361 protein-coding genes, 3 tRNA genes and 18 pseudogenes (2 of these 382 running past the window's edge) are annotated in these 461,373 nt (G+C 49.9%); 188 read left to right on the top strand and 194 right to left on the bottom strand.

Annotated features, from left to right (window positions below):
• Window positions 1-95 carry the 5' portion of a DUF1579 domain-containing protein gene (locus tag ABV298_RS10255; protein ID WP_353722030.1) on the bottom strand. It extends 403 nt beyond the left edge of the window, so 95 of the gene's 498 nt are visible here — the first part of the coding sequence; its start codon is at window positions 93-95; its stop codon lies off the left edge, out of view.
• Window positions 96-280: 185 nt separating this feature from the next.
• Between ABV298_RS10255 and ABV298_RS10250 the strand changes: the two genes are divergently transcribed.
• Window positions 281-1,300: a helix-turn-helix domain-containing protein gene (locus tag ABV298_RS10250; RefSeq protein ID WP_353722029.1), complete on the top strand. Its 1,020-nt coding sequence runs from the start codon at window positions 281-283 to the stop codon at window positions 1,298-1,300.
• Window positions 1,301-1,348: 48 nt separating this feature from the next.
• Here ABV298_RS10250 and ABV298_RS10245 read toward each other — a convergent pair whose 3' ends face one another.
• The gene (locus tag ABV298_RS10245) at window positions 1,349-4,732 is read right to left on the bottom strand and encodes a carbohydrate-binding protein (RefSeq protein WP_353722028.1); all 3,384 of its coding nucleotides are present in this window, start codon (window positions 4,730-4,732) and stop codon (window positions 1,349-1,351) included.
• Window positions 4,733-4,866: 134 nt separating this feature from the next.
• Window positions 4,867-5,127, bottom strand: a complete 261-nt coding sequence (locus ABV298_RS10240) for a filamentous hemagglutinin (RefSeq protein WP_353722027.1) — start codon at window positions 5,125-5,127, stop codon at window positions 4,867-4,869.
• A gap of 174 nt (window positions 5,128-5,301) precedes the next feature.
• On the opposite strand from ABV298_RS10240, the gene ABV298_RS10235 reads away from it, so the two are divergent.
• Both ABV298_RS10235 and ABV298_RS10230 read left to right on the top strand, forming a co-directional pair.
• On the top strand, window positions 5,302-6,261 hold the full coding sequence (locus tag ABV298_RS10235; protein ID WP_353722026.1) for a DUF898 family protein: 960 nt from the start codon (window positions 5,302-5,304) through the stop codon (window positions 6,259-6,261).
• 17 nt (window positions 6,262-6,278) lie between these two features.
• Window positions 6,279-7,373, top strand: coding sequence for a M48 family metallopeptidase (locus ABV298_RS10230; protein WP_353722025.1), 1,095 nt, complete (start codon window positions 6,279-6,281; stop codon window positions 7,371-7,373).
• Window positions 7,374-7,420: 47 nt separating this feature from the next.
• Here the strand turns inward: ABV298_RS10230 and ABV298_RS10225 are convergent, their stop codons facing one another.
• From ABV298_RS10225 to ABV298_RS10215, 3 genes are all read right to left on the bottom strand, one after another.
• A complete protein-coding gene (locus ABV298_RS10225) occupies window positions 7,421-8,140 on the bottom strand; it encodes a hypothetical protein (protein ID WP_353722024.1) in 720 nt (239 codons plus the stop codon).
• Between the two features lie 309 nt (window positions 8,141-8,449).
• Entirely contained in the window at window positions 8,450-9,322 is an 873-nt protein-coding gene (locus tag ABV298_RS10220; protein WP_353722023.1) for a hypothetical protein, read from the bottom strand.
• Between the two features lie 137 nt (window positions 9,323-9,459).
• Entirely contained in the window at window positions 9,460-10,302 is an 843-nt protein-coding gene (locus tag ABV298_RS10215) for a hypothetical protein (protein WP_353722022.1), read from the bottom strand.
• Window positions 10,303-10,470: 168 nt separating this feature from the next.
• On the opposite strand from ABV298_RS10215, the gene ABV298_RS10210 reads away from it, so the two are divergent.
• Window positions 10,471-11,286 (top strand): SHOCT domain-containing protein, encoded by an 816-nt coding sequence (locus ABV298_RS10210; RefSeq protein WP_353722021.1) that lies wholly within the window; start codon window positions 10,471-10,473, stop codon window positions 11,284-11,286.
• 61 nt (window positions 11,287-11,347) lie between these two features.
• Here the strand turns inward: ABV298_RS10210 and ABV298_RS10205 are convergent, their stop codons facing one another.
• Window positions 11,348-12,172, bottom strand: a complete 825-nt coding sequence (locus ABV298_RS10205) for a hypothetical protein (protein WP_353722020.1) — start codon at window positions 12,170-12,172, stop codon at window positions 11,348-11,350.
• 248 nt (window positions 12,173-12,420) lie between these two features.
• Here ABV298_RS10205 and ABV298_RS10200 point away from each other — a divergent pair, with 248 nt between their 5' ends.
• Window positions 12,421-13,296, top strand: a complete 876-nt coding sequence (locus ABV298_RS10200; protein WP_353722019.1) for a mechanosensitive ion channel family protein — start codon at window positions 12,421-12,423, stop codon at window positions 13,294-13,296.
• A 79-nt stretch (window positions 13,297-13,375) separates the two neighbouring features.
• On the opposite strand, the gene ahcY is transcribed toward ABV298_RS10200, so the two are convergent.
• Window positions 13,376-14,692, bottom strand: a complete 1,317-nt coding sequence (ahcY, locus tag ABV298_RS10195; RefSeq protein ID WP_353722018.1) for an adenosylhomocysteinase — start codon at window positions 14,690-14,692, stop codon at window positions 13,376-13,378.
• Between the two features lie 298 nt (window positions 14,693-14,990).
• Here ahcY and ABV298_RS10190 point away from each other — a divergent pair, with 298 nt between their 5' ends.
• The 7 genes and pseudogenes from ABV298_RS10190 (at window position 14,991) to ABV298_RS10160 (ending at window position 20,413) form a co-directional block, all read left to right on the top strand.
• Window positions 14,991-16,088 (top strand): histidine kinase, encoded by a 1,098-nt coding sequence (locus ABV298_RS10190; RefSeq protein WP_353722017.1) that lies wholly within the window; start codon window positions 14,991-14,993, stop codon window positions 16,086-16,088.
• Window positions 16,085-16,357: pseudogene (locus ABV298_RS10185) on the top strand (response regulator); the annotation flags it as partial. The gene ABV298_RS10190 and the pseudogene ABV298_RS10185, both read left to right, overlap by 4 nt.
• A 172-nt stretch (window positions 16,358-16,529) precedes the next feature.
• Window positions 16,530-16,811: a LytTR family DNA-binding domain-containing protein gene (locus tag ABV298_RS10180; RefSeq protein WP_353722016.1), complete on the top strand. Its 282-nt coding sequence runs from the start codon at window positions 16,530-16,532 to the stop codon at window positions 16,809-16,811.
• A 148-nt stretch (window positions 16,812-16,959) separates the two neighbouring features.
• Window positions 16,960-18,426, top strand: coding sequence for a right-handed parallel beta-helix repeat-containing protein (locus ABV298_RS10175; RefSeq protein ID WP_353722015.1), 1,467 nt, complete (start codon window positions 16,960-16,962; stop codon window positions 18,424-18,426).
• A gap of 9 nt (window positions 18,427-18,435) precedes the next feature.
• A complete protein-coding gene (locus ABV298_RS10170; protein ID WP_353722014.1) occupies window positions 18,436-19,167 on the top strand; it encodes a hypothetical protein in 732 nt (243 codons plus the stop codon).
• A 15-nt stretch (window positions 19,168-19,182) separates the two neighbouring features.
• Entirely contained in the window at window positions 19,183-19,506 is a 324-nt protein-coding gene (locus ABV298_RS10165; RefSeq protein WP_353722013.1) for a hypothetical protein, read from the top strand.
• A 76-nt stretch (window positions 19,507-19,582) separates the two neighbouring features.
• Entirely contained in the window at window positions 19,583-20,413 is an 831-nt protein-coding gene (locus ABV298_RS10160) for a hypothetical protein (RefSeq protein WP_353722012.1), read from the top strand.
• A 144-nt stretch (window positions 20,414-20,557) separates the two neighbouring features.
• On the opposite strand, the gene ABV298_RS10155 is transcribed toward ABV298_RS10160, so the two are convergent.
• From ABV298_RS10155 to murF, 3 genes and pseudogenes are all read right to left on the bottom strand, one after another.
• Window positions 20,558-21,148, bottom strand: coding sequence for a carboxymuconolactone decarboxylase family protein (locus ABV298_RS10155; RefSeq protein WP_353722011.1), 591 nt, complete (start codon window positions 21,146-21,148; stop codon window positions 20,558-20,560).
• 130 nt (window positions 21,149-21,278) lie between these two features.
• Window positions 21,279-21,809, bottom strand: a pseudogene (locus ABV298_RS10150) (peroxiredoxin); the annotation flags it as partial.
• 219 nt (window positions 21,810-22,028) lie between these two features.
• The gene (murF, locus tag ABV298_RS10145; RefSeq protein WP_353722010.1) at window positions 22,029-23,333 is read right to left on the bottom strand and encodes a UDP-N-acetylmuramoyl-tripeptide--D-alanyl-D-alanine ligase; all 1,305 of its coding nucleotides are present in this window, start codon (window positions 23,331-23,333) and stop codon (window positions 22,029-22,031) included.
• Window positions 23,334-23,444: 111 nt separating this feature from the next.
• On the opposite strand from murF, the gene ABV298_RS10140 reads away from it, so the two are divergent.
• The 22 genes from ABV298_RS10140 (at window position 23,445) to ABV298_RS10035 (ending at window position 55,643) form a co-directional block, all read left to right on the top strand.
• Complete coding sequence (locus ABV298_RS10140) at window positions 23,445-25,712, top strand: FG-GAP-like repeat-containing protein (RefSeq protein ID WP_353722009.1); 2,268 nt, start codon at window positions 23,445-23,447, stop codon at window positions 25,710-25,712.
• A gap of 85 nt (window positions 25,713-25,797) precedes the next feature.
• On the top strand, window positions 25,798-26,880 hold the full coding sequence (rhaT, locus tag ABV298_RS10135; protein WP_353722008.1) for an L-rhamnose/proton symporter RhaT: 1,083 nt from the start codon (window positions 25,798-25,800) through the stop codon (window positions 26,878-26,880).
• 2 nt (window positions 26,881-26,882) lie between these two features.
• Window positions 26,883-28,124 (top strand): DUF6786 family protein, encoded by a 1,242-nt coding sequence (locus ABV298_RS10130; protein WP_353722007.1) that lies wholly within the window; start codon window positions 26,883-26,885, stop codon window positions 28,122-28,124.
• A gap of 116 nt (window positions 28,125-28,240) precedes the next feature.
• A complete protein-coding gene (locus tag ABV298_RS10125; RefSeq protein WP_353722006.1) occupies window positions 28,241-28,840 on the top strand; it encodes a sigma-70 family RNA polymerase sigma factor in 600 nt (199 codons plus the stop codon).
• Window positions 28,841-28,927: 87 nt separating this feature from the next.
• Window positions 28,928-30,010 carry a FecR domain-containing protein gene (locus tag ABV298_RS10120; protein WP_353722005.1) on the top strand — a complete coding sequence of 361 codons (1,083 nt, stop codon included), beginning with the start codon at window positions 28,928-28,930 and terminating at the stop codon, window positions 30,008-30,010.
• A gap of 22 nt (window positions 30,011-30,032) precedes the next feature.
• Complete coding sequence (locus ABV298_RS10115) at window positions 30,033-32,450, top strand: SusC/RagA family TonB-linked outer membrane protein (RefSeq protein ID WP_353722004.1); 2,418 nt, start codon at window positions 30,033-30,035, stop codon at window positions 32,448-32,450.
• A complete protein-coding gene (locus ABV298_RS10110) occupies window positions 32,362-33,531 on the top strand; it encodes a hypothetical protein (RefSeq protein WP_353722003.1) in 1,170 nt (389 codons plus the stop codon). Before ABV298_RS10115 ends, ABV298_RS10110 begins: the two co-directional genes overlap by 89 nt.
• Before the next feature lie 15 nt (window positions 33,532-33,546).
• Window positions 33,547-35,445 (top strand): RagB/SusD family nutrient uptake outer membrane protein, encoded by a 1,899-nt coding sequence (locus ABV298_RS10105; protein ID WP_353722002.1) that lies wholly within the window; start codon window positions 33,547-33,549, stop codon window positions 35,443-35,445.
• Between the two features lie 36 nt (window positions 35,446-35,481).
• A complete protein-coding gene (locus ABV298_RS10100) occupies window positions 35,482-38,589 on the top strand; it encodes a SusC/RagA family TonB-linked outer membrane protein (protein ID WP_353722001.1) in 3,108 nt (1,035 codons plus the stop codon).
• Window positions 38,590-38,604: 15 nt separating this feature from the next.
• Window positions 38,605-40,374, top strand: coding sequence for a RagB/SusD family nutrient uptake outer membrane protein (locus ABV298_RS10095; protein ID WP_353722000.1), 1,770 nt, complete (start codon window positions 38,605-38,607; stop codon window positions 40,372-40,374).
• 31 nt (window positions 40,375-40,405) lie between these two features.
• Window positions 40,406-42,139, top strand: a complete 1,734-nt coding sequence (locus tag ABV298_RS10090) for a hypothetical protein (RefSeq protein ID WP_353721999.1) — start codon at window positions 40,406-40,408, stop codon at window positions 42,137-42,139.
• An 821-nt stretch (window positions 42,140-42,960) separates the two neighbouring features.
• Complete coding sequence (locus ABV298_RS10085) at window positions 42,961-44,751, top strand: hypothetical protein (protein ID WP_353721998.1); 1,791 nt, start codon at window positions 42,961-42,963, stop codon at window positions 44,749-44,751.
• Between the two features lie 118 nt (window positions 44,752-44,869).
• Window positions 44,870-45,916, top strand: a complete 1,047-nt coding sequence (locus tag ABV298_RS10080) for a tail fiber domain-containing protein (RefSeq protein WP_353721997.1) — start codon at window positions 44,870-44,872, stop codon at window positions 45,914-45,916.
• The gene (locus ABV298_RS10075; protein WP_353721996.1) at window positions 45,913-46,983 is read left to right on the top strand and encodes a tail fiber domain-containing protein; all 1,071 of its coding nucleotides are present in this window, start codon (window positions 45,913-45,915) and stop codon (window positions 46,981-46,983) included. Before ABV298_RS10080 ends, ABV298_RS10075 begins: the two co-directional genes overlap by 4 nt.
• 51 nt (window positions 46,984-47,034) lie before the next feature.
• A complete protein-coding gene (locus ABV298_RS10070) occupies window positions 47,035-48,102 on the top strand; it encodes a tail fiber domain-containing protein (RefSeq protein WP_353721995.1) in 1,068 nt (355 codons plus the stop codon).
• A 55-nt stretch (window positions 48,103-48,157) separates the two neighbouring features.
• Window positions 48,158-48,688 (top strand): hypothetical protein, encoded by a 531-nt coding sequence (locus ABV298_RS10065; protein ID WP_353721994.1) that lies wholly within the window; start codon window positions 48,158-48,160, stop codon window positions 48,686-48,688.
• Window positions 48,689-48,758: 70 nt separating this feature from the next.
• Window positions 48,759-49,127 (top strand): T9SS type A sorting domain-containing protein, encoded by a 369-nt coding sequence (locus ABV298_RS10060; protein WP_353721993.1) that lies wholly within the window; start codon window positions 48,759-48,761, stop codon window positions 49,125-49,127.
• Window positions 49,128-49,287: 160 nt separating this feature from the next.
• The gene (locus ABV298_RS10055; protein WP_353721992.1) at window positions 49,288-50,199 is read left to right on the top strand and encodes a PVC-type heme-binding CxxCH protein; all 912 of its coding nucleotides are present in this window, start codon (window positions 49,288-49,290) and stop codon (window positions 50,197-50,199) included.
• Window positions 50,126-52,861, top strand: a complete 2,736-nt coding sequence (locus ABV298_RS10050; protein ID WP_353723165.1) for a c-type cytochrome — start codon at window positions 50,126-50,128, stop codon at window positions 52,859-52,861. Before ABV298_RS10055 ends, ABV298_RS10050 begins: the two co-directional genes overlap by 74 nt.
• 31 nt (window positions 52,862-52,892) lie before the next feature.
• Window positions 52,893-54,101 carry a VCBS repeat-containing protein gene (locus ABV298_RS10045; RefSeq protein WP_353721991.1) on the top strand — a complete coding sequence of 403 codons (1,209 nt, stop codon included), beginning with the start codon at window positions 52,893-52,895 and terminating at the stop codon, window positions 54,099-54,101.
• 6 nt (window positions 54,102-54,107) lie between these two features.
• Entirely contained in the window at window positions 54,108-54,953 is an 846-nt protein-coding gene (locus tag ABV298_RS10040; protein WP_353721990.1) for a sugar phosphate isomerase/epimerase, read from the top strand.
• A gap of 99 nt (window positions 54,954-55,052) precedes the next feature.
• Complete coding sequence (locus tag ABV298_RS10035) at window positions 55,053-55,643, top strand: Uma2 family endonuclease (RefSeq protein ID WP_353721989.1); 591 nt, start codon at window positions 55,053-55,055, stop codon at window positions 55,641-55,643.
• Window positions 55,644-55,694: 51 nt separating this feature from the next.
• Here ABV298_RS10035 and ABV298_RS10030 read toward each other — a convergent pair whose 3' ends face one another.
• Window positions 55,695-57,224, bottom strand: a complete 1,530-nt coding sequence (locus tag ABV298_RS10030; protein ID WP_353721988.1) for a malate:quinone oxidoreductase — start codon at window positions 57,222-57,224, stop codon at window positions 55,695-55,697.
• Between the two features lie 413 nt (window positions 57,225-57,637).
• On the opposite strand from ABV298_RS10030, the gene ABV298_RS10025 reads away from it, so the two are divergent.
• From ABV298_RS10025 to ABV298_RS10010, 4 genes are all read left to right on the top strand, one after another.
• Window positions 57,638-59,965 carry a C25 family cysteine peptidase gene (locus tag ABV298_RS10025; protein WP_353721987.1) on the top strand — a complete coding sequence of 776 codons (2,328 nt, stop codon included), beginning with the start codon at window positions 57,638-57,640 and terminating at the stop codon, window positions 59,963-59,965.
• A complete protein-coding gene (locus tag ABV298_RS10020; protein WP_353721986.1) occupies window positions 59,934-60,629 on the top strand; it encodes a T9SS type A sorting domain-containing protein in 696 nt (231 codons plus the stop codon). Before ABV298_RS10025 ends, ABV298_RS10020 begins: the two co-directional genes overlap by 32 nt.
• A gap of 65 nt (window positions 60,630-60,694) precedes the next feature.
• Window positions 60,695-62,509, top strand: a complete 1,815-nt coding sequence (locus ABV298_RS10015) for a C25 family cysteine peptidase (RefSeq protein ID WP_353721985.1) — start codon at window positions 60,695-60,697, stop codon at window positions 62,507-62,509.
• Window positions 62,451-64,016: a C25 family cysteine peptidase gene (locus ABV298_RS10010; protein WP_353721984.1), complete on the top strand. Its 1,566-nt coding sequence runs from the start codon at window positions 62,451-62,453 to the stop codon at window positions 64,014-64,016. Before ABV298_RS10015 ends, ABV298_RS10010 begins: the two co-directional genes overlap by 59 nt.
• Here ABV298_RS10010 and ABV298_RS10005 read toward each other — a convergent pair.
• From ABV298_RS10005 to gcvT, 8 genes are all read right to left on the bottom strand, one after another.
• Window positions 64,005-65,594 carry an asparagine synthase C-terminal domain-containing protein gene (locus ABV298_RS10005; protein ID WP_353721983.1) on the bottom strand — a complete coding sequence of 530 codons (1,590 nt, stop codon included), beginning with the start codon at window positions 65,592-65,594 and terminating at the stop codon, window positions 64,005-64,007. The genes ABV298_RS10010 and ABV298_RS10005 overlap by 12 nt on opposite strands.
• Before the next feature lie 716 nt (window positions 65,595-66,310).
• Window positions 66,311-67,003 (bottom strand): hypothetical protein, encoded by a 693-nt coding sequence (locus ABV298_RS10000; RefSeq protein WP_353721982.1) that lies wholly within the window; start codon window positions 67,001-67,003, stop codon window positions 66,311-66,313.
• Between the two features lie 41 nt (window positions 67,004-67,044).
• Window positions 67,045-67,500, bottom strand: a complete 456-nt coding sequence (locus ABV298_RS09995; RefSeq protein WP_353721981.1) for a hypothetical protein — start codon at window positions 67,498-67,500, stop codon at window positions 67,045-67,047.
• Between the two features lie 154 nt (window positions 67,501-67,654).
• On the bottom strand, window positions 67,655-68,311 hold the full coding sequence (locus ABV298_RS09990) for a uridine kinase (protein WP_353721980.1): 657 nt from the start codon (window positions 68,309-68,311) through the stop codon (window positions 67,655-67,657).
• Between the two features lie 49 nt (window positions 68,312-68,360).
• Entirely contained in the window at window positions 68,361-70,187 is a 1,827-nt protein-coding gene (locus ABV298_RS09985) for a T9SS type A sorting domain-containing protein (RefSeq protein WP_353721979.1), read from the bottom strand.
• 9 nt (window positions 70,188-70,196) lie between these two features.
• The gene (locus ABV298_RS09980; RefSeq protein WP_353721978.1) at window positions 70,197-72,158 is read right to left on the bottom strand and encodes a hypothetical protein; all 1,962 of its coding nucleotides are present in this window, start codon (window positions 72,156-72,158) and stop codon (window positions 70,197-70,199) included.
• A gap of 22 nt (window positions 72,159-72,180) precedes the next feature.
• Window positions 72,181-72,891: a 2-phosphosulfolactate phosphatase gene (locus tag ABV298_RS09975; protein ID WP_353721977.1), complete on the bottom strand. Its 711-nt coding sequence runs from the start codon at window positions 72,889-72,891 to the stop codon at window positions 72,181-72,183.
• A gap of 29 nt (window positions 72,892-72,920) precedes the next feature.
• Window positions 72,921-74,003 (bottom strand): glycine cleavage system aminomethyltransferase GcvT, encoded by a 1,083-nt coding sequence (gene gcvT, locus ABV298_RS09970; RefSeq protein ID WP_353721976.1) that lies wholly within the window; start codon window positions 74,001-74,003, stop codon window positions 72,921-72,923.
• A 160-nt stretch (window positions 74,004-74,163) separates the two neighbouring features.
• Here gcvT and ABV298_RS09965 point away from each other — a divergent pair, with 160 nt between their 5' ends.
• Window positions 74,164-75,339, top strand: coding sequence for a VCBS repeat-containing protein (locus ABV298_RS09965; protein WP_353721975.1), 1,176 nt, complete (start codon window positions 74,164-74,166; stop codon window positions 75,337-75,339).
• Window positions 75,340-75,494: 155 nt separating this feature from the next.
• Here the strand turns inward: ABV298_RS09965 and ABV298_RS09960 are convergent, their stop codons facing one another.
• The 4 genes from ABV298_RS09960 to panD form a co-directional block, all read right to left on the bottom strand.
• A complete protein-coding gene (locus tag ABV298_RS09960) occupies window positions 75,495-76,169 on the bottom strand; it encodes a zinc metallopeptidase (RefSeq protein WP_353721974.1) in 675 nt (224 codons plus the stop codon).
• Between the two features lie 8 nt (window positions 76,170-76,177).
• The gene (gene rfaE2 / locus ABV298_RS09955; RefSeq protein WP_353721973.1) at window positions 76,178-76,666 is read right to left on the bottom strand and encodes a D-glycero-beta-D-manno-heptose 1-phosphate adenylyltransferase; all 489 of its coding nucleotides are present in this window, start codon (window positions 76,664-76,666) and stop codon (window positions 76,178-76,180) included.
• Between the two features lie 80 nt (window positions 76,667-76,746).
• On the bottom strand, window positions 76,747-77,784 hold the full coding sequence (locus ABV298_RS09950; protein WP_353721972.1) for a lysylphosphatidylglycerol synthase transmembrane domain-containing protein: 1,038 nt from the start codon (window positions 77,782-77,784) through the stop codon (window positions 76,747-76,749).
• 34 nt (window positions 77,785-77,818) lie between these two features.
• Window positions 77,819-78,169, bottom strand: a complete 351-nt coding sequence (gene panD, locus ABV298_RS09945) for an aspartate 1-decarboxylase (protein ID WP_353721971.1) — start codon at window positions 78,167-78,169, stop codon at window positions 77,819-77,821.
• 303 nt (window positions 78,170-78,472) lie between these two features.
• Between panD and ABV298_RS09940 the strand changes: the two genes are divergently transcribed.
• Window positions 78,473-79,945 (top strand): Gfo/Idh/MocA family oxidoreductase, encoded by a 1,473-nt coding sequence (locus tag ABV298_RS09940; RefSeq protein WP_353721970.1) that lies wholly within the window; start codon window positions 78,473-78,475, stop codon window positions 79,943-79,945.
• A 72-nt stretch (window positions 79,946-80,017) separates the two neighbouring features.
• Here the strand turns inward: ABV298_RS09940 and panC are convergent, their stop codons facing one another.
• The gene (panC, locus tag ABV298_RS09935) at window positions 80,018-80,860 is read right to left on the bottom strand and encodes a pantoate--beta-alanine ligase (RefSeq protein WP_353721969.1); all 843 of its coding nucleotides are present in this window, start codon (window positions 80,858-80,860) and stop codon (window positions 80,018-80,020) included.
• Window positions 80,861-81,066: 206 nt separating this feature from the next.
• Here panC and ABV298_RS09930 point away from each other — a divergent pair, with 206 nt between their 5' ends.
• The 4 genes from ABV298_RS09930 (at window position 81,067) to ABV298_RS09915 (ending at window position 85,428) form a co-directional block, all read left to right on the top strand.
• Window positions 81,067-81,873 carry a glycogen/starch synthase gene (locus ABV298_RS09930; protein WP_353721968.1) on the top strand — a complete coding sequence of 269 codons (807 nt, stop codon included), beginning with the start codon at window positions 81,067-81,069 and terminating at the stop codon, window positions 81,871-81,873.
• A 207-nt stretch (window positions 81,874-82,080) separates the two neighbouring features.
• A complete protein-coding gene (gene glmS, locus ABV298_RS09925; RefSeq protein WP_353721967.1) occupies window positions 82,081-83,922 on the top strand; it encodes a glutamine--fructose-6-phosphate transaminase (isomerizing) in 1,842 nt (613 codons plus the stop codon).
• A 130-nt stretch (window positions 83,923-84,052) separates the two neighbouring features.
• Window positions 84,053-84,646 carry a gliding motility lipoprotein GldD gene (gldD, locus tag ABV298_RS09920; protein ID WP_353721966.1) on the top strand — a complete coding sequence of 198 codons (594 nt, stop codon included), beginning with the start codon at window positions 84,053-84,055 and terminating at the stop codon, window positions 84,644-84,646.
• A 74-nt stretch (window positions 84,647-84,720) separates the two neighbouring features.
• On the top strand, window positions 84,721-85,428 hold the full coding sequence (locus ABV298_RS09915; RefSeq protein WP_353721965.1) for a hypothetical protein: 708 nt from the start codon (window positions 84,721-84,723) through the stop codon (window positions 85,426-85,428).
• Window positions 85,429-85,431: 3 nt separating this feature from the next.
• On the opposite strand, the gene ABV298_RS09910 is transcribed toward ABV298_RS09915, so the two are convergent.
• Window positions 85,432-86,229, bottom strand: a complete 798-nt coding sequence (locus ABV298_RS09910) for an SDR family oxidoreductase (protein WP_353721964.1) — start codon at window positions 86,227-86,229, stop codon at window positions 85,432-85,434.
• 59 nt (window positions 86,230-86,288) lie between these two features.
• A complete protein-coding gene (locus tag ABV298_RS09905; RefSeq protein ID WP_353721963.1) occupies window positions 86,289-88,007 on the bottom strand; it encodes an IlvD/Edd family dehydratase in 1,719 nt (572 codons plus the stop codon).
• Between the two features lie 149 nt (window positions 88,008-88,156).
• Between ABV298_RS09905 and ABV298_RS09900 the strand changes: the two genes are divergently transcribed.
• Window positions 88,157-89,371: a serine hydrolase gene (locus tag ABV298_RS09900; RefSeq protein WP_353721962.1), complete on the top strand. Its 1,215-nt coding sequence runs from the start codon at window positions 88,157-88,159 to the stop codon at window positions 89,369-89,371.
• On the opposite strand, the gene ABV298_RS09895 is transcribed toward ABV298_RS09900, so the two are convergent.
• On the bottom strand, window positions 89,372-89,767 hold the full coding sequence (locus tag ABV298_RS09895) for a MerC domain-containing protein (protein WP_353721961.1): 396 nt from the start codon (window positions 89,765-89,767) through the stop codon (window positions 89,372-89,374). It abuts the gene before it with no gap.
• A 189-nt stretch (window positions 89,768-89,956) separates the two neighbouring features.
• Between ABV298_RS09895 and ABV298_RS09890 the strand changes: the two genes are divergently transcribed.
• Window positions 89,957-90,367 (top strand): transcriptional repressor, encoded by a 411-nt coding sequence (locus ABV298_RS09890; RefSeq protein ID WP_353721960.1) that lies wholly within the window; start codon window positions 89,957-89,959, stop codon window positions 90,365-90,367.
• A 38-nt stretch (window positions 90,368-90,405) separates the two neighbouring features.
• On the opposite strand, the gene ABV298_RS09885 is transcribed toward ABV298_RS09890, so the two are convergent.
• From ABV298_RS09885 to ABV298_RS09875, 3 genes are read right to left on the bottom strand one after another with little or no spacing between them, the layout of a single operon-like run.
• Window positions 90,406-90,954, bottom strand: a complete 549-nt coding sequence (locus ABV298_RS09885) for a hypothetical protein (RefSeq protein ID WP_353721959.1) — start codon at window positions 90,952-90,954, stop codon at window positions 90,406-90,408.
• A gap of 48 nt (window positions 90,955-91,002) precedes the next feature.
• On the bottom strand, window positions 91,003-91,581 hold the full coding sequence (locus ABV298_RS09880; protein WP_353721958.1) for a hypothetical protein: 579 nt from the start codon (window positions 91,579-91,581) through the stop codon (window positions 91,003-91,005).
• Window positions 91,544-93,334: a TonB-dependent receptor gene (locus tag ABV298_RS09875; RefSeq protein ID WP_353721957.1), complete on the bottom strand. Its 1,791-nt coding sequence runs from the start codon at window positions 93,332-93,334 to the stop codon at window positions 91,544-91,546. The genes ABV298_RS09880 and ABV298_RS09875 overlap by 38 nt, the downstream gene beginning before the upstream one ends.
• Before the next feature lie 193 nt (window positions 93,335-93,527).
• On the opposite strand from ABV298_RS09875, the gene ABV298_RS09870 reads away from it, so the two are divergent.
• Window positions 93,528-94,253 carry a hypothetical protein gene (locus tag ABV298_RS09870; RefSeq protein ID WP_353721956.1) on the top strand — a complete coding sequence of 242 codons (726 nt, stop codon included), beginning with the start codon at window positions 93,528-93,530 and terminating at the stop codon, window positions 94,251-94,253.
• A 41-nt stretch (window positions 94,254-94,294) separates the two neighbouring features.
• Here ABV298_RS09870 and ABV298_RS09865 read toward each other — a convergent pair whose 3' ends face one another.
• From ABV298_RS09865 to ABV298_RS09840, 6 genes are all read right to left on the bottom strand, one after another.
• The gene (locus ABV298_RS09865; protein ID WP_353721955.1) at window positions 94,295-95,356 is read right to left on the bottom strand and encodes a 6-bladed beta-propeller; all 1,062 of its coding nucleotides are present in this window, start codon (window positions 95,354-95,356) and stop codon (window positions 94,295-94,297) included.
• Between the two features lie 70 nt (window positions 95,357-95,426).
• Window positions 95,427-96,386: a 1-phosphofructokinase family hexose kinase gene (locus ABV298_RS09860; protein WP_353721954.1), complete on the bottom strand. Its 960-nt coding sequence runs from the start codon at window positions 96,384-96,386 to the stop codon at window positions 95,427-95,429.
• Between the two features lie 137 nt (window positions 96,387-96,523).
• Window positions 96,524-97,012 carry an SDR family oxidoreductase gene (locus ABV298_RS09855; protein ID WP_353721953.1) on the bottom strand — a complete coding sequence of 163 codons (489 nt, stop codon included), beginning with the start codon at window positions 97,010-97,012 and terminating at the stop codon, window positions 96,524-96,526.
• The gene (locus ABV298_RS09850) at window positions 96,909-97,217 is read right to left on the bottom strand and encodes a hypothetical protein (protein ID WP_353723290.1); all 309 of its coding nucleotides are present in this window, start codon (window positions 97,215-97,217) and stop codon (window positions 96,909-96,911) included. Before ABV298_RS09850 ends, ABV298_RS09855 begins: the two co-directional genes overlap by 104 nt.
• A 108-nt stretch (window positions 97,218-97,325) precedes the next feature.
• Window positions 97,326-98,570, bottom strand: coding sequence for an ATP-dependent Clp protease ATP-binding subunit ClpX (gene clpX, locus ABV298_RS09845; protein ID WP_353721952.1), 1,245 nt, complete (start codon window positions 98,568-98,570; stop codon window positions 97,326-97,328).
• A 248-nt stretch (window positions 98,571-98,818) separates the two neighbouring features.
• Window positions 98,819-99,493, bottom strand: a complete 675-nt coding sequence (locus ABV298_RS09840; protein WP_353721951.1) for an ATP-dependent Clp protease proteolytic subunit — start codon at window positions 99,491-99,493, stop codon at window positions 98,819-98,821.
• Window positions 99,494-99,742: 249 nt separating this feature from the next.
• Between ABV298_RS09840 and ABV298_RS09835 the strand changes: the two genes are divergently transcribed.
• Complete coding sequence (locus tag ABV298_RS09835) at window positions 99,743-100,117, top strand: helix-turn-helix transcriptional regulator (protein ID WP_353721950.1); 375 nt, start codon at window positions 99,743-99,745, stop codon at window positions 100,115-100,117.
• Between the two features lie 76 nt (window positions 100,118-100,193).
• Here the strand turns inward: ABV298_RS09835 and tig are convergent, their stop codons facing one another.
• Both tig and ABV298_RS09825 read right to left on the bottom strand, forming a co-directional pair.
• Complete coding sequence (gene tig, locus ABV298_RS09830) at window positions 100,194-101,540, bottom strand: trigger factor (protein WP_353721949.1); 1,347 nt, start codon at window positions 101,538-101,540, stop codon at window positions 100,194-100,196.
• Between the two features lie 164 nt (window positions 101,541-101,704).
• Window positions 101,705-101,786, bottom strand: a tRNA-Leu gene (locus ABV298_RS09825).
• Window positions 101,787-101,952: 166 nt separating this feature from the next.
• On the opposite strand from ABV298_RS09825, the pseudogene ABV298_RS09820 reads away from it, so the two are divergent.
• The 3 genes and pseudogenes from ABV298_RS09820 (at window position 101,953) to ABV298_RS09810 (ending at window position 106,246) form a co-directional block, all read left to right on the top strand.
• Window positions 101,953-104,242: pseudogene (locus tag ABV298_RS09820) on the top strand (bifunctional (p)ppGpp synthetase/guanosine-3',5'-bis(diphosphate) 3'-pyrophosphohydrolase).
• A 127-nt stretch (window positions 104,243-104,369) separates the two neighbouring features.
• Window positions 104,370-104,873, top strand: a complete 504-nt coding sequence (locus ABV298_RS09815) for a transcriptional repressor (protein ID WP_353721948.1) — start codon at window positions 104,370-104,372, stop codon at window positions 104,871-104,873.
• Window positions 104,874-104,950: 77 nt separating this feature from the next.
• The gene (locus tag ABV298_RS09810) at window positions 104,951-106,246 is read left to right on the top strand and encodes an adenylosuccinate synthase (protein WP_353721947.1); all 1,296 of its coding nucleotides are present in this window, start codon (window positions 104,951-104,953) and stop codon (window positions 106,244-106,246) included.
• A gap of 123 nt (window positions 106,247-106,369) precedes the next feature.
• Here ABV298_RS09810 and ABV298_RS09805 read toward each other — a convergent pair.
• From ABV298_RS09805 to ABV298_RS09795, 3 genes and pseudogenes are all read right to left on the bottom strand, one after another.
• Window positions 106,370-109,311: pseudogene (locus ABV298_RS09805) on the bottom strand (DEAD/DEAH box helicase).
• 226 nt (window positions 109,312-109,537) lie between these two features.
• Window positions 109,538-110,308, bottom strand: coding sequence for an isocitrate lyase/phosphoenolpyruvate mutase family protein (locus ABV298_RS09800; RefSeq protein WP_353721946.1), 771 nt, complete (start codon window positions 110,306-110,308; stop codon window positions 109,538-109,540).
• Between the two features lie 90 nt (window positions 110,309-110,398).
• A complete protein-coding gene (locus ABV298_RS09795; RefSeq protein WP_353721945.1) occupies window positions 110,399-111,211 on the bottom strand; it encodes a helix-turn-helix domain-containing protein in 813 nt (270 codons plus the stop codon).
• Between the two features lie 781 nt (window positions 111,212-111,992).
• On the opposite strand from ABV298_RS09795, the gene ABV298_RS09790 reads away from it, so the two are divergent.
• The 5 genes from ABV298_RS09790 to ABV298_RS09770 all read left to right on the top strand — a co-directional run bounded on the left by ABV298_RS09790 (window position 111,993) and on the right by ABV298_RS09770 (window position 117,797).
• Window positions 111,993-113,087, top strand: coding sequence for a hypothetical protein (locus ABV298_RS09790; protein ID WP_353721944.1), 1,095 nt, complete (start codon window positions 111,993-111,995; stop codon window positions 113,085-113,087).
• A gap of 34 nt (window positions 113,088-113,121) precedes the next feature.
• The gene (locus ABV298_RS09785; RefSeq protein ID WP_353721943.1) at window positions 113,122-115,302 is read left to right on the top strand and encodes a S8 family peptidase; all 2,181 of its coding nucleotides are present in this window, start codon (window positions 113,122-113,124) and stop codon (window positions 115,300-115,302) included.
• Window positions 115,303-115,922: 620 nt separating this feature from the next.
• Window positions 115,923-116,366, top strand: coding sequence for a phage integrase SAM-like domain-containing protein (locus tag ABV298_RS09780; protein ID WP_353721942.1), 444 nt, complete (start codon window positions 115,923-115,925; stop codon window positions 116,364-116,366).
• Window positions 116,353-116,985 carry a site-specific integrase gene (locus ABV298_RS09775; RefSeq protein ID WP_353723164.1) on the top strand — a complete coding sequence of 211 codons (633 nt, stop codon included), beginning with the start codon at window positions 116,353-116,355 and terminating at the stop codon, window positions 116,983-116,985. Before ABV298_RS09780 ends, ABV298_RS09775 begins: the two co-directional genes overlap by 14 nt.
• A gap of 5 nt (window positions 116,986-116,990) precedes the next feature.
• Complete coding sequence (locus ABV298_RS09770; protein ID WP_353721941.1) at window positions 116,991-117,797, top strand: hypothetical protein; 807 nt, start codon at window positions 116,991-116,993, stop codon at window positions 117,795-117,797.
• A 57-nt stretch (window positions 117,798-117,854) separates the two neighbouring features.
• On the opposite strand, the gene ABV298_RS09765 is transcribed toward ABV298_RS09770, so the two are convergent.
• The 9 genes from ABV298_RS09765 to ABV298_RS09725 all read right to left on the bottom strand — a co-directional run bounded on the left by ABV298_RS09765 (window position 117,855) and on the right by ABV298_RS09725 (window position 127,103).
• On the bottom strand, window positions 117,855-118,133 hold the full coding sequence (locus ABV298_RS09765; RefSeq protein WP_353721940.1) for a hypothetical protein: 279 nt from the start codon (window positions 118,131-118,133) through the stop codon (window positions 117,855-117,857).
• 73 nt (window positions 118,134-118,206) lie between these two features.
• A complete protein-coding gene (locus ABV298_RS09760; protein ID WP_353718787.1) occupies window positions 118,207-118,605 on the bottom strand; it encodes a hypothetical protein in 399 nt (132 codons plus the stop codon).
• A gap of 28 nt (window positions 118,606-118,633) precedes the next feature.
• A complete protein-coding gene (locus tag ABV298_RS09755) occupies window positions 118,634-120,349 on the bottom strand; it encodes a site-specific integrase (RefSeq protein ID WP_353721939.1) in 1,716 nt (571 codons plus the stop codon).
• 199 nt (window positions 120,350-120,548) lie between these two features.
• Window positions 120,549-121,295 (bottom strand): IS21-like element helper ATPase IstB, encoded by a 747-nt coding sequence (gene istB, locus ABV298_RS09750; protein WP_353721938.1) that lies wholly within the window; start codon window positions 121,293-121,295, stop codon window positions 120,549-120,551.
• Window positions 121,296-121,349: 54 nt separating this feature from the next.
• Window positions 121,350-122,906 carry an IS21 family transposase gene (istA, locus tag ABV298_RS09745; protein WP_353721937.1) on the bottom strand — a complete coding sequence of 519 codons (1,557 nt, stop codon included), beginning with the start codon at window positions 122,904-122,906 and terminating at the stop codon, window positions 121,350-121,352.
• Window positions 122,907-123,419: 513 nt separating this feature from the next.
• Entirely contained in the window at window positions 123,420-123,632 is a 213-nt protein-coding gene (locus tag ABV298_RS09740) for a hypothetical protein (RefSeq protein ID WP_353721936.1), read from the bottom strand.
• A 517-nt stretch (window positions 123,633-124,149) separates the two neighbouring features.
• Complete coding sequence (locus ABV298_RS09735; RefSeq protein ID WP_353721935.1) at window positions 124,150-124,659, bottom strand: hypothetical protein; 510 nt, start codon at window positions 124,657-124,659, stop codon at window positions 124,150-124,152.
• Window positions 124,660-124,670: 11 nt separating this feature from the next.
• Window positions 124,671-125,999 carry a C10 family peptidase gene (locus tag ABV298_RS09730; protein WP_353721934.1) on the bottom strand — a complete coding sequence of 443 codons (1,329 nt, stop codon included), beginning with the start codon at window positions 125,997-125,999 and terminating at the stop codon, window positions 124,671-124,673.
• A gap of 777 nt (window positions 126,000-126,776) precedes the next feature.
• Window positions 126,777-127,103, bottom strand: coding sequence for a hypothetical protein (locus ABV298_RS09725; RefSeq protein WP_353721933.1), 327 nt, complete (start codon window positions 127,101-127,103; stop codon window positions 126,777-126,779).
• A 223-nt stretch (window positions 127,104-127,326) separates the two neighbouring features.
• Between ABV298_RS09725 and ABV298_RS09720 the strand changes: the two genes are divergently transcribed.
• Together ABV298_RS09720 and ABV298_RS09715 are read left to right on the top strand one after the other, a co-directional pair.
• Window positions 127,327-128,157, top strand: a complete 831-nt coding sequence (locus ABV298_RS09720) for a hypothetical protein (protein WP_353721932.1) — start codon at window positions 127,327-127,329, stop codon at window positions 128,155-128,157.
• 301 nt (window positions 128,158-128,458) lie between these two features.
• Entirely contained in the window at window positions 128,459-128,935 is a 477-nt protein-coding gene (locus tag ABV298_RS09715; RefSeq protein WP_353721931.1) for a DUF2971 domain-containing protein, read from the top strand.
• A 353-nt stretch (window positions 128,936-129,288) separates the two neighbouring features.
• Here ABV298_RS09715 and ABV298_RS09710 read toward each other — a convergent pair whose 3' ends face one another.
• From ABV298_RS09710 to ABV298_RS09635, 16 genes are all read right to left on the bottom strand, one after another.
• On the bottom strand, window positions 129,289-133,326 hold the full coding sequence (locus ABV298_RS09710) for a tape measure protein (RefSeq protein WP_353721930.1): 4,038 nt from the start codon (window positions 133,324-133,326) through the stop codon (window positions 129,289-129,291).
• Between the two features lie 21 nt (window positions 133,327-133,347).
• Window positions 133,348-133,905, bottom strand: coding sequence for a hypothetical protein (locus ABV298_RS09705; protein ID WP_353721929.1), 558 nt, complete (start codon window positions 133,903-133,905; stop codon window positions 133,348-133,350).
• Between the two features lies 1 nt (window position 133,906).
• Entirely contained in the window at window positions 133,907-134,968 is a 1,062-nt protein-coding gene (locus ABV298_RS09700; protein ID WP_353721928.1) for a hypothetical protein, read from the bottom strand.
• The gene (locus ABV298_RS09695) at window positions 134,965-135,363 is read right to left on the bottom strand and encodes a hypothetical protein (RefSeq protein WP_353721927.1); all 399 of its coding nucleotides are present in this window, start codon (window positions 135,361-135,363) and stop codon (window positions 134,965-134,967) included. Before ABV298_RS09695 ends, ABV298_RS09700 begins: the two co-directional genes overlap by 4 nt.
• A 278-nt stretch (window positions 135,364-135,641) precedes the next feature.
• Window positions 135,642-136,325, bottom strand: coding sequence for a hypothetical protein (locus ABV298_RS09690; RefSeq protein WP_353721926.1), 684 nt, complete (start codon window positions 136,323-136,325; stop codon window positions 135,642-135,644).
• A 46-nt stretch (window positions 136,326-136,371) separates the two neighbouring features.
• Window positions 136,372-136,635, bottom strand: coding sequence for a hypothetical protein (locus ABV298_RS09685; RefSeq protein WP_353721925.1), 264 nt, complete (start codon window positions 136,633-136,635; stop codon window positions 136,372-136,374).
• 18 nt (window positions 136,636-136,653) lie between these two features.
• On the bottom strand, window positions 136,654-136,818 hold the full coding sequence (locus tag ABV298_RS09680; RefSeq protein WP_353721924.1) for a hypothetical protein: 165 nt from the start codon (window positions 136,816-136,818) through the stop codon (window positions 136,654-136,656).
• Between the two features lie 22 nt (window positions 136,819-136,840).
• Complete coding sequence (locus ABV298_RS09675) at window positions 136,841-137,644, bottom strand: terminase small subunit (RefSeq protein WP_353721923.1); 804 nt, start codon at window positions 137,642-137,644, stop codon at window positions 136,841-136,843.
• 117 nt (window positions 137,645-137,761) lie between these two features.
• Window positions 137,762-139,063 carry a DUF6371 domain-containing protein gene (locus ABV298_RS09670; protein WP_353721922.1) on the bottom strand — a complete coding sequence of 434 codons (1,302 nt, stop codon included), beginning with the start codon at window positions 139,061-139,063 and terminating at the stop codon, window positions 137,762-137,764.
• A gap of 210 nt (window positions 139,064-139,273) precedes the next feature.
• Window positions 139,274-139,543, bottom strand: a complete 270-nt coding sequence (locus tag ABV298_RS09665) for a helix-turn-helix domain-containing protein (RefSeq protein ID WP_353721921.1) — start codon at window positions 139,541-139,543, stop codon at window positions 139,274-139,276.
• 112 nt (window positions 139,544-139,655) lie between these two features.
• Complete coding sequence (locus tag ABV298_RS09660) at window positions 139,656-140,234, bottom strand: AAA family ATPase (RefSeq protein ID WP_353721920.1); 579 nt, start codon at window positions 140,232-140,234, stop codon at window positions 139,656-139,658.
• A 13-nt stretch (window positions 140,235-140,247) separates the two neighbouring features.
• Entirely contained in the window at window positions 140,248-140,694 is a 447-nt protein-coding gene (locus tag ABV298_RS09655; protein ID WP_353721919.1) for a hypothetical protein, read from the bottom strand.
• Between the two features lie 115 nt (window positions 140,695-140,809).
• Window positions 140,810-141,313, bottom strand: coding sequence for a helix-turn-helix domain-containing protein (locus ABV298_RS09650; RefSeq protein ID WP_353721918.1), 504 nt, complete (start codon window positions 141,311-141,313; stop codon window positions 140,810-140,812).
• A 295-nt stretch (window positions 141,314-141,608) separates the two neighbouring features.
• Window positions 141,609-142,124: a hypothetical protein gene (locus ABV298_RS09645; RefSeq protein ID WP_353721917.1), complete on the bottom strand. Its 516-nt coding sequence runs from the start codon at window positions 142,122-142,124 to the stop codon at window positions 141,609-141,611.
• 285 nt (window positions 142,125-142,409) lie between these two features.
• The gene (locus tag ABV298_RS09640; protein WP_353721916.1) at window positions 142,410-142,925 is read right to left on the bottom strand and encodes a hypothetical protein; all 516 of its coding nucleotides are present in this window, start codon (window positions 142,923-142,925) and stop codon (window positions 142,410-142,412) included.
• A 197-nt stretch (window positions 142,926-143,122) separates the two neighbouring features.
• Window positions 143,123-143,377: a hypothetical protein gene (locus ABV298_RS09635; protein ID WP_353721915.1), complete on the bottom strand. Its 255-nt coding sequence runs from the start codon at window positions 143,375-143,377 to the stop codon at window positions 143,123-143,125.
• A gap of 180 nt (window positions 143,378-143,557) precedes the next feature.
• Between ABV298_RS09635 and ABV298_RS09630 the strand changes: the two genes are divergently transcribed.
• From ABV298_RS09630 to ABV298_RS09600, 7 genes are all read left to right on the top strand, one after another.
• The gene (locus tag ABV298_RS09630) at window positions 143,558-144,904 is read left to right on the top strand and encodes a hypothetical protein (protein WP_353721914.1); all 1,347 of its coding nucleotides are present in this window, start codon (window positions 143,558-143,560) and stop codon (window positions 144,902-144,904) included.
• A gap of 4 nt (window positions 144,905-144,908) precedes the next feature.
• A complete protein-coding gene (locus ABV298_RS09625) occupies window positions 144,909-146,759 on the top strand; it encodes a sialate O-acetylesterase (RefSeq protein ID WP_353721913.1) in 1,851 nt (616 codons plus the stop codon).
• A gap of 337 nt (window positions 146,760-147,096) precedes the next feature.
• On the top strand, window positions 147,097-148,842 hold the full coding sequence (locus ABV298_RS09620) for a S8 family serine peptidase (protein WP_353721912.1): 1,746 nt from the start codon (window positions 147,097-147,099) through the stop codon (window positions 148,840-148,842).
• Window positions 148,843-148,852: 10 nt separating this feature from the next.
• On the top strand, window positions 148,853-149,488 hold the full coding sequence (locus ABV298_RS09615; protein WP_353721911.1) for a T9SS type A sorting domain-containing protein: 636 nt from the start codon (window positions 148,853-148,855) through the stop codon (window positions 149,486-149,488).
• A 23-nt stretch (window positions 149,489-149,511) separates the two neighbouring features.
• Window positions 149,512-150,195 carry a hypothetical protein gene (locus tag ABV298_RS09610; protein WP_353721910.1) on the top strand — a complete coding sequence of 228 codons (684 nt, stop codon included), beginning with the start codon at window positions 149,512-149,514 and terminating at the stop codon, window positions 150,193-150,195.
• A gap of 666 nt (window positions 150,196-150,861) precedes the next feature.
• Window positions 150,862-151,128 carry a transposase gene (locus ABV298_RS09605; protein WP_353718688.1) on the top strand — a complete coding sequence of 89 codons (267 nt, stop codon included), beginning with the start codon at window positions 150,862-150,864 and terminating at the stop codon, window positions 151,126-151,128.
• On the top strand, window positions 151,056-151,949 hold the full coding sequence (locus tag ABV298_RS09600) for an IS3 family transposase (RefSeq protein WP_353723163.1): 894 nt from the start codon (window positions 151,056-151,058) through the stop codon (window positions 151,947-151,949). The genes ABV298_RS09605 and ABV298_RS09600 overlap by 73 nt, the downstream gene beginning before the upstream one ends.
• Window positions 151,950-152,712: 763 nt before the next feature.
• Here ABV298_RS09600 and ABV298_RS09595 read toward each other — a convergent pair.
• From ABV298_RS09595 to ABV298_RS09575, 5 genes are all read right to left on the bottom strand, one after another.
• Window positions 152,713-154,503 carry a helicase-related protein gene (locus ABV298_RS09595; protein ID WP_353721909.1) on the bottom strand — a complete coding sequence of 597 codons (1,791 nt, stop codon included), beginning with the start codon at window positions 154,501-154,503 and terminating at the stop codon, window positions 152,713-152,715.
• Between the two features lie 23 nt (window positions 154,504-154,526).
• Window positions 154,527-156,035, bottom strand: coding sequence for an IS66 family transposase (locus tag ABV298_RS09590; RefSeq protein WP_353719830.1), 1,509 nt, complete (start codon window positions 156,033-156,035; stop codon window positions 154,527-154,529).
• 44 nt (window positions 156,036-156,079) lie between these two features.
• Window positions 156,080-156,424: an IS66 family insertion sequence element accessory protein TnpB gene (tnpB, locus tag ABV298_RS09585; protein WP_262892458.1), complete on the bottom strand. Its 345-nt coding sequence runs from the start codon at window positions 156,422-156,424 to the stop codon at window positions 156,080-156,082.
• Complete coding sequence (locus ABV298_RS09580; protein WP_188939487.1) at window positions 156,424-156,702, bottom strand: IS66 family insertion sequence element accessory protein TnpB; 279 nt, start codon at window positions 156,700-156,702, stop codon at window positions 156,424-156,426. Before ABV298_RS09580 ends, tnpB begins: the two co-directional genes overlap by 1 nt.
• Window positions 156,703-157,579: 877 nt before the next feature.
• Window positions 157,580-159,883 carry a hypothetical protein gene (locus ABV298_RS09575; protein ID WP_353721908.1) on the bottom strand — a complete coding sequence of 768 codons (2,304 nt, stop codon included), beginning with the start codon at window positions 159,881-159,883 and terminating at the stop codon, window positions 157,580-157,582.
• Window positions 159,884-160,103: 220 nt separating this feature from the next.
• Here ABV298_RS09575 and ABV298_RS09570 point away from each other — a divergent pair, with 220 nt between their 5' ends.
• A complete protein-coding gene (locus ABV298_RS09570) occupies window positions 160,104-160,391 on the top strand; it encodes a transposase (RefSeq protein WP_353718731.1) in 288 nt (95 codons plus the stop codon).
• Window positions 160,388-161,233, top strand: coding sequence for an IS3 family transposase (locus ABV298_RS09565; protein WP_353721907.1), 846 nt, complete (start codon window positions 160,388-160,390; stop codon window positions 161,231-161,233). Before ABV298_RS09570 ends, ABV298_RS09565 begins: the two co-directional genes overlap by 4 nt.
• A 12-nt stretch (window positions 161,234-161,245) precedes the next feature.
• Here ABV298_RS09565 and ABV298_RS09560 read toward each other — a convergent pair whose 3' ends face one another.
• The 5 genes from ABV298_RS09560 to ABV298_RS09540 all read right to left on the bottom strand — a co-directional run bounded on the left by ABV298_RS09560 (window position 161,246) and on the right by ABV298_RS09540 (window position 165,454).
• Window positions 161,246-162,223 (bottom strand): hypothetical protein, encoded by a 978-nt coding sequence (locus tag ABV298_RS09560; RefSeq protein WP_353721906.1) that lies wholly within the window; start codon window positions 162,221-162,223, stop codon window positions 161,246-161,248.
• A 141-nt stretch (window positions 162,224-162,364) separates the two neighbouring features.
• Window positions 162,365-163,114, bottom strand: a complete 750-nt coding sequence (gene istB, locus ABV298_RS09555; RefSeq protein WP_353718797.1) for an IS21-like element helper ATPase IstB — start codon at window positions 163,112-163,114, stop codon at window positions 162,365-162,367.
• Window positions 163,115-163,134: 20 nt separating this feature from the next.
• Entirely contained in the window at window positions 163,135-164,664 is a 1,530-nt protein-coding gene (gene istA, locus ABV298_RS09550) for an IS21 family transposase (RefSeq protein WP_353721905.1), read from the bottom strand.
• Window positions 164,665-165,230: 566 nt separating this feature from the next.
• Window positions 165,231-165,316, bottom strand: a tRNA-Leu gene (locus ABV298_RS09545).
• Window positions 165,317-165,381: 65 nt separating this feature from the next.
• A tRNA-Gly gene (locus ABV298_RS09540) sits at window positions 165,382-165,454 on the bottom strand.
• 377 nt (window positions 165,455-165,831) lie between these two features.
• Between ABV298_RS09540 and ABV298_RS09535 the strand changes: the two genes are divergently transcribed.
• Both ABV298_RS09535 and ABV298_RS09530 read left to right on the top strand, forming a co-directional pair.
• The gene (locus ABV298_RS09535; RefSeq protein WP_353721904.1) at window positions 165,832-166,905 is read left to right on the top strand and encodes a TerC/Alx family metal homeostasis membrane protein; all 1,074 of its coding nucleotides are present in this window, start codon (window positions 165,832-165,834) and stop codon (window positions 166,903-166,905) included.
• A gap of 24 nt (window positions 166,906-166,929) precedes the next feature.
• Window positions 166,930-170,937: an AAA domain-containing protein gene (locus tag ABV298_RS09530; protein WP_353721903.1), complete on the top strand. Its 4,008-nt coding sequence runs from the start codon at window positions 166,930-166,932 to the stop codon at window positions 170,935-170,937.
• Here ABV298_RS09530 and ABV298_RS09525 read toward each other — a convergent pair.
• Window positions 170,932-171,636, bottom strand: a complete 705-nt coding sequence (locus ABV298_RS09525; protein ID WP_353721902.1) for a DUF1080 domain-containing protein — start codon at window positions 171,634-171,636, stop codon at window positions 170,932-170,934. The genes ABV298_RS09530 and ABV298_RS09525 overlap by 6 nt on opposite strands.
• A 127-nt stretch (window positions 171,637-171,763) precedes the next feature.
• On the opposite strand from ABV298_RS09525, the gene ABV298_RS09520 reads away from it, so the two are divergent.
• Window positions 171,764-172,153 carry an HIT family protein gene (locus tag ABV298_RS09520; RefSeq protein ID WP_353721901.1) on the top strand — a complete coding sequence of 130 codons (390 nt, stop codon included), beginning with the start codon at window positions 171,764-171,766 and terminating at the stop codon, window positions 172,151-172,153.
• Between the two features lie 7 nt (window positions 172,154-172,160).
• On the opposite strand, the gene ABV298_RS09515 is transcribed toward ABV298_RS09520, so the two are convergent.
• The 20 genes and pseudogenes from ABV298_RS09515 to aspS form a co-directional block, all read right to left on the bottom strand.
• Window positions 172,161-173,009 carry a capsule assembly Wzi family protein gene (locus ABV298_RS09515; protein ID WP_353721900.1) on the bottom strand — a complete coding sequence of 283 codons (849 nt, stop codon included), beginning with the start codon at window positions 173,007-173,009 and terminating at the stop codon, window positions 172,161-172,163.
• Window positions 172,903-173,646: a capsule assembly Wzi family protein gene (locus ABV298_RS09510; RefSeq protein ID WP_353721899.1), complete on the bottom strand. Its 744-nt coding sequence runs from the start codon at window positions 173,644-173,646 to the stop codon at window positions 172,903-172,905. The genes ABV298_RS09515 and ABV298_RS09510 overlap by 107 nt, the downstream gene beginning before the upstream one ends.
• A 107-nt stretch (window positions 173,647-173,753) precedes the next feature.
• Window positions 173,754-175,196 carry a capsule assembly Wzi family protein gene (locus ABV298_RS09505; RefSeq protein ID WP_353721898.1) on the bottom strand — a complete coding sequence of 481 codons (1,443 nt, stop codon included), beginning with the start codon at window positions 175,194-175,196 and terminating at the stop codon, window positions 173,754-173,756.
• A gap of 48 nt (window positions 175,197-175,244) precedes the next feature.
• Window positions 175,245-176,666, bottom strand: a complete 1,422-nt coding sequence (locus ABV298_RS09500) for a capsule assembly Wzi family protein (protein WP_353721897.1) — start codon at window positions 176,664-176,666, stop codon at window positions 175,245-175,247.
• 39 nt (window positions 176,667-176,705) lie between these two features.
• Window positions 176,706-177,707, bottom strand: a complete 1,002-nt coding sequence (locus ABV298_RS09495) for a sugar transferase (protein WP_353721896.1) — start codon at window positions 177,705-177,707, stop codon at window positions 176,706-176,708.
• A 336-nt stretch (window positions 177,708-178,043) separates the two neighbouring features.
• Window positions 178,044-179,111 carry a glycosyltransferase gene (locus ABV298_RS09490; protein ID WP_353721895.1) on the bottom strand — a complete coding sequence of 356 codons (1,068 nt, stop codon included), beginning with the start codon at window positions 179,109-179,111 and terminating at the stop codon, window positions 178,044-178,046.
• Between the two features lie 66 nt (window positions 179,112-179,177).
• On the bottom strand, window positions 179,178-180,233 hold the full coding sequence (locus tag ABV298_RS09485; protein WP_353721894.1) for a glycosyltransferase family 4 protein: 1,056 nt from the start codon (window positions 180,231-180,233) through the stop codon (window positions 179,178-179,180).
• Window positions 180,234-180,294: 61 nt separating this feature from the next.
• Window positions 180,295-181,371, bottom strand: a complete 1,077-nt coding sequence (locus ABV298_RS09480) for a glycosyltransferase family 4 protein (RefSeq protein ID WP_353721893.1) — start codon at window positions 181,369-181,371, stop codon at window positions 180,295-180,297.
• Window positions 181,364-182,674 (bottom strand): hypothetical protein, encoded by a 1,311-nt coding sequence (locus tag ABV298_RS09475; RefSeq protein WP_353721892.1) that lies wholly within the window; start codon window positions 182,672-182,674, stop codon window positions 181,364-181,366. Before ABV298_RS09475 ends, ABV298_RS09480 begins: the two co-directional genes overlap by 8 nt.
• Window positions 182,664-183,395, bottom strand: coding sequence for a glycosyltransferase family 2 protein (locus tag ABV298_RS09470; protein WP_353721891.1), 732 nt, complete (start codon window positions 183,393-183,395; stop codon window positions 182,664-182,666). Before ABV298_RS09470 ends, ABV298_RS09475 begins: the two co-directional genes overlap by 11 nt.
• Window positions 183,396-183,404: 9 nt before the next feature.
• Window positions 183,405-184,478 carry a glycosyltransferase family 4 protein gene (locus tag ABV298_RS09465; RefSeq protein WP_353721890.1) on the bottom strand — a complete coding sequence of 358 codons (1,074 nt, stop codon included), beginning with the start codon at window positions 184,476-184,478 and terminating at the stop codon, window positions 183,405-183,407.
• Window positions 184,479-184,625: 147 nt separating this feature from the next.
• Window positions 184,626-185,339: a class I SAM-dependent methyltransferase gene (locus tag ABV298_RS09460; RefSeq protein WP_353721889.1), complete on the bottom strand. Its 714-nt coding sequence runs from the start codon at window positions 185,337-185,339 to the stop codon at window positions 184,626-184,628.
• Window positions 185,340-185,374: 35 nt separating this feature from the next.
• Entirely contained in the window at window positions 185,375-186,826 is a 1,452-nt protein-coding gene (locus ABV298_RS09455; protein WP_353721888.1) for a lipopolysaccharide biosynthesis protein, read from the bottom strand.
• A 7-nt stretch (window positions 186,827-186,833) separates the two neighbouring features.
• On the bottom strand, window positions 186,834-187,751 hold the full coding sequence (locus tag ABV298_RS09450) for a glycosyltransferase (protein ID WP_353721887.1): 918 nt from the start codon (window positions 187,749-187,751) through the stop codon (window positions 186,834-186,836).
• 51 nt (window positions 187,752-187,802) lie between these two features.
• Window positions 187,803-188,690: an NAD(P)-dependent oxidoreductase gene (locus ABV298_RS09445; protein WP_353721886.1), complete on the bottom strand. Its 888-nt coding sequence runs from the start codon at window positions 188,688-188,690 to the stop codon at window positions 187,803-187,805.
• Window positions 188,680-189,759 carry a CDP-glucose 4,6-dehydratase gene (rfbG, locus tag ABV298_RS09440; protein WP_353721885.1) on the bottom strand — a complete coding sequence of 360 codons (1,080 nt, stop codon included), beginning with the start codon at window positions 189,757-189,759 and terminating at the stop codon, window positions 188,680-188,682. The genes ABV298_RS09445 and rfbG overlap by 11 nt, the downstream gene beginning before the upstream one ends.
• A 5-nt stretch (window positions 189,760-189,764) precedes the next feature.
• On the bottom strand, window positions 189,765-190,538 hold the full coding sequence (gene rfbF, locus ABV298_RS09435; protein ID WP_353721884.1) for a glucose-1-phosphate cytidylyltransferase: 774 nt from the start codon (window positions 190,536-190,538) through the stop codon (window positions 189,765-189,767).
• 51 nt (window positions 190,539-190,589) lie between these two features.
• The gene (locus ABV298_RS09430; protein WP_353721883.1) at window positions 190,590-191,672 is read right to left on the bottom strand and encodes a Wzz/FepE/Etk N-terminal domain-containing protein; all 1,083 of its coding nucleotides are present in this window, start codon (window positions 191,670-191,672) and stop codon (window positions 190,590-190,592) included.
• Between the two features lie 2 nt (window positions 191,673-191,674).
• A complete protein-coding gene (locus ABV298_RS09425; RefSeq protein ID WP_353721882.1) occupies window positions 191,675-194,098 on the bottom strand; it encodes an SLBB domain-containing protein in 2,424 nt (807 codons plus the stop codon).
• 122 nt (window positions 194,099-194,220) lie between these two features.
• Window positions 194,221-196,000: pseudogene (gene aspS / locus ABV298_RS09420) on the bottom strand (aspartate--tRNA ligase).
• 92 nt (window positions 196,001-196,092) lie between these two features.
• On the opposite strand from aspS, the gene ABV298_RS09415 reads away from it, so the two are divergent.
• From ABV298_RS09415 to ABV298_RS09390, 6 genes and pseudogenes are all read left to right on the top strand, one after another.
• On the top strand, window positions 196,093-197,016 hold the full coding sequence (locus tag ABV298_RS09415) for a PE-PGRS family protein (protein WP_353721881.1): 924 nt from the start codon (window positions 196,093-196,095) through the stop codon (window positions 197,014-197,016).
• Window positions 197,017-197,025: 9 nt separating this feature from the next.
• Entirely contained in the window at window positions 197,026-198,912 is a 1,887-nt protein-coding gene (locus ABV298_RS09410; RefSeq protein ID WP_353721880.1) for a CocE/NonD family hydrolase, read from the top strand.
• A gap of 32 nt (window positions 198,913-198,944) precedes the next feature.
• Window positions 198,945-201,034, top strand: a pseudogene (locus tag ABV298_RS09405) (prolyl oligopeptidase family serine peptidase).
• A 183-nt stretch (window positions 201,035-201,217) separates the two neighbouring features.
• Window positions 201,218-203,080, top strand: coding sequence for a T9SS type A sorting domain-containing protein (locus ABV298_RS09400; protein ID WP_353721879.1), 1,863 nt, complete (start codon window positions 201,218-201,220; stop codon window positions 203,078-203,080).
• A 253-nt stretch (window positions 203,081-203,333) separates the two neighbouring features.
• Window positions 203,334-205,458: pseudogene (locus tag ABV298_RS09395) on the top strand (bifunctional aldolase/short-chain dehydrogenase).
• Window positions 205,459-205,522: 64 nt separating this feature from the next.
• Window positions 205,523-206,806, top strand: a complete 1,284-nt coding sequence (locus tag ABV298_RS09390) for a sugar isomerase (protein ID WP_353721878.1) — start codon at window positions 205,523-205,525, stop codon at window positions 206,804-206,806.
• A gap of 88 nt (window positions 206,807-206,894) precedes the next feature.
• On the opposite strand, the gene ABV298_RS09385 is transcribed toward ABV298_RS09390, so the two are convergent.
• Complete coding sequence (locus ABV298_RS09385) at window positions 206,895-207,914, bottom strand: GntR family transcriptional regulator (protein ID WP_353721877.1); 1,020 nt, start codon at window positions 207,912-207,914, stop codon at window positions 206,895-206,897.
• Between the two features lie 141 nt (window positions 207,915-208,055).
• On the bottom strand, window positions 208,056-209,306 hold the full coding sequence (locus tag ABV298_RS09380) for a DUF6600 domain-containing protein (protein ID WP_353721876.1): 1,251 nt from the start codon (window positions 209,304-209,306) through the stop codon (window positions 208,056-208,058).
• A gap of 117 nt (window positions 209,307-209,423) precedes the next feature.
• Here ABV298_RS09380 and arfB point away from each other — a divergent pair, with 117 nt between their 5' ends.
• Window positions 209,424-209,831 carry an alternative ribosome rescue aminoacyl-tRNA hydrolase ArfB gene (arfB, locus tag ABV298_RS09375; protein ID WP_353721875.1) on the top strand — a complete coding sequence of 136 codons (408 nt, stop codon included), beginning with the start codon at window positions 209,424-209,426 and terminating at the stop codon, window positions 209,829-209,831.
• A gap of 14 nt (window positions 209,832-209,845) precedes the next feature.
• On the top strand, window positions 209,846-211,087 hold the full coding sequence (locus tag ABV298_RS09370; protein WP_353721874.1) for an MFS transporter: 1,242 nt from the start codon (window positions 209,846-209,848) through the stop codon (window positions 211,085-211,087).
• Window positions 211,088-211,091: 4 nt separating this feature from the next.
• Here ABV298_RS09370 and ABV298_RS09365 read toward each other — a convergent pair whose 3' ends face one another.
• The 5 genes from ABV298_RS09365 to ABV298_RS09345 form a co-directional block, all read right to left on the bottom strand.
• Entirely contained in the window at window positions 211,092-211,436 is a 345-nt protein-coding gene (locus ABV298_RS09365) for a hypothetical protein (RefSeq protein ID WP_353721873.1), read from the bottom strand.
• A 26-nt stretch (window positions 211,437-211,462) separates the two neighbouring features.
• Window positions 211,463-212,494 carry a hypothetical protein gene (locus ABV298_RS09360; RefSeq protein WP_353721872.1) on the bottom strand — a complete coding sequence of 344 codons (1,032 nt, stop codon included), beginning with the start codon at window positions 212,492-212,494 and terminating at the stop codon, window positions 211,463-211,465.
• 235 nt (window positions 212,495-212,729) lie between these two features.
• Window positions 212,730-216,161, bottom strand: a complete 3,432-nt coding sequence (locus ABV298_RS09355; protein WP_353721871.1) for a PVC-type heme-binding CxxCH protein — start codon at window positions 216,159-216,161, stop codon at window positions 212,730-212,732.
• A 167-nt stretch (window positions 216,162-216,328) separates the two neighbouring features.
• Window positions 216,329-216,592 (bottom strand): Uma2 family endonuclease, encoded by a 264-nt coding sequence (locus ABV298_RS09350; protein WP_353721870.1) that lies wholly within the window; start codon window positions 216,590-216,592, stop codon window positions 216,329-216,331.
• Between the two features lie 323 nt (window positions 216,593-216,915).
• Window positions 216,916-218,121: a DUF763 domain-containing protein gene (locus ABV298_RS09345; RefSeq protein WP_353721869.1), complete on the bottom strand. Its 1,206-nt coding sequence runs from the start codon at window positions 218,119-218,121 to the stop codon at window positions 216,916-216,918.
• 145 nt (window positions 218,122-218,266) lie between these two features.
• Here ABV298_RS09345 and ABV298_RS09340 point away from each other — a divergent pair, with 145 nt between their 5' ends.
• The gene (locus ABV298_RS09340) at window positions 218,267-219,559 is read left to right on the top strand and encodes a hemolysin family protein (RefSeq protein WP_353721868.1); all 1,293 of its coding nucleotides are present in this window, start codon (window positions 218,267-218,269) and stop codon (window positions 219,557-219,559) included.
• Window positions 219,560-219,711: 152 nt separating this feature from the next.
• The gene (locus tag ABV298_RS09335) at window positions 219,712-220,137 is read left to right on the top strand and encodes a hypothetical protein (RefSeq protein ID WP_353721867.1); all 426 of its coding nucleotides are present in this window, start codon (window positions 219,712-219,714) and stop codon (window positions 220,135-220,137) included.
• On the opposite strand, the gene ABV298_RS09330 is transcribed toward ABV298_RS09335, so the two are convergent.
• The 8 genes from ABV298_RS09330 to atpA all read right to left on the bottom strand — a co-directional run bounded on the left by ABV298_RS09330 (window position 220,134) and on the right by atpA (window position 227,178).
• A complete protein-coding gene (locus ABV298_RS09330; protein ID WP_353721866.1) occupies window positions 220,134-220,823 on the bottom strand; it encodes an SDR family NAD(P)-dependent oxidoreductase in 690 nt (229 codons plus the stop codon). The two genes, ABV298_RS09335 and ABV298_RS09330, sit on opposite strands and share 4 nt — an antisense overlap.
• Window positions 220,824-220,842: 19 nt before the next feature.
• On the bottom strand, window positions 220,843-221,706 hold the full coding sequence (galU, locus tag ABV298_RS09325; protein WP_015814067.1) for a UTP--glucose-1-phosphate uridylyltransferase GalU: 864 nt from the start codon (window positions 221,704-221,706) through the stop codon (window positions 220,843-220,845).
• A gap of 151 nt (window positions 221,707-221,857) precedes the next feature.
• Entirely contained in the window at window positions 221,858-222,853 is a 996-nt protein-coding gene (locus ABV298_RS09320; protein ID WP_353721865.1) for a GHMP kinase, read from the bottom strand.
• A 183-nt stretch (window positions 222,854-223,036) separates the two neighbouring features.
• Window positions 223,037-223,564, bottom strand: a complete 528-nt coding sequence (locus ABV298_RS09315) for a YceI family protein (protein WP_353721864.1) — start codon at window positions 223,562-223,564, stop codon at window positions 223,037-223,039.
• Between the two features lie 129 nt (window positions 223,565-223,693).
• Entirely contained in the window at window positions 223,694-224,278 is a 585-nt protein-coding gene (locus ABV298_RS09310) for an outer membrane lipoprotein-sorting protein (protein ID WP_353721863.1), read from the bottom strand.
• A 22-nt stretch (window positions 224,279-224,300) separates the two neighbouring features.
• The gene (locus tag ABV298_RS09305; RefSeq protein ID WP_353721862.1) at window positions 224,301-224,426 is read right to left on the bottom strand and encodes a hypothetical protein; all 126 of its coding nucleotides are present in this window, start codon (window positions 224,424-224,426) and stop codon (window positions 224,301-224,303) included.
• 201 nt (window positions 224,427-224,627) lie between these two features.
• Window positions 224,628-225,512 (bottom strand): ATP synthase F1 subunit gamma, encoded by an 885-nt coding sequence (gene atpG / locus ABV298_RS09300; protein ID WP_353721861.1) that lies wholly within the window; start codon window positions 225,510-225,512, stop codon window positions 224,628-224,630.
• 88 nt (window positions 225,513-225,600) lie between these two features.
• Window positions 225,601-227,178: a F0F1 ATP synthase subunit alpha gene (atpA, locus tag ABV298_RS09295; protein WP_353721860.1), complete on the bottom strand. Its 1,578-nt coding sequence runs from the start codon at window positions 227,176-227,178 to the stop codon at window positions 225,601-225,603.
• A 290-nt stretch (window positions 227,179-227,468) separates the two neighbouring features.
• Between atpA and ABV298_RS09290 the strand changes: the two genes are divergently transcribed.
• Window positions 227,469-228,227, top strand: coding sequence for an FKBP-type peptidyl-prolyl cis-trans isomerase (locus tag ABV298_RS09290; RefSeq protein ID WP_353721859.1), 759 nt, complete (start codon window positions 227,469-227,471; stop codon window positions 228,225-228,227).
• Between the two features lie 42 nt (window positions 228,228-228,269).
• Window positions 228,270-230,366: a carboxy terminal-processing peptidase gene (locus tag ABV298_RS09285; RefSeq protein WP_353721858.1), complete on the top strand. Its 2,097-nt coding sequence runs from the start codon at window positions 228,270-228,272 to the stop codon at window positions 230,364-230,366.
• A gap of 45 nt (window positions 230,367-230,411) precedes the next feature.
• Here ABV298_RS09285 and ABV298_RS09280 read toward each other — a convergent pair whose 3' ends face one another.
• On the bottom strand, window positions 230,412-230,678 hold the full coding sequence (locus tag ABV298_RS09280) for a helix-turn-helix transcriptional regulator (RefSeq protein WP_353721857.1): 267 nt from the start codon (window positions 230,676-230,678) through the stop codon (window positions 230,412-230,414).
• Between the two features lie 176 nt (window positions 230,679-230,854).
• Between ABV298_RS09280 and ABV298_RS09275 the strand changes: the two genes are divergently transcribed.
• The 3 genes from ABV298_RS09275 (at window position 230,855) to ABV298_RS09265 (ending at window position 235,503) form a co-directional block, all read left to right on the top strand.
• Window positions 230,855-232,309 carry an SGNH/GDSL hydrolase family protein gene (locus ABV298_RS09275; protein ID WP_353721856.1) on the top strand — a complete coding sequence of 485 codons (1,455 nt, stop codon included), beginning with the start codon at window positions 230,855-230,857 and terminating at the stop codon, window positions 232,307-232,309.
• A 46-nt stretch (window positions 232,310-232,355) separates the two neighbouring features.
• Window positions 232,356-234,074, top strand: a complete 1,719-nt coding sequence (locus ABV298_RS09270) for a sialate O-acetylesterase (protein WP_353721855.1) — start codon at window positions 232,356-232,358, stop codon at window positions 234,072-234,074.
• 130 nt (window positions 234,075-234,204) lie between these two features.
• A complete protein-coding gene (locus ABV298_RS09265) occupies window positions 234,205-235,503 on the top strand; it encodes a hypothetical protein (RefSeq protein ID WP_353721854.1) in 1,299 nt (432 codons plus the stop codon).
• Window positions 235,504-235,547: 44 nt separating this feature from the next.
• On the opposite strand, the gene ABV298_RS09260 is transcribed toward ABV298_RS09265, so the two are convergent.
• From ABV298_RS09260 to ABV298_RS09245, 4 genes are all read right to left on the bottom strand, one after another.
• A complete protein-coding gene (locus ABV298_RS09260; RefSeq protein WP_353721853.1) occupies window positions 235,548-236,993 on the bottom strand; it encodes an efflux transporter outer membrane subunit in 1,446 nt (481 codons plus the stop codon).
• Between the two features lie 66 nt (window positions 236,994-237,059).
• On the bottom strand, window positions 237,060-240,218 hold the full coding sequence (locus tag ABV298_RS09255) for an efflux RND transporter permease subunit (RefSeq protein ID WP_353721852.1): 3,159 nt from the start codon (window positions 240,216-240,218) through the stop codon (window positions 237,060-237,062).
• A 29-nt stretch (window positions 240,219-240,247) separates the two neighbouring features.
• On the bottom strand, window positions 240,248-241,399 hold the full coding sequence (locus ABV298_RS09250) for an efflux RND transporter periplasmic adaptor subunit (protein WP_353721851.1): 1,152 nt from the start codon (window positions 241,397-241,399) through the stop codon (window positions 240,248-240,250).
• Between the two features lie 185 nt (window positions 241,400-241,584).
• Window positions 241,585-242,004 carry a hypothetical protein gene (locus tag ABV298_RS09245; RefSeq protein ID WP_353721850.1) on the bottom strand — a complete coding sequence of 140 codons (420 nt, stop codon included), beginning with the start codon at window positions 242,002-242,004 and terminating at the stop codon, window positions 241,585-241,587.
• Between the two features lie 340 nt (window positions 242,005-242,344).
• Between ABV298_RS09245 and ABV298_RS09240 the strand changes: the two genes are divergently transcribed.
• Window positions 242,345-243,388 (top strand): GNAT family N-acetyltransferase, encoded by a 1,044-nt coding sequence (locus tag ABV298_RS09240; RefSeq protein ID WP_353721849.1) that lies wholly within the window; start codon window positions 242,345-242,347, stop codon window positions 243,386-243,388.
• A gap of 46 nt (window positions 243,389-243,434) precedes the next feature.
• Window positions 243,435-244,061 carry a YdeI/OmpD-associated family protein gene (locus ABV298_RS09235; protein ID WP_353721848.1) on the top strand — a complete coding sequence of 209 codons (627 nt, stop codon included), beginning with the start codon at window positions 243,435-243,437 and terminating at the stop codon, window positions 244,059-244,061.
• A 105-nt stretch (window positions 244,062-244,166) separates the two neighbouring features.
• On the opposite strand, the gene ABV298_RS09230 is transcribed toward ABV298_RS09235, so the two are convergent.
• The 7 genes from ABV298_RS09230 to ABV298_RS09200 form a co-directional block, all read right to left on the bottom strand.
• Window positions 244,167-244,745, bottom strand: coding sequence for an HmuY family protein (locus ABV298_RS09230; protein WP_353721847.1), 579 nt, complete (start codon window positions 244,743-244,745; stop codon window positions 244,167-244,169).
• 64 nt (window positions 244,746-244,809) lie between these two features.
• Complete coding sequence (locus tag ABV298_RS09225; RefSeq protein WP_353721846.1) at window positions 244,810-246,204, bottom strand: HmuY family protein; 1,395 nt, start codon at window positions 246,202-246,204, stop codon at window positions 244,810-244,812.
• A 32-nt stretch (window positions 246,205-246,236) separates the two neighbouring features.
• Window positions 246,237-248,510 carry a TonB-dependent receptor gene (locus ABV298_RS09220; RefSeq protein ID WP_353721845.1) on the bottom strand — a complete coding sequence of 758 codons (2,274 nt, stop codon included), beginning with the start codon at window positions 248,508-248,510 and terminating at the stop codon, window positions 246,237-246,239.
• Window positions 248,511-248,625: 115 nt separating this feature from the next.
• Window positions 248,626-249,162: a YceI family protein gene (locus tag ABV298_RS09215; RefSeq protein WP_353721844.1), complete on the bottom strand. Its 537-nt coding sequence runs from the start codon at window positions 249,160-249,162 to the stop codon at window positions 248,626-248,628.
• A gap of 19 nt (window positions 249,163-249,181) precedes the next feature.
• Complete coding sequence (locus ABV298_RS09210) at window positions 249,182-249,520, bottom strand: n-acetylglutamate synthase (protein WP_353721843.1); 339 nt, start codon at window positions 249,518-249,520, stop codon at window positions 249,182-249,184.
• A 53-nt stretch (window positions 249,521-249,573) separates the two neighbouring features.
• On the bottom strand, window positions 249,574-249,960 hold the full coding sequence (locus ABV298_RS09205) for a VOC family protein (protein ID WP_353721842.1): 387 nt from the start codon (window positions 249,958-249,960) through the stop codon (window positions 249,574-249,576).
• Between the two features lie 66 nt (window positions 249,961-250,026).
• A complete protein-coding gene (locus ABV298_RS09200; RefSeq protein ID WP_353721841.1) occupies window positions 250,027-250,836 on the bottom strand; it encodes a helix-turn-helix transcriptional regulator in 810 nt (269 codons plus the stop codon).
• Between the two features lie 259 nt (window positions 250,837-251,095).
• Here ABV298_RS09200 and ABV298_RS09195 point away from each other — a divergent pair, with 259 nt between their 5' ends.
• Together ABV298_RS09195 and uvrB are read left to right on the top strand one after the other, a co-directional pair.
• Window positions 251,096-251,950: a cupin-like domain-containing protein gene (locus ABV298_RS09195; RefSeq protein ID WP_353721840.1), complete on the top strand. Its 855-nt coding sequence runs from the start codon at window positions 251,096-251,098 to the stop codon at window positions 251,948-251,950.
• Between the two features lie 95 nt (window positions 251,951-252,045).
• On the top strand, window positions 252,046-254,058 hold the full coding sequence (gene uvrB, locus ABV298_RS09190; RefSeq protein ID WP_353723162.1) for an excinuclease ABC subunit UvrB: 2,013 nt from the start codon (window positions 252,046-252,048) through the stop codon (window positions 254,056-254,058).
• 211 nt (window positions 254,059-254,269) lie between these two features.
• On the opposite strand, the gene ABV298_RS09185 is transcribed toward uvrB, so the two are convergent.
• Window positions 254,270-254,821: a 5'(3')-deoxyribonucleotidase gene (locus tag ABV298_RS09185; RefSeq protein ID WP_353721839.1), complete on the bottom strand. Its 552-nt coding sequence runs from the start codon at window positions 254,819-254,821 to the stop codon at window positions 254,270-254,272.
• 115 nt (window positions 254,822-254,936) lie between these two features.
• Between ABV298_RS09185 and ABV298_RS09180 the strand changes: the two genes are divergently transcribed.
• Window positions 254,937-255,686: a DeoR/GlpR family DNA-binding transcription regulator gene (locus ABV298_RS09180; protein WP_353721838.1), complete on the top strand. Its 750-nt coding sequence runs from the start codon at window positions 254,937-254,939 to the stop codon at window positions 255,684-255,686.
• A gap of 440 nt (window positions 255,687-256,126) precedes the next feature.
• Here ABV298_RS09180 and ABV298_RS09175 read toward each other — a convergent pair whose 3' ends face one another.
• The 4 genes and pseudogenes from ABV298_RS09175 to ileS all read right to left on the bottom strand — a co-directional run bounded on the left by ABV298_RS09175 (window position 256,127) and on the right by ileS (window position 260,987).
• A complete protein-coding gene (locus ABV298_RS09175; RefSeq protein WP_353721837.1) occupies window positions 256,127-256,906 on the bottom strand; it encodes a 3-hydroxyacyl-CoA dehydrogenase in 780 nt (259 codons plus the stop codon).
• 6 nt (window positions 256,907-256,912) lie between these two features.
• Window positions 256,913-257,086 carry a hypothetical protein gene (locus ABV298_RS09170; protein WP_353721836.1) on the bottom strand — a complete coding sequence of 58 codons (174 nt, stop codon included), beginning with the start codon at window positions 257,084-257,086 and terminating at the stop codon, window positions 256,913-256,915.
• Window positions 257,087-257,108: 22 nt separating this feature from the next.
• A complete protein-coding gene (locus ABV298_RS09165; protein WP_353721835.1) occupies window positions 257,109-257,447 on the bottom strand; it encodes a hypothetical protein in 339 nt (112 codons plus the stop codon).
• Between the two features lie 110 nt (window positions 257,448-257,557).
• Window positions 257,558-260,987: pseudogene (gene ileS, locus ABV298_RS09160) on the bottom strand (isoleucine--tRNA ligase).
• Window positions 260,988-261,164: 177 nt separating this feature from the next.
• On the opposite strand from ileS, the pseudogene can reads away from it, so the two are divergent.
• Together can and ABV298_RS09150 are read left to right on the top strand one after the other, a co-directional pair.
• Window positions 261,165-261,795: pseudogene (can, locus tag ABV298_RS09155) on the top strand (carbonate dehydratase).
• Window positions 261,796-262,057: 262 nt separating this feature from the next.
• The gene (locus tag ABV298_RS09150; RefSeq protein ID WP_353721834.1) at window positions 262,058-263,215 is read left to right on the top strand and encodes a PepSY-associated TM helix domain-containing protein; all 1,158 of its coding nucleotides are present in this window, start codon (window positions 262,058-262,060) and stop codon (window positions 263,213-263,215) included.
• A gap of 32 nt (window positions 263,216-263,247) precedes the next feature.
• Here ABV298_RS09150 and ABV298_RS09145 read toward each other — a convergent pair whose 3' ends face one another.
• Window positions 263,248-264,075 (bottom strand): glycoside hydrolase family 16 protein, encoded by an 828-nt coding sequence (locus tag ABV298_RS09145; RefSeq protein ID WP_353721833.1) that lies wholly within the window; start codon window positions 264,073-264,075, stop codon window positions 263,248-263,250.
• Window positions 264,076-264,330: 255 nt separating this feature from the next.
• On the opposite strand from ABV298_RS09145, the gene ABV298_RS09140 reads away from it, so the two are divergent.
• The 8 genes from ABV298_RS09140 (at window position 264,331) to ABV298_RS09105 (ending at window position 271,837) form a co-directional block, all read left to right on the top strand.
• The gene (locus ABV298_RS09140; protein WP_353723161.1) at window positions 264,331-265,311 is read left to right on the top strand and encodes a bile acid:sodium symporter family protein; all 981 of its coding nucleotides are present in this window, start codon (window positions 264,331-264,333) and stop codon (window positions 265,309-265,311) included.
• Window positions 265,312-265,314: 3 nt separating this feature from the next.
• Entirely contained in the window at window positions 265,315-265,938 is a 624-nt protein-coding gene (locus ABV298_RS09135; RefSeq protein WP_353721832.1) for a DUF4230 domain-containing protein, read from the top strand.
• Window positions 265,939-265,967: 29 nt separating this feature from the next.
• The gene (locus tag ABV298_RS09130) at window positions 265,968-267,344 is read left to right on the top strand and encodes a glutamine synthetase family protein (RefSeq protein ID WP_353721831.1); all 1,377 of its coding nucleotides are present in this window, start codon (window positions 265,968-265,970) and stop codon (window positions 267,342-267,344) included.
• Window positions 267,345-267,664: 320 nt separating this feature from the next.
• Entirely contained in the window at window positions 267,665-268,438 is a 774-nt protein-coding gene (locus ABV298_RS09125; protein WP_353721830.1) for a glucose 1-dehydrogenase, read from the top strand.
• A gap of 85 nt (window positions 268,439-268,523) precedes the next feature.
• The gene (locus ABV298_RS09120; RefSeq protein ID WP_353721829.1) at window positions 268,524-269,909 is read left to right on the top strand and encodes an aldehyde dehydrogenase family protein; all 1,386 of its coding nucleotides are present in this window, start codon (window positions 268,524-268,526) and stop codon (window positions 269,907-269,909) included.
• A gap of 47 nt (window positions 269,910-269,956) precedes the next feature.
• Window positions 269,957-270,544: a Uma2 family endonuclease gene (locus tag ABV298_RS09115; protein ID WP_353721828.1), complete on the top strand. Its 588-nt coding sequence runs from the start codon at window positions 269,957-269,959 to the stop codon at window positions 270,542-270,544.
• A 9-nt stretch (window positions 270,545-270,553) separates the two neighbouring features.
• A complete protein-coding gene (locus tag ABV298_RS09110; RefSeq protein ID WP_353721827.1) occupies window positions 270,554-271,258 on the top strand; it encodes an amidotransferase in 705 nt (234 codons plus the stop codon).
• Window positions 271,259-271,318: 60 nt separating this feature from the next.
• Entirely contained in the window at window positions 271,319-271,837 is a 519-nt protein-coding gene (locus ABV298_RS09105) for a phosphoribosyltransferase family protein (protein ID WP_353721826.1), read from the top strand.
• A 63-nt stretch (window positions 271,838-271,900) separates the two neighbouring features.
• Here ABV298_RS09105 and ABV298_RS09100 read toward each other — a convergent pair whose 3' ends face one another.
• The gene (locus ABV298_RS09100; protein WP_353721825.1) at window positions 271,901-274,108 is read right to left on the bottom strand and encodes an alpha-galactosidase; all 2,208 of its coding nucleotides are present in this window, start codon (window positions 274,106-274,108) and stop codon (window positions 271,901-271,903) included.
• Between the two features lie 98 nt (window positions 274,109-274,206).
• Window positions 274,207-276,154, bottom strand: a pseudogene (locus tag ABV298_RS09095) (KUP/HAK/KT family potassium transporter).
• Window positions 276,155-276,399: 245 nt separating this feature from the next.
• On the opposite strand from ABV298_RS09095, the gene ABV298_RS09090 reads away from it, so the two are divergent.
• From ABV298_RS09090 to ABV298_RS09080, 3 genes are all read left to right on the top strand, one after another.
• Window positions 276,400-277,842, top strand: a complete 1,443-nt coding sequence (locus ABV298_RS09090) for a hypothetical protein (RefSeq protein WP_353721824.1) — start codon at window positions 276,400-276,402, stop codon at window positions 277,840-277,842.
• Between the two features lie 71 nt (window positions 277,843-277,913).
• Window positions 277,914-279,242 (top strand): sialate O-acetylesterase, encoded by a 1,329-nt coding sequence (locus ABV298_RS09085; protein ID WP_353721823.1) that lies wholly within the window; start codon window positions 277,914-277,916, stop codon window positions 279,240-279,242.
• 230 nt (window positions 279,243-279,472) lie between these two features.
• On the top strand, window positions 279,473-279,730 hold the full coding sequence (locus ABV298_RS09080) for a T9SS type A sorting domain-containing protein (RefSeq protein ID WP_353721822.1): 258 nt from the start codon (window positions 279,473-279,475) through the stop codon (window positions 279,728-279,730).
• 17 nt (window positions 279,731-279,747) lie between these two features.
• On the opposite strand, the gene ABV298_RS09075 is transcribed toward ABV298_RS09080, so the two are convergent.
• Complete coding sequence (locus ABV298_RS09075) at window positions 279,748-281,097, bottom strand: Nramp family divalent metal transporter (protein ID WP_353721821.1); 1,350 nt, start codon at window positions 281,095-281,097, stop codon at window positions 279,748-279,750.
• A gap of 153 nt (window positions 281,098-281,250) precedes the next feature.
• On the opposite strand from ABV298_RS09075, the gene ABV298_RS09070 reads away from it, so the two are divergent.
• The 11 genes and pseudogenes from ABV298_RS09070 to ABV298_RS09020 all read left to right on the top strand — a co-directional run bounded on the left by ABV298_RS09070 (window position 281,251) and on the right by ABV298_RS09020 (window position 293,360).
• Window positions 281,251-281,913 carry a metal-dependent transcriptional regulator gene (locus tag ABV298_RS09070; RefSeq protein WP_353721820.1) on the top strand — a complete coding sequence of 221 codons (663 nt, stop codon included), beginning with the start codon at window positions 281,251-281,253 and terminating at the stop codon, window positions 281,911-281,913.
• Between the two features lie 14 nt (window positions 281,914-281,927).
• Window positions 281,928-283,010, top strand: coding sequence for an LptF/LptG family permease (locus ABV298_RS09065; RefSeq protein ID WP_353721819.1), 1,083 nt, complete (start codon window positions 281,928-281,930; stop codon window positions 283,008-283,010).
• Window position 283,011: 1 nt separating this feature from the next.
• Window positions 283,012-283,935 carry a DMT family transporter gene (locus ABV298_RS09060; protein WP_353721818.1) on the top strand — a complete coding sequence of 308 codons (924 nt, stop codon included), beginning with the start codon at window positions 283,012-283,014 and terminating at the stop codon, window positions 283,933-283,935.
• A gap of 85 nt (window positions 283,936-284,020) precedes the next feature.
• Window positions 284,021-284,971: a glycosyltransferase family 2 protein gene (locus tag ABV298_RS09055; protein WP_353721817.1), complete on the top strand. Its 951-nt coding sequence runs from the start codon at window positions 284,021-284,023 to the stop codon at window positions 284,969-284,971.
• Window positions 284,964-286,400: a DUF6056 family protein gene (locus tag ABV298_RS09050; RefSeq protein WP_353721816.1), complete on the top strand. Its 1,437-nt coding sequence runs from the start codon at window positions 284,964-284,966 to the stop codon at window positions 286,398-286,400. The genes ABV298_RS09055 and ABV298_RS09050 overlap by 8 nt, the downstream gene beginning before the upstream one ends.
• Window positions 286,384-288,081, top strand: coding sequence for a hypothetical protein (locus ABV298_RS09045; protein WP_353721815.1), 1,698 nt, complete (start codon window positions 286,384-286,386; stop codon window positions 288,079-288,081). Before ABV298_RS09050 ends, ABV298_RS09045 begins: the two co-directional genes overlap by 17 nt.
• 72 nt (window positions 288,082-288,153) lie before the next feature.
• Complete coding sequence (locus tag ABV298_RS09040) at window positions 288,154-289,098, top strand: glycosyltransferase family 2 protein (protein WP_353721814.1); 945 nt, start codon at window positions 288,154-288,156, stop codon at window positions 289,096-289,098.
• 4 nt (window positions 289,099-289,102) lie between these two features.
• A pseudogene (locus ABV298_RS09035) lies at window positions 289,103-290,573 on the top strand (MBOAT family O-acyltransferase).
• Window positions 290,574-290,665: 92 nt separating this feature from the next.
• A complete protein-coding gene (locus ABV298_RS09030; protein ID WP_353721813.1) occupies window positions 290,666-291,046 on the top strand; it encodes a co-chaperone GroES family protein in 381 nt (126 codons plus the stop codon).
• Between the two features lie 353 nt (window positions 291,047-291,399).
• Complete coding sequence (locus ABV298_RS09025; RefSeq protein WP_353721812.1) at window positions 291,400-292,428, top strand: aldo/keto reductase; 1,029 nt, start codon at window positions 291,400-291,402, stop codon at window positions 292,426-292,428.
• Window positions 292,425-293,360, top strand: coding sequence for a polysaccharide deacetylase family protein (locus tag ABV298_RS09020; protein ID WP_353721811.1), 936 nt, complete (start codon window positions 292,425-292,427; stop codon window positions 293,358-293,360). Before ABV298_RS09025 ends, ABV298_RS09020 begins: the two co-directional genes overlap by 4 nt.
• Before the next feature lie 61 nt (window positions 293,361-293,421).
• On the opposite strand, the gene ABV298_RS09015 is transcribed toward ABV298_RS09020, so the two are convergent.
• On the bottom strand, window positions 293,422-293,613 hold the full coding sequence (locus tag ABV298_RS09015) for a cold-shock protein (RefSeq protein ID WP_015814130.1): 192 nt from the start codon (window positions 293,611-293,613) through the stop codon (window positions 293,422-293,424).
• 114 nt (window positions 293,614-293,727) lie between these two features.
• On the opposite strand from ABV298_RS09015, the gene ABV298_RS09010 reads away from it, so the two are divergent.
• From ABV298_RS09010 to ABV298_RS08940, 15 genes are all read left to right on the top strand, one after another.
• A complete protein-coding gene (locus ABV298_RS09010; protein WP_353721810.1) occupies window positions 293,728-294,702 on the top strand; it encodes an alpha/beta fold hydrolase in 975 nt (324 codons plus the stop codon).
• Between the two features lie 305 nt (window positions 294,703-295,007).
• Complete coding sequence (gene serA, locus ABV298_RS09005; protein WP_353721809.1) at window positions 295,008-296,915, top strand: phosphoglycerate dehydrogenase; 1,908 nt, start codon at window positions 295,008-295,010, stop codon at window positions 296,913-296,915.
• 90 nt (window positions 296,916-297,005) lie between these two features.
• Entirely contained in the window at window positions 297,006-298,079 is a 1,074-nt protein-coding gene (locus ABV298_RS09000; RefSeq protein ID WP_353721808.1) for an aminotransferase class V-fold PLP-dependent enzyme, read from the top strand.
• A 382-nt stretch (window positions 298,080-298,461) separates the two neighbouring features.
• Window positions 298,462-299,058 (top strand): RNA polymerase sigma factor, encoded by a 597-nt coding sequence (locus tag ABV298_RS08995; protein ID WP_353721807.1) that lies wholly within the window; start codon window positions 298,462-298,464, stop codon window positions 299,056-299,058.
• A gap of 94 nt (window positions 299,059-299,152) precedes the next feature.
• Window positions 299,153-300,298: a FecR domain-containing protein gene (locus tag ABV298_RS08990; protein WP_353721806.1), complete on the top strand. Its 1,146-nt coding sequence runs from the start codon at window positions 299,153-299,155 to the stop codon at window positions 300,296-300,298.
• A gap of 218 nt (window positions 300,299-300,516) precedes the next feature.
• Complete coding sequence (locus ABV298_RS08985; protein WP_353721805.1) at window positions 300,517-304,017, top strand: TonB-dependent receptor; 3,501 nt, start codon at window positions 300,517-300,519, stop codon at window positions 304,015-304,017.
• Window positions 304,018-304,034: 17 nt separating this feature from the next.
• Complete coding sequence (locus ABV298_RS08980; RefSeq protein ID WP_353721804.1) at window positions 304,035-305,942, top strand: RagB/SusD family nutrient uptake outer membrane protein; 1,908 nt, start codon at window positions 304,035-304,037, stop codon at window positions 305,940-305,942.
• A 27-nt stretch (window positions 305,943-305,969) separates the two neighbouring features.
• Entirely contained in the window at window positions 305,970-306,671 is a 702-nt protein-coding gene (locus ABV298_RS08975) for a DUF3823 domain-containing protein (RefSeq protein ID WP_353721803.1), read from the top strand.
• Window positions 306,672-306,721: 50 nt separating this feature from the next.
• Window positions 306,722-310,264, top strand: coding sequence for a PVC-type heme-binding CxxCH protein (locus ABV298_RS08970; RefSeq protein ID WP_353721802.1), 3,543 nt, complete (start codon window positions 306,722-306,724; stop codon window positions 310,262-310,264).
• 213 nt (window positions 310,265-310,477) lie between these two features.
• On the top strand, window positions 310,478-311,215 hold the full coding sequence (locus tag ABV298_RS08965; protein ID WP_353721801.1) for a ThuA domain-containing protein: 738 nt from the start codon (window positions 310,478-310,480) through the stop codon (window positions 311,213-311,215).
• 134 nt (window positions 311,216-311,349) lie between these two features.
• Window positions 311,350-312,468 (top strand): Gfo/Idh/MocA family oxidoreductase, encoded by a 1,119-nt coding sequence (locus ABV298_RS08960; RefSeq protein WP_353721800.1) that lies wholly within the window; start codon window positions 311,350-311,352, stop codon window positions 312,466-312,468.
• A 58-nt stretch (window positions 312,469-312,526) separates the two neighbouring features.
• The gene (locus ABV298_RS08955) at window positions 312,527-313,399 is read left to right on the top strand and encodes a sugar phosphate isomerase/epimerase family protein (protein WP_353721799.1); all 873 of its coding nucleotides are present in this window, start codon (window positions 312,527-312,529) and stop codon (window positions 313,397-313,399) included.
• Window positions 313,392-315,467 carry a hypothetical protein gene (locus ABV298_RS08950; RefSeq protein WP_353721798.1) on the top strand — a complete coding sequence of 692 codons (2,076 nt, stop codon included), beginning with the start codon at window positions 313,392-313,394 and terminating at the stop codon, window positions 315,465-315,467. Before ABV298_RS08955 ends, ABV298_RS08950 begins: the two co-directional genes overlap by 8 nt.
• A 21-nt stretch (window positions 315,468-315,488) precedes the next feature.
• Window positions 315,489-316,514 (top strand): family 43 glycosylhydrolase, encoded by a 1,026-nt coding sequence (locus tag ABV298_RS08945; RefSeq protein WP_353721797.1) that lies wholly within the window; start codon window positions 315,489-315,491, stop codon window positions 316,512-316,514.
• 22 nt (window positions 316,515-316,536) lie between these two features.
• Entirely contained in the window at window positions 316,537-317,709 is a 1,173-nt protein-coding gene (locus ABV298_RS08940) for a cellulase family glycosylhydrolase (RefSeq protein ID WP_353721796.1), read from the top strand.
• Window positions 317,710-317,920: 211 nt separating this feature from the next.
• Here ABV298_RS08940 and ABV298_RS08935 read toward each other — a convergent pair whose 3' ends face one another.
• Window positions 317,921-318,370: a hypothetical protein gene (locus ABV298_RS08935; RefSeq protein ID WP_353721795.1), complete on the bottom strand. Its 450-nt coding sequence runs from the start codon at window positions 318,368-318,370 to the stop codon at window positions 317,921-317,923.
• Between the two features lie 175 nt (window positions 318,371-318,545).
• Here ABV298_RS08935 and ABV298_RS08930 point away from each other — a divergent pair, with 175 nt between their 5' ends.
• The 16 genes from ABV298_RS08930 (at window position 318,546) to ABV298_RS08855 (ending at window position 343,412) form a co-directional block, all read left to right on the top strand.
• The gene (locus ABV298_RS08930) at window positions 318,546-320,090 is read left to right on the top strand and encodes an arylsulfatase (RefSeq protein ID WP_353721794.1); all 1,545 of its coding nucleotides are present in this window, start codon (window positions 318,546-318,548) and stop codon (window positions 320,088-320,090) included.
• Window positions 320,091-320,187: 97 nt separating this feature from the next.
• Window positions 320,188-321,198: a T9SS type A sorting domain-containing protein gene (locus tag ABV298_RS08925; RefSeq protein WP_353721793.1), complete on the top strand. Its 1,011-nt coding sequence runs from the start codon at window positions 320,188-320,190 to the stop codon at window positions 321,196-321,198.
• Between the two features lie 104 nt (window positions 321,199-321,302).
• Complete coding sequence (locus ABV298_RS08920) at window positions 321,303-321,902, top strand: sigma-70 family RNA polymerase sigma factor (protein ID WP_353721792.1); 600 nt, start codon at window positions 321,303-321,305, stop codon at window positions 321,900-321,902.
• A gap of 116 nt (window positions 321,903-322,018) precedes the next feature.
• A complete protein-coding gene (locus ABV298_RS08915; RefSeq protein ID WP_353721791.1) occupies window positions 322,019-323,143 on the top strand; it encodes a FecR domain-containing protein in 1,125 nt (374 codons plus the stop codon).
• Between the two features lie 186 nt (window positions 323,144-323,329).
• Complete coding sequence (locus ABV298_RS08910) at window positions 323,330-326,665, top strand: TonB-dependent receptor (RefSeq protein ID WP_353721790.1); 3,336 nt, start codon at window positions 323,330-323,332, stop codon at window positions 326,663-326,665.
• 36 nt (window positions 326,666-326,701) lie between these two features.
• Window positions 326,702-328,138 carry a RagB/SusD family nutrient uptake outer membrane protein gene (locus ABV298_RS08905; RefSeq protein WP_353721789.1) on the top strand — a complete coding sequence of 479 codons (1,437 nt, stop codon included), beginning with the start codon at window positions 326,702-326,704 and terminating at the stop codon, window positions 328,136-328,138.
• Between the two features lie 24 nt (window positions 328,139-328,162).
• Window positions 328,163-330,217, top strand: a complete 2,055-nt coding sequence (locus ABV298_RS08900) for an FAD-dependent oxidoreductase (protein ID WP_353721788.1) — start codon at window positions 328,163-328,165, stop codon at window positions 330,215-330,217.
• Window positions 330,218-330,262: 45 nt separating this feature from the next.
• Complete coding sequence (locus tag ABV298_RS08895; protein ID WP_353721787.1) at window positions 330,263-331,906, top strand: FAD-dependent oxidoreductase; 1,644 nt, start codon at window positions 330,263-330,265, stop codon at window positions 331,904-331,906.
• A 105-nt stretch (window positions 331,907-332,011) separates the two neighbouring features.
• Entirely contained in the window at window positions 332,012-332,500 is a 489-nt protein-coding gene (locus ABV298_RS08890) for a lipocalin family protein (RefSeq protein ID WP_353721786.1), read from the top strand.
• 144 nt (window positions 332,501-332,644) lie between these two features.
• The gene (locus ABV298_RS08885) at window positions 332,645-333,886 is read left to right on the top strand and encodes an MFS transporter (RefSeq protein WP_353721785.1); all 1,242 of its coding nucleotides are present in this window, start codon (window positions 332,645-332,647) and stop codon (window positions 333,884-333,886) included.
• Window positions 333,887-334,124: 238 nt separating this feature from the next.
• Window positions 334,125-334,646 (top strand): gluconate 2-dehydrogenase subunit 3 family protein, encoded by a 522-nt coding sequence (locus tag ABV298_RS08880; protein ID WP_353721784.1) that lies wholly within the window; start codon window positions 334,125-334,127, stop codon window positions 334,644-334,646.
• Window positions 334,647-334,732: 86 nt separating this feature from the next.
• On the top strand, window positions 334,733-336,445 hold the full coding sequence (locus tag ABV298_RS08875) for a GMC family oxidoreductase (protein WP_353721783.1): 1,713 nt from the start codon (window positions 334,733-334,735) through the stop codon (window positions 336,443-336,445).
• Window positions 336,446-336,621: 176 nt separating this feature from the next.
• On the top strand, window positions 336,622-337,287 hold the full coding sequence (locus ABV298_RS08870) for an RNA polymerase sigma-70 factor (RefSeq protein WP_353721782.1): 666 nt from the start codon (window positions 336,622-336,624) through the stop codon (window positions 337,285-337,287).
• Between the two features lie 71 nt (window positions 337,288-337,358).
• Window positions 337,359-338,375, top strand: a complete 1,017-nt coding sequence (locus tag ABV298_RS08865) for a FecR domain-containing protein (protein WP_353721781.1) — start codon at window positions 337,359-337,361, stop codon at window positions 338,373-338,375.
• 20 nt (window positions 338,376-338,395) lie between these two features.
• The gene (locus ABV298_RS08860; RefSeq protein ID WP_353721780.1) at window positions 338,396-341,884 is read left to right on the top strand and encodes a SusC/RagA family TonB-linked outer membrane protein; all 3,489 of its coding nucleotides are present in this window, start codon (window positions 338,396-338,398) and stop codon (window positions 341,882-341,884) included.
• A 28-nt stretch (window positions 341,885-341,912) separates the two neighbouring features.
• On the top strand, window positions 341,913-343,412 hold the full coding sequence (locus ABV298_RS08855) for a RagB/SusD family nutrient uptake outer membrane protein (protein WP_353721779.1): 1,500 nt from the start codon (window positions 341,913-341,915) through the stop codon (window positions 343,410-343,412).
• Window positions 343,413-343,517: 105 nt separating this feature from the next.
• On the opposite strand, the gene ABV298_RS08850 is transcribed toward ABV298_RS08855, so the two are convergent.
• The 8 genes from ABV298_RS08850 to ABV298_RS08815 all read right to left on the bottom strand — a co-directional run bounded on the left by ABV298_RS08850 (window position 343,518) and on the right by ABV298_RS08815 (window position 355,105).
• A complete protein-coding gene (locus ABV298_RS08850; RefSeq protein WP_353721778.1) occupies window positions 343,518-344,612 on the bottom strand; it encodes a phytase in 1,095 nt (364 codons plus the stop codon).
• Between the two features lie 163 nt (window positions 344,613-344,775).
• A complete protein-coding gene (locus ABV298_RS08845; protein WP_353721777.1) occupies window positions 344,776-346,038 on the bottom strand; it encodes a right-handed parallel beta-helix repeat-containing protein in 1,263 nt (420 codons plus the stop codon).
• A 40-nt stretch (window positions 346,039-346,078) separates the two neighbouring features.
• Complete coding sequence (locus ABV298_RS08840; protein WP_353723160.1) at window positions 346,079-348,352, bottom strand: TonB-dependent receptor; 2,274 nt, start codon at window positions 348,350-348,352, stop codon at window positions 346,079-346,081.
• Window positions 348,288-348,836 (bottom strand): carboxypeptidase-like regulatory domain-containing protein, encoded by a 549-nt coding sequence (locus tag ABV298_RS08835; RefSeq protein WP_353721776.1) that lies wholly within the window; start codon window positions 348,834-348,836, stop codon window positions 348,288-348,290. The genes ABV298_RS08840 and ABV298_RS08835 overlap by 65 nt, the downstream gene beginning before the upstream one ends.
• 233 nt (window positions 348,837-349,069) lie before the next feature.
• Entirely contained in the window at window positions 349,070-350,737 is a 1,668-nt protein-coding gene (locus ABV298_RS08830) for a tetratricopeptide repeat protein (protein ID WP_353721775.1), read from the bottom strand.
• Window positions 350,738-350,860: 123 nt separating this feature from the next.
• Window positions 350,861-352,189 (bottom strand): xylose isomerase, encoded by a 1,329-nt coding sequence (xylA, locus tag ABV298_RS08825; RefSeq protein WP_353721774.1) that lies wholly within the window; start codon window positions 352,187-352,189, stop codon window positions 350,861-350,863.
• Window positions 352,190-352,423: 234 nt separating this feature from the next.
• Entirely contained in the window at window positions 352,424-354,541 is a 2,118-nt protein-coding gene (locus ABV298_RS08820; RefSeq protein ID WP_353721773.1) for a peptidylprolyl isomerase, read from the bottom strand.
• 138 nt (window positions 354,542-354,679) lie between these two features.
• Window positions 354,680-355,105: a hypothetical protein gene (locus tag ABV298_RS08815; protein WP_353721772.1), complete on the bottom strand. Its 426-nt coding sequence runs from the start codon at window positions 355,103-355,105 to the stop codon at window positions 354,680-354,682.
• A 213-nt stretch (window positions 355,106-355,318) separates the two neighbouring features.
• Here ABV298_RS08815 and ABV298_RS08810 point away from each other — a divergent pair, with 213 nt between their 5' ends.
• Together ABV298_RS08810 and ABV298_RS08805 are read left to right on the top strand one after the other, a co-directional pair.
• Window positions 355,319-355,621, top strand: a complete 303-nt coding sequence (locus ABV298_RS08810; RefSeq protein ID WP_353721771.1) for an SCP2 sterol-binding domain-containing protein — start codon at window positions 355,319-355,321, stop codon at window positions 355,619-355,621.
• A gap of 64 nt (window positions 355,622-355,685) precedes the next feature.
• Window positions 355,686-357,137, top strand: coding sequence for a Gfo/Idh/MocA family oxidoreductase (locus ABV298_RS08805; RefSeq protein ID WP_353721770.1), 1,452 nt, complete (start codon window positions 355,686-355,688; stop codon window positions 357,135-357,137).
• A gap of 214 nt (window positions 357,138-357,351) precedes the next feature.
• Here ABV298_RS08805 and ABV298_RS08800 read toward each other — a convergent pair whose 3' ends face one another.
• Complete coding sequence (locus ABV298_RS08800; protein WP_353721769.1) at window positions 357,352-358,071, bottom strand: pyridoxine 5'-phosphate synthase; 720 nt, start codon at window positions 358,069-358,071, stop codon at window positions 357,352-357,354.
• Window positions 358,072-358,452: 381 nt separating this feature from the next.
• On the opposite strand from ABV298_RS08800, the gene ABV298_RS08795 reads away from it, so the two are divergent.
• From ABV298_RS08795 to nadB, 6 genes are all read left to right on the top strand, one after another.
• A complete protein-coding gene (locus ABV298_RS08795; protein WP_353721768.1) occupies window positions 358,453-358,902 on the top strand; it encodes a GatB/YqeY domain-containing protein in 450 nt (149 codons plus the stop codon).
• Entirely contained in the window at window positions 358,899-359,432 is a 534-nt protein-coding gene (locus tag ABV298_RS08790) for a CvpA family protein (RefSeq protein ID WP_353721767.1), read from the top strand. Before ABV298_RS08795 ends, ABV298_RS08790 begins: the two co-directional genes overlap by 4 nt.
• A gap of 103 nt (window positions 359,433-359,535) precedes the next feature.
• Entirely contained in the window at window positions 359,536-360,588 is a 1,053-nt protein-coding gene (rlmN, locus tag ABV298_RS08785; protein WP_353721766.1) for a 23S rRNA (adenine(2503)-C(2))-methyltransferase RlmN, read from the top strand.
• Between the two features lie 87 nt (window positions 360,589-360,675).
• On the top strand, window positions 360,676-362,097 hold the full coding sequence (locus ABV298_RS08780) for an inorganic phosphate transporter (protein ID WP_353721765.1): 1,422 nt from the start codon (window positions 360,676-360,678) through the stop codon (window positions 362,095-362,097).
• A 154-nt stretch (window positions 362,098-362,251) separates the two neighbouring features.
• Window positions 362,252-363,247, top strand: a complete 996-nt coding sequence (nadA, locus tag ABV298_RS08775; RefSeq protein ID WP_353721764.1) for a quinolinate synthase NadA — start codon at window positions 362,252-362,254, stop codon at window positions 363,245-363,247.
• Window positions 363,248-363,278: 31 nt separating this feature from the next.
• Window positions 363,279-364,853: an L-aspartate oxidase gene (nadB, locus tag ABV298_RS08770; protein WP_353721763.1), complete on the top strand. Its 1,575-nt coding sequence runs from the start codon at window positions 363,279-363,281 to the stop codon at window positions 364,851-364,853.
• A 2-nt stretch (window positions 364,854-364,855) separates the two neighbouring features.
• On the opposite strand, the pseudogene ABV298_RS08765 reads toward nadB, so the two are convergent.
• Window positions 364,856-366,215 (bottom strand): annotated as a pseudogene (locus ABV298_RS08765) (vanadium-dependent haloperoxidase).
• 504 nt (window positions 366,216-366,719) lie between these two features.
• Between ABV298_RS08765 and ABV298_RS08760 the strand changes: the two are divergent.
• The 5 genes and pseudogenes from ABV298_RS08760 to ABV298_RS08740 all read left to right on the top strand — a co-directional run bounded on the left by ABV298_RS08760 (window position 366,720) and on the right by ABV298_RS08740 (window position 376,655).
• Complete coding sequence (locus tag ABV298_RS08760) at window positions 366,720-367,214, top strand: carboxypeptidase-like regulatory domain-containing protein (protein ID WP_353721762.1); 495 nt, start codon at window positions 366,720-366,722, stop codon at window positions 367,212-367,214.
• A complete protein-coding gene (locus ABV298_RS08755; protein WP_353721761.1) occupies window positions 367,180-369,978 on the top strand; it encodes a TonB-dependent receptor in 2,799 nt (932 codons plus the stop codon). Before ABV298_RS08760 ends, ABV298_RS08755 begins: the two co-directional genes overlap by 35 nt.
• Before the next feature lie 12 nt (window positions 369,979-369,990).
• The gene (locus tag ABV298_RS08750; RefSeq protein WP_353721760.1) at window positions 369,991-371,865 is read left to right on the top strand and encodes a RagB/SusD family nutrient uptake outer membrane protein; all 1,875 of its coding nucleotides are present in this window, start codon (window positions 369,991-369,993) and stop codon (window positions 371,863-371,865) included.
• An 89-nt stretch (window positions 371,866-371,954) separates the two neighbouring features.
• Window positions 371,955-375,340 (top strand): annotated as a pseudogene (locus ABV298_RS08745) (VCBS repeat-containing protein).
• On the top strand, window positions 375,324-376,655 hold the full coding sequence (locus tag ABV298_RS08740; RefSeq protein ID WP_353721759.1) for a vanadium-dependent haloperoxidase: 1,332 nt from the start codon (window positions 375,324-375,326) through the stop codon (window positions 376,653-376,655). Before ABV298_RS08745 ends, ABV298_RS08740 begins: the two are co-directional and overlap by 17 nt.
• On the opposite strand, the gene ABV298_RS08735 is transcribed toward ABV298_RS08740, so the two are convergent.
• A complete protein-coding gene (locus ABV298_RS08735; protein ID WP_353721758.1) occupies window positions 376,644-377,402 on the bottom strand; it encodes a patatin-like phospholipase family protein in 759 nt (252 codons plus the stop codon). The two genes, ABV298_RS08740 and ABV298_RS08735, sit on opposite strands and share 12 nt — an antisense overlap.
• Window positions 377,403-377,726: 324 nt before the next feature.
• A complete protein-coding gene (locus tag ABV298_RS08730) occupies window positions 377,727-378,575 on the bottom strand; it encodes an MBL fold metallo-hydrolase (RefSeq protein WP_353721757.1) in 849 nt (282 codons plus the stop codon).
• A gap of 110 nt (window positions 378,576-378,685) precedes the next feature.
• Between ABV298_RS08730 and ABV298_RS08725 the strand changes: the two genes are divergently transcribed.
• Both ABV298_RS08725 and ABV298_RS08720 read left to right on the top strand, forming a co-directional pair.
• Window positions 378,686-381,016: a GH92 family glycosyl hydrolase gene (locus ABV298_RS08725; RefSeq protein ID WP_353721756.1), complete on the top strand. Its 2,331-nt coding sequence runs from the start codon at window positions 378,686-378,688 to the stop codon at window positions 381,014-381,016.
• Window positions 381,017-381,456: 440 nt separating this feature from the next.
• On the top strand, window positions 381,457-382,284 hold the full coding sequence (locus tag ABV298_RS08720; protein ID WP_353721755.1) for an FAD-dependent oxidoreductase: 828 nt from the start codon (window positions 381,457-381,459) through the stop codon (window positions 382,282-382,284).
• A 70-nt stretch (window positions 382,285-382,354) separates the two neighbouring features.
• Here the strand turns inward: ABV298_RS08720 and ABV298_RS08715 are convergent, their stop codons facing one another.
• Both ABV298_RS08715 and ABV298_RS08710 read right to left on the bottom strand, forming a co-directional pair.
• Entirely contained in the window at window positions 382,355-383,227 is an 873-nt protein-coding gene (locus tag ABV298_RS08715) for an alpha/beta hydrolase family protein (protein WP_353721754.1), read from the bottom strand.
• A gap of 51 nt (window positions 383,228-383,278) precedes the next feature.
• Complete coding sequence (locus ABV298_RS08710; RefSeq protein ID WP_353721753.1) at window positions 383,279-383,461, bottom strand: hypothetical protein; 183 nt, start codon at window positions 383,459-383,461, stop codon at window positions 383,279-383,281.
• Between the two features lie 117 nt (window positions 383,462-383,578).
• Here ABV298_RS08710 and ABV298_RS08705 point away from each other — a divergent pair, with 117 nt between their 5' ends.
• Window positions 383,579-384,598, top strand: coding sequence for a GntG family PLP-dependent aldolase (locus ABV298_RS08705; protein WP_353723159.1), 1,020 nt, complete (start codon window positions 383,579-383,581; stop codon window positions 384,596-384,598).
• On the opposite strand, the gene ABV298_RS08700 is transcribed toward ABV298_RS08705, so the two are convergent.
• The 16 genes and pseudogenes from ABV298_RS08700 to ABV298_RS08625 form a co-directional block, all read right to left on the bottom strand.
• The gene (locus ABV298_RS08700; protein WP_353721752.1) at window positions 384,595-384,996 is read right to left on the bottom strand and encodes a DUF1398 family protein; all 402 of its coding nucleotides are present in this window, start codon (window positions 384,994-384,996) and stop codon (window positions 384,595-384,597) included. The genes ABV298_RS08705 and ABV298_RS08700 overlap by 4 nt on opposite strands.
• 182 nt (window positions 384,997-385,178) lie before the next feature.
• Complete coding sequence (locus ABV298_RS08695; RefSeq protein ID WP_353721751.1) at window positions 385,179-385,592, bottom strand: hypothetical protein; 414 nt, start codon at window positions 385,590-385,592, stop codon at window positions 385,179-385,181.
• Between the two features lie 194 nt (window positions 385,593-385,786).
• Window positions 385,787-386,740 carry a DUF4249 domain-containing protein gene (locus ABV298_RS08690; protein ID WP_353721750.1) on the bottom strand — a complete coding sequence of 318 codons (954 nt, stop codon included), beginning with the start codon at window positions 386,738-386,740 and terminating at the stop codon, window positions 385,787-385,789.
• 10 nt (window positions 386,741-386,750) lie between these two features.
• Window positions 386,751-389,170, bottom strand: a pseudogene (locus tag ABV298_RS08685) (TonB-dependent receptor).
• Between the two features lie 169 nt (window positions 389,171-389,339).
• On the bottom strand, window positions 389,340-390,260 hold the full coding sequence (locus ABV298_RS08680) for an SMP-30/gluconolactonase/LRE family protein (protein ID WP_353721749.1): 921 nt from the start codon (window positions 390,258-390,260) through the stop codon (window positions 389,340-389,342).
• Between the two features lie 84 nt (window positions 390,261-390,344).
• Window positions 390,345-390,911, bottom strand: coding sequence for a pyridoxamine 5'-phosphate oxidase family protein (locus ABV298_RS08675; protein WP_353721748.1), 567 nt, complete (start codon window positions 390,909-390,911; stop codon window positions 390,345-390,347).
• A 466-nt stretch (window positions 390,912-391,377) separates the two neighbouring features.
• Window positions 391,378-392,490, bottom strand: a complete 1,113-nt coding sequence (locus tag ABV298_RS08670) for a Gfo/Idh/MocA family oxidoreductase (RefSeq protein WP_353721747.1) — start codon at window positions 392,488-392,490, stop codon at window positions 391,378-391,380.
• A 95-nt stretch (window positions 392,491-392,585) separates the two neighbouring features.
• Window positions 392,586-393,212 carry a helix-turn-helix transcriptional regulator gene (locus ABV298_RS08665; protein ID WP_353721746.1) on the bottom strand — a complete coding sequence of 209 codons (627 nt, stop codon included), beginning with the start codon at window positions 393,210-393,212 and terminating at the stop codon, window positions 392,586-392,588.
• Window positions 393,213-393,344: 132 nt separating this feature from the next.
• Window positions 393,345-393,725 (bottom strand): hypothetical protein, encoded by a 381-nt coding sequence (locus ABV298_RS08660; RefSeq protein ID WP_353721745.1) that lies wholly within the window; start codon window positions 393,723-393,725, stop codon window positions 393,345-393,347.
• A 288-nt stretch (window positions 393,726-394,013) separates the two neighbouring features.
• Window positions 394,014-395,259, bottom strand: a pseudogene (locus ABV298_RS08655) (MFS transporter).
• A gap of 215 nt (window positions 395,260-395,474) precedes the next feature.
• Window positions 395,475-396,245, bottom strand: coding sequence for a 3-ketoacyl-ACP reductase (locus ABV298_RS08650; RefSeq protein WP_353721744.1), 771 nt, complete (start codon window positions 396,243-396,245; stop codon window positions 395,475-395,477).
• Window positions 396,242-397,387 carry a Gfo/Idh/MocA family oxidoreductase gene (locus tag ABV298_RS08645; protein WP_353721743.1) on the bottom strand — a complete coding sequence of 382 codons (1,146 nt, stop codon included), beginning with the start codon at window positions 397,385-397,387 and terminating at the stop codon, window positions 396,242-396,244. The genes ABV298_RS08650 and ABV298_RS08645 overlap by 4 nt, the downstream gene beginning before the upstream one ends.
• A 6-nt stretch (window positions 397,388-397,393) precedes the next feature.
• A complete protein-coding gene (locus tag ABV298_RS08640) occupies window positions 397,394-398,218 on the bottom strand; it encodes a sugar phosphate isomerase/epimerase family protein (protein ID WP_353721742.1) in 825 nt (274 codons plus the stop codon).
• Between the two features lie 93 nt (window positions 398,219-398,311).
• Window positions 398,312-399,694, bottom strand: a complete 1,383-nt coding sequence (locus ABV298_RS08635; RefSeq protein ID WP_353721741.1) for a glycosyl hydrolase — start codon at window positions 399,692-399,694, stop codon at window positions 398,312-398,314.
• 92 nt (window positions 399,695-399,786) lie between these two features.
• On the bottom strand, window positions 399,787-400,710 hold the full coding sequence (locus ABV298_RS08630; RefSeq protein ID WP_353721740.1) for an AraC family transcriptional regulator: 924 nt from the start codon (window positions 400,708-400,710) through the stop codon (window positions 399,787-399,789).
• 3 nt (window positions 400,711-400,713) lie between these two features.
• Window positions 400,714-401,268, bottom strand: coding sequence for a DUF4126 domain-containing protein (locus ABV298_RS08625; protein ID WP_353721739.1), 555 nt, complete (start codon window positions 401,266-401,268; stop codon window positions 400,714-400,716).
• A 142-nt stretch (window positions 401,269-401,410) separates the two neighbouring features.
• Here ABV298_RS08625 and ABV298_RS08620 point away from each other — a divergent pair.
• Window positions 401,411-403,185 (top strand): annotated as a pseudogene (locus ABV298_RS08620) (ABC transporter ATP-binding protein).
• A gap of 93 nt (window positions 403,186-403,278) precedes the next feature.
• Here the strand turns inward: ABV298_RS08620 and ABV298_RS08615 are convergent.
• From ABV298_RS08615 to ABV298_RS08605, 3 genes are all read right to left on the bottom strand, one after another.
• Window positions 403,279-405,831 carry a transglycosylase domain-containing protein gene (locus ABV298_RS08615; RefSeq protein WP_353721738.1) on the bottom strand — a complete coding sequence of 851 codons (2,553 nt, stop codon included), beginning with the start codon at window positions 405,829-405,831 and terminating at the stop codon, window positions 403,279-403,281.
• 81 nt (window positions 405,832-405,912) lie between these two features.
• Entirely contained in the window at window positions 405,913-406,308 is a 396-nt protein-coding gene (gene msrB, locus ABV298_RS08610; RefSeq protein WP_353721737.1) for a peptide-methionine (R)-S-oxide reductase MsrB, read from the bottom strand.
• A gap of 64 nt (window positions 406,309-406,372) precedes the next feature.
• Window positions 406,373-407,920 (bottom strand): DUF5723 family protein, encoded by a 1,548-nt coding sequence (locus ABV298_RS08605; protein WP_353721736.1) that lies wholly within the window; start codon window positions 407,918-407,920, stop codon window positions 406,373-406,375.
• A gap of 325 nt (window positions 407,921-408,245) precedes the next feature.
• Here ABV298_RS08605 and ABV298_RS08600 point away from each other — a divergent pair, with 325 nt between their 5' ends.
• Together ABV298_RS08600 and ABV298_RS08595 are read left to right on the top strand one after the other, a co-directional pair.
• Window positions 408,246-409,676 (top strand): circularly permuted type 2 ATP-grasp protein, encoded by a 1,431-nt coding sequence (locus ABV298_RS08600; RefSeq protein WP_353721735.1) that lies wholly within the window; start codon window positions 408,246-408,248, stop codon window positions 409,674-409,676.
• Between the two features lie 120 nt (window positions 409,677-409,796).
• Window positions 409,797-410,528 (top strand): alpha/beta hydrolase-fold protein, encoded by a 732-nt coding sequence (locus ABV298_RS08595; protein ID WP_353721734.1) that lies wholly within the window; start codon window positions 409,797-409,799, stop codon window positions 410,526-410,528.
• Between the two features lie 72 nt (window positions 410,529-410,600).
• Here the strand turns inward: ABV298_RS08595 and pheS are convergent, their stop codons facing one another.
• A complete protein-coding gene (gene pheS / locus ABV298_RS08590) occupies window positions 410,601-411,641 on the bottom strand; it encodes a phenylalanine--tRNA ligase subunit alpha (RefSeq protein ID WP_353721733.1) in 1,041 nt (346 codons plus the stop codon).
• Window positions 411,642-411,984: 343 nt separating this feature from the next.
• Here pheS and ABV298_RS08585 point away from each other — a divergent pair, with 343 nt between their 5' ends.
• The gene (locus ABV298_RS08585; RefSeq protein WP_353721732.1) at window positions 411,985-412,383 is read left to right on the top strand and encodes a LytTR family DNA-binding domain-containing protein; all 399 of its coding nucleotides are present in this window, start codon (window positions 411,985-411,987) and stop codon (window positions 412,381-412,383) included.
• Between the two features lie 241 nt (window positions 412,384-412,624).
• On the opposite strand, the gene ABV298_RS08580 is transcribed toward ABV298_RS08585, so the two are convergent.
• Window positions 412,625-413,341, bottom strand: coding sequence for a porin family protein (locus ABV298_RS08580; protein WP_353721731.1), 717 nt, complete (start codon window positions 413,339-413,341; stop codon window positions 412,625-412,627).
• Between the two features lie 165 nt (window positions 413,342-413,506).
• Here ABV298_RS08580 and radA point away from each other — a divergent pair, with 165 nt between their 5' ends.
• Entirely contained in the window at window positions 413,507-414,886 is a 1,380-nt protein-coding gene (gene radA / locus ABV298_RS08575; protein ID WP_353721730.1) for a DNA repair protein RadA, read from the top strand.
• Between the two features lie 13 nt (window positions 414,887-414,899).
• On the opposite strand, the gene ABV298_RS08570 is transcribed toward radA, so the two are convergent.
• Together ABV298_RS08570 and ABV298_RS08565 are read right to left on the bottom strand one after the other, a co-directional pair.
• On the bottom strand, window positions 414,900-415,814 hold the full coding sequence (locus ABV298_RS08570; protein WP_353721729.1) for a DUF58 domain-containing protein: 915 nt from the start codon (window positions 415,812-415,814) through the stop codon (window positions 414,900-414,902).
• A 7-nt stretch (window positions 415,815-415,821) separates the two neighbouring features.
• Window positions 415,822-416,277 (bottom strand): septal ring lytic transglycosylase RlpA family protein, encoded by a 456-nt coding sequence (locus ABV298_RS08565; RefSeq protein ID WP_353721728.1) that lies wholly within the window; start codon window positions 416,275-416,277, stop codon window positions 415,822-415,824.
• Window positions 416,278-416,544: 267 nt separating this feature from the next.
• On the opposite strand from ABV298_RS08565, the gene ABV298_RS08560 reads away from it, so the two are divergent.
• Together ABV298_RS08560 and ychF are read left to right on the top strand one after the other, a co-directional pair.
• Window positions 416,545-416,865 carry a DUF3276 family protein gene (locus ABV298_RS08560; RefSeq protein ID WP_353721727.1) on the top strand — a complete coding sequence of 107 codons (321 nt, stop codon included), beginning with the start codon at window positions 416,545-416,547 and terminating at the stop codon, window positions 416,863-416,865.
• A gap of 162 nt (window positions 416,866-417,027) precedes the next feature.
• Entirely contained in the window at window positions 417,028-418,128 is a 1,101-nt protein-coding gene (gene ychF / locus ABV298_RS08555) for a redox-regulated ATPase YchF (protein WP_353721726.1), read from the top strand.
• Between the two features lie 53 nt (window positions 418,129-418,181).
• Here the strand turns inward: ychF and ABV298_RS08550 are convergent, their stop codons facing one another.
• Together ABV298_RS08550 and ABV298_RS08545 are read right to left on the bottom strand one after the other, a co-directional pair.
• A complete protein-coding gene (locus ABV298_RS08550) occupies window positions 418,182-418,583 on the bottom strand; it encodes a hypothetical protein (RefSeq protein ID WP_353721725.1) in 402 nt (133 codons plus the stop codon).
• Window positions 418,584-418,595: 12 nt separating this feature from the next.
• Window positions 418,596-419,876 carry a DUF5103 domain-containing protein gene (locus tag ABV298_RS08545; protein WP_353721724.1) on the bottom strand — a complete coding sequence of 427 codons (1,281 nt, stop codon included), beginning with the start codon at window positions 419,874-419,876 and terminating at the stop codon, window positions 418,596-418,598.
• Window positions 419,877-419,974: 98 nt separating this feature from the next.
• On the opposite strand from ABV298_RS08545, the gene ABV298_RS08540 reads away from it, so the two are divergent.
• Window positions 419,975-420,550, top strand: coding sequence for a Uma2 family endonuclease (locus ABV298_RS08540; RefSeq protein WP_353721723.1), 576 nt, complete (start codon window positions 419,975-419,977; stop codon window positions 420,548-420,550).
• A gap of 43 nt (window positions 420,551-420,593) precedes the next feature.
• On the opposite strand, the pseudogene ABV298_RS08535 reads toward ABV298_RS08540, so the two are convergent.
• Window positions 420,594-422,541, bottom strand: a pseudogene (locus ABV298_RS08535) (ABC-F family ATP-binding cassette domain-containing protein).
• 109 nt (window positions 422,542-422,650) lie between these two features.
• On the opposite strand from ABV298_RS08535, the gene ABV298_RS08530 reads away from it, so the two are divergent.
• From ABV298_RS08530 to ABV298_RS08510, 5 genes are all read left to right on the top strand, one after another.
• Window positions 422,651-423,238 (top strand): bifunctional precorrin-2 dehydrogenase/sirohydrochlorin ferrochelatase, encoded by a 588-nt coding sequence (locus tag ABV298_RS08530; RefSeq protein WP_353721722.1) that lies wholly within the window; start codon window positions 422,651-422,653, stop codon window positions 423,236-423,238.
• A gap of 278 nt (window positions 423,239-423,516) precedes the next feature.
• Window positions 423,517-426,873, top strand: a complete 3,357-nt coding sequence (locus ABV298_RS08525; RefSeq protein ID WP_353721721.1) for a SusC/RagA family TonB-linked outer membrane protein — start codon at window positions 423,517-423,519, stop codon at window positions 426,871-426,873.
• 304 nt (window positions 426,874-427,177) lie between these two features.
• A complete protein-coding gene (locus tag ABV298_RS08520) occupies window positions 427,178-428,371 on the top strand; it encodes a RagB/SusD family nutrient uptake outer membrane protein (RefSeq protein ID WP_353721720.1) in 1,194 nt (397 codons plus the stop codon).
• Between the two features lie 16 nt (window positions 428,372-428,387).
• Window positions 428,388-429,320 (top strand): putative zinc-binding metallopeptidase, encoded by a 933-nt coding sequence (locus ABV298_RS08515; protein WP_353721719.1) that lies wholly within the window; start codon window positions 428,388-428,390, stop codon window positions 429,318-429,320.
• A 28-nt stretch (window positions 429,321-429,348) separates the two neighbouring features.
• Window positions 429,349-430,629, top strand: a complete 1,281-nt coding sequence (locus ABV298_RS08510; protein ID WP_353723158.1) for a DUF4302 domain-containing protein — start codon at window positions 429,349-429,351, stop codon at window positions 430,627-430,629.
• Window positions 430,630-430,636: 7 nt separating this feature from the next.
• On the opposite strand, the gene ABV298_RS08505 is transcribed toward ABV298_RS08510, so the two are convergent.
• Both ABV298_RS08505 and ABV298_RS08500 read right to left on the bottom strand, forming a co-directional pair.
• Complete coding sequence (locus tag ABV298_RS08505; protein WP_353721718.1) at window positions 430,637-431,413, bottom strand: glycosyltransferase family 2 protein; 777 nt, start codon at window positions 431,411-431,413, stop codon at window positions 430,637-430,639.
• The gene (locus ABV298_RS08500) at window positions 431,406-432,650 is read right to left on the bottom strand and encodes a glycosyltransferase family 4 protein (protein ID WP_353721717.1); all 1,245 of its coding nucleotides are present in this window, start codon (window positions 432,648-432,650) and stop codon (window positions 431,406-431,408) included. The genes ABV298_RS08505 and ABV298_RS08500 overlap by 8 nt, the downstream gene beginning before the upstream one ends.
• A 129-nt stretch (window positions 432,651-432,779) precedes the next feature.
• Between ABV298_RS08500 and ABV298_RS08495 the strand changes: the two genes are divergently transcribed.
• Entirely contained in the window at window positions 432,780-433,688 is a 909-nt protein-coding gene (locus ABV298_RS08495; protein ID WP_353721716.1) for a class I SAM-dependent methyltransferase, read from the top strand.
• A 92-nt stretch (window positions 433,689-433,780) separates the two neighbouring features.
• Here the strand turns inward: ABV298_RS08495 and ABV298_RS08490 are convergent.
• Window positions 433,781-433,948, bottom strand: a pseudogene (locus ABV298_RS08490) (ORF6N domain-containing protein); the annotation flags it as partial.
• Between the two features lie 188 nt (window positions 433,949-434,136).
• Here ABV298_RS08490 and ABV298_RS08485 point away from each other — a divergent pair.
• Window positions 434,137-435,402 carry a nucleotide sugar dehydrogenase gene (locus ABV298_RS08485; protein ID WP_353721715.1) on the top strand — a complete coding sequence of 422 codons (1,266 nt, stop codon included), beginning with the start codon at window positions 434,137-434,139 and terminating at the stop codon, window positions 435,400-435,402.
• 6 nt (window positions 435,403-435,408) lie between these two features.
• Here ABV298_RS08485 and ABV298_RS08480 read toward each other — a convergent pair whose 3' ends face one another.
• Together ABV298_RS08480 and ABV298_RS08475 are read right to left on the bottom strand one after the other, a co-directional pair.
• The gene (locus ABV298_RS08480) at window positions 435,409-436,215 is read right to left on the bottom strand and encodes an FkbM family methyltransferase (RefSeq protein ID WP_353721714.1); all 807 of its coding nucleotides are present in this window, start codon (window positions 436,213-436,215) and stop codon (window positions 435,409-435,411) included.
• A 13-nt stretch (window positions 436,216-436,228) separates the two neighbouring features.
• Window positions 436,229-437,122: a glycosyltransferase gene (locus ABV298_RS08475; protein ID WP_353723157.1), complete on the bottom strand. Its 894-nt coding sequence runs from the start codon at window positions 437,120-437,122 to the stop codon at window positions 436,229-436,231.
• A gap of 148 nt (window positions 437,123-437,270) precedes the next feature.
• On the opposite strand from ABV298_RS08475, the gene wecB reads away from it, so the two are divergent.
• Both wecB and ABV298_RS08465 read left to right on the top strand, forming a co-directional pair.
• Window positions 437,271-438,374, top strand: a complete 1,104-nt coding sequence (gene wecB / locus ABV298_RS08470; protein ID WP_353721713.1) for a UDP-N-acetylglucosamine 2-epimerase (non-hydrolyzing) — start codon at window positions 437,271-437,273, stop codon at window positions 438,372-438,374.
• Window positions 438,375-438,380: 6 nt separating this feature from the next.
• Entirely contained in the window at window positions 438,381-439,877 is a 1,497-nt protein-coding gene (locus tag ABV298_RS08465) for a polysaccharide biosynthesis C-terminal domain-containing protein (protein WP_353721712.1), read from the top strand.
• Between the two features lie 124 nt (window positions 439,878-440,001).
• On the opposite strand, the gene ABV298_RS08460 is transcribed toward ABV298_RS08465, so the two are convergent.
• Window positions 440,002-440,304 (bottom strand): hypothetical protein, encoded by a 303-nt coding sequence (locus tag ABV298_RS08460; RefSeq protein ID WP_353721711.1) that lies wholly within the window; start codon window positions 440,302-440,304, stop codon window positions 440,002-440,004.
• A 16-nt stretch (window positions 440,305-440,320) separates the two neighbouring features.
• On the bottom strand, window positions 440,321-440,887 hold the full coding sequence (locus ABV298_RS08455; protein ID WP_353721710.1) for an FkbM family methyltransferase: 567 nt from the start codon (window positions 440,885-440,887) through the stop codon (window positions 440,321-440,323).
• A 175-nt stretch (window positions 440,888-441,062) separates the two neighbouring features.
• Between ABV298_RS08455 and ABV298_RS08450 the strand changes: the two genes are divergently transcribed.
• The gene (locus ABV298_RS08450) at window positions 441,063-441,668 is read left to right on the top strand and encodes an FkbM family methyltransferase (RefSeq protein WP_353721709.1); all 606 of its coding nucleotides are present in this window, start codon (window positions 441,063-441,065) and stop codon (window positions 441,666-441,668) included.
• A gap of 9 nt (window positions 441,669-441,677) precedes the next feature.
• Here the strand turns inward: ABV298_RS08450 and ABV298_RS08445 are convergent, their stop codons facing one another.
• Both ABV298_RS08445 and ABV298_RS08440 read right to left on the bottom strand, forming a co-directional pair.
• Entirely contained in the window at window positions 441,678-442,967 is a 1,290-nt protein-coding gene (locus ABV298_RS08445; RefSeq protein ID WP_353721708.1) for a LamG-like jellyroll fold domain-containing protein, read from the bottom strand.
• A gap of 101 nt (window positions 442,968-443,068) precedes the next feature.
• The gene (locus ABV298_RS08440; protein ID WP_353721707.1) at window positions 443,069-444,061 is read right to left on the bottom strand and encodes a GNAT family N-acetyltransferase; all 993 of its coding nucleotides are present in this window, start codon (window positions 444,059-444,061) and stop codon (window positions 443,069-443,071) included.
• 260 nt (window positions 444,062-444,321) lie between these two features.
• On the opposite strand from ABV298_RS08440, the gene ABV298_RS08435 reads away from it, so the two are divergent.
• The 3 genes from ABV298_RS08435 (at window position 444,322) to ABV298_RS08425 (ending at window position 446,149) form a co-directional block, all read left to right on the top strand.
• Window positions 444,322-444,942 carry a response regulator transcription factor gene (locus ABV298_RS08435; RefSeq protein ID WP_019942185.1) on the top strand — a complete coding sequence of 207 codons (621 nt, stop codon included), beginning with the start codon at window positions 444,322-444,324 and terminating at the stop codon, window positions 444,940-444,942.
• A gap of 80 nt (window positions 444,943-445,022) precedes the next feature.
• A complete protein-coding gene (locus tag ABV298_RS08430) occupies window positions 445,023-445,553 on the top strand; it encodes an RNA methyltransferase (RefSeq protein ID WP_353721706.1) in 531 nt (176 codons plus the stop codon).
• 137 nt (window positions 445,554-445,690) lie between these two features.
• The gene (locus tag ABV298_RS08425; RefSeq protein WP_353721705.1) at window positions 445,691-446,149 is read left to right on the top strand and encodes a histone H1/H5 family protein, HCT subfamily; all 459 of its coding nucleotides are present in this window, start codon (window positions 445,691-445,693) and stop codon (window positions 446,147-446,149) included.
• 61 nt (window positions 446,150-446,210) lie between these two features.
• On the opposite strand, the gene pgeF is transcribed toward ABV298_RS08425, so the two are convergent.
• Window positions 446,211-446,984, bottom strand: coding sequence for a peptidoglycan editing factor PgeF (gene pgeF / locus ABV298_RS08420; protein WP_353721704.1), 774 nt, complete (start codon window positions 446,982-446,984; stop codon window positions 446,211-446,213).
• A 201-nt stretch (window positions 446,985-447,185) separates the two neighbouring features.
• Here pgeF and ABV298_RS08415 point away from each other — a divergent pair, with 201 nt between their 5' ends.
• Window positions 447,186-448,178 (top strand): glycosyltransferase family 2 protein, encoded by a 993-nt coding sequence (locus ABV298_RS08415; RefSeq protein WP_353721703.1) that lies wholly within the window; start codon window positions 447,186-447,188, stop codon window positions 448,176-448,178.
• Window positions 448,179-448,213: 35 nt separating this feature from the next.
• Here ABV298_RS08415 and ABV298_RS08410 read toward each other — a convergent pair whose 3' ends face one another.
• Window positions 448,214-448,729 (bottom strand): DinB family protein, encoded by a 516-nt coding sequence (locus ABV298_RS08410; RefSeq protein ID WP_353721702.1) that lies wholly within the window; start codon window positions 448,727-448,729, stop codon window positions 448,214-448,216.
• Between the two features lie 212 nt (window positions 448,730-448,941).
• Here ABV298_RS08410 and ABV298_RS08405 point away from each other — a divergent pair, with 212 nt between their 5' ends.
• Window positions 448,942-449,952, top strand: coding sequence for a metallophosphoesterase (locus ABV298_RS08405; protein ID WP_353721701.1), 1,011 nt, complete (start codon window positions 448,942-448,944; stop codon window positions 449,950-449,952).
• The gene (locus ABV298_RS08400; RefSeq protein ID WP_353721700.1) at window positions 449,900-450,172 is read left to right on the top strand and encodes a hypothetical protein; all 273 of its coding nucleotides are present in this window, start codon (window positions 449,900-449,902) and stop codon (window positions 450,170-450,172) included. Before ABV298_RS08405 ends, ABV298_RS08400 begins: the two co-directional genes overlap by 53 nt.
• A 28-nt stretch (window positions 450,173-450,200) precedes the next feature.
• Here the strand turns inward: ABV298_RS08400 and ABV298_RS08395 are convergent, their stop codons facing one another.
• On the bottom strand, window positions 450,201-450,386 hold the full coding sequence (locus ABV298_RS08395; protein ID WP_353721699.1) for a hypothetical protein: 186 nt from the start codon (window positions 450,384-450,386) through the stop codon (window positions 450,201-450,203).
• A 290-nt stretch (window positions 450,387-450,676) separates the two neighbouring features.
• Between ABV298_RS08395 and ABV298_RS08390 the strand changes: the two genes are divergently transcribed.
• Window positions 450,677-451,138 carry an FGGY family carbohydrate kinase gene (locus ABV298_RS08390; protein WP_353721698.1) on the top strand — a complete coding sequence of 154 codons (462 nt, stop codon included), beginning with the start codon at window positions 450,677-450,679 and terminating at the stop codon, window positions 451,136-451,138.
• Window positions 451,119-452,138, top strand: coding sequence for an FGGY-family carbohydrate kinase (locus tag ABV298_RS08385; protein ID WP_353723156.1), 1,020 nt, complete (start codon window positions 451,119-451,121; stop codon window positions 452,136-452,138). The genes ABV298_RS08390 and ABV298_RS08385 overlap by 20 nt, the downstream gene beginning before the upstream one ends.
• A gap of 75 nt (window positions 452,139-452,213) precedes the next feature.
• Here the strand turns inward: ABV298_RS08385 and ABV298_RS08380 are convergent, their stop codons facing one another.
• From ABV298_RS08380 to ABV298_RS08360, 5 genes are all read right to left on the bottom strand, one after another.
• On the bottom strand, window positions 452,214-453,269 hold the full coding sequence (locus ABV298_RS08380; protein ID WP_353721697.1) for a TonB-dependent receptor: 1,056 nt from the start codon (window positions 453,267-453,269) through the stop codon (window positions 452,214-452,216).
• Window positions 453,270-453,294: 25 nt separating this feature from the next.
• Window positions 453,295-454,590 (bottom strand): TonB-dependent receptor, encoded by a 1,296-nt coding sequence (locus ABV298_RS08375; RefSeq protein ID WP_353721696.1) that lies wholly within the window; start codon window positions 454,588-454,590, stop codon window positions 453,295-453,297.
• Window positions 454,591-454,774: 184 nt separating this feature from the next.
• On the bottom strand, window positions 454,775-455,185 hold the full coding sequence (locus tag ABV298_RS08370) for a cytochrome c (protein ID WP_353721695.1): 411 nt from the start codon (window positions 455,183-455,185) through the stop codon (window positions 454,775-454,777).
• A gap of 61 nt (window positions 455,186-455,246) precedes the next feature.
• Window positions 455,247-456,425: a PQQ-dependent sugar dehydrogenase gene (locus tag ABV298_RS08365; protein WP_353721694.1), complete on the bottom strand. Its 1,179-nt coding sequence runs from the start codon at window positions 456,423-456,425 to the stop codon at window positions 455,247-455,249.
• A gap of 168 nt (window positions 456,426-456,593) precedes the next feature.
• Entirely contained in the window at window positions 456,594-458,870 is a 2,277-nt protein-coding gene (locus tag ABV298_RS08360; RefSeq protein WP_353721693.1) for a GH92 family glycosyl hydrolase, read from the bottom strand.
• 270 nt (window positions 458,871-459,140) lie between these two features.
• Between ABV298_RS08360 and hslU the strand changes: the two genes are divergently transcribed.
• The gene (hslU, locus tag ABV298_RS08355; RefSeq protein ID WP_353721692.1) at window positions 459,141-460,532 is read left to right on the top strand and encodes an ATP-dependent protease ATPase subunit HslU; all 1,392 of its coding nucleotides are present in this window, start codon (window positions 459,141-459,143) and stop codon (window positions 460,530-460,532) included.
• A gap of 99 nt (window positions 460,533-460,631) precedes the next feature.
• Here the strand turns inward: hslU and ABV298_RS08350 are convergent, their stop codons facing one another.
• Window positions 460,632-461,373, bottom strand: partial view of an alpha/beta hydrolase-fold protein gene (locus ABV298_RS08350; protein WP_353721691.1) — the 3' portion only. The gene runs 350 nt beyond the window's last position; only the last 742 of its 1,092 coding nucleotides appear in the window; its start codon lies off the right edge, out of view — the gene reads right to left on this strand; it ends in the stop codon at window positions 460,632-460,634.

The following is a 461,373-nucleotide window of genomic DNA, read 5'->3' as shown; positions in this document are numbered from 1 at the left end:
CAGGTTTTGGTAATGCCCCGCCAGTTGCCGGTCATTGCCAGAAGCCGGTGATGAACGCCCGACTCCAGAGATGTTTCAAACTTCGATTTGGTCATGGGATTTAGATTTAATAGCTGCTACGTGTTTTTTGACGATATTATTAATATACAAACTCAAAGTTTAACAAAAATCAGACTTAACCGCCAGTCTATTATACCAATCGCAAGGGGGTTTTGGGACAAAAATTTTTATATTGGTGCCCGCTTTGGTTTGAATGTCAAAGATTAACCACATCAACAACATGCTACAATTAGGTCTATTGATTACCAACCGGCATCGCTTATTGAGCGTAGCAGCGATCCTCGATGTATTTGAATCGGTAAACAACTTTTATGAACGGGCAAATCAGCCGCATTTCTTCAATATTACACTTTTCTCTCCCGATCCGGAGCCAGGGCAGTTTTACGGGGCTTATCCGATGCAGCCGATCAGTCAGTTCGTTAAACAGGACCTTGTGCTTGTGCCGGCATTCGGAGCGGGCGACGTACAGCTTTCCATCAGAAATAACCAGAGTTGTATTCCCTGGCTTTGGGAGCAATATAAGCAGGGCGCCGAACTGGCCAGTTTTTGTACCGGAGCATTCCTTCTGGCAGCGGCGGGCCTGCTGAATGGCCGGCATGCGACCACGCATATCGATGCCGCAGAATCGTTGGCATCGAATTTTCCGGATGTCATCATGAAAAGCGATGCAGTGGTGACAGAAGACAAAGGGATCTACACCAGCGGCGGCGCCACCAGCAGTTTCCATTTGATGCTGTATCTTATCCAAAGGTTTTGCGGGAAAGACCTCACATTGAGGACTGCCAAAATGTTTGCGATCGATATGGACCGGGAACAGCAGACTTACTTCGGGACTTTCGCGCCGCCACAAAACCATGGTGACGGGCTGGTGAATATGGCGCAACAAAAAATTGAAAAGGAATATCAGGAAGGAAGCACTATCGAGGTATTGATACAGGACATTCCCGCGAGCCGGCGCAATGTGGTAAGGCGGTTCAAACAGGCTATCGGGGTCACGCCGATCGAATATCTGCAGCGTACACGCATCGAAGCGGCCAAAAAGTTGCTGGCACAAACGGATCAGAGCGTGCTCGAAGTAATGCTCAACTCGGGCTATAACGATCTGAAATCTTTCCGGCAGTTGTTCAAAAAAAGTACCGGGGTCACACCCAAAGAATACCGCGACAAGTTCAATATGGCCCGGCTGGAAACGGGCGGGCGTTGGAACCGTCGCATGAGCGGCGCTTCTTACCTCGACTGACGACGCCCGGACCGTGTTGGTTCGGGTTTTATCTTAACCGGATGAGCACTAGTTGGTTTTGGCGATTTTCCGGAACGCCCGGTCTTCTCCCTGCCGTATCTCCACAATGTACACACCGCTGGGAAACGAAGTAATGTTCAGGTGGTGTGCAAACCGGCCGGTGGTTTTGTTGACCTTCCTGTTTTCATAAAGCGTTCCCGATTTGGCATCGAAAATCCGGATTTCGATTTGACCGGCATTGTCATTTGCGAAATGGATGCTGACGAAGTCGGATGCGGGATTGGGATAAACATTTACATCGGTATGCAGCTGCATTTTTGCTTTTCCGACCTGCGTCACGGTTTCAGCTGCTGCCTGCCTTGCGTTGGGGTTTTCGGCGGCCAGAACGAAAATGGGCGTTTCCCCTGCCGTAACCGTTACTTTTCCGTCGACAATCGGCAGTTCGGTCATGGTCATTTGGTCAGCCCCGGCTGTCGGCGTGTATATCCGGGCGATACCCGGTTGATTCAGGTCGATGGTGTATTCCGCCGTCCGGCCTGTTTCGTCGGGAACCGTTAGAATGTAAAGCGATTGGCCGTTCAACTCGTAGCGATCTACGATCGGATCGCTGTTCAGTGTTTCCTTGTATTCATATTGTCCGAAAAGCCTCTGCGTTTGCAGAAAGTAATCTGCGGATGGCCGGCGGGTCAAATCGTTGTTTACAAAGCCGGACGATGCGAACATTCCCCCGCTGCCATTGTCGTCGTACATCTGGTAGAAGAACAGTTTTTCGATACCGTTGCGGGCGGAGAATAACGCGGTACGCAAAACCCAGTCGGCGTGGGTTTGCAACGCCGATTTGTTGCCGATAGGAATGGCTTTCAAGGGACTGTCCTGATGCACGTCATACCCCGATTCGGTATTCCAGACAGGCAGGTCGTTGGAAACTTCGCGGGTTACCCTCACGAAATCTTCGAGAAGCTGCTTTGCATTGGTAACCTCGGGTGCCGCGCCACGTGTGGACGTCCCGCTTTGATTCGACGATGCATTGTCGGTATAAAGGTGAAAATTCACAACATCCCAGCAGAGATTCACAGTCCCATCAGCATTATAACCACGGAATTCCTTACACCAGTCGACCATTCCTTTTACAAAGTCGGGGCCTGTGACCAATCCGGCGATGACAACTTTCATATTGGGGTCCGCATTTTTGACACCGACACCCGGTCCCATCGTATTTTTATGCCCATCGTAAAAAGCCGACATATTGGCGGCGTATTCGCGGGCGGTTTGATAGCCTTTGCGGCCTTTCCACCATTTATCGCGCTCGTTATCGCACTCAATGTACTTGATCAAACCGAGGCCGATCCTGATCGTGTTAACCGGGTCGCCGGTCCAGCGCGGAGTTGTCGAAACGCTCAATAGCGAAGGATCTACGTTGGGATTACTTCCATAACGGGCCGCGTATTGGAATGCCACTTTCGCTTGCTCGATGTAGGATAGCGGATCCGTGAAATTCTTTCTGTAGCGGACAGGCACATTCTCGGGATCACGCTGGTCTTGGGGGTAAGTTTCCCGCATCCAGCCCGGCTGCGTTTTAAGGCAGGCCAGGACCTCGATGCCTTCCTGCCTGCAACGCTCGTATATGAGGTCGTAATTCCAGCTACCGCTCAATGTCGGATTGTAGGAATACACGCCTTCGGACGATTCGAGTTTTTCCCAATCCATATAATGCCGCAGACCGGTGAAACTTTTGGCGACCTGTACCTTGGCCTCGACGAGCGATTCGGTATGTATGCCGTCCTGGAAATACCATTCGTAGCCGTTTACACCGAGCATATCGTTCAGTTTAATGTGCCTGGTTCGCGCCGGTTTGGCAGGTTCGGTGCCCGGCGTGTAGCTTCCGTAAAATTCGATCTCGGTAGGCAATGTATTGGACATCGTTATCACCAGATAACGGATATTGTTCATCGGCTGATCCAGTCTGAACTGTGCATCGCCGGAAAGTTGACGGTCGGGGTAGGGGCCTACCCAGCCATTATAAACTTCGCCGGTGAAAGTAGCAACCGGAATGCGTTCCCACTGGTCGGTAATTACCGAAAGAACCATGGGGAAATCCTGTGCTGTTCCTGTAAAATCGAAGAATTTAACCCCGTTAAGCGTGATTTGTTCGCCGTCTTTAAGCGGATAGTAAGCCTCGTAGTTGTTGATTACTTTTCCCCACCCCGTGAATACGTTTTCCTGCGTGTTGCCGTCAAAAAGTCCTTCCAGCCCATTGGCCGCATTAGTAAGCTGGTACCAGCGCTTCGGATCGATGGGGATCCTGGCACCAAGCGCGGGGGCAGGCGGATTCGAATTGTCCGAAACCACGAATGTTCTGGCAACGCTTTCGGCCGCGAGATAATTGTCGTTACCCGCTTGTGAAGCCGTGATAGTCGCTTGCCCTGAAGAATGGATAGAAGCCTTCCAGATACCGCTAATGTCTGAAACCGAGACGATGGACGGGTCCGAAGACGTGAATTGAATGGGTGTTTCGGGATTGGTGCTGGTAGCGGTCAGATTGAATGGAGCGTCGGTGAGGTTTTTGTCCGGAATCGGGGCGAAAGTGATGACGGATTGATCCCGGGCGGAGCCAGGAATTAGTTCGAACCAGTTGAGATTGAAAGCACCGCTTACGGCAAAAATACGGATAACCTGGCTGCCGGCTGGCAAGGACACGGTCGTGCCGATCGTTACCCAACTTTGCCATCCGCCCGTCTGAGGCACATTTACCTGGCCCAGTACCATACCCGGGGCGTTTTCTATCCGGATAACACCGTTTCCATATTGATTGGCGACCCTGAAACGGATTTTATAATCTCCCGCTTCGGCGAGGTCGAGGTTATAATCCATCCAGTCGTTATCGTCTATATAGCCGACGTTCCGTCCCCCGCCTTCGTCGCTGGTTTCCTCCGTGCGCACATCCAGCATGGCATCAAAACTCTCGGCTTCGACCTTGCCAAAAGCAAGCAAGCGGGAAGCGCTCACTTCGAACCAGTTGAAGTTCCAGCCTCCCTTCCCGGCCAGAACGCGGATCGTCTGATTTCCCTGTGGCAGCAAAGCGACAAAGGAGACCGTTTGCCAGCCCTGCATCCCGCCGGTTTGCGGAAGTACGATATGTCCCAGTGTGATGCCCGCAGCAGATTGAAGCACGAGTGTCGCTTCCGGGCTGTAACCGTTTGAAATACGGAACCTAAATGTGTAGTAACCCGCCGATGTGGTTTGAACCGCGTAATCCATCCAGCTGCCGTCCCCGATCCAGCCTACATTAAGACCACCGCCGGCATCCAAGGTCGGTTCGGTACCGATGGCGTTCATGGCCGTAAAGTCTTCTGCTTCGATCTTTCCGGGAAGTAGCTGAGCCTGAAGAGAGAAGGAGATAATGAAGAAACAAAGCGTAAAGATTTTAATCATTCGTCGGGTCCACAAAAATTTCTTGAAGATACGACGAAATTCAAACTTAGCTACAATGTTTGTAGAAGTTTTTAATGGCTTTCATGAAGATAGTTTCTGTTTCCGGCATATACTTAAAACCGGTAACGCGCTTTTTACTTGAACGCAGGTATGCCGGGCTGTTCACCGGGCAATGGCTCTACTTCGGGGACAACAGGTTCGACAGGCGGTAACTCGGGCTCCGGCTCGACCGGCGGCGTCTCAGGGTCCTTTTCGTGTGGCGGCGTTTCCTCGGGAACATCGGGAACGGGTACTTCGGGACGCGGATCGAACGGGGGCGTTTCGTTCGGGTCGCCGGGGTCGCCACCCCCGTTGGAAGCCTCCCAATACTCGTTAGCCAATTGATAAATGTCCATGATTTCCAGTTGTTTGATGAATCAATGTAATTAATCAGGTAAAATAATTGTGCCGGAAGATAAGTTTCTCCTGCATTTTAAATCCGATTTCCGACGAGTGTGTCCAATCGCGGATTGAAATCTTTATATTTGATTGCTTTGTATCCGATTTATTCACAATAAGAAACCTGGCTAATGGAACAGCATTACAAAGAAACCCGGCAACTTACCTTCCATGGTGAAGGCGCCAAACTATTTGGTATTTACATTGTCAACCTTCTGCTCACACTCGTTACATTCGGGCTCTATTACCCGTGGGCAAAAGCGGCGCTGCTGAAATACATGTATGAGGAATCGGAACTTGAAGGAAGCCGTTTCACATTTCATGGTACGGGCAGGGAAATGTTTATCGGCTTTATTAAAGCCGTAGGGATATTTATAGGGCTTTATTGTTTTCTGATCGCTGGCACGCTGTCGGATAGTGCCGTGGTGAAACTTATTGGTTTTGCCATCTTCTTTATTGGTTTGGCGCTCCTGGTTCCGATCGCCATTCACGGCGCGCTCCGTTACCGGACGTCCCGTTCATCTTGGAGGGGAATTCATTTCGGTTATCGCGGCGACCGCAAGGAGTTTCTCAAAATGTTCGTAACCGGAAGTATTTTATCCGTTTGTACATTGGGTATTTACAGTGCGTGGCTTGTCATCGATATACGGAGATACATTTTCAAGCATCTTCGTTTTGGAAACCTTACTTTTTCTTATGAAGGAGAAGGGGCCGCTTTCTTCTGGCTTAATATAAAAGGCTACCTCCTTTCGATTTTGACCCTGGGAATCTATTCTTTCTGGTGGGCGAAAGATCTTTTTGCCTATTATGTGAACAACATTCGTATGTATCAGGGAGAAACCCGCCTTCGATTCCGCTCGACGGCCACCGTCGGGGAATATTTCAAACTGATTGTGGTAAATGTTCTGATCATTGTACTTAGCCTCGGTCTGGCGACGCCCTGGGCTGTTGTGAGGGCAATGCAATTTGTATTCTCCAATATTCATATCGACGGGCCGCTCAATTTGGATGCCATCACGCAAACCGAGGCCGATTACACCGACGCGACTGGTGAAGATCTCGCGGATATGATCGATATTGGGCTTGTTTAACAGACCCTGTCACCTTTATGTACAATTTTGATGTCCGTTATCACGACGGAAGAATGTCCATCGCGCACGATGCGACGCTCACACTCATGCCCGATCATTGGCTCATTCATTATCGTGACCCCTCGGGTGAGCTAACGTCGGTGCGATGGACATTGGCTGGCATTGCAACAGACGAGAATTTCAGTAGCCTCTTTATTTTCCGGTATGGCGGGTTTCCCCAGCAAACGATTGAATGCAAGGACCAGCAACTGCCTATCGCTCTCGCGCAGCATTATCCTGGAAAGGTATTTTTTAAAAAAGGCATTAACCGGCTTTTTAAGCTCACCAATGCCACGATCGCCGGCCTGGCTGTGTTACTGATCGCTATTCTCGGTGTGGCTTACTGGTATGGGCTACCGCTGGTGGCAAGCGCAGTCGCCTCGCGCGTTCCTATGAGCGCCGAAATCGAAATGGGCGACACGATGTACGAAAACCTCCTCCACGGCTACGATGTCGACTCCACACTTACCGTCAAAGTGAACGATTTCGCGCGATCGATCGATTTCAAAACGCAATATCCCATCCGTGTGACGGTCGTGCGGGAAAGAGATGTAAATGCATTCGCATTGCCCGGCGGCCGCATCGTGGTATTCGACGGTATTCTCCGCCGGATGACCACCAAGGAAGAGCTCGCCGCGCTGCTCGCGCACGAGGTATCGCACGTCCACTACCGCCACTCGCTACGCAACGTGATCCGCAGCCTGGGCGGGTACCTGTTCCTGTCCGTCCTTCTGAACGACATCAACGGCATCGTCACCGTCCTCGCCGACAACTCCAACGCCCTCGCCAACCTCACCTACTCCCGCGAACTGGAAACCGAAGCCGACCAAAAAGCGATGACGATCTTCCAATCCGAAGGCCTTAACCTGAAAGGCTTCGTAGACCTCTTTACCATGCTCAAAAGCGAACACGGCGACATGACCAGCCTGAAACTACTCAGCACCCACCCGCTGACGGCGGACCGGCTAAGAGTGGCGGAAGTGAAGATGAAGGGTCAAAAGGGGGTGAAGGAAGATGTGGAGTTGGAGCGGAAGTGGGCGGAGATCGACCGCGGATATAGGGGTGGGGAATGAAAAAAGGCCGCTTTGGGCGGCCCTGAAGTTAGGTCAACAATTTGTTTCTAAATACCTTGCCAGTTGTCGGAGTACTTGTATATCCTGTTTTCAGTCTCCACTTTTTTACTGACACCATTCTCTTTCGTGTCGTGTAGAGTCATAATATTTGTTGGGAGACCATCACTATCAAGCGTGTAGGTGAATTTCGAAGTACTGATAACGTCAGGCGGGCTGTATTGAAATTCTTCGGTGGCATCGACAAGCAAGTCGTTGAACTTGCCGAATATAGGCAGGTACTTTTCTATATTTCCATAATTATTGCCAATGGAGTATTTATTTGCGAGAGCATTATATTTGAATGCGGCTTCCCCAATAAGGTTGCATTCGAAAACGATAATGAGCTTGTCCAATTGGTATGAGTTTGTCGCTGGGTAGAACTTATAAGAATACTTATATGCGTTCCCGTTGCTTAGCTTGGCTTCTTCCAATTGGCCTTGTGCGTTGTATGTGTAGATGTAGTTTAATACATCGTTAGTAACAAAGTCTTTGGATGTACTGGATATGCATCGCCCGTTCACAACCAGAAATTTGTATTCTTTGCCCAACCCGTTTCCGTTAGTATTATACCACTTTTTAGTAATCCAGAGATTACCCGCGGGATTATTGTCATCGTACGCGTAGGTAGCGTAACCACCATACTCATCTACTCTGGATACCCTGCCAAAGAATTTTCCACTTTTTACATATTGAGGCGTAATTCCTCCGTCTTTTACGAGCCGCGTCAATGCCGATAGTTTTTGATTACTAATTTCCGTAATCGAATTTTCCGTCGGCCGAATGACCTGATCATTGTTACATGCTGCCAAAAAAAAACTGCTAGTGCGAGACACTTAAATAGTTTTCCTGTTAATTTAAATTGTTTTATAAAGTGTGAATAGATAATTGATTTAATATTTGCGATTTAAACTTAGTATAAATCGTAAATATTATGAAAATGGATGAGCCGGAGGGGCATGTGAATGATTTGCGAGTTTTGAGCAAAAAAAAACCAGGCATTCATTTAGACAAGCCTGGTTTTATCAGAGGATCTCTTCTTAAATTCCTTGCCAGTAGGTCGAATATTCTAAACTGCTATAAAAAGCTTGTTTACCGGCATCATTGCCATAACCAAGCGGGTAATACTCCCGATGGCGCGACGACGCATATCCGTCCGCATTGATTCCATAGAAAAATTGATAGAATGGCTTAGTTTGTCCGTTGTACGGAAGCGGCGTAATTTGTACGCGTTGAACCAAAACGTCGCTGAATTTACCGAAATATGGTAAATACGGGTCGATCGACGTGTGCTCGGGATTCAGAAAATATTTGTCGGCTTTTGCAGGGCTTCCATTGTATTCATAGAAGAAATTGATGCGTTCAAATTCTCCCGCGGAATTGGAGCTTGTGATGTTATCGAGGCGTACATTGCCGAGACCGTTGGAAACCTGCATGTAGTTAAATGATTTTTTTTGAGAATAGCCGGGCCCTGTCGAAATGATTTCATAGAGGTACCCTAGCTCGTTGAATTTGTATTCTCGAGTGTTGTTATTTGTTTTGTTAATGCTTTTAATACACTTTCCGTTTTTGATTTGGTAACTGATTTCTTTGGATAGTTGATTTGTCGATTTGTAATATTCTTTACTGGTAATCCACAGATCTCCCGTGCTGTCATCATAGGAATATTGCGTGTAGTGAGTTGGCCCGGAAATCTTTGAAATTTTACCGAGAAACCTTCCGCTTTTAATGTATTGGATTTGGCTATACCCGTCTTTGATCAGTTTTAATTCCGCATTTGTCTTTGAGCCTGTTTCGACAATAGCATTATCCTGCGTTTGCGGAACTAATGCGTTTTCGTTCTGGCAGGCCGTTAATATTCCTGCTACGAATAAGCCTTTTAATAAATTTCCTGCGATGTGTAGTTTTTTCATAATGCTTAAATTTAAATGTGTGAATTGAATTAAAAATGGAATCAAACTTAATCTTGTCGCAGAACACTTTGGAAATCCGATAGGTGAAAGGCTCAAATGGATAAATTTTTGGTCTTTAGAGGGGGTATTAGTCAAAATTACAGTCCGGGCGTGGTGTATGTCCGGCTCGTCACAAGAGAAACACCGCCCATGCTGGGAGTTGCGGTAATGGTTTTCGGATAGCCGCCTGCATTGAATACGTATGTTAAACTGTATCCGGGGAATGCCTCGCCATTCCATGGAAGGTTCTTCGTCGATTCATAAGTTGGTAACAGGGCATGGAAGGATCCAAATACCGGAAGATATTTGCTGGTGGTACCGAGTGCGTCCGGGTTGGTCGGATATTTGTTTTCCACCGCCGTGCCACCGCCTTGCACCATGTAGCTGTAATTCACTTCCTTGGTAATGACATCGGACTGATTAAAGAAAGAGATGGTCTTCAACAGGGTTACGGCATTCTGCTCGTACTTAAATTCCATTCGCTCGTTCGGGATCAAGTTATTGTAGATTTTTATTAGCCGGCTCAACTGATCGTATTCGTATTTCCACGTTTTATTGGTCTCGGTACTCAGGCTTTCGACGCAGCGCCCCGAACCATCCAGTTGATAGGTCACCTGGTAAACGAGCGCATTGGTCGAGATTTTCCGGCGTTGCGCGGTAATGGTTTGCCCACTGTATTGATACTGGGTGTAAACGCCTTCTGCAGCGTTGGTTAGTTTTTTTAGTTTACCCCTGTTGACATCGAAACTTCCGTAGTATTCGAGCTCGTTCGCACCCTCTTTCAGTAGTTGTGGAGTAAATACAAGCTTCGCGTTCTTGTCACTCACAGCAGTGTCCGGTTGGGAGTTCTGCGTCACAATGTCTTCGTGCTGGCAGCCGACAAGCAGTGCAGTCAGTGCCAGTCCTTTCAGCAGGTTTGTTTTTACAATGAATATTTGCATAACGTTTGGTATTAATATAATTGAACATTTGACATCTGTCGGCTAAACTTAAAGTCAATGTAGAAGTTGCGGGAAATCCGATGGGCGAATGGCAGTGTTCGGTGTGTTATCGGTTAGGCATTGATTGGATGGCACTGTTTTTGTGGCTGTTTTTCAAAATTGAATATCATGAAAACATTAAGCGCAGACGGGCGGCAAAAGGTGACAGACATCGCGGCCCGATATAATTTGCAGCCTGAGACTGTCGAGCGTTTGCTAGCTGCCGTCATCCGGGGCAATGGTACCATGGCCCAATTCAACCTGTCGGAGCTCGGCGGGCAGGGGCAATGGATGAGGGGCGGAATGACGATGGTGGGGGACATGTTCAACAGCGCGCTTCGTGGCATGGTAGATAAGCTGTGCAATGAGCTTGCAGACCTGGTTACGACCGCCTTGCTGTTTGAGGACCGCGGAGAAGCGGTGGATGCGCCGGAGCAGGCCCGTGAAGTGGCGAACGCAGGTGCCGATAAAAGTGCGGGTACAGGCAATGACTTTTTCAGTCAGGCGAGCGGTTCCTGGCCGACCATTTTTGGAAACCCTACGGCCAGCGGCTCACAGAATAATTTCCGCTACGCCTACTTCGCGCCGGTTCATAGGCTGGTGGTCGAAGATGCGGGCAAGAGGACGATCTACGACACCAAACACCATCATATCACGGGTGTTTCGCAGCAGCAGGGCGTTACAAGTTCCTATCGCTTCACGAGCCAGGATGGTCAGGTCGATTTGTCAACCCTCGAAGTCGTTTCGGATCCGGACGCGCCCAAGCAGCGAAGACCTGGGATTACGTACGATGTGACTGCCACCGCCGAACTTGGACCGGAGTCAAGGAACCCGCAGGATATTGTTATTTCTACTATCGAGAAGCTTAATACCCTTTTTGAGAAAGGGCAGATTACGGAGGAGGACTTTAAGGCGAAGAAGGAAGAGTTGCTGCGGAGGTTGTAATTGAATCTAGTGAATAATAGTACGGCCCGCATAATCGCGGGCCGTACTATTGTAGCTGTTCCTAGAACTTTGGCGTAAAGTATTTGCGGTCTGTTGAAGAGACCAATGTGCCGTCAGGCCTCTTTATGGTGATATTGTTAGCTTTGCCTGCGTAGTCAAGTGTATAACTATAGAAATATTTGTTGCTGGATGTTTTCTGACCGTTTGAAGCATATTTGTCTTCTAAAACGCACGTGACCAGATAGCTGTTGAAACTCCCAAATATTGGCAGGTATTTGCTAATTCCAGACGGGAGTACATCCGGATTTAAGGGGTGGTTGTCCGGGATTCCTGATGCTCCACCGTAACCGAATAATAGCTCCTTGGTTCGTACGCCGAACTCATCATAAAATGATACTATCGACAGGGATTTTTTCCAGCCAATGGCGTCAGGCGCATATGTAAATTGTCTTCGTTCTTTTGGCTTGAATTTATTGTAGCATGCGGAAAGCTGCCCACTGGCATTGTATTCATATATATAGGTCGCCCAGTTTGTGACAGTTTGGACGCAGCGTCCGGACGCATCAAGCGTATATTTCGTTTCTGTAGCCGGCACGCCATATTTATATCCTTTGACTGTAATCAGTTGGGGCGCATAGACAAACACGTTGTAACCATTAGGATATGTTTCCTTCCAGGGAAGGATGCTTTGGCTATTGTACGACAAGTCGACATTGCCATCCTTAATCAGCGTACCGGCCGCCAATGCAATTCTTGCATTTTGGTCAGATGTACTTGTGGGTGCCTGCGGCGCTATGGCAGTGTCGTTCTCATTCTGGCAAGCGCTGAGCATACCGGCAATCAGAATCCCTTTGATGAAAATCGGGGTGCCTCGAAATAGTTTCATAATCATCATATTTAAGTGTGATAAAATTGATTTTGAACCGGATCAAACATAGGCATGCCCTTGAATTGCAGAAAAAATAATGGCTGAATGGTGAGCTTTGAAGAGCTTCCGGTACGAGATGACGATAGCGGTTGCATTTGTTTACAACTCCTGTTTTTGAGGAACGCACAACATTTCCGACTTTTGTGCTGTTTAAAGGAAGCCGGTCGCTTATTACTTCGAGATGCAGACCGAACTCATTGGCATTCATGATCTTTGCACAAATTTCCAAACTCGTAGACCCTATCGCAGTAAAGCTCGATCGCTGGACGGTGGATGCATATCGCCTTTTGCCCAACCTGCTCATAGCGATCATCATCCTGATCGTGTTCAGGTTCCTGTCGAAATTAGGCGGGAAGTTTGTTGAGCGGGTATTGGGCCGTGCCTCGCAGAACGTGGCGCTGGTGGGACTGATTTCCACCATTACCCGCATTGCAATCGTCGCGACGGGTTTTTTCTTCGCATTAGGTATTTTAGGTCTGGATAAAACTGTAACCTCTTTGCTCGCGGGTGCGGGCGTGCTTGCATTAGCGCTCGGCTTCGCGTTTCAGGATTTGACGACCAACTTTATTTCCGGCGCATTCATCGCCATTCAGCGCCCGATACAGGTAGGGGATATAATCGAAACAAATGGTTATACTGGCAAAGTACTGTCGATCGGACTGCGATCGGTGAAGCTGGATAACTTCGAAGGCCAGCAGGTTGAACTGCCGAGTAAGGATATTTTTCAGAAACCGATCGTCAATTTTACGCATTCAGGCGAGCGACGTGTACGGATGGAAGGTAGCATAGGCTATAAAGACGATCTCGCATTGGTGGAAAACCTTGCGTTAAGCGTGATTAAAAAACTCGATTTTATAGATCCGTTGAAAGTAATCGAGTTCAACTTCACGCGGTTTACCGAAAAGAGTATCGATTTTGAAATACTGTTCTGGATCCGGCAGGACAAAATCGGTCCCGGACCGGCGAAAAGTGCCGCTATGAAGGTGGTCAAGCGCGTTTTTGACGAAAACAATATTTCATTCCCGACGCCCGCACGGCCCATTGATCTTATCCCCCCGGCGCCGGGGAAGCCGGAAGTATAACGCATGGCCCGGGCAAGCATGGCAATAAAAAAGACCGGCCCGCTACGCGCAGGCCGGCCTTTAAATATCAATCCTGTTATTAATAACGGTAAGTTTCCGCTTTGAAAGGACCTTCCACTGTTACGCCAATGTAAGCAGCTTGCTCTTCGGTAAGCGTATCCAGCTTCGCGCCTACGTGTGCGAGGTGCAGGGAAGCCACTTTTTCGTCGAGCGCTTTTGGAAGTACGTATACTTTCTTCTCGTAGTTGGCGCTGTTGTTCCAAAGCTCGATCTGTGCGAGCGTCTGGTTCGAGAACGAGCACGACATTACGAACGACGGGTGACCCATCGCGCAACCAAGGTTCACCAGACGGCCTTCTGCCAATACGATGATGTCCTTGCCTTCCACATTGTAAATGTCTACCTGTGGTTTGATTTGCGATTTGGTGTGGCCGTAAGATTTGTTCAACCACGCCATGTCGATTTCGTTGTCGAAGTGGCCGATGTTGCAAACTACCGCTTTGTCACGCATTTTGAGGAAGTGACGGTCGGTGATGATTTTATAGTTACCGGTTGCCGTAACGAAAATGTTAGCGCGGTCCGCAGCTTCGTCCATCGTTACTACCTCGAAACCATCCATAGCAGCCTGCAAAGCACAGATAGGGTCGATTTCGGTAACGAGTACGCGGCAGCCTGCGCCACGGAGCGATTCGGCAGAACCTTTACCTACGTCGCCGTAACCTGCCACTACTGCTACTTTACCAGCCAGCATCAGGTCGGTTGCGCGGCGGATGGAGTCAACCAAAGACTCACGGCAGCCGTATTTGTTGTCGAATTTAGACTTTGTGACCGAATCGTTCACGTTAATGGACGGCAGGTGAAGCGTTCCGTTTTTGTAACGCTCGTACAAGCGGTGAACACCGGTTGTAGTTTCTTCCGAAAGTCCTTTGATACCGTCGATCAGCTCGGGATATTGGTCGAATACCATGTTGGTCAGGTCACCGCCGTCGTCGAGGATCATGTTGAGGGGCTTACGTTCTTCGCCGAAGAACAAAGTCTGCTCGATACACCAGTTGAACTCCTCTTCGTTCATTCCTTTCCATGCGTAAACAGGGATTCCCGCTGCCGCGATAGCCGCTGCCGCGTGGTCTTGCGTAGAGAAAATATTGCAGGACGACCAGGTAACCTCCGCGCCCAGCGCAGTAAGGGTTTCGATCAGAACGGCGGTCTGGATCGTCATGTGCAGGCAACCTGCGATACGCGCACCTGCCAGCGGCTGCGATGGGCCGTATTCGGCGCGGATCGCCATCAAACCAGGCATTTCAGCTTCTGCCAATGTGATTTCCTTGCGGCCCCATTCGGCCAGCGAGATGTCTTTTACCTTGTACGGGATGTACGTTTCGGTTGACGTTGCCATTATTTTACAGTTTAGTTAATATCTTGATTTTACCACAAAACTAAGTAGAAAAACCACCGTGGGGAACAAATGCAGATACAAATTCTAAAATGGCGGCCAAATTTGGATATTTTATCTTTAAAAGGTGCGATCTCGCCGCGTGTGAAGTGACGGCCCGCCGATTCGCCCGCCGGCGGAGATATTTTGTCTGTATGCCAAAGGATTACCCGGCAGGTGCAGTTCGTCGACAATAGTATGACATTGGTCGACAATGCTTTTCAAACCCGGTAATGGCCTTCGAAATCGTTATCTTTGTTGTATGCGCCCTGTTGCCCCGGTCCTGAATAACCTTAAAAATAGAAGAGTTTTACTGCACATCCTGTTCTGGCTCACCGTGTTGGCGATCCTGACGATCATTTACGGTGCAGGCATGCCCGGTTACTGGCTGACGATCGGCATAGTGGCCATGTTTATGCCGATCCACATCTGCTATTTCTACCTGATCGCCTACGTAATCATCCCGCGCTATTTCGACCGGAAGAAATACGTGCAGTTCGCGATCCTTTTCCTGCTGGTCGTGACCGGTTCTACGCTGGCTTTCAGGCTCATGGAAATACTGGTCGCCGACCCGATCATTTATAATGCGGTGAAAAAGAACGATCCGACGTTCGTCTGGCACAAGCTCGACGGGACTTTCAGGCAGCAGATCTCGCGGCCGGTATATCTGATAAGCGCATTCGAGCAAACCAACATTTTTGTCTGGATCGCATTGTCGGTTAAATTTTTCAAAATGTGGTTTGACAGGCGGCAGGCGGCGATGGAGGCCGAGCTGAATTTTCTGAAAGGCCAGCTGCACCCGCATTTTTTGTTCAATACATTAAACAACCTCTATGCATTGACCCTCAAACAATCCCCGCAATCGCCCGGCGTAGTGATGGGCCTGGCTGAAATTTTGCGGTATATGCTTTATGAGGCCAATACGGAGGTCGTGCAGTTGGAGAGGGACATCAGCATTCTCAAAAGTTACATCGAACTGGAAAAGATACGGTACGAGGAACGGCTGGATATTCATTTCAGCATCAATGGCTTGTCGCCGGAATACAAAATTGCGCCGTTGCTGATTCTGCCTTTGGTCGAGAATGCGTTCAAGCACGGAGCGAGCGAGCAGATCGGGCAGGCGTGGATTAACATGGATTTACGGATTAGGAATAACGCACTGAAATTCAAGATCTCGAACAGCAAACCCGAAACCGCCGTGCACGACGACCGCCCGCACCACGTAAGCATAGGCCTCGCGAATGTGCGCAAGCGCCTTGAAATCCTTTACCCTGCCGCGCATAATCTCAAAATCATGGACGAGGAGGATGTTTTCGCGGTAATCCTGGAAATTGACCTTGACAAACGATTGGAAATATGATGAAGCTGAAAGCCATTCTGGTGGACGATGAACCCCACGCGATCGAAGTGCTGGATAACTACCTGGCTAATTTCGCCGAAATCGAGGTGGCCGCGCGCTGCCAGGATGCTATCCAGGCATTTCAGGTATTGCAGCAGCAAAAAATCGACCTGATGTTTCTCGACGTAAAAATGCCCGGCCTCAAAGGCACCGATCTGCTGCGTAGCCTCAAAAATCCGCCGAAAGTCGTTTTTACAACCGCCTACCAGGATTATGCCGTCGAAGGTTTCGACCTCAATGCGGTCGATTATCTGTTGAAGCCCATCCCGTTCGAGCGCTTTCTGCGGGCGATGGATAAGGTATTTACAGGTCTGAACATCACCAACCAATCTGTTTCCGTCGCGCAAAAAGGCTGCGCAGGCAAGTCAGGATGTGTTTTTGTATTTGAAAGTAGACCGCAAAATGGTGAAGGTGAACGTCAACGACATTTACTGGATCGAAAGCCTGCGCGACTATATCAAAGTGGTTTTGAAAGACAAGGCGCTCATTTCGAAGCAAAAAATAAGCCTTTTGGAGGAACTCCTGCCCGAAGACGGTTTCATTCGCATTCACCGCTCCTTCATTGTCTCGGTTGATAAAGTCGAAAGCTACCATTCGCACAAACTCGAAATCGCGGGTAAGGAACTTCCCATAGGCCGTAACTTCCGCAACGACTGTCAGCGGCGCTTCAAGCTCGCTTTTTAAACGTAGCTGCAAAAGGCGTTTGTCGATAAAATCTGCTGTTAATCGACGCTCGTTTTCCTTCCCTTCCCCGGCTCGCCAAATCGGTTTAAAATTGCACCGCCATTGAAAAATGGAATTGAGTTCATTTAAATCACTTGGATTATTAGCCATGTTAAAAGCAAGAAGAATTCTTTGGGCAGCCTTGTCCTTTGCCCTGCTGCTGGGTAGCTGCAAGGAAGACGAAGATGTAAAGCCATCCGACACATTGACCGCCAAAGCAGGAGCGGACCAGAATGTAAACGCAGGCTCTGTTGTGAAACTCGACGGTAGCGCTTCTACCGACAGTGAAAACAAGCCTTTCGATTTCAGCTGGGCATTTACGAAAAAACCGGCAGGTAGCGCCGCGAACCTCGCTTCGGCAACTACCGCCAAGCCAACTTTCACCGCCGATCTCCCCGGAGAATACGAAGTGGAACTGACCATCAGCAATGCCAACGGGCAGAGCAAAGACAAAGTCCTGATCACCGCGACCGTCATCGAACCGGTTGTAATCGATGCCAACATTCGCGCCAAACTGACTTTGAACGACCGCATCGATAACCCGGCCATTCCCGATTACATCGTGAACGCAAACGTGTCGGTGAATGCGGAGCTCGAAATCAAGCCGGGCGTCGTGATCGCGTTCGCACGGGACACACGCCTTGAAATCAACGACAACGGCGGTATCCTCCTCGCAAAAGGCGATTCCGCGAAACCCATCCGTTTCATTGGAAAGGAAGCGACAAAAGGGTTCTGGTCGGGTGTAACGTTCCGCTCGTCGAGCAGCGCCAACACGCTCGAATACGTACAGGTGCTGAACGCGGGCAGTAAGCCGCTTTATGCTACTACCAAAGCGGGAATGGCGGTTCTGGGCAGCCAGGCGGAAGTGAACATCAGGCACTGTCTGTTCGAGGCAAATGCCGGTTACGGTCTTTACATTCAGCAGGGCGTAAATCTGGCTTCATTCGAAAAGAACAATTTCAAAGACAATACGGAGGCGGGCCTTCTCATCGGTGCGGAAAACGTTAAAAACCTCGACACCGATTCCAAATTCACCAACGGCAATAGCCGCGATGTAGTGGAGATATTTGCTTCGTCCCTGCCCAAAAACGCAACTGCGGAAGTGGTTTGGAAAGGTTTCAAAGACAAAACCCCTTACCGCATCCTCGAAAACGTAACTTCCGACGCCAACTGGAAACTGTTGCCGGGTGTAATCATCGAAGTTGGCCGCGCAGGTTATATTAATGTCGACGATGGTTATTTCAATGCGGTAGGTACCGAAAACAACAAGATCGTCATCCGCGGTGCAGAGAATGCGGCCGCATATTGGAAGGGCCTGCTTTGCTTCTCGACCAGCGACCAGAATATCATCGAAAATGCGGAGGTTTCGGGCGGTGGAAACATTGCCATCGTGTCGGGGAAGAAGGCTAATATCGCGGTTTACGGCGGCCAGTCGCGCATGACGGTCCGTAAGTCGGTTATCTCCAACAGCGGAGGCTACGGCATATTCGTCAACTACCAGGGTACTATCAATGCGGACGTGGAGACGGTCAACACATTCAAAGACAATGCACAAGGCAAGTTGCTGAAAGAGTAGCGTCTGGTGATGGAGAGTTCCACGTATTGTACCAGTTCCATATTCGGCCTGATCACACTCCTGGTGGTATTTACATTCCACCAGGCTGTGAGAGGCTCCGGAACTTTCGCAGTCCTGGTGGCTGCCTGGGTTGCGATACAATGCACTACCGCGCTGACGGGCTATTTCAGCATTACCGATACCATTTTTCCCAGATTGCTGCTCGTGGCGGCACCTCCCGCGGTTCTGATGGCCTGGCTCTTCCTGGCCGCGCCGGGAAAAGCGCTCATGGACCGGATGAACCTGGACCTGCTCACGATGGTCCACGTGGTACGAGCCCCGATAGAAGTAGTCATGTACTGGTCGTTTATCGATAAACTGGTGCCCCACGAAATGACGTTCGGGGGAGGTAACCCGGATATTCTGGCAGGGCTTTCGACTCCCTGCGTCTACTACTGGGGTGTAATGCGGAGCGGAATGAAATGGCGGCTGATGGTAGCCTGGAATTTCCTGTGTCTCGGGTTGCTGCTGAATGCAATACACCGTGCCTTATTGGCTGCACCGTTCTTTTTCCAGACGATCGGCCTCGATCAGCCCAATGTGCTGGTATCGCACTTTCCGTTCGTGTTGCTGCCAGGCATCGTTGTGCCGGTCCTGATGTGCGCGCACCTGGTCGTGATCCGGAATTTGGTAAAGAAGTACGGGCAGGAGCCGAAGTTCCTGAGCTCGGGCAGGGCGGTTATCGGCCATTTTTTCAGTTGAAAAGACTATTTAGCCATGAAAACCTTAATCGAATATGCGCTTGCGGGCATGCTGGTCGCTGCGGGCATTCAAAACCAGGTTGTGAGCAAAACGGCACGTTCCGCCCGGCAACCGTTTCCCGAAAGAGGCTTCTGGGTGGTGGAAACGTCAACCGACAGGAAATCGACGATCGTCAGGTATTATGCCAACAGCAATCACCTCGTTTCGGAAACCATCGAGCCGGAGGTACTGGACGTGAGAAAGCTTTCTGTGCGGAAGTATCTGAACGAAAAACTCAGGAAAGAGCTCGCCAGGGACACAACGGGCCAGTCGGCGATCAGGCTATATGAGATCGATTGAAGCAGCGCAAGGCTGCGATAATCAGTTTTTGTTTTGTAAATATTTGAATACCAATCCCCTAAATACCAGAATTGCCATGAAACTTAAAAAACAAGCCCCCGCATTGCTTATCGGCAGATTCGCGAAATCTGCATTGGCCCTGGCCGTACTGGCCATGTCTTTCACTGCCTGCAAGGACGACGACGATAACGTAAAACCCGACGACGGGAACGGCGGCGGTACCGAAAAGGTGTTTATACCTTCCAAGGACAAGAGTTATACCTACAAGATCACGGATTCGGACGGTACTACCGGTGACATGCTTACCAAAATCGTAAGCACCAAAGACTCTGCCGGAATGGCCGTCCATACGATTCACCATCTCGTTCGGGAAAACGAAGAAGAGATGACGCTCGTTTCCAAGGCTTATGCCAAAGACGGCACGACCACCAACGAGCTGCCTTATCCGACGGCCATGAAGGCGCTGGTGAACGAAATCAACGACATTGCCTACATCTCGGACTTCAAAGTAACCGGCTTCCCGCAGTACCAGTTTCTGGAAAACAACGGAAAGGTCAACAGCGCCCTTACATTCAAAGGCGACCCGATCAAAGTGCTGATGGAGCTGGAAATCCCGGTAGGGGACGAAGGTTCGGTTCTCGGCAAGCTCGAAGCGCGCCTTACTTATAAAAATGGAAAGGCGGTAGCCGAAGAATCGGTTACCACACCGGCCGGTAACTTCAACTGCACCAAGTGGGAATATTCCTATGAAGTGTACACGAAGTTCGAAACGGAAGTGACGCAGCCGGAAATTACCACGGAGCTGGTTAATGTAACCCTCTGGACCGCACCGGGCGTCGGAGTCGTAAAATCGGTCGAGAAGTCGGAGGAAAATACTTCCACTACCGAATTGCGCAAGGTAGAGTAAGGAAATAAAGCCCGTTACAGCGGGGTATTACGCGGCATTCAGGATGCTGACACGCCACCCGCCGCCTTGGAAAAGAGAAACAATAGAGAAATAGGATGGATAATTTGGGACTAGCCAGATCTTTAAGACCTGGCTAGTTTTGTTTCAGATCAATACGGAAAAACTCTTGAAGATCGCCCCGAGCCTAACCGCATCGAATATACGTGCCTGCGAACCGCCGTGGTTCAGTACCGACTGCTCGTGTGACGTAACGCACATTTCGCAGCCATTCAATGCCGAAACGACAAGGCTCATGAGCTCGAAAAACTCCTTACCCAAAACGGGATTCACCATAATGCTCATTTTAATGCCAGCAGGCGCATTATCGTAAAATTCCTTGTGCATGAAATGGCGGAAACGGTAAAATACATTGTTCGCGTTCATCAGTGACACACAGGCGGTTACCTCCGCGACTTCCTTTTCGTCGGCCCCTTCCCCGGTAGCCAGCTCTTCCAGTGCCGATATGAGCGCCAAATTTTTCTCGTTCACGGCAACGGCCAATGCGAGGAGTAATGCCTCCTTGCGGTTCAATGTTTGCGATTTTAATACATTACCTATATTGATTTTCAGATCTTTGAGGTAACGATGGTCAAGCGCCGCGAGCTTGTTGATCAACACGCTTTCGAATTCCGCAGGCAAATTGACTTCTTTATACAGGGACTCTTTCGTGTTCCCTGTAGCTGCAAATGGATACATGTTCGTTTGATTTTGAGCGGGAAGGTTTTCCCGCGGATGAATAAAAACAGTTCACAGAACCGGCGTACTGAACGACTACCTGCCTGTGAACTGCTTTGATGGGGTCGGTTAGGCAAGTGTAGCTTCGCCTTTTTTGCCAGTTGCAGGGGCAAAGCTCGTCAGTTTGCAGGGCGTCGAGTACGCGGAGAACTTCCGGTACGTTACGGCCTACCGAAAGGTCGTTAACGCTTACCCAACGGATGATACCTTGCGGATCAACAATGTATGTCACGCGGTATGCGATTTTTTCGTTGGCTTCGAGGATGCCCAGCTCTTCGGCCAGTGATTTCGATGTGTCGGCCAGCATCGGGAACTGCAGGTCGCGCAGGTCGTCGTGGTTTTTGCGCCATGCGAGGTGAACGTATTCGCTGTCGGTAGAAGCACCGATCAGGATCGTGTCACGGTCGGCGAAATCTCCTGTGTGTTTGTTGAATTCGGCAATCTCGGTAGGGCACACGAAAGTGAAGTCTTTGGGCCACCAGAACATTACCATCCATTTGCCGGCGTTTTTGTGGTCTTCTGAGGTGATCTCGTAGAATTCATTTCCTTTTTCAAGAGAAACTACGGATGTTTTTTTGAACTCGGGGAAAACCGATCCCACTGATAACAGTCTATTAGCCATGATTGCTCGTTTGTTTATAAATTGTATTTTTTTGTGTTACAAAACTACGAACGGTGAGTACATGGGGCAAACCCCTCCCTGGTATTATGCGAGGAAAGAGTTGATTTAATCGAATGAATTTAGTTTTATTTATCGGAACGAAGAAGTTATAAATAGCGCTTATACTGCTATAAATTATCGCAATATAATTATACTAATAATAACTGTAATAATAAATTATCAACCGGGCATTACTCCAAGCACCGTTTCCAGCGACATTCCACGTGATCCTTTAATGAGGAAATAGGTGTTTTCCTGGGGATTATCCATAATCCAGTTATGCAGCGAGAACTTGTCGGGAAAATAGTAGGCCTTCGGCAACGCCGGTAATGCGTGGCGCATGAGTTGTCCGGCAAGTATTACGACGTCGAACTTCTCACCGGCAATTTGTTTCCCCAAAGCCAAATGTTCCTCCGGAGCGGCGTCACCCAGCTCGAACATATCGCCCAGAATAAGGATTTTCCGCGGTGCTTCCATGCGTGCAAAATTGGCTACGGCCGCGGCCATCGACGACGGATTGGCATTATAGGCATCCATAATGACGGTATTCGTACCTTTTTTGACGATCTGTGAACGGTTATTGTCGGGTTCGTAACCCGCTACCGCCTCGTAGGCATCTTCGTCGGTTACGCCGAAGTGCTTGCCAACGGCCAGCGCGGCGCAAATGTTGTCGAAATTGTACCTTCCGGGCAAATGGGTGCTTACCGTCTTGCCGCCGTTGCTGAAAACGACAAACGGGTTCTCTTCGATCAGCGAGGGGTTGATCGGGCTGTTTTCCGAACAATAGAACACGATTTCGCCGAAGGCGCGGCGCTTGCTCACCATTTCCATGATCACATCGTGCGTTGAATTCACGAACACCGTTCCCTTGTGTTTGGACAGGTAGTCGAACAGCTCGCCTTTGCCTTTGATAATGCCTTCCACACCACCGAAGCCTTCCAGGTGCGCCTTGCCTATGTTGGTAATGAGCCCGTGCGTCGGCTGCGCGATGCTGGCGAGCAATGCGATTTCCTGCTGGTGGTTGGCACCCATTTCGATCACGGCCATCTCATGCTTCGCAGGGTCGATCGAAAGGACCGTAAGCGGTACGCCGATGTGGTTGTTCAGGTTTCCCCGTGTGGCGTAGGTGTTGAACTTCATCGAAAGCACTTTCGCGATCAGCTCCTTGGTGGTGGTTTTGCCGTTGGAGCCCGTCAGCGCGATCACCGGGATTTCCAGCGTTTTGCGATGATGCCGCGCCAGGTCCTGCAATGCGGCAAGGCCGTCTTCGAAGAGCAGGAAGCGGTCGCCGTCCGCGACGGCCGGATCGTCGACTACCGCGTAGGCGGCGCCTTTCCGCAATGCCTCGGCAGCATATTGGTTACCGTCGAATTTATCGCCTTTCAATGCGAAGAAAATGCAGCCCTCGGTGATCTGGCGGGTGTCGGTGGAAACTTTGGTGCCTTTGCGGTAAATATCGTAAAGCGTTTCTATGGAAGTATACATGAATTGTCGGCTCGTTATAAAGTTATACGGGCTTATTTCGTTAGGTTTAGGACAAACAAGCCCGCGCGGCGTCCGCGGAAACATGCAAAACTAATAGAATATTCCTCAACGATGCGAACCAAATTTACCTCCTTTATACTCTGCCTTATTTGCTTTTACAACCCCTCTGCAACGCTGGCCCAACAGGCGTGGTTCAGGCTTGACACGCTCACCGGCGTGTCGGTCGGCGGGATGAAAATGACCAATCCCTGGGCGGGCGGCCTCAATGCCTCGCAATTCCTTAAAATGCATTTGAACAATGACGCCGACGAGGACCTGGTCGTTTACGATCGTACGAACAGCAAAATCGCCACGTTCGTCGCCGGGCCTGATCCCCTGAATGCCGGTAAAAAGACCTTCATCCATGCGCCCTATTACGAAACGCTTTTCCCGCAGGTGGACAACTGGATGATCCTCGCCGATTACAATGGCGACGGGCTGAAAGATTTGTTCGCAAGCACATCCCTGGGAATTGTGGTTTATCGGCAGGTCAAAACGGGTAATGTATGGTCGTGGAAGTTAATGCGGGAAGTTTTGTATACCAAAGGCTTCTCCGGCAATATCAACATGCAGGTGTCGGGCACCGATATACCGGCCATTACGGATGTGGACGACGACGGCGACCTCGATTTGCTGACCTTCGATTTTTCGGGCACCTATATAGAACTGCACCAGAACCTTAGCATGGAAAAATTCGGTGTCCCCGACAGCCTGGGAACGCAGGCCAGCCCGGTTTTTCAGCGGAACGGCGATTGCTGGGGCAATTTTCACAAGGGCGACGGCGAGGATTTCGTGGTGGGTGTCGACTGTGGCGTCGTTACGGATCCCTCGAAGCGGGAGGCCGCACCCGCGCGCATCCTGCACGCGGGCAATTCCATTCTGCTGCATGATCTGAACGGCGACGGCACCAAAGATCTGCTCGCCGGTCACGTAAGCAACGATCATATTTCCTTCCTGTCCAACTCCGCCAAAGGCATCATTGCCAATTTCACCGGCTATACCAACACTTATCCTGCGGTGGACCCGGTAACACTCCACATTTTCCCGGCCGGCTTTTACGAAGATGTTGATTTCGACGGCGCGAAAGACCTGCTGATCGCTCCGAGCCTTCCCGCTAGCGACGCGAATATGACCGATTTCAAATCCTCGGGATGGTACTACCACAACGAGGGCATGAGCGATAAGCCCGTTTTTAAACTCATAAGGAAAAACTTTTTGCAGGACCAGATGATCGACGTCGGGGAGAACGCCGCGCCGGCCTTTTTCGATATCGACGGCGACGGCGACCTGGATATGCTCATCGGTACGGGCGGAATGCCCTATGTTGGCGGGTTCAAGGGAAGTTTCTGGCTGTTGAGAAACACAGGCACGGCCACAGCGCCCAGTTTTGTATTCGAATCGCAGGATTACCTCGAATTGCTTCCGAAGCTCTCGGTTTACAATATCAAACCCCAATGGACGGACTTTAACGGCGACGGCGTTCCCGACCTCGGTTTCGCCGCAACGGCTTCCCAAACCCTGAAACTTGAATACCGTTATATTCCCAACAAAGGAACCAATGGCGGCGCGGTGCAACTCAACCTGGCCGACGCGGTGACGATCGCATTGCCGGCGGAATTGCAAACGGGCGATTCGCCGTATTTCTACGATGCCGACGGCGACGGCGACCTGGATCTGCTCGTAGGAAAAGCCCAGGGCAATATGTACTACTATGCCAACACCGGTACGAGCAAACAATACACCTTCAAGCTCGAAACGGACGCATTCGCAGGCGTGAATATTAATTTCGCCGGACGTTTCCCGCAGGTAGCCGTGACCGATTTCGACCTCGACGGCAAGCCCGACCTCGCGACCGTCGATCATACCGGGACCATCCGCGTATTCCATAATGCCGACTGGGGCAAGTGGAACGACCGCGCCAGCGCCATCGTGAGCGTTAATGGCAAGCCGGGCAATGTAAATTTCGGCAACTACCTCTCGCTGGCCGTCGCCGACCTGAACGGAGATAAAAAGCCCGACGTGGCTATCGGCAACAATGCCGGTGGTGTGCGTTTGCTGATTAATATACTACCTGTGTCTGTTACGGGTATGGAGCCGGGCAATGCGGGCGAGGTAAGGGTTTTTCCAAACCCTTCGGTCGATTTTTTCAAAGTATATTCTTCCCAAACCGGCACATTCGATGTGCTTACGGCGGGTGGTGTGCGAATGCTCGAAAACCGCGCTATCCGTGCCAACGAAACGCAGCAAATATCCACCGCGCAATGGCCCGCCGGATTGTACCTTGTGGAGTTTAAAGCGGGTAATGTGCGTGCTGTCAGGAAGGTTGTGGTAGGCGAATAGGCGCAGTTAAGCCCGAAAGACTTGCCGCGGCTGGCAGTAGATACCCGGAAGAACGCTCTTACATGATAAAATTCGAAAAATATTCATGCAAGCTCTTCTGGGTGTTATCTTCCATTTCATCGGTGGCTTCGCCTCCGGCAGTTTTTATATTCCTTACAAGCAGGTCAAAGGCTGGGCCTGGGAATCTTACTGGATCGTCGGCGGGCTCTTCTCCTGGCTCATCGTCCCGCCGCTGGCGGCTTATCTGACCATTCCCGGTTATACCGAAATCATTGCGCATACCAACGGCGGTATCCTTTTCCTTACCTACTTTTTCGGCGTCCTCTGGGGCATTGGCGGCCTCACGTACGGGCTCGGCGTGCGCTACCTGGGTGTGGCGCTCGGAAGCTCGATCATCCTCGGGCTTTGCTCGGTTTTCGGGGCATTGATCCCCTCGGTGTATTACGAATTCAACCCGCAGCCGGGTAAGGACACGATTTCCATGCTTTTCAGCAATGCCTGGGGCCAATGGGTGCTCGCCGGGTTGCTGGTGTGCGTGATAGGGATTATCATTTGCGGGAAAGCGGGCGCAATGAAGGACGCCGACCTTCGAAAGGCCGGTCGTGCCGCCGAGGATAATACCGAGTTCAAAATCGGCCTGGGTTTAACGGTTTCAATTATTTCGGGTATTCTCAGTGCCTGTTTCGCATTCGGGATCGACGCCGGAAAGGTGATGGCCCAGGAAGCGAACGAGATCTGGAAAGCGGCCAATCCGGGGCAGGGTGAATTTTTATTCCAAAACAATGTGACCTATGTCGTGATCCTGTGGGGCGGTCTTACCACCAATTTCATCTGGTGCATGCTGCTCAATGCCCGCAACAAAACTTTCGGCAACTATACCGATCCGTCGACGCCGCTGCTCTCGAACTATATTTTTTCCGCATTGGCCGGTACTACCTGGTTCCTGCAATTCTTCTTTTACGGCATGGGCGAGAGCAAGTTGGGCAACGGTCCGAGCTCGTGGATCCTGCACATGGCATTCATTATTCTCATCGCCAACTCGTGGGGACTAGTCCTGAAAGAGTGGAAAGGAGTAACTAAGAAGACCATTTCTTCGATTATCATCGGTATTCTGGTGATTATCCTTTCGGTGCTGATCGTCGGTTATGGCAATTATTTGAAAGAATAGCCATGAAAGCGCATTACCCGGTATTGCTGACGGCGATGATGGCGGCCGAGGGCTGTTCGTCGGACCATAAAAGTGATCATAACCAATTGGAAACAGCACAAACGCAGGCAGCCGGTACATTTGGCCATGACCTGGCATTTTTGAAGAAATACCAAGAAGCAGTGGTGCTCTCGGCGCCGGACAATGCGGAAGCACAAGCCATTGTCATCCCGGCTTATCAGGGCCGGGTGATGACTAGCACGGCCGATGGTAACGTCGGTAACAGTTACGGCTGGATCAATTACAAACTCATTGAAAGCGGGCAGTACCGGCCGCATATGAATGGTTTTGGCGGTGAGGAACGTTTCTGGCTTTCTCCCGAGGGCGGTCAGTTTTCGGTGTATTTCAAAAAAGGGCAGCGTTTCGATTTCGAAAACTGGCAAACGCCGGCGCTGATCGATACGGTTGCTTATAAAGCGATTGAGTCGGATGCGTCTTCGGTGAAGTTTCAAATCGACGCGATGATCGAGAACTACTCGGGCAAGACGTTCGTGATCGCGATCAGCCGGAAGATCGAGATGCTGACAAAGGAAAATATGGCCGATCTGCTCGGTCTGCCAGCATTTAATGGCGTTAAAGCCGTTGCTTACCGCTCCATTAATTCAGTGACCAACAAAGGCGAAGAATGGAAGCCCGAGACCGGAATGCTCGGCATCTGGCTCCTCGGCATGTTCCGGCCGTCGGACCAAACCACCATTATCGCCCCGTTTTCCAGAGCATTGTCCGAAAAGCCGCTCATTACCGACGACTATTTCGGTAAAATTCCCTCGGACAGGCTTGTTATCAAAGACTCGATATTGTTTCTCAAAGCCGACGGCAAGCACCGCAGCAAAATTGGTATCGCGCCGAAATCGGCCCGGAATGTAGCCGGAAGCTATGATGCCGGGAAAGGCATTCTGACGATTATCCAATACGACCTCGATCCGCAGGGCCGGTACATGAAATCGACCTGGGAGCTGCATAAAGACCCTTACGATGGCGATGCATTGAATGCCTACAACGACGGCAAACTGGCCGACGGCACGCAAATGGGACCGTTTTATGAATTAGAATCGAATTCGTCCGTGAAGGCGCTGAAAGAAGGCGAGGCCATTACACACCGCCAGAGTACATTCCATTTCGAAGGCGATAAAGCTGCCTTGAATGCCATTGCCCAAAAGGTGCTCGGTGTAAATATTGACCAAATCGGAGAAATTTTTAAATAAAAGCATGATAGGGCAGGATAGTTGAAAGGTAGTCAGTACAGATATTTACGTACCGATGCCGCGCATTTGCCGGACATCGATGAGCGTATTACAGACCGCTGACTATTCCTGATCCTGTGAAAAATTCAGAACGTTCTCCCGAAATCTATCTGATCACACGCTGGCAGCAGTTTTGTGCAGGGGATAAAAGCGCGTTCGGCGAGCTTACCGAGCTGAATTACGCGGCGCTTTATCACTATGGGACCCGATTTACCGCGGACCGTGATCTGATCAAGGACTGCCTCCAGGATCTGTTCCTGGAAATCTGGGAAAAGCGGGAAACGCTTTCCTACATCGCCGCTATCAAGCCTTATCTTTTTCAATCGCTGCGGAACAATCTGATCCGCCGGATCCGCAGGCAGGCGGTGTTTTCCGACATCCGCGACGACGACGTGCAGGACGACATTTCGCCCGAATCCGACTGGATCGTTCAGGAAACGGACCAACTCACCAGCCATCGGCTGAGAAAGGCCATCGAAGCGCTGCCCAAGCGCCAGAAAGAAGCTCTCTATCTGAAATACTACGAAAACCTTTCGTATGAAGAAATCGCGACCGTGATGGGATTGCAGCGGCAGGCGGTGGCCAATTACCTGCAATACGGTATTCAGAAACTTCGCGAATACTGGCAGCATGCGGCGATTTTCCTTGCGTTGTGCGGCGAACTCTCCTGGTACTGAAAAATTTCGGAAATTTTTTTGATACCCATGGGTACTATTTGCCGGCGATTTACTCATCGTATCAAAGCAGATAGTTAAAGAAAATCCATGAATAATTATAGTCGGTTCCAGGTGAAGGATTGGCTCGAAGACCTGGCGTTCCAGCAGTGGGTGTATCATGGCGAACGGGAGGAATTCTGGCGTGAAGTGATCGAAAACCATCCCGGCCAGCTCGCGAACATCGACCAGGCAAAGGAAATACTGCTGGCGGTACGCGGCGAGCTCGACCTTTTGCCGGAGGCCGAGGTTAAGTCGCGGGTAAGCGAAATACTGAATGCGATTCCCGGGGACGCCACGCGCCCATTGCCCTGGTGGAAAAGCAACTGGCTCAAAGCGGCGGCGATGATTTTGCTTGCCCTGGGAATGGTTCTTGGATTGTTCCATCAGAAAAAGGGCCTGCGAAACCTTCCGGCCATGGTGGCGAGCCTGCGCGGTCCGACGGCGCCGTCGCCCATAGAAGTTCACAACCGTACGAGCGCCTTCCAACTGGTAAATCTGCCGGATGGCAGTTCGGTCGTGCTTAAAAAGAACGCCCGCATTTCCTATCCGGCTGTTTTTGCGGCAAATCGGCGGGAAGTAACACTTCGTGGCGAGGCTTTTTTCGAGGTGGTCAAAAACCCCGCACAGCCTTTCCTGGTGTACGCAGGCTCGATGGTAACGAAGGTCAGGGGCACGAGTTTCAGTATTAAGGCAAATGACGGGGACGACGACGTGGAGCTGGTTGTTAAAACGGGGTTTGTCGAGGTGTCGGCTCTGGAGGCGCAAGGGAAAAGCGAGGTGATGGCAGGCAGAAGGCTGGTTTTGAAACCAAACGAACAGGTTACATTTAACCGGAAAAGCCAGAATATGGTTACCAGAACCGTGGAAAAGCCGGTACTGCTCAATTTGCCGGCCGAAAGCCAGGACTTCGAATTCAGGCGAACGCCGCTGTCGGATGTGTTCGCCGTGCTGGAAAAAACTTACGGCATACGCATTCAATACGACCCGAAAGCCATTTCGCACTGCACACTCACGGCCGTACTGGGGGATGAGCCGGTGTACGAAAAGCTCGACCTCATTTGCGCGGTCGTGAATGCCCGGTACGAAACGCGCGGCAGTGTGGTGAGCGTCGCTTCGGACGGCTGCGAATAGCTTTCATTAACCTTTTTTACTTATGGGAAAACATTACAAGGAGATCATTTGGCAGATCATGAAAATCAGCATTGTCCCGTGTTTGCTGTGGATGCTCTGTGTGCAGCTCGCACTCGCGAAAGACCTGCGTGCGCAGGAGATCTTGAGTAAGCGTATATCTATATCCGTTAACGATATGGACGTGGAGAAAGTCCTGGAAAAAATAGAGCTCCAGACGAAGGTCCGTTTTATTTACAGCGCCGAAGTGATCCACGCCGAACGCAAGGTATCGCTCGATTCGCAGAACCAGCGGCTGGATACGGTGCTGGAAACACTGCTTGGGCCGCTCGGGATCGATTACAAGGTTTCCAAAAAGACTATTTTACTGCGAAAAGCAGCCGGGAAAAAGACTTCGTTCAGAACGGAAACCATACAAAATGCGGCTCCAAAGGACGCGGACCGCGAAGTAACCGGCAAAGTAATCGATGAAAAAGGGGAACCGGTGCCGGGTGTAAGCGTGGTGGTGAAAGGCACAACGGTGGGTACGTCTACGAATATCGAAGGCATCTATCAGCTTTCGGTGCCGGAAGACAAGGACGTTTTGATATTCAGTTTCGTGGGTTACATCAGCCAGGAAGTACCGGTAGGCAATGCCACCAGCCTGGATATTACTTTGAAAGTCGATGAAAAAGCATTGGAAGAAGTGGTCGTCGTGGGTTTCGGCGAGCAGAAAAAGGTATCAGTGACCGGCTCGGTGTCGTCGGTTACGTCGGAAGTATTGCAGCAGAGTTCATCAGCAAGCTTGGCCAACTCTTTGTCGGGGCGCTTACCGGGCCTGACCTCCATCCAATCGGGTGGGGGCCAGCCGGGACGCGATGACGCGACGATGTACCTCCGCGGTGCGGCCACCACCAATGGCCGCAGCCCGCTGATCCTCATCGACGGTGTGCCCCGCGATAACATCCGTACGCTCGATGCCAACGAAGTAGCCTCTGTCTCGATCCTCAAAGATGCTTCCGCAACTGCTGTTTTCGGTGTAAGAGGGGCAAATGGTGTGATCCTGATTACCACCAAACGAGGCAGTGCAGGTAAGAATGAGCTGACGATCAATGCCGAACAGAGCTTTTCGTCCTTCACCCGCGAGCCCGAGCGCTTGCATTCGCTTGAATACATGGCCCTTCGCAACGAGGCTTCCAGAAATGACGGCATTACACCCCTGCCATTCAGTGAGGAAACGATGGCCAAATATGCCAATCCCCTTGCGGGCCTCGATCCGAACGACCCCGATTATGCCAAAAAGGCGATGCTAAGGCAATATATGTACCCGGACCATGACTATTACCGCGAATACATCCGCCGATATTCCCCGCAAACGCGTGTTAACATGAACGTTACCGGCGGAACCGACAAGGTATCCTACTTTGTGAACGGCGGCTTCCTGCACCAGGGCGGTAACCTCAATACCGAACCTAAATCGGTGCTGGGCTATGACCCTGCGGCTAAAATGGACCGTTACAGCTTCCGTGCGAACCTGGACTACAAGGTAACCAACTCGCTGAAATCATTCCTGAACATCGGGAGCTACATCGAGCAGGTGAATATGCCCTCGGCCTGGCTTTATAACAATGACACGGGCTGGATGATGAGCGACCTCATTTACCAGGCACAAACGATCCTGCCCATTACGCCCGGCCCCACCACCATCGATGGTTTCGGCGTAGCTCCGGGGCAGATCGTGGACCCCGGGTATATGGACCGCTCCGCATTCGAAATCATGAACCGTATGGGTGCGCGCAATGAGGTACGTTCGAATTTGAATGCTTCTTTCGGTGCGGAATGGGATTTGAGCAATGTCGTTACCAAAGGTCTTAGTCTTAAAGGAATGCTTTCGTACGATTCCAAGGCCACTACGGCCATGCAGGGTAAGAAATCGGAGCGGTTGTACCTGGCCGAAATCGATATGGCGAAGGACCAGCTGAGCTATGCCGTAAAGCGCTCGGACGAATCGTTGCTCGCGCTCACGAAAGGTGCCGACTCGCGTTACAATATCAATATGCAGGGTTCGATCAACTATGCCCGGGTTTTCGGCGGCAAGCACGATGTGACGGGCATGATCCTCGGCCAGCGCGATACCTGGGAAACGCCCGCGGGAGAAATTCCTTATAACGTCCTCGGAGTGGCTGCCCGCGCGACCTATGCTTACGACGAGCGTTATCTGGCGGAGGTCAATATGGGTTATAATGGCTCCGAACAGTTTGCGCCGGGGCACCGTTACGGCTTTTTCCCGGCTTTTTCCGCTGGCTGGGTTATCAGCAACGAGCGTTTTCTCAAAAACAACCGCTATATCACCAACCTGAAACTAAGGGCTTCCTATGGAAAAGTGGGGAACGACAAGATGGGCACCGCACGGTTTTTGTACCAGAGTGATATTACCCTGGGGGACAAAAGGCCCGCTGGGTAGCCTGGGATTGGGTCAGACAATTAATCAGGGCTTGCTGGGCAACCCGAACATCACCTGGGAAATCGCTAAAAAGCAGAATTACGGGCTGGACCTGCAAATCCTGCGCGACCTGAATCTTTCGGTGGATGTATTCAAAGAACGCCGGAGCAATATCCTGATCTCGCGTGGGACGGTGCCCGAATTCCAGGGTGTCCCGCTCGGCAATATTCCCAAAGTGAACATGGGCCTCGTGGACAACAAGGGTTACGAAATCGAATTATCCTACAACAAGGCGTTTTCGAAGGATTTCAGGGTAATGGTTTCAGGGAATTATGGCTATAATCACAACACCGTGAAGTTTCTCGACGAATCGGTGCGGGATGAGAGTTATGCCTACCGTTACCGCTCCACCGGGTTTTCGCTCAACCAGTCGTGGGGGTACAAGATCGATTACAGCAATGGCAACGGATATTTCAATTCGAAAGAAGAGCTGGATAGTTACCTTAAAACCACTACCTACGGCTTCGGGGAGCCACGCGTCGGTGATTTCAAATACGTGGATTTGAATAAAGACGGCATCATCGACGACAAGGACCAGGCGCCCATCGGTTACTCCAACATCCCCCGCGTGATTTACGGTCTCTCGCTTACTTTCGAATACAAGGGTTTCGACCTGACCACATTCTTTCAGGGTGTAGGCAAATATTCAAGCAATTATTCTCAGCAGGGTGTGTATGAGTACATTATCCGGGGAACCTATTTCGATTATCATAAAACGGCCTGGACACCGGAGCGTTATGCCGCCGGTGAAAAAATCACCTATCCGGCGCTCAGCACGCACAGTAACACCAATCACACCGCGAACGATTTCTTCGTAATGAACCGCTCGTTTACGCGGCTGAAAAACCTGGTACTCGGCTACACGCTGCCGGCGGGCTCCTTGAAAGCGATTGGCGTGAGTAAAATGCGGGTGTACGTAAGCGCGCAGAACTATTTCACCTGGGCTCATTTAAAAATGGGCCACCTCGACCCCGAAAACGACGCCTCGCTGGGTTACCCGGTTACCAAAATGGCCAATTTCGGTTTGAACATCACTTTCTAACAAGCAGCCGCCCATATGAAACTGAGAACTTTACTTTTTGCATTCACGCTGGCGTCGCTGACCGTTACTTCCTGCAAGGACGTGCTCGATATGGCGCCCGACGGCAAGCTGACGATGGACGAGATTTTTGCCGATAACGACAAAACAGGCGCATTCCTGAACAGCTGCTATGCCAATATACCCGTGAAAGGCACGCGCTACTTCTTTTGGAGCAGGGGTCCGGTGAACTGGAGCGACGAGTCGTGGGACACCGACGCCGAGGCCGAATCCTGGATCATGTCGGGACGGATGTACAATGGCGATGCCTCGGCAGGCAACCATCCGATCACAAACATCAGTTCCGATGCGGGTAATGGCGATTACTGGGCACGTTACTGGAGCGCCATCCGCAACTGCACGATCTTCATCAGCCGTATCGACAAGGCCACCGTCCGCAACCCGGCCGACCGCGCCCGATGGAAAGCCGAGGCGCATTTGCTGCGGGCCTATTATTATTCCGAACTGTTGAAATGGTTCGGTGCCGTGCTGCCGATCGAGCGGGAGCCCTACGACTTTCAGCAGGACTTTTCGACGGTGACGAAAGCCAGCTATTATGAGGTTGTCAAATTCATTATGGAAGATTGCGATGTGGCATTGAATACCGCGGAGCTCCCATGGCGCATTACCACCGACAGCGAGGGCGGCCGTGTGAACAAGGCATTGGCCGAGGCGATCAAATCCAAAATGATCCTTTTCGCCGCCAGTCCGTTGAATAACGGGGGCCAGGATCGTTGGCAGGAAGCGTATCAGGTTAATAAAACGTCGCTGGAAAATCTCCGGGCCAACGGTTATGAGCTGTACAACAAAGTGAACCTGCCGCAGACCTACCTTTCCGACGTCGCATTCCTCGGGCCCGATAAAAATGAGAAGACCGCGCTGTATAATGAGTACTTCACCCAGACGATGAAATATGCGCCCAATCCGGTGGACCGTGAAACCATCTTTCAGAGCCGGGAGAACCAGGGGAATATCTGGAATATCGACGGAATCGGATCACAGGACGGCTACAAATCGGGAACATGCCCCACGCAGGAGCTTGTGGACGCCTACGAGACCATCGACGGCCAGCCGGTGCTGAACCTGGACAAACCGTATCTCGACGAGCAGCATTTGCAGCCGAACTATAACCCGGCGAACAAAACCTACGATCCCAAAAATCCATACGCGAAGCGCGACCCGCGTTTTTATGCTTCCATTTATTACAATGGTTCGAAAAGAAAGGCCATGTGGAATTTCGCCGAAGCACCGGAATCGGTGGAAAATTACCCTGCCCCGATCGGTAACCGTACCCGCGTGATTGCCACTTACAAGGGCGAACCGCAGACGGGAATCGACCCCAGCGTACGCAAGGCTACGCGGACGGGCTATTACGAACGGAAGTTCCTGCACCCCAACTCGGGCGGTGATAATCCCATCGCCGGGGCCAACTGGAAACTGTTCCGGCTGGGCGAAGTGATCCTCAACTTCGCCGAAGCGGCCGCCGAGGCCGGACAACTGGCGGACGCCGCGAAGGCCGTGAACGAAATCCGCGCCCGCGCCGGGATGCCGGCATTACCCGCCTCGCTTTCGAAGGCGGAGCTGATCAAACGCATCCGCGCCGAGCGACGGGTGGAGCTGGCGATGGAAGAAAACCGCTATTTCGATCTGCGCCGCTGGTCGAAACCTACCGGTGACCTTGCGCAAACCGACCGCTGGGTGACAGCCATGGAAATTACCCGCAAGGCCGACGGTTCTTTCACGTACACCCGTAGGCCCGTGCGTGCAACCGAGCGCAAGAACTACACCAACAAGTTCCTCTGGGTGCCCATCCCCCTGAACGAAGCCAATCGCCTCCGCTCGATTACCGGGGCCGACTGGCAAAACCCAGGTTGGTAATATCAATGGTTCAAGACTCTTAGCTTTCAAGGATTTATGATACATTTTATCAAATCGAAAATAATGCCGGTGCTGGTTGGTATACTTGCCGTTATGCAGCTCCATGCGCAGGAGCTCACCGGGACGGTTACCGGCATTGTGCGCAACGAATTCGGCCAGCCGCTCGCAGGCGTGACTATTCTCTCCGAAAACGGCCGGAACGGCACCGTTAGCAATATCAGTGGCGAGTTTACGATGGCGGTCGACGACGGTAGTCGCGCGCTGGTGTTTTCGCATAATGGTTACGGCAATCAAACAATCGCTGTTCCGGAAAAGCGGGAAATAGAAGTGCGGCTGAAATGGGACGCGCATAGAAAAGACGAGGTAGTACAACTCGGCTACACAGCCCAGTCGCGCTCCGAGCTTTCGGGGGCGGTGTCGACCGTGAAAGGGGAGGAACTCGAAAAATCACCGGTAGCTAATCTGACGCAGACGCTGGCCGGGCGTCTTTCGGGACTGACGACGCAGGAGACATTTTCGGAACTCTCCCGCGCGACCACGAACCTGTACGTTCGCGGCCTTTCTGCCGCTCGTACCAATGGCCCGCTTGTGATTATCGACGGTATTATCAACGCCTACAACAGCAATCAGACGCTGGAATACATTACCGCCAATGAAATTGAATCCATCACCGTGCTGAAAGACGCTTCGACTCAGGCGTTGTACGGCATTCAGGGTGCGAACGGGCTCCTGGTGATCACCACCAAACGTGGCCGGAGGGGTCCATTGCAGATCAAGACGCGGTTCGACCAGTCAATGCAGCAGGTTACCACGAAACCGGCCTTCTATAACTCGGCCGAGTACGCCGAAATGCGGAACCAGGCGGCATTTAACGATGGCCTGGGCGCGAATTACCTTTTCAGTCCCCAGCAGATCGAAGGTTACCGTTCGGGCCGGGACCGTGATTTGTACCCGAATAATAATTGGTATAGCCGCTATCTCAAAAACTTCGCGGCCATGCAGCGCGCGAGCGTGAACGTCACGGGAGGTAACGACAAAGTGCAGTTTTTCTCGAATATCAATTTCATGCACCAGGGCGGTTATTTCAAAACGGATCAGGCACGCTACGACCCGAATGCGAATAATATCTGGGTCAATTACCGGTCGAACATCGATATGAGCCTCAACCGGTATCTGAAAGCATTCATACGCCTCGCGGGCAACGTAAAGCGAGAGCGCACTCCGGGCGGCGCAAGCAATGCCGAAGTGTACAGCAGCATTTTCCAGATCCCGCCGACTGTTTATGGCCCGGTAACGCCAGCAGTAACCAGTCCGTCGGGCGAGGTGCTCGATGCGGGCGGCAAAGTCGTCACAACCGAACGCGTGGAGTCGCCTACTTACGGGATGCTCAACCGGACAGGCTACACACGGCACACCGTTACCAACATCGTATCGCAGTTCGGCCTCGACCTCGATATGGGTTTTCTCACCAAAGGCCTTAACCTGACCGGGACCATGGCCTACCAGACCAACTCCGTAGGCAGCCTTTCCACCAAGCAGGACTATGAACGATGGGTACAAACCAGCGACTCGGCATTGGTATTTACTAAAAAAGGTGCTCAAAACAACACGCCATTGGCTTACTCCAAATCGCATTCCTACTATTACCACCTTACCTACAACATCGCGATGAACTACAAGCGCGACTTCGGACGGCACCGGGTGGGCGCGATGGCCTATATGTTTTACCAGAACCTCACCAAGGCCGACAATTCCTCGCCCGGAATGCTGCCCTACAACCGTGTGAGCAGCGGTTTCGAGGCTTCTTATGGTTTTGATAACCGCTATCTGGTCAAGTTCGACCTGGGCTACTCGGGTTCGGAGCAATATGCCCGGAACGTGCGTTATACCACCACTCCGGCTGTTTCGGCCGCCTGGGTCGTTTCGAACGAGTCATTTTTGAGGAACAATGCATTCCTGACCAACCTGAAAGTCCGCGCTTCTTACGGTAAAACCGCCAACGACCAGAGCGGCCTCATGCGTTTCGCCTATCTGGACAATGTGACCGTCAAAGGTGGCGGACCGATCGGTTCGCTGCAATACCTTGTCGAGGAAGGGCAGGTGGGAAATCCGAACATCCGGGCGGAAATCTCCAAAAAACAGAATTACGGCATCGACTTCGGTTTGATGAATGCATGGTCGGTTTCCGTGGATGTGTTCAGGGAGCGGATGGATAATATGGTGGTAGGGGCGTTGTCGACGATCCCGCTTTATCAGGGGATTCCTTTGGACAATTACCCTAAAATCAACGCCGGAATTTTCGAGAACAAAGGCGTGGATATCAATGTGGGTTATACCAAAATGTTCACAAAAGACTTTTCCGTCCATGCCGGACTTATGCTGAGCTATGCCAGAAACAAGATCATCAGCTGGAACGAGGCGCGCAAAACCGAGGATTACGCTTATCGTAATTGGGAGGAGGGGTATGCGTTCGGGCAGACGTTCGGATACCGGGTGGATTACAGCAATGGCAACGGGTTCTTCAATTCGCAGCAGGAGATCGATAACAGTAACCTGACTTACAGCTTTGGCACACCCAGGCCCGGAGACCTGCGTTACCAGGACCTCAACGCCGACGGCAAGATCGACGAACGAGACAAGGCACCCATGGGTAACGGCACTATTCCGACTACGATTTACGGCGTTTCAGCCGGCTTTACCTACAAAAATTTCGACGTGAGCCTGCTCTTTCAAGGCGTTGGAAACTACTCGTCGGTTTATGAGGGAACCGGCGTTTTCGAGACGGATTACGACGGCGTGTTCGGTTCGCTCCACCGTAATGCGTGGACACCGGAGCGCTACGCAGCGGGTGAGAAGATTACGTCGCCTGCATTGTCGCTCGCACGCACCGTGAACCACGAGGCGAGCGATTACTACCTGTACGACCGCTCGTACGTGAGGCTGAAAAATGTGGAGCTGTCCTACAAGTTGCCGCTGGCGTTGTCGAAGCTGATCCGTGCCGACCAGGTCCGGGTGCTGGTGAGCGGGCAAAATCTTGTTACGTGGGATAAAATGAAGTCCGGCGACTTCGGTCCCGAGGGCGATGGTTACCTGGCATTTCCGGTGTACCGGGTTTACAATGCGGGCATCAGTGTGACTTTCTAAAATCAGGTTTTGAATATGAAAAAATATAAATTCCTTCTGCTGACTTCGGCAATTTCGGGCATGCTGACGGCCTGCAACGAGCAGCTCGACCTGCCCACCGACGGCCGCATTACTATGGACCAGGTTTTCAGCGACTATAACCGCACCCGTGGTTACCTCAACTCGTGCTATGGCTCTGTACCCAAGCCTTACATGGACCGCGCCTCTTTCACGGACGAAGCCCAGGATGCCGACGATATTACCCCGGGCTCGCGGTACATCGTCTGGTATGGCGGCAACGTTACCTCCACGACCTATAAAGAGAACTCCGCCGACGGCAATCCCTGGGGAGATCTGTACCAGGCGATCCGCCGATGCAATGTGTTTATCGAGAATATTAAAACTGCTCCCGTGTACGCGAGCGAAGGCGAGAAGAATGCATGGACCGCACAGGCCCATACGCTGAGGGCGTTGTATTACCTGCAACTCATCAAGCGCTATGGCGGGGTTCCGATTTTCGACAAGCCGCTCGAAATCGACCACGATTTTTCGACCGACAAGCGCGCGACCTTCTCGGAGGTGGTTACATTCATTCTGTCGGATTGTGACAAGGCATTGTCGTACCCCGCGACACGGGACGGACTTCCGTGGGAAATTTATGACAATCAATACGGAATCGTGACGCGGGCCGTGGCTTACGCGATCAAAAGTCAGGCGGTTACCTATGCAGCTTCTCCGCTCTGGAGCGACGGCACGTATACCTGGGCGAAGGCGACGGAGATCAATGCCGAGGCGTTGTCGCAGTGCCTTGCGAACGGCTACCGGCTTTTTGACGAAAAGCCGGCCGCCAACATTGCCCAGAATGCTTACGCATTGTATTTCTTTACCAGTTCCAACGACCAGCGGGCTACCGACAAGGAAACGATTTACCATGTCGGGGACAATATGCAGGTGTGGCGATATGCAGGGATGCCCACCAATCCGGGTATGGAACGCACAGGTCCATGCCCGACACAGGACCTCGTCGATGCCTACGAAATGGCTAACGGCGAGGCGCCGATTACAGGCTATTCCGATGCGAATAGGACGGTTCCTGTTATCAATGCCAAATCCGGTTACAAGGAAGACGACCCGTACACCGGCCGCGATCCTCGTTTTTATGCTTCGATTTATTATAATGGCGCAGTCCGCAATCTCGACCAGCCGAATGGCAAAAAGATAGAGACTTTTGTGGGAGGAGCGGAGGAGATTTCGGATATCAACCGGAAACATACCCGAACGGGCTATTACCTGCGTAAATTCAACAACTTTCGTTCGGGCCAGAACAACAATGCCGACGGTGGGATTCGTCTGCTGAGGCTGGCGGAGCTGTATTTGAATTTCGCGGAGTCGGCCTACCAGTCGGCGGGACCGGACGTGGCCGTGAAGGCGGGTAACTTTTCGATGTCGGCGCGGGACGCCGTCAATGCGGTGCGTTCGCGGGCGGGAATGCCAGGCTTCCCGACGGGCATGAGCAAGGAGGCATTCGAAAAAAAATACCGCAACGAGCGGCGTATCGAGCTGGCATTTGAAGAACACCGCTTTTTCGATGTCCGCCGCTGGAAAATCCTCGATCAGACCGACCGCTTTGTTACCGGCATGCGTATTACCAAAAGCGGCCCCAACTTCGTTTACAAACGCTTCAAATTCCAGAACAGGAATGCATTCTCGGACAAATACCTCATGTACCCGATCGACCAGAGGGAAGTCGACAAGATCATCGGGCTTTCCGGTGCCAATTGGCAGAATCCCGGCTGGCTGGATTGAGCCATCGATTTTTCAGTAAAAGCTAAATGCAATGAACAGGAACATAACGCTATATCTCTTCATTATTCTTTGGTTTATGAGCCGTACCACGCAGGCACAGCCGCTTGCGGGTACGGACGACCTCGGGCGTACTTTGCCGCAAAACGACGCGGTGGGTGACCCGAAAGTCAACCGGCAGGTCGGTATGTTCTACTTCCTGTGGCACGATGTGGCCCCGGCCAGGGCATGGGATTTGAGTGAAATTGTTTCGAAACACCCGGAAGTACTGGAAGACTTCGACAACCCGCACTGGGGCGGCGATCCGAAGAACGTGGGCATGTATTACTGGGGCCAGCCTATTTACGGATATTACAAAGCCGATGACTATTGGGTGCATTTGCGCAGTATCCAGCTGCTTACCGACGCAGGCGTGGATTTTCTCGTCATCGATGCGACCAACCGCCTGACTTACCCCAAGCAGGCAGACGTGCTCATGAAAGCCATGGACGCCGTGCGGGCACAAGGGCGCAAGGCACCGAAAATCGTGTTTTATACCAATACACAATCCGGTGAAACGATGCAGGAGGCCTATGATATGTTTTACAAGGAAGGCGCACCCTACCGCCATCCCGACTGCTGGTATATGCTGGATGGCAAACCGCTCATCATCGGCATCACAGGTGAAGCCAGAGGCAGGAACTTCGAATCCTTTTTCACATTCCGCGAGTCGCAATGGCCCACCGAAAAGCAGAAAGTGAATGGGTGGCCGTGGATTTCGTTTACCCGGCCGCAGAAGGTGCATTACAATTCAAAAGGAGAGGGCGAGATTATCAACGTATCCGTGGCCCAGCATCCGAACCCCACGGCAGGTATGGGTGGCTCGGCGTTTTATGGTAATATGGACAACTGGGGCCGAAGTTACCGGAACGGCTCGCACGGCGATCCCAAAAAAGACATTGTTTACGGCTACAATGTGCAGGAGCAATGGGATTACGCCATCAGGCAGAATACGCCGTTCATTTATGTGACGGGCTGGAACGAATGGATCGCCGGCAAATTCCCGAGCCACGACAAGAATCCCGAGCATTCCTGGTTTTGCGACCAGGCAAGTCCGGAGTACAGCCGCGATATCGAACCGTCGTTGACGGCCGGTTTGAAGGACCATTATTATATGCAGCTGGTGGCTAATGTTCGCCGCTACAAAGGCGTGGAAGCCAATCCCGCGCTCGGCCAGGCCAGAACGATCAGGACACTGGATGACTGGAACGAGGTGGTCACGACCTACCGCGATTACACGGGCGATACGCAGCACCGCAACCATCCCGGCGCGCAAACCGAACCCGCACACACCTACGTAAACAAAACCGGCCGGAACGACTTCGACCTTATAAAAGTCGCGCACGACAGCAAAAACCTCTATTTCTACGCTCAGACCACCACTGAAATCACTCCCAATTCCGGCGATAACTGGATGCGCCTTTACCTGGACACCGATCGTAGGGCCACCACCGGCTGGAAAGGTTATGATTACCGCGTTGTGGCCGGCAATACTTTACAGCAGTACCGCGCCGGAAACTGGCACGATGTTAAGAAAGTCGCTTACCAGGTGCAAGGTAACCGGATGATGGTGACTATACCGCGCGCTTTTCTTGCCAGTTTGAAAACACCGCTGAATATGGAATTCAAATGGTTGGATAACATGCAGGAAGACGGCAACCCGCTCGACTGGTATGTGAACGGGGACGCGGCCCCCGGCGGGCGGTTCAATTTTATAGTGAATCAATGATTTTTTGATATGGACACCCTGGCGCAATGTTACGGTGCGCTGCACCTGAACGGGGCAGGTGCCAATCGATGTCTACAAATATTACGGGGCTCCGCCCCTCGTCGCGGCTGCGGTAGCAGGGCATATGCGCGCCCATAGGAGGTGCCGCGCACCGCAATATTTGTAGACCGAAAGATCGTGACAAAGTATATACGCGCCACGGAAGGTGCCGTGCACCGCAATATTTGTAGACCGAAAGATCGTGACAAAGTATACACACGCCACGAAAGGTGCAGCGCACCGCAACATTTGTAGATCGAAAGATCGTGACAAAGTATACACACGCCACGAAAGGTGCCGCGCACCGCAATATTTGTAGACCGAAAGATCGTGACAAAGTATACACGCGCCACCAAAGGTGCCGCGCACCGCAATATTTGTAGACCGAAAGATCGTGACAAAGTATACACGCGCCACCAAAGGTGCCGCGCACCGCAATATTTGTAGACCGAAAGATCGTGACAAAGTATACACGCGCCACGAAAGGTGCCGCGCACCGCAATATTTGTAGACCGAAAGATCGTGACAAGGTATATACGCGCCACGAAAGGTGCAGCGCACCGCAACATTTGTAGATCGAAAGATCGTGACAAAGTATACACGCGCCACGAAAGGTGCCGCGCACCGCAATATTTGTAGATCGAAAGATCGTGACAAAGTATACACGCGCCACGAAAGGTGCCGCGCACCGCAATATTTGTAGACCGAAAGATCGTGACAAAGTATATACGCGCCACGGAAGGTGCAGCGCACCGGGATAATATCGATTAATTTACAGTACCATGAATTTGAAATACTTCTCTCTTTTGTGGATTTGCCTTTCAGGGCATTTCATTACGAATACATTTGCCCAAAACTACTCTTCCGACGTCACGGCTACCGACGCGGTCGGTCGCAGGCTGCCAGACCGGGAGCAGGCCGGCGATTTGAAAAAGGGCAAATTCGTGGGCCTGTTCTACTGGACATGGCATACGCAGCAGGCGAAGAACAATCCGCCATTGAATGTCACCGAATATCTGGTCCGCGATCCGAAGGCCATTCATGATTTCAAAAACCCGATCTGGCCGAAGCGGAATAGTCCGTGGTTCTGGGCAGAACCGTTGTTTGGGTATTACATCGACACTGACGAATGGGTATTGCGCAAGCACGCCGAAATGCTCGCCGATGCAGGCGTGGATATGATCATTTTTGATTGTACCAATGGCAATATCACCTGGAAGGAGTCGTACATGAAACTTTGTGAGGTATTCACCCAGGCCCGAAAGGACGGCGTCAAAACCCCGCAGATTGCATTTATGCTCCCATTTTGGGTAAGCGACGGCGGGAAAGAGATCATCCGTGAAATTTACCGGGACCTTTATAAGCCGGGTAAATACAAGGATTTATGGTTTCAATGGAAGGGAAAGCCATTCATCATGGCCGATCCCGCATTTACCGAAACCATCAAAGGTCAGCCATCCCAACCGGAGCTCGAAAAGGAAATGCGTGAATTCTTCACATTCCGGCCCGGGCAGCCGGTGTACAATAAGGGCCCTGAAAAACCCGATCACTGGGGTTGGCTGGAAATTTATCCACAGCATGGTTTTAAAAAGAATGCCGATGGCAGTTTTGAGCAGGCTACGGTAGGCGTCGCTCAGAACTGGACCAAAGAGCGCGGCCTCACCGCGTTGAATGCGACCGGTTCGTTCGGGCGCAGCTATACCCACGCAAAGGGGCATATCACCGAACCGGGGGCTGTCAATTATGGCCATAACTTTCAGGAACAATGGGACCGCGCATTGGAAATCAACCCGGAACTCGTCTTTATCACGGGCTGGAATGAATGGATCGCCGGGCGATACGACGTCTGGCAGCAGCAGACCAATGCATTCCCCGACGAGTTCGATCAGGAGGGAAGCCGGGATATCGAGCCGATGAAAGGCGGGCACGGAGATAATTACTATTATCAGATGGTTGCCAACATCCGCCGTTTCAAAGGTTTGCCGCCACGCCAGCCGGTTTCTGCCCCGGTCACAGTTAAAATCGATGGGCAGTTTAAAGAATGGGAGGATATCTCACCGGCGTTCAACGCCCATAAAGGCAGCACCGTCCATCGGAACAGTCCGGGTTGGGGAAGCATGGTATACCGGAATAGTACCGGTCGAAATGACATTGTCAGCGCCAAAGTCGCGCGGGATCGGGACAATATCTATTTCTACGCAGAAACAGCCGAACCGCTTAGTCCGCGCACCGATCCGGGTTGGATGCGGCTTTTTATCAACACCGATCGCGACAAGAACACGGGTTGGGAGGGTTATGATGTGATTATAAACCGCATTAACCCTGGGGAGAAAGCCATTGTCGAGAAAACCGATGCTGCGTGGAACTGGCAAAAGGCAGGAGAAATCGACTATTCTGTTTCAGGAAACAAGCTGGAATTAAAGGTTCCCAAAACCATGCTGGGCATTTCGGGCGAGCCGGATTTTGAATTCAAATGGAGTGATAATATGCAGCATGACGGCGATGTGATGGATTTTTGGCTGAGCGGGGATGCGGCGCCAGCGGGGCGGGGGAATTACCGGTATAAGCCGTGATTCCGGTAAATAATCGTAATGTGCCATTCGGCTATCGATCAGTGTGATTCTAATGCAATTGATTGACATTCGGGCATTTTAAAGATGTTCAATGTCAAACTTTTACAAATCACGCACGATGGAAAAATTAAGAAATCTAAAATGGGTAATCTGGGGAGCGTTAGTTCTCGGTTTGTCTGGGAACTTGGCCTTTGCCCAGGTGGGTATAGGCACGGAAACGCCGGTGGAGAAATTGCATGTTGAGAAAGGTTCGTTTCTTGTCACTAGTCCGGTTATCGATTCTACAGAAAGCCCGTTTTATGGGTCCGATCCAACAGCGGACTCACTTCGGTACTTTATGAAATGGTTTCAGGATCGCAGCGCGCTGGTGAGTTTCGGAGGAGGAATGAATTCGCAATTTTTTGACCCGACATTTTTCAATCAGCATACAGGCCAGTTTTCTCTTACCTCGGGTTTTGAAAGTTTTGCCTCTGGTATTGGCGCCGCGGTTTTCGGGTTGAGGTCATCTGCTCAGGGAAGGGCAGCTTTTGCGGCTGGGTTTCAGGCTAATGCGATATCATCTAACGATTTTGCTGTTGGTACCAATGCTGTGGCAAATGGTACTAATTCGGTCGCAATTGGTGATCAGGTTTCTACAAACGGTCACTATTTATCTTTTGTATTTGGCTCGGGAGTGACGAACGACAAGGATCATCAAATGATAATGGGCTTCTCAGGAGGATATAAGTTATTTACCAACAATGCAGCAAATATAGGGGCACAATTGTCGTCTGGTTCCAACGCGTGGTCGGTTATCTCCGACGTCAATAAAAAAGAGAACTTCGCCCCGGTCAACGGGGAAGACTTCCTTCAAAAGATCAGTAAAATGAACCTGACTTCCTGGAACTATAAAGGCCAGGATCCGAAGCAATTCCGGCATTACGGGCCCATGGCGCAGGACTTTTACAAGGCGTTCGGGCAGGATGCGTACGGCACGATCGGGAACGATACGACGATCAACCAGGCGGATTTCGACGGTGTTAACCTGGTCGCAATTCAGGCGCTGATTCGTAGGATGGATCAGGTGAACAGCGACTTGCGGGCGGAACTGGCAGAGGTGAAGGCGCAATTGTCCATCCGGAATAAGCGGTCGAAGAACAAGCGGGTTTTGATTAGTAAAAAATGAAAGCGCACATTATGATGAAACAGTTGAAATTTACGGTTGCGCTGATTACAACTTGTTGCCTTTTATCAGGAATGGCACAGGCGCAGTTGGGAATCGGCGTGAAGGTGCCCCAGGCGCAAATGCACGTTCATGGAGGTACGGTACTCTCGATTACATCGAAATTGCCGCCAGAAACCAGCCCGTTTTATGCGCCGGTTTATAATGACGATGATTCCGTGCAGCACGCATTCAAATGGATGCATGATAAGGCCGCTGTCCGGTTTCTGGGTAAGGGCTTTTACAGTGTCGGCATTGATACATTGAATTCAGGCAGGTTTTCTTTCACGGCAGGTTATGATAACATTGCGCGCGGAACAGGCGGCTCATCTTTTGGGTTGCGAGCCCATGCTGAACAAACGGGTGCCTTTGCAAGTGGCTGGGGAGTGGTTTCTGGCTATCATTTGACGTTTGCCCAGGGTTATTCAACCATTGCAAGTGGTCCAAACTGCGTTTCAATGGGTACCAACCTTGAAAATAATAGTCAGGTCGGGTGCATGATCTTTGGGCACAGCAGTTTCAATGCGCAAAGCACTACGGATCACCAGTTCAAAGCGGTTTTTGCTGGCGGTTACGAGTTCTATTCCAATGCCGCGATTACCGTAGGAGTGCTCCTCTCGTCTGGCAATAATGCCTGGACAGTGGTGTCGGACGCCAGAAAAAAGGAGAATTTTCTTCCCGTTCGCGGTGACCGATTTCTGCAAAGCATTTCAAAAATGCCGCTTACTTCCTGGAATTACAAAGGCCAGAATGCGAGGGCATTCCGGCACTACGGCCCCATGGCGCAGGATTTCTACAAGGCATTCGGCAAGGACGCATTTGGGACGATCGGCTCAAAAACGGCGATCAATCAGGCCGACCTGGACGGAGTGACGCTTGTCGCTATCCAGCAGCTGATTCACGAAACTGATGCTCTTGAAAAGAGCAATGATGCGCTGGCAGCCGAGGTGGAAACGCTACGGGCGAAGCTATCGCTGGTTAGAAAGCGGCAGGCGGAGCCCTATCAGAAGGTGGTGATTGCTCGCAAATAGATCTGTTTACCAATAGATTAAAAATTTTTCACACTATTATTTTAAAAAAATATGAAGAATCTCTTTGCTGACCTCCGTCATCAAATGTGGAATATAGGTATGCTGGCAGCGGTTGCGCTCGTCGTTTTGCCTGGTAAAGGTTTCGCGCAGGTAGGAGTGGGCACCACGCAACCGAATGAACTGCTGCATGTTCATGATGGGTCGATATTGTCGACCAGTAAGCGTATGAAGCCGGAAACGAATCCATATTATGATCCTAGTTTTCCCGATTCGGTGGAGCATAAGATGAAATGGTTTCACGACAAAGGGGCATTTCGTTCGTTGGGTGAACGTACCGGAAACGGTGGGCTGGATCCGCAGGTGATCGGCAGTTATTCATTTGCCAGCGGCTTTGAAGTGTCGGCTCCCGGCTTGGGTGCCACGGCATTGGGATTGAGAACGCTCTCATCCGGTAAAGCATCGTTTGCCAGTGGTGAAAACACCATTGCGTCGGGTGCGTACTCATTTGTGCACGGTGTGTCCGCTACGGCAAGTGGCGACAATTCGGTGGCATTGGGAAATATGGTGTCGTCCGACGGCAAAAAAGGCTCCTTCGTTTTTGGTGATAACACGAAAAGCGCGGTGTTGAAGAGTAATGCGGAAAACCAGCTATCCATGCGGTTTGCAGGCGGGTATCAGTTGTTTTCAAACGATAATCAGACGGTCGGGATGACGTTGCAGGCCGGTGGTAACTCCTGGCAGGTATTATCCGATGTTAACAAGAAGGAGAATTTTTCGCCCGTTGACGGGGAGGCTTTTCTGAAAAAGATCGGTGCTACGAAGTTGACCTCCTGGAACTACAAAGGCCAGGACCCTAAAATTTTTCGGCATTACGGCCCGATGGCGCAGGATTTCTTCGAGGCATTCGGGCACGATGCGTATGGGACGATTGGTAACGATACAACTATTAATCAGGCTGATTTTGACGGGGTTAATCTCATTGCCATTCAGGCATTGGTTAAACGCACCGAGCAATTGCGGCAAAGGAACGACGCGCTGAGGGCCGAGGTTGCAAGTATCAAATCTCAGCTTGCATTGGTCCGTCCGAGAAAAAGCAGGACACTGCTAACCAAGAAATAGTTTTCACTCACACCTATTATAAATAATTATGAATTGCAAGACTTTGTTATCATGCATGCTCCTGACGGTGACAAGCCTCGCGGTCAGGGCGCAGTTTGTAACAGGCAACAGCCTGTACGTCAAAATCGGAACCACCTTTTCAGTAGACAGCCTGGTGTTGAACCCCATCGAAGACCTCAACCTGAGCAACAACTATTCCCTCATGGTAGAGCACACCGCTGTGCCGGGAAATCCTAATGCGAGTATTAAGAAGAAGTATGTTTTCAACAATCCCATCAATTTCAGCGGTAATGTAGGCGTGATTTATGATCCGGCGGAGTTGAATGGGAACGCGGAGTCGCTGTTGGAATTGGCGAATTCGTGGTCGGATGAGTCGGGATTTGTGACAATGTCGGGTAGTGCCCGCGACTTGGGGAAGCATCTAGTGTCCAAGGATGTAGCCGATCTGGATATCAGATTGCTCACGCTCGTGAACGCGCAAAGCGTATTGCCGGTGACGCTCGTCGGATTCGAGGCGGAGAAGGAGGGAAGGAATGTGCAGCTGTGCTGGAAGACGTCTTCGGAAACGAACAGCGACTTTTTTTGAAATCCAACGCAGCCACAACGCAAAAGACTGGAAAATTCTTGGCCGTGTTCAGTCGGCGGGAGATAGCAAGGTGCAGAATAACTATGGTTATTCGGACAATGCGCCCATTGCCGGAAACAATTATTACCGTCTGAAAATGGTCGATCGCGACGGGACTTTCGCATTCAGTCAGCTCAGGAAGGTTTCGTGGGACGGAAAGGCATTGTCGGTGTTTCCGAACCCGGCTGCCGACCGGCTTGAAATGGATGTTAAGGACTGGTCGAAGGTAGCCAAAATGAGTGTCATGAATGCGAGTGGCAATGTGATCGCGGAGCGTCGTTCAGCGGAAATTTCGGGAGAAAAACATATGCAGCTGACAAGCTTAAAACCCGGCAACTACATTTTAAAAATCGAGTATCTAGACGGATCATCCGAACGCACACATTTTGTAAAATATTGATACGGCGTGTTCCGGGCTATGGCCAGCCAGCGATGGCATCATAGCCCGGATTTTTTTCAATTATAATACCCACTATCATAGTAAAATAGTGCCCGGCGCGAGTTTATTGACCAATACTATTCAACGAAATCCTCAACCCTGCTTTTCCCTTTCCGATCGTATGCCGCCATTCCGAATTACTTTCAGAATTGGTCTGTCATTGCTGACGGCCTCTCTGCTGTTTCCTTCGCAAAGTTGTAAACCTCCTAAAAAGTCCGGCCCGAATGTTAGCGCCGCGAATGTGCCCCGGCAGACCGGCACAGACATTTATGCAGAGCATATCCGTACGGCAGGTTTCAAAACACCGGAAGAAGAGCGTCTCAGCTTTATTTTGCCGGAAGGTTTCGAGGTAACGCTTTTCGCCTCAGAGCCTGACATCACCAAGCCGATGAACATGGAATTCGACGACCGCGGCCGGTTGTGGGTGACACAATCGTCGGAATACCCCATGGCGGCCGGCGAAGGCGACGGAAAAGACCGCATTACAATCCTCGAAGACAAGAACGGCGACGGTCGGGCAGATACTTTCACGCATTTCGATGACAACCTCAATATTCCGATCGGTATTATGCCCGTAGCCGACGGTGCGATCGCATACAGCATTCCCAATCTTTACCATTTCAAAGACATCGATAACGACGGTAAGGCCGACAGCCGGGAAATCCTGTTAGGCGGTTTCGGGCATAAGGATACGCACGGCATGGTTAATAACCTCGTGCGCGGGTACGACGGCTGGTTGCATGCCTGTCACGGGTTTTCCAATGTTTCGGCTGTGGCGGGAACGGATGGCGATTCAGTCAGGATGAATTCGGGAAATACTTTCAGAGTAAAAATGGATGGCAGTCATGTGGAACAGACTACGTTCGGGCGTGTGAACCCGTTTGGCTATGCTTATGACGAAAGAGGATATTTGTATTCGGTCGATTGCCATACAAAGCCTATTACACAGCTGATTTTTGGTGGAGAGTACCCGCATTTTGGCAAAAAAGGCGCCCGTCGGGCTTGGGTTCGCACCTGCTATGATGACCTATGACCTGGGCTCTACCGCACTGGCAGGGCTGGTTTATTACACAGGAATGCAGTATCCCGCAAAGTACCGGAATAGTTTCTTTACCGGCGATGTGGTCACCTGCCGTATCGACCGTAATACAGTTACTTTCAATGGTTCTACGCCGTCGTCGAAGAAAGAAGAGCCGTTTCTGGTAAGCAAAGACCCGTGGTTCAGGCCGGTCGATATCAAGGTAGGGCCGGATGGCGCCCTATATATCGCCGATTTTTACAACCGGATCATCGGACATTACGAAGTCGCTTTGAACCACCCCGGTCGCGACAGGGTAAGCGGCCGGATCTGGAAGGTGACATATAAAGGTGCCGAACCGCACCACAATCTCCCGGTGACCGACTGGGCGACGGCTACGATCGATCAGTTATTGGAAGGATTGAAACATCCGCAACTGAACACACGGTTGAAAGTGGCCGACAGGCTGGTAGATACGTGGAAGGAAAAGGCGGTTGGTCCGGTAAGGGCTGTTTTAACTGCCAAAGCTCCCGATCCGACCTCCTATGTGCACGCATTATGGATATTGCACCGGCTTGCAGCGCTTGACGACGGCCTGCTGGGCAATGCGCTGGAGCATCGCGAGCAGGTCATAAAGATCCACGCATTGCGCATTCTGAACGAACGCGGTGCCCTTTCCGAGGCGCATTACCGCCGTGTTACCTCGGCATTGAAAAGTAATGACCCGTTTATCCAACGGACCGCAGCGGAGGTCCTGATGCATTTCCCGAGACCCGAAAACCTGCCGTTATTGATGGATTTGTATGAAAAAACACCGGAGACAGACAGTCACCTTCGTTACACGGCCCTGCTGGGCATTCGGAACAACCTTAAAAATACCAGCGTGATGTGGCGGCTTCCGGCGATGCATTGGAACGATCGTCAGCTGGAACTGCTTAACAGGGCATTGCTTGATGTCGAATCGCCGGCCGGAGCATCATTTGTTCTTCACTACACGCTGACGCACGATCCGGCCCCAAAAGACCTTTTGAATAATCTTGAATACATCGGCCGCCTGGCAGCGCCGTATCAGATCGAAAAAGTGATCGATCTGATCGATGCGAAATTCGGAAGTGAGCCCGATAAGCAACTTTCGCTGTACCGGACCATCCAGGCTGGTATCCGGCAGAGCGGTGCATTGCCCAGCCCGAAAATGGTTGCCTGGGGGCAGCGGTTGGCCGGGAAGTTCTTAAACGATATTTCGGAGGAAACGGAAACCTGGAAAATCAGAAAAGCCGCCAGGAACGCCGATCCGGTGAATTCGTGGATGGTTTCGGAGCGGTTTCTGGTGGATGTCATGCCACCTTTCCGCATCATATTAAGCGAAAAAGGAGGCTATGGACCGCAGTCGGCGTTGTATTCGGTGCCTTTCAGGTTACCGGAAACATTGAAAATGAATGTTTTCGATAATGATGTGCATAACAGGCCGGAGCGAACGGGCGTGTCGAAAAATTCAGTGAAAATCAGGTTGGCCGATAGTGAAAAAGTAGTTGGGGCGTACCGTAGCAATCATACGGCACCTATGGAATACAAAGATCTTATCCGCAAAGCGACGTTCGATTTGTCGGGCTATGCAGGTCAAATGGGCTATATTGAAGTTGTGGACAGTTCCCGGACTGGTTCTGTCGGCATCGGGCAATTTGAACCAGCGGTGGTAAGCATTCCCGAAAAGGGACCTTCCGTTATTTCCGAACAAAGAATAGCGGCAGCGGAAATCGCGGGCGAATACCGCATCGGTGCGTTGCAACCGGCGCTGCGGGCTGTTTTGCGGGCAAAATGGATGGACTTTACCGTGCGGAATGCGGCTGCCGGGGCATTGATGAATATCGATTCAAAAGGCAATGTAGACGTGCTGGCGGACGTGTTCAATGATCCCGCCGAGTTGCCGGTATTGCGCGAGAAGCTGGCGGTTACAATGGGACAGGCTGCTTCGCCTTCCGTTTATGAAACTTTAAAAAGGCAACTGGCAAGCGGCGCCAGAAACCTTCAGATCGCTATTGCTTCGGTGCTGGCGAATACCTCGGAGGGAATAGGCTATTTGCTGAATGCTTTCCGGGATGAGGAACTGGGAACTGATATTGCAAGCGAGATCGCCGTTCAGGAGCGGCTTACCCACAATGCGGATGCGAGTCAGCGGGCGCAGATGGAGCAATTGCTCGCCGCGGGTGCGAACGAACGTGCAGAGCGTCAGAAACTAATCGACGCGCGCATTGCGAATTTTAAGCCGGCTACCACATTCTCGGATGCAGGCAAGGTGGTTTTTGTGCAGAATTGTAGCGGCTGTCATCAGATCCAGGGCTCGGGAGGGCTTGTGGGGCCGCAGCTCGACGGCATCGGAAACTGGGGCCACAAGGCATTAACCCAAAAAATCCTTGACCCCAACAGGAATATAACTGAGGCATTTCGTACTTATAATATTACATTGAAAAATAACCAGACCCTTACAGGCCTTTACCGCAGGACGGAAGGTGAAACAATGGTGTTCGCGGATATGGGCGGGCGGGAATTTTCGGTGGCCAAGGGGGATATGAAAGAATACAGGGCTTCCAGGTACACGTTAATGCCCGACCAGTTCCGGAATATCATTCCCGAAAAGGATTTCTACGCGCTGCTGGACTACCTGCTGGGCGTGAAATGATATTTGAGTAATCATCTAAACCCATAAACTGATGCTTTTGAACCGAAGAATTTTCAAGTGGCTTTGTCTGACCCATATAATCGCATTTGGCGGTTTTACCGCGTCCGCGCAAACGAAAGCAAAGAACGGAGCGGCGATCAGCTTCAAAAAAACGGAACTGACCAAACGGTTTATTGCCGAGGGGGCTGCCATGGGCGACGTGAACAAGGATGGGAAAAAAGATATTCTTTCGGGTGCATACTGGTTCGAAGCGCCCGACTGGAAAGCACACGAGCTGGCCAGGCCGGATTCATTCATCGTCAACGGCAGTTATAGCGATTCGTTCCTGGATTTTGCAATGGACGTGAACCAGGATGGCTGGATCGACCTTATCCGTATCGATTGGCCGGGAAAAGCGGCCGCCTGGCACGAAAACCCCAAGAACAAGCCAGGTCACTGGCCAATGCATATCATTTATTCTTCGGTAGGGAATGAATCGCCTCAGTTGGTGGACATCGATGGCGACGGCCGCCTCGACCTGCTTTGCAACGACCCGACTGCGAAAAAGGTAATCTGGTTGAAATGCCCGTCGAAAAAGGGCGATACAACCTGGGAGAAATACATTATAAGCAACGACCCCAATAATTCCACCCACATGTACACGCACGGGATCGGCTATGGCGATATTAATGGTGACGGGCGCAAGGATGTAATCGTGAAAAGCGGCTGGTGGGAAGGCCCCGCCGAAGGACCAGCCAAACATGCCAAAGAGGAGGACTGGAAATTTCACCCTGCTGACCTGGGGCAGGATTGTTCGCAAATGTACGTGCTGGACCTGAATGGCGATGGCCTGAACGACGTACTCAGCGCCTCTGCCCACAACTACGGCATGTGGTGGCATGAGCAAAGGAAAGAAGGCGATCAGACTGTCTGGATTCACCACGACATCGACAAAACCATTTCACAGACACACGGGCTGGCGCTTGCAGATATCAACGGCGATGGGCACCCCGATTTTATTACCGGCAAACGCTATTTCGCCCACAACGGAAACGACCCGGGTGAATTCGAGCCTGCATTCATTTCATGGTTTGAATATAAACCCGGCAAAGTGCCAACGTGGATCAGGCACGATATTGATGACAATTCGGGTGTAGGGCTGCACGTGACGGTCGAAGACCTGAACGGCGATGGCCTGCTCGACATCGTTACGGGTAACAAAAAGGGTGTACGCGTTTTTACACAGCAAAAAGCGAAGTAGACATTCATGAAGTTCGGTATCAATACCTACCTGTTTTCTTCACCATTCACGAACGAAAGCACCTCATTTTTTCCGCAGTTCAGGGAGTGGGGGTTTGATTTCGTTGAAATAGCATTGGAAGATCCCGCTAATATCGATCCTGAATTGGTGAGAAAGGCTTTGGACGACAACGGGCTGGCTTGCAGGTCTGTTTGTGCGGCCACAGGACCGGGGCGGGATTTGAGAGGTACTAGAAAGGACCAGATGACGGCCATTGAATACGTGGAAGCGCTGATCCGCATTGCGCCGGTATTGGGCAGCAAGCTGGTAGCCGGGCCCATTTATTCGGCGGTAGGCCGGGCCGAACTTGTGCCGGACGATCAGAAGCGGAAGCAGTGGGCGCAGGTTGCTGCGAACCTGAGAATACTTGCCGATTTCGCGGCAAGGCATGAGGTCAAACTGGCAATAGAACCGCTGAACCGGTATGAAACCGATTTTATCAATACCTGCGACCAGGCCTTGCGCATGATCGAAGAGGTGGGGAGCGATGCATTGCAGGTACATCTCGATACCTTCCACATGAATCTGGAAGAAAAGGACCCGGGGCTCGCCATCCGGAAAGCCGGAAACAGGCTGGGGCTTTTACACGCTTCGGGCAGCGACCGCGGCACACCCGGCAATGATCAGATTAACTGGGACCGCATTTTTGCCGCACTCGACCACATTCATTATCCGGGGGACATTGTGATTGAATCCTTCACTCCGGATGTAAAGGTTATTGCCAAAGCCGCGTCGATCTGGCGTCAGGTCGAACCGTCGCGCGAGGCGATAGCCGTTGACGGGCTGCGGTTTCTGAGATCGCTGGCGTTCTGACCTGTTTCTTATCCAAATGATGGGTTTGCGCATCGAACCGGTTGGTTAGCAATGGAAATAGGGCTTAATTTGGTAATATTGTAAAAAACGAACTGGCCAATGATCACAAGTTTCGACCAGCTGGACCTTACCAGGCAATATACTTATGCGGATTACCTGAAATGGCAATTCAAGGAACGTCTGGAACTGATCAGAGGATATATTTATAAAATGTCGCCTGCTCCGTCGCGGCGACATCAGGGTATTGTTTGGAATTTAAGTCTGGCCATTGGAAATCAAATTAAAGAACACCCCTGTCGCGCATATTCAGCTCCATTTGATGTAAGGCTACCAATAAAGGACAAGAAGAGCAATCAGGAGATCACAACGGTTTTGCAGCCGGATATTTGCGTAATATGTGATTTATCCAAACTGGACGACCGAGGTTGTTTGGGAGCGCCCGAACTGGTGATCGAAGTGCTCTCACCCGGCAGTTCGCCAAGGGAGATAAGCCAAAAATTTAATGTGTATGAAGAAAGCGGTGTGCGGGAATATTGGGTAGTTTATCCTGAATATGAGCACGTCAATATTTTCTTACTCGACGAATCAGGCAAATTTGTGGGACAACATCCGAAGGTAAACGGCGAATTGCTATGCTCGGCTGTTTTTCCTGATCTTACAATTGATCTTTCGGAAGTATTTATCGAATAAAAGACAAAAAGCCCCGGACCTCCAGGGCTTTTCAATGTCGAGCATTCTGAATCAAGCCGTCAATTCTGCTTCCAGGTGCGAAGCACTCAAATGCAACACTTCGGTAGTCCAGGCCCGGGTTTTGGCAGCAAGGTCTTTTTCCTTCGAAAGTGACTTCCCGAACGACGGGATGATTTTCTTGAACTGGCTTTGCCATTCCGGCGTTTTGGCCTCCGCAAAGCAGCGATGGATCAGATCGAGCATGATCGACACCGCCGTAGAAGCTCCCGGGGATGCGCCGAGCAATGCAGCCAATGAGCCGTCGCCGGCAGTCACCATTTCGGTCCCGAATTCGAGAACGCCGCCTGCCTTTTTATCTTTCTTGATTACCTGAACGCGCTGGCCGGCTGTTTCGAGATCCCAGTCTTCCAGTTTCGCTTCGGGGAAATAATCCTTCAACGCCTCCAGGCGGTCTTGCGGCGATTGTCTTACCTGATCGATCAGATATTTCGTCAACGGGATGTTATGCAGCCCCGCAGCGATCATCGGCTTAATATTGTTCAGCTTAATGGAAAGCGGAAGATCGAGGTAAGAGCCATTTTTCAGAAATTTAGTAGAAAAACCGGCATACGGACCGAAAAGCAATGCTTTTTTGCCATCGATGATCCGGGTATCCAGGTGAGGCACCGACATCGGTGGGGAGCCAACCGAAGCTTTACCATACACTTTCGCCTGATGTTTCTCGATAATTTCAGGCTTGTTGCACACCAGCCACTGGCCGCTCACAGGGAAACCGCCAAAGCCTTTACCCTCGGGAATGTCCGATTTTTCGAGCAGAGGCAGCGATCCGCCGCCTGCGCCGATGAATACGAATTTGGTCTGGACCTTGCTTGTTTTTTTTGTTGCCCGGTCCTTTACTTCAATTTGCCATGCATTGTCCTTCCTGCGCGACAAGTCGTCGACCTCGTAGTTAAGGAACAAATTGACCCCATCCTGCTTTTCCAGGTAATCGAACATAGCCTTCGTCAGCGCGCCGAAGTTGACGTCCGTGCCCAATTCCATGCGCGTAGCGGCCACTTTTTCATCTGTGCGGCGGCCGTTCATGACCAGCGGTGCCCAACCCGCGATCACGTCCCTGTCTTCGGTGTATTCCATTCCGTGAAACAGGTGATGGCTTGTAAGGGCTTTATAACGTTTGCGCAGATAGTCCACGTTTTCTTCACCCCAAACAAAGCTCAGGTGGGGAATATTGTGGATAAATGTATCAGGCGAATCGATCACACCATTTTCGACGAGGTATGCCCAGAACTCCTTCGATACCTCGAATGACTCGGCGATTTTGATCGCTTTTTTTGTTTCGATAGAGCCGTCGGGAAGCTGCGGGGTATAATTCAATTCACAGAAAGCGGAATGGCCTGTACCGGCATTGTTCCATGGATCTGAGCTCTCGGCAGTGACGCGGTCAAGGCGTTCGAAAATAGAGATGGTAATGGAAGGATTAAGCTTTTTCAGTAGAACCCCGAGCGTAGCGCTCATAATGCCTGCCCCTATCAAAACCACGTCAGGTGAGCTCGTTTTTGAAGACTTTTTGGTATTCATCACGAAAAAAAGAAATATGGTAAGAAGGCCTAAGCCCGGAAAAGTACAAATTGTTGCTAGATAACAATCGTTCTAACAATATTTGTTTCGAAAATAGTATAATTTCAAAAATAAAAGTTATGGCAGGTCGTAAGTTCTTGGCAGGGGGCAATTAAAACTTACTATGTTGCAAAAATGGCAAGGGTAATATCAGAGCATATCCGCTGAGTTGAAATATCCTTTGTTTACATACTAGTAGGGCATTTTTGTCGTTATCTGGACTGTCGTCTCTGGCGCTGCTCAACGTCGTTTTCAAGCCCTACCGAAATTTTGCGAACTTCAAAACTTGTTGTAGATTTATAATTGTATACAGCCTATTGGCTGCATTTTCAATATTGTATATTCCCTAAATTTGAAAGAAAACAAATAATCTATGTATGAAAACATTTTCTACTTTAAACACACTGAGTTTACTGAGGATTTTTAAGGCGCTGGTCGTCGTTGTCTTTATCGCAAGCACGAACGGCATTGCTCAAAAGTGGAGCGGTTCCCATGGAAATGAGTGGCTTGCCGGTAAATATTCTCAACCTTGGGTTAGAATAGGCGTAACCGCAAAAGGGATTCACAAAGTCAATATCGCTGATTTACCGCAGGCATTCAAAGATGCAGATAAAAATAGGCTGGAACTGTGGCATCGTGGCACGCAGGTGAGCATTATCAAGGCGGATGCCAATGAAATTCTTTTCTATGGAGTACCCAACGACGGCGCCTCCGATGCCCTTCTTTACAGGCTTAGTACAAGTCGTAAAAACCCGTATTTCAGCATCTATTCGGATGAGAGTTCTTATTTTCTTACGATTAATCCAGCGGCGAACGGTAATAGGGCGATAACCGCTACACCTTCATCAAACCCCTCTCCGGTTGCAGTGCAGTCACACGTGAAAACTGACGTAAGGATTTATAAGAATGAATATTCACACAGTTCCCAGACTTACTACCGCCCATCCACTTATAACAGTTATTTTGAAGAAGGAAAGCAATATACAGGCACATCGCTCATGGGATATTTCCTCGGGAACAATATCCAGACTTTGAATCCGAAATCTTCGATAATCTTCCCATCCTCTTATCAACCGGAACCTTTCAGTTTTCAAATCAAATTTCCGGTTGGAGCAGCTCCAAAGAAAATGTCGGTTCATCTGAAAGGTAGGTTAGGCTCATCGACTGCGGAGATTTATGTGGGTAAAACCGCTGCGACATTGAGATCTGTCGGAACCATCAGCATTTCTGAATTAAATGATTATGATTTTAATTTCGACTTGCAGGATAGCGACTTCGATGCCAACGGAGTTGGTACGCTTGGATTTAAATCGACTCAGGTAGGATACGAGGGAAGCGGTTATTCTGTCTCCTATTTTACACTTGTGTATGATCAGGCGCTTAATATGCAGGGGCTTAACTCATACGAATTCGAATTGCCGGCGGTTGGTCCCGGTACTCAATCATCCGTTTCAATCACAAATACTCCAGCAGGTGTTCAGGTCTACGACATTACCAATCCGGATGTGCCGAGAATAATCCCTGGAAATCCGTCGGCACTTCTGATTGACCGGAATGGGCAGAAAATCAATCTCTTGGTTAGCAACCAGATAACTACTGTCGCAGCGAATAAGATTTCAAATGCGACATTTAAAGAGATCAATCCTGCCAGCTACGATTATCTTATTGTATGTTCAAATACTATGACGAGCTCTGCCGAGGCATATGCAACCTATCGTCGGGATGCTAGTCCGGGTAAAAAGTACAAGCCGTTGGTAATTAGCATCCGCGATGCATATAATCAGTTCAACTATGGGGAACCAAGCCCTGTGGCAATAAGAAGATTTGTTGATTTTATGATCTCGGATGGCAAGAAAGATGATAAATTCCTGCTTTTGTTGGGAAGATCAAACACATTTCCAGAAAGGATGACGAGGGAAATTCCAGATGAAGTTCCTACGGTGGGTTATCCCGGATCGGATTTGCTGCTTACGGATGGTTTGGCAGGGGCGCCAGACGACGTGCCGGCGGTGGCTGTGGGACGTGTGGCGGCAATTTCGAACCAGCAAGTACTGGATTACCTCGCGAAGGTGCAAAAGTACGAGAGTCAAACCGACCTTGGATGGCGAAAGAATGTCATTCATATGAACGGTGGTAAATCTTCAACGGAAATTAACCAATTCGCCGACTATCTTAACGCGATTTCAGTCGACGTTACCAGCAACCCTTTTTCAGGGAATATCATTCCAAAGTTGAAGACGGTTGCCAGTGATGACGTGATCGAAATGAATTTTGCAGCTGAGCTGAATGGCGCCGGGGTCGGAATGGTAACCTATTTTGGACATGGGGGTGTCGATAAAACGGATTACAACGCCGGTTACGTAAGTGATCCAGCCAAGGGCTATAATAACCCTAATAACTTTCCGGTTCTGTTTTACAATGGTTGTGGCGTTAATAACGTGTTTAGCGGGCGTAACGGTTTGTTCGGAACAACGCCGGCTTCCTCGGTTCGGCCCATGTCGCTTGATTGGTTATTGGCCCCGAACAAAGGTGCGGTGGCTGTATTTGGAAATACCTGGGATGCGTACGCCAGTACGTCCAATGAATACCTGGATAAGCTGTATGCGCAGATCTTTATGGAAACCGACGTAAATAGAAAATCCATTGGTAACATCCTCAAAGGAAGTTGCCCGGTTGACCAAGCTACAAAAAGCATATACCTATAATGTGGCACAGAATTCACGCGTAGCGTCCTTTTATGACGCAGACAGGGCCAATGTGCATCAGGTGCTCTTGCAGGGGGATCCCGCTTTGAGAATCCTGATCACGGACGGTGCATTGCCGGTTAAATTGATTTCATTTGGCGCCAAGACAGAAAATGAAAAGGTACGCGTTGATTGGAAAACTGCGTCTGAGAAAAATAACAGCCATTTCATTGTCGAGAGAAGCTACAACGGAAAACTGTTTGAAGAAATCGGCAGAGTAGAAGGCAAGGGTACAACGGAAACTGAAACAAGTTACACATTCTACGATTCTAAGCCGCTGACAGGCGTAAGCTATTATCGTCTTAAGCAGGTCGATAACAGTACGGTAGTTGATGGTAACATTGTTGATGGTAAAAGTACTTACTCGACTATCGTATCCGTAAGACGTGAAGAGTCGAAGTTTTTCGTTGTTTCGCCTAATCCGATCGCCGATGTAGCCGAAATTGCGCTCAATGCTCCGGTAAAGATCAGGAGCTGGAACCTGGTTAACATAGCAGGACAACCTGTGCTGAAAGACCAGACTGGTCTCAAGCTGAATCTTTCGCAACTGGCGGCCGGTGAATACATCCTCGAAGTACACACTGAAAACGGTGATGTGTATCATAAAAAAGTAGTTAAGAAATAGGACATAAATATGCCGGCTGACATTCATGATAATTCGTGTATGTCAGCCTTTTTTGTTTGATAACTATGAGTTTCAGATTTACTTTTTGCCTCGCTGTTCTGCTGAGTTTTAAGGTTTTGAGTGTTTCCGCACAATGGGGGCCGCCGTACCGGAACAACTGGATTGTTTACGGAAAGCCTTATGTGAGAATAGGGATTACCCAGGCCGGAATACACAAACTTCCATTTTCCGTTTTACCCGCAGATTTTCCGGTCAATGATGTTACCAGGATTCAGCTGTGGCATCGTGGTAAACAGGTAGCCATTATTTCTACAGATAATAAGGAAGTTGTGTTCTATGCTGTGCCGAACGACGGCGGAAGTGACTCATTGCTTTACCGGCCGACAAGTTCACGGATAAATCCATATTGGAGTATGTATTCGGATGAAGGCGCCTATTTTTTAACCGTCGGTGATACAGCAGGATTGAGAGCAGTCCGAAGTACTAAAGCAGTTACCGCACAGGATGTTCCGGCGGGCTTCCATATTGCCGAAAATCTGGTTACTTATAAAAATGAATATTCGCTTAGCACCAATTCATATCTCAGGCCATCTTTTTTCAATAGTTTTTTTGAAATAGGCGCCAGCCGAACTGGGAAGGCGTCCATGGAAGGTAAGGCCAGTTCTTTTGCTATCCAGCTTACAAATTACGTTAATAACGGTGTTGATAAACCCATAGTGAAGCTACTGGTGCATGGCAGGAGCCCGGGAGCAAAAAACATTGAGATCCGGGTTGGAAAAGACGAGCAATCGCTTCGACTGGTTTACGCTCTGCCTAACAGTGGATTTGGCGGCTCACAATACTCTTTTCCATTGGAAAGCAATGACCTCGATGCTCAAGGGAAAGGAATACTTAATTTGAAAGCGGTAGGTACGAATGCTATTGATGGGTATTCACTCACTTACTATTCCGTAAAGTATCCTCAACAAACAGACATGAAGGGTAAGAGCACGAGCGAGTTTTTTCTTCGCAAGACGTCCGACACCTATACGCGCTTAAACGTCACAAATGCTCCCGCGAATAGTACTGTTATGGATATAACAGATGTAGATAAGCCAGTGATCATTGAAGGAAACGCAACGGAAATTATGGTGCCCAGATCTGCCGGCAAAGATACAAGACTGTTGGTCACCAGCGAATCGGTGACAATTCAGAAAGCGAAAGTCAGCGTGGCGAACTTCAGTACGAAATATCCCTTAAATGCCAATTATATCATCATCACAAGTGAAAATCTTCTCGCGGGCTCAAAAGAATATGCGGCTTACCGTTCTACGTCTGAAGGGGGAGGATTTACGACCCTTGTAGCCAACATCAAAGATATTTATAATCAATTCAACTACGGGGAGCCGAGTCCGGTGGCGATCAGAAATTTTGTTGATTATATGATTTCCGACGGAAAGAAGAACAAGTATTTGTATCTGATTGGTAAATCTATAACCCATAATGAGCGAATGGTTAGAGAGTTGCCGGATGAAGTTCCTACGATCGGCTTTCCTGCCTCCGACATTCTTCTTGTGGAGGGGTTGGGAGGCACCGCTAGGGATGTGCCTGCGATTCCGGTTGGGAGGCTTAGTGCTGTGACTAATCAAAATATACATGACTATCTGGAAAAGGTTAAGGAATATGAACATAACGCCACAGGTAGTTATGGTTGGAGAAAGAATGTATTGCATTTGAATGGTGGGAAATCGGTTTCCGAGATCACGCAATTGAAGCAGTTGCTTGCTACACTGGAGCCGAAGGTATCCGGTGGAATCGTTGGGGGGTTCCGTAAAGCCATTTGTGAAGCAGCAAGCGATCGGGGAGGTAGAAACGGTCAATATTACACCGGAGGTAAATGAAGGGGTTGGGCTAATCACCTATTTCGGTCATGGATCTACAACTGTTACAGACCTGGACATGGGCTACATCACCGATGCCGATAGAGGTTATAGCAATCAAGGCATGTATCCGATGATGTACTTTAATGGTTGTGGAGTCGGGAACATTTTTAGCGCCCGGTTCAACCCTAATCCAGGTGCAAACGACAGGTATCCTTTGTCGATGGATTGGCTCTTAGCAGCTAAGAGAGGGGCGATAGCGATCATTGCCAACTCTTTCGAAAGCTTTGTGAGTCCGTCGTCCGGCTACTTAACTAAGCTCTATGAAGCGATGTTTTCGGACCCATTTACGTACAATCTACCCATCGGTGACATTCAAAAGGCAATCGCATCGAAAATCGTTAAGGAGGACCCGGGGATATACAATGTTGCGAATATTCACCAATCGGTGCTTCAGGGTGATCCGGCCCTCAAAGTGATTTCAGTAGCAAATCCCGATTACACTGTTGACCCTGACGAAGGGATTAGGATTTATTCAGAATCGCCGGATAAGACGATCGGAGCTTCTACGAAGATTAAACTGAGCGTACGCGTTGATAATCTGGGCAGATATGTACCGAACGGAGAGCTACCCATCGAAATCACCTATTTTTCGAAAGGTGGACAAACGCAGGTAAAGGATACCGTTTCCGGGTTTGCATACCATGATACCATTACGGTAATGACCACCTCGGCTAACCCGATAGAGAAAATTGAAGTAAGGCTCGATCCGGCCAATACAATTAAGGAACTTAACAAGAACAATAACAAAACGGAATTGTTGGTCGACTGGGAAATTGCGAAAAACGTATCTATCTATCCTCAGGGCAGTATTAAGGATGTAGTCGCTCCAACTTTAACTGTCAAGTTCAATGGTAGAATGATCAGGAACGATGAAATTGTTCAGCCGGGGTCGAATATCGTTATTGGTTTGGAAGATGATCGTTTTCTTTCGGCAGATACTTCTCGTGTGAGTGTTTTTTTGAAGACGTGTGAAGACAATTCCTGTGATTTTACCCGTCTGGCTTATTCTTCCGGAAAATTGCTCAAAATGGAGGCGTTGACGGAGCGTTCGTTATTAGTTAACTGGATAGAATCGCTGACAGAGCCGGGAGTTTACGAACTATTGGTTACGGGAAGCGACGATGCCGGTAATATTAGTGCAGCACCTTATAGAATCCGTTTTCGCATAGCCGACGACAGCGAGGTCTTGAAGCTTGTTGTCAGCCCTAATCCGGCTTCGTCTTATGCTCGTTTTGAAACTACATTACCTGCAAGTAACCCTATTGTCCGAATCGATTGGGCAATTTACGACCAGCGCGGCGTACTGGTTCATAAAGAGCATCTTGACAAACCGAGAGCCGGTGTAAATGAATGGTATTGGCAACCTGCACAAAATACAAGTGGTTTGTATTACTATAAGGTCAATATGATTAGCCAGGGGGGCGAAGAGAAGAGTGTATCTGGTAAATTGGCGTTACTCAGATAGCATTTGGGTTGAAGAAGCATTCATTGAATGCTTCTTCAACCAGTCAAGCCATACGGCAAATGAAATGCCTCTCGTGATGAGAAAATATACATTGGTTTTTTGCCAATGCGGAATTCTGGAATTAAGCGCGATCTTGATTTGCTCCCCGAATTTCTGACGATCAAGATATTGCCATACTTCCTGATTGTCAAAAAGATAATGTTTTGCCTGGTCATACAGGCGAATCGTCATGTTGTGGCCGTCCGACGAACTTAATGTGGCTTTGGTATGCCGCAGCCTGACTTTGTCCGTTAGAATCCCTTTCATTGCTTCACGTAAATGCGCACGACCGATTCCGTCACCAAACTTTATGATATCTGGTATTGACAGGTTCAGCTCAAAAAGCTCGTGATCCATAAATGGGGAGCGGCAACTTACGCCGTAATGGTTACCCAGAATGAAAAATTCTTCCTGAGTCTTGATAACATGTGGATGAAAAACATCCTGAAATAACTCCTGATAACTCGCTGGAAGGTCACCTCTCAAAGCAGTCGGAAAACTAGTCGATAGATAATCCTGCCTGCCATACAGATCTTCAATTTCAGGATGAAGAATCGAAGCCTGGCTATTTCTTGTGTTGATACGATGCCTAACTCGGAAAATCAGGCTTTTTATGTATCTGTTCAAGAAGTATGAAGGCGAGGGCTTAAGGTTGCCGGGAAGTGATTGGTAAAGGCGAAATAGTGCCTTAGGGGATCTGTCCCGGCTTGTTGAGAAACGCCTGTAGAGTGAATTTTGAAGAACGAGCTCAAATTTTTTGCTGTCCGACAAAGAATTCCAATCAGGGTATTGATCGGCAAGAGCGAAATATTTGACCCTTTTTTTGAGTAACTCCTCATAGTTTTTCCAATCTTGTGCATCAAAAGCCTGCACAACGAGCTCGCTACCACTGCCTATCACAGAGTCTCCGCCAAAGCCATTAAGTAATATTCTGCAGCCATGCTGGGCCGCGCTTGATATTGTCTCGAGGTTGGAGGCAGGAGATAGGAAGTTGGCCTCCGGTTGCCCGTATAATTGTGTACTTAACTCGAGAGCCTCCAAGTCGTTAGAAGGAGGATAAACCAGGTGGTGAAATGAACCGATAGAACCAGCTACGGCCTCGGCATATGCAGTTTCGTTGGAAGAACGGCTTTGAGATACGATATGGAAAGTGTGAAGTGCTCTTTCACTCCAAAGGTGCCTTGCCATAGAGCTTACGGACGAGGAGTCAAGCCCACCACTCAAATGGGATCCGATGTTTTCAAGTGTGTTTGGGATACATTGCCCGACCGCTCTGCTAAATTTGCTGCGTAAGGCCTCCGTATAGTCGCCAGGCGTTTTCAAATGAGACCATTTCTCTGGCTTAAAGTTGACATAGCGCCTGAGATCGCATGAGATCGCATCTACTGTTAAAATATGGCCCGGCAACACCGACTGAATAGAGGAAAAGAAAGTCGATGAGGCATCATGAATAAAGCCGGGGTGATAGGAAGAACAATGTGATACTATTTTCCCGACATGGATGCCATTATGCCGCGACACCTCCTCGTTTCGGATCAAATGTTTGAGGTCCGTGGAAAATGCGAAGTATTTGCCCGGTAAATAAGAGTAGAATAGGGGGATAACACCGAAGACATCCCGAGACAACAGGAGGCGTTTTGTATCTTCCTCATACCAAACTCCGATGTGAAGATCGGGCGTCGAAGAGAGTTGTACAGAGAGATGACGAAGTTCCTCTCCGCGCAAATTCGAGCGATTCCGAATATTCCCCTCATGATCAGGAGCATGTATGAGGTATGTGGGAAAATTTCCTGCTAGTCGATTTACACCGTGTTCACCGATAAATCCACCATCAAGAAAAAAATACTATCATACTGCTTGCCCACTTTCGGTACAGCAGTATGATAGCTAATGAAACCTTCAATTAACAACTTTAATAAATTCGGTTAATCTGAAAGAGGTAGAATACTACGACTCTCCAAGTCCGTCAAACTTAACAGGTTGACCTGGGCCGTCGAAAGCGCTCCCTAATTTACCTTTGGTCAGCACGCTTACGCTTCCGAATTTATTCAGAGTTGGTTGACGATAAGTCCTTTTTGTCTGTGTAGAGTGCATCGAAACAGTTTTCATATACAGTGTTTTATGAGTTAAAATAGTATCCGCCGTAAAAGTACTCTAATTTTCCAAATTAGCAAAGATTATGTGAAATAAATGTGATGATTCCACAATATAAACGTCATGTTATACCATCGCGGACATTTGGCGGGGGAGTCCAATTACTTACTGGTGCCAAATTCCAGGATTTTTCTTGTCCTATGTGTGCCCGATTCCACAACGCGGATGTCGCTTTCGAGGCATTCAGGGGTTTGGCAATATTCATAGGACACCTGATCGTCATAAATTAAACCCACCCCTAAGGCATACTTTTTGATTCCTGTGTATCGATTGATGATTGACGAGTCCATCCGCTCAACGACTGTCAGGGTGTTATCAAAACGCTGTTTGGATTCAGAGTACGGCCGGTTAATATCCTGATAAAAGTAATCCTCCTTATCGCGGTTATTATACGCATTGCCGTTCCATCGTACGCTCTCACTAACCGGAAAAATAAGGGAAAAAAAAGTTTCCGAGTCAATGCTGGTAAGAATCTTATCCGGCGTGCGGTTGATTCTGAACTCTTTGGTTTTGACCCAATAATCACTGCCAGTGCTTCGCGTAAATCGGGCCAAAATGAATGATTCAGAATCGCCGTCGTCTGTTTTATCGATGATCTGGTCTTTTTCCTGCCAGGAAGACGTTTTCGGTTCGGTCTTTCCGGCAGAATAAATTTCCTCTTTCACTTCATATACTGTATAGCTGCCAACTTCCAGGGGAAAATACTCATAGTCATTTTTCGGAGAAGTAACGTCGTCATCGCAGGACACGGCAAGACTTGCGATAACAATCAGAATATAAAGTGTGTTTTTCATCAGTAATTAATAACAGGATTTTAGCCTATGCGATAATTTCTCTATTCTTTTGTGAATCTCTGAACCGGAGGCTTTGTTACTACGCCGGTTTTCTTTGAAGTTCCCGTAGAAGTCACAGTTAACGATCTACCTGACACGACTCCGGTTCCTTTGACTAAAATGGTGTCGCCTGGTATTGCTATCTCCTGTGTTGTGGTCATTGTTAATGTGTTGTCGTTGGCCTTCGATATTATAACGTCGTTAATGTTAGAAACCTCGGTGGAAGACGGGATTTTAGGATCGGTGGATACCAACTTGTATGTCGAAACAATTTTTACAGTTTTGTCGTCTACTCTGCTTATCAGCCAATCTGAACTGTATTCATACCCTACTTCCTTCTTAACCTCTCCCTTCCAGTTGCCAACAAAGTCCTTGGTCAAGTCAGGGTCAACTTTATCGTCATCGGAGCAAGAAATGAAGAACGTGGCAAAAAGCGCCATAAATAGGTATCTTTTCATGGTTGAGATAGTTAAGTGAATTTAAAGATTAGTATTTAAGAAAGGATTCGTTTGAGTGTTGATAACAGGCGATACAAAAATTGTACCAAATTAATCGCAATTATAATCAAAATAGGTGTTACACCAAAGATTAATGTCGCGATCAGTGGACTTATCACGGAGCAAGGCTATTGTTTTTTTCTTCTAGTTTCCCCTTCAAAAAGCCAATTAGCACCTGCAAGCCTGTATCGAACCGCGAATTGTTATTGATGATCATATCCGCCTCCGCGCGCAGGGGAAGTATAAATTTATCGTAAGTCGGGGCCACGTGATGTTCCCAACGGTACAGTACATCGTCGAGATCGTAGCCGCGCTCACTATTATCACGAATAATCCGCCGTTTTATTTTAACATGCTCCTTGGCATCGACAAAAATTTTCAAATCGATGAGCCGCGCTATCTCGGGGAAGTAAAAAACGAAAATCCCCTCCACAATGATAATCGGCCTGGGCTCAAAAACCAGTATTTCGGGCTTGATCAGCGGGTTGTTGAAGGTATATTCCTTTTGTTGCACAGAACGGCCTGCCCTCAAAACGGCAATATGTTCGGCGAAAAGATGATGATCTATCGTTTCCGGCAAGTCGAAATTCTCCACCCCGTTTTCGTCCCGCGGAATTTCATGGATCGGCCTGTAATAATTGTCCTGCGAGATCCGCGTGATTTCGTCTTTCCCGAAAGCGTCTATGAGGTTCTTCATGAAATACGTCTTTCCCGACGCGCTCCCCCCGGTTATCCCTACGATATACGGCACTTTTTCCTGATTCGAGATCATATGCTCACGGTGCGTCCGCTAGTCTGAACGCCTGGATTAATTTATGATTTTAATTAATAATTGCCAATTTGCCCGCCTGGTGCTCGGTGCCGTCGGCCGATACGATGAATACAATGTATATTCCTGCGGCGGCCCGGCGGCCGGTGTAGTCGTTCAGGTTCCACGAAGCTAGCCCGCCTTCTGAGCGGGTTTCAAACACCGGTCTGCCTGCCAGGTCGGTGATTTTGACGGTTGCCTGGCCGGTTACGCCACTGATGCCGATATTGCCTGAATAACCTGGCCTGACCGGATTGGGGAAGATGATCACATTATTCAGATTCACGGCCGGCGTTTTCGCATTGCTCTGGTAGGAGACCATTCCCGCGGGTGTATCGACAAAAAGCAGGCCCGTTTCAGGCTCGAACCGCAAGGCATGAATAATGTCGGATGGAAGCGGGCTACCTGCCGATGTGAATTTCCTGAGCAGTTCCGTGCCGTCGGTATTGAACTGGTAGAGCCCGGTGCGGGTGCCAATCCATTTCCGGTTGCCTGGTTCTACTGCCAGGGCCGTGCATTCTTCGTTATTAAAAAGTGGGCGCTGGCCGTATACAGGCAATATCGCATCCACACGCGCTGCTTGCAGGATGCCGTCGGGTATAAAGTAACCCACGCCTTTTGTGCTGGCAAACCAGATGTATCCGTCCTGGTCTTTCGCGAGACTGTTGATTTTCGAAGCGGGCAGGCTGCCATTGCCGATCGATGTGGAAAGTACTCTTTGGCGGGTGCGGTCTGCATTACTGACCAGTATTCCCCCACCTAGTGTTTCGGGAAGTCTCGTCCACGACAGTCCGTTGAGGTCGGTTATAATCGAGTCCGGTCGTGGGAAAACGGTGGTATCTCCCTGCGCAGGGGAATATGACTTGAAATCCGAAACCTGATTGGTGACCAAGCCATTTTTTCCGTCGGCGATCCAGAACGTCGCGGGTGTTGTATGGACACCCGAGCGGACGCTGCCGAAGAATGGGCTGCTGAATGTCCGAGCATTATATCGGTCGTCAAGGCTGACGACGGCATTGCCAGTAGATACGGTCAGCGTTTGTCCGCCATCGAGTATTCGCAGGTTCGGACTGGCGGAGGTGTACACCGGTGCCCATCGCCCTTCATCATACTTATAAACACCTTTTCGGGGAATCGCGGCATGAATGGCCGACCGGAAAAACATAATGTTCGAAATATTTCCGGGGCTGGCTATCGATTTCCAGTTTGCGAAATATTGCCGGTTTATATCGTCGCGCATGGAGGTGGCAAGGATGCCGAGTGGAGTTACGACGAAAAGCGAGTCGCCGGAGAATGCTATGTCGCCGATGCTCACCTGCGTGCCATTCGGCCCAATGTAACGATAGGTATCTTCCACCTGCCGTAACTGCGTGTCGAGGACCAGTACGCCGAATGCCGTTGCGATGTAGGCCAGGTTTCCCCTGAAAACGATACGCCGGATATCCTTTTCCACCGGCAACCCCTGGGTAGTAGTCAGAAGGTCCCACGTTTCGATCTGATCCGGAGCGGATCGATCGTTGAGGTAAACGAAGTCGATAATCCCATTGCGGTATGCGAGCAGAAGGAGTTGTGAGGCCGGTAAGTAACCCATAGCGGCTACGCCTGTGTTGCTGAGTCCCTCGGATTTCGAGTACTGGCGGATTTCGCCGGTTTTAGTATCGACGGCAAAGAGCCCATTGTAGGAAGCGCAATAAATCTGCGATCCTGCCTGCACAACCTGTTTGGCGGAGAGATAATTGAAATGGTTTTGCCATTGACCCAACGGCAAAACCTGCCCCCGACTACGCAAGGCGCCGGCCATAGCGGCCAGGAAGACGATGAATATCCCCGCTTTGCGCATAGCCGAATGCTAGTTTTCTACCGTCACGACGGCCGAGCCCCGCCCGGTGCCGGTTCCGCAGCCACTTTTTAGCGAAGTAATAGTGTATTCTGTGGTAGAAGCCGGTGAAACGGAAATCAGGTACGGGTTAAGAAAAGTGCCGTTGATCGCCGTGCCGTCGGAGAGGGTGAATGACCACGGCGGAAGCCCGTTCTTGAATTTCAATTGAATGCGGGTGGAGCGTCCGGCGGAAATAGTGCCGCGTCCGGAAACTTCCCCGATAGCTTTATCGGGCGCGATCACTTCCAGTTCTTCGATAGCGCTCGAAACTGCCGGAGAAGAGGAAACAATACGGATTTTCTGGATTTTGGTGGTGTCCTCCGGTGCCGCCGCGGCAATTTTTACCTGCATGGCGGTGGACGTCACGGTGGTCGGCAGGCTCACAAATCTTCCGGATTTATCGGTCATTTGTACTGTAAACTTATTATTCGGGTTATATCGGCCTTCCGTTTTATAGGGAATATCGATTGTTGATCCGGCGCACACCATGTTTTGCGGAAGCTTGTCGAGTGTAATGCTCGCTGGAGGGCTTTTTACCGTTACTTTGGCGGATCCCGAGAACTTGCCTACGCCGCAAAGGCCGCCCGCCGACGTAATCTGGTAATTGGTGTCATAAAAAGGCTTTACCTTGATCTTATGAGGCGATTCCTGAATGTTATTCTCGTAAGTACCGTCGGAAAGCAGTACGAACCAGGGCCCCCCGCCGGTAAACTTCACCGTAAGCATTCCGGATTCGTTTTCGCCCAACCTTAACGAATCTTTCTGAAGTGTTGCCACGGTAGGAGAAACGATCGAAATGTTCGCAGTCTGGCTCACGAGGTAGGGCGACGTAGAAGTCACACGCAGACGATATTCGCCCGGCTTGTAGCTGTCCGGAATCTGGGTGGTGATAAAGCCGGTCGAATCGGGCGTTGAAATGTTTTTGAATGCGCCGCCCCGTTCCGCAAGCTGGACGATGAATTTGTTGCCTTCCTTGTATTTTCCGGTTGCATTGAACGGCACCTGAAAAGGGACCCCGGCGCATAGTTTTGCGATTTTTTCAACTTCTTTCAATTCCAGTTTAGGCTCGGGATTGTTATTTACATTTACAATCGCTTCGCCCGAGGTGGTGCCGCTGCCGCAGGCGTTGGAAACGCCGGTGACGCGGTAGGCCTTCACATCGGCAGGTCTTACCGTAATATAATGTGGGTTGGATAGCGTTTGCAGTACCGTAGTGCTGTCGGAAAGGCGGAACGACCACGGTGCAGCCCCGGTGAGGCTCACACGCAGGTGCGCTTCTTGCCCGGGCATAATGCGTACGGTTTGTGTGCCGTCGATCAGGTCGATTTTTGCGGCAGGAGCTTGCAAAAGCCGCAGGGGCACTTCCTGGCTTTTTACGACGGGAATGGAGGCGATGATCTGAATGCGGTACACTTCGCCCCCGACTTTATAGGACGGTATCACGGCCTTTACAGGACTCTTCTTCACCGGCAGCGAAATAGGTACCGATTTGCCGGTCGCATCGATAATATGCGCGATAAAGGTATTGTCCTCATCGAAAGGCCCCTCCGTTTTGAAAGGAATGGTAATGTTGGTACCCGGGCAAACGGCGAGGTAGGAAATGTCTTCGATCGTGATTTTATACGAATGAATACTGTCCGCTTTCGGGAGTTTTGCCTCCGCTGCCGCCTCGGTGAGCGTGTCGGATGATGCCGCATTGCCGGCCGGCGCTGCCAGCGTATCTGCGATCGTCGTGGATGTGTCTTTCGGGGCAGCCGGTACCTGGGTCTTTGTCGAGTCCGCTACGGCAGGAGCTTGCGGCCTGGCTGGTGCGGGCGCTTTTTTCTTCGGAGTGACGAGCTGCTTTCTCGGCGAGGCGGTCCTGCGCTGCGCCTCGGCATGGCCAGCCATGAGGAATAATCCCAGAAAAATGACAAAGACGAATCGGAACATGCAGTTTGGATTGAGTAAATACTTAATTCATGGATACCAGCGTGCCACCTCTCAGAACGGGAACGACGTCGTAAAGGTCGGTTTGCAGGCAATAGGAAATGTCTTTCTGGATGCCCAGACGTTGCAGGCGACGCACGTGCGATGAATTCGAAACGCTCGCCAGCAGGTTGTCGCGGCTTTGGAGGTATAAACGCTGCGCCATCAGGGTTCCGTCTTCCAGCAGCATAAATTGATCTTTCAAAGCGTCGGCCAATGCGCCGGCAAACAGCGTGTCTTCCAGGTTAGGCCTGCCTTTCCAGCCTGCACAAAGTACCAGTACGTCATAAGGTTCGGTTTTCAGATGATTGGCCAATGCGCCCAGGTTCAGGAATGAGCCGATCATCACCTTTACCGCCGCCGATTTGGCCTTGGAAATAGAAAGTGTTCCATTGGTGGTCGTCATGGCTATCTGCGCGCCGATCAGGCTTTCGTGCATGTAGCTGAACGGCGAGTTGTCGAGGTCGAACCCTTCTACTTTGCGCGCATCGCGCTCGGCGGCGGCTATGTATCCTTTGTCTTGCAAAAACTTGCATTCTTCTACACTGGCCACGGGTGTTATGCTTTTTACGCCATAGGCGAGGCCGGTTACCATACAGGAAGTAGCCCTGAAAATATCGGCTACCACCACTATCGAATTATCCAGTTTGTGAAGATGAAGTAAATCCGGGGTCAGACAGACGTCAAGTTGTTTCATAGAAATGCAATCGGACTTGATAGGAGGGGCTAGTTTTTAACAAATGGCGTTTTTACGACTTGTGCTTTCAACAGCCTGTCGCGGACTTTTACAAATATCTCGGTGCCGGTTTTGCTGAATTCGGTTGGTACATAACCCAGTCCAATCCCTTTTTGCAAAGTCGGTGATTGCGTTCCCGAAGTTACCTCTCCGAGCTTCTTGCCCGCTGCGTCGCACAGCTCGTAGTGCCCCCGTGGAATGCCCCGGTCGATCATTTCGAAACCGATCAGTTTTCTTTTCAAACCTGCATCCTTCTGGGCTTTTAAAGCCTCGGAATTGATGAAATCCTTGTTGAATTTGGTTACCCAGCCCAATCCAGCTTCCAGCGGCGATGTTTCATCGTCGATGTCGTTGCCGTAAAGGCAGAATGCTTTTTCGAGGCGCAACGTATCGCGGGCGCCCAATCCCACGGGCTTGATACCGAACTCCGCGCCGGCTTCGAAAATAGCTTCCCACATTTTCGCGGCATGCTCATTTCGCACGTATATCTCAAAACCACCTGCTCCGGTATAGCCGGTAGCTGAAATGATAATGTCCTTAATACCAGCCATTTCCCAGATTTTGAATGTGTAATATTCCATCGAGGCAAGGTCTACGTCCGTCAGTTTTTGCAGCGTAGCTGTCGCTTTCGGCCCCTGGACCGCAAAAAGGCATAGCGAGTCCGACAGGTTTTCCATTGGCACGCCCTGCGTATTCTGGCTCTGTATCCAGTTCCAGTCCTTTTCGATGTTGGATGCATTTACCACCAGGAAATATTCATCCGCAGCAATGCGGTACACCAGCAGGTCGTCGACCACCCCTCCCGTGGCGTTGGGCAGGTAGCTGTATTGCACTTTTCCGTCATAAAGCGCGGCGGCGTCGTTGGCCGATACTTTCTGGATCAGCGCTAACGCACCGGGTCCCTTCACATTGAATTCGCCCATATGAGATACATCAAATACACCCACGCCATTTCTTACAGTGTGGTGTTCATCCAGATCCGACGAGTAACGGACAGGCATTTCAAAACCTGCGAACGGGACCATTTTTGCGCCCAAATCGATGTGGAGCTGATGTAAAGGGACTGTTTTCATGAAGGATATTTGATTTCACATTAATTCACAAAAGTAGGTAATGACGGTGAAAGCGACACAAAAAACTGTTTTTTCGAAGTCCGCAGAGCGCTTTTTGAAGTATATTGTGAAAAAATAGGTTAAAATTTTTATCCATCGGCGACTGCCGGTTTTCAGGAATATGAATAAAAGACTATTGCTCTCGATGGCTTTTTCAGTGGCAGGGACCGCATTTGCGCAAACCGCCACCTTCAACGGCGAGACGATCGACGACAAGGTAGCTATCGGTTACGGCGTGGCATCGGGCGACGTGGACGGCGACGGTAAGCCGGATATTCTTCTTGCGGATAAAAAGGAGATTGCCTGGTATAAAAATCCCGGGAAGAAAGATGAGAAATGGGCGCGCTACATTATTGCCAAAGATCTCACCGAACAGGACAACGTCTGCATTGCCGCCCGCGATATCGACGGTGACGGCAAAGTGGAAGTGGCCGTGGGCGCGGGCTGGAACCCTTCGGAAACGAAAGATCTGGAAACATCGGGAGCGGTATTCTATGTGATAGCGCCCGACGACCGTACCGGACGGTGGGAGCCGGTGCGTTTGCACCACGAAGTGACTATTCACCGGATGCATTGGATTAAGAAAGCCGATGGCGATTTTCAGCTGGCCGTTTTACCACTGCACGGCGAAGGCAACTCGGGCGGGACCGGGGCGGGCGTAAAACTGATCATATTCGATGTTCCCGCGAATAAAAAGGGAATCTGGCCTTATAACCTCGTTGAAACCGGCATGCATATGACCCACAATTTCCAGCCGATGGAGATTCCCGGGAGAATGGCCGGACTCTCCATTGCAGGAAAAGAAGGGGTGCAGGTATTTCTGGACGGGGCGGATGGTTGGGCGCCTTCGGGTAACTGGATGGTACCGGAGCGTGGAGTGGGGGAGATCAGAACGGGAAGTTTGGGTAAAAAGCAATTATTTACGGCCACCATTGAACCGATGCACGGCACTGCATTGGTGGTTTATACCAAAGACGGTCGCACGGTGCTCACCGACCGTATCAAGGAAGGCCACGCATTGGCCTGCGCGGATTTCTTCGGACAAGGCCGCGACCAGGTGGTAATGGGCTGGCGTAACCCTAATGTGACGGGTGAAACCGGCGTACGTATTTATGTGGGAACCGATCCGGAGGGTAAGAAATGGACGGAATACACCTTGGACGAAAAGATCAAGATCGCGTGCGAGGATCTGCTGCCCGCGGATCTGGACGGAGATGGCGACCTAGACATTATCGCCGCCGGCCGCGCGACGCATAATTTGGTGGTGTACTGGAACCAGCGGAAGAAGCCTTTTTAGGAGTCAAGAGTTTATGAGTTGAGAGTTTGTATAGGGCAAAAAAATGTCAGCCCCGTGAGCGAAGGCTGACAACAGTATTAACTGAATTTTAGGCTCTAAACTCTAGACCTTAAACTCCAAATTTTAGACCCTAAACTCTAAACCTCAAACTCCTTTTAGTCCCGGCGACCCAGTAGCATGCTTACATAATAAAGTAACGTAGCCAGTGAGCCAATAGCGGCTACAAGATAAGTACGGGCCGCCCATTTCAAAGCATCAGCAGACATTACATACTCACGCTCATTTACGATGCGGTTGCGTTGAATCCAGGCCAACGCCCGGTTACTGGCGTCATATTCCACCGGCAGTGTGATGAAGCTGAACAGCGTAGTAACGGCGAACAGCGCTACGCCGATGGTCAGTGGAATGATGGTGGTATTGATCAAAAGCACCCCGATCAGAATGATCCACTGCATGTACTGCGATGCGATGCTCAGGAATGGCACCATCTGCGAACGGAATTGCAGCCAGCTGTAAGCCGTAGCATGTTGTACCGCGTGGCCGCATTCGTGGGCCGCAACAGCGGCAGCGGCTACGCTGCGACCGTAATATACATCGGGACTCAGGTTGACTGTTTTGTCCTGAGGATTGTAATGGTCGGTCAGGCGGCCCTCTACGGACAGCACCCGTACGTCGTAAATGCCGTTTTCGCGCAACATGGTCTCGGCGATTTCCTTACCGCTCATTCCATTGCTCAATCCCACTTGTGAATATTCTTCAAACTTACTCTTCAAACGCCATTGCACGTAAAGGCTTACGCCCATTACGATCAAAGCAATCAAAAGTCCCATAGTTATTGCTATTTATATCCTTGTTTTATTTTCTCGATCAGTGCGGTAGTCGAATAGCCTTGTACCAAAGCGATCGTTTTTACCTCACCTCCTCTACTTAAAACAAATTCCGCGCCAGCGATGTTCTCGACCTTATAATCGTCGCCTTTGACCAAAATGTCAGGCTTTACGGCCTCGATCAACTGACTAGGCGTCGGTTCGTCGAACAAAATGACAGCATCTACAAATGAAAGCGCTGCCATCAACCTTGCTCTCGCATATTCGTTTACGACCGGCCGGAGCGGCCCTTTCAGGCGGCTTACCGAGGCATCGGTGTTCAGGCCGAGTACCATTCTGTCACCCAGTGCACGGGCCTTTTCAAGGTAATCGATGTGCCCGAGATGCACAATATCGAAACATCCGTTGGTGAAAACAACTTTTTGCCCGGCACGTTGCCATGCTTCAATGGTCGGGATCGCTTCTTCTAGTCTAAGGATCTTGCTTTCTGTCAAATTCATTTTAAAAGACAATATGGATTTAAGAAATGGAATAACGTAACATACTCCATTTCCATTTTTCAGGACTATTAAAGTTACAATTAGTTTGCCGCAGATACTTGTTCCGGCTCTCCGACTTTGTTTTTATTCACAATCAGCACATACAGGAATGCCAGTGCACCGATCACGAGCATGAACAGCATTTGCGCGCCGTGGATGAATGTCGCCAATGTGATGCCGTCGTTCTGCGAAAGTCCGTAAAGGACCATCACATTCCCCACCAGCAAATGATAAGCACCGATCCCGCCCTGGGTAGGGGCCGTCATACCGATCGCGCCGACCACCAGCAACGTCAGGCCAGCCAGCGGGCCCAGGTGGGAAGTTTCCGGAATGCAGAAGAAAAGCACATAGGAAACCAGGTAATAAAGCACCCAGATCATAATTGTGCTGAAAATGAACAATCCGGGGTTGCGCAGTTTACGCACGCTCAGCAGGCCGTCGAGCATGCCCCGGGCGAAGCCGATCACCTTGGCGATGATCGCATTCTGCTGCAATTTGTTACGCAGCACGGCATTTCTGAAAATGATAAATGCGACAACGGCGACGGTAAGCAGTCCGGTGACGAGAATAGCCAGCAGCATTCCACTGCCCGAGCCGCCGCCCTGGCTGCTCCCTATTTTACTTTGGAAAAAATCAGTGAAAAAAGTACTGAGCCGGTCGAATTCGAGGATGAAGTTCAGGCCTATCATCAATACGAGGATGATAACATCGAAAATACGCTCCGCCACGACGGTACCGAAGCTGAGGCTCACCGGAATGCGTTCCAGGCGGTACAGCGTTCCGCAGCGCGTTACCTCGCCCATGCGCGGCACGATGTAATTGGCAAAATAGCCGGTCAATACCGACATCGTGCTGTTTACAATGGCCGGTTTGTGATCCAGCGGCTCTATGAGCATTCCCCATCGCCATGCACGTGTAATGTGCGCGAGCAGGAGGCAAAAACATGATACGGCGATCCATCGCCAGTCGGATTTCGCAAAACGGTCGAGCATTTCGCCCAGATTAATGCCTTTGAACACAAACCAGAGCAGACCGCCAGCCAAGACAAGCGATATCGTGTAACGCAGTATATTTTTCATGCTATGCTGGGTGTAGTGTAGGGAATGCGGAGGTTTAGCTTACCAGGCGATTATTGTGGTCGGGGAAAATGATCATCGGCTTGAATGTCTTCGCCTCTTCGGGGGTCATGGTGCCGTACGCGATAATGATGATGATGTCGCCGATCTGCACCCTGCGCGCCGCGGCGCCATTAAGGCAAATCATACCCGTACCCCGTTCGCCTTTGATAACATATGTGATAAAACGTTCGCCATTGTTATTGTTTACAATGTGAACCTGTTCATTCTCTATGAGCCCCGCGGCGTCCATCAGATCTTCGTCGATCGTGATGCTGCCCACATAGTTCAATTCCGCCTGAGTCACCTTGACACGGTGAATCTTCGATTTCATTACTGTGATTTGCATTACCCGGTGGTATTGGTCTGATTGAAATGCATTACCCCGCAAAGTTACAGGAATAATACCCAGCCATCAAAACATCGTCCCCGGTGGGACGGTTCCCGCCTGCACAACCGGGCCCTTTATACGCGTAAATGACCTCAAAAGCAGCTATTCGGTGTATGGAAAGTAAGAATTGAAACAGCCCTATTCATGGGTTTCATGAGAACATTATTATATTTAAGCGGGATTTAATAGTATTCGAGCTCTATTAAAAACTTATTCCTTTAATCCATATTAATCTACTTTATTTTTTCATTACCAAAACCAATGAGTACAGAAAACAAACCGAAAGACGTTAACCGCCGGGACTTTATCCAAAAGACCTCCGCAGCGGCCATTGGAAGTTTCTTCATAGTTCCCCGCCACGTGCTGGGAAAAGGATATAAAGCGCCGAGCGACAAACTGAACATCGCCGGCATCGGTGTGGGCGGAAAAGGTTTTTCTGACACGAACAATGCGTGGAACAAAGGTGCCGAAAACCTGGTGGCACTTTGCGATGTGGACTGGAACCAGGCGAAAAAGAATTTCGAACTGCATCCCGACGCGAAAAAGTACAAGGACTTCCGTAAGATGTTCGACGAAATGGGTAAGGATATCGATGCGGTTACCGTATCGACGGCCGACCACATGCACGCGATCATCGCGATGCACGCTATGCAGCGTGGCAAGCACGTGTACGTACAAAAACCCCTTACGCACGATATTTATGAAGCCCGAATGCTCACCGAAGCTGCGCGTAAATACAAGGTCGTGACTCAAATGGGTAACCAGGGCGCTTCCAATCCCGCTCAGATCCAAATGCAGGAGTGGTTCAAGAAGGGCATTATTGGTAATGTGCATGAAGCGCACGTCTGGACGAACCGTCCCGTGTGGCCACAAGGTATCCCGGTGCCCACCGGCAAACATGAAGTGCCTGCGGACATCGACTGGGAACTGTGGGTAGGCTGTGCCGAATGGGTGGATTACAATCCGGCATGGCACCCGTTCAAATGGCGGGGCTGGTGGAACTTCGGTACCGGTGCATTGGGCGATATGGGTTGCCACCTGATCGACCCGGCGTTCCGTACGCTCGGCCTCGGCTATCCGACGGAAGTTGAATGCTCCGTGGGGCAGGTGTTCATCAAAGACTGGACGCCAGAATACATTCCCGAAGGCTGCCCGCCGTCTTCACGCGTACAATTGAAATTCCCTGCTAACAAAATCAATAAATCGGAGGTGACGCTGACTTGGCACGACGGCGGTCTGCGGCCGTTCCACCCCGAACTGATCCCCGCCAACGACCCGCTGGGCGAGCCGGACAGCAGCAATGGCGTGCTTTTGATTGGAGAAAAAGGGGTAATGACCTGCGGAACCTACGGTATTGCACCAAAAGTATACCTTAAAGACGGCACGAAACTGGAATATAAGCAGGGCGATTTCGGTAACAAATACACGACAATGCCGGAATTTGGCCACCATGTGTCATGGACCGATGCCTGCAAGGCCGGTTTCAACAGCAAGGAACACAAAGCGCTGACTTCGTCGTTCGACTACGCCGGTCCATTGACCGAGACAGTGATTATGGGTAACCTCGGTATCCGCAGCTACAACCTCCGCACCGCGAGAGCCGACGGCAAAGGTTTCGACTACCCCGGTCGCAAGAAACTGTTGTGGGATGGCAAGAACATGAAGGTTACCAACTTCGACGAAGCCAACCAGTTTGTACAACGCAAATACCGCGGCGACTGGAAACTGGCATAATTGTTGTCACGCTGAGCGGCCCCGTCCGCTCAGCGTGACATTCCTAAAAGATTCAGAACGACGTTCTATTTGTCAAAAGATAATATTGTCGATCAGCCTTACCGGCCCGAGGAATGCCGCTACGCAGATCGCATTAGCACCCGCCGGGCCTATTTTTTCGACCGGCAGCAGGGTTTTGATATCGATTACCTCGAAATAGTCGAGGGTAAACTCTTTGATCTTCCCAAATTCATTTTTCGCCCAATTAATGGCGTCGCTCACCGGCTTGCCCGCACGCAGGTCCGCGCCCGCGCCCGCGAGTATGCGGTATATATGTGGTGCGATCGCACGCTCGGCCGCATTCAGGCGCGTGTTACGTGACGACATCGCCAGTCCGTCCGTTTCGCGAACGGTAGGGCATATGACCAGTTCAAGGCCGAATGCAAGGTCGTTCACCAATTGGCGCACTACCGACACCTGCTGCAAATCCTTTTGCCCGAAGTAAGCGCGGTGCGGCCGCACGATATTGAACAGTTTCGAAACCACGATGCCGACGCCATTGAAATGCCCCGGCCGCGAAGCACCTTCCATCACCGTTTCCAATGCCCCGAAATTGATTTTCAGTACAGGCTGCTCGGGGTACATTTCCTCCACCGACGGCGCAAATACCGCCGAACAGCCCGCATTTTCAAGCATGGCACGATCGGCTTCAAACGTGCGCGGGTATTTGGCGAGGTCTTCGGGATTGTTGAACTGCGTGGGATTTACGAACACGCTGCAAATGACGATATCGTTGTCCCTTTTCGCGGCTTCGATCAGCGAAATATGGCCTTGGTGCAGGGCGCCCATCGTGGGCACGAGACCTATGGTTTTCTGCTGTAAAATCTGCTGGTCGAGGTACTGGCGGAGGCTTTTGACCGAAGTGAATACTTCCATGTAAAATCTGAAAACTGAGGGAGTAACCTGTGGGCTACGGTTGCTTTTTTAACATAACAGAGGCCGCAAAGCAGATTATGGAAACATCAGGACAGGGAAATCCCAAACTGGGCGCAATATGACAATTAGTTTGGAATATCTTTTGAAATTGCCGTTTTTTTTGTATAATTTTGCAAAACTTTTTTTCACAAACTGCTAAAAGATCTATGGAGAAACTACGAATTTTGTATGTAGCCAGTGAAATCAATCCCTTCCTCCAAACCACCGATGTTGCCGATTACGTAAGAAAACTTCCTCAGGCAATGCAGGAAAAAGGGGCAGAAATCAGGATACTCGTTCCGCGTTTCGGGTTGATCAACGAACGCAAAAACAGGCTTCATGAAGTAGTTCGACTGTCAGGAATCAATATTACCGTAGGAGATGAAGAAAAGCCGCTAATTATAAAAGTAGCTTCGATTCCCAATGCGAAGTTGCAGGTCTATTTTATAGATAACGACGATTACTTCCATCGCAAATCCGTTTTCTTCGATAAGGAAAACAACTTCTTCGATGACAACGACGAACGTGCGATCTTCTTTTGCAAGGGTGTTTTGGAAACAGTTAAGAAACTGGGATGGGCCCCGGACGTGGTGCACTGTAATGACTGGATGACGGCTCTGATTCCATTGTACCTTAAAACCACTTACCGCAACGATCCGATGTTTAAGGATACGAAAAGTGTGTTTACCGTACATAACAATGCATTTGACTACAAATTCGATGCGGATTTGCAGAACAAGGCCAAGGCCATGGACGTGAGCGACGAAGCGCTGGCGCATTTGCATTCTGCCGATTTCGAAGGTTTTGTCAAAATCGGATGTGCTTATGCCGACGCGGTGCTGAAAGCCGAAGAGCATTGCAGCGAAAGTCTCAACGAAATTTTCAACAATGCGCCGAAACGTGTGCAGCTCGATGAGCACGAAGAGAATTTCTCCGAGTCGTATTACAATCTCTATAACGATCTGGTAAGCTAGCAGATACATTTCACAGGGCAAAAAGCCGGCGATTTTCAGAGTCGCCGGCTTTTTTTGTGTTTTAAGGAATGTTTTGTGTGTTCGAGCACTGTCGATAAATTGGATATTTTTTAGTATTTAATTAAAAATTAGCTTGCTAACGACCGCCGTTTCCCATTTATTTGCCCCCGTCGTTTACATACACAGAAAATAAAATATTTTAAGAATATGTGCGGAATTGTGGCTTATGTTGGAAACAGGGAGGCATATCCTTTGATTTTAAAAGGACTGAAACGCCTGGAATATCGTGGCTATGACAGCTCGGGAATCGCACTGCTTGAAAATGGCGAATTGAATATTTACAAGAAAAAGGGGAAAGTGTCCGATCTCGAATCGGAGCTGAATGGAAAGCAGCTCGGCGCCAGGATCGGCATCGGGCATACGCGCTGGGCCACGCATGGCGAACCCAACGACGTAAATGCCCACCCGCATTTCTCCAACAACCGCCGGTTATCGATTATTCACAACGGCATTATCGAAAATTACGCGGCCATTAAGCAAAACCTGATCGGCAAAGGCCACAAATTCCTGAGCGATACCGACACCGAAGTCCTGGTTCATTTCATAGAGGACGTGCAGAAAGAAACAGGTGCCACGCTTGAAGAAGCGGTTCGGCTGGCATTGAAAGAGGTGGTAGGCGCCTATGCCATTGTAGTCATGTCGCTCGACCATCCCGGGCAGCTCATCGCGGCGCGGAAAGGCAGCCCGCTCGTGATCGGGGTGGGTGAAAACGAATATTTCCTCGCTTCCGACGCGACGCCGATTGTGGAGTATACCAAAGACGTGGTTTATCTCGACGATTACGAAGTGGCTGTAATCAACGAAGGCAAGCTCAGCATTCAGCACCTCGAAAGCACAAGGGAAACAACCCCCTACATCCAAAAGCTGGAAATGGAGCTCGAAACCATCGAAAAAGGCGGTTACGACCATTTTATGATCAAGGAGATTTTCGAGCAACCCCGTTCCATCGCCGACTCCATGCGCGGACGCCTGCGCGCAGACGACGCGCACCTGCAACTCGGAGGCCTGAACGATTACCTCGACAAGCTCGCGCAGTCCGATCGCGTCGTTATCGTGGGTTGCGGTACTTCGTGGCATGCGGGCCTCGTCGCGGAATACCTTTTCGAGGAACTGGCGCGCATTAATGTGGAGGTCGAATACGCTTCCGAATTCCGCTACCGGAACCCGGTGATCAGGGAAAATGATATTGTAATAGCCATTTCGCAATCGGGCGAAACGGCGGATACCCTGGCGGCGATAGAGCTCGCCAAATCCAAAGGGGCGACGATATTCGGAGTCTGCAACGTGGTGGGGTCGTCTATCGCCCGGGCTACGCATGCAGGCGCCTATACACACGCGGGCCCGGAAATCGGTGTGGCCAGTACCAAGGCATTTACCGCCCAGGTGACTGTGCTCACACTGATGGCCATCGCCGTCGCGAAGCGCAAAGGGACGATTTCGGAAGAAACTTACCGGCAGTTGCTGATCGAACTCGAAACGATCCCGGCGAAGGTGGAAAAGGTATTTGAAAATGCCTCCAAAATCAAGGAGATCGCGTTTATATTCACTTATGCGCGCAACTTCATCTACCTGGGCCGTGGTTTGAACTTTCCGGTGGCACTGGAAGGCGCATTGAAACTCAAAGAAATTTCCTACATCCACGCCGAAGGTTACCCGGCGGCGGAAATGAAACACGGCCCGATCGCGTTGATCGACGAGGATATGCCGGTGGTTTTCCTGGCCACGAAAGACAGTTCCTATGAAAAGATCGTCTCCAACATTCAGGAAGTGAAAGCCCGTAAAGGCCGGGTGATCGCGATCGTGACGGAAGGGGATACTTTGATTCCCGGCATGGTCGATTTTGTGATCGAGGTGCCTAATACCCATGAAATTCTGACGCCGCTTGTTTCCGTGATCCCGCTGCAACTGCTATCGTATTACATTGCAGTGATGCGGGGCCGGAACGTGGACCAGCCAAGAAATCTCGCCAAATCGGTTACCGTCGAGTAACCGTGGAGGATGCCGGAGAGCGGGACCGTTACAAACGGTTTCGCTTTTTTTGTTTCCGGGGCCGGGGGCAAAAATAATGTTCCGACGTTTTCGTTAGTTTTGCGCATGTTTGCCAACGGGACCCATATTTATGTACAAACTTATTTTTAGTATTTTCCTGCCTGCCTCACTGCTTTTTATTTCAGGTTGCAAAAAAGAAGGGGAGCAACCCTATGTCCCGAAACCCAAAGGTTATAACCGCATCGACCTGCCTGCCCACAGCTACCGGCCATTGACCGAAAAACATCCTTACACATTCGAATACTCGAAATACGCGGTTGTAGAGCCCGACACTTTTAAAATGGCGGAAAAGGACTGGATTTTCATCAATTATCCGCAATTCAAAGCCAATATCCAGCTCACTTACAAGCCGCTCCGCAACAACCCGGCCCTGTTGAAGGCCTTCATCGACGATAGCTATAAACTCGCAAGCAAGCACCAGATCCGTGCGTCGTCGATTCAGGAGCAGCGTGTTTTGAGCAAAACAGGGCGGACGGCAATGCTCTTCAAAATCGAAGGCGATGTGCCGAGCCCGTACCAGTTTTACACCACCGACAGCACCACGCATTTCATGAGAGGGGCCATTTATTTCCCCACAGCTACGAAAAACGATTCTCTCGCACCGGTAATCGACTATTTGCGGGCAGATATGCTGCAATTGCTCAATACATTGCAGTGGCGATAAATTTACAGGGCGGTAGTTGCGGTGGAGAACGGAAGGACGTATCTTTGAACCTGACACCTCAACAGCATTCCGCTATGCCTAAGAAGCAACCCAAAAATCAGCTCCTTCTTGACTTTTCTGTCCGTGGTAACCGCATCGTCCTGCATTTGGGCCAGGTAGAAAGCCAGCGGATCGCCGATCAGCTCTTCGAAGGTCTGGTAAATGGTGACTGGATGATCGAGCCGGCAGGCGAGGTGGCCGACATTTCCTACGCGCAGGATATCGTGCACCAGATCGGGCACAAGTTGCCGTACCCGGAAGGCATCAAGATCGCGCAACTGCATCATGTGGATCCGCAATTCAAGGGCTTTTCAGCCATTTACCACCAGAAGGGATGGGTTTTTGTCAACGCGGCTTCCGAAGTCAACGAGCGCAATTACCATATTCACTTGCTGACGGTCTCCCTCGGCCTGCATACCATTTATGCCAACACGGCATCGCTCGCCGCGCGATCCGAGCAACTTATTTTTGAGGCATTGCTGCCGTTTGAGGAGGTGGAAAGCTTTTTCCGGAATGATATTTCCAAAATCCCGGAATTCCTCGCGTCGGACATCGCCAATTTCTTCAAAGTACCGTTCCCGATGGTCCTGAAACGGGCGTTGTCACTGAAAATCATCTCCGATGAACAGTACCGCAGTTTCATGACCGTAAACCCGAGTGCTGCCTCCAAGCCACGGGAGCTTTTCTTTTCGAAAGACGGTAGCATCGATGACCTGGAAGCACAGCTTTTCTCGGGAGAGTAAATCCTAACTTTTTCTGACATTCATATTGCTCAGGTCGGGCAGGGGACTCACAGACGTCCAGCCGCCGTCGACGATCAGGCTTTGCCCTGTAATATGCCCCGAATGCGGCGACAGGAGGAATAATGCGGCATTGGCGATGTCCTCACAGATCGCCGGACGGCCCATCGGTGTTATTGCCGACCAGGTTTTGGGATAAGTGGGATCTTCTGCCAATGTACGTTCCGTTAACGTAGCGCCCGGTGCCACGGCGTTGATCGTAATGCCGTGGGGGGAAAGTTCCAGCACGAGGTTCTTGGCGAGCATTTCGAGCCCTGCCTTGGTCATCGCGTAAGCCCCCAGAAACTGATGTGCCTGATGCCCTACTACCGACGACATAAGTAATATCCGGCCGCCCGACTTTTGCTTGCGCATTTGCTTCGCTGCCGCCTGCGTGAGTAGAAAAGAACCCATCAAATTCACTTCAAGCACTTTCCTCAGGCTGTCGATCGGGTATTCAAAAAAATCTCCGAAAAGCGTGATGCCGGCATTGCACACCGTTAATGTGAGTTTGCCGAAGCACTTAATGGCCTCGTCGACCATCGCGTCGATCACTTCCGGCTGGGAAGCGTCGCCCGCAAATGCCACGCATTCGCCTTCCTTGTTGCGTATTTTTTTGGCTGCCTCGGCGGCGAGGGTCTTGTTGGTATCGTTCAGGATAACCCCCGCGCCTTGGCAGGCCAGTTGCTTCGCTATTTCAAAGCCGATGCCTTGGCCGGCACCGGTTACGATCGCGACGTGGTTATCAAATAATTGGCTGCTCATTTCCATGCTGAATTTGTAGTCCCGAATGCAGCTGCCCTGGCAGCTGCATTCCTGAACCGTTAATGCGAATCTCTCGTTACCTGGTCTCCCGAACCTCCTCTGAGAAAGTCGAGGTCGGCGCCTTCGTGTGCCTGCGTGACGTGGGCGATGTGCAGGTTTACGTAACCCCGGTTGTAGCCCAGGTCGAGCGGTTTCCAAAGCTGCCGGCGACGTGCCAGTTCTTCATCCGATACTTCCAGGTGAAGCCGCCGGTTTTCCACATCCAGTTCGATATAGTCGCCGTCCTGTACCAATGCGAGGTTGCCGCCCACAGCCGCCTCGGGCGACACGTGCAAAACAACCGTTCCAAATCCCGTCCCGCTCATGCGGCCGTCGGAAATACGCACCATATCGATGACGCCCTGGGCGAGCAGCTTCTTGGGTAACGACATATTGCCCACCTCCGGCATACCGGGATAACCTTTCGGGCCTACATTTTTCAATACCAATATGCTGTTTTCATCCACATCGAGGTCGGGGTCGTCGAGCCGGGCTTTGTAGTCGTCGATGTCCTCGAATACTATCGCCTTGCCGCGGTGCTGCATCAGTTCCGGTTTCAGCGATGCCGACGGCTTGATCACCGCCCCGTTCTCGCAAAGGTTTCCGCGTACTACGGCCAGTCCAGTAAGGTCTTTAACCGGCTCCGCCATCGTGCCGATTACTTCCGGATTGAAGCATTCGGCGCTGGCGCAGTTCTCGGCCATGGTTTTGCCATTGGCCGTAATCACCGACTGGTGCAATATCCCGCTCAGTTCTTTTATAACAACCGGCAAACCCCCGGCATAGTAGAAGTCTTCCATAAAATACCCGCCCGACGGTTGCAGGTTGAGCAGGAGGGGCACTTTTTTGCAAAGATCATTGAAATCGTCCAGGCTGAGGTCCACGCCGATCCGCCCCGCGATAGCGAGCAGGTGGATCACGAAATTGGTGGAACCACCGATAGCCGCATTGATCATAATCGCATTCTCGAATGCTTCGCGGGTCAGGATTTGCGACAGGCGCAGGTCTTCCCTCACCATCTCCACGATACGCCGCCCCGACAAATGCGCCAGCACTTTTCGGCGCGAGTCGGCCGCCGGGATTGCCGCGTTTTCGGGCAAAGTCAATCCAAGCGATTCGACCATACAGGCCATGGTAGAGGCCGTACCCATCACCGCGCAGTGGCCGTCGCTGCGGCACATGCAGGCTTCGGCGGTGTAGAGTTCTTCCTGCGTAAGCTCGCCTTTGCGGTGCATTTCGCTGAAACGCCACACATCGCTGGTGGCGATGGTTTTTCCCCGGTAGCGGCCGGTAAGCATCGGTCCGCCGGATACGACGATCGTCGGGATATTCACACTCGCCGCGCCCATGACGAGCGAGGGCGTAGTTTTATCGCAGCCGCAAAGCAATACCACACCGTCGATCGGGTTCGCGCGGATGGATTCTTCCACGTCCATGCTCGCCAGGTTGCGATAAAGCATCGCGGTGGGCTTAATGAGCGTCTCGCCGAGGGACATCACCGGGAATTCAAGCGGAAAGCCTCCCGCTTCCCACACCCCGCGTTTTACCGACTCGGCCAGCTCGCGGAAATGCCCGTTGCAGGGCGTCAGCTCCGAAAATGTATTACAAATGCCGATTACCGGCCGTCCTTCGAACTCGTCAGCAGGATAACCCTGATTTTTCATCCAGGCACGGTAAATGAACCCGTCCTTACCTGATTTGCCAAACCAGCCCCTGCTACGCAACTTGTTTTCTTCCATTATTTGCCCTATTTTAAGTCTGACAGGAAAAGGATGCATGGAGTAAAATATAATTCCGGGTACCCTTTAAAATAAAAAATCGTATATTCGGCTAACACGTGCCCGATTTGTCCATGCTTTTTTTTAGAAACCATAAACTGTTGCTTTTCTTGTCGTTACAACTGGCCGCCCTGCCAACCCACGCACAATATCACCCGGATAACTTCATCGAAAAACTATTAAAAAAGCATCCCGAGCGGTTCTCGGAAATCCTGCAAAATCCCGATAAATACAAGGTGCAAATCCTGTACACGAAGATCGACAGGAATAAAAACAACGTCCCGCATTTTACTACGCATGGCTACCGGGTAAATACCGGCGAGTATTTTTATCCGGCCAGCACTGTTAAACTACCGGCAGTTGCGCTCGCATTCGAAAAACTGAACAAGTTGGGGATCGATAAATATACGCCGATGTTTACGGACGCGGTAAGGCCCGAACAGACGGCCGTCAAAGCCGACACGAGCTCGGAGAACGGGCTGCCGTCCGTTGCCCATTATGCGAAGAAAATCCTGCTCGCGAGTGATAACGATGCTTTTAACCGGCTGTATGAATTCATCGGCCAACAGGAATTTAATGACAGCCTGCATAAAAAAGGCTTTAAAGACTGTCGTATTCTGCACCGTCTCGACTCGCCGATCGGCCCGGAAAACAACCGTTACACGAATCCGATCAGGTTCGAAAAGGACGGGAAGGTCGTTTTCGAGCAGCCCGCAAAGTTTAACGGGAAGGAATATAACGTGCCCGGACCTATTATGTTGGGCAAAGGTTATATGAAGGACGGTGCGCTGGTGAACGAGCCGTTCGATTTTACCAAAAAGAACTTCTTTCCCCTTGAAGAGCAGCATCGCCTGCTGAAAACGCTTTTTTTTCCGGACCAGGTGCCGCCTTCGCAGCGGTTTAACCTGACGGAGGACGATTACCGGTTTCTGTACCAATATATGTCGCAGTTTCCGGTGGAAACGAGTTACCCGGCGAGCTATACCGACGATTACTACGATGGTTATGTGAAATTCCTGCTTTTCGGGGCTACGAAAACGAGGCTACCGCGTCATATCCGCCTTTTCAATAAATGCGGCGACGCATATGGCTTCCTGCTCGACAATGCCTACATCGCCGATTTTGAGAAAGGGATAGAATTTATGTTGACAGCCGTGATCTATTGTAACGAGGACGGAATCTTCAACGATGACAAGTACGACTACGAAACCGTCGGTTTCCCGTTTATGGCCGATCTGGGCAAGACTTTTTTTGAATATGAATTAGACCGCAAGCACTCTAACCGCCCCGACCTCAGCCGTTTCGAAGTGGAATACGATAAATGATCAGCGGGTTTTGTACTTCAATCGCGGGGCGATCTGGCAAATGTAGAGGTTCAGGAAGTGGCCTATGATCAGCAGGCCCGAACCGACGTAACCCAGCCATGAGAAGACCTGATGGCGGCCTTCGAAAATGAGCGACACGGAAAAAACCGCCAATGCGCCCCAAAGCAGGACGCGAATGCCCGGAGAGCGGTGGTCACGGGTGGCGTAGAAAACCGCGACGCCGTTGATCAGAATAAAAAAATAATCGAGTGATATAAGGCCGATATGTGTGTGGCTATGATTAGCCACCGACGAACCGAGCGCCAATGCGGGAACCAGTAGGCAATGGATAATGCACAACACGGATCCTAATATCCCAATGTAGTCGGCCCTGCCATGTGAGTGTACTGCTTTCATTTCCTACATACAATAATGTTGCAAAAGTAACACGATCGGGTTGAACTTGCAACCGCGTTGCAGAAAATTTTTAACGGGTAGTTTCAGGCCATGAAAGTGTAATCGGAATCTTTGGAATTTGAACCCGTTAGAACTTAACTTTGGCGGGAAGGGTTTTAGAAGGGAGGAATTATCAAACTGTTGGAAACAATGGACCAGTTAAGAGAAACGCTGAAAGTGCATCACCTGCGTACGACCACGTGTCGCGAAGACGTGCTTTCGACATTTATCAATAGGAAGAACGCATTATCGCACGGTGATCTGGAAGGTGCGTTGGGAGAGAGCTACGACCGCGTAACCATATACAGGACACTTAAGACGTTCCTCGAAAAAGGCATTATTCACAAGGTACTCGACGACGAAGGGCTTCGCTACGCATTGTGCTCCCACAGCTGTTCGGAAGAAAAGCACCAGCACGATCACATTCACTTCAAATGCAGCGCGTGTGGCGAAACCAATTGCCTGGAAAATCTGCACATTCCCGCCGTGCAACTGCCGGACGGATATCATCCCGAGCATTTCAATCTGCTGATACAGGGCGTTTGCCCGAAATGTAACTAGCCAAAAAGGATCGGTCATTCGGCCGATCCTTTTTTGTTTTACTGTACTTTCAACTGGAAATCGAGATTCACGTCGTCGCTACCAGGTGTCGGCGTTCCGTTTTTGGCGCCCGGCTGATGGCGTAACTGCACTTTCAATGTGCCCTTGCCTGCCGCACCGGTTTTTGCGGAGCCGGTGAGACCGATAGGATAATTGTTTTTGTCCTTGTCGCCGTAAGTGTACGTCAGCAATGCCGCCGGAGTGGGCGTGTACACAAACAAATGCTCGTCGGATTCCTCTTCCACTTCTTCGGTAATATCGTCAACCGGCGATTTGCTCTCGTCGAGCAGCTCGATAGCCAGCGTATACGTCGTGTTCGGTTTCAGTGAAATCGTATCGAACCTTGTGGGAGCATTACCACCATCGCCGTCCGCATCCTTATAGGAGAAGCTGCTGACGTTGGAGGTTCCCTGCTCGGTGAACTTCAACGTCACGGAGGTGATCAGTTCATTCTCGTCGTCCGGTTCCACATCGTCGCCCGAATCCTTGCATTGCACGAATGCCATTGTCATCCCGGCTAGCATCATCCAGGTCAGCTTACGGTTCATTTTCATATGTTGTAGATTTAATTAAGTATTGTGATTAAAAACTCGTTTTCAGGCACCGAATTTCCATTTCAGGCGAAGCGAAGCATTGCGGCCCATGTCGTCGGCATAGTAACGGAAGCGGTTCAGGTAATCCCTGTAAACCGCGTTAAAAAGGTTCTGCACATTAATGCCGATTTCGAGCAGCTGCTTTTCGGTAAGGTGCAGCGTTGTACCGGCTTGCAGGTTCCAGAGCGAATAGGCTTTGGGCGGCGGCAGGAAGTCGCTGTTTTCAGGAACGCGTTTCTGCTCTGCTACCAGCAGGTTTCCGATTGATACAAAGCCGTCTTTCCATTTGCCGCGGTCGGGAAACTGGTATTTCAATTGGCTGTCCAACCTGTTCGGCGGGATCATCACCAGATAATTATCGTTTCGCTCGTCATACACGCGCAGGTAAGTGAGCTTGCTTGAAACCGTTATCCGTTTCAAAAATTCCCAGTTGCCCGTCACGTCGATGCCTTTGAAAGAAGCGTCGGTTTGTGTGTATTTGAAGTAGGGAAATGCGCCACGGATCGTCAGAATGGGCTCCGGTTGCGGTTTCAGGTAAATGAAATCAAAAATATAATTGTAATATCCCCCCCACTTCGACACTCCATTTCGGCGCGGCGTACTTCACACTGGCGATCGAATTGAGCGCTTTTTCGGGTTGCAAGGTGGCGTCGCCCTTCTCGTATGCGGCTGCGCCATGGTGCACGCCGTCGCTGAACAGCTCGCTCACGTTAGGCGCGCGCCAGGCCGTACCCGCGTTCACCCGCGCGGAAAAACGTTCTGAAAAATTGCGCGTAGCACCCGCCGTTCCCGAAAAATTGCCGAAATCGAAGTGGTCGGCGATTTTCTTACGGTTTACGATCCGGTAGGTTTTCAATGTCCGGTAATCGTAACGCAAGCCGGCTTCCAGTTCCCATTTGCCGGTCACGTACCGCTCTATCCAGAACAGGCCGATGTTGAACTGGTTGAAGTTGGGGATCAACGGGCGGCCGCTCATCAGGTTGTATTGGTATAATGTGCTTACACCGACCTGCCCGCTGATCTTTCCGGCAAGGGGTTTGTGGTCCCAAACCACGTCGTTTGTCAATGAAGTGAGTTTGAATGTCAGTTCCGGGCGGTTGAGCGCCGCTATGCTGTCGTTGCGGGGCCGGTGCAAATCGAACTCGTTGCGGTTGTTGTACTGCCGCGCGATCGTCCATTGCAGGCGGTTACCGTCCTGGAAATGGTAATGCGTTTCGGCTTTCAGCAATTCGTGCGTCGCATTCTGGTTGGGGCGGTTAATCGCGTAGCTGAAACCCGATTTAACGAACGGTTCGCCGTTTTTGATCACATTCAGCAAGTCGGTAACGCTGCCGATGTGCGAGCCGGAGAAGATGCCTATCTGCGTATCAAAACGACTGTAAAATACATCGATTCCCAGGCCCTTATGGCGATAACCGGCAGCGAGCGAGAAGTTGTTTTCGCTGATGCCGGTGTTGTCGAGGTAGTAATTCGGCGTACGGATATTGCCGCCACGCTTGATGGTTCCCTGCGCGCGCCAGCCAAAACCTTTGATAAGACTTAGCCCACCTTGCGCGGTGCCCGATAAAACGCCCTGCCGGCCATTGGAAAACCCTACCGCATTCAGTTCGCCGCTAACGGGTTTGTCGACGGGCAACTCTTCGGGTTCCACCAGGATTACCCCGCCGATCGCATCCGAACCGTACCGGACTCCCGCGGCGCCTTTTACCACCGAAATCCTCGTTGCGATGAACGGATCGATCTCCGGTGCGTGCTCGGAGCCCCATTGCTGGCCTTCCTGGCGAATGCCGTTGTTCATAATCAGCACGCGGTTGCTATGCAGGCCGTGAATAACCGGTTTGGCGATAGACGAACCGGTTTGCATGGTGGTGACGCCGGTTATGCCTTTCAGGCTTTCGCCGAGCGTTTGCCCGCGTGTTTTATCGAGATCGGCACCTGAAATCGTGGTTACCGGTTGTGACGAAGGCGCGTCCGTCCGGTGCGCGGTGATTTCCACATCGTGCAAATGCACTTCCTGTTCGAGCAGGTTGAAGTTTTCTTCATGCCCGGCCGTCAGATCGACTTTTTGCTGAAACGGATTGTAGCCCACAATGCGGCATTCCAGTGTATAGTTGCCGGGGCAAAGATCGCGAAGTTCATAACGACCGTTCGCGTCGGTGAAAACGCCGTTGTTCTGCCCTATAATGAGCACTGTGGCACCAACGATAGGCTGGCCCGTATGCCGGTCTTTCACCACGCCCTTCACAAAGCATTCGCAAGCCTGTTTCTGGCCGGCAGCGATCAGGGAAGCCAGTGACAGCAGGAGCGTTAGCGTTAAATTTTTCGCAAAGGACATCGACGTACGACCAGGTGGGTTATTTTCTTTTTGTTACAACGTTGCAAAAGTAAAATGATTGCAACTGTGTTGCAATTAAAACAAGGAACTATTTTCTCAAATTTTCAGTGCATTAAGCTGTTAAATGTAAATTTGTGCAACATTTTGCCGCATTAATCCATTGTCAGACCTGCTTTTAGCCAAGATCGTCCTTATGCCCCCGCTTATTGCCGGAGTCACATTGGCCGTTCGCAAGTGGGGTGAAGGGTTGGGCGGCTGGATCGGCGGTTTCCCGTGGGTAGCGGGGCCGATATCGTTCTTCATTGCCCTGGAACACGGCGCCGCATTCGTGGCTTCGACTATTACCTCCGCATTACTGGGCTCGGTAGGAACAATGCTTTTCGCGTTGATATATGCGATATTGTCTGCCAGATTGAATTGGTTACCTACCGTTTTTATCAGCTACGGCGCATTTTTCGTGGTGGCGTTGCTTTCCCTCGGCCGTGATATTTCGCTTCCCGCCGCTGTCGGCCTTAACCTGATCGTGCTGACACTCGTTTTATATTTTTTCCCGAAACCGAAGTCAAAACCCGATTTCAGGAAACAACCCTCCTGGGATATTCCTCTGAGAATGCTCGTCGCGACGTTTTTCGTGGTAATGCTGACGCAGGCGGCCGATTACCTAGGGCCTACATGGAGCGGGATACTGACGCCGTTTCCGATCATGACTTCAACGCTGGCGGTGTTCACGCATTCGCAGCAGGGTTCCGACGCGGCGATCCGGATTTTGTACGGTTTGCTGCTCGCGGGTTACGGATTTGTGGCTTTTCTGGTGGGAGTGGCATGGCTTGTTCCGCAAATGCCGATCGGAGCAGCTTATGGTATTCTGACGGTTTCCACCATGGTGGTGAATGGGATAACAATAAAATTGATCCGCTAGCGCAGCCAGCGGATCGATTTTATTGTTTGTGCCTGCTCAGGTTAAACCCTTTCCAGTTTCACCGGGTAAGTTTTCTTCGCATTCCACTGGCACACGTAAATGTTGTGGTCATTGTCGATGCAAACGTCGTGGCAATGCATGAATATCGGTTTTTCCTGCAACATCAGTTGAAGCTCGCCGTTTCGATACTCGGGTTTGGTTCCGCCGGGATTCGATATCACCTTGTTGGATTTGTCGAGGATCGTTACGAAGCCTGAATTGGGAGTCTGGTTCAGGTAACGCAGGCGCGACCAGCATACGCCCGCGTAAAGCGTATCGTCTTTGAAAACCGGCCGACAGACGAATGCGCCCGGAAGAAAGATCGTGCTGATGTATTTGCCATCCAATGTGAATTTCTTAAATGCGTTGTGCGCGCGGGAGGTAACGATGAGCGTCGGATTGGCTTTGTCGCGGTAGTCGATCGCGATGCCGTGGGCGGTGGAGAATTGCGCGTCGCCATCGCCGGAGCCGCCGAACTTGTCGATAAACTCGCCTTTGGGGGTGTATCTCAAAATCCATTGAGAACCGTAGCCGTCGGCAACATAAATGGTGCCGTCGGGGCCAATGGCCGTCTCAGTGGGCTTGAATGGGTCATTTTCTTTGTAAGCGCCCACTTTCGAAGGATGTTCGATTGTCAGCAGGATCTTTCCTTTTAAATCTGTTTTAAAAACCTTGCCGATATTGGGGTCGCTGATGAACAGGAATTCCTCGCCATTGGCGTTCCAGAGCGTAAGGCCATGCCCGCCCGGAAATTCATGTCCCCAGCTTTCGAGCAGCTTGCCCGAGCGGTCATACACCAGGATATTGTTTTTAATTTCATCCCCCACCATGATAAGCCTGCCTTTGCTGTCCTGCACCATTTCGTGGCAGTTGTTGACCGGAAACTGCGAAGCGTCGAGGTTACCCCAGCCCTGGTGCACCTTGTACCGGTGAGTACCATGACCAATCACCTCGCCGTCCGCTTTGGGTTTGGCGTGCAGGATATAAAATGGCTTGAAAGTAAGGGCGGCGGCAGTAGCAGCGGTGATTTTCGCGAACTGACGGCGGGAATGTGTATCGGACATGACCAGGTCTTTTTATTTTGAAAAAGACCGTGTTCCCGGTTTCTTACTATTTACTCCGGAATGGATTTGATTAACCCGCCGAATAGCGCTTTCCATAGCGGTTCAGCCAGTCGAGCAGGCGGTTTACATCCTGCATTCTGAAAAGCTCGCTGCCGGAGTTCATTGTCGCTGCGGTTCCGCAGGCTACCCCCATTCTGACTGCCTCGCGGTAGGATTTACCCTGAGATAATGTCCAGATAATGCCCGCGAGCATACTGTCGCCGGCCCCTACCGTACTTTTGGGTTGTACCGGTGGCGCGGGAATGTGCTCTACCTGGTCTTCGGTGACAAGCATCGCGCCCATTGCGCCCATGGACACGATCACGATCTCGCATTGCCCGCGTATGATGAGCGCGCGCGCCGCGTCGTCGACCTCGTCCATTTCCAGTTTATCCACCCCTACGAGTTCGCTGAGCTCTGTGATGTTGGGTTTCAGTAGGTAAACACCGGCTTCGGTGGCATAGCGCAATGCGTCGCCTGAAGTATCGGCGATGAAGCGGGCCCCCTGGTCGTGGGCTATTTTGGCGATTTGCCCGTAAAAGTCGGAAGGGACTCCCGGCGGAAGGCTGCCGCTGGCGATGATGTAAGAAGGCTTAGGATCGAGTTCTTCCATCGTTTCCAGGATCGCACGCACTTCGGTGGGCATCATTTCGGTGCCGGGCATTCCGAAGCGGTATTGAAAGCCTGTGCTTGTTTCGAGCACATGAAAGTTCTCGCGGGTCCATTGCTTGGTTTCGATTACCATGGTTTCCACGCCCTCGCTTTTGACAAGCTTATGCAGGCGTTGGCCGGTCGGTCCGCCGATTGTGAAGATCGCTATCGGGTTTCCTCCGAGCCTGTGAATGGCCTTGGCTACGTTTATCCCGCCTCCTCCGGCCTCGAAATTAGGCGTTTCGCAACGCAGCTTGTTGTCTGGTACGATGCGCGGAACGTTGGAGCTTTTATCGAGCGCGGGATTTATTGTAAGCGTTACAATGGGTCCGGTAGCCATAGGAGTACGGGTGTCTGGGTTAAAACCAACAGTTTTTGAAACAACTATTTCAACTATTTTACGCGAATAAAAGAAAAAAAGCGATTCTACACGCGTTCACAGCAATTTCTTCACAGTACAACCGTTGCCCGGCGGCATTAGTATTCTTCTTCCGGGACGCGCTTGGCCCCATCGACTACGAGCACCTGCCCATTGGTAAACCGGGCATGATCCGAAAGCAGGTATACCGCCGCTCCATCCAGATCGGAAGCGAGCGCAGTGCCGGCAGCGATGACATTGATGCGGACACCGTGCGCCGCGTAGTTCGCCGCAACGGATTTTGAAAAACCGATAATAGCCGCCTTAGAAGTGGCGCTTCCGTGGCTGGCCGCATTATTTTCCGTCGCCAGGGCTTCGGGACAAAGGTTAAGGATGCTTCCGCCTTTGTTCATTCCCATGAAGGTCCGTACGGCCGCCTGGTTGGAAAGCATCAGCGATGTAAGGTTATAATCGAGCGTTTTACGCCAGCCTTCGAGGCCGATCTCATGCAATGGACCGTCGGGCAGGGGCTCTTCCGTTTCTTCCGGCACGTGATACAACGCGTCGAAGCTCCCGAATTCGCGAATGCAAAGCTGAATCGCGTCCAATGCTACTTGCGGCTGCCTGGCATCGCCCTGTTTCGCTTTTGCATTGCCCCCCCAGGTTCAGCTCTGCCAGCAGGCAACTCTCGGGATTGCTGCCTACTACCACCACGTTCGCGCCATTGCGGACAAAGGCCTGAGCCGCGGAAAGCCCCACGCCGGTGGTTCCCCCGATAATGACGATCGATTTATTGATAAGCCAGGTTTCCATTAAAATATAGCGTTTTAATGTAAAAGTAGGACTATTGGTATCAAAAAAGAAGCGCCCCGCGTCTTTGGAAGAGGCGGGGCGCTTGTAAAAACGCTAATGTAATGATTGCTAGGCCACTGAGCGGAGCAACGCCATGGAAGATTTTTCGAATTTATCTTTCGCGTAGTCGAGCGACAACGTGAACTCCTTCACATCCTTTTGCGATGGCAGGTCGAACATCGCGTCGGTCATGATCGATTCGCAAATCGCGCGCAGACCGCGGGCGCCGAGTTTATAGATCATCGCCTGGTCCACAATGTAATCGAGTACCGCGTCTTCGAAATGCAGACTGATGCCTTCCATCGCGAAGAGTTTGCTGTATTGTTTTACCAATGCATTCTTAGGTTCGGTGAGAATGCGGCGCAGCGTCTCACGGTCGAGCGGGTTCAAATGCGTGAGCACCGGCAGACGGCCGATCAGCTCGGGGATCAGTCCGAACGATTTCAGGTCCTGCGCGGTTACGTAGCGCATCAGATTGCCTTTGTCGAAGATCTCGATAATGCGGTTATCGCCATTGAAGCCGATCGGGCGGGTATTGATACGTTTTCCGATGTGGCGTTCGATACCGTCGAATGCACCGCCGCAAATGAAGAGGATGTTTTCGGTATTCAAAGAAATCATCTTCTGATCGGGGTGCTTGCGGCCTCCCTGAGGCGGAACGTTCACGACCGACCCTTCGAGCAGTTTCAGCAACGCCTGCTGCACGCCCTCGCCGCTTACGTCGCGGGTAATGGAAGGGTTATCCGACTTACGGGCGATCTTGTCGATCTCGTCGATGTAAACGATACCGCGCTCGGCAGCTTCTACGTTGTAATCCGCGGCCTGGAGCAAACGGGTAAGAATCGTTTCCACATCTTCACCCACATAACCGGCTTCGGTAACGACCGTCGCGTCGGCCACGCAGAACGGTACCTGCAGAATGCGTGCGATGGATTTGGCGAGATAGGTTTTACCGGTACCGGTTTCGCCTACCATGATGATGTTGGACTTCTCGATCACAACGTCGTCCTCGGAAGGTACCTGGTTGAGACGTTTATAGTGATTATATACAGCCACCGCCAGTGAGCGCTTCGCTTCGTCCTGGCCTATGACATATTGTTCGAGGAAATGCTTGATTTCAGCAGGAGGAATAGGTTTCAGTTTCGGAAGCTTCGATTTCTTTTCTTTCTTATCCTCCTTCGGTCCCAGCTCTTCGGTAACTACCTGATGCCCCTGGGCAATGCAGTGGTTACAAATGTGAGCGTCAATCCCGGAAAGAAGCAAATCTACTTCGCTTTTTTTACGTCCGCAGAACGAACAACTTACTTGTGCCATCGATTCGATTTAACAGTTTGGTGAATGTTTCCGGCTGTGAAACAAAATAGCCGTATTAACAAACGTGTGAGTCAACTTAACACGAAGACCGACTGTAATGTTCAAATCTTCCCTTGAATTGACAACTAGCGGTTATCTTCCTGCAAATTTCCGGTTTTTTGACCGGGTTACCAAATCAGGTCTTAGCCTTATACTAAAAACGCCCCGACAGACAGGCAGCCGGGGCGTTTTTTGAAAGTTCGTTCAACTTATTTTTCGCGGGTAAGCACCTCGTCGATCAAGCCGTAATCTTTTGCTTCCGTCGCCTTCAACCATTTGTCACGATCGGAATCCAACGCGATTTGCTCGGGCGTCTGGCCGGTGTGATGTGCCAGGATATCGTACAGTTCGTGGCGAAGTTTCACGATTTCACGGGTGGTGATCTCGATGTCGACCGAAGTTCCCTGCGCGCCGCCGGAAGGCTGGTGGATCATCACACGTGCGTGCGGGAGCGCCGAGCGCTTGCCTGCCGCGCCGCCTGCGAGCAGCACCGCGCCCATAGAAGCCGCGAGGCTGGTACATACGGTCGCCACATCCGGACGGACATATTGCATGGTGTCGTAAATACCCAAACCTGCGTATACCGAGCCGCCGGGGCTGTTGATGTACATCAGGATGTCTTTTTTGGGATCTGCCGATTCGAGGAAGAGTAGCTGGGCTACGATGATGTTGGCGATATTGTCGTCGACACCCGTACCCATAAAAATAATGCGGTCGGCCATCAGACGGGAGAACACGTCGACCTCGCGGAAGTTCATAGGGCGTTCCTCGATTACCGAACGGGTCATGTTTTCAACAGAGTGGTTCATGTAACCGTCCACGGTCAGACCATTCATTCCCAGGTGGTGAACGGCGTATTTTCTAAATTCATTTCCGTAATTCATCGAAAAATTTAAATTTTAATTAATCAATAGTTAAAGGACAACCGACTGCGAGAACAAAAAGCAATATAGCTTAGTTTCTGGTTATACCGCCGCTGGTTTCGCAGTTGCACGGCACAAATTTGACTATTTCACCGAATAATCGTTGTCAATTTCAGCGACAATTTATCGAAAAATGCGACAGTCGGCAGCCATCATAAAAGATTACATTGCAGCATAAAAACGTTATACCACGCATTATAATCGGACATTATGAACGTGACATCCAATTTATCGGAGAAAATAAGGCAGATAAGGCTACAAAAAGGCCTTTCGCAGGAAAATATGGCAGACATGCTCGGGCTGTCGACCACGGCCTACGGCGATATCGAACGCGGCCGCACCGAGCTTTCCGTTTCAAGACTGGAGAATGTCGCGAAGCTGCTCGACGTGCCATTGCCCGAGTTGCTGGGAATCGATGTGACCATGTCCGAAACGGAATGGCTTCGCCAGGAAAATACCCGCATTCTGGCGGAAAACCGCCGGTTGCAGAATGAGCTGGATCAATGGAAGCTGAAATTCCGGCAATTGTTCGGCGACGGCATTATCCGCCAGATAGGAGAGGAGCGCCAGCGCATTGGTTTTTAGAATGTACTAAAACAAAAAAACACCGCCCACGCCAGGCGTGGGACGGTGAAAAAATGCTTTTTATATATTCCGAAAATTAAGCTTCGGCTTCTACTTCGCCTTTCGCCAGTTTTTCAAATTCGGCCACGTCTACGGTCTGCTCGTCGGTGCTTACCTGGCTGCGGATTACTTCGAGAACCTTGTTGTCGAACACCTGGTTGAACACGCTCGTATAGTTATCCCGTTCTTTGTCGGCAAGGTAGCCTTGTGCCACGCGGTCGATCGTTTCTTTCATCGCTTCGTCGTCGCCATAGATACCGAACTGTCCTTTCACCATTTCGCGGGTGAATGCCAGGATTTCAGGATATTCTACTTTCACTTCCGACTTATCCGCGATTTTGTTTTTGATCAAGCTCAGTTTCAGGGATTTTGCGAAATCGCCGAACTGCTCGTCAATCTGCTCGCGGGTGAACTTGCCTTCGTTGGTACGTTCCAGCCAGTTTTTCAGAAATTCTTCGGGCAGTTCGATTGAAATGTTATCGAGCAATGCATTCTCGATATCGCGGCGGAGCAATGCTTCGGTTTCACGCTCATAGTTGCTTTTGATGATTTCCAGCACCTTCTCGTTGAACTGCTCTTCGCTTTCAACTTGTCCCGGTCCCAGCACTTTATCGAAGAATTCCTGCGTTAATGCGGCTGGTGCCGAGCGGGTTACGTCTTCAACTGTCAGTGTATATTCGCCCGAAAGGTCGGCGATATCTTCCTTCTTTTTGCCGGTTACGTGGGCAATCGCCGACTCGTCGGTGAATGTGTCCTTGATGTCGAAAGTGATCACGTCGCCCTTCTTCACGCCGATGAATTTCGCTGCCGCTTCTTCTTTCACCTGTTTGGTAGGGATAGCGGTGCGGGTGGTGAATTCGCCCTGTTTCAGCTCGCCGAAAATCATGTCGCCGGCTTCGCTTACTTCCGGATGGATACTGTCGGCGAAACGCTCGCGGAGGCTGTCGACCGTCTTGGTCAGTTCGTTATCGTCCACATCGATCGTGTAGCGTTTGATAGCAGGCAACTCGCTCAGGTTCACTTCGAAATCCGAAGCGATGCCCAGGTCGTAGCTGAATTCGAACGAGTTTGGGGTATCCCAGTTCACTTCCGCCGCTTTCTCGCGATCGGGTACGGGGTCGCCTACCACCTGCAATTTGTTTTCGCGGATGTAGTTGCTCACCGCGTTGCTGAGGAGGTTGTTCACCTCGTCGACGAGAATGCTCTTACCATACATGCGCTGGATCACATGGGATGGTACTTTGCCGGGACGAAATCCTTTCAGGTTCACGCGTTTCGAATAATCCTTGATCGTCTTATCAACTTTTGGCTGATAATCTTCCTTGGTCAACGTTACTTTCAGAGAGGCTAATGTCGGCGAACTCTTTTCTAACAAAACTTCCATGTGTCGCTAAGCTATTGGTAATTACCTTTTACATTGAACTGAAAAAAATAAAAATGCCCTCAAAACGAAGTCCTGAGGGCATTTGACGGGTTTCAATACTACGGAGCAGCTCATTTTTCCAGACAAAACAGGAATCTGACGCCCCGTCATTCCCTTGTATTTTGTACGGGCGGAGGGAATCGAACCCCCACGCCTTGCGGCACTAGATCCTAAGTCTAGCACGTCTACCAGTTCCGCCACGCCCGCTCACTTACCCCTTTTTTCGATACGATCGTCAAATGGGAGTGCAAAGGTATTTCTAATTTTTAAAAACATCCAAACTTTTTCCAAAATTTTATCTTTGGGTAAAGACGTGTTGAAAAATGTCGCTAAAATTTGTTATTTTGGTGAAGCATACTAATAAAAAATAGCAGTGGAGCAACTGGTTGAATCCCTCAATATTGACCTGGAACAGGAGCGTAAGGATATCCTCAAAAAATACCGCCGGCTTTTAAGAACAGCCAAACCTTTTTTGAAGGATAATGATGCTAAATTAATCAAAAAAGCCTTTTATACTTCCGTCGATGCGCATAAGGACATGCGTCGCCGGTCGGGAGAGCCATATATTTACCACCCGCTCGCGGTGGCGCAGATCGTTGTCGAGGAAATCGGGCTGGGTACCACCGGGATCGTGGCCGCATTGCTGCACGACGTCGTGGAGGATACCGACATGGGTATCGACGACATCGAGCGGCTGTTCGGCAAGAAAGTGGCCAAAATTATCGACGGGCTGACCAAAATCTCGGGCCGTTTCGAATACGGTTCTTCGCAGCAGGCCGAGAATTTCCGGAAAATGCTGCTTACGCTCTCGGACGACGTGCGCGTAATTCTCGTCAAGCTCGCCGACCGCTTGCACAACATGCGCACGCTCGACAGCATGCCGCGCGACAAGCAGCTTAAAATCGCTTCCAGAAACGATATTCATCTACGCACCGCTGGCGCACCGGCTAGGCTTGTACACGATCAAGTCGGAGCTGGAAGAATTATATCTCAAATATACCGAGCCGCAGGAATACCGCGCCATCGCAAGGAAGCTGCGGGAAACCAAAAACACGCGCGACCGCTTCATTTCGAAGTTTATGGAGCCTATCGCCCAGGATCTGGAATCCGCAGGGCTGAATTTTATCCTCAAAGGCCGTCCGAAGTCAATCTATTCGATCTGGAACAAAATGCGGAAACAGAACAAGCCTTTCGAGGAAATCTACGACCTGTTCGCGATCCGGATCGTGCTCGAATCACCGCCGGAAAGCGACCGTGAAAAAGCGATTTGCTGGCAGGCCTATTCCATTGTTACCGATCATTACAAACCTAACCCCGATCGTCTGAAGGACTTCCTGAGTACGCCGAGGGCTAATGGCTACCAGTCGCTGCATTCGACGGTAATGAGTAAAAGCGGGCAATGGGTGGAGGTGCAGATCCGTACGACGAGGATGGACGAGATCGCGGAGAAAGGGTATGCGGCACACTGGAAATATAAAGGCAACGACACCAAGGTCAAAGGCAATATCGAGCAATGGATCACGCAGGTGCGCGAGACGCTGGAAAATGGTTTTGGCGATAAGACGGCGGCTATCGAGTTTCTCGACGAGTTCAGAAGCAATCTTTTCAACGAAGAGGTATTTGTATTTACCCCCAAAGGCGAACTGAAGGTATTGCAGGCCGGGGCAACGGCGCTTGACTTTGCATTCGATATCCATTCGGAAGTGGGTGCGCATTGTATGGCGGCGAAAGTAGGCGGTATCCTCGTGCCGATCAGCTATGTTTTGAACAATGGCGATCAGATCGAAATCATCACATCCAGCAAACAGAAGCCCAATGAAGACTGGCTGAGGATCGTCGTTACGTCAAAAGCGCGTGCGAGGATCAAGGATTTTCTGAAAGAGGAGAACCGGCGCCACGAAACCGACGGTCGCCAGATGGTCGAGAAAAAGCTTAAAATCCTCGGTATGGATGCCACAGCGGAGGTGATGAACCAGTTACGGGCATTCTTCGAGTGCAAAACCACGACCGACTTCTTCTACCGGATCGGAAAAGGCTATATCCAGATCGACGAGCTGAAACGGTTCAAGAAAGACCGGGAGGCGAAAGAGCGCAAAGCGACCGAAAGCGGGAATAATCATAACCTGCCACCCGTTGCGGGCACCGACGGCAAGGCGCTTACGAAGTATTTGAAGCAGATCCATGGCGACCGGGCGGATAGCGACACGCTGCTGATAGGCGACGATATGGATAAGATCGATTACAAACTCGCGCAATGCTGTAACCCCATTGCGGGCGACGACGTTTTCGGGTTCGTGACGATCAATGAGGGTATTAAAATACACCGCACCACCTGCCCGAACGCCGCGGAGCCGATGTCCAAACACGGCAACCGCATTATCAAAGCCAAATGGTCGGGCAAGGAAGAGGCGTTCCTGGCGGGGCTTTATCTTTCGGGCACCGACCGTGTGGGGCTGGTGAACGACGTGACCAGGATCATTTCAAACGAGCTGCATATCAATATGCGCGGCCTGACGATCGATACCAAGGACGGTGTTTTCAATGGCGATATCAAACTGTATGTGCAGGATACCAGGCATTTGGACATTCTGATTAACAAGTTGGAACAGGTGGAAGGGGTTTACAATGTCCAGCGTTTCGATACCAATCTGAACGGGAAGTAGGCAAATTGAACCATTGCCAAGCCAATGTGTTATTGAATTGGTAATTAATGAGGTAGCAGCACTAAGCTTGCGAATGTGAGAGTGATTTAAGTAAAAAAGCGTATTTTCGCGCAAGATTATCAGAGATATGCCACAAGCCAGCAAACCAAATTTCGAGGCCGCAAAGAAAATATTGACGGCTTACCTGGAAAACAAAGGACTTCGTAAAACGCCCGAGCGCTTTGCTATACTCGAAGAAATTTACACCAGGGAGGATCATTTCGACGTAGATGAGCTGTACATCAGCATGAAAAACAAGCGTTACCGCGTGAGCCGGGCAACGGTTTACAATACGCTGGACGTTCTCGTGGATTGCGACCTGGTTACCAAGCACCAGTTTGGCAAAAACCTGGCGCAGTTCGAAAAGTCGTACGGCAACAAGCAGCACGACCACCTGATTTGTACGGATTGCCATAAAGTGATGGAGTTCTGCGATCCGCGGATCCAGTCGATCCAGAACATGGTAGGAGAAATGCTGAATTTCAGCGTCATGCACCACTCGCTTATTTTCTACGGAAACTGCAACAAGGAAAATTGCCAGAACCGCACCGATACACCGCGGGAGACCACGGCAGTTTACGAAGACAGATAATTATCACGACATGGCCCGGTAATGCATACATTGCCGGGCCGCTTACACCATATAGTTTTCAGTAATCCAATATTTGAATGAAAGTTGACGTATTACTTGGTCTTCAATGGGGAGACGAGGGAAAAGGAAAAATTGTGGATGTCCTGGCGCCACGCTATCAGGTTGTAGCCCGTTTTCAGGGTGGCCCTAATGCCGGACACACATTGGAGTTTGACGGGATCAAACACGTGCTGCACCAGATTCCGTCGGGGATTTTCCGCAGCGATATCCAGAATATCATCGGTAACGGAGTCGTGCTCGACCCGGTTGTATTTAAAAAGGAAATCGAAGGCCTGGCAAAATATAATCTCGATCTGATCAGCAACCTGTTTGTATCGAAAAAAGCATCCCTGATCCTGCCTACCCACGCGCTGCTTGACGCTGCCTATGAACGCTCGAAAGGCGATTCGAAGATTGGTTCAACTTTGCGCGGCATCGGCCCGGCCTATCAGGACAAGGTGGCCCGCCTGGGCTTACGCGTAGGGGACATTCTTTCCCCCAATTTTGCGGCCAAATACAAGAAACTCGTCGATGCACACAAAGTGATCCTCGATTTCTATTCATTTGATTACTCAGAGACATTGCATGCGGCGGAAGAGAAATTCTTCGATGCCATTGAATTCACCAAGCAATTCACGCTGGTAAACAGCGAATATGTGGTGAATGATGCATTGACGCAGGGCAAAACCGTGCTCGCCGAAGGTGCGCAAGGCTCATTGCTCGATATCGATTTTGGTTCTTACCCATTCGTGACCAGCTCCACTACCATGACAGCGGGTGCTTCTACCGGATTGGGCATTGCGCCACGTCAGATCGGGGAGGTGTTTGGTATTTTCAAAGCGTACTGCACGCGTGTCGGCAGCGGTCCGTTCCCGACTGAGCTGAATGACGAAACAGGCGAGAAGATCCGTCAGGAAGGCCGCGAGTTCGGCGCTACGACCGGTCGCCCGCGCCGCACCGGCTGGCTCGACCTGCCTGCATTGAAATATGCGATCATGATCAACGGCGTAACGCAGCTGATCATGATGAAAGTGGACGTTCTGACTATTTTTGAAACAATCAAGGTTTGTACCCATTACCGCCTCGCCGACGGTACCCTCAGCGACCAGTTGCCCTACGACCTTTGCGACGAGGCGGTAGAGCCGGTCTATAAGGAATTCAAAGGATGGCAAACCTCGCTCGACGGTGTCCGCGATTTCGACGCGATCCCAGCGGAACTGAATGCATATGTGAAGTTTTTGGAAGAGGAATTGAAACTGCCGATCACATTCATTTCAACCGGTCCGGACCGCGAAGCGTTGATTAGCCGTGAAGCGGCGACTGCGGAAGCGTAGCGACTAAAGTGTAGTCAGGAGTGTAACGTTACTGTCACCCTGAGGGCAGTCGAAGGGCAAATGCATCATGCAAATACTGTTCGACTCCGCTCAGGGTGACATCCGTTTGTACTTGGTGAATACTTATGACAACAAATTCAAAACATCTTCCCGCGTCAGCGACTTGATGAATCCTTCTTCACTTGAAATTAAATCATCCGCCAGCTGCTTCTTCGAGCGCTGCAATGCGAGGATTTTCTCTTCTACCGAATTTTTGGTGATAAACTTGTAGGTAAACACCGTCCGGTCCTGGCCAATCCGGTGCGCACGGTCAACGGCTTGCGCTTCGATGGCCGGGTTCCACCATGGGTCGAGTATGAAAACATAGTCCGCGGCGGTGAGGTTGAGACCTAGCCCGCCGGCTTTGAGGGAAATAAGGAAAATCTTGATGTTTTCATCGTTCTGGAACGCCTCTACCTGTTCCTGCCGGTCGCGGGTGGCGCCGTCGAGGTAGGCGTACTGGATTTCTTTTTCGTCCAGATACTGTCGGAAAAGATCGAGGTGTTTAATGTATTGACTGAAAATCAATATCTTATGATCCTCGCTCATGACGGTTTGCAGCTTGTAAAGCACGTCCTCGAACTTACCTGAATCGTGCGCATAGTCGGGGTCGACCATCACCGGATGATTAGCGAGCTGCCGGAGTTTGGTAAGGCCCTGCAACACGACCAGTTGCGATTTTGAAATACCTTCGGCGTCGATACTTTGCAGAATAAGGTTGCGGTAATAGGCCTTCGCTTCTTCGTATGTTTTTTCCTGCTCGTCGGACATATCGCAATACTGGATGCTTTCCACTTTTTCGGGAAGGTCAGTTGCGACCTGTGATTTTAATCTCCTTAATATGAATGGCTTGATGAGGTTGTAAAGCCGTTTCGTCTTTTCCTCGTCCCCTTTCTTCTCGATAGGAACCTGAAATTCGTCCCGGAAAAATGCCTGCGTACCCAGTAATCCAGGGTTTACGAACGACATTTGCGACCAGAGGTCGAGCGTGTTATTTTCGATCGGTGTACCGGTCAAAACCAGCCTTTGTGCCGAATTAAGTCGTTTTACAGCCTTTGTGATAATGGACGACGGGTTTTTTATCGCCTGCGATTCATCGAGGATCACGTAATTGAACCGGTAATCCTCCATAATGTCGATGTCCAGCCGCACAATACCGTAGGACGTAAGTACCAAATCGTAATTATCGAATTGTGCCGTGTCCTTTTCCCGGTTCGTGCCCGTGTACAGCAGCACGCGCATATCGGGTGTAAACTTGCTCGCTTCGAGCTGCCAGTTATAAAGCAATGACGTCGGCATGATGAGGATCGACGGCCGCTCTGCGCCGCCTTCTTTCTCCGATTGCAGTAATGCGAGCGTTTGCACCGTTTTTCCCAGACCCATATCGTCGGCCAGGCAGCCTCCGAACCTGTATTGCTTCAAAAACCGCAGCCAGTCGTAACCCGTTTTCTGATACGGGCGTAAGAGGCCGTGAAAATGTGCCGGCGCCTCCACGGGCTCGATGTGCTGGAAATTTCGCAGGTTTTCCAGCTTGCGGCTGATCACGGCCGTAGCCAGATTATCCTCTTTCAGTTCCTGTACCAATGCCAAATGGTGCATCCGAAGCCGCAACTGGTCGTCTCCGTGGCTGTTTTCGGTAAAGGAGAAGAATTCGGAATACCTGGTAAACCACCATTCGGGAATTACCGCTATTTCGCCGTTGGGCAGCAGGAATTCCTTTTTGCGGTTCAGAATATAATTCCGCAACTGGATAAACGGTATCTCGTATTCGCCGAACCGCACCCTGGCATTGATATCGAACCAGTCGCGGCCCTCCTGGATCGAGATATCGAGGGACGAGTAGCCGAGGAAATAACGTTTCGTGTCGGCGGTATTTTGCCGGACGGTGATGCCATATTCCGCCAATGCGATCGCGTTGCTTTGCAGCCATCCGAATGCCTCCGATTTAGGCATTTGAACTTTGCCGTTGCGGATGTTCAGCCCCATGTCCTTCAAAGTGCGCACATGCTGGCCTTCGACCTCGATATTCCTTTTAACCTTGTTGAAAAAATAGTCGTTACCTTTTTTTCCATGTGTACGCTCGACGCGTGCGCGAAGCTGTCGTAATGGAACGAAAAGCCTGCGTACTGAAAGGAGAGGTCGAATGTTACGTCATTATCCTCTTCTTCCAATACTTCCACATCTTCATTATCCTGAAAAAGTACCGGAGATTTTTTAGGATTGGAGGTGTATTCGGAAATCGTGAGGATCGTTTTGGGAATGGACGACACGTTCCGGATTTCAAAGCCGCGCGCCACAACGTCGTAAGAGGCGATCAACGGCGCCACGAAGCGGCCATAGTACTGCTCTTCGACCTGGCCGGGAATGGCAATGAATTTTTTCGCGAGAAAAGGCTTGATTTTCTTGCCGTCGACGTTCCCTTCGAAATGGTAAAGATGGCCGTCGAGCACTAGCCAGGCGGGATCTTCGCAAATCAGAAATGCATTTTTATACTGGAATTCCAGCTTTTGCATTTGATGGCGGATCGTCGGGAAATAATGGGTATTGTCCTCGTTCCGGATAAAATGGAAGCGGATAGTCGCTTTTTCGCGCTCCCAAACCACCGGTTTCCACAGCGGGTTGCCATCGTTCCCCATGATGAAGATATCTTTTCCGGCCAGCCTTTCGAGAATACGCGACTTACAATTTTCAAGATAGCCTGCGATCGTCTCCTGAATAGTCTTATCTCCCTTCTGAGGGTCATAAACTTTCAGGAAGAAATCCACCGCGCTCAGTTTCTTGGGATTGTATTTTTTCAGGACCGCATCCTGCTGAATGTCGTCGATCAGCTTGACGAGCTCGAAGTCTCTGGTATCCAGCCCCGAACGGAATTCCTTGATGTTTTTGGACGATATATTCTGTACCTGAAAGGAGAAATCGCCCTGGGCATTGAGCTGAACGACAAAGGCTTCGAAGATGTACCCCAGATACTCATGGTTAAGAATTGAATAAACAATTTTAAACGGCTCTGAGGGAGAAACTTTCATTAGAATATCGTTGGCTAAGGTTCGTGTTGATGCCGAAGAAGCCCTTCCGTCAATCAGCAGGGGCCTTTCGATTTGGGAAACTTCAAATATAAATTAAATCAACCCGAAAAGAAAGAGCCGTTGCGCTGTTCCCAAAAAAATGTTGTAGAATAAATTTGAGCTTAGGATTAAAAGTTCTTTCAAAACCTAAGCTCATAAAGAGTAATGCGATAGTAGATAATCCCGCTCAGGAGAAAAGCGGAGCAAAGCTTTGCCCTTCGGCCACATCACGGGCCAGTGCCTTTGTCTGTTCGGTCATCCTGTTAAAAAGAAACGGCCCCATGCTGATTCTTTTGACATTGAGCTCTTTAAGCGTTCCGAAGTCCGGTAATGCAGGCATACACATCACATTCACGGGCAGTATTGTTTCGCTTGTAATCATTTTAATATCCGTAGAATCGGTGACGCAAGGAACGAATATGCCGTGAATACCAGTGTTTTCGTACATATTGATACGGCCGATCGTTTCGTCTAACGCATTAGGCATGCCGAGCAGGAATGCGTCTGTCCGGACATTGAGAAAAATCCGGATATTTTCCCTTTCGAGCTGATCGGCGACGCGGGTAAGCAGTTGCTTGAACTCCTCTGCCGGACGAAGTCTGCGCGTCGGTTTTGCCAGGGTGTCTTCCAGGTTGATACCCGCCACCCCGGCGTCGTGCAGGATCTTGATGTGTTCGGTAATGCCGGCCGCAGTTTCGCTGAAACCGCCTTCGAGGTCTACCGAGAACGGAATTCTAACGGTTTCGGTTACCCGGCGGGCCAGGCGAAGCAGCAGATCGAATGGCAGATTTTCGCCATCGTCGTAACCGAATGCCGCCGCGACGGCATGGCTGGAAGTACCGATGGCTTTGTAGCCTGCTGCCTCGAAGATGTGTGCGCTGCTGACGTCCCAGATGTTGCCGAGCAGAAAAGGTCCGGTTTGCTGATGAAGTTGGAGAAATGTCCCGAATGTGTCCATAATCTGAAATTTACCTTTGTTTATAGAATTGACATACACAAAGGTATTCGATGCCGCGGAACTGGAATTGTACAAACCGGAACGCTCGTTTCAATGGGCGAGCAATTGGTTGAGAGACGAAAGATTGTCGAGATAGGCCGATGGGGTGAGTCCCGTAAAAGCCTTGAAGTCCCTGATAAAATGCGACTGGTCAAAATAGCCGGCATCATAGGCAACGGAGGTGAGCGGCAGGGACTGCCGGCCAATCAGTCGAAGACTTGTCTGGAAACGGTGGATTTTATCAACGTGTTTGGGTGAAAGTCCCGTATGCTGGTAAACGAGTTTGTGGAGATAGCGCGTTGTTACGCCGTATCGATCTGCGACGTTGCTGATATTATTCTCTGTGGGGTCGTTGGTGATGCTCGACACGATCCTTGCGACTTTTTGCAGTTGTCTTTCTTTTTTCGACGCGCGCAGCAATTTTCTGGTAAAAAAGCCATCCAAAATTGCGACCCGTTCGATGGCCTGACCCGTTTCCAGCAACCTGTGGTGCAAATGTGTGATATCGCTTCCTAGGATATCCGCCAGGTCGGACACCCGATCGTTGAAAACACCGATTTCATCTTCCAGAAAGAACGCCGACGAATGGGTGAAGAAACGCACGCCGAGCATGGTGTGGCTACCCGTGGAACGAATCCTCAACGGCTTCGTTATCTGCCCCCACAATTCGACAGCCGGGTTCGGCAGAAACGAACTATGCCCGAAACACTCCCATACTCCGCTACCCAGATTGAAAATGATTTCCATATCGCCACTGGGAAATACGGTATCCTCATAGAATGCATTACCCGCCGATTCGAAGACGTAGTAATGCTTTATGTACGGTTTCAGGGCTTCTGCCGGTTGGAAGTATCGGAATTCCATAGTTGTAACATTCGGGTTTTACCCTGGCGAACAGCGCCCGGTGTGAAGGTAGCAAATCTAAATTCAATAATGGTTTCTGAATTGTATAAAACGGAACGGTTTTCAAGGAGAAGGCGTGGCGGATGGGAGTTGGCCAGATCGCGATTTAAACAATAGCTGCACGTGTCATTGCCGGCTTAGTGAAGGGCCAGGGGCTGCGTATGTACATTGCAGTACCTAGCTATTTTACAAGAAGGCTCGGGACATTTATGTTATCACCTGTTTCAGTTTCATCAGTGGTACGTGAAGAAAATATTTGAAATGCTGCGGTTTTATCAGGCAAAAATATCTGATAATATGTCAAGGTATCAATTCGTCACTAGATACTATCTCTTTCGTCGAATAAATGTACTTATTGGTCGAAAATGGTTCTTTCTAATAGCTATATTATTTTGAAGTTACTTACTATTTATTAGTATTGTGCTAATATACCTGCTAGGTCTAACATTCCTTGGGCGTCGGGAAGGTGCACAGTATCCGCGATGATTCTGACTCATAGGTCGTCGATGATTTAATCAAAACTTTCAAATATCTCTGGTTACTGTTGTCGATTGATGGTTCTATCGATAAAATCTGTTTTTACTTATAGTGCATATAAGTTTCATGTAATCAGATAGTCGACTTGGGAATCTGTTGTTATAGACAATAGCATCCTTACAATATGAAATAATTTATCCTAATAATAAGGTGGTGCCCGAAAAGCCTGTAACAGAGTAGGGGCAAAAAACAAAATGTCACATTAATGAAAAATGCTGTACAAAAGTCGCTTATAGCGGCAGCCCTTTATCTATCTTTTTCCGCCCTTTCAGTGGAGGCTCAATCGGTAGAAAATTCAAACTCTTCCGCCCGCACAGAAAGTATTTCCGGGACTGTTACGTATGATGGTTCAGGTGCTGGTACCGGCGGGAGTGAAGCTTCCTACTTCGGATACAACGCAGGTGCAGTGTCAACAAGTGCGAAGAACTCATTCTTCGGCGCTAATTCAGGACCGGTCAATACAACCGGTTATCTGAATAGTTTTTTCGGAGCTTACAGTGGTTTCTCCAATACTACCGGCAATTCCAATACTTTTTTAGGTTATCATGCCGGTTATACCAATGTGGGAGGAAGTAACAATACATTTGTGGGCAGTCTGTCTGGAAAGTTCAATTCCTCTGGTTCCTGGAATGCCTTTCTCGGACTTCACTCGGGATATAACAATACTTCCGGTAGTTCGAATGCATTCTTTGGAGGTAACGCCGGTTTCAATAATACCATAGGTCAGCGAAATGTATTCGTAGGTCCTGGTGCTGGTTTTAGCAACGTATCGGGAGAAGGAAATGTTTTCATAGGTGCCAGTGCAGGATTCAATGAGACCAGTAGTAACAAGCTTTATATTGCCAACAGTAATACGGTAACACCTCTGGTTTACGGCGATTTCGCGGATTCAAAAGTTGTTATTAATGGTAAAATGGGCATCAGTACATCAACTTTCCCATCCACTGTCGGGACGGCCGATGTGAGCGCTTACAAGTTGTTTGTCAAAGGGGGAATTCTTACAGATGAATTACGTATCAGAACAGGTTGGGCCGACTATGTTTTTAACCCGGATTACAAGCTTCAATCGTTAAAGGAAGTTAAGAATTTTATTAAACAACATGGGCATTTACCTAATGTACCAAGTGCCGGTACAGTGGAGAACGAAGGATTGAGTGTGGGAAATATCACTCGTATACAGCAGGAAAAGATAGAAGAACTTACACTGTATTTAATCGAGCAGAACGAAGAAAATCAGGCGCAACGTAAAGAAATTGAAGAACTGAAAGTAATGGTGAAAGCTCTGGTAGAAAGAAAATAGGTCACGAAATCCAACAATAAACGGATAATATTCTATGAAACAATTAGGTTATTTATCGATCATTGTGCTTTGTTTTTCGTCATCTATCGCTTTCTCACAAACCAAAGAGGAAATCGTTAAGATTCAGGACTCAACTGATGTTGATAAACTGATCGAGTACAGTAGAAGATTCAAGGCTCGGGACGAAGAGAAAAGAAAGAAGGCACAAGCACTGGCCCAACAAAAAGGGTGGGCGCTTTATAAAGTCGATGACAAAGGAAGGAAGCTCCATCTGCAGGGGGTCGACAGTAAAGGGGAGCCCATCTATGAGCAGCCGCTCGATACCGAGGATATTATATCAGTAAGAGCAGATAAGCTGTATTCAGGTGGTGGACTTGGTTTAAGTGTCCATGGTGAAAGCATGACTGCCGGCGTTTGGGAATATGATCCTATCCGGGTAAGTCATCAAGCGTTTCAGAGCAGGGCTATACAGATCGACGGGCCGGCTTTTAATCCTGCTACTAACTCGACCCTTGCCTATGCACACGGAACAGGAGTGTCCGGGCAGGTAATCGCATGGGAAGGTGGCACTAATAACACGTCTCCATGGATAGCGCCACCACCTACTAACATGTTGTATGGCCGGGCAAAAGGCGCCGCCCCCAAGGCGAATGTCCACGCATATACTCCTACTGGCGATCTTTCGGAGGTAGCAACCGCCGCATCACAGGGGTTGTTGGTCTCGAACCATTCTTACGTTGTTGGCGGTTATGGAAGCTATTATAACGTCGCAGGCTGGGATTCTGTAATGTATAGCGCCCCGTACTATATTTCGGTATTTGCGGGCGGCAATGCTGGTGGGCCGGTGGATAAGCTCAATAACGGCGGTGTCGTAAAAAACGGCCTCTCGGTAGCCAATACCCGGGACGTACTCAACTATACAGGCCCTAGTTCGGTGATTATCAACAGTGGGGGAAGTGAGCCTTCCAGCTATGGCCCGGCGGACGATGGTCGGGTAAAACCGGACATCTCCGCGCCCGGCAGCACCACTCGGATCGTCGCAACCAGGTCGGATACAGACTATACCAATGGAGCCGGGACATCCTTCGCCGCACCGACAGTAACAGGTATAGTGTTGCTACTCCAGCAGCATTATAACAACGTCAACCAGCATTTTATGCGTTCTTCAACGGTAAGGGCACTCATGCTACACACCGCGAGTGAAGCCGGCGCCAACCCAGGGCCGGACATTGCTTTTGGTTGGGGACTTTTGAACGCCGAAAAAGCAGCCAACGCAATTACCGATAACGGTGGAAAATCGTTCATTTCAGAAGATCAATTGGCAAGCAGCGGAAGCTACTCCAGGGAATTTGTGGCTTCGGGTACAGAGCCCTTGGTTGCCACAGTTTGCTGGATCGATCCTGCTGGTACCAACAGAGTTGATAACGATCCCTCTGCTGTACTTGTAAATGATCTCGACTTGCGATTGACCGCCAATGGAACGACCTACTATCCGTGGAAACTGGACTGGTCTAATGGTAAAATCAGTGCCCAAGGGCCTGCTCTACAAGGCGACAATGACCGCGACAATGTCGAAAAGATTGAAGTTGTGAATCCGACACCTGGCCAAACGTATACGCTAACAATCAATCATAAAGGTAGTTTAGTCTCGGGATCTCAGAAGTTTTCGTTGATTGTTACCGGTTTAGAGGAATGCGTGGCGGACCGTACAATTCTCTCGCCCGTGAACAGTAATTCGTCGGATCGGCAACAGGCCTCATCTACTATCACAGCACAAAATGTAGTTAATTCCGGTGCGGAAGCTATCTATCATGCTGAAGATGAAGTTCTATTAAAAGACGGATTCTTCGCTGCCACCGGATCGGCGGTCAGGATTTACCTGGAAGGTTGTACAACCAATTATACTCTTCGGACGGCGGCTGTTGAGCGCCCGGTGGTGACTTACATGCTTCCAGCGACGCAGGAGGTTACCGAAGAACTTCCTGAGAACGCCGTGTATCCCAATCCAAGTACAGGGCTCTTCCGTGTGAAGCTGACTGGTCTGCCTTCGGGTAAGGTTGAGGTGGTAAGTTCTGAAGGGCGTGAATTATTCGGCAAGTTGTTCAAAGATCAACCAGAAATGGAAGTGGATGTCAAAAATTCGAAGCCAGGAATCTATATCCTCCGTGTAGTTTCAGACCAAAAAGTGCTGACGAAGAAGATCGTTATAAAATAGTTTATCATGACGAGTGAAACGGGAGCTGGCATACGGCTCCCGTTTTTGTCTTAATGCATTCATAGAGCGAACCCCACTTGAAACTTTTTAATTATCTCCATGCCTGATACAACCCGCTCATCAGATCAGTGAACGAGGTCAATGCGGCGAAAAATGTCGCTACTTGAGGTAAATCTAATTGCTAAATTTGCCTGCGATTTCATTGAAAAGGTTAGGAGAATAGCAGATTCCGCGAGCACCTGGTCCGTTTATTCGGTGGGAAAAACAAAGTCAAAACTGTAATTTGTCAATAGGAAAAGTCGGAATTAAGCGACAAGTTAAGTAAAGTCAGAGATTAGTAAACAGTGATTTAGCTAAAACAAAAAACGGAACTTCGGACGATTTCTCGCCAAAGTCCCGTTTAGTACCGGGGACGGGAATCGAACCTAAAAATCAACAGAAAAGAAGAGAGATAAATGGAATAATAATTATCTGTTAATGAGATACTTAATTATTGTTCCCAATGGGGTACTTTCTTTTGTTTTCCGTTGGTGTCTCAAAATCCGTTACCAATACGTTACTATTCGGGGTAGATTCCTATATTTGTAAAGCAACCTACAACAAAAGGAAAATATCATCCAATGGGTGTCAAGCTACGACGAAGAGAATTGAAGGATAAGTACCGGTACTACCTGGACATTCACGAAGACGGTAAGCGTCGCACGGAGTTTTTGGACGTGTACATTTACAAGCGACCGAAGAATCCGATTGAAAAATCAAATAACGAAGAGTCAAAACGCGTGGCGGAGGCTATTAGGGCCAAGAAGGAACTGGAGATCGGTGCCGCCGATTATGATGTAGAACTGACGCATCGGAGAACGGTTGATTTCTTCGTCTATTGCGACGACTTTTTGAAGTCGTACACGAAGAAGGATCATCGGATGATAAGTTGTAGTGTGAATTATTTGAAGGAGTATACCGGCGACAAATCGTTACGGCCAAAGGCGATCACAGAGTCCTTCTGTCAAGGATTTAAGGATTGGCTTGATGGTCATGAAAAGCTGAGCGGAGATACCCCCCCATGATTATTTTTCAAAGTTCAAGAAACTGGTTAAGGCGGCGACACGCGATAAGCTCTTCACCTCAAATCCGGCCGCTGAAATCGTTAACAAAACGGATAAGCAACGAATTGCGAAGGATGTTTTATCAACTGACGAGTTGCAAGCTTTGGCAGGAGCATATTGCGGAAATCAACACGTAAAACGGGCCTTTTTGTTTGCTTGTAATACAGGCTTGCGGTTTTGTGATATTGTCGAGCTTAAATGGCGAAATATTAAGAGCGGCACTTTAAGTATTGATCAACAGAAGACAGATAGGAAGGTCACAATCAACCTAAACTCGACGGCAATTCGCCTTATGGGGGATTCCCAAGGCCCTGATGATTCGGTGTTTTCACTACCATCACATAATGCGGTACTAAAATGTCTTGCAAATTGGGGCAAGCGAGCCAAAATAGAGAAACATATTACATTCCATGTAGCTCGCCATTCATTTGCGACCAACCTGCTGATCTACGAAACGGACATTCGGAGCGTGGCCAGTTTGCTGGGGCATAGTGGGCTGAACCATGTGACCAAATATGTACGTGCAGTGGAGGAAGTTAAGCAAAGGGCCGTAGATCGACTTCCAGAACTTAACTTCTAATTGACATGGCAATAATTTTTAGCATGGGAAATATGGGCGACCCTTTGGACGTCCTTGAAGCCTATAGAAAGTTGGACGCAGGTTACAAGCTCGGGAATCTTTCCGATATAGATGCTGAAATTAAGCGATTTAAGGCGTGGCATAACGACGAAGTAGATCACATTCTCAGAACTGCAGAGCTCGGGGACTTGGAGTCACTTGTTGAGTGCCAAGATCGGGCATTACAATTAGAGGCGGCGTTGACTTTTACCGCCACCAACGCGTCGCGTAGCAGGTTGAGTCCAGAAGCCTTTTTTCAATTGGAAAAGGGGGCCATTATCAGCATTGACCTACTAAAAAGTGCTGGGGACCTAATACGACAACGACTCGAGATATTAAGCCGTCCAGGAGCAACACAGCCGGCGCGTATTACGCGATCTCCCGGGCTATCGTATTGCTGGCTTTCTGATCCTCAAATTCCGGTTTTATACAACCTTCTTTTGGGTACATGGATTTCAGAAGATACTATTGAAAAGGATTTCGGGGAAGTGTTCAATCAGACCCCTATTGTCGATATATCGCCAATCAAGTGGCTTGGAACCGCGAGCTCGTTGCTGTACTTCTTGTCTCAAAGCATGGAACATGGTTTTTTATATCCTCCGGCGGAAAGATTTAGCTACAAACAGATGAAGTCTTGCTTTAAAAAACAAGATGGGTCTGAGTTCTCTGAAAGTTTGAAGCAGCTGAAAAGCCTACCCGATTGTAAGGCAAGCAGGGCCGATGTTGAAGCACTTACCTTCATATTAGATTCACTACCCAAAAAGAAAAAATAATGTCCGAAGCCTGATAACACGGAAGCACCAGCCAGAGCCGGTGCCGCAATGAGTCATTTATGCATCTTGATTATGACTGTGCAATGCGCGAAGCCGGTAAATTAAAATTTTCAAGCTTCCGTGCAGATTCCCATAATCCTCGAAAAACGCTGCAACTCCATTTTTATCCATATCGTACAGCGTTGCGTGGTAGAACATCCGCCAGAGTAGCATATCCGTTTCTCCCGGGTCGGGGTGATGACAGAAGAAATCGTCGATCGTATCTTGTATATCGCCTGGAATCGGATGGATTAGCACTCCTGGCGGCGCTTGCGTTGATGTGGTTTTTGTATTCATCGATCGTTGGGTTAGCAGTGAATTAATGCGTTAGGATAGGAGTGGCCGCCTCTTGACGACCACCCGTGACGTATCAGTCGAAATAAAAACCTACAACCTGTTCGAGGTCACCGCGCCAAAAATGCGCTGGACGTCGACCGAGATCCTTTCCTGATCCATTATGGAACTTGGCATCCAGCAGATGAATAAAGCCAGCCTCTCCAAAATACTTCGTAGCGTCCATGTACTTCCTTTTGAGCGCGCCGAAGTAGATTTCGAGATTCTTGTTCTCTTCGTCTTTGATTTCCGAGCTGTAAGGCTGATCTATTACTATTTTATCCATCACATGCTTCATGAACCTGTGTCCGCTCACCATTCGGCCGGAAACTAACATTCCGCTTAGGGCCACGGTGACGTTAATTTCTCTATCTGTACCATTAACGTAGTCAATAACACTAGCTAAAACTGTATCGGTTGATTCTATTCTGACCATTGTTTGTTTAGTTTCAAGTGAGTACTGTTTATCCTCTCCATTCGGCAAAAATTCGATTCTCTCGTACCCGACCGTACACTTTAACAAAGTCGGTAGATGCGTGTCCAAGCATGCTTGCGACTGCCTCGAACGACATCCCTCTCTGATTGATCGACATATCCGTGAAAGTTTTACGTGCGACTTTATTTGTCAGGTGTTTGTCGGTCCCAATTCGCTCGGCGATAACCTTTAAGTAATCGTTCTGCTTTTGCGAGCTGATCCGAGGCAAGTCGTCAACTGATCCGTATTTATCAATAAGTGCCTGGGCCTCTTTACCAATGGGGACTATTGCAGGCTGGTCATTTTTTTGACGTCGATATTCAATGAATTTTTGCCCTTGATAGTTTCGGACGTTATTGTTGTTAAGTTTTTGATAATCTGCAATGTGCAACCCAGTGTAGCACATGAAAAGGAAGCCATCCACAACGCGTTGCAATCTGAGGCTCCATTCCGTCGTTTTGAGTGCTTTGAGTTCATCATCACTCAGGCAGGTCAGATTTACTTTCCGTTCCCAGTCCAAGCGGAGTCCTTTGCCTGGGTTGTGCGTAATGGCCCCGTTGGCAACGGCTAGCTCGAACAGTCCAAAAACAGCGCAAACGCATTTGTTACAATAGTCTTGAGTGTACTTTTTCACGATTTTCAAGTGTTCGTGAAACTCTCTAATATGAGCGGGCTTCACATCTTCAACCAGAATTATGGGAACCGCTTCCCGGAACATGGTATAAATGTGGCGATACTTCATAATGGTCCTGCTTGTCCTTCCTCTGCGATGCAGGTCCTTTATTTTGGCGTCGCAAAGGGCCTCGACTGTCCATTTTTTGTTATACTCCAGCTCATGGTCAAAGTAATGGGCAATAACTTCTTCGGGTTCTGGAATACGGCCTCGACGACGAAATTCTTGATAAACAGAGTCGAGTCCGTCCCGAATGCTGATTAATTTTTGGGTCGTCTGCTCATCGCCTAAAACTACCTGCAGTTTGTTATCCCATGTTTCTGGCCTAGCCCTTAGTCCGGTAGAAAAAGCCGTCGCGGGAACCCCATTTACGCTAACCCGGCATTGAATCGAGCAATAGCCCGACTTATTCTTACGAGATTCGGGGACTTGAAAGCGAATGGTTATCCGATGCCTGACTACACGGTTAAATATTTCAGAAGGTCGATTTCGCCTTTTTCGAACGAGCACGCGATTGTTGAACACTTCCTTGTCTATCTCATCGATGGTCTTCATCAATTCAAGTTTTTCATTTACCTCAGCGATCATTCTTTCAAAGGCGGACACTTTGTCTTGTGCTCGCATAGGCTTTCTCTGGACCGACGTTTCAAAATCGTTTAATAACCGTTCCTTTAACCTCAGTAGTTTTTCTCTCTTACTAAGGCCCTCGTCGGATTCGCAAAAGTTGGCTTCATATGCGGTTTTGAGCATTTCAGCAGTAACCACCCCGGCGGTCCACATTTCCTTGTACTTGTCAACAAGATAAGTGGTAGTGTCGCGGATTGTTTGATTGAGTGAGTCCGACCCTTCGCCGGTAAATTCCTGATGGCGCGGAATCCAAACGGCTGTTCCAATATCGGTGTTGATATTTATGCGGGCCTGTGTTCCTTTAACCGTAATTTTTGCTCGAAAGATACTTTTTTGGACGGCAAAGCGGATTTTCAACGCGCTCGGAATCGTTGCCCGAACGTGTTCATTCGTTGTTGTTTTCATCTTAATGAGAGAATTGGTGATTAAATATTCGTGTCGTTAAACATGTCGGCGGGTTTGGCCGGCTTGGGAGGTTGCACTGCGGTCAAAAATTCAGTTAACCTTTTGTACAGTGATTGCGGCGTCTAAATTGAGCCAGGCTCGGAGGAGCAAACTGAGCCACCTGGAAGCGATCTGATAGGTAGCCTCATAAAGTTAAGAACTAAACTTGATTTTGGGGCATTTTCATTCTCACTCGCATGGACTGACCTTTCAACTCGATGCGGTTTGCGTGCTGTAAGATGCGGTCCATTATCGCGTCGCCCAGGGTCGGCTCTGCCAAGTACTCATACCATTTGTTGATCGGCAGTTGCGATGTAATAATAGTGGATGCTTTTGCATGCCGGTCTTCGATAAGCTGCATGATTGCCAATTTAGCGTTGTTATCCAAAGGCTGTAATCCCCAGTCATCCAGGATCAACAGATGCATTTTTTCAAGCCTGGCCAATTCCTTGGCATACGATCCATCGGCTTTGGCCAGATGAAGCTTTTGCAGGAGTTTGGGTAACGAAAAATAGGCAACACGTAAACCCATTTGGCATGCCTGGTATCCCAAAGCCGTAGCAATAAAACTTTTACCACAGCCCGTAGCTCCCGATATAAGAACATTTTCACTTCGGGTAATAAAGCTGGTATCAGCTAGCCGGAGCATCAAGTTTTTGTCCAGGTTTCTTTCGGGATGGTACTCGATCTCTTCAATAGCGGACTGGTAGCGGAACTTGGCTTGCCTGATGGCCGTCTGCATTTTACGGTGCTGCCGGTGCTCATATTCAGCGTGGATCAAGTGGGCTACCAGTTGATCACTGGTAAGTTGCTTATCTGCCGGCAATGTAATGATCGTCTCAAAAGCCTGGGCCATGCCTGAGAGGGATAATTGACGCATCTGGTCAAGAGTTGCTTGATTGTTCATTTTCAATTGTTTAATTATTAACTATGTGATCTACAAAACAGAAGAATACGGCCTTCATTGATAAAATTCAGCCCCCCTGATATTGTCGTGAAGGGGGATAACGGGGCGTGGAACGCCATCAGCATCGGCTGCAACGACTTCTTCATCTATCAACGGGATGCGGTCCAGCTCACGGTCCAGGATAGATTTAATCAGCGTTGCCGAGATGTGATTGTAGTACAAGGCCCGTTCACAGGCGTTTTCCAGACGCTGGGCAGTGTAACGTTTGGCAAAAGCAAGTACCCCTACGCACGAGCGATAGGCCTGTTCGGGATAAACCTTGCTGCCCAGGATCTCGTTAATGGCAAGGCGCGTATTGGGGCCAATTTTATCAGCTTGTTCTTCAAAAAATGCGGGCGACCAACTCTGTATCCACTGATGGCTAGGGTGCAGATGCTCCTTTAATGTCGTGTACCGATTTTTAGTTATGAGCCTTTCGTGGCATGCAACCCGCTGATGATTATGATAAATCTCCACGGATTCATGGGTGTAAACCAGCTTTACCTGTTTGCCTACAAGCCGGTAAGGGACTGAGTAATAGTGCTTATCCTCTTTCAGGGTAGCGTGGCCGTTGGGATGTACTTTTGATAAGGAGAACTTTTTCAATTGATAATGCTGTGCAGGCAACGGCATTAACGCATCCTGTTCAAGTTCGATAAACCGCTCACGACGAGAACTTTCCTTTCCCTTTTGTTGGGTATTGTTATGAGCCTCCAACAGCTGTCTGACTGCGGCATTGAGCTGCTCGATGGAATGAAAGACATGGTTGCGAAGTGGGGCGTAAATACGCCCGTAAAGGATGTTAACCGCATTTTCCACCAACGCCTTGTCTTTAGGTTTTCGGCTACGGGCCGGGAAAATGCATGTCCCGTAATGCGAGGCAAAATCTGCCAGGGTCTGATTGATCTCGGGTTCATAGCGATCGGCTTTGCTGACAGCTGCCTTTAGATTATCGGGAACGATTGCCTGGGGGACCCCGCCGAAATAGGCCAGTGCATTGCTCAGGGCCACCACCAGGTCCTCTTTTCGCTGGCTCATCACGCATTGGGCATAGGTAAGCTGTGAACAAGGCAGGATGGCCACAAAAAACTCCACTGGTATCAACTGGCCTGTTTGAGCATCTGTCAGATGAAGTTTACCGCCTGCAAAATCGACGAAAAGCTTATCCCCAGCCTTGTGTTCAAAGTGCATGCTAACCTTCTGTGAGGCCAGCCACCGATGAAAGTGGTAGCAAAATTGCCGGTAGCCGAGCGCCGCCGGATGTTTTAAAGAATATTCCGTCCACAGTGTCAGACGGCTCACCCCAGCACGGGCGAGTTCTTTGGGGTAGCCTGGGAAAAGAGCATAAAGCTCCCGATGCTCCGCCGGTACAACTTCTGGTGATGGCGGATTAAGTAACTTGTTCAGTTCTTCCTCCGTCCATGATAAAAAGGTGGATAAGTCTGTGTTGTGAGCAGACAGCTGCCGCAAATAATTATCGAGCGTATTGCGGGATATGCCTAAAACGCGGGCGATAACGCGGTTACTCTTTTGGGAGGTCCGCAGTTCAATGATACGTTTGACTTGGAACATTTGGATTCGCTGGTTTGCCATCGTCTGTCTGACAGCGACCGCTATGTTGAAGGTCGGTGCCCAACAAACTTCGGTTAATTACAGCTACCCAATCAGATCCTTCAAAAGTGGCTCACTTTGCTCCGCCGGGACTGGCTCAGTTTGCTCTGCCGAAGGTGGCTCACTATACTCCGCCGCTCTCAGTACAGGAAGGTCCTTTCCAAATTTTCTCGCCATTCTGTGGGCTGCTCGGGATTCGAGATGCTGCTTTGAAGCATGTCCCATAGCACTTTTTCCATGTCTACGGCATTACCGCAGTAGGAGAATAGCTCTTGGACTTCTTTGTGTAAGTCGACTTGCGCTTCGCCGGCGCTTTCGGCATTGCATGTTGGGCAATTCTTCATAGATTTGTTTTGGTTAGATTATGAAAATTGATTTAGCTGGCCCGGAGTGCGAGTTTTCGACGACACAGCAAACCGGGCTTTCTCTTGTTAACTTCTTGTAGGAATTTCCAACAAGAATAGAGTAAAAAAATTACTTGGGCGTAAAGTTTACGATCGTTTTTACTTCGACATCGCCGAACTCTCCCAATATCTCAACCATCCGTTTTTCTGAGATACCTCTCTTGTGAGTGAAATCACGCCAAGCGGTGACCAGTCTTCCCTTTTTTTGATCGGGCGGAAGGTTGCGATAAATGTTGTCAAGCCACCATTTGAAGGCCTCTTCTACTGAATTAAATGTTTTCATAGTTCGAAAATAAAATGATTTGTTGGAAGTTCCTACAAAAATGAAATTTATTTTCTATTTAATTAGAATTAGGAAACGAGCATCCCACCATTTTTAAATGACAGTAAGCTGTATGTGATTGATTATCAGTGTTCATCGTATACGATGAGTAGGGGAGTTACATCAGAATTTCGTAACCGGCTATTGTCGGGTGTGGGCGTCCATCAGGCAGACATCCGTTTCAACGAGCGGGATTCCCGGCAGTTCGTTTGAAGTTTTCCACAATTTTATGGAAAACCCCAACCCGAGACAAGTATCCTAAAATGAGTGTTTCTGATAATCAGCCGGTTAAGTTTTTAACAATTTTATCAAAAACCTGCTCATTGATCTGAGACCAGGCTCGTATCGTGGTGAAATGCTCCTTTCTCTGTCCTGAGGTATAACTGATAGTCTTCGGCGGATCACAGATTTTGTACAACAAAGAAAGGCTACCAAATTGGCAGCCTTTAATAGTTTATAGACTGTTAAGAAATGTGATTTAGAATTTTTCTGTCGGTGTATAAACGTACCTAACAGTATCCAAATCTTCTCTGTATTCCCCGCTTTCCATTATATTGCTCAAATCCATTTGGTAGGAAAGCGGTTTATTTTCAATAAAGTAGAAGCGGATTTGGAAGCCTTTCGTTTTAGAAATCCGATAGTATTGTACTTCGCGTGTCTTTTCAGGATTTGTCGAATAGCTCCAAGGAATTGCGTCAATTATAGTGGTATCTGTAAAATTAGGCGATGAAAAAGCGAATATATAATGAGGATTGTTAGTCATGTAGGCGCTATCGAACTTAGTGTAGACGCTCATTTTTAGAAAAGCAAGGCTGTCTGCCTCAGTTACATTTACCTGATCAGCCTTTTTGTATAGTGAGGTCAATCGCCAATGGCCTTCGGTCGTGTTGCCTAACGGGTCCCCCTTTGGACCGATAGGTCTGTCACGATCACAACCGCTCAAGGTTAGGCTTGCCATTATTATTACTATTAAACCTCGCTTTTTCATAACAAAATAATTTACGGTACTACAGTATAGGCCTTCATGTTTGCACTGTCATAAACGGTTCCGTCTCCCGTGATGCTTGTGTAATTGAACCATCCACTATTTTCACTTGCATTTCCCCAACCCCAGTTCATTTGATACAGAGTAACGCGATGATGATAACAGTAGCCGCTCTGATCTTGGTAAATCGCATTCAAGTCCTGGACACCATCAATTACCCAAATATGAGCAGAACCAAGGCAAGTTGTACATCCTGCTCCGAATAAGATGACAGGCCTACTAGCCAAAAGATGCTCTCTAATTGTACTCTCGCCACTAAGACCCCAGAAGTCAACTTCGTTTGAAATGTACCCGTGACTATTGAAAAAGTCATCTATTTTGGTGGGTAAATTCCACGACTGGCAACCACTGCCAGAGGAGAAGCCTCCACCCAGCAACGGATTTGCTGTGTTATAGTGTACATCAAGATCTGCGCCTACGTCCCGAAGCAAATGTGCGATGTTTTGATGAGATTCAACTGTCAGATCGCAATTGGATGACGACAAAGTTGGTGGCATGGCATTAAACATCGCTGTTGTAAAAGATCTGCCATTGGCTGTGATAGGTTTTCTATGATAACGAAGAACTTGCCCTACTGCTACCGCCCCGCATGAAGTATTTGTTTTACCACAGTCCATGTTGTTACAGAATAGGATAGAATTTGAGGGACAATAGTAGTTGTAACCTGTCCCTTGCCTCCAACGTGAAAATTGATCAGTCAAATGCTGTATAGTCACGTTTGTGGGAATTGGATGCGTGACAAAGTATTCACAACTTGCTTCTGGCGTCCACACGGGCTGGTCCGTCGTCCTTCCATTGCCAGCATTTTTTTTCTCAAAATATTTCCACTCATTAACGACGTTTCTATGAGCTTTGGTGTTTTTTTCAACACCTTTATAGCTTTGCGAAACCAAATCCTTCCAAAGCTGTATCCCAGGGTTGTCTGTGTCCAGATTAAACGAGCCTTCGTCGGAGTAAGCAAGGACGGGTGTCATTCTTCTATCGGCCGATAGAAGAAGAAAGCCCTTATTGTCCTCGTAATTTATCGCATAGAACACAGTTTTACCACGATTTTCCTTGAATTCCTTCATTTCCTTTACCTTTTTGGAAACTTCCCCTGAGGTGCGGGCATTCGCAGGTGCATTCGAAGCGGTCGCTAACTTTAAAGCCTCTTGTTTGCTTACCTTAAAATCTTCCGGAGGGGTGGTTTCGACCGGATTTAATTGGTCCGTTTTTGAGCACCCTATTATGGATGCAAGTACCAATAGCAGAGACAAAGCCTTTTGGATTAGATTTTTGTTCATAATTAAGTAAGGTTTGTGTGAAATTTGAATTAATCGCTATTAAGTTGGGTCATAATTTAATAGCGGTAAAAGTTATATCAATTGCTGATATTATTTATGCTCTACAATAAGTACGAGATGTTTTTTAGACGAATTCTGTTCCTTTGTCGATCAATTAGCGTCTGGTTTCGACGAATGTTTTTGCGATGTTTACTAATTGCTAATAAGAAAAGCTACCGATATAGGTAGCTTTTCTTAATTATCGGCAAAGTTTCTTTAACCTTCTGCCGTTATGCTCCCTTTTTTAAATGAGTGAAAATAGAAATTAGTGTACGGGCAGCGTGGCCGCGAAGTCGATCGCGGTCTGCCGATCTTTGACAACGGCCATAAATCCGGAGCCATGCCGAAAACTAAAACCATCGCATGCAGCGACCGCTCGGGAACTGTGTCACGGCTTGAATCTGCCAGCCGTTTGCGTACCGCATAATAGCGAAAATATGGTCTAACTTCGCTGCTCAGTTGGTCCGGGATGATGGATGGCACAATCTCCGTACCACGGTCCGGTTGCCGCGGGGTGAGGAAATATAGTTTATTTCAAGAGAGATAGCACGAAGTGCAGGAATATTTCCAAAAATGATTGGCCTAATAGGCCCGTGTCCGATTTGACTCCAATCTTTTTGTCTTGATTGTGTTCTATGTCGCGAATATCGGTGGCGTTCATTTAGTAGGTCGCCGAGGTGAATGGTTCGTAATTCGGATTCTGTCAGACTGAACTTGTTTGTTACTCCGGCGATGTCCTTACTGTAGTTTGCTCAGCAATGCGTGCCCGACCGATTTCTCGAATTCAAGCCATGGCTGCGCTATTCCTCCGAGAAACAGACCTGTGTAAAACGTAGCTGCGAAAGTGAACAAATAACCGCCGAGTGTTGGCGTCACGCCTTCGATAGATATCTTGTTGGCGACATTAGAAATCTTGGCGCCTATCAACGCATTCTTCTTCACGAGCACATATTTTTCCTTGTTGTCATCGACCAGCTCGTATTTGTAGTTATGTGAAAGGTCCTTTTCCAGGATTGAAACGAGCTCTTCCCGAGATACGGATCTATTTGTGGTCAGGGTCTTCATGGTTGATAGGCTGAAAGTAAGTTATTCTTCTCAATATCGGACAACCTGCCATACCAGACAAATAAAATGTGATGGAAGGGCGAACAGACCTATATTGAAAACGATTGCGAAGCAGCGTTTCTGGCAAATACAATGCCAGTAAATAAAAACTATTTTGACATTTGATTGGATTGTGGTAAGCTTATGGAACGTTTACATCCTCCGAAATTAATGTCATATTTTGATGAATGCGACTGATTACAGTCCCCTCATTTTGGCGCTCCCTATGATTCAAATAGACTTAAGCACCATATTGGCGCTCGTGTTTAGTTCAGGCCTAGTATCAGCAATTGTATCCAAATTGGTGGTTGAGCGCATGAAGGCTACTTGGAAGCACGCGGCAGATAGAAAGCTTGAATCGTTAAAAGGGGAGATTACTCAAAATAATGCAATTGTGCTTTCCTTGATTGGGCAAAGCGGCCAGGCCAGGCAAAGAATCGTTGAAAAGCAGGTGGAGTCTGTTCAAGTTCTATGGGAGTGCACTAAGAAAATCAGTAGTTCGGTTCCTGGACTCATTTCGACAATAAACAACATCCTGACTCACGAGGAGGTGCTCTCTGGCGGTTTACAGCATCGACGAAGGGGACTATCATTTGAAGAAGAGATCCTCTCGATCGATAAAATTGAGTATTTCGAGAATGCCTCCGGAAACTTAGAACGACTTCAAACTCTTCGTCCCTTTATAGGACCCCGGCTCAACATTCTTGTAACAGCATATAATGCGATGATCGGTCGAATGGTCTATCTGTTGATAAACGCCGCTGAAACGAAAAAGTATGTACCCTGGAATATGGATTCCGGTATGCTTCAAATTTTTGGAAATGTACTTACAGAAGGGGAAGTAGAATTCCTTAAAAATGGTACAGGTATCCATGGCTTTAATATCATCGTCGATTTAATGGAGCAAAAGGTACTGAATGAAATTTCGAAGTTACTTTCAGGGCAAACAATCGTTGATGACGCACTAGCCATCGTGGATAAAATGAAGTCGATTGAGTCTGTAAAAAATGAATAGTTAACGAGTGTGTAGAAACATCGTTTTCGTTTTCATTGATTTTGTTACCCCTAACTGAATATATAGAGCTCCTTGTTAATGTAACCCATATGTTACACTGTTGATTTTTGAAAATATGAAACTATTTAAGTTCCACTCCATAAATGCAAACCTTCTCCATAGTCTAAGAAAGTGTGTACACTGGTATGCTAGGTTAGATCACTTAAATGATCCTTTTGAGTGTTTTATTGATGACAATACTACCGAAAAAGTATACGAGATCTTTCGATCGTCGCTTTGTTCTTGCTCGTTTTCTAAGAGTATGAAAGAAATCTTGATGTGGTCGCATTATGCCAACAATCACACGGGAGTATGCCTCGAATTTGAAATTGACGATAAGGATCGTGAGAAGATTGAGGGCCAGCTTTTTCCGATAGAGTACTCAAATGACGTTGTTAAAACAGATGCGGCAAGATATCACCATTCTGGCGGTCTCGCCATAAATATCAAGGAAGAGGGAGTGTTTTTAGTCAGAAAGTTTTCAAACTGGTCATATGAGCAGGAAATCAGAGCATACGGGTCTGTCGATGAGGGCGCGAAGGGAAGAGAATATCCATTCATTGGGAAACTTGTGGCTATAAATTTTGGCCTGAAATCTAGTAAGGACGATATAGATCTAGTGATTCATAACTGTACACATCTCCGTGATTTGCAATTTAACAAAGTGCGACTTCATAGACCAAGTATGGAAATTGTTGTCGATTCAAAAATTGAATTGAAGACCCCAACCGAAGCTTAATTCACGATTATGAAATGTATATTTTATATTTTCTTCCTACTTCTTTCATCTGGCGCATTCGGACAGGTATTTGTAAAAGGCGTCGATATCAATAAGCTCCAGATGTCAAGGTATGCGAGCTACTTCTGCTCGAAGATTTTGTTGTGAGCTCTGGGATCGAGGTAGCCATTGACTACGCGTAGAAAAGAGTGAATTTGAGAGTAAGGTCACCGATAAGTCAGGGGGGCAATCAAATTTCCACCAGCTGTGGCTGGTATCAACCACCTAGAGGCCTACGGATGGCAATACATAAATAGATAACTCCGTCACCCAGAAAGGACGCGGAGTTATCTACCGACTATTTTCGTCGGAAATCAGAATCCGAAGCCTCGAAGTGACCGATTATTTTGATCAATGATTTTACTCAGTTTGTCATCAACATCGATCAGCTTCCGAGTGTACGATGTATTTTGAGAAATCTGTGTCAAAACCAATAATGAGGATCTCACATCAAACGCCATCTGAGCATTATAAATTCGGATTGCGTTGAACTGGCCGGCCAGCACTGAGGCCGTTTCCTCGCTCATCCCCTTTATTGAGCCCGACAGTGAGTTATTCAGATTAGCCGCTGAACCTGCGATATCTACACCGGTTATCTCCTGAATCGTATCGGCCAGCTGCTTCGATCCGGTAATGATACCGTCCCAGTCTTTTTTCAAATCTGCCTGCTCATCCTTGCTAATCACTCCGTCACTCAATGCATACTCGCCCATTTTCTTGTAAAAGTCGGCCAGCTTCGCGTCCATAATTTGCGCTTTCAGCGAGTTTACGACTGCATTCCGCATCATTGTCTCAAAGTCGTCGGCAAAGTCCGCGGCAGACGATTTCCCGGCCTGTAAACCGGCTACTATTGCATCGGCAATCTGTGTTTCGGTGGTAGCAGTCAGGAATTGGCGGAATTCGTCGATCAGCTGCTTTTGTTTTTCCTCCGCCTCCTGATAGGTTTTGATCAGTAGTTCAAGCGCTTCCAGGTCCGCCGCGACGACTTCCTTCCCGTTTAACTTGCCGCCGCCTTTCCGGATCTCTGCCAACAGGTTGATAAAGTCCTCGATGTCGTCGTACCCGGAGGTGTCGATGTTCTCGAACTTGTACTTGATTTTGGTTTCTGCCTTGCCGGCCGTCGCAAGCTGCGTGTATACTCCCCAGAATCCTTTCGCTTTGACTTCGGTGCCGAGAATAGGGTCCACGAACACCTTATCGGCAGATTTGATGACATCAATGCTCAAATCCTTCAAACCTTGTAACGCGTCTTCCTGAGCTTTGGCATACGACTCGATCAGTGCCATCGTGCCGCCTGACTTTTCGGAGCCGGTCAGGTTACCCAGCAAATACTGTTGCCGCTCCAAAAGGATGTTTACCCCGTCAATCTCGGCTGCAAGCCCTTTGTAATAGGATTCGTGCTCTTCCATGCCGGTATAGAAATCCTCGGTGGTCTTGAAGGCGTCGCGGACCGTGGTAATCAGGAACGAGTGGATACCGATAATATCGCCGATGGCAGATGCTTTGTCGCTGGCGGATGCGGTGCTGAAATCAAACGAAGCAAGGTTGGCCACGCCTTCGATGGCATTTCCGAGATCGCGCAGGTTCAGTTTAAACTGTTCGGTGAATTCCAACGTGACGTCGCCCAGGGCCTGGGAAAGCACAGAGCCGGCGATACGCAGATCCTCAACGCTCTTGTTATTGAGCGCTTTCTTGGCCCTTGCCAGCGCCTTTTCGAGTTCGAGCCGCTTCTTAACAGAGATTTCCTCGTTTTTAAGTTCCTGCTGGATATTGTCAATCCGGATTTTCAGCTGCTCGCGGGATAGCTGTTTTATATCTTCATGGATGCGCTGATAGGCTTCAGTCCGTTCCAGTTCCTCGTCGGCAATGGCTTCCAATTCCTCCTTTTTCCGCTTCTCAATGTTGTCCAGCTCAGTTTTGAGTTCGTCCTTGCTATACTTTAAGATAGCGGCCTTGCGTAGCGAATTGTATTTTTGCTCTGCCTGGATTCTTTTTTGCAAGTAGGTAGCCGACTCCCGCTGAAACTCAATCAGCGAGGCTTTGAGCGCTTTTTCTGTTTCAACGATTTCGGAATTGAGTAGTACAGACTTGGCCTGGCCGCTGGCGCTATCCGGGTCGCCGACGTTACCCCGCTTGCTGTACAGGACATCCAGGTATTCGGCCAGAGATTTCGCTTCCATTTTGGCCTCTTCGAGCTCATCCTTGAACTGCTCGACCGAGGTTTTCTGGTTGAGCGCATTTCGCCTCAATGAAAGCAGGTTATCAAGATCTGCGGCATCCTGATCGCTGAATTTGCCAACATACCCTGTGTCCTTCATCGCTTCAAGCCTGGCGATTTCGTTGTTCAGGTAGTCAACATAGGTTTTCTGCTCGGAAATAAGGCTAGCGAATTGCTCGTCGGCCGCAGCCTTCCCGTAACTATCAATCCATCGTTGATAGAGCTCGTACAGTTGCTTTTTGGATTCAAGTTCTTCGGCGAACGTCTTGACCCGGACCTCTTTTTCGTTTTCCGCTGATGCGCGAGCGGCAGCCGCAGATTTGCCTCCCGTAATTTTTGCCCGTTGTGCCTCTAAAATCTTGATCTGGTTACCGATGTGGTCGTACTCCTTCTTCGAAGTGGCTTTCTTTTGGACGTCTTGCAAAGCCTTAATTTGGGCATCATAGGCCTCGACGGTCATTTTGCCGGCTTCCTTGATATCGGCTATTTCTTTCCGACGACGGGCGCGGCGTTGTTCAATACCGCTGTTGAGTTCATCGAGAAGAGCTTTTTCTACCTGTTTGGACTTTGCAATGGCCGCAGTTTTCGCCTGTTCCAGGTCTTGTGCAATAACTTTGCTGGCGTTGAAGCTGCCGCCGCCCATTCCAGCCGCGGTTGCGGCCATTCCAAGTCCTGCCGTAGGTAAGAACGACATTCTCAGCTCATCATCCTTCTTGCCTGACTTAATGTCGAGCTGGTTTTGCAACTCTGCCTCGATCTTGGCTTGGATCTGTGCAACCCGGATTTGCTCGCGCTTCGCCCTGATGTATTCGTTTATTAATTCCGTTGCCCTACCGGTTGCTGCATTCTCCAAAGTGATGCCCGAAAGGATTTCCGGATTCAAGTCGACGAGCTTCTTTAAAATCTTTCCCTTTTCCTCTCTGGTTTTTGTTTCATCCTTCAATTGCTGGGTCAAAACGGCGATGCTTGCTTTCTCCTTGTTGATTTCCGATTCAGTTTCCCGAACGGCATTGGCAAGCTTTTCCTTGGCTTCGGTTGCAGCATCGGTTTCTTTGCCGAACACAATGATCCCGGTAACCAGAGCGGCGAGCGCTGTTGCGGCGATCACATACGGGTTCTGGCGTACGACCAAGTTGAGAAGAGCCTGTGCATCGGCCGCCGTCCTGATGGAGCGGGCAAGTGCCACAAAGGCCTGAACCTCGCCAAGTATTAAAGAAGAGGACTGCGCGGCTGTAGTCAGTATCAATGCGGCACGGTATGCACCATAGCTGGCGACAACAACTTTGAGAACATCCAGGATATCCTGATAGTGTTCAACCGCGGTCGTTGCCCCGGTAATGATATTCTCGATAAGGCCTTGATTGGATTTCCCAATATCATTAAAGGCGATGTCGATGCCATCCTTCAAACGTTCGATTAGGCCGGGAATAGATTTGGATTGTTCCGCGGTCAAATTATAGAACATGCCGCCGGCCGAAGTCATATTTTTGAATGCTTGTTCTACTTGCGGGAATCCGACCTTCCCCGCTTCGACAAGCGCATTTACTTCGTCTACCTGTACTTTGAGAACTTTGGCCAGTTCCGCATAAATCGGTATTCCGCGTCCCGCGAATTGCCGGATATCCACAGCGTACGCCCGGCCTTGCGTTCTTAGAGTGCCGTAAAGGTAGATTAGGTCGCTTATAGGGGCGGAGACACCTGCTGCGATGTCGCCAATCATTCGCATCTCGCCAACAACTGTTTCTGCCGCAGACCCATAGGCTAAAAGTTGTTTGGCACCGGCAGAAAGATCCTTCAATCCAAAGGGTGTGGTGGCTGCGGCCTGAATTATTTCGCGGGTTAGATTGTCTGCCTTCGACTTGCTTTGCAGCATCGTGTTCAGCGAAATCTCGAGTTGTTGGAACTCGCCCCGCACACGCACGATCTGCTGCGGAAGTTGCGCTAATTGAAGTCCTGCGAATGCACCAGCGGCGACCCTTCCCAAATTCGAAAAGGTCGCATTCATTCGGTCGGCCTCAGTTGTCACGGTCTTGGTGACGCCCCGTGTGAGGTTTTCAATACGTTTGATTCCCTGGGCATAATTGTCAGTGTGAAGGTAGGAGTCGAAGTCGATCGCTCCGGATGAACTACGCATAGTGTGGTATTTTAGAGGTTATTAAATTGATTTGATTCTCTTCTTCATTGCTGCAAGCAGCTGCGGCATTTGCTTTTTGGCGAACTGCTCGGCTGAACTGATCACGTCATAGCCGTTGGCCTCAACGTATTCGGCGTAATCTTGCCCGGCGACCACCACGAGCCCGTAACCTTTTTGGACATTTCGAGCCCGCTGCTGGGCGATATTGTGGGCAACTGTTACGCCTTTATCCCCCAGATCCCCGTCGATCACTTTGCCATCCTTGATGATGAAATAGCTGATCGACTGCCGAAGATTCGAGGTTTGATCAAGGAAGTCCCCGAACTTGGGCGGCTTCACGGCGGGGTTCTTTTCCCGGTCCCGTGCAGATATCAATCGCTGACGCAATGGTTTCGGATTTGGGGAGCTGCCGTATTTTATGGGAAAAGCGGATGGGTCGTTGTTCCCGTATCCGCGGGCCATTTGGACGCATTGAAGTCCGAGAACATGCAACCTGGTTAAAATCTCCTTCTCCATTACCGCCAACCTTGATGCGATGTGCTTCGTTATGTCAGCCTGTTTGAATCGTGGTTTGATCATCTCACATGAATTTTAAGCCGTTCGCTATCCTACCTCCCTTGAAATTGTCTTTGATGAAGTAGGGAGGGTTACTCATCAGGTTGACGCGCTTGGTATTGCCCTTGATCCAGTCAGTCCAGCCCTTCGGCATCCTATCGACCTCATACTTGCTTTTAAGCGGTTGCGGTTCGTCCGTGTTGGATGAGTCCAGGAACGCTTCAATCTCTGCTCTGCTGGCCAGAATCGGCACGCATACGCACCGACAGTGAGGGTGGTTCCCGATAAACTTGTACGTTTTAGGATACTTCCCGATGAATGAGTCGCACAGATCGCACTCGACCTTGTTATTCGAGCGCTTTACCTCAAAGCCGACAACGAAATCCAGAGACTGCCATCGCTGGTAGTCTGAATCCCGGTATGCCATGTTGATCTCCGTTCTGGTGAGCCGCATGGCGTTTTTGTAAGAAGAGCGGTAGACGCCCTTGCCCGGGTGGTAGTTCCTTGCGGCTTTACTCAGTTGCAGCTGTCCGCGCTTGTCGCGAACCCGCCGAAACAGCTTGTCCGGTTCATTCAGATACGCCCGTACGCTTTGGCTGAGCTGCTGGGCGTTCAGTCCTTCACCGAGCCCCAAATCAATGGCCATTTCGAGCTCCCCCTGAAACTGTTTTGTTAGGTTCCAGACCCTCTTTGACAGGTTCATTCCGGCGACTTTGCGCTGCTGGAACGCCGCCAGCGCTTGAAGGTTGCGATTTCGGTATGTTTGCATGATCTGTCGCGGTACCGTGAAAGTTTTCAGCACTTGGTCAACCAACTCGTCATTGGCAGCGTTTGCGTGTTGCCATTCACGCTCGATGCCTGTAGAAATGGTTGTTTGCAAGTCCTTCGCCAGCTTGGCAAAAAGATTCCGCACGCGCTGGGTGAGTCCGGGGAAGTCTTTAAACTGAAACGGTTTATCAGGATCGTATTTCCCGGACAAAACGAGTCGAATGGCCTCTTTAATAGCCGCCTGAAACAGACCATCAACGATCCTTGCGTAGCCCTCCGATCTGCGGAGCTGCTGCGCCCATTGTTGCTCCCTGGTCATTGTTTTGGGATACGGAGAAGGGTGACCGAGTCGGCATAATCAGCGTAGCCAGAGATAGAATGAACGACCTTTACCAATTTTCTGAGCCTCTCGGCGTCAAGCTTGATAAGTAGGTATAAAGCAAACGGCCATGTCAGGAAGCGGACCGCGAAAATGTTCTGCAAAACCGCAATAGCGACGATGCGGGCCCTGTTCCAGCGATGGAAAAGAGAATCGTCTTCATTTTCGATATTCCAAAAGTCGCGAATAGTTCCAATGCGGCCCAGGCCGCCGAGATACGGCTGGGAAAAGAGAAACGTTCGATCTGGCTTCTCGCTGAAAAGGCGGGAGAAGCGGCTCTTTTGAACCGTGAATGAGATAGTAGGGGAGTCTTCCCCGATTTTGAACGGCTTCATGTCAGTGTGTGATTAATTTAAACATTGTGGGCCCTCTGCCAGTATTTCGGCGGTCAAATTGCTCCCGAGGTTGAACGGGCTTGTGTTACGAATCCGCTCGACGGCCAGCTCAAACTGTTCCTTGTCAAGTAGGCCCGAATAGTGGCCGGCGGATGCCCACAAACCGAGGCAAACCCCTCCGTAGCTGTGAAGCTGAGCAATAAAGAGGCTTTGATAGTGTGTCATGAGAACGAGATTGTGGCAGCCCAGTAGTTGCCGGGCCACCTGATTACTGTTGCTTACAAAGTATGCTTCATCGACGGGGCCGCGGACTGATTTCGCACCGCATATCTACGGAAGTAAATAGCCCTCTCCGGGTCTGCGACCCAATCACCGTTTGGCGTTGGCTTTAAGATTGAGTCGAGACAACCAAGGGTGCGGGAAATGCGATAGTTGGCCTCAACTTTCTTCAACTCCTCGCGGAACGCAGATAGCGCTTTCTCCAGGTTCTTTGCAGCTTGAAAAAACATGATCTCCCCTTTGTCGGTCAGATATTCTCTAGCGTACCGTTCGAGAACTTCCTCCTTGTAGCCTTTGATTAGCCCGAAATTCGATCCGTCAAAAACGATATATTTGAGCGTGTCGCGGTACGTGAGGGGAAGCGTCTGTGCCTTCCGATGCGCTGCCTTAAACTCCTCGATCGGCTCTTTGGACCCGCTTAACACCGTATCACGGAGAATTTTATTGGTCACGCCCGATTTATCAAGCTGCGCTTTCAGAGTATTCCAATATTGCGTTTCGATTGTTTTCCCTCCTAGCGGGGACAGGATCAACTCCGTTACTTCTTCCGTTATTCCGCCAAGTTCAAGGGCTGGGTATTTTTCAACCACCTCATTTAAGGCGTCGACATAATTGTCCAACTCGTTATTGATAGTTTTGGCTAAATCCTTATTCTCGTAAATGAGCACTTTGCTTTTGTCCATTTTGATAATGAATTGTGTTTGAAGATCAGTTAAATGGCTGGTGTGCTTACCATATAATTCTGTCAAGGATGCGATCAGCTTCCTTCAATTGCTCGTCGGTGATGCTGGACCGTTTTTGTTCTCGCTCTTCGTGGAGCTTTCTTTGCCGCTCGCGGTAGGCCTCGCCCGGATCGTCGCTTTCGGACTTATTTTTAATGTATTCGGAGGAGCCCTGGCTTTCGGTTTCTCCGCCTTCTTCTGTCAGTATTTTGGCTACACGTTTGTAGGTTTTGTACTCCTCGTAGGAGAATTGTTCTTGTTGATCTGCCATTGCTTGATTGCTTTTGGTTTATTGGTGAAATGTTACTCCGGGTGTGTTTTCAAGGCGGGTCGCCTCGCTGTGACGATGATCGGTTACAATCGGATCAATGATTCGGTCGATAAGCCGGTCTCGCTCTTCTTTGAGCCTCTTTTTCTCTGTGGGGTCGAGTTCTTTTTCTCGGTTGTTTTCCATTGAATTGGTTGTTTATTGGTTATTAAAGTTCGCTGGTGTCGCCTATGGCGGCTTTTATGTATTCTTGAAGTTGCTCCGGGGTCAATGAGTCGGCACTTATGAAGGTGACCGGGGCTTGTAGCGGAGCACCATCCTTGCCAGTGTGCTCGTGTTTGTAGGCGTTATCCTTCTCAAAGAGGCCGAGAATCTTGGCAATGTTGATCAGGGCTGCGTCTGCCGCGTACAGCTCAACCTTGGTTCCGAATTGGGTCGGGGTGATCGATTTTATTTTACCCTTTTCCTTGTCAGCGACAAGCTTGGCCATATCCAGTTCGGGTACGTCAATGAGTTGGGTAGGTCCATCTACAATTCTCGTCGCATTCGGATTCTGCTCAAATTCGATTTCATAGCGGACAATCTGGCGTTTTCGGTCCTGCTGAGCTGAACGATGGGTTTCGAGTTCCTTGTCACTAAGCCCGGCAGCGGCCGCATACTTATCTTCGAACTCGATTTCTTTTCGGAGGTCGTCGATCAGTTCCGCGAGTCGTTTCTCAACTTTCGGAGTGTAAGGGAGCTGCCGAATGGTGAAGTATTCATTTAGGCTGGACCGTGCAAACTCAGAAATCCTGATAAGCGCTTCCTCCGAGCTCATTGCCAATGCGGAGACCTTTTCGGAGATGTGCTTTGAAATGTAAGGTTTTCTAAGGTTTTCGTGCCCGATCACGGCTGCGGTCTTCTCTGAGTATCCGGCCCGTTTTGCGGCCGCCGTGGCGTTGAAATCGACCAGGTATTCATCAACGAACCTTAGTTGTTTGGCGCTTAGTTTGGTCGGGTTCTTCTCTTGCATAATCGTGTGTGTTTGATTGGTCATTGATGTACTCGTCGTAATTGTTGGCGAAAAACTGGAAAATCTCGTCTTCGGTATCCTCGAGGTCCGGAAGGGGGGTTTTGGGGTGGTTTCATGCTATTGCAGAGTTTGAAAGTATTTGCGGATGTATTTAAGTTGCCGAATGAACTGTGGCCGGTTACCCTGATCTTTCTGGCCTGTAAATGCCGAGATGTGGTTCAGTCGGCCTTTCACGAACGCTTCCAGGTTGTAAATGGTCACAGCATCGTTCAGGATGATCTTCGACTTTGGCATTTCCTTCGTCGAAAACCACTCGCGGTATTCTGCGATATCGAATGGTTCGGGTTTTGCTTCCGGCGCCGGCGCTTTACCGACCAGGGTAGGCAACGTTTGTGCAGTAGCGCCGCAAAACGCGACATCATCGACTACTGGCTGATCCTCTGTTGGGCGTGGTTTGTAATCCATCCTTTCCAGATAATCGGCCATGTCAAGGCCTTTCGCGCGCTCTTCGTCGGTGGCGATCTGTTCCAGGAATGAGCTGACCTTAAAGTCGCCCAGGGGCCGCAACCTCTCAGCCTTTTCTGACCACTTTGCGAATGCTTTGCCTTCTTTGGACAAGTCCGGATATAGGATCACCGTTTTACCTCTCAATGCCTGGACGCGCTCTGGTGTGAGATAATCAAGAGCGCCGACGGCCAGACAAAGCATTTCCGGAAAGAACGGCGTGGCGATGATTGCAGTCTTCGGTGACTCAAACAGGGCAATCTTGCGGTCCGGGTAACGGTTTAGCAAATGCTCGCCGAAAAGACAGTCTACCCTCATATCCTGGGTTTCGTACGCTGAGAGCCATTCGGTCTCCTTTGGAACGAGCTTGTGAATCCACACCGTGCGGCTTGTGCCGTCGGAATTCTTTGCGGTATGCCCGGTTTCATCGAATTGCTTGACCTGGCCGGCGCGAATATTAAGATCTTTGTTCACGAACCAGAACATTGTCGATCCTGGCCATACGTCGTGATCGCCAATCATGTATTCGCTTCGCAGTCGATTCACAACGTCTTGCGGGAACAGTCTCAACAAGTGCTGTGTGAACCGATTTCCCGGACTTTTCTTCAATGTCTCGACCAGCAGTTCCTTCGGTAAATTAACCGGCGGAGTAGTTGGCTTCGGCTTAGATATCGGCGCAGGAACAAACCCGTCTGATTTTTGACCTGCCGTGCCATAGCCGTCTTTATATGGATTCAAATGGTAGCCGCATTGATCGGCGCGGTTACAGCGGCCATACTGCGCGGGCAAGTCCTGACCTGTTTCGATATCAATGTAGGGCGCGAAGGATTTCTTTGCTCCGCATGCTGGGCAGGTGACCCGATCCGACGGGGTTTTGTATCGTTTCAGCTGATATTGAAATGTTGTGGCTTGCATGATCGTCGATATTTTGAGTGTGCGAATCGTACATTAGTACGAGTGGTACGAGTACGAAATATGATAGTTGTTAAGACAACTAATTTATATTTTCCTGGAAGATAGCTTGTTATGCAGTTTAGGTCTCTTAAATCGAACTTTCGTACATTTTTTATGCATTATTGGCTCCGAATCGTTCGAGAAGTACGATTTTTACGATTAGTACGATTTTTACGATTTTAGCCACTTTCGTACAGCTCCTTCCGAAACGCCCAGCTCTTTTGCGATATCTACGTTTGATTTTCCAGAAGCCTTCATTTCCATAGCCTGCTGCCTTCGCTCCTTTTTTATTGACTCAGAATCAAGTTTCAAGAACTGGTATTCGCTACCGTAGCCAATTGGGACGAACTGTAGAAATCCGCCATCCTTTCTCAGATCAAATGTTCTAACATTTTCGGTGTCGTAGACCATTTCAGCAGTCCTTACTTTAAGCTGCTTCACGTACCTGAGATTTTTATCGGAATGACTCCTGCCGATCGTAAAAACGGCGTCCGCAAAATTGGACTTGAATTTTGAGCCCTGAAGGTCATTTGAACTGATCGGCTTAGTTGGGTCAACTTTTTTTGTTATGCTCAATTGCCAAGAAAGTGAGCCCTTCGTGTTTCAATTTCGTAACCTCATTCATTATCGGGATTGTGGCCTTAGCCGTGTCGGTATCCGCCGCGGATAGCTTCGTCATGTTATCAATGATCACCACTTTCGCCCCACATGCCGTGATCGCCTCTCGCAGGGACTTTATGAAGTAATCTTCGTACGAAACACCTTTTGGGTATTCAAAACTTGGCGTGAAGTCGGCCCGATAAAAGCAGTCAGGGAATCTGTACAACCTTCCGCCATCGTCTCGATACCTCTTCTCAAATTGCTTGTCAGATAGCTCCAAATCAACATACAGCAGAGGGACTCCTTGTCGAGCTATGTAATCTCCAATCTGGACCGCTATAACCGACTTCCCAATTCCCGTGTCGGCAAACAAGATTGTAATCTCACCCTCGACAATCATGTGCGGATAGTATTGTTTGGGATCCGGCGTTTCAGACGACTCTTTCAATACCTGGTTGGCGGATCGAACACGAAGCATTCCAGAAAGCGCTGGCTGGGTCAGTTCTTTTTGTTCGGAAAGAATGGCTTCCAATATTGAATTTCCGTTATTCATTGCCCACCTCCTTCCGGAATTGCAGATACCACTCGTAGAATGTTTGGAAACTGTCGGCAATCAGGTAAACCCCGCCGGCCGATTCGATGCTTCGCTGGTAATCCTTCTGCGCCTGGCTCTGTCGATCGGCGCCGATCTTTACCTCAATTTTTACAGAGCGACCGAAAACCGTAGCAGACACATCTGCGCTTCCCTTCTGTGCGCTCGATTTGATCCGTGTAACACTACCGATGGTCCGGGTGCGTCCGATGCCATCAGTAACACGTTGGCGTGTGTCGATAACGCGGCCCTCAATGGATATACGTTCGGCTTGGTGGCCCTCAAATTGAAGGCAAGCTATGATCGCCTTTTGCAAGGCATTGGCGGTATTGTCCTTGTGCTTCTTTCCAGAAAGCGCGTAGGATGGAACGTTTGGGTACTTGGCGGCTTGCTCGGCCATCCATCGGCGGTTGAAATCTGCCAGCCAATTCGTTTGTGAGTAAATAGTGCGTGATGTATCTTTGTGCTTTGCCTCCGATACGTTATGTGGCTCAGACATAATTTGTTATCGGGGGTTATTTTTTTCTTGCAAGTATTTTGCTGGCTGCGATAGCCTCAATTTCTTCGGCGCTTTTAACCTTGCCTTGTAGTAGCCAGGTTTCCAATTCTTCGCGATTGAAGTAGATCATCTTCGCCCGAGGCTTAAAGTGAGGGACTTCGCCCTTTGCCGTAAGTTTATATAGGTATGATTTTGAAAGACCCGTGTATTCGGCTGCCTCGTCAAAGGTCAAAACCTTTTTTGCCCAGTATGGAAGAGATAGAAGATTCTCCGCCGGATGTCCAATGTGATTTCCCATCTTCAACTTGTTTAAAGTGACAAAATGGATTTGCGCAAATCCCAGTCGTGACCGACTTGGAAACAAAGGTGGCGAAGTACGGAAAGGAAAAAGGTTTACCAGAACATAAGGTAAACCAAAAGGTAAACCGTATCGGGGCTCAGGTACTAATCTCGAAAGTTGTGCAATTTTTGTTACTGATACGTAACTGTTTGAAGCAAAAAAGAGCTGTAAACTATTCATTTACAGCTCTTTAATAGTTAAAATCAGTACCCACAACGGGACAAATGTCGAACCATTTTCTTGAGGATCTAAGATTGATATACCAACTAACTAGTTAATTATGAGTGGTTTGCGTTTGTTCTTTTGAATTAGAGCTTGATATAGTCGTTTTAGTGAAATTCTGATGTCCACCAAGAACTAACTTATAGTCGTCAGAAAAGCGCTTGTGTTTAATAAAATTGACATCGTGTTCTTAATTTGCATTCGGTCTATGGCTTCACGCGCCCAAGAGCATCCTTACATGGCTTTCTATTCTCTATTGACCTGTTTTAAGGTTTAGGCCAATTTTCGAAGCATATAAAGGAATATCGATAAGGGGAACATCAGCTCCATATTTTTCATTTATCGATTTCAATACCTCATTAGCAATGATGACCTGTCCAAGTGTGGTTGGATACAAACCGTCAGAAGAGAAAAAATTTCCTCTCATGCTGCTATCAATTAGCAAGCCATTTTGTAAAACATATTCTTTACGATGAATCGCCTTATAAAGCGCTTCTAAATCTACAACCGCCAAGTCATATTCCTGTGCCCATCTCCGAACCTCTTTATTGGAGATATTCACCGCATCACGATATTGGATCAATTCTGAGTCGTTAAGAATAGCTAGACCCCAATTAGCAAAACCGAGATGTTCAAACTGCGGCATTGTAAAAACAACACCCTTCTTTCCACCCTCGGACAAGCTAGCAATTAGTGCCAATCCACGTGGTACCTTTGAAACAATATCTCCAACCAAGTCAAGCATGGTCAAGTTCCTTTTACTTTTCAATCTTATGCTGTTGTAGAAAGTTTCACTAGCATGTTCGAGTAAAAAAAATTAAACTGCTGCTCGTTCTTGATGAGACTAAGAAGTCCGGAGTCAGCATATTTGCTTCGCGGAGTAAACCGCCACAAATACGGAAGTGCGAATGCCCACGAAACACCCATCGTATTTGAAGTGCGCCCTACCATCCAGGGGGCCCACGTGGCGTCTGTCATGTTATCCGCACTTAACCAAGGCGCGGAAAAGTTATTGACTTTGCCTTCGAAAGGTCCAAAGACAGGTGGATAGCCCTCAGCTTCCAGGAATGATAGTCGTCAAATTGTTGGTGACTTTGTTAAAGCTGGGAAAGGCGTTGTCGGTGAGCAGGAAAAAACCTGTCCCATTGGCTTCGGATTTGCCAAAGGCCGGTGTAATGAAATCCACCATACCCAGCTGCTTGGCAACCAGATTGGGGTAAGCTCCCAATTGGCCTTGGCGATACAGGCCACCATTTTGAGCACCAGCTGTCATTCCCCCTCCTATGGCTATCATTTGTAACGCAGCCGCCTTGGGTAACATTCGTCCATAATCAGGAACGGACACAGACCCGGAGAGCCAGTCTTCGATGTGTAAATCGACTATATAATTAGCAGAGCCACCTAGAAGATTGTTGAAATTTGGGAGTGCGTGAACCGCAGTAATATCTGTAAAGGCTTTTTGAACTGGCTGTGGAAATATCGTATCAGTCTCGTCATCTTTTGGTGGTTCTACCTTTACTTTTTCGTTCGAGCAGGTAGTGAGTAAAACTGATGCAATAACAACTAGCATAAGGTGCAAACTATATCGACTCATAGTAAAACGCTGTTATGAAGACTTCGACCGAACTGTAACAAATCAAATTTACCAATTTTTGCGTATAAATCACATCGATTTAGTTGTTCAACTGAACACGGTATTTTAAAATATTTATTTCTAAGACGCCTGTTCGCTGTTTACAATAACCCATATTTACAATAACCCAGAGGTTATAATTCAAAAAAAGTAGAATTTTTTTTTGAATTATAAAAATAGAAACTAAATTTATAGGCATTGGATGTTTGATCCGGGAGTTGCCAAAAAATTCCATTTACACCTTCTTGATCAATATTCTCTTCTTGCGCATTTTTTATATTCTGTAAAAGCACCCATCGTCTTCTTAATTGATGTTTCTGACCTGTACAATCATTTGAGATTGGAAGGGAACTGTATGCTTTGCGAATGCTGGTTAAATCACTACTCACTTAACTTTCGTATTATGAAAATTAGGCTACAAAGTATTCTGGTCCCTTGTAGTGTGGATCGGATGCTCTACGATTCCCGCCAGTGCCGGGATATTTGATGATGGACACTCGGATTCTCTTATAATAGCCAGGCCTACTTCGCGGAAGGCGGAGAAGTTAGATGTCACTCGCCTGCATTTAATGGACAACCAGGCGTCAGTTGTGGGTCTAGTCAATTACCAGTCTGAATTGGATTTTAAAGCATGGCTCTCGATGCCTGTGACAACACCTGAATACGGAAGAATGGTGCCTTCCGGAGCGAAAATCCACTTAATTGCGGTAGGAGGCGGGCTAACCGCTGGGGTGCAGAATGGAGGACTAAGCCGCCAGGGTCAATTAAGCGCCTATCCTAATTTGGTTGCCAAGCAGTTGGGGATGGCGGACTTCGTTACACCGGCCTTCAGTGAAACAGAAGCTAACGGGACAGGCTTTTTAATACCAGATCCTGACGATGTAAGCCCGTTTCCTAAGTTCCGACGTGTGACTAATAACCTCGCGCCGGTGAGAAATGAACATGCAGGATACCCGCCAATGCTAAGTGCGTATAATGGCAGAGTTCATAATTTCTCAGCTCCCGGACTTAGTTTAGATGGAATATTGAATAACACTTGGGCGCCCTGGATGATCGATAAAGTGGTAAGTCTAAATAGTGGTAAATCATGGGCAAGTTATATGCCGTATTTGTGGCGTTTTACACCCCAAGATCGTTACGCCGAGTCTACACTTGCTGATTTGATTACGGAGAAGTCCGAATTTAATTTTTTCCTGTTGGAAGGTATGCATGAACGCTTCCTTCATGTGTTGAAAAGCCGTGCACAAATAGGGTTATCGGACCTTATCGGCGATCTAGAAACGGGTACAGACGTTGGATTAAGAGGTATTAAACTGTTGACCAAAGGAGGAGCAAAGGGCGTTATCTTCACCATTCCCCATTTTCAGGATTTGGCGGCCTATAATTGGTACACTCCTGACTATATCAGGCATAATGCCAGTGCAATTGATCTCTCAATTGCATTGCCGTCAGGAGGAATCCAAAAGATTGATCCGGCAGAGCCTTTTTGGTTACTACCCAGTCCTGCCGTGGATGCAGCTTACCGCAAGTTTGAGAAGGGTGGAGTATTCGCAGGGACATTTGATGATATTGATGCTTTGAGTCGGACAGAACTAATTCAATATACAACGGCAGTCAATATTTACAATTCTAAGATAAAAAAATGGGCTCTCGAATATGACCTTGCTCTCGTGGATTTGGAAGACATATATCATAAGGTTCATTTGGGGCAATACAAGACGACAGCAGGTCTTATTATAGATGGTGGCAGAGATGGGAACTTCTTTTCGTGGGACGGCATCTACCCTTCAACGTTAGGTCATGCAGTCATAGCAAATGAGGTATTGAGGGCGATTGCTGAAAAATATAGTGCCCACGTTCCGGCCATTGACGTTGATGAATATGCCAAAACGATCCACCTAACATTAAACCGATAGAACCATGAAAATCTTTGTTACCATCATATTGGTTTGCTGCTTAACTATTTTTAGCCGGAATAATGCTGCGGCGCAAGGCGGCGCACAGCTAGATCTCACCTGGCCTGTTTGGAACTCCGTGACGCAACGTAATGCGAGCAATCAGGCTACTATTACCATCGCCGGGCAATTGTGGGTGCTAACTGGGGGTAGCTTACCGAGTACTTTGACGTATACAATACGATCTGTATCTGCGACCGGCGCTGTTGGGGCCGTTGTAGGTTCTGATGTGGTCGCGCTGGATGCTACTGGACTTTTTTACCGGCAAGTCGTGCTTAGTAAGGGCTGGTATAACATTGATATAGAGGGACAAATGCCTGGGGCGCCGGACCCAACCTCATTTTGGAGCAGTCGCTTTGGGGTTGGAGATGTATTTGTGATTGCCGGGCAATCAAATGCAAAAGGGGTAGGAGCAACTACTTGGGACGTGCCAGTGACCTCCTCGTTTCCGGAATGGATTGTTTCGGTAAATGAAGATAACCAATGCTTGATGAATTATCCTCCGAACATGTATTTTTCGTTTTCGAAATTACAGGAGGGCAATAGAATATCACCCACTGGCGATAATAGCTGGTGTTGGGCGGCGTTTGGCAAGCGTCATTCTGATGCAAACGGGGGGATGCCCGTTGCTTTTTTCAATGCTGCTTACAGCGGTAGCGGAATCAGAAATTGGTATGAGTCTGCGAATGGTCTGGCGACGAATGACCTTTATACCAGTCCGCCAGCCCAATACTGCGCTAATTTTACCGGTATCAGCCCAAATCCGAGTTATTTTATAGGGCAGCCATTTCAGACGTTGAAGAACGCACTTAACTATTATGCATCCATGTTTGGGGTTAGGGCTGTTTTATGGCATCAGGGAGAGGCGGACACGGACAGACCAACGCCTGGCGGGATCAAGGATGTGGCCACATATCAAAGTTATTTGACTGACGTAATAAGCAAATCTCGGCTTGCGTTCAATGGAAGTCTTTCCTGGATGATCTCACAGGTATCATACACTGCCGGGGCGACTACAGCAAATATTCTTACCGCTCAGAATAATGTTGCTACCAGCAATTTTCTGGGAGGAAACACTGATGTACAACAAAGTGCAGTCATTCAACCTCCTCAAACCTTCCCGCTTCCTACGTCAAGTTTCAGAGGTAGTGACAATGTACATTTCAGGGACAATACCGCCCAAGGTCTCCAGGTATTAGCCAACGAATGGCGGGAGCAAATTGATAAAACTACCACCACTGCGTTCAACAGGATTGCCGCTGGGGCGGTTCCAAGTGTCACCGTAACTAAAAGCGGAAGTAGCAGGACTATCACAGCATCTCCCGGGGGAAGCGAGTACAGATGGGGGACGAATATTAACTCGGCGACATCGACCGGCACGACAAATTCGATCACGCTAACTCCTGCAAGTCACACAGTTCTCCGTTGCTTTAAAAGAGTGGGCAACAACTGGACTGCTTCCGCACGCATTGCCATCGGATCAAGCTATTGTACTTCCTGCCGAGAAGGTGTTGTTGACGAAAATACACTTGAGGATACAGAAATGGGTATCGGCTTCAAAATGTTCCCTAATCCTATCGAAAAGGATTTTACGATAGAATTTGATGTTCCGGAAGCAAGCCTTGTAAAGATAGATATTGTGGATAATCAAGGTAGAATTCTCAAAACGATTGCCAACGCGTCTCATGCCAAGGGCCATTACGTTTATCCCACGATCAAAGTAGCGCATTCGCCAACCACGATTCTGTTTTGTCGCTTGACAATTGGGCAAACTGCATACACTAAGAAGTTGTTAATCGCGCCAAATAAACAATAACGGTTGAAGCATGGCTTTCGTGAAAGACTGCGAAAGCCATGCTCGTTGCGACCTTGAAGAGTCGTTTTGGGAGGGTTGGGATAACAATGCGTAGATGTGTAAACCAGTATGTGCATCGTCCTGAGAATGACGTAGGCGTGCATACGACGAATTGATACTATAAATGAAGGTCTTGGCTTACTTACATATGCGTCCTATGGACATCAGCTAGCGTGGAAATCATATACTTAGTCTTCAAAAAGGTGAAACTGTTCAATAACAGCTTCCATGACATTGGAAAATAAATGCAATTGTGGAATTTAAAAAAAATCACTCTTCAACTTAAACTATATTTACTATGAAGAAAGCCCTCTTGGCAGCTCTTGCTCTGTTCTTTTTTATATCTTCCGGATATACCCAAGATTTAATAATACATCGAGATAAAGACCAGTTTCCACTTTGGTACAGCTCGACCAAGGTGCTGGTAAAGTTTAAAGATGCCACAAAAAACAACTTTTCTCAACCATCTGAGTTAGCTCATGGAGTCAAGGAAATTATAGAGGGTTATCAGAAAGACTATGCATTTTTAACTTTTGCTAGCAAAGATGAATTAATGTCGGCCCTACCATCACTTCGTTCTCACGAGAATGTCGTTCTAGCTCACCCTCTTTTAGTAAATGAGTCTGGCGAAGAGGCTGCGGGATTCACAGATTTGTTGATTGTAAAATTAAAAAAAGGCTTCACAGAGCAAAATGCACTAGATGTCTTTAAAAAAAATGGGCTCGAAATCAAAGAGGTTGATGCATATCAAAAAGATATATACTACCTCTCGGGGCAGTCAGTGATGGATGACCCAAACGAAGTAGCCACTAAACTATACGAGACAGGGGTATTCGATTTTTCACAGCCAAACTGTTTGCGTTTTGTAAAACCAGCCGGTGTGCCCAATGACCCGCTATATTCCGCGAACTGGGGACTTCCGATTGTTAAGGCCGCGGCAGCATGGGATGTTACTTCAGGATGTTTTGCTATCAAGATCGCCGTAATTGATGATGGAGTACTTCTTACTCATGCGGATCTGTCAGGGAATCTATTACCTGGTGCAGACGTGACTGGTGGGGGCACCAACGGTGGAGTATCCGCGGCGGGGGAAACCCATGGAACCATCGTTGCGGGTATCGCTGCTGCGACAGGCAACAACGGCATCGGTGTTGCAGGTATAGCTAGCAATTCTAAAATTATTCCCATCAGAGGTTTTACCTATAATTCGAATGGAACAATAACTGACAAGGATATGGCCGCATCCTTCTTTGAGGCCGTTGCCAGAAATGCGGATGTGATAGTTATGTCATGGACTATCGCAAACGGAACCGCTTACTATACAGCGATTAACAACGCACTAAATAATGCTACAACAGCTGGTCGCGGTGGTAAAGGATGTTTTATTGCAGCTGCAAGCGGCAATGCTGGCTCTGCGCTACACGTACAACCTGCCGACATTCAGGCAGTCACTATGGTTGGTTCATCAACTGCAAGCGATACCAGAAATCCAGATTCCAACTATGGTACGAATTCCACAAGGAGTCTAGATATTGTGTCGCCTGGAGCACAAGTCTCTACTGCGGTTACTGGTGGCTATACAAACCTCCCTTCGATCAATACGACGTCGTACGCTGCTCCAATAGTTGCAGGCACGGCAGCGCTTATCTTATCGATAAACTCTAACTTGACGAATTTACAAGTGAAACGCATTATTGCGGAGACTGCGGACAAGGTTGGTGGCTATACTTACAGCCTTGGAAACAGTACGAAGTTTACCGATCTTACCCATAATAACGAAATGGGATTTGGGCGACTTAATATCCAAAAAGCAGTTGAACGAGCTGCCGGCGGCCCGATTACTGGTGCCGACTTTATCTGTACAAGTGCCTCATACTCTCTATCGGCTTTTTCATCTCTCCCGTCAGGTTCTACGTTTTCCTGGTCAACAAGTAACAGCAGCGCTTTATCGATCAATTCCTCAGGTACCGCAACTCGCCTTGCCAGCTATGTTGGTTCAGTTGAAATCAGAGCCACAATAACGATCCCGGGGGGCTTCGTGTAACCCGACAATATTGAGAAAGAAAGTTTGGGTAGGCGGCCCGTCAATGGGCTTTTCGTATTATACCAGTAATGGAAATCAATATGGGCTAGTCGAGTCAGAGGATACTTACCCCAACACCATTTGCTGGAATGGAAACCCGACATCAACAAATGTTGTGACGACACTTTTCGGTACTACATCCGCTAGCTGGACGAAAATTTCTTCAACGCCCGCAAGTTTACTATGGTCGTCGACCGGCTTTGGGAATATGTCCATTACTTTTAAAGCGATAGGCGAAAAGGGGGTATTTCGTTTAACAACCTCTAATGTGTGCGGATCAATTACAAAATTTCATGGATTCCAAGCGGTGAGTTGCGCTGGTTTCACGGCCTTCCCTAATCCAGCGTCGGATGAATTGACCATTCAATTTGAAAACACAGAAAGTTTGAATTATCTTCATAATGAAATTCAACTCATTGACGAAAAAAGCCAAAAAAACGTAAAAACAGTCAATCTGTCAGAGATTTTCGTCTTGAAGCAGTTTGAAAATGGAAATCAAATAAAGCTTAAAGTTTCAGATTTACCCAGAGGTACTTACTATCTGCGGGGAATTCCGGCTGAGGGATCAAAGATGGAGGTTGAAACTCTACGCATCTTATTAGAATAATCACAAACTAAATATCGAACGCTATGAAAAGATTGACAATTCATTTCGTATCCTTTCTTCTGATATTGCCGCTGTGGGGGTTTGGTCAAAATCCTGCCAAGAAATGGGATTTTGGTATTTCTGCCGGTTATGGATTAGATCGATACAATGTAAAATATAGCGATCAAGAGGTTATTCCTGGACGACCAACTAAACCTAAGTCAAATCGTGTTTTACGATTAGGAGTTTGGACTGAGAGAGAAATATCCCCAGTTGTTTCGTTTACTGGCCAACTTTCATATCAAAATAGCAGACTAGACGAGCGACCTGTTTGTGCTTGCGGAAGTTATTCTGGAACAGAGACAGGAGAAGTATTGAATTGGGTTGGCCTTTTAGCAGGATTACGCGTCTACGCTGCCCCATCATCGAAAATAAAACCTTTCGTCGATGCTAAACTTGGAGCTGACTACCTTATGGCCACGACCACAGTGCGTTCAGATATGAACACAACGCGTTGGCACGGGTACGGATTTCAACGACTTGTTCCAACAGCCTCCCTTGGAATTGGCATAAAATTTACCAGATGGACGTTGGGAGTTGGCTATGACCGCAATATTTATAGAGCGATGAAACGCGACGCTGGAGAGTATTTTGGGAATTCAAGCCTGGTAAAGACCTCCATTTTTCGTCAAGGAGTCAATGCGAACATCACTTATCGACTCTTTTAAATCGCACTTTATAAAATGTAAACCAGAAGTGGTTCAAAGATTAGTTGTCCGACAAGAAACTGCTCGGATGGCTAATCTTTTTGGGACAGTCCGAAGCCTGGCGCACTAACTATAAACCTTTACTTCCTTCATTAACTTCAGCCATTTGCCTGTCCGGATCTAAAACGTAAAGTTAATTCAATCTGAGAGCATATGGATTTAACGAATACTGTATGCCGTTCTGTGACGATGTTCTAGAAAATTCTTAAAATTGGATGATCTGCAATGAGAAGTGCACATCATCCCATATGGTCTTATAGAATTGCTTTATAAAGTTCCTCAACAGATGAAATATTAACCAGAGAACCCAGATGATTTTCGGTTTAACCAAGCAGCTCGCGCTGGTAGTCTCGAAAAGGCAGACTTTTCTGAATACGCTTCTGTCGCTCCTTTTCTTTTAGCTGAGCTACCCTGTCCATCAGTTGTATTCACCGGCTATCTTTACGTAGCCAATTAAAACTTCTTCCGAAACCAGCATTGGTCGCTATTTCACAGTCGACTACCATGTTGCATACTTGATGGCCAAATCGGCAGTGTGATTGCGACTGGCGAAGGTTGCTGTGTAGGCTTTCCCGAATTTAGGACAGTGTAGGATTAGACTCGAAATGAGCTAATTTTAACTGTCACATGAAAAAGAAAAACTACTCAGAGACCCAGATCGTGGCGATCCTCAAACAGTATGAGGGTGGCCGAGAAGCCATGGATGTTTGCCGCGAATACGGCATTTCCAAGGCAACGTTGTTCAATTGGCGCAAAAGATACAGTGGTATGGAAGCTGCGCAATTGAAAGAACTGAAGGCTTTGCAGGATGAAAATCGACGATTGAAGCAGATGTATGCGGAACTAAGCCTGGATTACAAACTTGCAAAGGACATCATCGAAAAAAAGCTGTAGAGCCTTGTCGACAAAAGGAACTTGTGGGGTGGGCTGTTGAAGAAAAAGTATCCGTTGGCAGGGCTTGCCGGGTAGTTGGGTTACATCGATCTAAGTGGTACTACCGTAGCAGAAAAGATGATCAGCCAGTGATTGAAAAATTACGAGCATATGCGGAAGCCTACCCGACAAGAGGCTTTGACGACTACTATGGGAAACTTCGCAATGAGGGTTTAGTGTGGAACCGCAAAAGGGTTCTAAGAGTTTACCGACTGCTAAATTTGAAGCATCGCCGTCGTCACAAACGGCGTTTACCAGCTCGAATCAAGCAGCCCTTACAGGTACCCAGTGAGCCAAACAAGAGTTGGAGCATGGACTTTGTCTCTGATGCGCTGGTGAATAAACGTAAGATCCGAGTGCTGACAATTCTGGATGATTGCAGCAGAGAAGTACTTGCAGCACATGCAGATTTTTCACTTCCTGCTCAGAAAGTAATCGATGTTTTGGAACTAATAGCATTAGTCAGACCATACCCCGAACAAATTCGGGTTGACAATGGGCCTGAATTTCTAGCAGATAAATTCAGGCAATGGTGTGAAGATAAAGGCATCGCAATCCACTATATTCAGCCAGGAAAACCGATGCAAAATGGGTATGTGGAAAGATTGAACCGCACTTATCGCGAGGATGTCTTAGATGCCTATTTATTTGAATCCCTTGAACAGGTTCGTATTTTGTCTGACGAATGGATGGAAGATTACAATCGATTTCATCCGCATCAAGCACTGGCTGGCTTAGCACCGGCAACGTTTGTCAAGAAACTAGAAATGGATAAAGTCTAAACGTGCACTGTCCTCATTAGGGTAAGGCTTCAGCTGCATTCAAATAGCGCCAATATTTCCCAGAAGGATCGGCCTCTGCCGCCTTCAACGCCCATGCAGTGCTCTTTCCCAATTTTGTCTGCCCATATTAGCTCCCATGCTATCCAGTGCAAGATTTTTTGATTGGGCTAAGTAAAGTAGCAGTAACAGAATTTCGAATATAGTAACCGCGGAAATACTAATACCATTTTTCATGCGAATATGTATTTGCGGTAGGGAACAGTCAACGCCCATTTATGTTTTAATTTAAGTTGGATAGTCGAAAGAGACAATCGGGATAACAATGTTGCATTGCTTCTTAGGGCGAAGAATAATGAGGCAAGGCAGGTTACCGAAAAGGTTACCAGATGTTTTGACCTAAATTGGATCGGACTGATATGCTTATCTTTCTAAGAACTCGCAATAATGAGTTCTTAGAACGAAAAAAGCGCCCTTTGGTGTACTATCTGTTGTCCCGCTGGAATCATTTCTATCGCCTAACTGTCTCAGAAACAGTAATATCTTTGACTTCAATTCCCAGGTTACCGGATAGGTTACCAGATGAAATGATCGATTATGAAGATATTTGACCAATATCACGTTACAAGTTACCAATTTTTTCATTGACTCAAGCCAAGTTGTTACAATCTTCGTGTCTTGGGGAACGGTTAGCTTTTTTGTTGCTTGTTAAATTAAACCGCATAGAAGACGATAGGATACCACGCATGCACCATATAGCCAACCTTTATAGTCGTATTCGTACAAGGTTTACCCGTTGCAGAAACGCCAGTGCGTTTTCGAAATCATAGTACTTGCTAATCAAGAGTTCTACTTGAAAATTAATCGGCAAATACTCTCCCCACTTCGAGAATGTGATTAAAGATGGGTTTGCCGATAGGTCATTTGCGATATGAACCCGGAGATTAGCGAAAAGGCCAACAGACAACTGGAATATACTTTTTAAGTCTTGGGACAGCTCCCGAAAGGTGAAGCTGGTGTCTGAATCATCGTATGAGAAGTCCAAATCCAGTTTCCGAAAAAAGAAGGCCAACGTCCGGTTTACAAGTGTACTTTGAAATGCGTATAGCTTAACCTCATTGTCTTTATACAGGACCGGCCTGTCATCGTCCAGACATTCTATGGTAAACCCTGAAAACTCCTTTCTTAATTGCCTTAGTGCCTCTGAGGTCTCGTCATCCATACCCCCGGGTTGAGATTTTTCAAATAGGACTTCCAGCATTCTTTCTCGAATCTTCGAATGGACGACACCGGCATCCCCTGAGAACACCGGCTTTCTACCATCGCTTGCTGGAACAACGCTAATTTTGGTCGCCTTGCGGTCAATATCAATAATTTTCCAGATTCTGGCCGCCAGTAAAATATTCTCATCGATCGCCAACTGCTGACTAAATGGCATCTCTCCGATAGCCTTTTCCTTGTGGAGAATTTTGTAGGCCGGTTCGGTTTTGAAAACTGTGTAGAAGTCCTTGGAATTTACAATATATTCACCATCCACGCCGATGATCAGCTGCCCATTGATTTGCTCCAACATGTTTGTTTTTAACAGCCAATCGACAATGTGTTTCAACTCATTTTCACTAATATCTGCGAAAGCATGATTATCCCGGACGTTTTCCCACAGCTTTTTAAAACTGCATTCTGAAAACTGCTTAACGTAGGCAAGCGTCTGATGAAGCAGAATATCATAGGGCTTGGATACTTGCCTTAAAGATTCAATATAACCTTCCTCAAATAGGTCAAGGCATGCCAACGTCTGCAATAGTGACCATGGCTTTGTCGCATAAAAGAGAAGTCTGCTTTTCTCGCCCTCCCGACGCCCACTCCGTCCGAGCCTTTGCACAAGCGAAGAAATCGATTGAACTGAGTCAATCTGCACAACCATGTCCACTGATCCAATGTCAATGCCAAGCTCCAATGTCGATGTACAGGCAATGGCAAACGGGTATCTGACATTCGTCTTTGCAAACGTTTCGATATACTCCCTAAGCTCTTTATGAATTGATGAATGATGAGAGAAATAGTACGGATGTCCCTTAACCCTGTCAGAAAGTTTCTTCAATTTCACTGCAACTTCCTCACAGCGACTTCGGCTATTTGGAAAGATCAAGACCTTGTGATCCTTAGTTTCTGAATAAAGATTTTTCAGAAGGTCGACTGGCAGTTCTGCTCCATCTGACGCATAGTACCTGAGCCTGACATCAATTTCTTTTGCAGACTTGTCCAACAGAACTTTCGTATTTGCCTCATCCCCAGTCATGTTTTTTGCCTGCGCATAATCTCCTATGGTGGCAGAAAGCCCTACTACCAATGCTTGGGAAGTATTGAACGGTTTAAGTCGAGCAAGAATCGATCTGAGCTGTATTCCGCGATCGGCCCCTAAAAACGAGTGGATCTCGTCAATCACAATGTAATCGACTGCACCAAAGAGTTTCCTAGCATTGTGGGGGGCGTTTACCAACATTGCTTCCAACGACTCGGGAGTAATCAGCAATACACCGCTTGGATTTTTAAGCAACTGCTCTGTATCCGGCCTATCAACTACGTATTTGTTAATTGGTGAACCTTGTTAAAGTGTTGCGGATACAGGTCAGTGATGTTTTTATGATTGATTGTGGAGATGTTTAGTAGAGTGTTTTTTAGCCAATTGTAGGGATTGACGTTGTGTTTTTTGCAGATAGCAAAGAAGGAGTAGATCATAGCAGCCCGCTGTGCTGCTTCGTGTGAGCCAGCGAATAAATAGTTTTTCCGGCCCAGGGCCAACGGGCGTATAGAATTTTCAATTTGATTATTATCGATCAACAGATTTCCGTCGTATAAGTAGGCACTGAGTGCATCCCAACGGCCGTAACTGTACTGCATCGCCTTTCCGATCTGGCTTTTTGGGAGCGTACTTTTAATTTGTTCGAAGATCCATTTGCCCAGCTCGTTGATAACTGGAAGGGATTCTGTTAGCCGCAGCTCTTTGATTTCAACAGCATCCAGCATCAGTTGGCGGGCTTTCCGCTCCACAGCGTACAGTTGCTGGATCATCGATAGTGCTTTTTGCGCCCTGGTTTTGTCGTTGTCCAGGGCCCGTTCAAATTCCCGACGCGCATGCGCCCAGCAAGCAAGATGGATAACATCTTTCCGCTTCCCATGCTTTTCATAAACTGCGTAGCCGTCCGTCTGTAGATAGCCCTTAAAGCTTTCCAACATCGTCTTCGCTCCTGCTGAGCCTCTTGTCGGTTGGTAATCAAAGAGAACGACATCATCCAAAGGGCTGTGGTAGACCCAATAGTATCCCTGATGGCAAGCGCCTTTCTTGTCAGTTTCCAGTACTTTAATCGGACTTTCATCCACCTGCCAATAGCCCTTCGATTTCATATCAAAGACCAGTTGCTCATAAAGCGGTTCCAGCTTGATCAGCGCTTCTTTGGTCCATCCTTCAAGTGTTGAAGATGCGATCTGGATATTTTCCCTGGCAAAACGCTGCTTCTGCCGGTAAAGTGGAAGGTGGTCTTGGTATTTATCGGTTAAAATGCTAGCCAGCAGTCCCGCAGATGGTATTCCTTTGTCGATGACCCGCTCGGGAAGTTGACCGATTCTGACCCCTTCACCATTTTTGGGTGCATATTTATAGCGTATATATCTTTTGATCAAAAAGCGTGCGGGTTCGTAATCCAGCTCTTCAGTAACTTCCTTGCCGATACATACCATTTCAGAAAGATCACCGGCAGGATAAATCTCGATCTCTTCGACGGGTAAATGAGAAGGCAGTGCTGCACGGCCCTTATGGTTTGGCCTTTTACGGATGTAGCTGATTTTTTCATGCAGAATTTCTTCTTGTGCAGCAGCCTGTTCGCTAGGAGCTTCAAAGGGAAGCGCAATCTGGGCCGGATCTCCTTCAAAGCGTTCACGCTTTTGACCGAACTGCATCCGTTTGTACATCTCTACCTGAGATTCCAGGTATGCGTTCTGCTGGGTTAAACCCGATATCTGCTGATCCCGTTCTTTTAAAAGAGCGAGCAATTGGTCTTTATCCAGCGTTTCCAGCGGGGCATTTTGCATACTTAAAAGTACGGAAAAACAGCCTTTAAAGCTAGCAAAAGCACTTATTGCTGTAAAATAAAACGCTTTCTACGACTGCTTTTCAGTACCTGGATTCCTTCGATCATCAGCACCAGTTCGCTCCAAGAAATACTTCCGGTTGCCTGTTTTTTAGGGGAGGGAAAGGTGCCACTTTCCAGTCTTTTATAATAAAGTACAAAGCCTCCCGGCTCCCAATGCAGCATTTTAAGATGGGTCCGTCTTCGGTTAAGAAAGATAAAAACTTCGCCACTGGTGGCCACTCTACCTAACTCGGAATCCACCAGGCCACAGAGTCCATCAAAACCTTTACGCATATCGCAATCGCCTCGGTACAGATAATATTGGTGGGATGAACCCAGACTAAACATTAGTAAAGCCGGATCAACTCAGAGAGCACCGTCAGATCACCGCCCTGATAATTTACCTGCACGCCATTTGGATAAATGACTTCATAAGCATTGTCCATGGCCGAACGCTGGGCGGATATACGAACAAAACCCGTCGCTTTTTCAACCAACTTTTCCTTTCCGACCCAATAGCCAAATTTAGCTACTGTCATGCCGTGCAACTTGCAGAATTCACTTTGGCTCAGGCCACTTTTACGCCATTGTCTCACTAATTTGAACATTTCTTCTGACTGATCCATAATGCGTTATGTTTTTGCCAAAAGTAATCAGGCGGCCGCTGCTAAAAAATATGCACTTGATAGGCCGGATACATAAAAAAGGAATTGCATAAGTTTCTTTGTGGAGACAAAGCGTATAAAAAAGAACGCGAAGCACTCCTTAAGCATGGAACAACTGCACAAGTTTTTATAGTTTCCTCTCTCACAATAGCGATTGCACCGGTTGTCGGAGTCGCAGCTCCAATATTAGCCCCAATAATTGTTTTGCTAATTTCTAGTGCCGGAAAAATTACAATTGGAGCATGGTGTGAAGTCAATAAGTAGTTGACCAGAAGAGAGCGTAAAACGTATTTCTTCCCGCTGACTAGGTATCCGTTAAGTAATCGTTAAGTAATAGTTGTTTAACTTGACAGCCTGGCAATTTCAATGTTGGAAGTAAAATTAAATACACCATCATCATTGTTGATGAGGGTAACATATTTTGGTGTGCCCTGATTTTTTTCTCAATTTTTCAATCATATTGTTCGGAGAGTCATCTGTCCAATTTCTAAGAGAAAGTCGAAGAAGAAAATTAGCTCTTTAAAATCGAAAGTTGCTTAGCAGTCACATCTTCGGAAACGAATATCTCTCGATAGGCCCTTGCTTCGGCGTGGCGTACTGTACTTCTAGTAAAAGTGTGGTATCGGTTTTAACGCTGAACTCGAAATTTATGAATATAGCGACAAAAAATTATAAAGATAGTAAGAACATGAATGCCACCTTTTAGCACAATATCTGATGTTATTTAAATCTCTCTGGATCGAGTCAGGTTCGTCATCACGAGTGCAAAAGACACAACAGAGCAGTATGTGCAAGGCGGAATGGCAGTTTACAGATGCGCAATCCCACGCTTTAACCATTACTCAAAACTTTCATTTCGAGTTCGGTCACGCTCTTGCTCAGATTTCCTGGCCGAATCTATTTCCTCAGTCCATTGGTTATACCTTGATTGCGCCCATTTACGTAGCTGAGCATTCGGAGTGCCGATAAGTTCCGTGAACAATGCGAGCCTGGCTTGGTAAGCGTTGGCGCGAGAGCCATAGACCACTGACGGCCTCAGCGTGTCCTCAACTTGGTCTAGTAGTTCCGTAAGACTTGGGGCCCGCTCTACCAATTTCCAGAAAATCGGCTTCCATGCAAGTTTACCAGTTTCCTCGCTTCCCTCATAACTCATAATTGCGCCTGCAATGAGCGTATATCGTTCCACGGGATCTTCCTCGCACCAGTTAAGAAGCACGTCGTCTGGCAAAGTAGACAAATAAGCATCATACTTCTCGAAATTCTTATGAAAATCAATCCATTTAACATATTCGCTTGGAATACCTTTTTCTAATAGGGAATTAAGCAAACATATTGGCTGAACTTTAACTAATTCTCTCAGGATTCCGTCAAGGTCGTCAGGAAAGATGTAACGACCTCTTATTAACCGCATCAGTCGAAGGGTGAACTCGCTGGCAGCACCAAAGGCGCTTTCTCCGACAAGGCATAAGGACACCATCACCCCAATTTTATAGTTGTCTTCAGATTTCAGCTCTCTATCCAAATCTAAACTCAACAGAAGTTGTCTACCAATAGCAGTTAGATTTTCCGTGAGATTATTTTCAGATCCGGATTTTGCGACATGACATTTATAATATAAAATTTCAAATGCAGCGTCTCGTCCATATGGGCGGTCCAGGATACTTTTAAGAACATCGCAAAGAACATCAGAAGATATATTCGAGTAGGAAAGTGAATAAGAAAGGGACGAAAATTCCTTTGAATGTAGTTCGAACTTATCCAATGCTTTCCTAAGTAACCTTATCCCATCGTTACTGATTGGAATTGCTGCTTGTAATGGGACAAATAGGCTTTTTAGCTCTTCATTATCAAGTATTTGCTCTAATATCTCATCTGCGCATCTATCATTCTCCCTTTGTACACAGTTAATCCATCCTTTCAATATAATTGGTTTACGCTGGTCAATGGGCAGGATTGAAAATGCGCGCAGCAAAAATTCCAGAGTTTTTCTTTTGTCACTCGCTCCCTCGTACATTCCTCTACCCAGATGAAATAGGCTATCATTATTCGAGCATAGCAACGTTGAAATGATCTTCTCGCAGGTTTGATGATCGCTAACCAGCTCATTTCCCAGGTTTTCATAACTTCTTAACAGCTCTTTGAAGTTATCTCTATGATCACCAAGCAATGCCATGGAAATATCCATGCCCTTCGCCTCTGAAAGAAAGTATGCAACTAGCTTGTCATATAAATTCTGTGGTTTCAGAGATTTCTCTAGGCTTATTAACCTTTGCTGTACGTCAGTATCCAGCTTGTTTAAATCGAATTTCAGAATTGACCTCACTCGAAACCACCCGTTAGGCCAGAACGCATCGCGCGTCATTTGCTCGCAAATCGATTCAACCAAATCAAACTGACGAGCTTTAGTCCAGAGTCCCCGAAGCTTTGACGCTAGTATGTTTTTTAGTGTAGTTTTGAAGGGCGTATCGTCATTGAACATTCGTATACAAAGCTCAGTTACTCGTGTAAACCAGCTTTCAATTTCGACTGGTTGTCGGGATTGTGCTCCATAGTCCCGCGATCGCGAGCCGAAAGTCGGATTGTGATGAGTTTGAAAGTGCCATGCTTCCAGTGCAGCGTCAATTAGGTCGGTGGCAAGCTGTTGTTTGTTGGCAATATTAGATGCCCAGAGACTGCTAACGACCTGTAAACGCACTTCTAGGGAGGCATACGTCCCTGACATAATTATACGGAACATATCGCTTAGTTGTCTACGGATCGGATCATAATTCTCGCCAACCCTCTCAGTCAGCGCAAACGCTGCAATGAGATTTGCGCTCCGCAAAAACAGATGTTCGTGATACGCAATATGTCGCAAAAGGCGGACAAACCGCGCAAAGTATCTATTTTCTCGGCTCGCAAATTTTTCTGGTAATAAGATATTTGCTCTTTCCATCGCACATAATGCAGTTTCCGGAAGAATTGTTGCCAGGTTTTCAAATACTGACATCCCAAATTCATTCAAATTGCTGACGTCTTTCATCCATCCGCTTCCGGGCGCCAGCCAATCTTCAACAATACTTTGAGCTTGTTCGCTATCAGGTATGTAACTCAGCCGTCTAGTAAATGACAGAATGAGGCGTTCATTGCCCTTCAGCAGCAAATGTCTATTGATGGAGAAATTTGTCAGTCGTTCTAGGCCCGCGATTGCCAATCTATTGGCGATCGCATGGGGAAGTACAGCTCGATATTTTCCCCTTGCCTGAACAAGGTCGCGATTTCTGAGATCGACGGTGTGGTGATAAAGGACTGATGCGGGTATTGAACTATAATACTCCCAGAAATCTGGACAGCTGCTTAAATTTCTAACTTAGTAGCTGACTATGAAAAAGGAACGTAGAAAATTCAGTGCGAGCTTCAAAGCCAAAGTGGCTATTGAAGCGATTAAAGAGGTTCAGACCGTGCAGGAATTGGCCTCCAAGTACGAGATTCATCCAACACAGATAGCTGCCTGGAAGCGAGAGTTTCTGGAAAAGGCTGAATTAGTTTTCAGTAAAGAGGCACCCACCACTGGTAATGAATCCGAAAACACAAAAGAGAAGGAATTGTATTCTAAAATCGGTGAACTTCAAGTCCAAGTCGATTTTTTAAAAAAGGTCTTGGGGAAATGAGTGTTATGGAGAAACGCGGACTTGTTTCCCCTGAGTACCCTGAGCTAAGCGTCTCGGCACAGTGCAAATTGATTGGTTTACAGCGTAGTAGCTATTACTTTAGGCCGAGAGGTCAGTCTCTGTTAAACCAGCGATTGATGAAGGCCATTGATCGCCAGTTTCTAGAGTGCCCGTTTTATGGCGTAGAACGCATGCGTGATTACCTGATCGGACTGGGATATCCTGTTGGTGTGAAGCGGGTGAGAAGACTTTATAGACTTATGAATTTGCGCACAATTTATCCCAAGCGCAATCTAAGCAAATCCAAACCAACAGATTACAAATATCCATATTTGCTGAAGGGGTTGAAGATTGAGCGCCCCAATCAGGTCTGGCAAGCCGATATATCTTATATTCCAATGTTCAGAGGATTTATGTACATGTTCGCCATTATTGACGTTTACAGCCGTCGAATTGTGGGATGGAGTATCTCCAATACAATGAGTATGGAATGGTGCCGGGAAACGCTTTTGGATACGATCCGTACACAGGGAAAGCCCGAAATATTCAATACCGACCAGGGTAGCCAATTCACAAGTCAGGGTTTTATTAAGCCGCTCTTAGAGAAAGGGATACAAATTTCTATGGACGGAAAAGGACGGGCCCTAGACAATGTTTTCATCGAAAGATTTTGGAGGTCGCTCAAACAAGAGTACATATACTTAAATCCTCCAAATGGCGGGATGGATTTGTATCGGGGAGTAAAAGCATATGTGGAATTTTACAACCGTCGACGCAAACACACAGGAACCGGGTACATTCCCGATGAATTGTTTTTCCAGATCAATGCAAAAGCATCCTAATTAAACTTAATTTCATCCGTCGGCTGTCCAGCAAACCGGGAGTATTTCAGAACTTAAGAGACTAAGGGTGCCAAGTTCAGAGTTTTCGGCCTCAGTGTTCTCCACGTCGTAGGAATAAACCAGCGACAATACTTCGGCAGAATTCTTCAAACCATTGTTTTCAGAATTTCTCTGGTTGAATAGTCTGTCGAAAAGGGCATTATCTTGAAGATGGCCTATTGATTCGCCTGGTGTTAAACTTTTAGCCAATGCAAGTGCGACGCGTGCATTGCCACCTGAAAACTCGGCGACTTTCCATGCCGCCAACTCACCAATTTCGGGAACTCGCCTTAAAACCAATTTTTTTATAACCTGGTCGCTTGAAGGTTCTAGATGAAAAACGCCTGTCTCATCTGGCTGATCGTCAGCGACGTCGTATTCGATGGTGAGTAAACTCACCGAATGTGATTGAACTTTTAGCTTTTCTACAAGTGCCCTATGAAGTTGGGGGGAGCAATTATCGATAACTAGCACAGCTTGATATTTACCGGCCACAAGTTGTTCGGCAATATTTTGCGGACTCGGCGTGGGATCATATGAAATATCAGTGTAAATGACCTGAGATTGATTCAAGAATTTGCCTCCAATCTTTTCATCGAAGAGCGCCTGTGCAAGCCTTGTTTTACCTACTCCCGATAGCCCGGTGAGTCTAAGGTAATTTCCCGGTTGAGCGAGAGAGTCTCTGATCTCGGAAATTCCACTTTCAATGTCAAGCTCGGTGCCTTTTCTTGTTCGTTTGTCAATAATCCTGTGATTGTCGTCAATGATATAACGTCCATCCTTTCCTAGATTTGCTGTCCAGTCATCATAAGATTTCCACCCAAAAATTGGACGCTTAGAACGTTCACGAACCCATAAAATAATTGAGGGATGTTCTTTTACCCAGGCTGCCAGACTTCCACCATGATAATAGTCAACCATTACGTCGAGCCCGCCAATAGCCTTCTTCATTGCAGCTATTCGCGCATTATATGGGTATTTCGGAGAAGTTGACCACCTGATTCCGTGGCAAATTGACCACCTAATTGTCTGGCGGCCGGTAGCAGAAAAAAGCTGCAGAAGCAGTTTCAAAATTAGTTAATTAAGGTCGTATTATTGGTAGCTGTTTTCGGGCTCTATTTTTTTCTTTCTTCTCATCGATTCCCCTCTCAGTTCTATGCGGTGCGCGTCGTGAACAATGCGGTCCAGGATAGCGTCGGCAATGGTTTTTTCTCCGATCACTTCATGCCATTTGCTGACGGGCAACTGCGAAGTAATAATCAACGATGCTTTTCCGTGCCGGTCTTCGATGATCTCCATCAGGGCGGCCCTGCTCTGTGCATCGAAGGGCTGGATACCGAAGTCATCGAGCACCAACAGGTGCTGCCGTTCGATCCTGGCGATTTCCTTGATATAAGAGCCGTCAGCCTTGGCCATTTTCAAGCGGGCGAACAGTTTTGGGGTACTCGCGTAAAGTACGCGGTACCCCTGGATGCAGGCTTGATGGCCGATGGCAGTTGCCACATAGCTTTTGCCGATCCCGGTGCTGCCGGTGATCAGCAGGTTCTCATTGCGGGTGATAAAAGAGCAATCAGCCAGGCGCATGACCTGGTTACGGTCCAGACTGCGATCGGCATGGTAATGGATATTTTCGACGACGGCCTTATAACGGAACCGGGCCTGGTAGATCTGCCGCTCTACGCGGCGGTTGTTGCGATCGTCCCACTCGGCGTCCACAAGGTACCCTAATAGCTCATCTGCCGTATAATCATTGGTTTTTCCGCTTTCCAGGCTGGTTTTGAAGGCATGGAACATGCCATAAAATTTAAGCTTGCGCAGCTTCTCCAAGGTGTCATTGTTCATTGTATAGATTGTTTAAAAGGTTACTGATAATATTCTTCACCCCTGATATTGTCGTGGTTAGGCATCGGCAGCTCGTCGGCGAACAGGCTGTCCTCGTACTGGTCCATCTTCTTTTCCAATATCATCTGGATGATTTTGTAGTTATAAATACCATAGCTCAACGCGCGCTGGCATGCGCTGATCAGCCGTTGTTCGCCGGCCTTTTTTGCGAAGGACAAGATGCCGATGCAAGAGCGGTAGGCCTGCTCGGGATGCTGCTTACGGTCCAGTATTTTAAGGATATAAAGCCTTACGTCATCGTGGATCGAAGAAGCCCATTCGACGAACTTATCCGGGGTCCATTCGGTCAAAAAGCGGTGCGTGCTGGCCAGGTGCTCTTTATCGGTCGAGTAATTGTAGGGGCTTTTGACACGCTGATGCAGGGCTATGCGCTCATAACGGTAGTAAATCTCGACCAACGTGCCCGAGAACAGCAATTTGACCTTCTTGCCGATGAACCGGTACGGGACGCTGTAATAGTGCTTGTCGATGCTCAGGTTCACGTGCCCGTTTTTCATCACGGTCGCATGTGACTGCTTTTTGAACTCGTAGCGGAGCAGCGGCAGCGGAGAGAGTGCGCCTCGCTCGATCTCTTCGAACTGAAGCCTGCGGCTGTAATTGCGACCGCGTAGGAGCTGATTATTATGGACTTCCAGGGCCGCCCATATGGCTGCGTTTAGCTCGGATAGTGAGTTAAAAACCTGCTTTCTTAAAGGCGCATAGATCCGGCTGTAAACGATTTTAACAGCCCCTTCGACCAACGCCTTATCGCGTGGCCGGTAAGCCCTGGTGGGTAATATGGTGGTCCCGTAATGGTTGGCAAAGTCCTCAAAAGTCTCGTTCAGGGTAGGTTCATACCGGTTGCTTTTGGTGACGGCCGCCTTGAGATTATCCGGGACTACGGCTGCCGGAACGCCACCGATGTAATGAAAAGCATTCTCACAAGCCAGGATCAGATCTTCTTTTTGCTGGCTCATGACCGCTTCCACATAGGTGAGCTGGCTGGCGCCCAGGATGGCAATAAAGACTTCAACCTCAATTACTTCGCCAGTCTCCCTGTTTACGAAGCTCAGCTTTACACCGGCAAAATCGATATAGAATTTATCGCCCGCTTTATGGTCCTGGTGCATAACAGGATTTACCCGGGCCTTCCACTGAGCCAGGTGGAAGCAGAACTGGGTATAGCCAAAACCGTCAGGGAATTCCTTTTTGTAGCTCTCCCAGAGCGAATAACGTGTCTCGCCGGTTTTTTTGAGCTCTTTATCTATCCGGGGAAAACAGCGCTGTAAGTTCAACAGCCTATCCTGCGGCGGCATCTGTCTAACTGCACCGAAAAACTCGTCCAGCTCTTTATCGTTCAGGCCGTTGATCTGCTCGAAAGTCAGACCGCTCGCTTCAAAAGTAGCCATGTACTTCTTGGCCGTATTGCGGGAAACGCCCGTTTGCTCAGCAATAAAAAGCTTGCTGCGCCCTTGACTGTACATCCTTAGGATCTGTCTTATCTTATTCATGCTGATAGTCGAATTAGCCATACTTTCCACGGTTGGTATCCGCCAAAAATATGGGTGATTCTACAGCATTTTTCTGCTTGACAGGGTGGTCAGTTTCCTCCGAAACAGGTGGTCAGTTTGCTCCGAAACGGGGTGGTCAATTTCAGCCGGAACAGGTGGTCAGTTTAAACTGAAATGGGGTGGTCAATTTCACCGAATTTTCCACTCAGATATCGATCCCAAAGATTACAGAACGATCAAAACCGAGATTGAAGACAAACTGCTGAGATTGGAAGCAAGATTAACCGAGTTGACAAACAATGCAGGAGGTGTTCAGGGGCTGGAAAAGATGATTGAAAAGGTGCTAGCCGTGCTTTTCAGGCTTGATAAGACCTATACCGGAGCGGATATCAAATTGAAGCGGGAAATCATTGGTTCGATATTCCCTGAAAAGCTCATATTTTCAGAAAACGGCTATCGAACCGGAAAAGTCAACGAAGTTGCTTCGTTTATCTATCAGATAAACAGCGATTTAGCTAAAATAAAAAACGGAACTTCGGACGATTTCTCGCCAAAGTCCCGTTTAGTACCGGGGACGGGAATCGAACCCGTACGAGCGTTTCGGCTCACAGGATTTTAAGTCCTGCGTGTCTACCAGTTCCACCACCCCGGCTAAAAACCAGGTTCCGGTACCAGTAAGAGAAAAAAAGCACCGTTTCCGGTGCTTTTCTTTCCCTGAGCGAAAGACGGGGTTCGAACCCGCGACCTCGACCTTGGCAAGGTCGCGCTCTACCAGCTGAGCTACTTTCGCGTATTTCGCTTAACCGTTGTCGGTTATCGTGGTGCAAATGTAGGGAGGCCTGGTATTTGACGCAAGCTTTTGGACGAAATATTTGATGAAAAATTTTTACAAAAAGATTAACAAATTGTAAATCAATCGATCCCATCCGAATTTTTTTCGTTGGAAAACTGCGCAGAGGGGAGTTTGAGGGACTTTTCCGTTCCGGGTTGTTTGTCCTTCTAAAAATGACGTCCGGTCGGGCCTATTTACCGCCCGTCAGATTTAACCTATCCACTTCATATTTTCCTTACCTTTGCCTCCTTTGAGCCGCGTAGGCTGCAAGGGCCGGCCTGGCTCGATTTTGGTATATTCAGGCCCGCCGATTCAAAAACTAAATTTGCTTGTTCATGTTTTCCAACGAAGTGCTGTTTTTTGGAGGTTTTATTCTGGTGATCAGTGTCATGCTGCTGCTTGATCTGGGTGTTTTCAACAAAAAGGACCATGTGGTCAAGTTTGGGGAAGCGGCAGCCTGGACCGTCGCATGGATCGCGCTGGCGCTGGCATTTTATCTGGTCATCAATACACACGGCGACCTTGTGCATGGAATGGACAATTATGCCGAGCTGGAAGCGATCAAGAACAAGTACGCGCCGCATCTCCGGCTGATACCAGGCGATTTCCACGAAAGTCTCGAAATCTACCGGAAAAACATGTCGCTGGAATTCATTACGGGTTATTTGCTGGAATATGCCCTCTCGGTCGATAATATTTTTGTCATTATCCTGATTTTCTCCTCCTTCGGTGTACGGCCCAAGTACTTTAAAAAAGTGCTGTTCTGGGGCGTCTTGGGCGCAATCGTGATGCGTTTTATATTCATTTTCGTGGGCTCGGCGCTGATGCAGCGTTTCGAATGGATTATTTACCTGTTCGGTCTCCTTTTGGTATACCAGGGAGGAAAGATATTTTTCGAAGGAGGAGAGGAGGAGAAAATCGACCCTGCGAAACACCCGGTTGTCAAGTTCGCTTCCAAATACCTGCCTGTGTTCCCGCGTTACGTGCGTGAGCATTTCTTCGTGCTGAAAAAGGGGAAATGGCTGGTTACTCCGCTTTTTGTGGTGGTGCTTATCGTGGAGTTTACCGATCTTATTTTCGCAGTCGATTCAGTACCGGCGGTGTTCTCGGTAACAAAAGATCCTTACGTGGTTTTCTTTTCGAACATCTTCGCGATCATGGGGTTACGGTCGATGTTCTTTTTCTTAAGCAACATTATGGGCTTGTTCCGCTTCCTGAAATATGGTTTGGGGGTGCTGCTGGTTTTTATCGGTGGCAAAATGCTCGCACATCATTACCTCGAATCTATCGGGTTCAAAACGGTGTATTCGCTCTACGTGATCCTGGGAATTCTGGCCGTGAGCATACTCGCATCGCTCGTTATTCCGGAGAAAAAGGAAGTCGGGGACGAGGTCTTATCCAATAGTTAGGCATCGGGCAGCGTTTGAGTACCTATGAGCCGGATTCTTAAAGCTTATCTAAAACGACTTACTAATCTCAGTACCCGCAACAAGTCGCTGTTACTCACGAACTTGTCTGCCGAACAATTCCTGGATTTTCACGATACGGATTTTCTGTTGTCAAAACCTTCGGTGGAGGTGCTCAAACAGGTTATTCATGGAAAAGCTCGTATCCCATTGTGCGATGTGGCCGACCCGCGGTTCGAAAAGGTAAATGAAACCAGCAGACGGCTGCGCAAAATCTCCCGTACCGAGCGGTTTATCGAAGAGGAAAGGGGCTCGCGCGATCTTTATGTGGGATACCCTTTCATTAAAGGGAAGCTCTCCGACGGTACGCCCATTCATGCGCCTTTGCTTTTTTTCCCGGTGACGTTGCGGATGGACCATGAGCAATGGTGCCTTTTCGAGCGGGACGATAGCGGTGTTGCATTAAACCAGAGCTTTGCATTAGCCTACGGGCATTTTAATGAATCTCCGATCTCGGATGAAATACTCGAAAAATCGTTCGAAGATTTTCCGGATGATTTCCTGGAATTCCGGACCCAGCTGTATGAATGGTTGAAAACAACCCCGTTCAGGATTAATTTTAACCAGCAGCTTTTTGAAGACAAGCTTGTCGCATTCAGCGGGGAGAAAAGCTCCGAACTGGTTGCGAATGAAAGAAATGGCGAGCTGAAACTTTATCCCGAGGCTGTTCTGGGCATTTTTCCGCAAGCAGGCTCCTATCTCGTTCCCGATTATAACAGATTGCTTGACCTGGCGGAAGAGAGCGGGTTCCAGATTCCATTGGTTGGCCTTGCGGAATATTATGCGAGTGCTGATGCGCATTATGATGAAGTCCCGTCAGTGACGCGGCAACGCGACGGTCGGCAGACCCGGGAGGAGGATATCCTTACGCCTTTCGCTATCGACGAGTCGCAGGAGGAAATCATTCTTGCCGTGAAATCCGGGCGGTCGGTAGTCGTGCAGGGACCTCCGGGAAGTGGTAAATCTCAGTTGATATGTAACCTCATCGCCGATTTCGCCTCCAAAGGCAAGCGTGTTTTATTGGTATGCCAGAAGCGGGCCGCGTTGGATGTGGTTTACCAGCGGCTCGCCGCGACAGGGATGAAGAATTTCACCGGGCTTATTCACGACTTCAAAAACGACAGATCGGCGCTTTATGCGCAGATAGCGTCCCAGATAGAGCAAGTGGAGGCTTATCGCCAGCAAAATTACAGCCTGGATGCCGTCTTTCTCGAAAGGCAATTTACCCACGAAAGCCGTGCGATCGATAAAACGGTGAGTGAGCTGGATACCTTCCGCTCAGCATTGTTTGACGAAAACGAATGCGGCGTTAGTATCAAAGAATTGTATCTGACGAGCGATCCACAAGCTACACATGTGGATATGCAGCCCTACTACCGGCATTTTAAAATAGATAGCTGGGATAGTTTCAAAAGACATTTGAAAACCTATTCCGATTATGCGTTTCTGATCCGTTCGGGGCATCCCTGGCGGAAACGCAGGAGTTTTGCTGCATTTGGAATGGCCGAGCTGCGCACGATGGAAAATATGCTCTCCGAATGGCCGGGCGCGTTTGAGAAGCAAGCTTCGGCATTAGGTCGTCTGACGGGCACGACATTCGACACAGCCTATATCCAAAATCGAAAAGAAATTATCGAGCGGCTTGCCGACATTTCGGGGCTGATAAGCGACGCGTTTTCGTGGAAATTGCTCAGAAAATACACCGGCTCGCCTGCGAACCCGCACGAGCGGCTGGCATTGGTGCGCCAGGCCGTGGATGCCATGGAGGGTTTTATAGCAGAGGGAGGCATCGAATTGTCGTTACCGGCCGGGCAGTTGAATGCATTCGAATTAATGCTCAAAAAGTCGCTTGAAACAAAGCGGTCGGCTGTTTCGGGGTTCTTCTGGGATGTTTTTAGTAAAGAAAAGAAAGAAATAGAACGGGTGGCGTCGGCCAACGGCTTCACGGTGTCGCTCGAACATCTTATGCGGCTCGAACAGCGTTTGAGGAATCGCAGGCAGCTGGAATCCTGGCTTCAGCATGACAGCCTGGGGTTTGAACCGGCATTCATCGATGACTTTTCCGAGGACCGTGCGGCGGCATACCTGTCATTTTTCAGATCAGCGGAATGCGCGGCGGATGCCGTGGCGCGTATGGATGCAGGTGTTTGGAAAGGTATTTTTCACAAGCTGGTATCTGCGAATGTAGAGATCAGCCGGTTCGCGGAAACCATTCAGCAACTCAAACAATGGTTGCAGGTATGGGACCGCATGGAGCAGGCGATGCTGCCTTATCTTCTGCCGGAGCAAATCACAGCGCTGGTTACCGACCCGGCGGGACATAGCGCTGTCCTGCTCGATGCATTGCGCGATGACTTCGATTCACTGGCCGATATGGACCGATTGTGGGAGGAAATGACGGAAACTCAGCGGGGCGCCACGCAGGCTACATTGGAAAAGGGTGCAGAACTTGGTATGACCAGCGCGGAGGAGGTCGTCGAATTATTTGAAAATAGCGTCAAGCTGGCCTGGATCGGGCATATTGAAAGTAAATATCCCGTACTGCGATCGGTGTCGTCGCTTAAAATGAAGCAATGGGAAGATCAGATCCAGGGAAGTATTACTTTAAAGCAAAAACTAAGTGCCGACATTACCAACATAAAGCTTCGTGAAGCGACTTATGAGGATGTCGAAAAGAACCGGCTGGGGAATCGCGTGACTTACCGGGAGCTGGGGCATCAGGTAACCAAGAAAAGGAAGATCTGGCCGATCCGGAAATTGTTGGAAAACTACGCGGATGAGGTGTTTGCATTGATCCCTTGCTGGATGGCTTCGCCGGAGGCCGTATCGGCGGTATTTCCGATGGAAAAGGGCCTGTTTGACCTGGTGATTTTTGACGAGGCTTCGCAATGCTACGCCGAATATAGCCTCCCGGCGGCATTCAGAGGGAAGCAATGGGTCGTTACGGGCGATAGCAAGCAACTTTCGCCGAGCGATCTTTACCGTGTACGGTTCGAGGACAGGACGGAGGATGAAGAATATTCCGTAGCCGTCGAAATTGAATCGTTGCTCGACCTTGCCGGCCAATCGCTGGATCATTATCAGCTCACAGGTCATTACAGAAGCCTTTCGCTGGATTTGATTGATTTTTCTAATAAAAAATTCTACAAACAAAGCCTGAAACTGCTGCCGGACTTCAATAAAGTGAACGACCGGGAGCCGGGAATCCTGTACGTTAAAACGGACGGAATCTGGAAAAACAATACCAATGCGGCTGAGGTTAAAGAGGTGTTGCGACTGATCCGCGAGTTGAGCGGAACCGGGAAGAGCATCGGGGTAGTAACGTTTAACTTTTACCAGCAGGCGGCCATTCAGGATGCATTGGAAAAAGAAGTGATGGTGCCGGAAAACCTGTTTGTAAAGAATATCGAGAACGTACAGGGCGACGAGCGCGACGTGATCATTTTCTCAATGGGCTACGCGCCCGACGAAAAAGGGCGCATTTCGATGCAATTCGGGACATTGAATATGCAGGGCGGAGAGAATCGCCTGAACGTGGCCGTGACGCGGGCGCGGGAGAAAATCTACTTTGTAACGAGCCTCTGGCCTTCTCAACTGCAAACGGAAAACACCGCGAATGAAGGCCCCAAGCTGCTGCGCGCCTATATGGATTACGCCTTGCAGGTTTCGGAAGGCAATTTTGTACCCGGGCCACTTACTCCGGGCCAATTCCGTTCCGATTGGCTGTTGAAAGAAAGGCTGGTCGGGCAGAACCCGGCGTTCCGGAAAGAGCTGCCATTCGGGGATATTACGGTAAAAGAAGAAGGGACTTACAAGGGTTTGGTACTTACGGATGACGATCTTTATCATTACAGTAAATCATCCAAAGAGCCTCATGCTTATCTGCCCCTTCTGTTACGGCTGAAAAACTGGCCATTCAGGCGAGTTTACAGCCGGGAATATTGGTCTGGAAACCTGAAAAACGATTTGTTATAGTTCCTTGATGCGGATGTTGCGGTAAGAAACCTTGTCGCCGTGGTCTTGCAATGCGATTTTCCCTTTGGAAGCCGCACCGAAGCCTTCCCAGGTTTTGAACTTGCTGTTGGCAACGAGTTTGTTCCATTCAGCACCCTGGGTAGGGAACTCCACCACTTTTTTACCGTTTAGCCAGCTTTCGCCTTTTCCACCCTTGATGACGATCCTCGCCTTGTTCCATTCGCCGGCAGGTTTTACCGCCGAGAAGTCGGTTGGAGGCAGCATATCGTACAATGAGCCTGCTTTGTGGTTGCCGTTTTTGCCTGCTTTTGCGTCGGGATGCTTCACATCGTCCAGCACCTGGATTTCCGGGCCGGTCGAGTAGGGGCAGCAGTATTTTTTGTCTTCTACGACATGGTAAATGATCCCGCTATTACCGCCTTCCGCGATTTTCCATTCGAGTTCCAGCTCGAAATCGCCGTATTCTTTGTCGGTAACAAGGTCTTTGCCACCTTTTTCGGTTAATACCACAGCGCCGTCCTCGATTTTCCATTGCGGCAACACTTTATCCTGCTGCCAGCTATGCCAGCCATTCAGGCTTTTGCCGTCGAAGAGGGTAACCCATTTTCCTTTTTGAGCTTCTGCGTCGTTTGAAAAGGCCAGGGAGGCCAGGGCGATAACGGATGCTTTTCCGAAAGCCTTCCATTTTGTACAATTCATGTTTCGCTTGTTAAAGTTTTAGTCCACAATATTAAGTACTTTTTGAGTTTCCAAAGGCATATTTGGATCGAAAGTTGACGGCTCCTATTTTTGGGAGTAACTCAAAATAATCCGACATTATATCCACATGGCATCTATATTTTCAAGAATCGTAGCAGGCGAGATCCCTTGCCACAAAATAGCGGAAACAGCGGATTTTCTCGCATTTCTGGACGCTTTCCCCATAACAAAAGGGCATACGCTGGTTATCCCTAAGAAGGAAGTGGATTATCTTTTCGATCTCGACGACGAGCTGTACACCCGCCTGTTCCGGTTTGCCAAAAGCATTGTGCCCGCATTGGAGAAGACGGTGCCCTGCCTGCGGATCGGCGTGAGCGTAATTGGCCTGGAAGTGCCCCATGCACACGTTCATCTGCTTCCGCTGAACAGCATGGCGGATGCGGATTTTAGTAAAAAGATAAAAACCTCGCAGGAAGAATTGGCGGCGCTGGCCGAAAAAATCAGAAATAACTTGTGAGATCGGATCAGTAGAAGGAGAAGTCTTTTCTTACTCCAAGCATAAATCCATAGGTTTTGCGGTATAAATCGCCTATATCCGCGGCATAGGCGCCTTTCAGCGTCAGCCCGCCGAGGACATCGAGCTTGGATTGCATCATGAGCATGCCCGAGAATTGCCTGGGCGATCCGTGGAACGGTTCGAGGTAGGCGCCGCTGTTTTCCGAGAAGGAGAATTTACCCATCCATTGCACCCTGCGGAACAATGTCCCTTCGAAGCCCAGATGAAGCATCGCTACGCGGTTGTTACTCGTAAAATTGTCGGCATAATTGGGCCATTTCCATTTGGTCTGCGAAGTGGGGGGGATGAACGGCGTGCCGATCGTCCTGTCGTAATATCCCCAGCCATCGCGGACCTGCTGGTTGTTGAAATAGTTGTCGTGCCCGCGTTTCTTGCCATTGTCCAGTACGAAATCATCGCCGCCCTGGTCTTTGGTGTACAAAAATTCCAGTACCACCGCATTCACCTCAAAATTGGCGCCGTAGGAATTTTTTCGCTTGACACGGGCACCGTACAAGCCGTCTTTGAGGCCGGTCAGGTAGAAAAGCGAACCATCTTCGTAGATGAACTGCCGGTAAAGGAAAATACTGCTGCCGTAAGTCTCGACTTCCATCGCGAGGTCGATCGAGCCAAGGTGGTTCCCGATCCGGCTGGTGCTGTCGAAGAATGTAATGTCGTCGCCCGAGCCACCGATGGACCCGATTACCGCATTAACATAATTTTTGAAGCCGGTAGGCATCTGTAAAGCTTCGCCGGTAAGGCCGAGGTTCTTTTTGAGCCGCCCGCCCCATTGCACCTGGTGGTTGAAGCCCCCCATAGAGTTTCAGAGCCGAATGCGCTTTTCCGATGCGCAGATAGAATGCCTTTTGATGAAATTTCAGGTTCTCGGTAATCGGCCTGTTGTTTTCAAATAACCCGTCGGAATAAAACGCCTGGAAAGAAAGCCAGCCTTTTGTCAGCGGCACGGGAACGAACCGAGTGGTTCCAAGGTAAATTTTAGGGATAGGCAACGCATTACCCGACCACGCGTAGGAGCCGGAGCCAATCGTGGAATCGGCCAGCCCGAGCGCCTGTTTTTTACGGCCGACATAAAGCTCCCAGTTTTTGTAGCGCAAGGTCACGTGCGCCTGGGGGAGCAGGAAATTTTTGGTTTGTACAAAATTACCAACCGCTTCAACACCCGCACCCAGGCGCCATTCGTTGCGGGTCTTGTTTTCTGAAATGGTCCAGGAGTGTTCCAATCCCGCGCGGGCGCTGAGGTTGGGTCCTGTCTTCGGTACGATGCCGAACTGGTTCGACTGGATCCAGAACGGCGTATACCCGTTGGTACTGCCCATTCCGGCAAATTCCACATAATTGGTGGTGGAGTCGGTATATATTACAGGTTCCTTGATCTCGGATTGGGAAAAACCAATGAAGGGCACTGTTAATAATATGAATAAAAGAATTCTCATAGGTGTGCCCTCACGCTTTGTCCATAATGTGTATAATAGCCAACAAAAATAAGTATAACTTTTCTATTATCATATTGAACACCTACGCCTTCTATCCATACACGGAATTAATCGAGGAAGCCGCTTTTGCGTAGCCCGATCATCAGTCCATATGTATTCGGATACAATTCACCAATATCGGAGGATAATGCGGAATAAACACTGCACTTCCCCAAGATATTTAGGTTTTTTTCAGCACTGAGAAATAGGGATACCTGCTGCTTTACACCTCCGAAAGGACTCAGGAACGTCCCGGAATTACGGGTGTACGTGCCGCGGAATGCCAGTTTCAGGTGTAACCAGGTTGCCGTCGCTCCGGTATGAAACGCCCAGAATCGATTATTATTGGTGAATTCCGAGTTATTTCGCGGCAAATCCCTGTCCGTAGCAGCCGAAGGAGGGGCCAATGGAGTGCCTATACCGGAGCCGTAATACGACCATCCGCGCTGGTAAACGTAGCTATTGAAGTAGTTTGCCTTTTCGAACAGCACCAGCTCCGATACGGGAAAGCGGTTGACCTGATTATGCGTCCCCACCACTTCCAGCAGAAACGAATGGAATGCGAAATAGGACGAGCCTTTTGGCAGGGGCTTGGTCCGTTTCATGCTCAGTCCATTCAGCCCGTCTTCGAAGTTGGTAACCCTGAAAAGCGAGCCGGTTTCATAGATATTCTGGCGATACAGAAAGAAATTCCAGTTTTTCCCATGCCATTCGCCGCCGATGTCGAATGTACCGAAATGATTGCCTACCTTCCTGTAATCCAGCGTTTTGCCTGAAATGGTGTGCCAGTATGCATTCAGCATATTCAGTTTGTAGAGCGGCATTATTTTATCCTCGCTGCCCCAGATAGCCTGATGGTTGGCCCCGATATGCACCCGGTACTGGTGCGATTTGTTCCCGAGGCGGAAATAAAGCTGTTTCTGGTGTAAATAGGTATCTGCAACACGGGGCACACTTCCATAATTGATCCCACTGCCGCCAAGGTAGCCGTCGGAGTAGGTGAACTTGAACGCCACGAAGTTGTTGGTGAAATAAAGCGGAAAGTAGTCCTGAATGGCAACCTGGATTCGCGGATAGGGCCTTGCATTCCCAGCCATCGCGAGCGGGCCCGAAGTTAACGTAGTGTCGGCGAGCCCGGCCGTCATTCTTTTTTGCCCCGCCAGAATTTCCACTCTGCCGATTTTCAATGCCGCATACAGGTCGGACAAAAAAACATTTCCGGATTTGCCATAGCTGGCAATACCCTGAACACCCGCGCTCCATTGAAGCAGCCTCGGGTTATGCGGGTTGTACACTTTATATATGCCTGCGTCCACGACCCCGAAATTGCCGTTCAGCGGAATGCTGCCATATTGATTGGCATATTGCCAAAAGGGCGTCCGGGCCGTCGCTCCCGCGGCTGTTATCGACGCTTTATAGTATACCGTAGAGTCCTGGGCTTGTAATTCGAAGACGATGAGTAATAGATAAAGGGTCAGGCAAACTCGTATATGGGTAATCAGGAACGACATTTAGTAAAATAGAGAAATTGGTCAGTCGGGTTATGAGAATGTTTAAAGTTACCAGATAAAGCCCGATTTCCTCCAACTGATCATCACCGCCATGTTTTGCGTATATAACTGGCCGAAGTCGGAGGCTAAACTTAAACCGAAAAGATCACTGGATTTTCCGAAAAGCGGTGTATCGATCCGAAAAAGGAGCGACGTTTGGTTAACGGACGGGTTGATCGGATCGTCATAAGTACCGGAATTTTGGGAAAAACTCCCTTTTAACAGAAAGTTCAGCTTTTTCCACGAAGCTTCTGCTCCAAGATGCCAGGCGATAATCATGTTGTTCGCCGTAAAAAGCGTCTCCGAAGTAAACAGTTTGTCACGGGTAATGTTTTGCGAAGGGATCATCGGCGTGCCCAGCCCTTTTCCCCTATACGACCACCCCTGGTTATAAACGTAGTGGTTGAAATAATTGTCTTTTCCGAAAATTCCGGCGAGGTAATCGAATACGGCTCCGCCCTGGTTCTTCGTATAAAGAAACTCAAACAGAAGCGTGTTAAACCGGAAGCCCGGGTATGCACTGTTTTTGTTCTTTCGTTTGAACCTCAAACCACTCAGGCCGTCGGAGATCGTGGAAAGGTTTTTCAGGGACCCGTCTTCGTAGATGGTTTGACGATAAAGGAAAATATCCCATTGTTTTCCCTTCCATTCAGCGGCGACGTCGATCGTTCCAAAGTGGTTGCCTACGCGGCTGGCTTTCCATGGCTTCCCGAAAACGACATATTCATAAGCCTTGGAGGCTTTGAGACCGCCCGTAAAAATTTTTTCTTCTCCGCCCCACATGGCCTGATGATTGAATCCCGCAAAGAGGTTCAGGCGATGCGCATGTTTTCCCAATTTGATGTACAGCGATTTCTGATGAAGGTAAATGTCGGGAACGCTGCTTACGTTTCCATAGTGGATTCCACCGGAACCGAGCATTCCGTCACCGTAGGAAAATTTGAAAGAGATCAGATCGTTCCCCGGAATCAGATTGACAAAGTTCGGGGTAGAGAGTTGGATTTTGGGGTAGGGGCGGTAGTTGGACGACATCGCGATCGCGCCCATTGTAAGCAGGCTGTCGCCCAGGCCCATGAAGTCTTTTCTTTGCCCGACGCTAAGCTCGACCGGGCCTGCTTTGCCTGCGATAAACAGATCGGTAAAAAATACATCGGATTTCTTCCCGGCGTAACCCACGAGTTCCGCTCCGCCCGACCATTGGAAGAAACGGGGATTGTTGCGATTATAGATCCGGTGAAAGCTGGCAGCACCTTGCACAAACGACCCTTTTTCGGGCATGCTTGCGTTTTGATTGGCATGCAGCCATAGCGGGACACCGGAAGTCGAGCCCGCCGCATTGATTCCGGCGGAATAGAAAAAGGTTGAATCCTGTGAGTGACTTTCAGCGCAAAGTGCTGCCGAGAGCAGCAGCACATAAAGGATTTTCCTCATTCCAGGACTATTAAGAAATTCAACGAGGTGTCAGAGGGCTTACCTGCCTTTCTTGCCGAAAATAACGACGGCAGTAAGGAGTATTATTTTCAATTCCAGGAATAAATTCCAGTTTTTGATATAGTAAAGGTCATACATCAACTTATGACGGGCATCGTAAACACCAGCGCCGTAAGAGTACATGACCTGCGCATAACCCGTAATCCCGGGTTTGATATTATGACGGAGATTATAGTAGGGAATGATCTCGTCGAAAGTCTCGGTAAACACGGGGCGCTCCGGGCGCGGGCCGATCAGCGAAAGGTCGCGTCTGAAAATGTTGATGATCTGGGGCAGCTCATCGATACGCGTCAGGCGCATGAACGAGCCGTAAGCGAATATCCTCGAATCGTTTTTCTTCGAGAACGAAGCCCCGTTTTGCTCCGCATCCACTCGCATGGAGCGGAACTTGATACAGTTGAAAGGCTTGTTATTCATTCCGACGCGTTCCTGGAAGTAGAATACCGGCCCCGGCGATTCGAACTTGATCCGGAAATAGCTGAGTATCCAGATCGGGAACGTCAGGAGGAACAATATGATTGAAATCGTTACGTCGATGATTTTTTTAGGGTAACGGACCCTCCTGCCGAATGTGGGAACTGTTAGCAGGTTGGGGTTGATTTCGGTGACATCGTCCGGAATATAGACCTTCTTGAGATCCCTTTCGCAAAAATCGTAAACAGTGGTAATACGGATCGATTTGTTTTTCCGGACAACCAGTTCGTATATCACGCGGTTACGGCGATCGTATTGAGGATTGGTAACCAGGTGTATTTTTTCGAATCTGTCGAGTAAAGGTCTTACTGTATGATTGAGAAGGTAGTCGTCGTTGTCCGAGTGAGGAATCAGAATAATCTCCTTGTACTTTTTCAGGAGCAAAGCCAGATCATATTTTTGAAGAAAGTAGTCGTAGCTGGTGACAATCAAGACTTCCTCAGAAATGGCAGTTTTGCTCAGAAGCCGATGGATGTACTTTCGGTCAGTTACGTAAGTGTTGCCCATATGTGTGTATTTAGACTAAGAAAATAGTGTGATTAAAAGATTGTACGTGTGTTAAAGCTACAAGTTTAGGAATAAACTTTTTAAATACGAAATTATAAATACGGTCAAATCAAATATAATTTTAGGCAGAGAAGGGGTTTTTTGCGAAAAATTAATATTTGGTGGAGAAGGGATGAATCTACTTGGGCAAATATAAGTAAGGATTTGACACAAAATATTATTTTACTGTAAAGAATTTTTCCTTTTTTTTCCGGCCCCCGACAGGTTCCGCCGCTTGTCCCGAATTATCACATTTCTTATAATGCCGTCGGAAGCCGTTTGTTTGCGCGGCAATGTTCAGGCAATCGACTTGTACAACGACAGATACATCCGGTACATGGCTCCCACTGTAAAGTATTCCTCGTAAGACTTTCTGGCTTCGTTTTTAGCCTTCGCCAGTTCGGCAGGGTTGTTGGCATAATGCAGGATCTGGTCTGCGAACTCCCTGGCGGTGTTGGCTACTGCCTTGCCATTCAGCCCGTTAAGCACTTCGCCAACACCGCCTACGTCCGAGGCGATTACCGGAACCGCATAGCATAATGCTTCGAGAATGGACATGGGCATTCCTTCGTAATTGGAAGGCAGCATAAATACATCCGCATATTTCAGGAGCCGGTGTGCGTCCTCCGCCTCACCAAGGCAGTACGCATTCGCCGGAAGACCGGTTATCTCGTCCTTGTTACCTATCCAGAAGAAATGGATATTGTGCGCCTCCAGTAGGCCGGCGACCTCGCAGAACAGTTCGAACTTCTTTTGCGGGGAAATGCGTGCGATACACATGACTTTGAAGCCATTTTTCGACCGGATCGTTTCGGCCAGCCGACGGTAGCTCTCGCTCTGATTTTCAGGTATGCTCGCCGAGTAATCGGTAATGCCGTTGTAGATGTACGACACATTCTTTTTAATTCCCTCGCCCAACAGGTTCTGGTAATCGTATTTGCTTACCCCTACGATGTGCTTGGCCCTGGTCTGGAGCAAACGTTCGAGATGGAGAAACTTCCTGAATGCCACACGGATAGAATCGAAACCGTGCACGGTATAGACGATTTTCTTCCGCGGAAATGCGAGACGCCCGAGGATGCCGATCTTGGAGGAATGCAGGTGAACTACGTCGGGTTTAAAAATGCGGTAAACACGGCGTAGTTCATTCACCACTTTATGTTCCTTCGACAGGCTGATGGAACGTTGCAGCGGGCTGATTTTCCACTGGGCTACCCCCGATGGCAGAACTTTCCAAAGTTCGCCGTCTTCCGACGACGCCACCATTACCTCATGGCCGTCGTTAACCGACTCCCGCGCCAGGTTAATCACCACGGATTGGGCGCCACCGAGTTCCGCAAGCGTGATGACATGTAAAATTTTCATAATCTCAATAACAACTCCATTCGAACCGTTTCCCTTTTCAATGCGATACCGGGCGGTCGCCCGCATTCATTGCAAAACTTCATCTATTCCCCCAACGAGCGATTCCGAGTAGGTACCGACGCTCTTCAAGCCGGCGAAGCTCTCCGACGAAATCCGGTTGTAAAGATCCGGATCGACGATCACCGATTCCAGTTTTTTTAATGAATTACCAAACGTTTCCGGTGTACTAATATCTGCAAAAATCGCCGTATGCATGTCAGTGGCATAGTTGGGAATTTCCCCCACCGGCGTCACAAAGCAAACCAGACCGTTCTGCATTGCTTCGGCGACACTCATCGCCATTCCCTCGTTGGTGCTCAACTGAATCAGGAAATGATATTTTCCAAACATATCGAGCTTCTGGTTGCCGGTTATCTCGCCTTTAAATTTAACCCGGTTTTCCAGGGATTTGGAACGAATATGTTCCTTAACTGCACCAAGCATTCCATCGTCCCGGCCAAAAATATCCAGCGAAACGTTGTGGCCTTTATCTGCAAGGTACCGGATCGTATCGACTGCCAAAGGTAAGTTTTTTACCGCATTGATGCGCCCGAGAAACATAAAGCGGATATCCCGGTTATCGAAGGGGAGGGATGTTTTAAATTCAGGCGACGGATTGGTAAAAAATGAAATGACGCGCACAGGCACCGATGGCCCGAATTGCTGCGAGACAAATGTCGCCGTCGCCCCCGAATCGGTGAATATCGTATCCGCATTGCGAATGGCTGTCTGGCTGAAAAAACGGTCGAGGCGGTGGAAAAATGCGGTGTTATGTATGAAAGACACGAACCGTAGCTTCGGGCTGAGCTTTTTGGCGATAACACCGAGCAACGAAGCACGCCAAAGCGAGCAGATCATGACGTCGGGTGCGAAGTTCAATATGAACCGGACCATTTTGAAAACGACCAGCGGATACAGGCTTAATTTGTAATCGAATTCAGCAAAGCAGGCTTTTTCTTCCGCTGTCAAATGGCGGGTCATATTCGCGTCGACGCGCCCCAATACCATTACTTTCAGCTCAAATCGCCGGTTTAAGTCGGGGATGGCCGAGAGTAATGCTACTTCAACGCCGCCGATTTGCACATCGTGGAGAATATAGAGTAGTTTTTTTTGTTTTCAAAGCGTGTGTCCGTCGGTGTTGAGTTTATTTCAAAATGTTATACCACTGGTCCATAATGCCTTCGAGTTCGAGCGTTCCAAGCCTTTGCGATTGATAATGTCTCATGCGCTCGCGCAGCTCGTCGTCCTGCATAAGGGAAGCGAGCGAGCGGGCCAGGGCGGGCACATTTCCGGCTTCTACCAAAATACCGTTCTTTCCATTTTCTACCAGTTCCCCGGGGCCTGTGTCGCAGTCGAAAGCGACGATCGGAAGATGGAATGCCAATGCTTCCAGAAGCACCATCGGCAAGCCCTCGAAACGCGAGCTCAGGCAATAAATGGAAGCATTTTCAAAATACTTGAATACCTCCTTCGTCGCGCCGACAAGTTCCACCGATTGGCCAATTCCCAGCTCAGCTACTTTCTTCTCGATCAGCGGTTTATCCTCGCCGTCACCGATAATGAGCAGTTTCCACTCCTGCCGGAGGATTGCCGGTACCCGTGCCCAGGTGTCGATCAGTAGATCGAAACCTTTCTGAAAAGTCAGTCTGCCGACGGAAATCACCGTTTTTGACGGATTTTCGGACGGCGTTCTCTCTTCCAGGAACATAGGGTTGGGAATGTGGACAAGCTCCGCACGACGGCGCCAGGCACCCTCGTTCCAGAATTGCCTGTCGCGTGCTGTAAGCGTTACGATATGGTCGGCGAAGCACAAGGCAAGCTGCCGGGCGAGCGACCGGGCGGCAATGCCCAGACTGACTTTGAAATTGAAATGCTCCCACACCACGTGCCGGATGCCCGTCAGCGCCAGCGAAGGCACCGAATAGGTAGCCATAATGGATTCAACCGTTACGAAAGTGTCGATATGGTTGCTGTTCACAAATTGCCGGATCCGGTGTTGGGAATACAGGATTTTCCGGACTCCTTTCAGATTATCGATATGCAGGCTCGTCACCCTGACAGTTGGCTCATAGGGGAAGAAAACCTTCTCCGGATCGCCATAGAGGCCCAGCACATGGACATTATAACCTTTTCTCGCTAATTCGTTGATAATGACGGAGGCAACGCGCTCAGTTCCACCAACTGCCGCGATATTATAAATGAAAAAGACAATGTTAGGCATACGATTTCAGTCCGGTGACCACTTGGAGCACCTTGTACAGGAATTTGGCTATCACGAAAGATAAGGTCAGGAAGAGGAGTGCCCAGAAACTGGTGTTGCCGAACAGCAAAATGTCGTCGATGAGGCGGGTTGAACAACTGATCAGTACGACCATGAACAGAAATGCGTAATAATTCATGTTCATTGGGTTGAGGTTCTTAAATGTATTGCGCAGGTAACCTACGAGCAGGCCGATAACCAATGCGTAGATAATCCCTCCCCAAAGCCCGAAGAAATGGTAAGCCAGGTAATTGTAGCGCCCATTCGCACCAGAAGTCCGGCGGTTGGTATAAAATGCAAATACATCTACCCCAACGGGTTCGGGCGGGGTAATGTCGAACCCCAGGTTTTTCAGAATGGCTCCCCATCCCGGATAAAAGGCGTACTTGAAAAACGAAGTTTCCTGAATGCTGTCCATCACGTCATCGAAATAACCGAGCAGGAAAATGTCGCCGCTGGCCATCAGCCGCAAACCTACCTGCTGAATAGCCGATGTAACATCCGCACCCACGGAAATCATCACAATAGCGACGGGAAAACTCGCCAGGGCCACCATTAGCGGCAATGAAAGTTTGATTGTCTCCATTCTTCCCTTATTAACCATCGGGTAGCTGATGAGGAAATACATCAGGAAAAAGACGGCGACAGCCCCTTTCGATCCGCTCGTCGCGATATCGACCAGCAGAACGAAGCAAATGAACAGCTCGAACAGGTTCAGCTTTTTCTTCAAATACAAGGTTTTATAGTAGAGCGCGAGGATTACCAGCGTGCGGTACGAGAGCAGAAATGCGCGCACGATTCCATGGCCGGAGTAGGCTGAAACGTGATTCTCTTCGTCATTGAGCAAGACGATCCCGACCGTTTTCAAATTGACAATCTCTACGCACACATAGGCGGCGTAAACGACAAAACAGAAGATATCGAACTCACTGACGCCTTCGGATCGCAGTATTTCAACTTTGTTGGTGTTGCCGCCGAGTTTCAGCACGGGAATGTATGTTGCGAGTGTCAGCCCAAGAAACAAGGCTACTTCCGTTCCTAGAAACGACCAGCCATAAATCGGTTTCAGGGATTGGTCGGTGTACAGAAAGTATACACAAAATGCCCCACCGGCGAGATTGATCACCGTGATCAGCATCGGATCCAGAATGCCCCAATATATTTTGCGGTAAAGGAGAAGGTAAAAACATAAGAAACCCCCGTAAATGGCCCCGAAGTAAAGCCAGTTATCCAGGATTGCCCTTACGAAAAACTCATTTCCCACCTTTCAGGCTGTTTTTAAAATTTGAAACCTTTACGCGGAACCAGTAATAGGTACCCACGGCACTTCCCAGATTTTGAAAAACCACGCCCACGATCGTTTTTTTATGCAGGTGGTCGATGTTAACCGAGCTCATTCCGAGATCGTTGTATAACGAAATCAGTTTGGGCATATAAAAAAACTGCGCTGCATGTCGGCTGTAAAGTTCCAGGTTATAGATGTGGTCCGCGGTTAATTTATATTCCAAGTTATACTTCTTTTCCTTATAAATGGACTTCGGGTAGAAAATGGCCTGGTGTGAAATGTTCCGCAGTGCGATGTTCCATTTGCTGACTTTACCGGTATAAATCTGGTTACTTTTTTTTAGATAAGTATTGCCATAGTAAATGCCATCGGGGCGTGTGAACTCTGCGACCACTTCTTCGATGATGGTCGGGGAGGCAAGCACATCGTCGCATCCGAGGAAATAGACCCAGTCGCCGGTCGCGAGGTCGAGGCCTTTGTTCATAGCATCAAATATCCCTCGGTCACTTTCACTTTTCCAAAGGGCGATCCGATCGTCGTATTTTCGGATGATGTCCAGAGTTCCGTCGGTAGAGAGACCGTCCAGGACAATGTACTCGATATTGCCATAAGTCTGATTGACGACACTCTTAATGGCATTTTCCAGATCTTTTTCGCCGTTTCTGACAACTGTAATAATCGAAATTTTGGGATACTGCATATACTTCTGCTATTCGGGTACTGCCAGCGCTGCGGTAACCTCATTAAAAAAATTCTTCGCGTACTGCGAAACTGTAAAATTAGCCGAGGCGTGTTCTTGCGCCTGTTCGGATATCCTTCGGTATAAATCAGGGTCTTCCAGCAAACGGACGATCTGATCAGCCAGCACGGCTTCGCCCCCTTTAAACAAGAGGCCCGTTCTTTCATGTTCGATCAGCTCGCTGCTGCCTCCGGAATCGTAGGCGACCACGGGTACTCCCCGCATCATACTTTCGATCGTTACACGCCCCATCGCTTCGTTTTGAGAGCACATGAGGGTGATATCCAGGGAATTATAAATAGCATCCACATCCTTTGAAAATCCGGTGAAATCAACCGCATTTTCAAGTTTATGGGCTTTGATGTAATCTTCCAATGTCTCAAAATAGGGCCCGGCACCGACTTCGCCCACGATTTTCAAACGGGTAGGATACCCCCTCGTGTTCAGTAAATGCACCGCTTTGATGGCAGTCAACTGGTCTTTCGCGGGGTCGATCACGCCTACAACGCCTAACGTTACGATGTCTTTCCTGGTTGCCGTCCTCTTAACGGGCGGATCAGATACCAGCCCATTATAAATCAGCACACTACGAGTCGTGACGCCTGTTTCGACAACCCTTTTTTTGTAAATACTTTTGGAGATACAAATGAGTGTCCATGCCTTGTCGGCCCAGAAACGGAAAGCCGTTCTGCCGAAATTGTACTTCAGATTATAATCTTCATACACAAATTCGCGCAAATGCCAAAGATGCCGGCGCCCCGTAAAGAACGCCACCAGCGCGCCGATAAAAATGACGGAACTGTTGGAATGGATCAGTCCCACCCGCCGGGTAACGACATAAAAACTCAGATAAAGCGCCAGTACGACATTCATCGTGAATTTGACCACACTGCGTAGCTTGTCTGCCGTACCTTTTGGCGACACATCCCACGCCAGCGGGATTACGCTGTGACTGATACCGATTTTTTCCAGTTCACGGGTAAAATCGCCCTTTTCGCGACAAACGACGTGCCAGTCGACGCTGTTCCGGAGGCTGCCAATCAATGCTAATAATGACCTGTTCGCCCCGTATAAGTTTCCATAGTGGCTGATTGTCAATATCTTCGGCCTGCCGCTCTTCATTATATTCGATCAACGTCAATGTTTGCAAGTAACCGGCCCGGGCCGGCTTTCCATTGACGACTGTGGGATTTATTGTTTAACTCTTTTCTTCGCTACCAGAATGAATGTACAGGCATCCTGGTCCTTTCCTGCCTGGGACGGCAACTTATCGAACAGCATGATCAATGGTTGAATGATCATCGCAAGTACCGGACGGGCGATTCTTGGTATTACAAACGTGATACCGTCCTGAAACAACTGCAAGCCCATTGCCGAGCGGCCGATAATGCCTTTAAAATGAATTACCTCGAATCCGGCCTCGGTAACCACCTTTCGCAGCCCGGTGGAAGTCCATCGCCAGAAATCCGTAGGGTCGGGGTGGAACATCCAGTAACCGTGGGTACTTAAAATAAGCTGCCCGTCGTCTTTCAACACGCGGTGTGCTTCCGAAAGGTATTCGCCGGGATTCACTACGTGTTCGAGAACCTGCGTTGAAAGCACCACGTCGAGGCTTTTTTCAGGAAGTTCGATTTGTCCTTCCGGTGAAATATGAATGTCGGCGATCTTGTTTACAGCGAGATCGATGCCAATGTATTTTTCTACAAAAGGAGCGATCAGCGGTTCGTAAGGCTTGTTGCCACAGCCGTAATCCGCCAATACCAGTTTCCTTGGACTCTTGGCGACAAAATCCCTGATCACATCTTCGATCGCTTGCCGCAGCTGACGCAGATAGTAGTAGCGGGTTGCCATTCTTCCAAAAATTGAAGGGTACAGGCGTTCAATACCGGGTTCTCTTTCGTACATGTTAGATTGATTTAAATGATTTAATTTATAGAGCGTTATAGTTTCGGGTTAGGGACGCCTGGCAAGTATTTTCTGATCAGACTGATATTGAACAGTGAAAATATGATGAACGCAATGGCACTTTTGATGCTTAGTGAAATGAGCGCGGATTGGGCATCGACGATCTGAAAAGCCGCCTGGTGGCTGTTGATCCATAATCCTGCGATCATTGCCAGCGCCAGACCGAAATGTTTCGCGATTGCACTGAAAAAGACAGAAGCCGGCTGACGGAATATGTAATGCAGCAGCACAAAAAATATCAGTACAAAACTTACCCAAAACGCGATAACCAACGCGTAGGCCGTCACAATCAGCGATTTGAACACTAATGTTCCCGTTACAATGGCGACGATCATGATCGCCGAGCAGGATAAACCCAGCCTGAAAAGTATGTCGGTCCTGCCCGTAGCCTGAAATATCGCCCCGGCGCTGGAAGAAATCATTTGCACCCAGATCGAAATGCTCAGCACCCGCAGGATAGGTACTACTTCCATCCACCGCTCGCCTAAAACCAGGTAAATGATTTCGTCGGAAGAGAAGTAGACGAATATCGAAATAGGGATACCGATGGCTGCCAGGATTTTCACCACCTTCATGTACTCCGTGAAAATCACTTGCACGTTGTGCTGGAATTGCGCCAGAACGGGGTGAAGCACAGGCGTTATTACGTGGGTCAGGTTCGAGATCGGGTAGGTCATGAGCTGGTAGGCCTGGTTGTAAATCCCCAGGCTCTGGCTGCCCATATACTTGCCGATCAATATGTTATCGAGGTTTCGTGAGAAGTAATTGATAAAATTGAACGCAAACTGGTTCATAGAGTACCGTGCGACTTTCCGTGCGGCCTTCAATGAAAAGCCTCGCTGCACTTTCAGCCCCGAGAAATAGAGGCACAAGAAGAAAATGCCCATGCTGGATATGATAGAACGCCAGACGATCGCATAGTAGCTCCAATCCGCATTCGCCATAAAAATAGCCAGCACGCCGGTAACCAGCGATACGCTCACTTCCACTGCACCGATCGTTTTGAATGCCTTCGCCTTAATGAGCAGGTTTTTGGGTACGACCGTTAAGGCGCTGAATAGTACGTTAATCGCCAGTAGCTTGCTGATAATCAGGTAAATATCGTTCTGGTAGAACCAGGCAATGGCGTAAGACAACCCCGCGAAGCAAACGGCAAGCATCACGCTCAGGAAAAAGCTGAGCTTGAATATGTCCGATATGTCCTTTTTCCCAAGATCCTGGTTCTGGACGATAGCCACGCCAAGGCCGATATCACTGAGAATGTTGAAAAACGCTATGAAAACGGTGATAACGCCCACTACACCAAACTCCGAAGGTGAAAGAAGCCTGGCTAATATTGAATTTACAATAAGACCAATGACAATGCCACTGTACTTCGTGATGAACACAGTGATTGCCCCTTTCTTGATCTCTTGCTGAACCTGCATATTCCTCCTATTTTCTTTTCAATTTAATCAGCACCAGCAAAACAGGAAAAAACAGCGAAAATAACATACTCGAACTTTTTCCATAACCTATTTTACACACCGCTTTCCAGAACACTTTCGCCCCGAACTTCCGGTACATCAAAAGTCGCCAGTTCTGTATGTAAAGCAATGTAGTTTCCAATCGGAACCGTTGAATGGATGAAACGGGCAGTTTTTTGTAATTGTCGAAAATCTCGCCGACGAGCCCGTCGTCGCCGTAACCCCAATCTTTCTTCTTGACCGGCTGCGTCACGCGTACGGGATTGTCTTTGATGAGGTATCCCACGCCGTTAAGGCCTGAGTACGATACGAAAAACACGAACGGATAAATGTTATCAACACCATATTTCATGTACGCGTCGTGCAGCCCTTCGCGTTTCAGGACGATGCCGCTGATCTGATGACCTTTCCAGGAATATTTCAGGATAGAATCAAATCCCGGCTCAAATCTCTGCACCGGCCCGATAAGATCCCTTGAATCGGCAACGAGCTCGTTATCGACAGACACGGGCACATAGTTAGGAACGATGACGGTCGTTTTGGCGTCCTTCCTGATGAGCTTCATGCAGGTAGCCAAATAGCCGGCGTCGATGAAATCGTCGTCACCGAGGTACATCACATAATCCGTTGTACTCTTTTCGAGAACGAACAATGCATTGGCTTTCAGCCCGATGTTGGTGTCCTGCCGGTGTAACGTTATTCCTATTTTAGCCTCGTCCTTAAACCTCTTAACTTCGTGGTATGTATTGTCGGTGGAACAATTGTCCGAAACGATAAGGCTAACTTCCTCAGTAAAACCGCCTGCCGGGATAATTTCCGACAGAATTTCGAGGTTTTTTATGAGAAATTCCATCCGGTTATAGGTAGGAATGAGAATAGTTAGCATATCTTGATCGATCGGGTGTTAAGTGTGTTTATCTTTAAAAGGTGGGGGGGATTATGCATTGTACTCCTGCAAACTCTCATTAATCGCGATCCGTGGCCGCCATTCGGGAAAGATGTTACGCGTTTTTGTCGGATCCAATGCCAGGAACTTCATCGACTCGTCGTATCGTTTCAGCCTTTCCTCTTCGCGCGGGCGTGTGGCATTCATGGTTTCATATACCAGTGAAACGATGTCTTTCACGAGCATTGTTTCCACGCAGGGTACATTATAAATCCCGGATGGCGCGTCGGAATCCAGGAACAGGCTGATCAGGTCGGCTACGTCGCGGACATGGACGTATTGCCGGGTTTGGTTACCGCTCGTCAAAACGGGCGTTTCGCCCCTTGCGATTGAATGTACCAGATAAGGCAGCAGCCGCTTCGGGTTTTCTCCCGGACCGTAAATGGTTGGCAGAATGAGATGATAAAAGCCGAAATCCAGCCTGGCACTTTGGAAAAAGCGGGTAAGGAGCCTTTTGGAAATACCATAGTCATTGGGCGAAGACAATAGCGACGCTACAATTTCCTGCTCGGTGAAATGTTTTTCCTCCGAATTGTTCCCGATCTCCGCATAAGAGCCAAAAGTGACCAGTTTACCCTGGAACCCGTTCTTTTTCAGGAAATTGGCGAGCTCTATCGGGAGATAAGTATTCAGTTCGAAAACAAAATCATCTGATTTGTTGGCCTGAATGCCGCTCCCCGCGCAGTAAACGATGTTGTCGAAGTCAAGCAATGCAGGGAAATCCAGCTTAACCGACGGATAATCGAATGGAACGTGGACGGGTATTCCGGAATGATTGCTTCTGCTATATCCGCAGACGCTGTGACTGGATTGAAGTTTGGCCACCACATAGCGGGCAAGGAACGACTCACTGCCGATAACTGCGGTTTTACGATGCATATTCTTCAATATTAGCCTTCAATGCGGCAGCCGCATTCTGCGGAGAGACGTGGCATGTTTTATACCATTCCAAAGTTTTACGGATAGCTGTTTCGGCGTTGTATTTGGGCTTCCATCCCAATTCGTGGATGGATTTGCTGATATCAAGTTTGAGCAGGCCGGCTTCATGCGGCTGATTGGCCAATGCCCTGGCTTCGTAGGAGCCGCTTCCCCAGTTGCGAACGGCGATTTTCACCAGTTCTTCCACCGTAAGGTTGTCTTCCGGCAGCGGACCGAAATTCCAGGAATCGGCATATTTCACGGGGTCATCGACCATTTTTGTCGCCAGATGGAGGTAACCGCCCAACGGTTCGAGTACATGCTGCCACGGCCGTACCGATGCAGGATTTCTAACGATAATAGGGCTATCCTGGGCGAGCGCCCGGACGATATCGGGGATAATCCTGTCTTTCGCCCAATCGCCGCCACCGATTACATTCCCCGCCCGCGCGCTGGCGACGGACTTACGGTGTTTGGAATAGTCGGAAGGACGGAAAAATGAATTTCTGTAAGAACCGATGATCAACTCCGCGCACGCCTTGCTCGCACTGTACGGATCGTATCCGCCCAGCCGGTCGATCTCGCGGTAAGGGTAATGCCATTCTTTGTTTTCGTAGACCTTATCGGTGGTAATGAGCACAACCGCGCAAGGTTTTTCGAGCCTGCGCACACCGTCCAGCACATTGGCTGTGCCTACTGCGTTCACCGAGAAAGTTTCGGATGGAATCTCATATGAAAGTCTCACGAGCGGCTGGGCTGCCAAATGGAAAACGAAATCGGGTTGGAAAGAGGCGATCGCTTCAATTACTGTTTCACTGTCCCTTACGTCGCCGATCATCGATTCACAAAGCGTGTCGCCGTTGATGAGGTAATACAGGTCGGATTTGTTCTCGGGGGCCAGTGAGTATCCTTTAACGATCGCACCGAGTGAGTGAAGCCATTGCAGGAGCCACGAACCCTTGAAGCCCGTATGACCGGTCAGGAACACCTTTTTGTCTTTATAGTAATGTGTCAAGTGTTGTAAATCCATATTTTTTAATTCCAGTTTTTCCAGGGAGCGTTACCCGACTGCCACAAATTTTCGAGTTCCTGCTTGTCGCGAAGCGTATCCATCGGTTTCCAAAAACCCTGGTGTCTGAACGCGACCATTTTTCCGTCCCGTGCAATATTTTCCAAAGGCTCTTTCTCGAACACGGTGGTGTCGTTGGTAATGTAGTCGATAACTTCGGGCTGGCACACAAAGAATCCGCCGTTGATCCACGCTCCGTCGCCTTTGGGCTTTTCGAGGAACGATTCGACCTTGTTTCTGTCGGTAATATTCAATGCTCCGAACCGCCCGGAAGGCTGCACCGCGGTTACTGTGAGTAGCTTGTTGTTTTCCTGGTGGAACCGGACGAGTTCCTTGACATCGATAGCTCCCACGCCGTCGCCGTAGGTCAGCATGAATGGTTCGTTGTTCAGGTATTTGGCGACTCTTTTCACACGGCCGCCGGTCATGGTGTCCTGGCCGGTATCTACCAGCGTAACTTTCCAGGGCTCCGCTTGTGAATTGTGGATTTCCATTTTGTTATCGGACATATCGAAGGTAACGTCCGATTGGTGAAGGAAATAGTTGGCGAAATATTCCTTGATCACATAACCCTTATAACCGAGGCAAACAACAAATTCATTGAATCCATGTGAAGAATAAATCTTCATAATATGCCAAAGAATGGGGCTGCCGCCAACCTCCACCATCGGCTTGGGTTTTACAACAGTCTCTTCTGATAAGCGTGTGCCTAAGCCTCCTGCTAGTAATACAACTTTCATTGCTTATGATTTGCTAAATGGTTATGACATCCGTAAAGATCGCAGGCAACCCTACCGGTTTGCACCTGACACGATCTTTTGTATTACTTTTTCTTTAAAGAGGAGGATATATAATATGGTAAAAAAGCCCCCGAGGAAGCCGGAGATCAAGCCGATTCGCAAGCGTTTGGGGCTGCTTTTGAGCAAAGGAACTTTCACCGGTTCAAGCACTTTAAAAACGGGACGTTCTTCTTTTACATTCACCTTGGCCTGTTCGTATCTTCTCACGAGGTCGCTGTACAGCGACTCGGCCAACACGTATTCTGCCTGCAACCGCTGCTCTTCGATTTTAGCGGTATTGGAAAAGATATTCCGGTTCTGGTCGCGATAACTTTGAAGTGCGTACTCGGCGGTGCGGAGCCTGGCTTTGGCTTCTTTTACGCGATCGGACAGCAGGCCTTCGCGCTGACTTGCCTTAGACGACCGGTAATCTTCCACATAGTCGACAAGGTATTTTTCTGCCGCTTCAACAAGGATTGCCGAAACGAACGGGTCCAAAGTTTCCGCGCTGATATCGATTACGCCACTTTTGGGGTCTACTTCCGCGGAGAGTAATGCGATAGCCCCGGCGATCTGGGATTGTTCCTGAAGAGAATAAGAGAGGATCCCCTCCTTTTTAAGCTTTATTTCCTTTTTGGGTGCTTTCGGCGACGAAGAGAACAGGCGGGACAGAAGGCCCGGCTTTTGCTGCGCCCGCATGAAGTCCAGAAGTGTTTTGTAAGATTTGTTTTCCTGGTCAACCACAGGCTGTTTGAGAAGATATTCACCAAACGGCGAGCTCTGCATAATAGTCGGGTAAAGCTCGGGTTGCAGCTTTTCCGCACCGTCGCCGGTGAGCCCCGCACCCAGCAGCGAGAATGACCCTCTTTTGGGGCCGCCGTATTCGGGCAGCAGGCTTACCCTGGCCTCGTACTTTTTCGGAAGTGTGAAGCTGTACAGCACACCTCCTATCACCGATGCGATCGTGACCAGAATTAACATTTTAATGTACTTCCTTATAAAAAGGATAATATCGATAAAACGTACTTCGGATGCATTGAACGTACTCCCGGTGCTCTCGGCTACTTCGGCTTTTTTCTCTGGATAGGATATCATGATTAATTTCTGCTCAGGGTAATTGCAGCTAGTGTGAGTGTACTTACCATCGATGCGATGAAAGAGAACAGGGCAATACGTTCACCCGGCGTTCTCTGACGTTCCGGTTCTGCTACCTTCACCGGAACGGTAACGACAGCGCCGGGTTCAACTTTCGGGAAAGATCTGAAAAACAGGAAATTTTTAGTACGGTGTGTCCGACCGTTGGGATAGGACACATATACGCGTTTTTTCCAGCCCTGCTCGGTGTAACCGCCTGCCTGGGAGATATAGTCGTCGTAGCTAAACTTGGGGTCAAAGTTCATGACCGACGGATTGTGCACACCACCCTGGATCCGCACCGTTTCCAGTCGGCGTGGGATAATAAGCGTGTCGCCATGCATAAGCAACAGGTTGGCCGACAGCGAAGGCTTCCTGATAATCGCTTCGATATCGACCGCGATCAATTCCTGGCCACGATAAAACCTCGCACCGGGCAAGTACGCCTCCGGCCGAAGCCCGCCTACTTTGGAGAAAAGGTCGGAAATGCGCTCGAAATTATTAATAATGGTGTAATTGCCGGGATATTTAACCTCGCCGATGACGGTAACAGACTTCTGCGCTTCGTAACGCGGCGATTTACGCACCACGACGATGTCCTGCGGCTGCAATTTAAATTTCTGGTCTTCGGGATTGAGTACCAGGTTATCAGCTACGTCTATCGTGAAAATGCGGACGTTCTGTGAAGCAGGCAGGTCGAGTGTATCATTTTTTACCCTACGCGATACCTCGATACGGTAGGGGATACCACCTTCGGTGTAACCGCCGGCCTGGAATATAAGGTCGGCGATGGTAATGTCTTTATAATAGTAGTAGTTACCCGGATTGATTACCGACCCGGAAATTGTCAGGAACGTGAATTCCTTGAGATCCTCCACGGATTTGATCGTCAGAATGTCCCCCGGGAGCAATGGGATATCTTCAATTTCCCCGTTAATCAGTTTGCGGAGGTCTATCGCCACGATGCCCGTCTGGGTTTCACCGCTCGATCTTTCCAGGATGGCCCTGTTCAGAAACGCGCGGGGGCTGATACCCTGTGCCATCTGAATCAGTTTCAAAACCGTATTGCAACGTTCTTCCAATGCATAGGCGCCGGGCAGGGTTACCGCGCCACGCACTTCAACCTGGTTAGTGACAACATCCAGGATTCGCTTTACATTGAAAATGTCCCCGTTTTTGGGAGTGAAGGATTCGATCTGAACGGAGTCGATGCTGCCGATTATATAATTGGTGCCGGTATTGCGTTGGTAGGTGAGCGTTTTCGTGTAGGCTTCCGGCGTGAAGCCGCCCGCATAACGGATTAAGCTCATCAGGCTTTCTCCCTGTTTCGCTTCGAAAATACCCGGACGTTTCACCTGGCCATTTAACTCGATGCGGGTCTCGAAAGGCCGGATCAGGATAATGTCCTGATCCTGAAGTGCGATATTGTCCCGGAGATCGGCATCCACCAGGAAGCGGTAAAGGTCGATTCTTTTGATGACGTTGTTGTTCCGGATCACTTCGATGTTCCGGTAAGAACCGTTGAAACTCGGGCCGCCCGACAGCGAAAGCGCATTGAAAGCCGTAGCAAGTGACGAAACCGTGTAAGTACCCGGACGGGCGGCTTCACCGGTGATCATCACGCGGATACTGCGGACATTGCCCAACGTAATGGAAGAATACGTGCCCGATCCCGGACGGTTCAGCGTGGAGTAGGCCTGCCGCAAGCGGTTCACGATGCGTTCGCTCGCCTGTTCGATGGTTAAGCCATTTACATAAACCGGCGCCAGGTTCAGCATTTTCACGGTTCCTTCCGGGCTGATTTTCATACGGAAGTTATCCACTGCATTGCCGTAAATATCAACGACGATTTCATCTTCCGGTCCGAGAATATAATTCCGGGGCGTTGCAATGCGGAGGTTGGGCTCGAATGTAGAAGATGCCCGTGCAAAGAATGCGGATCCGAAAGTGCGGCTCAGCCGACGGTTTCTCGAACGGCGCGCATTAGTGGAGTCGCGTTCGTTGTTCGCTTCATCGTCCAGCTCGTCGAGCTCGTCCTGTTCTCTCGTTTCGTCGAGCTCGTCACGGTTGGGATCGTCGGTCTGCTTTTCGTTCGGTTTTTGTTGCAGCCGTTTGCGCATCGCCGATATCTGATCCAGTGTATAGCCCCTTTGCAGCGCGGCCCTTTCGATGTCCATATCGGACATACCCGCCGACTTTGCCTGATTATAAAAATCGACGGCCTGCTGATTGGTCACCTGGGTCGGATCGATCTTAGGTTGCGTCGGATCCGCGGTTGGAAGCTGAGGAGAAGTATTGTTCTGAGCAAAAACCCCGATGCTGGCCAGGAGGAGCAACAACATAAAGGCATTCCTGAAATAATTTCTTAGAAAGGATTGATAATGCATGCAGTGTAGTTTAATTACAGTCAGCAGCTTTCCGTTCGCGGAAGGCCCTGGGGTTAAATTTAAGTAAGCTCGGGGCAAATCTACAAAATCTTATTTTATTTAAATTATCCGGCGGACCGTGATCATTTTGATCCGGAATTGACGCCCTCTACCTGTATTGCAAGCTCTTTCAGCTGTGCTTCGGAGATAGGCGAAGGCGAATCGATCATCACATCGCGACCCGAATTGTTTTTAGGGAATGCAATAAAATCCCGGATGGAATCGGCACCGCCGAATATAGAGCAAAGCCTGTCGAAACCGAATGCAATCCCCGCATGAGGAGGAGCGCCGAATTCAAATGCATTCATCAGGAAACCGAATTGTTCCTGCGCCTCTTCCGCTGAAAATCCGAGGATTTCGAACATTTTTCGTTGCAGCTCTTTTTCAAAAATCCGCACGGAACCTCCGCCCACTTCAACGCCGTTGATCACCATATCGTATGCATTGGCCCGTACCAGGCCCAAATTTTTATCCAGCAACTCGATATCCTCCGGTTTGGGGCTGGTGAACGGGTGGTGCATTGCAAACCAGCGGTTTTCTTCTTCGCCGAATTCCAGTAACGGGAAATCGACCACCCACAACACCCGATATTCGTCCGGATTGCGCAGGCCCAGGCGTGAGCCCATTTCGAGCCGCAACTCATTGAGCTGCTTGCGTGTTTTATCGCCTTGTCCCGACAGGATCAGCAAAAGATCACCCGGCTTTGCATCAAACGCTTCAACCCATTTTTTAAGCTCTTCTTCCGTATAAAATTTGTCTACGGACGATTTGATTGATTCATCGGTGTTGTAACGGACATATACCAGGCCCTTCGCACCGATCTGAGGACGTTTGATCCAGTCGGTCAGTTCGTCGATCTGCTTTCTCGTATAAGCGGCGCAGCCTGGGGCGCAGATACCTACAACAAGGCCGGCATCGTCGAACACACCGAAACCTTTTCCGGAGGTGAGGTCTCGCTCTTCGCCTTTCAGCTCCACAAATTGCATATCAAAGCGTATATCCGGTTTGTCCGAACCGTACAGACGCATCGCGTCGGCGTAAGTCATACGCGGCACTTCCGGCAGATCGATCCCCTTGACTTTGCTGAAAAGCTCGCGGATCATGCCTTCGAAGGTATTCAAAACGTCTTCCTGGGTTACAAACGACATTTCACAGTCGATCTGCGTAAACTCGGGCTGACGGTCGGCGCGCAGGTCCTCGTCGCGGAAACACTTCACGATCTGATAATAGCGGTCGAAGCCGGCCACCATCAGAAGCTGTTTGAAGGTCTGCGGCGATTGCGGCAATGCGTAAAACTCACCGGGGTTCATACGGCTGGGCACCACGAAATCGCGGGCACCTTCCGGCGTGGATTTGATCAGGACCGGCGTTTCGACCTCGATGAAATTCAGATTATCGAGGTAAGCGCGGGTATGGCGTGCCACTTGATGGCGCAATTGCAGGTTTTTACGCACCACGTTCCTGCGCAGGTCGAGGTAGCGGTACTTCATGCGGATATCGTCGCCGCCGTCGGTTTCATCTTCGATCAGGAATGGGGGCAGTTTGGCGGGGTTCAGAATGCTGAGTTCCGATACGCGGATCTCGATATCGCCGGTAGCGATTTTGTCATTTTTGGCAAGGCGCTCTATTACCGCGCCCCTGGCCGAAATCACGAATTCGCGGCCCAGCGAGCGGGCGGTTTCCAACACATTTGCGGGGGGTTTTGCCCTCTTCGAAAAGAAGCTGGGTGATGCCGTAACGGTCACGCAGGTCGAGCCAGATCATGCCTCCCTTGTCGCGGACGCGCTGAACCCAACCACATAATACAACGTCTTGATTTACATGTCCTAAGCTTAATTCCCCGCAGGTATGTGTACGTAACATATAACTATTTTAATACTGAGATAATGAAAGTCGCTGATAATAAATGCGGCAAAAGTACGTAATTTTAGCAAATCTAACATGAAGTGTTTTTTATGAAAATATATGGCAGTGCGGGCGGACGAGCGGGGTCGATTCTTTCTTCACTTGTTTTTTGCATCACTTGTTCCTGTGGCGACCCGGAGCCGGCGCCCGGCGGGAACGGCTTGTCGGACCAGTTTGAAACAGCTCCCGAGCAATTCCCGATAACCGCCGGTATTGTTGACGAGGCATCGGGGCTGGCTGCCAGCGCGACGATGCCCGGTTATCTCTGGACTGTCCAGGATTCGGGCCGGCCCAATTCGCTTTATCTGATCAGTAAGGACGGGAAAACCATTAAGGAATATCAGGTGCCGGGTGCCGACAACCGCGACTGGGAGGAAGTGGCCGTCGGACCGGGGCCGGACAACGGCAGGTCGTATGCCTATATTGCCGACATTGGAAATAACAACCAGCCGGCAACGCCTGTCAATACCATTTACCGGATACCCGAAATCACCGGTACCGGCGGTACTTTCGATCAGAATGCATTGCAAAAGATTAGTTTCAGCTACCCCGACGGCCCTCGCGACGCGGAAGCATTGATCGTGGACCCCGTTACAAAGGATGTTTTCGTTTTGTCAAAGGAAATGCAAAGCACCAATGTTTACAGGTTACCGTTTCCTCAATCGACAGGTGAAACCATTGTTGCCGAAAAAGTAGGTGCCGTGCCCGGGGTAGCGCTTGCTACGGCGAGCAGCATTTCCAGGGACGGAAGTGAAATAATGGTCCGTACTTATCTGGCCGTATATTATTGGAAAAGGAGCAATGGGGAAACCGTCGGGCAGGCGCTTGTTAAATCCGCTAACAAAACTTTGACCGTCGCTCTTGAACCGCAGGGGGAGGCAATCTGTTTTGAAAACGAAGGCAAGGGTTTCTACACGTTGAGCGAAAAGGGAAACGCCGCCAGCGTGTCACTCAATTATTATAAGAGAAAATAATCGCAAACTATGATCAAAAATCTACTCTGCGCTGCACTGATCGTGCTGGGCGGGCATGTTTATGGACAAAATGCTTCCGACGAGCAGTATATCCGTGAAAACTATTCCAAAGCTGAATACGATATTCCCGTGAGGGACGGCGTGAAGCTCCATACGATCGTTTATACGCCCAAAGACGCTTCGGCCGAAAAGAAATACCCGTTCCTCATGCAGCGGACGTGTTACAGTGTGGCCCCCTACGGCGCCGATGCCTATCCGCCCCGGTTAGGCCCTAGTCAGGCGTTAATGCGCGATAAGTTTATATTTGTTTACCAGGACGTGCGCGGACGCTACCTGAGCGAGGGCACCTGGACGAACATGACACCGCATATCGATCAGAAAAAGGATAAGAACGATGTCGATGAAGCTTCGGATACCTACGACACGATCGAATGGCTTCTCAAAAATATCCCGAACAACAACGGCCGCGTGGGGCAATGGGGCATTTCGTATCCGGGCTTTTACACGACGGCCAGTGCATTGGCCGGCCACCCGGCATTGAAAGCCTCGTCGCCACAGGCACCCATCGCCGATTTCTTTTTTGACGATTTTCATCACAACGGCGTATTTACGCAGGGCTATTACCTGACGTTCCCTGTTTTCGGAATTAAACCGCCGAAACCTACTACCGCCTCGTGGTTCACCGGCGAGATGTTTACGCCCAGGCCGGATGGCTACACATTCAACCTTGAAATGGGTTCTTTGAAGAATTTTGATAAATACTATTCACAGAACTTTTACTGGCAGGAAACCGTCAATCACCCCAACAAAGATGAGTTCTGGAAAAAGCGTGATATCCTTCCGCATTTGAAAGGTGTAAAGCATGCTTTCATGACAGTGGGAGGCTGGTTTGACGCTGAGGACTTATATGGGCCTCTTAACACGTATAAAACGCTCGAAAAGAATAACCCTTCCATTTACAATACACTTGTCGTCGGACCGTTCGGGCATGGCCGTTGGAGCCGTGAAACCGGTCATACTTTGCACAATGATATTTACTTTGGCGATAGCATCGCGACTTTTTATCAAAATAATATCGAAGCGAAATTCTTTAAACATTTTTTGAAAGAGGCCGGCGACGGGAAGACCGGCCTGCCGGAAGCCTATTTGTTCGATACGGGTAAAAAAGAATGGAAGACGTTCGATAAATGGCCGACTGCCAACGCCGAAAAGCGCAAGCTGTTTTTTCACCCAAAAGGTAAGCTGGATTTCGAAGCGCCGAAGGAGGCAAAATCGGTGAGCGAATATGTGAGCGACCCGCTGAAACCGGTGCCCTACACGGCCAATTACAAGCAAATGTCGGGCTTTACACCGTTTGAATATATGTCGGAAGACCAGCGTTTTGCCGCAACACGGCCCGATGTGCTGGTTTTTGAAACTGATATCCTGACCGAAGACATCACGCTTGGCGGGGAAATCAATGCATTACTTAAATTCAGTACTACCGGCACTGACGCGGATTTCTTCGTGAAATTGATCGACGTGTATCCCGATGACGAGAAAAATCACCCTTATATGCCTGATCCCAAGGTGGTACTCGCTGGTTACCAGCAAATGGTCAGGAGCGAGGTAATGCGCGCCCGTTTTCGGAACAGCTTCGAAAAGCCGGAGCCCCTTGTGGCAGGTAAGATCACCGATTTGAAATTCCGCTTGCAGGATGTGCTACATACTTTCAAAAAGGGCCATCGCATCATGGTGCAGGTGCAGAGCACGGCATTCCCGCTGTTCGATAGAAACCCGCAAAAGTATGTCGAGAATATCTACAAGGCGCAGGATTCGGATTTTACTCCTGCTAGGCATACTATTTATCACCAGGCCGACGCTCCGAGTGCATTGGAGGTGGAAATTATTAAATAACGGCCGTTTTTATGGATTTAAAAATTTTTCTGATGAGTTTAATGACGGCATCGGCATTGTCGGGACAAGGCAATGCACAACAACTGAAATATCCCGAAACCCGCAGGCAGGAACATTACGATGAATACCACGGCGTGCAAGTCGCGGACCCTTACCGCTGGCTCGAAGACGACCGCTCGGTTGAAACGGCAGCCTGGGTGAAAGCCCAGAACGACGTTACGTTCGGCTACCTGAATGCGATCCCGTTTCGAAAAAAGATTTTCGACGACCTCGAAAAGGCCTATAATTATCCGAAATATTCGGCTCCGCGAAAAAAGGGCGATTATTTCTATTTCTATAAAAACGATGGTTTGCAAAACCAGGCGGTGTTGTATCGCCAGAAGGGGCTGGAAGGCACACCCGAAGTGGTGATCGATCCTAATAAGCTCTCGTCCGATGGAACAACCAGGCTTACTGTTTTCAGTTTGTCCGGAGATGGGGCCTATGCAGTGCTGGGTTTTTCCAAAGGCGGTTCCGACTGGCAAGAGTATCAGGTGATGCAAATGAACGACCTGTCCATGCTGGCCGACAAGGTGGAATGGGTAAAAGTGTCGGGAGCGGCCTGGCAGGGCGATGGATTTTATTACAGCCGCTATCCAAAACCGGACGGCAGTGCACTTGCCTCAAAAAATGAAAACCACCAGGTTTTTTTTCACCGCATAGGTACCTCGCAGGACCAGGACAAACTGGTATTCGAAGACAAGGCCAACCCGCAGCGTTTTCACACAGTGGGCACAACGGAGGACGAGCAATATGCCGTTCTCAGTGTGAGCGACCGGGGAAAAGGGAAGGATGGCAATGCGGTATGGGTACTAAAAAAGGCGACACGCAATTCGTGCCGGTCAGGGAGGAGATTACCGACTCGCGGTTCCGCATTATCGACAATATCGGTGCCGATTTCCTGATCGAAACCAATGACGAGGCGCCTAACGGAAAGGTCGTTCTCTTCAAAACAGCCGACCGGACCTGGCAAACCGTGTTACCGGAGCGCGAAGAGCCGCTTGAAAATGCGGAATTGGCGGGAGGGAAACTATTCGTCTCCTATATGAAGGACGTAGCCACGCGCACATACGTATACAACGCGCACGGGGCCTTAGAAAGCGAGATCGCATTACCTGGATTAGGCTCGGCAGCCGGTTTCAGCGGGGAGCGGAGCGATACTTTCGTATTTTATACATTTACCTCGTTCAATTATCCATCCACGATTTTCCGCTACGATATCGCTACCGGAAAGAGCAGTGTTTTCCGTGAGCCCGAAGTAACATTCAAGCCGTCGGACTACGAAACGAAGCAGGTATTTTATCCCAGCAAGGACGGTACGCATATCCCGGCATTTATTACTTACAAAAAAGGGTTGAAACTAGATGGGACGAACCCCACGATCCTCTATGGCTATGGCGGATTTAACGTCAGCTTGCCGCCTGCGTTTAGTCCTACCCGTATTCCGTTTCTCGATCAGGGCGGTGTGTATGTGCAGGCCAATCTGAGAGGAGGAAGCGAGTATGGCGAGAAGTGGCACGAGCAGGGTATGAAGCTGAAAAAGCAGAATGTGTTCGACGACTTCATTGCCGCAGCCGAATACCTTATCCGTGAAAAATACACTTCGCCGGAGCGGCTTGCCATTCAGGGTGGTTCCAATGGCGGTTTGCTCGTCGGTGCAGTGATGAACCAGCGCCCTGAACTTTTTAAAGCGGCGTTTCCCGCCGTGGGTGTCATGGATATGCTCCGGTTCCACAAATTCACCATCGGCTGGAACTGGATCGCCGACTACGGCAGTAGCGATAATGAGGAGGAATTCAAAGTTTTATACGGCTATTCCCCACTTCACAATATTAAAGAAGGCGGTCATTATCCGGCCACGATGATCACCACCGCCGACCACGACGACCGCGTTGTTCCCGCTCATTCATTCAAATATGCCGCCGAGTTGCAGGCAAAAGCGGGGAGTACTTCATCCAATCCATTATTGATCCGGATCGACACCAACTCCGGCCACGGCGCCAGTAATACCAAAAAAGCACTCGAAACCCAGGCGGATATTTATGCATTTCTTTTCCGCAATATGGGACTTACCTGGAAGTAATTAGCGAGTAGGGAGATACTACAATGTCAAGCTTTGATAATTTTTTGTAATCGGTGCATATTTTATTGTGCATTCGGTTACATTTGTATATATAGAACATTCTTACATTACCGGCAGCTCTGTGTTGCCAGTCCAGGCACCCGCTCAACGTTTCGAGGATTTACTGACCCTTTTTACGACGCTATGAAAAGATGTCTACTTGGGCTTGTTTGCCTTTTTATCTCCATTAATTTATTTGGCCAAACGCTGGAAAATGATCGTCTGGCGCTGATCGCGATCTATAACCGCATCACGGACATGTACACATACTACCCTGAGCTTTCCAATTGGGCGGTAAGGGGTAATGTTGGTGACAGTCCGTGCGGGTGGTATGGCGTCACCTGCGAAGGAGGGCGCGTAACGAAGCTGGAATTGTCACACCTGGGTATCAGAGGCGAACTCGCTCCCGAAGTAGGGAATTTAACAGCATTGACAACCCTTGATCTTTCCGGCGATGGCGTTGAACTGGGATGCTGGACAGGAGAGCTTCCAACTACCTTGGGAAATCTTACCAACCTGGAATACCTGTATTTGAGTGGAAACAGGTTTGGAATTGCCAATATGGCCGTAATTGGAAGTCTGACCAAGTTAAAAGGCTTATCGCTAACACCGCTTGGGCCGATACCGGCGGAGTTTGCAAACTTGGTCAATCTTGAGAAACTATATCTCGGTACTAATGAAGCCATAGGCAGCGGTGAGCCATCTCCATTCCCAGTTTTTCTGACTACGTTGAACAAATTGAAAGAATTAACCCTTGTTGCTCAGTTGGAAGGCGCACTGCCGCCCGAGATTGGTAACCTGTCAAACCTCGAAGTGCTTGAACTTGACCGAAATTTGGCCTTGACCGCCCCATTGCCGGCGGAGATTGGTAACCTGACAAAACTTAGGCGATTAAGTATAACGCAATACGATATTACAGGCCCTATGCTGTTTCCGTTGGAAAATCTCGTAAATCTTGAGGAACTGGAACTAAGGAGTTGCAATTTCACAGGAATACTACCCCCAGCGTTCGGCAATCTGACCAAATTACAAAAGATTGTGATCTCAGGCACCAAACTTGGTGGAGCCATTCCCGCCGGGATCAGCAACTTCGCTAATCTTACCCATCTGAATTTACAGTTTGGTTCCTTTAATGGTCCGATTCCCGACCTTTCCAACGTTCCTGTTTCGGGCTATGTGAATGTGGCGGACAATGCGTTTACGTTTGACGGCATGGAGTCTAATATTGGTCGACTGGATCAGTACACGAGACAGGCACCGATTGACGCCGCTATGGAAGGGCCAATGTGTGTTGGCTGTATTCCTGAAATTATGATACCCTATGCAGGAGGCACCGTTGCTAACAACACTTATGCGCTTTTTAAAAATAATGTGCTGATCAGCACAACAGTCGGTCAGAACTATCTCTACCTTGATGGAGAGGGGATCTATCGTGCCGAAGTAACGAACAGCCTGGTGCCCGGTCTGAAACTGGTTACAAAGAATTATACAGTAATAAAACTCCCAGTCACCCTCGTATCCTTCGAAGGCAAATCCGAAAACAATCAAACGAAACTCGTTTGGAAAACGACCGAAGAAACTAATAACAAAGGCTTCGAAATCGAACGCAGCACCGATGCGCGTACTTTCGAAACAATCGGTTTCGTGGACGGGAACGGCGATACGAAAGAAGTCAAGACTTACCATTATACAGATCCCGATCCGCTTGCAATTACTTATTACCGCTTGAAACAGCTCGACTACGATGGCAAATTTGAATATTCCAAAACGATCGTGGTAAGGGCGGATCGGACGAATGTCAACATTTACCCTAACCCCGCGCAGGAAGAACTAACTGTGGAGGGTGTTGTGACAAATGAGGCGGTTTCAATTTTTACCCAAACCGGGAAAGCGGTGGTCGTCAATGCAAAACTATCTGGCGGGAAGCTCGATGTGAAAGATCTGAAAGAAGGTATTTACACCATCAAAATTGGTGATGTCGCAAAGAAATTACTAATAAAGCGATAAGCACAGTAAGGTTATTTTTGCATTTCGTGGTCTGAACTGTACAAAGATGGTTCAGACCATTTGTTTTATTCCGGAACTTTCAATTCTTACATTAATTCTCGAATTATTTCAACATGCAGGATACAACAGGACGGTGTCGATTGGTAAGTTTCCTAATCTTGCACATACGTTCAGAGTAGTATTAATCTGTTAAAATGCTTTCAGCAAAGAAGAATTTCTTACCTCAAAATCGATAAATAATCAGGAAACAAATATGAGCAGTTCTAAAGTAAGCCAGTACAGGTATGTAAGCTATTTATGGGATGAAGAGAAGGCCGCTTCCCTGGGTGATGATCAGGTTGCACTTCTTCTGTACCGTTCAAATCTGTTGGGTGCCGATCTTCGCCTGACCAACTATGCTGGTGGAAACACGAGCTGTAAAACCATCGAAAAAGACCCGCTGACGGGCAATCCTGTCGAGGTAATGTGGATCAAAGGCTCGGGGGGGCGATATTGGTACTTTAACAAGAAGCGGTCTGGCTGGTCTGTACGTCGATCGCCTGCATAGCCTGAAAAACATTTACCGCGGACTGGAGTTTGAAGATGAAATGGTGGATCTTTTCAACCATTGTATTTACGACCTGAAATCGAAGGCCCCGTCTATCGACACGCCACTGCACGGCTTGCTGCCTTTCAAACATATCGACCACCTGCACCCCGATGCACTGATCGCGATTGCTGCGTCCAAGGAAGGTGAAGCCATTACGAAGGAGCTGTTCAACGGAGAACTGGCGTGGGTACCATGGCAACGTCCCGGTTTCGACCTTGGCCTGAAACTGGAAAAGGCATTGAACGACAATCCAGGCATCCGCGGTATTGTGCTTGGCGGGCACGGACTATTTACTTGGGGTGACACTGCTTACGAATCGTATATCAACACGCTCGATACGATCGAAAGAGCGTCGGAATACCTGGCTGAGAATTATGGCAAGAAACGCCCCGTTTTCGGCGGCGCGCGTATCGAGAGCGAGCCTAAAGAGCGTCGTGCGGCGATAGCGGGCAAGCTTGCACCTTACCTGCGCGGATTGGCTTCCGAAAAGCAAGCGATGATAGGTCATTTCACCGACGACGAGCGCGTGCTCGAATTTATCGCGAGCAATGATCTGGATAAACTGGCGCCGCTCGGTACCAGCTGCCCTGACCACTTCCTCCGTACCAAAATCCGTCCGTTGGTACTGGATTTACCATTCGAGAAGCTGGAAGCGACCGACGAGGAGATCCTCGATCATATCCGTCCGCAGTTCGAAGCCTACCGCGCCGATTATATTGCCTATTACGAGCGTTGCAAACACGCCAACAGTCCCGCGGTGCGTGACCCGAACCCGGTGATCATCCTTTTACCCGGCGTTGGTATGTTCTCGTTTGCAAAGGATAAGCAAACTGCGCGCGTCGCCGCCGAGTTTTATATCAATGCGATCAACGTTATGAAAGGCGCGGAAGCGATTTCTTCCTACGTTTCATTGCCCGAGCAGGAAGCATTCGATATCGAGTACTGGCTGCTGGAAGAAGCGAAATTACAACGTATGCCGAAGGAAAAATCGGTATCGCGCAAAGTGGCATTCGTGACGGGCGGTTCAGGCGGTATCGGTAAGGCTATCGCTCAGAAGTTGTTGCAGGAAGGAGCTTGCGTCGTGATTTCAGACATCGACGAAAAAGCACTGGCAGAAACCAAGGCTGAATTCGACGCGAAATTCGGGAAAGACTTTTCAGACACCACCGTAGCGAACGTGCTCGACGACGAGGCAATCAAGGCGGCTTTGCACGCTACCAAATTGAAATACGGCGGTGTGGATATCGTGGTAAACTGCGCAGGGTTGTCGATTTCGAAGCCATTGGCCGAAACGACTATTAAAGACTGGGATATTTTGCAGGATGTACTCGTAAAAGGCCAGTTCCTGGTATCGCAGGAGTCGGTGGCGATTATGCGCCAACAAGGCCTGGGAGGTGACATTATTAACATCGCGAGCAAGAACGGTATCGTTTCGGGGCCGAATAATGTGGCTTACGGAACAGCAAAGGCCGCTCAGCAACATATGTCACGCCTGCTGGCTGCCGAGCTCGGCCCGGACAAGATCCGCGTAAACGTGGTGAATCCCGACGCGGTAATCGCCGGAAGTAAAATATGGGAAAGCGGCTGGGCTGCCGGACGTGCGAAGGCCTACGGCATCAAAGTAGAAGAATTGCCTGCTTATTATGCAAAAAGAACCGTACTGAATGCCGAGATCCACACGGAAGACATTGCAAACGGCGTATATATTTTCGTAAGCGGCTTGCTCAACAAGAGCACCGGGAATGTGATCAACGTCGACGGCGGTGTTCCTGCGGCGTTCCTGAGATAATCAATCCAATCACAAGCATTGCCGGGCCCCGAAACCCGGCAATGCTTTTTTCCGTACTATCCAGATGAAAATTGAACAATATCAGATAGACCAGCATAACGACAGCCTGTTTTCGCGGCATAATAATCAGTTCATTTTCCTGCAAGAGCAGCTGGGCGAGCAGGGGATCAATGCCAAGGAAATCGTAAGGGCGCTCGAAGCATTTCAGGTGGCGATCCCAAGTTGGGCATTAGGTACCGGCGGAACGCGTTTCGGACGTTTCTCGGGGGTAGGAGAGCCCCGCTCGCTGGAAGAAAAAATCGAGGACGTAGGTTTGCTGCATGCGTTAAACCGTTCAAGCGGCTCGATCTCCCTGCATATTCCCTGGGATATTCCCGGCGAAGCGCAGCCGATCATCGATCTGGCGACGTCGCTGGGCCTGAAATTCGATGCGGTTAACTCCAATACATTTCAGGACCAGAAGGATCAGGAGCTTTCGTATAAATTCGGATCATTGTCGCATGTGGACGCGAAAGTGCGCAAGCAGGCGGTGGAGCATAATATCGAAGTGATCAAACACGGTGTGAACCTCGGCTCAAAAGCGCTGTCGATCTGGCTTTCGGACGGCTCCTGCTTCCCCGGCCAGTCGAATTTTGTGAAGGCATTCCAGAATACGCTTGAATCGTTGCAGGAAATTTACGCCGCATTGCCGGACGACTGGAAAGTTTATGTCGAATACAAAGCCTACGAACCTAATTTCTATTCGACCGTGATCCAGGACTGGGGCAGTTCGTTGCTGTTTTGCCAGAAGCTAGGGCCAAAAGCGGATGTGCTGGTGGATTTGGGCCATCATTTACCGAATGCGAATATCGAACAAATTGTGGCGACACTGATGATGGAAGGCCGCCTGGCGGGTTTCCATTTCAACGACTCCAAATATGGCGACGACGACCTCACCGTAGGCGCCATTCGCCCCTACCAGCTGTTCCTGATCTTCGTGGAACTGGTTGAAGGAATGCAGCGCGCCCGTCGGGCGAGCGATACTTACGCCTGGATGATCGACGCGAGCCACAATGTGAAAGACCCGTTGGAAGATTTGCTCCAATCGGTAGAAGCGATATTGCTGGCTTATGCGCAGGCACTGCTCGTCGACCGAAAGAAACTGGAAGAGGCCCGCAGTGAAAACGACGTGGTACTGGCCCAGCAAATCCTTCAAAACGCCTTCCGTACAGACGTACGCCCGCTGGTACGCGAGGCCATGCGCCTGAACGGCGGCTCGCTCGACCCGATCGGTCTGTACCGTCATTTGGGCGTTCGTAATGAATTGCTTAACGAACGTGGTAAGCTGACCGTAGCGACAGGGCTTTAAGCACTGTCACGCTGAGCGGAGTCGAAGCGAATGTGCGATGTTGCCGTACGGACTGTCTTCGACTTCGCTCAGACTGACATGTATCAAATCAAAGCGATTTCCGCCGGATCAACGTAAACGGATTTTTGACGAGCGCCCTTTTCCCTTCCTTAATGATTTCCGCTGCCGTTTTTCCCATCTGCTCGTGATCGGTGGAAATGGTGGTAATGCCGTCGAGCAGGATTTCTTTCAGCGGCGTTTCGTTGTAGGAGATAATGCCGACATCTTTTCCGACGGCTAGTTGCTGCTCCTTGCATTTCTTGATCAGATTCACCAGGTCGTTTTCTTCGATAACGACGTAAGCGGTATCCTTCACGGCCACGCCGTTTTCATGAAAATCGTACATGATCTCGTGCTCGAACTCGTGCTGAATGCAGAAAATCCGGAAGCCCTTGATGATTTCCTTCGGATAGCGGATCATGGTCGGGAATATGAGAATCAGCTTCTTGTAAACTTTTAACAGGTCAACAGCCTCATTGAGGGCATATACAATGTCCTTCTCGAAGTTCTGGTAGACCGACGAATGCTTTTTGCTGTTGAATTCGATGTCCTTATCGAGCAATATCAGTTTCTCGGGCGGGATCATTTTCAGCGTTTCAATGGCCTCTTCCGTTTTTTCGTAGAAATGCGGCATGATCACATAGTAGTCGTATTCGCCCAGGCTGTTCTTGATCAGATTTTTGAAGATATTGGTATTGGAATGGTGAATATGCAGGTCGACACTCACATTACGGCCGATATTCTCTACAAATGCATTGTAAACCTGCTTTTTATAATTACTTATTTTATTGAAAACCAGCAGAATACGGAGCGAAGTTTCAATGTCTACACGGTTGATGAAATAACCTTTTCCGCGCACGGAGATCAGCACGCCGTCCTTGATAAGGTGCTTGTAAGCCTTTTCAACAGTGTCACGGGAAAGCAGGTATTCTTCACTCAACTGGTTAATAGAAGGTATTTTATCGCCTCGTTTCAGTTTCCCTTTGCTAATCGCCTGTAACAGCGATTTGATGATCTGCATGTACTTGGGTGCACTTTCCTTGAACTCAATGTCGAATTGTATTTCCATTCAATACCGTGGGTTTGGGCAAGCTAAAAATAACATTTTTATCTGTTTTCAAAGCGTAAATCGAAAGTATTGATAAACAAAAACAACCCGGCGGAGAATACTACTATCCCGCCGGGTTGTTTTTGTGTTAAGGGTTGAAAATTATCTTGGTCCTCGGCCGCTGCGTTCGCTGGAACCACCGCCTCCGCGGTTACCGTTATCGCCGCCACGGCCCCCGCCATTATCGCCTCCCCGGTTGCCACGGTCGTTACCGCGCGGCTCGGGAGCGCTTCGTTCCTGGCGTTCCGTGCGGGGCGCAGGCTCAAATGAACGGTTGCTTCGCTCCATACGTTCGGGGCGTTCCACGTTCGGCCTTTCCATCCGTTCCGACCGGTTTATCCGTTCAGGACTGTTGCCAGGGAAGTCGCCACGGCTGCGTTCCGAGCGGTTAGGGGCCTCGTAACGGTCGTTCCGGCCGGGATTGGGCGCTTCAAAACGGTCATTACGGTTTTCGATAGGCGCCGTTTCGCGGTTGCGTTCCGAACGGCTATTGCCACGGTCTTCGAATGGGTTTCGCGAACCACGTCTTGAATTGTCACCCGGTTCGACGCGGTTGTCGTCGTTGCGGTTGCTTCTGTCGATACGGGGATTGGCATCGATTACACGACCGCCGCGGTCGTTCCGGACACCATAATCGTAGCGGTCGTTTCCGCGGTCGGCGATGATCACCCGTCCACGGCCTCTTGGGCTGGCGTCGATGGTGCGTACGGGTACGCTTCTGCGGGTTACGCGTTCGATTTCGTCGCGGCGCGGACCATATATATATGTACGGTTGTTGCTACGGTAATAATTATTGATCACAACCGTGTTGTTGTAGTAGTGCGACACGCGTCGTGGGGGAACGCAGTACGAATGCCAACGTGGGCTGGTAATGTAGCGTTGCGGTACGAACACCCACCAGAAGGACGGAATGTTGATCGATACGTTGATGCTAACGCCGGGGCCGAGCGGTGCCCAGCCGTAATAGCCGCCACCGGAACGCCAGTTAACCCAGGCAGGGCCCCATTCGTAATCTGGCACCCAGAACCAGCCGTAATAGTCATCGTACGACCAGCGGCCATAGTGGAACGGTGCCCATCCCCATTCATATTCCGAAACCCAGGTATTGCCATATTCGGTCACCTCCCAGTAGCCGGCGGTAGAATAGGGCTGGAAGCCGCGGGGAACGTCGGGGATCCATACCGAACCGTACTGTGGATTGCGCATCCATCGGCCGTAGGGGGCGAGCTCGTCGTAAAAAGTCTCAAATGTGATCCTGAAACCGGGCTGTGCCTGGGTTTTGTTTGAAACCGAAACACCTCCCAGCATTAAAATAAACAGGCCGAATATCCTTAGTGTACGCATGGTGTCCATGGCTTGATATGTTAAATTGTTTTCCTGTTGTTAAAAATCGGTTCTTGGACGTTACTTTTAGATGCTGGTTTAATGGTCTCGCCGGACATTAACACGTGTTAACAAAACTTTAAGAGAATGATCGATCCTGAAATCCTGCACTCCGAACTGGTTTTCCAGACGGCCCGGAGCGGTGGTAGCGGAGGGCAAAATGTGAATAAGGTCGAAACAAAGGTAGAACTGCGTTTTGATATTCCGAATTCGCAATTCCTGACCGGCGAGGACAAGCAAAAGCTAACCGAAAAATTATCCAACCGATTAACGAACGGTAAAGTGCTCGTATTATACCACCAGACCGAGCGCTCGCAGCTAGCCAACAAGGAGAAGGTCGTCGAGAAATTCGATAGGCTTATCCGTCAGGCGCTTACCGTTGAAAAGGACCGGAAAGCGACCAAGCCGACATTGGCTTCCAAGCTCGAAAGATTGAAGGCTAAGCAGCGCACGGCCGCCGTTAAATCAATGCGCCGCAAGCCTTTTGAAGAATAAACGAAAACACTTTTATGACCGCCGTCACTCCTGTCCAACCCAAACTCAGTGCCGTCCTCACTTTGCCCGTCATCGTAGCATCCCTCGGATATTTCGTGGATGTGTACGACCTGCTGCTATTCAATATCGTGCGCGTGCCGAGCTTGAAAGACCTCGGACTTTCGGAAGAGGAAATTTCGCAGATCGGTGCGAATATTTATAACTGGCAGCAGGCAGGGTTGCTGATCGGCGGTTTTTTATGGGGGATTTTAGGGGATAAACTCGGCCGCCGGTCGGTGCTTTTCGGTTCGATATTAACCTATTCCCTCGCGAATATCGCTTGCGGTTTTACCCAAAATATTGAAATATATTCAGTTCTGAGATTTATCGCGGGTTTCGGGCTGGCGGGCGAGCTGGGTGCAGGCATTACGCTGATCGCCGAAATCCTTCCCAGGGAATTGCGCGGTTACGGAGCGTCCGTAGTGGCAAGCGTGGGCCTCGCCGGGGCCATTGCGGCGTTCTTCGCCGTGAAGCTCACCGACTGGCGAATGGCCTATTTCATCGGCGGCGGAATGGGCCTGATCCTGCTAATCCTCCGTGTAAATGTGCTCGAATCCATTGTTTTTAATAAAAGCCTCGAAAAGCGCGGCTCAAAACCTGTACCGTGGTGGACGATTTTCACGAGCTGGTCGCGGTTTGTACGCTATATGCGGTGCATGGGAATCGGGCTGCCGACATACATGATCATCGGCATTTACTCGACATTCGGCAATGAGTTTGCCAAAGCGCTGGGCATTGCGGAGGAGGTTCAGGCGGGTACCTGCGTGTTATACACCTACATAGGCGTGGTCACAGGCGACTTTTTCAGCGGAGTGCTGAGCCAATGGCTGCGCTCGCGCAAAAAAGCCATTTTGTTAATGATGCTCATGACGCTCGCCGGTGTCGTCTGGCTGCTTTCGGGCGGTATCGACAACGCCGGTACATTGTATATCTGCTACGTTTGGCTCGGCTTTTCGATTGGTTACATTGCCATGTTCCTGACCACTACGGCCGAGCAATTCGGCACCAACCTCCGCGCTACGGTTACGACCTCTGTTGCCAACAATGTACGGGCTACCGTGCTGCTTACGCTGCCATTGTTCCAGTTCCTGAAAAAGGGTTCCGGTGTATTGCACTCGGGGGCCATTGTGGCGGCACTTTGCTTTTCGCTGGCATTGCTTTCGCTCTGGCGAATGGAGGAAACCTACGGCAAGGAGCTGGATTACGAAGAAGACTAATAGCTTATTCTCCCGCAGCTTTTCCGAATACCAGCTTATCGGGCGTGGGGTATTCCAGCAGTTTGGAAAAATCGACCTTCCAGAAATCGAGGTCGAGTAACCGGCCACTGGTATCCTGCGTTAATGTGATAACGACCGGCGTATCGTCGATATCCAGATACTCGGCCTGGATGAGGTCGCCGGCATAACCGTTCACATCACCGCCGAGACTGATGCTGCCCATTTTGCCACCCTCGTATTCGTCCACCATTTCATTGACCGGGTAATCGATGGGGTCGAGGTTTAGTTTTTCGAGGAGAAAATGGATCAGGTCGAGTTCTTCGCCGCGGATGGGTCTGATATTGCTCATGGTATTTGTTTCAACTGAAAGATAGGTTATCCTGCCGTTTTGCCGCGCCATTGCTCGGCTTTTTTGGCCACAAACCAGAAGGACAACGCCAGCAATGCAAAGAAAATCCCGGCATTGGTCCGGTCCCAGAAATATTCGAAATAGCGGGTATAAATATTCAGCAAAAAGAACACCAGGCAAAGATCGCGAAGCGTTTCCTGCCTGTATTGAAATGCATAATAAAGCATTCCGGCGAGGACGAGCGTGAAGCTCAATGCCCAAAACCAGAAATGGCTTTGTTTAAGCGCTTTCCAACCCTCGTAATCGGCATAGTTACCAAAAATCGAAAGCGTCCAGCCAGCAACCAGGAATAAAAACAATCCGACGGTGTAGGTGACATCATTCAAAAATGCCAGCGAACGGACCTGGCCTATCACCCATGACGACACCCAGACAGCCAGTCCGAATACCGTCATTCGGAGAGGGTAGTTCATCCCCAGGAAACGAAAACTGCCTCCCGACCAGTAATGCGTTTGTGCGCCCCACCAGCCGGCCAGCGCGACAATGGCCGTTACCCAAAGCAACGTCGACCGCAGGAATATCGCGACAACCCCGTAGGCAACGGATGCAAATAGCAGTGGTAATGCATAATTGCCGGGGCCGTCGAGCAGCCCGCGCGTCCAGTAGGTAATGGCAATCGCGACCGTCAGGATTATGGCGATATTGTAAACTTCGTTGCTGATTCCCGCGCCCTGCGTTTTACCAAGCCGCCGTTTGGCAAGATATACGAATAACGCTGCCACAAATGTGAACAGGATGCCGACGATGTTTTCCGAAAATCCCCACCGTTTGCGCAACAACTCGATCCATTTTTCATCCAGTACCAGCGCACCAAAGGCCAATAACCCGCAGGAAACGGCGGAAATCAATGCGTACACGGCAATTGCGTCCACATTCGCGTTTCTTACTTTGTAACTGCCGCGAAGTTCTGTTGCCAGTTCCCTGGAAATACGTGCCTCATCTTCCCAGGATTGAATCGCCCGGTTTACGATTTCGGCTTCTTTCTTGTCGAGTTCCATTCAGATTTTTTGTGTTGATGAAATTAAAATCGTGCCTGCCCGCCGTTGGTTGAATGCTTCGATTTTGTCATTGAAGATCACTATCAACTTGACATGAAAATGTGTCACGCGTGGGGAAGAGAAGGTTTTCAAATATATTCAAATCGCGATGATAACAATATACAAGAGCAAATTATCCATTAATCAAAATAAACCCCGGAATCTAAATCCCGGGGTTCCTTTATAGGTGTTGCGGTTACTTCTTCAATGTCGATAGGAACTCCACAACATCGCGGATTTCTCTTTTCGACATAATGTTCCCCATCGGCGGCATGCTCGACGGTACGTTTTCCCGCTTCGCAATGCGCGAGGTGGCGATTTTCAATGGCTCCGCTTCCGAAGTTTTCAATACGAGCTCGTGCTCGTTTTCCTGCGCCAGAATGCCCGCTGCGGAAGTGCCGTCTTTTAATGTCAGCATCACCATTCCGAAGCCGGGTGACAGGCGCGCGCTTGGCTCGATAAGTGCCTGAAGAATTTGCTCGCGCGTGAGGATATTGCCGATGTTCGAAAGGTTCGGTCCCACTTCTCCGCCCTGCCCGCCGATCGAATGGCAACGCACACACTCGGCAGCGGAGCTGGTCATGAAATAGCGACGGCCCGCCTGGGCGTTCCCGCCGAACAACGCATCCTGATAGTCGGCAACGGTGTTGCCTTGCTTGCGCAGGGGGGCAATTTTAGCGATTAACGTGCTCGATTTGGTAGAATCGACCGCCTCGCCCAGGTCAAGCAGCAGGTTTTGCGGCAGTTTGTTCTCCGCCATTTTGCCGATCAGGCCGGTGAAAATGGTTTCGGTTTTCGCTACCGGCAGGCTTCCCAGCACTTTCAGGATCTGCTGCTGTTCACGGACGCTGCCTTTTTCGAAAATAGTGTTGGAAATATCAGCCAACGCTTCTTTCGACATATTCACGCTTCCTACCATGCTCAATGCTGCCGTCCGCACATCGGCGTCGGAGTCGCTCATACCTTTCTTCATGACAGTTTCCATGTCCGTATATTTCAGGTCGTTCAGTGCTACCAGCATGGCAGCGCGCACTTTGGGATCTTTACTGTCGTTGAGGATTTGGGCCAATGCGGCATTGTTATCGCTCACATTAAGATTCGTCAGCATTTTTGCGGTGGCGATCAGAATTTCCGGTTCGTTCTCCTGTAAAAGATCTGCAACCATAGGCTTGATCTTCGCTTTCACACCAGCCGGGTCGCGCTCGATCGGCCCGCGATAACGGCCATCCACACGGTCGGTTACCGAAGGACTGGCCCAGGTTCCCAGCGTCGCCAACGCTTCCGCCCGCATCTCAGTGTTTACGTCTTTTCGTTTTGTAAATGCGATCAGGTCGTCCAGCTGAGGCTCACCACCCACGCGCAGCGCGGCGTTGATCGAGCGGCGCAGCAATGGCTCGGAAGTAAAGCGCGTTTCGTTCAATACGGAAGCCAGTGCAGGCAATGCGGCCGGGATCGAGAGGTCGTCGTTGATACCACGGGCGGCTTCCGTCACAATGTATTCGTCCTTGTCTTTCAGGAATACGGCGATCTGCTCGTTCCGCATGCGGCGCAGCACCAGTACACCGGCAATACGCAGCGATTTTTCGGGGCTGTCGGCCAGCGCAACGATAGGGCCGACTTCGCCTATGCGCGAAAGCGCGAGTACGCCCGCGTGGCGGATATACACGTCCTCGTCGTTATTCGCTTTGATCATATCGAGCAAAGGCTGTATGGCATTCTTGTCGCGGATACGGCCGAGCGCCTGGGCGGCGAAGAATTGAGCACGCGGGTTTTTGCTTTTCAGCATCGGGATCAGCATCGGGCCGGCTTCCGCGATTTTGGCATCACCAAGCACTTTAGCAGCCTGCACGGCGATTTCTTCGTCCGAATCTTTGAGCAACGTCATCAGCACATTGGCATAAGACTTATCCTGGCGCGCCAGTTGCCCTATTCCCCAGATTCCGTGAATGCGGCCGAACCGGTTGTTTTTTTGTTCGATGGCTTTGTTTAGCACCGCAGCGCCTTTTGCGCCTCTCGAAGCCAGTTCGAACTGCGCTTTCTGGCGAATACGCATGTCTTCATAGGAAAGCAATGGCAGCAATGCATCGTCGGATTGTTTGGTATAATCCAATTGCATCAAACGCTTGGTTTCCGCGCGGACGGCTTTCAGGTCGTTTTTCTCGTCGGTAACGTCGAGTTTCCACACGCGGCCATAGTTTTTGGTATCCCAACCGTTGATCCAGTCGGCAACGTACAATGCGCCATCCGGGCCGAAACGGATACCGGTAGGCAAGATACCCGTAAGGATGTTTTTCTCGCCATCCAGCACGAATGAAGCGCCTTTTGGTTTCAAGCCAAACGACCAAATCGGCGAACGGGCCGGGTTACCTACAAATTCGACGAGGAAGAATTTGTTTTTCCACTCCTTACCCAATGCCGTTCCGGGGTTGTATTGCATACCGGTAGGACCATTGTGGTAGTTTTGAATAGGAGGAATAATGTATGCAGCCTGACCGTCCCAGCGCGGTTTGAAGAGCTTTTCGTCCATCCAAACCTTGTAACTGTTGTTTTTTGGGTCGGTGTATTTGCCGTACTGCCAGTTGGAGCGCCAGCCGGCGTCGGAGCCTTCCACCACGTGCACCAGACGCTCGCTTTCGCCGGGATGGTCACCATCGTTGTCCGAACTGATCAGGTTACCATATTCATCGAACACAAACTCGTGCGTATTGCGCAGACCGTGCGCGAACACCTCGAAATCGCTGCCATCGGGGTTCGAGCGGGCGATGATCCCCGAGTTGGGGTGCTCATGTTTTACCCCGTCCGCGGTAGTAATGTTGGCCCCGATATCCCCGATGTTCCAGTAAATCTTGCCGTCGGGGCCTTCGATCGGGTTCGACATGCCGTGCCCGCTGAAACCGATATGCACCCCGTAACCATGGCTGATCGACGTTTTTTCATCCAGCACGCCGTCTCCGTTGGTATCCCTCAAACGCCACACATCCGGCGCGATCGTCACGAAAATGTCTTTCGCGCGTACGAGCAAGCCGCCGGCTACGTCAGAAACTTCGTCGAAGAAATCGTCGAGGATGCGCATCGATACGTCGGCGATACCGTCGTTATCGGTGTCTTCGATACGCCAAACCTCGTCTTTCTCCACGGCGAGGTCTTTCCAGTCGTGGGAGCCGTCGCCGTTGAGGTCCTTCAACCAGCTGTTTTCCTTGCTTTTTTCGGGCGCAAAAGTCTTGTGCAGGAATTTTCGCCGGTCTTCCACCGTCTGCAATGCGATGGATTCGGTAATCCAGTTGCGGTGGCCGCGGATATCGAATTCGGAGTTTTTCTGGCGGTTCGTTCTGTTCAGGTACACGCGCCCGGCGTCGTCCATCGCGATTGCAACGGGGTCAGGAGCGAGCGAATCGGAGGCCCAAAGGTCGAGTTTAAGGCCATCGGCCAGTTTAACGACCGTTTTTTCGCGTATTTCTTTGGCTCTTGCTTTGCCGGTGGCAGGGTCTTCTTTCACCACCATTTTCGTGCTGTTCGTTTTCAGCACCGGCCCCGAAGCCATTGGCGCTATTTTCATACACGACACTACCGCCACCGTGGTAGCCGCCATCAGGGTCAGAGGTGTTTTGAGATTTTTTTTGGAGATCATTGAGGACGTTGCTTAATGCAGATTATTCAGGTTCAGTTTATAAACCGGGTACAAAGGAATTAAAAATGGAGCGAATAATTGCTTTTACCACCTCGAAAGAATGCAGATATACCTTGGAAAGGTGATTATTTGGCAATTTGATCGACAGCAATTCACCCACCGAAATTTCAAAATCTTCCATCACCGGATATGCCGAACAAATGTCCTGTTCTGTGCAGATTTTGACATTTTTTGAAGAATAAACGTACTACCTCGTTGTCGGGATAAATGTGCCAAACGACTTTGACGGACGAACTAAAGTATTCAGCCAGTTTTTCTTCGACTTTTTCGGCGTCGTCGGTCGGTGAGATTACTTCTATGAGAAATTCGGGAATGGGCTCTTCGTCGGATTTGGCAGAGGCGTCGATTTGTTTACCGGAGAAAAGGGCCAAATCCGGCCGGCACATTTGAATGCCGCTGAGCATGATGTCCTAATCAGCGCGCCGCCTTTGGAAAATGCAGTTGTACCGAAGAACAATTGTTGCAGTCTTCTGATGATGAAGAGGTGTTTTTTCTTCACTTTCCCGAATCTGATTATTTTGCCGTCGTGCCATTCATATTTGAATCCATCGACGGGCTCCCACCGAATGAATTCATCCAGCGTGCGGGGCAAAACCGAAGATGTGGAACGCGGTATCATAGTTTTGAGTATCAGCTATTGTGCTTGCTATTCAGTACAAAGACTATTCCAAATTACTAAATCAAGACTTCACGATCAAAACAACTCCAACTGCCCGTTCCAGCCTTTTGGCTTTGGTACCTTGCCTTTCACGGTACGGCCTTCGTATTTCCAGGAAGTATCCCGTTCGTGCTGGACGATGTCGTTGAAGCGGTTATTGGGCTGGAAATCCTTTTCGAGCTGCGCAGACACTTTTGAGAGGTTTTTCAAAGCATCGGATTTGTCCTTATTGCCCATTTTGGCAAGTTGAATAGCCCGGTCGAGGGTGAGGATGGATTCGTCGTACACGGTAATGGGCACCGGAAATGGGTGGCCGTCCTTGCCGCCGTGTGCGAACGAGAAGCGGGCAGGGTCGCTGAAACGCGACGGCGTGCCGTGGATGATCTCGCTCACGAGCGTGAGCGACTGGATCGTGCGCGGTCCTACGCCTTCGAGCATCAGCAGCGACTCCATATTGTCGACCGGATTGTCGTGCGCCAATGCGAGTACGGCGCCGAGGCGTTTCAGGTTAACGTCTTCGGCGCGGACGTCGTGGTGATCGGGCATGACGAGCTTCGAAACTTCCCGCATAACCTTATCGGGATTTTCCTTCGTAAGATTGAGAATACCCGAGCGGGTGGGGGCCGCGGCTTTGGCGGTAAGGTTCAGAATATCGCCGTGATTTTGACCATAAATGAATGTATGGGGCTCTTCAATGAACGACCGGACGCTCGGGGAATGCCAGTGATAGCGACGTGCAAGCCGGTCGTCGGTGTTCATACCCTGCTGGATTACCGCCCAATCGCCTTCTCTGGATAGAACGAATGAATGCAGGTACAACTGAAAACCGTCCTGAATGGCCGTATTATCGACCTTAGCGGAGAGCTTGCTGTGATGTACGAGCAGGTTGCCGTCCAGGCCTGTTTTATCCGCAATGGCCAGCAACTCCGCAGGGGTTTGCCTCGAATATTTACCCCGGCCGCCGCATATGTAAATGCCCAGCTCCGATGATCTTCGGTTCACCGATTGCTTCAACGCACCCATGACCGAAGTGGTAATGCCCGACGAATGCCAGTCCATTCCCAGCACACAACCCAGCGACTGAAACCAGAACGGATCGCTCATTTTTTGGAGGAATGCGTCGCGCCCGTATTCCATCACGATCGCCTCTACGATGGCGCCGCCGAGCGCGCTCATACGTTGCGCGAGCCAGACGGGCACTTTCCCGTAATGCAGGGGTAAATCGGCATGACCACTTTTCATAAGATACTCAATTTACGAAAATTCGGGGTAGTAACGGGTAACCGGACATGCATTAATGGCAGGCGTGGTTTCTCAATGGTACAATTTTTTGCTAAAATGCAGCTTTAAAACGCATTTTCATCTCAAAACTGATCCGCCGGCCTCCATGGTTTTACAGGTTATCATTACCCTTGTACTCGTTCTGCTGAATGGGTTTTTCGTCGCTGCCGAGTTCGCAATAGTTAAAATCCGCGCTTCGCAGCTCGAACAGAAGGCTCAGGAGGGAAACCGGATGGCCATTCTTTCCAAACAAATTGTGTCTAATCTTGATGGCTATCTGGCTGCTACCCAGTTTGGTATCACGCTCGCGAGCCTTGGATTGGGTTGGATAGGGGAGCCGGTCGTTTCGAAAATGATCATTGGCGCAATGGACCTGGTAGGCCTTTCCATTGATCCGGAAGTGGCGCACCACATCGCGTTACCTACCGCATTCGCCATTATCACCGTTCTGCATATTGTTTTTGGCGAGCTCGCTCCCAAGTCGATCGCGATTCAGCGGCCGGAGTCGACGACCTTGGCTTTGTCCTATCCGCTGCATGGTTTTTTCCTGATATTCAGGCCGGTGGTGTGGCTGCTGAATGGAATCGCGAATGTGATTCTGAAAGGAGTCGGGATCACACCGTCGCATGGCAGCGAGGTGCATAGCAGCGACGAACTGCGCTATCTGGTTCAACAGCAGAAGGAAAGCGGGATGATCGAAGCGGCGGATTATGACCTGATCAAAAATGCCTTCGATTTCTCGGAACGGGTCGCGCGGCAGATTATGATCCCCCGGCCTCAGGTAGTGGGGATCGACGTGAACGATTTCCCTGAAGCCAAACTCGAAAAAATTATAGAAGAAGGCTATTCCAGGATGCCGGTTTACGAAGATACGCTGGACCAGGTGATCGGTGTTTTGCATTTGAAAGACTTGCTGCTTAAAATGCGGCAAGGTAAGGAGATCGTGCTGCGCGAGCTGATAAGGCCGGTCGCTACGGTGCACGGCTCAAAACCAATCGGAGCATTGTTGCGTGAGTTCCAGGTGAACCGCCAGCAAATGGCCGTGATCGTCGACGAGTACGGCGGCGTGGACGGCATTGTGACAATGGAAGACATTCTGGAAGAATTGGTTGGGGAGATCCAGGACGAATACGATAATGAGGCCCCGATCGTTAAAAACGAAGCCGACAATACCTATACCGTGCAGGGCGCGGCATCCATCGCCGACCTGAACGACAGGCTGCCGCACGACATTACCAAGCGCCCCGACTACGAGACGCTAGCCGGTTACCTGATCTGGAAATGCGGCCGGATTCCGGCGGTGGGCGAGAAGGTCAGAACGAAACATTATGAGTTTACTGTGCTTAAAAAACAGCGGAGTACGATTTCCCAGGTGAAGATTGCGGTTTTGGAAGGTTAGGTGTTGGCGTGGTGGTTAGGAGGTGTGGTCAGGAGTAGTCAGGTATGGTCAAGCGTAGTTAGTTGTAGTCAGGTGGTCAAGTTTGGTGAGGTGTGTAGTCAGGTGTTGTCGGGTATAGTTGGTTTTGGTTGAGTATGAACGAGTGCTGTCTTATGTTCGAGGGATTTGGTAAATATGCTAATGGCCTGCTTGCTGTCGGTGTGATGATGGTGCTGGTGGGTTGTGCGCGCAGGAGTGGCGGCACAATCGACGGGCATTCTCCCGCTTATGAACAAATCAGGCTCGACCCTGCCCATATGAACGACCTGGTTGTTCCGCAAACAATGCAGGGTGATTTTCTACCGAGGGCTTCGTCCTATTCCGTTATCATGAAATCCCAATATTTCGGGGCCTTTGATTTCCCTGCGGACAGCGTATCCTATTTTCTGAATGGAAAGCGCATTAAAAACAAGAAGAGGGCAGAAAAAGAGATAAAGGAAAATGCGGAGAGCGTGGAACGGGTGTCGATCGGCGAGGCCGGGCCCGATGGACGACGCGAAATTGAAATCGACTACAACCCGGTTTTGAAGAAAAATTAGGCTTCGTTATAAAGTTTCAAAACAGTCTGCCGCAACTTTTTGCCCGTATCACTTAATACAAAAGCGACGCCTTCGGCCAAATCGGCGGCGGGGACCCATTTGCTGAAATCGGAGCCGGGCATAGCGGTGCGGTTATCGGGCGTGTCGATAATGCTGGGAACGATTACGGTTGCCGTAATGTGCTTCGATTTCCCCTCGGCATTGATAAGATCGGCCATCTGGAAAATGAGCGTTTTCGAGAGTGTATAAGCGAAACTTCCGGTGCCCGTTTCGGGCGCGAGCGCAGGACGTGCTCCTATGAAGATGAACTGGCCGCCTCCGTTCGCTTTGAAGTGTTTCATCAGAGGCTTCACAACGTGAAATGCCGTTTTGAAATTCATCGTCAGCATTCGCTCGATGTCGGCGTCGGTAGTGTCGGCGAGTCGCCCCATGGCGAAACCGCCTGCGAGCAATATGCCGGCTTCGATCCGGCCGGCGCTGGCGATTGCTTTGGCTACGAACAGTTCGGCCTGCCCGGCATCGGCGAGGTCGGCGAGGTAGTTCGAAACGTGTGCATTGTCGGCATAAGCGTCCGTTTTGCCCTCACGGACGTTGATATGCAAGCCATAACCAAGCTCCGTTAGTTTTTTGACAACATCTTTACCGAGGTTTCCGGTGGCTCCGCTGACGATGACTTGTTTGGGCATGGTTATGGCTTTGGAATGCTTATTTGTTTAGAATATCAACCAGGAATTTACGGAATGGTTCAGCGAATTCCTTTCTTTTTAACGCGAATTCGACGGTTGTTTTGAGGTAATCCAGTTTATCGCCGATATCGTGGCGCTTGCCTTCGATATGGTGTGCAAAGATATTCTCACGCTTCAAAAGGAGCAACAGCGAGTCGGTGAGCTGGATTTCATTGTTTTTGCCCTTGGGCGTTTGCTCGATGGTATTGAAAATCTCCGGGGTGAGCACGTAACGACCGGCAATGGCAAGGTTAGACGGGGCTTTGTCGATCGCGGGTTTTTCGACGAGCGTGCTCAGTTCCAGAATCGAGTCGCTCAACGAGTTTCCGCCTACAATTCCGTAGCGGTTTACTTTATTCGCCGGGACTTCTTCCACGGCGATCACCGAGCCGCCGTATTGTTCGTAGGTGTCCATTAATTGCTGCGTTACCGGGATCACTGAATCCATGATAGTGTCGCCGAGCAGTACTGCAAACGGCTCGTTACCAACATGGTGGCGCGCGTAATAAATGGCGTCGCCAAGGCCATTAGCCTCTTTTTGGCGTACAAAATGCACATTGGCCATATCGGCCAGACGGCGCATTTCATTGAACCACAGTAAATCCTCCTTCTCTTCCAGACGGCTTTCAAGCTCCACATTCCGGTCGAAATGGTCTTCTATGGCGCGTTTGCCCTTTCCGGAAATGATCAGAATATCTTCGATACCCGAATCCACGGCTTCCTGTACCACATATTGAATGGTAGGAATGTCGATAATCGGGAGCATTTCTTTAGGCATCGATTTGGTTGCCGGCAGGAATCGGGTCCCCAGCCCGGCGGCAGGTATAACGGCTTTGCGAATCATTGTGAGTACTTCGGCTTTCGGCTTTCGGCCGTCGGCCTTTTTTGTGGTTAATTTCGGCTTTTAGCCTTTTTCTTAATAAATATGAGTAAAAATAGACCTGTGCAAGTTTGTTGCCGACAGCCGACAGCCGACAGCCGACAGCCGACAGCCATCAAACCACAAACGGCCTGATCACCCGTGCGTTAAATTTTTTCAACTGCACGAATAGCTGGTTCAGCATGTCGTCGTCCTTGTAGATGCCGATAATGGTACCGCCGGAGCCGGCAAATTTGGCGGAGGCACCGCAGGCGCGTGCTGCATTGATCAGCTTCTTGTTGGATTCGGGGACGTTATAAATTTTACAACGCAGGTCGAAATTTTCATTCATGAGCTGGTGCAGATCGTCCGGGCGGCCTTCCAGCAATGCCGTTCGGCCGTCTTCGGCTTTCTGTGCGATTTGGGCCAGTACGTCGATCACCTCTTTTTCCCCGCGGTCGTAGCGCGTGCGCACGTCGTTGTGCACCTTGCCTGAAACTTTGCTGAGATTGGTATTGTAGGCCACATACAGTTTCGGCAGCAGCTCAGGGTTAATGCGCTCGTAACGGCCGTGGCCCTGTGTCTGGATCATCGTTTTATCAAAATCCATATACACACAACCTTCGTAACACTGGATCACGCGGTCCTGCAAGCCGGCGGTAATGCCGAGCTCTTCGGTTTCGGTTACCATTACCAGCTGCGGCAGTATTTCGAGGGGTATTTCGACCTTGTAAAATTGCATCAATGCCCGGAACAATGCGACGATGATCGCGCTGGAACCCGACATGCCGACCTGCCGCGGGATCGACGAACGGTAACGGACGGTAAAGTTCTTGTTGGGAAGCCGGATACCATTCTCTTCGCAATAGTCGCCGAATTTTTTGATACCGGCTTTAATGAGCGGGATACCGCCGTTGTAGCCCAGCATATTCACCGAATCGCGGAGGTGAAAAATGCTCCGGAAGGTATTCAGATCCTGCGGTTGCGGCTCGATATGCAGCTCGGGCGATTCGTACAGCGAGACGGAAGCACCGAAATTTCTTACAGATATGGAAATCGTCTTGCCGAAAAAGCCATCGGAAGGATTGCCTAAAAGCCCCGCACGGGCATAGGCGCGTGTTTCAATGATCAATGTAAATGCGTGTTTAACCGGAAGTAATAACTATCTGGACGATAAAATGCCATTTTGCCCCTATAAGCAGGTATTTCAAATTTTTACCCAATACAACTTGAAATCTATGAACGAACCGGCTGGAAACAAAAAAAGCGCGGATAAAAATATCCACGCTTTTAGTAAGAGGAACGGTTTATTGATTTATTGCTTTACAACCTGAACGTTCGCGATCAGCTTCACCTCGTCGCCTACGACCACGCCGCCCGCTTCGGTTACCGCGCTCCATTCGAGGCCGAACTCTTTCCGGTTGATTTTACCTGAAATCTCGAAGCCCGACTTGTTGTTGCCGTAAAAGTCGGTCATGTTACCACCATATTCTACCGCAAAATCGACTGGTTTGGTAATACCTTTTACAGTTAGGTCACCATGCAGTTTATAGCTGTCACCGCCTTTTTTAGACAGTTTACCTGTAAACGACAGTTTAGGGTGGTTCTCGGCATCGAAGAAATCGGCCGATTTCAGGTGCTGGTCGCGTTGTTCCTGCTTGGTATCTATGCTTTCTACATCCGCAGAAAAATGGACGGTTGCGCCGTCGAAGTCTTCATTTTCAGTCTCAACCCCACCTTCGAAGCTGTTGAATGCGCCGGTTACAGTGGAGATTACCAGGTGTTTCACTTTAAACTGGATTTCGGAATGTGTTGGATCGATTACCCATTTAGTAGTAGCCATTGTCTTTATTGTTTTTATGTGTATTGACATTTAATGTATATACATCTATTTGTAAATATTAGTTTCAAATGCATAAAAAAAATCCCGAAAAAAATTATTCCGGGATTTCAGGGACTATTTTGAGTGCTGTTATTGAGGCATTTCGAAGATTTTGGGGTCTATTTTAGGGTTTACTTCGAGGGAAGTAATTCTAAGGCCCATCTTCGTGCCTGGCATCGCCGAGGTGGTTACTTCGGACATAAACGGATAATAGATGCCGTCCACTGCCCGGAAATCGGATTGGATGTTTTCCGACATCACATCCTGCCCGTTCATCTTCGTCTGGGCAACGATTTTCAGGATGTAAAAGGTGTCTTTCGAAATGTAGTTGATCCGCCGGACGCCGTTGGGCAAAATCATGGTCACCTTGTATACCTTTGCGCCGGCGAGGTCTTCCTCACCGTCGAGCGTCAGTTTGTAGCCTTTTTCCTTATAATTATACAGACCGGTAAGGTCGGTTTCATTTGCCATCGATTTTACCGCATCCTCGGGAAGTGCTGTGGGTTTCGTATTGCCGGTCGCGGGGTTAATGCTCCAACCCTTGTCGCCATTGACAGCCTGCACGACAGTCATGCCCTGCACAGTGCTCTCACTTCTGAAACCTTTGTTTTGAACGATCGTCGTCGTGATAGGCACTTTCATATTCATAATGTCCATCTCCGCGGTGATCTTCATGCTTTGCAGTTTGCCGAGATTGTCACCCCCCCATGGCTTTCACGTGTTTGGCTACAATGTCGTCGAGATTCTGCGCGTTCATGGCGTTGCCAATGCAGGTAAAAACCAGGAATGCGAGTAGTTTGAAAAGGCTTTTGGAATGTTGCATATGGTGTGGTTGGTTGGTAATGTTTGTCAGTTGTTGTCAAGAATAGTCAAGAATAGTCAGGAGTAGTCAGGAGTAGTCAGGTGTTGTCAGGAGTAGTCAGGTGTTGTCAGGTGTTGTCAGGTGGTTAGGGTATTAGTAAATAAACAAAAAAACGGCCGGATTGTTGCGATCCGGCCGTTTGGAATATGGTTGAAGGTAACCCTAGTTTTTCAATGCTTCGGCACCGCCTACGATTTCGAGGATCTCTTTCGTGATCGCTGCCTGACGCGTACGGTTGTAGATCAGACGCAGTTCTTTCAGCAGCTCCTGGGCGTTTTCCGTTGCTTTGTCCATCGCTGTCATACGTGCTCCCTGTTCCGATGCATTGGATTCTAGAACGGCACGGTATAACTGGATTTTCAGCGATTTCGGAATTAATTCCGCGAGGATTTCCTCTTCGGTCGGTTCGAAAATATAGTTAACCTCGGTCTTTTTCGACCTGGTCGATTTGTTTTCAGCTACGATCGGCAAATACGGGTCGGTGTGGATGATCTGTGTCGCCACGTTTTTAAATTCGTTGTACACGATGTCCACAGCGTCGTAACGGCCTTCCGAGAAATCCCTCATGATTTCTTCGGCTGCGCTTTTCACGTTTACAAAGCTCAAACGGCCGAAAAGGTCGGTATAAGCTGTATTCACGGTGAAGCCGCGGCGTACGAGCGATTCCGCGCCTTTTTTACCGATGGCAAAAATCTCTACATTTCCCTTCGCCGCCTGAGCCGCATATTTCGACTCGATCAGCTGGATAGTAGCTTTGATAATATTGGTATTGAATGCTCCGCACAATCCACGGTCGGAGGTTACGACTACGATCAGCACCTTTTCTACCGGGCGAACGGCTTTCAACGGGCTGTCGGCAGCGCTTTCCGATCCTGACGAAACTGTCAGAAGCATTTCACCAAGCTTCTGTGCGTAGGGGCGCATTTGCAGAATGCTGTCCTGTGCACGACGCAGCTTGGCTGCCGCCACCATTTTCATGGCTTTGGTGATCTGCTGTGTGGAATTAACCGAAACGATACGGTTACGTACTTCTTTTAAGCTGGCCATTTTCTGGGTGTTTTAAGCGATCCGGTGATCCTATTATATATGTACTAGGAAAATGCCGGAACGGGTCCCGCTCCGGCATTTTTACCGGTTAACGATATTTTACAGCAACTTCTTTAGCTACTTTCTCGATAACGTCTGTCACGCTGTTGTCCAGTTTTCCGGCACGCAAAGCAGCGAGTGCTTCTTTATTCTGGCTAGCCAATACGGTGGTGAAATCCTTTTCGAATTCTTTCACGCGTGCTACATCCACGTTATCCAGCAAACCTTTGGTGGATGCGTAAACGGTCGCTACCTGCAATTCAACAGGAACCGGCGCGTATTGAGCTTGTTTCAAAACTTCCTGGTTGCGGCGTCCCCGGTCGATCGCCAGCTTGGTAGCGGCATCGAGGTCGGAACCGAATTTCGCGAATGCTTCGAGCTCGCGGAACTGCGCCTGGTCCAGTTTCAGGGTGCCCGAAACTTTCTTCATCGATTTGATCTGCGCGTTACCACCCACACGTGATACCGAGATACCTACGTTGATCGCAGGACGGATACCCGAGTTGAACAGGTTGGATTCGAGGAAGATCTGGCCATCGGTGATCGAAATTACGTTCGTAGGAATGTAAGCCGAAACGTCACCAGCCTGTGTTTCGATGATCGGAAGGGCTGTCAATGAACCACCACCTTTTACTTTACCTTTCAATGAAGGCGGAAGGTCGTTCATGTTAGCAGCGATGCTGTCGTCGGCGATTATTTTCGCAGCACGCTCCAGAAGGCGGCTGTGGAGGTAGAATACGTCACCTGGGTAAGCCTCGCGGCCCGGAGGACGACGGAGGAGCAGGGACACCTCGCGGTATGCTACCGCCTGTTTCGAAAGGTCGTCGTAGATTACGAGTGCAGGACGGCCGGTGTCGCGGAAGTACTCGCCAATCGCCGCACCTGTAAACGGAGCATAGAATTGCATGGGAGAAGGATCCGAGGCAGCGGCCGCCACGATCACGGTGTAATCCATCGCGCCGTATTTGCGGAGGGTAGCTTCGATCGACTTGATAGTCGAAGCTTTCTGGCCGCAGGCTACGTAGATACAGTAAACAGGCTCTCCTTTGTCGTAGAATTCCTTCTGGTTAATGATTGTATCGATCGCTACCGCAGTTTTACCTGTCTGGCGGTCACCGATGATCAGCTCGCGTTGTCCGCGTCCGATGGGGATCATCGCGTCGATCGCTTTGATACCCGTTTGAAGCGGCTCGGTTACCGGCTGGCGATAGATAACCCCCGGCGCTTTACGCTCGATAGGCATCTCGAAAGTCTCGCCAACAATAGGTCCGTTTCCGTCGATCGGCTCGGCCAGCGTGTTCACCACACGACCGACGATTCCGTCACCCACTTTCACGGAAGCGATTTCTTTGGTACGTTTTACAGTCGCACCCTCTTTGATGTCACTGAAATCCCCCAGCAATACGGCTCCGACGTTGTCTTCCTCAAGGTTAAGAGCAAGGGCCTTAAGGCCGTTCTCGAAAACAAGCAGCTCACCTGCCTGTACCTGGGAAAGACCATAAATGCGGGCAACACCGTCACCAACCTGAAGGACTGTTCCTACTTCTTCGAGTTCTGCTTCTGATCTAGCGCCTGCAAGTTGTTCGCGCAGGATGGCCGAAACTTCATCCGGTCTAACAGATACCATAGTATAATTGACTTATTTAGAGTATAGTAGTAAGTTTTCTGAAAACTGGTGCAAAGGTAGAGTTTTATTTTGGTAAAAACATATCAATTCGGTTAAAACCTGTGATATAAAATTAGATTTTTCCAAGGAAGGGAGCGGAAGAGCGCCGCGGAGTGCTAAATTACCGTTTATCAGCTTCTAATAACATTTTTAAAACTTTTTTTAGGTACTGATTGTGTTTTTGTTGTAATTGAGATCGTTAATAACACTTACATATTAAATTTTAATCTTTTCGACCGTCCATCAGTACAATGTACAAATTAGAAAAAACCATTTTAGCAGCCCTGGCATTTGGAGTATTGGCAACCGCGGAAGGCACAGCACAGACTATCAAAAAAACAACCAAACCCGCCGCAACTGTAAAGAAATCAGCGGCAACACCTGCGAAAACAACGACAGCACCTGCAACATTGAAGACAAAGGCCGACTCTTTGTCGGCGGCAATCGGGGTAAGCTTCGCAAATTCGTTGTCCTCCCAAGGCATCAGCGATCTCAATAGCGACCTGCTCACACAGACTGTGAAAGCAGCATTGAAAGGTGAAAAAACGGCATTTACGCCTGATGAGGCAAATATGTTCATCCAGGGGTATTTCACAAAGATGATGGAAGAGAAAGGTGCCGCAGTGCGCAAGGAAGGCGAGAAGTTTTTGGAAGAAAACAAGAAAAAGGACGGCGTAGTGACGCTCGAAAGCGGCCTGCAATATCAAGTTATCAAACAAGGCGAGGGCCCTAAGCCTACCGCAACGGATAAAGTAAAGACACACTACCATGGCACATTGACTAATGGAACGGTTTTTGACAGCTCGGTCGACAGAGGCGAGCCCGTAGAGTTTCCGGTCAATGGCGTGATCAAAGGATGGACCGAGGCGCTTCAGTTAATGCCTGTCGGATCGAAATGGAAGCTTTTCATTCCATATCAGCTGGCTTACGGTGAGCGTGCGGCAGGGCCTCAGATACCGGCATATTCAGCTCTGGTGTTTGAGGTGGAATTATTGGAAATCGTAAAATAGCAAACGTGCAAATGAAAAAGTATCTTATCACTCTTATTCCGGTTGTGTTGCTGGGTTGGCAGCGGGGCCCTGTTCAGGAACGAGTGGAGCTTGACCGCGCCGGCGGCCGTCTCCATGGATGAAGATATCAAGCCGATTCCAGCGCAATACAAGGCGGAGGAAGTGGCAACGAGGATACTATCGAGCTTTCATTATAGAAAGACAAAGCTGAGCGATTCGCTTTCGGCCGCAATGTTCGATAAGTACATCGATGCGATAGACCACGGGAAGCTCTATTACCTGGCCGGCGATATCGCGGAATTCGAGCAGTATAAGAACTCATTCGACGATTATTTGCAAAAGAGGGAATTGGACGTTCCTTTTCAGATATATAATGTATTCAGAAAGCGCTATCAGGAACGCAGCGCTTACATTCAGACCTTGCTGAAAGAACCGAAGCCATTCGATTTTACAGAGGATGAATCCATGAATACCGACCGCGAAAAGGCAGCATGGGCCAAAAATACGGACGAACTGAACGATACCTGGCGCAAATACCTCAAAAGCGAGGCATTAGACCTCAAACTGTCGGGGAAAGCGGACACTGCCGTGATATCCACCCTGCGTGACCGCTACAAAACCCGCGACCGTGCGCTTGGCCGTATCCGTACCGAACAGGTGTTCCAGATGTTTATGAACGCCTATGCCGAGTCGCTCGATCCGCACACCAGCTATATGGCGCCTACTTCGGCGGACCGTTTCAAGCAGGAAATGAGCCAGTCGCTGGAAGGTATCGGCGCATTGCTTCGTGAAGAGGATAATTATATCAAAATCGTCGAAGTAATCCCTGGCGGGCCGGCATTCAAAGGAAAACAACTTAAGAAAGAAGACAAGATCATCGGTGTTGCTCAGGGCGATGAAGGTAAATTTGTCGACATCGTCGGCTGGTTTGTGGACGACGCGGTGAAATTGATCAAAGGGCCCAAAGCGACCGTCGTACGTTTACAGGTAATCTCTGCGGATGCATTGCCGGGCGCGCCGCCGAAGGAATACCGCCTTGTTCGCGAGAAGATCAAGCTGGAAGAGCAGCGTGCGAAGAGCGAAATAGTTTCTATCAATAATGGTAATAAGGACTACAAGATCGGTGTGATCGACATTCCGCTGTTCTATCGGGATTTTGAAGGCGCACAGCACCGCGAAAAGGAGTTTTCGAGCACAACCCGCGACGTTCAGAAACTGATTACCGATTTGCAGGCATCGAACGTGGATGGGATCGTCATCGATCTTCGCAATAACGGAGGCGGTTCGTTAACCGAGGCGGTTTCGTTGACCGGACTGTTCATTAACCGCGGCCCGGTTGTACAGGTCAAGGAAAGTCAGGGAGAAGTGGAAGTACAGTCGGATAATGATCCTGGCATCGCCTACGACGGCCCGTTGGCCGTGATGGTGAACCGTTTCAGTGCTTCGGCTTCCGAAATTTTCGCGGCGGCGATCCAGGATTACAAACGGGGCGTGATCGTCGGCGAGCAAACTTATGGTAAAGGAACCGTTCAAACGCTGATCGACCTGAACCAATGGGTGCCGAAAGAGCCGGAACAGCTTGGGCAGGTAAAACTTACCGTTGCGAAATTCTACCGCATTAACGGCAGCAGTACACAGCTGAAAGGAGTGACGCCGGATCTGGAACTGCCCACCGCATTCAAAGTAAATGAATATGGAGAAGGCTCACAACCGAGCGCACTGCCCTGGGACCAGATCGCATCATCGGACTACAAGGTGACCGGCAATGTCAATCCGAAGATCATCGAGCAGATTCGCGACAAATACAAGCACCGGCTCAAAACCGACGAGGAATTGAAAACGCTTGTAAAAACGCTGGAAGATTTCAAGCAGGCGCGTGAAAACAAGATCGTGTCGTTGCAGGAGTCGAAACGCAAGGCAGAGCGCGAGGAAGCTGAAAAGAAACGCGCGGCTATGAAACAGCTCGGGGAGGATAACGTAGACGGCGACGACGAAGAGGAAACCGACCCCAAGGCCGCCGAAGCGCCGAAAGATGTGAAGAAGAAAAAGGATATTTACCTAACCGAAACCGGCAGAATACTTGCGGACCTGATCGTAATCTCGAAGGAGCCGAGTCTGGCGGGTACTAAGAAGAAGTAAAATCTGATATTTTATTGGAGCACGGGCTGTGAGGTCCGTGCTTTTTCATTTACGCGGGGCCGATTCGTCCATGGTGTCGATCTCAGCTTGGCTTTTATTTACATATTTTTCATAAAAGGTTTCCATTTCGGCACTGTTACTGAAACCAAGGTACCTGGCGATTTTGTCGGCAACCGCCCTTGAAATGCGTGTCTTGCCATTTTCCAACTTACTTACCGACTGTTGCCGAACCTCTAAGAGGTCGGCGATTTCAGCTTGCTTAACACCTTTCATCATGCGTACCGCACGAATCGTTCGGGAAAAATTTGCCATATAAGCGCGAGTGTGTGGAGGAAGGAATACTGCAAAGTATATCATTTACAGTTGATGATCAAGTTGTAAAGTACAACCGGCGTAGGTGTAAAGTACAACCGGTTCTTTTTTTGTGTGCTAAAAATAGATTCGTCTCTTTGTAGAGTTATCTCCATTGATCATTTCTATTTACTGCCATGAAAAAACTTTTAACTAGCTGCGCATGCCTTTTTTGTTCTGTTTCGGCCTTCGCACTTCAGATGGCTCTTGTCCAAAAGGAAAGCGTTTGCAAGAACATATTACTTGCACAAAAACTGCCTTTTCCGGTCGGCGCTGATTCTGCCGCGCCTGATACGATTTCCGAAAATCTTTTCGACGAGCTTAATAACCCGCCAGCGAGCGAAACAAGTCTATTATCCTCTTCAGATAAGGAGCTGCGCTATCTGGCAATCGGCGGGTCGCTGACAGCCGGCTTACGAAACGGAGGCCTTTATCGATTTGCCCAACTTACTTCTTATCCGAACTTGATTGCCAGGCAGATGGCGTTAAAGGACTTTGCCCAGCCATTGTTCAGACGCGAAGAGGCCAACGGATCCGAATATTTCAAAGAGGTACGAACAAGCCCATTTCCAACATTTCAAAAAGTAGCAGGAGGTTCAGCAATCATTCAGTCCGAGACGCTCACCTTTAATGCGTATAGTGGAAGGGTTGATAATCTTGGATTGCCGTTTGCAGGAATCTTTGCTTTCGGCGAGCGGCAGGACTGGCGGCATAATTGTGATTTAATTCCGTCGATTCCCTATGATTTTCAGTACCGCCATTTCTTTCGACGGTATCTTTCGGAGAGTGTTGATTCGCAATGGGATACCCGCGTACTTGACTATGCCTTGAGCCAGAAGTCAGATTTGTGTACAATCGAACTGGGCATTGATGACTTCATTATCTATGCGACAACAGGCGGCTATAAAACATCTTCGTTGCCATTTGCAGCCATCAATGAGGAGGGAAACCCGCTGATACATCTGTTAGTTGGGCTAAAAAATGCCAATTCAAAAGTTATCCTCGCAACTGTCCCAGACATCATCGACTTTCCGTACTTCCATTTCGTTACTCCTTCAATGGCGCGTCAACACAATGAAGGTGCGGCACTTTACGCCATGATTAGCGATGATCTCTTTGAAAAGTCAAAAGGATCTCCGCAATTCCTGGTTGAGGTAAAGGATACCGACTTGCTATTGCCCACCCAAAATGTCGAAGCGCTGTTTTCAAGCTCTGAGTGCAAGCGCGGGATATCTCCGCAAAGTCCCCTCGAAAGTAAAGATATCTTGACCGAAGACGAACTCAGTGTTTTTGATTTGAATAATTCATTAAATGACTTGATCAGAAATCTGGCTGCAAAGTTTGAATATCCCATTGTCGATCTGCACGGAATTTACAAGCGTATTTTGGATGGGCAGTTCGTTACTGACGACGGTGTCAGGATAGATCCTTCTTATCCTAACGGTAACTTCTTCTCTGATGATGGCCTGCATCCGACAGCGTTAGGACAAGCTGTGATTGCTAATGAATGGATCAAGGTTATCAACAAACACTATAATACCCGTATCCCTTTGCTGACAATTTCCGAATTCAGTCAGTTTAAAAAGCATTGACCATTTGTATATCCTTTCATTTCGAAGTCTAGATAACTATCACACTATGAAATACTATTCATTTATGAGCCTTCTGATTGTGGCCTTGCTAACAGGTGGAGATGCGTTTTCTCAAATTTCTATTTCTTGGCCTGTTGATAAAACTGTTTTTCAGAGAGGAATCAACAATAGTTTTTGGGTTGCAGGACAATGTTTAATTAGCAATTCAGATTACCAGTTACAATATCGGGTGAAACCGATAAATCTTGAAACAGGATTTGAAACCGGAGTAATTTCAATTGATTGGACAACATTTGAGTATTCAAGGCCTTATGGAGGCATATTCTCAGTTCAGGTATATGTCTCCCCGGGAATGTACAATATAGAAATCCGGGCTATAAATAATGGTTTCTCCATGGCTAGCGGAGGTGTAACAGCGGGTTTGGGGGAAGTTTTCATTATAAGCGGGCAATCGAACGCTCAAGGTGTCGCAAGTACTTTGCCTGCCGATCCCGTCTTTAAAGGAGTAGTGTCCGACACTCGGGATGAACCTTGCGATCTAAAACTGCCGCCGTTTCCTTCCATGTTTACAATAGATGTTGGGAGCAAAATAGGAATGCGAGGCCCCAACAATTGGTGCTATTCAAGGCTGGGAAAGAAGATCTCACAGAATAAGAATGTCCCCGTTGCTTTTTTCAATGCTGCGATTGCGAATACCGGACTTAAAAATTGGATTGATGGTATTAACGGAGTGGCCACAACTTCCACTTACGGTCAATCAATTTGTTCTGGGAATGTGGGAGCACCCTACAAAATTTTAAAGAACGCATTGAATTACTATGGCTCGATGTTTGGTGTAAGAGGAGTACTCTGGCATCAAGGCGAGAACGATGCACATGACGAATGGGCGGGTTTGACAACCAGTGCACAGTATCAATCACGATTGAACACGCTAGTGAGTACTTCCAGAAATGATTTCAACGCGAATCTTGTCTGGTATATCTCGCGGGCTTCTCGCAATAACGAAACAAGCGGGTCATTCCAACCGACAAATCCTGATATAATAGCAGCTCAAAATGCAGTCGCAGGATCCAATAAATATGGCCCTCAGACAGACAATATCCAACCTCTTAGACCTACAAATTCTCCCCACTTTTCAGGAACTGGCTTACTGGATTTAGGTGATGCTTGGTATAACGAGCTTAGTGGCGGCAATTTTACGGCAAATCCATCTATTCAAGCTAATGCTTTTCCGCAAATCACCGCATCTGGAAATGGTGGAAGTGTGACATTGACTGCGCCCGCCGGGTACAGCATTTACCGATGGATGAGCGGCCAGTATACTCGATTTGATGACCCGCCATTCGCAACTACACAGAGTATAACCGTCTCGTCTGGGGTATACAGGTGCTATATGGCACAAGCAGGAAACAAGAATGTCGTTGTATCGCAGGCCATTTATACGCCGCTACCATCAGGCTCTTTTCGGATGTCCGCCGAGGAGATGGTTTCAACGGTCGATTACGGGCAGATACTTCATGTAAGTCCTAATCCCGCGAATGACCAGGTTAATATTGAATTTGGGGTCAATTCCCCCGCTACTGTCAGACTTGAAATTGTCGATGAACGTGGTGCAATCATAACCACCATCGCAGATAACTACCACGCAGTTGGGGCTTACCAATACCCTTTTGACCTGACGAATCTAGCCGCAGGAGCCTATATATGCAGAGTTAAGATTGGAGATCTGTTTTTGAGTAAGAAGTTTGTCAAACTTAACAGATAGAGGTATGTGGTCTTTATGTATTGCCAGATATAACTTTTCGTTGACGAGATTTCTGCCATGGCTTCTCGCATTCTTTTGCGCATGTGAGAAACGGGATATTCTACCTGGCGACAAACCCCGCATCGTGGAAATGGAAGTTGTGGGATTCGACAAAAAGAATGTCTCTATCAATCAAGTGAAAAATATCATCACTATCGAACTACCCGAGGGGATGAATCACTCACTATTGTACACGAAAGTCAAGCTAACAAAAGGAGCAGAGCTGGTGCCAAGAATGTACGGCACTCGAATAGATTTGATTTCCGGCTCGCAAGAAGATAAATTTTTCATGGTTACCCGAAAGGATGCCGGGATGATGCCAGATACAGTCAAATATGCATTTCAATTTATTCAAAACGCACCTTTAAGGATCGAACTGGCCGATGAACACAAAGAAAATCAATATCAGATAGCCCGTGGTGAACCGCTGTATATTAAAGTGGGGAATTTCCTGGATGGATCACCCGGCGAAATTCGTTTGGAACATCAGTTGGACCCGGCTGCACCAGCGATAACCATAGGTGGTTGCGACTTTGGATTTGGAGAACATTCACAGTCGGGCACGCTGGATGGGCAATTGGAATTAGTAATCCCCCTTGCTACTCCCATCGTGCCAGGGCCCTATACGGTGTCGTTCCGCAAAAAAAATGGTCGGATGGCGACGGCATCAAAACCTCTTGTATTGACGAAAGGGCCCATTCGATTGTCGTGGAGCGGTTACCTGCCTCAACGTTCGATTAATGGTGCACCTGTCACGATTACCGGATATAACTTGTATGAAAGTAATAATCTGGCTATTGTACTTATCGATACCGAGGGAAAGAAACATCAAACGAAAATCACGAAATATGACCCATTCGGACAGAGCCTGACATTTGATCCTGGTCGTAACATCAAGCCGGGCTATTACACTTTGCAGATATTTACAAACGGAAAATTAGCCTCTTATTATGATGGAACCTGGGCCTTTCAAAATTATCGGTTTGCAGTGACGAAAACCTCGCAACAGCCATTCATAATGATTTTTGAAAGGTCAAATGACAAAAATCAAGAGTATGCTGACGTCTACAAGTATCTGGAAAAGCCAGTGACTTTCAAAAAAGAGGTAGAAACAGGAGACTTACGCTGGGGATTGGCAAATCGGACAACTTCAAGACTCTGGTTCGATGTGGAACTGGAATCCATTACTCAGCCGGGCTACGTTAAGCGAACAGACATTTGGATAAGGAATTTGAGCACATATCAGGAAGGTGCCGAACGTATGCTTGGAGACGCGTTTTATCCCAATTACCTGCCCGGGAAATATCGCATGCGTGTGGTTGTCACAAACCCGGAGACACATGAGGAGTACAAAAGCGAACCATTCGAACGCGTGGTGGAAATAAAGTAGGGTTATACCAGGAAGGTGAAAATCTTCCTGGTATAATTAAGAATCTACTCCCAGCCTCCGCCAAGCGCCCTATACAACTCCACCAACGCCAGAAATTGTTCTTTCTGCACATTGGTCAGGTTCAACTCCTCTTGCAAGACGCTCCGCTGTGCGGTGATCACTTCCAGGTAGGAAGCATAGCCGGTCAAAAACAGGTCTTTCGAAGTTGCTACGGCTTGTTGCAGCACTTCTACCTCCTGCTTTTTCAACTCGCCGATTTGTTTGGTGTTTTCCAGCTTTTTAAGGCTGGTGCTTACCTCGCGGAATCCATTCAGAACGGATTTGTTATAAGCGTAGAGCGCTTCCAGGCTTGCCGCTTCGGCGCGTTTCCGGTTCGCTTTTAATGCCTTTCGATTGATCAAAGGGGCTGTTAGTCCGCCAAGCGCGGTATATGCTAGCGAACCGGAAGAAAAAAGCAGGTTGCTTTTAAATGCACTGAATCCCAGGGCTGCGGTAATATTCAACGAGGGCAGGAACGCCAGTTGTGCCGCCTGTTGCTCCGAATAGTTGGCAAGCAGATCGAGCTGCGCCTGCTGAATATCCGGTCTTCTTTTCAACATCTGGGCGGGTATACCGGCACTAACGACCGCCGGTATTACCTGGTCGAGCGTGGTGCTTCTTGTAACGGGTTGCGGGAAGCGTCCGGCAAGCAGGTTTACATTGTTTTCGATTTCGATGATCTTTTGCTGTACCTCATATTCGAGACTGCGGGTATTGAGCAACTGGGCTGTCAACTGCCGCACGCCGAGCTCGTTGGCACGGCCTGCTTCTTTCTGAATTTTAATGGTTTCCACGGCCGACTCCTGCAATGCGATGTTCTTGCGGATAATATCGAGCTCGGTATCCAGTGCCATCAATTCGTAATAGGAACGCGCGATTTCGGCAATAAGCCCGGTAACGATCGCCTGGCGCCCTTTTTCGCTTGCAAGGAAGCGGGTGTATGCGGCTTTTTTCTGATTTTTGAGCTTACCCCAGATATCGATCTCCCACGAGCTGCGCAAACCGACAAAATAATCGGGCAGGAAAGGCGCGGGAAGGCGCCGGTCTTCATCGATGTTTTCGGAAAAATTGGTATCGTAATTACCCACACCGTCCATGGTATAATCGCCGAATTTCCGGCCACCTCCGGATACATCGCCGGTTACCACCGGCAGCAATGCTCCATGAGCGGCCATGATGTTACTTCTTGCCATCTCAATGCGCTGAACAGCCATTTTCAGGTCCAGGTTGTTATGCAAGGCAGTGTCGATCAGCGCGGCGAGGTGCCGGTCGTTGAAGAATGTTTTCCATTGCAGCGACGCGATGCCGCTGGAATCGGCTTGTCCTGCGAATGTCGCCGGTGTTGTAATTTGTGCACGTTGCTCCACAGGTCGCATCATTTTACAACCCGATACCGAAATCAGCATTGCAGCGAACCACAGGCCGGAAGCGTAGTTTTTATTTCTTTTCATCAATATAAAATCTGATTGGAAAGCCGCAGGGACATGCCCCGCGGCCAAAACTGGATTCGAGGGGGCTTAATGCAGCAATGCTTCTTCCTCCGTAGCCACTACCGAAGGAGGCGTCTTTTTCTTATTCACCATGCCCGCAAACACGACGTACAATCCCGGAATGATGATCACCCCGAAAACAGTACCGATAAGCATGCCGCCCGCAGCCGTCGTACCGATAGACCGGTTGCCGATCGCCCCTGCGCCGGAAGCCATTACAAGCGGAATAAGCCCAGCCACGAATGCGAATGAGGTCATCAAAATCGGCCGGAGACGCTCGGTAGCACCCTCCAATACCGCTTCGATGACCGTGCGGCCTTCTTTTTGCCGGATAATCGCATATTCCACTATCAGGATCGCGTTTTTACCCAGGAGGCCTATCAGCATGACCAGCGACACCTGCGCGTAAATGTTGTTTTCCAGCCCCATTAATTTCAGGGCGAGGAATGCTCCGAAAACACCTGTCGGAAGCGAAAGGATAACCGGCAGCGGCAGCAGGAAGCTTTCATACTGCGCTGCGAGCAGCAGATATACAAAGACAAGACAGATTGCGAATATGAAAACCGCCTGGTTTCCCGACAGGATCTCTTCGCGCGTCATACCCGACCAGTCGTAGGTGTAGCCTTTCGGCAGGCTGGTGGCGGCGACGCGTTCCACCGCCTTGATGGCGTCACCACTACTATACCCCGGTGCGGCATCGCCGTTGATCATGGCCGACGTATACATATTATAGCGCGTCAGCAATTCGGGGCCGTACACTCTTTCGAGTCTGATAAAAGTGGACAACGGCACCATCTCGCCGCGGTTATTTTTGACGTATAATTTGAGAATATCCTCGGGGTTTTTCCGGAAGCTCGCATCGGCCTGCACCATTACTTTGTACATCTGCCCGAAACGGATGAAGTTGGACGCATAATAGCTACCGATCATGGTTTGGAGCGTGCCCATTGCAACATCTACCGAGACGCCCTTTTTAGCGGCAATGTCCGAATCGACGTGGATCATATATTGAGGAAAGCTCGCATCGAAACTACTGAATGCGGCGGCGATCTCCGGTGTTGCGGCGAGGTCTTTGATAAACTTATTGGTAACCTCGGCGGTTTTTTGCAGGTCCTCATTACCCGAACGGTCCTGCAAGCGCAGCTCGAAGCCGCTGGAGTTACCAAAGCCAGGTACCGTCGGAGGAGGGAAGAACTGGATTTCCGCATCAGTGATATGCTTCGTTTTGGCTTCCATTTCTTTGATAATGTCCTGTACGGAAGCTTTCCGCTGATCCCACGGTTTCAGGTTGATCATGGCCATCCCGTACGATGAGCCCGCCGATTCGGTTAGAAGGCTGTAACCCGAGAGGGAAGAAACTGATTCCACAGGTTCGAGGCTTTCGGCTACTTTCTGAATTTCGTCGAGAACCGCTTCGGTACGTTCCACAGTGGCGCCAACAGGCGTTGTGACGTTAACGTTGATCACGCCCTGGTCTTCGGTTGGAATAAACCCGGTTGGCAAAACGGTGTTGATGCCGAAAGTAGCAACGCAGAACCCGATCAGCAAGCCGACGGTAATCATTCTGCGGCCGACAATCGAGGCCAGAAGTTTGCGGTAGCCGCTTTGAACACCGTTATAGCCTTTGTTGAACCCATTGAAGAACCGTGTGAGCGGGTTGTTTTTAACCGGTTGCCCGTGCGTGTTTTTCAGCATTAATGCGCATAATGCAGGCGTGAGCGTGAGTGCATTGATACCGGAAATGACAATGGAAATCGCCAGGGTAATGGAAAACTGCCGGTAGAAAATCCCAACCGGCCCGGACATGAACGCTACCGGGACAAATACCGCGGACATTACCAGCGTGATCGCGATGATCGCCCCGCTCATTTCTTTCATCGATTCAATGGTCGCGGTTTTGGCGTCCAGATGCTTTTCGGCCATCTTGGCGTGCACCGCCTCGACGACCACAATGGCATTATCGACCACAATACCGATCGCCAGTACCAATGCAAAAAGCGTCAGCAGGTTGATGGAGAACCCGAAAAGCTGCATGAATGCAAATGTCCCCACCAGCGCCACCGGTACCGCGAGAGCGGGGATGAGCGTCGAGCGGAAGTCCTGCAAAAACAGATACACGATCAGGATTACCAAAATAAATGCCTCGATGAGCGTGCGGATAACCTCGTGAATGGAGGCGTCGAGGAAGCGCGAAACGTCGTAGGATACGAAATAGTCCATTCCGGGAGGAAATGTGGTCTTTTTCAGTTCCGCGACTTTGTTTTTGATGTTCCGGATCACCTCCTGGGCATTGGAGCCCGGGCGTTGCTTGATCATAATGGAAGCAGAAGGCCGTCCGTTTGATTTGGAGGCCATATCGTATTCCAGCGTACCGAATTCGATCTTGGCGACGTCTTTCAATTTCAGGATAGAGCCGTCGGGATTCGAGCGCAGCACGATGTTTTCGTATTGCGCCGGTTCGAACAGTTTGCCGGTATATTTCAATACATATTGCAATACGTTCTTTTCACGGCCGGAGCTCACACCGGTTTTTCCGGGCGCCGCCACGACGTTCTGGTCGCGGATGGCCTGGATAACCTCGTCGGCGGAGACATTGTAGCTGTTCATGCGGTCGGGTTGGAGCCATACGCGCATGGAGTAGTCTTTGCTACCCATGATCTGCGCGCGGCCCACGCCGTCGATCCTTTTCAGCTCTTTGAGAATATTGATATCGGCGAAGTTGTACACAAAATCCTCGCCCACGGTGGTGTCGGAGCTCATGATATCCAGGTACATGAGCATACTATTTACCTCTTTTTCGGTCTTTACACCCGCCTTGATAACTTCTTCCGGAAGTTCGTCGATCACCGTTTGCACACGGTTCTGTACATTCACCGCGGCCAGATCGGGGTCGACGCCCACGTTGAATGAAATATTGATCGTGGTAACACCGTCGTTACCCGATACGCTGGTCATGTAAGTCATGCCGGGCACCCCATTGATCGCCTTTTCGAGCGGGACAGCCACGGCGTCGACGCATACCTCGGCGTTGGCGCCGGTATAAGTCGCGGTTACGACCACCGACGGAGGCACGATATCGGGAAATTGGGATACGGGCAGTTCCAGAACCGCCAGCACCCCGAGCAAGGTTATGAAGATAGAGATGACCAGTGAGAGCACCGGTCGCTCGATGAATTTTTGAAACATAATCTACAATTCAGATGGGAGAAGAAATGCTACCGTGCGGTAAGCTCGATTTTTTCGGCCGACACGTCGGTGGTATCGATGGAAATTGTCCTGGGCTTGATGGTAGCACCATCCCTCAACGACTGAATGCCCTCGTAAACAATCGTTTCTCCCGGTTCCAGGCCTGATTTGACTACATAAAAAGTAGAAAGCCGCGACTGCGGTACAAAACTGCGCGTTTTGACCTTGTTGTCTTTTCCCAGCACATATACGAAGTTCTTGTCCTGGATTTCGAAAGCGGCCTTTTGAGGGATCAAGATCGCGTTTTCCACCGTGTTGGTAAGACGGATCGTGCCCGTAGAGCCGTGTTTCAGCAATTTTTCGGGGTTGGCGAAACGGGCGCGGAACGCGATAGACCCCGTGCCTTCATCGAACGCTCCTTCCATCGTTTCAATGGTCCCTTTGTGTTTGAAAAAAGAACCATCGGCCAGTTCCAGCTCCACAACTGCGTTTTTGGTCGGCGCATTGCCTCTCGCTTTTACATATTCCAGGTATTCGTTTTCGGATACATTGAAATACGCGAACACCGTTTTGGTGTCGGACAGCGTCGTAAGCAATGTCCCCTCGTCGATCAGGCTCCCCATTTTGTGCGGCAGGCGGTCGATCACGCCATCGAAAGGCGCTTTGATCACGGTATGTGCCAGCTGGATCGCCGCGTTCGACTTCTCCGACTTGGCTTCTTCTATTTTGGCGTTCGCCGCAGCCAGTTTTGCCTGTGCCACTTCCAGCTCGGTTTTTGAAACCACATTTTTATCTACGAGCAGCTTCACCCGTTTCACTTCCAGCTCGGCGCCCTTTGCTTCGGCGATCGCGTTCTGGAGCGTTGCCTTGGCTTTGGCGAGCTGTGCTTCGTATTCTTCGTTATTGATACGGAACAAAACTTGGCCCTTCTTGACTTCCTTGCCCTCGTCGACGTATACTTCTTCGAGGTAGCCTTTTACACGGGCATATATTTCGACGTTCCGCATAGCGTGGATGTTGCCCACGTACTCGCGGTGTAATTCTGTTTTTTGAGGCCTGAGCTCCGTCACGGGGATCGTCGGAATGCTGTCCTTTGTGTCGGATAAAGTTTCACTTTTCGACGCGCAGCCATAGGCGAACATGCTGACGAACAGAACGAGTGGCCATTTTAAATTTTTCATGATGATGCGTTTGTATAAATAGGTTGGCGGTAATGCAAGGGAACGGAATAGCGACGTTGCTGCACGGCGGTCCGGCAGAAACGGAATAGCATAATGCTGGTATCAGTCCGTATATGCGTGAAAGAGCATTACGGAACAGTCCGTCAGTCAGGAAAATCTCGGATTAAAGAGCGCTTGCGGCGATTTCAAAAGGGGCAAAGGCGATGGAGAAAGCTGTAATAATCGGGCAGCGTGGTTTCTCCATTGCTGACGGGCAATAGCTGGACGGACTCCCTGATGACCTTGGGAATCCTGGTGATTTCATACTGTGGCGTGGCTTGGGCTACCAGGGTCAGGAAGCGGTAGGTAGAGTGCCGGTGGCTAAGCAGGTCCGACAAGGCTTCCTTCCATTCGAACTCGTCGGCCCTTACCACCGTCTCGTTTTTACATACCGTATCGTCAATTAACACAAAATGGCCGGTCCCCGGTTTTTCCTCGACTTGATAGGGGGAAAAAGTGTCAGTTCCCAAATCGATCTTGCACGCAACAGCCCCCTGCTGCCCGATCAGCAGCGAAACGGCAAATTGTGCAAGCCAGAAAAACAATACAAAAGCTCTTTTTGTCATGATGCTGATGGAGATCAGTTCATTGAAAAATTCATACTTTTATAATGAATTCAAGAATGATTGGAACTATTGAAACGGAATTGTGATACAAACGGGTAATAGTTCAAATATAACGTTTCAAATGTACATTGCAAATTATAATAAGTGTTAATGAAAGTTAACGAATATGCCATTGCTCTGAGACTCAAAAAACTATGCCGCTTTTCGGTTCTTGAAAAACCGTTCGATTTATCAACCGTGCTACTGGGAAAAGTGTAGTTTTCAAATGCCTGCAAATTTTTCGTAAATAGTGTATATTTAACTGATCCCAATTCCGGGAGAGAATGTAATTGTCGCACTCATGGCTGTCCAACCTATTTACACCGAGCGTTTTGTGCTTACCAAAATGACGGCTGCCGATGGTGACAAGTATTTCAGGCTGAGCAATAATGACAATGTGATGAAATATGTGACCGGCTACTCGCTCACACGGGAGGAGTCGGACAAGATGCTGGCGGAATTCCTGCAGGAATACGGCATGGATACCTATCTGGGCCGGTACCTGATCGAGGACAGATATTCGGGCGAATTGATAGGCGCCGCAAAACTGGACAAAGTGGGCCCGGCGATAGAGATCGGCTACCGGGTGATGGAGGAGTTCTGGGGAAGGGGCGTAGCTACCGAAATAGCGAAAGGGCTGATACGGTTCTCGAAAAGTGTTTTGAAGGCCCGGGATGTCATCGCATTCGTAAATGTAAACAACACAGCGTCCATCCGGGTGCTGGAAAAAGCCGGTATGACCAACACCGAGCGGATCGAAGACCTTGACGAAGTCAAGTACAGGTTCAATTATTCACTACAAAATTCTCCTTCTATGAAAAAAGTGCTCTACATTATTCTGGGACTCGTTGCGCTGGTTCTTATCGCGGCTTTCATTATGCCGAAGGATTATGCAGTCGAGCGGGAAATCGTGATCAACAAACCAAAGGCAGAGGTTTTTGAATATCTTAAATCTCTCAAAAAACAGAACGACTGGAGTGTCTGGGGCCGCCGCGACCCCGATATGAAAAAGACTTTCTCGGGCACCGATGGCACGGTTGGATTTGTGTCGATGTGGGAAGGGAATGACGAAGTGGGCAAGGGGGAGCAGGAAATCACTAAAATAGAAGAGGGCCGGAGAATCGATACCCAGCTACGTTTCCTGAAACCCTTCGAAAGTACCAGCGACGCCTATATGATTACGGAGGCAATCGATTCGACGGCGACGCGTGTCCGCTGGGGGTTCCAGGGTAAAATGCCGATTCCGATGAATGTAATGCTGCCATTCTTTAACATGGAGGAGTCCATAGGAACGGATTTTCAGCAAGGATTGACCAATTTGAAGGGAATACTTGAAAAACAATGATTGACCGGCATTCCGGTCCCGGGCCGGAATGCACAAAATACCAGCAATGAGCCAAACCGACCCCCGCATCGACGCCTACATCGTCAAGTCCGCCAGTTTTGCCATCCCCATCCTCGAATACCTGCGGGCGCTTGTACACGAGACTTGCCCGCAAGTACGGGAAACCATGAAATGGAGCTTTCCGCATTTCGAATACAGGGGTAGTATCCTTTGTAGTATGGCTTCATTTAAACAGCATTGCGCATTCGGCTTTTGGCTCGAATCGCGGCTTAGTGATCCGCATAACTTGCTGGCCGTAAATGGCGAACGCGTCGGCATGGGAAGTCTCGGCAAAATAACCGCGATTGAAGATCTTCCGCCGGAGGAACATTTGAAAGGCTTCATTCAGGAAGCCATGCACCTGATCGACAGCGGCGTGAAGCTAAAAAAAGAGGATAAGCCAAGGGAACCCAGGGAATTGACAATACCGGCATACGTAACGGATGCGCTTGCAGGCAATCCGGCCGCCCAAAAGGTTTTCGAAAATTTCAGTTATTCCAATAAAAAGGAATATGTGGAGTGGTTCGAGGACGCGAAAACGAAAGCGACGCGCGAAAAACGCATCGGTCAGGCGCTCGAATGGCTGGCCGAGGGCAAGCCGCGTAACTGGAAATACATGAAGAGTCAGGCGTAGTTCATGCTGTTTCTTTGCCGCGGATTTATACTCTATGTAAGGTGAAGCCGAAACAATAAAAATCCCGGATCACTCCGGGATTTTTGGTGCCGAGGGTTCGAGGGGCTAAAATCTGCCGTCTTTCCCCGCAATCGTATATCTGAAAGTGTAGTAGCTTGACTCTTCCGTGGGCACGTCCTCCGGCGCGCCTTTGTAGTAGCTGATAATTTCTATTTTTGCGATTTGACCATCGGCGGTCTTGACGAGCAACGTCCGTCGGGGAATGGGCAGGATCGCGTGCACGCTCATGTCGTATCTATACCACGAGTTTCCGCTTCCGCCTGGAATCGCGAAACCGGCGTCGCTGTCGGCTTTATAGCCGTCTTTCGGAGCTTCGTTTATCTGGTCGAACGGTTTTTCCACGACGATAGCCCCTCCTTCGCCCGGACCGCTGGTGCCGCTGTTGGTAGCGATTGTCGTTTTACTGAATGCGATGTCCCAATTCTTCGTTTTCGCGTCGCTTGCCGGCACTTCTTTGCCCGCAACCAGACTGAAATAGATGTAGGACTTCGTATTAGCGTTCAGGTCTTTGATAACTGTGATTTCGGTCTTTGCCGGGCTGCTGACCTGTGCACAAGCATGCTGAATGCCTGTTATCCAGGGTATTGCCACCATAGCCGAAGCGACGATTGATTTGAATAGCATATTCGGGAATGTTTGACTGAAACGGCTATCGGGTTGTGATGCCGATAGCCGCTTAAATGTGATATCACGCACCTTTTTTAACGAGCTTATACTCCAATTTGGGTTTCCCGCGCTCGCCCCCGTCGCTTGCATGGAAGCTGATAAAACGCAGTTTGTAAATGTTGCCTGCCGGATCTTTGATCAGGTAAAAACGGTCGGTTTTAACACCGATGGTTCCCGTAGTTGCGCGCCATTTTGAACCGATTGCGTCGGCAGACTTGCTGAATGTGATGCCTGTCAGGTTGGTTTCGGCAAATGTGTCGTAAGCCGCGGTAGCCGTTAGCACTTCGGCGGCTTCCACGTTTGCGAGCGTATTGATGAATACCAGGTCGGAGAAGCCGTAAGGGAGCGTTACGCCTGGACCGGCCGCGGTAAAGTACATGCTGTACCCCCATTTGATGTCCCAGCGATCCTTTGCCGGCTCAACACCAACCGTGGCCCCTTTTTCAAGGGAGACAAACCCGAAGTTGTAGGCGGCGTCCTTGTTGATGTCCAGTGTTTTAAACGTGGTTTCGTTTACTTTGGCATATTGCAGGGTATAGCCGGCACCTTTACGAAGAATACGGATTTTATAAAGGTCGGTTGCCGGAAGAACGGTGCCTGAGCCACCTTTGCGGTTCAGGATATATACTTTATTGTCGGCATCGGTTGCAGAAACTGCCGCTATCACTGTCTTGGTAAGGTCTCCCGTTGCGTCGTCAACCAGCGACAGTTTGCCTTTTCCCTGGCCAACCGCCAGCGAATCGGCGACGAAGTCCTTGCCGGAAACGGCATTGAGATCCGTCTTGTCCACCATCAAGGCGGAGGCACCATTGGTCCCGTTCAGGATGACGCGAAAATCGGTGCCGTTGTAAAACCCGAGGTCCCAGCTGTCGCGAAGTACAGGCGTTTGCACATTGCTGCTGAGGTCGAGGAAGACGGTATTGGCCGCGCTGCTTCCCGGTTCGCTGCCCGCTATACCGTTCAACTGAATGCTGGTGCCTTCTGAGATGATGGCTTTGAAGCTCAGTTTCAGGGAAGAATTGGCGCCGACCAGCACAGGACTGCCTGCCGACGCGATTTTAAAGGCAATGCTCTCATCGCCGTCCAGCAACACGCCCGATTTTTTGCTTACCTTGAAAGAAACGGACGATTGCCCCGCAGGTACCGACAATGAGAGCGTGTTGTTTGCTGCTGCGGGAGTGGTGGTGAACTCGGCGTCATATGTGAGTTGCGCAGGTGTCAGTGTCACGGAGATAGGGGTAGCGGCATCGACCGCTCTCGAAAGCATGACCTTGATTTCCGTCTCGTCGCCTTCGAAACCTTTTTCGGTCGCTTCAAAAGCGGCCAGGTTATCCGGTAATGGAGGTTCGTCGTCGCTGCATGCGTTGAATGTACCCAGGAATGCAATCAGTAGTAGCGACCGGACTATTGTCTTCATAATGAATTGGAGTTAGAATGAAAGGGTATCAATTATTGTTTTTTTGTGAATTGAAAGCTGAGACCCGCGAAATATGACCGCCCGAACGACATCGGAACAGCCCCGCCTGTGCTGTGCGCCCCGCCAATATCCGCGGAGGTATTTTGCAGGTTGGTGACATCGAAGAGGTTCTTGACACCAGCCAGTAAGTTAAGGTGTTTGCCAAGCCTCTTGCCGAATGTTAAGTCCGCCATGTGGAAACCTGCGGTTTCTTCAAGACGGACACCGGCTTCGTCGACGATTTCATAAACCGGACGCTTGCCGGAGAATTTATAGAACAGGTTAATACTGGCACCGGCATTTGGGAAAGTATAAATCAGGTTTGCGTTGATTTCAGTGGACCACACAAATCTGGGTAGCGAGCCAAAATCTCCCGGTGTTTCCGAAAATTTATTGTAGCGGCCAATGTAAGTAGCTCCCACCGTCGCTTGCAGGTTCTTCCAGAAAATCTTGTTGTCCAACGAGAAGCCGGTCGTTTTGAAGTGATCGATATTCAGATAGGTCGTCTGGGTACGGTCATTGGGGTCAAAGGCAGTTTCGATCAGGTCGTGGAAAACATTGTAAAAGCCGCCAAGCGTGGAACCGATGCGGAACCCTTCGCGGCTCACGGCTTGCCAGACAAAGAAAGCGTTAAAGCTGTTTGAATATTCGGCTTTCAGGTTGACGTTGCCGTTAATGGAGTGGGAAGCGTCGTGGAAATCGAAATAAAGCTCCCGCAGCGCCGGCGAGCGGAACCCGCGCGCGTACCCAAAACGGAAATCGAGCGATTTGCTCAATGTAAGCTTGCCGTTCAGCGACGGTATCACCGGCGGAGCATCGTAGACCGAGTTTTTGAGGAAACGCAGACCAGGTGTGAGCTTAATGGATCGTCCGATGCGGATTTCAGGCGCTATAAATAAGGCATATTCATTGATGGCGGGAGACCCTTTGATGCGTGCGCCCGATGCATTGTTGTTCGAAAAATCGATTCCCGCGAGCACCGACAGATAATCCGACGCCTTATAAAAAGCCGTTCCGCGGAAGAACGCAGTCGTGAAAATCGATTTGTCCTGCGCGCCGGGGTCGAGCGAGAGCGTGCGACGGTCGTTGATATCCACATTGGTGCTGAGGGTTCTGCGGGAATAGTCGGTATAGGAGCCGGCACCCGTGATATTCAGCCGGTCGTTCACTTTGAATTCGGATTGTAATTGATGGAACCAGCGTTTGCTGATGTAATCCTTATCAGCCGCAATGCCGGTATTAGGATTGCGGTTACCCAGATATCTGATCGTTTCGTCGGTGCCGTTGAAGCGGTACCAGATGTTCCATTGCTTTTGGCCGAAACGCGCTCCGGCCGTGTAGAGCATCTGGTCTTTCGGCATCCAGGCTTTGGCGCGGCCCGTAGAAGCGCCCCGCCAGCCACCGAAATTGTTTCGGGTTACATTGCCGGACAACTGCACGTGTTCGTTTTGCCACGTTAGGCCAACGCTCTGGTTATGGGTTCCTTTTTTGGTCAATGCGTTATATTCATCGCCCGCGGTTTCTTCCTGCAACCTTGCATTGAAAGTGAACGACGAGCCTTCCGAACCCTTTTTTGTAATGATATTGATCACGCCCGCCAAGGCATCCGTTCCGTAAATAACCGACATAGGTCCTTCTACGATCTCGATTCTTTCGATGGTGTTGATGTCGATCTGTCCAAGGCTCTCACGTGTATCGCCGCGATCGGTAAGCGGAATGCCGTCGAGCAGTATCTTGACGCCCCGGCCTGTCATGCCCATTAGTTGTATATCGCTGGTACCGAGCGTCAAATCGTTCGAAAACCTTATGCCGAGTTCGGTATTGAGGACCATTTGCAGGTTGGTTGCACCACGCAGGCGGATGCGCTCGCGGTCGATCGTTCGTACCTGGTACACCGAGTTGCGGAGTGACTGCGGTTCCGGTTGCCCGGTGATTACCACTTCATTCAGTGCGAGCGGCGTTCCGGTTAGCTCGATATCCCCGATTTCGAGTCTTTCACCGCCTCGGACGGAAATTTTAACCATCGATTCCCCATTCCCGACGGCTTTCGCTACCAATGCATAATCTCCGGGCGGCACCGCGAGGGAAAAAAGGCCTTCCGGTGAAGTTTGTGCCTCATATGCCGTGTTTTGCAGGAAGACCGTAGCCTCCCGAATGGGCTCGCCTGTTCCGGATAAAATCCTTCCTTCCACTGTTCCATTGGATTTCTGAGCCATTACGCCACTGATAACCAGTAAGATTAATGAGAGGGTAGACAGTTGCTTCACAAAAAATTAATTTAGACTAATTATAATTACAAAAGAAAAAATTATTTAGACTAATTACAATTACACCAAGATATTTTTTGTGAAAAGGGTGGCATTCTCCCGGCAAGGTGAAATGTTACCTGATGGTCGCTTGAAGATTGACGGTCACAATGTCTTTCAGCTTCCAGTCCTTTTCGCCGATCTTGTAATCGAGGCGGTTTATTTCGAAGGTACTGGTGAGCGAATAGCTGCCGTCGGCATTCTTTTTGGCATCGAAAGGCAGGGCTACGCTTTTGGAAACGTCCCGCATCGTCAATGTGCCTGTCGCCTGGTATTTGTCGCCTTTCTTCTCGACCTTGGAAGACCTGAAATGGATATCGGGATATTTCTCGACCCAAAAATATTTGTCGCTTTTCATATCCCTGTCGCGGGTATTGTTGTTGGTTTTAAATGTATTCGCGGCGATTCTTACATCAAAGGATGCGCTTTGTGGGCTTTTCTCGTCAAAAACGGCTTCCCCGCGCGGCGCTTCGAATGTGCCATTGCAGGTGCCGAGGATGAATTTAACACTGAACTTCGTAGAACCCGAAACGATTTTCGAGGTTTGAGCGGACACATTGCCCGCGATCGCCGCGAGCGTGATCCACAATGCAAATGTGAGCCGGGTACGCATTTCTGTTTCGTTTGGATATTTAAAGCTCTTCCAGCAAGGATTCGCCTTCCGAACGGTCGCCAGAAGTCCATTGCCATTTCTCATGCATACGGATTTTCCCGTTCGGCAGTTGCTCGGGCGTAGACCTGCAAATACCCGTCGTGATCTCGCCTTTGTCGTTCACCTGATGGTAACGCATGTCGAGGTTACCCTGGTCGTCCACGAGCGCGATGAGGTGTCCCGTGCGAATGCGCCCGCCCGAGTAGGTGGAAGTAACAATATTCCCCGTTTGTTTGTACAAAAATTGCATGGACAAATCCACTTCTCCGTTCGCGGAATTGGATAATGGGACGAATACTTTGTTGTTATAATCGATCATAGGAAAAAACGTCGCCTTAGTGCGCTAAATATAGGCATTAAGGCGGCATTTGATCAAAGAACGGACGTGATCCACCATGTATTTCCGCAGGGGTCGGTTACTCCGCAGCTACGACCGTAATCCTGGTCGGCAGGGGGCATCACGCTCGTTGCGCCGGCGTCAAGGGCCTTTTGGTAACTTTCGTCGGCATTGTCGACATACACGAACAGGTTGGCCGGCTGTGCGGGCCATTCGGCGCGGCTGTCGCAGAACATGATGGTGCTGCCTCCAATCGTCACTTCCGAATGTTTGATCTGCTCAGGGTTGTCTTCCTGAAAATGCGTCGAACTGATCGTTCCGCCGAAAACGGAGGTGGTGAAATCGCGGAACCTGGAAGCGCCATCGAGCATCAGGTAGGGCATGATGGTCTGATGGCCGTTGGGGACTTTTACATTGCTCATGATTTTTGTTTTTGGTTTAAGCAAAAGTAGATAAGCGGTCGGGCGCGGAATTGGAAAAATACGACATCATACATCGCGGTAGCCCATACCTTCCGCATTCCCGGAAAAATAGGTTTTGGGGTGCTCGCCCGAGAACGCCTTGAAATCGTGGATAAAATGCGACTGGTCGTAATAGCCGCATTCATAGGCGATTTCGGTAAGCGATTTGTGTTTGTTCCCGTATTCGTTCAATGCCGATTGAAAGCGGATGATCCGGCTGAAAAGTTTGGGACTGAACCCGGAGAATGCCAGAAATTTCCGTTCGAACTGACGGGTGGAAAGGAAACTCCGTGCCGCCAGATCGGGAATGCGCGCCAGGCCGTTGGAGCGGATCACGCTGCTGATCACCGAAAAAACCGCCGGTTCGTGGATTTCCCGTTTGCGGATACACTTTCTTAGAAATTCGGAAACAATGGCGACACGCGAAGTATGGTCGGCCGCGAGCATCACCTGCTCTTCCAGGTCAGTACCGGCCTGTCCGAGAAATGAGGTAAGGTCCGGCATCTGGTTGCTCACTTCCGCCGCGGGCACGCCGAAGAGTGCCGGAATAGCGTAAGGATAGAGGTAAATCCCAAAAATGCCGAAGTCCCGCCCGATCACAAATCGCCGGAAGGACTGCGACTGGCCATGAACGCCGGAATGGAAGGAGGTTTCGGTTTTATCGTTTTTGAATATTTCGTCGAACCGCCCTTTGAAATGGAATACCATTTCGGCGCAGCCATCGGCCAGCGTCCGGTGAAAATAAGGCTCATTGCCGGGTAGGTCGTGTTCCAGCTCCCAGAAGAACCGGACGTAACGGGCCAGGTCGGGGGTGGGCGGGATGGTGAAATACTTCATGACGAGCCTGCTTTCGAAGAAAGCCTAAAATAATCGATAGTATGCAAAAGATCAGCATCAGTAGTAATTTTTATACACTATTTATCCTATCTGCTTTAAGGGGATACTTTTATTATATTCTGCGAAATTTATATTTTTGAAATCTCTTTAATACATTTGAACAGCGTACGGGCCACTTGGAAAAGATGGTTTTGTCCGCTGCGACGGGCTTATCCCCGGCAGTAAAATAACTAGTCGATTACCTACTCAATTTCTTGCTATGAAATTAGTGCCCATAGAGAAGCGCACCGGACTTACGCGCGAAGAATTCATCGAAAATTACTTAAAACCAAGTCGCCCGGTGGTGTTTACCGATCTTGCAAAAGATTGGCCGGCAGTTCAGAAATGGACTTTTCAATGGCTTAGGGAAAATCACGGTAACCTGGATGTGCCATTGGTCGATAACCACATCCACGACGCCGACAAGTATTTCCAGATTGCCAAAACCATGAAGTTCGGCGACTACCTCAGCCTTATCGAAAAAGGGCCGACCGACCTCCGGATTTTCCTTTTCGATATTTTCAAAAAGATCCCCGAGCTCGCCGACGACATCCGGTTCCCGACGATCATGGATGGCTTTTTGAAGTCGTATAAATTTGTATTTTTCGGAGGAGAAGGGTCAATCACCAACCTGCATTACGATATGGACTGCTCAAACGTATTCCTGACGCAGTTCCAGACCCGCAAGCAACTGATTTTGTTCTCTCCAGAAGAAAGCCGGCGGTTGTACCACCATCCGTTCACTGTGATGAGCAAGGTGAATCCGCTCGATCCGGATTACGAGAAATTCCCGGCGTTGAAAGGAGCTACCGGTTACGAAACGATCCTTTACCATGGTGAAACGATTTTCATTCCTTCGCTATGGTGGCATTATATCCGTTATGTGGATGGCGGTTTCAGCCTTGCATTACGTGCGAACAACTCTATTTTCACGGCTGTCAAGGGCGGTATGAACCTCGTTCGCCACCAGTTTGTGGATAAGAGCATGACCAAGTTGCTAGGCCTCGACTGGCAGCACTGGAAGGAGCGGAAAGCGTTCGAGAACGCCCAGGAGCTTTTGCGCAAACAGGCATAAGGGAAACCGTCCGGCCGCCTGTATTTGGAAACGCATTTCAAAGAAACTAATCTATCTTTGAAATGCGTTTCTTTCGTATTGCTTCTCGACTCGCTATGAACTTCGAACTTACTTCACAATACCAGCCGACGGGCGACCAGCCGGAGGCCATCAACCAACTAGTACAAGGAATTGAAAACGGGGAACCGGCCCAAACGCTGCTGGGAGTGACGGGGTCCGGAAAGACATTTACGGTAGCCAATGTGGTGGCGCGTGTAAACAAGCCCACTTTGGTGTTAAGTCACAACAAGACGCTGGCTGCGCAGCTTTACGGCGAGTTCAAGCAGTTCTTCCCCAACAACGCCGTCGAGTATTTCATCAGCTATTACGACTATTACCAACCGGAAGCATTCATTTCCAGCACTAATACTTACATTGAAAAAGACCTGATGATCAATCAGGAGATCGAGAAGCTGCGTTTGCATACCGTTTCGTCGCTGATGAGCGGCCGCCGGGATGTGATCGTGGTTGCGTCGGTTTCGTGTATTTATGGTGCGGGAAACCCTCTTGAATACAAAAAAAGCATTGTGAGCGCTAAGCTGGGCGACATTGTGCCACGCAACCAGTTCCTTTTCAGGCTGGTGGAAATCCTTTACAGCCGTACGGAAGTGGAATTTAACCGTGGTACATTCCGCGTGAAAGGAGACACCGTGGACGTGTTCCCCGGCTACGCCGACTTCGCTTACCGATTTATTTTTTTCGGGGACGAAATCGAGGAAATCCAGCGCATCGAGCCTGAAACGGGCAAGAAAATTTCTTCCGAAAAGGCTATCGCCATTTTCCCGGCAAACCTCTTCGTGACGGGCCGGGATGTGCTGAACCAGTCCATTAAGGAAATACAGGACGATTTGGAGACGCAGGTCAAATATTTCATTTCCCAGGGACGCCTTGCCGAAGCTGAACGGGTGAAAGAACGGACCGAGTTTGATATGGAAATGATGCGCGAGCTGGGCTATTGTTCCGGCATCGAGAACTATTCGAGATACTTCGATCGCAGGTTGCCCGGCCAGCGCCCGTTCTGTCTGCTCGATTATTTCCCGGAAGATTTCCTGATGGTGGTCGATGAAAGCCACGTTACCATGCCGCAAATTCGTGCGATGTGGGGTGGAGACCGTTCGCGGAAAGAGGCATTGGTTGAATATGGTTTCCGTTTGCCGTCGGCATTGGATAACCGGCCATTAACATTCCAGGAATTCGAGGATATGACGCCTCAGACTATATTTGTGAGCGCGACGCCGGCGGATTATGAGTTGAGGAAGTCGGAAGGCGTGGTGGTGGAGCAGATTATTCGTCCCACAGGTCTTTTGGATCCTGAAATCGAGGTGAGGCCGAGTTTGAACCAGATCGACGACCTGCTGGAAGAAATCACGGAACGCATTAAGCTGGGCGACCGCATTCTGGTGACCACTTTAACCAAGCGGATGGCCGAGGAGCTCAGCAAATACCTGGATCGCGTAGGCATCAAATGCCGCTACATACACTCTGAAGTAAAAGCATTGGACCGCGTGGAAATATTGCGGGAGCTGCGGCTGGGCCTGTTCGATGTGCTGGTTGGTGTGAACCTTCTCCGGGAAGGCCTCGACTTGCCCGAAGTTTCGCTGGTAGCCATTATGGACGCCGACAAAGAGGGCTTCCTGCGCGATACGCGTTCGATGATACAGACCATCGGCCGCGCGGCGCGCAACGACCGCGGCAAGGTGATTATGTACGCGGACACCATTACGGGCTCGATGCAACTGGCGATCGATGAAACAAACCGCCGCAGAAGCATTCAGATGGAATACAATCAGGCTAACGGCATCACACCGAAAACTGTTCGTAAATCGAAGGAAGCTATTATGGAACAAACTTCGGTCGCCGATTCCAAGGTTCGTAAAGTCTACGTCGAGCCGGAGGAAATTAAAATCGCTGCCGACCCGGTGGTGCAATACATGGGAAAAACCGACTTGCAGAAACTCATCGCCGAAACCCAGCGAAAAATGGAAGCCGCCGCAAAAGATCTGGACTTCCTGGAAGCTGCCAGGTTGCGGGACGAATTACTGCAATTGAAAGCACGGGTGCAGGAGTAACCCGCTGCCCGATTGTGAAATGCGGATAAATGGCTCCAAAGATATTTATGCGGTGCCATTGCTGATACCGATTTTCTGAGAGGCTCACTTCCGGTGGACAGTTTTATCAGACCAACACGCTTATTTACAGCTGATCGAAGTATCATTATCCGAAGCGCGGGATTGGTCAGTGTGAAGACAATCAGTGAGGTAACACAAGCGGTCATTAAAATTATCCAGTGACTTGCTGAGGCTCTTTTAATTGTTCCAGCAATTCCAGCACCTCTTCCCAATTATTCACCCGCGTATGCTTTTCAATCCCCCTGTTATGCCCGGCGGTGAATAAGATTGGTTTCCCTTTGTGAAAGTCCAGGTTTTTCAAGTGGTCGTCGATGAGGTAATCGGTGTTGATGACACTTTTGTCGCCGCAGAAAATAATGTTTCTCCAATGAATGGACGGAAAATGCTCGGCGAGCCAGTCGTATTTCTCGGGCAGGGAATTCGGGAACTCCATTGCGGCCGAGACTATGTACACTTCATAATTTTCCTGCAATTTGATGATCGCTTCCTGTGCTCCGGGTATTACGGGTGCATTGCGGAAAAATCCGGGTTTGTAGAGAAGGCTGCGTGCGGCGAGCGGATCGGGAAAAGCCTGGTCTTCGGGAATGCCATGCATAGCTTCTTTGGTGACTGTTACGCCAAATACATTCGCATACCAGTTGATCCAGTTGGCTTCAATGTCGACGATGACATTATCCATATCCACCGCAATCGATTTTTTCATGATGTGATAAATTAATATTTGCAATTATTTGCGGCAAATATATGAATTTCTTGCAATATTTTGCAATATTAAATCGGAAATGTTTGCTAAATTTGCAAGCATAATCCCGACGTCTATGTTAAAAGAGGAACGCTTCCAGATCATACTGGACCAACTTGGAAATGAGCAAAAAGTCTATCTGGGGCATCTGAGCACACTTTTAAACGTGTCGGAGGATACGGTCCGGAGGGATATCAAGGAGCTGGCGGACCAAGGGTTGCTGAAATCGGTCAGGGGAGGGGCCGTACCACATTCACCCGGCCCGCACCATTTCCGGGACCGGATCAAGTATGACAGCGAACAGAAGCAAATTATTGCAAAGAAGGCGTTACAATTTCTCAAAGACGGGCAGGTCGTAATTTTCGACGGCGGCACCTCTGCGCTGTTGATCGCCCAGATGCTTCCCAAAGATTTGAAACTGACCGTCATCACCAACAGTTTTCCGATTGCCTCCATTCTCGAAGAGCATGAACATGTGGAAGTACTGTTTGCGGGCGGTCGTTTGTTAAAAAATTCGTTTGTGACGATCGGCAACGATGCTATCCAGTTTTTCAGGAAATTCCGCGCCGATGTTTGTTTGCTTGGCATTTGCAGCATTCACGCTGACCTCGGCGTGACCGGTCCGGACTTTGAGGAAAGCGAAGTCAAATGCACAATGATCGAATCCTCAAAAGAAGTGATTGCACTGGCGACAACCGAAAAGCTGGGCACGGCGGAGGCCTATTACGTTTGCCCGACGGAACGGTTATCGATGATTATTACCGACAAGGACTCTGAAAGCAAGGAGTTTGATGTTTACAGAAATCTGGGAATCAGTATGTCCTGACTCCCTGGGCGTGGTTATTTTTTGGTTGTTTCTTCAATTTTAAAGAAGTGTCTTTAATGCTTTTCGAATCCTGATTGATAGCATTCGAAAATCCGGGCATGAACGAAACAGCGATCCTCAGAAGCCATTTCCGCAGACAGACAATGTTTGTCTGATTTCCATCTCCCATTTGTTCGCGTGAACCGTAAAAAACGCGGCATAACATCGCCCGGATGTATTTTGGAGCGCATCGAGACAAGTATCGGCCAGTGCAGGATTATGATTGGAAGATGAGATGGTCGCCGGAAGAAAGCGAACGGCTCCGAAAATGCTGGTTTTAAATGTGAATGCGGTCTGGGGGCAGTTTAGGCCGGAAACCGGGATGCCGGTTGGAAACATTACTTACTGAAATCGAAAGGGCAGCAAAAAAGTAATGTCCTCTCATAATCGCCGGGTTATACCTATCTCGGGGCCATTCGGATCGCGCCGTCCAGACGGATCACTTCGCCATTCAACATTGGGTTTTCAACGATGGATTTGGCCAGTAATGCATATTCAGAAGGCTTTCCGAGCCTCGACGGAAATGGAATCTGCTGTCCTAATGAGATACGTGCTTCTTCGGGCAGGCCCATTAGCAAAGGCGTTTCGAAAAGGCCGGGGGCGATGGCCATTACGCGGATGCCGGATTTAGCCAGATCGCGTGCCACCGGCAGCGTCATACTCACAATCCCGCCTTTGCTCGCCGCGTACGCTACTTGTCCCATTTGGCCGTCGTAAGCGGCAACCGAGGCAGTATTAATGATCACGCCGCGCTCGCCTTCTGCATTCGGCTCATTCTTTTCCATAGCAAAAGCCGCCAGCCGCATCACATTAAATGTGCCAATGAGGTTAATGCGAATGGTTTTTTCGAAAAGTTCAAAGGAATGCGGGCCGTAGATGCCATCGGCTTTGCCAACGATCTTACGCGCGGGTGCAATGCCTGCGCAGTTGACCACGATTTGAGTGCTGCCGAAGGTTTGCAAAGTAACGTCCAACGCATGCCGGACTTCGCCTTCGCTGGTAACGTCGGTTTTAATGAATTTAATTTGACCAGGGAATTCGCTTTCAAGTGCTTGTCCGGCTGCTTCATTCAGATCAAGAATAACAACTTTTGCACTTTGATTGACGAATAACCGTGCAGTCGCTTCTCCAAGGCCGGAGGCGCCGCCGGTAATGAGGGCTGTGGAGGTGGCAAGTTGCATAAGGTGTTACTTCCTCCTTAGCAGATCTTCTGGAATCGGGTTTTCTTCCAGAAGTTTGCGTGCCCGTTCAGTTTTCGCTCTTACAACCGGGTGGTCAGATAAATCCGGCAGGGAGTTATCGATTGTCTTACGGGGCAATAAATTTGCAGGAATATGTAATTTCTTTTCCAGGACTTTCATTTTTCCACCGGCTTGTTTTTTACTAATCTACCAAATTTCTTGCTATCAAAAAACTTTCATAGGATTGATTTGGTTCAAATATCCGCCATTTCGAGCGTTGGTAACCAAGTATTTTGAGTTGGCGCTTGACGTCATCTCCAGTCTTATTAATGGCAATTTGATAGAGACGGGTTCTTGAAGGACGATTCCCAGTTATAATAATGCCGCTTCTTGGAAATTGGGAAAGATGATCTAAAAACACAGCCATTACCGTTGCAAGAACTTCCGGCATGTCACCATTGTCTGTAATTGAGTCATCAACATAATCTTGCGTCACCAGATCGAAATCCAGCAACGCAAGGTTGTATATGCCAGGTGCCATTTGGTGAGTTCTATCGCTTTGTCAATAGTGCCGTGCTTACCCACACTTTGAAACTTAAAGCGACCGGTCGCCTCATTAGCCGTGTATGGATGTGCCTGGTATTGCCCCATCTACACCACCTCGATCTTCACCTTCAGCAAAAACTCATCCATCTCGATCTCCGTCGCTTCCCCATTCAGGTCGCTGACGAGGTGGAGATCCAGGGCTTGTACTTCCTGGCAGATGTAATCTTTGTTGGCGGTTACTGCGCTGGCGAGCAGGCCATCGTTGTTTTGTAGGGTAATGCGAATTTTGTCCGTTACTTCAAAGCCGCTGTCTTTACGCAGGTTTTGCACACGGTTTACGAAATCGCGAGCAATGCCTTCCAGGCGCAGCTCTTCCGTCACAGTGATGTCGAGGGCAACGGTGAGGCCGCCTTCGCTCGCAACGAGCCATCCCGGAACGTCTTCGGCGATGATTTCCACGTCGGTCAATGCGATATCGATCGGGCCGCCGGCGGCTGCCAGCGTAATTGCGCTGCTGGCTTCGATTTCACGGATTTGCGCTTCATCCATCGCGGAAATAGCGGCGGCTACCTCTTTCATTTTCGGGCCGAATTTTGGTCCGAGGGTTTTGAAGTTCGGTTTGATTTTCTTTTTCAAAATGCCGCTGTCGTCGTGTACGAACTCGATGTTTTTCACATTTACCTCCGAGAGGATGATGTAAGCCACCTGCTCGATCTGGCGTTTTGTTTTCTCGCTCAAAACCGGGATAAGGATCTTCGACAATGGCTGACGAACTTTCAGCTTATGTCCTTTCCGGATCGAGTGAACGAGCGAGCTGATGCGTTGCGCCAGGTCCATCGCCTCTTCCAGGTCGGTGTCCACAACTTCTGCCTCGATTTTAGGCCAGTAAGTCAAATGCACCGATTCATATTTGAAAGGGGCATTGTGGCGGATCGAAGCTTCGCGGTCGCTGTCTGTCAGGTTTTTATACAACCATTCACCAAAGAAAGGCGCGATAGGCGACATGAGCTGCGCCACGGTTACCAAACAATGGTGTAAGGTTTCATAAGCGGCCGCTTTATCGTCGGTCAAACCAGCGCCCTGCTCGGCCGACGGGTTCCAGAAACGACGACGGTTGAGGCGGATATACCAGTTGGAAAGCTGGTCGGTCACGAAATCCTGCACGAGGCGGCCCGCTTTGGTCGGGTTGTAATCGTCGAATTCTTCGCCCACTTCTTTGATCAACGTATTCAGTTTCGAAAGGATCCACCGGTCGAGTTCGGTGCGTTTTTCGACAGGCACTGAATTCGCTTCATGGAACTCGTAACCGTCGAGGTTCGCGTACAATGCGAAGAAGTTGTAAGTGTTTACCAACGTTCCGAAGAACTTGCGCTGCACTTCGCCGATGCCGTCGATATTGAATTTCAGGTTATCCCATGGCTCCGCATTGGTGATCATGTACCAGCGCGTCGCGTCCGGGCCGTATTGTGCCAGTGTAGCAAACGGGTCCACGGCATTACCGAGGCGTTTCGACATTTTGTTACCATTCTTGTCGAGTACCAAACCGGTCGAAACCACATTTTTGAATGCAACCGAATCGAACAACATACCCGCAATGGCGTGCAATGTGAAGAACCAGCCACGAGTTTGGTCTACACCCTCCGAAATAAAGTCGGCAGGGAAAGCCTTATCGAAGATTTCTTGATTTTCAAACGGATAGTGCCATTGTGCGTACGGCATTGCTCCGGAGTCGAACCAAACGTCGATCAGGTCGGGTTCGCGGTGCATGATATGGCCGGTTTTACCTACCAGTACCACATCGTCCACATAAGGGCGGTGCAGGTCGTAGTCGCCGTGTTCGAGCTTTTGCAGATAATCCGAGTTGTGCAATGCCTGTTCGCGGGTAAGGTGGCCCGAGATAATTGCTTCTTCGAGCTTGTCTTTCAGCTCCTCGATAGAGCCGATGCACACCTCGTCGCCATAATCGTTTCGCCAGATCGGCAGTGGTGTGCCCCAGTAGCGCGAACGCGAGAGGTTCCAGTCGACCAGGTTTTCGAGCCAGTTGCCGAAGCGGCCGGTGCCCGTGCTTTCAGGTTTCCAGTTAATGCTTTTGTTCAGCTCGACCAAACGGTCTTTCACCGCGGTAGTCCTGATAAACCAGCTATCGAGCGGATAGTAGAGCACCGGCTTATCGGTACGCCAGCAATGCGGGTAGGGGTGCTCGTATTTCTCGACTTTGAATGCCTTGCCTTCCTCTTTGAGCTTGATGGCGATCAGCACGTCCGTCGGGCGGAACTCCGGGTCGTCCTGTTCCGCTTGAGAGTAATATTCAGGTTTTACAAAACGGCCCGCGAAATCCGTAATTTCTTTCACAAAACGGCCCTGGCGGTCGACGATAGGCACTTCTTTGCCGTTTTCGTCTTTCACCATAATAGCCGGAATGCCGTTCGCCTGCGCGACCCGGAAGTCGTCCGCACCAAAAGTGGGGGCGGTGTGTACCACGCCCGTACCATCTTCGGTCGTCACGAAATCGCCGAGGATCACGCGGAATGCCGGGGCGTCCGGTTGAATGTAGGGAAAGAGCTGTTCATACTCGATGCCTTCGAGGTCTTTGCCTTTGAATTCGTTCAAAACAGTCCACGGAAGCACTTTTTTTGTCGCCGGCCGCATAGTTTTCGAAATCGCCGTCGTGGCCTTTTTCGGAGAAGTATTTGCCTACCAGGTCCTTCGCGAGCACAACCGCTACGGGCTCGTGCGTATAAGGATTGAAGGTTTTAACCAGAACATAATCGATATTGCCGCCCACGGTCAGTGCGGAGTTAGCAGGAAGCGTCCATGGCGTGGTGGTCCAGGCGAGAATGCGGATGTCCTCATTCGCAGAAGCGGCTAATGCAGGCCATTTTTCGGCATCTTTCACCTTGAACATCGCTACGATGGTCGTATCCTTCACGTCTTTGTACGTGCCGGGCATGTTCAGCTCGTGCGACGACAGGCCCGTTCCGGCGGCTGGTGAATAGGGCTGGATCGTATAGCCTTTGTAAAGCAAGCCTTTGTCGTACAGCTTTTTAAGTAAATTCCAGAGGCTTTCGATGTATTCGCCTTTGTAAGTAATATAAGGATTGTCGAGATCGACCCAATAGCCCATTTTTTCGGTCAGGTCGTTCCACTGATCAGTGAACTTCATGACCGTCTGGCGGCATTTCTCGTTATAATCCGCAACGGAAATCTTCTTCCCAATGTCATCCTTGATGATGCCGAGTTCTTTTTCGACTTGTAGCTCAACCGGCAGACCGTGTGTGTCCCAGCCGCCTTTACGCTTCACCTGGAAGCCCTGCAATGTCTTGTAACGGCAGAAAATATCCTTGATCGCCCGTGCCATTACGTGGTGGATGCCCGGCGTACCGTTCGCCGACGGCGGTCCTTCGTAAAAGGTAAAAGTAGGCGCGCCCTCGCGGGTTTCTACCGACGCCTCAAAGATCTTCCTGTCTTTCCAGAATTTGAGTACCTCGTCCCCGATTTGCGGGTAACTCAGATTTTTATATTCGTTGTATTTCATATAAGTGGTAGCGTCCGGCATTTGCCGTGGCCGATCAATGTAAATAGCACTATTTATAACCCGCTCCGGATTTTAAGAGTGCAAAATTACGGATTTTTTTCCGCTAAAAGGATGTACGCGTTTGAATGAATCTGAGAGAGATTGTATTATTTTGGTACTTCAATCATCAATCTGAAAATGGAACTCATTAACCGTCTGTTGACCGCCAACAAATCCTGGGCAGCCAGGCAGCTCGAACTCGACGAAGCGTATTTTGACAATCTGGCGAAAGACCAGAAACCGGATTTCCTCTGGATCGGGTGCTCCGATAGCCGTGTGCCCGCCGAAGACCTGACAGGCTCGCAACCGGGTGAGATGTTTGTTCACCGGAACGTTGCCAATCTCGTGGTGCATACGGATATGAACATGCTCAGCGTGCTGCAATATGCCGTGGAGGTGCTGAAAGTGCGGCATATACTTGTAGTAGGGCATTACCAATGCGGGGGGGGTGAAGGCTTCGATGATGCATAAGGACCTGGGCCTGATCAACCGCTGGCTGCACAATATCAAGGACGTATACGACAAATACGCTACCGAGCTGGACGCGATCGAGGATGAGAAAAAGCGTTTCGACCGCCTGGTGGAATTGAATGTGATCCAGCAGGTGCACAACCTCGCACAAACGAGCATCATACAAGGCGCGTGGCACCAGGGCCAGGAGCTGCATCTGCACGGCTGGGTGTTCGGCCTGCACGACGGACAGCTAAAAACCCTCGCCCACATGCCACCTACCACGAAAGTGGAAGGCATTTATCGCTACGACTTTTAATAACGCTCGATTTGTTTGAGGAAGGAGGAAGGGGAATGCAGTCCGTTGTCGTTACATGCCCAACGGCATTAATGGGTGAGGGGCACCGGGCTGCTACCGATATTCATGCCTAACGGCATTGCCTGTCAAATGTTTCCCTTTTCTTCCCTTCCACGCTCTGCTCTGACACCCTTTCCTCTCTTCCCCCTTTTTGGTAGTTCCCTTCGTTCGCCCTATATTCGTAGTCTTAATTGAGTCTAAATAAGATAATCAGGGCGAATCGATGAAAAAACTGATTGGAAAACTGCACCTGTACCTGGGCCTTGTCTCGGGCATTATGGTGTTTATTATTTCCATCACAGGGTGTATTCTGGCGTTTGAGCAGGAAATCAAGAGCATTACACAGCCCTACATGTTCGTGAAAGGGCCTACCGGAGGGAATGTGTTGCCACCTTCGGAACTGGCGGAGATTGCCCGAAAGGCGCTTCCGGGCAAAGTAGCCAAAGGCGTACTTTATGATACGCCCGACCGCAATGCGCAAGTCGGTTTTTACAACCTCGATCCCGAATACTACTACGTCGCCTATATCAACCAATACACCGGAAAGCTCGAGCACATCTGGAACGAGGACGACGATTTCTTTCACTTCATTCTCCACGGGCATTATTATCTCTGGCTACCCGAAAAATACGGGCAGACAGTAGTGGCTTCCGCGACGCTCGTGTTCTTTTTTATGATGATCAGCGGAATGGTGCTCTGGTGGCCGAAGAACAAGTCGGCGGCCAGACAGCGGTTTTCGATCAAATGGAATGCGGCCTGGCGGCGGAAAAACTACGATCTGCACAATGTGCTGGGCTTCTATGTTATGTCAATCGGTATGATCCTCGCTGTGACAGGCCTTGTCTGGGGCTTCCAGTGGTTTTCGCAGGGATTGTATACGATCACCGGCGGAAAGGGGTCGGATGTGTACTATAACCCACCTTCTGATACCGTTTCGGCAGCCCGGGTGGCCGGTCCTATGCAGGCCGTGGATAAAGCGTGGTATCAATTACAAAAAGAGTATCCCCGGTATTCGACCCTGAATATTTCCTTTCCGACCGAAAAAACGGAGTCGATCTTTTCCTACGTGAATTTCCGCCAGGGCACCTATTACAATGTAGACTACCACTATTTTGACCAATATTCGGTCAAAAAAATCGATGCGGAAGGCCCTTATACGGGCAAATACAGCGAAGCCGATTTCGCTAAAAAGTTGCGTCGGATGAACTACGACATCCATACCGGTGCGATCCTCGGTTTGCCCGGCAAGATACTTATGTTTTTCGCGAGCCTGATCTGCGCCTCGCTGCCCGTTACCGGTTTTGTGATCTGGTGGGGCAGAAGAAAGAAAGCACCAAAAAAGGTAAGGAAGAGCATTCCGGCCTGGGCGACCCCGTCGTGAAACCGGCGATCTGATCTACGCTGCCGGAATTGTTATTGTTTTTGGTAAACTCTCACATAATCTACTTCGAAGCGGGCAGGGAAATCTGTTCCGGACAAATCGCCGCCGTTATCGCCGCCCAGCGCCATACCGAGCAGCAGGTAGTGGGGTTGTTTGAATGGCGTAATGTCCTTGTTTTTGGCATTAACGGCCTTCGACTGTTCCTGGGAAGCCATTAACGTATCATCCACATATATTTTAATGGAATTTTCGTCCCAATCCATCCGCCAGATGTGGAATCTGGACGACCAGCCAGGGTCGTTGAAAGTGCTGATCAGCTTTCTATTGGTATTCCAAACAGGCTTGTAGCGTTCGTTGGAGCCCCAGGCAAGGTTTGCCAGCAGCATTCCCCGGTAAAACTCCATTATATCAATCTCTCCGTTGTCCGGCCATTCGCCTTTTTCGCCCAGCGTCCAGAACGCCGGCCAGAGTCCCTGGCGCGTGTCGATCTTTGCACGCATTTCGCAACGACCGTATCGAAAGCTCTTTCTGCCTCGGGTAATGATGCTGGCGGAGGTGTATTCGGCGTATTCACGGCTTTCTTTCCAGTTGTTGCTGCCCGGTTTGTAGTTCGGGTTCTTTATCCGTTCTTTTTTGGCTTCGATAATCAGGTAGCCACCTTTGCAATAGGCATTTTCACCCTGGTACCATTGGTCTTCATGGTTTCGGACGAAACCCTTTTCGGGTTGCCATACGTTCGGATCGGGTGCGCCGTCATAGTCGAACTCGTCGGCCCAGACGAGCTTGTATTGTGCGGTGGCTGGTACGAACGTGATGAGTGCCATGATAATGGTAAGCAGCAGTTTGTCGGAAGTTGTCATTGTGGTCAGATATAGTTTGTCGGGAATAGTCATTTATAGTTCCTGATATTATTGGGAAAGTGGGAGCGATTGTTCATTTACCCGAAATGCCAGGCGGAAAGAATCGACATTATTAATCGCTGTGCCGGGTTTTATTTCTGACTGTTTTCCTTTTTCTTGTAAGCAACAGACGGCCGTAACATCTGCCGCCGGTGTTGATTTTTGATATGCGTAAATTCATTGATATTGCTAAAAAAGGCCGGACTGGATGGTTTTATGCTCGCGTTGCTCGGCATGATCTTGCTGGCCTGGCTCTGGCCGGCGCCCGGGATGAAGGATAGTCCGTTGCACCTTTCAACGGTTTCCACCTGTGCCGTTTCGGTTATATTCTTTTTTTACGGGCTACGCCTGAGCCCCGGGAAGCTAAGGGCCGGGCTGGTGAACTGGCGGCTGCATGTGATGGTGCATTTATCGACATTTGTACTTTTTCCCGTGCTTGCGCTTGCATTCAGGCCCTTTTTCGGAAGCGAAGATGGGCAAACGATGTGGTTGGCGATATTCTTTCTGACCGTGCTGCCGTCGACGGTCTCGTCGTCGGTCGTGATGGTTTCCATCGCGCGCGGCAATATTCCGGCGGCGATATTCAATGCGAGCATTTCGAGCCTGATAGGCGTTTTTATCACGCCTCTGTGGATGGGACTCGCCCTGGACCCGGGGCCGGAACCATCCGGTCCGGGGCATTTCGACCTGCTCTCGGTAGTCGGAAAGCTGGCATTGCAAGTATTATTGCCGGTATTAGCGGGAATGGCCCTCAACAGCCGCTGGGGGCATTTCGCGGAGGCCCGTAAAAAGTACATCCGGTATTTCGACCAGTCGTCGATTTTGCTGATCGTTTATACTTCTTTTTGCGAATCGTTCGGCGAGCACCTCTTCGATTCGCTCGGAATAAAAGAAATTGTATTTTTAGGGATAGGAATGCTCGCGCTGTTTTTCGGGATCTATTTCCTGCTGACGTTCATCAGCGGCCTGCTGCATTTCAACCGGGAGGATAAAATCACTGCTGTGTTTTGCGGTTCTAAAAAGTCGCTGGTACAAGGTGCGGTTATGTCGAAAGTGCTGTTTGCAGGGCCTGAGGCAGGTTTAATGCTTTTGCCCATTATGCTTTATCACGCATTGCAGCTGATCGCGGCGAGCATTATCGCGCAACGGATGGCCCGGGAGCCGGAAGTGGCGGAAAATTTCGTACTTAAAAAATAAGGTATGCGTATCATTTCGTGGTTGATGCGGCTTCTGGTGCTGATTTTGCTTTTGGCGGGGATCAATGCTTTGTGGTCGGGGTTTAAAACCGGGGACTGGCGGCCTGAATGGCTGGGCGGCGAAGGAAAGGTTGAAACAATGCATACGGTGGTTTTGCAGGAAATCAGTTCGATGGGAAAACTTGAAGTTGTGAAATACAACTTCAAGGATGTGGTGGAGCAGGAAATCGTGAAAATGTGGTTGCCTAATGCCAAAGCGATACTGATCGTGCAAGGCGAGGCGGTCGGCTGTGTGGATCTCGCCAGGGTTTCCATGGAAGATATTACCTCGGACGATGAAACGCTGGTTATCGATATGCCTGAGCCGGAGCTGTGTGTTTTTAAAATAGACCACAGCAAATCAAAGGTTTACAATACCGAATACGCTTTTACCGACGAAGCCAAACTGGTGCAGGAGGCTTACAAACAGGCCGAAAAACAGATCCAGAAATCGGCCCTCGACATGGGTATTCTTGACCAGACAAAGGAGAATGCGAAGAAAATACTGACACCAATGCTGGAAAAGGCTTCGGGTAAAAAGGTGGTGCTTAAATTTCCGATGACCGCCAAAGTAGACAAGTTGCGATAAAATAAACTGCGCTAAACCAACCCTTTCTGATGAGTAAAAAAGGATTTCTGACGCTGGATGAACTTTCGGGCAAGATTGGAGGGGGAGAAATTGAAACAATTGTCGTCGCGTTCACGGACCATTACGGCCGGCTGATGGGCAAGCGCGTCGATGCAGACTATTTTCTGGATTCGGTTGCCAAATCTGGTACGCACGGTTGCAACTACCTGCTCACCACCGACATCGCGATGGAACCTGTGCCTGGCTACCGCTATGCGAACTGGGAGCTCGGCTATGGCGATTTTCACATGGTGCCCGATCTCGGGACATTGCGCATCGCCGACTGGCTCGAAAAAACGGCGATTGTGATCTGCGACATCCATAACGACAAATCCCTTCAGCCTGAATCCATCGCACCCAGATCCGTATTAAAAAAGCAATTGTCGCTGCTTTCAGGCGAGGGCCTCGAATGCCTTGCCGCTTCGGAACTGGAATACTATCTGCTTGAAAACAGCTATAAGCAGGCATTTCAGCAAAATTATCAGAACCTGAGTCCGGCAGGATATTACCTTGAAGATTACCATATCATGCAGGGCACGCGGAACGAAAAATTTACTTCCGCCGTCCGAAGGCACTTAAAGAACTCGGGCATCGCCGTCGAAACTTCAAAAGGCGAGTGGGGTTTGGGACAACACGAGCTGAATATAAAATATGCCGACGTACTCTCGATGGCCGATAATCACGTCGTGTACAAGCAATGCCTGAAAGAAGTAGCCGACGCAATGGGGCTGTCGGTAACTTTTATGGCGAAGTTCGCGACCGATCAAGCCGGGTCCAGCAGCCATATTCACATGAGTTTGTGGAAAAACGGCAGGAATATCTTCGAAGGCGACGAGCAGTTCGGTCCGGTAAAAGGCTCCGACATTTTCCGCTGGTTCCTGGGCGGCTGGATCAGGCATGTGCCCGACGTAATGCCGTTCTACGCGCCGACGGTCAATTCCTATAAACGTTTCGTAGACGGTTCCTGGGCGCCGACGCGTCTTGCGTGGAGTTACGATAACCGCACGGCCGGATTCCGGGTGGTGGGCAGCGGTGCCAGTCTGCGCATCGAATGCCGCATTCCCGGCGCCGATTGCAATCCGTACCTGGCATTTGCGGCAGCCCTGGCCTCGGGTCTCGATGGCATCAGAAACCGGATTGAACCGCCCGAATGCTTTATCGGCGACATTTATGCGGCCGCGCATTTGCCGCGCGTGCCTTATACATTGGCGGAATCCATTACATTGTTCGAAAACAGCCGGTTTGCAAAAGAGGCATTCGGCGAGGAAGTCGTGGAGCATTACACGCATTTTTTCAAAACCGAGCAACGCGCCTACGACGCCTCCGTAACGGATTGGGAGCGCAGGCGATATTTTGAACAGATTTAATGCAGGTTTGCGGTAGGGCGTCAGGAGGCCCCTCCGGGGCCAAATACGATTATAGCTAGGCTGGTTGCCATAAACAGCCAGCTCCTTCGGAGTTTAAACGCCAAGTAGGATGTTTCAAGGCAGCGGCAATAATTACGATGGCTGCGGAGCAGCTTCCTGTTTGTAGAACGAACGGTGCATACAATTGACGGGCTCTATCTGAACCTCCCGAAAATGGAATGACGAAGAAAATGGCCTTACCGAGGCGTTCTACCGTAATCGAATCGACCGGATTTAACATTAACTCAATTACTATTTCATAATATTAACCAATTGACCCCATGCGCTTAGAAAACAAAGTCGCGCTTATTACAGGTGGTAGCGGCGGAATCGGCCGTGAAACTGCCATTCTATTTGCCAGAGAAGGAGCTAAAGTCGTGGTGACCGACGTGAACGACGCGGCCGGCCAGGAGACTGCCGACGAAATCGTCAGGAATGGCGGAGAAGCCTACTTTCTGCATTCGGACGTTTCCGAAGCCGCTGACAGCGAGGCGGCTGTGGCGTTTGCGGAGGAGAAGTTCGGCAAGCTGAATATCCTTTTTAACAATGCCGGCATTATGCACAGCGACGACGATAATGCCATAACAACCGAAGAGGCGATCTGGGACCTGACGATGAACATCAATGCGAAAGGTGTTTTTCTGGGGTGCAAATATGGTATCCCGGCATTGCAGCGCGCAGGCGGCGGATCAATTATAAATACGGCGTCGTTTGTGGCGATCCTGGGCGCGGCTACACCGCAGGTGGCCTACACGGCCAGCAAAGGCGCCGTCCTCGCGCTCACACGGGAGCTCGCGGTTATCCATGCGCGCGAGAATATCCGTGTAAATGCGCTGTGCCCCGGTCCGCTGCGTACCGAATTGCTGATGAAGTTTTTGAATACCGAAGAGAAGAAACAACGCCGGCTGGTGCATATTCCTATGGGCCGCTTCGGTGAAGCCAGAGAAATGGCCTACGCGGCATTGTTCCTCGCTTCCGACGAGGCTTCGTTCGTAACAGGTACCGATTTCCTCGTCGACGGCGGTATTACCTCCGCTTATGTAACACCTGTTTAATGGAGGAAAGGGGGGAAAAGGAGGATGGAAGTATCCTTCTTCCCCTTCCTCTTTCCTCCCTTTCTTCTTCATTCCTTTCAAAAAAATGATTCAGACAACAATAAGCCCGATCGACGGTTCCGTGTATGTGGAGCGCGAGTTGGCGACTGCCGCGGCTGTGGAAGCTGCTTTGGAAAAGGCCGTTACGACGCAAAAAGAGTGGAAAAAATCGAAACTTTCCGAGCGCGAGGCGATCTGCCGGAAGGCGGTGGAGTATTTCCTGAACAATGCAGACGAAATAGGTCTTGAACTGACCTGGCAAATGGGCCGGCCCGTGCGGTATACGGCTAATGAGATCCGTCGTGGTTTTCAGGAACGAGCCAATTATATGATTTCCGTAGCCGGAAAGGCCTTGGCGGATGTGGAAGTGGACGAGATTCCGGGATTCAAAAGGTTCATAAAGCGCGACCCGCTGGGCGTGGTATTCGTGGTTGCGCCGTGGAATTATCCGTACCTGACTTCGGTAAACTCGGTGATACCGGCGATTATGGCAGGTAATGCGGTGCTTTTGAAGCACGCACAACAAACGCCGCTTTGTGCGGAGCGCTATGCAGCCGCATTCGAATACGCCGGATTGCCCGAAGGGGTATTTCAATATCTGCATTTGAGCCACGACCAGGTAGCGCAGGTGATCGGCGATGCACGGATCGACTACGTCGCATTCACGGGCTCGGTAGAGGGAGGGCATGCAGTTCAGAAGGCTATTAACCAGCGCTTCATCGTCGGAGGGCTCGAACTGGGAGGGAAAGACCCGGCCTACGTGCGTGCCGATGCCAATTTGGCCGACGCCGTGGAAAACCTTGTGGACGGTTCTTTTTTCAACTCGGGGCAGTCGTGCTGCGGGATCGAGCGGATTTATGTGCATCGGGATGTGTATGAAGAGTTTGTGCGGGGTTTCGAGGCGCTCACGAAAACCTACGTCCTGGGCGACCCGCGCGACCCAGAAACGACATTGGGGCCAATGGTGAGAACCTCTGCGGCCAATTTTGCCCAAAAGCAAATCGATGACGCTATCGCGCAAGGTGCCAGCGCGTTGATCGATCCCGCATTGTTCCCCGCCCACAAACCGGGTACGCCTTACCTCGCCCCGCAGGTCCTGGTAAACGTAAGCCATTCAATGGATATCATGACGGAGGAAACATTTGCACCGGTGGTAGGCATTATGCCCGTTTCGGGCGACGACGAGGCTGTTCGTTTGATGAACGACAGCCAGTACGGTCTGACTGCCTCGATCTGGACAAGCGATGTGGACGCGGCATTGCGAATCGGTGAGCAGGTAGAAACCGGTACCTGGTTCATGAACCGCTGTGATTACCTCGATCCGGCGCTGGCGTGGACGGGTGTGAAGAATTCCGGGCGTGGTTGCACCTTGTCGGTGGTCGGTTACGAGGCTTTGACGCGGCCTAAGTCTTTTCATTTGAGAATAGGGTAGCTTGGTTTGATAGTCTATCTTTAATCCGGAATCACTTAAATGAGGACATGAAAAGCATCGACACACTGGATTTGAACGGCACATATAGTTATGCCGACTATTTGAAATGGCAATTCGAAGAGCGCCTTGAATTGATTAAAGGTAAAATCTTTAGAATGTCGCCTGCGCCTGCTACGCGACACCAAAAAATTGCGGGGATGCTATTTGCAGAATTGTGGCATTTGCTCAAATACAGGGATTGTCAGGTTTTTATGGCGCCATTCGACGTAAGGCTTCCGAGATTTGGTGTCAAAGCCGACCAGGAAATTTTTACCGTTGTCCAGCCGGATGTTTGCGTGGTCTGTGATCCGGCAAAAATCGATGAAAAAGGTTGTATCGGTGCACCGGACTGGATCATTGAAATACTCTCTCCGGGTAACACGAAAAAGGAAATGAATGATAAATTCGATGTGTATGAAGAGTCCGGCGTGAAAGAATATTGGTTGGTAGAGCCTAATGATGAAGTAGTGTTCGTATATGTATTGCATGAAGGGAAGTTTATCGGATTGAAGCCATTTACCGCAGGTCAGGTTTTGACTCCGATCACATTGCCTGAATTTACCATAGAACTGGACCAGCTTTTCGATAAAAAGTAAAATAATAGTATGACAAAAGTCGGATTGCTGGAATGCGATCATGTGCGGGAGGAGCTTTTGCCGATCGCGGGCGATTACCGGGAGATGTTCCCGGCATTGTTTTCACAGGTTGCACCGGATTGGGAGTTTACATTTTATGATGTCTGTAACGGACATTTTCCGGCTTCAGCGGATGTATGCGACGTCTACCTTTGTACCGGGTCCAGGTTTTCAGTGTACGATGATGAGCCTTGGATTCACCGGTTGAAGGAATTGGTCAGGGAAATCCATAATTCGGGGAAAAAGTATATCGGCGTTTGTTTCGGTCATCAGATGCTGGCGGAGGCACTGGGAGGGAAAGTCCTGAAATCGGCGGTTGGCTGGTGTGTGGGCGTGCATAACTTTCAGGTTTTGCGGCAGGAAGCGTGGATGTTGCCTTCGCGGCAGTCGTTTAACCTGCTGATGATGTGCCAGGACCAGGTTATGGAACTGCCGCCGGACAGCACGCTTTTGGCCGAAACGCAGGATTGTCCGGTCGGAATGTTTCGGGTAGGGGAAAACATGATAGGCATTCAGGCGCATCCGGAATTTCCGAAGACTTACGAAAAAGCGCTGATGGAAATACGGACGGAGCGTATCGGGCAGGCGAAGGTCGAAATGGGAGTCGTAAGCCTGGAATTGCCGCTGCATGAATTGACTTTTGCCAATTGGTTAAAGAATTTTGCGGCATTATGAAGTGGTAATATGGTTTGCTATTTTTACCACGACTAAGATTTCAACTTACCAATACCTGCAATGACCGAGAACAGCACGGTGGCCAGGCGCCAGGTTCTGACGGCCCACCAGGCGGGCCAGAAGATACGCCGGATCGCTTTTGAGATATACGAACAGAATTTCGAGGAAAAAGGCATTATCATCGCCGGAATCGCCGGTGAAGGGTTCGCTTTTGCCCAACGGCTCGCGGCGGAACTCACCGAAATTTCGCCACTCGACGTCCAGCTGATCGAGCTGCGGTTCGACAAGAATATTCACTACCAGAGCCCCATCCTGTTCGACCGGGAGCTGAATGTGGAAAATCAGGTCGTGATTGTAGCGGACGACGTTTTAAATACCGGGCGTACACTTGCATTCGCCCTGGAACCCTTCCTGAAAGTACCGATGAAGAAGGTACAAGTAGCGGTGATCGTGGACCGCAGCCATCACAAGTTCCCGATTCATGCCGATTATGTGGGATATTCGCTGAGCACCACGCTTACTGAGCATGTGGAAGTGGTTTTGAGCCGTAAGGAAGAAGAGGGGGTTTATTTGAAATAGTTTTAATGCCACGAAGGCACGAAGATATTCGTGCCTTCGTGGCATTAAAACTTTACGATACCGCTATTTCACTTCCGAAATCTCCAAAATAACACTGGTCCGTCCGGCATTTACAACCGGATTAAATCCCGCCGTCATCAAAAAGTCCCCGGAATAAACCTGATCTTCCTTAACCGGCGACCTGGTGTCGGGATAGAGGTTCAATTCTCTTACCCTGTATTTTTTCGCCGCATCCAGCCCCTGCAAGCGCACGGCAATGTCCGATCCGGCTCCGTTGCGGTTGCTTACCAAATACGAAAACAAAATGGCCCGGTCCTTGTTTTTAGTTGCAAAAAGTAATGAGGCAAAATCATTTTTCTTCGGATCGACCAGCCGGTAGAGGTCACCGTGCCACACCACATCCTTGATCGCGTTGTAAGTCGCGACGGATTGCTGGCTGAATTGCAGATCTTTCTCGTTGAGATGGCTCACCACAATGTCGTAACCAAGTTTGCCCATCATGGCCACGTCGGTCCGGAATTTGAGCGGCTGCTTGCCCCAGTCGGTAACGTGCGCGCTTTGTGCGAGAGCAGGGAAGAAATAGGAGTACTCCCATTGCATGAAAATACGTTCGAGCGGATCGGTATTGTCACTTGGCCAGAATTCGGTGAAGTATTTCAAGGCCTCATAATCGACCCGCCCGCCACCGCCCGAGCAGAGCATCATTGGCACTTTGGGATATTTGGCTCTCAGTTTTTCCAAAACCTTATAAAGGCCTTTCACGTAATCCACATACAGTTGCGATTGCTTTTGCCCGGTCTTTTCGAGATAAGCCGAATGCGCATTGAAAGTGATGGCGTTGCAATCCCATTTGATATAGGCGATCTCCGGATTCTCCGTAAAAAGCTTGTCCAGAACGCCGTAAACGAAGTTTTGCACTTCGGGATTGGACAAATCGAGCGGCAACTGATTGCGCATATAATGCTCGGGACGCTGAGGTTGGCGGATCACCCAATCGGGATGTTTTTCGTAAAGTTCGCTTCTGGGGTTTACCATTTCCGGTTCTACCCAAATCCCGAATTTGATACCCGCGCTTTTAGCCTCTTTGACCAGATAACCAATGCCATGCGGCAATTTTTTGACGTTCTCCTGCCAATCTCCAAGCCCTGCACGGTCGTCGTTGCGGGGATATTTGTTGGCGAACCAGCCGTCGTCCAGCAGGAACAGGTCAACGCCCAGTTTCCTGCCGTCTTTGAAAAGGCCCGAGAGTTTCTCCTCGTTAAAATCGAAATATGTGGCTTCCCAGTTGTTCAGCAACGTCAGGCGTGAACCTTCGCCATCGAGAATGCGGTATTTGCGGGCCCAGTTATGCAGGTTGCGGCTTGCATCGCCTTTTCCATGTTCCGAGAAAGTGTAGATAAACGAAGGCGTTTTGAAATCATTGCCCGCCGCCAGCGGGTATTCCGAGGCATAATTGTTGATTCCGGCAATTAACCGAAGGTTATGGTAGGAATCCACCTCGAAATCCATGCGAAAGTTGCCCGACCAGGCCAGGGTCCCAAGCAGTACCTTGCCCTCCGTTTCGGTGGCTGGTTTATCGAAAGAAAGCTGAAAACTCGGCGGCTGAAATAGGTTGGCACGGGTGCCCAGCTTCGAATCGAGCACGCGGATACCGGCTGTAAGCTGTTCTTCTTCCGGGTTCATTTCATGCGCCCAGGTACCGTTGTAATGGGTGAGGTAGAAGTCCTTTCCGGGAAAGTAGAGGTTAGCGGAAGCGTATTTGTTCAACATGATTCCGCCTTTTCCGGCGTTTTTGATCATACTCCATTGTTCTACCACATTTTCTCGGAAGTAGGTTTTGTAAAATAACGTAACCTCCACCGCATATACCGGGTCTTTAAGCTGAATGCCTGTTACCGACACATTATCGTTTTCGCGGGTCGTCTGATGGTTTATATAAATCAGGTCGGTGGATTTATTACCGTCGGCATGGGTGATTTGCAAGGCGGGCTCAGAAACATTCCACGAGCCCGCAGGCGTGTAGGCAGAGTTATAAATGCCGGCATTGCCGTCGCGCTGGCGGTTTTGCGAACCTACCAGATCATACTCGGCCGCCTGGGCCAGTTTTTTGCCAAAGTATACGATCGACAAATGCTTGTCCGGACCGGTTTGCAATACGAGGGCGTTTTGTGCGGTTTCAATGGGAATGGTAACCTTGTCCTGGGCCGTTGAGCCGAAGGAGTGCAGAAGAAACAGTGGCAGGAAAAGGGCAATGCGCCGGAGAAAATTCATTGGTTTATCAAAAGGTGATGTTTTGAATAAAAAAAGGACCGATACCAGCAATGTTTACCTGGGTTTATCGGTCCTTCAAATGTTTGAAATGTTGAAAATCAGGAATATACCCTTCTTAACTTGACGTTTTCGACCGGACGTATGATAAGCGGAACCTTCTCGATTTTGACCGAACTGCTATCCAGCCCGAACCATTTGTCTTCGGGCGTCGTGAAATCCTTGACAAAGAAATAGGTTTTCATAACCAGCTGTTCGAAGAATGGCAGGTCATTCTCGAAGGACAGGAATCTTTCGAGCACCACGAACCGGAAATCTCCTGTAATGTTCTGTTTGCTAAGCGATTCGTAGCGGCTGGTGATATCCACTTCCTTGTTCAAAACCATATCCTCCACCACTTTCCGGAAGAACATGTTGATCCGCTGGTCGACACGGAAACCGAGCCGAAAATTGATTTTGATCACATTGTCATGATTATCCTCGTCGGACAATACCTTGTATTCCATCGTATAAGGGTCATCCGTAATATCGACGTGGATAAACCAGTACACATCGGCACGTTTCGGCCGTTTCTGAAAGATGGAGTAGATAACCTTCGTTTCAATGTCCGAAGCGCGCGACGCGTTGGTCATGAACACCAGGTGGGTGGTGTATTTGGGAATGCTGATATCGCGGCTCAGCTCATGTAATGCGGGCAGGTATTTTTCCAGCTTGGTGTATTCAGTAAGGCGCAGTTTAATGTAGAACGCTTTGAGCCACACCGCCATCAGCCCTGCTACCAATGTACCTACCATAATGGTAAACCAGCCTCCGTGGGTAAACTTCAAAAGGTTGGCACCCAGGAACATACCTTCGATGAACAGGTATAGCAGCATGAAAACGATCACAATCCAGAGATTCACCCGTTTGATATACAAATAATAAGAGAACAGGATTGTCGTCATGATCATCGTGAGCGTAATGGCCAGGCCGTATGCCGCTTCCATGTTCGATGATTTCTGGAAAAACAACACCACGCCGCAACAACCCATCCAAAGGAGCCAGTTGATACTCGGTACATAAAGTTGGCCCTTTTGGTCGCTGGGGTAAATGAGGCGCACTTTGGGCCAGAAATTCAGGCGGATAGCTTCGGAAATCAGCGTAAACGAGCCGGTAATAACCGCCTGGCTGGCGATGATAGCGGCCAATGTCGCGATCACGACGCCGGGTAACAGCCACCACTCCGGCATGATTTCGTAAAACGGCTTGCGGGCATCGAGCAGGTTGCCCATTTCGGTGAGGAGCCATGCGCCCTGTCCGAAATAGTTAAGTATCAGACATATTTTGACGAATATCCAACTGACCCGGATGTTTTCGCGGCCGCAGTGGCCGAGATCGGAATACAATGCCTCGGCTCCTGTCGTACAAAGGAATACCGCGCCGAGCATCCAGAAGCCACCGGGATGTTTGGTAAGAAGATCGTAACCGTATATAGGGTTGAGTGCTTTCAGGATTTCGGGGTGGTCTTTGATCTGGTTAAGTCCCAGTACACCCAGCATGACGAACCACGTCACCATCAGCGGCCCGAATGTGCGCCCTACGACTTTCGTACCGAATGCCTGGATAATAAAAATGGCTGTCAGAATGGCGATTACAATCGGGACTGTCTGAATATTAGGATATAATAATTGCAAACCTTCCACCGCCGAAGATACCGAAATGGGCGGTGTAATGACCCCGTCGGCCAGCAACGTGCTTCCCCCGATCACCGCCGGCACCGTCAGCCATTTCGCGTGCTTGCGTACGAGCGCGTAAAGGGCAAAAATTCCCCCCTTCGCCCCGGTTGTCGGCCCGGAGGATCAGGATTACATATTTGATCGTCGTTTGGAGTGTCAGGGTCCAGAATATACAGGAAATCGCCCCGTAAACGATTTCTTCGGTGATGGGCTCATTCATGATAATCGCCTGCATCACATAGAGCGGCGACGTCCCGATGTCGCCGTATATAATGCCGAAGGCCACCAGCAACCCGGCGGCGGTGACCTTGTCAATTTTGTGTTTCGATTCCATCCACCTTTTTTGAAAAAACGGCGAAAGTTAGGAAACCGTGAAAGAAAATGTTCCCGGGCGGGCATTAAAATTTTCGGTCCGATAACTGTCGTTGTGGTAATAATTACATAAGTTCTTGAATAAATAATTTTCTATATATTGACGACGGTGATTGACTAGCGGACCTCTATTACAAGATTCTGCATTCTATTCACAAGGCAACGTTCCGAACTTCTCGATCATTTCTCACTTTAACCAACAAGTTGATGAAAAAGTACGCGTTTACGGGCGTTGCCTGCCTGTTTTTGTTGTTTGTGAGCTGTGCGCAGGAAGCGCCGAAGAGCTCGCCACCCGTTGATCCCATCGACGAACAGAACGATTCACCGGAAATTCCGACTACACCGGATGAGCCGGAACGTCTCCTGCCGTCGCAGCTCCCGACTATTTCCGACCCGATGTTTATCACCGGAACGACCACTTACGAGTCGAAATACGACGCCGATAAATGGTTTTTACGACCGCTTGAGAAGCCGTACCTTGGGACAATTACAAAAGAAGGGGCCGTTCCCGTGATGATTTCGTTTGGCGGCGGTCTTACTGCCGGGGTAAGCAATGGCGGACTCAACAGGGAGGCCCAGCAATTTGCCTACCCGAATCTGGTCGCGCGGCAAATGGGAATTGCGGATTTTAGAACGCCACTTTTCAGCGAGGCAGAAGCTAACGGGACCGGAATCTTTCTCTATGGCGAGCCGAATGGAGATTTCCCGCGCTGGCTGGAAGTGACGAACAATCTCGCGCATCTGGAACCTGGCGAGCCGGTTAAAATGACACCTTTCCCGGGCTTGATTCACAATTTTGCATTCCCTAATGGCGGGACTATCGGTGCCAGCTATCCGTATTGTCCCGATTGTAAGCCGCAAGCGTATTCGTCGCGTTTCAGTTCCTATAAAATAACGAAGGATACCACACTTCTGAAATCGATTCAGCAAAAGCAAAAATATGATTTTGTGATCATGGAGGACTTCTATGATGCTTTTGCGAATTGGATTATTAATTCACCGCGTCTGGATGACAGGTTCTCGCTGGCCAATTACGCGAGCGTGCCTACGTACGCCATGGACGGCATAGTGAGTAAAGGGCAAAAAGGTGTGGTGTTCACTATCCCGCATTTCAAACATTGGGGATTTATGAATTGGTATGATATAGAGGTTTTGAAAAAAATGGCTCCCTCCATATCTATGGTTTATTGGATAACGAATAGTGCGGTTATTGCAAATCATACCCAAGAGTTCTATCTAAAACCAACCAAATACACCGAGGGGGTATTTGGAACTGCGGAAAAGGGAAAGCCCATTCAGGGACAGGTAACCGATATGGATATCATCGATCAGGGAGAGGCCTGGTTTGCGGATCCTGACCGGCTCGTCAATCCGAGCGTCCGAAAATTTGCGGAGAAGTACAATCTTGCGCTCGTCGACCTTCGGACTATTTATCAAGAGATTCACGAGGGAAAATACACAACCGAGGACGGAATGCGAATGGACGCTTCGATGAAAGGAAATTTCTTTTCATCAGACGGAATTTACCCGACTCCATTGGGGCAGGCTGTCATTGCAAATGAGGTGATTAAGGCTATTAATACGAAATACGGCTCCCATATTCCTCTCATCAATGTAGGCGAATTCGTTCGGATCATTTCTTCAAAATAAACAAAAAACGCAGGCAGAATCTTTCCCGAAAATTTCGGAGTAAGGTTCCGCATGCCTCAAACACACCTTTTATGAAAGAAAAATTGCTTATTCTTCTGTCAATCCTCGCATTGACTACGCAAATTGGTCAGGCACAATATCTTAGTTTGTCTTATCCAAAATACAATTCAGTCCTACAACGTGATGGTAATAATCAGGCGGTCGTAACAATTGCCGGGCAATTGGTTTGGGGAACCGGGGCGAACGGTGAAATAGTGCCGGGTACTACAATCAGCTACAAGATTAAGACACTAAGTGTCAATCCAAATGTACAAGGACCTACGATCAACTTGACCATGGCATTTAATGGTATGTTTTACACCACCACAACGCTGACAAAGGGCTGGTATTTGGTAGAGGTTATGCTGAACGGGGCCGTTTATGCGTCTTCGAAGGTGGGCGTTGGCGATGTTTTTGTGATAGCCGGGCAATCTAATGCCCAAGGAATAGGCGGACAATTTGAGCCAATGGGAGGATGGAAATTACCGGCAACGGCAGGATTCCCTGAATGGATTGTGGGCATCAATGAGGATTATAACTGTACAAAAAATTTGTTGGATAACTTCGGGGAAATGTACCCTCTCACGGATGTGGCAATACATTACAACAGATTAGGGCCAACCGGTAACAATGTATGGTGTTATGCATTGCTAGGAAAGAAGATTTCTGACGCGAATGGAGGAATGCCGGTGGCTTTCTTTAACACCGCATCAGGTAGTACAGTTACGCAATGGTACTTGGGAGCGCAGGGACTTGCGGCGCCCAATCCATACACCGGAGGAACTCAGTTTTGTCTGGGTTACAAACAAGGTTCATTGAATCCGGCCGACTATTATGGGCAGCCTTACACACCGTTACGCTTTACACTAAATTGCTATGCATCGCTTTACGGTGTCAGAGCAGTGCTTTGGCACCAGGGAGAAGCCGATTCTGATAGTAATGTGCCGGCAAATTACAAAGCAAGCAGCTCGGCCGACTATCAGACGAAACTGCAATTTGTGATTAACAAGTCCAGAACCGATTTCGGAGCTGCTATTAGCCCTAATATTCTCTGTTGGGTAGTTTCAAAAGCAAGCATTAGTAAATATGGACCATTGAATAACACGGTTCGCACGGGACAAGGAAATGTGGTCGGCGGAGCAACAACCGGCGGGCCGGATACGGATTACATTGTTGGAAGTGGCGGAGCAATTGCAGGCATTACCTATCGCAGGGATAGCACGCATTTCGAGGAAAATTACAACGGAGCCCTAACCTGGCTGGTAAATGGTACGACGCCATCGGCAACAACGGCAACAAAATTTCTGCCGGCTTTGTACCACAGCTTACCTACGCAACTAACGGAAACAAACGATACCTGATAGCCCCGGCAGGTTACGCCGAATACCGCTGGGGTTATAGCATCAACAGTCCAATAGCAGGAGCGAACACCAATACATTTACAACTGAAGATTGCTATTCCGGTATCAAATGCTTTATTAAGGACAGTAAAGGTAACTGGCATATCTCGGCTACGACGTGGGTACATTGTTACGCGTCCAACCGCATCGCGGCGGAAGAGCCAGGATCAGCCAGCAATGAGGACGGATTAATGGCCCTGTCTGCCTATCCAAATCCATTTCAGGAAGAATTTCTGATCGAATTCGACGTGCCGGAAGATGGAAGCCATGTAAAGCTCGAACTGGTGGATGTCGCTGGGAGAGTCTTGAAAACAATCGTCGATAACCCACATGCAAAAGGGCGATGGAAATATTGTTCCGGGAAGCTGGATTCCGGAGTGCGGACTACGCTTTGTCGTTTAAAAGTAAATGACTTGTATACGATCAAAAAATTGGTCAAAGGCAACTAGCGATGTTGTGGGAAACGTCAAACAAATGTTTCCCACAACAAAAAGCCATTCAATCCCATAATTATCAGCGCGATTATCCAGCTAACAAGCGTCATCGGCCGCGAATTGGCAAAGGGGCCCATGATTTTGCTGTTCGAAGTGAAAAATACCAGCGGTACCACAGCGAAGCTGAGTTGCAATGAAAGAATTACCTGGCTCAGGACGAGCAGCTCGGCTGTGCCGCGCTCGCCGTAGAGATAGGACACGATCAGGGCTGGGATAATGGCGATCCCACGCGTCAGTAACCGGCGCACCCAGGGTTTCAGACGAATATTGAGAAAACCTTCCATGACGATCTGCCCCGCGAGCGTGCCTGTGAGCGTGGAGCTCTGGCCGGAAGCGAGTAGTGCGAGCGCGAAGAATATACCTGCCAGACTTACTCCGAGCACCGGGTCGAGGAGGTGGTAGGCGTCGGTAATGTCGGCGATTTCATAGTGGCCGTTGGCGTGGAATGCAGAGGCGGCCAGGATGAGGATGGAGCCATTGATAAAGAATGCCAGTGCGAGCGAAACAGTGGAGTCGATGGTGGCGAAGCGGATCGCGGAGCGCTTGCCGTGCTCATCTTTTTTGAAATTCCGGGTTTGTACGATGCTCGAATGGAGGTACAGATTATGCGGCATGACGGTGGCACCGAGAATTCCGATGGCGATGTAAAGCATGCCGGAGTCGGTTACGATCTCTTTTTTAGGGACCAGACCACCCATAATACCGGCCAGCGAAGGCTGGGATACGATCATTTCGTACAGAAAGCTCAGCAAAATAATGCTCATAAGCCCGGCTACGATGCTCTCGATGATGCGAAAACCTTTCTGTTGGAAATATAGAACAATAAGCACATCGAATGCAGTGAACAGCACGCCGACGGGCAATGGGAGGCCGAAAAGCAGGTTCAATGCAATTGCCGAGCCGATTACCTCGGCGAGGTCGGTAGCAGCTATGGCGATTTCGGAGAGTAGCCAGAGCACAAATGACACCGGACGGGAATAGTAATTCCGGCAGGCCTGTGCGAGGTCGCGGCCGGTTGCGATGCCGAGTTTGAGGGACAAATGCTGCAGAAGCATCGCAAACAAATTGGAAATCAGGATCACAGAAAGCAATGCGTAGCCGAACCGCGAGCCGCCCTCGATATCGGTCGCCCAGTTGCCCGGGTCGATGTAGCCTACGGCGACCATCAGGCCGGGACCGGCGAACGCCGCCATTTTCTTCCAGAAACCGGCCCCCTCCGGCACGGAAATCGAGGAGTGAACCTCTGACAGCGAGCGGAGCTGTTCGCCGTCTTCGGATGCTTTCTCTTGCAAAGGTCTATCTATTTTTAAATCGTCAATCATTTCCTTAGTCTCCGAAATAAACAATTTAGTTCTCTGAAAACAAAGATAAGGAAATTCTTAATATATTTTTAGATTAGTCTAAATTTTTTAATTTATAAACAGGAAGTCGTACTTTTGCCGGACATCAAGATTGGTAACCGGGGCTTATTGGGCATGCAGAACTCCTTCACAGAAGAAAATTATTTAAAGATCATCCACGCACTTTCCGGGCGCGACGGGGTAGAGGTGAGCACGAACGCACTTGCGGAGAGCACGTCCACGCGCGCGGCATCGGTAACGGACATGCTGCGCAAGCTGGCGGACAAGGGGCTGATCCATTATAAGAAATATCAGGGTGTGACGCTGACCGAAAGCGGGGAAAAGGTGGCGATCAAGGTAATCCGCAAGCACAGGCTCTGGGAGGTTTTTCTGGTGGAAAAGCTGGGTTTCGGCTGGGACGAGGTGCACGATATCGCCGAAGAGCTGGAACACATCCCTTCCGAAGTGCTGGTGGAAAAGCTGGATGCATTCCTTGGTCATCCGAAGTTCGACCCGCACGGCGATCCCATTCCGGATGCGAAGGGAAACCTCACCGAACCCGATTACCTGGTACTTACCGACGTGCAGGTTGGTGAAAAAGTGTTAATGATGGGGGTACTCGACCATGCGCCTTCATTCCTGCAACACCTTGATCGGTCGGGAATTACGCTGGGATCGGTGATAGAAGTGCGGGAAATTAATGAATATGACAAGTCGGCGTCCGTACAGATTAACGGCGGACAAACGTTGTTTATCAGTCTCGAAGTGTCCAAAAACCTGCTGGTACAGCGCCGATGAGACCATAATCAGCCATGAACTTCAAAATCCTCGATCGGTACCTGATCAAAAACTTCCTGATTACCTACGTTTTCGTGGCATTCGTCATCGTACTGATCATCTGTATGATCGACTATACCGAAAAGGTGGACGACTTTCTCGACAAAAAGGCGCCGCTCCGGGAGATCATCATCGACTATTACCTCAATCTGATCCCTTACTGGATCAATTACATCAGTCCGCTGATGGTGTTCATCGCCACGGTGTTCTTCACCTCGCGCATTGCCGCACGTACGGAAATCATCGCCATGCTCAGCAGCGGGATCAGTTTCGGAAGAATGCTGCTGCCGTACATGGCCGGCGCGGTAGTACTGGGCATCCTGACATTCATTCAGGTGGGCTGGATTTTGCCCAGGGCCAACAAAATCCGTAACGGTTTTGAGAAAACCTACGTAAAAAACGAGTTCTATTTCAGCGGGCATAATGTGCACATCACGATCGCGCCCGATGTGTACGCGTACCTGGAAAGCTACAATACCACGACGCAGACAGGCAACAAGTTCACGATGGAGACGATCAAGGGTACAAAACTGCTCCAGAAGTTTTATGCCGACAAAATCGTGTGGCAGCCGAAAAAGAAGAAATGGACGCTGCAGAATTACCAGGTGCGCACACTCGACAGCCTCGGCGAACGTCTGAGCCGGGGAGCGGAGATCGACACGACCATCAACCTTTCCCCCAAGGATTTCGAAAGCGATTACAACCTTTTTGAAACATTTACATTACCCGAGCTGAATGCGTACATCGACTTGTTGAAAAGCCGGGGCGCCGACGGCCTTGAAGTGTATCTTATTGAAAAATATACCCGTTTTACGCAACCTTTCGCGATCCTGATCCTCACTGCGATCGGTGTGATCGTTTCGGCCCGGAAGAGCCGGCGCGGCGTCGGCTGGCAGATAGCACTGGGTTTTATGCTGGCGTTTATTTATATCCTTTTCTTTTTGTTGTCAAAGGGCGTTGCGGAGGCGGGGACAATCAATACACTTTTCGCGGTGTGGCTGCCCAATATCGTGTTCTCCCTGATCGGGGTGTTACTTTATAAAACATTGCCGAGGTAATATGCTGTCATCGTCGTCCGTTCGCGCTTACCTGCATTTGCATTTCCTGGTGATGATCTGGGGCTTTACGGCCATTGTCGGGCTGATGGTCACAATCTCACCGGTGGCGCTGGTGCTGTACCGGACACTTTTCGCGGCTATCGGACTCGGCATTGTGATATTGTCATTCAAAAAGAGTTTTGCGGTTACCGGTCGAGATCTGGTGAAAATGCTGGCGGTCGGTTTCGTGCTGTCGGCGCACTGGATGCTGTTTTTCGCATCGGCGAGGATTTCGACGGCGTCGGTTTGCCTGGCGGGAATGGCCACCACGTCGCTCTGGACGAGCCTTTTGGAGCCTGTCGTCAATAAAAGGAAGGTACAGCCATTGGAGGTAGGCCTGGGTATCCTTGCATTCGCTGGTTTGTACGTGGTATTCAAATTTGAGTTTGACCACGCGCTGGGCCTGATGCTCGCGCTGGCGTCGGCCGTGCTCGCGGCGACATTTACGGTTGCCAACAGTCGCCTCGTGCAGCGGATCGATGCCCGGCTGATCACTTTTTATGAAATGGTGGGTGCCACGCTGTTTTCGATCCTGTTTCTTGGAATTTCCGAAAGCAAAAACTGGAACGGCGGCGCGCCTTTCATTCCGGCCGCCGGTGACTGGACCTGGATATTGTTCCTCGCCCTCGTGTGCACGGTGTACGCGAGCACGATGGCGACGCAGCTCATGAAACAGTTTTCGGCATTCCTGATCAACCTGACTATCAATCTCGAACCCGTCTACGGCATTGCGTTGGCCTTTTTTCTGTTCGGGGAAAAAGAGCGGATGACGCAAGGCTTTTATTTGGGGACGCTGCTCATATTGCTGGCGGTGCTCTTGTATCCGCTGCTGAGGTATGCCGCTTTTAAAAAGAATGACCGTAAGGTAATTGAAGCCGGTAAATAGGTTCTGATTAACCGCCGAAAGGAAAGAGAAGGAGCATATTAACTTATTACTGCTATTTTTGTCGATTCAACCAACAGGGTGACTTATGAATCCAGCTCGTTTACTTTTAGTCATACCATGCTACAATGAAGAAGCGATCTTGTACCGGACGTATGCTAAATTAAACACCTACTATAACGGCATCAAAGAGCAGGGCCTCATCGCGGGGGACAGTCGCATCTGTTTTGTGAACGATGGCAGCCGTGATAAAACCTGGTCGATTATCGAGGACATTTGCAGCAAGGATTCCAACATCATCGGTGTGGGGCTTTCCCGGAATTTCGGGCACCAGAGCGCCATTATGGCCGGTTTGGAGCAGCATGTCGACGATTACGATTGTTTCATCACCATCGACGCCGACTTGCAGGACGATATCAATGCCATCACCGCCATGATCGAGAAACACCGCGATGGCGCCATGGTCGTGTATGGCGTGCGCAGCGATCGCAGCTCCGATACCTGGTTCAAGCGTTTCACCGCCGAAGGGTTTTATGTATTAATGCAAAAAATGGGCGTTCCAGTGGTATTCAACCATGCGGATTTCCGTCTGATGGACCGGCGTGTGCTGAAAGAGCTTGGCAACTTCCGGGAGATCAATATGTTTCTCAGGGGCATTGTGCCATTGATCGGCTTCAAAAATGAAAAGGTATTTTACAGTCGCCTCGAACGCGAGGTGGGCGAGACGAAATACCCGCTTTCCAAAATGCTGCTTTTCGCCTGGAATGGCATTACCTCGTTTTCCACATTCCCGATGCGACTGGTGCTGTATTTCGGGTTTGTCAATTTCTTTATCGCGATGCTGATCGTGGTGTACATCCTTTTTTCCTACCTGATAGGCCATACCGTACCCGGCTGGACATCTACGATGCTTCCGCTGACGTTTTTCAGCGGATTTAACATGATGGCCCTTGGCCTGATCGGGGAATATATCGGTAAGATTTATGAAGAAGTAAAAGGCCGCCCACGCTATATCATAGAAAAAATTGTCAATGAATAGATTTTATAGAAAATACCGGGTTGTTGGCAACTGGATCAACATCCTCCTGATGCTGACCGTGCTGGTGCCGCTGCTGGCGCTTTCGTATTTCAACCACCCTTCGCCGGCGGATGACTTCTGTTATATATTCACCGTGTTTAAAATCGGCTGGTTCGAGGCCATGAAGCTCTATTATACCGAGTGGACCGGCCGTTATTTCGGCATATTCCTGAACCACACCAGTCCGCTGCTTTTCCACTCGATCACCGGTTTTAAGGTTTTGCCGGTCATATTGCTGGCAGGGATGATCTTTGCCTTATACAGTCTGTTCCGCCATCTGACCCCGACTTTGTCGAGATTGGCGCATCTGGGCTTTGCAGGGGTGGTTTTCTTTCTGTACATACTCAAAATGATGAGCATTTCGGAGGCATTCTACTGGATGGCCGCATTTGTGACCTACACCGTTCCGAATATCCTGACGCTGCTGTGGATTGTTCTCGTGCTTCGGTGGTACCGCCAGGATACGCAGCCCGCGAAAGTGTTTGTGGGGACGCTTTCGGGTTTTTTGATATTTGCCGTGATCGGGAGCAGCGAAACCAACCTGCTGATTATGGTGCTGCTGGTTGGCGCGTGGCTCGCTTACAGGGTGCTTTTTCACCGCAAAGTGGATGCGTTTATGATCTCGATGGCGGTGGTAACTGCAATTTCCTGCTATTTTTACTTTGCGTCCCCGGGCAACGCGGCGCGTATCGGCGGCAACCCGTTGGGGGGCAATATCCCGTTCTCGGTTATTTCTTCCTTTAAAAAACTGGCCTATCTGGGCTACGACTGGGTTTTCCGGACGCCGCTGGTATTCTTCACATTGGCCTGGCTGTTCGTGCTTTCACGGCTTTCCGAGGGTGCCCGCAACTATTTTTCGATCCCCGTCTGGTATGCGGTGCTTCTGTTTGTGGGTGTGCTTTCCGCGCAACTTTTCCCTTCCTATTACGGGGTCGGGATCGAGCCTACGCCGCGTGTGATCAACTGCGTATATTTCTTTTTTCTGATCGGCTGGTTCTACGTCATCGGGGTGTTTTTTCATTATTTCAAACAGCGGAAAATAAATTTCCTGCACTTCACAACCTTGCGTTATGGCGTCGTTTACGCCATGCTGCTGGTGTCGGTAGGGCTCTCGTTCGCGCGTAGTAATAATGTAAAAATGATATACGGTGATTTGCTGAAAGGCCGTGCCGCGGCATTCGACAAGGAAATGTACCAGCGCTATGCGTTGATTAAAAACTCCCGGGAAGAGGTTTTGTACCTGCCGCCGGTGCGTTCGAAACCGATGTCGATCTTCCTCGACGACGATATCAAAACCAATCCCGACCACTGGTGGAACAAGTGCACGGCGGGCTATTTTGGCAAAGAAGCCATTTACATGAAAGATACCGAAGGTGGACAACAGCAATAGAAAGCCGTTTCTTTTCCCGGCAATGGCGCTGCCGGTGGTGGTTTGGATGGCCGTAATCCTGTACTATTCGGTAAATCTGCCCTGGTACGACGATTTTGACCCATTCCCCGATTTTCTGCATAAATGGATCACCAGTGACTCGTTGTTTGAACGTCTCACTTTCCTTTTCCAGCCCAACAACGAGCACCGGATGGTGGTGGGCAAGCTGGCGACGCTCGGTTACTACTGGGTTACCGGGCACCTCAATTTTACTTTCCTGCACATCGGCGCCGCCCTTTTCACATTAGGCACCTTGGCGGTTTTCTGGCGCGCATTCAGGCGGTCGGGTCTCGGTGCCTGGTATTTCCTGCCCGTGCCATTTCTACTTTTTCAACTGCAATACCACCTCGTTTTTCTCTGGGCCATATGCGGCTGGCAGCACGAGCCGGTGGTTTTCTTCGTGGTTTTGTCCATGTTTTTGCTTTCCGGAAAGCGTTTCGGTGGCGCATTACTTGCAGGTGTATGCGCTACGTACGCGATGAGCAGCGGCATTTTCGTATGGCCTGCGGGAGCGGCCGTCCTGATCCTGCGTTCGCAGTACAAACAGCTCGCGGCCTGGGTCGCGGTTGGCGTAGTAGCCGTTGGCCTGTATTTCTACGGAATGTCGGCCCAGGGTAACGAGTCGAGTTTCGCTTTTTTCGCCCGATATCCGCATCTGTCGGTACTCGGCTTTTTTGCTTTCCTGGGAGGGCTTTTCGATTTCTTTCCCGAGAAAAGCATCGTAGTACGGTCGGCGTTGCCGGTCGCGATGGCGCTTATCGTGATGGTTTGGGTGGTGGTTTGGCTGTGGCGTCAGCTTGTGCCGTGGTTGAAGCGGACATTTGGGATGTTTAAAAATGCTCCCCAATCCGCTGGAATAGCGGATATGGGTAACCTGAATGCATTCTTGCTCGGTATCCTGAGTTTCTTGCTGGTAGAGGCGCTGGTGATCGGACTGTTGCGGCCGCGGTTCGGCTTTTTTGTCATGATTGTCAGTAATTACAAAATATATCCGGCTCTTTTCCTGATTGTTACCTATCTGTCTTTCATTGTTTCGACCCGGAGCGAAAACCTTCGGAAACGTGCATTGCGTGTGGCCGCGCTGACAGGACTTGTGATCTGGGGCGTTTCAATTTATTCTTATCTTCCTGTCATTGCCGAACGTCGCAAGTATTACATGGTGAACGGGTACAACCAGGAACACAACGGTTTCGGTTTAGGCCACGTGCCTTATTCGGAGGGCGCCAGGTATGTAGACAATGTGATGAAACACCTCGTTAAGAATGGTATTTACAGCTATCCGACGGAAGGGAACGAGCTGGGCAGGCAGGTGCACGCGCTCACGACGGCATTCCCGGTGGAACGCCAGGTGACGGTCGCCCATCGCGAAAAAGGCATTTATGTGAACGACCCCGAGGGCACAATTTCGCCCTTGCGTTCGAATGGCGAATACGCATTCGTAAGGAATGCCGAACGCTTGTATTTTTTCAAAATGGAGCCGCACAAGTACACAGGGCGTAACTTTTTCAGGCAGTACGACAAAGGTTTCGACATCGAAATACCGCATTCCTCCCTGCTGCCGGGAACTTACGACCTGGGAATAGTGAATGTGGAAGGCGCCGGCCTGAAAGGAGGCATTCTTGGAAAAGTGACAATACCTTAAATAACAGAATGTTTCGATAATGCTCCGAAAGGTGTATTTTTGCCAACATTGGTCATTGAAAAACTTAGCATATTGAAAACTCCTCAAATTTCAATCGTCGCGCCGCTATATAATGAATCCGAGACGTTCCCGCTCCTTGTTCAACGTCTCAACGCATTGATGGACGCCAGTCCGCTCTCCATCGAAGTGGTACTGATCGATGACGGGAGTAGAGACGATACTGCGCTCAAAATCAGGCAAGTAGCATTGACTGACGGCCGCTACCACGGTGTTTTTCTTTCACGGAACCATGGTCACCAGCTCGCGCTGACGGCCGGTATTTCAGCCGCACGCGGCACCGAAGCGCTGTTTGTGATCGACGGCGATTTGCAGGACCCGCCGGAGCTTTTGCCGGAATTTTACAAATTGTTACAGGAAGGCAACGACGTCGTTTACGCTGTCCGCAAGAAACGCAAGGAAGGCTTTGTGAAAAGAATGAGCTATTACTGGTTCTACCGGATTCTCCGCTCGATTTCGTACGTCGACATTCCGCTCGACAGCGGGGATTTTGCGTTGATCAGTCGCCGGGTTGTCGATGTTTTGAACAAAATGCCCGAAGAAAGCCGCTATCTGCGCGGAATGCGCTCCTGGATCGGTTTTAAGCAGGTCGGCTACGAGTACGAGCGGGACGCACGTGCTGCGGGAGAGTCCAAATATTCTTTCAAACAGCTTTTCAGGCTTGCTTACAACGGCATTTTCAATTTCAGCGAGTTCCCGATCAAGTTTATGAGCCGGGTAGGCATGACGGCCATTGTGATTTCTTTGATCTACTTCGCGACAGTCGTGCTCAAAAAGTTGTTTTTCGCCCATGTCATCGAAGGTTTTGCAGCCCTGTTGTTTGTGATTATCCTGTTCAGCGGGGTACAGTTGCTCGCACTGGGCATCATTGGAGAATATGTGCTCCGGATTTTCTTTCAATCCAAAAACCGTCCCCTGTTTATTATTAAAGAGGAAATAGTCAACCGGGAGTACATTTGACCTGATGGATTTTCATTCGATTCAATTTGCAGTTTTCTTCATAGTAGTCACGCTGGCGTATTTCAGTCTGTCGTGGACCGGCCGTTGGGTGCTTTTGCTGCTCACGAGCTGCTACTTTTATATGGTTTTCAAACCGGTTTTCATCCTCATCCTGTTTGGGACCATCATAATCGACTATTATGCCGGGATCTGGATCGAGAAATCGCGGGAGCAGCGACAGAGGAAATTGCTCCTGGTCATCAGTCTGATATCCAATATAGGTATCCTCGCATTCTTCAAATATTACGATTTCGTGCAGGATTCGGTGAACACCATCCTCGCCAACCTACATTTACGGCCCGCATTTCCGGCATTCACCCGCCTCATTCCCGGCCCGATTGCCGAATGGATGACCACCGGAAGCGGAAAGTTGCTGTTACCGATCGGTTTGTCGTTCCATACATTTCAGGCTATGAGCTACACCATCGAAGTGTACCGCGGCAACCAGGCGGCCGAGAAGCATTTCGGGATTTACGCATTGTATGTGATGTTCTACCCGCAACTCGTAGCTGGCCCGATCGAGCGGCCGCAGAATATGCTTTTCCAGTATCACTCGTTTTTCAAATACGATTTCGAGCAGGTAAAGGAAGGGCTGATGCAGATGGCTTTCGGTTTTTTCAAAAAAATGGTGATCGCCGACAGGCTGGTAATGCTCGTGGATGCCGCTTACGACGACCCTGCCGGACATAACGGACTGACGCTCATCGTGGCAACCGTTTTCTTCGCATTCCAGATTTACTGCGACTTCTCGGGCTATTCGGATATTGCCATCGGAGCTGCCCGCGTGATGGGCTTTACGCTGATGGACAACTTCAGGACGCCCTACATTTCCAGATCGATTTCGGAGTTTTGGGGCAGGTGGCACATCTCACTCTCGTCCTGGTTTAAAGACTACCTCTATATTCCGTTGGGGGGGCAACCGGAAAGGCGAATGGATCAAATACCGTAACCAATTCATCGTGTTTCTCGTGAGCGGACTCTGGCATGGCGCGAGCTGGAATTATGTGATCTGGGGCGCATTACACGGTTTTTATCAGGTAGCCGCTTCCCTGCGCGATAAATGGCTGAAAAAAGCAGGCATTGAAATACCCAAAAATGCAGTTACCAACGGGTTGAGCGTCGTTTTTACATTTGCGTTGGTAACCCTCACCTGGGTTTTCTTCCGGAACGACAAGGCGCCGGTGAGGCGTTCATTCCTGATTCTGGAAAAGATGGCCGGCTTCTCGTTCTCGGAACCGTTGCAAACGCCTATGAACCATATCGAAATGTGGTTCTGCGTGTTCCTGATCATTTTCCTGCTAATCAAGGAACATTATTATCTGAAAATACCGACGCGGAACACCACCGTGTTCTTCATACTGTTTCCGTTGATCCTGCTGGCAAACTATTTTCTGGGTGTGGTTTCGGAAAACCAGTTTATCTACTTCCAGTTTTAGAAGAGAGCGGCAAACATTTGCTGTTATTTATTTGTTACCCGATTTGCGAAGGACCAGCTGACGTTCTTATTACCGATTAAGTATCAATTAAAATGTACGAAGTAACATCCGACAACAGGCTCAAAAGCCTGATCGTAGTAGGGGATCGCGTTTTGATCCGACCCAAAAGCCCCAACGACCGCACCAACAGCGGCCTGTACCTGCCCCCGACCGTAACCGAAAAGGAACAGGTACAAACCGGTTATGTGATTAAAGTAGGGCCTGGCTATCCTATCCCGGTGGCGGTGGAAGACGAGCCGTGGAAGGAGACCGAAGAAAAAGTGAAATATATGCCCCTCCAATCCAAGGAAGGCGACCTGGCTATTTATCTCCAGCGCAACGCCATCGACCTCGAATACGACGGGCAGAAATATGTGATCGTCCCCCAGTCATCGATCCTGATGCTGGAACGGTCGGAGGATTTGTTTGAATAGTTGGGTTTGGTCATGTATGGTCAGAAGTTGCCAGGGGGTGTCATGAATGGTCAGGTGTAGTTGGGAGTCGTCAAGGGTGGTCATGAATGGTTAGGTGTAGTTGGGAGTCATCATGTATGGTCAGGTGTAGTCAGGAATTGTTAAATATTACTGTCAGAAAGGAATTTCAGTTACTTATAACAGAAACTATAAATACCAGCCATTAACCACTGCTGACCATAAATGACCATACATGACCACCCTGACAATACATGACAACTCCCGACCACACTTGACCACCCCTGACAATACATAACAACCTCTGACCGCACCTGACTATACTTGACCAAAACGCCACATAACAGCAACAACGCATGAAATACAACTTCCTGGGCAACACCGGCGTACTCGTTTCTGAACTTTGCTTCGGGACGATGACTTTTGGTGGCGATGGCTATTTTGAAGTAATTGGAAAGGTGCAGCAGGACGAGGCGACGGCATTGGTGAAAACCGCACTGGACGCGGGCATTAATTTCTTCGATACCGCCAATGTGTATTCTTACGGCAAATCGGAGGAAATACTAGGGCAGTCGTTTCGGACCCTGGGTGTGAAGCGCAGCGATGTATTTATCGCTACCAAAGTGCGCGGCCGTATGGCGCCGGGTGCTAATCAGGTCGGGTTGTCGCGGCTGCACATCATGGATTCGGTGAATGAAAGCCTGGCTCGCCTTGGCTCCGACCATATCGATCTGTTCTACATTCACGGCGTGGATGTGGAAACCTCCCTCGAAGAAACCATGCGCGGCCTGGAAGACATCGTGCGCTCGGGCAAGGTGCGTTACCTGGGCGTGAGCAACCACGCGGCGTGGCAGATCATGAAGGCTAACGGCATTGCCGAAAAGAACGGATGGACGAAGTTTGTGGCCTGTCAGCATTATTATACCATCGCCGGCAGGGACCTGGAACGCGAGCTGATCCCTATGATGCAGGATCAAAAGCTTGCATTAATGCCGTGGAGCCCGCTTGCGGGCGGCTTTCTTTCGGGAAAATATACCCGTAACGGCGAATCGACCGGAGAAAACCGTCGCGATAACTTCGATTTCCCGCCGGTGGATAAGGAAAGGGCCTACGACATTATCGACGTCATTCAGCCCATCGCGCAGGCGCACGGAGTCTCGGTGGCGCAGATCGCATTGGCCTGGTTGCTGCACCAGCAGAGCGTTACCAGCGTGATTATCGGTGCTAAAAAGCCGGAACAGCTAACCGACAATATTGCGGCTACGAATGTAGCGTTATCCGCCGATGAATTGGATCAGTTGAACAAAATCAGCGCCTTGAAACCCGAATATCCCCAGTGGATGATCGAACGACAGGCGCGCGAACGCATTCCGGGCAAGCCATGAGACATTGCCTGCTGGCGGCATTCTTTTCGATCTCCACTTCGTTGGCTTTCGCCCAGGAGCGCAGCGTCGCCGTCACGATCGATGACGTTCCGAATGTTCACATCTATGCGGCGGATGGCAATTCGCCGGGGCTGTTGAAAAAGCTCGACTCGCTGAACCTGCCGGTTGCGATTTTTATCAATGAAGGCAATTTGAAGCAAAACAATGCTTTTGAACAAAACAAAAAACTACTCCGTGACTGGATTTCAAGACCATATGTGACCGTCGGAAATCACAGCTATTCGCATCCCAATTACGGGGAAATCGGATTCGACGCGTTCAGGGACGAGGTTTTGGAAGGCGAAGAGCTTTCGCGGAAAATGGTGGAAAAGGAGGGAAAAAAGCTGGAATATTTCCGGTTTCCATTCAATGGAATGGGTAAAGACAGTGCCGGGCAGTTGCGCATGAGGCAGTTTCTGGCGGAGCACGGTTACATTTCCACCCCTTTTACCGTCGAAAGCGAAGACTGGCTTTTCACCCAGCTTTACGAAAAGGCATTGAAGGAGGGTAAACCGGAAGAAGCGCGGGCAATCGGCAACCGATATGTCGACCTCAGCATGAAGCTTTTCGGGTATTTCGACAGCCTGGCCATAAAAGTTACTGGCAAGCCGGTGAAGCAAATTTATTTGTGCCATGACAACCGGCTCAATACCGATTATCTGCCGGTTCTAATTCAAAAACTCAAAGAAAAGCAATACCGGATAGTCGGCCTGGCGGAAGCGATGGGCGATCCGGCATACCGGTTACCCTTGCATTATCACGGAAACTGGGGATTTTCGTGGATTTACCGGTGGGTGAAGGATGTCGGTCAGCGCCGTTCGCTCATGCAGGCGGAGCCGTCGGATAAAGAAGCGCAGCAGGCTTACGAAGCGCTTATGAAGGGTAATAAATAAGCAATTAAAAAAGCACGCTTTTGACGGCGTGCTTTCGAAATGTCCTTATTATGATCTAACCTTAGATAACGCGTACGTTAACTGCGTTTAGGCCTTTTCTTCCATTTTCTACTTCGTAAGAGACTTTGTCATTTTCACGGATATCGTCCTGAAGACCTGAAACGTGAACGAAAATGTCTTTCTCACCATTTGATGGTTGAATGAATCCGTATCCTTTTGATTCATTGAAAAACTTTACTGTACCTTCTGCCATTAGAATTGATCTTATTATTTGTAAAAGCCAAATGTAGACATAAAATGCAGATTTGCAACATTAAAGTTTTTTTACCTTAGTGTTATTTCCGAATACCTGAATGCTTTTTTTACCATGCCGCTTATCCGATTTCAATCGAAAATATCCCCTTACTGGCTCCCAAACGGGCATTTTCAGAGTATTTACCCTGCGATTTTCCGGCAGATAAATGGTATACAATATTTTCGTGAAAAAATTGTAACTCCCGATGATGACTTCCTGAATCTGGACTGGGCGTACGCCGGAACCGAAGGCCCGAGGCCCCTGGTGGTCCTCTCGCACGGCCTCGAAGGCAACAGTACGCGCCAGTACATAACGGGTATGGTTAAACTCCTGACGTACCACGGGTTCGATTGCCTCGCGTGGAACTTCCGCAGCTGCGGTGGTGAAATGAACCAGACGGCCCGGTTCTACCACAGCGGTGCTACCGAGGACCTGGACGCGGTGGTTCAGTATGCATTCGAAAAAGGTTATTCAGATGTGCGGCTGATGGGTTTTAGCCTTGGGGGGAACCTCACGCTGAAATACCTCGGCGAAGCGGGCGCAGCCATCGACGGGCGCATTCGGGGTGGCATCGTTTTCAGCGTCCCGATGGATTTGAAAGCTTGCAGCCTGGCGATTATTGAGCCGAGGAACCAGATTTACATGCACCGGTTTTTGAATACATTGAAACCGAAAGTGGTGGAGAAAGCGCGTTTTTTTCCGGAAAGGATCAGTCTGGACAACCACCGGCTCGTGAGGACGCTTTATGATTTCGATGATATTTATACCGCACGGCTGCATGGTTTTGATGGCGCCGATCATTATTATGCGCAATGCAGTTCAATGCACTTTATCAAACCGATTTCGATTCCGACCATGATTGTGAATGCGGAGAATGACCCGATCGTGCCGTTCGAAAGTTTGCCCGTCGACGTGCTGCGATCGCATTCGCATGTGACTTTGATGGCTACGAAAGACGGCGGCCACTGCGGTTTCCGCCCCGCCCGCCTCACAGACGAATTCTATTGGTCGGAAAAATACGCCCTCCAATTCCTGACCAACCTCTAACAATCCCTGACTATCCTCCAACAATCTCTAACAATCCCTGACTATCCTCCAACAATCTCTGACAATCCCTGACTATCCTCCAACAATCTCTGACAATACCTGACTATCCTCCAACAATCTCTGACAATCCCTGACAACTCCCCGCCCCCGCGGACTTCGTCGAAGAATAAAACTGTTCCAAACATTATTTTGTTAGCTTCATATACCAATAGATTTTGGTAATTTTGTGGCCTGTTTCAGACAGGTCGGACCCTTAGAGATAAAAATTACGTTAACTCGATCATTTTTCAGTTATTTCCCGCTTCATGTCCACATTAACTCTCAATCCACCACCGTACATTATCATTGATTTCGACAGCACGTTCACGAAAGTGGAAGGGCTCGACGAATTGGCCGCGATCGCCCTCAAAGGCCATCCGGAGCGTGATCAGATTGTTCAGAAGATTTCTGACCTGACCAACAAGGGTATGAATGGCGAAATGTCGTTTGCGGATGGTTTGCGCCAGCGAATCGCCTTGCTGAAAGCCAATCGTTCGCATATTGAAGAGCTGGTTTCCTTCCTGCGCACGAAGGTTTCGGATTCGTTCAAGCGTAATACGCAGTTTTTGACGGAGAATGCGGAGCAGATTTTTATCGTTTCCAGCGGGTTCAAAGAGTTTATCGTTCCCGTGGCTACCGAGCTGGGCATCCTGGCGGATCATGTGTACGCGAACGAGTTCGTGTTTGACGAGGAAGGAAATATCATCGGTATCGACGAGGAAAACGTATTGTCCATGGACGGCGGAAAGATCAAGATCCTTTCTGCATTGAATTTGTCGGGCGACGTTTACGCAATCGGCGACGGGTATACGGATTATGAATTGAAGGCATCCGGCCTGGCCAATCGTTTCTATGCATTTACAGAAAACGTCGAGCGCCCGAAGGTTACGGCGGTGGCGGACCATATCGCTACTTCTTTCGATGATTTTCTTTTTGATAATAAATTCAGCAGAAGTCAGTCGTATCCGAAAAGCAGGATCAAGGTGCTCCTGCTCGAAAACGTTCACCCGGTAGCGCGCAAAGCTTTCGAGGACGAAGGCTTTAATGTGGAGTTCGTGAAAGGCGCCCTCGACGAGGACGAGCTTTGCGAGCGCATCAAGGACGTATCCATTATCGGTATCCGTTCCAAAACCACCATTACCAAGCGCGTGCTGGAACATGCGAACCGTCTGATGGCGATCGGTGCGTTTTGTATCGGTACCAACCAGATAGACCTGGACGAAGCGGCGAAAAAAGGTATCGCGGTGTTCAATGCGCCTTACAGCAATACGCGTTCGGTGGTTGAGCTCGCCGTAGGTGAGATGATCATGCTGATCCGTAATATCGTTGGCAAGAGCAATTCCATGCATAAAGGCATTTGGGACAAATCTGCGAACGGCAGCTTCGAAATACGCGGTAAAAAACTGGGTATGGTAGGCTACGGAAGCATCGGGACTCAGCTGTCGGTCGTGGCCGAAGCCCTGGGTATGGAGGTGTATTTCTACGATACAGTGGAAAAACTGTCGATCGGAAATGCCAAAAAAGTGAGCACGCTGGAAGAGCTTCTTTCGATCTCCGACGTGCTGAGCCTGCACGTGGACGGCCGTAAGGAAAATACCAACATGATCGGCAAGCGCGAATTTGATCTGATGAAGGATGGTGTGATTTTCCTGAACCTCTCACGCGGGCATGTCGTTGACATTAAGGCATTGGCCGACGCCGTGAAAAGCGGAAAAGTAGCCGGTGCGGGCGTCGACGTATTCCCGAAAGAACCGAAAACCAACGACGAAATGTTCGAAAGCGAGCTGATGGGCCTGCCGAATGTGATCCTGACGCCGCATATCGGTGGCAGCACCGAGGAAGCGCAGGAGAATATCGGCCATTTCGTACCTGCCAAATTGCTGGAATACATGAATAACGGAAGTTCTTACGGCAGCGTGAACTTTCCCGAAGTGCAATTGCCCAAGCTGAAAGGCTCGCACCGTTTACTGCACATCCATGCCAACGTGCCGGGCGTGCTGGCAAAACTGAACCAGATATTTGCCAAAAACAATATCAACATCACCGGGCAATATCTTAAAACCAACGAGCATATCGGCTATGTGATCGTGGACATTGCAAAGGATTATACAGAGGAATTTATCCAGGAAGTGAAAGAGGTGGAAGGAACGATCCGTTTCCGGATGCTTTACTAACATAATTCATGTGAATGGTCAGCTCGCCAAGGCTGACCATTTGCGTTTTACGACGGCTCATTCTCCTATTCAAGCATTCTTTATTCACCAATGTCATTAACTTTTTTCACTCCCGGTCCAGCGGCTCTGTACCCGACGTTCGAGCAGCATTTGAAGACGTTCGTCGAAAACCAGCTCGGCTCCATCTCGCACCGCAGCCAGCAGTACCGCGATTTGCATAAGTTTACCGTCGACCAGCTCCGTACGCTCCTCAACGTGCCCGACACGCACGCAATCCTGTTCCTGGGATCGGCATCCGAAGCCTGGGAGCGCATTCTGTTTAGCACGGTTGAACTGGAAAGCTTCCATCTGGTGAACGGCTCGTTTTCCAGGAAGTTCTACGACTATTCCAACGCGCTGAACAAGTATGCCCACAAGTTCGAAAAACCAATGGGAGAGGGGTTTGTGGCATCGGAGGTGGAAGTGCCCGAATATGCGGAACTGATTGCTACCACGCATAACGAAACCAGTTCAGGCGTGCAAATGCCGGTTGCGGAAGTCCATAAGCTGAAACAGAAAAATCCGTCGAAATTTATCGCTGTGGACATGGTATCGTCGGCACCTTACCCGGAGCTGGATTACAGCATTATCGACACGGCGTTTTTTTCCGTACAAAAAGCATTTGGACTGCCGGCGGGCCTTGGAGTGTGGATTGTGAGCGAACGGTGTCTCGAAAAAGCGAAAAGCATTCGCAACACCTATTCCATCGGCGCGCACAACGACTTGCCGACGCTCTGGAAAAATGCGCAGAATAACGAAACCCCTGCAACGCCGAATGTGATGGGTATTTACCTGCTCGGCAAGATTGCGGAGGATTTCAACCGCATAGGAGTGCAGCAGATCCGTAAAGAGACCGAACAGAAAGCGGGTTTGCTTTATAAGTTTATCGAAAAAACAGCGGGTTTTTCAGCATTTGTAAAGGACAAAGCTTTCCGCTCGCAAACCGTGATCGTAACCGATACCGAAGCTCCTTCGGCGGATATTATCGGGAAAATTAAAGAAAAAGGCATGGTAATCGGGAGCGGTTATGGCGCTGGAAAGGCCACACAACTCCGTATTGCCAACTTTCCCGCGACGTCTTTGGAAGAAACCGAAAAGCTGATCCACGAGCTCGGTAAGCTCTGAAAAATAGTTTGTGGAATAACGTTACCAAAAGGGTGTCCGAACGTGACAATGTTCGGCACCCTTTTCTTCTTTGAATTGAAGCGTAACGACATACTATGGAAATCAATACTGGAAGACATTTCTGATGATTTCCTCAAATTTTTCTCCGCCAATGCGGACACCTTTTCGACCTCGAAAAAGGTTTCGAATCCTCGGCGAGGAGCTCGAACAACTCTTCCTGCCCGATGCGGACCGGTTTGCTCCAAAATGTGTGGATAAACTCGTGAAAGTGCATTGCCGAAATACGATAGCCTACCGCTTCAATGGTATTTTAAGTATAAATTTTTAGCTTTATGCTTTCTTACGAAAACATTCAGAAGCGGTGATTCAGATTGCTACCTCAATGGGGGAAACCAAAGATCATGATCTATGGCAAGGGATTCGCATGGGCGACGAGCAAGCCTTTACGGCGATTTTTGAAAAATACCACCGCACACTTTATAACTACGGCAGCAAGTTATCGACTAATTCTTCGCTGGTAGAAGACGCGGTGCAGGATGTATTCATCGATGTATGGCGTTTACGGCAGAACCTGACGGAGAATGTCACTTCGGTTAAGTTTTACCTGTACCGGGCATTGCGGCGACGTATCCATGTGGCACTGGATAAATTTCCTTCGATGGAAGAGATCAGCGGGCTCGACGATGAGGACACACCCGCGAACCATACGCATTCCGAAGCAATCCTGATAGAGGTCGAGTCCTCGTCTATGCGTGCCCAACGTATTCAGGAGTTGCTGGCCCAGCTACCCGATCGGCAGCTCGAAGCGCTCACACTCCGCTATTTCGACGATTTCAGTATCGAGGAGATCGCCGATATCATGAACGTCAATGAAAAGTCGGTGCGTAACTTTATTTACAAAGCATTAACCTCGCTTCGCCAGAGCAGGGAAATTCTGCTGATTTCCTCGCTGATCCTCTGGTTGTTATTGGTTTTTTAAAATTTTTCTTCAAAAAAATTTCATTTTGAAGAGGTCAAATCAGCGTTTCGTCGCTCTGTACTATTGAACGACGATAACTGCATCCCCGCGAAACATGAAGCATGATCCTTATTCTCTGACCGAATTGATCAGAAATGAAGAGTTTATCGCCTGGGTAATGCATCCCGACGAACTCAGCGACCGTAAATGGCGGGCGTTCCTGGAAAAACATCCGGGGAAACGTAAAACGGTCGAATCGGCAAGAGAATACGTCATTTTGCTTGCGAAGGACACCGGAAGGCATCAGCCGACCAGAAAGCAGAGCGACCGAATGTGGAGCGTCGTAGAAAGCCATATGCATGACAGCATGCAAAAGGTGCCGGATGAAGAGACGGCTCCGGTGTTAAAGGCAACCCGCGGACACGGGTGGCGCTGGATGCGGGTTGCGGCTTCGGCGGCGCTCATACTGAGCATCGGTTCGGTGAGCTACTGGTTTTATTACAAAAAGGCCGAAGGTCCGGTGCAAATGGTAGCTGTGGGCGAGGAGGCGGATCCGCCCCGTACGATCCGGAGGTTCAACGATACCGACAAGCCAATGACGGTATTGCTGCAAGACGGAAGCTCGGTGGTGCTGCAACCCGGTGGCCAGCTGAGTTATTCCGAGGGATTGAATAAGAAGCGCAGGGAGGTAACGCTGACGGGCAAGGCGTTTTTTGAAATTGTAAAAAACAAGCAGAAGCCATTTCTGGTGTATAGTTACGGACTGGCTACGAAAGTACTCGGCACCAGTTTCACGGTCGACGCGTCTTCCGGGAGCAAGGATATTAAAGTGGAAGTACGGACAGGTACGGTATCGGTCTTTTCGATCAGTAATCTCGATAACAGCCGGAAAGAGGCCGTTCTCGACAAGCCGGAACTTGAAGGCGTAACACTAAGCCACGATCAGGGGATCGCATTTTCGAAGGAAAGCGGCAAGATCGTGCAGCTGCCTCCGGCCACGGCGGTGGGAGCCGATAAAGATGTTTCGAAGCAACAGTTTGTATTTGATGAAACACCGGTTTCGGAGGTGTTCGGGATACTGGAAAGTGTCTACAATGTCCGGATCGTGTACGACCGCGAAAAGATGGGCAATTGCCCGCTGAATGCCACTTTGATGGGACAGCCTTTTAAGGAAAAGCTCGAAGTGATCTGTAATGCGCTGGATGCGCAATATGAATTGGCCGACAACCAGATAACGATCCTGGGACGAGGATGTAAGTAGTTTTTAGACCCGACATATCAACATTTTCCCTTGAACGCCGCCTATGACGTAACGCTACCCTATTGCCTGAAAATAAAAAAAGATCAGCCATGTTCCAGCATGACTGATCCCGGGTTCCCCGACAGTAACGGACATTACTGCACATCCATCCGGACGATGGATGAACCGGGGAAGACTTCGTTGAATAATCTCCTTAAACAACAAATTCATTCAAAAATATGAAAAAAGTTCGACGACCTGAAGACTTTCTCATCAAGCTCATGCGAATCACATTTATACAATGCATGCTGGCTGGCCTGTTCGCGGGCATCACGTGGGCGAACGACGGGAGGGCTCAATCCGCATTGGGCCAGAAGGTTACCGTTGACATCCGGAACGAGGAGATCAAGACGATCTTCGCGCAGCTGGAAAAGCAGACCAACGCCAGGTTTATTTTCAGCTCGAAACTGATCCAGTCGGATCGCCGTGCTTCGGTGAAGGTCAGGAATGGCTCGTTATCGGCCGTGCTGGACGCTTTGCTGAAACCTCTGGATTTGCATTACAATATCAGGAACGACCTCATCGTGATCAAACCCGACCATCCGTCGCCAACTCCGGGGACGGTTTCAGAGGAGGTTCCGGTAGTGGAAATCAGTCCCGAAGTTGCGGACAAATCTGTTTCAGGCACTGTAAAAGATGAAACCGGGACAGGTTTGCCGGGGGTGAGCGTGGTATTAAAAGGCTCACAAACGGGCACTTCGACGGACGAAAAGGGCAGGTTTTCACTTAGCGTTCCGGATGGCGAACATGTACTGATATTCTCGTTTGTAGGCTTTTTGTCGCAGGAAGTGGTAGTTCCGTCGGGGCAGAATGTGGTGGATATTACTTTGAAAGTGGATAACAAGGCGTTGGAAGAGGTAGTTGTGGTAGGTTATGGCACGCAAAAGAAGGAATCGCTGACCGGTTCCATTGCGACGGTAACCGCCAAGGATATCGAGCGGGTGCACGGGGGTTCGACGGTAAGCTCCGGCCTGGCCGGTAAAATTCCCGGGGTAACCTTCCGAATGCCCGACGGCCGTCCGGGGGCGAGCGCCAACATCCAGATCCGAAACATGGGTAACCCGCTGTTTGTGATCGACGGGATCCAGCAGGACGCCGGGCAGTTCAATAACATTTCTCCGAACGATATCGAAAGCATTTCGGTACTGAAAGATGCTTCCGCGGCCATTTACGGGGTGCGCGCGGCGAATGGCGTAGTGGTTGTTACGACCAAGCGCGGTAAAATGGGTGCAAAAAACACGGTAAGCCTCGATGCCTACACAGGCTGGCAAAACTGGTCGCGCTTCCCGAATGTGGTAAATGACTCATACCAATGGATGCTCGGAAAAGCGGAAGCGGAGATGAACCAATATGGCAAAACTTCGATTACCCAGACCGAACTTGAAAAATACCGCGTGGGTACGGAACGTGGCTATCAGACATTTAACTGGAAAGATTTCATCATTAAAAAGAACTCCCCGCTGAGCTCCATTAACCTGAATATGACCGGCGGTTCGGACAAGATCAACTATTACATTTCAGCAACAAGATTACACCAGAACTCGGTACTCGGCCGCGAGTTTACTTTTGACCGTACCAACATCCAGAGCAATGTGGACGCCAAAATTACCGATCGCCTGAAACTCGGTGTGCAGATCAACGGCCGGATCGAGAAGCGCGACCAGCCCGGTATTCCCGGTGGCGACGATTACTGGCTGCCGCGTTTTGCGATCCTGCGTAACCGCCCGTTCGAACGCCCGTATGCGAACGATAACCCCGAATACCTGAACGATATCAAGCACAACGAAACCAACTGGGCGTACAATAACAAGAAACTCGGAGGCTACTGGACGGAATACTGGCGCGTATTGCAAACCAACTTTTCGGCGGAATATCAGATTCCCGGCGTAAAAGGCCTGAGCGCAAGAGGAATGTATTCCTACTACATCGCCGATCGCGTGATGAACGGGCACGAGTACACCTACAAGGCTTACACCTATAACCCAACGGACGATACGTACACCGTAACGGGCGGCAGCACCAACCCGTGGCGGGAACGTGGTACCAAGAAAGTTATGCGTAATGTGTATCAGGGACAGCTGGCCTATAACAATACATTTGGCAAGCACACCGTCGGCGCGACTTTCGTGTCCGAATGGCAGGACGAGCAGACGCAGGAGCAATGGGTGCACGCGGTGCCCAAAACCAACGCACTGCCGTTGATCTACTTTCCTACCATGGATACCTACAACGACAGTGATACGGAGCTTGCGCGTATAGGGTATATCGGTAGAGTGAATTACGATTATGCCGGCAAGTATTATCTGGAAGTTTCGGCCCGGCGTGACGCTTCCTGGAAATTCGCGCCGGATCGTCGTGTAGGTTTCTTCCCGTCGGCTTCCGTCGGTTGGAGGATTTCGGAGGAGGATTTCTTCAAAAACCTGGTGGGCGACCATAGTGTCCTCGACGATCTGAAGTTCAGAGGGTCCTACGGTATCCTGGGAGATGATAATATTCTTTTTAACAACGATCCCAACCGGCCGCTGAGTCCGTATGCCTATTTGCCGGGTTATGACTACAACAAAGGCAATGTGATTCTGAGCGGTAATGCGGTCGTTACGTCGCGTGATAAAGGACAGATCATCAACAATATTTCCTGGTTTAAAAGCAAAATCACGGATATCGGTGCCGATTTTTCTTTCCTTGGAACAAAAATCACCGGTAGCGTCGATTACTTCTACCGCCTTCGCACCGGGCTGCTGGGCCGCAAATACGATATTCTCGTACCCAGCGAACTGGGTTATGCTTTGCCCGACGAGAACGTGAACAGCGATTCGCAGCAGGGCTGGGAGGGCGCGCTTACCTACAACGGCAAGGCGGGAAGCGTGAATTTCTCCATAGGCGGAAACGTGTCGTTCGCGCGAAGCAAATTCGTGTCGTCCTACAAGCCGATTTTCAACAACTCCTGGGACCGTTACCGTGCTTCGGCCGAGGATCGTTACACCGGTATTTTCTGGGGACTCGAGGCTATCGGCCAGTTCCAGTCGCAGCAGCAGATCGCCGAATATTCCGTGAATATCGACGGCCAGGGCAACCGCACATTGCTGCCGGGGGATTTGATTTACAAGGATATCAATGGCGATAAGGTGATTAACGGCCTCGACGAAAGACCGATCGGCTACAATGCGACCGGCCAGCCCAACGTCAACTTCGGACTGAACTTTTCGGTAAGCTGGAAAGGCATCGGGTTCAATGCGGATTTCTCGGGTGGCGGTATGTATTCGTGGAACCAAAACTACGAACAGCGCTGGCCCTACCAGAACGAGGGCGCCTTGAACAGCATCTTCCTCGACCGATGGCACCGCGCCGATCCGTTCGATGTGAATAGCGAATGGATTCCGGGAAAATACCCTGCGTTGCGCTATAACGACGGCGGGCATTCCAATTACCGCAACTCGACTTTCTGGCTGCACAATGTGAAGTACATCCGCGCCCGCACGATCGAGCTGAGCTATTCACTGCCAAAATCGGTCCTGGAAAAACTGCGCCTGCAACGTGCCCGCTTCTACATCAACGGCTATAACCTGTTCTCGATCGACAACCTGAAAGAATACGGTGTAGATCCCGAGATCCAGGACGATAACGGGCTGCAATATCCGCAGAGCAAGTTTGTAAACGTAGGCATCAACCTATCTATTTAAACCGACTGGAATCCAACATGAAAAAGATATTTCAAGTATTATCGATTGCCGTATTGACATTAGGTTGGAGCTGCAACGACGACGAGTTTCTGAACCGCCCGCCGACCGACCAGCTTTCGGAAGAACAGATCTGGACGGATGAAGGCCAGGTGCTGTCGGTGCTGGGCGACCTTTACAACCGTTATGTCGATATCTCGACCTTCAAGACCATCAACGACGTTCCCGGCTGGACAACCGTGGCCGATTTCAATGAGGCATTCTGGTCGGAAGCAGGGCGTTACAATAACTTCCAGAACAGCGGCTGGGACCTGAAATCGTGGGCGGCCTGGGATTACGGTTACATTCGGGAAATGAATTTGTTCATTCAGAAATGCGCCGTTGCCGACAAACTCAGCCCGGCTGTCCGCGATCGTTACTTGGCCGAGGCCCGCTTTCTGCGCGCATCCTACTATTTTGAACTGGTGAAAAGAATGGGCGGCGTGCCGCTGATCCTCGAACCGATGGTGTACGATTTCAGCGGGGACCCTTCTTACCTGCAGCACCCGCGTGCGAAAGAGTCGGAGATTTACGATTTCGTGATCAGAGAGGCCGAGGAAATCAAGGACAAGCTTCCCGCAACACCGGGCGAAAAATCGCGGGCGACCAAAGCCGCTGCATTGGCAATGGAAGTGAGGGCGGCCATTTACGCGGGCTCCATCGCAAAATATGGAGTGAATACCCCGCAGGTTGCCCTGCCGGGCGGAGAAGTGGGTATTCCGGCTAATATGGCCAACGGGTATTATACCAAAGCGCTGGCGGCGGCAAAGGAGATTATTTCCGGCAACGCGGGCGCCTACGGATTGTATGCCAAAAAACCTGATCTGTCCGAAAACTTCGCCAGCATCTTCTACGATAAAGCAAATAACCCGGAAGTCATTTTTGTGGAGGATTTCAAATTGCAAAGCGGTAAAGTACATTATTTCACCGGCTGGAACCAGCCGCGCTACGGGGCAGAAGAGGAAGAAGGCGGGCGTATCAATCCTTCGCTGAATTTCGTGGAGGCATTTGAAAAACTCGATAACACCTTCGCGCCGATCCCGGCAACCAATGCAAACGGGACACCGGTTTACTACACTGATCAGACCGATATCTTCGCGGGCCGCGACGCGCGCCTCGGCGGGACGGTAATGTTGCCCGGTACTACGTTCAAAGGGCGGAAAGTGGACATTTGGGCCGGTTATCAGCTCGCGAACGGCACCATTATCAGTGGCGACGACCGCGGTGCGCAGAAAACACTTCCCGGCAAAACGGTGCCCGAGCAGGTAGTAGGTTTCGACGGCCCGATCGACGGTTTCGAATTCACCGCGCAGACGGGCTTCTATCTCCGTAAATACCTGGACCCGGTCGTTGGGTCGGGCCAGCGCGGGGTGAACAGCGAGGTGTGGCTGGTTCGCTATCGCTACGCCGAAGTACTGCTGAATGCGGCGGAAGCCGCATTTGAACTCGGCCAGGCTGCGGAAGCGGCCGGTTATATGAACCAGGTTCGGGCCCGCGCCGGTTTGGTAACGCCATTAAAAGCCTCCGAAATCAATTTCGACCGCCTTGTACATGAGCGCCGTGTGGAGCTGGCATTCGAAGGACATTATTTGTACGACATGAAAAGGTGGCGTATCGCACATCAGATCATGGACGGCAACGCGATCACCGCAGCCGATCTTTCGAAAGACCTTGGAAAAGCTACCAAGCGCAATACGCAGCCCTGGGGATTGTGGTCCTACAAAATTTATGATCCCGGCTCGCCGAATAATGGCAAATGGATTTACAAGCCGGTAAAACTGAGCCGTGTAACCGGCGCCGACCGGTTCCAGCTCGGAAACTATTACTCCTACATCGACGATGCCATTATCAGTAACAACCCCAAGCTCGTCAGAAATCCGAACCAATAGGCCATCACATTCAAACGATACGATATCATGAAAATCAGATTTCATATAATGCCGCTTGTCGCGATGATTGCGTTTTTGGCGGCTTGCCAAAAGGACAATTATACCGAACCGAAATCGACGCTGTCGGGTCAGATCGTGTACAAGGGCGAGCCAATTGGCGTGGAAGAAGGGCAGGTACGGCTGCAATTGTGGCAACCCGGTTTCGGGAAACTGGCGGCTATCGACGCACCGATCGCGCAGGACGGGTCCTATTCCGCGGTTTTGTTCGACGGGAATTACAAACTGGTTTTTCCCAAAAACCGCGGACCATTTAAAACGATAGCCAAAGACGCCACCGCCAAAGACACCTTGTTCGTGAGCGTTTCGGGCAACCAGAAGCTCGATGTGGAGGTGATGCCGTACTATATGATCCGTACACCGCAGTTCTCAGGCGGCGAGAGCAAGGTGAATGTTTCACTCAAACTCGAAAAAATCCTGACCGGCACCGAGGGTAAAGATATCGAAAGAGTCTCGTTATATGTGAATAAAACAGATTTCGTGGCGCGTGCCACCAACGTGGCGGTTACGGACATGCCCGGAGCTGACATCAAAGACCTGAACGCCATTAACCTCACAACCACCGTACCTGCGCTTTCACCTGCGCAGAACTACGTTTTCGCGAGAGTAGGCGTGAAGATCAAGGATGTGGAGGACATGGTTTTCTCACCGGTCCAGAAAGTGAATTTGTAGGGTAAATACCCACATTAAAACCGAAACTTTTTCTTAAAAAAACAATTTGAATGAGGAATTACATTGCACTCCTGCTTGTCGGGCTTATGGCGCTGGCATGTGCAAAGGGTAAAACGGGAGCGCCGGTCGTCGGGAGGCCGGACCCCAAAGCCGGCGCCCCGAAAGGCCGGCGTGCCGAAGTATTGTTCCTGGGGCATAACAGTAAGCATCACGATTCGGGCAAGTATGCCCCCTGGCTGGCAGTGAAGCTGTTCAAAAGCGGCATTAACATGTCGTACACGGTCGATCCGAACGATATCAACCCGGAGAACCTGGAGAAATACGACGGACTCATCATTTACGCGAACCACGATTCGCTCCCGCCATCCCAGGAAAGTGCCATGAAAGCGTTCGTCGAAGGCGGGAAGGGACTTATCCCGATCCATTCGGCTTCGGGCTGTTTCAGGAATTCTTCATGGTATATCAACACCGTTGGCGGGCAGTTTGCTTCCCACAAGACAGGTACATTTAAAAACACTATTCTGAAACCGGAACACCAGGTCATGAAAGGCATTGCCGCCTTTCAGACCTGGGATGAAACTTACGTGCACAAAAACCTGAACCCTGACAGGATTGTCCTTGGCGAACGCGTAGAAGGCGACGTGCACGAGCCCTACACATGGGTGCGCAACGAGGGCAAAGGCCGCGTTTTTTATACCGCCTACGGCCACGAGGACAGTACCTGGACCAACAAGGGCTTTCTGGACCTCGTGAGGAACGGCGTGTTGTGGGCCATTGGCGACGAAGTACAGGCGCAAATCGCCGCACTGAACCTGCCCGACGTCGATATTTACCAGTCGGATACTATTTCGCATTATACCCGTCGCCATGTGGTGCCCAAAATGCAGGAATCGTTGTCGCCGACCGAATCGAACAAGCTGACGCAGGTCCCGCCGGGGTTTGAAATACAACTTTTTGCCTCCGAACCCGACATTACCAATCCCATAGCGATGTCGTGGGACGAGCGTGGCCGTCTTTGGGTGGTCGAGTCGGTGGATTACCCCAACACATTCAAGGAAACCGACGGTGCGGCCAACGACCGCATTAAAATTTGCGAGGATACGAATGGCGATGGCAAAGCCGACAGGTTTACCGTGTTCGCCGACAAGCTGAATATCCCCACGAGCATGGTTTTCTCGAATGGCGGCATTATCGTTTCCATGGCGCCGGATTTCGTTTTTATGAAAGACACCAACGGCGACGACGTGGCCGATGTAAGGGAGGTGATCATGACGGGCTGGGGCAAGAACGACACCCATGCCGGGCCCTCGAACCTGCAATATGGTTTCGACAATAAAATCTGGGGCGTACTTGGCTACTCGGGCTTCAATGGAAGCATTAACGGTAAAAAAATGACTTTCTCGCAGGGCGTTTATCATTTCAGTCCGGACGGCAGGAATTTCGAATACCTCGGAAATAGCAGCAATAATACCTGGGGGCTGGGCTTCACAGAGGATAACAATGTTTTCCTTTCAACCGCCAACAATACGCACAGCGCGTTCTTTTCGATGCCGGGACGATTAATGCAACGTTCTTTGGGCGAAGAGCAGCCATCCGTACAAGCAGTTCAGAAAATCGATGGACATTACGATGCCCATGCTGTGACGCCTAATTTGCGACAGGTGGATGTGGTAGGAGGGTTTACTTCGGCCGCCGGTCATCATTTTTACACCGCACGCAGTTTTCCGAAAGATTATTGGAACCGTGCCGCGTTCGTCGCCGAACCGACTATCCGTTTGGTACACAAAGCCATCCTTGAACCGGACGGCGCAGGTTTCAGGGAAACCGACGGCTGGAATTTCATGGCCAGCTCCGATGAATGGTTCGGACCGGTGCAAGCCGAAGTGGGCCCCGACGGCGCGGTGTGGATTGCCGATTGGTATAATTTCATTATCCAGCACAACGTGTTCGTGCCGGCGCAATCGCCTTCGAAATTCATCCTGCCCTTCGAAGAGCAGCCGCATGGCCCCGGCAATGCATTCAGCAGCCCGATGCGGGATCTGACCCACGGCCGTATTTACCGGATTGTTTATAAAAATGGCCGGAAATCAGCTCCGCTGAAACTTTCAAAAGACGATCTGCCGGGACTGGTAGCCGCCCTGGAAAACGACAATATGTTCTGGCGGATGACCGCCCAACGCTTGCTCGTGGAGTCGAAAAAACTGTCGGTGCTGCCGGATTTGTACAAAATCATCAATAATCCGAAAGTCGATGAAATTGGGTTGAACAGCCCTGCTGTACACGCACTATGGACACTGCATGGCCTGGGTGTGCTGGATGGCTCGAATGCGGAGGCGTTGCAAGTCGTAAACAGGGCACTGGCCCATCCGGCCGCAGGTGTACGCAAAGCAGCGGCCAGCGTATTGCCGAGGCAGGAGCAGAGTTTTGAAATGCTGAAAAGAAGCATGAAGGACGCCAACCTGAATACCCGTCTGAGCGTATTTGTGGCCATTGCCGAACTGCCCGCCTCCGAAAGGGCCGGGGCCGCCATTTACCAGGCTTCCCTCGATGAGCAGAATGCGAAAGATCCCTGGCTTTCACGGGCCATTCTGGCGGCGGCCATACAACACGAAAAGGGTTTTCTGGCAGCATCCGTCAGCCAATCGCGGTCTTCCGCATTGACCACGCAAATAGCCGGGGCATTAACCAGGGAAGTGTACCCGCTTGGAAGAAGGAACACGCTGCAATTCCCGCCGGATATTTCGGGTAAAGAAATCACCATCCGCGCCACCATTACCAAAAGCCGCGACCGTGCGTTGCAGGGTTTCATTGTCGGCCAGGGCGGAAAAAGCGACGGTTATGCATTGTACATCCAGGGCGGAAAACTCATTATGGCCGTAAAACAGCACGGAATGCTAAGCCAGGCAGCCACAACCGGTACATTGCCCGATAAGTTCGATGTGGTGGCGAGCCTCACGCAAGGTGGCAATATCCGCATTGAAATCGACGGAAAAGAAGCGGCCACGGGCAAGGCACATATGCTTTTTAATGCGCCGCTGAACAACCCGGTGCGTACGGGCGAGGACATGGAAGCCGACGAGATCGGCGACTACGACGGGCGATTCGGGTTTGTGGGTAATTTTCAAAAAGCATCCCTGGAACTGAACCGCCCGAACGAAAGCGTTGGCAATACCACGGCAGCCGCGAAACCGGCTCCTGAAACGAAGGCTTCTAATGCGACGGTGATCGAACTGAAAGTGGAAAAAGAGATTATGCAGTACGACAAAAAGCTGATCACCGTGAAAGCCGGGCAGAAAGTTGCGATCAACCTGGAAAACCCGGACGGTATGCAGCATAATCTGCTGATTATCAAGCCGGGAACATTGCAGAAAGTAGGGAAGGCGGCCGACGAGCTTCTTACGAATCCTAAAGCGGCCGAAATGCAATATGTCCCGCGGATCCCAGAAGTGCTGTTCTCGACGAAACTGGTTAATTCGGGAGAAACCGTTACCCTGGAATTCACAGTACCAAACGAACCGGGCGACTATCCCTACGTATGCACATTCCCCGGCCACTGGCGCGGCATGAACGGGATTTTACGTGTGACGAAGTGAGCTGATGAGTTTATGGTTATGAGTTGTAGAGTTCATGAGTTTAGAGTTAAAAGTTTAAGCTCATGAACGTCTGTAAACTGATAAATCGCCTGAACTCGTAGATTCCCGAACCTAAACTCTGAACTCAAAAACGCCAACCTCACAGAACCTTAAGCCCTAAACTAATAAACTCTAAACTAATAAACTCTAAACTAATAAACTCTAAACTCAAAAATGAAGCGTTCAATATTGAAAATCATTGCCGCATTCCTGGCCGTGTTAATCATAACGGGCAATAGCATAATGGCGGAATCGAACCCGGGGGAGAAGAAGGCAATACGCGTGCTGCTGGTAGGTGGCGGCGCGTCGCACGATTTCGACCGGTGGTATAAGCAGGAAGATGTGCAGACGCTGCAAAAAGGCGGCCTTGCTTCGGTGGAGTATACCGACAACCCGACGACTATTTTGCCAAAGCTGAACGATATCGACGTGTTGTACCTTTCGAACAACCAGCCCATAGCCGACAAAGCGACCCGCGAAGCGATTTTCGCTTTTGCAGATGCGGGAAAAGGCCTGGTGCTGGCCCACCCCGCGCTTTGGTACAACTGGGCCGACTGGCCGGAATATAACCTGAAACTGGTAGGAGGCGGGTCGAAAGGGCATGACAAATACGGGCCGTTTGAAGTAACGATTACCCGAAAACATCCGGTAACCGGAGGTGTCCCTTCGAGTTTCCAGTTGGACGACGAGCTATATTACTTCAAACCGGACCCTGCCGGAACGCCCATCGAAGTACTGGCAACCGCCAAAGCCGAATCCTCGGACAAAGTTTTCCCCAGTGTTTTCATTGTGAAGCATCCCAAGGCGAAAATAGTGGGAATAGCACTGGGCCATGATGCCAAATCGCACACGATCGGGCCTTATCAGACAATTTTAAGAAATGCCGTTGAATGGGCGGCTGGAAATAAATAAGAGGCTCTCTTGAAAATAATGCAGATAAAATCCGAAAAAGATCTCAAATAAAAAGAGTCATACACTTAAAAAGCAAAGCAAATCAATCCATTGGCCCCGGGTTCAACCCGGGGGCGACTTTAAACAACATAGAAATGAGCGACAAGCAAATTACAGTAGTTATCGTGGGTATGGGTTTCGGGAAAGAATTTATTCCTATTTATCAAAGCCATCCGAACATCAAAGCCGTAGGGATCTGTACGCGCAGTAAGCAAACCCGCGACGAGCTGACTGCTAAATTCAATCTGGACCCTAACCTCGTTTTCGAGCACTTTGAAGACGTTCCCAAGCGCGACGATGTGGATGCTATCCATGTGGTAACGCCCGTGCCCGACCATGCACGCATGACCCTGGCATCCCTCAACGCCAATAAGCACACCGCCTGTACCATTCCAATGGCGATGACCGTCGAGGACTGCAAAGCCATTGTAGCGGCCAAACGCCGCTCGGGCAAGGTGTATATGATGATGGAAACCGCGCTCTACACCCGCGAATTTCTCTATGGTCTCAATCTGGCACGAACCGGCCAGTTGGGGCGTATTCAGTTCGTGCGCGGTTCGCACATTCAGGATATGAGCATGGAAGGCTGGGGCGAGTACTGGAAAGGCTATCCGCCGATGCTGAACGGTACGCATGCCATTTCCCCGCTTTTAAAAATCAACGACACCATTGCCGAAACCGTCGTATGCCACGGTTCGGGGCGTTTGAGCGATGATCTCGCAAGCCGCTACGGCTCACCATTCGCAGTTGAAACAGCCACATTTACCTTAAAAGGCACCGACGTAGTGGCCGAAGCCACCCGCTCGTTGTTCGATGTGGTGCGCCAGTACCGCGAGAGTTACGATGTGTACGGCACCAAAATGTCGTTCGAATGGGAGCAATTGCAGGATGAGCGGCATGTGATCTTCGATGGCGGCGAAAATGCGGCCCGTGTCGATGTGCCGGATACCGACGAGCTGTTGATCGGGCCTATCAAGCATTTTACCAAACGCGAAAAGATCGACGACCCAAACCATGTTTCCTTTTTGCAGGGAGCCGGCCACGGCGGTTCGCACCCGCACCTGGTACAGGAGTTCGTAGCGGCGATCGTGGAAGGCCGCGATTCGGCGGTGGATGCGGCGCTTGCGGCCAACTACACCTGCGCGGGCATTTGCGCGCACGAGTCGGCGATGAAGGGCGGCGTCCGGATCAGTATCCCGAGTTTTGAAGAATAAATAATCCTGAATACGGGCCAGGCTTCAAAAACCTGGCCCGTTGCTAAAACCAGCCCTTATGCTATTCGGAGCCAGTACATTTCTCTGGGTATCCCCATTCTCCACAAAAAATGCCGATCTGCTTTCCAAGGTCAAAAATATCGGCTACGATATCATCGAAATAGCCGTGGAAGATACCCGCATCATCGATTGGGAACTTATCAGGGCCATTGCCCGCGATCTCGACCTGAAAATCACAATCAGTGGCGCATTCGGTCCCGAGCGGGATATTTCCAGCACCGAGCCTGCATTCCGCGAAATCGGCAAACAATACATTATCGACTGCATCCGCATTGCCGAACAAATGGGCAGCCCTGTTTTCGGCGGGCCTTTGTACTCGGCGGTGGGCAAGACCCGCATTGTTTCCGAAGAGCAAAAGAAACAGGAGCGCGGCTGGTGTGTGGACATTTTAAAAGAAGTAAGCCAAATCGCGGGCGATTGCGGGATAGCGCTCGGTCTCGAGCCTTTGAACCGCTTTGAAACGGATATGGTCAATACCGTAGACCAGGCATTGTCCATTCTTGCCGAAGTAGGCAGCCCGCACCTGAAAATCGTGCTCGATACTTTCCATTCCAATATCGAGGAAAAAGATATTCCCGCTTCGATCAGGAAAATCGGAAAAGATTTGCTTTGTCATGTACAAGGTAACGAAAGCGACCGCGGCACGCCGGGTACCGGCCATCTGGAGTGGCCGGGTATTCGGGAAGCACTTTGTGATATAGGTTACGAAGGTGCGGTGGTGATCGAAACCTTCGGCCAGCCTTCGAAAGAACTGGCACGGGCCGCCTGCATCTGGCGACCGCTTGCCGGCAGTGCCGATGAGCTGGCGGAAGAGGGCCTCGCTTTCTATAAAAAAATGTTAGTACCAACGCCATCTGTCATCAATGCGTAATATCCTGCTTGTTTTCCTGTTGTTGTCAGCGGTAACGCTGGAAGCACAGATACCGGTCGATTTGAAAGGCTTCGATCAGAAACACGGCGTCAAGGCAGCCGTAAAAGGCGCGTTGCTGAATATCGAATGGCCCGCAGGGAACGCGGAGACAGGCAGAATTTCTATTGATTTAAACAAAACAAATGCGCTGATAGGTAACCTGGGAATTGGTACCGCCGAAAAGGAATACACGATCGCCCGTAACCTCGATCCGGCCATAATTCTGACCGTAGGCAAACGCGACCTCGTTTCACAGAACGGCTGGAATATTTTCTTTGACAAGACCGCTTACCTGAAATACCGGAGCTATGCGGTCGGGCTCGACAAAACCGACGTAAAGGTGATCAGCAATGGCTCCCGCACCGAAATTACTGTCAATGGCGCCAAAGCCGGGCCATTTTCAGGAGCTGTTCAACTTACACTATATCACGGAAGCCCGCTCATGAACGTGGCCGCCGTGCTGAACACCAACGTCGACTCGCTGGCGGTTGTTTACGACGCCGGACTGACCTCCCGCGATGTACCCTGGGAAAGACTTTTCTGGGCCGATACCGGGGATTTCGTGCGGGATGTAGCGGTAAACAAAACGGACACGGTAGAAATGACGGCCGTCAAGTACCGGACGATCATTGGGCAGGGGAAAGAAGGAAATCTCGCCGTTTTTCCGGCGCCACACCAGTATTTCTACCCGCTGGATAATTGCTATAATCTCGAGCATATCTGGTATGGCACGAATTACCGCAATTTGCTGCCGGGCTTCGGTATCGGCATCCGGCACGACCTGCTCGGTGATCGCCGCTGGGTACCGTGGTTCAATGCACCGCCGGGGACACTGCAGCGGTATCATTTCTTCTGTTTGCTGAGCCGCGAGAAAGACGGCAAAGTGCTCGAAAACGTGAAGGCGTTCACACATTCCGATAAATACCAGCCGCTGCCGGGCTATTATACGATGTCGAGCCATTTTCATCAGGAACACGTGGACGACGTGCTGACGCGCAAACCGTTGCCGGATATGCCCGGCTTCGTGAAGGCATTCCGGAATACGGGCGTGAACATCGTGCATTTGGCCGAATTTCATGGTCCGGGCAGCCCGCGAGGCCCGGAAGCGAAGCGCTGGCCAGAGCTGAAAACGATGTTCGCGGAATGTGCACGGCTGTCCGGGGGGAATTTTCTGTTGTTACCCGGAGAGGAACCCAACAATTTCTTTGGCGGGCATTGGATGAATATTTTTCCAAAACCGGTTTATTGGCTTATGTCCCGCGAAAAAGACCAGCCATTTGTAGAAGATCACCCCGAATATGGCCGGCTTTACCGTGTTGGTAACAAGGAGGAAATGCTGAAATTGCTCGAAATGGAAAACGGCCTCGCGTGGACCGCCCACGCGCGCACGAAAGGCTCCACCGGTTTCCCTGACAAGCACAAGGATGACGCATTTTACAAATCCGACCGTTTCCTTGGCGCTGCCTGGAAGGCCATGCCGGCCGATTTGTCGCAACCAAAACTGGGTAAGCGAGTGCTCGATCTGATGGATGACATGGCCAACTGGGGCTACAAAAAGAATGTCCTGGCAGAAGCCGATCTCTTCCGCGTCGAGCCGGATTATGAACTGTACGGGCACTTGAATGTCAACTATTTGCAGCTCGACCAATTGCCCCGTTTCGAAGACGGATGGCAGCCAGTACTGGACGCGATGCGGAAAGGTAAGTTCTTTGTCACAACGGGCGAGGTGCTGATTCCCGCATTTAAAGTCAACAATGCGACCGCAGGGGAAACGGCCAGGCCCGACGCGAAAGGCAACGTGGAAATCAGTCTGGATGCCGGATGGACTTTCCCGCTTAATCACGCGGAGATTGTCTCCGGCGACGGCAAAGAAGTTTACCGCGATATTATTAATCTTAACGACACACAGGCATTCGGCCGGAAGAATTTTAAATTTGCCCAAAATATGAAAGGCCGGAAATGGCTGCGGGTGGAGCTCTGGGACGTTGCCGCAAATGGGGCGTTTACCCAGGTCATCTGGCTCGAATGACCACATTAAACCAAATCTGAAATGATCAGACCGCTTTTATCGATACTGTTACCACTTATGCTCACGGGGACCGGCCCGGGTGATAAAGAATATAAAAACCCTGTTTTCGAACCGATTCTGGCTGACCCGACGGTCGTGAAAGGCGACGATGGCCTGTTTTACGCCTATGGGACGCAGGACGATTGGGGCGATGGCAAGGGCTCGCGGCTTATTCCCATTGTCCGTTCAAAGGACCTTGTGCATTGGGATTATGTGAAAGAAGCATTTACAACCAGACCTGCCTGGAAAGAAAAGGGCGGCATTTGGGCGCCGGATGTGGTGAAAGTAAACGGGAAATACCACATGTACTATGCCTACTCGACCTGGGGCGACGTAAACCCGGGCATCGGACTGGCGATTGCGGATACGCCTTCGGGGCCGTTCGTGGACCATGGCAAGTTGTTTAACAGCCAGGATGCGGAAGTGCCCAATTCCATCGATCCTTTTTATCTCGAAGCGGATGGTAAAAAATACGTTTTCTGGGGCAGTTTTAGTGATAAGCCCACGCAGGGAACCTACGGTGCGGAACTGTCGGCCGATGGCAGGTCGGTACCGGACGTCTCCAAGAAATTCAAAGTGGCCGCAGGGGATTTCGAGGCGGTAATGATCCAGAAAAAGGGAGATTACTATTATTTTCTGGGTTCAAAGGAAAGTTGCTGCGAGTATGAAAAAAGTAAGTACCATGTACGCGTAGGACGTTCCAAAAGTATTTTTGGCCCGTTTGTGGATCAGGATGGAAAAGATTTGAAGGAACGCGGTGCAGGAACGATATTGCTTCACGGAAACGATGTGTACGCGGGGCCGGGACATAATGCACGTTGGGTAACCGACGATGCAGGTGACGATTGGCTCTTGTATCACGCGATCAGCAAGGCGGAACCAAGGGTATCCAGCGGCGCGAATCGTCGTGTATTGATGCTGGACAAATTGATCTGGAAAAACGGCTGGCCTGAAATTTCAAACGCGGAGCCAAGTATAGAAAACCGGCCCGCACCTCTTTTTAAATAACAAAACCAATTCTAAACACCTGATGAAATTGTTAAAAACGACGATCTGGGCTGTTGCGGCCTGCTTTATGTTTCAGAACTGCGCCAAGAAAGCCGACGAGAAAAAAGAAGAAGCCCCGGCACAGGAGCAAACCGCCGCCGGCCGTGAAATATGGACCAAAGAGCAAGCCAGGGAGTGGTATGCCAAACAAGGCTGGTTGGTAGGGGCCGATTTTCTGCCCAGTACGGCCATCAACCAGCTCGAAATGTTCCAGGCGGAGTCATTTGATACCGCTACGATCGATAAAGAGCTGGGCTGGGCCCAAAATATCGGCATGAACACGATGCGCGTATATTTGCATGACCTGCTTTTTCAACAAGATTCGGCAGGTTTCATCAAAAGACTGGACACCTTCCTCGATATTACCAAAAAACATAACATCAAGCCGGTATTGGTACTGTTCGATTCGTGCTGGGACCCTTTCCCGAAGCTTGGCAAGCAGCGTGATCCGAAACCGGGCGTGCATAACTCCGGCTGGGTACAGAGTCCCGGCTTCAATGCGTTGAAGGACAGTACGCAATATCCGCGTCTGGAAAGATATGTGAAAGGCACAGTTGCCGCATTTGCCGATGACGACCGCGTGCTGATGTGGGACATCTGGAACGAGCCTGATAATACCAACAACAGCCCCTATGGCAAGGTAGAACTCCCCAATAAGGTCGACTATGTGCTTCCGCTAATGGTAAAATCGTTCGAATGGGCACGTTCGGTGAACCCCTCGCAGCCTTTGACGGCCGGCGTATGGGCAGGCGACTGGTCGACGCCTCAAACTTTGAAACCGATCGAAAAAGCGCAAATCGAACAATCCGATGTGATCACATTCCATAACTACGAAAATGCGCAGGAGTTTGAGAAACGCATCAAATGGTTGCAGCAATACGATCGCCCGCTGATTTGTACGGAGTATATGTCGCGCGGTAACGGCAGCTTCTTCGAGGGATCGCTGCCGGTTGCGAAGAAATATAATGTCGGGGCAATTAACTGGGGACTCGTAGACGGTAAATCCCAAACCATTTATCCCTGGGACAGCTGGAAGAAAACCTACACCAAAGAACCCGATCTGTGGTTTCACGATATTTTCAGAAAGGATGGAACGCCTTACAGACAGGCGGAAGTTGATTTGATCAAGAAGTTGACCAGCGAAAAGAATAGCTGATATTAATGTAGAAAGAAACAGCCCGGAAATAGCTCCGGGCTGTTTTGTTACTGTTTATTTTTTGATCGATTATAGGCGGATTCCAATAGAGTTTCCAGGAAGAACCTATTTACATCTCTGCCGAGTTCTTCCGAATTGGCATATATGCCTTTGAGTGGCTGTGGTTTGAAGTCCTGTGTTTTCTTTGCTTGTGCTTTCATTTCGATGTTGGTTAAATTAAAAATCGATTGGTAACGAAGAAAAATTGATAGGGCTGATTGGGTTCAAACGGTTCGTGCTTGCCGTTATCGCTTCTGACGCCCCAAATAAGGTATTTTTCCAAAAACTTATCGAGATCTCTCGAGATCGCAATTCTGTACAATCGGGTTTTTGCGTCTGTATTTCCCGCAAATCCGACGATTGCTCTCGGATTAACAGTCGTAAAAGTTTCAATTGTCTTAAATACAGTCGCCATGGTAGGCTTCACGTCTGCATTGCTGTTGTTAATGGTCGTCGAGAGTTTCCCATCTGATTGGACCTCCACCAATGTCAATAGATACAAAAAAGGAACCTCGGTCTCTTTGTAAAGTATTGCTTTATGAGTTATCGTATATCCAATACTTAGAAAGTCAAACCGGCAACCTTCTTCAAGAACTTTGACATTATAAACAGGTTGATCCATCTCATAGTGGTGTAATACCACAACATTACGCATTTCGATCCGGCGTCTCCAAATCCGATTATCAGGCGGTTACTTTATTTCCGGGACTGCGTTCTCTGGTAAAGTTTCGCTCTTCAACCGGCGAAAATCCGGCTGAATGAATATCTTCACAGCCGAAATTCTTAACCCCAGCCTTATGAAATTAAAGTACGCTCTGATGTCGCCATGGATGCTGGCGGCGGCTATGCTTTTGCCGCTCATGGCAAGGGCGCAGAAAAAGCAACCCAAGCCGAATGTTATCTTTATCTACGCCGATGATGTCGGGTACGGCGATCTGAGCTCGTACGGTGCTACGAAAATCAGCACGCCGAATATCGACAGGCTGGGAAAAGAAGGTATCCGCTTCACCAACGCCCATGCAAGCTCTGCTACCTGTACGCCATCGAGGTTCGCGCTTATGACAGGGAAATACCCCTGGCGGCAAAAGGGGACCGGCGTGCTTCCCGGCGACGCTTCGCTGATCATCCCGACGAACCAGCTGACCTTACCCGCGATTTTTCAGAATGCCGGCTACAAAACCGGATCGGTAGGCAAGTGGCACCTTGGCTTGGGCGATACCAACAAGCAGATCAATTGGAATAAACCCATCAGCAAAGGGCCGAACGAAGTCGGTTTCGATTATGCATTCTTTTTTCCGGCGACTTCCGACCGGGTACCAACCGTTTTTATCGAAAACCACGAAGTCCAGGGACTCGACCCGGCGGATCCCATCGAAGTGGACTACTCCGGAAAGATAGGCAAGGAACCGACCGGTCTCGAAAACCCCGATTTGCTCAAACTACCCGCTTCGCCGAATCATGGACATAATAATACAATCGTCAACGGCATCGGCCGCATCGGCTGGATGACCGGAGGCAAGCAGGCGCGCTGGACGGACGAGGAAATTGCGCACGTGTTTCTGAGCAAGGCCGAACAGTTTATAGAGGATAATCACAAAAACCCGTTCTTCCTGTATTTCTCGTTGAATGACATTCACGTGCCGCGAATGCCGAGTATGCAGTTTAAAGGGAAAAGCAAAATGGGCCTCCGGGGGGATGTGATCCTGCAAATGGACTGGACAGTGGGGGAAATTTTAAAAAAACTGGACGAGCTTAAGATCGCGGACAACACGCTGGTTATTTTTTCGAGTGACAACGGCCCGGTGCTGGACGACGGCTACGCAGACCGTGCCGTGGAGCTGGCAAAAGGGCATAGTGCGGCCGGGCCGCTACGTGGGGGAAAGTACAGCGCATTCGAAGGCGGCACACGGGTACCCTGGCTGGCACGCTGGCCGCGGGGGATCAAGCCGGGCATTGTCTCCGACGCCCTGATTTGCCAGATAGACATGATGGCTTCATTTGCACATTTTCTCAATCAGAAGACCGGCAGCGAAGAAGCCGTGGACAGTTTCAATGTGATGGAAGCCATACTTGGAAAGAGCCTTACAGGACGAAGCTGGCTGATCAAGCAGGGCGGAGCATTGTCGATTACGCAGGGAAATTGGAAATACATCGAGCCGCGAGAGGGTAAAGCGGTTGCCGAGCTCACGAATATCGAAACGGGAGCCAATCCGAAACCGCAATTGTATGATCTGAGTAAGGACATCGGGGAGAAAAACAATCTGGCGGAGAAATATCCGGCCAAGGCGAAAGCGATGGCCGCGGAGCTTGAAAAGGTTCGTACAGCCGGTCGGAGCCATTGATTTTTAGTGCCGCGAGCGGCACTAAAAATTTTTACTTCTACAACCTGTTACCAATCCAAACCTTCAACGTCTAAATGCATAAACATCTAACCAGTTTATGCAAAGCAAATATCTCCTGGCATTAGCCCTGATGCTTCCGGCCCGGCCCGGTTCCGCACAGAACGTCTATTATCATCAGGATTTCAGCCAAACAACCGGCCTGATCAACCCGCAACCCGATACAGGCCAGTTCAGCCACATGATCCTTACCGCCCCGGCGCTTTCGTATTACAAATTTCACAGGGGCTATATGGAGCTCACCCGCAGCAGGCAGGATTCGGCAACGGGAGGCATTATACGCGCGTTACGTGCGACGCCTTTCACGCCTGGCCCCGAAACGCTCGTCGTAAGAATTACCCTCGGCGTGGAAGGTATACAAGCCCCGGCGTTGAATGCGATGTATTTTTATGTGGGGGAGGATTTCAACCCCGTCAACAATTCCTTTCCCGGCAACGGATTAATGTTTGCGAAATGTTCGCTGAATTTTCTGGAAGACGGCTTCAATATGAAAGACCTGGAAACGCAGCAGACCAGCAGGGCCCGTCCGCAGCGGAAGCAGGTCACCCTCACATGGGTTTTAAACAACTCGGATAAGCCGTTGCCATATCGTATCGGGCCGGCAGGCGACGAATCGGCCGCCCTTCCGGGTACCTACGACCTTTGGGTGGACGACGAGCCCGTGAGCAAAGGCAGCAAGGCCTATCCCGGCACATCGGCCTATTCCAAAACAAAGCTCTCCAATTTCGAAATGCGTTTCAGGAACGGCGTGGGCAAGATCCGGATCGATGAGATCAGCATCGACGACGGGAAACCGCAACCCGCCACGGCGAATGCGATTATAGCGCCCAATCCGGCAAGCCGCCACAGTATTGCTGTTTCGGGCAAGGGGGTGAATGCCTCGTCAGTTCGTCTTTTCGATGGCCGCGGACGTGAGCTTCCCGTCAGAACGCCCGAAACGGCTGGCCGCCTGGTGATAAACCCGCTAAGCCCGCTCGCGTCCGGCATCCACATTCTGCAATTGCAAAGTCCCGACGGGAAAAAGCAGTCATTCAGGATAATGATCGAGTAGGCATGTAATATAGGACGATTGCCGGATTGAATTAAACGAATCTTGTAAAATAAATTGAGTTTGCGGTTAACTTTGCCTTATTTAGTCGTCCTTTTCAGCCGGTTATGAAACCAGTGTCCTCTTTTACGGAAGATCGTGTGCTATGGCAGGATTTCCTGGCGGGAGAGGTACGGGCATTCGAGAAGCTCATGGCCGGGAACTTCCGGCTCCTGTTCCGGTACGGAAGCAAGTTTTCCAAAGATCGCGAACTGGTGAAGGATAGTATTCAGGACCTTTTTCTGGTGCTATGGGAAAAAAGGGGCAACCTTAATCCCGACGCGGCCGTAAAGCCTTATCTCATGGCTTCGCTCCGGAGGCTCATGCACCGGCAGGTATCCTCGCGCGCCTGGGTGGGCGGGGAGGTTTTCCAGGAGGAGGACGACTATTTCGATATCGAATTTTCGGTAGAAGAGGAATACATTGCGAACGAAGCTACCGTGGCAAGGACGCGGCAGTTACAAAACCTGCTGAATGCGCTACCACGGCGGCAGAAGGAAGTCGTATATCTCAAATTTTTTCAGGAACTCAGCCGGGAGCAGATCGCCGAGGTAATGGCGGTGTCGCCGCAGACGGTTTCCAATTTACTCCAGATCGCGATCCGGCACCTGAGAACGCATTGGAAAGCCGAATTCCTTATATTTTTTCTATTGCATTTTCTGTTCTAACTGCCAGACCGTCAGCTTGTCTTTCCGGTTTTATTCTTTTTTGAAGAAATAATTTAAAATTTATTGGTATGCGGTTCCCGGTTTTGTCTATACCCGTTTAGACACAACAAACCGGTATGGATCGCTACAACGACTTTTCTGTTGAAGACTTTGTCTGGGACGATTTCTTTCGTCAATGGGCATTGTCGCCTACCCCTGAAACCCACGCGCTTTGGGACGACTGGATCGACGCCAACCCCGAAATGCTCGAAAAAGTGGAACAGGCGAAGGCCATTGTGCTTTCCCTGCGCCTGCACGAGCCCGAGATCGACGACGCGGAGATCAACCAGGTTGTGAAAAAGACAGTGGGCCGCATTACGGAAGCAGGTGAGGAGAATATCCGGCAGCCGGGCCGCCGGATACCGGTATTTTCTATTCCCTGGATGCAGTTCGCGGCTTCCGTGGCATTCATCGTGCTGCTGGGCTGGGCGGTGTATGCGGTGATGATCAAAGGGGACGAAAAACCGCAGTCCGCGCAAGGGGATACCGTCATCGAGCATCATGAATCATTTATTGAGAAGGTTAATACAACCAGTGAAACCTTGCAGCTCGCATTGAGCGACGGCAGCCGCATCAGCCTCGCGCCGAAAGGACGCGTCCGTTACCCCGAACGGTTCGATGGTCAGCGCCGGGAGGTGCTTCTTGAAGGAGAGGCGTTTTTCGATGTCGCAAAAGATCCCGAACATCCGTTTCTGGTGTATGCCAATGGGTTGGTCACCAAGGTATTAGGTACCAGTTTTCGAATAAAGGCTTATGGCGACTCCCGTGAAGTGACTGTCGAGGTCAAAACCGGGAAAGTGTCGGTGTTCGCGCAATCCGACCCGCATTTGAAGGAAAAAGTGGAAGACAGGCAGTTCCAGGGCGTCGTGCTGACTCCCAACCAGAAGATTATCTATGCCCGCAATAAAGTCAAAATGGTGAAAACGCTGGTGGAAAGGCCCGAAATAGTGGTCTCGAAAGCCGAAACCCCGCAATTTGAGTTCGAAGACACGCCCGCGAGCGAGGTTTTCGATACCATCGCCAGAGCGTACGGGATCGATATACTTTACGACGAGGCATTGCTGAAAGACTGCCCGCTTACCGCGCATCTCGATAACCAGACGCTTCACGAAAAGCTGGACATTATTTGCAAGGCGGTCGAATCCAGTTACGAGATCGTCGACGGCCAGGTGATCATCCATAGCAAAGGATGCAGGAATTAATCAATCACGTAACCCTTTAAACCAGAAGAAAAAAACAGAAAGCTAATCCAGAAAAGAAGAGCCGGCGATGTTCCCGCATCACCGGCTCGGAGAATATCCCTGAAAGGTTCATCGCCATTATCCTCCCGGGAGGGGGAGGCAGGGATCGTTTTGCCAAATTTCCTATTCTACAAAACAATCAAATCTATGAAAAAACCTTTAAAGTACCGTAGGGTATTACTGTGGACCATGCGAATGACTGCAACTCAATTCATGCTTGCCCTTGTGTTCATAGCGACAGGTTACGCGCGGGAAGGTAGCGCGCAATCCCTTCTCAGCCAGAAGGTTTCGGTGACGGCGAATGGTAGCGAAGTGAAGAAAGTCCTGAGCCAGGTGGAAAAGCAGGTCGATGTGCGGTTTGTTTTCAGTTCCAAACTGATCAAGTCGGCCCGGAAAGTGACGGTTTCGCTGAAAGACAAACCCTTGTATGAAGCGTTGGATCATATTCTGACCCCGCTGGGGCTGGATTACGAAGTTTCGGGCAAGATCATTATCCTTCGAAGAATAGAAACCGTCACACCGGGGGCGCCGGCCGCGCCGGGAGCACCCGCGAATGCACCGAAACGAACGGTTTCCGGTAAAGTGCTGGATGGAGAGTCCAATACCGGTCTGCCTGGCGTGAGCATCGTTTTAAAAGGAACGCAAACAGGTACTACCACTAACCCCGACGGCAATTTTGAATTGGAAATTCCCGAAGCCAACGCTCCCAACGCGGTCCTGGTTTTCAGTTTTGTCGGCTATAAGTCGCAGGAAATTGTGCTGGGTAGCCAAACTGCCCTGACGATCAGTATGATGCTGGAAGATAAATCGTTGCAGGAAATTGTGGTGATCGGTTACGGCCAGATCAGGAAAAGCGATTTGACCGGCTCGGTTTCATCTATCAAGTCGACCGAACTGAATGCCTATCCGGCTACGAACCTTATGCAATCGCTGGCCGGCCGTGCGGCGGGGGTGTATGTTTCGCAGAATACCGGTGCGCCCGGCAGCCCCATCAGCGTGCGCGTGCGGGGAACTAATTCCATTCAGGGAAGCAACGAGCCGTTGTATGTGGTCGATGGCTTTCCTTATTCCGGTAATCCCACTTTGCTGAACAATGCGGACATCGAGTCGATCGAGGTGTTGAAAGACGCTTCTGCAACCGCGATCTACGGTTCGCGCGGCGCGAACGGCGTGGTGCTGATTACGACCAAAAAAGGGAAAGCCGGGCGTGTAAGCGTGGATTATGACGGTTATTACGGAGTTCAGACCATCCGGAAGAAGCTCGACCTCATGAATGCGACCGAGTATGCCAATTTCTACAATGAGCAAGCTGCAAACGACGGATTGCCACCGCATTTTACTCCCGATCAGATAGCCGGCTTCGGAAAAGGGACCGACTGGCAGGATTTGGTATTTCAAAAAGCCCCGGTGCAAAATCATGCATTAACAGTCAGCGGCGGAAACGAAAAGACCAGATTTTCGGTGGCGGCGAGCAATTTCAGTCAGGACGGTATCGTCGTAGGCAGCGATTATGTAAGAAATGCATTACGCATCAACCTGAGTTCGGATATTGGCAAGAAATTCAAGTTCGACCTGAGTTCCCTGCTCAGCCGCATCGATTCGGATCGTAAGAACTCCGAAAAAGGCAACCGCGGAGGAACGCTGATGTCGGCGATGTTATCCGGCTATCCGACCATTCCCGCTACGCTTCCGGACGGCAGCTATTCACGCCTGGCGGAGGCTTACGCCTGGGGTTCGAACGTGATCACCAATCCGCTGAACTTTTTGTATCAATTCTCGGATGTGATCCGCTCCAATAAGATACTGACCAATGGTGCTATCACATTTGAGCCGGTTAAGGGGCTAACGATCAAGACACTGGCAGGTATCGAAAGCACCGACGACCGGACGGACACCTACACCACGACCAAATTCGTGAATTCGAAAGGCAGCGCCATCATCGAAACGCAGCGTGCGGCAAGCATCCTGAGCGAAAACACGGTCAGTTATATTAAGGAATTCGGTAAGCACAACGTTTCGGCGGTGGCCGGTTTTACCTACCAGAACTATGTGCTCAACTCACTCAGAGCCAGCGGAAGTGGTTTTATCAGCGACAACCAGGAAACGCATGATATCGGCGCGGCCGCAACGCAGGGCGTGCCGACGTCGGGCTACCAGAAATGGGCATTGCTCTCCTATCTCGCACGGGTCAATTATACTTTTAACAATAAAATCCTCGCAACGGCCAGCTTCCGGGCGGACGGCTCCTCGCGGTACAGCGAAGGACAAAAATGGGGCTTTTTCCCATCCGGCGCACTGGCCTGGCGGATGTCGGAAGAGGAGTTTATTAAAAATATCCCATTCATTTCGGATTTGAAGATCAGGGCCGGGTACGGCGAAACGGGTAATACCTCTATTCAGCCGTACTTTACGCTGAACCAATTGGCCTCCGGCCAGGTGGTGTTCGGAGATGCCTTCATGACGTCCTATTCGCCTACAAACCGGCTCGCGGGTTCGCTGAGATGGGAAACTACCGCTCAAACCGATTTCGGTATCGACCTCGGCCTTTGGAATAACCGTGTCAACCTTACGGCCGATTATTATATCAAGAACACCCGCGACCTGCTGAACAACGTCGCTTTGCCGTCGTCGCTTGGCTACACTTATACCGTGCAGAATGTCGGAAAAATTCAAAATAAAGGTTTCGAACTCGGGATCAATGCGGCCGTTCTGGAAGGTACGTTCAAGTGGAACGTGGCGACGAACCTGTCCATTAACCGAAACAAGGTTGTGAAGCTGTACGGCGGAAATGACATCCTAGGCCAGACGATCGGGGCAGCGGTGAACGACAACGTCAATATCCTCCGCGAAGGATATCCGCTGGGGTCTTTCTATGGTTATGTGGAAAAAGGGTACGATGAAAAAGGCTTTATCGCCTACGAAGATTATAACAACAACGGCAGCCGCGATGCAGACGACAAGCGGATTATCGGCAACCCCAATCCCAAGTTTACCTATGGTTTGAATTCCAATATGTCGTTCAAAAATTTCGAACTGACATTGTTTATCCAGGGCTCGCAGGGTAACGATATCTTCAACCTGAGCGCGCAAGGGCAGGGTTACGACTACGGGCAGGCATTGAATATGCCGAGGGAAGTGTACCTCGATCACTGGACGCCGCAGAATACCGATGCCAAATACCCGATCATTAAAACATCCTCTCAGGCGCAAATGTCGGACCGGTTCGTGGAAGACGGCTCTTATCTCAGGTTTAAGAACATTCAGCTGAGCTACAATCTGCCGGTTACCAAACTGCATATCAAATGGATGAAATACGGCCAGCTTTACGTAAGCGGACAAAACCTGATCACATTCACGAAGTACTCGTGGTACGATCCCGAGGTAAACTCTTACGGAGGCGGGAATTCTATCGTGCAGGGTGTGGATCACTACGTATATCCCGTAGCCAAAACAACCACGGTAGGTCTCAGGATAGGGTTTTAAGGTCAGTTTCAAATAACCGGTTAAAGAATTTAAGATATGAAAAAGATATTCACCAGTTTGTTTCTGGCGGCGGTTTGCATGGGATGTTCCGATATCCTGGAAGAGAAACCCAAATCGCTGGCTTCTGAAAATTTTTATAACACCGCCGCGGAGGCCAAAGCGGCTGTGAACGCTATTTATGGCCCCATGCGGACGGACGCGGCACTGTCGACCAATTACCCGGCGCAGCTCGAAGGGATGGCCGATTATGGCAATTCGCGAGGCACGCAAACGCCCGTGAGCTTGTACCAGGGGCTCGATAATACGAATATCAACCGCGTGGCGACGATTTGGGACAATTTCTACCAATCTATCCGGAATGCCAATCTGGTCATCGCCAACGTGCCGAAAGGAACGGGTATGACGGACGCGGAGAAGGCCCAGTTCGTGGCGGAAGCAAAATACATGCGCGCGCTCATCTATTTCGCGATGGTGCGCAACTGGGCAGGCGTTCCCCTGCGTACCGAAGAAAATATGACGGTGGCGGACGTTCCCAGGGCCAGTATTGCGGATGTTTATAAGCTGATCGTCGCCGATGCGCTGGCGGCTGAGAGCGGGCTCCCCGACAACCCGGCTGAAATAGGTCGCCCCACAAAATGGGCTGCAAAAACGCTGCTCTCGGAAGTTTACATGTATCTGGAACAATGGGAGCAATCGAGCGCCAAAGCGAAGGAGGTGATCGATTCCAAAAAGTATTCGCTCGTTGCGGTGAGCACGTCCGAGGATTTCCAGAAGATCTATGGGCCCGAAGTTGTGAATACGCCGGAGGAGATCTTTTATTTTAAATATTCGCGTCAGCAGGGATTCGGTCTGGTGAGTTATGCGCACCGGAAAACGGCCCAGTATAATTACTATGGCCCGGGCGGTGTGTACGCGCAATACACCGATTCGGTTTCGAACCCGGTGATCAAAAACTGGGATTTTAAAGATTTGCGTAAAAATCACATTCTCTACAATGTCGACATTGGTCTTGGCACCACATCCATGTTATACAGAAAATACCGCGATCCATTGGCTACGGGAGGTGCCGGTAACGACTACCCCTGGTACCGCTACGCCGACCTGCTCCTTTTCCACGCCGAAGCCGACGCCCGTGCCAACGGCAAACCCACCGCAGAAGCACTTGAAAGCCTGAACAAAGTGCATCGCCGCGCCTACGGAAAACCGGCCGAGGCAGCTTCGTCCGTCGATTTCAAGCTGGCCGATTTTACGTTACAAAGCTTTATCGATAAGGTGGTGCAGGAAAGAGGCTATGAAACGATGTACGAAGGCAAGCGCTGGAACGATTTGAAGCGGTTGGGCATCGCCAAGCAGCGCATTCTGGAAGTAAAGAATATCGTGGTGGCTGAGAAACACATGCTGTGGCCGATCCCGAATTCGGAGATTTTGTACAACAAAGCCATTACCGCCAAGGATCAGAATCCGGGTTACTAAGTATTTCGTAATCAATTAAAAACAATGAGAAATAAGATAGCAATTGCGCAGATCGCCTGTGTTTTAGCATTTCTGTTGTCGGGGTTCCGGGAGCCGGAAACTCGATGGCCGGAGGAGCAGCCTGGCACCGGTATCCTTGCGGCAGCGCCGGAGCAGGTGGAGGTCTGCATTTACGGCGCGACCTCCGCCGGGGTGATCGCGGCATATACCGCGAAAAAGATGGGCAAATCCGTCGTACTGATCGAACCGGGCGGGCACCTGGGAGGCATGACCTCCGGTGGCCTGGGCTATACGGATATCGGGAATAAATATGCCATTACCGGCCTGTCGAGGGATTTCTACCGACGCATCGGCACGCATTATGGGAAATTCGAGCAATGGACATTCGAGCCGAAGGTTGCCAAAAGGTATTTGCAGCAATACCTGGACGAAGCCGGAATCAAGGTAATTTACCAAAACCGGGTAATCAGCGCCAGCAAATCGGGTACCGAAATCAAGTCCATTGTTTTGGAAAACAGCCTTAAACCCGATGCTGCGACGAACCGTACCGTCTCTGCGAAGGTCTTTCTGGACTGCACCTACGAAGGCGACCTCATGGCCCGGGCGGGTGTTTCGTACGCCGTTGGCCGGGAAGCGAACAGCGACTATAATGAGACGATCAACGGTGTGCAACTGATGAAAGGGCACCAGCTCCCCGATGGGATCGATCCTTATAAAATCGAAGGAAAACCCGAAAGCGGCCTGCTGTGGGGTATTTCTCCGGCTAAACTGGAACCCAACGGGACCGGCGACAAAAAAGTGCAGGCGTACAACTACCGCATTTGCCTTACTTCCGACCCCGCCAATATGGTGCCCATCACCAAACCGGAGGGTTACGATCCGGGCCATTTTGAACTGCTGGCGCGCCTGATCGCAAAGCAGCCCGAAAAAAAGGCATTGAACGATTACTTCATCTGGAGTAAAATGCCGAACAACAAAACGGATATTAACAACCGGAATGGCTTCTCGACGGACATGATCGGAATGAACTACGAATATCCCGATGCCGATTATGCCAGGCGCGAAAAGATCGTCAAGGCGCACGAAACCTACACCAAGGGCTTGCTCTATTTCTTCGGCCACGACCCGCGCGTGCCCGTGGAGCTGCGCGAGGCGATGTTGAAATGGGGTTATCCCAAAGACGAATACGTCGAAACAGGTAACTGGTCGCCGCAGCTGTATGTGCGCGAGGCGCGCCGGATGATCGGCAGCTATGTGATGACGCAGGCCAATTGCGAGGGAAAAGAAGTTGTGAAAGATGGCGTCGGCATGGCGGCTTATACGATGGACTCGCACAACATTCAGCGTATTGTGGTGAATGGCATGGCGAAAAACGAAGGTAATGTGGAGGTCGGAGGCTTCGGGCCTTACCCGATCTCTTACCGCTCGCTGGTGCCCAAGGAGAAGGAGTGTACCAATTTGCTGGTGCCGGTGTGCCTCTCGGCGACACACATTGCCTATGGTTCGATCCGCATGGAACCCGTGTTTATGGTACTCGCCCAGTCGTCCGCCATTGCAGCGGCGATGGCAATCGATTCCCGAAAGAGCGTACAGCAAATCGACGTTTCGAAATTGCAGGCGAAACTGAAAGCCGATCCGCTGGTGAACGGCCGGACGCCCGAAATCCTGGTCGATAATGAGGATGGTAAGCACGTTTCCGTCAAGGGGAACTGGAAATCGGTCAAAAAAGGCGGCTACGGCCCGTCATTCCTGACTTTCGGAGGCGACAAAAATGGCGGCTCGGTGACTTTTACGCCCGAAATTCCCGTTTCCGGCGACTACCAGATCTACGTGTACTTCCCGAAGGTGGCTAAACCGGCTTCCGAAATAAGGCTTTCCGTCCAATCGGGCAGTGAAACTAGGAACCTTTCGGTGCTTGAAAAAGACATTGTGGTAGAAGGCCAGACTTCCGGCGAATGGTACCATGTCGGTAAATTCAATTTGCCCAAAGGTAACGCATCGGCAGTCAGCATTTCGTCGGAAGGCGCATCGGGCGCCGTCGTAGCGGATGCCGTTCTATTCGTGCCGGAGGTAAAATAATTGGTTTTTCGGTTATCGATATTTCAAATCCTAAATCAGACATTAATGAGAAAATTACGCTTACTGGTTGCAATCTTCATTTCCCAGGTAATACCCGGGGCACTTTTCGCACAATCGTATGAAGCCGACGTGATCGTTTACGGCGGCACTTGTGCGGCTGTTACGGCGGCGGTGCAGGTGGTCAGATCGGGCAAAACGGTGCTCGTCGTTTCGCCCGACAAGCATTTGGGCGGGCTTTCGTCGGGCGGCCTTGGATTCACCGATACCGGCAACAAATCGGTGATCGGCGGATTGGCGCGCGAGTTTTATCATCGCGTTTACCTGCATTACGACAAACCCGAGGGCTGGCATTGGCAGAAAAAAGAAGAATATGGCAACAAGGGCCAGGGTACCGTGGCTATGGATGGCGCCGAGCGCACCATGTGGATCTTCGAACCACACGTGGCGGAGCAGGTCTTCGAGGATTTTGTGAAAGAAAACAATATCAAGGTCTATCGCGACGAATGGCTCGATCGCAGTAAAAGCGGCGTTCAGAAAAGCAACGGTCGCATTGCCTCTTTTAAAACTTTAAGCGGCAAGACATTCAAAGGCAAGATGTTCATCGACGCTACCTATGAGGGCGACCTCATGGCGGCGGCGGGCGTAAAATACCACGTGGGGCGCGAAGCCAACAGCGTTTATAACGAGCAATGGAACGGTATCCAGGCGGGCGTTTTCCAGCACAGGCATTATTTCGCGAAAAACATCAGCCCTTATAAAGTAGAAGGTGACCCCAAAAGCGGTTTGCTGCCTTATGTTTCGGGCGAGAAAATCGGTAAGAATGGGGAGGGGGACAACAAAATTCAGGCATATTGCTTCCGTATGTGCCTCTCGTCGCACCCCGACAACCGCATTCCGTTCGCGAAACCGGAAGGTTACGACCCGGGTAAGTACGAGTTGCTCGCACGCGTGTACAAGGCTGGCTGGACCGAAACATTCGACAAATACGACCCTATCCCCAACCGCAAAACCGACACCAACAACCACGGCCCGTTCAGCACCGACTTCATCGGGCAGAACTACGATTACCCCGATGCTTCCTACGAGCGCCGCAAGGAGATCATCAAAGAGCATGAGCTGTACCAGAAAGGCCTGATGTACTTCCTGGCCAATGACCCCGCGGTGCCGGCGGACGTCCGCGCGAAAATGAACGAGTGGGGGCTGCCGAAGGACGAATTCAAGGACAACGGCGGATGGCCGCACCAGATTTACGTCCGCGAGGCGCGCAGGATGCTCGGGCAGAGCGTGATGACCGAAAACGAGACCCTCGGCAAAAAGCCCGTCGAGCAATCGGTGGGAATGGGCTCGTATTCGCTCGATGCGCACAATGCGCAGCGCTATGTGAAGGAGGATGGTTTCGTGCAGAACGAAGGCGATATCGGCGTACATCCGAAACAGCCTTACGGCATTTCCTACGGTTCCATCATCCCGAAAAAGGCAGAATGTGAAAACCTGCTGGTACCGGTTTGCGTTTCGGCTTCGCACATTGCCTACGGCTCTATCCGGATGGAGCCGGTTTTCATGATTCTCGGGCAAAGCGCCGCCACGGCTGCCGTGCAGGCGATCGACGCCAAAGTGGCCGTTCAGGATGTGGATTACGGGAAGCTGAAAGCCCGGTTGCTGAAAGACAAACAGAAGCTGGAACTCTGAGGCGGCGCGACCGGTCACTCAGTTGGCCTACCGGTCACTCGGAAATGCGTCGGGATGGATTAGTAAGGGCTTAATTTTGTGGTTATTAATCACAAAAAAGCAACCATGAAAACACCATCCATGAAAAATCTGGCGAATTACCTGATGTTATTCGTATGCGCGGCAACAATGCTGGCTTGCAGCAAAGATTCCGACGATCCGGCTCCCCAAACGCCTTCCGGCAATGCCGTGGAAGGCACCTGGAAAATCAAGGCAATGACGGTGGACCCGGCCCAGAACGGCATTTCCGACGTGCTCGCGTTCTACGAAGCGCTTACCGATAAGAAATGCTTGTCGGAAACCGAGCTCACTTTCAAAAGCAATGGTACAATCGGCGCGAAAGTACCGATCGGCTGCGACGATGTGCTCGACGAAGCGGATATTGTCGACGATGCCTCCAAATGGGCGGTTAAAGACAAGAAAATAGTGCTCACCGAAGGCACGGACGTCACAGAATTTGACCTTGAAACCGGTGCGACCGAAATGAAATGGTCGACAACGGAGGAAGAAGACGGCGTCAAATATAAAATGACCATCGTATTCAAGAAGATATAGACAATGAAAGCAAGAGAAAGTCAATATTCTGTAAAACAAAACTTTCTCTTTGAATTTTATAAATTTGCCAACGAATAGCCGGGCTTATGTCCGGCTATTTGCATAATATTGTACGTTATTCCGATGAAACCCATACAAAACCAAATGTCATCCGTTTCCGCAACGCGCTCAGATGCTTCCTACCTTTTCAGTGCTCCCGTTATAGTCGCTGCCCTTGGTTATTTTGTTGATATTTACGATTTGCTCCTTTTCGGGATCGTCCGGCTGCCCAGCCTGGCCGCATTAGGGCTCTCGGAAGCGGATATTTCCATTACCGGCGCCAGTATTCTGAACTGGCAGATGACGGGGCTGTTGCTCGGCGGTATCCTCTGGGGTGTTTTGGGGGATAAAAAGGGCCGGCTTTCCGTACTTTTTGGCTCCATTATCACCTATTCGCTTGCTAATATCGCCTGCGGTTTTGTGCAGGACGTTACGGTTTACAAGTTACTCCGTTTTATCGCGGGCGTCGGTCTGGCGGGCGAGCTGGGCGCGGGCATTACATTGGTGTCGGAAATCCTCCCCAAGCATTTGCGTGCGATCGGAACGTCGCTGGTCGCCGGCATCGGTTTGCTCGGTGCTGTGGTAGCCTATTTTACGGTCGAGTTTTTCAACTGGCGGTACGCCTATTTTATCGGCGGCGGACTGGGAATTTCGCTGCTGCTTCTGCGGATCGGCGTGTTCGAATCGGGGATTTTCAAGGATATTAAAGAAAAGGAGCATGTCGAAAAAGGTAACTTTTTCGCGTTGTTCAATAACCGGGACCGGCTTGGGCGCTACCTGCGGTGCATCGGTATCGGGCTGCCTACATGGTTTGTGATCGGTATTCTGGCCACATTCAGCAACGAGTTCGGTAAGGCCCTGGGCATCGACGAGCCCATCAAACCCGGCCTTTCGATTATGTGGTGCTATGTTGGCCTTTCGGCGGGCGATCTTTGCAGCGGGTTCATCAGTCACTGGCTCGAATCGCGTAAAAAGGCGGTCTTTTATTTAATGATTTTTACATTGATCGGCAGCATTGTCTACCTGTTCGCGGGTATCAAATCGGCTTCGCTGTTCTACCTCGTGGCTACGTTGCTCGGATTCGGAATCGGTTACTGGGCTATGTTCGTGACCATCGGCGCAGAGCAGTTCGGGACCAACCTGCGTGCTACGGCCGCCACTACCGTTCCCAATATGGTGCGTGGGACCGTAGTAGGAATGACTACATTATTTGCTATTTTTAAAGATTCTTTTACCGTCATTCAGGCCGGGGCGCTCGTGGGGCTGATCTGTTTTGCAATAGGTATCTTCTGCATTCTCACAATCCCCGAAACGCATGGCCGCGATCTGGACTTTTTGGAAGAGTGACGGTTGGGACGGGGGGAGTCATGTGTGGTCAAGAGCAGTCAGGAATAGTCAGGCGTGGTCAGGAATAGTCAGGTTTCGTCATGGGGGCCAATGGTAGTCAGAGAAAGTAGAAATTCTTACGATTTCCAGTTGAAGCCAATCCCAGACAACACATGACAATCCCTGACAACACATGACAAACGACCATCATCGACAAAAACAGCATAGTTAAAGACGTTTAAACAAAATAGAAACGAAAATGGAAAGACGCGTTGCGCTTAAGAATATGGCAGTTGCCATGGGCGCCATGGCGGGTTTGCCTGCGTGGGCATCCGGTTGGAACAAAAGTGCGGTAGCGAAGAGCGGGTTGCTTTCGGCAGACCAGTCCAAAAACCTCACGATGATCGTCGAAACCATTATCCCCAAAACCGATACGCCGGGCGCGGGTGAGTTGGGGGTAGGTGATTTTGTGCAAAAGATGGTTAAGGATTGCTACGACGCCAAAGCGCAGGCCAGCCTTTCAAGCGGCATTTCGAACATCGACGAGCAGAGCGTGCAGCGTTTCGGCAAGTCGTTCGCGGATGCAAACAAGGAGCAGCGCCTCCAAATCCTGACGGAGATCGAAAAAGGCGGCGACGCGGCTCAGAAAGGATTTTTCAGTATGGTCAAAAACCTCACGATCCAGGGATATATGACCTCGGAATATGTGATGACCAACATTACCCATTACGAAATGATCCCCGCCCGTTACCACGGGTGTGTACCTGTTAAAAAGGGATAGGTGGAGGGATGGAGGAAGGGGAGCAAGGGCTTTAAAAATCCCTGCTCCCTTTCCTCCATCCCTCCTTTCCTCCATTAATCGAAACTATGGCAAACATAAATATTGATAGTAAAAAAGCACGCACCTACGACGCCATTGTGATTGGCTCGGGGATTAGCGGTGGCTGGTCGGCGAAGGAGCTGACCGAAAAAGGATTGAAAACCCTCGTACTAGAACGTGGCCGGGATGTACAGCACATCAAGGACTATCCCACCACGAACATGATGCCCTGGGAATTCGAGCATCGCGAACGGCTTCCGAAGGAGATAGCCGATGCCAACCCGATTGCGGCACGCTGCTATAATTTCAAGGAATCGTCGATGCACTTTTTCGCGAAGGATAACGAGCATCCCTACATTCAGGAAAAGCCTTTCGACTGGCTAAGAGGCTATCAGGTGGGCGGCAAATCGCTGCTCTGGGCGCGGCAGACGCAGCGCTGGAGCAAGTACGACTTCGAAGGGCCGGCTCGCGACAAGTTCGCCGTAGAATGGCCGATCGGTTACGACGACCTGGCGCCCTGGTACAGCCATGTGGAGAAGTTCGCGGGTATTACCGGTAATAAAGACGGCATCGACGCATTGCCTGACGGCGAGTTCCTGCCCCCGCATGAACTCAACTGCGTGGAGAAGTATTTCAAAGAGCAGGTTGCGAAACAATACAGGGACCGTCACATTATCATCGGCCGTGCCGCGCATATTACCGCTCCGCAGCAGATACACCTCGATCAGGGGCGTGCCAAATGCCAGCACCGGACGATCTGCGAGCGCGGGTGCCCGTTCGGAGGGTATTTCAGCAGCAATGCTTCCACCATTCCGTGGGCGATGAAAACGGGCAATATGACGCTCCGCCCGCATTCGGTGGTGCATTCGATCATTTACGACGACAAAAAGCAAAAGGCTTCGGGTGTGCGCGTAATCGATGCGAATACCAGGCAAATGATCGAGTTCTATGCCGATATCATCTTTCTGAATGCGTCCGCATTGAACTCCAATCTGGTGTTGCTGAACTCGACGTCGAGCCGTTTTCCCAACGGGCTCGGTAACGACAACGGCCTGCTGGGCAAGTATATCGCATTTCACAATTACCGCGCCACCGTTTCCGGCGAGTACGAAGGTTTCCTCGACTCGACGACCGACGGCCGTCGACCGAATGGCGGCTACATTCCGCGTTTCCGAAATGTTTACAAGCAGGAGACCGACTTTTTGAGAGGCTACGCAGCAGGTTTCGGTGCCAGCCGCATTACCTACAACGATCGAAACGGCCTCGGTGAATCGCTGAAAGCCGGATTGCACGAGACGAAATATGGTAACTGGAGCGTTGGCTCGCACATGATGGGTGAGACAATTCCCAAAGAAAGTAACTTCGTGGCCCTCGATAAGAATGAAAAAGATCCGTTCGGAATGCCCAAGCTGAGGATCTCCGTCGATTATGACGACAACGACGAGAAGATGATCAGGGATTACATGGAACAGGTGAGCGAAATGTTTACCAAAGCAGGCTTCACGAACGTCAAAACCCACGACAATCATCGTAACCCCGGCAACGATATCCACGAAATGGGCGGCGTACGCATGGGCAAAGACCCGAAAACGTCGTTGCTCAACAAATGGAACCAGCTGCACCATTGCAAGAATGTGTTCGTGACCGACGGCGCTTGCATGACGTCGACTTCTACACAGAATCCCTCGCTTACCTATATGGCCCTTTCGGCCCGCGCCGCCGATTATGCGGTGAAGCAAATGAAGGCGAAGAATTTGTAACCGAAAATAATTACTTGTAGAAAAAGGCTGCTATTCGCGGGAATGGCAGCCTTTTTGTTTTTAGGGCTTGTAAGTGTCGGGATAGCACTTAAAAAAGTTTTAGTTTTTTTAAATCAAGGGTAAGGGATTTTAAATGCAAGAAAGTCTTTTAATTATTACATACGAACAGACACTCAATGCACGATCCTTTGCTTAACCCGGAAACGAAGCGCCCTGGGCCATTTGTGTCCCCTGTACACGAAGGCAAGGCGCCTGTAAGTGAGATTGATTCTGCTACCTTTCTGAAATCGGCTTTTGAACAAAATCCGGGGAAGGGTCTGGAACTGCTGTTCAAGCGGTATTATAACCCGCTTTGCAGCCACGCGGTGCGGTTTGTGTATTCCAAACAAATTGCGGAGGATCTGGTAAGCGAGGTGTTCTTCCAGTTTTACCGCACGAAGGCATACGAGAACATCACGACGTCCTATACCAGCTACCTGTTTCGTTCCGTGCGTAACGAATGCTATACGTATATGCGTCGGGAGTTCGGAAAGACCGATACTCTTGAAATGAACGAGGAGCATCCGATCTCCACCTATCATCAGCAGCCTGATGCCGAAATCCATTATAATAATCTCTATCTGAAAGTCAATGAAGTGATTGCGCGGCTACCCATGCAGTGCCAGAAAGTGTTCCTGCTGAGCCGTTTCGAGAACAAGAAATACCATGAAATAGCGGATGAGCTACACATTTCGCCCAAAACAGTAGAAGTACATATCTCCAAGGCATTGAAGCACCTTCGCTCCGCCCTCCATGGCGAATGGATGATTTCGCTGTGTCTCACCATTTTGAGTATCCTCTAATGCCGGCCGTGGAGGCCTGGCCCGGAAGCCCGGTCCCGTGGGGCCTCGTCAATTTTGTAAACCGAACACAAATGGAAAAAACTATATCGAAATATACCCTTTTCGAGTATCTGGCGGGTCGCGCCAATCCGCTCGAAAGGCAGCTTGTGGAGGACTGGATCGTCCGGAAGCAGAACCTCGAAACATTTCATCAATGGCTGCTGGAATACGAAACCAAATCGCCCCAGTTTGTTCCGGATCAGGATGCGGCACTGACGAACCTGCTTCACAGGCTGGATTCGGGTATGGAAGAAGTAATAGAGGAGGGAAAGACGGAGGAGGTGGAGGAGGAACGTTTGCCTTCCTGGTTCGGGCGCCGCAGTAACCGTTTCTGGCTGGTAGCAGCTTCGGTGACGGTGCTGGTAAGTTGTGGCTGGTGGTTTCGCGACCCGATCCTATACAAATCCTATCAGACGGCCTACGGGCAGACCACCGACGTATACCTCGAAGACGGAAGCCGCGTCGCATTGAATTCGAATTCCAGACTGAAAGTACCGAGACTGGGTTTTTGGGGTGATGTGCGCGAGGTGAGCCTGGGAGGCGAAGCAGAGTTTTCGGTGAGCCATACCATCGATCACAAGCGTTTTGTGGTAAAAACATCGGACGAGTTCCGGGTAGAAGTGCTCGGTACCACATTCTCGGTATTTGCAAGGCCCCGGGGCACGAAGGTCGCCCTGAAATCCGGCAGTGTCCGCATCGATTATTCGCAGAACAATCAGCGGAAAGAGGTTATGATGGAGCCCGGCGACCTCGCATTCCTAGACCGGGAAGGCGCGGTGCAGCTGGAAAAGAAGCAGGACATCAAAGCATTCGCTCCCTGGACGGAGCAACGATACGTGTTCAACGGCACACCCGTGGGAGAAATACTGGCGATGATCGAAGAGAATTTCGGACAAAAAGTGAGCCTGTCCGATTCCAGCATCGCCCAACGGTCGATCACCGGCAATTTCAAGACCAGAAATGCGGAAGAACTTTTGAAGACGATCTCGGAAGTGCTTGACCTCAGAGTCGAGCAAAGCGGCGCTACAATCCTTTTAACGAACAATTAATTATTCCAAACCAATTGATTATGAATCTTACGCTATCAGCCAAGCAATGGGTGGCGATCGGGATTGTGTTGATGACGCAATCCTCGCGGGTCGTGCATTCACAGGTCATTGCCTTTGCGTCGACGCCGGCCAGGAACCATGCTTACATAGGCCAGGAAATGAAGCTTAAAAACGTATTGCTGGACTTGCAACGGCATTACGGCGTGGAAATCATCTTTGAAGACCGTCTGGTAGGTTCGGTAAATGTAGCTTCCAGCAGCCTGGACCTCAGCCTGCCGATCGAAAGGAACCTCGACTTGCTGCTGGGGCAGAATGGATTGAAGTACAAGCGGACAAGGAAAAATACTTTTGTCATTACCGAGAGCAAGGCAAAGGAAGCCATGCCCGTGAAAGAGGTCAAGGATGAGGCGATGAATTTGCCGGAGACGCAGGCAACGGGCAGTTTGGTGGCGTCGGCCGGTCAGGCAGCGCAAATGGTCGTCGAAAGAACAGTTAAAGGAAAGGTAACCGACGAAGCAGGCGGCGCATTGCCGGGTGTGAGTGTATTGCTCAAAGGGACGCAACGCGGAACTTCTACCGGAGCGGAGGGCGAGTTTTCGCTCGAAGTGCCGGATGGCGGCCAGAATGTGCTGGTTTTTAGTTTTGTCGGATATAAGTCCCAGGAAGTTCCGGTCGGCAACCAATCGGTAATCGACATTAAGCTCGTACCTGATGAAAATGCACTGGAAGAAGTGGTCGTGGTAGGTTATGGTACTGTCAAAAAATCCGACCTTACCGGCGCCGTGGGTACAATCAAGGCCGATGTATTGCAGGAACGTCCGGCTTCGTCCCTGAACCAGGGACTTTCCGGACGTATTACCGGGGTCAATGTATCGTCGAACTCCGGCCGTCCCGGCGGGCGCGCCAACATACGCATTCGAGGGGCCAGCTCCATCAGTGTTTCCAATAACCCGCTTTATGTGATCGATGGGGTGATCCTGAATGCAGTGGACCTTCAAAACGGCAGTACGCCCATCGATTACCTCAACCCGAACGACATCGCTTCGATCGAGGTGTTGAAGGACGCGTCGTCCACGGCTATCTATGGTGCCCGCGGTGCGAACGGGGTAATTCTCGTAACCACCAAGCGTGGCGTGGCGGGTGGTGGCCGTGTAACGTACGATTCCGATTTCAGCATCGGCGTCGCCCCCAAAAAACTGGAAGTATTGAATTCGAAAGAATTCCTCGCGGTGGAAGAGACCATTTATGCGAATGCGGCCAAGTACGATCCTGTGGGCTGGGCCACCGGCACCAAGTATACCGACCCGAAGCTGAAACGCACGAACCCACGCCTGTTCGATTCGAACGGGAATCCGCTCTATGATACCGACTGGCAGGATGTAATGTTCCAGAAGGCATTTACCCAGAATCACCAGCTTGGTTTTACCGGCGGTAATGAGAAGGGCACCTACGGCGCATTCCTGAATTATCGCAACGAAAACGGTATCGTGCGCGAGTCGTGGCAGAAGCGCTTCGCTGGCCGTTTTGTTTTCGATACACAAATCAAACCCTGGCTGAAAGTAGGCGGTACGCTCGGCTATACCGACCAGAACGAGAAGCAGATCGACCAGCTTGGCGGCGGCGGTATCACCACCATGCGCCAGGTGCTGGAAGCATTGCCGATTATTCCCGTTAAATATGACAACGGTGCGTGGGCCAGCAACCGCGACTATCCGGGTATGGAAGGTGGCGATAACCCGTTGCGCGTAGCGAGCGAGCGCCTGTTCTACCTGCGCACGCAAACGATGCTGGGCAATATGTACGCGAGCATTGCGCTCGCCAAAGGGCTCGAATTCCGGACGACCGTCGGAACCAACGTGATCAACCAGCGCCGGGACTATTTCGCGGCCAAAGGCTTGCAATACATTTCCAACAATGGCGATGCGAGCGTGATCAACAACCGGTACAATTCGTGGCAGTTCGAGAATTACCTGACTTACAACAAAGATTTCGCGAGAATCCATTCGGTGAATGCGATGCTGGGTTTGTCGTGGCAGCATGTGGACCGTTTCGAAAACCAGGCGATTACTCAGGGATTTGACGATACCTATTTCCAGTTCAATAACCTTGGTGCCGGTGCGAGCCCGCAGGCACCGCAGTCGGAAGGAACTGCATACGGTCTGAACTCCTACTTCGCACGGATCAACTACGGCCTGATGAACAAATACCTCGTGACATTCACAGGGCGTATCGACGGTTCTTCCAAATTCGGTGCGGCCAACCGGTACGCATTCTTCCCGTCGGCGGCGGTTGCGTGGCGCGTAACGGAAGAGGAATTTATGAAAAGTGTCCCTGCGATTTCCAATTTGAAAATCCGGGCGAGCTATGGCGCGACCGGTAATTCCGAGATTCCTGCTTACCGCGCATTGGCGGGTATGGCCAACAACGTTTCCGGGGTGATCGATTACAGCGTGATTTTCAATGGCTCACGCAATATCGGTACCGGTATCGCCAGGATGGCGAACCCGAACCTGCAATGGGAAAAGACCCAGCAAGTCGACTTCGGTGTTGAATTGGGCCTGTTCTCCAACCGCCTGAGCTTCGAACTCGACCTGTACCGCAGAAAAGTAAATGATATGCTTCTGGACGCGCCGCTTCCATTGAGCAGCGGTTACAGCAGCATTTTTACCAATATCGGAAGCATGGAAAATAAGGGAATTGAATTTGCCGTGAATTCGACGAATATCCGTACCGACAATTTCTCATGGAGCACCACATTCAATATTTCTGTGAACAAAAACAAAGTGTTGGCGCTTTCCGGCGGTAGCGACATCTTCTCGGGCGCGACGGTGATCCGTGTGGGCGAGCCGGTGGGTTCATTCTTCGGAAGACAGCATTTGGGTACCTGGTCGACGGCCGAAGCGGAAGAAGCTAAGAAATACAATATGCTGCCGGGCGACGTGAAATATGCCGACCTCAACAAGGATGGTATTATCAACGATAATGACCGTACTATAATAGGAAAAGGTATTCCGGACGGTTTCGGGACTTTCCTGAACACATTTAATTACAAAAACTGGTCATTGACTGTCGACTTGCAATACATGTACGGCAACGACGTGCTCGACAGGAGTATCCACTCGGCGGAGGATCGCCAGGGTATCGCGAACAGCTATAAAACGGTACTGAATGCCTGGACCGAGACCAACCAGAATACGCCGATCGCGCAGATCCGTCCGATTAACGCCTATTACACGACTAACAACGACAGCCACAAGGTCACCGACGCGTCGTTTATCCGTGGCCGGAACCTTTTGCTGGCCTACACCTTCCCTGCGGATATTGTTTCGAAACTTAAACTCGACAGATTGAGAGCTTACGCCTCGATACAGAACTTTTTTGTGGCTACTAAATACAGGGGCTACGATCCGGAAGTGTCTAACTCCGGCTCACCGTTCGACCAGGGCTTCGGTTTGTACGACTATCCCAAGCCACGGGTGTTTATGCTGGGCCTGAACATCGGTTTGTAACAATAATGACTCTTATCCGAAAATAATAATGACTACCATATCAAAGAAAATCGGCTTGCTCGCCATGTTGAGCATTTTCGGGGCGACAGGTTGTTCGGACTTCCTGGATGAATCCGATCCCAGCAATTTTACGGTCGAAAACTATTTTACCAAACCGGAGCACGCACGCAGCTCGGTGAATGCGATCTATGCCAACCTGCGTGTACCGATGAACAGCGGCTTCGGTGGTGGGACGTGGATGATGACCGAGTTTGCCACCGGCCTTGCAAATACCGATCTTGGCCAGGCTGTGAACAGCTATTTTGTGAAAGACCTTCGGAATACTTCCGACAATGGCTATGGACAGTCGTACTGGCAATTTTATTATAAGGGCATTGCCAATGCGAACCTGTCGATTGCCAAAATACCCGGTATTTCTATGGATGCGGCCGAGGCAAAACGGCTGATGGGCGAGGCTTATTTCCTCCGCGCATTCTATTATTTCAACCTGGTGCAGATGTTCGGTAATATCCCGCTTATTCTCGATCCTGTTGATTTGCAATCGGAGCAACTGCGGCCTTCCGCGGCAGCACCGGAGGAGATTTACAATCGTATTGTGGAGGATTTGAAAATCGCGGAAGCCGCCGGTTTACCACTAACCGACGCGTCGGGAAAAGTGAGTACCGGGGCTGTGAAATCGCTGCTCGCGAAAGTTTATCTGACAATGGCCGGCTATCCGTTGCAGAAAGGTGCCGCTTATTACGATTTGGCTGCCAAAAAAGCGGAGGAAGTAATCGATTCCAAGCAGTTCAAACTGTTTGCTTCTTACGACGATCTGCATAATCCCGCCAAAAAGAATGTGGAGGAAAACATTTTTATGATCCAGTTCAAAACGCAGATACTTCCTTCCAACTGGCAGGTTTCCATCATCCCTTACAACAAAAATATCTCGGCCTATTCCGATGAAACGGGCGGCATTTATGCTACGGGTGATTTTGTGAGGTCATATGAACCCAACGATTTGCGTGCGAAGGAGAAGCAATTTTTCTTCACCAAATTCACCAACGAATCCGACCGTACCAAGGAAGTCGACCTGGGAGGCTATTTTATCTACAAACATTTTGACAATGTGGCCCAAACCAGCACGGCCAACAGTGACCTGAACTGGCCGGTGATCCGCTATGCCGATGTGCTCCTAATGTATGCAGAAGCTTCCAATGAAGTAAGTGGCCCGTCGGCCAAAGCCTATGAGGCGGTAAATGCGATCCGCACCCGGGCGCAGCTACCTGCATTGGCCGGGCTCACCAAAGACACATTCCGCGAGGCGGTATGGAAAGAACGCTGGCACGAACTGTGCTTCGAAAACATCACCTGGTTCGATATGGCGCGTTTGCGGAAGGCATTCAATGTAACTACCAAAAAATTCGACAACTATGTCGGGCACAAATTCTCCTACGGGCCCACTTTGACGGAGCGTGAGTTGCTTTTCCCTATTCCGACAGCGGAGATCCGCAACAACACCAATCTGAACCAGAACAAAGGATATTAGCAGAACAGGTTAATCATTAAACTCAGCCAGTTTAATAGTAGATAGTAATCGATAAGCCTCCGGAACTTCCGGTGGCTTATTTGTTTTACGCAGTGTCAACTCCGGTTACCTGATCGATTTCAAATGTTTTCCGGCAATGTCTTCCCAGCGGTACAAATGAAACGTTTTATCGTCGCTCATAGCTACGAACAAACCATTTTTGAATTGCGCATCGAGGGGAACAGATACGACATCGGAGCCGTCGCTGTGGCTTGCTCTGACGGTCACTTTTCTCAGTAGAGGATGTTGATGAGGCTTGCCGGATGTTCCTTCTCTTGGAAATATCTGAAAACTATTGGCACCCTGGTCCGAAACGAGAATGTAGCCGGTACTTTCCGTGAGCTGGTAAATGGAAATGCCCTCATGGTCTTCGGTAAAGCCGCTGGTGGCAAAAAGCGCCAGCTCTTCGTTCCCCTTCTCGGGATCGGCGTAATATTTGCGGACGCCCGTACCTTCATCGGAATAATACACATAACCTAACTGATCGTCGACGGCAATGGCTTCGATTTCTTTCAGACCACTGTATTTCCCGAATTTGCGGACGAGCGATGCTTTTACCTGGCCTTTGCCATTGTCTTCGAGCAAATATTGCCAAAGATAAGTCCCGTCGGTTGGCCCCGATTTCCGGCCGACAATGGCGTATATTTTGTCTGACTTGCTTTTATAAAGCGCAATACCCATCAAATCACGCATATTTTCACCTGTTTCTCCGACAAACACCTCGATACCACCATTGTCGACAGGCCGCATGTGGGGCAGGCTGTAAATGCGCAGCTTGTGGGTGAACCGCTCGGTGGTGACGGCGATGTCGGTGGGCTTGCCGGCGAGATTCAGGCCATATTCGACGTCGACATTGTCAGGGCGTTTCAGGCCGGTGACGGTTTTGTCGCGCTGCAATTTGCCTTGTAGGTCGAACACATACAGGCCGCCGTCCTGGTCTTTGTCCGTACCGATGATCAGGCTTTGGGCGGGATCGGCGGGGTTGATCCAGATCGCCGGATCGTCGGTATCGTGGGCAACGGTGTCGGTAATGAAAACCGGCTGGACGATTGAACTGACAGTGTCAGCCTTAGCGGAATGAAAGGGGGCGTTTTGGGTGGACTGGCAAGCAATAACCATTGCCGCCAGGCCGGAAATGGCCGGTATTATGAATAATTTCACTGGCTGGAATAATGTAGATTGTACTGGACTAAGAATGTCAGTCTGAGCGGGAGCAGCCGCAGCTGCGGTCGAAGGCATCACGCAAGATGTTTCGACCGCCCGGCGGCCCGTCCGCTCAATGTGACATTACATCACACCTGGTACACTTTGTATGAATAGAAGATTACTTGGTGCCGAACGCCCCGATGTAGTCGGCAGGAGCGGGCGATTTGTATGTTACGCCGTTGATCACGAGGCCGTTTGCGTACAGGCGGGTAAAATTGGTTTTGCCCTTACCCAGCGCCGGTGAGCCCGCTTGCACATGGAAGTCCCACGCAGTGTTGAAAGTGGCGTTTTTGCCCTCGGTCGTCAACGGATAGTTCACGAATTTGGGATCGTTATCACCCACTTTGGCGGAGATCAGGTCGTCGGCACCTTTCAGGATCTCGGCCGAAGGTTGGAACTGCTTCACACCTTCCTCGGTAGCGCCGTAATACAGTGTGTTGCTGATCACCGACCGATCGTCTACCGATTTATCCACATTCTCCTTCTTGATCCCGAAACGGTCGTTGGCAAGCAGATTATTGTAAAGGTCCGAGCGAACGCCTTTTTCGAGCCAGATGGAACCTCCTTTGGTAGTGGGCCTTCTCCAACCCGCATTGATGATCGTATTGTTGTATCCAACGATATACGCCTGCGGGGTGCGGTAGCCGGAGTTGGAAAGTTTCAACGCATTGGTATTGGGGCTGTAAACGAGGTTGAATGCCACGTCGGCCTGCACGCCCGATTTGATATTGATCGCGTCGCCGCCCGATACGCCGGTGGTATAGAACATATTGTTGGCAATGATCACCTTCCCGCCTTCGATATAAAAGCCGTCCTCGTTGAAATTGCGGATGGTACTGTTCACAACCACCAGTTTGCCGTCTTTGTTGGGGTAATAAACTACCGGTACATGCTCGCCGGCCTTCGCTTTGTACAGACCCGCCTTCACCGATGGCGATTCTTCTGTGGTTACCGCGCCGCCATATTCGAGAATGGTGTTGCTCAGGACAAATTCAGCGGAATTCGGACCGGCAATAAGACCGCCCCAAAGGTTACCGAATTGGTTAACTGGCGTTTTCCAGGCGTCGGGTATGGTAAATTTCACCGGCGCGGCGGCGGTACCCAGGCTGTACAGGTTGCCTTTCACGACCACTTCCGGCTTCACTACCGAGTCGCTGAAAAGCACGGTTACGCCTTCCTCAATGGTCAGGGATTTGCCTTCCGGGATTTGGAGGTGCCCGGTCACTTTGTAGGTATTGCCTTTAGTCCAGGTGCCGGAGACCTCGCCGGTTACAGACTGTTCAGTAGGCTGTGGGTCCACGGGCGTGGGTTCGTCTTTGTCGTCGCTGCAACCGGTGATCAGCAATGCGGCGAGGGCTGAAAGCATGAATAGGTGTTTCATTTTGGATTGGTTCATGAGATTAAAAAATTTGACGACTGATTTAAAACTTGTAGCGTACGCCAATGAGGTAGGAGCGCTGGTAACGGTCGCGGCGGATGAGCGTTTTGCCAGGCAGGTCCTGGTGCGGGATATGGGCATTCGAGGCATTGGTATTCTTCATGTAAACTTCCATTGGCGTGTCCAGGAGGTTATTCGCTTTCAGAAACACGCCCAGACCGTTCCGGAATGTTTTTTCGACGGAGGCATCCATTTGAATAAAACCCTTTTGCCAGAGGTCGTTATCGAGGAACTGTGAAACGGTATTAATCCTGTCGCCTGTGTAACCGCCGGCGAGCTGCGCGTCGATGCCGTTTTCCTGGTTTTTGTAAAGTATGGAAAGGTTGGCTACATGGGCCGACTGTCCGTAAAGCGGCCGGGTTTGGTTCACGTTGATCGTTTCCAGGTCGCCGCTTTCGTTGCGTATGCGCCTGGATTTAGGTGTGGTAATGCGCGAATGGGTGTAGGTATAATTGGCCTTGATCCCGAACTGTTTTATGTATTTGATATAATCGATTTCCAGCCCGTAGTTCTTCGCATTCCCGAAATTGCCGGGCGAATAGTAGATGTCCTGCCCGCGGACCGCATCGCGCTGGAGTGTGTATTCGATCGGATTTTTGATCATTTTATAAAAAATACCCACCATTAACTGCTCCGAAGAGCGTGGAAAGAGCTCATAGCGCAGGTCGATATTGTCGGCGATAGCGCGTTTCAGATCGGGATTGCCGCGCTCCTGGTATTCTTCCTGCACGATGCGGTAAGGCACGATCTCAAAGAAGCCCGGGCGGTTGACCGACCGGAAGTAGGAGGCACGCAGGTTGATATGGTCTTTCGGCTTGTATTTAAAATGCAGGCTCGGCAAAATGTCGGTGTACTTTTGCCTGCCATCCGGCCGGTCTTCGCCGATAGGAAATAGCATCGAATATCCCTGGTTGGTCGCTTCGGCACGCACGCCACCGAGGATTTCCAGGTATTTTGTTTCGGCTTTGAATTGAATGAAACCCGCTTTGATTTGCTCGGTAGCATCATAATTCAGCGCGCTGGCGACAGAGCCGCGCGGGTTCTGAATCGTCCAGCGGATCTGGGTGTAGTCGGTAAAATCTCTTCCATATTCTGCAAACGGGTCGGCGGGCCGGAGTTGGTAGTTATTATAAAAATTGGAGCGTGATTTGTCGCGGAACAATCCGCCTGTGGTCCATTCCACCTGCGCCGCGCCCATAACCGTATGATAAACCAGATTGAAGTAGCCCGAAAGGTCGCGGTCGGAGTTGTGCTCCCAGCGGCGCGAGGCGTCGCCGACGGTCGTTTTTCTTTCCCGGAAGTTTTCCATCACCCCGATCAGCGGCACGGTCACATTGTCGGGAACCTCGCTGGTCGCTTTGGAATACACTGCCGACCATTGCAGAGCCAGCGCTTCGAGCAGTTGGTGTTTTCCCTGCAACGTACTGTTGAAGATTTGCTGCCTGGTCAGACGCGAGCGGGTGGAATAGCCGAGCGTCGCATTGCCGGCCACAGGGTCGTAGCCGCCAATCGTAAGCTGGGTGGATTTGACATCGCGTACCTGGACGTTCGTCAGGTTCATGAACGCATTATAGAATTGGATTTTGTGTTTTTCATTAATGCGGAAATCGATTTTGGAATGCAAACCGCAGCGGATTTGCTGCTCGGAATACTGCCGTTCGCTCATTTTGGTAAGTACTTCGCCGCGCAGAGTATCGACCGCCTCGGAGTCGAAGAACAGGCTATTGCTTCCGCGATGGGTGTTCTGGTAACTTCCCGCGAGCAGGATACCCAGCTTGTCGTGCAGAAAACGATTCCCTACGGCAATGCTTCCAAGCAGGTTGGGGGCGGGCGTTTTGTGTTTGTAATTCACGGCTGCCGCCGAAAAATCCGCCGGGACCGCATTATACTGGCTACCATTGCGCTCATACGGCGACTTCGATAGGATATTCCGGAAATCGTAGCCCATAAACTTGCGGTCCATAAATAGCTCGTTGTAGCCGGTTGATACGTTTGCAGAGAGCGTAAACTTGTCGGGCGCATCCTTCATGACCATATTCACCGCGCCGCCGATCGCGTCGCCTTCCATGGCGGGCGTTAATGCCTTGTACACTTCGAGGCGGTCGAGAAGGTCGGAAGGGAAGATATCCAGCGGCACATAGCGGTATTTATTATCCGGACTGGGGATTTTGACGCCATTCACCAGGGTATAATTATAGCGTTTGTCCATTCCGCGCAGGATCGCGTATTGGCCATCGCCATTGCTGTTGCGCTCGATGGATATTCCGGAAATGCGCTGGATGACGTTCGCTACCGTGAGGTCGGGGGGATATTTGAATAGTTTTGCCGGAAACAATATTCATTACCTGGCTGGCATTGCGCTCCATCAATCGCGCGGTGTTGTCGCTGGCGCCGTCGCGTTTGCCGGTGACGGCTACTTCTTCGAGTTTCAGGCCCGCCGCCGCTTCGAGCAAAAGATCCATTTGAACTACTTCATTCCCGCTGATTGCAAACTCCTTTTGAATGGGAGTATAGGAAATGTGCCGGATGCTAAGCCGGTAGGAGCCTTTTTGCAGGTTAGGGATTGAGAACGAGCCGTCGAGCCCTGAAATATCGTGCAGGTTAGTACCCTCGACAACGATTACCACGCCCAATGCCGGCTCGCCGGTGGCGGCTTCGAGGAGCTTGCCTTTCAACGTCCCGGCATGAAGGCTCGTGAATGTGAATAAAAGCAGAAGGATATACAGGTAACGTCGGATCATCGCATTTGGGGGCTGTCGGCTTTCGTTTTCTTTTGTTGATGCGAAGGTGTGCAGAACAAAGTTTGTGATCCAAATCCGGCCTGTTAACAAAAGGGCAACAGGCGATTTCGCGGCGTTACATCAAGGCAACAAGCGTTGCTTATTGTTTGTATGTCTTTGGTATTCAGCCTGTTGATTTTCTTGGCAATGCCATTATGTTTGTGTTACGACAGTATTAACAAACTGTTAACCACTCAGATAGATTGGATATAAGCCGAAAGATTGTCGCCTGGCGCGAGGTTCAGTTTCTTGCGCAGGCGGTGGCGGATTACACGCAGGCTGTCCTGCGAAATGCCGAGGAGTGTGGCGATGTCGGCGGAGGTGAGGTTCATTTTGATCAATGCGATCAGCCGCAGGTCGTTGGCGGTGAGCGGGCCGGTTTGTTGTTGCAGCCGGTCGAAAAACGACTGGTGTACCTGCTCGAATATACCCCGGAATTCTTCCCAATGCCGGTTATCCTGCAAGCCTTCGCCGATCTGCTCGGATAACGCCTTGATCTGCTTCCGCTGGTCGCGTTTATCGTCTTTGATCATTTCGTCGAGTCTGGCGCGGAGGTCTTCCAGCAACTGGTTTTTGCGGATCACATGCAAGGTGTAGCTGCTCAGTTCCTGCGTTTTGGTTTCGAGTTGTTGTTTCAGGTTTTCTTCTTCCAGCTTCTTGTTTTTCAGTTCCGCTTCCATCAACTGGCTTTGGGCCTCGTACACCTGCTTGTGCTGTGCAAGCAATTTTTGTTCGTTCCGGATTTTGAGGCGTTGCCGGCTGATAATTAATGCTGCAACCGCGATAATCAATACTATTACAATGCCCGTAGCAATCGAAATCAGCGTATCGATCCGCCTGGCCTGGGTCAGTTGGGCTATCTCATTGTCTTTTTTTTCTATTTCATAAAGTGTTTGCAGCAATGCAAGCTGCTTGTTGCTTTCTTCTGAATAGATGTCGTTCAGCAGGCTTCGGCTCAGCGCCAGATAGTGGAATGCACTGTCGTTGCGGACCAGCAGGTTATAGGTTTTGGCAATATCATTATAGGCGCTCGAAATCTGGTAGCGTTCGCCATTGGTTTGGGCAAGTTTCAGGCTTTGCAGACTATAAGCGAGCCCTTCACGGAACCGGCCGGTTTTTCGCAGTACATCCCCCAGATTATTCACCACTTCTACCTGCGCACGTGCATTGTGCGTCCGGGCATTGAGGGCATAAGCCTTGTTGAAATAGAAATAAGCCGAGTCGTATTTTCCCAGGTCTTCATAAATGCTGCCGATGTTCTCGTAGATCTTCGCGGCACCGTCCGTACGGCGGTCGAGCTCGTAGGAATGTAGTGCCTTGTGCTGAAAGTAGAAAGCACTGTCGTACATTTCACGCTTTTCATAGAGGTGGCCGATGCGCCCGTAAATCTCCGCTTTGCCCGATTCCTGTCGGAGGTTTTGGTAAATGATCAATGCCTCGTCGTATTGTTTCCGGGCCAGTTGCGGCCTGCGGGTGCGGTAATAGAGCTCGCCGAGCATATTCAGGTTCGCGGCCAGCATCTTTTTCTGGCCCCGGTTGCGGAATATCTTTTCGGCTTTCAGCAGGTAGTCCAGCGACTGCGGGTAATGTCCCGAAATAAAAAGCAACCTGCCGATTTGCTGCAAATAGCCCGCGGCTTCCAGTTCGTTATTCTTTCCGACTGCTGAGTTATAATTTGTTTTCAATCCAATCAGCAAAGAATCGGGATTCTGCGGACTTGCCGGAACGCCGCGTTCCGTGAAATTTGCCTGGCCCGATACGGTTTGAACAAATGTGCAGGATATCGAAATTATCCAGGCAAACAGGACAATGCCGGACAGAATGGGAGGGGACGAATGCTCTTTGGCACGGCAGTTATGCATGGCAGAAAGCGCTAGGTTAATTTCATGCAAGTTACGGTGTGTGCCTGCCTATGAATGCCAAAAGCCATCGAAATACATCAATGGCTTTTGAAAATTAATATTGAGGTAACATGGAGGCTAACCTCAGATGAACCGGTTGATCAGGTTTTCGAGGTATTCCTGCTTGCCGGAAGTCGTTGCGGGCTCGCCTTTGGCAGCGGCGTGCTCGAACAGGTCTTCCAGTTTCAATGCACCTTTTTCGTAATCTGCACCTTTGCCGCTGTCGAAGCTGGCATACCGGTTTTTACGGATTTTGTCGTACTCTCCGTTTTGCAGGATCTTGTCGGCGATCACCAGGGCACGTGCTACGGTGTCGATACCGCCGATGTGTGCGTGGAATACGTCATCCACGTCGGTCGAGTTGCGGCGACGTTTCGCGTCGAAGTTGATACCACCGCCCTGCAAACCGCCTGCGTTCAGGATCACGAGCAATGCGCGGGTCCATTCGGCGATGTCGTTAGGGAACTGGTCGGTATCCCAGCCGTTCTGATAGTCACCACGGTTGGCATCGATCGACCCAAGGATACCCGCGTCGGCGGCTACCTGCAGTTCGTGTTCGAAAGTGTGCCCGGCTAATGTAGCGTGGTTCACTTCCAGGTTCAGGCTGAAATCGGCCAACAGATCGTGCTGGCGAAGGAAGCCGATTACGGTGGCAGCATCGTAGTCGTACTGGTGTTTGGTAGGCTCGCAAGGCTTCGGTTCAATGAAGAATTTACCTTTGAAACCATTTGCACGTGCGTATGCAACCGATATTTTCAGCATTTGTGCGAAGTGCTCCTCCTCGCGTTTCATATCGGTATTCAAAAGGCTCATATAACCTTCGCGGCCACCCCAGAAGACGTAGTTTTCACCGCCCAGCGCGATCGTCGCGTCGAGGGCCATTTTGATTTGCGCCCCGGCGTGTGCTACCACATCGAAATCCGGGTTGGTGGAAGCGCCGTTCATATAGCGATGGTGCCCGAACAGGTTGGCGGTTCCCCAAAGAAGTTTCACGCCGGATGCTTTCTGTTTTTGTCCCAGATATTCAGTCAGGGCTTGCAGGCGTTTTTCGTTGGTACGCACGTCGTCGTCGTAATCCACTACGTCTACATCATGGAAGCAGTAGTAAGGCAGACCCAGCTTGGTAATGAATTCGAAAGCGGCATCGGCTTTGTCTTTGGCGCGGTCAACGGCGTCGGCTTTTTTATCCCAGGGGTAAAAAAGTGTCGGGCCACCGAACGGGTCCAGACCGGCACCGCAGAATGTGTGCCAGTAAGCCACTGCGAAGCGCAGGTGATCTTTCATCGTTTTGCCGGCGATGATGCGGTTTTCGTCGTACCAGCGGTAAGCCAGCGGGTTGTCGGTTTCGGGCCCTTCGTAAGCGATTTTGCCGATGCCCTTGAAATACTCCTGTTCTCCGAGTAGAATGCTCATTGTAATGTAGTTAATCGTTTTTCTAATGCTTTAACAAACCGGCGGATGCAGTAACGGGAGAAGTGTTTCCCCCTTTCCTCCATCCTCCTTTTTTCCTTATTTAATTAATAAGTGTAAAATTGACATTTTATACTGCAATACTATCATTTTTTTCTGAAAAATTTGCAGTGCAAATAAAAAAAGGAGCAGAATTAATTTCTGCTCCTTTTTTGTCAGGATTTTTCCGGAATCTGATCAGAAGAATTTCGCGCGGCGGTCTTCGATCTTCGCGTTCTCGCGGATGGCTTCGTTCACCAGGTACGACATGCGGCTTTCCAGCGATTGGGTTAGCTGCGTTTTGTACTGAGTGAAGTCTGCGATTTTAGGTGCGTCGGTTTTGCTGGTCAGTTCCATGATAAACACGCCGTTTTCGCCGGTGAATACGCCCGATTTCTGGCCCGCTTTCAACCCGAACGCTTTTCCGAGTGCGATTGGGTCGAAACCTGCGCTGGTAAGGAAGCCGGTTGCCAGCGAGATGTCGTTGGCCGATTCAACCAATGCGCCCGCGCCATATTTTTTTGCGATATCTTCGAGTGATCCGGTAGCACCTTTCAGCTTGGCGGTAATCTGCTCGGCTTTGATCTGGTTGCGTACTTTCGTGGTCAGCTCGTCGCGGAAATCATCCACTTTTACGTCCTTCGCATCCGATTTGCCGGTAAGGACAGCCACCACATATTGTTCCTCCGTTTCGAATACCGGTGACACCGTCGAAGGCTTGGTATCCTCTTTAAATGCCCATCTTACGATTTCGCGTGCATTCTGGATCGCATTGATATTGGTGGCGGATTCGGGAATGCGGTTGGCAGTGGCCAGGACCAGCGCTTTATTTTTCTTGACGGCCTCTTCGAATTGCTCGCGGCTTTTCACAGAGTTCGCAAATTCATCCGCTTTACGGTAAGCCTCGTCACGCGTAGCCTGGCTTGGTGCGATCGTTTTGGCAATAGTCGCAATGCGGTACAACGTGTTCGATTTCGGTGCTGTTACCTTGATAATATGGAAACCAAACTGGCTTTCCACCAGTCGCGGGATCAAACCGGGGGCAGTTGCCGAGAAAACGGCTTCTTCGAACGGTTTCACCATCGCGCCGTTGTTCTGGAAGTAGCCCAGGTCACCGCCACGCTGTGCCGAACCGGGGTCGGCGCTGGATGTAGCAGCCAGTGCCTCGAAGTTGGCACCCGCCTTGATTTGCGCCAGAATGCCTTCGGCTTTCGTGCGCGCAGCGGCTTTTGCAGAATCCGACTGGTTTTCAGCGCGGATCAGGATGTGGCTTGCTTTGGCGGAATAAACGCTGTCGGAACGGGTTCCGCCGTATTTGTAGATATAATAGGTATTGCCTTCGCGGTAGGGTCCGTAAACACCACCGGGAATGAACGTCTTGACGGCTTCTTTCAACTGATCGCTCATGGTTGCATACGACTGGTTGATCGGCATCGGAATATCGGTATTCATGGCCGCGAACGCCGAGTCGCTTTGCGCAGTTGCGAGGCCGCGGGCTAGTTCCTTGATCTCGGTATACAAGGCGGCGCTGTCGTCTTTCGCCGGCTGAACCGGGAACGTCACGTACTCGATCGAGCGGGTGTCGGTTCCTTTATATTCTTTTTTATGCGCGTTCAGGTAATCCTGCAACTGCGAGTCGGTTACTTTAATGGTAGTGTCTACAACCGAGAAAAAAGGCACGTACAAATAGCGCAGATTGGCTTTGGTGTTTTGCGCTATGTACTCTTTTTCAGCCTGGGCTTTTGGAGTGTAAGTCGACAGGCGCAGCATGTTTTCATACTTCGTGCGTGTGCGCTCCTCGCGAAGGCTTTTCTCAAAGTTCTCCCAGGATTTTTGTTGTTCCAAAGGAAGGGTTTTGAGGTTTTTCAGATAGTTGATCACCGCATTCTTATCGAAACGGCCGGTGGTAGGATCTGAAAATGCCTGCAGAATCGATGGGCTGATGTGGTTACCCTGAACCATATCGTACAGTTCCTCGTCGGTTACGGTCAGTCCCAGCTTGTCGTATTGCTTTTTGTAAGCGATATCGACCACAAACTGGTTCCAGGCCTGGTCTCTCAAAGAAGCCAGCTCGCCTTCGTTCAGGCTGCGGCCCGATTGCGCCTCGTAGTTTTGACGGAACCCGTCCACCCGGCTTTGAAAATCTTTGATATTAATTTCTTTCCCGGCAATCTCCCCCACAATCTGGTTGTCGTTGCCGCCCAGAAGGGAATTAGGGCCCAGCAAATCGCCTCCAACCATAAAAAGAATTAAACTGATAGCGATAACCGTAACGGCTATCCCGGATTTTTCTCTGATTTTGTTAATTAAAGCCATTTTCTCGATTCAAATTAGTGCGCAAAATAAAAAGTTTTCTTCATGGAATGCAAGATCTTACATCCCTATTTACAATTATTGGTAACATCCGGACGTTGCGTGGCCGGCCGGAGCGAACAAGAGGACGATTTAAAGGCTTTAATACATGTGTTTCAGGTTGAAAGCGTAGAGGATCGCCATGAAGACGCTGAAAAATACGCCGGCCATCGCGGTAATGACGCCCATCCATCCGCCGATCATCAGTAAGGGCGCGATAAACGCGACCGCCATCCCGCCCAGATAAAGGTAATAACCCCGCCGCTGCAGGTGCCACATCAAGTAGGCCGCATATAGCGAAAGCGATTCGAAGATGAGCATGATAATGGCCCCGGTTTTAATGTTTTCGGCGGTGGTTTGCTCGATTACGGCTTCGAACATCCGGTCCATGGTTTTCGCCTCGGCGGTTTGTGCCTGCCGGTCGAGGTTTTCACGGACGGCTTCAAACGTTTCGCGGGTTTTGTCAGCGGTAATGCCCGGGTTCCAGAGCCTTTCCGATTGGGTCCAAAGGCCCGAAACAGCACTCATGAAGGTAAGAAAACACAAAATCGTAAGGAACGTGGGACGATTCACAGGTGCACTCATTCAGTTAATAACAGATCAGCAGGTTTTCTGATGAAGGACGTAAAATTTGCCGTTTTCGGTGAAAACACCAAAGCCATTTGAATATTCTTCCGGCCGGGCTACATTTGTCGTTTTTTAATCCGGCAAAAAACTTAAACTTTCTAACAAACGGTACTTATGAGCCTTCAAATTCTGACTGATCGCATTAAAAATATACTCGGAACGGACAGCGGCCTGGATGCTACGGCCAAATTTGTAACGGACGAGGGTGTTTTGTTCGTCGACGGCAAATCGGTACCCAACAACGTTTCGGATACCGATGCGGAGGCTGATTGCACTTTCAAAGTTTCGGTAAAAAACGCATTGAAGCTTATCGACGGCGATCTGAATGCTATGATGGCCCTTATGACCGGGAAGCTGAAAATTGACGGCGATATGGGCGTGGCGATGAAGATCGCAGAAACCTTCGGGCGTCGATAGTAGGCTTTGCCGCCGGGTGCCTTTTTTCCGTACCAGCAGTTTTTCAATAAACGATCACACAAGCATGGACAATCACGAAAAGGCATCCGGAAACACTATCGGAAGAAGAGGTTTTATGAAAACCGGCGCAATGGCCGCAGGTAGTCTGATGATCGTCCCGAGGCATGTGCTGGGGCGGGGCTTTGTTCCTCCGAGCGACAAACTGAATATTGCGGCCGTGGGCTGTGGCGGCAAGGCCGATTTTAATATACGGCAGGCCTTTAATAATGGTACCGAAAATATCGTCGCGCTTTGCGACGTCGACGACCGCCAATCCGAAAAATACCGCAAGCAATTCCCCAAAGCACCCTATTACAAGGATTTTCGCAAGCTGTTCGAGAAGGAGGGCAAGACGTTCGACGCCGTTATAGTCACCACGCCCGATCATATGCATTACCCCGTCGCGATCGCCGCGATGGAGCTCGGAAAGCATGTTTATGTGGAAAAACCTTTAACCAAGGATATTTGGGAAGCCCGCATGCTTACCGAAGCCGCGAAGAAATACAAGGTGGTAACCCAAATGGGCAACCAGGGCAGCAGCAGCGACGGTACGCGCAACACCGAGGCACTCGTTCAGTCGGGAGCTATCGGCGATGTGCACACCATCGAGGTATGGACCGACCGGCCCGTGTGGCCACAGGGGGTGAAATCTCCCAAAGACAAAGGGGAGTCGCAACCCGTTCCCGCCGGCGTGGACTGGGACCTTTGGCTCGGCACCGCTCCGAAACGCGATTACCATGAAGCATATATGCCGTTCCGCTGGCGCGGTTACTGGGATTTCGGCACGGGCGCATTGGGCGATATGGGCTGCCATTTTATAGATGTGCCTTTCCGCGCGTTGAAACTCAGGTACCCGACTTCCGTGGAATGCAGCGTCGGCTCCGTTTACTCTGATTTCTTTCAGCAGGCATTCTTCGATGACGTCGCCCCGCCTTCTGCAAGCATCCATTTGAAATTCCCTTCCAGAACGCCGGGCAAGGAAATCAACCTGAACTGGTATGACGGAGGAATGCGGCCTCAACTGCCCGATGGCTGTGATTATAAAACCGTTTTCGGCAGCGTCGACGGCGGGATAATGTTTATCGGGACAAAAGGCATTATCAGCGCGGAAATGTTTGGCGAAAATCCGCGGCTTTGGCCGGAAAGCAAATTCGCGAGCATCCGGATCGCCACCAAACCCCGCGCGTTGGTGCAGGGAGGATGGCAGGGACATCAGCAGCAGTTTGTCCAGGCGTGTAAAAAGGGATATGGTGCTTACACCAGTTCCTCATTCGACCAATCGGGGCCGTTGACGGAGATCGTGCTGATGGGTAACCTGGCGGTGCGGTCCTATCTGCACCGCGAGCCCAAAGCGGATGGAAAAGGCTTTATTTTTCCCGGCCGCCAGCGGTTGATGTGGGACGGGCCCAATATGAAGATTACCAATTTCGATGTGGCGAACCAGTTTGTGAAGCGGGAGTACCGGACGGGGTGGTAATCGTCGGATACCGACATTGGTTTTGTTGTTGCATGCCTATCGACATTGCGGATTGTGTAGGTTTATACGTTTTCTACCAATGGTATGTTGCTAACGCGACTTGGCGCAACGGGCAGTCAAGTGCCGTTAGGCACATAATATTGGTAGAATCCGTCGTGAACCCGTAGATCAGAATCCCGTAGGGATGTAACATCGCGCTTATCCAAAGCGAATTTCACAACTCCAACTCCCGCAAATACATCTGGATCGTATTCTCCAATCCTATATATAATGCGTCGCAGATCAATGCGTGGCCGATGGACACTTCGTCGAGCCAGGGAATGCTTTGTTTGAGGAAATGCAGGTTATCGAGGCTGAGATCGTGGCCGGCATTTAATCCCAAACCGATTTCCCGCGCCTTTTCAGCGGCTTTGATAAAAGGTAGCACCGCTTTCTGACGGTTTTCGAAATAGCCTGCGGCGTAAGGCTCGGTGTAGAGTTCCACACGGTCGGCACCGCAGATTTTGGCACCTTCCACCATTTCTTCGTCGGCATCCACGAAAACCGAAACGCGTATTCCGGCGGATTTGAATGTACCGACGAGGTCGGTCAACACGGACCCGTGGGTGATCGTGTCCCAGCCGGCATTCGAGGTAATGGCGCCCAACGCGTCCGGTACGAGCGTAACCTGGTCGGGCTTGTTGGCCAGTACCAGCTCTACGAATTTTTTTTCCGACGGATTGCCTTCGATATTAAACTCCGTGGTTACGAGTTCGCGGAGATCGTACACATCCTGGTAACGGATATGCCGCTCATCGGGTCGCGGATGTACGGTAATACCCTGTGCACCAAACCGCTCGCAGTCCAGCGCTACCTTCAATACATTGGGATTGTCACCGCCACGGGAATTGCGAAGGGTGGCGATCTTGTTGATGTTGACGCTTAGACGGGTCATGATGCTTTAATGATTGAATGACTGAATGAGTGAATGACTGAATGGGGCTTGGCTAATGAGCCGCCGTGGAACGGGGAATGAGTGAATTTTGAATGATTGAATGATTGAATGATTGAATGATTGAATAGGGCGGTAATAAAACCGAGTTTTCAAGTGAATCACTAACTTTGCCGGTCCGTTACAAATTTAGCATTTGAGTACTTAAAAACACTTTTGAAGCTAATTTTTGGTCAAAATCAATATTACAAACAAAAAATGACCGAATGACAATGCCTGACTAATACTGACAATATTCACACATTCAAAATTCAATCATCGCTCCGGCGACCCGGTCACTCATTCAATCATTCAGTCATTCAATCATTCAATCATTAAACTACCATGTCACTAAAATCCCAAGTAGAAGGCGGTATCAAGGACGCGATGCGGGCCAAAGATCAGGATACATTACGTGCGTTGCGCGCGATCAAATCGCTGATTTTGTTGGAAGAAACCAAAGGAGGCGGAAGCGGTGAGCTTTCGGCCGACGACGAATTGAAACTTCTGACCAAAGCTGCCAAACAGCGCCGCGAGTCGGCAGATATTTACAAGGCACAGGGCCGTACCGATCTTTTGGAGAAGGAAGAAGCCGAGCTGGCGGTGATCGAGCAGTTCTTGCCGAAACAATTGAGCGAGGACGAAGTAAAGGCCAAATTGCAGGAAATTATCGCCCGTGTAGGCGCTGCCGGGCCTTCGGATATGGGCAAGGTAATGGGCGTTGCCACGAAGGAACTTGCCGGACAAGCCGAAGGACGCGTCATTTCCACGCTGGTTAAGTCGTTGCTCGCATGAAATTACTGGATGTCCTCATCCTTCTTCCCCTGTTATGGGGCGCATTACATGGTTACCGCAAAGGCCTGCTGATCGAGATCATCGGGATTCTGGGCATGGTGGTAGCCATGGTTTTGGGTTTCAAATTTCTGGGCTTGGGGATGGAGATCCTCACACCGTATTTCAGTGAGGGCGTCGCGCGGAAGATCCTGCCTTATGTGGGTTTTTCGGCGATTTTCTTTCCTACTATTTTTCTTCTGAACCAATTCGGCTACACCATCCGTCGGTCGTTGCGGTACTCTATCCTGGGTACTTTCGACAGTTTTGCCGGCGCTATGGTGGGCGTTTTTACGTGGGTTTTCGGTATCAGCGTGTTTTTCTGGCTGGTGGATGCGATCGGCGTGAAAATTCCCGCGCACCGCACGGCTGATACATATTTGTACCCGCTCGTAGTGCCCGTCGCGCCTACGGTAATCACCAAAGGATTGTCGCTCATGCCCAAAGGCACCGACATTATCCGCGAATGGAAACGCGATTATCTCGACGATTGAACTTTCGAATTTCGCTCCGGGTTAAGCATTCGTTATTGACTTTCAGTACCTTTGCAGAAAATTATAGTTGAATGCCCTGTGTGTTTGACAGATTATAGAGAAAATGACCACGATACAGCAAAAGCAGGACATCCGTAAAATGAATGTCGACCAGATCAAAACCTGGATGACCGAACACGGAGAGAAGGCTTTCAGGGCAAAACAGATATATGAATGGATCTGGAAAAAATCGGCCCATTCATTCGACGAAATGACCAATCTCTCGCTCGCTACGCGTCAGCTGATGAACGAGCATTTCGTGATCCACTCGCTCGACGTTGCCAAAAAACAGCACAGCAACGACGGCACGATCAAATCCGCATTCAAACTTTTTGACGGTAACCTCGTGGAAGGCGTGCTTATTCCCGCCGCCGACCGCATGACCGCCTGCGTGAGCAGTCAGGTAGGATGCTCGCTCACCTGCAAGTTCTGCGCCACCGGTTATATGGACCGCAAGCGGAACCTCGAAGCCGGGGAAATATACGACCAGGTGGTAGCCATCGCCCGCCAGGCCGAAAGCACTTTCAATGCGCCTTTAACCAACATTGTTTACATGGGAATGGGCGAGCCGCTGCTGAACTATGCCAATGTGCTTCAATCCATCGAATACATCACTTCGCCCGAAGGCCTCAATATGTCGCCGAAACGCATTACCGTTTCCACGGCGGGTATTGCCAAGATGATCAAGAAGCTGGCCGACGACGAGGTGCGGTTCAGGCTGGCATTGTCGCTGCACGCCGCCAACGACGAAAAGCGCAATCAGATCATGCCGATCAACGAGTCGAACTCGCTCGATAACCTGGCCGAGGCATTGAACTATTTCCATAAGAAGACCGGCAACCGCATTACTTTCGAATACATTGTTTTCAATAATTTCAACGACACTTTGCAGGATGCGAAAGAACTTTGGGAGTTTACCAAGCGCGTTCCCGCCCGTGTGAATATCATTGAATACAACCCGATCGCGGAGGCTAATTTCAGAAATACGGAAGCCGACCGGTTGGATAAATTTGCCGCTTTTCTGGAAGACAGAGGCGTTTCGGTGCATGTTAGGAGGAGCAGGGGCAAGGATATTGATGCCGCTTGCGGGCAGTTGGCCAACAAAGAAACAACCTAAGATTAACCCGACTTAACAATTTCTTAACATTGGGTAGGTCGTTTATAAGTAGTTTTGCGTCAATAATTCAACCTATCAACTTCTTTTATGTTTGGTCTTGAAACCGACATTTTCCTCCTCCTCGCTTTTAGTATTTTAGCGGCATGTGCATTCGAATTTGTTAATGGTTTCCACGATACCGCCAACGCGGTGGCGACGGTTATTTACACCAATTCCCTGAAACCGAATGTAGCGGTAGTATGGTCGGGTTTCATGAACTTTTGCGGCGTGTTCTTCGGAGGGATCGCGGTGGCGATGGGGATTGTAAACCTGCTTCCCGTAGAGCTGCTGATCGATCAGAACGTCTACCATAGTGCGGCGATGGTGTTTGCATTGCTTTTCAGTGCCATTATCTGGAACCTGGGAACGTGGTACTTCGGCCTGCCGAGTTCGAGCTCCCACACGCTCATCGGATCGATCTTGGGCGTTGGTCTTGCATTTACATTGATGCCTGAGAATACGCAAGGTACCGGAGTGAACTGGACGAAAGCTCAGGAACTTTTCATGTCGTTGCTCACGTCGCCGATCTTCGGTTTTGCGCTCGCGATCATTATCATGTTCATATTAAGAAGGTCGTTGTCCAAGCCGCTTCGCGAGGTCGTTTTCAGCGAGCCCAAGAAGAACGAAGCACCGCCGATCTGGATCCGGGGGATTCTGATCCTGACCTGTACGTTGGTGAGCTTTTTTCACGGCTCCAACGATGGCCAGAAAGGGGTCGGGCTGGTGATGCTGATCCTGATCGGTATCGTTCCTGCGCATTTTGCATTGGATAATTCCAAAGATCCTATTGAAATGAAAGCCGACCTGGCAGGCATCGAACAGGCGGTTAACCGCATCGATTCGACGCGGCTGTCGATCTCGGACCGCCAGCATTTGAGTACAGTTAAATCCGAGCTGACGCATTTGCAGGCGCAGATAAGCCACCCGCTGCCCGAGCACCGTTTTCCAAAAGAGGAACGTATGGAAGCGCGTCGCTCCCTGTTGCTCGTGAGCCGCAATATCAAAACAATTCTCGACAATGGTCAGGCTAACCTGAATGCGGCGGATCTCGCATTTTTGAAGAAGCAATCCGGCAGCGAACACGGTATCAGAAGGTACACCGATTACGCTCCCGACTGGGTGATCCTCATGATCTCGCTTTCCCTGGGCCTCGGAACAATGGTAGGTTGGAAGCGGATTGTGGTCACGATCGGAGAGAAGATCGGTAAGCAGCATCTGACTTACGCGCAAGGTGCTTCGGCGGAGCTTGTAGCGGCGAGTACGATCGGGGTTTCGTCCTATATGGGGCTTCCGGTAAGTACAACGCACGTGCTTTCGTCCGGTATCGCGGGTTCAATGGTAGCTAGCAAAGGGGTTAAAAACCTCCAAGGTGGTACGATCCGTAACATTGTGATTGCGTGGGTGTTGACGCTTCCGGTGAGCATGTTGCTGTCGGGAACACTGTACGCATTCTTCCGCTGGATTTTCTAAGATATTACATTCATAGGACATAAAAAGCCGTCGGGACCGTTCCCGACGGCTTTTGTTTTAGCGCGGCTGCCGCACTTTCTTTGCTTTTCATTGGTTTAATATCGTAAATTCGGCATGGATTTTAGTATTTAATAAAAGCCAATTATTCACCATAATGACTACAATTGAAGCGCAGGTTAACCGCTACGGCTATGTGACGGAGGCGATCACGGAGGAAATCGATCTGGTGGCGGAGATCAATCGACTCAAAAAAGAAAAGAATGCGGTAATTCTCGCGCATTATTATGTGGATGCTGAAATCCAGGACCTGGCCGATTACATTGGCGACAGTCTGGGCCTCTCGCAGCAAGCCGCGGCAACCGATGCGGACATGATCGTTTTTTGCGGCGTGCACTTCATGGGCGAAACGGCCAAGATCCTCAGTCCGAATAAAAAGGTAGTGATCCCCGACCTCAATGCAGGCTGCTCGCTGGCGGATTCTGCACCGGCCGACAAGTTTGCCGCATTCAAAGCGCAATATCCGGATCATATCGTGATCAGCTACATCAACTGCTCCGCGGAGATCAAAGCGCTCACCGATATCGTTTGTACTTCTTCGAATGCATTGCAGATCGTGGAAAGCCTGCCAAAAGATCAGAAGATCATTTTTGCACCGGATGCGAACCTGGGCCGTTATGTAGCCCACAAAACCGGTCGCGATATGGTGCTTTGGGATGGGGCCTGTATTGTACACATTGATATTTCAAGAGAAAAACTCGCGCAGCTCCGCGCCGAAAACCCGGATGCATTGCTGATAGCCCATCCGGAATGCAAGGAAGATATTCTGACACAGGCGGATTTCGTAAGCTCTACGACGGGCCTTCTGAAATTCGTGAAGGAATCGAGCCACGACAAGTTTATTGTTGCTACCGAGGCAGGTATTTTGCATAAAATGAAGCAATCGGTGCCTGAGAAGAAGCTGATTCCGGCTCCCGGCTCCGATAACAACACCTGCGCCTGCTCCGAATGCCCTTATATGAAAATGAATACCCTCGAAAAGGTTTACAATGCGCTCCTGTACGAGCAGCCGGAAATCTTCGTTCCCGAGGATATCCGCCTGAAAGCTTATGATTCCGTAGCACGCATGCTGGAACTGAGCAAAGGCATCTGACACCCGATATAAAAACCCTATTCCTGAAATTATGCCCCAATTTGATTTTCTGATTATCGGTTCGGGAATCGCCGGACTTAGCTATGCAGCCAAATTAGCCCGCCATTTCGATGAACTGAAACAGGAAGTGTCCATCGCCGTGATCACCAAGGTCCAGGCGGATGAAACCAACACCAAGTATGCCCAGGGCGGCATTGCGGTCGTTTGGGCGGAATCCGATTCGTTCGAAAAGCATATTCAGGACACGATGGACGCAGGAGATGAAGTCAATAAAAGGAATATCGTTGAAATCGTGGTGCGGGAAGCGCCGGAACGCATTCAGGAGCTAATCGACTACGGAACGCGTTTCGACAAGGAAAAGGGAGGTGAATATGATTTGGCAAAGGAAGGAGGGCATTCCGACCACCGCATTCTGCATTTTAAAGACATTACCGGGGCGGAAATCGAGCGGGCATTGCTCGAAGAGGTCAACCGGCATAAGAGCATCCAGATTTTCACGCATTACTATGCAGTGGAGCTGATCACCCAGCACCATTTAGGCGAAACCGTCTATCGTTACCGGGAAGATATCAAATGCTTCGGTGCGTATGTTTTGAACCGTCAGACCGGCGAAGTCGAGAAGTTTCTGGCGAAAACTACCATGCTGGCTACCGGCGGTATCGGCAACATCTACCAAAGTACGACCAATCCAACCATCGCGACCGGCGACGGCATTGCCATGGCTTACCGCGCCAAAGGCATTTGTGATAACATGGAGTTCATCCAGTTTCACCCCACCAGCTTTTACCAGCCGGGGCAGAAGCCTTCCTTTCTCATTTCCGAAGCCGTGCGTGGGTTTGGAGGTATATTGAAAAGGGCCGACGGGAGTACTTTCATGGAAAACTACGATAGCCGCCTGTCGCTTGCCCCGCGCGATATCGTGGCGCGGGCCATCGACTCCGAGATGAAGAAAAACGGGGTCGACCATGTGTACCTCGACGTCCGGCATTGCGATTACGAAAAATTCGTGGAGCATTTCCCGAATATCACCGAATACTGTCTGCAACAAGGCGTCGATGTGCGGAAAGACATGATCCCCGTCGTGCCTGCACAGCATTACATGTGTGGAGGCGTGCGCGTGAACGAGTGGGGGAAAACCAACATCGAGTTCCTGTACGCGGTAGGGGAGTGCGCCTGCACCGGATTGCATGGCTCCAACCGGCTCGCATCCAACTCGCTATTGGAAGCGGTTGTTTTCGGGCATCGGGCATATGAGAGCACGATCGCCAATTTTGAAAATGCGGTGGTTCCCCAAAATATCCCCGAATGGGACGATTCGGGCACGACGCACCCCGAGGAGCAAGTGCTTGTGACCGAAATGACCCGGGAATTGAACAGCATTATGTCCAACTATGTGGGCATTGTGCGCACCGACCGCCGTTTGAAACGCGCCTACGACCGCCTCGAACTCCTGCATCAGGAGCACGAGCAGCTTTACCGTGAGTCGAAGGTCTCCGTCGCGATATGCGAGCTTCGGAACATGATTTCGGTTTCGTACCTGATCATCAAAATGGCAATGGCCCGACGCGAAAACATCGGGCTGCATTACAATGCGGATCACGTATAAAGTTATTGCTTGCGGTTTTGTGCGAGAACGTTCCGGTTTCGGCGGGTAATGGCCCGCTGCCACACGTTTTCACCTATTTTTTGACCCAGATGCGTCCCTTCCTCGACGCCGTCGCGGTAGTGGATGCCGCCATAAACACGGCTGATCGACGCGTCCCAGTAAGCTTCTTCAAATGACTTGAAGGACTTGGTGCCATGGCCGTATTTTTTTTCGGTCGTATCCGTAAAAGCTACATTATCGCCTAGCAAGTGCGTGAGCACGACGCCACAGGCGGCCGAAATGGAGCTGTGGCCGCTTACATATTCGGGAAACGCGGGGGTTTCGAGGAACGGCCGCCAGTTAGGGTCCCAGTTGTTGTTGATCACGGTTTCAGGGCGGATACGCACGCTTCGGTATTTCTCGTCCCAGCAGGCAATGAAAGAGTCGTAGATTGCCAGCGCGCCAAGGGTATAGGCTTCTACCGACTGCATTAAATCAAGCTTTTTGTCGGAAGCTACCGTTCTTACGATCGCCATCCAGTGACCGGCCGGGGTCATTTTTTTATTGGCAAACATCGCGTGGCCTACCACATTGGTTACAAATGCATTGTCGTCCCAGAAATAGGCGGTTGCCTTTTGCTCCTCGGTCAGATTGTTACCGATGTTGTAAACCTCCATGGCCAGCTGCATGAACTTGCTGTTTTTGGCCAGATCGTATTTCGCAGGCGGCGGACAACGGAATTGCGTCACCGAGTCGAGTGCGAAGGTCCTAACGGTATTCCACATAGGTTCGCAGGCGTCGGCGTAGGCGGGGGGGCGTCGGCACCCAGCTACCGGGTTTATTGGTGACCGTATAGCGGTATCCGCGTATCTCTTTGTAATGATCTTTGGCGGCGTAGGCCATCACATGCTTTGCTACGGTGTCGCCGTATGCTATGGAGCGTTCGTATACGTCGTCCGGGATGCCCATCTCCTGATACTTTTTAAAAAGCCCCTTTTCGTACTCATCCCACATATTTCCGGAAAAGGTGAGCGTGCGGCCTACGACAGTGAACGCCCTGATGCCCGCGAGCGGAAAGCAATAGGCAAGCGAAGTATCCGGCTTAGGCGGCTCCTGGAATTTAATAAGCTGGTTCCCAAGTGACTGGTATTCGGGATAGCCGGGCGCCAGGGCCTCGTAGGCGGCCAGGAACGAATAACCGTAAATTCGGCTGGCGACCGGCGGCTTGAAGATATCGTGAATGATGACGTCGGTCAGATATGTGGCGGTTTCATGGAAAAGTTTCGGGTCTGCCGCTTTTGCGTTGTACTCGTCCGGCGACGACTCTTTTTTGCACCCGAAAACAAAAGAAACGAACAGCAGGGAGAGTAAACGGAACTTCATTCGATGTCAAAGGGAATTTGTAACTAAAATGCTCTACGAATATAGCAAGAAATAGGAATCGGATGATAAAAATGTACAAAAGAATGATTTATTGTAACTTATATATCACTAAATCATAAAAAATGTTCGATTGATGCCATTATTTATTGTTATTTTTTAAGAATGCATATTCATTAACCGGGAAACCTTTTTTTTGTAAAAAAATTAATATCTTTTTGTACAATCAAACGGGTATATAACATCTAATGGTACTTCTTCTGGAATCAACAGGAGTATCCATATAAGATTGTGTATGATATACACTGTTTGATATCCTGAACTCTGATCGATGAAAGTACTCACCCTAACTACTAAAATTACACTATGTAAAGAATTCTCCTAGCTACACTTTTATCAATCCGCCGCGGCAGATTTCGGAATGGAAATCAATGTATGCCTCTACGTTCCGTGCTTATACGGTTAAGCAAACATTTTACTACAATTATTTAATCTAACTATTAATCTATGAGATTTTCTACTGGATGGACGCCTCGTGCTGTATCACGAAGTGTTTTTTCTCTTTGTCTCGCACTGATGACCGTGATGGGTGCATTCGCCCAGAACAGCATCAAGGGTAAGATCAAGGACGAACAGGGACAACCACTGCCCGGGGTAAGCGTTGTCGTGAAGGGAACAACCGCAGGTACGGTTACCGATAATGAGGGACTTTATACAGTTAACGCTGAAAAAAATGGCACACTGGTCTTCTCGTTTATAGGATACCTGACGCAGGAAGTTCCGGTAGCAGGAAAAAGCATCATCGATGTAATCCTGATCGCCGATACAAAAGCCCTGGAAGAGGTTGTCGTGGTAGGTTACGGTACCGCAAAAAAGGCAACGCTCACGGGTTCGGTAACGGCGGTTAAAGGTACCGAGCTTCCAGAAGGCACCTGCTGCCAACTTATCCAACACGCTGGGTGGACGTTTGCCGGGTATTTCGGCCGTACAATCCAGTGGTGAGCCCGGTTATGACGGCTCGGCGATCCGTATCCGCGGTACCAACTCGCTCGGTAACAGCAATGCGCTGATCGTTGTGGACGGTGTCCCTAACCGTTCCGGTGGTCTGGACCGCATCAACCCGGCCGACATCGAGAGTATTTCGGTCCTGAAAGACGCTGCTGCGGCGATCTACGGTTCGCGTGCAGGTAACGGGGTTATCCTGATCACCACCAAGCGCGGTAAGTCAGGCAAGCCGCAAATTTCCTACGATATGAACCTGGGTGTTTCGCAGCCCACCCGTACCCCCGAAATGTCAAATGCTGCCGAATATGCTACGATCCGTAACGAATTGCAGATTTACGACAACCTGCCCGTAGGGGAATGGCAAGGCGCATTGCAGGGCTTCAATACGACTGGTTCTTACAAGAGGCTCGACAACGGAAATACGATCAATGCGGTGTTCAATCCGGACGATATGCAGAAATTCCGCGACGGTTCGGACCCATACCTGCACCCGAATACCGACTGGTACGGTTCCGTGATCCGCAAATGGGCACCTCAGCAACGCCACAACATTCAGCTGACGGGCGGCAGCGAGAATATTAAATACCTGGCTTCCATCGGTCACATCAATCAGGATGGTTATTATGTAAATTCGGCAACGGGTTACAAGCAGTACGACATGCGTGTGAACCTCGATACCAAAATCAACAAATATATCACCGCAAATCTGGGTGTTACGCTGCGTGAAGAATTCCGTCATTTCCCAAGCGGTGGCAACAGCGCCGGAGCGATCTTCCGGATGCTGATGCGCGGTAAGCCTACCGAAATCGCCATCTGGCCCGACGGGCGTCCCGGTCCGGATATCGAAAACGGTCAGAACCCGGCGGTAATCACCACGAATACAACGGGCTATAATAACGACAGAAGAGATTATATCCAGACTAACGGTGGTTTGGAAATCCAGATACCAGGTGTGCCGGGCCTGAAAGTGAACACCATGGCTGCCATTGACAAGCAAATGCGCCGGGTGAAAAACTTCGAAACGCCATGGACGCTGTATTTCTGGGATAAAAAAACTTATGAAGCCGATGGTAAAACGCCATTCCTGACAGGAACTGTACGCTCTACCTTCAAAGACCCGCGCCTGACCGAAACTTCCGCACAGGAATTGTCGATCCAGCTGACGGGCCAGGCATCTTACGAAAAATCGATCGACGGCCACAATTTCAATTTAATGGCCGGTATTCAGCGCGAGAAAGTGGATGCGGACGGTTTTTTTGCATTCCGCCGTTACTATATCTCGCCTGTTGTAGACCAGCTCTTCGCCGGAGGTACGCCTGAACAGAACATTGGCAACTCGGGTTCGATCTCGTTGAATGGACAAACAATCAACAATACCGACCTTTATAAGAGAGCACGTTTGAGTTACTATGGTCGTGCAGGGTACAACTTTAAGGAAAAATACCTCGCTGAATTTCTTTGGCGCGTTGATGGTTCTTATGTATTTCCTAAGGACGGACGTTTCGGGTTCTTTCCTGGGATATCTGCCGGATGGCGTATTTCGGAAGAAGGTTTCTGGAAAAACAGCATTTCGCGCTACGTGAACAACGTGAAACTGCGTGCTTCCTGGGGACAAATGGGTGCCGAACCTTACTTCCTCGGAACAGAAACCCTGGCCGAGTACCAATATTTGTCGACAATGGGCTTCGGAACCTACATTATCAATGACCAGGTGGCCAAGACATTGCTCGAAACACGTGTGGCGAACCCTACCTTCACCTGGGAAGTTGCCAACAACTCCAACTTCGGTATCGAAGGAACGTTGTTCAACGACAAGCTGGCATTCGAATTCGACTATTTCGTAAACAACCGTTCGAAAATCCTGATCCCGAAAGCTGGTTCTACGCCATCGTCGGCGGGTATCGACGGCAAGCTTCCGCCTCAAAACCTGGGTAAACTCCAGAACAAGGGATGGGAGTTTAAGGTGAGCTACGACGGCAATGCGGGCGATTTCACGTACTCTGTCAGTGTGAATGGAGGTTATGCCAAAAACAAAATCAAATACTGGGATGAAACCCCTGGTGCTCCTTCTTATCAGCGCTCGACAGGCATGCCTTACGGCTCGTTCCTCGTGTACCAGTTCGATGGTGCGTTCAGAAGTCAGGAGGAGATCGACGCCAATAAAATCGACTACGGCCCGATCACAGGTAACCTTCGCCCGGGCGACATGAAGTTCAAGGATGTGAATGGCGACGGCAAAATCAGCGCCGACGACCGTATCCGTTCCGAAAAAGTACAACGTCCATGGTTCACGGGCGGTGCCTCGATTAACCTCGGCTACAAACAGTTCGACCTGTCGATGCTGTTCCAGGGAACATTGGGAGGTTTGCAGATCGTGGGGCTGACGGAATCGGGTGACATCGGTAACTACCTGAAATACGATTTCGACCACCGCTGGACGATCGACAATCCAACCGACAAATACCCGCGCCTGACCAACCGTAGCAACCGTTACTACACCAATACAAACCAGGCGGGTATTAACAACTACTTCCTGAAAAGCAACAATTATCTGCGCTTGAAGAACATAGAGATAGGTTACAATCTGCCGGCGGAAATCGGTTCAAAAATCGGTTTGAGCAATCTGAGAATTTATCTGAACGGATTGAACCTCCTGACTTTCGACAAGATCAAGGTTTGGGACCCCGAAGCTACTACCAACAGCGGTCAGTATTATCCACAATCAAGAGTTGTCAGCGCAGGTGTACGTTTAGCATTTTAACGAATAAGAAACATGAAATTGAGATATAAAAGTCTATTGCTAATTGCATTGCTGGCCGGGGGGCTTTCTTCATGCGATACGGATTTTCTGGATGTAACGCCGCCGACGGAAATCCCGAGCGAAGAAGCCTGGAAGGACGGCGCTTTGGCCGAAGGGTTTGTGACGGGCATTTACGCAGGCCTTCAACAGGGCGGTTTCAGCGAGCAGATGCTCGCTTCGCTCACGGACGAGGCCGTATTTACCCACACAGGCCGTAACATCAATACCGTAAACGAAGGCAGTTTGAGCCCTTCGAACCTCGGATGGGTGGATGCGACCTATGGATGGAGCCAGATGTACCAATACATCCGTGCCGCCAACATCGCCCTGGCCAACCTGCCAACGGCGACATTCGCCGATGAAACCTTGAAAGCGCGCCTCAAAGGCGAGGCATATTTTATGCGCGCTTACTACTATCAGCAGTTGGTACGCTATTACGGCAGTGTTCCCATCATCAAAAAAGTATACGCGCTGAACGAAGACTACTCCGTTCCCCGTAGTACCTGGGACGAATGTGTGAAACAAATCGTCAGCGATGCCGATAGCGCAGCCTTGTTGCTGGACGGTAAAAACCCGGCCAAAGGACGTGCTACCAAAGCCGCAGCATTGGCGCTGAAGTCGCGGGTGCTGTTGTATGCAGCGAGCGATTTGCACGATATGCCTACCGCAAAAGCGAAATCGGCCGTCATCGGGGCATTCCCGAACCCAGAGTTCCTGGGTTACACTTCGGGTGACCGTACCGCACGCTGGCAGGCGGCGCAAGCTGCCGCAAAAGCTGCCATGGACGCTGCCGGTCCGGGTTATAAGCTGAACCTGACTGCCCCGGTGTCTGCCGAGCAAGGAAAGATCAACTACATTTCCATTGCAATGGCCGGCGCCAGTGCCGACAAGACCCTGGACGCTTCCGCGAACGAGATCATTTTCGGTCGCTACTTTACGCCAAGCCAGAACGAGGGTGCACGCCAGACGGGCCTGAACAACGGTCCTAACGGCTACCACAACTGGGCAGGCAACACGCCTATCGGAACGCTGGTGGATGACTATGAAATGATGGACGGAACGCCGTTCTCCTGGACTAACCCGACACACAAGGCAAACCCTTACGTGAACCGCGATCCGCGTTTCTACGCAACGGTCATGTACGACGGCGCTCCCTGGAAACCACGCCCGTCCGACGCGAAAGACCCTGCCAACCAGATCCAGACCGGTTCTTACGACCTTTTGGATGAAAAAGGCACATTGTTCAACCGCAAAGGTCTCGATACCCGCAGCAGCACCATCGAGGACTGGAACGGAAGCCGCACCGGTTATTACATGCGCAAGTTCATCGATCCGAACCCTGCATTGTATGATAACACCGACCGCCAGAATATCCCCTGGCCGTTCTTCCGTGTGACGGAGGTCGTGTTCAATTACATCGAGGCGAGCATCGAGCTGGGCCAGGATGCGGTTGCGCTGGAATGGCTGAACAAGATCCGTTTCCGTGCCGGTATGCCTGCCTTGAAAGTGTCGGGAGCCGCTTTGAGAGAAGCCTACCGTCATGAAAAACGGATTGAAATGGCTTACGAAGAGCAGCGTTACCACGATGCCCGCCGCTGGATGATCGCCCCGACGACCCTTGGCCGTCCGCTGCAATACATTACTGTCATTGGCAAGTTCAAGCCGGGCAAGTCGATGAAGGAGCCATATCACTACGATCCGACGATTTATGATTACACCTACACGCCGGTGGAAGAGAAATCGCACGAAAACCGGACGTGGGTGGATAAGATGTACTACCGTCCGTTCAGCCGCGACGAGATGAACCGTAACGCAAAACTGGTTCAAAACCCGGGTTACGATAAATAGTTATATTTTATTGACTAATTTTACAGAAACTATGCCTTGGCTTACAAGGCATAGTTTCTTTTTTATCCTACTAACTCTTCATTCCTGTCATGAAGCAAATATGGTCCCGGAAAACAGGCGGCGTTATCTTGATCGCTGGACTGCTCCTTTCCGGTTGCAACAAATCCTCCGATTCCAAAGAAGACAAGAAAGGCCCCGCCGGACCACCGCTTTTTACGCTACTCGGTCCCGAACAGACCAAAATCGATTTCGCCAATACATTGACGGAAGGCCTGAATACCAACGTATTGATGTACGAATACTTTTACAACGGCGGCGGTGTTGCCGTGGGTGACCTGAATGGCGACGGGCTGGATGACATTTATTTCACCGGTAACATGGTGCCCAACAAGTTATATCTGAACAAAGGCAACATGGTGTTTGAAGACGTTACCGGCATCGCACAGGTAGGTGGCCGTGAGCGACCATGGAAAACGGGCGTTACCATGGCCGATGTGAATGGTGATGGAAAGTTGGATATTTATGTGTGCTATTCGGGAGCCGTTTCGCCGGAAAGTCTTAAAGATCAGTTGTTTGTCAATAAAGGCAACAACGCACAGGGAATACCGCAGTTCGAAGAGGTAGCCGAGCAATATGGCCTGGGAACGCCCAGCAACAGCACACAGGCAGCGTTTTTCGATTTCGACAAGGACGGCGACCTCGATATGTTTCTCCTCAACCACAATCCCAAAGCACTTCCTATTCTCGACGAGGCAAGCACGGCGGATATTTTGAGAAAAGAAGATCCCGTAACAGGCGTCAGGTTCTTCCGCAACGATCCGCAAAATGGTACGCCGCATTTTACCGACATTACCGGAAAAGCGGGCATTCATAGCTCGCAACTGACCTATGGCCTGGGCATCGGCATTGCGGATATGAACCAGGACGGCTGGCAGGACATGTACATTTCCAACGACTACTCCGTCCCGGATTTTTTATACGTCAACAACGGAAACGGGACATTTACCGACGTGCTCGATACGAGCATCGGCCATACTTCGCACTCATCGATGGGGAACGACATCGCGGATTTCAATAACGACGGTTTGCCCGACATCTTTACGCTCGATATGTTGCCCGAGGACAATCGCCGCCAGAAGCTGCTTACAGGGCTTGATAACTATGAGTTATTCGATTTCAATGTCAAAATGGGCTTTCATCATCAGTATATGCGCAATATGCTGCAATTGAACGAAGGCCTGGGAAAAGGGAAAAAAAGCCGCTTTTCTCGGAAATAGGCCAGCTTTCCGGCGTTTCCAACACCGACTGGAGCTGGGCGGCACTTTTTGCGGATTACGATAACGACGGCTGGAAAGACCTTTTCATCACCAACGGGAACCTGCGCGATTTTACCAACATGGATTTTGTGAAGTTCATGGGCGATCATTTGAAACGTATAGAAGGGCAGGTCAAGCGCGAAGACGTGCTGCAACTGGTGTATCAAATGCCCTCTTCGAATATGAAGAACTATCTTTTTCACAACAAAAAAGACCTGACCTTCGCGAACGTGGCCGATGCCTGGGGCCTGGGTGAGATATCCAACTCGGGCGGTGCAGCCTATGCCGACCTCGACAACGACGGTGATCTGGACCTTGTCGTCAATAATATCAACAAACCCGCATTCATCTATCAAAATAACGGAGACAAGCATTTAAAGAACAATTACCTGAAAGTAAAACTGACCGGAAACGGCCGGAATACACTCGGCTTGGGGGCGAAAGTGACGATTTACCGGAAAGGCCGGCAGCAATACCTCGAGCAGATGCCGACGCGCGGCTACCAGTCGAGTGTGTCGCCGGTGCTCCATTTTGGACTAGGCAAAGAAGGCGGCGTCGATTCGCTGGTCGTGACCTGGCTGAGCGGAAAGCAGGAAAAGGTTATTAGTCCGAAAATAAACACGACACTGGCACTTTCCGAAGCCAATGCGAAGGTTAACGCTAAGACGGAGAAAGTCGTTGAACCACTGTCCAGGCCGGTTGCTTCGCCGATCGCATTCAAAAGTCCGGATGTTAAACTGAACGATTTCAAACGCCAGCCGCTGCTGATTAACCCGATTTCGTTTTCAGGGCCTTGCCTGAGGAAGGGCGATGTGAATGGCGACGGCCTCGACGATGTGTTCATAGGAGGGACATCCGGAGAGAGCGCCAGATTGTACATTCAGCAAAAAGGCGGGGCATTTACGCCGAAACCGGTACCCGCGTTTGAAGCAGACAAACAAAGCGAAGACACAGACGCATTGTTTTTCGACGCGAATGGCGACGGGGCCCAGGACATTTTCGTAGCCAGCGGCGGTTATGCGAACTTCATGCCCGAGGACCCATTGCTGCAGAGCAGGCTATACCTGAACGATGGCAACGGTAATTTTACTAAAAGCGCCGGTGCATTGCCCGCGATGCCCACCAGCACAAGTTGCGTGCGTGCAGCGGATGTCAACGGCGACGGCAAACCCGACCTTTTCGTAGGTGGCCGCGTCATTCCCGGACGCTATCCGGAAACGCCACGCAGCTATATTCTGATCAATGACGGCAAAGGCAGGTTTACCGATCAGACGGCCGCCTTGTCAAAAGAGCTGGAACACATCGGGCTGGTAACCGACGCCGCCTGGACCGACTTGAATGGCGATAAAAAGGCCGATCTGATTGTGGTAGGAGAGTGGATGCCGATCACTGTTTTGATCAATACCAATGGGAAATTCGAAAATAAAACCACGGAGTATTTCGCGAAGCCCTACAATGGCTGGTGGAACAAAATCCTGGTCGATGACCTGAATGGCGATGGAAAAGATGATCTGGTGATCGGCAATATGGGCATCAATACCCAGTGCAAAGCCAGCGACACCGAGCCTGTGGAAATGGTTTACAAGGATTTCGATGACAACGGATCGATAGACCCGATCATGAGCTTTTACATTCAGGGCAAGAGCTACCCGTACGTAACCCGAGACGAAATGCTGGATCAAATGAGCATTATGCGTACCCGTTTTCAGGATTACAAAAGTTACGCGGATCTTACCGTAAAAGAAATTTTCACGAAAGAAGAACTGGAAGGAGCAAAGGAACTGAAAGCGACTTATCTGAAAACAGCCTGTTTTGAAAGGTCTGCGAATGGCAAGTTCGTCGAGAAAGCCCTGCCGCTGCAAGTGCAGGTATCGCCGGTTTTTACCGTTACCTCCCTGGACTACAATGGCGATGGGAAGAAAGACCTGCTGCTTTGTGGTAATATCAGCAAAGCCCGGCTACGCTTCGGCAAATACGACGCCAACTATGGAGTATTACTGCAAGGCAATGGAAAAGGGCAATTTGAATACGTACCTCAGGATAAATCGGGTTTCGGATTGAAAGGCGACGTAAGAAGCGTGTTGCCGCTCGGCCATAAATTGCTATTTGGGATCAATCAACAGGAAATTAAAGCATATCAAATTGGTAAAATTCAATAACCTCCTCCTGGGAATGCTGCTGGCTGTAACGTGGACAGCCTGCAAGAAGGATGAATCAAAAAAAGAGATCGATCCGGCTGTAATAGGCCAGGTAACGTTGCAAATGACCGATGTCATGGTACACGACGTGACGAATCCGCCGCTCGGGGCCCGGTTCTTTTCATATGCCTGCCTGGCCGGATATGAGGTAGTGGCGTTGAACGACAAGCAATATGCCAGTATGAAAGGCATACTGAACGATTTTCCCGAGATCGAAAAGCCGAAAGTGGAAGAATACTCCTACCAGCTGGCTTCCGCGCTGGCCATGCTCGAAACGGCAAAGAAAATGCAGCCGTCCGGGGCCCTTCTTCAAAAATACCAGCAAAGCCTGATCGATTCCTGCAAAAAAAACGGGTTCAGCGATGAAGTAATAGCCGGTTCGCAGGAATATGCCCTGGCAGTCAGCAAACAGATTTTGAAGTATGCCAAAGGCGACCGTTACAACAAGATCAGCAACTTTCCGAGATACGAACCACACGGTGGTCCGGGAACCTGGTATCCGACGCCTCCGGGCTATTTCCCGCCGGTAGAACCCTATTTCAAAACCGTCCGGCCGTTCACTTTGGATTCGGCATCGCAGTTCCGTCCGGCGCCGCCTGTTGCGTTCTCTGAATCGAAAGATTCGGAGTTTTACAAGCTGATGAAACTCAATTATGACGACGATCAAAAAGCGGAGGAGCATCGTGTCATCGCGGCATTCTGGGACTGTAACCCGTTCGCACTGGAAAACAAAGGGCATTTATTGGTGGGGATGAAGAAAATTTCTCCGGGCGCGCACTGGATGGGCATTACCGACATTGCCTGCCGGAAAGCGAAAACCGATTTCTCCAAAACCATGCTGATCAACACCTCGGTGGCGATCGGACTAATGGACGGTTTTATGGCTTGCTGGGATGAAAAATACCGGAGCAACCGCATCCGTCCCGAAACCGCCATTCGCAAGTACATCGATCCGACCTGGAAGCCGTTCCTGCAAACGCCCCCGTTTCCGGAATACCTGAGCGGCCATTCGGTGATATCGACAGCCGCCGCCGTTATTCTTACGCATTATTTCGGGAATAATTTTGCCTATACCGATACGGTGGAAGAGCGCTTCAATCTCAAAGCGCGCTCGTTCGAATCGTTTCTCGCGGCCTCGGAAGAATCCGGAATGTCGCGGTTTTATGGAGGTATTCACTTCATGGACGCGATCGAAAACGGGCAGAAGCAAGGGCGCCAGGTAGGTGAATGGGTGGTGAAAAAGCTTGGGGACAAAGCGATGGCATTAGGGAAGTAGGTCTGGTCGGTCATTCAGCAATGCTTTTGTGAATTTATAACCCGCCTCGAACAACTGATCTGCTTTCCTGAAATCGAAAATGCTGTAACGGCTCAACGCGGGCGGTTCGATGAGCAGGTCGCATTTGGCAATGCGTGCCTTGGTCTTTATGTGCATGGCCAGAATGAGGCTGCGATAGATGACCTCGGTGGTCCGTTTCAACGGTTTATCGAGGTTGAAAGGATTGCAATGGCTGCCGATAATATAATCTGCCTCGCCGAGCACCGGTTCGACGGGCAGATTGTTCAAAACGCCCCCATCGACGAGGTCGTGGCCTTCATGGCGCATCGGACTGAAAAGACCGGGAATGCAGCATGACGCCAGGACCGGTAACGCCAGTTCGCCGGTGCGAAAACGCACCTCTTCGCCCGAGATAATGTCGGTGGCAGTTACTATAAGTGGCGTTTTCAGTGCTTCAAATGTATTTTCAGGGATGAATTTGCAGAAAACATCTTCCATTTTCCGCAAATGCAATAGCCCGCTCGTGCCGATCCCGAACCGCAGATAAGGGTAAAAACTGGTGTCCCTGATCATGTTCAGAATATCGGCCGGCTCATAACCATACGCGAGCAATGCTCCTACGAACGCGCCGGAACTGGTCGCGCTGATCACATCCGGGCGTACGCCGCGCTCCCACAATGCCTGCGCGACGCCCACATGTGCGATCCCGCGCGCACCTCCACCTGAGAGGATTAGTGCTGTTTTCATGGATTTGATAGGATTTTAAGTGCTTCGATCCTTTCGAAATGCCTGACATTTAATGTAACAAGCGACAGGACATGGTGCACGGCTGTGGCGGCGATAAAGATAGCTGCCGTTCCGATTAATTTGCTTTTGGAGTGTTTAACTAATATCGGCAGCCGCATGGGCGATCTCTCTCTCGAATGCAAGGATATCAGTTCTGATCAAAAAATCCTCCCAATACTGCGCTTGATCAGGTGTAGTGCCGGTGTAATTTCGAATTCGGTGATCACCGAAATGCAATAACCGAAGTCCTCTTTAACCGATTTAAATATAAGGAAATAGTGGCACCTACTCAATCAGAAAATCTCTCAGTGCCCCGCGCTCGCGAATTCTGACGCCTTTTTCGGTATGCTCCACCAACGCCGCCTCGTAAACAGGGTCGTGCTCGAAAAGCAATATGCACTCCTCGTCGGCGGCTTGCCGGAGAATGTCCTGTTTTTCTTCGATGGTTTGCAAGGGGCGCATGTCATAGCTCATTATCCAGGGAACAGGCACATGATACGACGATGGAATAAGGTCGGCGCAGTAAATGATTTTCCGGTTCTTGTAATGGATAACCGGCAGCATCATTTGCTCGGTGTGGCCGTCGACGTTCATCAGACTGATATTTCCGAAGGGAGAGTGCCCATTTGCCACAAATTGTAATTGCCCCGATTCCTGCAATGGTAATATATTTTCTTTCAAAAATGAGGCCTTTTCGCGTGGATTGGGGTTGGTAGCCCATAGCCAATGTGCTTCGTTCGACCAGTAAACCGCATTCGGGAACGTGGGGACGAGGCGGGAACCGTCGCGGCTGAACCGGACCGCGCCGCCGACATGGTCGAAATGCAGGTGGGTGAGGAACACGTCGGTGATGTCGGCCGGGCCGAATCCTTTTTCTTCGATGGACGAAAGCAATGTTGCATCGCCATGGAGGTCGTAATGGCTGAAAAACTTGTCGTCCTGCTTGTTCCCTATTCCGGTATCGACCAGTATCAATTTTGTCCCGTTTTCGATCAGCAGGCACCGCATGGCCCAGGAGCAAAGGTTTTTTTCATCGGCCGGGTTTTGTTTATTCCAAAGCGCTTTCGGGACGACACCAAACATTGCGCCGCCGTCGAGTTTAAAAAAGCCGGTATCGATGATGTGGATTTTCATAGGGTTTTCAGGATTTAATTCGTCTGCTTTAATGGAATGTCAACATTCCGTCGACCTAACATACCATAATTTTTTCGATCTTCCGCCCTGAATTCATAACAAGCCTAACCATGCGCGTACCTTTTCTGTCAGTCGGTTTACTGTTCCTGTCGGTGTTTTGTATTGATAATCAATCCTGTGCGCAAAAGACGCCGGTCGACTACGTCGCGACGATAATCGGTACCGCGCCGTCGGCAACGGAAAGTGCCAGGGCACATAGCGAGGCGGGCAGCGAACTGAAAGGACAGACGATTCCCGCAGCGGGCGTTCCGAATGGAATGACCCAGTGGACGCCGCAGACCCGTGCCCGAGAAACAAAATGCATTGCACCTTATTACTACAACGACAACAAATTTCAGGGATTTCGCGGCACGCATTGGCTCAACGGGTCCTGCGTGCAGGATTACGGATCGTTCACTGTGATGCCGCTGTCGGGCGAGCTCATCACCGATCCGGAGAAGAGGGCCAGCGTATTCAGTCACGAAAAAGAGCAAAGCTCACCGGACCATTACGGGGTCTGGTTGCAGGACCATCAGATCCACGCCGAAGTGACGGCGCTTGCCCGGACGGCCGTCATGCGGTTTAAATTCGGGAGCGGAGAGGAATCGTTTATCGTTGTTGAACCCAATAGCGACGAGGGCGAAGGTTTCGTCGAAATCCTCCGGGACCGGGGCGAAATCGTGGGCTACAACCCGGTGCACCGCATTTATCAGGGAGCGGGACAGCCCGCGGGAATCAGCGGATATTTTGTGATGAAGTTCGATCAAAAATTCATGCAGTCGGGCGTGTGGCTGGCGGATACCATTACACCGATGGGCAGAATGCTCACGGGCAAGGGCAACCGGGAGCGACTTGGGGCTTATGTGGGATTTGGAGATGAAAAACAGACCGTTACCGTTCGCATCGGGACGTCGTTTACCAGCATTGAAGGCGCCCGCGCGAACCTCGAAAAGGAACTGGGTACAAAAACTTTTGAAGCCGTCAGGGAATTGTCCAGAACTGCCTGGAACGAGGCATTGGGGAAAGTCCGCGTGCAAGGGAGCGAAGATGATAAAACGCTTTTTTACAGTGCATTGTACCGAACGAAGTTATCTCCCCGACTTTTCTCCGACGTGGACGGGAGCTACCCCTCGTTCGCGGGCGGTACGCCGCTTCAAAAGGCGGAGGGCTTCGACTACTATTGCGATTTCAGCTTATGGGACACATTCCGTGCGGCTATGCCGCTGGAAATCCTGCTGGAACCGGCACGCGCCGGCGATATGATGCAGTCGCTCGTGAAAAAAGCGGAGCAGGGAGGCTGGATGCCGATTTTTCCCTGCTGGAACCACTACACGGCGGCGATGGTGGGCGACCATGCATTGTCGGTCATCGCGGACGCCTACGCGAAGAATGTGCGGAATTTTGATGTAAACAGTGCGTACATCTATCTGCGGAAAAACGCATTTGAAATAAATACTAATGCCAAAAGTTACGAAGCGGGCCAGGGGCGCCGCGCATTGAAATCTTACCTGCAGTACGGCTATGTGCCGCTGGAAGACAGCGTCTGGCAGGCGTTTCACAAGCGGGAGCAGGTTTCCCGAACGCTCGAATACGCATATGACGACTTCTGCCTGGGGACATTGGCGGCCGGCCTGGGCAAAAAAGAAGATGCCGACCGGCTCCGCGAACGTGCAATGAACTACCGGAACGTGATCGATCCGTCGACCGGCTACGCGCGCGGCCGCTATGCCGACGGGCGCTGGATTGCGAATTTCGATCCGTTCGCCAAACGTGCCAGTTTTATTACGGAAGGCTCGCCTGCGCAATACACGTGGTTTGTGCCACACGACATCGCGGGATTGCAGGAGATAATGGGAGGTAAAAGCCGTTTTATCGGCAAATTGGATACGCTATTCAACCGGGGATATTACTGGCATGGCAACGAGCCCAATCATCAGATCGCCTACCTCTATGCATTTGCGGGACAACCCTGGAAAACGCAGCAATGGACACGCGCCATTATCCGGAGCGAATACGATACCGGCACGGGCGGGTTGAGCGGAAACGAGGATGGCGGACAAATGTCGGCCTGGCTGGCATTCAGTATGATGGGCTTTTACCCTGTCGCGCCCGGGACCGATCAGTATGTGCTCGGAAGCCCGGTGTTCAGCGAAATATCGTTGAATGTCGGAAAGAACAGAAGGTTTACGGTGATGGCAAAAGGCGTTTCCGATAATGCGCGCTACATTCAGTCGGCAACGCTGAACGGAAAGCCGTTTACCCGGACTTACATTACCCACGCCGAGCTGCTCAAAGGAGGAACGCTCGTGCTGCAGATGGGCGACAGGCCCAATATGCAATGGGGGACACAGGAGGCGGACATGCCGTTTTCGCTTTCCCAAGGCCCTGCCTTTAAGAGATAATGGTATTAATTTAATTTTAAGAGATAATATTTGGATAAATAACAAAATAGCGATATAAAATTTGTATTCGTAGCGGTTGGTTGCTAAATTCCACAAAACCATTATCATTCACTCCAACCCAATGAACCGCAGAGATTTTTTTGAAAAGGCCATCCCGGCCAGCTTCGCGTTGGGCGCAGTAGCCACTTCCTGTGCGCCCGGACCTGAAAGGAGGTATCCCGACAAACATTTTCACATCAGCAGGGGGTATCATCAGATCCCCAAATTACGCCTGTCGATGGACCGCATCGTAAAAGAGACGGTCGGATTACGGCCTTTCCGGGCCTCGGGACCGCGCCTCGATGTGGAAAAATTAGGTAACAAGACGATCGTCCACAACTATGGCCACGGCGGAAGCGGCTGGTCGTTGTCGTGGGGTACCGGTGACATCGCGCGGCGGAATGTGCTGGCGACAGGAGAAAAAAATAGCGGTGCTGGGGTGCGGAACAGTGGGTATCGCGACGTCCCGATTATTGCAGGAAAGCGGCTGCGAAGTAACTATTTACACCAAAGACGTGCCCCCGAACGTAACGAGCAACCTCGCCACCGGCACGTGGTCGCCGGCGTCGCGGGTCTGCGACAAGAAGATTGCCAGGCCGGAATTCAAGGATACCTGGGAGCAAGCGACGCGGTTTTCGTTCAGACGGTTCCAGTTTCTTTTGGGAATGAACGACATTGCCTGCTGGGCGGAGGAATACGGGGTGTTCAAACAAGCCCCGGTTTATACCCCCGGAGCCGGTGGCGAAGATTTCGAGATAGACGGCCTGCTGCCCGAACGCGTGCGACTCGAAAAGAAGGAACACCCTTTCAAAGCCGACCATGTGACGCGCCGGACGAATATCATGTTCAACATTCCGACCTATTTGCGGCACCAGTTGCAGGATTTCACGATGTTTGGCGGGAAAGTCAAAATCCAGGAAATCAAAAAAGTGGAAGATATCGATGCGTTGCCTGAAAAAGTAGTTGTGAATTGCATGGGCCTGGGAGCGAAGCCGGTATTCAACGACGAAGAGCTGACGCCAATTTCAGGTCAGCTTTCATGCCTTATTCCACAGGGAGATGTGAACTACAAGTTATACACTCAAGGCGCCAATTTCATCGCCCGTAAAGACGGCATTTACATCGGAAGCAATGGCATCGTCGGTAATTGGGACACCACACCGAGCCGGGAACAGACGGAGAAAACCGTCGGGATATTGATGAAGTTAATGGAAGAAATGAGAGGATAGGATACAAAGGCGCCCGGAATGTTTGCACTGCCCCCAGGAAGCTGGACACTTTCCGGGGGGTATTTTTGTATCAGCGGTGGAAGCTCTGCCCCACGAATTTCAGCACCTCGGGCAACGCCGTGCGCCAGTACGTCCAGGTATGCCCGCCGTCGCGCACGCGAAATTCGTGAGGAATGGCCTTATCGGTCATAGCGGCATGAAGGTTCATATTACCTTTGATAAGGAAATCATCGTCACCACAATCGATATAGTATTTTACGGTTTTAAGTTTATCAACCGGAGCGGTTTCGATTATTTTAAGGATTGAATTTTTATACCAGTTTTCCGAAAGGCGTTCTTTACCCGGAGCTGCTTTGCCATACAATCCGGCCAACAGGCCGTCGTAGCGCTCGGCAGGCATATTGGATAGCTCTTCGTCCGACCAGAACGCCCCGCTCAAAGGAGCCGCCGCCGCAAACAGATCGGGATGCTTGGTAGCCATGATCATCGTACCGTAGCCGCCCATCGAAAGTCCCGCCACAGCCCTGAATTCCTTTTTAGCGCGAACGCGGTATGTCGATTCGATGTGGGGGATCAGTTCCGTTACGAAGAAATCTTCGTATCTGGCCTTTCCGTCGGCGCTGTTGATGTAGAAAGTGACACCGGCGTCGGGCATTACGATGATCATCGCGGGGGCGTCGCCGCCGGCGATGGCTTTATCGGCAATATGCTGCACTTCGCCAAATTGCGTCCACCCGGTTTCGTCATCCGAATAGCCGTGGAGAAGGTAAAGCACCGGGTAACTGCGGTTGGTTTTATCGTAGTCGGCAGGAAGGTAAATATTATACCTGATTTCCTTGCCCATGGCCTTGCTGTTCAGTTTCAGGCTTTCTTTCACAAGACCTTGCTGCGCAGAGGCATGGAGCGAAACAAAAAAGAGAATGAGGAAAGTTAACTTTTTCATAGGCACGTTTTAGGTTTTTGATAAAAGATTGCAAATGCGCCAGTCCTACCGCTATTCTTCGTTGAGATGGTAACGCCGGCGGGTTTCGTTGATCAGGAATTTTTTGTGTGCCGTAAAACTTTCGGGATGCATTGTTTCAAACAGGCTGCTCCATTCCTGGTACCGCAGCGCATCGCCCTTTTTGAATGCTTCCGCATCTATTTTTTTTGATCTCAGATACTCGTCGAATTCCATAATGCTTGATTTTGCCGCAATATACCCGTTTAAAGTAAGCAATACCTGCCCGCAAATCAGCTTTTAAGCATTAATTTGGCACAAAATCGCATTAGATACCCGATGAATACTTTTGAAATGAAAATAGACCTGCGCAGCGACACCATTACCAGGCCCACCAGGGAAATGCAGGAGGCGATGTGGGCGGCGGAAGTCGGCGACGATGTGCTGGGCGACGATCCCACGGTGAATGCATTACAGGATAAGGCGGCAAAGCTCTTCGGGATGGAAGATGCCCTGTTTTGTCCTTCCGGCACCATGACCAACCAACTGGCGATCCGTGTGCATACACGACCGGGGAGCGACGTCATCTGCGACAAACATTCTCACATTTATCTCTACGAGGGAGGGGGCATCATGTTGAACGCCTTTTCGTCCGTCAAACTTCTCGAAGGCGACCGCGGCAGGCTCTCGGCAGGGCAGGTAGCGGAGGCGGTCAGCCCGGAGCACGATGTCCACTCGACGGTAACGCGCCTGGTTTCGCTGGAAAACACGATGAACAAAGGCGGGGGTTGCTATTACGACTTTAAAGAGATAGAAGCGATCCGTGAAGTTTGTACCCGGCGCGGCATACCACTTCACCTGGACGGAGCCCGGCTGTTCAATGCGCTGGTCGAAACGGGAGAAACCCCATTGCAGTACGGAAAAGTTTTCGATAGTATCAGTATTTGCCTTTCCAAAGGCCTGGGATGCCCGATAGGGTCGCTGCTGCTCGGTACGAGTGAAATGATCCGCGAGGCCCGGCGTTTCAGGAAGGTAATGGGCGGAGGATGGCGGCAGGCGGGGTTCCTCGCTGCGGCGGGCATTTATGCGCTCGATCATCACGTGAGTCGCCTGAAAGAGGATCACCGGCGGGCGAGGGCGATCGGGGAGATGTTTGCCGGGAGGCCGGAAGTTGCAGAAATTTTTCCGGTCGATACCAACATTGTCATTATCAGGCTGAACGACGGGCTCGCCGAACAGCAATATGTGAGCCGGCTGGCCGAGGCGGGGATTCTGGCGGTAACATTTGGAAAAGGGATGGTCAGGTTTGTAACACACCTCGATTTTACCGACGACCACCTCGACGCCATGCGCAGCCGGCTGAAAACTTTCTAAACCTCTGGAATCATTTCTTCGTATTCATATTCGGAGTTGGGGCCCTGATAAATCACCTTCATGCCCGAAAGATCGGCTACATAGGTGTGTATGCCCGCGGCCCCGATTTCTCGCAGGAAAGTGGGGTAATCCGTAATGCCCTCCTGGGTACGCTTGATGGCCGCCTTGACTTCTTCCAGCTTGAAATCCTCGGCACATTCAAATTCCGGCAGGTCACCCGGGATAATAAGCTTGTCGCCATTAACGGAGGTATAAGTACGTTTATGGTTCTTCACTTTCACTTCGTAATTGTCCACCCCGATTGCTTTCAGATTTTTCACGAAATATGGGTAGGGCTGGCCGGCAGACCGTTGCTCGGCTGAGTGAATGAGTTCGTCGGTCAGTTCGATCATTTCCATAATCACTTCACTTTAAATATCTGTCCTGAAAGTTTTAAAATACCTGTCCTGAAAGTTTTAAAATACCTGTGCCAGGCGGTTGAGGGCGGTTTTGCCGAAAGATGGGCGGCTTATCGGGAACAAAAAATGTTGCTTTGCCACGGCGGCAAAGCAACATCGGTCATGAGTCGAAGACGGGCAAATCAATGTGCCATGTCGTCGTCTTCCGGGTGGTGCACGATCAGCGAGCTCCGCGTATCCAGTTTTTTGATCATTTCATTGGACATCGTATCGGCATACACGCCGTAGCTGCTCACGAGCGTACCTTTCAGGCCGTCTTTGGACTCGATTGCATACAGGATCGACATGTCCGACGGGTTAGTCATTCCTTCGAACCGGTATACTTGTACGATATCGAAATCTTCGGGGGACAATGTCAGGCAAATCCCGTCGTCCTTATGTACTTCCAGGGCATGGGCAGTCAGGTTGAAGTCATAGGTATAGCCTTGTTCCTGTAAATCTTCCAGCGTTTCGAGGAGCGTATCGGGCTCACTCATGTTTTTGTTGGCCGGATGCGGTTTCTTAACCTTATCCTGGTCTGTTCCTTGCAAGTCCATAGTATTTATTTTTAAGATTGATGATCTGATCGAATGAACAGCTGATAGCGATCCTGGGAACTGACGGAGAAAAAAGTATGCCTTTGGAGAGGAATGATTTCAGTACCCAAATGGCAATCCGGCGATGTACATTTTGAGGTAGTTTGACCTCATATTGCCAGATTATGTAGAACAGAAACAGGAGTTAAGCCGGATTATTTGGGACGATATATCGATTGTCCGGCATTGTAGGACCCGAAACATCCCAGGCCGCCTTCTATATTGGTATAGATCAAAGAAGGCTCCACGAAGGGGTTATCGGCGTCGCCCCGCGTTTGCAGTGAGCGGTGGTATTTGAAATAATGCTCGTCGGTATTGTAAACCTCCATGGTGACCGATATGATCTTGCTTTTCGGATATAACGTGTAAAAGGCGCCGTTTCCCAAACCGATGGTCATTACGTCGGGCAGATTGACGCGCCCGATGGGGGAATTGAAACTCGCTCCATCCAGATTGACGTCGTTGCGGAAATCGTTCCGGCCAATGGTATCGTCCCAGTTGATATTGAAACGGTTCCGTAGCCTTTTCTCCTTTACGCTATTGCCGTCGGCACTCTGCGGGACACTGTATTCCAGATCGAGCCAGGCACGTACGCGATAGTAATTGGTTTCCTGCGCGATGTCGTTCCAGGTCATTTTCACGGTGAGCGAAGTATCCTGATTCGGCACGCTTCCCGAATAGGAGGTGTCGATTTCGTAAGTCCGGGGCAGTACCGCACTGGCTGGCACCGTACATGTTGAACTTACCGAACGAGCTCCGTCGGTTACCGAAAGGAAATAGGTCTTCCCCGGTAAAACCGTGAATGCAGCTTTTTCAATCGAATACAGCTGGTCGGTTGTATCAAAAGGAACCACCACCTCTTTTGTCCCGTCGGACAGTTTCACGATCGCGTTCCGGATCACGCCCCCTTTCAGGCCGGGTTCGGCAAAAAGCGGGACCGATTCAGTCACCACCACATTAATGCGTGCCGCCTGAGGGGAAATAAAGCATTGTACCACCAATTTGGAACCGACCTGCGGGAGTTTGGACTGGTCGATATCGGTAACAAGCGATTCACACGCGGCCAGGACGAATGCCAGTAACAGGAGAATGAGTTGTCGGGAAAACATGTGGCCGCTTTTAGAATTTAAAATTGTAGCTGAAATAGGGAAGTACCGGAAACAGCGAATAACGTTTCAATGAATATTTCGTGACCGGCGTCGCGGGCATTACGTTGGGAAGTATGACCACCTCTTCGTCGATATTGTAAAAAAACGGGTTCCTCCGGTTGTATGCATTGTAAACACCGAATTCCCAGGTCCGCTCGTGCCGCTTTTTTTCTTATGAAACTGCACGGCGACATCCATACGATGGAAAGGTTCTGCGCGGTAGCTGTTCTTCTGCCCGTACTCGCTCACCGTAGGACCGAACCAGTTGATCACCGGTTTGCCCTCGGGCGTCAGACGGGTAACGAAATTGTCGGTTGCCGCCCGGTAGCTCGATACCGGGAGCGTCAGTGCATTGCCGGTGCCGTACACCCACGTCGCCGAGAGCGTAACCCGCTTGCCCAGCTCGTATATCCCTACCACGGAAATATCATGGCGACGGTCGTAGCGCGGGAAGAAGGTCTTGCCGAAATTGAGCTCGGGAAACTTCCAAAAAGTCCACGACAATGTGTAGCCTACCCAACCGGAGAATCTGCCGGTTTTCTTTTGTATGAGAAATTCACCGCCGTACGACCATCCTTTTCCCGAAGTCACATTGTCTTCCCAGCTTAGTTCATTGGCATTTTCGCCATTGATGCTCAGGAACGACGACCCTTCCCTGTAATTAAGGATGTTGTTCATTTTTTTATAATAACCTTCCAGCGTGACGGTGAGTGCCGGGCGTTCGAGATCTTTGGCAAAACCGGCGGCTATCTGCTCGGATTGCTGGGGAGCGACGCGCGCCGTTGTAGGTACCCACAGGTCGGTAGGCAGGCCAAGGCCGGTATTCGAGAGCAGGTGCACATACTGGTTCATGCGAGCGTAGGACGCCTTGAATGAAAAGTCTTTGGCCAGGCGCAGGGCGGCGGAAATTCTTGGTTCGGGGCGCACGTAAGTCCTCACGTCCGTCTGAAACGTACTCATCCGTAAGCCTGCATTGACTTTCAAAGCGTCCAGTGCCTGCCAGGTGTCTTCGATGTAAAGCCCTGTTTCGAGTGAATAAACCGGCTTGACCGATCGTTCGATGGGATTGTCGGTGAACGTCCCGGCGATCGCCAACGCCGACGGCACGAATTTGTGAAGCGTAGCCTGCCCGCCAAATCTGACCGAGTGCCGGGAAGACGGGTAAAAGTCGAAATCCGTTTTCACGCCCAGGTCGCGGATGCGGGAGTCGTATTCGAGACTAAACTCGTCGTCCACCGAGCCGTCGGGGTTCAACTCTTTGGAATAACTGGATACCCCGAATTTGAAATTGCTGAAAATGAATGAAGTATTGACGAAAAGTTTCTGGTTGAGGACGTGATTCCAACGTATTGTGGCTGTTGCATTACCCCAGTCGAGCCCGGCACGTGTTTCCGTTGTACTACTTTTTTCGTTGGCGTGAAATTTATCGCGTCCGAAATACCCGCTGATATAAAGTTTGTCCTTACCGCCCAGGTCGTAGTTCATTTTGGCATTGAGATCATAAAAATAATAGCCGGGCTTCACCTGGCTGTCTTCGCCGCGTTGCTGCCGGGCGATCAGCGGGGCTGCCAGCACGTCGATGTAAGTTCGCCGGCCCGAGATCAGGAAGGACGATTTCCCTTTTTTTATAGGGCCTTCCAGGGTCAAACGCGAGGAAATCAGGCCAATTCCCCCCTCGCCATGCAGTTTTTCCTTGCTGCCCTCCTTCATGTTCATTTCCAACACCGACGATAGCCGGCCGCCGTAGCGTGCGGGAAACCCGCCTTTGGTCAGTTCCACACTGCGGAGCGCGTCGGAATTGAATATGGAGAAGAAGCCAAACAGGTGATTCGCATTGTAAACCACGGCATCGTCGAGAATTATGAGGTTTTGGTCGGGACCGCCACCGCGTACATACAAACCCGTTTGTCCTTCTGTTCCCTTTTGGACGCCCGGCATCAGTTGCAGGACCCGCAGTACGTCCTTTTCCCCGAAAAATGCCGGCACTTTTTTTAATTGCTGGATGGGGATTTCCACTTTGCTCATTTGCACCGTCCGGCTTGCATAATCCTCCTGCCTGCGGGCGGAAACAACCACTTCTTCGAGCTGTGTGATGGTGGGGAGAAATACATTTAACTCGGTATCGGTTCGCAGCGTAATGCGCCGTTCCTGCTTTTCGTAACCCACAAAAGAAAAGGAAATGGTCGCCGAATCCGCCGCCGGTACCGTGAGCGAGTAAAAGCCGTATGTGTTCGTCACTGCGCCGTAAGGGGTGTTGCCGATGTACACATTGACACCCGGCAGTTGCTCCTGGCTGCCTTTTTCTTTCACAAAACCGCTGATCGTAATACGGTGCTGGGCGAAAGAAAAGAGATGGAGCAGGAGAAGAAATGCCGTAAAAATCAGACGCATAGACGGGGGGTGTGGTTAGTTCAGGAACGAGCCGACGAATGATCTAGTATGAAAATATTGTATTTGTCCATGACGATATATGTTCCGAAACCGTTGCATCGGAGTAAAAAAAGAATGGCGGAATGTCCCGGAATACCAGGAAATCCCGCCATTGCAGCAATCGGGGCCGTTATTTTACACCTTTGACCCGCATTTTTAGTCCATATACCGCCGTTTCGGCCGTAATGAATAGCATGTCCCGGTTTTTCCCGCCGAAACACACATTGGCCGTCCAGCCTTTATGTACGGGAAAATGGGCAATCTGCGTACCCGACGGGTCGAAAACGGTAACCCCGTTGCCTGTAATATAAAGATTGCCTTCTTCGTCGAGGATCATACCATCGGAACCTTTCGAGACGAAAAGCTGGCGATTGGCAAGCGTACCGTCCTTCCGGATGTCGTAAACGTAGGTTTTGTTGTCGCCGATATCGGCCACGTAGAGTCGTTTGCCATCGGCAGTTCCGATAATGCCGTTCGGTTTTTTCAACCTTTCGTCCACGCGGATGAGCTTTTTATGGTCCGGAGCGAGGTAGTAGACATGTTCGCCGTCCTGTTGCATGGCCGGGTCGCGTTTCCAGTAATCGCGTTTATAGAGAGGGTCGGTGAGATAAATACCGCCTTTCGGATCGATCCACAGGTCGTTTGGACCATTGAGCAGCTTGCCTTGATAGTCTTTAACGAGGACCGTCGGATTACCTTTTTTATCAAAGGACCAAACCTGATTTTCCTCGTCCGAACAAGCCACGAGGTTACCTTTTTTGTCAAAATACATGCCGTTGGCGCGGCCCGCTTTGTCAGAAAACGTGCTGAATGTGCCCGTTTCGGCATCCCAGCGGATGATTTTGTTGTTAGGCTGATCGGTAAAAAATACATTACCGTCTTTGTCCGCGACGGGCCCTTCTGTGAATTTGTACCCGTTGCCCAGCTTTTCGACCTGAGCTCCCGGCGCGACGATTGATTTCGAATCCATAATTTGTGCGGATAGTAGAACAGGAGTAAACAGCGCGGCAATGCCGGCCAGCATGGGGATAATGATTTTGAATTTTTGCATATTAAACGCGCCCGGCGTTGTTTCGAACCGGGTCAATTTATTAAAGTCGGGATGGCTGGGGCTTTACTGATTGATGGTGGGGGGCTATTGCGTATCGCGCGGTTTCATTACTGCCGGGAAATCCGGGTAAAATGCATCTATTGCCAACGCCGGCACCGCGTGTTCTTTTCCAAACCATTGTTCAATACGGATTTTGGCCACGTGAATAGGCTTGCTTTGCGCAGATGTAAATGCCTCGTAATCGTCTTTGGGAATATGTTTGAAATACCGGTCGAAGAAATCGTTCATCGCCTGCATTCGTTCCTCTTCGTTTTCGATAATTCTGATTGTCCCGTAGATCATCACACTTTGATATTCGCAACCAAAATCAACTGCCTTAGCTGCTGTATAGAGTCTGCCGTATTTGTATACTGAAATGCTCGCTTTCTTTCCGTCCGTAATTTCCTCGCCTGCGTGCCCATGCTTAGAGAAATGAAAGACGATGTCATTGTTTGCCTGGTCGAAGTGATAAAACGCGACGTGGATTAACGGATAACCCTCCTTTTCTATGGCAATAGAGCAGGACATCGCATTGTTTAGAATTGCGTGCAAGAAAGAGATGTCGATCTCCTGGCGGTCTTTTCTTCGCACACTTTGGGGGTAGTCTTTCATGACTCGATGGTGTTGGATATGTCGTGTTGTAATAATAGGTTAATACAGTATAAAAGGCAACCGGATCCTACCAGTTGCCTTTTGTTCACGATCACCATTACGTCGCGTTCTTCATCTTTTCAGGCCTCAAAATGTGTTTCCCAGCAGACTATTGATTTTCGTTGTAAGGATTTCGATCAGCTCTTCATCCATAAATTCATATTCATCCGGGATATCGAGCACTTGAATGGGCGGCAAATCCAGATGAGTATACAGTTTCCGAATCTTGAATTTATGATCGCTTTCCATTACCAGCGTGATGTCAGCCCAATTGAGATCGCTCTCAGAGATTTTTCTGTTACTCTGAGGGCTCAATCCGGCTGACCGGATATTGAATCGGGGGGTCGTTTTTGAAAATGTATTCGGCCGTACGGCTGCGGCGCTTGTTCTTGCCGCAAATGACCAGAATGTTGGGACGATGCATATATTATTTTCCAGCGAGCATAATTTTAGCCCCGCCTTTGCGGATTGACTCGTATACCGCATCTACCACGATCATATCTTTCAAACCCTCCTCCCCAGTCACATTCGGATCCGGTTTGTTGTTGAGGATAATATCGGCGATACCGTCCATTTGAAGTGTCTGGTGCGTAACCACGGGCTGGTTCATCGGGCCGAGGTGTGTGCGGCCTTTGATGGGCCCGTAGCCGAATGCAGGGCTCAGTTCTACAAATCCCTTTTCTCCGATCACATACAACCGCTCATAATTGTTGAATGCGTAGGTCGTGCCGCAACTCGCCACGATGCCGCTTGGGAACCCCAGCTGGAACATGATCGTCTCGTCTACCTCCCTGAATTTGACGGGGTCGGTTTTCGTTTCCTGCGCCGTGACCCAAATCGGCTCCTCGCCGGTTGCGTAGCGGGCACCATTGAGTGCATAAATCCCCACGTCCATCATTGCCCCGCCGCCCGCGAGGGATTTTTTCAGTCGCCATTGGTTTGGGTCGCCGGATTTGAATCCCATATAGTTGTTCACATGCAATATCTTGCCCAGCTCCCCGGCCTCGCGCATGCGTATAAGCTCACGCGTATGCGGTTCGAAATGCATCCGGTAGCCGATATAGAACTTCACGCCGGCCTTTTTACACGCGGCGATCATCTCGCGGGTTTGCTGCGCATTGTCGGCGACGGGTTTTTCACAAAGTACGTGTTTGCCGGCCGCGGCAATTTGCAATACGTGCTTATGGTGCAACGAGTTAGGCGTGGTAATGTACACAAGGTCGATGTCCGGATTGTCTTTGATCCCGCTTACCGTCTCGTAGTTGTAGGTATTCTTCCCGGGGATATTGTATTTCTGTTTCCAGGTTTCGAGTTTTGAAGGCGTACCCGAAACCGCGCCGACCAGCGTCGCCATTTTGCAGTCCTTCATCGCCTCCGCTACGCGGGTAGCGTAACTTCCCAGCCCCATTAATGCCACGCGCAACTGCTTGTCGGCCTTCGGGCCGGAATACAGCTCCTTTGCGGATGCAGGGAGGTCGCTCAACGCCGTTGCGCCGATGCCCAGGGATAGTTTTTGCAGGAAATCTCGACGGGTATCCATAGTAATGAGTGATTTTAAATTGAATATTCAAAAGGCAAAAAGTGAGCTGTGCTATCGATCTCCTTGAAATTTAGTAACTCATTTATTTGAAAGTGTTAATTTGTCGCCAACATGTTCTTCCTGTTGAGTTTCTTCCTGCAAATCGTCCTCATCCCAATTTTCCGGCAGTAACCCGTTTGCTCCGGGCGTTTCGCAAGCGTTTCGCGTAGCATGCTAGCCTTTGGGTTCAAGGAAGAGATTTTATCTATTGCAGTTTCCAATCGGCTTAATGTTTCCTGTGAGGGGATTGTGATGATAAGATCTGTGAGCGGGATTTCGAAGAGTAAATGAATCAATTTTAAGTCATTGGTCGAAAACGGCCTGATGCCGTTCAGCAATTCAGAAGTATAGGATTTGCTGTGATTTAATAGGAGCGCAAGGTCTTTTTGTTTTAATGAAAGTTCTTGAAGCTTTGCGAGAATCAGCTTATTCCGTTTCCGGAGAAATGCATACTCTTTTTCGGCCTGAATTTTTGCGGCTTCGCTTTCCTCCATTTGGGCATCGGTTACCAGGTCTTCATCGGACCAGCATCTTGCCTCAAATTCTACTATTAGATCACTTATCGCTTTTCGGGTTGGGCGCAGATCAGGTTGAGTTTCCTGTTGTAGCCTCAAATGCCGGTCTGCGAGCAGAACCCGCTCGTGGTCAAGGTCTTCGATGAGTTGGTTAACAGCCTCTATCAAACGTTTATTCCGCTTTCTATTGATACGCCGGTTTTGAAATAGGTAACAGGAAAATTATCCTGAGGTATACAAAAAAAGCGGCACCTCCCGCAATGGAAGGTGCCGCCCGAAACGAAACGATATATTTGAACCTTAATTAACTGTAAGAATACGTTCTACTTTTTGCTCGGCCAGTTCGAAAGTCTTGGTCTGGATTTCGTTGCCGCAAATGATGTCCAGCTTGTATTTCCCTGGATCCATCGCATCGAGGTTCAGGGTGCGTCCGAATTTTTTGTGGTCTTTCGAAATCGTTTCCCGATATACGATGGTTCCGTCGGCGTCCCTGAGCAACAATGTCGTCTTGGAATCGGTGTTGGCCTTGTCGACAAGCACATTGATCTTGCCTGTTTTGGTGGCGTAAACACCGGTTCCGAAAGTGGAAGCTTTTTTTGCCTCTTTGTCGGCCGCGCCGGCGGTGAAAGAAGCGGTTGCGAGCGCAAATGCGCAGATGAAGGTTTTGACTGTTGTTTTCATGGCTATTTTATTTTTTATGGCTATAAGTTTTGTTCTATTTTAAGAACACGACAAAAGTAAGATTACGCCCGTGTACCCCGGTAAACAAAGTACACGAGCGGGGTTTCGGGTGGGACAAGAGGTTGATTCCCAGCGTAAGCAATTAAACGGTATCTCATGGCTATTTTCAAAATTTAACCAAGAGACGGGGAATGGTGCGGGAGTGTTGCTTGGAAAAGTGTTAATAACTGTTAAAAAAAACGGCCCTCCATCTGTGGGGGCCGCTTTTAACTAAAACTAAAACCGAAACTATTCTTTTTCTACAAAGTCCATATCCTTTGTAAATGTCTCTTCCAGGAAATATAAGGCCAGCAATGCCACCAGTGCGGTTGCCACGCCTATTACCAGCCCGCTCTGAATCACGCCCAGGTCGGGTTTGAAACTCACAAACAGCGCTGCAAGCGGAATCGTTGCGCCGCGCACGAAATTAGGTACTGTTGTCGCCACGGTTGCCCGGAGATTCGTACCGAACAGTTCCGCGGCAATGGTAATGAACAACGTCCAGTATCCATTACAGAATCCCAGCAAGGTACAAAGCAAGTAGAAAGAGAACAAATCTTGCATCGGAATAAGTAAATAACCGATTACCATGGCAAGCGAAAGCACGATAAAGAGCCTGATTACCTTCTTCCTGCTTCGCATATACTGGCTTAGTAACCCACTGACGATGTCTCCGCCAACTTGCCCTGAAAAAGCCAGCATAACCGCCTTTCCCGCATTGATGCCCTCGATGCCCTTCGCCGCCCCGAATTCCGGCGAAAAGGTAATCAGAATTCCCACAACAAACCAGATCGGTAAACCTACCAGGATCGCCATCAGGTATTTGCCGAGGCGTTTGCCGTTCAGCAGAATCATCATAATGTTCCCCCCGGTCCACCGAACGCTCCTTGGCATGTTTGAACATGCCCGACTCAAAAACATTGAACCGTAATACCAAAAGCAACAAACCCATGCCGCCACCTACAAAATAGGATACGCGCCACGCGAATAAATCGGCTACGAAATAAGCCAGAATTGCACCTAAAACACCCAATGTCGCTACCAATGTAGTGCCATAGCCGCGTATTTCCTTTGGCAATACCTCGGTTACGAGCGTAATCCCGGCCCCAAGCTCTCCGGCGAGGCCCACGCCTGCAATAAAGCGAAGAACCGCATACTGATCAAGCGAAGACACAAAACCGTTGCCGATATTAGCGAGCGAATACATGATAATGGACCCGAAAAGAACGGAAAGCCGGCCTCTTTTATCGGCTATTATTCCCCACAACACGCCGCCGATCAGCATTCCCGCCATTTGATAATTCAACAAACTGATGCCCTCGCTGAGCAACTGATCGTCGGCGACATTCAGGGCTTTCAGGCTCGGCACCCGCACCACACTGAACAAAAAGAGGTCGTACATATCGACCAGGTAGCCCAGTGCAGCTACGATTACAGGTATTTGCAACAACTGCGAAAGCAGCGAAGGTTGGGAATTGTTGGTTGTTGTTGACATAGGGTTAGGTTTTACTTCGGCTTTCGGCTTTCGGCCGTCGGCCTAATGTTATGGAAATGTCAATCAATTCTTTTTTGACCGCCGGATTCTTCAGGTCAGAGGCTGTCAGGTGTGGTCAAGGGTTGTCATGTGTAGTCATGGACTGTCATTGTGTACGTCAATGACTGAAGTTACAATGACTGACTACGCTTGACACCTGACAATCCCTGACTACCTTACAATCTGTCGATCAGCATTCCGCCGTCCACGCCGATTACCTGGCCGGTGGAGTAGGGGAAATCGCCTCTTGTTAGCGAAGCCACTGCCTTGCCGACGTCCTCCGGCGTGCCCCAGCGCGGCTGCAATGCAATGCCGCTTTGGAACAGGTTGTCGTATTTCTCCTGTACTTTGGAAGTCATGTCCGTAGCAATAATACCCGGACGGATTTCATAAACCGGAATATTGTACTCGGCCATCCGCACGGCGAAAAGCAGGTTGGTCATCGCAAGCCCGGCTTTTGAAATACAATATTCACCCCGATTGACGGATGCCACGGTAGCCGAGATGGATGTGACGAAAATGATCGCTGCTTCGAATGCATGGTTGTCCTGTTTCGCCGCCGCCATACGTTTGCCGATAGCTTGGGTAAAAAAGAACGGGCCTTCGAGATTGGTCGTCATTACTTCCCGGTAATTCCCGATGGTCGTTTCGAGAACATCGAGCCTTACGCGGGGCGCTATGCCGGCGTTATTGACAAGCAGGTTGATCTGCCCGAAAACGGAATAGGCCTTTTCGATAATGGCTTCGCGGTCGGCGGCATCGGCGATGCTTCCCTGGCAATAGGCTACTTCGGCGCCGAGCTCCCGCAATTCATTGAGTGCCGCCGCAGCGCCGGCTTCGTCGCGGACGCCGTTGATGGCCAGGTTATATCCTTCTTTGGCTAGCGCCCTGGCAATGCCAAAGCCGATGCCACGGCTTCCGCCGGTGATTAATGCGGTCTTTTTCATAGTTCCTCCACATCAACCCATTGGCGTTTTTCCCAACTTTCGAGGCCCTTCTCGGCGAGCTGCACACCACGGGCACCCGCTTTCAGATCCCATGGAAAAGGGGTGTCTTTTACAATGTGTTTGAGGAAGAGCTCCCATTGCGCCTTGAACGCGTTGTCGTAAATCTCCTGCTCAGGCACTTTCGACCAGCCGTCGAAGAACGGGATCGGCTGTGGAATGTCGGGGTTCCAGACGGGCTTCGGCGTGTTGCCGTAATGTTGGATGTAGCAGTCGCGCAGACCGGCGACAGCGGAGCCATGCGTTCCGTCCACTTGCAGCGTGAGCAGGTCGTCGCGGCGCACGCGCACCGTCCACGAAGAGTTGAAATGGGCAATCACGTCGCTTTCCAGCTCGAAGGTGGCGTAGCAGGCATCGTCGGCCGTACATTTATACGTGTTACCATTCTCGTCCACGCGCTCGGGAATGTGCGTTGCGCCCAGACAGGAAACGGCTTTTACTTTTCCGAACAGGTTATCGAGTACGTAACGCCAGTGGCAAAGCATATCCACGATAATACCGCCGTCGTCTTCCTTGCGGTAGTTCCACGAAGGCCGTTGGGCCGGAATGCTGGTCCCTTCGAAAACCCAGTAACCAAACTCGCCGCGTACCGAAAGGACTTTTCCGAAGAAGCCGGCTTCCATCAGTCTTTTTAGTTTTACCAAACCCGGCAGCCAGAGTTTATCCTGTACCACACCGTTTTTCAAACCGGCCTTCGTAGCAAGATCATACAGTTCCAATGCCTCTTCGGTAGTAGTACCGGTCGGTTTTTCACAATAAATATGCTTTCCAGCCTGAATGGCCTTTTTCACAGCCGCCGCACGCCGACCGGTCACCTGCGCATCAAAATAGATTTGATAATGCGGATCGGACATCACCGAATCGAGGTCGGTCGTGTATTTCTGAACGCCCGACTGTTTGCAAAGCGCCTGGAGCTTGGCCTCGTTGCGGCCCACCAGGATCGGGTCCGGCATAATCGCTTCATCGGAAGAAATCTTCACGCCGCCTTGTTCGATAATGGCTTTGATGGAGCGCAATAAATGCTGGTTGGTACCCATACGGCCGGTTACGCCGTTCATGATAATGCCAATGGTATGTGTTGTCATTGTCGTTTATACAGTTTTAAGAAAAGCCTCAGTAATCTCACTCAAAAACAAATGCTGCTCCTTTGCCCAATGGATATTCGAGAAAATCTCCACTTCGCAAAAGCCATTGAAGCCCGTCGCTTCCACCCAGCCCCGGATCTTTTTCAAATCGATACATCCTTCACCCATTAAGCCGCGGTCGTTCAGCAGGTCGATGGTATTTACCTTCCAGTCGCAGACGTGATAAGCGAGCAGGTTGCCCTTCGCGCCGCACCGCGCGATTTCCTTTTCCAGGTCGCCGTCCCACCATAAATGGTAGACGTCAACTGCTACTCCTACAAAAGGCGATTGGAAGTGTTCGGCCATGTCGTTAGCCTGCGCCAGAGTGTTAATGGCGGATCGATCGGCTGCGTACATGGGGTGCAGCGGCTCGATAGCCAGTTTTACGCCCAGTTTTTCCGCCAGCGGTAAAATGGCCGCAATGCCCTCGCGGATCTGGTCGCGGGAAATTTCCAGCGGCTGATCCGGCGAAGCGCCGCAAACGAGCACGATCATGGGCGCTCCCAAAGCTGCGGCTTCTTCGAGTAGTTTGCGGTTATGGTCGATCGCCTGTGCGCGCCCGGCGCTGCTCGTGTGCGGGAAAAAACCACCACGAACGTAGGACACGATTTCCAGCCCGGCAGCCCGGATAATTTCGCCCGCGCGGTGCGGGCCGATCCCTTCGGTGGCATTCTGCCATACGCTGATGCCTTTCACACCTGCGGCGGCATAGTTTTCAACCGCCTCCGAAAGTCCCCAGGGCTTGGTGGTAATGGTGTGGATACAGCACCTGTCGAGTGTTATGTTTTCCAATTCGGAGAAATGGTTATGGTTTTAATATTGATATTTTGTTAGGTGTGAAGTCGTTCTTGTCACCCTGAGCGGAGTCGAAGGGTGACAGTACCGTTACTTCACCGCGCCGAGGTAGGAGTAATAAGGCAGCCCTTTGTTGATCCGGTGCAGGTAAAGCGCCACTTCGCGAGCATGGTAGTCGCCCCACATGCTCGATTCGCCGCACGGGATCTTCCGGCCGGCAGGTACATTGTCCCAGCCGTTCGGACGGTGATAGATCGAATGCAGGATTAAACCCTGATGTGCAGGATCGGTTGAAAGATATGGCTCGTCAAAGAGTGAATCCACGGCCGTCAGACCGGCCTGCCAGTAGCGGTTTCCCGCCTCGGCCTGGCCCTTCTCATTCAGGTATTTGCCCAAACGAAGCAACCCCTGCGCGCCAATGGCCGCCGCAGAACTGTCGATAGGTTCAAACTCATTGTACGGATCGGATGTCCGGGAAGTGTAATCGCCGAGCTTATAGAGCTGCGGAGCGCCGGTATCCCAGTAAGGAATGCCATCGGATGCTGTATTTTCAATGTAAAAATCACAAGTGGCCCGAGCAGCTTTGAGGTAAATACGCTCGATTTCGGCGCGACCGCCCAGCGGTGCGAGTTCATTGTCGGAGAAGCTGGCCAGCGATTCGAGTTGTTCGGCGAAACCCAGCATGGCCCATGCCAGGCCGCGTGTCCAGGTGGTGAAGCCCGAAAAGCCTTGCTGCGAGTTGGGGCAGCGATAATTGCCGTCGTTGGTGTTGAAAACACTTTCATGCGCAGTACGGCCCCAGATATCGTAGCTGTCGCGGCCTTCGCCGTAGTAAACCGAATAGTTGGCGGTGGCAATGGAATGCAGTGTTCCGCGTTCGAGCAGACTGGTTGTCAGATCGTTTTCACCCATATAGCTATGGCCCAGCAAATGCGAGACTATCAGCGCCCGCACCGAGCGGATCGTATCCACAAATAACGAGTGCGGCCCGTTGAACGAGTAGATAAAGCCCTGGCCATTCTTAATGGCCGTCCACCGGCGCGCCTGAACTGACCCGGAGACTTTCAGGGCAATCTCATAGAAATTACGTTCCCATTCGTTTTCAGGGATTACCCCTTCGTTCATCAGGCGCAGCAGGTTGCCGTACGTACTTACATTGTTGAAACCATGGTCGTGTACGCCGAAATGACCTACATGCGAAGCCATCGACTGAACGGTATTTTTACGTGCACTCGCAAGGTAGTTTTCGTCGCCGGTGGCGTCGAATTGCAATACCTCGGCGCCATATTGGAAACCCTGTGTCCATTCGGTCCAGCCACGAAGGGTATATTTGCCGTTTACGGTAAATACGGGCGTTCCTTTAGAGTTGTCGTACTCTTTATTAATAAGTTTGATTTTCTCTCCGGAAAGCTCCCAAATCCTGTCGATCTTAGGTTGAAGCGAAGCGGCAGCCAGTTCGTTTTTTATCTGCATAATTTATATCGATAGTATTATTTAGTCATTTTATTTTAGGACAATACAAAGATATTTCGGCCAAAAAACGATAACAAGGTACAAATTTGCTATTAAATGGTACTTTTCCGAACATGTTCACGATATTCGTTCGGGGTAAGTCCGGTTTTCTTTTTGAAGATGCGGCTGAAATAGGACGGGTCGTCCATGTGGATGTGGTAGGCGATTTCCTTACTGCTCAGATTGCTGAAAACAAGGAGCCGTTTGGCTTCGAGGAGCAGTTTGTCGAGGATATATTCCTGGCACGAAATACCCAGGAATCTTTTGATGATTTTACTCAGATAATCGGGCGTAACCGACAACTGGCTGGCATATTGCTGCACTTCGTGCATTTGCCTGAAATTCTTTTCCACCATCTCCTGAAAACGGCCGGCCAGTTCAGGAACGCTCAACGCCGCCGACTCCGCAGGCCGTATGTTATGCTGGGTCAGGAAGGCGCATTTTTGCAACATCAGCCCCAAGTACCGGCCGATCAATGTCTGGTCGGTGTCGGCATTGAGGTGGTCGGTGACCATGTTTTCCAGAATGTTGTGAAAATAATGCTTGTCGCTTTCGGAAAGCATGATAATCGGTTGTCTGCGTGCTGGCTGGAAAAACGGCAGCTGTGAAAGCGACGGGTTCATCGGATTGTAAAATGTGTAAAAATCCTCCGAAAACGCGACGATGTAACCCTGGAACGAAGTTGAAAATGTAAGCAAATGCACTTGTCCGGGCGTCAGGAAATGCAATCCGGCACCTTGAATACCATAAGAATGAAAGTCGATCTCGTGAAAGCCCTGGCCTTCTTCGATGAAGAGGATCTCATAATAGGTATGCCGGTGCGGCGTGTCGGTCGGGAGCGGGGTAATGGGCAGGGGAACCGGACCGTCTTTCTGAACTTCGATGCTGTTTTTGAACCTGAAAATCTTTAAAGCAGGGACCTGGCTGGGCGTTTTGGGAAGGGAATGGACCGGGATTGCATCAGACACGAAAACCATGCATCAGGATTTTTTCAAATTCATTAACCGTTTCAAAAGCCATAAAGCCAGCAGAACTACCAGTACCAGGGCGATTACCGGCAGGAATATGGCAAGCCCCGACAGTCCGAACGACGCGACATTCTCTGCCGTGGAAACCACCGGATTACCGATGCCGGCCGTTGTCTTGGACGAAAGTAGCCGCAGGATACCCGTACCAGCCTGCACAAGTCCGGCCGTGCCGCCCCCGAGGATCAGCCCGAGTCCCCAATGCAGCATTGGGTTGTCGATTTCGATGAACGATGTCGTGAGCAATGTGCCTGCCACGACGGCGGCCGGCGTCGCGACGGTATCCAGCAGGTTATCCACAAACGGAATGTAATATCCGGCAATTTCCAGCAATGTAGCCGTCCCGAAGGCAAAAAAAGCCGTCCAGGTACTCAGCCACCCGAATTGCTCTCCGGGCGTAATCCACCCGTTCATAGCCGCGACATTCGCGACCAGCATAGGCAGGAATATCCTGAAACCACAGCTGGCGCTCAGTCCTATTCCCAGGCATAAACTCAGAAACAGCTCCATTTTGGCGATATCACATTTAAGTCCGTAATGTAGTGTATTTGAAAAAGATATACGCCGTTTGCCAGATTTTTTATCCCCTCTGCGACATTTTCTAACTTTGCATTGTTGAATCAGAACAACTACTGTACTTAAAAGCGACCCGGTGAATCAGGAAACCAAAAGCGGCCAGATATTCGATCTTCCTACCCTAAGGCGTCTATACACATTCGTTCGACCTTACCAGAAGCAGTTTTACCTGCTTATTGCCATTATTTTGCTTAATGCGGTCCTGGCGCCGCTGACGCCCCTGCTGATCAGGTATACCATCGATACGCCGATTGCCGGCGGAGATTACCGGCAACTGACGGTAATGCTGATGGTGATGATAATCGTAACCATCCTGCAAGGCCTGGCGCAGTTCTGGAATACCTATATGTCGGGCTGGCTGGGGCAATATATCATCCGCGATATCCGCGTGCAGTTGTATCAGAAAATCATCGGGTTGAGGCTCAAATTTTTTGACAATACACCCATCGGAAGACTTGTAACACGTACAATATCCGACGTGGAAACGCTTTCCAACGTGTTCAGCGACGGTATGGCGGCCATAGCGGGAGATATTCTGCAACTGGTGCTGATCATCGCCGTGATGTTTTACACGGATTGGAAGTTGTCCCTCATCAGCCTCTCGATGATCCCGCTGATGCTGTTCTGTACCTACATTTTCAAGGAGAAAATCAAGGATTCGTTCAACGAGGTGCGCGCGGCGGTTTCCAATCTCAATGCATTTGTACAGGAACACATTACCGGAATGGGTATCGTGCAGATTTTCAGTAGCGAAGACATCGAATACAAGAAGTTCAGGGAAATTAATAAGGTACACCGGAATGCGAACATCCGGTCGATTCTCTACTATTCGGTATATTATCCGGTGGCGGATGTGATCGCGGCGGCGGGGACCGGTCTGGTGGTCTGGTATGGTTCAAAACAGATTCTGAACGCTGAAATCACATTCGGTACGGTTACGGCGTTTGTCATGTTCATCAACCTTTTTTTCGCCCCATCCGGCAGCTGGCCGACCGTTTCAATACATTGCAAATGGGGATCGTCAGTACCGACCGGATACTGAAACTGCTCGATAGCGAGGAATACACCTCCAATGAAGGGAGATTCGTGCCCGGATCGATCAAGGGAAACGTGGAGTTTAAAAACGTCTGGTTTGCTTACAACGACGAGGAGTATGTTTTAAAGGACATTAATTTCAAAGTCAAAGAAGGGGAAACCATCGCTTTCGTAGGTGCGACCGGCGCGGGTAAGTCCTCCATTATTAACCTGCTTACGAGATTCTACGATATTAACAAGGGAAATATTTACGTCGACGGCGTTGAAGTGCATGATTATGAGCTAAATGCATTGCGGAAACATATCGGCGTGGTGTTGCAGGACGTATTCCTGTTTTCGGATACGATTGAAAATAATATCCGCCTGGGCGACGAAAGTATTACGCACGAAAAGATCGTGGAAGCCGCAAAGCTTGTGGGTGTGCACGATTTCATTGAGCGCCTGCCGGGCGGTTACACCTATAATGTAATGGAACGCGGCGCAACGCTTTCGGTAGGTCAGCGACAATTGATTTCCTTCGTGCGCGCGATGGTGCACGAACCGAAAATCATCGTCCTCGACGAGGCAACTTCCTCGGTCGATAGCGAAACGGAAGAGCTGATTCAGCACGCAATCGAAAACCTGATGCACGGCCGCACGGCTATTGTGATCGCGCACCGTCTGTCGACGATCCAGGAAGCCGATAAAATTATCGTCGTGGATAAAGGGCGGATCGTAGAAGAGGGCAATCACGAGCAATTACTCGAAAAGGACGGGGCTTATGCGAACTTGTACCGGATGCAGTATAAGGAGGTGCATAAGATCGGGACGTTGTAGTGTTTAGAGTTAAAAGTTTAGAGTTAAAAGTTTAGAGTTAAAAGTTTAAAGCCTGAATTATGAACTCTCAACTTTAAACTCTTAACTCTAAACTCAATTCCTCTTCCCGGTATCCAATGGAATTGGCGGTGGGCCTATCAGGAATTCGTCTTCATCGTTCCGTTTAGCCGGCGTGCTGTCGCCTTCCACACCCAGCGAATCGCTTTCGGCCGGTGCCCATTGGGTCGGGCAGTTGTATGTTTTGGATACCTTAAAGGTCGGTTTCGGGAATGGTCCCGGTTCGAGGGATTTGTCCTTATATGCTTTTTCCAGGAATGCACCCACGAGGGGCAATGCGGTTTTTGCCCCTTCCCCGAGGTTCGTTGTCCGGAAGTGAATGCTGCGGTCATCCCCGCCCACCCAGGCACCAACCACGAGGTCACGCGTGACGCACATGAACCAGCCGTCGGAGTTGTTGGAGGTTGTTCCGGTTTTGCCGCCCAGTTCGTTGCCATTCATGGTAACATTAAACCGCCAGCGAATGCTACCGGAAGTACCACCCGCTTCCTCCACGCCTGCACGCAGCATTTGCAGCATCAGGAACGCGGATTCTTCGCTGATCGCCTGGCGGTGCTCGGGCTGGAATTCCTCGATCACTTTCCCGTTACTGTCCTCGATTTTTGTTACCAGAATCGGCTGCGTGTAAGTACCGTTGTTTGCAAACACGCTGTAAGCCGCCACCATGTCGTAAAGAGACACGTCGAACGGCCCCAGACCAATTGAAGGGACTGCCTTCAAAGGCGTGGTAATACCCATCTTTTTCGCATAGCGTACCACATTGGCTGCGCCGACCTGGTCGGTCAGTTCAGCCGTGACGGAGTTGATCGACTGTGCGAGCGCGCGCCGGAGCGTCATGGGCGCATACGTGTAGGTCCCGGTAGCGTTTCTGGGTTTCCATACTTTCTCCTCGCCATCTTCCTCGTAAGTCTTCTCGAAGGGTTTGTCCACGATCTCGTCGCAAGGCGTCATATTGAACGTAGAGTCGTCGATCGCTGCCGTGTACACAAAGGGCTTGAAAGTGGAACCCGGTTGCCGTTTGCCCTGCTTCACGGCGTCGTATTTGAAATAATTGTAATCCAGGCCCCCCACCCAGGCTTTGATCTGCCCCGTATGCGGGTTCATGGCCATCATGCCCGCACGCAAAATGCGTTTGTAGTAATCGAGTGAATCCATGGAGCTCCAGTACCTCTTCATTTCCCCGCTATTCTTCCAGTCGTACACGGTCATGGTGTCCTTTTTGTTCAGATAGAAGTCGATACTATCGGGATTGTTCGGGAATTTCGCGGCCAGTGAGCGGTATTTGCTCGTACGCTTGACCACCGTCGGAAGAAAATCAGTGATCTCGTTGCCCTGCTCGTCGCGCCAGGGGTTCTGATTGCGCCAGTGGTCCTCGAATACACGCTGCAATTGCCTCATCTTCTGCGTCATGGCCTCTTCCGCGTCCTCCTGCATGCGGGAGTCGATGGTCGTATAGATTTTCAATCCATCCGTATAAAGGTCGTAACCGTTTTCGTCGCCCCATTTTTTGACGAAATCGACCACCGCATTCTTGAAGTAGTTGGCATTCCCGTCGTACGGTGTTTCGAATTTGGTTTTCAGTTCAATGGGCAATGCGCTGATCGAGTCGGCTTGCCGGGCAGTCAGGTAGCCATATTTTCGCATTTGATCGATCACCACGTTGCGGCGTTCCAGGGAGCGCTTCATGTTCCGGATCGGGTTGTACGTCGTGGTGGCTTTTTGCAGGCCCACCAGTACCGCTGCCTCCTGAACGTTCAGGCTGTCGGGCGATTTGCTGAAATACGATTTGGCCGCCGTGTTGATACCGTAAGTATTATTTCCGTAATCCACGGTATTGAAATACATGGTCAGGATTTCCTCTTTGGTAAAATTCCTTTCCAGCTTGATCGCCGTAAGCCATTCCTTGGTCTTGTAAATCAGCGTGCTAAGGCCCGGAATATAACCCAGCAAGCCTCGTGCGCCCGATTTCCGGGTTTTGAAAAGCTTTTTGGCCAACTGCTGGGTAATGGTGCTGCCGCCTCCACGGTCGGTGGCGCCGGTCGCGATGCCCCAGGCAACGCTGGCCATAGCTTTATAATCGATACCCGAATGCTTGTAAAAGCGGACGTCCTCGGTTGCGATCAGCGCCTTCACGAGGTTGGGGGAAATCTGTTTATAGGGGACGGGCGTCCTGTTTTCGGTATAAAACTTTCCGATCATCACACCGTCGGCAGTGTATATTTCCGACGACTGCGCCACTTTGGGGTTCTGAAGGTCTTCTACGCTCGGCATGCTTCCCATGAGCCACAGGAAGTTGGTTTCGACACAAAAAATATAAACCGCGAACAACACGAACCCGTACAGCAATACTTTCCAGGCTGTCACGATCGGACGGTAATATCTGGCATTGACATCGACCGTGTTCTCCCACCAGCTTCGCACCGATTTTTTGTTCTGCCGGTAAGTGTCAAAGAGCCGGTCGGCCTTTTGTTTGCCGGTGATCAGTGCGGTAATTTTGTATGCGATCCTGTTGATGAGTGTGGCGAGCCACGTCCGGAAAGACCGGAAGAGCATTCTGATTTTGATAAAAAACGATCGGATAACTTCCATCAAACGTTTTGGTTCGTAATGTGCCAAAGATAAGAAAAGCCGGATAGATATGATTCAATCCGGCTTTCTCTATAATTTATTCTATTCTGCTTTGTGGAATTTCAATGCAGCCCCGTTCATGCAGTAACGAAGGCCGGTCGGTTTGGGACCATCGTTGAAAACGTGGCCGAGATGCCCGCCGCAGGTTCTGCATACTACTTCGGTGCGGATCATGCCATGACTTTTGTCGGGTACTTCCTCTATATTCTCCTTGGCCACAGGCATAAAGAAGCTCGGCCAGCCGGAGCCTGAATCATATTTGGCCTCAGAACTGAACAGTGGCGTTCCGCAGGCCGCGCACACGTAGGTGCCTTCTTCTTTATTGTCATTATAAGGATGCGAAAAAGGCCTTTCGGTACCCTTTTCAAAAAGAACGAAGCATTGCTGACTGGTAAGCTCCTGCTCCCATTGCTCCCTGGTTTTTTGTACTTCTCTCATCGGTTTGTTTTTTGGAATGGCCAGAAAAATCGTACCACATCCCTTGATAACGTTGAAGCGGCAATTATCGTTTGGAAAAAATGCGCCGGAGCCACGAATCCTCGGGTGGCCAGCATTTGTTCTGCGATTCGGGCGGTTTTCGGAAGAGGCCTCCCGATATGCCGAAATAAAGATTGAATGCCTTCGGATTGCCGATATTCAGCAGACCCGTAAGGTGATCGGTCCCCAGCCATAGCGGCCCTATTCGCCCCGCAAGCCCGATGGCCGGTGAGCGGTAACGATTCATGAGCGACATTGGAACCGATATTTCGTACCATTTGTGCTCGTAGCGGGGTGTTACGCCGATATACGATTCCGCCTTCATCCCGAATGCGCCCTGGGAAATCAGGTTTTGTACCCAAAGCCCGTTGACGTACACATTGGGCCTGATATTATAATCGACGCTGGCCTGGAACGCCATGGGCAGCACTGATTTAAAGTTAGGCGCAATTGGCGGCCCGCCGTCCAGCGACGAGTTGATGGCATTGAAAATACCTTCGGAACCTTTCAGCTTCTGAAAGGTGTCGTAGCGGAACTCCTTGTTGGTGGTGTGCGTCTCCTGTTGAAGAATGTAGGCCGGGTTTTTGAAATGGACGCGGCCGATGTCGGTGAGCGATACGGCTACCCGATAAAGATATTTGTTCTTTGAAGCATCACGCTTCCGGATACCCCTTTCGCGATAGGTCGCTTTGTGGACGTCGGGGCGATACTCGTACACCGCGCCGATGTCGAAGCCCCATCCGCTTCCCGGGGGCGCATTACCCAGCAGCCAGGCCGGGGAGGGCTTTATATTCTGGAAACCTTCGTCACGCGTGATCGCGTACCGCACATTGATCTGGTTTACATTGATATACTGTCGTTTGTTCTCCCAGTTGGGGTCGGGCTGGATGTCGTAGGAGGAGTTTTCGATAATGGCATGCGCATTGTAAAGGCCGATCAATCTTTTAACGGTGAAGCCGACTTTGAGATAATCCGTTTCATTGTCAAAAACAGTTCCTCCCAGCGTCATCGCTATTTCGCCCAGGCCGTTCAGGTGTAACTGGCCCGACTGGTTTTCAAAAACCTGATTATGTAATTCCTTCAACTGTGTGGTTTTGCTGATTAACCTGGCCATCGGCTCGGTTACCTGCGTGGTATTCAGGACATAGCGTGCCCGGGACGAGAAACTCACACCGATCCTGCCTTTGAACATGTTGAACATGATCGACGGCAGGCGGGTATCTCCGCCCGCATTGAGGTATTTTTTATTGCCGTTCAGTTTCTCGCCCAGGTAGGAGCGCGGGAAGAGCAGCATGCCGCGTTCGTTGTGGTATTTGGCCGGGACCGTATTGGTAATCAGGCTCAGGAAAGAGTAGGGCGCCTCGTATCTGACGTGGTTATTGGCGGTATAGAACTGTGTGCCCACCAAGTTTACATATACGCTGTAACGGCTGTCGGCCACAAACGCCGGGTTGTGGTACAATGCATTCGTTCCGGCAAAATTACTCATGGCCGTTCCCGGCAGATGCTGGGACAGGGCTTCGATGGTTAATCCGCAGACCAGTCCTAATATGGATAACCAGCTTCTTTGCATAGGGAACGTGATTCGGTGGGGTGCCGACATTTTAATCAGGTACAAAGAAAATGCTAACGTTACTGACTTGCAACAATGTTTACGGATTGCGTAAATAATATTCCTGAACGGCGGGCGGCACGATTTTAATACGGAGGAATTGAGCGAACGGTTGCCGCTTCGTAGGCTGTCGGTGTCAAATAATTTAGGGAAAGCCGGTTTTTGTGAGCAAACCAAATGCGCGGTCGCTGTCGGGCTGTAATTGGTATTTGTTTTGTTAATTCATACATTGACCATATATTGTTCTGTGAACTATAGGTATTGACTTATTCAAATTTTGAATTGTATGAATTTTTCATTTTCAAATTACCAAATAGAAAATTTCTTCGATGAGATGTTTACCCCATCTGGCGAAATACGTCCGGGCTATGAGCATTTAAAGAATAAATTCGAAAACCTCACGCATGAAGACCTCACCAACCGCCAGCTGGCAACCGAGCGTGCGCTATTATCGATGGGCATTACCTTTAATGTGTATTCGGAAGGGGAAGGTACCGAACGGATCATGCCGATCGACATCATCCCGCGGGTGCTGTCGAATGCCGAGTGGGAGTGGCTTGAAAAGGGGCTGAAACAGCGGATCAAGGCATTGAACATGTTTATCGACGATGTTTACAATGAGCAAAACATATTGAACGATGGCGTGGTCCCCCGGGAACTGATTGAGTCGAGCAAATGCTTTCTCAAACCCTGTATCGGCCTGAAACCGCCGAAGGGCATATGGTGCCACATTACGGGTACCGATCTGATCAAGGGCGACGACGGTACTTTCATGGTGCTGGAAGACAACCTCCGGTGCCCGTCGGGCGTTTCCTACATGCTGGAAAACAGGGAACTGTCGAAGCAGATCTTCCCGGACGTGCTCGCACGCACAGGCGTAAGGCCGGTTTCCGATTACCCGACGCGCCTGCTGCAGATGCTGCAACACCTCGCAGATCGCCCGAATCCGACGGTAGCCGTGCTGACGCCGGGCATTTATAACTCCGCATATTTCGAGCATTCGTACCTCGCGCAACAAATGGGCGTGGAGCTGGTCGATACGCGCGACCTCGTGGTTTCGGACGGGTACGTGAAAATGCGTACGACCAACGGCCTGCAGATTGTGGACGTGATCTACCGCCGTATTGATGATACTTTCATGGATCCCGAAGCATTCCGTGAGGATTCGCTGATCGGTATCCCGGGGATTTTCGAAGTGTATAAAAAAGGACGCGTAGCATTGGCCAACGCCCCGGGCACCGGAGTAGCCGACGACAAAGTGGTGTACGCCTACGTTCCGCGCATGATCAGGTACTATCTGGGCGAAGAAGCGATTATTCCGAATGTAAGAACCTATATCTGCGGCGAAGAGGATGATATGCATTATGTTCTTGAGAATATTTCAGAACTGGTTGTAAAAGAGGCAAATGAGGCCGGTGGTTACGGAATGCTGATCGGGCCGAAGGCGACGGAGGAAGAGCATGCGCTTTTCCGTCAGAAAATAAAGGCCAATCCGCGGAATTATATTGCCCAACCTACGATTTCATTATCGAGAGTGCCTTGTATGATCAACGGACACGCCGAAGGACGTCACGTAGATTTGCGGCCTTACATCTTATACGGTGACGATATCAGCGTAATCCCCGGGGGACTGACGCGCGTCGCGTTGCGTAAGGGATCGCTTGTGGTGAATTCGTCGCAGGGTGGTGGCGGAAAAGATACGTGGGTATTGTATTAAGTTATCATTAACAGTTACTGGCAGGCTGTTCGTGATAACGGTTTATGAGTTTTCGATAAACCTTGTTTGAACTGCCTGGATTTCAGAGAATGAATAGTCAGTAACTTAAATGATCGAACAATGCAACGCCATATAACCGGATGGTTCAGTCCGGCGCTTAACAAGGAAATGGAAATTGCCGTTTACGGGCATTACGGGGTCGCCCTTCTGCTCATTCCTACCGCGGCGTCCGATTACCTGGAATATGAACGGAATGGGTTGGTAGACAGCATCGAGCCCTACATCTATTCCGGAAAAGTTAAAGTTTATTGTATCAACAGCATTAATGGGGAAAGCTGGCTAAACCCGTACATGCACGGGTACGACAAGGCGGTGCGGCACCAGGCTTTCAATGATTACGTGATTAAGGAAGTAGTGCCTTTTATCAAGCAGGATTCCAGCCCAACCAACGAGATTATCGCCGCCGGCGCGTCGTTCGGGGCATTGCACGCCGCGAACCTGTTTTTTAAACACCCCGATTACATTCACGGGGTAATCGCCATGAGTGGGTGCTATGACCTGAGCGTTTACACGAATGGGTACTACGACGACAACGTCTATTTCAATTCGCCGGTGCATTATTTGCCGAACCTCAAAGCAGAATGGCATTTATCGATGTACCGCGACAGCCGCCATATCCATTTTGTGACGGGTTCCGGTGCGTACGAAGTGCCGGATTATTCGAGGCACATATCGTCGATACTAGCTTCAAAGAATGTACCGCACGAGCTGGATATCTGGGGGAGCGATATTCCTCACGAATGGTGGGCCTGGAAGAAAATGCTTCCATATTACCTGGAAACGCGGTTTTGATATCTGCCCCAAAAGCGAATGTCCCCGAAATGGTACCATCTCGGGGGCATTCGCTTTTAAAAGTATTTCCGATCAGGCGCCTTCGAACTGGCGAAGGAACCTTACATCGTTTTCGGTAAACAAACGCAGGTCGTTAATACCGTAGCGCAGCATCGTAATCCGCTCGATACCCATTCCGAATGCGAAACCGGTGTATTCTTCGCTGTCGATACCGCAATTTTCCAATACATTGGGGTCCACCATTCCCGAGCCGGCAATTTCAACCCAGCCGGTGTGCTTGCAAACATTACAGCCTTTTCCTTTACATATAAAGCAGGAAACGTCGATTTCGGCGCTGGGCTCGGTGAATGGAAAGTAGGAAGGGCGCAGACGGATTCTGGAGTCCTTCCCGAACATCTCCTTCGCGAAGTGGTATAGCGTATCCTTCAAATCCTTGAAACTTACATTTTTATCCACATAGAGCCCTTCCACCTGGTGGAAAACGCAATGCGCCCGTGCCGAAATGGCTTCGTTACGGAACACGCGACCCGGCATAATGCTGCGGATAGGCGGTTTCTGGCGTTCCATCAGGCGCACCTGTACGTTGGATGTGTGCGTACGCAGAAGGACGTCGTCTTTCACATCGCCCGCACTTTTCGAGATAAAGAACGTGTCCTGCATTTCACGGGCGGGGTGGTTATCGGCAAAGTTCAATGCGCTGAAATTATACCAGTCCTTTTCGATTTCCGGCCCGTACGATACGTTGAAACCCATTCTTTCGAAAATCTCAATGATCCTCCGGCGGACGATAGTTAGCGGGTGGAGGCTTCCCTGCAAGTTGGGAGTTACAGGCAAAGTCAGGTCGATCAGCATTTCAGGGGAGCTGTCCGCGCTATTTTCCAATGCGGACTGAAAATCCTGAAAACGGCTTTGTGCCAGATTTTTGAGGGTATTTAACTCCTGGCCGACGGCCCGGCGGTCCTCTTGAGGGATATTTTTGAGGTTGTCGAAAAGCTCGGTTACCGCGCTTTTCTTACTTATATATTTCAACCTGAAAGCTTCCAGCTGCTCCTTGTTACTAACTGTTGCCTGTTCGATTTCTGAAACTAACTCTTTTACCCGCTCGGTAATCATAAAAGCTGTTGTTATTGGTGACTGTGCTGTCCTGAGGCAGCCGGAGGCGCCATTATGAGAGCCTCGAAATTTGTGCAAAGATAACGAAAGTTAGCTCGTTGCCCGAAGTGAAATGCCGGCGAAACGTAGGCGAGGCGGTTTATTGGAAAAATCCATGTTTCAGGGGCTACGTAAAATTACGCGTTTTACTAAGTTTGGTTACGTCATTTTATATATTACCTATTTGTTAAATATTTGATAATGAGTTGGTTGTGTTGGGGTGCGTACTTTTACGTATTTTCTGAAGGTCATGCGATGTGCTAATTTTGGAACAAGAAATCACAACAATATTAGCGTAGTTACCATGAAAAATTTTCCAAGCTTTACTCGCCCCAACCTGTCAGAGAAATCATATAACGACAGCCGCTCTTACATTTCAGTTCAGTCGATGGGCAGAACGATCTTTTTGACTCCCGACGTCATCACTTTCCTCGAAGGTGAAGGAAACTATACATTCATATATACCAATACAGGTAAGAAATACCTGGTTTCGAAGACATTGAAGTCCCTTGCGGAGCAACTTAACGCAAAATTTCTCCGCGTGCATAAATCATACCTCGTGAACGCCGACTACGTGGTGGAACGCCTGGAAGACGACCGCATGCTGAAACTGTCTTGCGGCAAGGAAGTGGTCGTATCACGCAGAAAAATCAAAGAGGTGTCCGGCCTTCTCGATCACAGCAACCTCCGCATCAGCGCATAAAAGATATTTGGTGAATTAAATTAGTGGGTTATTCATAAAAACAGCAGCCATCGCTACGATCGAAGGCTGCTCGTTTTGTTTTGTGGAGGTGAATGAATTTTGAATGAGTGAATAAATTTTTAATGATTGAATGACCGAATGATTGAATGGCCGAATATTGAGGCCGATTTAAATCACGAGTCTCAGAAATTGTAAATACCCATTCACCGATTCACTCATTCACCATTCACTCATTCGGTCATTAAAACAACTTCAGCCCCAGCGTCACCTGCCAGGAACTCACTTTTTGCTTCAATGATGCGCCGCCATTGATAGGCTGGCCGCTTACCTGGAACGATGCCAGGTTCGTGAATGAACCTTCTTTTCTTACATCCAGACTGAAATTGCCCAAATCGAGCCCTGCGCCGAGCTGGTAGCCGAACGTGGCTTCCGACATGGCGTTGCTCAGGTCGGAAGTGTAATATTTGAAAGCATCGCGCAACCGCTGGTTGTCGCCGATCCGGAAGGACGTGACGGGTCCGGCCAGAATGCGGAAAGGGCCCCCTTTCAGGCCGATCAATAACGGGACATCAATATTGCTGTATTTGACATTGACTGTTTTTTCAACCGGTACTTCCTGGTCGTTCTGGATGATTTTGAACGAACCGCCTTTTGTTGAAATCAGTACCTCGGGCTGTATAAATATAGTCCGGCCAAAGCGCATCCAGACACCGCCCACGGCGCCGGTCCTTGTATTGAAACTTTCTTTCAGGTTGTCCCGAACCTCTTTGCCATCGTATCCCAGGTAAGGATTTCCATTTTCATCGTAACGCGTCGTAAAAACGTCGCCCATTGTAAGCCGCGACAAATTCACTCCTCCCTTGATACCGAACGCAAAACCTTTTTTCTGGGCCTGGACATTTGGGAATGCCAAAATGCACAGCAAACAGCCACAGGCCACTTTTGTCAGGATGTTCATGGATAATATAATTTTTTAAGTAAAACCGGATAATAACGCCAAATTGCAAAAAACTATACCTATCCTACATTTTTTTTGATTTTGTGGCCAAAACATCCAAATATTGGATTAATATCACCGGAAAAACGTTAGTCACCAAGAGGATATAAATTAGATTTTTCTATTATGGCCAAAGCCAGGACCGCATATTTTTGTCAGGAATGTGGGTATAATTCGCCAAAATGGGTCGGCAGGTGTCCGTCCTGCGGCGAATGGAATACTTTCGTACAGGAAGTTATCGAAAAAGAGGATAAAAAAACAGGGGTTTCATGGAAATCGGTGAATCTGGCAAATCGTCCGCGGGCGATTGCGGAAATTGTCTACGAAAACGAACCGCGCATCCGGACATTCGACGAGGAACTTAACCGCGTACTTGGGGGAGGTATCGTGCCCGGTTCGCTCGTACTCATCGGGGGAGAGCCTGGAATAGGGAAATCGACATTGATGCTGCAAATCGCATTGACGCTTTCCGACAAAAAGGTGCTTTACGTTTCAGGTGAAGAATCAGAAGCCCAGATCAAAATGCGCGCGGAGCGTATGGCAGCCAGGAGTGATAACTGCTTTATTCTGACCGACACGCAAACGCAGAATATTTTCAGGCAAGTAGAGGATTTCCAACCGGAGATACTGATCGTCGACTCCATTCAAACCATGCAGTCGACCTACATCGAGTCGGGTGCCGGCAGCGTATCGCAGGTGCGCGAATGCACGGCCGAATTCATGAAGTATGCCAAGGAGATGGGCGTTCCGGTGTTCCTGATCGGGCATATTACCAAGGACGGCTCGCTCGCAGGCCCGAAAGTGCTGGAACACATGGTGGATACCGTGCTCCAATTCGAGGGTGACCGGCATAATACTTACCGCATTCTGCGGACTATGAAGAACCGTTTTGGGAGTACTTCCGAACTGGGTATCTACGAAATGCAGGGAAACGGTCTCCGCCAGGTGAGTAATCCTTCCGAAATCCTCATTTCGCAGCGCGATGAACCGGTAAGCGGTATTGCCATTGGTTCGATGATGGAGGGAAACCGGCCGCTTTTGGTTGAAATACAATCATTGGTGAGCGTAGCCACTTACGGGACGCCACAACGAAGCAGTACCGGTTTTGACGCAAAACGCCTTCAAATGCTGCTGGCGGTGCTTGAAAAGCGGGGAGGTTTTCGTTTGGGCGTGCAGGATGTGTTTCTGAACGTAGCCGGTGGCCTGAAAGTGGAAGATCCCGCGATCGACCTCGCGGTGATTGCCTCGCTCGTTTCTTCGTATGAGGATAAGTTCATCCCGGCATCCGTATGTTTTGCGGCGGAAGTAGGGTTGGGTGGGGAGGTTCGCGCTGTGAACCGGATCGATAGCCGCGTTTCGGAGGCGGAAAAACTGGGATTTAAAAAGATTTATATTTCAAAATACAACAGCAAAGGGCTGGATTTAAAAAGAGGGAAAATCGAAGTGGTACCTGTGGCGCACCTGGATGAGCTTTTTATGTCGCTTTTTCTGAATCAGCCGGTTTGATTTCGACAGGGTATTACCGCATTTTGGAATGCTTCACCAAATAGGCGAGTAGTACGGGATCGAAACCCTTGGCGATATCCGCCTCGATGAAGTCGATCTTGTATTGCCCGCACTTCAATTTCAGTTTTTGGTAAAAATCACCTACGAATTGCCGGTATGATTCGCGTACCTGCTCTGGCTGGACTTTAATCTTTTCACCGGTTTCGAGGTCGATAAACTCATAAGGGCGGTTTTCGAATGCGAAGTTTTCCTCCGTTCTCCGGTCGGTGACGTGGAAAAGCAATACCTCGTGCAGGTTGTGCCGTAAATGCTGCAATGCGGAGAAAATTTTGTCGGCCTCCTCGATATTGTCGAACATATCGCTGAAAATGACCACCAGCGAGCGCTTATGAATCTTCTCGGCGATCTGGTGGAGGACGTCGGCGACCGATGTTTTGAGTAGTGGGCGTTTGGCCTGCAACTGCTGTTCCAGTTCGAGCATGATCTTATGCACATGCGACGGGGTGGATTTTACCGCAGTCTGCACTTCGATCTGTTCCGAAAATGTACACAAGCTAACCGCGTCTTTCTGCCTTTGCAGCAAGTAGGTGAGGCTGGCAGCCGCCATCACGCTGAACGTCATTTTTCCGTAATTATCCTCCGGATAATACATGGAAGACGAAGTGTCGAGCAGAATGTGGCATCGGAGATTGGTTTCTTCCTCGTAGCGCTTTACATAAAGCCGGTCGGTTTTGGCAAAAACCTTCCAGTCGATATTCCGTGTGGATTCGCCTGTGTTATAGAGCTGGTGCTCCGCAAATTCGACGGAGAAGCCGTGGAAGGGGGATTTATGAAGACCGGTGATAAAACCTTCCACCAACTGTTTAGCAAGAAATTCCAGATTTCCGAATTCTCTGACTTTGGCCAGATCCAGTTGGCGGACACTCATGTTGGCATCAAGGCTTACTTCTCATGGAAATGACTTTGCCCGACTTGGGGTCGATTTCTTCGTTGGGCGAGAGGAGGACCATTCCTTCCATGCCTACCACTCTCACGGAAACACTGGCGACACCCTTGGCGAGAATGCCCAGCAGGCGGGCAGCTTCCTTGCTGAGGTCGATCACGCGGTGCTTGGAAAACGGGCCCCGGTCATTGACCCTTACAATCACTTTTTCATCGTTTTCGAGATTCGTCACTTCAAGCATCGTATTGAGCGGGTAACTCCGGTGCGCACATAGCAGCTCGCTGCTTTTATGTATTTCCCCGAAGGAGGTTTTCCGGCCATGGAACCGCGCCGAGTAGTAGGAGGCGTTTCCGGTTTCCGTTTTACCTAGTTTTACCTGGGCAAATGCTTCAGGCAACAGCGCGGCAAACGCTAACAGGGTGAGAATCAGAATCCGACGATAGGTCATTTTTCTGGATTTAGGTGAAACATAATAAGGTAAATGTCCCTTATCTCATATCTTTCTTTGGTGTTTCAGATCAATTTTAAAACCCACGAATTTCAAAACTAGTGAAAAGATTTTAACAATCCAGCAAAAGTTGCACTTAATTTGAGGATGGGAAGCCTCGGTCATTGTAACCCGTAACCAACAAATCGCTAATATGTTCCGGTTTTTTTGGAAGCAGCAATAAACTTTATATTTTAGCGTTTGGAAACCTATTTAAAACTAAACATAGTGGAAGACAGAGAGCAAATCTACTCCAAAAGGGTCAGGGCGGGAAAACGGACTTACTTCTTCGATGTTCGCTCTACGCGATCTAACGATTACTATCTTACCATCACAGAAAGCCGTCGCCACCCCCAGGGAGACGGATTTACGTACGAAAAACATAAGATGTTTTTGTACAAGGAGGACTTTGACAAGTTCGTGGAGGCATTGAAAGAAGCGGTTGATCACGTGAAAACAGAGTTGATGCCGGAGGTTGACTTCTCGCAATTTGAATCCAAAGGAGACGAGGTAGACGTACTAGGAGAGTCGGACCTTAAGTGGGATTAAGAATTTAAGATATTGGATAGAAGCCTTCGCAATCGATTACGAAGGCTTTTGGTTTTTGTACCTGCTAAATAGTAATTTTGCGAAAATTATTATTCAGCAGGCGGGCATGCTTTGCTTTACCGATAGGGCATGCGGCCGCCGTTCACTGCTTACCATTCATATATGAGTCTTCAATGTGGGATTGTCGGATTACCAAACGTTGGGAAATCCACCCTTTTTAATGCCATTTCAACCGGCAAAGCCGAAGCTGCCAATTACCCGTTTTGTACCATAGAGCCCAATGTGGGCGTTGTAACCGTCCCGGACGAGCGCCTGGACGTCCTTACCAGGCTGGTTAACCCTCAGAAAGTGATCCCGACCATTATCGAATTCGTGGACATCGCCGGCCTTGTGAAGGGGGCGAGCCAGGGAGCCGGGTTGGGAAACAAGTTCCTGGCGAATATCCGTGAGGTGGATGCGATCGTACATGTGGTACGTTGTTTCGCCGACGATAACGTGGTGCATGTGGAAGGCCGTGTCGACCCGGTTTTCGATAAGGAAATCATAGACGCCGAACTGCAATTGAAAGACCTCGAGTCGGTTGAGAAGAAAATCCAGCGTGTGGAAAAGGCGGCGCGAGCAGGTGATGCGAAAGCTAAGGCCGAACTCGAATGGTTGAAAAAATATAAAACCACGCTTGAAGAAGGGAAAAATGCCCGCAGCGTGCAAATCGACGAGGAAACGAGGCAGGCTGTTATCGGTGACCTTCAATTACTGACTGCAAAGCCGGTACTTTACGTGGCAAATGTGGACGAAGGTTCGATGCTCACAGGTAATGAATATTCAGAAAAACTGCGTGAAGCCGTAAAGCATGAAGGGGCGGATGTGATCGTGCTTTGCGCGGCCATCGAATCGCAGATCGCGGAAATAGAAGATCCGGAAGAGCATGAAATGTTCCTGAGCGAATACGGATTGACCGAATCCGGATTGAGCAAGCTTATCAAGGCGTCTTATGCGCTTTTAAACCTGATCACCTATTTTACGGCCGGGGTAAAAGAAGTGCGTGCCTGGACGATCGTGAAAGGCTGGAAAGCGCCCCAGGCTGCGGGTGTGATCCACAGCGATTTTGAAAAAGGCTTTATCCGTGCCGAAGTGATCAAAATCGCGGATTATGAGCATTATAAAACGGAAACGGCTGTGAAAGAAGCCGGCAAAATGGCGGTGGAAGGAAAGGAATATGTCGTGGAGGACGGCGATATTATGCACTTCCGTTTTAATGTGTGATACCGGCCCCGTACCCGAATATGCAAAGAGCGGCACATTGCCGCTCTTTTGTTTTATTGTTCGTCCTCATAGTAATCAGGTGCGTCCTTGTGGATAACGGCCCTGAGTGTCCTGGCCATATGCAGGATGGAATCCACCTTGTAATGCGCCTTTTTCAGCAATTCCGGATTATGCCCTTCGTTGACCAACTGCATAAACATGTCACGAAGAAAGACCAGGTCGTCGATGTTCTGTGAGAAGTCTTCCACAATGTACATCTGAAAGCCACGATCTTCGAGCTGGGGAAAATAAAGCACTAGGTAAAGGTCGGTTGCAGTGTAAAAGGCGATTACGTGGCTGTTTTCGAAATTGGCGGGCATTTCGTCATGATCCACCAGGCAATCTATAATGTAATTCTCGTCGTTGGTAATCGAGAGGTTCGATGTAAGATACACACTGTTTGCTGATGATTTCATAACGTCACGTGGTTAGCGCCGCCTGTTCCATTCCACGGTGCGGTAGCCGATGAGCAGATCGGCACGACTTGCTGGCGGTCGGTGATAGATCAATATATCGTAATCATTTTCGGTTGCGGCAAAATTTCCTTCGATATATGACTCGTCGGGCTTTTGATTCCCCTTCACAACGGTGTAATCATAGTTGATAACCCCCTGTTTGATCATCATTTCAAGCTGATATGCCTGGGCGGTGGCATCGTAAACCATCTTGTTGCGGTCGGTTAGCTGCCAGAGGTTGAACGCGCCATTCACATAAAAAGTAGCGTCGGGATCTTCCTCTGTCTTTAATGTAAACACAACAGGCGTATAATCGGCTTCCACACTTCCCCGGCCCGATTCGCGCTGATCGACGATGTATTGCCCGTTAAAATCGTCCATCTGAATGTAAGGGACATGCGCCCGTGGCTTGTCCGGGAAAAGGAAAAGCTTGGTATACTCATCCGTGCGTTCGATCTCATTCACGCCATAACCACGCCCGGTCAGCGAACGGCTATCGAAATATCTGAACTCGTTCCCCCCTTTAAAGGTGTTTTCAAGGTCAAAAAATGTGTATTCCAGCAGTTGGTCGAACGGCCGTACGTTGGAAGGCTTGAAATTGGTTTTGGCCTGGTCCCAGCGGAAATTCTTCCGGATCACCACTTTCAGGTCGGTTTGCGGCGCATTGAGTTGATACCCTTTATAATCGACCGAAAAATCGATCTGCTGATCCGAAAACTGTTGTTCGATGCCTTGTGAAAAACGGGCTTGCGCGGTAATGCTCACGCGCGGTTGATAATGCATAAACCGCCGGCTGAACATTAGTTGCCTCCCACGGTCTGAAAATACATAGATTACATAGTTGCCCGGCAGCTTCAATTTCGGCAATTCGAAACGGTAATGCGTATAGGGGACCTTCGTACTGAACGACTGGTCGTAAGTGTTGATCGGGTATTCGTTGAATTCATAGGTGAACTCGATATCGTTCAGATTGGATTTGGTCCAGTCGGCATTGCAATGGATGATTTTGGCGCGGTAGCCTTCCGGTTGGCCGCTCATGTCATCGAACTCGAGTACCAGTGGCGCCGGGTTGTTCAAAGGGGTAATAGGGGGTGTAAGCAGGCGTGTCGGCGTTTCGGGATCGTCCAAAGCCGGGTACAGGAGCACGGTTTTGATCTTGTCCTGGTAAATAAAATCTTCCAGGCGCAGGCCCTGCGGCTGCGCATAAGCGTGTGTACAAAATAGGAAAAGGAATATCAACGGTACTAAGCGCATCTTGGGACTTTTAATGGGTAACGTAACTTTTTACTGTAAGGTACATATAGTTTGGAAAAGGTGATTTGAACATTATTAACTATTTTTGATTAGAAACCATGACAGCAGTTGCAATCAAAATGTACACGGAAGAAGAATATCTTGAAATGGAACGTGTCGCCGAGTACAAGAGCGAGTACTATCGGGGAGAGATATTTGCGATGTCGGGGGCGAGCCGTAACCATAACCGAATTACGGAGAATTTATCTATTGAAATCGGTATTTTCCTCAAACAAAAAGGTTGTCAGAGTTTTTCCCGCGACTTGCGTGTCCATATTCCTGGAAACACCCTGTATACCTATCCGGACTTGCTGATAGTTTACGGTAAGCCGGAGTTTCTGGATAATCAAGCCGACACTTTGCTTAACCCTTCGGTGATTGTCGAAGTGCTTCCACCCAGTACGGAAGGTTACGACCAGGGGAAGAAATTCCAGTTATACCAAACTCTTCGAACGCTGACAGAATATGTGCTGGTCGACTCCCGGGAAATAAGGGCAGAGGTGCATCGGAAAGGAGATAATGATGTTTGGTATCTCGCTTCTGAGGCAAGTGACATTGATGGCAGCATTGAAATCGGCCACATCGGTCTAGCCTTGAAATGTCCGATATCTACGCGAAAACTGAAGGGATTTTGAAATAGTAAAAAAGGGAGCCATTCGACTCCCTCCCATACGCTTTTTATTTCCCCGAAAGCTCTTCTACTTCCAGCATCAGATTCTCCCAGTCCTCCGTGCTTTGTTCAAGTTTTTGCTTGATATCCGCATAAAACCGGTTCATTTCAGCTAACGCAACAGAATCGTTGTAAATTTTCGGGTCGGCCAGTTTGGCTTCGGTTTCAGTCTTCCTCACTTCCAGATTGTTAATGGTCTCTTCCAGCTCCTCGATTTGCCTTCTCGCTTTTTTCAGTTTTTGAGCATCTTCGTTGGACTGCGGCTTGCCATTGTTTTTATTCTGATTCGCAGGTGCCGGCTGGTTTTTCTGTGGTGGGGCGCTGCTAACCGTCGCTTTTTCACTCACGGCCGATTGCAATCCGCGTTCTTCCACCCAAATTTCGTATTCCTGGTAAGTACCCGGATATTCCTTAATCTGATGATCTTCGATATACCAGATTTTGTTGGCAATGTTCTCAACAAAATAGCGGTCGTGGGATACGACGATGTAACTGCCCTCGTATTGCTGCAATGCCTGGATCAGGATGTTCACCGATTGCATGTCCAGGTGGTTCGTAGGCTCATCGAGAAGCAGGAAGTTGGCTTGCGAAAGCAACACTTTTGCCAGCGCGACACGCGACTTTTCACCTCCGGAAAGTACCTTGATTTTTTTGAAAACGTCGTCGCCCGAGAACAGAAAGCAACCCAGCACAGTCCTTAATTCCGTCTCCGTCTTGGTTGGATTGGCGTATTTCAATTCCTCGATGAGGTTGTTCGCCACATTCAACGATTCGAGCTGATGCTGGGCGTAAAATGTAAACGATACATTGTGCCCCAGCCGGCGTTTGCCTTCGATGGGCTCGGTTCCGGCCACAATGCGCAGCACGGTAGATTTACCGCGGCCATTCGCCCCGATCAGCGCAATTTTATCGCCCCGTTCCATGCTGATATTCGTGTGGTCGAGGATGACCTTGTCGCCATAAGCTTTCGAAGCGTCTTCCAGCTGAAACACATGGCGGCCCGGTTGTGTCGTGAACTGGAACCGGAAATGCACTTTGGCGTTCTCGTCGATCACCTCGTCCACCATTTCCATCCTGTCCAACGCCTTCACCCGGCTCTGTACCTGCCGCGATTTCGTCGCTTTGGCTTTGAAACGTTCGATAAAACGTTCTGTCTGACGGATTTTGGCCTGCTGGTTCTCATAAGCGCCACGTTGGATGTCGTTACGAAGGGCTTTTTCTTCCAGGTAATAGGAATAATTTCCCGCGTAATAATTGAGCTTCCCGCCCGAAACCTCCACGATGGTGTCGACGGTGTTGTCGAGAAACTGGCGGTCGTGTGAAACGACGATTACCGCTCCCTCGTAATTTTGTGTGTATTTTTCCACCCACTGGATCGACGGAAGGTCGAGGTGGTTGGTAGGCTCATCGAGCATGAGGAGGGCGGGTTTTTGCAAAAGCAGTTTCGCGAGCATTACGCGCATTCGCCACCCCCCCCGAAAACTGCCGCAATGGCAGGTTAAGATCGGCCGTTGAGAACCCCAGGCCTTCCAGGATGGCCTCCGCCTTGGATTGTACCGAATAGCCGTCCAATGCTTCGAACTCTTCCTGCACGCGCGCCAGTTTGTCCACGAGGTCGTCGGTATAGTTGTGCTCCATATCGTGCAGGATTTTATCCATTTGGACCTGAAGAGCGTTCTGTCTTTCAAACGCCTGCATCGCTACCGAAAGGATCGAATCCTCGGTCTGATACGAAAGCAGGTCCTGATTGAGGAAACCGATCGTACAGTCGCCGGCTTTGGAGATGGTTCCGCCGTCGGGCTGGAATTCCCCGTTAATCATGCGCAATAGGGTCGACTTCCCGGTACCGTTCAGCCCGATAAGCCCTATCTTTTGTTTCGGCTTGATATGTAATGAGGCGCCGTCGTACAATGCACGGTCGCCCAGGAAATAACTGAGGTTCGTAATCGCGATCATGGTGCAAAGGTACGGGGAAAGAAGCAGATAGAAAAAGCGGAATGTTGGAATAGTTATAAAGAGGTTGTCGCTGTCGCAACGAATGCGTTATTTATGTAAATTTGATCCAATGAACAATCTCTTTCCCATATTCCTGAAACTCGAAAACCTGCACACGCTCATTGTGGGCGGCGGCTATGTAGGTTTGGAGAAAATAACGGCCGTACTCGATAATTCCCCACTCGCCCGCATAACACTCGTCGCACCCGAAATACGAGAGGAAATCAGGAACATTGCGGCCGCTAATTCCCGAATAAATCTAATTACGCGGAAATTCGAAGACGGCGATCTGATGGGAAAGGACCTGGTGATCGTGGCGACGAACGACAAAGCTGAAAACAACAGGATCCGGGAAGCCGCCCGCGCCTGTCATATCCTCACAAATGTGGCGGATACGCCTGATATCTGCGATTTTTACCTCTCGTCGGTGGTCCGGAAGGGAAATTTGAAAGTAGCTATTTCTACCAACGGAATGTCACCTACGCTCGCCAAGCGCCTCCGGGAAGTACTGGGAGAAGCGCTTCCCGACAATCTTGAAACGGCGATGGAGCAGCTCAAAGCCGTACGAGATATGCTGAAAGGCGATTTCGCGTCGAAGGTCGACGAGCTTAACCGCATTACCGCCGTTTTAACGGAAAAGAAAAAAGATGTGCCCTGAGGGCGCTTAAATCGCTTTATCAAACAATAAAATGCGGTTTTTTCCTGTTTTAGAAAGATAATTTGTTAAAATAGGGTTGTTTGCTTTCACAGTGTCTGTAATTCCTGCGTATTAAATATATTCTTTTGTTTCAGAGGGATAAGTGCGCGGTAAATTTGTCACCGCTGGCGGGGATTGTTTTCGCTTTTCGTGCGATAATATGTATTATTGAATTAGTTAAATTTTAAACCGCTGCGGCGGACGGACAGTTATTTGGGGTTAGACTTATACTTATTTATATGAATCTTTTCTATCGGATCAGTGGCCTGAGTCGGCTTATTGTGTTGCTCCTGGGTATCTTCTTTCTGTCCGTTGCCGCTTTACCGTTTCGCTCTTATGCATTTACCGCCGATATCGACGTCAGGGGTGTCGTGAAAAGCAGTACCGGCGAGCCGCTGATAGGCTCCACGGTAAGGGTGAAAGGCTTGCAGAAAGGTACAGTCACGAACGAAAAAGGAGAGTTCGTGCTGGAAAATGTGAGCGACAATGCTACCCTGGTAATTACGATGATCGGTTTTTTACCCAAGGAAGTGAAGGCCGCCCGAAACCTGACGATCGAGCTGGTGGAAGACGCCGTGGGCTTGCAGGACGTGGTCGTGACCGGTTTTCAGCAAATCAATAAGGACAAGTTTACCGGCTCGGCGGTGACGCTTAAAACCGACGATGTGAAAATCGACGGTTTACCCGACGTGAGCCGGATGCTCGAAGGTCGTGCGGCGGGCGTTTCAATCCAGAACGTTTCCGGTACTTTCGGGGCGGCGCCCAAAATCCGTATTCGCGGTGCCACTTCGCTGAATGGCGCCAACAAGCCGCTTTGGGTGATCGACGGTGTGGTGCAGGAGGATATTGTCAATATTTCAAACGACCAGCTTTCCAGCGGCGACCCCACGACGTTGCTCGGCTCGGCGGTTGCAGGGCTTAACCCGAACGATATCGAGACTTTCGATATATTGAAAGACGCCGCCGCCGCCGCATTGTACGGCGCCCGCGCGATGAACGGCGTGATTGTGATCACTACTAAAAAAGGAAAAAGCGGCAAGCCGGTCATCACCTATTCGGGCAATTACAGCACGCAACTCGTGCCGTCCTACCGCAATTTCAATATTATGAACTCCGCACAGCAGATGTCGGTGCTGGGGAATCTGGAACGAAACGGCTATTTGAATTCCGATATTCTTTCAAAGCCGGATTATGGTGTTTATGGGAAGATGTACAATCTGATGACCGGCGACGGCCAGGGAAATTTCCCGTTGGAGAACTCCACGGCGGCGAAACGGAATTTCCTGATGGGTTATGCAAGAGCCAATACCGATTGGTTCGATGTACTTTTCAAACAAAATTTCATTCACGAACACTCGCTGAGCGTTTCGTTCGGAACGGAGAAATCGAGCTCGTACGCGTCGGTGAGTTACCTGGACGACAACGGCTGGACGATCGCCGACAAGGTGAAGCGGTATACCCTCAATTTCAACAACAACTACCAGTTGTCCGACCGCCTGAGCATTGGCCTCACAACATTGGCATCGGTGAGACGGCAGCAGGCGCCAGGCTCATTGAGCAGAAGAAGTAACCCCGTAGAAGGCAAATACGACCGTGATTTCGACATTAACCCGTTCAGTTACGCATTGAACACCAGCCGGACGCTCACAGCCTACGACCAGAACGGTAATCTGGAATTTTTCCGCCGGAACTTCGCGCCATTCAATATTATCTCGGAGCTCGCGAATAACAGGATCAGCCTCACGTTGGCGGATATTAAATTGCAGGGTAATCTTTCCTACAAAATCACCGATAACCTGAGTTACGATTTTCTGGGTGCGCTGAGATATATTCAGACCGGCCGCGAGCACACCATTACGGAGCATAGCAACATGGCGAATGCGTACCGCGCGGCCGATAATTCTACTATTGCATTGGCTAATAAATACCTCTATACCGACCCGGACGTGCCTAATGCATATCCCGTGGTGGTGCTGCCCAGCGGTGGTTTCTATAACCGTAACGAGGATCAAATGCTTTTCTACAACGTCAGGAACAATATCCGTTACAATCAGAAATTTAGGGAGCGACATGAAGTGAATGCGCTGGTGGGGCAGGAAGTGAAATTTACCAACCGCCAGAACTCCAATAATACCGGCTACGGCTTTCAGTACGATCAGGGTGGAACCCCTTTTGTGGATTACCGCATTTTGAAACAAACCATCGAAACCAACTTCCAGTATTATGGAATGCAAATGGATTATGAGCGGTTTGCAGCGTTTTACGGAAGCCTGGGATACACATTGGATGGTAAATATAACCTTACCGGTTACGTCCGCTACGATGGTTCGAACCGGTTCGGGAAATCGGCTATTGCGCGCTGGCTGCCTACGTATACCATTGCCGGTTCCTGGAACTTCGACCGGGAGAATTTTTTCAAAAACCTGAAATGGCTGAGTATGGGCCGTTTGCGCCTTAGTTACGGGCTTTCGGCGGATACCGGCCCGGCTACCAATGCAGCCGTACTTTTGCAAAGTATTATCACCCGCAGACCATATGCAGACGAAAAAGAGTCGGCTATTCAGCTCGCTTCATTGCAAAATACCGAGCTTACCTGGGAAAAATTGTACAGCGGGAACGTCGGCCTCGACGTGGGCTTGTTTGCCAACCGGATCAATTTTACGCTCGATGGCTATATTCGTAATAGTTTCGACCTGATCGATCAGATTAAAACATCGGGCATCGGCGGTCAGATTTACAAAGTTGCCAATTACGCCGATATGGAGTCGTATGGCGCCGACTTTTCGGTCGACGGCGTGTTGTTCAAAAACCGGGATTGGGACTTCCGCTCGCGCATTACATTCGGATATTCCCACACGCTCATCACGAATGTGGACAATAGCCCCGGTATATTCGATCTCGTGAAGGCGGAAGGGGCCAATGTGCAGGGCAAGCCCGTACGCAGCCTTTTCTCGATCGATTACCGGGCACTTAACCCTAAAACCGGCGTGCCGATCTTCCTGAATGAGAACGGGGAAGTAAGCTCCGATGTGTATTTGCAGGATCAGAATATAAAGTACCTCAAATACGAAGGACCTGTTGACCCGCCATTTACAGGTGGCTTTAACAATACATTGACTTACAAGGGACTTTCCCTGAACGTGTTCTTTACGTATCAGGCCGGTAATAAAATCCGTCTCAACCCGCTGTACAAGAGCTCATTCAGCGATCTGGATGCGATGCCCAAAGAATTTCTGGACCGCTGGGTAATGTCCGGCGACGAGAAGTTTCCTGCAACCCCTTCCATTTCGGACCAACTGGAACAGCTGTATCTCCAGGGCACTTATCCTTACAACATCTACAACTACTCGACGGAGCGCGTTGCAAAAGGAGATTTTGTGCGGTTGAAGTCGGTGTCGCTGGCTTACAAGCTGCCGTTGCAGGTGATTTCGCGTTATGGTTTCAAAGCGGCCAGCATACAGGTATCGTCGATCAACCCGTGGCTGATCTATTCGGACAAGAAGCTGAAAGGACAGGACCCCGAGTTTTTCAATTCGGGCGGTGTGGCCCAGCCGATCCAGAAGCAATTCACGGTAGCTTTGAAACTGACATTGTAGGAATTGAAGATGATTCATTTTAAAAATATGACCACCATCAGAAGCATTAAGGCAATCGTGCTGATCTTCCCGCTACTGGCATTGGCCGGCTGCGAGGATTTCCTTTCCAAGGAGCCCGACAGCACACGGGCGATCATCAATACGCCCAAACAGGTCTCTCAATTGCTCACTACCGCTTATCCGCAGGCCGGCTATGTTGTGTTTGCCGAAAGTATGAGTGATAACGTGGGCGACAAGGGAGTAGGACAGGACGATAAGACCAACCGCGGTTCGTTCCTTTTCGAAGTCGTGGAAGCGACCGTGGATGAGCAGGGATTCGCCGGACCTTTACTGGGCGGAATGCTATCGTGCGATTTCGGTTGCCAACGAGGCCCTCGACATTATCAGCAAAGTATCGAATCCCGAGGAGTACAATGCTCAAAAGGGCGAGGCACTGCTCGCACGCGCCTACGCACACTTCATGCTGGTCAATTATTACTGCAAATTTTTTGACCCGCAACAACCCAACGATAGTCCGGGTATTCCTTATGTAACGGTTCCCGAAAATGTCGTAATCAAGCAATATGAACGCGGTACAGTGGCTTCGGTGTACCAAAATATCGAAAAAGACTTGCTGGAGGGCCTTCCGTTGATCAGCGACGGCGTATACACCGTGCCGAAATACCATTTCAATATTGCCGCCGCCAATGCTTTCGCGAGCCGGTTTTATCTGGTCAAGAAAGATTATCAGAAAGTGTTGCAATATGCCAACGCCGCTTTTCCGAGCAATAATTTCGGGGAGAACCTGCGCCCGTGGAATACGACTTATGCGAGCATGTCGCCCGCGGAATTGTTCAATACCTATTCGCGGGCTACCCAAAACGCCAATTTGCTGCTCGTCGAAACAGCATCGAACTACGGGCGTTATGTGGCCAATTACCGCTATGGCATGACGTACGCCAAATGGCAGGAAATTTCGGCAAGCGAACAGATCATCGCGGGCAACGCGAGCTGGGTATTCCCGCTTTACTACCGGGGTGACAACAATTATTTCATTCCCAAACTGACCGAATATTTCGTGCGTGAGTCGGTGAATGCCGAGATAGGGCTTCCTTATGTAATGCTGCCGATTTTCACGGTCGAAGAAGTGCTCTTTAACCGGATCGAGGCCAATGCATACCTTAACAATACAACGGCCTGCCTTACCGATCTCAACACTTACATCAGCAAGCGTGTGGCCAACTACGATCCGTCGCAGCATAAGGTTACCGCGAGCAGTATGTCCAATTATTTCAGGGGAAATCTGAGAAGCAACATTATCAATACAGTCCTGGCATTCAAACGCGTCGAGTTTGTGCAGGAGGGAATGCGCTGGTTCGATATCCAGCGGTATAACGCGACGGTCTCGCATACGACGCGTGCGGGATCGGTCATTACGATTCCCGCCGGCGATAACCGTCGGGTGTTACAAATCCCGCAAACTGCGGCACTTTCAGGCATACAACAAAATCCGAGATAGGAAAGCCATTGAAAATATGAAAACTCTGTTCAGACATTTCGCGTATTATGCCATTGCAGCCCTGCTATTCGGCACGACGTTAAGCTCCTGCAAGGAAGAGGATATCGGCAACGTGGATGATATTAAAGGACTTGGCGGCGACGAGTGGGTAGAAGGCCCTGTCGACCGGTGGATCCATGACAGCCTCGTTGTGCCGTATAATATATCGGCCAAATATAAATGGGACCAGTTCGAGTTCGGAAACCTTACCAAAAACCTGGTTCCGCCCGACGAAGCACAGGTAATCCCGTTGCTCAGTACGATTCGCAAAGCATGGACCAACCCTTATGTGGAGGAAGCAGGGAAGGTGTTTTATAATAAATACTCTCCCAAGTTCTTCATCCTTTCGGGAAGTAACGAGTATAACTCGGAAGGTTCCATCACACTTGGAACCGCGGAAGGCGGCCGTAAGGTGATCTTATATGGGGTAAACCTGTTCAAGATCAAGGGAATGCAGGGGTATGATCCGGCGAGGGATTCTTCGTTCGTAAAAGACTGGTTCCTGCATACGATCCATCACGAATTCGGACATATTTTGCATCAAACCGTGTTGTACCCGGTCGAGTACAAGAATATTTCGAAATCGTATTACCAGGGTGGTAACTGGATCAACTGGTCGGATGCGGATGCGCGCCGCGACGGTTTCATTACGGCTTACAGCTCTTCGAGTTTTGATGAGGATTTTGTGGAAATGATCGCGATGATGTTAACCGAAGGGAAGGCCGGTTTCGACAGGCTGGTTAATTCCATCCCGGAAGGAACGAGCCCCCACGGCGTAACAAAGGCGCAGGCGCAGGCCGCATTGCGGCAAAAAGAGGCTATTATTGTAGCTTATTACAAAAACACCTGGAAAATTGATTTTTACAGTCTTCAGAAAAGGGTGCGGACTTCGATGAATAAACTTTTTTAACGCCAGATGAAGAAATCTCTTTTTTTACCTGCTGTTTCTGACCGTTGTTTTCTTCTCCTGCGAGAACAGCGACGATACGGTTTTTGAAGAATCGGCGGATGTGCGTCTGAATGCGGCATTGGCCTCATATGAAAAGCAGCTCGTCGAAGCGCAATACGGCTGGAATGCGGTCATTTATCCGGGTGGGGGAGGCAGCTACGGCTTTTACTTTAAGTTTGACGATAAAAACCGGGTGACAATGTTCTCCGATTTCACGAGTGAAGCGGCAGCGAAGCCAAAGGAAAGCAGCTACCGCTTAAAGGCCATGCAAACGCCTTCGCTGATCTTCGATACCTATTCCTACCTCCACGTGCTGGCCGATCCCGACGAGGAAGTGAACAACGGCGTGCGGGGTGAAGGACTGCTATCCGATTTCGAATTCAGCATTTATCCCGACTCGGTGAAAACCGACGTGATCACTCTCGTAGGCCGTAAAAACCAGAGCCGGCTGGTGCTTACCCGGGCAACTCAGGCGCAGGCGACTGCCTATGCGAAAGGGGATATGGCAAAGGGACTGCTATTCCATAATATTGCCAGATACCAGCCGTACTTCAAACGCGTTACGCTGGGAGCGAATACCTATGAAGTTACGGTGAACCAAAGAACGAGGACTATCAAACTTACCTGGTTGAACGGAAGTACGCCTAAGACTTTTACAACAAACTACTACTTCACTACTTCGGGCCTGGCATTCGTGTCCCCGCTTGTAAATGGTTCACAAACGATCACAGGTTTTGGAAATATTACCTGGAATGCTAATACGACGCAGCTGGCGTTTTCGGGCGGGGGGGCAAATGGAACGCTTGTGAGTGCTATCAAACCCATATCCGTAGATCTGGCGGCGGCAAAAAGATGGTGGCAAGCTCCCATTGAATCTGGTGGCGACTGGCGATCGGAGAAGGGGTTTCATGTCAACGGAGTAGACGACGCGTTTAAGCTTAGCGAGTTGAAGTCGGGTGACTCTCCTTATGTATTTTACCTGTTCCAGCCTGCTGCAACCTCTCAGTTTGATTTTGTGGCGCCGATATTCTATGACGGCAAGAATATCTATTACGACTATGGCCATGCGGTTGCTCCAACATTTACGTCCGACGGCAGAGTGAAATTCGAGGAAGTAGGGAAGATACTCAACCCTCCAACGACCGGCCCGGCCGCGGAATCGATCAAATTGCTTTACGAAGCCAGCGGTTTTTATCTGATTCAGACATCCGAAACTACGTACGACATGGTGAGTGCTAAGGATGCGAAGGCTTGGATTACATGGGAATAAAGCAGGCTTACCAATACCTCCCGTTGTTTCGTGCAAACCAATAACCCCGCCAGAATATACGCAGATGGTTAATGAGGGTCGGGATAAAACCGAAGTGCTTTGCAAGTACCCTGAAACGATCGGTGAGCGACCGGCGATGACTTTTGACGGACAATCCACCTAAAAGGTAACGGCACAGAATGAATGGCAGAAATTGTATGCGCTCCGCGCGTTTGAGGCAGGCGATCTCCCAGTCGATGTCGGCGCTGAGGTTTTGAAATTCATAAAGCGGGGCAATGGCCTTTTTCGCGATGAATGCCTGATGACAAACTTTCATTCCCAATGCGAAATCCTGCCAACGGAGGTTTGCAGGCAATGTATGGGGGGTAAAATGACTGCGCAGGCCCACTTCGGTTCCGTCTTCACGGACCATCATGGCGTCGCTGTAATAAACATCTGCTCCGGTTTGCAGCGAAGTCAGTAAGGTTCGGAGGACGTTCGTATCAAAAACTTCGTCGCCTGCATTCAGGAACCACAGATATTGGCCCGAGGCGAATTGCAGTCCCTTGTTCATGGCGTCATAAAGTCCTTTGTCCCTTTCGGAAATGACTTTGGAAATAAACCCAAACCGGGCGGCAATGCTCAGCGTCTGATCGGTGGAGCCGCCGTCTATGATCAGATATTCGATCCGCACGGGAGAATGCACGTGATGCAATGCGTTTTCGACACTTTTCAACGTGCGCTCAATGTATTTCCCGGCCTGATAAGTGACAGTGACGATCGTGAGTAACGGGCTTTTATCCATGACACAGCGATTGATAAAGTTGAGAATATTGCCCCGCAACCACTTTTTCCGAATAGTATTGCATTGCTTTTTCACGGGCATTCCGCGACACAGTTCCGTCGCCATTGTGTTCCAGGACCCATTGAATGCCCTCCGAAAGCGAGGGGGACGATCGGGACGTCGATACGAAGCCGCTTCCCAGGTGCCCGATCATTTCCGGAATACCCCCTGTGTCGAACCCTACGGCTGGTGTACCGCATGCCATCGCTTCCATAATAGTATTCGGGAGATTGTCTTCCAGCGACGGTACTACCAGCATGTCGGCCGCATTGTAGGCTTGCACCATTTTGTTCGCATCCGAAATTTTGCCGAGGAAATGCGTTTTTACAGGCATATCCTTAAAGTTTTCGGGTTGTCCTTTACCAAGAATCATCACTTCGATATCGGCTAGTTCGGGATGGCGCATGGCTTCGCGGAAATAGGAAAAACCTTTGCGCGGGTCTTGGGTGTTCGCACCAGCGAAGAGCAGCAACTTTTTATCGGCCGGCAGACCGAAGGCTTTTCTCGCATCCGTGCGGTCACCGGGCATGAAAAAATCGGTATCGATGCAGTTGGGTATCGTTAGTGAGCGGAGCCCGGTCGTCAGGGTAGCTTTTTGAACGAGGTTATCCAGCCACCGGCTCGGTGAAACGAGCGTCAGGTCGGCATTTTGATAAAGTTTCAGTTTCTTTTCGAATTGGGCAAAAGCTATGTCGTATTCGCCCGGCTTTTTGAGATAGGGGCAATAACAACAATGCGAGAGGTAGCGTTCGCAACCGCGGTTATAGTGACATCCGCCGGTGAATGTCCACATATCGTGTAGCGTCCAGACGACCGGCTTTCCCAGCGTAAAAAGTTTTTCGAGCGATTGAAGGGACAGAAATCCGAAATTGATCCAGTGTAAATGGATAATACTGGCCTGTTTCACGAGCGGATGCCCGCTGATGTCGGCACCGATTGCCGCAGGAGAAAATGCGAAACGCACGGACCTGTCTTTTTCATATGGAAGAAAATTTAGTCGTTCCAGCACAAAATTCCCCCATGCCTTTTTCGACTTCCACGAATCGTCGGCCCAGGCCGTGGTTTGCGGATCGGGGCGGGACGTTTGGGAAACCATCAGACGCGAGTCGGTACCGGCATCGAGCAGCGCCTGATGTAACCTCGCCGCAGCGACCCCGGCACCACCTTCCCAATGAAAAGTACTCAGTTGAAGCACCATTTGATCGCTATCGATAACTTATATTCTGGCAAGACAAACATTTTAAGTGGGTAAAATTAATAGTTCTGCCTTTAAATAATTTTTATCCGATGAAACTATCTTTATCGCAAAATCAGTAACCCCGGGGACATGTCAAGCGAAAAACGAAGCCATGAAGCGCATTCGGAATGGTATGAATTGCAATTTTCCACGCAGGAGGCCAAAAACAAGGTCATTGAAATGTGGGAATATGACAACGCACACCAGACCATCAACCACTGGCTTCACAAGCGCATGTTGGAGTTGACCGATCCGTTTGTCCAGGAAAAGAAATCGTGGCTGACGGTAGGGGATGGTTACGGGTTCGATGCCAACCATTTTTTTCGCAAAGGGCTGGATGCCACCGCCAGCGATATTGCGGGGACGTTTCTGCCGATGTCGAAGGAACGGGGTTTTATCGATAAATATTCCGTTGAAAACGTCGAGCACCTCACCTTCGCCGACAACAGTTTCGACTATGTTTTCTGCAAGGAAGCGTATCACCACTTTCCGCGCCCGTACCTGGGTGTGTACGAGATGTTGCGCGTCGCACGCGAGGCCGTCATCCTCGTGGAGCCGCATGATCCGATCTCCAAAATGCCTCTTCTCCTTGCGCTGAGAAATATTTTCGATCGCTTCGATACCAAAGCATTGCAGAAATACTGGAAAAACAGGTATTCATTCGAGACCGTAGGGAACTATGTTTTCAAACTCTCGGAGCGGGAAATGGACAAGCTCGCAAACGGAATCGGTTTACCGGCAGTTGCTTTTAAGGGCATCAATAACAATTACTATCATCCGTCCTACGGGCGCGAAAAGGCGGACGACTCAAGCCCGGCATTCCGGAAGATCAAACGCAAGCTCGCATTCCATAATTTTCTTGTCAAAGCTTCCCTGATGCCATCGCAGGTGCTTTGCGCAGTGATTTTTAAGAAATTACCCTCGGAGCAGGTAATGAAAGCGATGAAGCGAGAGGGGTTCCAGGTACATATTTTTCCACCTAATCCATATGCACGGTGATCAGGTTGTGTTTTTCTGCTTAAAACCGGCGTGCTCGATAGCATTGCTACGCCTTGTTCTGTAAATGCGAATGGCAGATACTTGATATGACGGCCCCTGCCCTTTTCTAAGGTCACAATTTGTGACCTTAAAGATTTGAACTCTTCCGCTGTCAGCTCAAACATAAAATCTTCGGGAAACCGCTCGATATTCCTTCTGACAGCCTGCTTTAATACTTTTGTTTCAATTTCATACAGTTGGGCCAAGTCAAAATCGAGCATGACTTTGCTTCCATGCAGCGTAAAACTTTGTTTTGAATAATCAGTAATTCCATAGAGTTGAAGACGATAGTATCAGTACTTTATTTGAATACGTTCAAATAAAGCTTTGGTAACGCAGTTGCCGATAATTTTTTGGTGGCCTGAAATATGCCTAGTTTTATGCCCCAACATTCATTAATGTACCTTCCATGTTACCCGGATCAGATGTCAGGATTGCCGTTATCGGACTTGGTTATGTCGGTTTGCCGTTGGCGGTCGCTTTCAGCGGGAAGTATCCCGTGACGGGATTCGATATCGATGAAAGGCGTATTCAGGAGTTAAAGGACGCCTACGACCATACCAAGGAGATTCCACGACAGGATTTGCAGAAGGCCGTTAACCTCAAATTCTCTTCGGACGAGTCGGTATTGAAGAAATGCAACGTATTCATCGTTACGGTACCTACGCCGGTCGATCATTACAAAAAGCCTAACCTGACCCACTTGCTCAAAGCAAGCGAGATGATCGGGCAAATGCTTAAAAAAGGAGATGTGGTGATCTATGAGTCGACGGTGTACCCCGGTTGCACGGAAGATGACTGCGTCCCGGTGCTGGAACGCGAAAGCGGCCTTCGGTTCAATGAGGACTTCTTTTGTGGTTACTCTCCCGAGCGGATCAACCCGGGCGATAAGATCAATACCTTTACGAAAATTAAAAAGGTTACGTCCGGCTCGACACCGGAAGTGGCGCGATTTGTGGATGGCCTGTATGCGTCGGTGATCGAAGCGGGGACACACCCGGCATCCAGCATTAAAGTCGCGGAAGCATCGAAAGCCATCGAGAATGCGCAGCGCGATGTAAATATCTCGTTCGTTAACGAGCTGGCGCTGATTTTCGACCGTATGAATATCGACACAACAGAAGTGCTCGAAGCGGCAGCTACCAAATGGAACTTCCTGAAATACAAACCCGGACTGGTAGGAGGGCATTGCATTGGCGTGGACCCTTACTATCTGGCCTATAAAGCAGAATCATTGGGTTATTACCCGCAGGTAATTCTTTCTGGCCGAAGGGTAAATGATATGATGGGTGTTTTTGTGGCTAACAAGCTCGTCAAACTGATGATCCGAAAGGGGCACAGGATAGAAGGCAGCCGTGTGCTCATTCTGGGCATTACATTTAAGGAAAACTGCCCGGACATCCGCAATACACGTGTTATCGACGTCTTTCGCGAGCTGACCGACTTTGGAATGAAAGTGGACGTCCATGACCCGTGGGCGTCGGGTGAGCAGGTGCTGGCGGAATACGACATCGCGCTGCTGGATAGGCCCGTAGGAAAGTATGAAGCCGTCGTACTTGCCGTGGCACACCAGGAGTTCCGGTCGATGGAATTTACGGAGTTTACGGCGTCCGACTCGGTGATATACGACCTGAAATCGGTTCTACCCCAGGAAATGGTCGATTCGCGACTTTGAAGGAGGCTATTCGCGCCAACCGAAGATATTCAGTTGAAGGTCCATCACATCGTTACCCCGGTAGCGGTGGTTCACAAACGGGCGAAGCCGGTGCTGGTTGGTGTCTATATAATAGCGGAAGCCGTTTTCTTCGAATATCTTCACTACGTCGGCGAGGCCTTGCGGGTTGCCGATGTAGGAGTGAAACTCCACAAACAGGTTCTGCACATGTGCAAGCGAGCCGCGGCAATCGTTCAGGACATCGATTTCCGCTCCTTCAATGTCGATTTTCAGGAAGTCGATCCTCGTTTCTTTTTTCAGGTATCCTTTGAGTCTTATGGAATCGATTTTGCGCTTTTGGGATGTGGAGTAAATAGAGGATGAGTCCGCCGACTCGCTGCCGAACCAGATACCGTCCTCGTTAGTCCAAACAGCCTTGTCGATGATTTCCACATCATTAACCCCATTGGCTTCCAGATTGCGCCGCAACAGCGACGCGATCGCCGGTTCCGCTTCGAACGCAAGGAGCCTTGCGTGGGGGTATAGTTTTTTGAAATACAGAACGCTCATTCCAATATTCGCTCCGCAGTCGAAAATAACAGGCTGTGGCTGTGTTGTTTCGAAATAATAGAACTCGTCTGCGAAAATTTCCTTGTGCTGCCAGAGAAACGACATGGCGTCGGGCACGTTCAGCCTGAAACCATTGAACGCCACTTCGGTCAACTGGTAGCGCGGGCGGTTGCCGTATTTAAACAGCAGCCCCATAAACTCCCGGTTCGGGGCGGAACTGAGCGCGTGGTAAGGTTCTTTAAGCAGGTAGCGAAGCCAGTACATATTGGTTCTCTGATCAAATGCCGTATTTGACCCGGTTTTTTATTTTTAAAAGGAATGGCAACTTGTAATAGTCTTTAAATATCCGGATGATATTTTCATCCGGCATGAGGTCGGCTGGCATAGCGACATTCCCCTCGATCATTTCCTGACCATATCCCGACGATTTAAATGTAAAATTAGTCCCGCTGCCATCGGTTCCGATGTTCCTGATTTTGGAATGGACGGGGTAGAGTCCGTACGCCTGATTCCGGAACTGCGAATAAGTCCAGCGGATCGCCCAGGAGTCGATTATCCCCTGTTGCTGTTTGGCGAGCATGGGCCAGAGGTCCCCGCCACCGCGGTTGAATGCTTTCTGCTTCCCCGGATCGTTTTTCAGGGCCGCAAAATCTGTCACCTGCCAATCGGCTTTCGCCCATTTGTGCGCCCACGTGCCCCACCCCCACGAACTCGCGCGTGGTACAAGATATACGCCATGCGGATAATTTTGAGGGAATTGAACAGGCGGAGTATAGCCGCTGACGGAAAAAATGTCCTCGCGTTGGGCATACACATCGAGCGCCTGGTTCATGAACGAAAGAAAATCCGAAGTGCTGAGCATGTCGTCTTCGAGTACGATCGCTTTCGGGTATTGGGAAAGCACCTGACCGACCCCCTCTATGACCGAGGCGGCGAGGCCTTTATTTTTTTCGGCTTCAAAAATTGTTATCTTTTTAAAGCCTTTGATCCCAGTAAGAAACTGTCTTACCTCGCGGATTGCCTGCGCATCCTGCTCGCGTTTCGGTCCGTCGGAAAACACAAAGAGCTCACTTTCGGAAGCCAATGCGTTCGTTTGCAGACTTTCCACAGTCTGACGCAAATGTAACGGACGATTATAGCAAAAAAGAACAACAGGGGCGTAAAAGCGCATCGGGATCGCGAGTATCGGATTTTCCAATTACAAAAGTAGGCTGATTCGTTTCCAAATCACAATAAAACACAAAGTAGCAAAAAGTCAGGACGCAGCATTTTGCTGGTCAAACAATGCTACCTTTGCAGAATAACTGTCGTTCAAGTCGTTGAAGATTATATGCGTGATGGGCGCCCGGCCTAATTTTGTCAAGGTGGCGGCGCTGTACAGGGCCTTTACAAAACACCCGGAGTTTTCCGTTAAATTGCTTCACACGGGGCAGCATTACGACGACGTGATGTACCGTGTTTTTTTGAGACAGTTGAGTCTTCCTGATCCGGATTTTTCTCTAAACATCCGTGGCGGTTCGCATACGGAGCAAACTGCGAATATCATGCTGGGTTTCGAAAAGATCCTTCTGAACGAGCGACCAGATATGGTATTTGTCGTGGGCGACGTCAATTCGAGTTTGGCTTGTGCCCTTGTTGCGGTAAAAGAGGCGGTGAAGGTAGCTCATATAGAGGCCGGCTTACGGAGCGGTGATAAGGCAATGCCGGAAGAAATAAACAGAATCCTGATAGATCACATTTCCGATGAGCTCTTCGTGTCGGAAATGTCGGCCGTAGCGAACTTGCAAAGTGAAAATATCGGGGCGGACAAGATTCATTTTGTCGGCAATGTGATGATCGATTCCCTTATTTACTGTAAGGGTCGCGCAATGGAGTTGTCGGTATTCGAGCGCCTGGGTTTAAAAAGCAATGCCTATTTCGTCATGACGATGCATCGGCCGTCCAATGTGGATTCGTCCCAGGCATTGATTGAGTTGATAGGTTTGATAGAGGCCGTCAGTAACCTCGGAGCGGTGGTTTTTCCCGTTCACCCACGTACAAAATCCAGTTTAATACGCCATGGTTTTTGGGACAAGGTTCAGCGAATAAATGGATTGATATTGCTTGCGCCGCAGGGATATCTGGAATTTTTCAATTTGGTGGCTAATGCTATTCTGGTAATAACGGACTCCGGTGGTGTTCAGGAAGAAACTACTTTTCTGGATGTTCCTTGTGTGACGTTCAGGGCAAACACCGAGCGCCCGGCTACCACCGAAGGAGGAAGCAACTACCTGGTTGGTGGCGTTGCAGCAGTCGATACAGCAATAGGTATTATCAAGAAAATTCTTAACGAGGAAAAAAAGCAAACTTCATTGCCGCCGCTATGGGACGGATTTGCTTCGGAACGCATTGCGGAGATAGTAAAGAAAAAGTATACAAAATAAATCATAGTGGGAATAATTGTTCGACAAAGTCTGAAGGCCGGATTAGGCTCTTATATTGGAGTTGGCATTGGTATCATCAATCAAATGTATGTGTCTACCAAATTTTTATCGGTAGAGGAACTGGCTTTAACCCGCCTTCTTTTTGAGAATAGTTTACTTTTTGCCGCTTTCGCACATTTAGGTACTCCTTTTATTGCCGATAAGTTCTTTAATAAATTCCGGAACGATAAACTTGGGCATAATGGAATATTGCCGTTTATATTAGGGCTTCCTTTTGTAGGGGGGATGCTATTCACGATTTTGTATCTGCTTTGTTCGAATTGGATTAGGGAATATTACTCCGAAAATTCACCCCTTTTGTTGAAATACCACATCTTGGTGATACCGCTTACATTGTTTTGGCTCTATTTGTCGGTACTTGAGGCTTATTGCCGCAACAATGCCCGAATTGCCGTTCCCAATTTTATTCGCGAGGTTTTTTTAAGGCTAGCCAATGTATTGATAATTCTTATCTATGGATTTGGTTGGATAAATTTCGAATTGATGCTCACTCTGGTAATTGCTTCATATGGATTGGGCGTCGTCTCGTTGATTGTCTACATCAAACAACTTGGCAGGTGGTATTGGTATAGACCCAACCGGAAAATCCTCACCTGGACTCTCTTTCGCGATATGCTGGCTTATGGAACGTTTACCATCCTGGGTGGAATAGGTGTAAATCTGATGCTGTTTATCGATCGCTCGATGTTGGCTGGCGAACGTGGCCTTATTCAGACGGGCATATTTATTATTGCCGCCTATATTGCAGGCGTAATAGAAATTCCAAAAAAGGCAATCGCACAAATATCCATTCCATTGCTGGCGACTTCGCTGAGTAAAGGGGATAATGGCTACGTTCAGGAAGTCAACAGTAAATCGGCACTGAATCAACTGATTGCCGGAGGGCTGATTTTTTTACTAATATGGAGTAGCATTGACGAGATTTTCTACCTTATTCCCAAGGGTGAGACTTACAGGGAAGGAAAACTTGTGGTTCTTTTTCTTGCGCTGGTCAAAGTGTTTGATACCGGAACAGGCCTTAACACAGAGATTATTCTATATTCCAGGTTTTTTAAGTATGCAACCTACCTTATTGTTGGATCGGCTGTTTTTGGCTTTGTATTAAATGTGCTACTTATTCCCCGTTATGGATTCGTCGGTGCGGCGATAGCCACAATGGTAACGACATTCTTTTATTCTCTTTCCAGATTAATTGTAGTCTGGCGTAAATTCCATATACAGCCTTTTTCAACAGGTACGCTGAAAGTTATTCTGGTTTTGACTGTACTTTACCTCGCCACGTATCTGGAACCGGCTTATACCATATCAAAATGGTCGGCAATGGCCGCCATTTTACTTAGGTCTGCATTTCTGTGCTTCGTATTTATTATACTGATTCTAAAATTAAGAGTGTCAAAGGAAATAGAGATGATCTTTAATAATGTAAAGCGACGCTTGCTGTAAGGAGATTGCCCGTATATCCGAAGTCGGTAATCAATTGTTGGCCGATAAGAATTCCGTGTGAACGAAGCGGTTTAATCACCACATAGAAACAGATGGGGATGTCATCGGTATGTTGAGTAGGGTATCAAACAAGCATATCGCGGAAACGAATTCTCCTCGCACTTTGAAGGCGTTCCTTAATAAAGCCGGAATCTCTCAGATATATGGTATTCTGCGCACCTGTTGTCGAAACCTCTTGGAGGTTTCTTTTGAATGCATCGTAGCTGTGCGGTATAAATCCCAGGGACAATAACTTGTCGTGAAGATAGTTTTGGCCAAATTCGTATTGATCCGACAGGCCGTTTGTTTCCATAATGATAACTTTCAAATCGGGGCTGGCAAGTGTATCAGGAGCGCCATTGATCACATTGGCTTCAAATCCTTCCACATCGATTTTCAGAAAACTAGCTTTTTTTGCCGGTCAGAAGGTGATCCAGCGTATCCACATGCACTTTGGTAGTAGCCCCGTGCAGGTCGTTTTCATTGCTGACGACATGGTTTGTGGCATCCAGATTGCTGGTAAATACGAGCGTTTCCTCTTTATCGCCTACGCCAAGATTACGCAAATCCACCCGGTCCAGCAAAGCGTTGTAAGCAATGTTTCTTCGGAGTTTGGAAAATGTGGAGGGTATCGGTTCGAAAGCGATTGCGTCCGCGCCAGCTACACCTGCGGCGAGCAGGGTATAAACTCCCACATTGGCGCCTACATCGACAAAAGTATCGCCCGGGCGTAGATAATGCATTAGAAAGAGCATTTCATGCAGGTCGTAGAGCCCTGTATATATTTGAAGTTCAGCGCTCGACATCCCTTTTTCCACAACAAGGGATGTGTCTTCGACAAACGGGTATACAATGGGATGTCGGTGCAAACGAATGATTATCCCCCTTTTAAAGAATGTCAGCAAGGCTGCAAGTTTCTGGTGCTGATTCAACGGATGGCTCAGAATCGTCTTGATCGTTTTTAACTTCATTAAGCTCTTTGAGGTTTTGCAGCGTCGCTGAAAAAATTTAGGCTGCTAATGTAGTATATTTGCCCGCTGTAAGCAAAACGTTCGGAAGTCGCCCTACACGCATCGTTCAATCGTGGCAGGGGCAGATACAATGAGATGATCCAATTATTAAAAAAGCGTAGCTGGGACTTACTCAATGCCGTGGGCTTGGGGGGGAGGTATCCAGTTGTATATCGATAGTGCCCTGAAACAATACGGCTGGTTCCGGAGCTTTTCACAGAGAATGTCTGTGGATGCCAACGGCGATCCGATTCCTTGGTATACTTACTCATTCATTTTTTTTCTGGAACCGCGATTGAATGCGACCTTCCGGGTATTTGAATACGGCTCGGGAAATTCTACCCGCTGGTACAGCAAAAGAGTGCATTCAATTAATGCAGTTGAGCATGATCACGAATGGATCAAGATCATTGCTCCAAAGCTTCCCGATAATGTCAAACTTGTTGAAAGGTCCCTGGGTAAATCGTATGTGGAGGCGGTGAGAGAGGTTGGTGCCAAATTTGACATTATTATTGTCGACGGACGGCAGCGCGTTAAATGTGTGAACTACGCGGTGAATTATCTCACACCCGAGGGAGTGTTGATTTTGGACAATTCGGAGCGCTACTGGTACCAGGAGGCGAAGGATTTGCTGTATGCGAACGGTTTCCGGAGCTTGGATTTTCGTGGTATGGGCCCTATTGTTGGTTACGAATTTTGTTCAAGTGTGTTTTACAGGGATGGAAATTGCCTGGGGATATAACTTCCGGAATTAGTAGGCGACCATCAGACTGCCCTCTTTAACCAGCTTTTCGCCCGATAAGATACGGAACGGATAATTGCCGGAAGGTACAAGTTCATTTCTATACTTGCCGTCCCACTCTGTTGTGTATCCCTGCGAATAATAAATCACTTCACCCCACCGATTGAAAATATAAATGCGTAGTTTTTCTATTCTTTCGGCATTGTAAATTTTCCATGTATCGTTTTTGCCGTCCTGGTTGGGGGTAAAAATATCCGGTACCCAGAGGCTGGATGTCTGCTCCGGAGGGTTAACACAGTTTCTGATTTCGAGTGTTTTATCCAGTTCAAATGCGGATGGTTGGGTGAAGCAGGTCGGGTCGAAAGCGACAGCTACATTTACCTTTATCTGGTAGCCGGACTTTCGCTCTTCTGTTTTTAGCAGCAGTACCGATGAGGATTCTGATTGCGCGACATCATCTACTTTCCACCTGAAAACGGAGCCCGGTTTGTCGGAAACAACTTTTAAAGAGACACTCTCGCCGCCACATATTTGACTCCTATCAACGACGAGCTGCCCTGTTGAGGGGACGGACGGAACGTTCAGACCTTTATATAAGGCTTCGATTTCTTCTTTATTCAATGGGCGGTTATAAAGGTGGATATCGTCTATGCGTGCACTCGAGGCTTGTCCGTAATTGTTGCGGGCGCCAATCATGGCCCGCACCGTACCCGTTCCGTAGAACGCCGTCTTTCCGTTCGCGCTGTTGGAGCAAACCATCCTTCCGTTGACGTAGAAAGTGTAATTATTGTCGTCTTTTACCAATACGAGATGATACCATTGCTTGATGGGTTCCACCGACGGTCCCGAGCAAAGGATATTGTCGGCAACGCCCAGATAACAGCCGTGTGAGAAGCCGGTATGACGATCATTTGAATAATGGTCTCCAAAAAGAATATGCTGATCGCCATAGTCGCTTCCGACAGAAAACAGAAACATGGCGGTCGTGAGGGCGGGAGCCGCATTGGGATTAGCCCACAGCGAATAGGTGAAATTGTTGAGTTGCAAACCATCGGGGCTTATTTCGATCATGTCGTCGAACCCGTCAAATTCGTAAGCCGAATTAGCATTGCCGAAGCGGTCGGTAGCCAGTTTGGCGCCAGATACGCGGCCATGATTTGCAACCGGACTGTAATCCATGGCATTTCCCGAAAAAGGATAACAACCAATCAGGCCGCGTTCGAGATCGGCCTGGGCGTATGTCGCGGAATTGAGGCAAATGATAGAGAATAGGATGGTAACCCTGCGAATCAGGTTCATAGTTTTAAACAAGATAACCTTGACTATATGAATGAGAGAGGAAAGATCAGGAATTTTTCCCTCTTGAAGAAGGGAGGGTGCCCTGTGGGTGTTAAAAAGTATCAAAAGTTTACTTCATAGGTAACTTTATCGCATCCGATACCGCCAATACGTTTTTTAAAACCAGCCAGGGCGGGTTTTTCGTAACCAAGATGGTCGAGCGAAATGCCCAGATCCAGGATTTGAACTCTGTTATCCCTGCCAAATTGATACGCCGCTTCAAAAAGCATAAGCGACGGGCTGAGCGCACCGAATTCGGGCAGGAAACCCGAAAGAAAATGGTACAACACGGTATCGCTTACACGTACCATCAATGCAGCGGCCACTGGCTGTTCTCGATTCCAGGTTACCAGGGAGAGATAGTTATCAGGTGCACACCGGGCAATGTGTGCTATCCCCTCCGGAGTGACCGGTAGTTTGTAGCCTTGCATCGCATAGGATCGACAGAGCGTCGGCGTTGCCGAAATGTCACAAGTACCTGTTTTCATGCTCACCCGCAAGCCACTCCTTTTGCCTTTTGATAACCGCCGTCTCTCCGATGGCTCAATTATTTGCTCAAAAGGTCTGTTGTCGATTGGAATATAATGATTAGAATAGGTATGATTGGGTAAAAAACCGGCGGCGAGGTAGCTTTGATGACAAAGTTGATGCACGGCAGGGTCGTAACATGACGGGGCGGTTTTGATGGTCAATGAATGCCCGCCACGGGCGCTTACCCATTCACGGACACAGGAAAGCAGGAACGTCAATTGTCGCCCGCAGCAAAATGGTGAAGGCAACACCCCTCCGAACGGCGAGATGGGAAGCGAAATCCAGGTGTGGTGGACTGGCATACAATGAAATACGGCCAAAATGCCACCAGACTCTTTGGATGTAAGAATAAATGAATAAATTGGGTCTGAAGTCCTGAGCAGGAGATATTCCCGGCGGAAAAACAGCCACGGAACGGTCGTGGGAAAGGGGGCTTCCGGCATTGGAAATACGTCCACGATGCTGTCGTTATCGGTCCAGGAGCAAAGAGAAGTGCGTGTAATATTACTGCTGATCGGGCCCAAAAGTTATAGTATGTGCGTTATATGTACTCAGATCAAGGAATTTGATAAAATATTGATATACTAATTTGATATTTTTTATGTTTAATACAATGCTGATTACTATTTTTGTTAATTCATCAAATCAGTTCAATCTGAATGTACAAAATTGTACTGGTTGGTAATCAGGATATTCAAAAGAAGGGCAATCATAAAGCTGGAAATTGTTTGTCCGGATTAATTTGACACCAGTATTTTTTACATCCATTGGACCCAACCCATCCATGAAACACATACTGATCGCCGAAGACCACGCTGTGGTAAGAATCGGTACCAAACACCTCCTCAAATCACTAATTCCGGATTCGACGATTTCGGACGTTGACGATTTTGACAAAATTCTTCAGGAACTCGAGACGAAGGCTTATGACCTCCTGATCCTGGACATTAATATCCCCGGCGGTAACACTACCAAAATGGTCGAGACCATTCGTGCCAAATCGCCGGGTATCAGGATACTCATGTTTTCGAGCTACGACGAGCAGTTGTACGGCTTGATGTACCTTCAGGCAGGTGCGGACGGCTACCTCTCCAAAGATGCGCCCGAAGAAGAATTCAAAACGGCCGTTATGAGCGTTCTGAACAACAAAAAGTATATGAGCGAAGATATGCAACAAATGAATATCAATCGCCTCATTAACCCGAAAGAATACATGCCGGACCCGATCGTGAGCCTTTCGCCCCGCGAGACCGACGTGATGAACCTTTTGAAGGAAGGATTAGGTACCGCAAAAATTGCAGAGAAATTGAACTTGCAGCTTTCGACAGTGAGTACTTACAAAGCCCGGATTTTTGAAAAACTGGGCGTGAAGAACATTGTAGAGCTGATCACGAAGATCAAGTAATGCTTTTCTTGCCATATTGAAAAAGGTTTCTGTACCAGGTGCAGAAACCTTTTTTTATAAAAAACAATGAAGTGAAATCCATGCGCAAGCTGAGCGTAGACGAAATGGACCGGCTTACGGTCGAGGAATTCAGGGAGGCGGACAAGTTTCCGCTGGTGATCGTACTGGACAATATCCGCAGCCTGAATAACATCGGGTCGTTTTTCCGGACGGCGGATGCATTCAGAGCTGAGAAAATAATGCTTTGTGGCTATACCCAGCAGCCACCGCACCGCGAGATCACCCGGAGCGCGTTGGGAGCTGAAATGTCGGTGAAATGGGAGAAATGCCCCAGCGCGGCGGAGGCTGTTGCCGGCTTGAAATCGCAGGGATATAAAGTCTGGTGTGTGGAACAGGCAGAAGGAAGTGTTTTGCTCCAACATTTTGAGCCCGATCCGGCGTTTCCGTACGCATTCGTATTTGGGAATGAGGTGGAAGGCGTGGACAATGCGGCGATCGAGGCTTCTGATGGTTGTGTAGAAATTCCGCAGTTCGGAACGAAACATTCTTTCAATGTGTCGGTTTCTGCCGGGATCGTATTGTGGGATTATGTGCGGAAAAAGATAACATAAATATAATACGAAAAATTTGCTATTATTAAATTAATAATTGGTATTTGTAGGTTATTGTCTGATGACAATTTGACGCGTTGCACCTCCTTTAGGGGGCCGGGCTCCATGTATCATTAATGAATTTTAATATCAGATTTATGAAATCCGCTACCAAGAAGTTATCGACAGAGATTGCTGAAACACTTACCGGAAAAATTGAAGCAGTAACTGCCGGTTCGAAGAAAATAAAGAAATCGATCGAGAAAGCGGCTGCGAAGCTGGCCAAGAAAGTGGCCAAGTTTGAGAAAGAAACGCAAAAGAAGAAAGCCAAAGAAGCAAAAAACGCGGAGAAGAAGGCAAAAAAGGATAAAAAGGTGAAAGAGCCGAAGGCGGACAAGGCAAAGGTAGCGGCATTGGTAGCGGAAGCTTCATCCAAAGCGCCGGTAGCGGCTCCCACAAAACCTACGGTAGGCAAGGAAGCCAGCGCTCCGAAACCGGCGGCCAAAGCCGCGGCCCCAAAACCGGCAGCGCCGAAAGCCGCACCGGCCCGACCCGTGGCAAAACCGGCTGAGCCAAAAGCGGAAGCCGCGGCAGTTCCTGCACCTGAAAAGGCATAAAAGCGACTTTAATGCATGCAAATGCCCTGTGCCGGTTACCCGGTGCAGGGCATTTTTGGTATCAGCGCGTCCGGCCGATGGTTACGAGCAGCCGCCCGGTAAGCCCCTTTTCCGCGCGATGCGAAAAATAATCGTGGTTGTGAATAACCGTCGAATAGGGGGACACCTCTATGTTTTCGGGTTTCACACCGCAGCGGATCAGCTGGTCGCGGTTCGATGTTTTCAGGTCGACAAAAAATTTACCGGCATTTTCATCCCAGCGCTTGTACGCTGGGGCGAAATGTTGCGAAACGTCATCGCCCACTTCAAAACTGCGTTCGTCGATGCAGGTACCGACATAACCGACACAATTTTCGGCTCTCGTACCATAGTTGGCTGTCATGGCGGCCAGGGTCTTTCCGACAATCCCGCCGACGGTGCCGCGCCATCCCGCATGAATAGCCGCCACGGCGCCTGTTGCGGGATCATGCACAAGAATTGGCGTGCAATCCGCTACTGTAACTGCCAGCTGGATGCCTTTTACGTTGGTTACCAACGCGTCGAAATCCTCGAAACGGCCCGGCTCGGTGACCGTAACAACGTCGGTGCCGTGCACCTGATGCGCTTTGGCGACGTTTTCGAAAGGAATACCCAATGCTCCGAAAAATATCAGATTGTTTTGCATGATATTTTCAGGAGTGTCCTGTGAACCGCCGAGGTTCAGCGAGGCATAATGGCCTGTGCTTACGCCACCGTGGCGGGTACTTTCGGCGGTAACCAATCCGGGATATTTATCGAAGATCCGTGGTTTACGGAACAAGAGCGGTTTTTCTTCGGTCGTATGGGAAGCAAGCATTCGTCGGGGAGTTATGGAAACAGTACCAAAATTAAACGATCGCATTGCCAGATTCATTTCCGGCCGAATTTATTTTAAGGCGAAGCGGTTATTTGTCGGGGCGAAGTGCGCAGAACCGTAAAATAGCCGGACTGAGATTTTGAAGAGAATTAAGCTAAATTTGTGTCGGGCGACTCCCGCTTATTCAATGAAACAGTGACTATGATAAAAGTGAGTGTGTGTGTAGTCACCTACAACCACGAGAAATTTGTAGCAAAAATGCTGGATTCGATCCTGATGCAGCAAACTACATTTGATTTCGAGATCATTGTGGGGGATGATTTTTCCAAAGATAATACCAGAGCGATATTAACTGAGTACCAGCAGCGTTTCCCGGACAAAATCAGGCTCCTGCTACATCCGAAAAATATGGGCCTCAATGGGAAATTCAATGCATTAGCCACCTTCGCAGCGGCCAGAGGCGAATATATCGCGCAATTCGACGGGGATGATTACCTGATTGTGCCCGACAAGCTTCAAAAGCAGGTGGAAATGATGGACGCCAACCCGCATTATTCGGCCTGTTTCCATAATGCCAGGGTGATCTTCGATGACAATGCGGCACCGCCATATCTGGTAAACACTATTAAAAAGAAGGAATTTACGGTCGATGACCTGATTGGTGAGGACGAACTTTGCTTTATCGCAACGTCGAGTCTCATGTTCCGTACCGCGGACTTTGCCAGGAACCCGGATCCGGAATGGACCAATCGTTCGACCAGCGGTGATATTCCGCGCAATATCATGCTTGCCACCCGAGGACCGATCGGTTATATCGACGAGGTCATGTCGGTTTACCGCAAGCAGCGCGGCGGTGCGAGCTTCGCCGATAACCACTACGGCAAGGATTTTCTTTTCAACCGTATCGAAATGTATTCCAATATCGACAAGGAATTGAAATACAAATATCACGACCGGCTCACCAAAAACATTGCGACTTACTATTATAAAATGCTGTTTTCGAAGGAGTACGGCAGTACTTATTGGCCCAGGGTAAAATACGCGGTGAAATATCTTTCAATGGCCGATCCGTCGCCCGAGCGGAAAAAGGAGGTGATCCGGGACTTCATAATCCCACCGTTCGTTATGAAGATTTATAGCTTTTTCGCTTTGAACCTCTATAATCTTAAAAGCAAGTTATCGGGACAGGGCTGAGTACAAAAAAAGGGCCGGAGCCCTTTTTGATTTAACTAGAACAGTTTTTCCTGCGGAGGCTTCACACCTTTCATACGGATGTACACGGTGGTCTGGCCGCGGTGGTGGGTCTGGTGTTCGAATGCCTTTTCAAAAGCGGTACCGGCCTTCATATCCATACCGAATACCTTTACATCCTTTCCAAAATCCGCGTCGGTCATATCTTTCAGCGAAGCGATTACGAAGTCGTAGCTGTCGAGAACGCCCTTGGTTACCGCGGCTTTCGATTGGTCGGCCATTTTTTCGAGCGAGCTGTCCATAGGCTTCTTCTTGCCGGTGGCAGCCGAAACGAATGCGTAGTTGGCATCGCCGATGTGATCCATCTGTTCTGCAAACGATCTGATTTCAGGGGTCGGTTTTAATGCATAGCCATCTTCTGGCATCGCATCCAGGTATTCTTTTGTGTAAGCCTTTGCGCGTTCCCATTCCGCGATTTGCTTCGCAACTGTGGTTTGGGCGGATGCAACTTTGCCCGCCAGTAAGAACATACAGATAATAGCAATCCTTTTCATTCGATTTTTGTGTTTGGTGGTTGATATATTTTCGCGAAAGGTAACTGGAAGGAACGCGATTGTCAACACCGTAGCAGAATTTTAAAGAAACAATTATGTATAAATCGGTTACAAATTGCGGTGCGGCCCATAAGAAATTTGGCGTGATCGTTGGGGTTAAATGGGCTTATTGTTTTATTTAACATCGATGCCATCAACCGAATCACACCATTATGCCCGGAACTTCCGAAGAACGTGCCCAGAAATACCTCGGACTCGGTCACAGCGAGGCTGAGAACCATGCCAAAACCCAGCTCGAATTGTACGAAAAACGTGTGCAGCAAACATCTTCGGTCACCAATGTCATTTCCGAATTTTTCAAAACCAACCTGATTGGCTTTGCCTGGCATTACCTGCGAAGCCGCTTCGGCGCGAGGCATCCCTACCGGGCTTACCCCCGCAATGACGACACCGGCATCTATCCCTTGCAGTCGTCGGTTGCAGCAAGGGAGGAGATCAGTATCGCATTGCTTTCCGACTGGGCCAGCGACACGGCCGAATCCGACGCCGTTGCCAATCTCGTGGCCCGCCACGTGCCGGATTATACGGTCCATATGGGCGATATCTATTTCGTTGGGACGCCCAGGGAGGTCGAGGAGAACTTTACGGCCCCTTATGCTTCGTGGTACTATGGTGCCTCGGGGAGTCTGGCGTTGTCGGGGAACCACGAGATGTATTCCAATGGCAATGCATTCTTCCGGCACCTTCTTCCTGCGATGTATGCGCAGGTGGGCGAGGTGCGTAAAACGCAGCAGGCCGGTTTTTTCTGCCTTGAAAACGACTACTGGCGTGTTATCGGCATCGACACGGGTTACACTTCCGTAGGGCGGCCCTTTTTGGAAATCCTTTCGCCGCCCGACTGCCATTTGAGAAAGGAGCAGGTGGCATGGCTACGCGACGTGGCGAAGCTCGGTGATCCCCGGGATACGCGGGGCGTTGTGTTTTTGAGCCATCATCCATATATGTCGGCATTCCGGGAGGAATATGTGAAGCCCGGCGAGCAACTGCAGAAACTGATGGGCGATGCGCAAAGGCCGGTCATTTGGTTCTGGGGGCACGACCACCGCCTCGTTGCCTACCGCTTCGATCGAAATGGAAAGGGGCCGCAGGCTTACGGCCGCTGCATCGGACATGGGGGGGCTTCCGGTGGAGGTGAGGCCGCCGGATGCCGGCGAGCTGTATAAAATCGACTATTACGATACGCGCGTGAGAAAGGAATTGAAAGGCAGGGCGCTGGGTTATAATGGCTTCGTGCGCCTGTTGCTGCGAAGCGAGAAACTGGTTGCCGAATACCGGGATCTCGAAGATACCTGCGTAATGGAAGAGTCCTGGACCGTAAACAAAGCGAACGGCCAACTCGATTGGGAGGTGATTAGCGTCCTTCCCGAGTTGGCCGTCCGTTGAATATGATTATGCCCCTGCGGGCGGATTGTCAATGATGATTGTCGTGGCTCTTGTCTTTGTAGAACGCGGCGAATGTAACAATCAGGCCGATGGTTCCCAGGATGAAAGTGAACAGGTCGCTAAATACTGCCAGGATAATGAAAAGGATAATAAATGCTGCGATATAAGCGAAGCTTGGCAGCGAAGCGGATTCGGTATGTGATGTTTCAGACATATTCGGAATGTATTAATAGCTTTCGATGCTGCGAAAATAATAAATAGGGGCTAAGTTTCTCGCATTCATTTCCATTTTTTAGCAGGGAGTACGAAAACCGGTCTATAATTTGCTTAGCGGTTCGGCGCGGCTGGCGGCAAGGTGTTCCGGCGGCCATAGAATTGATGGCATCGCGTGTTGCGACGACCTTCCGGACTTGTTCGTTATCCCAAAATCCATACTTTTGTTTAATAATCATAACCGTCTTTCTTCGGAGCGGGAACGCGGTTTTGCCTCTAAAACAATTGCCAATGCCCTATATTATCGGTTGTGATATCGGCACAACAAACGTCAAATCGGTTGCATTCGATGCTGTTTCCGGGACTATCCTCGCTTCCCATAGTGAAAGTTATGAAATGCAGCATCCGCAACCCGATTGGAGCGAGCAGGATCCTGAAGAGATTTTTCAGGCTGCATGCAAAACGTTGAAAAAAGTCGTCTCGAAATGCAAAGCTCAGGGCGATCCGGTCGGGATCTGTTTCAGCGCGGCCATGCATGGTGTTCTGGCGCTCGATAAGGACGGAAGGCAACTCACCAACCTCATCATCTGGGCCGATAACCGGAGCGCCGACGTGGCGACCAGGCTGAAGGCGTCCCAGGTCGGAAAGAAAATTTACAACAACAACGGCACGCCGATCCATGCCATGACGCCCGTATGCAAGTTGTTGTGGATGAAGAAAAAACGAGCCGGAAATTTATCGCAAAGCCGGTAAGTTCGTAGGGGTTAAAGAGTATATCGTATACAGGCTGACGGGCGAGTTTCTGGTCGACTATTCCATCGCTTCCGCTACGGGCATGTTCAATATCCGTGAACTGCAATGGGATGTATATACATTGAAAAAGCTCGGGCTGAAAGCGGAGAAGCTGCCGAAAACGGTTTCGCCCTACCATATCGTGAAGCTGCCGAAGAACAATGCCGCAGGAGTGCCCGAAGGGGTCCCGCTCGTTATGGGCGCCAGCGATGGGTGTCTGGCGAACCTGGGCAGCGGTGCGATCAGGACCGGCTCAATGGCTGTCACTATCGGCACGAGTGCGGCTGTGCGTATCTGTTCCGGCAAACCATTTACGGACCCGCTGATGCAGACATTCTGTTATGTTCTCGACGAGAAAACCTACATCGTCGGCGGACCATCGAACAACGGGGCGGTTATTTTTGAATGGCTGATGCATACATTCTTTCCGAAAGAAGAATACGATGCGGTTTTCGAGGAAGCCGGGGGGATCAAACCCGGCTCGGAGGGCCTGCTTTTCTATCCCTATCTTTTAGGGGAACGCGCCCCGCTCTGGAGTTCATCCGTTCGCGGAGGCTTTTCGGGGCTCGACATCACGCATACGCGCGCACATTTCGCGCGGGCGGTTATGGAAGGTATTCTGCTGAACCTTTACAGCGTCGGCAAAACCCTGATGGAGATGCAGGAAATCAGTGTGATTTATGCCAATGGCGGTTTTGCCCGCAGCACGACCTGGGTACAGATGCTCTCCGACGTATTCGGTAAAACGGTTAAATTGAACGAAACCGTGGAAACAGGAGCCGTGGGGGCAGCTATGATGGGTTTGAAAGCCCTGGGTTTCGCAAAAGACTTTTCCGAGCTGACCGCATTCACGAAGGTGGGAAAGGAATTTGATCCCGAAAACGCTGTACACGAAAAGTACGACGCCCTTGCCCGGAAATTCAGTAAAGGTGCGCAGCTGATGATGTCGCACGCGGTCTGATCCGGCCGTTGTTTTCAATGGTATGCAAAAAAGGCTTCCATCGGGAAGCCTTCTTGCATTTACCTAACTATCTAGTTAAAATTTGTAAGCAACGCTCAAACGATAATTTCTCGGGGGATCAGTTTGCCAGTAATAGGCATTCAGCCATTCGTAGTAGCCGCCGCTGTATAGGTATTTATCGAGAATGTTGAATACATTCGCCGTCAAACGGATATTGTTTTTCTCCCAGAAAATACCGCCGTCCAGTTTGAAGTAATCGGGCTGGTTTAGGCTGGAATTGGTGGTCGACCAGTTAGTGGTGGCGCGGCCGGCGAGATAGGTGAAACCACCCGAGATACCGGCGTTCTTCAATGAACCGTGTTGCACCTTGTAGCTCAACCACGCGTTGGTCGTATGTTTCGCGTATCCGGGTATTGGATCGCCTACTTTGACGTCGGTTACGCCCTCAGCCACTTTTGTTACTTCCGAAATCGTGTAAGCGTAGTTAGCAGTCAGATTCAGGCCGTTGATGATGGTCCCGCGAAGATCAAAATCGATGCCTTGCGCCCTTTTCTGGCCTAATACGATGCTAAGACCTGAATTAGGCGGGCTGTTTGGATCGGAAGTCAGCTCGTTGTTTTTCAGAATGCGGTAAAAGGCGAGGGTGGTATTCCAACGTCCTTCTGCCCAGTCGCGCTTTACACCAATCTCGGTGTTGTTCCCCGTGATCGGCTTCACCGAACCACTCGCCAAACGGCCAGCCTGCGGAATAAAGGCCTGGTCGTACAATGCATACAGGGAAGTATTTTTTGTAAGCGAAACGCTCAGGCCCACGCGTGGCGAAAAATGCTTCGCTTCCTGCGCCGCGCCGCCGTATGCCGATTGTTTTACATAAGTGTATCGGCCTGCGAGCGTCAGACGGATGCGGTTGTCCAGGAAACTCAATTCGTCCTGCAAGTAAAGGCCTGTATAGTTCTGGTCCTGCAATCCTCCGCCAGCCGCTGCCCGGGCTTCGAGGTTCAAAGTACGATCAAAAACCGGGTAACCCATTACCGGCGTGCCATAATAAGGGTTTTTAATATCGAATTCGGCACCGGTAGAGTCCAGTGGCAACGACTGTGCAAAGTCGGCGAGGTAATTTTTGCTACCCACATCAAAGCCGCCGAGTATCCGGTGTCTAACTCCCCCCGGTCTTCACATCGCCATTCACAAACACCTGCCCGAGCGTCATTTCGCTTTTCGCGTCCCAGATGCCCACGCTGCGGATCAGTTTCCCGTCGGGTTTTACAACCGACGGCCACATGCTGCTGCCGTTCATGCGGTAATTGAAATATCCCACCTGCGCGGTCAGCTTCCAGTTGGCATTGAACTGATGTTGCAGGTTTACGAAAACGCTTTGGTCTTTGATCCTGGTGGGGGAGAGGCCCGGAGGCATGGTGGTGAAGTCGCGCGGTAAAGTGGCGTAGCCGTCGGGCGAGAACACGTAGAATGAGCCTACATCGGACATTTTTGCATATTGAAGTGTGTACTCGGCCGTCAGCTTGGTCTTCTCGTCGATCTGATAAGAAATCACCGGAGCAATGCTGTAACGGTTGTTGTATTCATAGGGACGGAACGAACCTTTGTTTTGAGCCGCGAGGTTGAGGCGGTAAAGGAACTTGCTGTCTTTGGAAAGCTTGCCGTCGAGGTCGAGGGTGGTGCGATAGAAGTCGAAACTGCCCATATTGAACGAAACTTCCCCTTTGGCCTGGCCGGTCGGCTTTTTGGTAACTACATTATATAATCCGCTTGGGTCGCCATTGGCAAGCATGAAACCCGCAGGACCTTTTACGAATTCGATGTGGTCCACAAAGCTCATGTCCTCGGTCAATGGCCCCCAGTAAGAGTTCACCACATTGAAACCATTGCGGAAAGCCTGGATTTGCGAACCGCGCATGCTGATATTCGCATACATATCGCCCCAGTGTTCAAGGCGGACGGCACCGCTGACATTGCGGATAAGACCGTCGCTCATGCTGATAATTTGCTGGTCCGCCAGAATTTTCGATGTTACGACTTGTATGTTCTGGGGTGTTTCGAGGATCGGGGTCAATAGTTTCAGGCTCGACGAAACCTGGTCCGATTTGTAAGTCGTACCGCTTTTAACGATTACTTCCTGTAACTCGTTGGCACTTTCCGACAGCGTGAAGGAAACGTTCACCGTCTCGCCGGCGGCCACCTCCACTTCCTTCTCCTGGGTCGCAAGGCCTACAAAGCTCACGAGCAGAATGTGGTTCCCCGGCTTGACCCGCTCAATTGTAAATTTTCCCCGGGCATCCGTGACAGCACCTCGCGGCGTTCCTTTGATTCCGATGGAAACCTGTTCTGCCGGTTGCCCATCCGAACTGAGTATTTGTCCTGATATCCTGCCGTTCTGCGCAAGGGCGGAGGCGCCGGCCAGCAGGAATAGGATGAAAATATAAAATTTTTTCATTTTATTTAAAATTGGACTAAATAGTTAACGAGCCGCAAATATCCATCGTGAATCCTTATCAGACAAGGGTTTATTTAGATTTATTTAAAATAGCTTTTCGCGACCGGTTATATTAAAGTCAAACCACAAAAAAACCGCATTGTCCCTATGAACAATGCGGCCCTGAATGGCTTTCGAGGAGCCGTTACTTTTTCTCTTTTACCTCTTCCACCATCTTCACGGTGATCATTTTTTTCTCGGAAGAGTTGCCCCAGGAGTTCATGATGTAGTTCATCACGTCGGCGATTTCGTCGTTTGCAAGGCCGGGGGCAGGCATCATGTTGTCGTAGTTAACGCCGTTTACCGTCACTTTTCCAATGAGGCCGAATTTGATCGCCTGAATGGCCTTTTCGGGTGTTTTCATCAGGTAATCCGATTTGGCCAACGGCGGGAACGTAGCAGTAATGCCCTCACCGGTACCCATGTGGCAGGAAATACAATTTTCGGAATAAACCATTTTACCCCGCTCGATGCTTTTTGCGAGCTCATCGTCCTGGCCGGGCGCGATGGCGAGGCCAAAGATGGTTGCTGAGAGTAACGTTAGTAATAATTTCATGGTGGTATTTGATTAAATGGTGCGGTGCAGATTTGCCCGCAAGACGGGTGCTTGTGCCATTTCAGCTTCGGGGAGTCAGGCGAACGACCTTGCCCGAGTTTTCCAGCACCACATACACATTGCCGTCCGATCCCATCCGTACGTCGCGCACACGACCGATCTTGTCGAATATGATCTCGCGTTTGGTCACTTTGTCGCCCCGTACGGTAAGGTGTTGCAGGTAGGCGAATTTGAGGGATCCCACGAGCAGGTCGCCTTTCCAGTCTTTGTATTTGTCATTGCTCAGGAAAGTGACTCCGCACGGGGCGATAGACGGTTTCCAGTAGGTAACGGGCTGTTCCAGGCCAGCTTTGGCGGTATCTTTTGAAATAATGCTGTTATCGTAATCGATTCCGAAGGTAATCAGCGGCCAGCCGTAATTCTTGCCTTTCCGGATAATGTTAAGCTCATCCCCACCCTGCGGGCCGTGCTCATGTTCCCAGATCACACCGGTAGCAGGGTTAATGATCAACCCTTGCGGATTGCGGTGCCCGTAGGTCCAGATCTCGGGCCTGGCACCCGCCGTTTTGACAAACGGATTGTCCGAAGGAATTTTGCCGTCTTCGTGCAGCCTTACCACCTTACCCTGGTCGCGGCCAAGATCCTGTGCGTTTTCCTTCTGCCCGCGTTCACCGAGGGAGAGGAATACATAACCGTTCCGATCGAAAACAATGCGGCCGCCGAAGTGAACGTTGGCTTTCACATTCGGCATTGCTTTAAACAGGTACTGAATGTCGGTCAACGCATGGTCCTTCAATTTGGCGCGCATCAATGCCGTGTTGGCGCCGCCGTCGTCGCCTTCTTCACCTTCCTTTTTCGGAGATGAATAACTGATGTATACCCAGCCGTTGGTTTTGTAATCGGGATGCAATGCGATGTCGAGCAACCCGCCCTGGCCTTTGTAATATACTTCCGGAATACCTGAAATTTCCTGCGGGTCGAGCTGGCCGTTTTTAACGATACGCAACTTGCCGCCACGCTCGGTTACCAGCAGGTCGCCGTTAGGCAGCAGGGCCGACGCCCAGGGCATGGTGAGGCCTTTCGCAACGGTATCAACTTTGAAATTGGCCTCCGAGAATGCCCTGGAATCGCGTTTGTCGTCGGAGGAGCTATTGCTCATAAGTCCAAAGGAAGCAGTCAGCAGTATGCCTCCCATTGCCAATGGCAGGTACTTTCTGAGCAAGGAAATGTTTGGGTTCATCGGTAATGAATGAATAGGGGTGATTTTTACTTCGGCTGTCGGCTGTCGGCTGCTTTTCGCGGGTCAATATTAAGCAATGATCTGTAAACGCATTTACTCACAAATTGAAAAGCGTTTTTAAGCAAACTCCGGCAGTCGACAGCCGGAATCCGCATCGAATCGCCAGCCTTACTTGCTGAGCGAGAACGGCGCCGCTTCGGGGTTGGTCCCCCAGCTTTTGGAAGGCTTGCCCGACAGGTCAAACTGCACCGTTCCGCCTTTCTGGATATCGGCGTGTTCGAGGTAAGTTTTCTCGTACGACTTACCGTTAAGTTTCGCGGCCTGAATATACAGGTTGGTATCGCTGCTCGCCGGTGCTTCGATTGTAAATTTCTTGCCATTCTCCATCGTCAGCGTAGCTTTTTTGAACAATGGCGAGCCGATTACATATTGCGTCGTGCCGGGAGTAACAGGGTAAAAGCCGAGCGAAGAAAAGACATACCATGCCGAGGTCTGGCCGTTGTCCTCATCACCGCAATATCCGTCCGGTGTGGGCTGGTAAAGCCTTTTCATCACCTGGCGTGTCCAGTATTGTGCCTTGTAGGGGGCACCGGCGTAGTTGTACAAGTAAATCATGTGCTGGATCGGCTGGTTACCATGTGCGTAATTGCCCATGTTCATGATCTGCATTTCGCGTATCTCGTGTATCGGGAAGCCATAATAGCTGTCGTCGAATACGGGCGGTAATGTGAAAACGGTATCCAGTTTCTGCACAAACGCCTCGCGGCCACCGACAAGATCGATCAGTCCTTTCACGTCCTGGAATACCGACCAGGTATAATGAATGCTATTCCCTTCCGTAAATGCGTCGCCCCATTTGAACGGATTGAACGGCGACTGGAACCTGCCATCCTTATTCTTTCCGCGCATCCATTTTGTTTCAGGATCGAACAGGTTTTTATAGTTCCGGCTTCTTTTAAGGTACAGGTCGATTTCCTGCTGCGGCTTTTTCAACTCTCTTGCCAGTTGCGCGATGCAGAAATCCGCATAGGCGTATTCAAGCGTCCTGGCAGTATTCTCATTGATCTTGACATCATAGGGGACATAGCCCAGCTCGTTGTAATATTCATGACCAAAACGGCCTACCGAGCTTACAGGGCCGGCATTTTGGGTGTTTTTAATCACCGCTTCATACAATTTGTCGATATCGTAGCCGCGGATACCCTTGACATACGAATCGGCTATCAACGAAGCCGAGTTCGATCCGATCATGCAATCGCGGTGGCCCGGGCTGGCCCATTCGGGCAGGAAGCCGCTTTCGTCGTAGGCATTGGCCAGGCCTTCCATAATATGAGCGTTCAGCGTCGGGTACATCAGCGTAAAGAACGGGAATACGGCACGGAAGGTATCCCAAAAACCGTTGTCGGTGAACATATACCCGGGGCGTACCTCGCCATTGTACGGGCTGTAATGTACCACTTTGTTGGCCTTGTCCATTTCATAAAACTTCCTCGGGAAAAGCAGCACGCGATACAGGCAAGAGTAGAATGTGCGGACCTGATCGATGTTATCGCCTTCTACTTTAATGCGTGAGAGTTCGGTGTTCCATGCCTGCTCGCCTTTTGCTTTCGTAGCGTCGAAAGAATCGTTACCCAGCTCGCGTTGCAGGTTCAGCTCTGCCTGTTCGGGGCTGATGAAAGAAGACGCTACCTTGATGCCCACCTGTTCGCCCCTTTTGGTTTTGAAACCGACCACGGCACCTACGTGCGCGGCTGTGAGTTCCAGCGTGTCTTTCGCCAGGGTTTTGCCGTGAAATGCGGAAGAGAAAGTAAATGGTTTGTCAAAAACCAAAACAAAGTAGTTCCTGAAATTGGCCGGCACGCCGCCGCTGTTTTTGGTGGTGTAACCGATGATTTTACGTTCTTTGGGCAGGATTTTTACATAAGAACCCCTGTCGAATGCGTCCAGCAGCACATAGGAGGTGTCGGCCTGGGGGAATGTGATGCGGAACTGCGCCGCACGTTCGGTGGGGGTAATTTCTGTCGTAACGTCATAATCTGCCAGGTAAACTTTGTAATAATGGGGCCTGGCGGTTTCGGCTTTGTGCGAAAACCAGCTGGCGCGGCTCTCTTCATCGATTTTCAGCTTCCCGGTAACGGGCATGATCGCGAATTGCCCGTAGTCGTTGATCCACGGGCTTGGCTGGTGGGTTTGTTTGAAACCACGGATTTTTTCGGCGTCGTACATATAAGCCCATCCGTCGCCCATTTTGCCGGTTTGCGGCATCCAGAAATTCATCCCCCACGGTAGGGCAATGGCCGGATAGGTGTTACCGGCTGATAAACTGAATTTCGACTGCGTACCCATCAGAGGGTTCACGTAGTCGACGAGACTGGCAGCACCTTGCCCGTAGGATAATTGCACTGCGGCAATAATGGTAAAAAAGCAGGACAGGATTTTTTTCATGTCGGGGATAATTCTTTATTTATATTGGATCTGGAATATGCAATGCAGGGACAAAAGTAATCGAAGGGCAGAGAACAAAAAGTAATGCAGGCAAAGATTTCCCAACGGCAGGAATCCTGACATTTTGTACCGGCATAATTCTTTTTAGCGTTAACGATCGAGGCAGGAGCCGCCTTGCGAAATCTTTACATTCATGTGCTTGATCCGCCGCCCGGGCCTGTCCCGGAGTCAGGAGCGGCAAATCGAGTTTCGAATCCATAGCAATCAAAAATGACAGAACACCTTAACCGCCTAACACCGCGTCAGATCGTTTTCGAGCTTGACCAGTATATCATCGGACAAAATGACGCAAAGCGCAATGTCGCGATTGCATTGCGGAACCGGTGGAGGCGAATGAACAGCCCCGAAGAGATCCAGCGGGAAATTATTCCAAACAACATATTGATGATCGGTGCCACGGGCGTCGGCAAAACCGAGATCGCCCGGCGACTGGCCAAGATCGCCGATGCGCCGTTCGTGAAGGTGGAGGCTTCCAAATTCACCGAGGTGGGCTATGTGGGCCGCGACGTCGAAAGCATGGTCCGCGACCTGGCAGAACAGGCCGTAGGAATGGTGCGGATGCAGAAAAAGGAAGAAGTGAAAATCAAAGCCGAGCAGGCTGTCGAGGACATTATCCTCGATGCGTTGATCCCGCCCGTTCACGGTTCGACTTCGCCGAGGCCGGTTGCCGACAATGGCTCGGACGAAATGCCGCAAAGCGACGCCGAGCTGAACCAGCGTACCCGCGAGCGCTTCCGGGAGAAGATCCGCAACGGCGAGCTGGACAGCCGTAAAATCGAAATCGAGGTCCAGCAAAACCAGATACCGAATGTGGGAATGATCGGGGGAACGGTGGACGACGTTTCCATGATGAATATCCAGGAAATGATCGGGAATATGATGCCAAGGCGTGGCAAAAAGCGGAAGGTGACTGTCGAAGAAGCACGCAAGCTGCTTTTCGATGAAGAGGCTTCCAAACTGATCGATATGGACGAGGTAAAGCTCGAAGCGATCAAAAAGGCCGAAAACCTGGGTATCATCTTTATCGATGAGATCGACAAGGTGGCTTCCAGCCGTTCGGGTGGAGGCGGCCCGGACGTCAGCCGCGAAGGCGTACAACGCGATTTGCTGCCGATTGTGGAAGGAAGTTCGGTGAATACGAAGCATGGCGTGATCCAGACCGACCATATTCTGTTCATAGCCGCGGGAGCATTCCACGTTTCAAAGCCATCGGACCTGATCCCCGAATTACAGGGCCGCTTCCCGATCCGGGTGGAGCTTAACAGCCTTACCGAAAGCGATTTTTACCAAATCCTGAAAGCGCCTAAAAACGCGCTGACAAAGCAATACGGCGCGATGATGGAAGCGGAGGGCGTAGAACTGGAATTCGAGGACGGTGCGCTGCGCGAGATTGCGCGCATCGCATTCGAAGTGAACAGCGAAGTGGAAAACATCGGCGCCCGTCGCCTCCAGACGGTCATGAGTTCGCTCCTCAACGACTTCATGTTCGATATCCCCGACGTCATCGGCGATGGCTCGCATATCACCGTCACGGCCGAAATGGTACAGGAAAAACTTTCCGCGCTGGTAAAAAACCGGGATCTGAGCCAGTATATTCTTTAAATAGGGAGGGAAGGGAGGAAGAAGGAAAAGGGAATAAAGGGGGGAAGAAAGAAACGAAGTAGCAAAAGACAACCTCCCTTTCCTCCTTCCTCCTTTACACTATTCAAAAAACAACCACTCAAAAGCTTTCGGGAATTCTTTGCTCCATTGCTTTTCGTCGTGCTCGCCTTTGGCGTCGACGGATGATTTGATTTTGACGCGTGTATATCCGAAGCTTTGTGTTTCCAGCGTTTCTTTAAGCTTGTTGACGTTCGGGATCATATGAGCGCCTTCTTTGCCGCCGGCATAAAGATAAATCCGTGTTTCGAAAGGCTCGAAGAAATGGACCGCATCGAAGTAAACTTTCTCCGAAATCCATAATGCGGGGGAGAACACCATCAATTTGGCGAATGTCTGCGGGAACATCAATGCTGCATAAATACTGAGCAGTCCACCTACCGAACTTCCGCCTATTCCGGTGTTGAGCCGGTCGGGTCGTGTGCGGTACTTTTCGTCGATGTGAGTTTTTAGCGGTCCCGTGATGAATTGCAGGAATTTTTCGCCATATCCTTTGCCAAGTTTCGGGTTATCGTAAGGAGAAAGCTCTTGCACACGGTCCTCTTCGCCGTGGTCGATAGCCACGACGATCACGCCTGCCTTGTGTTCCCTGGCCAGGTTTGCCAGGCTTTTGTCAATTTCCCAATTGCCGTATTCGGAGCCCTCGCCGAACAGGTTCTGGCCGTCGGTCATATAAAGTACCGGGTAACGCTGATCCGGATTTTCGTAATAATCGTGCGGGAGTAACACGCGCACGCGGCGGGTCCTGCTGAATTGTGTTATTTCAAAGGTATCCGAAACGGTC

Source organism: Dyadobacter sp. 676 (assembly GCF_040448675.1).
Classification (GTDB): Bacteria; Bacteroidota; Bacteroidia; order Cytophagales; family Spirosomataceae; genus Dyadobacter.
This window is presented reverse-complemented; position numbering and strand designations above follow the sequence as displayed.

Bases quoted from the DNA above. Each gene is read 5' to 3' on its own strand.
- ABV298_RS10250 (WP_353722029.1), top strand. From the start codon at position 281: ATGCTACAATTAGGTCTATTGATTACCAACCGGCATCGCTTATTGAGC.
- ABV298_RS10245 (WP_353722028.1), bottom strand. From the start codon at position 4,732: ATGATTAAAATCTTTACGCTTTGTTTCTTCATTATCTCCTTCTCTCTT.
- ABV298_RS10240 (WP_353722027.1), bottom strand. From the start codon at position 5,127: ATGGACATTTATCAATTGGCTAACGAGTATTGGGAGGCTTCCAACGGG.
- ABV298_RS10235 (WP_353722026.1), top strand. From the start codon at position 5,302: ATGGAACAGCATTACAAAGAAACCCGGCAACTTACCTTCCATGGTGAA.
- ABV298_RS10230 (WP_353722025.1), top strand. From the start codon at position 6,279: ATGTACAATTTTGATGTCCGTTATCACGACGGAAGAATGTCCATCGCG.
- ABV298_RS10220 (WP_353722023.1), bottom strand. From the start codon at position 9,322: ATGAAAAAACTACACATCGCAGGAAATTTATTAAAAGGCTTATTCGTA.
- ABV298_RS10215 (WP_353722022.1), bottom strand. From the start codon at position 10,302: ATGCAAATATTCATTGTAAAAACAAACCTGCTGAAAGGACTGGCACTG.
- ABV298_RS10210 (WP_353722021.1), top strand. From the start codon at position 10,471: ATGAAAACATTAAGCGCAGACGGGCGGCAAAAGGTGACAGACATCGCG.
- ABV298_RS10205 (WP_353722020.1), bottom strand. From the start codon at position 12,172: ATGAAACTATTTCGAGGCACCCCGATTTTCATCAAAGGGATTCTGATT.
- ABV298_RS10200 (WP_353722019.1), top strand. From the start codon at position 12,421: ATGATCTTTGCACAAATTTCCAAACTCGTAGACCCTATCGCAGTAAAG.
- ahcY (WP_353722018.1), bottom strand. From the start codon at position 14,692: ATGGCAACGTCAACCGAAACGTACATCCCGTACAAGGTAAAAGACATC.
- ABV298_RS10190 (WP_353722017.1), top strand. From the start codon at position 14,991: ATGCGCCCTGTTGCCCCGGTCCTGAATAACCTTAAAAATAGAAGAGTT.
- ABV298_RS10180 (WP_353722016.1), top strand. From the start codon at position 16,530: ATGGTGAAGGTGAACGTCAACGACATTTACTGGATCGAAAGCCTGCGC.
- ABV298_RS10175 (WP_353722015.1), top strand. From the start codon at position 16,960: ATGTTAAAAGCAAGAAGAATTCTTTGGGCAGCCTTGTCCTTTGCCCTG.
- ABV298_RS10170 (WP_353722014.1), top strand. From the start codon at position 18,436: ATGGAGAGTTCCACGTATTGTACCAGTTCCATATTCGGCCTGATCACA.
- ABV298_RS10165 (WP_353722013.1), top strand. From the start codon at position 19,183: ATGAAAACCTTAATCGAATATGCGCTTGCGGGCATGCTGGTCGCTGCG.
- ABV298_RS10160 (WP_353722012.1), top strand. From the start codon at position 19,583: ATGAAACTTAAAAAACAAGCCCCCGCATTGCTTATCGGCAGATTCGCG.
- ABV298_RS10155 (WP_353722011.1), bottom strand. From the start codon at position 21,148: ATGTATCCATTTGCAGCTACAGGGAACACGAAAGAGTCCCTGTATAAA.
- murF (WP_353722010.1), bottom strand. From the start codon at position 23,333: ATGTATACTTCCATAGAAACGCTTTACGATATTTACCGCAAAGGCACC.
- ABV298_RS10140 (WP_353722009.1), top strand. From the start codon at position 23,445: ATGCGAACCAAATTTACCTCCTTTATACTCTGCCTTATTTGCTTTTAC.
- rhaT (WP_353722008.1), top strand. From the start codon at position 25,798: ATGCAAGCTCTTCTGGGTGTTATCTTCCATTTCATCGGTGGCTTCGCC.
- ABV298_RS10130 (WP_353722007.1), top strand. From the start codon at position 26,883: ATGAAAGCGCATTACCCGGTATTGCTGACGGCGATGATGGCGGCCGAG.
- ABV298_RS10120 (WP_353722005.1), top strand. From the start codon at position 28,928: ATGAATAATTATAGTCGGTTCCAGGTGAAGGATTGGCTCGAAGACCTG.
- ABV298_RS10115 (WP_353722004.1), top strand. From the start codon at position 30,033: ATGGGAAAACATTACAAGGAGATCATTTGGCAGATCATGAAAATCAGC.
- ABV298_RS10110 (WP_353722003.1), top strand. From the start codon at position 32,362: ATGGAAAAGTGGGGAACGACAAGATGGGCACCGCACGGTTTTTGTACC.
- ABV298_RS10105 (WP_353722002.1), top strand. From the start codon at position 33,547: ATGAAACTGAGAACTTTACTTTTTGCATTCACGCTGGCGTCGCTGACC.
- ABV298_RS10100 (WP_353722001.1), top strand. From the start codon at position 35,482: ATGATACATTTTATCAAATCGAAAATAATGCCGGTGCTGGTTGGTATA.
- ABV298_RS10095 (WP_353722000.1), top strand. From the start codon at position 38,605: ATGAAAAAATATAAATTCCTTCTGCTGACTTCGGCAATTTCGGGCATG.
- ABV298_RS10090 (WP_353721999.1), top strand. From the start codon at position 40,406: ATGAACAGGAACATAACGCTATATCTCTTCATTATTCTTTGGTTTATG.
- ABV298_RS10085 (WP_353721998.1), top strand. From the start codon at position 42,961: ATGAATTTGAAATACTTCTCTCTTTTGTGGATTTGCCTTTCAGGGCAT.
- ABV298_RS10080 (WP_353721997.1), top strand. From the start codon at position 44,870: ATGGAAAAATTAAGAAATCTAAAATGGGTAATCTGGGGAGCGTTAGTT.
- ABV298_RS10075 (WP_353721996.1), top strand. From the start codon at position 45,913: ATGAAAGCGCACATTATGATGAAACAGTTGAAATTTACGGTTGCGCTG.
- ABV298_RS10070 (WP_353721995.1), top strand. From the start codon at position 47,035: ATGAAGAATCTCTTTGCTGACCTCCGTCATCAAATGTGGAATATAGGT.
- ABV298_RS10065 (WP_353721994.1), top strand. From the start codon at position 48,158: ATGCTCCTGACGGTGACAAGCCTCGCGGTCAGGGCGCAGTTTGTAACA.
- ABV298_RS10055 (WP_353721992.1), top strand. From the start codon at position 49,288: ATGCCGCCATTCCGAATTACTTTCAGAATTGGTCTGTCATTGCTGACG.
- ABV298_RS10045 (WP_353721991.1), top strand. From the start codon at position 52,893: ATGCTTTTGAACCGAAGAATTTTCAAGTGGCTTTGTCTGACCCATATA.
- ABV298_RS10040 (WP_353721990.1), top strand. From the start codon at position 54,108: ATGAAGTTCGGTATCAATACCTACCTGTTTTCTTCACCATTCACGAAC.
- ABV298_RS10035 (WP_353721989.1), top strand. From the start codon at position 55,053: ATGATCACAAGTTTCGACCAGCTGGACCTTACCAGGCAATATACTTAT.
- ABV298_RS10025 (WP_353721987.1), top strand. From the start codon at position 57,638: ATGAAAACATTTTCTACTTTAAACACACTGAGTTTACTGAGGATTTTT.
- ABV298_RS10015 (WP_353721985.1), top strand. From the start codon at position 60,695: ATGAGTTTCAGATTTACTTTTTGCCTCGCTGTTCTGCTGAGTTTTAAG.
- ABV298_RS10000 (WP_353721982.1), bottom strand. From the start codon at position 67,003: ATGAAAAACACACTTTATATTCTGATTGTTATCGCAAGTCTTGCCGTG.
- ABV298_RS09995 (WP_353721981.1), bottom strand. From the start codon at position 67,500: ATGAAAAGATACCTATTTATGGCGCTTTTTGCCACGTTCTTCATTTCT.
- ABV298_RS09990 (WP_353721980.1), bottom strand. From the start codon at position 68,311: ATGATCTCGAATCAGGAAAAAGTGCCGTATATCGTAGGGATAACCGGG.
- ABV298_RS09985 (WP_353721979.1), bottom strand. From the start codon at position 70,187: ATGCGCAAAGCGGGGATATTCATCGTCTTCCTGGCCGCTATGGCCGGC.
- ABV298_RS09980 (WP_353721978.1), bottom strand. From the start codon at position 72,158: ATGTTCCGATTCGTCTTTGTCATTTTTCTGGGATTATTCCTCATGGCT.
- ABV298_RS09975 (WP_353721977.1), bottom strand. From the start codon at position 72,891: ATGAAACAACTTGACGTCTGTCTGACCCCGGATTTACTTCATCTTCAC.
- gcvT (WP_353721976.1), bottom strand. From the start codon at position 74,003: ATGAAAACAGTCCCTTTACATCAGCTCCACATCGATTTGGGCGCAAAA.
- ABV298_RS09965 (WP_353721975.1), top strand. From the start codon at position 74,164: ATGAATAAAAGACTATTGCTCTCGATGGCTTTTTCAGTGGCAGGGACC.
- ABV298_RS09960 (WP_353721974.1), bottom strand. From the start codon at position 76,169: ATGGGACTTTTGATTGCTTTGATCGTAATGGGCGTAAGCCTTTACGTG.
- rfaE2 (WP_353721973.1), bottom strand. From the start codon at position 76,666: ATGAATTTGACAGAAAGCAAGATCCTTAGACTAGAAGAAGCGATCCCG.
- ABV298_RS09950 (WP_353721972.1), bottom strand. From the start codon at position 77,784: ATGAAAAATATACTGCGTTACACGATATCGCTTGTCTTGGCTGGCGGT.
- panD (WP_353721971.1), bottom strand. From the start codon at position 78,169: ATGCAAATCACAGTAATGAAATCGAAGATTCACCGTGTCAAGGTGACT.
- ABV298_RS09940 (WP_353721970.1), top strand. From the start codon at position 78,473: ATGAGTACAGAAAACAAACCGAAAGACGTTAACCGCCGGGACTTTATC.
- panC (WP_353721969.1), bottom strand. From the start codon at position 80,860: ATGGAAGTATTCACTTCGGTCAAAAGCCTCCGCCAGTACCTCGACCAG.
- ABV298_RS09930 (WP_353721968.1), top strand. From the start codon at position 81,067: ATGGAGAAACTACGAATTTTGTATGTAGCCAGTGAAATCAATCCCTTC.
- glmS (WP_353721967.1), top strand. From the start codon at position 82,081: ATGTGCGGAATTGTGGCTTATGTTGGAAACAGGGAGGCATATCCTTTG.
- gldD (WP_353721966.1), top strand. From the start codon at position 84,053: ATGTACAAACTTATTTTTAGTATTTTCCTGCCTGCCTCACTGCTTTTT.
- ABV298_RS09915 (WP_353721965.1), top strand. From the start codon at position 84,721: ATGCCTAAGAAGCAACCCAAAAATCAGCTCCTTCTTGACTTTTCTGTC.
- ABV298_RS09910 (WP_353721964.1), bottom strand. From the start codon at position 86,229: ATGAGCAGCCAATTATTTGATAACCACGTCGCGATCGTAACCGGTGCC.
- ABV298_RS09905 (WP_353721963.1), bottom strand. From the start codon at position 88,007: ATGGAAGAAAACAAGTTGCGTAGCAGGGGCTGGTTTGGCAAATCAGGT.
- ABV298_RS09895 (WP_353721961.1), bottom strand. From the start codon at position 89,767: ATGAAAGCAGTACACTCACATGGCAGGGCCGACTACATTGGGATATTA.
- ABV298_RS09890 (WP_353721960.1), top strand. From the start codon at position 89,957: ATGGACCAGTTAAGAGAAACGCTGAAAGTGCATCACCTGCGTACGACC.
- ABV298_RS09885 (WP_353721959.1), bottom strand. From the start codon at position 90,954: ATGAACCGTAAGCTGACCTGGATGATGCTAGCCGGGATGACAATGGCA.
- ABV298_RS09875 (WP_353721957.1), bottom strand. From the start codon at position 93,334: ATGTCCTTTGCGAAAAATTTAACGCTAACGCTCCTGCTGTCACTGGCT.
- ABV298_RS09870 (WP_353721956.1), top strand. From the start codon at position 93,528: ATGCCCCCGCTTATTGCCGGAGTCACATTGGCCGTTCGCAAGTGGGGT.
- ABV298_RS09865 (WP_353721955.1), bottom strand. From the start codon at position 95,356: ATGTCCGATACACATTCCCGCCGTCAGTTCGCGAAAATCACCGCTGCT.
- ABV298_RS09860 (WP_353721954.1), bottom strand. From the start codon at position 96,386: ATGGCTACCGGACCCATTGTAACGCTTACAATAAATCCCGCGCTCGAT.
- ABV298_RS09850 (WP_353723290.1), bottom strand. From the start codon at position 97,217: ATGGAAACCTGGCTTATCAATAAATCGATCGTCATTATCGGGGGAACC.
- clpX (WP_353721952.1), bottom strand. From the start codon at position 98,570: ATGGCACAAGTAAGTTGTTCGTTCTGCGGACGTAAAAAAAGCGAAGTA.
- ABV298_RS09840 (WP_353721951.1), bottom strand. From the start codon at position 99,493: ATGAATTACGGAAATGAATTTAGAAAATACGCCGTTCACCACCTGGGA.
- ABV298_RS09835 (WP_353721950.1), top strand. From the start codon at position 99,743: ATGAACGTGACATCCAATTTATCGGAGAAAATAAGGCAGATAAGGCTA.
- tig (WP_353721949.1), bottom strand. From the start codon at position 101,540: ATGGAAGTTTTGTTAGAAAAGAGTTCGCCGACATTAGCCTCTCTGAAA.
- ABV298_RS09815 (WP_353721948.1), top strand. From the start codon at position 104,370: ATGCCACAAGCCAGCAAACCAAATTTCGAGGCCGCAAAGAAAATATTG.
- ABV298_RS09810 (WP_353721947.1), top strand. From the start codon at position 104,951: ATGAAAGTTGACGTATTACTTGGTCTTCAATGGGGAGACGAGGGAAAA.
- ABV298_RS09800 (WP_353721946.1), bottom strand. From the start codon at position 110,308: ATGGACACATTCGGGACATTTCTCCAACTTCATCAGCAAACCGGACCT.
- ABV298_RS09795 (WP_353721945.1), bottom strand. From the start codon at position 111,211: ATGGAATTCCGATACTTCCAACCGGCAGAAGCCCTGAAACCGTACATA.
- ABV298_RS09790 (WP_353721944.1), top strand. From the start codon at position 111,993: ATGAAAAATGCTGTACAAAAGTCGCTTATAGCGGCAGCCCTTTATCTA.
- ABV298_RS09785 (WP_353721943.1), top strand. From the start codon at position 113,122: ATGAAACAATTAGGTTATTTATCGATCATTGTGCTTTGTTTTTCGTCA.
- ABV298_RS09780 (WP_353721942.1), top strand. From the start codon at position 115,923: ATGGGTGTCAAGCTACGACGAAGAGAATTGAAGGATAAGTACCGGTAC.
- ABV298_RS09770 (WP_353721941.1), top strand. From the start codon at position 116,991: ATGGCAATAATTTTTAGCATGGGAAATATGGGCGACCCTTTGGACGTC.
- ABV298_RS09765 (WP_353721940.1), bottom strand. From the start codon at position 118,133: ATGAATACAAAAACCACATCAACGCAAGCGCCGCCAGGAGTGCTAATC.
- ABV298_RS09760 (WP_353718787.1), bottom strand. From the start codon at position 118,605: ATGGTCAGAATAGAATCAACCGATACAGTTTTAGCTAGTGTTATTGAC.
- ABV298_RS09755 (WP_353721939.1), bottom strand. From the start codon at position 120,349: ATGAAAACAACAACGAATGAACACGTTCGGGCAACGATTCCGAGCGCG.
- istB (WP_353721938.1), bottom strand. From the start codon at position 121,295: ATGAACAATCAAGCAACTCTTGACCAGATGCGTCAATTATCCCTCTCA.
- istA (WP_353721937.1), bottom strand. From the start codon at position 122,906: ATGTTCCAAGTCAAACGTATCATTGAACTGCGGACCTCCCAAAAGAGT.
- ABV298_RS09740 (WP_353721936.1), bottom strand. From the start codon at position 123,632: ATGAAAACATTTAATTCAGTAGAAGAGGCCTTCAAATGGTGGCTTGAC.
- ABV298_RS09735 (WP_353721935.1), bottom strand. From the start codon at position 124,659: ATGAAAAAGCGAGGTTTAATAGTAATAATAATGGCAAGCCTAACCTTG.
- ABV298_RS09730 (WP_353721934.1), bottom strand. From the start codon at position 125,999: ATGAACAAAAATCTAATCCAAAAGGCTTTGTCTCTGCTATTGGTACTT.
- ABV298_RS09725 (WP_353721933.1), bottom strand. From the start codon at position 127,103: ATGAAGACCCTGACCACAAATAGATCCGTATCTCGGGAAGAGCTCGTT.
- ABV298_RS09720 (WP_353721932.1), top strand. From the start codon at position 127,327: ATGAATGCGACTGATTACAGTCCCCTCATTTTGGCGCTCCCTATGATT.
- ABV298_RS09715 (WP_353721931.1), top strand. From the start codon at position 128,459: ATGAAAGAAATCTTGATGTGGTCGCATTATGCCAACAATCACACGGGA.
- ABV298_RS09710 (WP_353721930.1), bottom strand. From the start codon at position 133,326: ATGCGTAGTTCATCCGGAGCGATCGACTTCGACTCCTACCTTCACACT.
- ABV298_RS09705 (WP_353721929.1), bottom strand. From the start codon at position 133,905: ATGATCAAACCACGATTCAAACAGGCTGACATAACGAAGCACATCGCA.
- ABV298_RS09700 (WP_353721928.1), bottom strand. From the start codon at position 134,968: ATGACCAGGGAGCAACAATGGGCGCAGCAGCTCCGCAGATCGGAGGGC.
- ABV298_RS09695 (WP_353721927.1), bottom strand. From the start codon at position 135,363: ATGAAGCCGTTCAAAATCGGGGAAGACTCCCCTACTATCTCATTCACG.
- ABV298_RS09690 (WP_353721926.1), bottom strand. From the start codon at position 136,325: ATGGACAAAAGCAAAGTGCTCATTTACGAGAATAAGGATTTAGCCAAA.
- ABV298_RS09685 (WP_353721925.1), bottom strand. From the start codon at position 136,635: ATGGCAGATCAACAAGAACAATTCTCCTACGAGGAGTACAAAACCTAC.
- ABV298_RS09680 (WP_353721924.1), bottom strand. From the start codon at position 136,818: ATGGAAAACAACCGAGAAAAAGAACTCGACCCCACAGAGAAAAAGAGG.
- ABV298_RS09675 (WP_353721923.1), bottom strand. From the start codon at position 137,644: ATGCAAGAGAAGAACCCGACCAAACTAAGCGCCAAACAACTAAGGTTC.
- ABV298_RS09670 (WP_353721922.1), bottom strand. From the start codon at position 139,063: ATGCAAGCCACAACATTTCAATATCAGCTGAAACGATACAAAACCCCG.
- ABV298_RS09655 (WP_353721919.1), bottom strand. From the start codon at position 140,694: ATGGCCGAGCAAGCCGCCAAGTACCCAAACGTTCCATCCTACGCGCTT.
- ABV298_RS09650 (WP_353721918.1), bottom strand. From the start codon at position 141,313: ATGAATAGTTTACAGCTCTTTTTTGCTTCAAACAGTTACGTATCAGTA.
- ABV298_RS09640 (WP_353721916.1), bottom strand. From the start codon at position 142,925: ATGCTAGTTGTTATTGCATCAGTTTTACTCACTACCTGCTCGAACGAA.
- ABV298_RS09630 (WP_353721914.1), top strand. From the start codon at position 143,558: ATGGACAACCAGGCGTCAGTTGTGGGTCTAGTCAATTACCAGTCTGAA.
- ABV298_RS09625 (WP_353721913.1), top strand. From the start codon at position 144,909: ATGAAAATCTTTGTTACCATCATATTGGTTTGCTGCTTAACTATTTTT.
- ABV298_RS09620 (WP_353721912.1), top strand. From the start codon at position 147,097: ATGAAGAAAGCCCTCTTGGCAGCTCTTGCTCTGTTCTTTTTTATATCT.
- ABV298_RS09610 (WP_353721910.1), top strand. From the start codon at position 149,512: ATGAAAAGATTGACAATTCATTTCGTATCCTTTCTTCTGATATTGCCG.
- ABV298_RS09605 (WP_353718688.1), top strand. From the start codon at position 150,862: ATGAAAAAGAAAAACTACTCAGAGACCCAGATCGTGGCGATCCTCAAA.
- ABV298_RS09590 (WP_353719830.1), bottom strand. From the start codon at position 156,035: ATGCAAAATGCCCCGCTGGAAACGCTGGATAAAGACCAATTGCTCGCT.
- tnpB (WP_262892458.1), bottom strand. From the start codon at position 156,424: ATGTTTAGTCTGGGTTCATCCCACCAATATTATCTGTACCGAGGCGAT.
- ABV298_RS09580 (WP_188939487.1), bottom strand. From the start codon at position 156,702: ATGGATCAGTCAGAAGAAATGTTCAAATTAGTGAGACAATGGCGTAAA.
- ABV298_RS09570 (WP_353718731.1), top strand. From the start codon at position 160,104: ATGAAAAAGGAACGTAGAAAATTCAGTGCGAGCTTCAAAGCCAAAGTG.
- ABV298_RS09565 (WP_353721907.1), top strand. From the start codon at position 160,388: ATGAGTGTTATGGAGAAACGCGGACTTGTTTCCCCTGAGTACCCTGAG.
- ABV298_RS09560 (WP_353721906.1), bottom strand. From the start codon at position 162,223: ATGAAGAAGGCTATTGGCGGGCTCGACGTAATGGTTGACTATTATCAT.
- istB (WP_353718797.1), bottom strand. From the start codon at position 163,114: ATGAACAATGACACCTTGGAGAAGCTGCGCAAGCTTAAATTTTATGGC.
- istA (WP_353721905.1), bottom strand. From the start codon at position 164,664: ATGAATAAGATAAGACAGATCCTAAGGATGTACAGTCAAGGGCGCAGC.
- ABV298_RS09535 (WP_353721904.1), top strand. From the start codon at position 165,832: ATGTTTTCCAACGAAGTGCTGTTTTTTGGAGGTTTTATTCTGGTGATC.
- ABV298_RS09530 (WP_353721903.1), top strand. From the start codon at position 166,930: ATGAGCCGGATTCTTAAAGCTTATCTAAAACGACTTACTAATCTCAGT.
- ABV298_RS09525 (WP_353721902.1), bottom strand. From the start codon at position 171,636: ATGAATTGTACAAAATGGAAGGCTTTCGGAAAAGCATCCGTTATCGCC.
- ABV298_RS09520 (WP_353721901.1), top strand. From the start codon at position 171,764: ATGGCATCTATATTTTCAAGAATCGTAGCAGGCGAGATCCCTTGCCAC.
- ABV298_RS09515 (WP_353721900.1), bottom strand. From the start codon at position 173,009: ATGGGGGGCTTCAACCACCAGGTGCAATGGGGCGGGCGGCTCAAAAAG.
- ABV298_RS09510 (WP_353721899.1), bottom strand. From the start codon at position 173,646: ATGAGAATTCTTTTATTCATATTATTAACAGTGCCCTTCATTGGTTTT.
- ABV298_RS09505 (WP_353721898.1), bottom strand. From the start codon at position 175,196: ATGTCGTTCCTGATTACCCATATACGAGTTTGCCTGACCCTTTATCTA.
- ABV298_RS09500 (WP_353721897.1), bottom strand. From the start codon at position 176,666: ATGAGGAAAATCCTTTATGTGCTGCTGCTCTCGGCAGCACTTTGCGCT.
- ABV298_RS09495 (WP_353721896.1), bottom strand. From the start codon at position 177,707: ATGGGCAACACTTACGTAACTGACCGAAAGTACATCCATCGGCTTCTG.
- ABV298_RS09490 (WP_353721895.1), bottom strand. From the start codon at position 179,111: ATGAAAATTTTACATGTCATCACGCTTGCGGAACTCGGTGGCGCCCAA.
- ABV298_RS09480 (WP_353721893.1), bottom strand. From the start codon at position 181,371: ATGCCTAACATTGTCTTTTTCATTTATAATATCGCGGCAGTTGGTGGA.
- ABV298_RS09470 (WP_353721891.1), bottom strand. From the start codon at position 183,395: ATGCAGTATCCCAAAATTTCGATTATTACAGTTGTCAGAAACGGCGAA.
- ABV298_RS09460 (WP_353721889.1), bottom strand. From the start codon at position 185,339: ATGTACGAAAGAGAACCCGGTATTGAACGCCTGTACCCTTCAATTTTT.
- ABV298_RS09455 (WP_353721888.1), bottom strand. From the start codon at position 186,826: ATGCAGGTTCAGCAAGAGATCAAGAAAGGGGCAATCACTGTGTTCATC.
- ABV298_RS09450 (WP_353721887.1), bottom strand. From the start codon at position 187,751: ATGCTAACTATTCTCATTCCTACCTATAACCGGATGGAATTTCTCATA.
- ABV298_RS09445 (WP_353721886.1), bottom strand. From the start codon at position 188,690: ATGCATCGTAAAACCGCAGTTATCGGCAGTGAGTCGTTCCTTGCCCGC.
- rfbG (WP_353721885.1), bottom strand. From the start codon at position 189,759: ATGGATTTACAACACTTGACACATTACTATAAAGACAAAAAGGTGTTC.
- rfbF (WP_353721884.1), bottom strand. From the start codon at position 190,538: ATGAAAGTTGTATTACTAGCAGGAGGCTTAGGCACACGCTTATCAGAA.
- ABV298_RS09430 (WP_353721883.1), bottom strand. From the start codon at position 191,672: ATGATATCCTATCCAGAGAAAAAAGCCGAAGTAGCCGAGAGCACCGGG.
- ABV298_RS09425 (WP_353721882.1), bottom strand. From the start codon at position 194,098: ATGCATTATCAATCCTTTCTAAGAAATTATTTCAGGAATGCCTTTATG.
- ABV298_RS09415 (WP_353721881.1), top strand. From the start codon at position 196,093: ATGAAAATATATGGCAGTGCGGGCGGACGAGCGGGGTCGATTCTTTCT.
- ABV298_RS09410 (WP_353721880.1), top strand. From the start codon at position 197,026: ATGATCAAAAATCTACTCTGCGCTGCACTGATCGTGCTGGGCGGGCAT.
- ABV298_RS09400 (WP_353721879.1), top strand. From the start codon at position 201,218: ATGAAAAGATGTCTACTTGGGCTTGTTTGCCTTTTTATCTCCATTAAT.
- ABV298_RS09390 (WP_353721878.1), top strand. From the start codon at position 205,523: ATGAAAATTGAACAATATCAGATAGACCAGCATAACGACAGCCTGTTT.
- ABV298_RS09385 (WP_353721877.1), bottom strand. From the start codon at position 207,914: ATGGAAATACAATTCGACATTGAGTTCAAGGAAAGTGCACCCAAGTAC.
- ABV298_RS09380 (WP_353721876.1), bottom strand. From the start codon at position 209,306: ATGGACACCATGCGTACACTAAGGATATTCGGCCTGTTTATTTTAATG.
- arfB (WP_353721875.1), top strand. From the start codon at position 209,424: ATGATCGATCCTGAAATCCTGCACTCCGAACTGGTTTTCCAGACGGCC.
- ABV298_RS09370 (WP_353721874.1), top strand. From the start codon at position 209,846: ATGACCGCCGTCACTCCTGTCCAACCCAAACTCAGTGCCGTCCTCACT.
- ABV298_RS09365 (WP_353721873.1), bottom strand. From the start codon at position 211,436: ATGAGCAATATCAGACCCATCCGCGGCGAAGAACTCGACCTGATCCAT.
- ABV298_RS09360 (WP_353721872.1), bottom strand. From the start codon at position 212,494: ATGGAACTCGACAAGAAAGAAGCCGAAATCGTAAACCGGGCGATTCAA.
- ABV298_RS09355 (WP_353721871.1), bottom strand. From the start codon at position 216,161: ATGATCTCCAAAAAAAATCTCAAAACACCTCTGACCCTGATGGCGGCT.
- ABV298_RS09345 (WP_353721869.1), bottom strand. From the start codon at position 218,121: ATGAAAAGTGGTCATGCCGATTTACCCCTGCATTACGGGAAAGTGCCC.
- ABV298_RS09340 (WP_353721868.1), top strand. From the start codon at position 218,267: ATGGTTTTACAGGTTATCATTACCCTTGTACTCGTTCTGCTGAATGGG.
- ABV298_RS09335 (WP_353721867.1), top strand. From the start codon at position 219,712: ATGTTCGAGGGATTTGGTAAATATGCTAATGGCCTGCTTGCTGTCGGT.
- ABV298_RS09330 (WP_353721866.1), bottom strand. From the start codon at position 220,823: ATGCCCAAACAAGTCATCGTCAGCGGAGCCACCGGAAACCTCGGTAAA.
- galU (WP_015814067.1), bottom strand. From the start codon at position 221,706: ATGATTCGCAAAGCCGTTATACCTGCCGCCGGGCTGGGGACCCGATTC.
- ABV298_RS09315 (WP_353721864.1), bottom strand. From the start codon at position 223,564: ATGGCTACTACTAAATGGGTAATCGATCCAACACATTCCGAAATCCAG.
- ABV298_RS09310 (WP_353721863.1), bottom strand. From the start codon at position 224,278: ATGAAGATCACCGCGGAGATGGACATTATGAATATGAAAGTGCCTATC.
- ABV298_RS09305 (WP_353721862.1), bottom strand. From the start codon at position 224,426: ATGCAACATTCCAAAAGCCTTTTCAAACTACTCGCATTCCTGGTTTTT.
- atpG (WP_353721861.1), bottom strand. From the start codon at position 225,512: ATGGCCAGCTTAAAAGAAGTACGTAACCGTATCGTTTCGGTTAATTCC.
- atpA (WP_353721860.1), bottom strand. From the start codon at position 227,178: ATGGTATCTGTTAGACCGGATGAAGTTTCGGCCATCCTGCGCGAACAA.
- ABV298_RS09290 (WP_353721859.1), top strand. From the start codon at position 227,469: ATGTACAAATTAGAAAAAACCATTTTAGCAGCCCTGGCATTTGGAGTA.
- ABV298_RS09280 (WP_353721857.1), bottom strand. From the start codon at position 230,678: ATGGCAAATTTTTCCCGAACGATTCGTGCGGTACGCATGATGAAAGGT.
- ABV298_RS09275 (WP_353721856.1), top strand. From the start codon at position 230,855: ATGAAAAAACTTTTAACTAGCTGCGCATGCCTTTTTTGTTCTGTTTCG.
- ABV298_RS09270 (WP_353721855.1), top strand. From the start codon at position 232,356: ATGAAATACTATTCATTTATGAGCCTTCTGATTGTGGCCTTGCTAACA.
- ABV298_RS09265 (WP_353721854.1), top strand. From the start codon at position 234,205: ATGGAAGTTGTGGGATTCGACAAAAAGAATGTCTCTATCAATCAAGTG.
- ABV298_RS09260 (WP_353721853.1), bottom strand. From the start codon at position 236,993: ATGAAAAGAAATAAAAACTACGCTTCCGGCCTGTGGTTCGCTGCAATG.
- ABV298_RS09255 (WP_353721852.1), bottom strand. From the start codon at position 240,218: ATGTTTCAAAAATTCATCGAGCGACCGGTGCTCTCACTGGTCATCTCT.
- ABV298_RS09250 (WP_353721851.1), bottom strand. From the start codon at position 241,399: ATGAAAAATTTAAAATGGCCACTCGTTCTGTTCGTCAGCATGTTCGCC.
- ABV298_RS09245 (WP_353721850.1), bottom strand. From the start codon at position 242,004: ATGACAAAAAGAGCTTTTGTATTGTTTTTCTGGCTTGCACAATTTGCC.
- ABV298_RS09240 (WP_353721849.1), top strand. From the start codon at position 242,345: ATGGCTGTCCAACCTATTTACACCGAGCGTTTTGTGCTTACCAAAATG.
- ABV298_RS09235 (WP_353721848.1), top strand. From the start codon at position 243,435: ATGAGCCAAACCGACCCCCGCATCGACGCCTACATCGTCAAGTCCGCC.
- ABV298_RS09230 (WP_353721847.1), bottom strand. From the start codon at position 244,745: ATGCTATTCAAATCAATCGTCGCTTCGGCTATGGTGGCAATACCCTGG.
- ABV298_RS09225 (WP_353721846.1), bottom strand. From the start codon at position 246,204: ATGAAGACAATAGTCCGGTCGCTACTACTGATTGCATTCCTGGGTACA.
- ABV298_RS09215 (WP_353721844.1), bottom strand. From the start codon at position 249,162: ATGCGTACCCGGCTCACATTTGCATTGTGGATCACGCTCGCGGCGATC.
- ABV298_RS09210 (WP_353721843.1), bottom strand. From the start codon at position 249,520: ATGATCGATTATAACAACAAAGTATTCGTCCCATTATCCAATTCCGCG.
- ABV298_RS09205 (WP_353721842.1), bottom strand. From the start codon at position 249,960: ATGAGCAATGTAAAAGTCCCCAACGGCCATCAGACCATCATGCCCTAC.
- ABV298_RS09200 (WP_353721841.1), bottom strand. From the start codon at position 250,836: ATGAAGTATTTCACCATCCCGCCCACCCCCGACCTGGCCCGTTACGTC.
- ABV298_RS09195 (WP_353721840.1), top strand. From the start codon at position 251,096: ATGAAATTAGTGCCCATAGAGAAGCGCACCGGACTTACGCGCGAAGAA.
- uvrB (WP_353723162.1), top strand. From the start codon at position 252,046: ATGAACTTCGAACTTACTTCACAATACCAGCCGACGGGCGACCAGCCG.
- ABV298_RS09185 (WP_353721839.1), bottom strand. From the start codon at position 254,821: ATGAAAAAATCGATTGCGGTGGATATGGATAATGTCATCGTCGACATT.
- ABV298_RS09180 (WP_353721838.1), top strand. From the start codon at position 254,937: ATGTTAAAAGAGGAACGCTTCCAGATCATACTGGACCAACTTGGAAAT.
- ABV298_RS09175 (WP_353721837.1), bottom strand. From the start codon at position 256,906: ATGCAACTTGCCACCTCCACAGCCCTCATTACCGGCGGCGCCTCCGGC.
- ABV298_RS09170 (WP_353721836.1), bottom strand. From the start codon at position 257,086: ATGAAAGTCCTGGAAAAGAAATTACATATTCCTGCAAATTTATTGCCC.
- ABV298_RS09165 (WP_353721835.1), bottom strand. From the start codon at position 257,447: ATGGCACCTGGCATATACAACCTTGCGTTGCTGGATTTCGATCTGGTG.
- ABV298_RS09150 (WP_353721834.1), top strand. From the start codon at position 262,058: ATGAAAAAACTGATTGGAAAACTGCACCTGTACCTGGGCCTTGTCTCG.
- ABV298_RS09145 (WP_353721833.1), bottom strand. From the start codon at position 264,075: ATGACAACTTCCGACAAACTGCTGCTTACCATTATCATGGCACTCATC.
- ABV298_RS09140 (WP_353723161.1), top strand. From the start codon at position 264,331: ATGCTCGCGTTGCTCGGCATGATCTTGCTGGCCTGGCTCTGGCCGGCG.
- ABV298_RS09135 (WP_353721832.1), top strand. From the start codon at position 265,315: ATGCGTATCATTTCGTGGTTGATGCGGCTTCTGGTGCTGATTTTGCTT.
- ABV298_RS09130 (WP_353721831.1), top strand. From the start codon at position 265,968: ATGAGTAAAAAAGGATTTCTGACGCTGGATGAACTTTCGGGCAAGATT.
- ABV298_RS09125 (WP_353721830.1), top strand. From the start codon at position 267,665: ATGCGCTTAGAAAACAAAGTCGCGCTTATTACAGGTGGTAGCGGCGGA.
- ABV298_RS09120 (WP_353721829.1), top strand. From the start codon at position 268,524: ATGATTCAGACAACAATAAGCCCGATCGACGGTTCCGTGTATGTGGAG.
- ABV298_RS09115 (WP_353721828.1), top strand. From the start codon at position 269,957: ATGAAAAGCATCGACACACTGGATTTGAACGGCACATATAGTTATGCC.
- ABV298_RS09110 (WP_353721827.1), top strand. From the start codon at position 270,554: ATGACAAAAGTCGGATTGCTGGAATGCGATCATGTGCGGGAGGAGCTT.
- ABV298_RS09105 (WP_353721826.1), top strand. From the start codon at position 271,319: ATGACCGAGAACAGCACGGTGGCCAGGCGCCAGGTTCTGACGGCCCAC.
- ABV298_RS09100 (WP_353721825.1), bottom strand. From the start codon at position 274,108: ATGAATTTTCTCCGGCGCATTGCCCTTTTCCTGCCACTGTTTCTTCTG.
- ABV298_RS09090 (WP_353721824.1), top strand. From the start codon at position 276,400: ATGAAAAAGTACGCGTTTACGGGCGTTGCCTGCCTGTTTTTGTTGTTT.
- ABV298_RS09085 (WP_353721823.1), top strand. From the start codon at position 277,914: ATGAAAGAAAAATTGCTTATTCTTCTGTCAATCCTCGCATTGACTACG.
- ABV298_RS09080 (WP_353721822.1), top strand. From the start codon at position 279,473: ATGGCCCTGTCTGCCTATCCAAATCCATTTCAGGAAGAATTTCTGATC.
- ABV298_RS09075 (WP_353721821.1), bottom strand. From the start codon at position 281,097: ATGATTGACGATTTAAAAATAGATAGACCTTTGCAAGAGAAAGCATCC.
- ABV298_RS09070 (WP_353721820.1), top strand. From the start codon at position 281,251: ATGCAGAACTCCTTCACAGAAGAAAATTATTTAAAGATCATCCACGCA.
- ABV298_RS09065 (WP_353721819.1), top strand. From the start codon at position 281,928: ATGAACTTCAAAATCCTCGATCGGTACCTGATCAAAAACTTCCTGATT.
- ABV298_RS09060 (WP_353721818.1), top strand. From the start codon at position 283,012: ATGCTGTCATCGTCGTCCGTTCGCGCTTACCTGCATTTGCATTTCCTG.
- ABV298_RS09055 (WP_353721817.1), top strand. From the start codon at position 284,021: ATGAATCCAGCTCGTTTACTTTTAGTCATACCATGCTACAATGAAGAA.
- ABV298_RS09050 (WP_353721816.1), top strand. From the start codon at position 284,964: ATGAATAGATTTTATAGAAAATACCGGGTTGTTGGCAACTGGATCAAC.
- ABV298_RS09030 (WP_353721813.1), top strand. From the start codon at position 290,666: ATGTACGAAGTAACATCCGACAACAGGCTCAAAAGCCTGATCGTAGTA.
- ABV298_RS09025 (WP_353721812.1), top strand. From the start codon at position 291,400: ATGAAATACAACTTCCTGGGCAACACCGGCGTACTCGTTTCTGAACTT.
- ABV298_RS09020 (WP_353721811.1), top strand. From the start codon at position 292,425: ATGAGACATTGCCTGCTGGCGGCATTCTTTTCGATCTCCACTTCGTTG.
- ABV298_RS09015 (WP_015814130.1), bottom strand. From the start codon at position 293,613: ATGGCAGAAGGTACAGTAAAGTTTTTCAATGAATCAAAAGGATACGGA.
- ABV298_RS09010 (WP_353721810.1), top strand. From the start codon at position 293,728: ATGCCGCTTATCCGATTTCAATCGAAAATATCCCCTTACTGGCTCCCA.
- serA (WP_353721809.1), top strand. From the start codon at position 295,008: ATGTCCACATTAACTCTCAATCCACCACCGTACATTATCATTGATTTC.
- ABV298_RS09000 (WP_353721808.1), top strand. From the start codon at position 297,006: ATGTCATTAACTTTTTTCACTCCCGGTCCAGCGGCTCTGTACCCGACG.
- ABV298_RS08995 (WP_353721807.1), top strand. From the start codon at position 298,462: ATGGGGGAAACCAAAGATCATGATCTATGGCAAGGGATTCGCATGGGC.
- ABV298_RS08990 (WP_353721806.1), top strand. From the start codon at position 299,153: ATGAAGCATGATCCTTATTCTCTGACCGAATTGATCAGAAATGAAGAG.
- ABV298_RS08985 (WP_353721805.1), top strand. From the start codon at position 300,517: ATGAAAAAAGTTCGACGACCTGAAGACTTTCTCATCAAGCTCATGCGA.
- ABV298_RS08980 (WP_353721804.1), top strand. From the start codon at position 304,035: ATGAAAAAGATATTTCAAGTATTATCGATTGCCGTATTGACATTAGGT.
- ABV298_RS08975 (WP_353721803.1), top strand. From the start codon at position 305,970: ATGAAAATCAGATTTCATATAATGCCGCTTGTCGCGATGATTGCGTTT.
- ABV298_RS08970 (WP_353721802.1), top strand. From the start codon at position 306,722: ATGAGGAATTACATTGCACTCCTGCTTGTCGGGCTTATGGCGCTGGCA.
- ABV298_RS08965 (WP_353721801.1), top strand. From the start codon at position 310,478: ATGAAGCGTTCAATATTGAAAATCATTGCCGCATTCCTGGCCGTGTTA.
- ABV298_RS08960 (WP_353721800.1), top strand. From the start codon at position 311,350: ATGAGCGACAAGCAAATTACAGTAGTTATCGTGGGTATGGGTTTCGGG.
- ABV298_RS08955 (WP_353721799.1), top strand. From the start codon at position 312,527: ATGCTATTCGGAGCCAGTACATTTCTCTGGGTATCCCCATTCTCCACA.
- ABV298_RS08950 (WP_353721798.1), top strand. From the start codon at position 313,392: ATGCGTAATATCCTGCTTGTTTTCCTGTTGTTGTCAGCGGTAACGCTG.
- ABV298_RS08945 (WP_353721797.1), top strand. From the start codon at position 315,489: ATGATCAGACCGCTTTTATCGATACTGTTACCACTTATGCTCACGGGG.
- ABV298_RS08940 (WP_353721796.1), top strand. From the start codon at position 316,537: ATGAAATTGTTAAAAACGACGATCTGGGCTGTTGCGGCCTGCTTTATG.
- ABV298_RS08935 (WP_353721795.1), bottom strand. From the start codon at position 318,370: ATGGATCAACCTGTTTATAATGTCAAAGTTCTTGAAGAAGGTTGCCGG.
- ABV298_RS08930 (WP_353721794.1), top strand. From the start codon at position 318,546: ATGAAATTAAAGTACGCTCTGATGTCGCCATGGATGCTGGCGGCGGCT.
- ABV298_RS08925 (WP_353721793.1), top strand. From the start codon at position 320,188: ATGCAAAGCAAATATCTCCTGGCATTAGCCCTGATGCTTCCGGCCCGG.
- ABV298_RS08920 (WP_353721792.1), top strand. From the start codon at position 321,303: ATGAAACCAGTGTCCTCTTTTACGGAAGATCGTGTGCTATGGCAGGAT.
- ABV298_RS08915 (WP_353721791.1), top strand. From the start codon at position 322,019: ATGGATCGCTACAACGACTTTTCTGTTGAAGACTTTGTCTGGGACGAT.
- ABV298_RS08910 (WP_353721790.1), top strand. From the start codon at position 323,330: ATGAAAAAACCTTTAAAGTACCGTAGGGTATTACTGTGGACCATGCGA.
- ABV298_RS08905 (WP_353721789.1), top strand. From the start codon at position 326,702: ATGAAAAAGATATTCACCAGTTTGTTTCTGGCGGCGGTTTGCATGGGA.
- ABV298_RS08900 (WP_353721788.1), top strand. From the start codon at position 328,163: ATGAGAAATAAGATAGCAATTGCGCAGATCGCCTGTGTTTTAGCATTT.
- ABV298_RS08895 (WP_353721787.1), top strand. From the start codon at position 330,263: ATGAGAAAATTACGCTTACTGGTTGCAATCTTCATTTCCCAGGTAATA.
- ABV298_RS08890 (WP_353721786.1), top strand. From the start codon at position 332,012: ATGAAAACACCATCCATGAAAAATCTGGCGAATTACCTGATGTTATTC.
- ABV298_RS08885 (WP_353721785.1), top strand. From the start codon at position 332,645: ATGTCATCCGTTTCCGCAACGCGCTCAGATGCTTCCTACCTTTTCAGT.
- ABV298_RS08880 (WP_353721784.1), top strand. From the start codon at position 334,125: ATGGAAAGACGCGTTGCGCTTAAGAATATGGCAGTTGCCATGGGCGCC.
- ABV298_RS08875 (WP_353721783.1), top strand. From the start codon at position 334,733: ATGGCAAACATAAATATTGATAGTAAAAAAGCACGCACCTACGACGCC.
- ABV298_RS08870 (WP_353721782.1), top strand. From the start codon at position 336,622: ATGCACGATCCTTTGCTTAACCCGGAAACGAAGCGCCCTGGGCCATTT.
- ABV298_RS08865 (WP_353721781.1), top strand. From the start codon at position 337,359: ATGGAAAAAACTATATCGAAATATACCCTTTTCGAGTATCTGGCGGGT.
- ABV298_RS08860 (WP_353721780.1), top strand. From the start codon at position 338,396: ATGAATCTTACGCTATCAGCCAAGCAATGGGTGGCGATCGGGATTGTG.
- ABV298_RS08855 (WP_353721779.1), top strand. From the start codon at position 341,913: ATGACTACCATATCAAAGAAAATCGGCTTGCTCGCCATGTTGAGCATT.
- ABV298_RS08845 (WP_353721777.1), bottom strand. From the start codon at position 346,038: ATGAAACACCTATTCATGCTTTCAGCCCTCGCCGCATTGCTGATCACC.
- ABV298_RS08835 (WP_353721776.1), bottom strand. From the start codon at position 348,836: ATGATCCGACGTTACCTGTATATCCTTCTGCTTTTATTCACATTCACG.
- ABV298_RS08830 (WP_353721775.1), bottom strand. From the start codon at position 350,737: ATGCATAACTGCCGTGCCAAAGAGCATTCGTCCCCTCCCATTCTGTCC.
- xylA (WP_353721774.1), bottom strand. From the start codon at position 352,189: ATGAGCATTCTACTCGGAGAACAGGAGTATTTCAAGGGCATCGGCAAA.
- ABV298_RS08820 (WP_353721773.1), bottom strand. From the start codon at position 354,541: ATGGCTTTAATTAACAAAATCAGAGAAAAATCCGGGATAGCCGTTACG.
- ABV298_RS08815 (WP_353721772.1), bottom strand. From the start codon at position 355,105: ATGAGTGCTGTTTCGGGCCTTTGGACCCAATCGGAAAGGCTCTGGAAC.
- ABV298_RS08810 (WP_353721771.1), top strand. From the start codon at position 355,319: ATGAGCCTTCAAATTCTGACTGATCGCATTAAAAATATACTCGGAACG.
- ABV298_RS08805 (WP_353721770.1), top strand. From the start codon at position 355,686: ATGGACAATCACGAAAAGGCATCCGGAAACACTATCGGAAGAAGAGGT.
- ABV298_RS08800 (WP_353721769.1), bottom strand. From the start codon at position 358,071: ATGACCCGTCTAAGCGTCAACATCAACAAGATCGCCACCCTTCGCAAT.
- ABV298_RS08795 (WP_353721768.1), top strand. From the start codon at position 358,453: ATGTCACTAAAATCCCAAGTAGAAGGCGGTATCAAGGACGCGATGCGG.
- ABV298_RS08790 (WP_353721767.1), top strand. From the start codon at position 358,899: ATGAAATTACTGGATGTCCTCATCCTTCTTCCCCTGTTATGGGGCGCA.
- rlmN (WP_353721766.1), top strand. From the start codon at position 359,536: ATGACCACGATACAGCAAAAGCAGGACATCCGTAAAATGAATGTCGAC.
- ABV298_RS08780 (WP_353721765.1), top strand. From the start codon at position 360,676: ATGTTTGGTCTTGAAACCGACATTTTCCTCCTCCTCGCTTTTAGTATT.
- nadA (WP_353721764.1), top strand. From the start codon at position 362,252: ATGACTACAATTGAAGCGCAGGTTAACCGCTACGGCTATGTGACGGAG.
- nadB (WP_353721763.1), top strand. From the start codon at position 363,279: ATGCCCCAATTTGATTTTCTGATTATCGGTTCGGGAATCGCCGGACTT.
- ABV298_RS08760 (WP_353721762.1), top strand. From the start codon at position 366,720: ATGAGATTTTCTACTGGATGGACGCCTCGTGCTGTATCACGAAGTGTT.
- ABV298_RS08750 (WP_353721760.1), top strand. From the start codon at position 369,991: ATGAAATTGAGATATAAAAGTCTATTGCTAATTGCATTGCTGGCCGGG.
- ABV298_RS08735 (WP_353721758.1), bottom strand. From the start codon at position 377,402: ATGAAAACAGCACTAATCCTCTCAGGTGGAGGTGCGCGCGGGATCGCA.
- ABV298_RS08730 (WP_353721757.1), bottom strand. From the start codon at position 378,575: ATGAAAATCCACATCATCGATACCGGCTTTTTTAAACTCGACGGCGGC.
- ABV298_RS08725 (WP_353721756.1), top strand. From the start codon at position 378,686: ATGCGCGTACCTTTTCTGTCAGTCGGTTTACTGTTCCTGTCGGTGTTT.
- ABV298_RS08720 (WP_353721755.1), top strand. From the start codon at position 381,457: ATGTGCTGGCGACAGGAGAAAAAAATAGCGGTGCTGGGGTGCGGAACA.
- ABV298_RS08715 (WP_353721754.1), bottom strand. From the start codon at position 383,227: ATGAAAAAGTTAACTTTCCTCATTCTCTTTTTTGTTTCGCTCCATGCC.
- ABV298_RS08710 (WP_353721753.1), bottom strand. From the start codon at position 383,461: ATGGAATTCGACGAGTATCTGAGATCAAAAAAAATAGATGCGGAAGCA.
- ABV298_RS08705 (WP_353723159.1), top strand. From the start codon at position 383,579: ATGAAAATAGACCTGCGCAGCGACACCATTACCAGGCCCACCAGGGAA.
- ABV298_RS08700 (WP_353721752.1), bottom strand. From the start codon at position 384,996: ATGGAAATGATCGAACTGACCGACGAACTCATTCACTCAGCCGAGCAA.
- ABV298_RS08695 (WP_353721751.1), bottom strand. From the start codon at position 385,592: ATGGACTTGCAAGGAACAGACCAGGATAAGGTTAAGAAACCGCATCCG.
- ABV298_RS08690 (WP_353721750.1), bottom strand. From the start codon at position 386,740: ATGTTTTCCCGACAACTCATTCTCCTGTTACTGGCATTCGTCCTGGCC.
- ABV298_RS08680 (WP_353721749.1), bottom strand. From the start codon at position 390,260: ATGCAAAAATTCAAAATCATTATCCCCATGCTGGCCGGCATTGCCGCG.
- ABV298_RS08675 (WP_353721748.1), bottom strand. From the start codon at position 390,911: ATGAAAGACTACCCCCAAAGTGTGCGAAGAAAAGACCGCCAGGAGATC.
- ABV298_RS08670 (WP_353721747.1), bottom strand. From the start codon at position 392,490: ATGGATACCCGTCGAGATTTCCTGCAAAAACTATCCCTGGGCATCGGC.
- ABV298_RS08660 (WP_353721745.1), bottom strand. From the start codon at position 393,725: ATGAAAACAACAGTCAAAACCTTCATCTGCGCATTTGCGCTCGCAACC.
- ABV298_RS08650 (WP_353721744.1), bottom strand. From the start codon at position 396,245: ATGAAAAAGACCGCATTAATCACCGGCGGAAGCCGTGGCATCGGCTTT.
- ABV298_RS08645 (WP_353721743.1), bottom strand. From the start codon at position 397,387: ATGACAACACATACCATTGGCATTATCATGAACGGCGTAACCGGCCGT.
- ABV298_RS08635 (WP_353721741.1), bottom strand. From the start codon at position 399,694: ATGCAGATAAAAAACGAACTGGCTGCCGCTTCGCTTCAACCTAAGATC.
- ABV298_RS08630 (WP_353721740.1), bottom strand. From the start codon at position 400,710: ATGGTTTTCGTGTCTGATGCAATCCCGGTCCATTCCCTTCCCAAAACG.
- ABV298_RS08625 (WP_353721739.1), bottom strand. From the start codon at position 401,268: ATGGAGCTGTTTCTGAGTTTATGCCTGGGAATAGGACTGAGCGCCAGC.
- ABV298_RS08615 (WP_353721738.1), bottom strand. From the start codon at position 405,831: ATGGAAGTTATCCGATCGTTTTTTATCAAAATCAGAATGCTCTTCCGG.
- msrB (WP_353721737.1), bottom strand. From the start codon at position 406,308: ATGAGAGAAGTACAAAAAACCAGGGAGCAATGGGAGCAGGAGCTTACC.
- ABV298_RS08605 (WP_353721736.1), bottom strand. From the start codon at position 407,920: ATGCAAAGAAGCTGGTTATCCATATTAGGACTGGTCTGCGGATTAACC.
- ABV298_RS08600 (WP_353721735.1), top strand. From the start codon at position 408,246: ATGAATTTTTCATTTTCAAATTACCAAATAGAAAATTTCTTCGATGAG.
- ABV298_RS08595 (WP_353721734.1), top strand. From the start codon at position 409,797: ATGCAACGCCATATAACCGGATGGTTCAGTCCGGCGCTTAACAAGGAA.
- pheS (WP_353721733.1), bottom strand. From the start codon at position 411,641: ATGATTACCGAGCGGGTAAAAGAGTTAGTTTCAGAAATCGAACAGGCA.
- ABV298_RS08585 (WP_353721732.1), top strand. From the start codon at position 411,985: ATGAAAAATTTTCCAAGCTTTACTCGCCCCAACCTGTCAGAGAAATCA.
- ABV298_RS08580 (WP_353721731.1), bottom strand. From the start codon at position 413,341: ATGAACATCCTGACAAAAGTGGCCTGTGGCTGTTTGCTGTGCATTTTG.
- radA (WP_353721730.1), top strand. From the start codon at position 413,507: ATGGCCAAAGCCAGGACCGCATATTTTTGTCAGGAATGTGGGTATAAT.
- ABV298_RS08570 (WP_353721729.1), bottom strand. From the start codon at position 415,814: ATGAGTGTCCGCCAACTGGATCTGGCCAAAGTCAGAGAATTCGGAAAT.
- ABV298_RS08565 (WP_353721728.1), bottom strand. From the start codon at position 416,277: ATGACCTATCGTCGGATTCTGATTCTCACCCTGTTAGCGTTTGCCGCG.
- ychF (WP_353721726.1), top strand. From the start codon at position 417,028: ATGAGTCTTCAATGTGGGATTGTCGGATTACCAAACGTTGGGAAATCC.
- ABV298_RS08550 (WP_353721725.1), bottom strand. From the start codon at position 418,583: ATGAAATCATCAGCAAACAGTGTGTATCTTACATCGAACCTCTCGATT.
- ABV298_RS08545 (WP_353721724.1), bottom strand. From the start codon at position 419,876: ATGCGCTTAGTACCGTTGATATTCCTTTTCCTATTTTGTACACACGCT.
- ABV298_RS08540 (WP_353721723.1), top strand. From the start codon at position 419,975: ATGACAGCAGTTGCAATCAAAATGTACACGGAAGAAGAATATCTTGAA.
- ABV298_RS08530 (WP_353721722.1), top strand. From the start codon at position 422,651: ATGAACAATCTCTTTCCCATATTCCTGAAACTCGAAAACCTGCACACG.
- ABV298_RS08525 (WP_353721721.1), top strand. From the start codon at position 423,517: ATGAATCTTTTCTATCGGATCAGTGGCCTGAGTCGGCTTATTGTGTTG.
- ABV298_RS08520 (WP_353721720.1), top strand. From the start codon at position 427,178: ATGAGCAGGGATTCGCCGGACCTTTACTGGGCGGAATGCTATCGTGCG.
- ABV298_RS08515 (WP_353721719.1), top strand. From the start codon at position 428,388: ATGAAAACTCTGTTCAGACATTTCGCGTATTATGCCATTGCAGCCCTG.
- ABV298_RS08505 (WP_353721718.1), bottom strand. From the start codon at position 431,413: ATGGATAAAAGCCCGTTACTCACGATCGTCACTGTCACTTATCAGGCC.
- ABV298_RS08500 (WP_353721717.1), bottom strand. From the start codon at position 432,650: ATGGTGCTTCAACTGAGTACTTTTCATTGGGAAGGTGGTGCCGGGGTC.
- ABV298_RS08495 (WP_353721716.1), top strand. From the start codon at position 432,780: ATGTCAAGCGAAAAACGAAGCCATGAAGCGCATTCGGAATGGTATGAA.
- ABV298_RS08485 (WP_353721715.1), top strand. From the start codon at position 434,137: ATGTTACCCGGATCAGATGTCAGGATTGCCGTTATCGGACTTGGTTAT.
- ABV298_RS08480 (WP_353721714.1), bottom strand. From the start codon at position 436,215: ATGTACTGGCTTCGCTACCTGCTTAAAGAACCTTACCACGCGCTCAGT.
- ABV298_RS08475 (WP_353723157.1), bottom strand. From the start codon at position 437,122: ATGCGCTTTTACGCCCCTGTTGTTCTTTTTTGCTATAATCGTCCGTTA.
- ABV298_RS08455 (WP_353721710.1), bottom strand. From the start codon at position 440,887: ATGAAGTTAAAAACGATCAAGACGATTCTGAGCCATCCGTTGAATCAG.
- ABV298_RS08450 (WP_353721709.1), top strand. From the start codon at position 441,063: ATGCCGTGGGCTTGGGGGGGAGGTATCCAGTTGTATATCGATAGTGCC.
- ABV298_RS08445 (WP_353721708.1), bottom strand. From the start codon at position 442,967: ATGAACCTGATTCGCAGGGTTACCATCCTATTCTCTATCATTTGCCTC.
- ABV298_RS08435 (WP_019942185.1), top strand. From the start codon at position 444,322: ATGAAACACATACTGATCGCCGAAGACCACGCTGTGGTAAGAATCGGT.
- ABV298_RS08430 (WP_353721706.1), top strand. From the start codon at position 445,023: ATGCGCAAGCTGAGCGTAGACGAAATGGACCGGCTTACGGTCGAGGAA.
- ABV298_RS08425 (WP_353721705.1), top strand. From the start codon at position 445,691: ATGAAATCCGCTACCAAGAAGTTATCGACAGAGATTGCTGAAACACTT.
- pgeF (WP_353721704.1), bottom strand. From the start codon at position 446,984: ATGCTTGCTTCCCATACGACCGAAGAAAAACCGCTCTTGTTCCGTAAA.
- ABV298_RS08415 (WP_353721703.1), top strand. From the start codon at position 447,186: ATGATAAAAGTGAGTGTGTGTGTAGTCACCTACAACCACGAGAAATTT.
- ABV298_RS08410 (WP_353721702.1), bottom strand. From the start codon at position 448,729: ATGAAAAGGATTGCTATTATCTGTATGTTCTTACTGGCGGGCAAAGTT.
- ABV298_RS08405 (WP_353721701.1), top strand. From the start codon at position 448,942: ATGCCCGGAACTTCCGAAGAACGTGCCCAGAAATACCTCGGACTCGGT.
- ABV298_RS08400 (WP_353721700.1), top strand. From the start codon at position 449,900: ATGGGGGGGCTTCCGGTGGAGGTGAGGCCGCCGGATGCCGGCGAGCTG.
- ABV298_RS08395 (WP_353721699.1), bottom strand. From the start codon at position 450,386: ATGTCTGAAACATCACATACCGAATCCGCTTCGCTGCCAAGCTTCGCT.
- ABV298_RS08390 (WP_353721698.1), top strand. From the start codon at position 450,677: ATGCCCTATATTATCGGTTGTGATATCGGCACAACAAACGTCAAATCG.
- ABV298_RS08375 (WP_353721696.1), bottom strand. From the start codon at position 454,590: ATGAAAAAATTTTATATTTTCATCCTATTCCTGCTGGCCGGCGCCTCC.
- ABV298_RS08370 (WP_353721695.1), bottom strand. From the start codon at position 455,185: ATGAAATTATTACTAACGTTACTCTCAGCAACCATCTTTGGCCTCGCC.
- ABV298_RS08365 (WP_353721694.1), bottom strand. From the start codon at position 456,425: ATGAACCCAAACATTTCCTTGCTCAGAAAGTACCTGCCATTGGCAATG.
- ABV298_RS08360 (WP_353721693.1), bottom strand. From the start codon at position 458,870: ATGAAAAAAATCCTGTCCTGCTTTTTTACCATTATTGCCGCAGTGCAA.
- hslU (WP_353721692.1), top strand. From the start codon at position 459,141: ATGACAGAACACCTTAACCGCCTAACACCGCGTCAGATCGTTTTCGAG.